Here is a 461373-nt window from a genome sequence, read left to right as displayed (position 1 = left end):
AAATTATTTTCTATACGTGGGTACGGTGGCGTTCCAGTTACAGTAATTCTACCCGGACCTGTAAAATAAATGTTATTCCCATTTGAAGCTCCTGTATTTGAAGCACCCCATGTACTTAAAAGGGCTCCGTCACCACCTAAAGTTAAAGTGCCCGTTTGATGCGTGTTAATTGCATTTAAATTCATCTTGACGCCCGCAACAACCTTTAAATTAGTAGTTATAATTGTATTGGCCGCAAAGGTTTTTGTTCCGGTACCGGCAAGCGTTAAATTACTATAAGTCACTCCGGCAACTATTTGATTAGCACCAACAAAGCTGATAGTGCTGGCTCCTACTGAAGTGAAAGTCCCATTGTTTACAAAATTACCGCCTATGTTAAGTAAGCTAGTAACGCTATTTGTTAAGGTTAAGGATGATAAAGCATTAATAGTTAAATCAGCACAAGAAGCTGTTATACCTGTAATTATCGGTTTATTTGTTACGTTGGGTATCACAACAACATCTATGCCTGTTGGCACTGCGCCTGTACTCCAGTTTGAGGGGGTGTTCCAATCGGTATTTGTTGCACCAGTCCAAGTGGTTTGACCTAAGCCGTACTGAAAAATCGTTAACAGTAGTAAAAGTAAAAATTTCTTCATTTGTATTGTATATTTTTATTTGTCTAATTTGAGTCAGTTTTTTTTTAATAAAAAAAGTAAATTTAACATATTTATTTAATAAATTCATTAAATCTAATTGGTTTTTATACTAATAACCCTATTATAGGTGAAAATCGACAAAATATTACTAATTGTATTGAGATATTTTTAATAAATAAATTGTGTGTTTTAATTTGTTAATCGACAAAGAAAGTATGTTTTTATAAATGCTATTGGAAATCTTTGAATATGTTGAAATTTAGTACAATAGAAAAAGGAGACATACTGCTTTGAATTATGCGACTATTGTAAAATTTAACAATCAAATTAATTACAAAAGTGTAGCTTAACTTATGCTGCAGATTTTATTTGCATATGCAGTTTTAATGGAATATCTTACATTATTGGATATGGAAGAAGAACACGTTGTCATGAAAGAATTTATTCTTGTAAATAAAATTGATTTAGGATTATTTGTACCCAGCTATGACGTAAATTAGGCTTCTAACCATTTAATCTGTGATAAGGAGAATGACTTGGAAAACAATTGTTTTCAAAATCCGTTCGGCATCGTTACTATCAGAAACAAGACTGAAAAAAAACTTTGATAACGATGTAAATTTTTAAGAATTTAAAATAAAGATCGTAAATAAGGAAACGGAATTTGAGTAAAATTATCGAAGCAATCAATCAGGATACCCTTTTTTAAAAGATTTGGCTCATAATTATTTCCAAACACCTTTCTTTCCGGATAAATGGAGGGATTTAATTATATAATAGAAACATCACTGGCAATCAATAGGTCTCCCTCCGTTCCTTCTCTTTGTTCGGCTTGGCAGCTCCAAGCGGTCGTCGGCAGAAAAAGCCTCCCCCCCCGATTACGCAAACACTATGCAGCACAATAAGAATAGCAGCTTGAAAACACGCCATTGTTTTCATTACGACGCTTTGTTGCTAATTTTTAAATGTTTTCTGATAGTTATGATAATGATACTGATTTAACATATTCAACATTGAATGATAAGTACATTATCATTCAATGTTGAATAGTATTTAGATTATAAATCGCTTTTATCTAACTTAAATAAAGAAAAATGGTTAAATCAACTTTTAGTTTAAATAAGTTATTTTATTATGATTTTTTTTACTGATTTATTTTTTCCATTTTGAATTTTTACAAAATAAATTCCCGCTGTTATAGTATTGACTTGAAATTCTTGATTAAACATACCTGAATTTTGAAATATTTTGTTGTAAATATTTCTTCCAATGACATCATTAACAATAACTTCAATTACATCATTTGTTTCTGGCTTAAATGATATTTTGAAACTGCCATTATTTGGGTTTGGAAATAAAGTGAAATTTTCAAATTCGAAATCATTTGTTGCTAAATTCGTTGCAATTGCAAACTTTGTAGTATTGACTGCATAAAATATATTACCAACAGATTGCACCATTAACCTACAATCCAACGAATTAATAGTGTTTGGAATAGTAATCACTTGCAAACCATCGTTGGGTGTATTTGCCAGAAGTGTGGTTGTAAACGTTAACCCTTTATCTGTTGATAATAATATATTTACCAACGAAGTATTTATATTATTGGCTGTTGTTCCTGCTACATCCCATGTAATGGTTTGCGATGAGTTTCCCGCCCACGTTATTCCGGTTGTGTTTTGTGATGTTATTACAAATGGCCCTGTGTTGGCATTTACTGTCAGTATCATATCATCGCGTCTCACATTTGAACCCCGAATAACGGCATTGTCTCTAACAGTTACGGCAAAATTTTGTACTCGAGACACACTCGAAAGACGTTCCATTCTAGTGTTTAATTCTCCTGCAATAACTTTTTCAAGTTTAGGCATGTATCGATTGGGAGAAGCTGTAGGTTGGTTAAATTTAAAATTTGGTCCAGAGGTAGCCGTTGCGCTAGTTTCAGGTTGTACACCAGTATCTAAACCTTCCCATGAATATGTGTAACCTTCTGCATTTGAATTAGTAACTGAGGCTTTCAAAACGTAAGGTGTATCTTTTGGAATAGTGTAATCTGGACCAGCGCTTACAACCGGTGGTGCATTGTTTATAGTTATTAATGTACCACTAGTTGTTTGAGCCAAAACATTTTGTATTTCATTTATACTTGCTGTGTGATAATATGGATCGGAAATAGGTTGCCATCCATCTGAATCAACTGCTAATCCGGCGCATAACCTATTATAAGATAAATAAGTATTGCCTGCGTAAGGTTCTATTTGTATGGTACTATCTAAATTCGGACAATCACTATTAGAATAAGTATGTTTCGCTCCTAAAAAATGCCCCATTTCGTGAGCGAAATTATTACTAAATTTGTCGTTATTTATGCCTTGTTGACCGTCATATTCGGTTACTCCCTTGGTTTTCCAGTCATCAACTGCAATTGCGCCGAGCCATGCAACCCCTGCACCACCTGTACCCATCACGTGTCCTATATCAAAATTAGCGTTGCCAATAATTGGAGTAATTTGGATCGATTCGGCTAATAAAGTAGACTTATTACCATTAGTAAAATTATCAGAGTCTACAAAAATAACGGCTTCTTGGTTGGCTACTAGTATCATTCGTACCGATAAGTCTCTTTCCCAATCACCATTTAATCGTGTAATCAAATGTGCCAATGATGCTACTACAACTCCTTTTTTCTGAGCTACTGTACCTGAACCCATTCCTGCTTGAGAAGCAATTGTATTCGAAAATTCGACAGTTGTAGCCACAGCTAATCTGTAAACTCGCAATTTTCCATCGGCGTTTATTTGGCTCGACTTTGGTAAATTTTTTATTTTATTGTAATCTAATTTATCCTTTTCGTAGGAAATACCACATACAAAGTCAGAGCTTTTTGCTGATGAATTTGAATTTCTATAATAAATTGAGTTACCTGGTGCTCTAAAATGTCTGTAAACAACGTAGTTAATAAGCGAATTGCTACGGTGCTTCTTTATTAAAAATGAGCCCACTTTACCAGAATTTGTCACGGCATCAAACCCAAGTGGTGTAATACTAAATCGAATGGCTTGGGTTTTATCGTTAATCCCTTTTCCTATGTACGATTTTATATTCGGATACTTGTTTGCCAAAGCTTGTTCCATTATAGCTACTTCAAAGATTTTGTAACTATCTTGACCGCCATCAGGATTTGGAAAGCTTACAATCACGTTAGAATCTGTGGCAGAATCCATTGGTGCCATTGATAGTTGATTACTTAAAACAGAAAGATCTAAAGTAAAAACCTTGTAGCCCGTTCGGGGCATATCTGAGAAAGGAAAAGCGGGCAGTTGATTAACTTGAGTTTGTGTCATGACCGTCCAAGGTGAGATTTGACCTAAAGCATTTAATATGGAAAACAATAGTAATGAAAACAGTAATAGTTTTTTCATAATCTATTTTTTAGTTTGGGGCTATTTAAAAGATTTATGGCCTCCTGACCATTTTAAAGTCCTGAACTTGCAGGATGTTTTTTAGTTGCAATTACGAACCGTTCATTAAACGTACGCACGTTAGTTCCTATATAGATAGCTTGTACTTGAGGAGTCCACAATGCAACATCTGCATTTGTTGCATTACAAGCATCATTTAAAATATCAATTTTATTTTGTGCCATTTCCCGCAAGAATCGCCTGTCTGGAGAGTTTGAATCAACTTCTGTAAAATAAACCGCAACTGGTATAATAATTTTTGTATTGGTACTTCTAGCCAATTCACTTTGTGAATTTTGAAGTTTTGCAAATTCAATTTCAAATCTATTTTGAAAATCAAAGTGTTTTTGTTTTGCTATTGGGTCATTCATCATTTTTTATATGTGCATATCGGTTCCGCAAGTTCTTTGTTGTGAAAATCCCAATTAAAATAGGAGTAAAACGATGATTAATTTTAATTTCATATTTTGATTATTAATTGGTTGATAATTCTGCTTTATTTTTTTGACTTTTTGTAAAAATCTCTTTTATTCTACAATAATTCTTTTCACCATTTTATTTTCACCGTTCTGTATATTTATAAAATATACTCCCGATGAAGCAGTCTTTATTTGTAATTCTTGATCAAACATACCGAAATTTTGAAATGTTTTATTATAAATTTTTCTTCCACTAATATCGTGAACTACTATTTCAATATCGTCGTTTATCTCACTTGTAAACGATATTTTGAAACTTCCGTTATTTGGATTTGGATACAATGCGAAATCTTTAAACTCAAAATCTTCACTACTTAAAACATTTGTATTAAATTGATCGGCAACTGTGTTGTAATAGGCTTTCATTCTAACGACCTGCCCTGCTGTAAACATCCATCTATTACCATCTAAAGTATAGTCCATAAAATTCATTGTTAGTGCTTTAGTTCCAGGCACACAACCAGGTATAGAACCAAGTACGGGACCCCAATCTCTGGTCATTAAACATTGTGGTGTGTCTTCAACATAGTCTGTGTTTGAAGGCAAACATACATCATCTCCCGGAGATTTTCCAAAAGTATGTTCTAAATTAAAGTAATGTCCCACTTCATGCAATAATGTTTGTCCTAAATGCCATCCATTGGTAGGTACATGTCCAGGACATCCGTCGCCACTGCCGAAACAAATATTCTTTATAACAACCACATTACCCTCATTTGGAGTTCCTCCTGTATAATATCCTGCATAATTAGTATCTCTAACAACAATATTCAAACAACCTCTCCAATTAATGTCTCTAATTCCGCCGTTAAGAAAACTAGTTCCAAATGTTATTGCTGACTGTCCGTTGGTCAGACCTGTTCCAGCAGGATGGTTTCTGGTCGCTAAAACAAACTTCATATTTGAATTACCCAAATTAGTTCCTGGATAAAAAGCTTGCACTTGCGGAGTCCACAAAGATAGAGCAGGGTTTGTTGCACTAAAAGCAGCATTTAAAATATCGAGCTGATTTTGCACTAATTGTATCAAACAAGCTTTATTGGGTGAATTTGCAGCAATTTCGGGAAAGTGAACCGCCACAGGGATAATAATTGTTGTGTTGGTACTTCTAGCCGATTCATTTTGTGGATCTTGAAGTTTTGCTAATTCTATATTAAATCTTTTTTGAAAATCTAAATGTTTTTGTTTTGCTATTGGATCCGACATGATTTTTTGCATTTGCGCATCGGTTCCGCAAGTTCTTTGTTGTGAAAACCCTAATTGAAATAGGAGTAAAGCGATGATTAATTTTAATTTCATAATTTGATTAAAAATTGGTTGACAATTCTGCTTTATTTTTTTGACTTTTGGTAAAAATATTTTTTATTCTACAAGAATTCTTTTCACCATTTTATTTTCACCGTTCTGTATATTTACAAAATATACTCCCGATGAAGCAGTCTTTATTTGTGATTCTTGATCAAACATACCAGAATTTTGAAATGTTTTATTATAAATATTTTTTCCACTGACGTCATAAATTGTGATTTTAATTTCGTCGTTAGTTTCTGGTTTAAACGATATTTTGAAACTTCCATTATTAGGGTTTGGATATAGTACAAAATTTTCAAATTCGAAATCATTTGTTGCTAAATTTGGTGCAATTGCAAACTTTATAGTATTTACTGCATAAAATAAATTACCAACAGATTGTACCATTAATCTGCAATCTAATGCATTGATGTTATTAGGAACTGAAATAATTTGTGTACCATCATTTGGAGTATTTGCCAGCAGTGTTGTTGTAAAAGTTAACCCTTTATCTGTTGAAAGTAGTATGTTGACTAATGAAGTATTAATGTTGTTTGCTGTAGTTCCTGCCACATTCCATGTAATGGTTTGCGATGAATTTCCTGCCCAAGTTATTCCAGCACTGTTTTGGGATATTACCTCAAAAGGTCCCGCATCGGCATTAACAGTAAGTTTCATATCATCTCGTCGAATATGTGAACCCTGAATCATTGAGTTATCACGTACAATAACAGTAAAATTTTGTATTCTTGAAACGCTCGAAAGACGTTCATTTTTACTACTTAAATTTCCAGTAAGTACTTTTGCAAGTTTTGGCATATAACGAATCGGTTCGTTTGTAGGTTTAAAAAATTTAAAATTTGGTCCAGTTGTAGCTGTCGCACTAGTTTCTGCTTGAATACCCGTATCAGTGTTTTCCCAAGAATAAGTATAACCATCTGAATTTGAATTAGAAACCGTAGCTTTTAGCATATATGGTGTATCTTTGGGAATTGTGTAATCAAGTCCGGCATTTACAACAGGTGGGGTACTATTTAAAAGTATATAAGTACCACTGGTAGCTTGTGATAGAAGATTTTGCATCTCTTTGATACTTTCTGAATGATAGAAGGGATCATTAACAGGTTGCCAAACATCAAACAATGATGCTACGTTTGTTGGTTGCAAACTACTGCATTTTCTGTTATATGACATAATCGTAACCCCAGCATACGGCTCTATTTGCGAACTACCACTAACATTTTGACAGTCAGAAGCAGAATAGGTATGGTTCGCTCCAAAAAAATGTCCCATTTCATGAGTAATACTATTCACAAATACGGCACCTGTTATTCCCTCTGTTCCATATTCAGCGACAACTCGTGTTTTTTGATTGTCCTGAAGAATACCCTGACTTGCTATACCACCACCACCAGTGCCAAGTACAAGTCCAATATCAAAATTAATATTTCCTATAATGGGTGTAATTTGGGTCGACTCATCTATCAGAGTGTACATATTTCCGTTGGTAAAATTATCAGTCTCAATAAAAATGAGTAATTCTTGGTTTGCTACTAATTTCATACGTACTGACAAATCTCTTTCCCAGTCACAATTTAAGCGTGTTACTAGCTGAACTAAACCCGCAATAATTGCGGATTTTTTTTGAGAAGTTGTACTAGCATTCATACCTAATTGGTCTATAATTTTTGACGAAAACTCAACTGTTGTTGCTATTGCCAACCGAAAAACTCTCAATTTATCCACCGTATTTATTTGATTTGACTTATGTTGTTGATGTGCTTTGTTGTTAATTATTTTTTTACTAATATTTTCAACACCACACACAAAGTCTGTTTTTATTGATGACGGAATTGAATTTCTATAGACAGGATTAATTGCTGATTGAGAATGTTTATATATAATATAAGTGCTAAACAAATTACTTCGGTATTTTTTTATAAAAAACGAATCTACTTTTCCTGAATAAGTTACGGCATCAAATCCGATTGTTGTTAAACTAAACCGTATAGTTTGAGTTTTATCTTTGATTGATTTACCTATATAAGATTTATTATTTGGAAAATTGTTCTGCAAAGCTTGTTCCATTACTGAAACCTCAAAAATTTTGTAATCATCTTGCCCTCCTTCAGGATTTGGGAATTTCAGAATTACATTTGAATTTGTTGCACTATCCATTGGTGCATCTGATAATTGTGTTGCCAACAAGGCTAAATCTAATGTAAAAACTTCGTAATCATAAGGCATAAAACCTGTACTAGGGGGGTATACTGGCAGCAGTGCAATTTGACTTTGTGTCATAACAGTCCAAGGGGAGGTTTGTCCGATAGAACTTCCGATAGAAAGCAGTATTGTAGTTAGTAATAATAATTTTTTCATTTTTTTTATTAATGTGGTTAAGATTGCGCCAAGTTACTTTTAAATTTTTTAATCATGAAAATAGAATAATTAAATAATTCGTAAAAACACTTAATTAAATATTTTATACTTAAAAATAATTATTGAATTAAATTAATTAAACAATTCAAAATCAATATATTGAATCATAATTTCAAGCTCTCAAAAAAAGTTAATATAGGTATTAAATGTTCGATTGTAGTCCCGCTCAGTCCACTTTAAAAACCCGAAAATCATTAATTTTCGGGTTTTTTTATGCCTAAATCTCAGTAAAAATTAAGCTTAACGAGGGGTTCGATCATTAATTTAAAAAACAATTAAATTATAATTAGAAAGTTTTATAGCAAAAACTGATTATGATCAAAGTGAGCGTCGAACACTTTTTTATTTTAGTATAAAGTTAAAATCTAGGAGAGACACCTCATACCAGATAAAAATATAACTATCATAAATTCTAAATTTTATTTTAATGGATGCTCAATGGATTTCGTAAAAAAGACAGTTCCCACGATAGCGGGATCAAAACTAAATTGAAATGGGTTCTTATAAAATAAAAAAAACAGTAGTGAACTTATGCTCACTACTGTTTAAAAATAATTATTGACGTACTCTTTTTTAGGAACCCGAATTTATTTCCATCCGCCACCTAAATCTCTGTAAACATGCACCACCGCGTTAAGTTGCGCTTTTTTGGTATCTATAAGTTCGAGTTTGGATTCCAAAGCATCACGTTGGGTCATCAAAACTTCAAAATAATCCACTCTGGCAGACTTAAATAAATCACCTGCTACCGTAATCGAGCGGCTCAAAGCCTCTACTTGTTGCGCTTTCAATTCGTAACTTTTTTCCAAATTATTAATTTTAGAAAGCTGACTGGAAACCTCGAGAAACGCGTTAAGAATTGTACGCTCATAGTTGTACAGCGCCTGAATTTGTCTGGCATTCGCAGATTTATACTCCGCTTTTATTGCATTTCGATTGATCAATGGTGCTGCAAAATCTCCCGCTAATGAATACAATAATGATTCTGGCAATGTAAACAAATACGATGGTTTAAAAGCATTTACGCCTACCCTTGCACTAATATCTAATGAAGGATAAAACTCAGCACGAGCTACTTTTACATCTAGTTTTGCTGCCTCCAATTCCATTTCTGCTTGTTTAATATCGGGTCTGTTCGCCAATAATTGAGCAGGAATCCCAGAATGAATTACCGTAGGCAACACGCTAATAAAATTCGTTTTATCTCTCTTTATTTCCTGCGGGTATTGCGCTAACAAGAAATTAATTTTATTCTCAGTTTCTTTTATATTTTGGAGAATCTCAAACTCCATACTTTTGGAAGCCATAACCTCTGCCTGAAATTTCTGAACAGCCAACTCAGTTGTCCTAGCAGCTTCTTTCTGAATTTTCACAATTTCCAAAGCGGTGCTTTGCAATGCAATATTCTGTTTTACAATATCTAATTGGCTATCCAAAGCCAGCAATTCATAATACGAATCAGCAACTTCAGCAATAAGATTAGTGATTACGAAATTCTTTCCTTCAACCGTTAATAAATATCGACTTACAGCTGCTTTTTTAGAATTGCGCAATTTTTTCCAAATATCTACTTCCCAATTGGCATAAGCGGCTATTTTCAAATCGCCCAATGGATCTGGCATTTCCAAGCCGGGTCGAATTTCAGTTGACGCATCTCCGGCGCCTTGGCTGGTATATCTTCCCACTTTTTCAATTCCTGCGCCTGCGCCAATACCTACTTTTGGCAAAAGAGCACCTTTTCGCACACGGATATCGTTTTTAGCAATTTCAATTTCCTGCAAAGTAATCTGTAATTCCTGATTGTTTTTTAAAGCAATTTCAATCAGGTTTACCAAATTAGGATCTTTAAAATAGGTTTGCCAAGGCGTCGCAGCTATGTTGGTAGTATCGGTGCTCTTGTCGAAAGATTCCGGAACTGCTTTGGTTTCAACCAACGGTGCTAAAGCAGGCGTACAACTTGCCACCGCCAGACAAATACCTAGCGGGACAATATATTTATAATTCTTTATTTTATACATGATTATCATCAAATTCTTCGGTTAATGGATTTTCTTTTTCATTTTTTACCAGTTTATATTTTTCAGCAATTTTGCCAAAAACATAATACAATCCGGGAATCACAAATACCCCGCATATAGTTCCTATCAGCATTCCTCCTGCTGCCGCTGTACCAATAGTTCTATTACCAATTTTACCCGGTCCAGAGGCAAATACTAATGGAATTAAACCTGCGATAAAAGCAAAAGAAGTCATCAAAATAGGACGGAATCTGGCTTTTGCTCCTTCCATTGCAGCTTCAAAAACTGATTTTCCAGCCGCATGCCTTTGAATGGCAAATTCGACAATCAGAACGGCATTTTTACCTAGCAAACCAATAAGCATTACCATTGCCACTTGGGCATAAATATTGTTTTCTAATCCTGCTATTTTCAATAAAAGGAAAGCTCCAAAAATTCCCGCTGGTAAAGAAAGTATTACGGATAATGGCAGTATAAAACTTTCGTATTGGGCTGCCAAAACCAAATACACAAATCCCAAACAAATCAGGAATACCCAAATGGCTTGATTTCCTTGTGCTACTTCATCGGCAGAAATTCCTGCCCAATCAATATCGTATCCTCTTGGTAATTTCTTAGCTGCTACTTCCTGAATCACTTTAATTGCTGTTCCGGAACTATAACCTGACGCAGCTCCACCACTAATTTCAGTAGAAGTGTACATATTATGTCGGGTGATTTCCGAAAGTCCATATACTTTTTCTAATTTCATAAAAGCTGAGAAAGGCACCATTTCATCCCGATTGTTCTTTACGTATAATTTCAAAATATCATCAGGTTGTGCACGATATTCCGGAGCAGCCTGAACGATTACTTTATAGTTGATTCCGTATTTAATGAAACTGATTTCGTAGTTACTTCCCACCAATGTGGACAAAGTATTCATTGCATTTTCGATGGAAACCCCTTTTTGCTGTGCTATATCATTATCAACTTTCATCATATATTGAGGAAAACTGGCGCTGAAGAAACTAAAAACATTCGTTAATTCTGGACGTTTGTTCAATTCCTCCACAAACTCTTTATTGACTTCTTCCAGTTTTTTGAAATCACTAGTGCCTGTTTTATCCAGCAAACGAAGTTCAAATCCTCCTGCTGCACCATACCCCGGAACTGCTGGTGGTTGGAAAAACTCTATGTTAGCTCCGGGAATATCTTTCGATTTTTCTTCGAGCTCTATCATTATCTCCTGTACAGATTCTTTTCGATCATCCCAATCTTTAAGATTAATCAAACAAGTTCCAGCATTTGCTCCAGTTCCTTCGGTCAAAATTTCGTAACCTGCTAATGACGAAACCGATTTTACACCATCAATTGTTTCAGCAATTTTCTGTAATTTCTCGGCAATATTATTGGTTCTTTCTAGTGAAGATCCCGGAGGTGTTTGAATAATGGCATAGAACATTCCCTGATCTTCATTTGGAATAAATCCAGAAGGAACAGTGCTACTAATCAGCCAAGTTCCAGCACAGAATCCCAGAAGTGCAATAAACGTAACTGTTCTTCTATTGACAATTTTACCCAATACATTTTGGTATTTGCCTTGAGCTAAATTGAACTTATCATTGAAACCATCAATAAATCGATTGATAGGCGTTTTCTTTTTTGGTTTTCCGTGATTGTTTTTTAACATCATTGCACAAAGTGCTGGTGTCAAAGTCAACGCTACAATTCCCGAAAGGATGATTGCAGTTGCCATCGTTATAGAAAATTGTCTGTAGAAAACTCCAACCGGACCCGACATAAATGCAACTGGAATAAATACCGCAGCCATCAGAAATGTAATCGCTATAATAGCTCCCGCAATTTCGTGCATTGCTTTTTTGGTCGCTTTTAGTGGCGAAAGATGTTCTTCTTCCATCTTAGCGTGAACGGCTTCGATCACCACAATGGCATCATCGACGACGACTCCAATAGCTAAAACCAAGGCGAATAGCGTAATTAAGTTCAATGAAATATCAAAGAAAGTCATAAAAGCAAAAGTTCCAATCAAAGAAACAGGCACCGCAATAGCTGGAATAACCGTAGAACGCCAATCTCCCAAGAAAAGAAACACCACTAATCCAACCAAGATAAAAGCTTCAACCAAAGTATGAACTACTTTTTCGATAGAAGCGTCCAGGAATTTAGAAACGTCATAAGAGATTTCATAATCCATTCCTTTTGGAAATTTCGTCTTAATTTTTTCTAATTTAGTTTTTAAATCTTTTATAACCTGATTGGCATTCGACCCAAAAGATTGTTTCAGTATGATAGCTGCAGAAGGTTTTCCGTTCAAATTCGAATAAATATCATACATCGAACTACCAAATTCCACTTTTGCAATATCTTTCAAACGCAACAATTCTCCGTTACTATTGGATCGTACTACAATATTTCCGTACTGTTCCTTGGTGGTAAAACGACCCGAATATTTCAATACATATTCAAAAGCTTGTGAACGTTTACCAGAACTTTCTCCAGTTTTTCCTGGCGAAGCTTCTAAACTTTGACTGGATAAAGCTTCCATTACTTCTTCGGCAGAAATTTTATACGCCAACATACGGTCGGGTTTTAGCCAGATACGCATTGCATATTCACGTGTTCCTAAAATATCTCCAGAACCTACCCCATTTACCCTTTTCAATTCGGACAAAACATTGATATCAGCATAGTTGTATAAAAACTTCATATCGGTATTTTTGTCCGTACTATAAAGATTGACATACATCAACATACTCGGTACTTCTCGGGTAATTTTCACTCCTTCACGAACCACTAATGGTGGTAATTTATTGGTAACAGAAGCGACACGATTCTGAACATTAATTGCAGCCTGATTCGGATCGGTTCCTAAATTAAAAACTACTTGAATACTGGCTTCACCGTCATTTCCAGCATCAGAAGTCATATATTTCATTCCAGGAACTCCATTTAACGCTCTTTCTAGAGGAATAATAACAGATTTAATCATCAATTCTCCATTAGATCCAGGATAATCAGCGGTAATATTTACCATTGGTGGCGAAATGGAAGGAAACTGGGTAATCGGTAAATTAAGTACCGACAATACCCCTAAAAAGACAATTACAAGCGATATCACTATGGACAACACTGGTCTTTGTATGAATTTATTAAACATTTTATATTTTTTTAATGATTAAAACAAATTGGAATTTCTAAATCCAAACACATAGTTTCATTTTACCGCTGATTCGCTGATTTTAAAAATTTTTATATAAAAATGATTTTAAAAGAATTCCATCAAATTATTTTTTTCAAAATCATAGTAGAAAATTTGCGAATCTGCGGTCATTTTACAACTTACCGTTTAAAAATTATTCCGCTTTTAATCGTAAATGAGTGATAACCTCTTTTGGCGATACATATTCGTATTTAATTTTGTCATCTTCTTTCACTTTCTGAACTCCTTCCAATAAAATTTTGTCATTAACAGTAATACCGCTGGCAATCACATATAAATCAGGGATTTCACCAGTAATGGTAATTTCTTTGGACTCGATTGCATTGTTTTTATTCACTACAAAAACATATTTTTTATCTTGAATTTCATAAGTTGCTTTCTGTGGAATTACAATTGCATTATTCAACGCAACAATCATTTGAACTTCTCCTGTTTCTCCGTGTTTTAATAATTTATCCGTATTGGGAAATCGTGCTCTAAAAGCAATATTTCCTGTTTCATTATTAAATTCACTTTCTATAACTTCAACATTCCCTTTGAATTTAAAGACTTCGTTATTTGCTAAAAGCAGGCTTACTTTGGTATTAGCTCTGTCTTTTATATGGGTTTGATAGTCCAAATATTCAGGTTCCGAAACATTAAAATAGGCAAACATTTGACTATTATCAGAAAGACTAGTTAGTAATTCACCTTCATCAATCAAGCTTCCTAATTTCAAGGGAATACGGTCGATAGTTCCGGCAAATGGCGCTCTGATTTCAGTGAAAGATAAATGAAGTTTAGCTAAAGCCACTTCGGCTCTTGCCTGCTCCAATTTGGCTTGAGCCAAAGACTGTTCGTTTCTGGAAACTATATTTTTGTCGGCAAGGGTTTTGGCATTTTGTAATTCAATCTCAGCGCCTTTGGCTTCTGCTTGTGCCTTTAGTAATTCTGCCTGATACATTCCCGGCATAATTCTAAATAGTAGCTGACCTGCGTTTACATATTGTCCTTCATCTACATAGATGTTTTGTAAATATCCTTTTTCCTGAGCTCGGATTTCAATGTTTCGAACGGAACGAATTTGTGAAACATATTGTTTGGTAAACGAAGTATCAATTTTTATAGGATTGGTAACAATAAATTTTGTCTCTTCTTCTTTTTCTTCTTTTTTTGTTGTACAACTTGTTAGACACAACAAGGCAATCAAGCCCGTGAACACGAGTATTTTATTCATGATGTAAAATGGAAATTAAGCGATTAAATACATGGAATTGGGAATTCCTTAGACATAAAAAGTCATCAGTTTACAAAAAATATTGGAGCTGCAATACCATACATGAAAACGTAAAGCTTTCACAAAGTAAGCAACCTCAAAAATTTAGTAGCTGATTTCAGTATTAATCAAATTCTTAATACCTGCTGAATAATATAAATAGGATTTGACTGACCACAAAATGGTGCGAAGATTTTAAAATTCTTATTATAATGGTTTATAACAGACTGACAAGAAAATGTCTGATACCAAATTTTTAAAACGCCAAATTTTTCGGTGAAATTTTTATTTAAATTTTTGTCTTTGAGAGAATCGCTGTTGGAAAATTCCTCTTCTATATCAAATCCATCAGCATTAAACATAATACTGCCTGAACTAGTGTTATCAATTTTTACTAGATCTGACTTTAAAAAACTAGAAGTTAGCGAGTTGTAAATAACATTGTCATGCGAAGCAGCATGTATATAATTTCCTCCGCTTTGCAGATAGAAAAATAAATATAGAAAAAATACAGTTACTCTCATTTGGAGGTCAAAAGTAATGAAAGTAATGAAAGAAAAAAACAATTTAAATTATGTTTAACATGTAAAAGAAAGCGAAAACGATTGCAACACCTTTATGAAAAAAAATTATGTGAAAAATGAATAGATTTCAACGCATTAGATACTTTTAAACATAGAATTTTTAGAGTTATATAAACAAATGGCGAAAAATATATAGCGATTTATAGGAAGCCCGAAAACAATTGTATTCGTAAATATTCTTTCAAAGCGTTCTGTAAATTCAAAAACTCTTCTTTAAAACAGGATAACTATTTTCATGTTTAAACTTAAATTATGTTTTAATTAGTATCTCGATTATTTCTTCAAATCCAAAACTTCCAATTACTTAATTGAGACATTTATATTTAAGTCCTAGAAATTTTGTTAAGCTACCGTCGACTCTCTAAAACAATGATCAGAGAGCACATAAAGGTTTTCCATTGCTATTTAGAAAGGGGATTTTATGTTTATGAACCGACGTTTTGCCTCTAAAACGTAAATCGTATTATGGTCCTGGCGGTCGGTAGTTTTAAAAGATACACCCAAACGGTAATCATATTCCTTTTTGTTCTGATACCCAAACGCATATTTTATTTCAATCATGTGCTCTTCAATTGTCATCCCATTCTCTCCACCAAAAAACCTATAATCATTTGTTTACAGATTTTTATATCCCAAAATTTCCGCAAAATTAAAGCTTAACAAGCATTTCTACTGCTATTGCTGCATTATAGATAATCTAATTTCTATTTCCAATAACACTAAATAGGGTAAAATCGATTGATTAAAATGATCCATATTGATTTCCGACGCCAAAAAATCTTTCACTGTTAAACTGACAACCTCGTAATTGGAAACAAACTAATTTCTGAAATAACAAAAAAACTTTTATTTTAGCGTACTTTTATAAGTACAATCTTAAAAATTAAGATTAGTGTCTCATAATGTCATACCTCACGAGGAATTAAATGGGGTAAAAAAGATTATATAATTATACTCAAACCATATTAATATTTAAAAAAATATTAGCTATGTGATAAATGTTACTGTAGCTAAAATTTAAACTGACAATATTTGCAGTATAAAATTTATAATTATGGAATATATAGGTTATTTTGCGTCAATCCTTATTGGCGTAGCATTAGGACTGATAGGTGGAGGTGGTTCCATTCTTACTGTGCCAGTCTTAGTTTATTTATTTGCAGTTGAACCAGTGCTTGCAACGGCATATTCGTTGTTTATTGTAGGTTTAACTAGTGCAGTGGGAAGTGTTGGCTATTTCAAAAAAGGGTTGGTAAATATCAAAACAGCAATTGTTTTTGGTATTCCATCCATCATCGCCGTATTTACCACACGAGCTTATATTGTTCCCGCAATACCTAAAGAAATATTTTCTACAGGAAGTTTCACACTGACGAAAGATCTTTTTTTAATGTTACTTTTTGCAGTAATAATGGTTATTGCATCTTATACAATGATTAAAAAAGACAAAAAAAATACCGTTGACGAAGCAGGCGAACAAAAATTTAATTATCCATTGATACTTATTGAAGGTTCAATTGTTGGAATAATCACCGGACTTGTAGGAGCCGGTGGTGGATTTTTGATAATTCCTGCTTTAGTTATTCTGAGCAAATTACCAATGAAAGAAGCTGTAGGAACATCACTTGTCATTATTGCCGCCAAATCATTAATAGGCTTTTTTGGAGAAGGTGGAGAAAGTATTATTGACTGGCAATTTCTATTCACCATTTCGGCATTTGCAATTATTGGAATTTTCATTGGGACTTCCTTATCTAAAAAGATTGATGGTACAAAACTAAAACCTGCTTTTGGTTGGTTTGTTTTGGTTATGGGAATTTATATCATAACCAAAGAACTTTTTCTGAAATAAAACCATTTGTGAGATAAGGAAGCAAATTGTTAAGAAAGAAAATTGATTGCTTTATTATTGTAAAAATAAAAAACAATCAAGTTAGTAACAAATACCAATTTTGAAATGAGAAAAATACTGGTCTTCAGGCATCCTAAAAAATAATTCTTAAAACAAATAATAAAATATTTGAATCAATTATTCCTGTCAAAAAACATAATTATCAAACTGTATCTACATTAGTTGGTAAACTTATATCTGGTGCTATTATGATTATTTATATCTAAAATGATAGTACTCCAAAGAATATGGTATGAATAAAAGCAGCTATAAATATTTTTTTTAAACCACAAGGTAGTCAAATTCGTTTCGGTTAATGAATTTACCCTTGATTGTTGATAGTAATTATTGAAGTTCAATTTTATTGAAATAAAATATTATAATTTTAGGCAACTCTGAAAAAAAATTATTAACATTAACTCAATTAAAGATGATAGCTAAATATTCTAAATGAGTGAAGATCGCACATCGGCTGCTACAAACCCAATTACATTAATGAAATGGTTTAAAGCTATCCACAAAATGATACATGAAGCTTTGCGATTATAATTTATAATATAATGTCTAAAACTGCATATTAAGTCCAAACCATTTAGAAATTGTTAGACTAATTATACCTTTTTAGATTCAAAGGGTAAAAACATGATTTTTTTCAAATGTTATTTCACTCATTAAAACTTTATAACATTATCATACTTGACTAATAATCTAAAAAAATACCCCCAAATAGCATTTAACTTTGTGGGGGTACTTTAGAAAATTTGATACTATCAATCTTAATTTTATTATTCCATTGTAACAATAATAAACTCACTACGTCTGTTCGCTTGGTGTTCATCTTCAGTACATTTCACTCCATCAACACATTTATTTACCAGTTGACTTTCACCGTATCCTTTTCCAGTTAATCTATCGGATGATATTCCATTTTTAATCAACCATTCAACAGTTGCTTTAGCTCTTCTATCCGATAACTTTTCATTGTATTTATTGGTTTGTCTGCTATCCGTGTGCGAACGTACATCTATTTTCATCTTCGGATTTGCTTCCATAACTGATAGTATTTTCTCTAGTTCAAATGCAGCATCTTTTCTAATAGCCGACTTGTCTAAATCAAAGTAGATGATTGGTATATTCAGCGTTTTGGCTAAATCAGTACCAACGCCTATTTCTTTAATACGTTTTTCTAATTGTAATGACAACTCTGTTTTACCAGTTCTATTTCGTATTATAACCTTTGCTTCTGTAGTTTCATACGTCATTTTGTCTGCTCTTACATAATATGTTTTACCACACAATGCTTCAAAATTATATCTCCCTGTTTCATCGCTTAAACTCTCTTTTACTAACTTAAATTCGTCATCGAACAAACTTACTTTTGCATCTGATAATTGCATTCCTGTTTCCTTATCCGTGATATTCCCCCACAACATTTGCTCGCAAGTCAGTTTTCGAAGTTCTGTAAATCTGTAAATATCATCATAGCCATTGCCGCCCTCTCTGTTCGATGTAAAAAAACCATTACGATTTTTACTATTGATTAAAAAAGCAAAATCATCTAGAGGCCCATTAATCGGTGAACCTACGTTTTGCACTTCTCCTAAAAGATTCGATTCCTCTATTTTTGAAACAAATATATCTAATCCTCCCAGTCCCGGGTGTCCATCACTTGCAAAGTACAATTCATTATCTTTGGCTATAAAAGGAAATGTTTCTCTACCTTCTGTATTAATTGATTTCCCTAAATTTTTTGGCGATCCATAACTACCATCTGAGTTTATCGTCACACTAAACAAATCGGATTGTCCCAATGTCCCTGGCATGTCAGAAGCAAAGTATAAGATTTTCTCATCCAAACTCAAGGCAGGATGCGCTACACTATATTCATTACTATTGAAAGGCAATTCTATTACATTTTGCCACTTTCCAGCCTCGAACGTAGCCTTATATAATTTTAGTAAAACTATTCTATTCGAACTTTTTTGCTTTTTTCCATCTAGATAATTGTTTCTGGTAAAATACATTGTTTTCTCGTCTCGTGTAAATACCGGAGTTGATTCATGGAATTTAGAGTTAATACTTTTATCAAAACGAATTACTTTTCCCATCTCTCCATCTGGATTTATTTCCGAAAAATACAAATTGGTAAATGATTTGTTATTCCATTTGAACACTTTCTTTGCAACTCCACCTGTATCTCTTGCTGATGCAAACACCAAATTATCTTTCAAAAAAGAACTTCCATAATCAGAATATTCGGAATTTATACCAGCATCTACTACTTCAAAACGACCTGAATTGGCTTTTATGTCCTCCAGATAATTTTTTTGTTCTGCATAAAGTTTTCCACGCTGATCATTTTTGGATCGCTTATTAAATTCTTCTAACATTGTATCGGCTTTGGTATAATTACCTACAGCTTTTAATGTTTGTGAATAGCGGTAATAATATTCTGACTCCTGATCTAGATTCATAGCGAAGAGTTCAGTGTACCATTTCTCTGCTTTGACAAGATCTGCTGTAAAATAATAAGCATTACCCAATTTTTGAAACATTTTCTCATCCTTATATCCTTTTGAGGCTACATATTCATAGGTATAAATGGCATCTACATACGAATAGTTTTCATATTTTTTATCAGCTGAAGGTACCTTAGCTTTCTGGCTATATCCTGACAATGTCAACAGTAGCAATACCGTACTGTAACTATAAAATATTTTTCTTATTTTCATAATGCTATACTGTATTTAGAAGAATCTTGGAGAAATTATTTTGGTGTAGTTATTGAACAATTCATATCGCAAAAAGATTTCATGAGAACCTGAATTGTAATTGGCTAGTCGCGTGGTTTCTAAGTCATAGCCATATCCTATAAACCATGAATCAGTCACTTGAAAACCTACCATAGCACTCACTGCAGCGCTCCATCGATATGCTACACCCCCAACAAACTTATCATTAAAAATGAAATTTGTTGACAAGTCTACCTGCAAAGGAGCTCCCTGAACATACTTAGTTAATAATGATGGTTTGAATTTTACATTGTAACTTAAATCAAAAACATGCCCCGCTATTAAATACAAATTAATATTTTCTTTGGCAACATGACTATTTGCACCTGTAGCAGCGTATCGATCAAAATGCTTAGTCTCCAGTAAATATGGAGCTGATAAACCAACATAAGATTTATCCGAATGCAAATAAAAACCAACCCCAATATTAGGAGAAAATTTATTATCAATATTAGTCTGAAATGCATAATCATTCTGATCATATTGACTCAATCTATTAAAATCTACATTCAACAAATTTGCTGATGCTTTTATCCCAAAAGATAGTTTATAATTATCTGATGTATTTATGCTATAAGAAAAATCAACTGCGAGATTATTCTCGTCAGATGGTCCAATTTTGTCATTTATTATTGACACACCTAATCCTATATTACTACTATTGATGGGAGTATTCATCGAAGCAGTATTGGTTATGGGTGCACCATCTAATCCTACCCATTGTGTTCGATGCAGTGCAAAAGCACTCAATGACCCTCTAGAACCTGCGTAACCCGGATTTATGTTAATTGTATTATACATGTATTGGGTAAACTGAGCATCTTGTTGCCCGTATCCCGATAGAAATACTAACAGAAAAACAAAACTTACTATCTTCATTCTCATCTCTATATTTTTTTTTTAATTCTTAAGGATTTTTACAGTTTATTTCTTTCCATTTATATATTTATATATAAATAACCGGCTTTTTCCTGTTGCTTATTATCTTGATCTTTATACTTGAAGATATAATAGTAAGTTCCTACAGGTAACGCCTCCTTTTTATTAACCGTTACTCTACCTTCTGATATACCAATAAACGCCTTATCTTCATTATTGTAACCGTTTCTTTCAAATACCAAAACACCCCAACGATTATATATTTCTACTGTATTCTCAGGATAACATTCTATTCCATCAATTCTTAATATGTCATTATTACCATCACCATTTGGTGATACAGCATTGAATATTTTTATAGAACAGGCTGGTTCAACAATTGGTTCATCCTCTAATATGGTAATTACAGTATTGGAGTTACTTTCTACTAAAACTAATTGAGGAGTCAATCCGGTAACAATAGCCTGATTAGTAACTTTTCCAAAATTAATATCCAATTGTGTTATTGTGTAAACTGCTGAATAAGCAGTAATATTAATTTCTGTTAAACCTAAGGATGCAATAGCACTTCCTGTAATTACCAAACCTGGTAAAGAATCACTGACAGTTACATTATTTAGAACAGTGTTTCCAGTGTTAGTGATTGTAAAAGTATAACTTATAGTCTCACCTACCTGAGCAAATCCATCCCCATTTTCATCCTTAAATACTCCCGCTTTTAATACGCTTAAATTCGGAGAATCATCATTATCCACTACCGTTCCTGTGGCACTTACTGCTCCATTGTAGATCGTGAAGGTTTCATCCAACTCGTCAATGATATCTTGAGTCGTTGGTACACTTACTGTTCCTGTGATGGCGCCTGCTTGTACAATCACTGTTACATCCGTTGTCGTGTAATCTAAATCACCTGCTGTTCCATTGGTGAATGTGAAGGTATACGTCGTAGCTACTGCACTTGGGTTGCTCAATGTAAAGTTGAATACCACTGGGCTTCCTTCTGTGGCACTTGCTGATGCGATTCCGGTTACTATCGGTGCATTGTCATTATCCATTATCGTTCCTGTGCCACTTACCGATCCATTGTTGATCGTGAAGGTTTCATCCAACTCGTCAATGGTATCTTGAGTCGTTGGTACACTTACTGTTCCTGTGGTTGCGCCTGCTGGTACAATCACTGTTACATCCGTTGTCGTGTAATCTGAAGTACCCGCTGTTCCATTGGTCAACGTGAAAGTATAGGTCGTAGCTACTGCGCTTGGGTTGCTCAATGCAAAGTCAAACACTACTGCTGCTCCTTCTGTCGCGCTTGCTGGTGTGATTCCAGTTACTGTTGGTGCATTGTCATTGTCCACTATCGTTCCTGTAGCACTTACTGCTCCATTGTTGATTGTGAACGTTTCATCTGCTTCATCAATAGCATCTTGAGTTGTTGGTACACTTACTGTTCCGGTGGTTGCCCCTGCTGGTACGATTACCGTTACATCCGTTGTGGTGTAATCTGAAGTACCCGCTGTTCCATTGGTCAACGTGAAGGTATAAGTCGTAGCTACTGCACTTGGGTTGCTCAATGCAAAGTCAAACACTACTGCTGCTCCTTCTGTCGCGCTTGCTGGTGTGATTCCGCTTACTGTTGGTGCATCGTCATTATCCACTATCGTTCCTGTAGCACTTACTGCTCCATTGTTGATGGTGAAAGTCTCATCTGCTTCGTCAATAGTATCTTGAGTCGTTGGTACACTTACTGTTCCGGTGGTTGCCCCTGCTGGTACGGTTACCGTTACATCCGTTGTCGTGTAATCTGAAGTACCCGCTGTTCCATTGGTCAACGTGAAGGTATACGTCGTAGCTACTGCACTTGGGTTGCTCAATGCAAAATCAAACACTACTGCTGCTCCTTCTGTCGCGCTTGCTGGTGTGATTCCGGTCACTGTTGGTGCATCGTCATTGTCCACTATCGTTCCTGTTGCACTTACTGCTCCATTGTTGATTGTGAAAGTCTCATCTGCTTCGTCAATAGTATCTTGAGTCGTTGGTACGCTTACTGTTCCGGTGGTTGCCCCTGCTGGTACGGTTACCGTTACATCTGTTGTCGTGTAATCTGAAGTACCCGCTGTTCCATTGGTCAACGTGAAAGTATAGGTCGTAGCTACTGCGCTTGGGTTGCTCAATGCAAAGTCAAACACTACTGCTGCTCCTTCTGTCGCGCTTGCTGGTGTGATTCCAGTAACTGTTGGTGCATTGTCATTGTCTGTAATAGTTCCCGTTGCCGTATCGGTTGTGGACCCTACTGTTCCTGTAGTACTTGTGATTCCTACCGTGAAGGTTTCTGTAGATTCTGCAATCGGGTCCTCTGTTGTTGCTACTGTTGCTGTAGCCGTGGTAGCGCCCGCTAAGAATGTTACTACTACTGGTGTAGTGGTGTAATCTCCGTTAGCTGTGCTTACATTGGTAAAGCCTAAAGTAACCGTGATGTCTGTCGCTGATGGGTTACTCAAGCTCACTGGGAAACTCAAGATGCCGCCTTCTGCTATAATCGCATCTCCAATAGTAACTGTTGGTGCATTGTCATTGTCTGTAATAGTTCCCGTTGCCGTATCGGTTGTGGACCCTACTGTTCCTGTAGTACTTGTGATTCCTACCGTGAAGGTTTCTGTAGATTCTGCAATCGGGTCCTCTGTTGTTGCTACTGTTGCTGTAGCCGTGGTAGCGCCCGCTAAGAATGTTACTACTACTGGTGTAGTGGTGTAATCTCCGTTAGCTGTGCTTACATTGGTAAAGCCTAAAGTAACCGTGATGTCTGTCGCTGATGGGTTACTCAAGCTCACTGGGAAACTCAAGATGCCGCCTTCTGCTATAATCGCATCTCCAATAGTAACTGTTGGTGCATTGTCATTGTCTGTAATAGTTCCCGTTGCCGTATCGGTTGTGGACCCTACTGTTCCTGTAGTACTTGTGATTCCTACCGTGAAGGTTTCTGTAGATTCTGCAATCGGGTCCTCTGTTGTTGCTACTGTTGCTGTAGCCGTGGTAGCGCCCGCTAAGAATGTTACTACTACTGGTGTAGTGGTGTAATCTCCGTTAGCTGTGCTTACATTGGTAAAGCCTAAAGTAACCGTGATGTCTGTCGCTGATGGGTTACTCAAGCTCACTGGGAAACTCAAGATGCCGCCTTCTGCTATAATCGCATCTCCAATAGTAACTGTTGGTGCATTGTCATTGTCTGTAATAGTTCCCGTTGCCGTATCGGTTGTGGACCCTACTGTTCCTGTAGTACTTGTGATTCCTACCGTGAAGGTTTCTGTAGATTCTGCAATCGGGTCCTCTGTTGTTGCTACTGTTGCTGTAGCCGTGGTAGCGCCCGCTAAGAATGTTACTACTACTGGTGTAGTGGTGTAATCTCCGTTAGCTGTGCTTACATTGGTAAAGCCTAAAGTAACCGTGATGTCTGTCGCTGATGGGTTACTCAAGCTCACTGGGAAACTCAAGATGCCGCCTTCTGCTATAATCGCATCTCCAATAGTAACTGTTGGTGCATTGTCATTGTCTGTAATAGTTCCCGTTGCCGTATCGGTTGTGGACCCTACTGTTCCTGTAGTACTTGTGATTCCTACCGTGAAGGTTTCTGTAGATTCTGCAATCGGGTCCTCTGTTGTTGCTACTGTTGCTGTAGCCGTGGTAGCGCCCGCTAAGAATGTTACTACTACTGGTGTAGTGGTGTAATCTCCGTTAGCTGTGCTTACATTGGTAAAGCCTAAAGTAACCGTGATGTCTGTCGCTGATGGGTTACTCAAGCTCACTGGGAAACTCAAGATGCCGCCTTCTGCTATAATCGCATCTCCAATAGTAACTGTTGGTGCATTGTCATTGTCTGTAATAGTTCCCGTTGCCGTATCGGTTGTGGACCCTACTGTTCCTGTAGTACTTGTGATTCCTACCGTGAAGGTTTCTGTAGATTCTGCAATCGGGTCCTCTGTTGTTGCTACTGTTGCTGTAGCCGTGGTAGCGCCCGCTAAGAATGTTACTACTACTGGTGTAGTGGTGTAATCTCCGTTAGCTGTGCTTACATTGGTAAAGCCTAAAGTAACCGTGATGTCTGTCGCTGATGGGTTACTCAAGCTCACTGGGAAACTCAAGATGCCGCCTTCTGCTATAATCGCATCTCCAATAGTAACTGTTGGTGCATTGTCATTGTCTGTAATAGTTCCCGTTGCCGTATCGGTTGTGGACCCTACTGTTCCTGTAGTACTTGTGATTCCTACCGTGAAGGTTTCTGTAGATTCTGCAATCGGGTCCTCTGTTGTTGCTACTGTTGCTGTAGCCGTGGTAGCGCCCGCTAAGAATGTTACTACTACTGGTGTAGTGGTGTAATCTCCGTTAGCTGTGCTTACATTGGTAAAGCCTAAAGTAACCGTGATGTCTGTCGCTGATGGGTTACTCAAGCTCACTGGGAAACTCAAGATGCCGCCTTCTGCTATAATCGCATCTCCAATAGTAACTGTTGGTGCATTGTCATTGTCTGTAATAGTTCCCGTTGCCGTATCGGTTGTGGACCCTACTGTTCCTGTAGTACTTGTGATTCCTACCGTGAAGGTTTCTGTAGATTCTGCAATCGGGTCCTCTGTTGTTGCTACTGTTGCTGTAGCCGTGGTAGCGCCCGCTAAGAATGTTACTACTACTGGTGTAGTGGTGTAATCTCCGTTAGCTGTGCTTACATTGGTAAAGCCTAAAGTAACCGTGATGTCTGTCGCTGATGGGTTACTCAAGCTCACTGGGAAACTCAAGATGCCGCCTTCTGCTATAATCGCATCTCCAATAGTAACTGTTGGTGCATTGTCATTGTCTGTAATAGTTCCCGTTGCCGTATCGGTTGTGGACCCTACTGTTCCTGTAGTACTTGTGATTCCTACCGTGAAGGTTTCTGTAGATTCTGCAATCGGGTCCTCTGTTGTTGCTACTGTTGCTGTAGCCGTGGTAGCGCCCGCTAAGAATGTTACTACTACTGGTGTAGTGGTGTAATCTCCGTTAGCTGTGCTTACATTGGTAAAGCCTAAAGTAACCGTGATGTCTGTCGCTGATGGGTTACTCAAGCTCACTGGGAAACTCAAGATGCCGCCTTCTGCTATAATCGCATCTCCAATAGTAACTGTTGGTGCATTGTCATTGTCTGTAATAGTTCCCGTTGCCGTATCGGTTGTGGACCCTACTGTTCCTGTAGTACTTGTGATTCCTACCGTGAAGGTTTCTGTAGATTCTGCAATCGGGTCCTCTGTTGTTGCTACTGTTGCTGTAGCCGTGGTAGCGCCCGCTAAGAATGTTACTACTACTGGTGTAGTGGTGTAATCTCCGTTAGCTGTGCTTACATTGGTAAAGCCTAAAGTAACCGTGATGTCTGTCGCTGATGGGTTACTCAAGCTCACTGGGAAACTCAAGATGCCGCCTTCTGCTATAATCGCATCTCCAATAGTAACTGTTGGTGCATTGTCATTGTCTGTAATAGTTCCCGTTGCCGTATCGGTTGTGGACCCTACTGTTCCTGTAGTACTTGTGATTCCTACCGTGAAGGTTTCTGTAGATTCTGCAATCGGGTCCTCTGTTGTTGCTACTGTTGCTGTAGCCGTGGTAGCGCCCGCTAAGAATGTTACTACTACTGGTGTAGTGGTGTAATCTCCGTTAGCTGTGCTTACATTGGTAAAGCCTAAAGTAACCGTGATGTCTGTCGCTGATGGGTTACTCAAGCTCACTGGGAAACTCAAGATGCCGCCTTCTGCTATAATCGCATCTCCAATAGTAACTGTTGGTGCATTGTCATTGTCTGTAATAGTTCCCGTTGCCGTATCGGTTGTGGACCCTACTGTTCCTGTAGTACTTGTGATTCCTACCGTGAAGGTTTCTGTAGATTCTGCAATCGGGTCCTCTGTTGTTGCTACTGTTGCTGTAGCCGTGGTAGCGCCCGCTAAGAATGTTACTACTACTGGTGTAGTGGTGTAATCTCCGTTAGCTGTGCTTACATTGGTAAAGCCTAAAGTAACCGTGATGTCTGTCGCTGATGGGTTACTCAAGCTCACTGGGAAACTCAAGATGCCGCCTTCTGCTATAATCGCATCTCCAATAGTAACTGTTGGTGCATTGTCATTGTCTGTAATAGTTCCCGTTGCCGTATCGGTTGTGGACCCTACTGTTCCTGTAGTACTTGTGATTCCTACCGTGAAGGTTTCTGTAGATTCTGCAATCGGGTCCTCTGTTGTTGCTACTGTTGCTGTAGCCGTGGTAGCGCCCGCTAAGAATGTTACTACTACTGGTGTAGTGGTGTAATCTCCGTTAGCTGTGCTTACATTGGTAAAGCCTAAAGTAACCGTGATGTCTGTCGCTGATGGGTTACTCAAGCTCACTGGGAAACTCAAGATGCCGCCTTCTGCTATAATCGCATCTCCAATAGTAACTGTTGGTGCATTGTCATTGTCTGTAATAGTTCCCGTTGCCGTATCGGTTGTGGACCCTACTGTTCCTGTAGTACTTGTGATTCCTACCGTGAAGGTTTCTGTAGATTCTGCAATCGGGTCCTCTGTTGTTGCTACTGTTGCTGTAGCCGTGGTAGCGCCCGCTAAGAATGTTACTACTACTGGTGTAGTGGTGTAATCTCCGTTAGCTGTGCTTACATTGGTAAAGCCTAAAGTAACCGTGATGTCTGTCGCTGATGGGTTACTCAAGCTCACTGGGAAACTCAAGATGCCGCCTTCTGCTATAATCGCATCTCCAATAGTAACTGTTGGTGCATTGTCATTGTCTGTAATAGTTCCCGTTGCCGTATCGGTTGTGGACCCTACTGTTCCTGTAGTACTTGTGATTCCTACCGTGAAGGTTTCTGTAGATTCTGCAATCGGGTCCTCTGTTGTTGCTACTGTTGCTGTAGCCGTGGTAGCGCCCGCTAAGAATGTTACTACTACTGGTGTAGTGGTGTAATCTCCGTTAGCTGTGCTTACATTGGTAAAGCCTAAAGTAACCGTGATGTCTGTCGCTGATGGGTTACTCAAGCTCACTGGGAAACTCAAGATGCCGCCTTCTGCTATAATCGCATCTCCAATAGTAACTGTTGGTGCATTGTCATTGTCTGTAATAGTTCCCGTTGCCGTATCGGTTGTGGACCCTACTGTTCCTGTAGTACTTGTGATTCCTACCGTGAAGGTTTCTGTAGATTCTGCAATCGGGTCCTCTGTTGTTGCTACTGTTGCTGTAGCCGTGGTAGCGCCCGCTAAGAATGTTACTACTACTGGTGTAGTGGTGTAATCTCCGTTAGCTGTGCTTACATTGGTAAAGCCTAAAGTAACCGTGATGTCTGTCGCTGATGGGTTACTCAAGCTCACTGGGAAACTCAAGATGCCGCCTTCTGCTATAATCGCATCTCCAATAGTAACTGTTGGTGCATTGTCATTGTCTGTAATAGTTCCCGTTGCCGTATCGGTTGTGGACCCTACTGTTCCTGTAGTACTTGTGATTCCTACCGTGAAGGTTTCTGTAGATTCTGCAATCGGGTCCTCTGTTGTTGCTACTGTTGCTGTAGCCGTGGTAGCGCCCGCTAAGAATGTTACTACTACTGGTGTAGTGGTGTAATCTCCGTTAGCTGTGCTTACATTGGTAAAGCCTAAAGTAACCGTGATGTCTGTCGCTGATGGGTTACTCAAGCTCACTGGGAAACTCAAGATGCCGCCTTCTGCTATAATCGCATCTCCAATAGTAACTGTTGGTGCATTGTCATTGTCTGTAATAGTTCCCGTTGCCGTATCGGTTGTGGACCCTACTGTTCCTGTAGTACTTGTGATTCCTACCGTGAAGGTTTCTGTAGATTCTGCAATCGGGTCCTCTGTTGTTGCTACTGTTGCTGTAGCCGTGGTAGCGCCCGCTAAGAATGTTACTACTACTGGTGTAGTGGTGTAATCTCCGTTAGCTGTGCTTACATTGGTAAAGCCTAAAGTAACCGTGATGTCTGTCGCTGATGGGTTACTCAAGCTCACTGGGAAACTCAAGATGCCGCCTTCTGCTATAATCGCATCTCCAATAGTAACTGTTGGTGCATTGTCATTGTCTGTAATAGTTACAGTAGCAGTTTGCGTCCCTAATTCTGAAGCACAACCACCTGTAACATTACTAATATCAACAATAACATTTTCAGAACCTTCATTGATATTATCATCTATTGGTGTAATAGCAACAGTACCTGAAGTTGAGCCTGCAGGAATAGTAATAGTAGTTGAACTAGCTGAATAATCAGATGCATTTGTCGCAGTTCCAGAATATGTTAAAGTAACAATCGTATTACTTATAGTTGCTGTAGATAATGTTGCAGTAAGGATTACATTACCCCCTGAATTTTCAACAATTGAAGTAGTCCCAGTTAAAGTTACTGTTGGAGAATATACATTTACTGTTACTGGTTTTATATCAAAACATCCTGCTGCTGTGGTTCCTTTTATGTAGTAGGTGCCTGCTGTAGCGGCTGTTGGTGTTCCATACGCTGTTGTTGCTGTTGAATTGGTCCAATATGTATATGTTAAACTAGCCGTGCTTCCTGAGGTAACCGCTGCTGAAGTAAGATCAACCGTTGATGGTGAACATACTGCTGTTGGATTAGTAATCGTTACCGTTGGTGTTGGGTTTATCGTTACTACTACTGGTTTTATATCAAAACATCCTTCTGCTGTGGTTCCTTTTATGTAGTAGGTGCCTGCTGTAGCGGCTGTTGGTGTTCCATACGCTGTTGTTGCTGTTGAATTGGTCCAATATGTATATGTTAAACTAGCCGTGCTTCCTGAGGTAACCGCTGCTGAAGTAAGATCAACCGTTGATGGTGAACATACTGCTGTTGGATTAGTAATCGTTACCGTTGGTGTTTGATTTCTTGTAATCGTAAGATCCGCAGTTGAAGCGGTACAATTTCCATTGCTGATGGTCCAACGGAATACATTGGCTCCATAACCTAAAGCCGTTACGCCTGATGTTGCTGAACTTGGCGTGGTGATTGTTCCTGAACCACTAACCAAAGTCCATAATCCTGTTCCAACTGTAGCCGCATTACCCGAAAGGCTTGCTGTGGCTGTTTCACATAGTATTTGATTCGCTCCTACTGTAGCAACTGTTGGTGTTTGATTTCTTGTAATCGTAAGATCCGCAGTTGAAGCGGTACAATTTCCATTGCTGATGGTCCAACGGAATACATTGGCTCCATAACCTAAAGCCGTTACGCCTGATGTTGCTGAACTTGGCGTGGTGATTGTTCCTGAACCACTAACCAAAGTCCATAATCCTGTTCCAACTGTAGCCGCATTACCCGAAAGGCTTGCTGTGGCTGTTTCACATAGTATTTGATTCGCTCCTACTGTAGCAACTGTTGGTGTTTGATTTCTTGTAATCGTAAGATCCGCAGTTGAAGCGGTACAATTTCCATTGCTGATGGTCCAACGGAATACATTGGCTCCATAACCTAAAGCCGTTACGCCTGATGTTGCTGAACTTGGCGTGGTGATTGTTCCTGAACCACTAACCAAAGTCCATAATCCTGTTCCAACTGTAGCCGCATTACCCGAAAGGCTTGCTGTGGCTGTTTCACATAGTATTTGATTCGCTCCTACTGTAGCAACTGTTGGTGTTTGATTTCTTGTAATCGTAAGATCCGCAGTTGAAGCGGTACAATTTCCATTGCTGATGGTCCAACGGAATACATTGGCTCCATAACCTAAAGCCGTTACGCCTGATGTTGCTGAACTTGGCGTGGTGATTGTTCCTGAACCACTAACCAAAGTCCATAATCCTGTTCCAACTGTAGCCGCATTACCCGAAAGGCTTGCTGTGGCTGTTTCACATAGTATTTGATTCGCTCCTACTGTAGCAACTGTTGGTGTTTGATTTCTTGTAATCGTAAGATCCGCAGTTGAAGCGGTACAATTTCCATTGCTGATGGTCCAACGGAATACATTGGCTCCATAACCTAAAGCCGTTACGCCTGATGTTGCTGAACTTGGCGTGGTGATTGTTCCTGAACCACTAACCAAAGTCCATAATCCTGTTCCAACTGTAGCCGCATTACCCGAAAGGCTTGCTGTGGCTGTTTCACATAGTATTTGATTCGCTCCTACTGTAGCAACTGTTGGTGTTTGATTTCTTGTAATCGTAAGATCCGCAGTTGAAGCGGTACAATTTCCATTGCTGATGGTCCAACGGAATACATTGGCTCCATAACCTAAAGCCGTTACGCCTGATGTTGCTGAACTTGGCGTGGTGATTGTTCCTGAACCACTAACCAAAGTCCATAATCCTGTTCCAACTGTAGCCGCATTACCCGAAAGGCTTGCTGTGGCTGTTTCACATAGTATTTGATTCGCTCCTACTGTAGCAACTGTTGGTGTTTGATTTCTTGTAATCGTAAGATCCGCAGTTGAAGCGGTACAATTTCCATTGCTGATGGTCCAACGGAATACATTGGCTCCATAACCTAAAGCCGTTACGCCTGATGTTGCTGAACTTGGCGTGGTGATTGTTCCTGAACCACTAACCAAAGTCCATAATCCTGTTCCAACTGAAGCCGCATTACCCGAAAGGCTTGCTGTGGCTGTTTCACATAGTATTTGATTCGCTCCTACTGTAGCAACTGTTGGTAATGAATTAATAGTTAAAACTACTTTGGTACGTGTCAAACTTGAACAAGTACCGTTTGAAGCTTGTGCATAATAGATTTTTGTACCAACACCAACTTGAGTTGGATTCGCTACTACATTACCAGCAGTTGCAGCATCATACCAAGTGATAGTACCACCAGTAGCTGTAGCAACCAAGGTTTGTGTTGTAGTTCCATCGGTGCAAATAGATTGATCATTTGCTATTGGAGCATTTGGATTTGCATTAAATGTAATAATCACATCATCAAAAGTTGATGTACAAGACGCGTTTGAAATTGTCCATCGTAATGTATAGGTAGTTCCTACTGTTCCCGTAAAATCTGTTTTTCGGTCTGTATCTAACACAAAAGATCCGCCAGTTCCAGTAACTATTGTCCATTTTCCAGTTGCTGACGCAGTAGGATTGTTACCATCAAGCTGAACTGTACCCACGCCACACGCCAAAGACCTATCAGCCCCTGCATTCACTGCTGGCGGAGTACTACTAATAGGTGTTGTAACAGCTGAAGCAGTATTATTAGTAGCATTACTATCCGGTTGTGAAGCTACTATTGTAGCTGTATTAGTATAAGATCCACTAGATTTTACTTTAGCAGTAACTTTCAACGTAACGATATCTGAGTTATTCAAATCCCCTATGCTCCAAATACCAGTTGCTGAGTTATAGGATCCGATAGAAGCATTCGAACTTACAAAATCATAACCTGCCGGTAGTAAGTCATTCACAGAAACTCCTGTAGCATTATTAGGTCCTAAATCTGTAACCTTGATTGTGAACTCTACGTTTGAACCTACGCAAGGTGATGAAGAATCAACTGTTTTTGTAATACCCAGATCTGTACATAAAGTAACCGTAACCGGCTTTGATTGTATTAAAGATCCACAAGACAAAGTAGATGCAACAGAATAAGATCCTGTTCTTGTAGCAGTATAAACATTCGAAGTTGCCCCAGAAATAAGTACTCCATTTAAATACCATTGGTAAGGAGCAAAACCTACTGGAGTTGTTAACGTAGCGGAATTATTTGTACATCCACCTCCTGAAATATAAGATACGGTAGGATCTTCTGGTTGTTGCGCAAAATTTGAGAAAAAACCAGCCATTGAAAAACCCCCATCTTGTTGGACTATGGCAACCGTTAATTTAGCAGTGCTGGATAATGAGATGACATTTGGACTACTAATTTGAGTACCAGTAAAATTTATCAAATACCAACCTGTTGTTCCTATTTGAAAACGAGTTGTACCAAGAGTTTCTAAATTCGTTTCAACACCAGTAACTTTAACATTTACAACTGCAGCGGCATCTTTTAAAAGTATGTACCCAAAGTATAGTAAAGGACTATTATTATAAGCAGTGAATCTTTGGGTTTCAATAAAGTTGGATCCTGCACAGGGAGAAACAGGCGCAATTACCGAAATATCCACCTCACAGGATTGAGCCGTCCCTGAATAAACTGCCACATTGTTCGTTGCTGAAATCCTTGATACTGAAAAATTAGTACTAGAAATCCCATTGACAAATGTGTAAAAATCACCAGCGTTACCTAATGTTACATTAGTTGTTCCTGCTGATATCCCTGTAGTTGAATACCTTTCTATTGTTAAAACCGTATTGGGTTTTGTAGCTACAACAGTAGTTTGTTCAGCAATGTTATTTCCAATCCCTCTTTGTATAAAATATTCTGACCCTAAAACAGATATGGGTGGTATTTGATCAAAAGTTCCGTCTCCACAACCACCTGGAGCATCTAGCCGGGCATTTGTATTCATTACTGATGGCTTAGAGGACTCAACTAAAGATCCTATTGCAGCATTAAACAAGTAACTTTGACCCTTAGCTAGTGTTGTCAGTACAGCCCCATTCAATTTTACCGAAGTATTATCACTGATAGCCATAATGCTATAAACTGGCACTTCTGCACCAGCAATCGCACCATCCCTATAGTATCCTACGCGAAACTCCACCCCAATACCTGCATCCCCAAAACTGGTTAGCGAAGCATTACCTTTGATATTTGCATCTGAACCTTCTGAACCCAAATTATCAGAAGCAACATTTCTCAAATTCACAGAAGTGGGGCCAGAACTTGTAATTATCAACCCCGCTGCATTAAGTACCGTATTCAAAGAATGAACTGCTAATGCACTCGGCAATCCTGTAAATCTATAAACAGCAGGGCTTCCTTTTATAGCCGTTAAATTTGCTACGATAGCGCCATTACTTTTAGCTAATTCAATATTTACTGTACTTGTCGAATTTGTAGCAATAACTATTTCATTAGCCTTACTAAAATATTGCCATGGCGCTGGAGCAACATAGTGTTTAGTAAAAAATTGCGCATTAGTACTCTGAACTGCAATTATTAAAAATAATACAAAAAAGAAATTCTTTACAGAGGTAAAATTTATCATGTATATTTGGGTATTAGGATAATAGTATTATTTATATTTTACTTACGAAAAAAAATATTATTTAGTTTTTTAATCTGTCTAATTTATTGGACAACTTAAAAGCACTAAATTCTTTTGTGGATAAATATTGATGGTTTGGCAATAAGTAAAAATAGTCACGGCTAATTCGTTAGAGAATTTATGAAAAGTTTGTATGGAGTACAAATAAAACAAAGTTATAGTATCAAAAAATTTGTTTAAAATAAAGGTAAAATAAGACACTGTAAAAGAGATAATAAAAGTAAAGTTCTCCATATATTGAATTTTATATTTTAAATCTGTTTTGTAAACTTAATTATCACTTACAATAATCAATCGTTAAGGATTACAAAAAAAAATCCAAAATCAATGTTTAATTACACAATACCCTGCAAATGTAGGTATTTATATAATTACTAGTGATAACTCCAAAAAAAAAAGACTAAATAAGAGCTTTATTCGACAAAATGTATTATTTATTCGTTATAAAACACCATTTTAAAGCCACAAATTGCTAATTGAAGTAAAAATATAGGACGATTTATTAACTTACAAGCTATTAATCCCCTATAAAAACAAAAAAACTGACTCTTTATCACTAAGTAGTCAGTTTTTTTTATAGTATTAACCTTGTAAATAATATGTTAATATGGCGTGCCTTCTATAGATTAAGCTTACTATTTTTTCGGCTAAAACCAAAATAAATCACCAATCCAATCAAAAGCCAAATTCCAAAATAAATCCAATTCCAAACACTTAATTCTGCCATCATATACAAACAACAAATCAAGCCTAATAATGGAATCAATGATAAGTTTGATTTAAAAGACCAAACCAATAATCCAACTAAAACGATAAGGAAAATCCACATTGGAATTTTATGTTTAAACAAACTAAAACCACTTTCATACTTCACAGCGTCTGCAATTGGCAAACCAGCTATAATACTGGAATATTTTGCATCATCTTGGTATTGACTTAATAAAAGCTCTAAGTCAGGAGTTTCATCTGTGCTGTTTCTCGCATCGATACGTACTAAATACTCGTATACTTTTTGAGTTTCTTCTTTGTTTAACGATGTGATAATATCCGATGAACTGTTGATCTGTGTTTCATTGGTAATAAAATCCATAGTCGCTTTTTCATTGTAACCAAAAGCAAATACTAATCCAATAATAATGAAAACGGGCAATATGTATTTTGAATTTACATAAGGAGTTTTGAATTTTCCACGAGGGATATCAGTTCTGTTTTGTAACACTAAAACTCCGGCACAAACCAATACAAAGGCGAATAAAGTTCCAATACTGCACAAATCCGTAACTAGTGTTAAATTCAAAAACAAAGCTGGCACTGCTACAACAAAACCCGTTACGATTGTAGCGTAAGAAGGTGTTTTATATTTTGGATGTACTTTTGAGAAACGTTTTGGCAACAAACCATCACGACTCATACTCATCCAGATACGCGGTTGTCCCATTTGGAAAACTAATAAAACACTAGCCATAGCTACAACTGCACTTACCGCAATAATTCCCGACATCCATTTCAGATCTAATTTTTCAAATACAAAAGCCAATGGATCACCTACATTCAATAGGTCATAAGAAACCATTCCAGTTAAAACTAAGGCAATTGCAATATATAAAATGGTACATATAATTATGGCCCACATCATTCCTCTTGGTAAATCGCGTTGTGGATCCTTACATTCTTCTGCTGTTGTTGAAATAGCATCAAAACCGATGTAAGCAAAAAACACTGCTGAAACTCCTTTTAAAACTCCTGTAACACCATTAGGCGCAAATGGATCCCAGTTAGCGGTATCTACATAGAAAACTCCAACAGCAATTACTAAAAGGACGATACATAATTTGACAACCACCATGATATTACTCGCATTTCGAGACTCCTTCATCCCGCGGTAAATTAATGCTGTGATTAAAACGATAATTAATAATGCAGGAAGATCTGCTACAAAATGAAACGAACCAATAACTGGTGAAGTTGTCCAAGCCGTATAAGCATCTTGCAAAGCAGGACTTAAGTTGGCATATTCTTTTCCTCCTTGCATCAGTGCCGTGGCATCATCAAATCCTCTGGAAGCAGACAAGAAATCCATCTGAACCCATTGCGGCAAATGAAGACCACCACTCTCCAGTAAACTTGTAAAATAATCACTCCACGATATGGCAACCGTTATATTACCAACCGAATATTCCATAATCAAGGCCCAACCAATAATCCACGCTATAATTTCGCCAAAAGCAACATAAGAATATGTATAAGCACTTCCGGAAACGGGAACCATCGAGGCAAATTCAGCATAAGCAAAAGCAGCAAAACTGCACGCAATAGCAGTAAATAAGAATAAAAAGATAACCGCAGGGCCTCCATCAGCACTTGCTTTTCCAATGGTACTAAAAATACCTGCTCCCACAATTGCGGCGATTCCAAAAGCAGTCAAATCTCGTGCAGTCAAGTGTTTTCCTAGGGCATTGTGTCCATCAGCATTATTTTTTTCAACTTGTTTTAATATATCTTGTACTGTTTTTTTTCTAAATAAACCTTTTAACGCCATATTGTAAATTTTATCATTAAAAATTAATATACTGTAAATTATATGTTTTTATGTTAGATATTATGTAAATAATCTTCAAAAATCAAAAGTATAAAACAAATTGAACTAATGTTGTTTCTCCAACTATTTTTTTTTATTATTTTTTAAAACCTTAAAAATGATTTATTTATTCATTTTAAAAGTCAAATAAATCAATTTCAGCACTATAAAAAATAAATTCAATAAAACTAAAAGACATTTTTCCGCTTCTGATAAATGTCTTCATTTTTTACTGACTATTTCAAACAGCTCCTTAAAATGGTCACCGGATGCAATGCTTTTCTACTCGTTCCATCAAAAATCTGGTGGCGACAACTGGTTCCCGCAGCAGCAATAGCCGTCGTCGGTTCAGTCGCTCTAATTTTTGGAAACAACGTATCTTCTCCCATTTGCATGCTGATTTCATAATGTTCTTTTTCATATCCAAAAGATCCTGCCATACCGCAACATCCCGAATTATAAATAGTAACCGAACTGTTTTTAGGCACATTCAACATCGCAAAAGTCGCTTCCATCGTACTCAATGACTTTTGATGGCAATGTCCGTGAATTTTAATCGTTTTCTCTTCTTCAGAAAATTGCTCTGCATTGATTTTACCTTTTGTAATTTCATTTTTGAAAAACTCTTCAATCGTAAATACATTTTTGGCTAATTTTTCGGCACCTTCTTTATCGTCAGCCAATCGAATGTATTCGTCTCTAAACGTCAATATTGCCGAAGGTTCTATTCCTATCAAAGGAAAATCAGCAGTACTATAATTCGAGAAAATTTCAACATTTATATTCGCAATTGCTTTTGCTTCTTCGAGAAACCCTTTCGAAATAAAAGCTCTTCCGCTTTCTTCATGATCCACCAGAATTACTTCATATCCTAATGCTGTCAATAATTCATATGCATCAATTCCAACCGATACATCATAATAATTAGTAAACTCATCACAAAACAAACATACTTTTCCGTTTACAAAAGAATCACTTGGCGCCTGATTCCAATTTTTCTCGTACCATTTTCTAAACGTCTTTGGGGCCAAAAGCGGCACTTCTCTTTTGGGAGCAATTCCCATGCTTTTTTTCACCAAAGGCAAATTCACCATAAAATTCGTAAACTTAGGAGTAATACTTCCCAATCCATTCAGTTTCGCATTAAAAGCAAATATTTTATTGCGCCATGAAAATCCATTTGCTTTTTGATATTGGTACAAAAACTCCGATTTCAAAGCCGCTACATCCACATTACTGGGACATTCACTGGCGCAAGCTTTGCAACTTACGCACAACTCAAATACTTTATACAATTCTTCATGGTCGAATTTGTTGTCTTTCTCTGAATGTGTAAGGTATTCCCGCAGCGCATTGGCTCTGGCGCGAGTGGTGTCTTTTTCATTTCGGGTAGCGCGGTAACTGGGACACAAAGTTCCGCCAGCCGAAGGTAATTTTCTGCAATCACCCGAGCCATTGCATTTTTCCGCGGCACGCAAAATTCCCATACTATCCGAAAAATCCTGAATTGTTTGTATTTCCGGTTCCACTCTGCCCGCTTCCACCCGAAGGTTTTCATCCATTTTGAAAGCGTTTACAATTTTCCCTACATTCAAAATGGTATTAGGATCAAAGGCATGTTTGATTCTTTTTAATAATTCATAATTCTTATCCCCAATCATAAAGGGCAAAAACTCGCCTCGTACAATTCCATCTCCGTGCTCCCCACTCAGCGAACCTCTATACTTTTTTACCAAAATAGCGACTTCGGTTGCGATGTTTCTAAATTGGTGTAATCCATCTGTTGTTTTTAAGTTTAAAACTGGTCGCAAATGCAATTCTCCGGCACCTGCATGCGCATAATAAATCGCGCTCTGACCATGGCGTTCCATCATGGCGGAGAATTCGGCAATATAATTGGGTAAATCACTCAACTCAACTGCGGTATCTTCAATAGAATCTGCCGCTTTATTATCACCAACAATACTTCCTAAAAGTCCGAGACCTGCTTTTCGCAACTCATTTATTTTATCAATATCTGCTCCGTAAATTTTGGGCAAAGCATACCCAAAATTGTTTCTTTCCAAATCGGCTATTAAATCATTAGCTTGTCTTTCGGCATCCTCCATACTATGATGCGAAGCTACTTCGAGCATGATAACTGCTTTTGGTTCGCCTTGAATAAAAAATCTATTTTTGGCTTGTTCCCGGTTGGTTTTGGTACAATTCAATATTGTATCATCCATCATTTCGCAGGTATACAAATGATGTTTCATCGCGGTTACAACGGCTTCTAAACTTTCCTGAATCGTATGAAAATGCGCTACCACCATCACATTATATGTTGGCGGTACATGATCTGCTTTTAACGTAATTTCAGTGGTAAAAGCTAGCGTTCCTTCGCTTCCGCAAAGGAGTTTCCCTAGATTTATTGTGTTTTCGGTTCCTCCAAAAAGTTCCGATTTCAATAATAAATCAATCGCGTATCCAGTATTTCTTCTGTGAATTTCAGGTTTCGGAAATTCCTTTATAATCTCCTTTTGGTTTTCTGTATTCGAAAGTTCCTCATAAATGGTCTTATAAATAGAGCTTTCAAGCGTGTTCCCTTTTGTTTTCTCAATGAATTCCGCTGAAGTTATTTCTTTAAATACTGCCAAAGTCCCATCACTCAAAATCGCTTTAATTTCCACTATTTTATCGCGGGTCACACCATACCTAATCGAGGTAGTTCCCGATGAATTATTGCCTACCATCCCTCCTATCATACAGCGATTTGAGGTGGAAGTATTGGGACCAAAAAATAATCCGTGTTCTTTTAAATACAAATTCAGTTCATCCCGAATTACTCCCGGCTGCACGGTAACCGTTTTTTTTGCAGAATCAAAAGCGACAATCTTGGTGAAATATTTCGAAACATCCACAATTATTCCATTACCTACCGTTTGACCTGCCAGTGAAGTTCCTGCAGTTCTGGGCGTAATTGAAATTTTATTTTTTGCTGCAAAGCGAATAATTTTGACAATATCTTCCTCTGATTTTGGAATCGCTACAGCAACTGGCATAATTCGATACGCGGAAGCATCTGTTGCATACAATGTTTTATGGAGATCATCATAAAAAAGTGTTCCTTCTAATGACTGAGATAATTCTTGTAATTGAGGCGTGATTGACATGTAGTGGAGTAAATTGCTGTTGTGCTTACAAATATAAAATATCGTACCAAATAAATAACTGATTTAAGTATTAAAACCCATTGATGGATTTAAAATATTCGACTTTTAATAGCAGCCAGTGGTTTTCAAAAAAAATTTATAAGCACATGTTACCACTTTCAATAAAGTAATCAAAGAGATAAAAAGGTACAAAAAAAAGAATAAATATGTTTTCAATAATTAATTTTAAAGTCATAAAATCGATTGAAATTCACAACGTAATCTAAAATAATTTTCAAAAAAAAATTAAGAAGTACTTGTGACTGCTCTATGATTTAATATGCCAATAAACACTAAACATTAAGCAAAATAAATCCTTGTAACGAATTCAAATTCAAATCGCTATGTGACATTTATCACATACTATAATTAATACTAAAATAATTATTTTCTTATGATAATTGTCACTTTAGATTAAATATGTGCCCCCTAATTTTGCCCTATCAATAATTAAAAAAACACATGATTATGAAAATCGAACAAATTTATACCGGATGTATTGCTCACGCAGCCTATTATTTAGAAAGTAACGGAGAAGCGGCCATTTTTGATCCGTTACGCGAAGTGCAACCTTACATTGATAGAGCATTTAAAGACAATGCCAAAATTAAGTACATTTTTCTGACTCATTTCCACGCTGATTTTGTTTCAGGACATTTGGATTTAGCCAATAAAACAAATGCAAAAATTGTCTATGGCCCAACAGCAAAACCGGCTTATGAAATTATTACTGCCGAAGACGGACAAATTTTTGAAATTGGAAATTACAAAGTGAAAGTGATTCATACACCGGGACACACCATGGAAAGTACTACTTTTCTGTTGATTGATGAAAATGGAAAAGAACACGGAATCATAACCGGCGACACCTTGTTTATTGGGGATGTAGGGCGCCCGGATTTAGCGCAACATGTTGTTGCTGATCTAACACAAGACAAATTAGCACGTCATTTATACCATTCGCTACGAACTAAAATAATGCCTTTATCGGATGATTTAATCGTTTATCCTAACCACGGTGCAGGTTCAGCTTGCGGAAAAATGATGAGCAAAGAAACTACGGATACTTTGGGCAACCAAAAGAAAACCAATTACGCCTTGAACCCGAAGATGACCGAAGACGAGTTTGTTACTGCTGTATTGACCGGATTAACGAATCCTCCAGCCTATTTCCCTGCCAATGTGTTGCTGAATATAAATGGTTATGACAGTTTGGATGCGATACTAAAAAAAGCAAAAACACCATTAAATCCAACCGAATTTGAAGTTGTAGCAAATGAAACCAGAGCTTTAGTATTAGATACACGTGACGCATCTGAATTTGCTAAAGGATTTATTCCGAACAGTATTAACATTGGTTTAGATGGAAGTTTTGCAATGTGGGTGGGAGAAATGATTGCAGATATCAAACAAGAAATCTTATTAGTCACAGAAATTGGTAAGGAAGAAGAAAGTATGGTGCGCCTTTCACGTATTGGGTACGATCATACTATTGGCTACTTAAACGGTGGAATTAATGCTTGGAAAAAGGCAGGTTTTGAATTGGATACCGTAAAGAGAATTACGGCTAAACAACTGGAAGACACTATTTATTTTGATGCAACACTTATTTTTGATGTCAGAAAGAAAAGCGAATTTTTATCGGAACATCTTATTGGAGCAATAAATGTTCCCTTAAACGAAATCAACAATCACTTGGCAGAATTCCCAAAAGAGAAAAAATTTATTTTGCACTGTGCCGGTGGATATCGCAGTATGATTGCTGCCTCAATTTTAAAACAACGCGGATGGGATAACTTTGTTGATGTTATTGGTGGATTTGCCGAAATCAAAAATACCAATCTTTTAACATCTGATTATGTTTGTCCAACGACATTACTGTAAATAATTCAAAGGTTTTTAAATCAAAAGAGATTGTCTGAAAATGGCAATCTCTTTTTTTGTTATGTGATATAAGTTACCATACCTAAAACATGCACGAGCTACTTTTGAAAAAATAATTGAAAGTAACATGAGAAATACAATCCTGACAATTGCAATTTTAAGTATGACAATAGGTTGTAAGAAAGAAGAAACTGCAACCCCGATTCCAGAAAAAGAAACACCAATAGAACAACTAATTTCCGGAAATCAACGTTTTATTGAAGAAAAATCTATTCATCCGCATCAAGACAAAAAAACAGTGCTAAAAAACCAAAATGAACAACATCCTTTTGCAGTAGTACTATCTTGTTCTGACAGTAGAGTTTCTCCTGAAGTATTATTTGACCAAGGATTAGGCGATCTTTTCGTCATTAGAAATGCAGGAAACTTAATTTCAGATATTGACATGGGAAGTATTGAGTATGCCGTAGAACATCTTGATGTGAAATTAATTGTTGTTTTAGGTCACACAGAATGTGGTGCCATCAAAGCCTACATCGAAGATAAAGATAATTTATATAAAAAACATTTGAATCACATTGATGATATTGTAGCCACTCTTGCCGAGGAAAAAGAAGAACAGGCCGAAGAAAAAAAATGCCGAAGGAAAAAAATTTATTGGGTTCTATAAATGCTAACATTGAACATTCAAGCAGGCTTATTCAGGAAAATTCTATTATAAAAGAGCACAAAACTAAAATTATTTCCATGCGCTATGACGTGCATACAGGCAAAATAATTCAGTTATAAACTGCTATGTAACATTAGTCACCAAATTTAAAGAATTCATGCATTAATTTTGTCCTATAAATTAGAAACTTAAAAATAAACGATATGTATTTTCAACACATTTACGACAAAAGTCTTGCTCAGGCAAGTTATTTTATTGGCTGTCAAAAAGCAGGAGTAGCCGCAGTTATCGATCCTAAAAGGGATGTAGATACCTATCTTGAAATTGCCAAGCAGAACAATATGAAAATTACTCATATTTTAGAAACACACATTCATGCTGATTTCCTTGCAGGTTCCAGAGAGCTCGCCGCTTTGACTGGAGCAGAAATGTATCTTTCAGCTGAAGGCGGACCCGATTGGAAATATGAATTCCCTCATGTTGACGTAAAAGATGGTGATGTTCTAAAAGTAGGAAACTTAAAAATAGAAGTAGTTCACACACCAGGACATACTCCGGAAAGCATTAGTTTTTTGTTAACAGATACGCCTGCCAGCGAAGAGCCTGTCATGTTGTTCACCGGTGATTTTGTATTTGTTGGAGATGTAGGAAGACCTGATTTGCTAGAAAAAGCCGCAGGAATCAAAGGAACGCAGGACATTGGTGCCAAACAAATGTATCAATCTATCACTAAATTTGATGCATTACCTGAATACATTCAAGTTTGGCCTGGTCATGGCGCAGGTTCTGCTTGTGGAAAAGCATTAGGAGCTGTACCAAGTACAACTGTTGGGTATGAAAAAATAAGAAACTGGGCTTTTCAACATAAAAATGATGAAGCTGGTTTTGTAAAATATTTATTGGAAGACCAACCGGAACCACCGAAGTATTTTGCAATGATGAAAAAACTGAATAAAGTAGATCGTCAGCTGCTTACTGCTGTTCCTAAATTGAAAAAATTAGGTTACACTGAATTATCCACGGCTTTAGCGAAAGGCACTAAATTGATAGATGCCAGAGATAAAACAGAATTTTCTAAAGGATTTATTCCGGGAAGTATCAATATTCAGGGGAACAATTCTTTTGCTACTTGGGCAGGATGGTTTCTTACGTATGAAGAACCTTTTATCTTGCTTGCCGATGAGTCACAATTGGATGATTTGACCAGAAAACTAATGAGAATAGGACTAGACAATATTCAAGGCTACGTTCCTTCTACAAAAATATGGGAAGAAAATGGCGGTTCTTTAGAAACTGTAAATCAAATTTCATTAGAAGAATTTAAAACGCTACAACAAGAAAAAGACGTTCAGGTGGTTGACCTGCGTGGCGCTGCTGAATACAATGCAGGTCACATAAAAGGAGCTGACAATGTATTTGTAGGAACTTTAGTAAATAATTTAAACAAAATAAGTAAAGATAAAAAAGTGCTAATCCATTGCCAGGGTGGCGATAGAGCAGCAATCGCTTATTCATTATTAGCGCGAAATGGTTATAAAAATGTTCTCAATTACTCTCCAGGAATGAATGAATGGGTGAGCCAAAACAATCCAATTGAATACTAAAAAAAGAATTATGTTCGCAATTTTTAAAAATCTGTTTTCAAAAAAAGACAACACACAAATGGAAAAATTAATAAAAGAAGGTGCGTTCCTTGTAGATGTTCGCACACCAGCAGAATTCGCGGAAGGTCATGTAAAAGGATCTACCAACATTCCTTTGGATCAAGTTGCGAGTCAATTAGCAAAATTTAAAGGAAAAGAGCAAATTATTGTTTTCTGCCGAAGTGGGAATCGCAGTGGTCAAGCCAAAATGATTTTAGAACAAAATGGTTTCAAAAATGTGACCAATGGTGGTACTTGGCAAGATGTCAACGAAGCAATAAGCAAATAAACAGCGGTTGTTTTAAAAAATAGTGTGTGCAGTTTAAAACAAGAAAAGTATTTGTTTTAAACTGCACACTTATTTAATAGGCAATCAGAATTAGAGGACGATAAAGACACTTTGATTTTCCTGTAATTCTTAAATACTGGAAAAACAGTTGATTTTTTAAATTGATTTAAATAAAGAAGTAAATTTGATAGTCATCTAAAAATTAGGAATAACAGACATTTTGAAAAAAATCAAAAAAATAATATACTATGGAAGAGAAAAAACCAGCAAACAAAGACTTAATTTTAAGAGAAAAATTAGCATTGCAACGAACAACATTGGCTAATCAATCTACTTTTCTTGCCTTTTTGAGAACCTCCATGTATTTTTTGATTGCAGGCTTGAGTTTGAGAAATCTACTAAAAATTGAAAATAGTTTACTGATTGAAATCGCACTTTTCGTCACTTCATTTATCATTTTTGTTTTTGGAACGGTGAATTATTTTAAACATAAAAAATCAATTGCAGAAAATAAAAAACACATTGGTGATTATCAGTTGGAATATTACAAATTGTAAGAACCTATTCTTTTAGGGCTAACTTCTATTCCAAACAGTCATTTTAATTCCTAAAAAAATCAATTGAAAACAAATACAACGAAACTTGGGCTGAAAGAAAATTGGAAACAGTTTACTATTTTGGTAATCGTCAATGCGTTTGTTGGTGGAATGATAGGAATGGAACGAACTATTATTCCAAAATTTGCTGAGATTGAATTTGGTATTGCTTCAAAAACGGCTATTCTCTCTTTTATCATTGCATTTGGAATCACGAAAGCCATTACCAATTATTTTACAGGCAAACTGGCGAATCGTTTTGGCAGAAAAAATTTGCTTTTATTTGGTTGGATTCTGGCCATACCGATTCCTTTTATTTTGATACTTGCTGAATCTTGGAATTGGGTGATTTTTGCCAATATTCTTTTGGGCATCAGCCAAGGGCTCACTTGGAGCAGCACGGTAGTGATGAAAATTGATTTGGTGGGAGAAAAAGATCGTGGTCTAGCAATGGGCCTCAATGAGTTTGCCGGTTATTTTGCCGTTGGATTAGTTGCTTTTCTGTCTGGCTATATCGCTCAAAAGTATGGTATTACGCCCTACCCTTTTTACTTGGGAATTGGAATTTCGATAATTGGTTTTCTGTTAACCTTATTTTTTGTGAAAGACACCCGAGTATTTGTGCACCAAGAAAATGCGACCAATACAACTGAAAATTAGACAATATTTTTCTCGAAACGACTTTCAAAAACAAAACATTAAGCGCCATAACGCAAGCAGGATTAGTCAATAACCTGAATGACGGAATGATTTGGGGACTTTTGCCTATTGTGTTGCTTTCTTTGCATTATGATTCTCAGAATATTGGAATTATAACCGCCATTTACCCAACAGTTTGGGGTTTTGGTCAATTGATAACCGGAAAAATGTCTGATGTTTATTCGAAAAAAAAGATGCTGCTTTGGGGAATGTTACTACAGGGAATAGCAATACTTTTTATTCCTTTTGCGACAGATTTCTATCAATTGGCTGCCATTTCAGCCTTTTTAGGTTTAGGAACTGCTTTAGTTTATCCCACTTTTTTATCAGCAATTGCACAAGCGACAAATCCCCATCAAAGAGCTGAAAGCATTGGTACATTCAGACTTTGGAGAGATTTAGGATATGCGATAGGCGCGATTATTTCAGGAATTACAGCTGATTTATTTGGTGTAAATTATGCCATTATTCTGATTGGTGTTATCACTATTGCATCATCCTTGATCATTGAAATCCGAATGCCGAAAGACACTTAATAAAACAATAAACAGCTAAATTTGAACAGAAAATAATTTTTTTTTAGAGAATAACAATTAAAAAAATGGAACCAAAAAAATCAAAAAAATCGACTATTCAAAATATTGTTTTTATCGTATTGATAGCACTTCTTTTGTTTAGTCCTTTGGGCACTTTTGTAAAAGTACATTTAAACCGATTAATTGCTTTTTCGCCTAAAACTATAGCCGTAACAGATCAAAAAATGCTTTCCAGTTATCAATGGCAATTAACAGATGCCACTGGAAAGACTGTGTCATTAAAAGCATACAAAGGAAAAATAATATTCATTAATTTCTGGGCCACGTGGTGTCCGCCTTGTATTGCCGAGATGCCGAGTATTCAAAAATTATATGCTGATTATCAAGATAAAATGGTCTTTTTATTTGTGACAACTGATTCTTTCGAAAAAGCAAACGCTTTTATGGTTAAAGAAAATTTGACACTTCCCGTTTATCAATCGGTTACAAATCCTCCTTTAGAAATGGAATCTTCAACCATTCCGGCAACCTATCTTATTGATCAATCCGGAAATGTAATTGTGGCCAAAATTGGAACTGCGGATTGGAACAGTGATTCGTTCCGAGAAAAGCTAGATGAGTTATTAAAAAAATAGTAGCGATGGAAAACGTAATTTCTGTGGCGGTCAAAATCAATAAAAAAGATAATAAACAGTCATAAAACTTTAATTACAAATTAATTTTTTACATAATTATTAAAAGTATTTGAAAAATCAGATACTTTTTTTTGGTTAAATTTTAATACAATCCTATTAATTTAAATCGTAAATTACTGATTTCTAATAATTTAAAATTATTTTAAATTGTTTCAATTATATTAATATTTTTTCCTTGTGTGACAAAAGTAACATAACTACTCATTTATAAATATAATCTTTGCATTGATAAAAAAATTAAATATGGAAATTTTAGAATTAATCAGAGAACCTTGGCCTTGGTATATTGCCGGCCCATTAGTTGGACTTACAGTTCCGGCTTTGTTAATCATTGGAAACAAATCATTTGGTATTAGTGCCTCTTTACGTCATACTTGCGCCATGTGCTTACCGGCAAACATTAAATTTTTTAAATACGATTGGAAAAAAGAAATCTGGAATATGTTTTTCGTTTTTGGTATTTTATTAGGTGGTGTAATCGCATACAGCTTTTTATCTAATCCAAATCCAATCATCATTGATGGAAATCTAAAAGCCGAATTGGCAGGTTACGGCATAACCGAAATTTATGGAATGTTGCCAGAACAATTGTTCTCGTGGGAAAGTTTATTTACACTTAAAGGCTTTTTTATGATGGTTATTGGTGGCTTTTTTATTGGTTTTGGTTCTCGTTATGCAGGAGGTTGTACTAGTGGTCATGCGATTTCCGGTTTGTCTAATTTACAAATGCCATCATTGATTGCAACATGTTGCTTCTTCATTGGCGGATTGATTATGGCAAACATTATTTTACCATTTATTCTTTCACTTTAAATTACGAATTATGAACATTAAAGATCAAAATACAGATTTCGAAACGCGTTCCTTAGACACAGTTTGTATCAACGAGAGCCAATTGGAACACAAATGGTACCACAATTTAAAATACTTAGTCATTGGTATTTTATTCGGTATTGTTTTCATCAAAGCAGAAATTATCAGTTGGTATCGCATTCAGGAAATGTTTCGCTTCCAATCTTTCCACATGTATGGCGTTATTGGAAGTGCCGTTGTGGTGGGAATAATTTCCGTTTTCCTGATTAAAAAATTCAATATTAAAACCATTTACGGTGAGAAAATTGAGTTCCACGACAAAACTTTTAACAAAGGTCAGATTTATGGTGGACTCATTTTTGGATTGGGCTGGGCAGTAACCGGAGCTTGTCCTGGACCGTTGTTTGCACAAATTGGAACGGGTGCTACCGTAATGATTGTAACCCTATTTTTTGCAATAGTAGGAACTTGGGTTTATGGATATTTTAGAGATAAACTGCCTCATTAATACATTTATGATTCCAGAAAAACAAAATATCGTCCAATTTAAATCGCTTGTAAAAAGACTGATTTATCTCTTTATGACTATTATTTTCTTAGTCATGGGGTTGTTCTTGGTTGTGTTTTTCAATTCATCCATCACCTCTTGGTTTCAAAATAGTGATTCAAACCTCGATTCTCTTTATATCGATGCTAAGAAAAAAGTGATGGTACAAAATGAAACAGCAAAATTCTGGAAGCCTGCTGATCTCAATTTGATTGCAGATGCCTCTTTAAAACAAGAAGTCGAATATGGCAAAGATTTAATTATGCATACGGCAAAATATTTGGGTCCAAATGGCAGTGTGAAACAAATCACGAATGGGATGAATTGCAACAATTGCCATCTGGATGCAGGTACAAAACCTTGGGGAAACAATTATGGTTCCGTCTATTCTATGTATCCAAAGATGAGAGCGCGAAGCGGACAGGTAGAAAATCTTTACAAAAGAGTCAACGATTGTATGGAAAGAAGCTTGAACGGCCTGCCACTCAAAAAAGACGACAGAGAAATGAAGGCCATGATAGCATATATCGAATACATTGGTAGTAATGTCCCAAAAGGCAAAGAAGCAAATGCCTCAGGAATCTATGATTTGGAATATTTAGATCGCGCTGCTGATCCTGCCAAAGGAAAAGCATTATATAATGCCAAATGTGCGAGTTGTCATCAAGTGAATGGTGAGGGGATTTTAGCAGCTGATAAAAAAGAATATACGTATCCGCCACTTTGGGGCAAGAGTTCATATAATAGCGGTGCAGGACTTTTTAGAATCAGTCGGTTTGCGGGTTACATCAAATACAATATGCCATTGGGTGCCACCTATGAAAATCCTCAATTATCAGATGAAGAATCGTGGGATATTGCGGCTTATGTGGAAAGTCTGGACAGACCATCGAAAGATTTAAGGCAAGATTGGCCCGATATTTCGAAAAAACCGGTGGATCATCCTTTTGGGCCTTTTTCAGATTCGTTTACGGAAATGCAACATAAATTCGGACCTTTCAAACCTATTAAAGAAGCAAAAAAGAAAAAAGAAAATTAACGACTTAAAACCAAATTATGAAAAACCTCACGCTTTCATTTATTCTTGTATTTAGCATGATTTCAATTGCTGCATTCGCTCAAAAAAAACCGAATAACCACAAAATTGTGTTCCAGTTTACCAATGCTGTTGACACTTTACAACAAAAAGCAATTGTAAACCAATTAAAAAACTTAACAACGCATTGGCCTAATGCAAAATACGAAGTAGTGATTCACAGCATGGGTTTACCATTTGTAATGTCTGCAAAATCAAAGCAAATTGACGCGATAAAAGAACTTCGAGCTAAAGGTGTTCGCTTTTTAGTGTGCGAAAATACAATGAAAAGTCAAAAAGTATCTAAAGACCAAATCATTTCGGAAGTAGAATATGTACCTGTGGGAATTGCCGAAATTGTAGAAAAGCAAGAACAAGGCTGGACGTACATCAAAGGCGGATTCTAAAATAGGAATATAACTATTTTTTGCATCTAGCGACACAATTTAACCGTAGTTTTTGCTGTAAAATTTGCTATAAATCTAAAAAACTAAAACCATGAGCAATAACCGAAGAGATTTCCTTAAATCAGTGACGACTTTAGGTCTGGGAGCGGCGATTATTTCGCCTATTTCCGCTATTGCAAATACAACTCAGACGGAAGAAATAAACTTAGATGCCGCAATCGACCAAAGCAAACCTCAAACAATTTCTATTCTTCAAACTACCGATGTACATTGCCAAATTCATCCTAACGACGAATTATTTTGGGAAAACGACAAAGTTGTTTATAGAAAAACGGGCGGTTATGCTTATATGGCAACAATGCTAAAAAAGCTAAAAAAGAAAAACCCAAATACCTATATTATTGATACTGGCGATATGTTTCAGGGCAGCGAGTTAAGCGTCGAAACTACCGGTGAAGCTTTTGTTCCCATTTTAAATGCGTTGAATTACGACTTGTATCTTCCGGGAAATTGGGAAGTAATTTACGGAAAAAGAAAAATGCAAACCTTAATGGGTTCGCTGGATGCGCCAAAAATCTGTACGAATATGTACCACGATTTAGGCGACGGAAAACGAGGCGAACTTATTTTTCAACCCTATACAATTTGGCATATTGCAGGAGCAAAAATTGGTTTTCTAGGCTACACCGATCCTTTGGTGCCCTTGCGACAAAGTCCAAATTACAGCAAAGGAATTTTATATACCAATCCCGAAGAAAATTTGGCTCATTATGTGGATGTGCTTAGAAATCAAGAACAATGCAGTTATGTGATCATAATTGCACATTTGGGTTTGTCACAACAAATAGCATTGGCAAACCGACCGGAATGTGAAGGTGTCAATTATATTTTAGGAGGCGACACGCACGAAAGAGTTCGAAAACCTATAATATGTAAATATTCAAAAGTAGTGGAACCGGGAGCTTTCGGTTCGTTTATTGGGAAATTAGATTTGACAATTTTAAACGGAAAAGTGATTGAAGACAACTATGAACTGCTGGAAGTTGATTCGCCAGAAATAAAACCGGATGCTGCAATTGAAAAATTATTAATAGAAAAAGAGTCTATTTATAAAGAAAAAATTAATCAGGTTATTGGTTACAGCACGATTCCTTTATACCGCTATTTTGTGGTAGAAAATCCAATTGACACGATGATTTTAAATGCTTTACACTGGAAATTTCCAGATATAGACATTAATCTTTCGAATGGATTTCGCTTTTGTCCACCAAAAACAACTCCGGATCAAACTGGAAATATTCCCATCACACACGGATTTATTTTTGATATGTTACCCGTTGACAGTACTGTGCGAACTGCAAAAGTAACCGGAAAGCAACTGAAAAACTGGCTAGAAAAAGAATTAAATAATGTTTTTGCCGAAGATGCTTCAAAACGTTTTGGTGGCTGGGTTGTAAAATTCAAGGGAATGGAAGTGCGCTTTAATGCTTTTGCAGAAATGGATAAAAGAGTACAAAGTATAACCGTGAAAAATATACCATTAGATCCCGAAAAAATGTATTCCATAATGGCCTGTGAACGCGACGGCGATCCTGTAGACATGCTTTGCAGAATGAAAGGCGTGATGGATGCCAAAAACACTAATGCAACTTTACATTCAGTGATGAAAGATTATTTAAAACAAAATTCTCCTGTTACGCCTACTCCTCAAAAAAATGCGATAATTCTGGATGCTCCAGAGACGCTGTTATCCCAAGTTACTGGAGTCGATTACACTTTTAGATAAATATAAAGCAGGAAAGTCAAAAATTAATAAAGTCGAATGCCTAAAACATTCGGCTTTTTTTGGGTCAATGTGATAAAAGTTACTTCCCATTTAGATGGTTAAGATTATTTTTGTTGCAAATCTAAACGTTCAAAAATGAAAAAATTTTTCGTTGTAATTTATTTACTTGCTTCCCTACTTTTTACCATAGATACCAAAGCACAACATCAGGAAATCTCAGAAAAACCGGATGTTTGGAAAGAAAAAAGCGATGAAAAAATTGATTCCACATCGATTTTACATGCTTTCAAAAACGGAAACTTCAGTGGTCATTTTCGTTATTTTTTTATGGCGACTAACAACGAAAGTGGTTTATCTAATTATTATGCTAATGCTGTTGGCGGAGGCGTAAAATTTGAAACGGCCAAATTTCATGACTTTCAATTTGGCGTGAGCGGTTATTACATTTTCAACATTGGTTCTTCTAATTTTACTCAAAAAGATCCCATTACTAATGCGTCCAATCGCTATGAAGTGGCACTTTTTGACATTCAAAACCCATCAAACAAAGACAATCTAAGTCGGTTAGAAGAGTTATATTTAAAATACAATTATCAAAATTCGACTATAACTCTCGGAAAACAACTGCTCAATACGTCCTTTATAAACCTGCAAGACGGCAGAATGCGTCCAACGGAAGTAAACGGAATTTGGGTAGATTTTAATGAAATCAAAAAAACTAAAATTAATTTGGGCTATCTCTACGGAATTTCACCACGAAGCACACTGAAATATTTTGAAGTCGGAGAATCCATAGGAATAAATCCAACTGGTGTGAATCCTGATGGAACAAAATCCGGTTATGCAGGAAATTTAGACAGTAATGGAATTTATATTGTTGGGATACAAAATGAATCCATAAAGAATCTAAAAACACTTTTATGGAATCAGTATGCAGAAAACATATTCAATTCGGCATTGTTTCAAATGGACTATAGATACGATTTAAATCCCAACTCAAAGTTACTTTTCGGTTTTCAGACAGTCTACCAATACGCCCTGAATTTTGGAGGGAATAAAGATCCCAGCAAAACCTATTTTGAAAAAAACGGTAATTCTCAAACTTTTGGAGGAAGATTAGGCTGGCAAAATAAAAAAATAGAATTGAGTTTAAATTACAACCGAATAACTGCCAAAGGAAGGTATTTAATGCCTCGCGAATGGGGACGAGACCCGTTTTACACCTTTATGCCTAGAGAACGGAATGAAGGGTTTGGAGATGTACATGCCGTCATGACCAAAATACAATATACGAATCCTAAAAAGACATTCAAATCGAATCTCGCAGTAGGATATTTTGATTTACCGGATGTAAAAAACGTTGCATTAAATAAATACGGTTTGCCTTCTTATGTGCAGACCAATGCTGATGTTCGCTACCAATTTCAAGGGATGTTAAAAGGTTTTGACGCACAATTATTGTATGTACACAAGTTCAATGTGGGAGAAAATTACGGGAATAAAAATTATATTTTCAATAAAACCAACATGAGCAATATTAATTTCATACTCAATTTCAATTTTTGAGACACTCCTTTTCTATTCCAAATGATAAAATTTCATTATCAAATAATTCAACAACAAATACAATAGCGTTCCTACCACTGCAAATGTGATAAAAAAGCTAATCAGATTCAGCACAATATTAGGAATAAACTTCAATCGAGGATGTGTGATTAAAGGTTCCCGATGTAGTCTCTCATGAATACTTTCCTTCGCTATTTTGATTTTCTTTTTGATAATCGAATTGTTTTTAAGGACAAATTAAGTCCTGAATTAAAATAAAATTATGCACTTGGTTAAGCACTCTAAAGTAGGTAATTAATTTAAGAATAGGATATTTAGAAGTAAAAAATAACAGCGACTTATTTATAATTCATCAATTTAGCATGAAAATTCAAAAATCCCTTCTTTCAGCAACCACAGGAATCTGATCCATCGCACGTTCAGCGATTGCTGTGATGGAAAGCGATGGATTAACTCCAGGATTTGCAGATATCATGGAACCGTCAATGATCAACATATTTTGATAACCAAAAACTTCATTATTTTTATCAATTACTCCCTCAGAACGGTCTTTCCCCATCACAGCACCACCCAATACATGAGCAGTTGACGGGATTCCTGCTACGGATTCCAAAACAAATGAAGTTGCTTTCCCATTGATTATTTTACTATACTTCTCTGTTAATGCAATAGACTCCGGAATATAAGCGGAAGGTTTTAATCCGGTACCTATTGTCGATGACATTCCTCCAAAAAAATTGTTTTTGAATTTTAAAGTACTGTCTATTGATTGCATGAATAATAAAACAGTAGTGCTTTTTGACCAACTGTTTACCCAATAAATTTTAAAGTAAGATAAAGGATATTTTACAATTTGCTGCATCATGTTTGCCATTCGTGCCAACGCGTTTTTACCATTAGACAAAGGCAAATGAAGCAATTTCCAGAAACCAGATCCTTCAGAATACCTCACGATTTCCAAATGACTGTTATCATCCGTGTGCAGCAGACTGCCGATAGCCACTCCTTTTGATAAATTTTTAGTTTTATCCAAAGAGGAAACACTGATTAGTGTTTCATTATTGGTTCGTATATCAGCACCCAATTTATCGGACAATAACGGAAGTGATTTCGTCTTTAGTTTGAGCAGTAATTTAATAGTTCCCAAAACTCCTCCCGAAAAAATTACTCCTTTTGAAGTAAATTCTTTTTTGGATCCAAAAAATTTTGTGCTGGATTTTACAGCAACTTTATAACCTATAGCCCCGTCTTTATTGTCAATTGGTAAAACATCATAAACCTCATTTTCGGCAAGGATTTCAGCTCCGTGATTTTGTGCCAAATACAAATAATTTTTATCAAGTGTATTTTTAGCATTATGTCTGCAACCCGTCATGCAACCTCCACAAAAATTACATCCAGCTCTTTCAGGACCTTTTCCCTCAAAATAGGGATCCTTTACGTTCACCCCTTCTTTTCCAAAGAAAACTGCAACATCAGGATGTTCAAATTGATCTTCTTTCCCTATTTCTTTTGCCAATTCCTTCAATGCAAGATCACCGTCAAACAATCTGGGATTTCTGGATGCACCAAGCATGGTGAGTGCTTTTTGATAAAATGGTTTCAACTCGGTTTCCCAATCTTCTAATTCGCTCCAACTTCCTGATTTAAAAAATGCCGATTTTGGTATAGGTAAAGTATTCCCATACACGAGCGAACCGCCGCCAACTCCCGTTCCCGATATAATTACAATATGCCTGAAAATACTCATTTTCATGATACCAAAGAAACGCAACGAAGGCATCCACAACCATTTTCTGAGATTCCAATTGGTTTTGGCAAAATCTTCCGATTTGTACCATTTGCCTTTTTCAATTACTAAAACTTTATATCCTTTTTCAGAAAGTCGTAAAGCACTGACTGAACCTCCAAATCCGCTTCCTATTATTATGTAATCAAAATCGTATTGCATCTTTTTTATGTTATATCCCAAAAATAAGTAATTATTTTGAATAATATGCATGCATAGTAAAAGGTGCGCAACGATTATTTTGACAATAAAAATCAACTTTTTGTTTCTCCAAAACAAAAAAAGAAGAGCATTTCAGATTTGAAATACTCTTCTTTTTTATAATCAAAATTAAACCCATTTAATTTACGCTACGAAGTAGGACTACATTTTGAGTTAGCCACTTATATTCCTTTAATATTACCTTTATTTTTCAAGAAAATGACTTCAATTATTTTGCTGGTCATCTCTTTCTCAATTTCTAATTGATTGGATAAAACTTCAATTACGTTTTTTTCTTCTTTTTCCAATGTTCCGTCCGCGAGTAAAACTTCCAATGCAAGAGCAAATACGGTTTCTTTATCTTCTCCTTTAATCCATTCGGAACAAGCCGAAATATATTTTAATTGTCCTAGTTCCGCTCGTACATTAAATGCTTTTCTGTAAAGAGGTGCAATATCAATTCCGATAAATTTCTGTTTTGAAGACAAAACTCTAGATAATGTTGCCGTTTCCGAGTCAGTAATTTGATTATCGGCAGAAATACAAGAGTATAAAATGCCAACCCAAGCTTCAAACTCAGAATTTACCGTATTTTGACTACTATTATTATTTTCAAATGGATTCATGTTTTTTATTTTTGGTTAAAGTTAGTGCTAACAATCATGATATTTGCTAGGTTTTAGTAATACATTATGATTTAACATTTATAAATTAATTGCAGATTTTAAAAATTGAGGTCCGGAAAAATAATTATAATTTCAGTAAATTTAAAAATATTTCAGAGATAACGCAGCACCTAGAGGTTTCGGTTGGCAATCCGTAAATTTAATACAACTATAACACTATAAAGCTATTAAAAAGAGGCGTTATTACTATAAATTCATTAAATTTAGCATATTCAAAGACAATTACCATTATAAATTTTATCTATTAAAAATCAAATCAGGTAAGGATTCTTTGTGGTAAATTCGCTTTAAGAAAATAAAAAATAATTATACTATGGAAAATAACACAAACCCAACATCCTACAATGTCAATGGAGAAAGCAAATGCCCATTTTCTGGTGCAGTTGCTCCAAAGCAAAGTGCGGGTGCCGGTCCAAGTAACCGCGACTGGTGGCCAAACCAGTTGAAATTAAACATTTTACGCCAACATTCTTCCCTATCCAATCCGATGGGAGAAAGTTTTGATTATGCTGAAGAATTTAAATCATTGGATTTAGACGCTTTGAAAAGAGATATATTCGAAATGATGACTACCTCTCAGGAATGGTGGCCGGCAGATTATGGTCATTATGGCCCGTTCTTTATTCGAATGGCTTGGCACAGTGCAGGAACGTATCGAATTGCTGATGGTCGTGGTGGAGCAGGTTTTGGAACGCAACGTTTTGCACCCTTGAACAGCTGGCCAGATAATGCAAATTTAGATAAGGCAAGGTTATTATTATGGCCAATTAAACAAAAATACGGTAAGAAAATCTCTTGGGCCGATTTAATGATTCTAACCGGTAACTGTGGCCTTGAGTCGGCTGGATTAGAAACATTTGGTTTCGCCGGTGGTCGCGCCGATGTTTGGGAACCAGCTGAAGATATTTATTGGGGTTCTGAACGCGAATGGTTAGCACTTAGTAACACTCCAAATAGCCGTTACTCAGGTGATCGTGAGCTTGAAAATCCTTTAGCAGCAGTGCAAATGGGACTTATATATGTAAATCCAGAAGGTCCAGACGGAAATCCTGATCCGCTATTGGCAGCCCGTGATATTCGGGAGACTTTTGCCCGTATGGCAATGAATGATGAAGAAACTGTTGCCCTTATTGCCGGAGGACACACATTGGGGAAAACACATGGTGCTGCTGACCCAAATAAATACGTTGGTTCAGAACCTGCAGGAGCAGGTATCGAAGAGCAAAGTAAAGGTTGGAAAAACAGTTATGGAAAAGGTAATGCCGAAGATACAATTACCAGTGGTCTTGAAGGTGCATGGACAACTACCCCAACAAAATGGAGCAATAACTATTTCGAAAACTTATTTGGTTTCGAATGGGAATTGACCAAAAGTCCAGCTGGTGCCCACCAATGGAAACCAGTAGGAGACGCAGGTGCTGGTACTGTTCCAGACGCACATGATCCTTCAAGAAGTCACCAACCTTTTATGTTGACTACTGATTTATCTTTAAGAGTAGATCCGGTATACGAGAAAATTTCAAGACACTTTTTTGAAAATCCAGCCGAATTTAATGATGCATTCGCAAGAGCTTGGTTCAAACTGACCCACAGAGATATGGGACCAAAAGCACGTTATTTGGGACCAGAAGTTCCTAGTGAAGAACTAATCTGGCAAGATCCAGTTCCAGCAGTAACCAATCCGTTAATTGATGAACATGATATTGCTACACTAAAAGTTTCCATTCTTGCTTCTGGATTGTCTGTATCCGAATTAGTTTCTACTGCTTGGGCATCGGCATCTACGTTCCGTGGATCTGATAAACGTGGTGGTGCAAATGGTGCTCGTATTCGTTTAGAACCGCAGAAAGACTGGAAAGTGAATAATCCTTCTCAATTAGAGAAAGTATTAGCAACGCTTGAGAACATCCAAAAAGAGTTCAATAGCGCAAACTTTGGCGGTAAGCAAGTTTCCATTGCGGATTTAATTGTTTTAGGTGGTAGCGCCGGGATTGAACAAGCTGCTAAAAATGCTAATTTTGAAGTAAATGTACCTTTTACTCCAGGAAGAACGGATGCGTCACAAGAACAAACAGATGTAGAATCATTTGCAGTTCTTGAACCTCAGGCTGATGGTTTCCGTAATTATGTGAAAACAAAATATACGGTATCAGCTGAAGAAATGTTGATTGACAAAGCGCAATTATTAAACTTATCAGCGCCGGAAATGACCGTTCTAGTAGGTGGACTTCGTGCTTTGAACATGAACTTTGATCAGTCTCAAAGTGGAATATTTACAAAACGTCCAAGTGCATTGACTAATGATTTCTTTGTGAATTTATTGGATTTAGGCACTACTTGGAAAGCCCTTTCAGAATCTGATGATGCTTTTGTGGGAACTGATCGTAAAACCGGTGCAATCAAATGGGTTGGTACTCGTGTAGATCTTATTTTTGGATCTAACTCAGAACTTAGAGCCATCGCTGAAGTATACGGTTGTGCAGATGCTCAAGAAAAATTTGTAAAAGACTTCATTGCAGCATGGACTAAGGTAATGAACCTAGACCGTTTCGATTTAGTTTAATTTTAGATTTATAATTTGTTTAAAAAGGTGGTCTGGTAACAGATCACCTTTTTTGTTTTTTGTAGGTTATATAAAATCACCTCACCAACCTCAACTCCATAAAAAAAGCCATCTCGAAAAAAAACGAGATGGCTTTACTTTTCTAATTAAAATAAATTTTACATTGTGTAATCTGTATTAACGAAATTAGATTCTTTGCTATTTAATAATTCTTGTAAAATAGCATTATTATAGTCATTGTCTTTCGAAGCTACAAAAGTTCTGATCGAGAACGAACGCAAGGCATCATGAATACTCAACGTTCCTACAGCTGAATCTTTACGTCCAGTAAACGGATATACATCTGGCCCTCTTTGGCAAGAACTGTTTAAGTTTACTCTGCAAACTAAATTCACTAAAGTATCAATAAGCGGCGCAATAGTTTTGATGTCTCTACCAAATAAACTCACTTGTTGCCCGTAATTTGACTCCGCCATGTCGTTCAATGGCTCTTGAATGTCTTTAAAAGTCAGAACTGGTATTACGGGACCAAATTGCTCTTCGTGATACACTCGCATTTCTTTATTTATTGGAAACAAAACTGCAGGAAAAATATAATTTGGAGTATGATTTCCTCCTTTTTCATTAATGATTGTTGCGCCTTTTTTGACCGCATCATCAATTAATTCCTGAATGTAAGCCGGTTTTTCTTTTTCTGGTAACGGAGTCAGCATTACTGATTGGTCCCATGGATTTCCAAAAACAAGCGAATCTACTTTGGCAGCAAAACGCCTGTTGAATTCATCTGCAATCGTTTCATGAACATATAAAATTTTCAATGCTGTACAGCGCTGCCCGTTGAATGAAAGCGTTCCTGCAATGCATTCTTGAATAGCCAAATCTAAATCGGCATCCGGTAAAATAATTGCTGGATTCTTAGCTTCTAAACCTAATATCAAACGCAATCTGTTTTTATTTGGATGCTGATCCTGCAAAGCAATCGCTGATTTACTGTTTCCTATCAAAGCCAAAATATCGACTTTTCCAGACTTCATTATTGGCGAAGCAACCTCACGCCCTCTACCGTAAACGATATTGATGGCTCCTTTTGGAAAACTGCTTCTAAAAGCTTCTAACAAAGGTGAAATTAATAATACACCGTGTTTAGCAGGTTTGAAAATAACGGTATTCCCCATAATCAATGCCGGAATCAACAGCGCAAAGGTTTCGTTCAATGGATAATTGTATGGTCCAAGACACAAAACAACTCCTAAAGGTCCGCGACGCACCATGGCATTAACGCCTTGACTTTTGGTAAAACGAGAACTATTTCGGTCTAATAATTTATAATCTTCAATGGTGTCATAAATATATTCTACGGTCCTATCAAATTCTTTTTCGGAATCGCCGAGTGATTTACCAATTTCCCACATCAAAAACTTAACGACTTCGCTGCGCGTCGCTTTCATTTGAGTGACAAAATTCGTCATACATTTGATACGATCAGAAACTTTCATCGTAGGCCATAATCCCTGACCGTTATTGTACGCAACACTAGCCGCATTGACAGCTTCCATCGCTTCGGTTTCGCCCATAAATGGAATTGAACCTAATATTGTTGGACCATATTCCTCCGTTGATGAAATCGTCGAAAAAACAGCGGTTGTCTGACCTTCCCATTTTTTCAATTCGCCGTCCACTAAATACGTATCTTGATTTAATAATGTTGTAATCTGAAATTCTTCTGGTATTATATTCATACTAAAGGATGTTAAATTTATAATTTTAATCCATAAAAAAAGTGGTTGCCTCTTTCTGTTTTATGGTTCTACGACTTCGCCTTCCCACTCTGTAATGCCGCCAATAAGATTATAAGCATTTTCAAAACCCAGCTGATTCATTATTTCACAGGCTTTTGCGCTTCGCATTCCGGAGCGACAATACACATAATAATTTTTACTTTTGTCCAAAGCTTCAATTTCATTTACAAAATCCTGCCCTCTGTGAATATCGATATTGATGGCATTAGCTATAAACCCTTCATTAAATTCGTCTTCGGTTCTCACGTCTAAAATCACTGCGTTTTCATCAGCTTCAAACTGTGAAACCCAATCTTCTTGTGTTAAATTCATAATAGTGTTTTTTGTAAAAATACAATGTTTTTACCGAACAATAAATGCATCAATTGTTAATTAGATAATAATCTTTAGAAATCGTTTTCGCAAAACATTAACTGTCAATAAACTATAAATTAGACTTTTATTTTACGAAAAACAGTCTATTAAATCCATAGACAATGCAACAATACTAATCCGTAAATCAAGTACTTGCTACGATTTATAGTCGCAAAATCACTCTGTTTTTTTGAGTTTTTACACTACTTTTACATTATAAAACTTAGAAAAAAACTAAAATGCCTGATCCGATAAAGAAAATATTTCCTTCCTTCTCTACTGAATTAGTAAAAGATGTTGATGCCAATGCTTCCATTCAATCTTTCAAAGCTGGCGATATCATCATGCGAACCGGACAGTACATCAAAAATACGGTACTGGTAATCAGTGGAAAAATAAAGGTATATCGTGAAGATGAAAACGGCGGTGAGTTTTTTATGTATTATTTGCAACCCGGACAAGCCTGCGCCATTTCTATGATTTGCGCTACCAAAAATGAAAAAAGCCAAATCATGGCCAAAGTTGTTGAAGATGTCGAGTTGATTATGGTGCCATTACCTTTGATGGATAAATGGATGATGCAACACCGCAGTTGGTATGAATTTGTTATCGATACATACAGAAGTCGTTTTGAAGAAGTGCTGGAAGTCATTGACAGTATCGCTTTTAGAGCCATGGACGAACGATTGGAATTTTATTTGAAACGCCATGCCGATGTTTGCGGTTGTAAAGAATTAAAACTTTCCCATCAGGAAATTGCCTCTGAACTGAATACCTCAAGAGAAGTAATTTCCCGTTTGTTAAAAAAAATGGAACAACGCGGCATCGTTGCTTTGCATCGCAATAACATTGAACTTTTAAAATAAATTCTATCTATTCATCGAGAAAATCCATTTTTATACATGCCGATTTTTTTGGGTGAATTATTCAAAAACTACTATTTTAAATCTGAATACCAATACTTTAAATTTTAATTTATAAAAAATTCACTTTGTAAAATAATCACTAAGCTTCATTTTTGATTATCTTTAGTATTGTTTTTTTAGGATTATTTTCAAAATAGAAAAAATCAATCAATCAACTTATTTTTTGGTTCCAAAATAAAAGCAATGTAACAATTGTCACTGTTTATCCTAAAAAACAGAAGTACATTTGTACTATAAATTTAAAAAACGCAATCATGCAAATAGAACAAATATATACCGGATGTTTAGCACAAGGTGCTTACTACATTACTTCAAATGGTGAAGCAGCCATTATTGACCCGTTACGCGAAACTCAACCGTATTTGGATCGATTGGAAAGAGACGGCGTAAAATTGAAATACATTTTCGAAACTCATTTCCACGCTGATTTCGTTTCCGGCCATGTCGATTTGAGTCGTCAAACTGGTGCTCCTATCGTTTATGGTCCAAATGCTACCTGTGAATTTGATTGCATTTCTGCAAAAGACGGACAGGAATTCAGCATTGGAAACATCAAAATAAAAGTATTGCACACTCCGGGACATACCATGGAAAGTTCCACTTTTTTATTGATTGACGAAAACGGAAAAGATCATGCTATTTTCTCTGGTGACACTTTGTTTATTGGTGATGTGGGAAGACCGGATTTAGCTCAAAAAGCGGCACACATGACGCAAGAACAATTGGCCGCTACCCTATTCCATTCTTTACGAACAAAAATTATGACGTTGGCAGATGATGTCATTGTTTATCCGGCTCACGGTGCAGGAAGTGCCTGCGGAAAAAACATGAGTAAGGAAACCGTTTCGACCATTGGTGACCAAAAAGCCACTAATTATGCGTTGCGCGCCAATATGACAGAAGCCGAATTTGTACAAGAAGTGACCGAAGGTTTATTGCCACCGCCAGCTTATTTTGGTATGAACGTGGCCATGAACAAAAAAGGATACGATAGTTTTGAGAATGTCTTGGATTTAGGAATGCGTGCTCTTTCTCCTTCAGAATTTGAAGTGGCTGCCGAAGAAACCGGAGCTTTACTATTAGACACTCGAAAAAACGGAGAATTTGCCAAAGGTTTTATTCCGCAATCTGTAAATATTGGGATCGATGGTGATTTTGCTCCTTGGGTAGGCGCATTAATTGCTGATGTGAAACAACCTATTCTGATTATTTGTGAAGTGGGTCAGGAAGAAGAAACTGTTACACGCTTGAGCCGTGTAGGTTTTGACAACTTGATTGGACATTTAGCAGGCGGTTTTGATGCTTGGGCAAAAGCCGGAAAAGAGATCGATACTGTAAATAGAATTTCAGCTGAACAATTTGCCAAGGAAGTGAAAATTGGCGAAAGCAAAATAATTGATATTCGTAAAGAAAGTGAATACTGCGCTGAGCATGTTGAGGAATCCTACAGCAAGCCATTAACGGCTATTAATGAATGGATAAAAGATATTAATCCCAAAGAACATTTTTACTTGCATTGCGCCGGCGGATACCGCAGTATGATTGCAGCTTCAATTCTGGAAGCGCGTGGTTTTAGAAATTTCACCGAAATTGAAGGCGGTTTTAATGCTATTGCAAAAACAGATGTTCTTAAAACGGATTTCGTTTGCCAAAGTAAAGTGTTAAAATAAATTAATTACTAAATAAAGTATACAATGAAAAAAAACATGGGTTCAACAGACAAAATTATCCGCATCGCTATAGCAATACTTATTGCGATATTGTATTTTACCAATACTATCAGCGGTACACTTGCACTTGTTTTAGGAGCATTTGCAGTTATTTTTATAATCACCAGTTTTATCAGTTTTTGCCCATTGTACTCCCCGTTTGGAATTTCAACCCGAAAAAAAATATAACATGTCCGAGTTAAAATGTTCTGATACTTCTTGTGATAAACCGCTTGACGCTGCTTATTGGGAGGCGCAATACAAAGCCAAAACCACCGGTTGGGATTTAGGCCAAGTATCACCGCCAATACAAGCGTATGTGGATACGGTTGCTGATAAAAACAGCCGTATTTTGATTCCTGGTTGTGGCAACAGTTATGAAGCAGAATATCTTCTGGAGCAAGGATTTACAAATATTACCGTTATCGATATTGCGCCGACACCAGTTGCCGTTTTAAAAGAAAAATTCAAAAATAATCCTAACATTCAGATTGTCTTGGGAGATTTCTTTGAACATCAAGGAAAATACGATTTGATTATTGAGCAGACTTTTTTCTGTGCTTTACCACCAACGATGCGTCAAAAATACGTTTGGAAAATGCACCAACTTTTGGCTGAAGAAGGAATTTTAGCAGGATTACTATTCAATAGAACGTTTGAATCCGGACCTCCTTTTGGCGGAAGCAAAGAAGAATATGAAAAGCTGTTTTCAGCTGTTTTTTATTTTATAAAAATGGATTTGTGTGACAATTCTATTGCACCAAGAGCGAATTCAGAATTATTTATCGAATTGAAAAAGAAAAGTTTAACATAAAACTAAGGAATGAGAATGAAAAGATCGGTTTTTAAAGTCCTCATAAATCCTCTTTTTTTGGTTCCTCTGTTTTAATAGTAATTTAAAACGTGGGATGTAGTCAATAAAATCAATTAATCTTAAATTGAAACACATAGAAACATAGAAAAAAGAGTCATATAGCCTAATTTATGGATTCACATAGCTAAGGTTTCTTTAAAAAAGTGAAACGCCTTCCTAAATATTAAAAATCTATGTTTCTATGTGGTTAAAATTAAACGAAATATATGGTTCTTTATGATAAAACAATCATGAAAAACTAAATTCCCTTTAAAAAACATGAAAACATTACTATTCACAAATTGGCATATTATGCGCTGGGTTCGCCTAGTGTTTGCCTTATTTTTATTTGCACAAGCCTATATTCTAAAAGAATGGATGTTCATAGGTTTTGGACTATTTTTCTTCATTCAGGTAATTTTTAATTTTGGTTGTGGCGCAAACGGTTGTAATATTCCTAACACTAAAAAACAATAACGATGAGTAATTTTGATACTATTATACAATCCGAAAAACCAGTTTTAATTGACTTTTTTGCCACGTGGTGCGGCCCATGTAAAATGCTTGGCCCCATTTTGAAAGAAGTAAAAGACAGCTTGGGAGATCGCGTTTCCATCATTAAAATTGATGTGGACAAAAACCAGCAAATCTCCAGTCAATATCAAGTTCGTGGCGTTCCTACAATGATTTTATTTCAAAACGGAAAACAGTTGTGGAGACAGTCCGGCGTGTTGACAAAGGAAGAAATCATTAAAACTATTTTAGAAAAAAGCAATCAATAATGATTGCTTTAAAAATATTTTTTTTGAGTTTACTTATACTGAAAATCTAGGAAAAATTGAAATATAACTCATTTCTATTTTTGAAGATTCATACATTTATTAAGTTGGAAAAATAAATCTCGACTGTTATTTTTCCTATCTTAGTAATCTATGGAAAACCCTCGTAAATATAGACTTTCTAAATCCGAATCTTTGTTTGTAAGAGGTCCATTGACTCGTTTTAAAAACCTTTTCTTCATTTTTAAAGTGCTCTATAACTTCATCAGAGCTTTTCAGAAAATGCATTTTATCGGACCTTGTGTTACCGTTTTTGGGTCGGCACGTTTTGGACCGCAAACAGCACATTATAAAAGCGCTGAACGCATTGGTTCTGAAATAGCAAAATTAGGATTTACAGTAATGACAGGCGGAGGCCCAGGATTGATGGAAGCCGCCAATAAAGGAGCTTACGAAGCCGGAGGTTATTCGGTAGGTTGTAATATTGTCCTTCCTGTGGAACAGAAACCAAATCCTTATCTTCATAAATGGATATACATTCCCTATTTCTTTGTGAGAAAAGTAATTCTGATCAAATATTCCTATGCTTTTGTGGTAATGCCGGGAGGAATTGGGACTTTAGATGAATTATTTGAAGCACTGACTTTAATTCAAAATAAAATAATCAGCGATTTCCCAATTGTTATTTTCGACTCCGTTTATCATCAGGAATTGTGTCATCACATTCAAAAAATGGCTGACAATGAAAGCATCAGCCCTGAAGACATGAAGCTTTTATTCGTGACTGATTCCGTAGAAGAAGTGATGGAACACCTCAAAAAACATGCTATCAAAAAATTTGGTTTAAAAAAACATAAATATAAATCCTTATGGTTACTTGGTTGAAATAAAGCTAATTTGCGTTTTTTTTTCATTGAAAATTTCTACTAAAAACAAGAGCGTTTATTGTTAATTAAGTCCAAGAAGTTCTTTGTTTTAATCAATTATTATCGCTTAATGTTTTATTTTTTAACCATTTATACAAAATCTCTTCTAAATTGCATCTGATAATTGGTTTTGAAACATAATCGTCCATACCGGACTCCAAACATTTTTCTTTTTCTCCTAACATAATTCCAGCCGTCAAAGCAATAATAGGAATATTGTTGTATTTTTTTAAATGTTTGATTTCGGCAGTTGTTTGATATCCATTTTTATGTGGCATCTGAATGTCCATCAAGATCAAATCGAGCTTCTCTTTTTTGTACATTTTAATTGCTTTTTTACCATCAGATGCTTCAAGAATAGTGCATCCCGGAAGTATCGATTTGAGTAATGTTTTTACCAAAAGCATATTGATTCGATTGTCCTCGACCACTAATATTTTTTTGTCTGAGAAATTATCGGGAACAATCGTTGTATCTTCAATTGTGACTGTTATTTCATTTACATCGGAGGAATTTTCCTGAAGTGAACTATCTAATTCAACCTCAAAATAAAACTCACTTCCCTGCCCAAATTTACTTTTCAGTTTTAGTTCACTATTCATCAAACCTAAAAGTTGATTTGAAATGGCCAATCCAAGTCCCGTACCGCCAAATTTGCGCATGATAGAACAATCTTCCTGAATAAAAGATTGGAATACTTTTTCTTGATTTTCCTGTTTTATTCCAATGCCGCTATCCTTAACAGAAAAATTTAAAAGACAGCGATTCTCCCCTCCGGCAATTATTTCACTGCTTATATCCAATCGTACAAATCCTGCAGTTGTGAATTTTAATGCGTTTCCAATTAAATTCACTAAAATTTGTTTCAAGCGTACGGAATCAGCAAAAACAAAATTAGGGACAGACTCCTTACTATTTAGAATCAAATCTATTCCCTTTAATTCCGCTTGGTATTTAAACATATCAACAACATGATGCGCCAGTTCAACAAGGTTGATTTCCTCAATATTTAATTCTAATTTTCCGGATTCAATTTTCGAAAAATCTAAAATATTATTGATGATTTCAATTAATATATTTGCTGATTCATGAACGGTATTCATGTATTCCTTCTGGTTTTCGTCCAGATTGGTTCTCATTAATAAATCAGTAAAACCAATAATTCCGTTCAAAGGCGTACGAATTTCGTGACTCATGTTGGTCAAAAAACTGGATTTTGCTTTGTTCGCTGCTTCGGCTTGTTCTTTGGCTTTTATAAGTTCGATTTCCAGTTTTTTTAATTCTGTTATTTCGATGAAACTAATCACTACCTCCTCAATTTCATCGCTGATATTAAAAACAGGAAAACCATTTACTAAGAACCATCTCAATTCTGTGCTATCTGTTTTAATAATTCCAACAATAAAATTATTAATTGGTCTTTTTGTGTGAATAATTTGATTGACTGGAAAATTTTCTGGTGCTAATGACTTATAATCCTCTTTTACAAATTTCCAAATTGGATGGGCAACATCCTCTTCTTTTATTTGTGCCTCACTCAAACCCATCAATTCGGAGGCTTTTGGATTCGAATAAATGATCGCAGTATCTTTATTGTGTACAATTATTCCAACATCCAGATTGCTTAATAAATCGCGATACCGCTCTTCACTTTCTCGTAAAGCAGATTCAGTTTCTTTCAGCTGGGTGATATCTAATATCGTAATTAGCGCATGCTCTTTATACTCTAAAACGATTCCTGTCAAATAAACATTTACTGGAGTATTTTCATCCAAAAACAATTCAACTTCGCAACATTCTTTTACAGTAGACTGAAAAACAGCCTCTAAGAATTGATTAAAAACCGGCTTCGTCGCATTCGAAATAAAGAAACCAAATTGACTATTTACCAATTTAGATCTTTCTTTGCGCAGCAATTGTGAACCGGCGAGATTCAGTTCGACAACTGTTCCTGAACTTGTCAATGTAAAGTAGCCAGTAGGCGCAAATTCATATAATTCAGCATATTTTTGCCTAACACTTTCAGCTTCCTCTTTGGCAAGCATCAATTCTTCTTTTTGCATTTCAAGCTCAATCTGATGAACTTCTAATTCATGAATAAGCTTCAGAGTATCGACTTCTGAAAGTTTAGAACTGTATTTAGATTCTTTACTGCGATGTAATTCTTCTGCTTTTTGTCTGATAATGACGCGGGCTTCGGTTTTATTTTCGATATTTTCCATAAGTACACCTTTTTTAAATACTACTAATTTAATTGTCTGAAATTGGAAATTATACAACCTCTTTTAACTTACATACTATTCTATACTGCTATTTCATGAATAAAAAACTGAATGTTTTTTTGATTTCCAATAAAATATACCGTGCTGATAAATTCGATATTGATTCGCTTATTATTGCTTGTTTCAATTTCCTTGAAAATGGAATGAAATGATTTTTTTTGGCTTAATTCTGTAAAAGTAGACTTGTTTGGTATTAATTTTTTTAGAAATTCAACATCCCAAACTTCTTTCCCAATAAAATTCTCTTTGGTTTCCCCTATCAAATCTGTAAAAAAAGGATTTATCGCATTGATCTTTCCTGTTTCACCTTCTACGAAAATAATTCCATCTTTCACTGATTCAAAAAGATGCTTGTAACGGGTTTCAGCATTGACTAAAGCCTCCTGAACAAATACACGATCCGAAATGTCACGGATAATACACTGAATGACTTTTTTATTGTTGACCAAATAAACATTACTGACAAACTCAACATTTATTTTTCTTCCTTTCGCGGTTTCGAGCGGCAAATTTTCGTAGCGAATAAATTCTTTTTTTTGTAATTCTGAAAATTTGTCTTTATTAGTCACAATGTCTTTGAGTGAACCTATTTCCCAAATTGATTTTTCAATTAACTGTTCGTGAGAATATCCTAACATTCCGACTAAAAAAGGATTTACATCTATTATTTTGCCGGTTTCATAATTCAGAATCAAAATTCCATCTTTGGCTGATTCAAAAAGACGGCGGTATTGATTTTCTAATTTTAGGGATTCCTCTGCTTTTTTGGCTGCGCTAATATCCGTAAATGTGATTACAAGCCCATCTATACGATCGTCCAATGTACGATACGGCATAATTCGAACGTAATAATACCTGCCATCAACTGTTGCAACTTCCTTTTGAATGGGTGTCAATGTTTTGATAACTTCCAATGCATTACTAACCATTTCAGGATATTTCAAATCGCAAACTAAATCCGTGAAAGGTCTCCCGGTATCTGTTGCACGCAACTTGAATATTTTGGTTACCGGATCAGTAAATCGGCGTATATTTAATTCTTTATCTAAAAAAAGAGTGGCTATTTCAGTACTGTTGAGCAGGTTTTTCATATCATTATTGGCCTGTTCAAAATCGACTAATTTGCTTTGTAATTCGGTATTCACCGTTTGTAATTCTTCATTTAAACTCTGTAATTCTTCCTTTGAAGTAGTCAATTCCTCATTGGTAGATTGTAATTCTTCGTTCGTAGACTGCAGTTCTTCATTCGTGGATTTGAGTTCCTCCTGAGACGTTTGCATTTCTTCTCTCACGCTATTCAAATCTTCATTGCTGCGTTTCAGCTCTGCTTCTAATTCTTGTTGTTTAAGAGTCGCACTTTGTTTTCTTGATTTAGAAGTTCCTGAAACGGATTCGGTACTAGTTGGAATGTCTGTAAAAACAACCATAATCATTCCTTTTAGTGCATCTGGACTTTCTATTTGTTGCACCGTCAGATTGATAAAATGGAATCCTCCGTTTTCAACTATTTTTATATTATCAATATATGCCGGTTCGAAACTTTGCAACGCTTTTCGGAACGCTCCTGGCAGTTCATTACGCAAACCTTCGCGTGCCATCGCATGAACGTTCCAGTTTGCTTTGCCTGCGACAGGTTCTAAATATTTTCCGGTTCTGCCGGTAATGTATATGATATCCCCTTTGCTATTAACAAGTACGCTTGCTGGGGCAAAACGTTGCAGCAAAATTTGATCCGTAAGTGTCTGAATGTTTTCAACGACCTTAGTTTCTTTCATAGTGTCAATGGTTACTCTTTTTGTTTGGGAATAAGAACTTGGAAAATTGGAGAACTCTGGAGAAACTGATTTTGAAATCCGTTTATAAAACTTCAGTTTAGAATCTACTACTTCAAATCCTTTGATGCTGCTTGCAACGGTCTCTGCAGTACCAAGCATCATAATTCCTCCCTGATTGAGGCTATAATTAAATAGCATTATTAATTTATTTTGTAACTCCGGCTCCATGTAAATCAACATATTCCGACAAGTCAATAAGTCTAATTTTGTAAAAGGAGGATCTTTAGTAACATTGTGAGGTGCAAAAACTATCATTTCACGAATGAATGTATTTACGCGGTATCCGTCATTTTCAAGGGTAAAAAATTTAGTAATCCGTTCTGGAGAAATATCTTTTATGATACTGGAATAAAAAAATCCTTTTCGGGCTTTTTCAATAGACAACAGGTCTAAATCAGTAGCGAAAATTTGTAATTTTATACTTTTAGGAGGTTTTATTTTTGATAATGCTTCTTCAAAAACTATTGCTAGGGAATACGCTTCTTCACCCGTTGAGCAAGCTGGAACCCAGGCGCGCAACGTTTTACCTTCTGGAATATCTTTTAGCATATTCGGAATAATTTCTTCTTTGAGTTTATCCCAAACAGCGGGATCCCTAAAAAAGCTTGTTACACCAATTAATAGTTCTTTGAAAAGCAATTCAATTTCACTTGGATTTTCCTGTAAAAAACGCACATAGGTTTGCATTTTATCAATGTGATGTATTCCTTTTCTTCGTTCAATGCGTCGCAATAAGGTACTTTTTTTATACATCGAAAAGTCATGCCCGGTTTGATCCCGCAACAAGATTATAATTTTGTCCAGACTGCTTTTGGTTTTGACAAGAAAATCCGATTCTGATTTAATTTCCGGAAAATAACGTAGCAAAGCCATCAGTTTAGCAGGTAATTCCTCGACAGGAGCAACAATATCGGCGATCACTGAATCTATAGCACTGCGAGGCATACTATCAAACTTTGCAGATACAGGATCTTGCACAACTACAATTCCATTTTTTTCTTTAATGGCTTTCAATCCTATACTTCCATCGGAACCCATTCCGGAAAGAACAATACCAATACTTTTTTCCAGCCGATCCAGTGCTAAAGATTTAAAGAAAATATCAATGGGCAATCGCAAGCCACGAGACTCTTTAGGAACAAATAAATGTAGTTTTCCGTTTAATATTGATAAGCTTTTATTGGGTGGAATTACATAAACGCAATTGGGTTTTACTTGTAGTGCATCAGTTGCCTGATAAACTTTCATTGTTGTCATTCTTTGCAATAACTCTGGCATTATTCCAGTATGGGTTGGATCCAAATGCTGAATTACTACGAATCCTATACCACTATTGACGGGCATGTTTTTAAAAAATAACTCAAGTGCTTCCAGCCCACCAGCAGACGCTCCAATACCAATAATTGGAAAATCAGCGGCATCTGCATCCGATACCTTCAACTTTGGTTTCAAATCTAACACTGTACCTTCACCAAGGTTGGCTTGATTATTTTTTATCATTACAAATTTTGAATTTTCAATAACTATTATAAGATGAGTAGGAATGCTCTATCAAATTACTTCTTTTATTTTGAGTATTAATAAATGGCTAATTTAGTACGTTTTTAGCGGTTTGTTCCTTTAAAAAAAACAAAAAAATATCTCTTGCATCACAGAAACTAAATTTAATTTAACAACTGTTTAATAATTCTAAAAAAAGGATTGAAATAAAATATTCATAAAAATAAGCAATTTTCATAAATAGTGTCTTTTTTGTAAGATTTGTATAATTAATTAACTGATAAGTAGTTAATACATGTTAAATTTAGTAAAAAAAATGTGTTTTCACAAGTAAATTATATATTAAAAAAAATGAACAAAATTTTAAATTTTTTACATAAAAAAAGTGCCTAAATCATTAGACACTTTTATTAATCATTAAAATCTATTATTTTTTTTGCAGCCACATAAACAGCATTTGTTCTAAATCTGATTGAATAATTGGCTTAGGTAAATAGCCATTCATACCTGCCTCCAGACACTTTTCTTTATCTCCAACCATAATTCCTGCAGTGATTGCAATTATGGGAATATGTTCCGCTCCTTTTAGCTGCCTGATTTCTTTGGTAGCTTGATAACCGTTTTTATTTGGCATCTGAATATCCATTAAAATAACATCCGGTTGCTCTTTTTTATACAATTCTACAGCTTCATTTCCATCTTTTGCTTCAATGATTATGCAATTTGAAATAATTTTTTTGACAAGTGTTCTAGCCAATAGCATATTGATTTTATTGTCTTCTACTATTAAAACCTTTTTATCTTCCAAAACAGTGACTGGAATTATTGCTGCGTTTTGAACTGCATCAGAAAGGAGTCGCTCTTTGTTCTTCTTATGATTTGTCTTTTTGAATTTAACAACAAAGTAGAAATCACTTCCATCGCCATGTTTACTAATTAATTGCAACTTACTGTCCATCAATGCTAAAAGCTGATTTGATATTGCCAAACCTAATCCGGTTCCGCCAAATTTACGATTCGTTGAATTGTCTTCCTGAACAAATGAATTGAATATTTTTTCGTTGTTAACTGTTTTTATTCCCACTCCAGTATCTTTTACAGAAAACATAATTATAGACCATTTCTTTTCGTTTGTCTCTATTTCGGTAATATCCAAACGAATTTCACCAAAATTGGTAAACTTAATTGCGTTGCTTAATAGATTCACCAATATTTGTTTCAATCGCACGGAATCTGCCAGAATATATTGTGGAATACTTTTGTTGATATCAAGAATTAAATCTATTTTTTTCAAATCAGCTTGATATTTAAACAAATTAATAACCTGATTTGTTAATTTGAAAAGGTTAATTTCTTCAATATTCAGTTCTAATTTTCCCGATTCAATTTTTGAAAAATCCAACACATCATTAACAATATCCATTAATGAAATTGCGGATTCATTAACGGTTTTCATATATGCGGACTGATTCTTTTTTAGATTTGATTTCATCAACAAATGCGTGAAACCAATTATTCCGTTCAAAGGAGTTCTAATTTCATGACTCATATTAGCTAGGAAATCAGTCTTTGCTTTATTTGCGGCTTCAGCTAATTCTTTCGCTTTTACCAGCTCCATTTCCATCACTTTCTGGTCCGAAATATCAATAAAACTGATTACGATTTCATAAATTTCCCCATTTGCATCCATATCGGGATATCCATTTATTAAAAGCCAAACAACATCATTGGTTATTGGTCGGCTTACGCCAAATCTAAAATTTTTGAGTGCTTTTTTGGTCGCGACAATTTGGTTTACAGGGTATCTTTCAAAAGACATCACCGTATTATCTTCATTTAAGAAATTCCATGTCGCATCAAAAGCTGTAATTCCGCGCATTTGATTGTCCGTTAATCCCAACAATTCAGCTGCTTTCATATTATTGACCACTACTGAAGTGTCCGGTGCATGAACTACAATACCAGCATCTAGATTGTTCAACAAACCGCGGTATCGTTCCTCGCTTTTTAGCAATGCCCAATCGGATTTTTTGGCTGCTGTGATATCTCTTGAAAGACAAATGTAGTGCATTTCATCATCCTGACTTTCTTGCATAGGTGCGATAGAAAGTTCAAACCAATGCAAACCACTTGGTAACTCCAAAGAATATTGTCGGCCTGTTGAGTATCCTTTTTCAGAAGCTTCCCGAATAGCGGAAATGCACAAATTTGAAACATCCGGTGGCAATACTTCCGAAAATGTTTTTCCTAGAAATGCTTTCGGAGGAAAAGCTAATAAATCATCTCGACGGGAATGGTAATTAAAAATTTTACCTTCAATATTCACTTCAAATAATAAATCTGGTAAAGCTCCAATTATGGCTTCCAGTTTTTTATTCATTTTCCTAAAATCATCCTCAGATTTTTTACGTTGGGTTACATCTCGAACGATGGCCACAATACGACCATCAACAATCATTTTGGCAGTAATCTCAACCGAAATTAATGTTCCATCACGATGCAACATATTACGCTCAATCAATGTTTTTTCCCCACCCAATAATTCCTCCAACATTATGGGTCTTGATTTAAGCTCTTCTTTTGAATACAAATCCTGTAGATTTTTTGTACACAATTCTTCCTTTGAATACCCTAACAGCAAACAAGCACTTTCATTTACTTCAAGTAATTCTCCGGAAACATTATTAATAAAAATAGCGTCTGAAGCTTGTTCTACCAAACTGCGATACTTTTCCTCACTATTAATCAATTGCTTCTTTATATTTTTCAACTCAGTTATCTCAGTCAAAGCACCATTTAATCGCTGTGCTTTACCTTTTTCATCTCTAGATATTACACCTCGCCCATATAATATCCCGTAACTGCCATCAGCCTTTTGAAAACGGAATTCATCTGACCATAAATTTGCAATTCCTTCATTAGAATCCTCTAAATTTATAATCACTCGTTCCCTGTCATCCGGATGCACCCTTGATCGCCAAATAACACTGTTGTTTTCTCCATTAGGTTCGATACTGCCAAAGCCTAAAAGATCTACAAAAGTTTGATTATTCCAACTTACCCCTGTTACTAAATCTACTTCAAAAACTGCATCATTGGTGGCCGCAGCAATCATTTCGAATCGTTCATTTGCTTCTTTGACTTTCTCTTCCGCTTTTTTACGTTCAGTAAGATCAATTCCCATTCCTACCAAGCACCTTTTTCCTTCATAATCAATTACATGAGAACTAATATAATATGGGATTTTATTTTTATTTTTAGTAAAGAATTCAACTTCAATACCAGGTGATTTTCTTTCAAATACTGTTTTTATTCTTGTTTTAACTTTTTGCTTCTCTTCTCCATCAAAAAATTCTACAGGATTCATTTGCCTGATTTCCTCATAATCATACCCAGTTACTTCTTCAAAATTTTTATTCCATTTTAAAAAACTTCCTGATTCATCATAGAGATAAAAAATTCCCGGAAGATTATTGATTATCGAATCCGAAAGATTTTTTTCTCGCAGGATTATCGCTTCTGCATTTTTTCGTTCCGTAATATCAGTGATGGTACCTACGTAACCTACAATTTCATTTTTTATATTTTTTTCAGGTAAAGCCTGTCCCATCACCCAGGAAACACAGCCATCCTGACGCACAAATCGGTATTCAGACGATGAATTTTGTTTGTGGTTTGTGGCAGTTTGCCACCCACTGAACAATGAATTTTTATCTTCCTCATGAACTGATTTTAACCAACCATTTCCTATAGCTTCCTGAAAAGACAAACCTGAAATTTGACACCAATGTGGATTGACAAACGTGGTATAGCCACTAGCATCAGTTCTAAAAATTCCTACAGGAGCAATATCAGTAAGCAAGTGATAACGCTGTTCACTTTCAATAACTGCTTCCTCAGCCTTTTTTCTCAAAGCCTCTTTTTCAAAAACTTCTAATGCAAAAGACACATCACCCGTTGCCTCCTCTAACAATGCAATTTCTTCCGCGTCAAAAAAGTTTTTTTCATTGGCATAAAAAGAAAAAACGCCTATTACCTTTCCTGATTTTTTTATTGGCACCGCCATCGATGAAAGATAACCTCGTGATAGAGCTTCTTTGCGCCAAGGTTGCATCATTGGATCATTTTCAATATCATTACAAATAACATATCGTGCTTCCCGCATTGCCGTTCCGGCCGGACCTCTTCCTTCAGGGATATCTTCTATGGAAATGGTTTTAATTATTGACAAATACCCATTATTCTCTCCAGCAATCATCTCCGGAATTAATTTTTTGGTTTTTTTATCGACAGTCCCAATCCAGACCATTCTAAATTTACCTAAATCCACCGCTATTTTACAGGCTTCTTCAAAAAGCGTTTTTTCATCAGTAGTGCGAACAATCATTTGATTAATTTGACTGATGAATAAATAAAGTCGGTTGGCTTTGATCAGTTTTTGATCAGCTCTGATACGTTGCGTAATATCAGTAACAATACCGTGACAAATCACAGTTCCTTCCGGTTCAACTACCGGTAACGAATTTACATCGTGCCATACTAATCCTTTTTTAGGATGAAAATAGCGATATTCGCATTTTAAAGGAACTAATTTTGATTTTGTTAAGGCAATACTTTGCACCACGAAATCCAAATCATCTGGATGGATCAGTTGAAATATTTTTTCCGCATTATTCTCAATTTCTTTAAAAGTGAAACCATAAATTTCCTCAATAGCCTTGCTGGTATAAGGGTACGAAAGGCTTCCATCCTTATTTTGACGCATCGAATAGATTAATCCTGGTGAAGCGTCTGCAATTTTAGCAAACTTATTTCTTTCACTCAACAAAGTTTCATTTGCTATTTTGGTCTCCGTTATATCTCTTAAATTCGAAATAATTCCTCCTATACTACTATCATCAATTTTATTATTTAAGATTCCTTGGAGCCAAATATAATTTCCGTTTTTATGCTTAGCCTGAAAAAGTAATTCAATAGGTTTACCAGGATTATCGATTGCTTTTTGGACCATCTGATTCACATAATCTAAATAATCCGGGTGAAAATATTCATTTTTTAGAATTTTCTCAAATTCATCATCTGTGTATCCTGTAACACGAGCCGAAGATGGGCTTCGGAAAATAGTATTTATATCTTTATCAAAAACCGTAATAATACCATCATTGTTCTTAACCAAAGCACGGAATCGTTTTTCGCTTTGTGCAATTTTATCCTGAGCAATTTTACTTTCTGTAATATCTCTTAAGTTGGCAATAATCAACCTCACACCATCTTCACCTAATAAGTTTGTTAGCACTCCTTTTATCCAGATGTAATGTCCCTCTTTATGTTTTACCTGAAACTGAACAGGATTTAGAACTCCCGGATTTTCGAATGTTTCTTTCATCTTCTGATTCACGTAATCAATATAATCCGGATGAAAATATTCTGAATCAGAAATCTCAGTAAATTCTTTTTTTGAATAACCAGTTATGCGTTCCGAGGAAGTACTTCTAAATAATGTTTTTAAATTTTCATCGAGAACGGTGATAATGCCCTCATTATTTTCGACCAATGCTCGGAAATATTTATCATTATTTTCAATCGTTTCTAATGCTTTTTTGCTTTCGGTAATATCTTTAACAAATCCCAAAAAACGATTCTCGGAGAGTTTCACCGCTTCAACAGACCACCATTTGATAGCTCCCTTTTTATGAATTGTTTTAAACTCTTTTTTGGCCGTTCCCTTTTCTAAAAGAATTTGGAATTCCTTATATAATTCTCCTTGTAATTCTTGAGAAGACAAATTCCCAAAGCTCATAGTCAGTAATTCCTTTTTTGAATACCCAGTCAATACTGTTGCGGCATGGTTTACATCTACATAATTCCCTTTTTCATCTAAGACAAAAACTCCGTCAGGTGCGTTTTCTATATACGTCTTAAATTTAGCATTGCCTTCTTCCTCAATTAATTTTAATTTATATTGTACTACAGCTGCTTCTTGCTCTTTGATGGAATCTTCAATAATTTTTTTTTGGGTAATATCTTGTGTATTTCCTCTTAATGCATAAACATTTCCAGAGGTATCAAGCAGCGGAATTACAATTGCATGCAACCACTTATTACTATTATCTGATAAAATGACGTTTTGTTGTACTTCAAATTTTTCTTTATCGGCGATGGATTGATTAATTTTATTCTGAAAAAATGTAGCATCTTCTTCTGAAAAAAGATTCAAAAACTCCTGATATAAATTCTGGTCCATTTTACTCTCGATTCCATAAATCGAATACAATTCCTCAGACCAAATCATTTTTTTATTTAATAAATTGAACTCCCAACTTCCCATTTTTGCAATTTGTTGTGCATGGTTTAATAGGTCTTCTTTCTTAATTAACTTTTCTTGCGTGCTTCTTATCTCAGAAATATCTCTTCCAATTGCATAAATATTTTCTACAGAAATAGCATTCGCTGTCCATTGAATCAGTACGAAATCACCATTCTTTTTTTTAAATCTGTTCTCAAAATTCGTGGAGGGATTTCCCATTGCAAGACTACCAATCTCGTGCAACGATCTTTCAAGATCATCCGGATGCAGAAGATGGAGAAAGGATTCCTGCAATAATTCTTCTTTTGAATATCCTAGAATTTTAACAAAAGCGGGGTTAATCTCCTTGAAAAAAGCATCTGTTCCCACAATACACACTAAATCATTAGACTCTTCAATAAAAAAATTAAAACTAGACAATGACGCTACTTTTTCTGTTAACCGGTTTACTTCTAATTCTTGCTCCTTTAATTTAAGAAGTAGAGCTTCGTAAGATAGATTGGCTTTATTCATACTGGTTATATTCAAATAATTTTTAAATATAATAAATAATAGTCACAAAATAAATAGGACACTATTTCATAACTATTAAAACCCTTAAAAACAATATTTTAAATATAATTGTATTGCATTCATATTTAAAATCCAAAAAAATAAATCAATCCTTTTTACCAATAAACGAGAAAAAACCAAACTTTCATTTCGGTTTTTACTCTATTATTCCACCTCTTCTTGGATTCAATACTTGTAAAGAGGATAATTATGGTCTACTTTTTTTATAATCAAAGAAAACAGGTAACATAATTTCATTCAATTATTGAAAGCTAAATATAATCAGCTAGCCACTTTTGAAAAAATAAACAACTGATTTACAATGAATAACAATTTTAAAAGATCTAATTCACCACAGCTTTTTAAAATTTTAACAAAAAATTAATTTACATTTGTATATACAACTATAAATTGTGTTACATTTGTACCAACAAATTACATATATACAAATATGAAAATTGAAGAAATTTTAAAATCGACTGTTCCAATGGATAATTCTAAAAAAATTATTCTAAACGTTTTATATACTCAAAATGTAATAACAGAAAATTTTAATGAAATATTAAAACCTTACGAAATTTCGGGAGAACAATACAACGTACTTCGAATATTAAGAGGACAAAAAGGAAATCCGGCAAATATGTGGACCATTCAAGAACGAATGTTAGCCAAAACCAGTAATACAACGCGATTAGTAGATAAATTGTTATTGAAAGAATTAGTCACTCGGAAAGTATGTCCTGAAAACAGACGAAAAATAGAAGTGTTAATTACACATAAAGGATTGGAAGTTTTAGCAGCATTAGATCCAAAAGTGATTGCTCACGAGCAATTTTTTTCAAAAAATCTAAATTCACAAGAAATAGACCAGTTAAATCAATTATTAGAGAAATATAGAAACCAATAAATAGTCAATACATTATGAGTACTTTTTTAGAAAATCAAAATTGGAGATACGCAACGAAAAAATTCGATGCAACAAAAAAAATAACTGCCGAAGATTTAAATACTTTAAAAGAAGCAATTCGATTGAGTTCTTCATCTTATGGATTGCAACCGTATAAGGTTATTATCGTTGAAAATCCAGAATTGAGAGCAAATATTCAACCGGCAGCTTGGGGACAATCACAAATTGTTGAAGCTTCACATTTAATCATTTTTGCTAATGAAACAAATCTTGATGATTTAGCTATAGATGATTATATCAAAAATATAAGTCAAACCAGAAATACTCCAATTGAAGCTTTAGCTGGTTATGGGGATTTTATGAAATCTAAAATTATTTCTCTTTCTGATGAAGAAAAAAATATTTGGACAGCAAAACAAACCTATTTAGCATTAGGAAACTTATTGAACGTAGCAGCAGAACTTAAGATTGATACTACTCCGATGGAAGGTTTTGTTCCTGCTCAAGTTAATGAAATATTAGGGCTTGACAAATTAGGGCTAAATGCTACTTTAATTGCAACTCTGGGTTACAGACATGATGAGGATGCAACTCAACATTACAAAAAAGTCAGAAAATCAAACGAAGACTTATTCATTACATTATAAATTACTAATTCAAAATCAAATATTAATTCAAATCAAATTTAAACAAATGAAAAATTTCAAATCAATCGCATTAGCATTAGTAGTAGTTTTATCTACATTATCCGTAACAGCACAGACTAAAAAAATCAACACTGCTGGAAGTACTATCAACTGGACAGGAAAAAAAGTAACTGGACAACATGAAGGAACTATCAACATTAAAGATGGTGCTTTAGTTTTCAAAGGAAAAAAATTAGTTGGTGGTACATTCAATGTAGACATGAATTCAATCGTAGTTACTGATTTGAAAGCAGGTCAAGGTAAAGAAAAACTAGAAGGTCACTTGAAAGCTGATGACTTTTTTGGAACGGATAAATTCGCTATGGCAACTTTAGTTTTCAAAAAAGTAGTTACGAAATCTCCAAATTTGTATGCTGTAACAGGAGATTTAACTATTAAAGGAATCACTAAACCAGTAACTTTTGATCTTGCAACAACAGCAAACACAGCTACAACGAATGTTGTTATTGACAGAACAAAATACGATATTAAATATGGTTCTGGAAGTTTCTTTGACAGCTTAGGAGACAAAGCTATCAATGATGATTTCACTTTAGCTGTAGCTTTGAAATTCTAATTTCATCTCAGAAATACTATTTTAAAACCGTAACAAACAATTGCTGCGACTTTAAATCAATTAATAATCAAGCCCTTGTGTAAAACAAGGGCTTTTTTTATTTAAAATTTAATGTAAAACAACAGAATGAGTTTGGTTTAGAAATAATTGAATTTTAGATTAAAATCTTGAATTTGTAGGGCTATCAAAAATTTACATAATACATCCTATTGTAACATATCGTTAATATTCTATGCTTATTCAGTTAACACAACCTGCTTAATTTTGAAAAATAAATAAATGATAAACCTCCCAAAATGAATAATATGTTTTTTGTTGACCAAAAAACGTAATGTAAATCTTTAGAAATAAATACCTTTCAAATATTTCATTAACAAAATTTAATTATGAAAAAAATAATACTTATTCCAATACTCTGTTTGATCAATAGCATGACACTAAATGCCCAACAAATAAAAGGTATTATCGGAGACACAAATTGGATGGGTAATTGGACTAATTTTAGACCTACAGCTGCAGAGTACCCTGAGACTACAAACATTTTGACTGGTACAATTAATAGTGACCTTACACTATATAAGAAAAACACGTACTTATTAACAGGTGTTGTATACATCACAAATAATGCTGTATTAACCATTGAACCAGGAACTGTAATTCGTGGCGATGTAGAAACATGTGGCACTCTGGTAATATCAAAAGGCTCTAAAATAATGGCAGAAGGCGAACAAACAGACCCTATTGTTTTCACTTCCAATAGAGAAATTTCTACCAGAAAACCTGGAGATTGGGGAGGTATTATTATAATGGGGGACGCTCCCATCAATAAAACTGGAGGAGTAGGATTTTTGGACTTTAATATAGACCCAATGGCAAACCATTATGGAGGACAAAATCAGGATAGCAATTCCGGGATATTAAAATATGTTCGTATCGAATTCTCCGGAAGGAAACTTAATGCTCTCAAAGAACTTAATGGCTTATCATTAGCAGGCGTAGGTAGAAAAACTAAATTTAATTTTATTCAAATCAGTTATTCCAATGATGATTCTTATGAGTGTTATGGCGGAGATGTAAATTTTGAGAATATTATTTCATTCAAAGCTACTGATGATGATTTTGATTTTACGCAAGGTGCACAATGCAATATTAGCAATAGTCTTGCCATTCGTTATCCGTTTTCATCCGATATTTCTGGTTCGAGATGCTTTGAAATCGACTCTTTTGATAAAATTGAAAATGCAGATGTAACCAAAAAAATGACCAAAATAACAGCTACAAATATTACTTTGGCAAATTTAGAAGAAAACAATCAAGGATTAGTTCGAGAAGCCATTTACATTAAAGACAACAGTTATTTTAGTTTAAATAACAGTGTTGTTTCAGGATTTAAAAATTGCATTCTGTTAGAAGGCAAAATAGCTAATATTTCAGCTAATTTGGCGAAAATTAATTTACAAACAGTACTTATTAATAACTGTGATGGAGGTATTCAAAGTGAAATCCCAACTAATGATTCGGAAATAAAAAATTGGTATAGCAATGAATCCTTTTCTATTGAATACTCTAAGACAAGTCATACAACATTATTCAAGGAGTCTAACCCTAAAAAAACTTTTGATTTTAGGCTAAAAGTCGACCCCATAGTCGTCAGTGACAATTAAAGTATAAAGTCTTTCAAATTTTGAATGACCGAATTACTCTATTTTATTAATCGTAACATTCAGGATTGCTTTTTTTAAGGTTAGTATGTTTTTTTGAGGTTATATTTTTTTTTTAAATTCAAACCTATAGATTTATTTAACAAAAATTCTTCGCTTTTAATGTTTTTTAACGCATTTTATGTTTGAATAATCGAATTTCATTTCTATATTTGTGGCAACAAAATAAAACATGAAAACAATTTTAAACAATACTTGGTGGTGGAACAATTTACGTCAGTCGTCGTGAACTAAGCTCCTATAGTATTATTAAAACTATAAAATATAAAAGGCTTGTCATCACGACAGGCCTTTTTTTTGTGCCAATTTTACCAGTAAAACACAACATTAAAAACATAGCAATTGAAATCATTTAACTTAAATACCAATTACAAGCAAATCCTTGCAGATACCATTACCCCGGTGAGTGTGTATTTCAAAATTCGGGATAAATTCCCAAATAGTTTGCTACTGGAAAGCAGCGATTATCATGGAAATGACAATAGTTTCTCCTATATTTGTTGTAATCCGATTGCTTCCATCAAAATAGAAAATGAAACTATTTACAAGACTTTCCCTGATGGGAGTTCTGAGAAAATTTCAATCGATGCCACTACCAATATTCCGGAAGTAATTCAAGAATTTTCGGGTCAGTTTAAATCCGAGAAGAACGATTTTAAATTCATCAATAATGGACTTTTTGGATATATTTCGTACGATGCGGTTCGGTATTTCGAAAAAGTAAACATTGCCAAAAAAGAAAACAGCAATACCATTCCTGATGTGTATTATGCCGTGTACCAAAACATCATTGCCATCAATCATTTTAAAAATGAAGCGTATATTTTCTGTCACAGTTTAGACGGAAGAAACAACATTTCGGAAATCGAACAATTATTACAATCCAGAAATATAGCTTCTTATAAATTTTCGAAAGAAGGCGAAGGTTTTTCAAATCTGACGGATGAAGAATTTAAGCATAATGTAGTTTTGGCCAAAAAGCATTGTTTTAGAGGTGATGTGTTCCAATTGGTTTTATCCCGCAGGTTTACCCAAGGCTTCAAAGGCGATGAATTCAATGTCTATAGAGCGTTAAGAAGCATTAATCCTTCACCATATTTATTCTTTTTTGATTATGGCGATTTCAAAATATTTGGTTCTTCACCCGAAGCACAGATTATAGTAAAAGACCGTAAAGCGGAAATTCATCCTATCGCTGGAACTTTCAAACGTACGGGAGATGACGAAAAAGATGCAATTCTTGCCAAAGAATTATCCATAGATAAAAAAGAAAACAGTGAGCATGTGATGTTAGTGGATTTGGCCAGAAATGATTTGAGCCGAAACGGTCATCATGTAAATGTAGAAAAATATAGAGAAGTACAATTTTTCTCTCACGTCATTCACTTGGTTTCAAAAGTAACGGGACATTTGCATGAAAATGCGACGACGATGCAAGTGGTTGCTGATACTTTTCCGGCAGGAACATTGAGCGGCGCACCTAAACACAGAGCAATGCAACTGATTGAGGATTATGAAAAAACAAATCGTAATTTTTACGGTGGTGCTATCGGTTTTATGGATTTTGAAGGTAATTTTAATCACGCAATAATGATTCGGACTTTCCTTAGTAAGAATCATCAATTGCATTCTCAGGCGGGAGCCGGAATTGTAGCCAGTTCCGATGAAGAAAGCGAAATGCAGGAAGTATACAACAAATTGAGAGCGCTGAATGCGGCGTTGGATTTAGCGGAGACAATATAAATCCCCTCCCCAACCCTCCCCGAAGGGAAGGGAGCCAATCTAAAAAAATTAGCAACTTATGAAGTTGTAAATAAAATAACAATTAAAAAACCTATTTACCCCAATAGGTTACTCCCCTCCTTCGGAGGGGCTGGGGGAGGAAAATGAAAAAAATACTAGTCATAGACAATTACGATAGTTTCACTTATAATTTGGTGCATTATCTCGAAGATTTAGATTGTGAAGTAACCGTTTATAGAAACGATGAATTTGAAATTGATGAAATTGCAGTTTTTGATAAAATACTACTTTCTCCTGGACCTGGAATACCGGACGAAGCAGGATTATTGAAAGCAGTGATTCGGAAATACGGGCCAACCAAAAGTATCTTTGGGGTATGCTTAGGTCAACAAGCTATTGGAGAAGTATACGGAGGAACGCTTTCTAACTTAGACAAAGTGTATCACGGTGTGGCTACCAATGTGAAAACCGTTGTTGATGATGAACTTTTATTTGAAGGATTAGGAAACGAATTTGAAGTGGGACGTTATCACTCTTGGGTGGTGGATGCTAATTTACCGGATGTTCTTGAAGCAACTTCATTTGACGAAAACGGACAAGTGATGTCTTTGCGCCACAAAACGTACGATGTGCGCGGTGTACAATTTCATCCCGAGAGTGTTTTAACTCCTAATGGTAAAAAAATATTAGAAAATTGGGTGAAAGGGTAATTCCTCCCCCCAACCTCCCTCCGAAGGAAGGGGAGCCAATACGGATATTTAGATTGAAGTTTTAGGTTTTTTATTAAATTTTAAACCTGAAACCTTAAACAAAAAAAATAAAAATGAAAAATATACTAAACAGGTTAATCAATCACGAAATACTTTCGAAAGAAGAGGCAAAAAACGTATTGGTTAATATATCAAACGGGAGTTACAACACGAGCCAAATTGCTTCTTTTCTAACCGTTTATATGATGCGCAGCATAAGCATAGATGAGCTTGCCGGTTTCCGTGAAGCATTATTAGAATTGTGCATTCGCGTGGATTTATCTGCGTATAATACTATCGATTTATGCGGAACCGGTGGTGATGGAAAAGATACTTTTAACATTTCAACATTGGCATCATTTGTGGCTGCGGGAGCAGGAATAAAAGTGGCGAAACACGGAAATTACGGGGTTTCATCAATTTCTGGATCGAGTAATGTAATGGAGAAACTAGGAATCAAGTTCAGTAATGAGGCTGATTTCTTAAAGAAATGTATCGATAAAGCAGGAATTTGTGTTTTACACGCGCCGTTATTTCACCCCGCTATGAAGAATGTGGGACCAATTAGAAAAGAATTAGCTGTAAAAACCTTCTTCAATATGTTAGGACCAATGGTAAATCCATCATTTCCACAAAATCAGTTGGTTGGTGTTTTCAACTTAGAACTGGCCAGAATGTATGCGTATTTGTATCAAAACACGAATACTAATTTCACTATCCTGCATTCGCTTGACGGGTATGACGAAGTTTCGTTGACAGGTCCTACAAAAACAATTACCAGTTCCATGGAAGGAATGCTAAATCCGGAAGATTTTGGTGTTCGTCTTTTGCTGCAAAGCGAAATCGAAGGCGGAACAACCATCGAAGAATCGGCTCAAATGTTTACCGATATCATTTCAGGAAAAGGAACCGAAGCCCAGAATAATGTGGTTTGTGCCAATACAGCCATGGCAATTGCAACCGTTACAAAATGTTCTCCTTTAGAAGGATTTCAAATAGCGAAAGAAAGTTTATTTTCCGGTAAAGGACTTGTAGCTTTGAAAAAATTGAAAGATTTAAGTATTTAAAGATTTAAAAATTATGACAAAATCGTTTGAAGAGTTTGATGTTTATAATAAAGGGATTGTATTAGCTAAATTAGTTTTTGAATTATTAAACAGTAAAACCTTTGAAAAAGAATTTGGTTTCAAAGATCAGATAAAAAGAGCTGTTATTTCAATTACAAATAATATAGCAGAAGGTTCCGAATATAATAATAACAAACAACTTATCAGATATTTAAAAATCTCAAAAGGAAGTTGTGCTGAGGTTCGAAGTATGCTAATTTTGTCTCGAGAACTAGGTTTTTGTTCTCACGCAGAAATTGATGCAAGCTATAAAATAAGTATTGAAATATCTCAAAACTTATCCAATTTTATTAAATATTTAAGCACTAAAATCAAAGACTAATTTTTATTCAGATTGGAATTTTTCAATCTTTAAATTTTTCAATCTTTAAATTAAAACAAATGAACATTTTAGATAAAATCATAGTTGACAAAAAAAGAGAAGTCATCCTCAAGAAATCCATTATTCCGGTTTCACAATTGGAAGCTTCAGTTTTCTTTGAAAAAAAGACTATTTCTTTAAGCAACAATTTAAGAAACAGCAACTCAGGAATCATTGCAGAACACAAACGCCGTTCCCCTTCCAAAGCAGAAATCAATTACAGCTTTACGGTTGAAGAAGTTACCAAAGGATATGAAAATGCTGGTGCTTGTGGTATTTCAGTATTGACAGATGGAAAATATTTTGGTGGCTCATTAGACGATTTACTTTTGGCAAGAGCCGCAGTAAATATTCCATTATTGAGAAAAGAATTCATTGTTGATGAATACCAAATTTTGGAAGCCAAAGCCCACGGAGCCGATTTAATTTTGCTTATCGCAGCGGTTTTGACAAGAGAGGAAATCAAATCCTTATCTGAATTTGCAAAAAGTTTAGGATTAGAAGTTTTACTGGAAGTTCACAATCTGGAAGAGTTGGAAAAATCAATTATGCCTACATTAGACATGATTGGGGTAAACAACCGAAACCTAAAAACATTTGAAGTGAGTTTGGATTTCAGCAAGCAATTGGCAGCGCAAATTCCAAATGATTTTGTAAAAGTTTCTGAAAGCGGGATTTCATCTATTGAAGCCATCAACGAACTAAAACCTTTTGGTTACAAAGGATTTTTAATTGGAGAAAACTTTATGAAAACGGATAATGCCGGTAAAGCAGCAGCAGAATTTATATCAAAACTATAAACATGAAACTCAAAATCTGTGGCATGAAATATCCCGATAATATTCTCAAAGTGGGCGCGCTCCTACCCGATTATATGGGATTTATTTTCTGGGAGAAATCGTCTCGATATTTTGACGGTGTTATTCCAGATTTACCAAAATCAATTAAAAAAGTGGGTGTTTTTGTAAATGAAACCGCCGAAGTAATTTTGGCGAAAGCCCAAAAATATGATTTGCAAACTGTTCAATTACACGGTCACGAATCCGTTGAATTTTGTTCTGATTTACAACTTACAATAGGAAATGAAATCGAGATTATAAAAGTATTCTCTGTCGATGATGATTTTGATTTTGAAGTATTAAAACCATTTGAAACCGTTTGTGACTATTTCCTTTTTGATACCAAAGGAAAATTACCCGGAGGAAACGGAACAACTTTCGACTGGAAAGTATTAGAAAAGTATCCTTCGAGCAAACCGTTTTTTCTGAGCGGTGGAATCGGAATTGAGGAAATGGATGCCGTGAAAGAAATAGCAAAAACAAATTTACCGCTGTATGCCATTGATGTAAACAGTAAATTTGAAATAGAACCGGGATTAAAAAACATAGAAAAATTAGATAGTTTCAAGAATAACTTGAAAACTTTAAACTTATAAACTTTAAACAAAATGAGTTACAACGTCAACGAAAAAGGCTATTACGGAGAATTTGGAGGCGCTTTCATTCCGGAAATGTTATATCCAAATGTAGAGGAACTACGCCAAAATTATTTAAAAATCACAGCAGAGCCTGAGTTTCAAGCTGAATTTGATGCTTTGCTAAAAGAATATGTAGGTCGTCCTACACCGCTTTATTTTGCCAAGCGATTATCAGAGCAATATAATACTAAAATCTACCTGAAGAGAGAAGATTTATGCCACACTGGTGCGCACAAAGTAAACAACACGATTGGGCAAATTTTGTTAGCCAAACGCTTGGGTAAAAAACGAATCATTGCTGAGACCGGAGCTGGTCAACATGGCGTTGCAACAGCTACAGTTTGTGCCTTAATGGGACTGGAATGCATCGTGTACATGGGTGAAGTCGACATCAAACGTCAGGCGCCAAATGTGGCTCGTATGAAAATGTTGGGTGCCGAAGTTCGTCCGGCAATGTCAGGTTCAAAAACCTTAAAAGACGCCACTAACGAAGCCATTCGCGACTGGATTAACAATCCCGTTGACACCTATTATATCATTGGATCTGTCGTGGGACCACATCCTTATCCAGATATGGTAGCGCGTTTTCAAAGTGTTATTTCTAAGGAAATCAAAGAACAATTACTGGAAAAAGAAGGTCGTGAAAACCCTGATTATGTGATTGCCTGCGTAGGTGGCGGAAGCAATGCTGCCGGGACCTATTATCATTTTCTGGACAATGAGGACGTAAATATTATTGCGGTTGAAGCAGCAGGTTTAGGAGTTGATTCCGGCGAAAGTGCCGCAACTTCTGCCTTGGGAAAAGTGGGTGTTATCCACGGAAGTAAAACTCTTTTGATGCAAACAACGGATGGTCAAATCACCGAACCGTATTCCATTTCAGCAGGACTGGATTATCCGGGAGTTGGTCCTATGCACGCCAATTTATTCACCACCGGAAGAGCGCAATTCATCTCCATTACGGATGAGCAAGCGATGCAATGGGGAATCAAATTATCTCAAATGGAAGGATTAATTCCCGCCATTGAAAGTGCGCATGCCTTTGCCGTTTTGGACGAAATGAAATTCAAACCAGAAGATGTGGTAGTCATCAATCTTTCTGGTCGCGGCGATAAAGATTTGAATACGTATATTGATTATTTTAAATTATAAAAAAGGCATAATTTGGGCGTTCCCAAAGGGTCGGGCTGTCCGCTATATCTTTTTCATGGCAGAAAAGCCATAAAAAAGGATGCCGCTTCCATCCCTAACGCAGACAAATAACTAGAAAACATTATTTATGGAACAGCTATTCTCATACGGTACATTGCAGTCAAAAGAAATTCAGATGCAGGTTTTTAATAAACTATTAAGTGGAACTGAGGACATGCTTTTAGGATACAAACTAAAAGATTTTCAAATAGAAGAAGAATTTGGAATGGAAGATTATTTTGTAGCCATTCCAAGTGAAAATCCTTCGGATGCAATAAATGGTATCGCTTTTACTGTAACCAACGAAGATCTCATAAAAGCAGATCAATTCGAATCTAATGCTTATAAAAGAATTCAAATAACATTGCAATCTGGACTTTCGGCCTGGATTTATATTGAAAGTTAATAATCCAGAAAAATAGTTCCGATTTAAACAACCTACTAGGTTTCTAAAACCAAATTTTGAATACAAAATTATTACCCACAAGGTTATGGAAACCTAGCAGGAATAAATAAAATTATATTAAAATGAACAGAATAAATCAAAAATTACAAGAGACTAAAAAGATACTTTCCATTTATTTTTCGGCGGGATATCCTAACCTCAACGATACCGTACAAATCATTCAGGATTTAGAAAAAAATGGTGTGGACATGATTGAAATCGGATTGCCGTTCAGTGATCCATTGGCCGATGGACCAACAATTCAAGCCAGTTCCACGCAAGCCTTACACAACGGAATGACGACACAAGTTTTGTTTGACCAACTAAAAGACATTCGTAAAACGGTTGCTATTCCTTTAGTGATTATGGGTTATTTTAACCCAATGTTGCAATACGGAATAGAGAATTTCTGCCAGAAATGTGCTGAAATTGGAATCGATGGATTAATCATTCCTGATCTTCCGGTTGATGTCTATGCCGATGAATACAAAGCCACTTTCGAGAAATATGGCTTGAAAAATATATTCTTGATTACGCCACAAACTTCTGTAGAACGCATCCACTTTATTGACAGCGTATCTGATGGATTTATCTATATGGTAAGTTCAGCGAGTGTTACAGGATCGCAAACTGGTTTTGGAAGCTCTCAGGAAGAGTATTTCAAACGCATTGCCGACATGAATCTAAAGAATCCTCAAGTAATTGGTTTTGGAATCAACAACAAGGAAACTTTTAATCAAGCCACACAATTTGCCAAAGGAGCAATTATAGGAAGTGCATTCATTCAGCATCTTACCGAAAACGGAACAGGAAATATTGAAGAGTTCGTAAAAGCGATTCGATAAAACAACTTCTTTTATATAAAATTAAACGGCATTTAAAGTTGATTTAAACGCCGTTTTTTTATGGTTTAAACCTTAGAAAATCACAATATTATTTGTAAGAAAATTTTATATATTTGTAAATAAATAAACAGTGGCGTTTATCAGACCTGTCGACCCAATCTCGCGGTGATAAGTCTGACTTTGTCAGACCTATATAATAGTTGTGCGCTATATTAATAAAAGAACTGATTTAAATTGAACATTCTACAAAAAATACGATACGAATTTGAAATTGACAAAAGAAATCTAAAGGAGCAGATTCTTATTGAAAAAAATAACATTTATTATATTAAGCCGACTGATTCTATAGAAAAAATGATATGTTTTTTAATATCAGCAGAAGATCACAGGTTTTATTATCATTTTGGATTCGATATAATTGCAATACTAAGGGCAATACGAAATAAATTAATTTGGAATAAAAGTGAAGGTGCTAGCACGATTGAGCAACAATTAGTTAGAGTATTAACGAACAACTATCAACGTAATTTGAAAAGAAAGATTAAAGAAATCATTCTAGCTTATTCTTTGAAAAAAATTTTGTCGAAAAGAGAAATTGCTTTGATCTATTTGAATATTGCTTATTATGGAACCAACTTACAAGGATTAAATAAGGTTTTAAGTAAGTTTGATTTGCATTCTGAAAACGAAATTAATGATCAAATTTGTGCAGAAGTAGTTGCTAGATTAAAATATCCAGAACCATCAAACTATAATATTAGAAAATTAGATTTGATTAGAAAAAGAACATCACATATTAAATTTCTTTATAACAAACATAATTCAAGTAAATATTTAAATTATTATGGCAAATATAATTGATTATATAAAATTATCAAGTGAAGCAAAATCTGTCACAACTTTATATACCAGTCCGGATCAGTTTTTGAAAAATTATCTTTTGCTTGATGATTTAGAACAAATGTCATATATAAATCACTTCATTGTAAATAATGTAAAATTTGCATTTAAAAATGAACCTCTGCTTTACGAAAATTTGACGCAGTATTTGGGAGATAAACTCAATATTAGTAAAGATAAAATCAAATTAATTGGCAGTGCAAAAACAGGATTCTCCATAAGTCCAAATCCAGATTATGGGAAAAAATTTAGTGAGAAAAGCGATTTAGATTTTGCTATAATTGACGAGGGAATTTTTTCACAATCCGTAATAGAATATAAACAGTGGAAAAAAAACTTTGATAACGGAATTTACCCACAGCAGCTTCAAAATAAATATTGGAAAGACAACTTTGAAAATTTAAAACATCAATGCAAAAGAGGTTTTATTGATACTTATAAAATTCCAAATTATACCGAGTTTAAAACAACTCAAGGTATAGATAATAGTCTTTCTCTAATTGTTGCAAATTTAGACACTTACCATAATATTAAAGTTAAAAATGCTTCAGCAAGAATCTATAAGGATTGGAATACATTTTTCAAACAATTACGTTTAAATACTGAAAGTGTTCTATCAAAAATCAACTAAATACAGCGCACAACCGCTATTTTGAGCTAGCTGGAATTTAGTGGAATTAACGTTGTGAGAATTTCTGTTCAAAAATCGTATTCAAAAGAACACCATGAATCAAAAAACCGTTGTACTCATTGTTGGAGCCGGAGCTGTCGAAAATGCATGGCTACCAATTTACAAATCATTTCAAAATGTTTTTGAATCTTCGATTGATGACGCCGATAGTGCAAATTTTCAATTTACTAGATTAGTATATCTTTTAAGATTTTACTCCGCAGCAAAATTTGCTGAAACTACAAAAGATGCTCTTGAAAATGCTAAGCGAAAAATTACCGAATTAAAACATGAAATTGTAAAACAATTAAATCTTGCTCAACAAAGTCAAGAATTAAAAGTTAGAAGTCATTTTGAAACACTTTTAATGAATTTTATCTTTAAAGAAGAAATTAAATTTGCAGTAATTTCTACAAACTGGGATACAGTTGTAAACGAAGCAATAAATAAATTCGCTAAAAAAATTGAACATGGAAAAACCATAAATACTTTCCACTTGCATGGTTCCATTGAAAAGCCGAATAGTTTATATCTTCCTTCAGAAATTACATGTGAAAACTATCGAAGTGTTGAAGAAGATAACGAACACGGAGTAAATCAAGCAATTCTACTTAGCATTTTAAAAAAAGCAAATCAAATTATTCTATATGGCATTTCGCTAGATCCGTTAGACGCAGAATTAAATCAAACAATATTTGCAAGTTTAAAAAATGAAGATTTACAAGAGATTGTTGTAATAAATCCAGAATGCAAAAAGGTTTCAAGCAGAGTAAAATTATTATTACAAGAAACGAACAGAAATATAAAAATTTCTTGTTATAATCCTTTAAAATATGATATCCATTAGAACTCCGCAAGACAGCGGTTTTGCGAAATTGCCTGATTTAGTACAAAATAGGACCAGTTTTTCATTAGCTCGTTTTCGTTCACCGAAAGTACCCGGCCCAGCTCCCCAAAGTATTCTTCTAAGAAGAAGAAATTTATCGTGAATGCTGCGCAAATGTCTCTTACTTTGCGCTAGCAATCGCAACAAATACTTTGGAAAACAAGATAATTGCTGCAGGCTGTTAATAATAAACACACTCCTCAAATTAAGTTTCCAAATAATAAATCATTCCATGATACAGATTGTCCAAAATTCAAAGTTTGTTTTGTACTTTTAAAGCACACTCATTAACTGAAAAAACTCAAATTAAAATAATGAATTATCACTTTAGAAAAGCTCAACTGTCTGAAATAGCTTCATTATAAGCCATTTTGCAATAAGTTATTAATTTAGAAAAGAAGACGATAGAATAAAGGGCAAAAAAGACGATAACGAAATATTTTTAATTAATTTTCACGAAATTAATCACAATAATTTTTGAATTTAATTTTACGAAAGCCAAAAGGAGACTTAAATTTTGAGTATGTATTGTATCAAATGAACTCTTTATTTTAGAAATGTATTTAATATTAAGAAAATAAGTAATGAAGATTGAAAATAAAATATTTATAAGAACATTTTTGTTTACTGGATTTGGTTACGCAGTATTGATGGCAGGATTTGATTATTTAGACGGGGAATCATTTATACAATTTAAACACTTATTTCACTTTTTATTTTTTGGAATGTGTATGGGTCTATTGGCTCGATATAACTACAAAAAACAATTTAAAAAGGAAATAAACGAAAACGAAAATACAAAAACGGATCCTAAATTATAAAAAGTAAACTCCACTGGTACGCAAAGTGTTCTTCTAAAAAAATAGGTAATGTAAATCCATTTGGTAAATATGAAAAACGTCAGTATCATACTATTTAGGATTATATGTAATGTACTGTTTTAAAAGCTATCGATTGTTCCTTCAAAGCGTTGTATATTAAACTTAAATCCGTATTTTTAATAATCTGCTTTATTTAATTCTATTAGACAAAAACCTATGACTCTATTTACTCAGATTATTTGGCTTTTTATATTGGCTATACCGGTTGCTTGTGTTTCATGGACAGTTACCCACGAGAAATTGTTTCGAGAGCCGAGGGAATACTGTCTTAATAGAAGCCTTCATGATGACACTTTGTTAAAAAGAAAGTTTTTTTACCTTTTTACCTGCGAATACTGTTTTAGTCATTACATAACAATCCTATTTCTTTTTTTAACTAATTATAAACTTTTGCTGACTGACTGGAGAGGATATATCATAGCAGGCTTTTCTTTAGTATGGATAGCCAACAGTTACATGAGTATATATGCGCTTATTCGACAAAGTATTAAAAAGGAAATAACTGAAATTAAAGTGTTGGAAAAAGAGAAAAAAATTTAATCCCGAATCGGTAGTGCGAGTTCTCGCCCGCTGAGCTCGAGATAGCAATCGCAGCAAAGAAAATATTCCTTATTCTCCGCAAGTTATTCTTCTAAAAGTAAATATATCCTATAATGAGGAATGTCCAAAATTCAAACTTTGTTTTGTACTTTTAAAGCACACTCATTAACTAAAAAACTTAAATTACAATAATGCATTATCACTTTAGAAAAGCGGAACTCTCTGAAATAGTTCCGATATGGGAAATTTTACAACAAGCTATACAACGCAGAAAAGAAGATGGCAGTACCCAATGGCAGGACGGTTATCCAAATCCGGAAGTAATACAAAAAGATATTGAAAAAGGCAAAGGATTTGTTTTGACAGACGGAGAAACTATCATCGGTTACAGTGCGGTACTCATCAATGACGAACCTGCTTACGCTACAATTGAAGGCAACTGGTTAACGAATGATGATTTTGTTGTCATGCACCGCGTAGCTATTTCTGAGAAACATTTGGGTAAAGGACTGGCTAAACTGATGCTAAAAAACATAGAAGATTTTGCATTAAGCAACAATATTTACAGTGTAAAAGCTGACACAAATTTTGATAATATTGCTATGATGAAAATTTTTGAAAACTTAGGTTATACCTATTGTGGCGAAGTTTATTTTAGAGGAAGCCCCAGGAAAGCATTCGAGAAAGTATTACACAAACAAGACTGATTGAAATTAAAAAACCGCAAATTCGCAAATAAAAACAGTTAGTAACTGTTTCAATAATTTGCGAATTTGCGGTGAGTTTTTTTTAAAAATCTTAAACTACAGCTTCTTCTTCAGGAGCAGTTTCAAATTCCATGTGGTCCTCGATTTCCATTGCTACTTCCGGCTTAGATGCTTTCAGCGCATTGAATCTTTCTAATTGTTCCAGTTCACCTTCTTCCCCACTGAAATAAGGAAAAACATCCATAATAGGAGATTCTGAAATTGCAGGAACGGTGTAGTCGCCCATCGTACCTTTCATCACGCTAATGGTGTTATCATAAGCCTCTTTTACATCATTGGCTTGCACTAATAAATACATATTAGTTTTGCGTTCTTTACCGCTTTCTTCATCATAGGCCAATAAAGATACTTTAGATCTGAACCAACGATCCGCATTGTCGAAGGGATGAATCTCAGCATAATTAGCGACTTTAATATTCGTGATTTTAAATTCTTCACTGATATACGCCGACATTTCTTCATTAATTCTGCTTTCAGCTTCCGTGTAAGATAACGCGTCTACCAAGTACGGTTCCGTTGTAATCTTCTGTCCGCCAGTTTCGTCTGTTTTTCTATATTTTACTTTGCATTCGTACCAAGTTGTGCTCATTTCTTTTTTTTTTTAAAGGATGTCAAAGATAGATTTAAAAGAAAAAAAACAACAGTATTACTAAAATAGATATTCACAATTTTAGATGGAAGTCGGTATTGATTTTTATTTCAATTAAAAGAATTAATTCCTCAAATAAAATAACAGCCTTTACAATAAGCAAAGGCTGTTTTTAAAAAATATTTCTTCAAAACTGAGTATTAGTCAATAAGTGTAACCAAATCCTCTTTGTTTTTTCTGACTTTTGCTAAGTTTGCTAACCAGTCATTTTCGGTATCTCTGTAGCCTAAAGGAAGAATTACACAACTTCTAAGACCTTTAGCTCTTAGGTTCAAAATTTCGTCTAATGCATCTGGCTCAAAACCTTCAATTGGTGTGCTGTCTACTCCTTCGAAAGCGGCAGCTGCGATAGCCATTGCAAAGGCAATGTAAGCTTGTCTTGCTGCGTGCTGAAAGTTAACTTCGGCATCTTTTTGAGGATACGTACTCAACAGCATCTGACGGTAATTTTCAAAACCTTCATTTTTAAAACCTCTGATATCATTGGTATGATCAAATACTTTATTGATACGATCCGCTGTGTACGTATCCCAAGCGGCAAATACTAATAAATGGGAACAGTCTGTAATCACGGATTGATTCCACCCTATTGCTCTGATTTTTTCTTTAATTTCTTGATTGGTTACCACCATTATTTCAAAAGGTTGCAAGCCACTTGATGTAGGTGCTAGAATTGCTGCTTCGAGAATAACATCAATTTTTTCTTGAGCTACTTTTTCTCCGTTCATCGCTTTGGCTGCATAACGCCATTTCAATTTATCTAATAATTCCATTGTACTATATTTATTAATTACTGTTTTTTTATATTAAAAATTTTTACACTTTTATACTATCCCATGCCACTTGAAAACTTTCTTGCAATGTTTTTTCATCCAAAGGACACAATCCCCTATTTTTCATGTTCATCAAAAAAGCCATAGGATATATCGAATAAGCATACATCAGATAAGGTGAAATATCCTTCAGAATACCCTCTTCTTTTCCTTTCATCCATAAATCAAAAAGCGGCGTCAGGAATTGTAATCCTTCTTGTCTTGTTATTTCATCAATCATGGGCGTATTATCACATTGCGATAAAAAAGAGGCTTCTTCTTGATGGGTCAATTTATAATGCGCCATATTGAACCAGATTTTTTTAAAACTAAGCTCCACTGATTCCTGAAGATTGTAATCTAAAAAGGCCGCCTCAGCAAAAGACGATTTTACTGTTAGATACAATTTACTGACTAAATCTTGTTTACTTTGAAAAAACAGATAAATCGTGGCGGGAGAAACAGCTGCAATTTTAGCAATTTTTGCCATTGAAGCTCCTTGAATCCCTCCATTATTTACTAAAGTCAAAGTAGCTTTCAAGAGAGCAATCCGTTTATCAATACTTTTTTGAAGTTGCGCCATGTTTGATATTATTCTTAAATTCCTAATAAATAACAACTCTATTAAAAAATGCTTAAAAAAACATTTGTACTAAAGTTATATTGAAATACAAAGATACTATAAAAAAGAATGAACATTCATAAATCACAATTAATTATGTTTTGTTTACCCTTAAAAGTATGTTAGAAAAAGGAAAGCATTTCGACAAATAGCATGTTCTTCCGTTATTTTTTTAAAATCGAGCCGAGGAAACCAATAAGAAGGACTATATTGAATAAATTATTTTCCTTACCAGTTTATAAAAAATTTATAACTTTGGTTGACAGCAAAAAAATAAACTTTTATGAAAGCCTTAATTTTTATTAAAATTATGTTAAAAAAAAATTAAACACTTGTTTAAATTAAACACTTGTTTAGTTTTGTTTAACAAAAATTCAATTCCATTGAAAAGTAATTTTAACGAGAAACAAATTCTAATCCTCGAAGTTGCAGAAACACTTTTTGCAGAGAAGGGATTTGACGGTACTTCCATTCGAAACATAGCAAAAGTCGCAAAAATTAATATTGCCATGGTTTCGTACTACTTTGGTTCCAAGGAACGATTACTGGAATCGCTTATTGTTTACAGAACTTCGGATCTTAAAAATCAATTGGATAATCTGCTAAATGAAGAACTGGAACCTATAGATAAAATCAACAAACTAATTGAACTGTACATCAACAGAATTAATAGTAACAGAGGAATCTATCGAATTTTACACTTTGAATTTACTTCTAAAAAGAGAGAACAAAATCTTCAGGCTTTTTCTGAATTAAAAAAAGGAAATCTAAAATCCCTTGAAGCTATTATCGAGGAAGGTCAGAAAAAAGGCATTTTCAGAAAAGATGTTATAATTCCGCTTATCACACCCACCATTCTAGGGACTTTCTTTCATTTTCACATGAATAAACCTTTCTTCGAGAATTTATTAAACCTGAAAACCGAAGATTTATACAACAATTATATCAAAACCAATTTGACAAAGCACATTCAACAAACTATAAAAGCACTTCTTATATATGAAAGTTAGTCAATTTATGCTCTTTGGGATTTTCTTTATTGGAATTTCAGCAGTAGAAGCACAAGAAAAAACAAGTTTAACATTGAACGAAGCCATTAATTTGGCTTGGACCAAAAGCAATGAAGTTACGCTGGCCAATACAAAAGTAAAGACCAAAAAATACGAATTGCAGGCTACAAAAAACAATCAATATCCAGATTTGAAACTTTCAGGTCAGTACCAAAGATTGGCAAATGCATCAATAGATTTTAAACTGGATCAAAACAATTCTGGTACTCCACAAGCGATTCCTATTGTCAATCAGTTAATGATTGGTCAGTTGAATGCCAGTGTTCCGGTATTTTCTGGTTTTAAAATTCAAAACAGCATCAAAGCAAATGAAAATTTGTATCAGGCTGAAATGGCTACATCATCCCAAACTAAAGAAGAAATTGCGTTGCGAGTGATTGATTATTATGCCAGTTTGTACAAAGCACAAAAAACAATTGAACTGTTGAAAGAAAATCAAAAAAGTGCCAAACAGCGCGTTAAAGATTTTATAGAGCTTGAAAAAAACGGAATTATTCCTAGAAATGATCTGTTGAAATCTAAATTACAAGCTTCGAAAATACAATTGTCACTGGATGAAACGAATAATAATTTAAAAATAATCAACTTTTATTTGGTTACACTTTTAAAATTAAATCCAGACACTAAACTGGAAATTCGGGAGGATGATTTTGCTGATTTCCAAATGACAAATATTCCAACCAATGAATTACCAGCTTTAGAAAATCGTAAGGATTTAGAAGCGATTCGGTTTCAGGGAAAAGCCAGCGAAGCAAATATCAAAATAGCAAAAGCTTCCTATTATCCAGCCATTGCGATTATTGGTGGATATACCGCTTTAGACCTGAGCAATGTAATTACCGTACAAAATGCGATGAATATTGGAGTTGGAATTTCGTATGATTTGAGTGCTATTCTAAAAAACGGAACTCTGGTTAGACTTGCTGAAAATAAGTATTTTGAAGTTCAGAATTCTGAAGCAATATTAACGGATTACATTAAAATCCAAGTCCATAAAGCGATTGAAGATTACGATTTAGCATTGAAACAAAACACGGTTTATGAAGAAGCACAGGAACAGGCTACTGAAAATTTCCGAATTGTAAAAGATAAATATGACAATGGACTTTCAGACACAAATGACCTGCTTGAAGCTGATGTCGAACAGTTAAATTCAAAAATCAATAAAGCTTTGGCGAAAGCTAATACAATCCAAAAATACTACGAGTTACTCTCCGTAACTGGTCAATTATCTCAATCCTTCAATCTTGCTCATAAATAATCAACTACCATGGAAAAGAAAAAAACAAATAAAAAATTTATTATTATCCTAGTAGCTTTGGTTGTTTTAGGAGGAACTTATGGAACTTTTAAATACATCCATTCACAATCCCACGAGGAAACTGATGATGCGCAAATTGAAAAAAACATGAATCCAATTATTCCGAGAGTTTCTGGATATGTAGATAAAGTGTACATCAAAGATAATGATTTTGTAAAAAAAGGCGATACGCTTTTTACTATTGACCGAAGAGACTACCAATTGAAAATTGAAGAAGCCAATGCAGCAATGATTGGCGCTGAAGGTAATTTTGAAGTGACTAAAGCTGATATTGGAAGTGCTTTAGCCAGCATTTCTGTTTCGGATGCAAATGTGTTGTCAGCGGGTGGAAATATTGAATCCGCAAAAATAAGATTGGGACGTATCACAAGTGATTACAATCGATATGAGAATTTGTACAAAAGCCATTCTATCACAAAACAGCAGTACGAACAAGCTCTGGCGGCTAAACTGGAAGCTGAAAGTCAAGTTCGTGTTTTGCAACAACAAGAAAGAGCCAGTGCATTTCAAAAATCAGTTATTGTGGCCAAATCTAAAGTTTCTGATAAACAAACCGAAGTGGCTGCTGCCAATATTAAAAGAGCCAAAGCATTGCTGGATGCCGCAAAATTGAATTTAACCTATACCGCGGTAACTGCTGCGATTGATGGTCAGGTATCCAAAATTGATATTCAGCCAGGACAATTGGTTCAGCCAGGACAATCTTTATTTTACATTATCAACAATAAGGAAGCTTGGGTAATTGCTAATTTCAAAGAAACGCAATTGAACAAAATGGTAATTGGACAAAAAGTAACTGTAAAAGTAGATGCATATCCTAATTATGATTTTCAAGGTTCTGTCACTTCATTTTCACCTGCAACAGGATCTCGATTCTCATTGCTACCGCCAGATAACGCGACAGGAAACTTTGTAAAAACGATTCAAAGATTACCGGTAAAAATAAGTTTGAACGCAACAAACGATCCTGAAAAAATAAAATTATTGCGCCCGGGAATGAATGTAGATGTAGATGTACATTTAAAATAAATCTATTTTTCTAGATTTTTAAAAAAAAAGCGACACTTTTAAGACAATTATAGTTTACACTTTAGCATAAATGGTACAAGCGGGAGAAGACGATTTAGTAGAATATGGCTACAGACGAGTTCTGATTACGATTACAGCAATACTTTGTACCCTGCTCGAAATCGTAGACACCACAATTGTCAATGTAGCACTGACAAACATGAGGGGAAGTCTAGGTGCTACGCTAAACGATGTTGCATGGGTAATTACAGCTTATGCTATTGCCAATGTGATTGTCATTCCTATGACCAGTTGGTTGTCACAACAATTTGGAAGACGTAATTATTTTGTTACTTCCATTATTATTTTTACGGTAGCTTCTTTTTTATGCGGAAATGCAGATAATATCTGGGAACTTGTAACTTTTAGATTTATTCAAGGATTGGGTGGTGGTGCTTTATTAGTGACAGCTCAAACCATTATAACCGAGAGTTATCCTATTGCAAAACGAGGTATGGCCCAAGCGATTTACGGAATGGGTGTCATTGTTGGACCTACTTTAGGTCCGCCCTTAGGAGGCTACCTTGTTGACAATTTTTCGTGGCCATATATTTTTTACATCAATATTCCACTTGGAATTATAGCCACTATTTTAGCCTTGACTTTTGTAAGGAGTCCTAAATATGGCGAAAAGTTGAAATCTAATCAAGTCGATTGGTTGGGGATTTTTCTATTAACGGCATTTATTGGTTCTTTGCAATATGTGTTAGAACACGGGCAACAAGACGATTGGTTCAATAATAAAACAATTATACTTTTAACCACTATTACCGTTTTTGGTTTAGTACTTTTTATTTGGAGAGAATTAACATATAAATACCCTATCGTCAACTTAGGTGTTTTAAAAGATGGAAATCTAAGAATTGGAACAGTTATGTGTTTTATTTTAGGATTTGGACTCTATGGCTCCACTTTAATCATCCCAATTTATACACAAACAATTTTAGGTTGGACTGCAACTGATGCGGGGCTGTTACTGATTCCAGGATCAATAACCACAGCTTTAATGATGCCAATTGTTGGAAATTTACTTCAAAAAGGTGTTCCCCAAAGTTATATGGTAGGTCTTGGTTTTTTAATTTTCTTTTTCTTTACCTATATGATGCACAACAGTATGACACCAAATACTGGTGTTGAACATTTGTATTGGGCGTTAATTTTAAGAGGAATTGGATTAGGACTCCTTTTTGTACCGATAACTACATTGTCCCTTTCTACATTAAAAGGAAAAGATATTGGCGAAGGCGCAGCTTTTACAGGTATGATGCGCCAATTAGGAGGTTCTTTTGGTATTGCAATCATTACAACATTTATCACCCGATTTAGCCAGGAACACAGAGTCAATTTAGTTTCACATTTAGGCACAACCAGATTAGAGGTTCAAGAGCGAGTTTTGATGCTTCAAAAAGGATTTATGTCGAAAGGATTTACTGCTAATGAATCGTTGAAAAAAGCGTATCAGGTCATTGACTATTCTGTCATGAAACAAAGTGCTGTTTTATCGTATATGGATATTTTTATGTATCTCGGAATTATGTTTCTGTGTTGTATTCCAATTATCTTTTTTATTAAAAAAGGGAAAAACAAAATCAACCCGGCTGATGCTATGCATTAGCAAAAAAGCGATTAATTCCGTCTATACCTACCTCGTAAAAACCAAACGATTGCCTTCTGATAAATTTGCATCAAATTGATAGCCATCATAATTAAATCCTTTTAAATCGTCTATCGTTTGAGCATCAGTATCAATAATATAACGAACCATCATTCCTCTGGCTTTTTTGGCAAAAAAACTAATTATTTTTAATTTCCCATTTTTATAATCTTTGAATTCCGGAGTAATTATAGGAACTTTCAAAGCTTTAACATCAATTGCCGAAAAATATTCAGTACTCGCTAAATTGACAAACAACTCTCCATCTTCAAGTTCTTTATTTAAAGCCTTTGTAATTATTGGCTTCCAAAATTCATACAGATTTTTGCTGTCGCCAATGGGTAATTTTGTTCCCATTTCCAATCGGTATGCTTGAATCAAATCTAATGGTTTTAACAATCCGTACAAACCGGAAAGGATTCTTAAACGATCTTGTAAATCCGCTATTTTTTTTTCAGAAATCGAACAAGCGTCTAATCCAATGTAAACATCTCCGTCAAAAGTATAAATAGCAGGACGCGAATTTGAAGTCGTAAAAGGGGTTTTCCAAGCTTGATTTCGCTTCCAGTTCAAATCAGCCAATTTATCGGAAATACTCATTAAATCAGATAAGTCCGCAGGTTTTTTTTCTTTTAAAACTTTATGAACTTGACGCGATTCTTTTAAAAATAAAGGCTCCGAATGCAACGCAGTGGGCAAATTTTTATCAAAATCTAAAGACTTGGCTGGCGATATTACAATTTTCATAGACAGTACTCTTTTGAGCGTTTTTTATTAATTTTCTCAAAAGTACTAATTGCAATCAAGAAATCACGAATCATTAAATTGATTTGTTTAATAGTTCAATAGATAATGAAAATTGTTTCCTAATTTAATTATTTTTGAAAAATAAAATACCAACGAAATAATTATGAATAAAATTGAGATTAGAAAAGCAACAGGATCTGATTTGGAAACAATCCAAAAGATAAGCATCCAAACTTTCACTGAAACTTTTGCCGGTGTAAATACGACAGAAAATATTGCCGATTACATAAAAAACAGCTTGAATACGGAGCAACTAACGGCTGAATTAAACAATGTAAATTCTCAGTTTTATATCGCGTACTCAAATGATGAAGTTGTTGGCTATTTAAAAATAAACTTTGGTGACGCGCAAACAGAATCTATAAATGAAAATGCTTTAGAAGTGCAACGAATTTATGTTTTACAAAATTTTCATGGAAAAAATATCGGACAACTTTTACTAGACGAAGTAAAAAAAATTGCGAAAAATACTGATGTTGATTCTGTGTGGCTTGGTGTCTGGGAAGAAAATCACAGAGCACTTCGATTTTATACAAAAAATGGATTTGTTGTTTTTGACAAACATGTTTTTATAATGGGTAATGACGAGCAAACTGATTTATTGATGCGATTTGAAATTCATGAATAAAAATTAAATTATAACTTGTTTAGGCACTTCTAAAACGGCAATTGCCTTATTTTTGTGCCAAACATTATCAAAATACTATGAAACAGGATGTAATTATTGTGGGAGCAGGACTGGCGGGATTAGCTGCTGCTGTTCATTTGCATCGTCAAGGGCGAAAAGTAATGCTGTTGGAAGCCAGTGAACGCGCGGGCGGGAGAATTAAAACCGATTCACATGAAGGTTTTCTTTTAGATAGAGGTTTCCAAGTGCTGTTGACGGCTTATCCAGAAACACAAGCATTACTGAATTACACGGATTTAAAACTAAAGAAAATGTTACCCGGAGCAACCGTTCTTTATGACGGAGGCAATTTTGAAATCGCAGATCCATTCCGAAGACCTTCGGCAGCATTTGCTACACTTTTTGCTCCCGTTGGTACTTTAAAAGATAAAATTAATACGCTCTGGTTAAAGAATAGATTACAAAAACTAACCATTGACGAAATTTTCGAACAACCAGAACAAACGACCAGCAAACAGTTGGCTGAGTATGGTTTTAGTACAAAAATGATTCAACGTTTTTATGCGCCTTTCCTCTCGGGAATCTTTTTGGAGAATGAATTGAAAACTTCGCGTCGAATGTTTGATTTTGTGATGAAAATGTTTTCAGATGGAGATGTGGCGGTTCCTGAACTAGGAATGGAAGAAATACCTAAACAGTTAGTTGCCATGCTTCCCGAAGGCAGTATTCAATGCAATACAAGAGTCACTGCTATTGAAGGCAAAACCGTAGTTACTGAAGATGGAACCGTTATGGAAGCCAACCAAATCCTTTTGGCTACGACCGCAAACAACCTTACCCAAAAATTCTTTCCGAAACAAAAAATGACCTCTCATCAGGTTACAAATATCTATTTTGAAGCCAATGAAGCGCCAACTGATAAAGCAGTTGTGATTTTAAATGCTTCAACTAAGAAAAAATGGGTGAATAATTTGACAGTGATTTCTAATGTTTCCAAAGCGTATGCGCCAAAAGGAAAAGCACTTATATCCGTTTCTTTCAATGGAATCCCAACGATTGATGACGCAACTTTGGCAGAAAACATGAAACAAGAATTAAAACAATGGTATGGCGAAAAAGTAAATTCATGGAAAATGCTGAAAGCCTATCGCATTGAATATGCTTTGCCAACTCAAGAAAGTGTGCGAAATACGATTGATGCTTCTGAAATAAAAATTTCAGATACACTATTTATTTGTGGAGACGATTTACTGAATGGATCTATCAATGCAGCTCTAAAAACAGGACGATTAGCTGCTGAAGCGATGAAAATATAGTTTGCTGTACATTATAAATCGATTATTGCCACAATTTCATAGATTTTAATTTATCAAAAAAATTATAATCGGTGAATCTGTGGCTATTTTTTTTGCCTTTCTATAAATTAAATCGCTAATCTATCACCACTTTATAGCTAGGATCTTCAAGAATATTTACGTCAATTACGGTGTCAGCATTTTTTAATAAGGTCCTGCAATCTGCACTTAAATATCGCAAATGAACCGTTTTATTGACTTTCGCATACCGCTCCGTAATTTTATTTACAGCATCAATCGCACTCATATCGGTAATTTTACTTTCTTTAAAATCAATAACGACTTCGTTTGGATCATTTGAAACATCAAATTTTTCTGAGAAAGCCGTAGTGGAAGCAAAAAATAAAGGTCCGTAGATTTCATAATGCTTCACCCCTTTTTCATCGATATATTTCTTAGCCCGGATCCTTTTGGCACTTTCCCATGCAAAAACTAATGCAGAAATAATTACTCCAATCAAAACGGCTAAAGCCAAATTATGCAATACAATAGTGATTAGCGCAACCAAAACTCCAACAAAAATATCGTGTTTAGGCATTTTATTGATAATTCTAAAACTTGCCCATTCAAAAGTTCCGATTGCCACCATAATCATGACACCAACTAAAGCCGCCATAGGCAATTGTTCAATTATTGGGGCACCAAATAAAATAATAATAAGTATAGTCAGCGCAGCAACAATTCCAGACAATCGCGCTCTGGAACCCGCCGAAAGATTAACTAATGTTTGTGCAATCATAGGGCAACCACCCATCCCGAAGAAAAAGCCATTCAAAATATTCGAACTCCCTTGCGCAATACATTCGCGATTTCCATTTCCTTTAGTTGCGGTGATTTCATCGACTAAATTTAAGGTCAACAATCCTTCTGTTAACCCAACGGAAGCCATGATTAAAGCATACGGAAATATAATTTGCAACGTTTCCAGATTTATCGGAATATTCGGAATGTGGAATGGCGGAAAACCACCACTTACTGAAGCAATATCGCGTACCGTTTTGGTTTCAATACCAAAGAAAAAAACCAAAGCAAATACCACAATGATTGCCATTAATGAAGCCGGAATTGCTTTTGTTACTTTAGGAAGTACCACTACAATTCCAATAGTCAGTGCTACTAATCCCACCATAATGAACAATGGAGTTCCCGATAGCCATGTACTTTGCCCGTTGACTACTGCTTTAAATTGATCCAACTGCGACATGAAAATAATAACCGCTAAACCATTTACAAAACCAAACATAACGGGTTGCGGCACCAATCGTATAAATTTTCCAAGTTTAAAAATACCTACTAAAATTTGTAAAACACCAGCCAAGGCAACGGCTGCAAGCACATATTCTAGTCCATTAGAATTCATTAATGCGATTAAAACAATCACAGTTGCTCCTGCTCCACCAGAAATCATTCCAGGTCTTCCACCGAAAACTGCCGTAATTAAACCGGCGATAAATGCAGCGTATAAACCCATCAGCGGAGGAAAACCCGCTACTATAGCAAAAGATAGGGATTCTGGAATCATGGTCATAGCAACCGTTAATCCCGCCAAGATTTCTATTCTGTAATTGACTTTTTGTGAGAAATCAAATAAATTAAATGCTTTTTTCATGAATAATTATAATAAGAAACTTCCGATACAATTTTATTGTTCAAAATTGCATCGAAAAATAATTTCGATAAACTTTTTTGGGGAAAATCCCTTGATTTAAAGACTCTAAATCAGGTCGGAGTACATTCTGAGATTACTAGGATGACGTTTTTCACTAGAGCTGCAAAAATAAAACTTTTAACTCGTTTCCCCAAACAGAAAGTGAAATTGCGTAAATTTGGCAAAAATTATCGTTTTTTTTCATAAAACAAGCATTTAAATGCGACATCAATCGATTCAAATTTAAAAATAGCTATGAATCAATATATTTAAAATAAAATACTTTCTTTGAAAATGATAAGCAAAACACTATCGACACAATAAAAAAAACCTATGAAATTACTACATACTTTATTCTTCGCTCTTCTTCTAAATATCAGTTACTCGCAATCGACGAACGACTATTTTGAAAAGATTAGAAATAATGAAGCTGATTTAACTGCTTTCTTTTCACAAATGCCAAAAGGCGGCGATTTACACCACCACTTTTCCGGTTCGATTTACGCGGAGCCATTATTACAACGTGCGATTGCTGATGATTTTTATCTCAATACCGAAACGATGGATGTTTTAAAAGAAAAACCATCAACCGGAAACTGGGAATTATTTTCGACCTTGAAAAACAACGGATCACTAGACGTTTACAAACAAAAAATAATGCAAAAATGGTCCGTAAAAGACTATAATTATGTGGATTATCCATCGGATAAATTGTTTTTTGAATCTTTTATGAAGTTTGAACCGGCCATAAAAGGGAATTTTGGACAGGGATTATTGGAACTAAAAAACAGAGCCATTTCAGAAAATGTCAGTTACATCGAAACGCAACTTTCTACGATTCCAACTATAATGAACACGGATGATTTAACGCAATTCAATTCCAGATTGCGAAAATTAGCTTTGGCAAAAGATGAAAAAGCAATTTTGAAAACATTGGATTCAGTGTACAATTCCTTACTGAAAAAAGATGCTGAATCCTACGCCACAACATTCAATACTAGTTTTGTAGCGAAAATGCACAACGATTTAAAAATTGATGATAAGCAATTTACGATGCGCTATCAAAATTTTGTTTTGCGTTTCATGGAACCTGTTGATTTATTCAAAAATCTGGTAATTGCATTCATTTCGGCAGATCAAAGTCCGCTAATGGCTGGAGTTAATATAGTTTCACCAGAAGATGGCGAAACTTCGATGAAAGATTACTGGTTACACATGCTAATGTTTAAATATTGTAATTCCCGTTATCCAAATGTAAAATATACGATGCATGCCGGCGAGCTGACGCTTGGTTTAGTGCAACCCGAAGATTTGACTTGGCACATTGGCGCAGCCGTTTATACTGCAGGAGCTCATCGTATTGGTCACGGAGTTGATATGGCGTACGAGAAAGATTCGTATGATTTATTGCGTTATATGGCCAAGAAAACTATTCCTATCGAAATTAACTTAGTGAGTAACGAGTTTATTTTGAAAGTGAAAGAAAACCGTCATCCGCTGACTTTGTATAAACAATTTGGTGTTCCCATCGTAATCAGTACTGACGACGCAGGGATATTGCGCACGAATATGACCGAACAATATGTTTTGTTAGCCAAAAGATACAAAGACGTTTCCTATACCGATATCAAGCAATATGTGTACAACAGTATCAATTACAGTTTTATAAAAGAGGCTTCCATTAAAAAGCAATTGCTAAAGGATTTAGATGCCAGATTCAAAACTTTCGAAGCTAATTTCCCTTTAAAATAAATGGTTCACTTCAATCTAGATTTATTTTTATAACACAAAAAATCCGCTACAAAAGCGGATTTTTTGGTGAAACAGAATTTACATTCTGATTATTTTGGATTTAAAATCAATTCAATTCTTTTGATGGCATCCTCATAATGGTACTTGGTTTCTGCATTTATAGCTCTAGTTTTAGCAACTGCCAAAGTCGTTCTTAAAGCATTTAATTCACCTCTTACCAATCCTCTTAAATCAGATTGAGCCACATTGTAAAAATCAGATGGACGACCGGATTTAATTTCTTCTTTCATCAAAAATGCCATTCTTTCGATATATGCTCTTTGCAAATTTCTTCTGTAAATCGTCACATTTGTTGGTAAATTAGCCTCTTTCCAAATTCCTTTGCGCATATCTGCTAATAAATCCAAGGCTTTGTAATTTGCCGTTCCCATTATCTCTGCATCCATTAATCGACCCAGGCGTTCAAAACTCAAGACACTATTCAAATGTCTGGCTTGTAAGTTTCGGAAACGTTCTGTGTATCCAGCATAATTTATATTTTTCAATGTATTCACATTCACCAACCACGTTGGAGAAGCAAAAGCATTGTCTTGCAACCATTGCATCGCTTCTTGTTGTTTTGCTTTTGGTACAATATCATAAATACTTCCTTTTTGATTTGGTTTTTTGGTCGCTTCATAAACGCCGCCAACATTAGTGACTACATGACCTACATACCTACTCCAAACACCCAACATTTCTTCGTACAACTCCTCTAAATCATCATAATTATTAGTGACATCACTAGTCCATTCCGGTAAATGAGCCGCTACATATTGCAAGTTTTTAAGTCCGTACGAACCCGCTTTCATCGAATTATTCCCAATATCTTCTGTTTGCGAAGTCGGGTCAAAACTACTGCTTTGGGATCCAAATTTATAGATTGGATTTCCCGCTTTTTCCATAATCCATTTGTCTAATGTGGGTACTTCAGCCTCTGGCGAAGTTATATTTGGAATGAATCTATATCCCCAATTGGTGGCATAATGGTCGTAAGGTCCCATCTGGCGAATGAAACGCACATTTTTATCTCCTGGTTGCGCGATATAATTAAAACGCGCATAATCCATCAAACTCGCTGCTATACCGTTCTTTTGAGTAAAAGCACCGTCTCTGTAATTTTCAGTGTCATACGCACAACTCGCACCCATATTATGAGGAAAACCAAGAGCATGTCCCACTTCATGCGCAATAACCATACGCATCATTTCTCCCATTTCTTCATCACTGGTATTTAATGTTCTTGCCGAAGGATTTGCTGCTCCGGTTTCTAACAAATACCGATTTCTATAAGAACGCAAATGGTTGTGGTACCAAATCACATCACTTTCAATAATTTCTCCCGTTCTAGGATCAGAAACACTTGGTCCAACCGCATTACGCGTTGTACTCGCCACGTAACGAATCACCGAATACCGGATGTCTTCCGGACTAAAATCAGGATCTTGTTCCTTAGTTGGAGCATCCTTGGCGATAATCGCATTTTTAAAACCTGCAGTTTCAAAAGGCTTTTGCCAATCTTCAATTCCTTGCTTGATGTACTTGCGTAATTTTTCAGGCGTGGCAGGATCTAAATAATAAACAATCGGTTTTATCGGTTCTACCAGTTCACCTTTTGCGTAAGCGACAGGATCTTTGGGTTCTAATTTCCAACGGCGGATGTAGGTTTTACTGTCGGATTTTAATTCGTTGCTTCCATAATCAATTTGATTCATCGTAAACCAACCCACTCGAGGATCCGCTAATCGGGGCTGCATGGGTTTTTCAGGCAATAAAATCATCGATTGATTCATCTGGATACTGATTGTTTCTGAATCTGCCTGAACCGGCGGTTTTGAAGCGTTATAGGTAAAATCCTGAATTACTTCAATATTCATGGGAAAACTTTTCATTGTATTGATAAAACTGCGGGATTCATCCAGTCCTTTTACTTTATACATTTCTCTCATATCAGCCGATAAACCGCTAATTGATTTCACGTCGGTAGCATAAAATTTAGTCACATCAATTACCGTATTTGACGAATCTTTGCTGAACGCTACAATATCAAAAGCAAATAAAATAGGTTCATAATTATTGGATTTCACCGAAATACTGATCGGCAAACTGTCATTAGCAACTGCACTGAATGATTTTAATTTAATCAGGATTTTGTCTTGAAAACGTTCCCAAACAATTAATTGCTCGTTGGTTTCGGAACCGGCATTTACATATCCGCCGCCTAAATTAGCTGGAAGTTTAGCCAATCGACTGACCAAAAGCATGTCTTTATTCAAGTATTTATTTGGGATTTCGAAGAAATATTTCTTATCCACTTTATGAACGATAAACAATCCATCGTCAGAAACGGCATCTTTAGTAATTACCTTGCTGTATTCCTTAATCGTCGCTTCCGGTTTCTTTTCCGGTGGCGGGACTACAGTGGCATTTTTATCTTTTTTTCTTTTGGATTGGGCAAATTGGGCGGTAGGTACAAGCATTGCCGCAGCAATTGCTGTTAAAATGAAAAATTTCTTCATTTAGTGGTTATTTAGTGGTTAATCAATACCAAAAATAATTTTTAGAGCCTACAAATTGAATAGTATTCATTGGTTTAACTTTTAATTAACAACCATTCAATCTAGTATTTTTCTTTTTATTATCGGTAATTTTGCACCATAAAATACAACCTGCCAGATTTGGTTTTAGTCTAAAACTATCAGCTTTACGTTAAACAAATCCTGAATCTCGAGCAAAATTTATTTACAAAACACGTATTGCTTTTACGAATCTACGAGTATAACCTGGCTTTTTTAGACTGGTAATCACCACTTGCATTTCACGACCTGAGGTAGAATGAATAAAATCACTTTCCACTCCTTTTGGATTTGTTACGATGCCCAAATGGCCGATAACATTTCTGGTCGGACTCAAAAACAACAAAATATCTCCTTTTTTCACGTCGGCAATCGGGATTTCTTTACCGAAATTCTCAAATTGCGACGAGCTGCGAGGAACCTTAATTTTAAAATTATTATAGACATAGTACACAAATCCGGAGCAATCGAAACCATTTTTGCTACAGCCCGCTGTAATGTAAGGTGTTCCTAGTAATCTCATTCCAAAATTGACAATCTTGGTTCCCAAGGAATCATCATTTTCAATCGGATCTACAAATATCTTAGTGACAGTATTTTCATTTCTTTGAGGAGACGATTTAACTGACCTAAATGCACCATAAGAATCGTTACCTACATCAAGTAGCGATAAACCTATGAATAATGTCAATTTCACGGTATTTATCCTTTTAAATTTCATAGTAAAAATCAAATTAGCATCCTTTAAATTTTTATAATTGGAATCCCTGCCTTGTGTATTTCATAATTGAAACAGAACTTTATGGAATCCCATAAAGTTCACTTTTACAAATCTCAATGAATTATATCAATTGTAGTGAAAGCGCGTAAAAAAGTCCAAGTGCTACAATACAAACAATAAACATACCAAGAAACATACAGTATAACAATCTTTGCGTGTCTTTTAGAACAAGCAATGCAAATTACTTTCCACAAAAAAGCCCCAATCCGGGGCTTTTCATATTTTTATTCTTCTTCTTCGTCCGTACCATGGGATTTTGAATATCCTCTCCATTTCTCGATGCAATCCTTTAAATCCTGCGGAAGTTCCGTATCAAAACGCATCATCTCGCCGGTTGTAGGATGTACAAAGCCTAACGTTTTGGCGTGCAAAGCCTGTCTTGGCAATGCTTTGAAACAGTTGTCTATAAACTGCTTGTATTTAGTAAACGTAGTTCCTTTCAAAATCAAATGACCGCCATAACGCTCGTCATTAAATAAAGGATGTCCTATGTGTTTTAAATGCGCACGAATCTGATGTGTTCTTCCGGTTTCCAGTTGGCACGAAATCAATGTCACGTATCCAAAACGTTCCAACACTTTGTAATGCGTTACAGCAGGTTTTCCTATTTCGGGATCAGCAAAAACCGCCATTTGCATGCGATCTTTCAAGTGTCTTGCTAAGTTTCCTTCAATCGTTCCTTTATCAGCCACGACATTTCCCCAAACCAAAGCGACATACTCTCTTTCAGAAGTTTTCGCTTCAAATTGCTTGGCAAGATGCGTCATCGCCGCTTCCGTTTTGGCAATCACCAATAAACCCGAAGTATCTTTATCAATTCGATGCACTAATCCGGGACGTTCGCTGCTGTTCATTGGCAAATTATCAAAATGATACGCCAACGCATGCACTAAAGTTCCCGTGTAATTCCCGTGACCGGGATGCACCACCATTCCTGGCAATTTATTTATCAATAACAAAGTATCATCTTCATACACAATATCAAGCGGAATATTCTCCGGAATAATATGGTTTTCGTAAGGAGGGTGCGTAAGCATAACGCGCACCACATCATTGGCTTTTACCTTGTAATTGGACTTTACCGTGGCGTCGTTTACAAAAATATTTCCTTCGGTAGCTGCAGTTTGTATTTTGTTGCGAGTCGCATTTTGAATAAGGCTCATCAAGTATTTATCAATTCGCAAGGACGTTTGGCCTTTAGGAACTTCAAACCTGAAATGTTCAAATAACTCGTCTTCTAAATCTATTGTATCTATATTATTGTTCATCAACTGGTATTTCTTCTTCTATTGGTGCTGCAAGCGTATCTGCAGCCTTTTCCTCTTCTTCGTAACTCATTTTTCCGTCTCCTAAAACCAAATCAATTTTGGATGATTTCAAGACTCTGTCCCCTGCTTTCAGGTTTCTTCCTTTGAAACGCATTTCCAATACCATATCTTTTCCAAGATTTGGAACATATGTAACCGATCCTTCTTCAAGTCCTAAAGCTTTCAAAGTCGGCACCGCTTCACGATATGTTTTATTTACTAAATCAGGAATTCGCACAGATGAAAATCCTGAAGTATTTATTTTTATGTATATTTTTCTACCTACTTTTACCTTTGTACCCGGTGTTGGATCTTGCTCTACCACACTGTATTGCGGAAAATCACTTCTATAATCTACGCTATCCAAAAGCACGTAATCTAAGTCCAACTCGTCCAGCTTTTCCTCCACTTGCTCTTCAGTCAATTTACTCAAATTGGGAACTTCAATTTCATGTCCATGATCTGTTGTAAAAGTCAACCAATGCATAAACAAATAGCCCAAAGCAGCAATAATGGCAATTGCAATTAATACTTGTACAAAAAAGACACGGCTGGTAAGATACTTACGTAAACTCATAAATTTATTTTTATATGCGGCAAAGATAAAGCTATTTCGTTCCAAAAAAAATGATAATTTTGTTTAATGCTTTTTGGAGCTATTTCCCGCTATCCGTTGCAATCTTTTTATCCGCCGAAAAGACTGATAAAAAGGATTTCCACTACTATCGGGGCTAAAATCTAGTGTTAAAAACACCTTATTATTTATTCGAACAACTAAGAACAAAACGATACAAAATGAAAAACATTGCCATCATCATGGGCGGATATTCCAGCGAATATAAAATCTCACTCATCAGCGGAAACGTCGTATATCAATTTCTGGACAAAACGAAATACAACGGATTTCGAATCCATATTTTCAAAGAAAAATGGGTCTATGTTGATGCTAACGACTCCGAATTCCCTATCGATAAAAATGATTTTTCAGTTACTGTTAATGGCAACAAAATTACTTTCGACTGTGTTTTCAACGCCATTCACGGAACTCCCGGCGAAGATGGATTAATGCAGGCCTATTTCGAATTATTGCATATTCCGCAAACATCCTGCGATTATTACCAAGCAGCCTTAACGTTCAACAAGCGTGATTTATTATCGGTTTTAAAACCATACGGAATAAAAACTGCCACTTCCTATTACTTAAACAAAGGCGATGTTATCAATACTGAAAAAATTGTCGCTAAAGTTGGTTTGCCTTGTTTTGTTAAACCTAATAAAGCGGGTTCTAGTTTTGGAATTTCCAAAGTAAAAACTGCTGCCGAATTACCAATCGCAATAGAAGTTGCTTACAAAGAAGACAACGAAATCATCATCGAAAGTTTCCTTGACGGTACCGAAGTTTCAGTTGGAGTAATCAATTACAAAGGAAAAGTAACCGTTTTACCAATCACTGAAATTGTTTCTGACAATGATTTCTTCGATTATGAAGCCAAATATTTGGGTAAATCACAAGAAATCACACCGGCAAGAATCTCAGATGAAATGACACAAAAAGTAAGCGAAATAGCCAAACGCGCTTACGAAGTCCTCAAAATGAAAGGTTTCTCCCGAAGCGAATTCATATTGGTAAACGGAGAACCACACATGTTGGAAATGAACACCATTCCAGGATTAACAACAGAAAGTTTGATTCCACAACAAGCCAAAGCCGCTGGGATTTCATTGGAGGATTTGTTTACTAATGCGATAGAATTGGCATTAAATAACTAACTTTAAATTATGTTAGAAATCTTTGAATGGAACCGATTATTATACAATGATTTACCAGAATCATTTCTTTTAGAAGTCATTTTCCGTTCCACAATAATGTTTGTCGTTTTACTGTTGACATTAAAAGTGGCTGGAAAACGTGGCGTGAAGCAATTATCTGTTTTTGAAACAGTAATAATTATTGCTCTGGGTTCAGCGGCCGGCGATCCCATGTTTTATGAACAAGTTGGAATCATTCCGCCCATAACCGTATTTCTGGTCATTATACTTCTGTACCGATTAGTAACTTGGCTCACCGGAAAAAGCAAGAAATTTGAAGAGTTTATAGAAGGAAAAACCGAATGTATCATCAGCGAAGGGAAATTTTCAATTGCTACATTTAAAAAAGAAAGTCTGGCTCAAGATGAATTTTTTTCAGAACTTCGATTGAAATCGGTGGAACATTTAGGACAAGTCAAAAATGCATTTATGGAAACTAGCGGTGAAATCAGTATTTTCTATTACGAAGACCATGAGGTCCAACCAGGATTGCCAATTTTACCTTTTTTATTTAAACTAAAAAGTAAAACGATACCAACGGAAGGCATTTATTCCTGTACCTTTTGCGGCAATACGGAAAGCCACAAACAAGGAAATGCGCTGTGCAGCGTTTGTACAAAATCTGAATGGGTCGAAGCAATAGATACACTTCGAAAAACCTAATTCAACCCAACCAAAATCCATTCGATTTAATTATATCTTACGCAATGAGAAAAGCAATATTCCCGGGTTCTTTTGACCCAATCACTTTAGGACATGAGGACATCATCAAGAGAAGTATTTCTTTATTCGATGAAATCGTAATCGCTATTGGAATCAATGCCGAAAAAAAATACATGTTTTCATTGGAAGACAGAAAACGTTTTATTGAAGAAACCTTCAAAAACGAACCAAAAGTTTCAGTAATAACCTATGAAGGTTTGACAATTGATTTGTGCCATAGAATAAAAGCAGACTTTATACTTCGTGGTTTGCGCAATCCAGCCGATTTCGAATTTGAAAAAGCAATCGCCCACACCAATCGCAGATTATCAAAAATAGAAACCGTGTTTTTATTGACCGCAGCAAAAACTTCATATATCAGCTCCAGCATCGTGAGAGATGTAATCCGTAACGGAGGACAATATGAAATGCTGGTTCCCGATGCAGTTCGAGTAAAATAGTAATCAGTATTCAATTGTCGGTACAGCTTCCAGTTAACTCCCTACTGAAACTATAATACAATAACTTGTGAAACGAAGCAATAAGCCGTAATTTCGCCAAAAATAAAAGCCATTAAACATGAGTATAGAAAGAGAATTAAGTAAACGCAGCGGATCAAAATGTGAACTTTGTGGTGCAACAGAAAACCTAAAAGTATACCAAGTTTTACCAACTAAAAAAGGCGGACTTGATGAGAGTATCATGGCTTGCAGTACGTGTATAAACCAAATTGAAAATCCAGATAACGTAGATTTAAATCATTGGAGATGTTTAAATGACAGCATGTGGAGCGAACATACTGCCGTACAGGTTGTCGCGTGGAGAATATTAAGTCGTTTGCGTGCAGCTGGATGGCCTCAAGAATTACTGGACCAAATGTACTTAGATGAAGATACTTTAGCTTGGGCACAAGCAACTGGTGAAGGCGAAGAAGACGAAACAAAAGTAATTCACCGTGACAGCAACGGAGTAATTCTTGAAATTGGAGATTCAGTCGTTTTAATCAAAGATTTAAAAGTAAAAGGTTCAAGCATGGTGGCCAAACAAGGAACTGCAGTGCGTAACATCAGACTAGACCACGAAAACGCCGAATATATTGAAGGAAAAGTTGACGGTCAAACTATTGTAATTATTACACAATACGTTAAGAAAATATAATTCTTTTTTTAGTGAAAAGTGAGTGGTGAATCGTGAATTGTGAATAACTCAGATGTACACTGACTTCCAAAAGAATCATTTTTAATATAAAAAATCGTTAGCAGTAAAACTTTACTACTAACGATTTTTTTTATAAACATTAGAAAAGGAATCAGTATTTTTATAACTTCTCACCACCTACTACTCTTCCTCTTTCTTAATCACTTTTCGAGCGACTTCAATTTTAAATTTCTTGCCTTTCATTTTCTCGTCTTTAATGGCGTGCAATAAATCTTTTACTTTGTTGAATTTGACGGCAGCAAAAGAGATAAAATCTTTCACTTCGATTAATCCCAAATCGCCTTTTTCTAATTTCCCTTTTTGAGAAAAGAAACCTACGATATCAATTTTGTTCAATTTATTTTTCTTTCCTCCACTGATGTAAATGGTTTGATATTCAGGTGGTTTTGGCAATGAGGTAGAGTTTTCAACTTTCAAAGCTTCTATTCCATAATCAATATAATCCATTTTTTTCTCACTTTCATGAGCAATAATATACGCCGTACCAGAAGCCAACATACGAGCAGTACGTCCGTTTCTATGGGTAAATTCGTCTTCTTTGGATGGCAAATGATAATGAATAACATGATTCATTTCAGGGATATCAAGTCCACGGGCAGCCAAATCAGTAGTGATTAGATAACTCACACTTCCGTTTCTAAACTGGATTAGCGCACGTTCTCTTTCGTCCTGATCCATTCCGCCATGATAATATGTGGCATAAATTCCTTTTTCGTTCAACGTATCACTGATACGTTCTGCAGCATCGCGATGATTACAAAAAACTATTGCCGACTGCGATTTCAACGAACAAATCAAATTAAACAAACTTCCTATTTTGTCTTTTTCTTTCGAAACTACCATTTTCATCGAAAGATTCGTTTCTGCTACGTTTTCTGGAATAAAATCCAAAATCGTTGGGTTCACCACTCTAGTATATCTTGGAATCTCAATATCGGAAGTAGCGGAAACCAAAACGCGTTTATTCAGTTTCGTTAATTTTCCAATGATAAATGACATTTGCTCATGGAAACCCAATTGTAAGGATTTATCAAATTCATCCAAAATCAGCGTTTGGATTTTATCCACACGGAAAGTTCCTCTGTCGATATGATCAGCAATTCTTCCCGGAGTTCCAATTAAAACTGCTGGAGGATTGCTTAAATTCTTGATTTCAGTATCAATGGAATGTCCGCCGTAACATACATTTACTTTATAATCGGTTCCCATTTTTTTCCAAACTTGCTCAATCTGCAATCCTAATTCACGTGATGGAACCAGAATTAAACATTGAACCGATTGAATTTCAGGCTGCAACATTTCTAAAACAGGCAACAAAAAAGCCAAAGTTTTTCCGGAACCTGTTGGCGAAAGCAATAAAACATTATTGTCATTCAGAATAGCATCTTGTGCTACTTCCTGCATTTCATTCAGGCTTTCAATGCCTAAATTCAAAAGTATATTGTTGGAATGGTGTTTCTTATTCATTTTTTCAATTTGGTGCAAAGGTAATTTTTAATTGTGAGTTATGAATTTTGAATTATCAAATTTCATTCTTTTTCAATCGGAAAATTCCTTTTATTACATTCATTTCTACAGTTATCTAAAAAAAGCTACATTTGAAATTCCATTTAAAAACCGAAATATGAGACTTTTCACATTCCTTTTTTTACTATTCTCCATCAGTACTTTTGCACAAAAAACGAATAAATACGATACTTTTTTCGAAAAAGGCAATGGAAACCAATCTGCTAGTTATCAAGAAACAATAGCTTATTACAAACTTTTGGCAGATGATTTTCCTACTATCGAAATGCAAAAAATGGGATTGACAGACAGTGGCGAACCCTTGCACATGGTTGTTTTTAACCCTGAAAAACAATTTGACTTTGGAAACATCCAAAAAAACAAAGCAATAATCCTACTCAATAATGGTATTCACGCAGGAGAACCGGATGGAATTGACGCTTCAATGCAATTGTTTAGAGATTTAGCTTTAGGCAAAATAAAAGCCCCTAAAAACACGGTTATTGTTTGTATTCCGGTATATAATATAGGCGGAGCTTTAAACAGAAATTCTACTTCAAGAGCCAATCAGGACGGACCAGAAATCTATGGCTTTCGTGGCAATGCGAGAAACTATGATCTGAATCGCGATTTCATCAAGTCCGATACCCGAAACACTAAAAGTTTTGTGGAAATTTTCCATAAAATAAATGCTGATGTTTTTATTGACAATCACGTTAGCAATGGTTCAGATTACCAATACAAACTCACGTACATTATGACGCAGCATAACAAATTGGGAACCGTTTTAGGTGATTTTTTAAATACTGAAATGATGCCCACTTTGGTCCAAGATTTACAAAAAAAGAATATCGAAAGTACACCTTATGTCAATGCTTTTCAGGACACACCGGACAAAGGTTTTGGTCAATTTTTTGAAAGCCCACGATTTGCAACGGGCTACACATCATTGTTCAATACTATCGGATTTGTCGTGGAAACGCACATGCTTAAAAAATATGCCGATCGCGTGAAAGTAACGTATGAATACATGCGTTCCGCAATCGATTTTACGGATGCCAATTACAAAAAAATCAAACAACTGCGATTGAAAAATGAAGAGCAGTATCAACCAAAGAAATCGTACACCATTAAATGGGAAATAGACAGTACCAAAACGGTTCCTTTTTCGTTTTTAGGCTATGAAGCCAGTTATAAGAAAAGTGACGTAACATCAGGAAATCGCTTGTTTTATGACCGTACAAAACCATTCAAAAAAGACATTTCATACAGCAAGGAATTCAAATCTGTAAAAGAGATAATGATTCCAGAAGCGTATATCATTCCAAGGGGATTTTGGCCAATAATTGATTTATTAAAAAGTAATACAATTACCTATTCCCAACTAAAAAACGACACCATAATTGAAGTAGAAAGCTACAGAATTGCAGATTTCAAAACCACAAATTCAGCTTATGAAGGCCATTATTTGCACCGAAACACTTCGGTAACTTCAAAAATGGAGAAAGTGGCTTTCGCCAAAGGAGATTACGTCATTCCTACACAACAAAAGGGAATCAAATATTTATTGGAAACATTAGAACCAGAAGCAATCGATTCTTTCTTCAATTGGAATTTTTTCGATACGATGTTACAACAAAAAGAAGGCTATTCTGATTATGTTTTTGAAGATTCAGCAACACAAATTTTGAAAGATAATCCAAAATTAAAAGCCGAATTTGATTTAAAAAAACAAAGCGATGTGAATTTCATCAATAATCCGGAAGCACAATTGGACTGGATTTATAAACATTCGGCTTACTATGAAAAGGCACATTTACAATATCCTGTCTATCGTGTATTGAAATAAAATTCCTCTTTTAAAGAAATGCCCCCAAATAGTTTACACTTTCTGGGGGCATTTAATTTATATAATCTTCTCTTCTTCGAACAATAATTTTATGTTTTCATAGGAGTTTTTAAGTGCTTCTTTGATTTGTTCTGGATTCATCCAAGCCACTTTGTCAATTCCTTCGTCTAATTGTCCCTGAGGCGTTCCTTCAAAATCAGATTGCATTTCGAACCAATGCGTGATTTTTAATTTGTACTTACCATTTCGTCTAAAAACATGATACGTTTTTTGAAGTTTATGTGAAATTGACAAGCCATTTACACCAGTCTCCTCCTCAACCTCACGCATAGCAGTATCCTCGATTTCCTCTCCTTTTTCGATTCCGCCCTTGGGTAAATCCCATTTTCCATTTCTAAAGATGAATAAAACCTCCCCTTTTTTATTATATACCAAGCCGCCTCCCGCTTTACAAACGGGGATTTTAGCTTTTAAAGTCTTCATAATCAAGCTTTCGTCAGGATGATACAGATAGGCCTTATTAATTTTATTTTGAAAGATTTTGACTATAAGTTGTTCTATGTCAATACTTTCTAATAGAAATAATTGAAAATCTGTCTCCTTAGAGATGTGATTTGTCAAAAAAAGTGGTTTGTCGTTAACAAAAACTTTATACATTTGTACTATGATTTTTAATAAAGATACAGCCGAAAAAACAGCCGAATTTCTTTTGCAAATAAATGCAATTAAATTGAATCCAAGAAATCCTTTTACATGGGCTTCTGGATGGAAATCGCCTATTTATTGTGACAACCGATTAATCCTCTCATTTCCAGCCGTAAGAAATTATGTCCGGGATGAATTTTCCAAGAATATTGAGAAACAATTTGGTAAACCAGATGTTATTGCCGGTGTTGCCACCGGAGCAATAGGAATTGGTATGCTGGTAGCGGAAAGTATGGGATTGCCATTTGTATATGTTCGCCCTGAACCAAAGAAACACGGGAGACAAAATCAAGTGGAAGGTTTTTTACAAAAAGGACAAAATGTAGTTGTTGTAGAAGATTTAATCAGCACAGGAAATAGCAGTTTACTTGCTGTAGAAGCCTTGCGAGAAGCTGGAGCCAATGTTAAAGGCATGGCCGCTATCTTTACGTATGGTTTTGATGTAGCTGAACAGAATTTTAAGAGCGCACATTTGGATTTATTTACGCTGAGTAATTATCAAAATTTATTGAATTTGGCTGTTGCCAAAAGATATATCACCGAGGACGAAGAACAGACTTTGCGAGAATGGAACGTAAGTCCGTCCACGTGGACAATTGAAGTTTAAACAATTAATAAAAAATAAAAACAATGAACTTAGAAAGTCCTAAAGTTACAGTTCAAAAATCAGCTCAAGAATTATTTGATTTATTGAGTGATGTGAAAAATTTTGAAAAATTAATGCCAGAAAACATCGCTAAATTTGAAGTTATTGGTGACGATGCTTTCATTTTTGGACTAAAAGGGATGCCGGAAATAAAGTTAAAAATGAAAGAAAAAGTAGCTCCCTCTAAAATAGTTTTGGGTGCAGCAAGCGACAAACTTCCATTTACATTGGTAGCAAATATAGATGCTGTTTCTGAAACTTCAAGTGATGTAAAACTTGATTTTGAAGGTGATTTCAATCCTATGATGGCCATGATGATAAAAGGTCCAATTGGAAAATTTATTGAAACTTTAGCGAGTAACATGAACAAATTGTAAAAACTATTTTAAATAGTAACAATTAGATAATATTGTGAAGTCTTTTGGTGAAAACCAAGAGACTTTTTTTATACATAAAAGGCAACAAATGTCATTTTATCGTCTTTTTGGGTTCGTTATGGAAAAAAATTATATTACTCATTTAATGTTAGTAAATTACTGATTATTAAATAGTTAATTATAATTTAAAATCTAGTTGGCCCCATAACCAGAGATAAAAATCAAATGATCCATGCCAATTACTGATCCCCAATTAAAGAGCAACGATTGCGGAATTAGCGCAATTAAAACAATTTTCAACATTTATCAAAGGAAAATTTCTCGAAAATATATCGAGCAAAATGTTCCATTGGAAGAAAAAGGATCGCGGATTTCGGATATTAAAAACTTTTTGAATTCAAATGGCTTTAAAGCGAAGTTCAAATTATTTGACATTAATTACATTGCAGGAAATGAAGCTAACCTACAAGAGTTATTCCCATTTATTCTTCCTATAGAAAATAAAAATGGTTTGCATTATGTGGTTGTTAACGAGTTGAAAAATAAGCAACTCAAAATATACGACCCTAGCAAGGGTAGTCAATATTTTTTGTCCTTGCAAGAAATAAAACGAAAAGCACATTTCAACAAAAATCATTGGGATCTAACAGATACCGAAGATAAAACAGTAACAATTTGCACCCAAGATTTAGCGGAATACCATATTAATTATAAAAATGCTTTACAAGAAAACGGTCACGCTTTACTGTTTAACAAACTTACCTATTTCAAATACCTAAAAGAAAATTTTGGCTTTAAAGACTCCGAAGCCGAAAGAAATTTTATAAAAGATTTATTGAAAAATCAGGAAATTTCTGCTATCCCCAATAGCTTCAAAATACTGGAATTTGAAAAGGGAAAAATAAAAAACAATTCACCACTTATCCTTGTTGTCAAAGAAGAAACACAGGAAATAGAACCACAACAGTCAATTCCAGAGGAAGACAGCCGCAGTTTATATTGGCAATTATTCAATCAATTGGGAGAATATAAAAAACTGTGGTACATCTATATTTTTGCTGCTTTATTTTCAGCAGCAACAGCACAAATTGCCGTTTTCACCAATCAGATTATGATTGACAATGTGTTGCCAACCTATAATTTGAACACGCTGGTTTTGTTTGCAATCGGGCTTGGGATCTATAAAATTTTTGACATTTTCACCACGGTTTATAAAAACTTTGTTGGAATTCATTTAGGCAATGCCTTGGATAAATATTTCTTATTCTCTTTCGATACTAAAATAAATCAATCGTCACTTTCCTACATTCATTCTTATAAAAAAGGGGATTTAATGGAGCGAGTCAGTGATTCATTGAAACTAAAAAGCTTTTTCATGAAGTTTTTTACTAACATCTTAGTGGATGTCAGCGTGTCAATTTACTCCTTATGTATTTTATTTTTTATAGATAAAACACTCACTTTAATCGTTTTGGGTGTAATGATTTTGTTTTTTCTATGGTTCAAATTCATAACTCCGTATTTGAAACAAAATGAAAGATTGCGTTACATGCGGAAAGCCGATTTTCTTTCTAAAATGATGGAAAAAGTAGATGGAATACAAGTTATCAAAAGTTTCAGAATAGAGCGATTTCATTCAACTAAAATCTTTGTAAGTATCAATGAATACTTAAAAATCCAACTTAGAAACGGCTATATTGATTTACTGAATAAAATTGTTGTGGCGCTGATAGTAATTGTTTCCACGATTTTTATCATTTTATTTCTGACCAAATCCGCGATTGAAACTCAAATCATTACTCTTGGGCAAATCGTGACTTTTATAGCGCTTTCTTCTAAGATATTTTCCTCATTGAAAGGCATTTTGGATGATAACTTGACGCTTCAGGAAAATGAAGTAATCCTAAAGAGATATTTGGATTTTGATGAACAAACAAAAAAAGTCTGTAAAAAAGGAATTCAGGATTTCAGCATTGAAAAAATTGAATTTCAGAATTTGAATTATGGCTATTTACCCGATGAGTTTGTGCTGAAAGACATTAATTTAAAAATTCGAAAAGGTGAAAAAATTAAGATTGAAGGACAAAACGGTTCTGGAAAATCAACTTTCAGCAAAGTTTTAACGACACTGTATCATCCCAATTCCGGTTCTATTTTGATTAACGAAAGAGAGAAGAAATTTTATAATGATGATAAAATGCGGGACAAAATACTATTGGTAACCAATGAAGACACGTTGTTCAACGATACAATTCAAAACAATATCATTCTGGGAAAAGAAATTTCTGTCGAGGCAATTTTGGACATGGCTAAACAAATCAATTTTTATGATTTTATAGCTTCAAAAGACGACGGATTGGATTTTATCATCAACGAAAACGGGAAAAATCTTTCTACCGGACAACGAAAAAAAATCCTTTTGCTTCGCGCTTTATTTTCTCAGGCTGAACTCATTATTTTAGACGAAGTGTTATCTGGAATGGATATAGAATCTAGGAATAAGATAGAAACAATGATTGATGAAGATGATACAAAAACCTACATCATCATCTCGCATGAACCAATAACCAATATCAATTTTTCTAAAAAATACAAAATAGCAAATGGAGAACTCTTTATATTACAACACGAAGTCAATCCGATTTATTAAAATTCTAAATCGGATTTTAGTGGCGTTTCTTCTCATTACTATCATTTTGATTTTTACTATAAAGATGAATGATACCGTAAGTTTTAAAGAAGGACAAATTTTTTCTGATACGCCACAACTAAAAATAAATGCTCCAAATGAAGCCAAAGTAATAAAGGTTTTGGTGAAAGAAGGTCAGGAAATAAAAAAAGGAGACACTATTTTCTTACTGGAAAATAAAAAAACCAAATCAGATTTTGAGATTTTAAATACTGGTGTCGCTGGAATGAAACACAAAATAAACATCATTTATAAATTGATTCACAATACGAGGAATCGCAAAAATTCTTTGAAACAACTCCTAAATATACAAACTAATATTTACAAAACAGATCGCAGAAAAGCAGAACAAGAAATTAGTTCCCTCAATAATAAAATCAATTTATCATCACAACAAAGTTCAATTTTAACGGATAAATTTCAAACGGATTCAGTGCTTTATGCCAAAGGCGCCATTTCGAAATATGAATTGACCGAAACAAAAAACAGGAATCTGGATAACAAAAAAGGACAAATTGATATTACATCGACTTATGAAGTGAAAAATTATGATTTTGAGAATTTATCTAATAATTACCAGAAAACCAATAATGATTTGCTTCGGAATATAATTGATGTGGAAAATCAAATCCATAATTACCAGCAAGATATTGTGGAACTTGAAACGCTCATTAAAGATGGGAAATCAAACCTAATTTACATTACGGACGAGTTGGGAAAATTACATGTTGTATCTCCAATTGATGGCACTATTTCGAATCTTTTCAATTCCAGACAAAATCTTGAAATTGTAAATAAAGGTGAAATACTGACCATTATTGCACCTAAAAAAGAAGCGTTTTATGCCAAAGTAATTTTAGATGAAAAGGACCTTGCATACATCAAAAAAGGTCAGGAAATAAACCTAAAACTGGATGCTTACAACTATTACCGTTTTGGTGCGGTCAAAGGAAAAATTACTTACGTTTCCCCATCCGATGTGGATAAAACCTTTTATTGTTTAGCCACAATCAAAAAATACAACTCCAATATTAATCTCAAAGCAGGATACAAGCTCAAAGGAGAAGTAATTATTGAAAAAATGAAACTCTACCAATATATAATGAAAAAATTATTCAATAAAATTGATAATAATTTGAATTAACAGTTATGAAAATTAGACTTTTCCCCATAGTGCTGATCTTGTTTTCCAATGCAATCTTTGGACAGGAACTGTTGTCTTTTAATTCTTGTCTCGCATTAGCCTTAGAAAACAATTTAGCTCTGAAAAATGCGCTTTTATCTAAAGAAATAAGCAACTACAAATACAAATCCAGCTATGGAAAACTATTGCCATCGGTAAACGGAGCAGTTGAAAAGAAACAATCTTGGGGCAGGGAAATTGATCCGGACACTAATTTATTTGTCAATAAAAAAATCGAAAATTATTCAGGGGATGTTGACGCTGAATATAATTTGTTCTCTGGTTTTTCCACAATCAATACTATAAAATCAGCGAAAAAGGATGTTCAAATCAATGAAGTAAATATTCAAAAAATTGAGAATGAAATCACGATTGATTTGGCACAAAAATTCATTACCATTTTATATTTACAAGAAATTATTTTGTCCAATCAAGAACAAATAAAGGCGAGCGATAAGCAATTGGAATTAGCAATTTTAAAGTTTGAATCGGGCGTTATAAGTGAAAGTGAGGTTTTCAAAATAAAATCTCAAAAAGCTACAGAAGAATTAAATCTGTTAACAAATCAGAATCATTTAACGGATAATTTTATCAGTTTAAAGCAATTGATGAACATCTCTTTGGGGAGCGAAATTATCTTAATAAAGCCCAATTTAGAATTCTATAAAAACCCTGAAATAAATGAAAATCAATATTTTTTGACTAATAATGCGGTAGCAATTCATCCATCCTATTTGATGCGTGTGCTAAATGAACAAAAGATGCGAACTGAAATTTCAATATCTAAATCAGCCTTATATCCTTCATTGAATATGCGTTTTTCAATAGGTTCAAATTACATTATCAAAGATCCTCAAGTTACATTTGATGAGCAATTTAACGCTAATTTATCCAAAGGACTTCGATTCAACTTAACTATTCCAATTTTCAATCAGCTTGAAAATTTTTCAAGAATTAAAACCAGTAAACTCAATTACAGCCAATCCAAAATAGAAACACAAATTGAACAGAATCGACTTTCGAAAGAAATTTTAAAAGCAATAACAGATACCAAAACATCCATTAAAAAAAATGAATCAGCAGCAATAGCATTTGAATTTTCAAAAAAAAGCTACGAAGCCGATATTTTAAAATTTGGATTAGGTAAAATAAATATCAACGAGTTAAACCTGACAAAGATGAATTTTAATAATTCTCAAGCCGAATTAATTCAATCCAAGTATGAATTGCTATTCAATAATGCGCTAATAAAATTTTATTTAGGCGAAAAATTTGTTTTATAAATGTTGGATTCTAGTACAACATCTGTATTTCCTTAATATCAAATTCTGAAATACTATCATCTTCCAAAAGAACCTGAAGTTTACCAATAGCCGAAACGCCTTGGATAATCCCCATAAAATTAGTCATGTGTTGATTTGAAAAAGGCATCGGTAAGCCCTTCTTATATAAATTATCAATGTATTTAGTCCATAAGATAGTCGGATGCTGTTTCCAGAACGAAGTATTTTTTTCAATTGCGCTGCCGATTGAAAAAAGAAGTGCTTCTTTATCGAATTCTTGGCCAATAATAACAGCTAGAGAAGATGCTTTTGGCAAATTTTCAAAATTAGTTTGATTCACATTGAGCCCTAAACCGACAATAGAAAGGATTGTTCCGTCACTTTTAATAGTATTTTCTATCAGAATGCCACCTATTTTTTTATTGTATGACATTATGTCGTTAGGCCATTTTATACTAAGATCTGGAATATTAATTGATTCTAAAACCTCAATTACAGCAAGCGAAACAACAATATTAAGATTGAATATCTGACAAATATCCGGTAGAAAATCCTTTACCAAAATACTCATTATTAAGTTTTTACTTGCCTCAGAGGCCCAAATGGCACCCATTTGCCCCTTACCTTTCGTTTGAGTCTCCGCAGTAACAACCGTAAAGTTTTCAAGCTCTTGTTTGTTCGATAGCCCTTTAAGGAACTCGTTTGTTGAATCTATGGCATCGAGTTTGATTACTTTCATATACGTTTATTTGTGAAACAGAATTTAATATTGTGTTAAGGTTCAAAAATAATCACAAAAAATGGTAACTTTACAAACTTATATAAAAATAATTCATGGCGAAAAAGACTATAAATAATGATGACCTATTGGCGAACATCATTAAGGGAATAGAAGAAGTAAAAGGAAATGACATTACCATCCTTGATTTAAGAGAAATAGACACGGCAGTGTGCGACTATTTTGTCATTTGTAACGGTAATTCAAATACACAAGTTAACGCCATAGTAAACTCGATCCAAAAAACAGTTTCTAAAGAATTGAAAGACAAGCCTTGGCATGTTGAAGGTACTGACAACGCAGAATGGGTTTTGATGGATTATGTTAACATAGTAGTTCATGTATTTCAAAAACACATCCGCGAATACTACAACATCGAAAGTTTATGGGGCGATGCTAAAATAACAACCATAGAAAACAAATACTAAAGACATATATCCGTAGTAATGGCTAAAGAAAATAATCCAAATCCGAATAAGTTTAAAGTAAGCCCTTGGCTAATTTATGCTGCAATATTATTAATTTTCTTATTTATAAGTTTTATAACCAATGGTTCAAGTTTAAACGAACCGGGACAATTGACTTCTTCTAAGTTTAACGATTATTTAGAGAAAGGCCAAATTGAAAAAGTAATTGTTTACAATAAAACGGAAGCAGAAGTTTTTCTAAACGCTGCAGCAATGAAAGATGCTGTTCACAAGAAAGTTTCTAAAGATGTTTTTGACCGACCAAATAAAGGGCCACATTATACCTTTGACATTGGTAACGATCAAATATTTCAAAATAAACTGGAAAAGGCAGTTGCAGAAGGTAAATTGAAAGATTTCAATTTCTTACCAAAAAACAATTGGTCGGATATTTTAATTAGTTTATTACCTATCATTATCATTATTGCCGTTTGGATCTTTATCATGAGAAAAATGTCAGGTGGTGGCGCAGGTGGTGGCGGTCAGATTTTCAATATTGGAAAATCAAAAGCAAAACTATTTGACGAAAAAACGGATATCAAAACTACTTTTAAAGACGTAGCTGGTTTAGAAGGTGCGAAAGAAGAAATTCAAGAAATTGTTGAATTCCTTAAAAACCCTGAAAAATACACCAATCTTGGTGGTAAAATTCCAAAAGGAGCTTTACTGGTTGGTCCTCCTGGAACAGGTAAAACATTATTAGCAAAAGCCGTAGCCGGCGAAGCTCAAGTACCATTTTTCTCTTTATCAGGTTCTGATTTTGTGGAAATGTTTGTAGGTGTTGGAGCGTCACGTGTGCGTGATTTGTTCAAACAAGCAAAAGAAAAATCTCCTGCTATCATCTTTATTGATGAAATAGATGCAGTTGGTAGAGCAAGAGGAAAAAGCAATATGTCAGGCGGAAATGACGAGCGTGAAAATACATTGAACCAATTACTGACAGAAATGGACGGTTTTGGAACAAATTCTAACGTAATCGTTTTGGCTGCGACAAACAGAGCTGATGTATTGGATAAAGCATTAATGCGAGCTGGTCGTTTTGACAGACAAATTTTTGTAGACTTGCCGGACATTCGCGAAAGAGCTGAAATCTTTAAAGTTCACCTAGCTCCTTTGAAAAAAATTGAAGGATTAGATACCGAATTTTTAGCCAAACAAACTCCTGGTTTTTCAGGTGCTGATATTGCAAATGTATGTAATGAAGCTGCTTTGATTGCTGCGAGAAATAACAAAACTGCTGTTGACAAACAAGATTTCCTTGACGCTGTTGACAGAATTGTTGGTGGTCTTGAAAAGAAAAACAAAATTGTTACGCCTGATGAAAAGAAAGCAATTGCAATCCATGAAGCAGGTCACGCAACGGTAAGTTGGATGTTAGAGCATGCTGCTCCGTTAATCAAAGTAACTATTGTTCCTAGAGGTCAAAGTTTAGGTGCTGCTTGGTATTTACCGGAAGAACGACTAATTGTTCGTCCAGACCAAATGCTTGATGAAATGTGTGCAACAATGGGTGGAAGAGCTGCTGAAAAAGTAACTTTCAACAGAATTTCAACTGGTGCATTAAGTGATTTAGAAAAAGTGACCAAACAAGCTCGTGCTATGGTAACGATTTATGGACTGAATGATAAAATAGGAAATGTCACTTATTATGATTCAACAGGACAAAGTGAATACAACTTTTCTAAACCATATTCTGAAGAAACAGCTAGAGTTATTGATGAAGAAATTTCATTATTAATTGAAAGTCAGTATCAAAGAGCCATTCAAATATTAGAAGAAAACAAAGACAAACTGAATCAATTGGCAAATATTTTAATCGAAAAAGAGGTAATCTTCAAAGATGATTTAGAAGCTATTTTTGGAAAAAGAACTTTTGATAAAAATTTAGAAGAAGTAGTATCTTAGAAAAAAACATCAATATTTAATTATTTTTAAAATCTTAATTCAAAAACTACTTTTGAATTAAGATTTTTTTATCTTTGGACGTTTTCAATTAACAAATTATAGCAGTTTACAGAAATATGAGTCTTTTTAGAAAAATTTTTGGTTCTAGTAATTCTACTTCTGAGGAAGATAAAGAAAGTGAATTTAGTAAATCCCATACTGAAAACGCTATCTCTATTGATGAACAATTTATCTTTAATTTTAAAAAAAATGGAGGCAAATTTTTGTATTGTGAAAATGCTGATGAAGTAAAAGAGCAGTTTGAAAATATATTAGAAGAAAACGACTGGTTTGAAAGTGAAGTTTTATGTTATGACCCAACACTTTTTAGCATGCTTGAGGATAATAAACTTACGTATGACAAACCTGTAAATCCTAAATTCCTTCTTGCTAGTTGTGAAAATTTAATTGCAGATGAAGGTTCTATTTTATTTTCATCCAAACAGATCAAACAGCATAAACCAAACGAATTACCCGCAAACATTATTGTTTTAGCTAAAACAAGCCAAATCCTTGGTGCTAAAAGTGATGGATTAAGCGCCATTAAAAAGAAGTACGAAAGAGATTATCCTACCAACATTACTACAATAAAATATTTCGAGAAAGCCAAAGAAGAAGACTTTACACAATACGGAAGTTCAGCTAAAAATCTTTATTTATTGCTTTTAGAAGATCTTTAAAATGAACGAAACTCTAAAACGAGGTATATCTGGAGCGGTTTATATTATTCTATTACTTGCTTCTATTCTATATTCAACAGAAAGCTTTTTTATCCTTTTTGGTATATTCCTTATCATTACAGTTTATGAATTTTGTAATTTAGTTTCAATACACAAAGTTTTTCCAATTATTTTAGGCATAGTTATATATGCTCTTGTAACTTTAGTGAGTCACTACAATACACTTACTACAAACACTTTAAATCAGATTTTAAACACTGATTATATAATTGATATAAATATACAACAGTTGGATATTGTTTTATTAGTGATAGCTTTAGTTGTTTCTATAAAATGTATTCTTTTTTTGTTTTATGACAACATTCAAAAAATAAGCACTTCTTCCAAATATTTGTATTTATTAGGCTATATAATTTTGCCTTTTGTGTTTATTACTAAAATTTCATTTGGTATCAATGACTATAATCCTAAAATCATAATTGGATTATTTATCTTGATCTGGACAAATGATACTTTTGCTTACATTGTTGGTAAATCTATAGGAAGAACAAAATTATTCGAAAAAATTTCGCCAAAAAAAACGATAGAAGGATTCTTAGGCGGAATACTTTTTGCCATTTTAGCGGGATATTTAATCTCAAAATATTACATCAAGGCCAATCCTGAATTTAGTGAGAGATCCATATTAATATGGACTTCTATAGCTGTTATTGTAGGAATTGCAGGGACTATTGGAGACTTAATCGAATCCAAATTCAAGCGTATTGCAGGAGTAAAAGACAGCGGAAGCATAATGCCTGGCCATGGAGGTATACTAGATCGTTTAGATAGTGTTATATTTGTAGCACCAATTATATTTTTATTTTATCAAATTTTAAACTATGTTTCATAAAGAAGGAACCCAATCTATTTTATTAGGCACCATTTTCACAGCTGTTGTCCTTTTATTGTCTGACAATTTCATAGACACCAATTGGCTTAAAATGGCCATTCAAATAGCAGCGTTATTGCTTTTGATCATCATCTTACAATTTTTCAGAAACCCTAAAAGAACTGTTGTACTTAATGACAATCAGATTCTGGCTCCTGTTGACGGTAAAGTTGTGGTTATAGAAGAAGTTTATGAAGGCGAATATTTCAAAGAAAAACGTTTGCAAATATCAATCTTCATGTCTCCAATCAATGTACACGTTACGCGATATGGTTTAAGTGGACTAGTAAAATTCAGCAAATACCATCCTGGAAAATTCTTAGTGGCTTGGCATCCAAAAGCAAGTGAGGAAAACGAAAGAACAACTATTGTTATCGAAAACAAAACCTTTGGTGAAGTGTTATACCGACAAATTGCCGGTGCACTAGCCCGACGAATTGTAAATTATGCAGTAGAAGGAACTCAAGTAGTTCAGGGAACTGATGCTGGTTTCATAAAATTTGGTTCTAGAGTTGATATTTTTTTACCTCTTGGAACACCTATAAATGTCGTATTAAACCAAAAAGCAATTGGAGGAAAGACAGTAATTGCGACCAAAGCATAATGATTGAAAAAGATTTAAATACCCGATTTCTGGAAGCTGTAGAAATAGCCTCCGAAATGACACAAGCATCTTTACCACAAGATGTTCAATTGCGACTGTATGCGTTTTACAAACAAGCTACCTTGGGAACTTTAGATCTAAAACAAAATTCTTCTTACCATTTAAGAGATGCTTTTAAAACCAATGCTTGGATGCAAATCAGTCATCTGAGTCCGGATGAATCTAAAGAACAGTATATCGAATTAATTCATTCTCTGTTAAAAAAATAATCTAATCATGAAAAATTTATTTTTTTTAGGTCCTATTGTAATTCTCTTAATGACATTACAATCCTGCAATGACAAAAAATTAATTGAAGTAGTTGAAGTCCCTTTACCAACTGATATTCAAGAAAAAATAGCCATTGGCTCTCCTGATGACGTGAAAGCTGATGAAGGATCATTTCAAATGGACAAGTTGCCTTATGCTTATGATGCATTATCGCCTAGCATATCAGCCACAACTTTAGAAATGCATTATTCCAAGCACTATCTAACATACACAAATAATTTGAATAGAGCCATAGTAGGAACTCCTTTAGAGAATTTGACAATAGAAGAAGTATTAGCCAAATTAGATCCTAACGATGCTGTAATTCGTAATAATGCCGGTGGATTTTACAATCATTCCTTATATTGGAAATGCATGGCACCAAAATCTGGTGCTGAACCAAGTAATGCATTAGCCGAAGCTATTACAAGAGATTTTGGATCTTTCGATAACTTTACGTCACTATTTAAAGATGAAGCAACAAAACAATTTGGTTCCGGTTGGGCTTGGCTTATAGTTGATAGAACTGGAAAACTTCAAATAACAAGTACCGCAAATCAAGACAATCCTTTGATGCGTAATGCACTTATTCCCGGAACACCAGTATTAGCATTAGATGTTTGGGAACATGCTTATTATCTAGATTACCAATACCGAAGGAAAAATTATATTGATGCATTTTTCAATGTAATTAATTGGAGAAAAGTGGAAGAAAATTACGATGCTGCTGCAAAAAAATAGCGTTCGTTTCTAATCATAAAAAATGCTGATATAAATTTATATCAGCATTTTTTTTGTCTTTTTGTTAGTATAAAAAACTCTTTTTACAATTGATAAATGAATGATTCTGAAGGTGCGATTGTAATTTGAGCTTTGCCTTCACCATTCAAAACCTGAAGTTGAACAGCACTTTTATGATACAACTGATCCGTTGTAGTATAATTTCCATCTTTCAATTTCCATTTTTGAATGATATCTGTAGGAATTTTTAATTCGAAATTACTGGTCGTAAGCCAAGAAAAATTAGTGACAATTATTAGTTTTTGGGTATCAGACCAGCGTGTGAAAGCATAAATTCCAGGATCGTAACCTTGAGTTGTTTGGCGATTAAGTGTTTGAATTTCTTGGTATTTACCCATTAAAGCCGAACTATTCAAAGAGAAATTCAATATTTTTTTATAAAAATCACGCAACTCCTTTTCATCCTTTGTCAACTGACCTCCATCAAATTTCCCGTCGTTCATCCAGCGTTGATGACTCGGAACTCCGATATAATCAAAAATTGAAGTCCTAGAATGAGTTCCAAAGCCTGCATTTTCATTGCCGGCCTCTCCTACTTCCTGACCAAAATAAACCATTGTAGGCGAAGTGCTGATGGTAGTCGAAACCACCATCAAAGGCTTTCCTTTTTGTGGCGTTCCTGCAAATTCTGGGCTTGCCAATCGCTGTTCGTCGTGATTGTCCAGAAAATGCAACATGTGATGCTCAATATCTGCCATTCCGTTTTGTATGTCTGATAAGCCATCAGGTAATGATTTACCTTGAATGATATCTTTCAATTTATCATAGGTTTCTACTTTATCATACAAATAATCCATTTTACCCAGATGAATATAATTTCTATATTCTTTAGGATTATACACTTCGGCTAATAAAAAAGCATCTGGATTATTTACTTTAATGGCTGAATTCATGTAGCTCCAAAATTCATACGGAACCATTTCGGCCATATCAAATCTAAAACCATCCACTCCTTTTGCAGTCCAATACAACGCAATGTCTTTGAATTTATTCCAAGAATCTGGAACATCTTTTCCTTTCCAAAAATCGAAATGTTCCTGATACGATTTAGTATTGAAACCAGCTGGAAGCTCCGGGAAATCTTTGGAGCCATCCGGACGAATACCATAATTTACTTTTATCGTTTCATACCAGTCATTACGGTCGGGTTTTGCCATACGGGAACCATTACCAGTCCATTTTGCAGGGCTTTCTTCAAATTTTCCATCAATCAATGGATTCTTTTCTCCATTTAAAGGTTTATCCGCATCGGGAATTTCAAAACGTGCATTTGGAATATAGTAGAAGTTATTGTCTCTTTTGTATTCAACAGTTGTATCATCATCCGCACCAAAATCTTTAACACCTACCGGATTGCTCTTTCCTTCATATTTGCGCGCAATGTGATTGGGAACAATATCGATAATCACTTTTAATCCCGTTTTGTGAGTTCGCGCAATTAAGGCTTCAAATTCCTGCAAACGATTTTCAGGATTGACTGCCAAATCTGGATTTACATTGTAATAATCTTTTACGGCATATGGAGAACCAGCACGTCCTTTGACCACTTCCGGATCATCATTGGAAATACCAATAGCGGAATAATCCCGTATCACGGCATGATGCGGAACTCCGGTGTACCATATATAAGTAACTCCCAAATCCTTGATTTCCTGCAATGCTGTTTCCGTAAAATCATTGAACTTCCCTACTCCATTTTCCTCAATGGTTCCCCAAGGTTTATTGGTGGTATTTTTATTTCCGAATAATCGGGTAAAAACCTGATAGACAACTTCTTTTTTATTCTTGACTAACTGTTTCTGTTCTACGTTCATTTTTAAATCTTTCGTTTTACAAGCCGTTGCAAAAAGCACCATGCTTATCCCTGCAACAATAGTTATTTTTTCCTTCATATAAAATTATTTATACTGATTTCAATTCTTTTAACAACAAAATGAATATCAATTTTTAAATTTAATATTTTTTAAATATAAAGAAGTCCATATCGTTTTAAATTAAATAATTCCGTTTTAAAAAAAGAAAACTACAACGAAGGAGTAACTGCATTTGTTAATAACTTTCAGAAGGAAAAGCCATAGCTTTAACTCCCCATGGACTAATTATAAATATATCCTAATATGGATTAGGATTGTTTCCTTTTTCATAAATTTGACAAAAATTTAATCCATTGAAGAAATCACTGTTTTTCCTTCGTTATTGTTTGCTACTGCTTGTCACTAATTTGGTTTTGGCGCAAGCCCCAAAAAAAATTATTGTAGAAAACTCTGATTTTGCCGATGTAAATCAAATAGAAGTTCCTGATGCATTGTTGCTTATTGGAAACGTACGTGTGAATCATGATGGCGTTGTAATGACCTGTAATAAAGCCTATTATTTCCAAAAGGAAAACTACATAAAGGCTTTTGGAAATGTACAAATGGTGCAAGGCGATACTTTATTTTTGAACAGCAAATATGCGGAATACAACGGAAATGTAAAAAAAGCTTATGCTTCCGGAGATGCCGTAATGAGCTCACCAGATGCAACTCTGACCACAGAAATAATTAATTTTGACCGAAACATTCAAGAAGTATTTTATGATACTCCAGGGACAATTACGAACAAAGACAATACCCTTAAAAGTAATTCAGGAAGATATTACGTTAAACAAAAAAAATTCCAGTTCCTGACTGCGGTTACCATCACAAATCCAACGTATTTAATTAAATCAAATCACTTGGATTATTTCAGTAATTCCGGGCATTCATATCTTTTTGGACCTTCAACAATTACCAGTAAAGCCAATTACATTTATACCGAAAAAGGCTTTTATGACACCAAAAAAAATCTGGCGCATTTCCTAAATAAATCCTACATCAGATATGATGATCGGGTCATTAAGGGCGACAGTTTGTATTATGATCGAAACCGAGAATTTGCATCGGCAACACGAAATGTAAAAATAACGGATTCCATCAATCGCGGAATCGTAAAGGGGCATTATGCCGAAGTGTATAAAAAACTGGATTCCATGTATGTGACCAAAAGAGCCGTTGCCGTGAATTTTGTCGAAAATGACTCAGTTTACATCCACGGAAAAAAATTAATGGTTACTGGAAAAGAAGGAAACCGAATTATAAGAGCGTTCAATAATGTTCGATTCTTCAAAACGGATATGAGTGGTAAATGTGATTCGATTCATTCGAGTTCTAAAACAGCTTTGACAAAAATGATTGGCAATCCGATACTTTGGAACGCAGAAAATCAAATTACTGGTGATGTTATGCATCTTATAGGAAATAATACAACAAAAAAACTAGATTCACTCAAAGTGCTCAATAATACATTCATCGTCTCCAAAGACACCATAGGAACTGGCTATAATCAAGTCAAGGGACAAGATCTCTATGGCAAGTTTGAGGAGGGAAAACTTCATGATGTTGATGTCGTAAAAAATGCCGAAGTAATTTATTACATGCGAAACGAAGCGCAAGAGCTCATAGGTATCAACAAAAACAAAAGCAGTAAAATCAACCTTATTATTGAAGATAATGAGGTCGAAACCATTACCTTTTTTCAACAAATAGATGGCGATATTTTTCCGGAAAAGGATTTACCAGAAAATGCCAGGAAACTGCGAGGACTAGTCTGGCGCGGCGATGAACGAATAAAATCGAAGGATGATATTTTTCCTCCCGAAGAAAATGAAGACAACGACAAAATAGCAAAAGCTACCAAGGTGTCTGAAGCCAAAGAGGACATTCCTATGAAAATCCGAAAAGAAACGCTGAATTATGATAAGAAGAAAGTGAAAAAATAGTATTAGTGTTCATCCCGAAGTTTCGGGAGCAGTTTTCATTCTCAAGCTACAGACAACAGCTTTCAGGATATCCGATTAAAAAATACTTTTAAAAAACTTCGTGAACTTTACGAAAAAAACTTCGTGAACTTTGCGGTTAAATTTCTAAAAAATTGAATACTGATTTCTTAAAATACCAAGCGCAAACCTCACCCTATCCATTGGGTATGGAAGTGTCACATGCTGTAGGTTCTTATATTTACGATACTAATTCTAAGAAATACTTGGATTTTGTAGCTGGAGTTTCGGCTTGCGCTTTGGGACACCAACACCCGAGAGTCAATCAAGCCATCAAAGATCAGTTAGACAAATACTCTCACGTCATGGTGTATGGCGAATATTCACAAAGTCCTGCGGTTCAATATTGCAAATTGTTAGCGTCACACCTGCCTGCTCCTTTAGACAAAACCTACCTGGTCAATTCAGGAACAGAAGCTATTGAGGGTGCATTAAAACTCGCAAGAAGAACCACCGGCAGAAGCCAATTGATTTCGTGTCACAATGCGTATCATGGCAATACTATGGGCTCTATGAGTGTTATGGGATTTGAAGAACGCAAACAAATTTTTCGTCCGTTGATTCCTGATGTTGATTTCATCACCTTCAACAACGAAGAAGATTTACAAAAAATAACCCCCAAAACGGCTGGAATTATTCTAGAAACCATTCAGGGTGGTGCTGGATTTATTCAGCCACACAATGATTTTCTTAAAAAAGTGCGCGAGCGTTGCACCGAAGTTGGCGCCATGATGATTCTGGACGAAATCCAACCTGGTTTTGGGAGAACCGGAAAACTTTTTGGATTTCAGAATTACGATGTAATTCCTGATATCGTGGTTATGGGAAAAGGAATGGGCGGCGGCATGCCAGTGGGCGCTTTTACGGCTTCCTGTGCTATGATGGATTTGTTGAGCGATAATCCAAAATTAGGACATATCACCACTTTTGGAGGTCACCCTGTCATTGCGTCAGCCTGCTTAGCGACTTTGCAGGAAATAACTGAGACCAATCTCATGGCCGATGCTATGGATAAAGAAAAGCTATTCCGATCACTTTTGGTACATCCTTTGATAGAAGAAATAAGAGGAAAAGGATTGATGCTAGCCGCAATGACCAAAAGTGTCGATATAACAAACGAAGTGATTCTAAAATGTCAAGACAAAGGACTCATTTTATTCTGGTTGCTGTTTGAAGGTTGCGCCATTAGAATAACACCTCCTCTAACCATTTCTGAAGAAGAAATACGAGAAGGTTGTAGTATCATACTTGAAGTAATGGATGAAATGCTGAGTGAAGAATGATGATTAACGATTTTTGATTGCAGAAGTTGAACGATTGAATATATTTTGAAATACCTATTCAAAACAATTAGAAAAATTGGGAGCTATTTACTTCGTCAGTTCGCTGCGCTCGTGTCCCGCTATACGTTGCAATCCACGCGAAAAGCGTGGGATTTCCACTTCAAACGAAGTTCACTGCACTCCAATTAAAATAAAAGTATAGTGAAGTAATCAGGGCTATGGCATCCGTTTAAACCAACGCTTTTTTTGTTAATTAAATTGTTCACAACAATTCTAACTTTCCCTCACAGTACACGCACGATTCCCTAAATTTATTTAGGCCAAATTAAAAACACACAGTATGCAATTAAGCAACGAAGAAGAAGACTATAACTTATCCCTGTCGAAATTTGAGTCTATGTTGAAAACCAACAAAGTACTCTTTTTTGACTCCGAAGAATTTGAAGAAATTATTCTTCATTATCTCGATATGGGTAAGGCCGCTTTGGCAAAAAAAGCACTAAAACTAGCTTTGGAACAACACCCAAAATCTACCGGACTAAAACTAGTTCAGGTGGAAATGCTGGTCTATGATGACAAACTCGAATTAGCCGAAAAGCTCTTGAATGAGTTGTATGCCATTGAACCAACAAATGAAGAAATTTACATTCAAAAAGCCAATATCTGCTCTAAAAGAGACCAACACGAAAAGGCAGTTGAATTACTAAAAATAGCTTTAAAATACACCGATGATTTTGCTGATGTCTATAATTTAATAGGCATGGAATACCTCTTTATGGACAATCTTGAAATGGCAAAAGAAAGCTTTATCAAATGTTTAGAAGAAGATCTGGAAGACCAATCCGCATTATACAACGTGGTATATTGTTTTGAGTTTTTGGACCAAAACCAAGAAGCAATCAGCTATTTAAAAAAATACATTGACAAAAACCCGTACAGTGAAATTGCCTGGCATCAACTGGGACGTTTGCATTATGGCGTTAAAGAATATGAAAATGCGATTCGCGCCTTTGATTATGCCACATTAATCGATGATGAATTCCTTGGTGCTTTCATGGAAAAAGCAAAAGCGTATGAGCGATTAAAAAAATATGAAGAAGCCATTGAAAGCTATAGCAGAACCATCGAATTAGATGACGCAACTTCCTATGCGCTACTTCGAATGGGAAAATGTTATGAAAGATTAGGCAACAAAGCGCTGGCATTAAAATATTTTAATCAAACTGTTCATGAAGATCCGCTTTTAGATAAAGGTTGGATTGCCATAACTGACTTTTACGTCCGTCAGAAAAATTACCAAAAAGCGCTATTTTTTGTCAACAAAGCATTAGCTATTGACAACCAAAACCGTTTGTACTGGAAACGTTTTGCGACTATCAACAAGCAAATGAATTTCTTTGAAGAAGCTGAATTTGGATATAGAAAAGCAGTCGAATTTGGTGATTACAGTTTAGATACTTGGTTATTTTGGGTAGATATTTTGCAATTTTTAGGTGAATTCGAAAGTGCTATTCAAACCTTGTTACAAGCCTCAGAATATTTTCCAGAAGAGAACGAAGTGGAATACCGTTTGGCAGGACTGTATTTTATGTTAACTGATAATACTAAAGCAAAATTCCATTTAAGCAATGCTTTGCGATTGAATTTTGACAATTACATCCTTTTAGAAGATTTATTCCCTGTAGTTTGGACAAAAAAAATGGTGCAGAATTATATTGCAAAACATAAAAAACAATAATGGTTGATACGGTTATAAAACGCTTTGGATTATTAGGACGCAACATTAGTTACTCTTTTTCGAAAGGATATTTCACTGACAAATTTAATAACGAAAACTTTGTAGGTTGCAGCTATGAAAATTTTGATATTCCAGAAATAACAGGCTTTCCAGAGGTAATTAAAAACACTGCGGATTTAAAAGGATTGAATGTTACTATTCCATACAAGGAAACGGTAATTCCATTTTTGGATAAATTATCAAAAAAAGCGGAAATAATTGGCGCTGTAAACACCATTAGAATTACCAAAAAAGGAAAATTAAAAGGCTACAATACAGATTACTATGGTTTCAAAAAATCATTAGAACTACTATTGCAACCACACCACAAAAAAGCTTTGATTTTAGGAACTGGAGGCGCTTCAAAAGGAGTCGCTTTTGCTCTGGACGAACTTAAAATCCCCTATACTTTTGTTTCAAGAGAAGCCAAAGAAAATGGAATTGATTATGACCGAATCAATGCAACCACATTTGACAATTACCAAATCATTATAAATGCTACTCCGGTAGGAACAAGTCCTAATGTCGATGCGTTTCCATTAATTCCATACGAATTTTTCACAGACAAGCATATTGCTTATGATTTGATTTATAATCCTGCAGAAACCCAATTCCTAAAAAAAGCGAAACAACAGGGCGCACAAATCAAAAATGGTCTGGATATGCTTATTTTTCAAGCAGAGAAAGCCTGGAAGATTTGGAATAAATAATCTAAAAACAGAATTAACTTCATAGACCTATTTGTATGCTTCAGAAAACATTCTTTATTGAATGTTTTTTCGTTTGTAACACCATTGTGATCTAAAGAAACATAAACTTGAAATCGCAAAACCCTAGCCCTGATGGAAGCGGCATCCTTTTTTGAGAGCCTTTTGGGCGAACAAAAAAGATACAGCGAACAGCAGGAAAATGCTCCAAAAAGAAATATTTTGTAACCTAAAATGACAATAAATAAGGGGTTTTATTTTGTATTTTCATACTGCTTTACTATCTTTCGTGTTGAATCTAATTAGAAACCTTACACATTGAAAAAATGTTAGAAGAAAAGAACGATAACCTGCTTGAGGCAGATGGAAATTTAGAGCACAAAGCTGTTGAATCTAATCAATCAGTACCTGAAAGTTTAGAAAGTGCGTCAATTGAGGAGCCTAGCGATTTTCCGGCAGAGGACAATGTTGTTATTCCAGCTGAAGATGAAGTTGTAAAAACAGAGCCAACTGCTGAGACAGAAAATCAATCGGCCACTGATGCAATAGCAGAATCAAACGCGGAAGAAAGTGAAGATGAAACGCTGAAAGAGCGCCATGATATACCGATGCAGGATTACGATACTTTGTCACTTGAATCACTGGTTGACGAGCTTAAAAGTTTGGTTTCTAATGAAAAAGTAATGTCGTTTAAGGATCATATTGAAGAAATTAAAAAAGCATTCTTAGCAAAATACAACCATCTTGTTGAGGAGAAAAAAGAGGAATTCCTTGCAGAAAATCAAGATCCAAATGAAGATTTTCAATACCATTCTCCATTAAAGACTCAATTTGACAAATATTACACTCAATTTAGAGATACTAAAAATACCCATTTCAAAAGTTTACAAACGAATCTAAAAACCAATTTAGAAAACCGTTTGGCAATTGTTGAGGAATTGAAGGAGTTGATTAATCCGCAGGCAAACATCAAAGACACTTTAAAGCATTTTAATGATTTAAGAGAACGATGGAAAAATGCAGGACCAATTCCGAAGGATAAATACAATCACGTTTGGAACAACTTCCATTTTCATGTGGAAAATTTCTACGACTATTTACATTTGGACCGAGAAGCGAGAGACTTGGATTTCAAACATAACTTAGAGCAAAAGCAAAAAATTGTGGCGCGTGTTGAAGAATTGGTGAAAGAAGCCGATATCAATAAAGCGTTTAGAGAATTACAGGATTTACACCGAATCTGGAAAGAAGATATTGGTCCCGTTTCCAGAGAACACCGCGATGAAATTTGGAATAAATTTAGCGATTTGACCAAACAAATGCACGATAAACGTGAGGTTTTATTCGAAAATCAAAGAGGAACAGAACTTGAGAATTTAGAAAATAAAAAAGAGATAATTGCTAAAATTGAAGTTTTAGCTACGGAGAAAGTCAATGCTCATGCGCAATGGCTAGCTCAAATAGAAAAAGTTGAAGCCTTAAGAACAGCTTTTTTCTCTGCAGGTAAAGTACCATCAGAAGTAAATGAGGAAACTTGGGCCAGTTTTAAAACTGCTGTCAGAAACTTTAATTCTTTCAAAAACTCTTTTTATAAAGACATTAAGAAAGATCAAAATGACAATTTAAATAAGAAAACAGCACTTGTTGCCAAAGCTAGAGAATTACAAGAAAGCACTGATTTTGCCGCTACAACACCTATCATGAAACAAATTCAGGATGAGTGGAAACAGATAGGTCATGTGCCAAGAAAATATTCCGATAAAATCTGGAAAGAGTTTAAGGATGCCTGTAACCATTATTTTGACAAGTTAAAAGAGCAGAAAAACGAAGAGAACAGTGAAGAAGTAGAAGCTTTTGATAATAAAAAAGCCTACTTAGAAACGTTGAGAGAATTTCAGTTGACTGGAGACCATAAAACGGATTTAGACGCAATTAAATTACATATTGAAACTTGGAAAAACTTTGGAAAAGTGCCTTTCCCAAGAAGACATATTGAAGGGAAATTCAATAAAATCCTGGATGCACTTTTTGAAAAATTGAGTTTGAGTAAAAAAGATACTGATATGATGCGTTTCGCTAATAGAATGGATCATTTATCTGAAAGTCATGATACTCGCAAACTTGATAATGAAAAGATTTTTATCATGCGTAAAATTGACGAAGTACAGAACGAAATTTTCCAATTGGAAAATAACATTCAGTTCTTCACCAATACGAGAAATGCTAAAAAAGAAAATTCAATTGTATTAGAAGTTCGCAAAAACATCGCTATTCATAAAGAAAGTCTTGATGTTTGGAAAGAAAAACTAAAACAATTGAGAAATTTGAAAATAGAGTAAATTTTGATATTATTTTAAAACTATAAGCCTCGGACAATATTAGTTCGAGGCTTATTTATAAAAATGATTTTCTGCATTCAAATTTTAACTTTCATTTATTAGAAATAAATATAGTAATCTAAAACGAAATTTTATTTTTACAAAATGAATTGGTTTCGAAAAACACTTGTTTTTATTGGACTTTTAATAGTTTTTTTATTTGCTTTTAGTGCAAGTGAAGTTCCTGTTCAAACCATTAAAATAGAAAAGTCAAATTCTTCATTGTCTGCGAACAGCATTCATTCTTCAGATTTTATACAACCTCAAGTAAGTAATACATTTACTTCCTATCATAAAACTCCTGATTATACGATTGCAAAATATCTGGAAAATTTTCTGAATGTAATTCCGGATTTTAAAAGTAGTATATTCTTTATTCGTTTTGCGAAACAAGACATCAATCGATGTGAGATGGTTTCGCTCCTGCTCTTTCCTTTCCATTTTTTTTGGTGATTTGAAACACTGATTTCGTAAATTGAAGATATAGTATCTTCCCTTTTGAATTGATTCCCTTTGGATTTCAGTTCAACATATCATGTTTTACAAATAACTAAAAAATAAAAAATGGATACTTCCGTAACTATAATTGGATTAATATTAACTTTAATAATTGCCATTCCTCTATTCTATTCCATGAGGTCATCTTCAATTAACAAAGCAAAAATCAAAGCAATAAAAAATAAATTCAGTCAAAACAATCGCTTTAATTTTGAAATAACCGAAACACAAAACAAAAAAGTCTTGGCTTTAGACGAAAAAAACAAAGGGTTTCTTTTAATGGATTTTAATGCTGAGGAAGAAGTTGTTTCTTTTGTAGATTTAAATACAATTCAGTCCTGCAAACTGATTCCAACAACGGAGAATAACACTACTACGATTCTAAAAATTGAATTTGAATTTCAATACAAAGATGGCAAAGAAACAGAGTTTATACCGTTTTACAAAATTGAGAATGATCAAATTGGTCAAGTTTGTTTATATGAAGATCATCAACTAGCCAAAAAATGTACTAAAATGATTCAGGATTGCATAGCGACATAAACAATTAATTTATTCTGTACAAGAGGCTTTTAAAGCCTCTTTTTTTTTGCAAAAGGTTTCTTCAATATGATAATTATCATTTTAATAGTTGAGTAGTCGTTCTACTTTTGAATAACAATAAATGATTTTGCCATGAAAAATTCCTTAATACAAAAATACAATGTTCCGGGGCCAAGATACACCAGTTATCCTACAGTTCCGTATTGGGATGAAACAGATTTTACGGATGAAATCTGGGCTAAAACATTAAAAAAATCCTTTCAAGCGAGTAATTCTTCAGAAGGTATTAGTTTGTATATCCATTTGCCTTTTTGCGAAAGCTTATGTACTTTTTGTGGCTGTAACAAACGTATTACAAAAAATCACGGCGTTGAAAATCCGTATATAGAAGCCGTTTTGAAAGAATGGACCTTATATTGTAAAATTCTTGGAGAAAAACCAACTATAAAAGAGATTCATTTGGGTGGTGGAACTCCCACATTTTTTTCTACCAAAAATTTAGAGGATTTGATAAATGGTATTTTTGTTCATGCCAAAAAAGCCAAAGATCATGAATTTAGTTTTGAAGGCCATCCGAATAACACAACTCACGAACATTTGCAAAAGCTGTACGATTTAGGTTTTAGAAGAGTTAGTTTTGGCGTTCAGGAATATTCCGAGAAAGTACAAAAAGCAATTCACCGTTTACAGCCTTTTCATAATGTGGCAAAAGTTACGTTTTGGGCCAGAGAAATTGGGTATACTTCCATAGGTCACGATATCATTTTTGGACTGCCCTTTCAGGAAATAGAGGATGTAATTGATACTATAGAGAAAACAAAATCATTACAACCCGACCGATTGGCATTTTATAGTTATGCTCACGTTCCTTGGATTAAAGGCAATGGACAGCGCGGTTTTAACGACGAAGACATTCCAAAAGATGATAAAAAGAGAATGCTTTATGAAACAGGTAAAAAATTACTATTTGAAAATGGCTATCATGAAATAGGAATGGATCATTTTGCGCTAGAGACTGACAGTTTATACGATGCCTTCCAAAATGGCACATTGCACCGTAATTTCATGGGGTACAGTTCATCCAAAACACAATTAATGATTGGATTGGGCGTTTCTTCCATTAGTGACAGTTGGTATAGTTTTGCCCAGAATGTAAAAAACTTGGAGGACTATTACCAAATTTTAGAATGGAACAAATTACCGGTTTTTAGAGGGCATTTATTGACCGATGAAGACCTCATCATCCGAAAACACATTCTGAATTTAATGTGCCAATTTGAAACTTCCTGGGAAACCAAAGAGGGTTATTTCAATGAAATTCCAGAGCTTATACTTCAGTTGAAAGAGATGGAAAACGACGGATTACTTATAATTAAAGACAATGGAATTGCCGTTACTGAAAAAGGAAAGCCTTATGTTCGGAATATTTGTATGGCATTCGATTTACGCTTGAAAAGAAAAGCGCCGGAAACCGAATTGTTTTCGATGACAATTTAATGTTTCTCAATCTTACAAAATAAAAAAGCACGCCTAGCAGCGTGCTTTTTCTATGCTAAACTATTAGAAAATTAGTGACAATTTGGATCGGCTTGAATAAATAAACTCATATTGGATGGCGAAATATAAGGAATTCCTAATCCCAATCCTCTCAAAATAAATAAGCAGCCAATACATACCGCTACATATGGAATCGCCTTCTGGATTCGGTTTCGAATAGGAATTGTAAGAAATGAATTGATATATACTACGCTGCTCATCATAGGAACGGTTCCTAATCCGAATAGAATCATATACAGAACACCCAAACTTTCACTTTGCATGGCAATAGCACCAAACAAAGCAACATAAACCATTCCGCAAGGCAAAAAGCCATTCAGTAAACCAATAGTAAAAAGGGATTTGTAACTCTTGTTTCTAAACTGACTTCCTAAAGCTGTTTTTATTTTTGAAATTAATTTAAAAACCGGTTTTGAAAAATTGTATTTCGCAAAAATTTTCTCCGGAGTCAAAACTACTAAGATCATGGCTACACCAATAAATATGGATAAATTCTGTTGTAAACCGGCCAAGAAAAAACCTTTTCCAAGCAGTCCAAAAACAAAGCCTATTGTCGCATACGCCGTTAATCTTCCTAAATGATAAGTAATGATTTGAGTTGCTTTTTTAGTCTGATTCGTTCTGTCCACAGGCAACATCATAGCAATAGGACCACACATACCGATGCAGTGAAAACTACTTATTAAACCGAAAATGAAGGCAGTATAAAGCATTTTTTTATTCTAATGTTAAAGTTAAAAGGGCTTAAAGCCAATTGATGTACTTTAAAACTTTTTACTGTAGGACTAATTAATATATATCGTTTCTTTAGTCAAATACGATTTTCCATCGTATTGCCATTCCATATTAATGTCCCATCGACCGCCTGCCAAACTTTTTTTAGGTATGAGCAAAGTAGTAGCATCAGATAGTGAAATTGGAATTTCAAAATCTAATTTTTTGTTAGACGGTCTGTAAAGGGACACTTTACCTTTGATATTTTTTGGATCAAAAACTTTTGGAAATACTATTTCAATTCCATTTGAAACATTGTTAATTGTTGGCTTTTGAGCCAAATCAGCTGCATTTTGTACACGAGCCATTTCATCTCCAAAATGTGCATCATGTTTATAATATTCTTCTACAACTAACTCATTATCGTATTTTGAATCGGATTGAACCGTAAAAACAAAATACAAAATGAAGGTTATAAACAAACCAAAAGCGATTACGATTCCTGTTCCCCAGCTTATTTTCATGATATTATATTTAATTTTTTGAACCTCAAATTGGATACAATTTAATCAAAACTACGTGGACTTAAAAAATTAGTGGTCGCCGTTTCAATTTTTTTGTTTCCATTATACACCTCAATCTTCAATTTTGTTTTATCACTATCCAATAAATTTTGATTGATTTCAACAAATAAGGTTCCACCATTCATCCCTTGTTTGGGTACTTTTAATTCTTGTTTTCCAACCACTTTTAAAGTTCCATTTATTCCAACAAGTTTAAAATGAATATCGTCAAAGTCATTATTTGTTTTATTAATAATTTTAAAAGTATATATGTTACTGATATTTTCGCCTTTGTGCTGAAACAATTGTCCTGGCAATCTTAAAATACTAGCCTCAACATCCGAACGCAAGAACAATAATCCAATCAAAATTCCTGTTAGAATGAATAATACAGCTGAATAGCCTTTCATTCTAGGCGTGAACTTAAACTTTACTTTTTTCTCAATTTCATCTTCAGAAGCGTATCTGATGAGTCCTTTGGGCAAACCAACGCTATCCATAATTGTATCGCATTCATCAATACAAGCTGTGCAATTAATGCATTCCATTTGTGTCCCGTTACGGATGTCAATTCCGGTTGGACAAACATTTACACATTGTTTACAATCGATGCAATCGCCTTTTCCAGTAGTCGCTCTGTCTTCTTGCTTGTTGAATTTAGCACGGCCTACTTCTTTTTCGCCACGAACAAAATCGTACGCAACATTTATAGATTTATCATCTAATAAAACGCCTTGCAATCTTCCGTAAGGACAAGCTATGATACAAACCTGTTCTCTAAACCAAGCAAAAATAAAATAGAAAACTCCTGTAAATATGAATAAAGAAACCAAAGTGCTAACATGGTTTTCAGGCCCTTCTTCAATCATTAAAAGCAACTTGTCACTACTGATAAGATACGCCAGAAACACATTGGCAATGAAAAAAGAAATGATTAGGAAAATAGTCCATTTTATGCCTTTCTTTCTGATCTTCTCTGCATTCCATTCTTGTTTTTCCAAACGAATTTGGGCACCACGATCGCCTTCAATCCAATATTCTATTCTGCGGAAAACCATTTCTAAAAAGATGGTCTGCGGACAAATCCATCCGCAAAATATCCGTCCAAAAATTACCGTAAAAAGGATGACGAAAACTACCCCGATAATCATGAAGAGCACAAAAAGATAAAAATCCTGCGGCCAAAAAGGAAATCCGAAAATATTAAATCGGCGTTCCAATATATTGAACATCATAAACTGATTCCCATTTATCTTTATAAAAGGATTCGCAACAAGTACAATCAGTAAAAAATAACTCACCCATTTCCTGTAATCATAGAACTTTCCGGAAGGCTTTTTGGGGAAAATAAATTTTCTGTTTCCTTCTTCATCAATCGTTCCAATAGTATCTCTAAACGCTTCGTCTGGTAATTTTGACATTTTTTTTTATTTAAAACACAAGTTCAAAATAATTATTAAGCTAAATAAAAACGTGTGTTTCTAATAGTTATTTAACTGCAACAGTAACATTTTCTTCTACCCAAACCTCACCTTCCGGAGCTTTAGGATCTGGTGGGTTACTTCCTTTTAAGGATAAGATATAACTGGCAACTTTCTGCATTTCTTTAGGTTTCAATGTGCCTTTCCAAGAAATCATTCCTTTTCCGTCACGTCCTCCATTTACAAGTGTATGAAATACATTTTTTATTCCTCCCCCTAAAATCCATTTATCATCCGTAAGATTTGGACCAATTTGTCCTCCGGCATCGGCTCTGTGACAGGCCGCACAATTGGTTGTGAAAATTTCTTTTCCAGCTGCTAAATCTGCAGGATCTGTCAGTAAGGTCACTGTTTTTTCATCCATCATGTCCGATGCAGTTTTCATGTATTCTGCAATATCAATTTTGGCTTGTGCCACTTCTTTCTTAAGCTCCATTTCCTGATTATCAGCACCTAACACTTCAAATCGCACCATATAAACAACTCCAAAGATGATACAAGCATAAAATAGATACACCCACCATGGCGGCAAATTGTTGTCTAACTCTTTGATACCGTCGTAATCATGGTCCAATAACAACTGATCTTCATTATCCAACGACTCTGTTTTAGTCAATTTCGCCATCAATTTCTTGTACCATTCACTATCCTTGAAACTTAAATTACTTGCTTCATTTAATTGGATTTTTTGTTCCTCGGTCAACAAGTGATACGTAATATTATCAACTGCGCTCACGGTAATTTCTATTGCTATCAAAAGGAAAAGAAACACGAATAAGAATACGGAAACCATTGGGAATTTTATAAAAGCAGGTCTGTCTCCTGAGTCAATAAAATATTCCATTGCCATAAATACAGCGAAGAAAATAACAGGTACCCTAACGTATGCTGGAATTAATTTTTTCATTTTCTAAATTTTAAAAAATTATACTATTTAGTTGTCTCTCAATGGAATTTGACTTAATTCACTAATCGTTTCTTTTTTATAGGAAAACACCCATAAACCAAGGCCTACGAAAAAGACGAAAAAAATCAATAAGGATAAGATGGGATAAATCGCCACACCTTCAATCGTTTCCATATTATGTTTTATTTGTTCGAACATGACTTTTATTTTTTAGCAATATCTTTTACTTTAATATCGGTTCCCAGTCTTTGCATGTAAGCAATTAAGGCAACGATTTCTCTTTCGTTCATTGGAACAAATTTCTCTCCTCTGGCTTCGGCTTTTTTCTTGCTTTCGTCATAGCTTTTCACAAAGTCAGGATCATTTTTCAAGCTTTCTTCAATTGCAACAGCTTGTTTTCTTAAATCATCTAAACCGCTTGCAATTTGAGCTTCAGTGTAAGGAACTCCAAGCGTCACCATAGCTTGCATTTTCTTTTGAGTCAAAGAAACATCCATCGGTTTATTATCAAAAAGCCATTTGTAACCTGGCATAATAGATCCTGCAGATATACTTTGTGGATTCCAGAAGTGGTTAAAATGCCAATTGTCATTGTATTTTGCTCCAACTCTTAATAAATCCGGGCCTGTACGTTTTGATCCCCAAAGGAATGGATGATCGTAAACGAATTCACCAGCTTTAGATTGTGGTCCATAACGTTCTACTTCACTACGGAAAGGACGAACTGACTGCGAGTGACACCCTACACAACCTTCACGGATGTATAAATCACGTCCTTCTAATTCTAGTGGAGAATACGGTTTGACACTGGCAATGGTCGGAATATTAGATTTAACCATAATTGTAGGAACAATTTGGATAACACCTCCAATTAAAATAGCAACAGTTGCCAAAATGGTTAATTGAATAGGTTTTCTTTCTAACCAAGGGTGAAATTTTTCTCCTTTTACTCTACCTGCACTAATTTTTACTAACTCAGGAGCTTCCGCTAATTCGTCTTCAATTTTAGAACCTAATCGAACCGTTTGAATAATGTTATACACCAAAGTAAACATTCCAATTAAATATAGGGTTCCACCAATAGCTCTCATCCAATACATTGGCATGATTTGAGTTACTGTTTCCAGAAAGTTACCATACGTTAAAGTTCCGTCCGGATTAAATTGTTTCCACATAGATGCTTGTAAAAAGCCCGCAACATACATTGGAATAGTATATAATATAATTCCCAAAGTACCAATCCAAAAGTGAAAATTAGCTAATTTAAGAGAGTACAAACTACTTTTAGTCATTCTAGGAACCAACCAATAAATCATACCAAAGGCCATAAATCCGTTCCAAGCCAATGCACCTACGTGAACGTGAGCAATAATCCAATCTGTATAATGCGCAATAGCATTTACGTTTTTCAAGGATAACATCGGGCCTTCAAAAGTTGCCATTCCGTATCCGGTTATTGCCACTACGAAGAATTTTAAAACAGGTTCCACACGTACTTTATCCCAAACCCCTCTCAAGGTTAACAATCCATTTATCATTCCACCCCAAGATGGAGCAATCAACATAATAGAGAAAGCAACTCCTAAATTTTGCGCCCAGTTAGGCAAAGCAGAATATAATAAATGATGCGGTCCTGCCCAGATGTAAATGAAAATCAAAGACCAAAAGTGAACAATTGACAATCTATAAGAATATACCGGACGATTTGCCGCTTTTGGAACAAAATAATACATCAATCCTAAAAAAGGTGTAGTCAAGAAAAACGCAACCGCATTATGACCGTACCACCACTGCACCAAAGCATCTTGCACCCCTGCGTAAACAGAATAACTTTTCATTCCGGAAACCGGTAATGCCAAACTATTGAAAATATGCAAAACCGCAACCGTAACGAATGTCGCCAAGTAAAACCAGATGGCAACATACAAATGGCGCTCTCTACGTTTTAAAATTGTTCCAATCATATTGATACCAAAAACAACCCAAATTAATGCAATTGCGATATCTATTGGCCACTCCAGTTCGGCATATTCTTTAGAGGTACTGTATCCAAGTGGCAACGAAATAGCTGCCGCTACGATTATTAATTGCCATCCCCAGAAATTAAGATTACTCAAAAAATCGCTGAACATTCTGGCTTTCAACAAGCGCTGCAAGGAATAATAAATACCCGCAAACATTGCGTTCCCTACAAAGGCAAAAATAACCGCATTGGTGTGTAAAGGTCTTAATCGACCGTAACTCAACCACGAAATCCCATCGGTAATATTTGGAAAAAGAAACATAAAGGCCAATGTAAGTCCTACTAACATTCCTACTACTCCAAAAACAATGGTCGCGTAAATGAAGTTTTTTACAATTTTGTTATCATAATAAAACTGCTGCATTTCCATAAATAAAAAAATTAAATGATTGAAAAATTTTAAAAATTACTATTGAATATCACAAAGTCTCCTGGCTTTCGATGTTTGACTTCTCAACTTTGGGCTGTATTAGCTCGTCGTCAAATAGCATTCTGACTGAGGGTGTATAATCATCGTCATATTGCCCAGTTTTTACTGCCCTTATAAAAGCAATAAAAAAACCAATGGCGACTATTATACTGATGGAGATTAATAAATAAATGACACTCATACCTTAATTTGTGTTAACAAAGTTACTTTTACGTTTCCAAGTAAAATATGACATTTATCATACTTATTACTTTTGTTAAATAAATGTGAAGAAAAAACTAAATCGTACTCCATTCTATTTGTTCCGAGCATAATAACTACTCATCACTGTTACAAAACTTACAATAGTTATTGTACTCAACGGCATGATAATAGCTGCAACCAAAGGCAATAAATTCCCGGTTATAGCAAATGATAATCCAACCACATTGTACAATAAGGAAAGTCCAAAACTCATTTTGATAGTCGTAATCGCATTCTTCGATAATTTCAAGAAATAATTCAATTTTTGAAATTCGCTGGCATCCAAAATAGCGTCACAAGCCGGTGAAAAAACATTCACATTTTCAGAAATTGAAATCCCAACATTGCTTTGCGCCAAAGCTCCGGCATCATTCAATCCATCGCCTACCATCATCACATTTTTACCTTGTTCCTGCAAATTTTTAATGAATTCTAATTTCTGTTCCGGTTTCTGATTGAAAATCAATTCCGTGCCTTTCGGCAAAAGTTGTTCAAGAATAGTGCGTTCGCCTTCGTTGTCTCCTGATAAAACTTTGATCTGATAGTTGCTTTTCAAATTTTCAAAAAGTTCTTCCAAACCTTCCCTGTATTGATTATTAAAAATGAATTTTCCGTAATAAACAGTATTGATCTTAATATGAACTGATGTTTGCTGAACGTTCTTTTCTTCGATTTTTTCTACAAAATCAGCAGAACCTATCTGGACTTGGTGACCAAAAATCTGTGCTTGAATTCCTTTTCCGGTGATTTCTTCAAAATGATCCACTTTTACCTTTTTGGCTTCATTTCCTGATTTACTTTGCAAAATTGGAATAGGCAAATAATCATATAGCATGCGGCTTAACGGATGATTGGAGGCGCGAAGTACATTCTTTACCAGCAATAAATTCTCATCGGAAAGAATGGTTCCTTCATAAGAAATATTGGACTTTTTATTGGTCGTAATCGTTCCTGTTTTATCAAAAACTATCGTATCCACTTTTGCTAATTGTTCAATAACCAATGCATTTTTGAGATAGAATTTCTGTTTTCCTAATATTCGCAATACATTCCCAAAAGTGAATGGTGCCGTCAATGCCAAAGCACAAGGACAAGCAACGATAAGCACTGCCGTAAACACATTGAAGGCAGTATTGGCATCTATAAAGATCCAATAGCCAAATCCTGCAAAAGCAATCAGTAATAAAATAGGTGTAAAATAACGGCTAATGCTATCGGTAATCGTTTTGTGTTTTTGCTCTACATTTTTTTGGAACACATCATTGCTCCATAATTGCGTCAGATAACTTTGGGAAACAGAATGTAAAACTTCCATTTCGATAACTTTTCCTATTTGTTTTCCTCCTGCAAAAACTTTGTCTCCAGATTGTTTCGTAATAGAAATTGCTTCTCCGGTAACAAAACTATAATCGATTTCTGCCTTTTCAGAAATTAGAATCCCATCAACGGGAATCAGTTCTTGGTTTCTGATGAGTAATCGATCGCCTTTTTCAACTTCGTAAATTGCCACACTTTCCTCTGATAAATCCGAATTGATTTTGGTAATCGCTATTGGAAAATAAGACTTAAAATCTCTTTCAAAACTCAAAAAACTATACGTTTTGATTTGGAACATTTTCCCCAAAAGCATAAAGAATATCAATCCTGTTAAGCTGTCAAAAAAACCGGAACCGTAATCCATAACAATATCAAACGTACTTCGCACAAACATCACCACAATTCCTAAAGCGATAGGAATATCGATATTAAGCATTTTAGATTTGATACTTTTGTACGCAGAAACATAATAACCACTAGCCGAGTAAAAGAAACTCGGTAATGCTAACGCAAAAATCAACCAACGGAAGAAGCCACGGTATTGGTCTAACCAAAATTCTTTTACTTCAAAATATTCTGGAAACGAAAGCAACATAATGTTCCCAAAACAGAAGAAAGCAACGCCAAGTTTATAAGTCAAACTTCTATCTACATCATTACTTCCCGTTTCATAGTTTTCTAAACTAATGTAGGGTTCATAACCAATGGAACTCAATAAATAAACGATCGTTTTGATAGAAACAACTTCTGGATTGAAGGTGATTCGGACTCTTTTTTCAGGGAAATTAACCTGTGAAGTGCTTATTCCTTTTTGAAGACGCTGTAGATTTTCCAGAATCCAAATACACGAGCTACAATGAATATGTGGAATACTAAGTGAAATAATTGCGGTTGAATTTTCTTGAAATTCCAATAATTTGGATACAATACTCTCATTGTCTAAAAAATCATATTTACCATTAATATCTTGCGGGGTTGCTCCAGGGGATTTTTCAAAATCATAATAACACGTCAAATCATTTAAACTGAAAATTTCGTAAACCGTTTTACAACCGTTACAACAGAAATTTTTAGCATCGAAAATAATTTCGTCTTCTTTAATAATGTCTAAACCACAATGGAAACAGTTTTGTGTGTCCATAACTTTGCTCATTTTACCTGGAACAAAGGTCATTTATCGAATGAGTTAAAAATATGATATTTGTCATATTAAAGAGTTAGTTTTGTAATACAAATAAATCACATATACTATGAGCAAATGCGAACAATGTATCGTCAGAGAATTTAGCTCTTTAAAAGCCTTAACTAAAGACGAATTGATCAAACTTTCTGACTGCAAAACATCCCATATTATTAAAAAGGGTGAAGTTATTTTTGAGGAAGGCGAGAATGTAAATGGAATTTATTGTATCAAAGATGGTGTGTGCAAACTGACCAAATTGAGTGCAAACGGCAAAGACCATATTGTGAAATTAGTCACTAAAGGAGAATTACTGGGGCAACGCTCAATGATTAGTGATGAACCGGTCAACTTGAGCGCCGTAGCTCTTGAAGATATGCAGGTTTGTTTTATTCCAAAATCAGAAGTGATGGGATATTTCGATAAGAACAACCAGTTTTCAATGAATGTGATGAAAAGTATTTGCGGTGATCTAAAAGAAGCCGATGATCACATGGTGAATTTGGCTCAAAAAACAGTCAAAGAAAGATTAGCTGAAACGCTCCTTTACCTAAATGATACTTTTGGAAAAAACGAGGATAACTCTTTAAAAGTACAACTTTCAAGAGACGAATTAGCCAGTATTATCGGTACTGCCACTGAAAGTTGCATCCGTTTGCTATCTGATTTTAAAAAATTAGGCCTGATTGAATTAACAGGGAAAAAAATTGTTTTGAAAGATATCAATGCGCTAAAAAAACTAGCAGAATAGCTATATTAATTTTACTCTTTCTTATTCATTACAAAATAATACACCGGAATACCCAGCGCTACAATACACAATCCTAATCCAGTATTGAACGTATCATAAATCAATAAAGTAAAGCAAATTGCCGATGTCACTATAATATAAATGGCTGGTACAACTGGATATCCAAAGGCTTTATAAGGCCTATCCGCATTGGGTTCTTTTTTTCTAAGAATGAAAACACCCAAAATAGTCAGGATATAAAATAACAACGATGCAAAAGTTGCGTACGTCAACAAATCACCGAATTTCCCCGAAACACAAAGCACACAAGCCCAAATACATTGCACCCATAGTGCTTTGGCTGGAACCTGATTTTTATTGAGTTCTGTAGCTTGTTTAAAAAACAAGCCGTCTTTTGCCATGGCAAAAAATAATCTTCCTCCCGAAAGAATCAAACCACTATTGCATCCAAAAGTGGAAACCATGATTAACGCAGCCATCACAAAAACACCGACATTTCCCATAATCATACTTGCAGCTGCCGCGCCTACTCTATCATTACTGGCAAACATGATTCCTTTACTGGCAATATCAGCAGCGTTTGGAGTTCCTTGCATTGGCAACAAAGCCAAATAAGCCAGATTTGCCAAAACATAAATAACAGTCACAATCAGGGTTCCAAGAAACAAACTTCGTGGAATATTCTTTTTCGGTTCTTTAATTTCACCTGCAATAAAAGTCACGTTGTTCCATGCATCACTAGAAAATAATGAGTTGATAATTGTTGCTCCTGCTGCACCTAAAATTGCCATTCCTGCTAATTTTGTAACCGTAATTGTTCCGTCAGGATTTACAACCGTTTTGCTAGCTTCCCACATATTTGCAAAATTATTAGACAAAACATCCGTTTGTAAACCAACATACAATCCTAAAACAATCAATGCAAAAAGTGCAATTAATTTAGCCGAAGTAAAAATCAATTGAACCGTTTTCCCGCTTTCAACTCCTTTGGTATTGATATAAGTTAGCAGAATTATACTAAAAATAGCCAATACTTTTTGGTAAGAAAAAACAAAACCAGTCCCAACCGTAAAAAGACTTTGATCTAAAACAGGAAAGAAGATGGCGGCATAATTAGCGAAAGTAACTGCAATAGCAGCAATAACACCCGTTTGAATTACCGTAAAAACGGTCCAGCCGTACAAGAAAGAAACTAATCTTCCGTAAGCGCGTTGTATATAAACGAATTGACCGCCTGCATTGGGCATCATTCCTGCCAATTCGCCATAACTTAACGCGGCAGCAACAGTGATTAATCCCGTTACCAACCAAATGACTAATAACCAGGCAGCAGAACCAATATCCCTTGCCATGGCAGATGTTACAATGAAAATCCCGGATCCTATCATGGAACCGGCAACTAAACTCGTGGCATCTATTAATCCTAAAGAACGTTTTAACTCGGTTTTATTTTCTGACATTGCTAAATTAATTATTTAAAACTGGATACTAATCCCGAAGTATCGGGACTGAAATCTGAGCACTGATTACTAAATACTGAACACTACAACTTCTTCGCTTCTTCCCAAAAAACATCCATTTCAGCAAGAGTCATATCCATTAAGGGTTTTCCTAATTCGCCCGCTTTGCTTTCTAAATATTGAAAGCGCTTGATGAATTTTTTATTAGTTCGTTCCAAAGCATCTTCAGGATTTACATTCAAAAATCGAGCATAGTTAATCATAGAAAATAAAACATCCCCAAATTCGGCTTCAATTTTATCTTGATCACCTGCTTCAACCTCAACTTGCAATTCTTCCAATTCCTCTTGAACCTTATCCCAAACCTGATGCGATTCTTCCCAATCAAAACCAACTCCTTTTACTTTATCCTGAATTCGGCTTGCTTTGACTAACGCGGGTAAACTTCTCGGAACACCTTCCAGAACAGATTTTTTACCTTCTTTCAGTTTTAGTTTTTCCCAATTTTGTTTCACTTCTTCCTCGTCTTTTACCACCACATCACTATAAATATGCGGATGACGGTGAATTAACTTTTCACAAATTTCATTGCAAACATCAGCCATGTCAAAATCATTCGTCTCGCTTCCTATTTTGGCATAAAAAACAATATGCAATAACAAATCTCCTAATTCCTTTTTGACTTCATTTAAATCGTTGTCTAAAATTGCATCCCCTAATTCATAAGTTTCTTCGATGGTAAGATGACGCAACGTTTGCATGGTTTGCTTTTTGTCCCAAGGGCATTTTTCTCGCAAATCATCCATAATATCTAATAATCTTTCGAAAGCTTGCAGTTGGTTTTGTCTTGAATCCATCAGAAATTGTTTTTGGTAAAAATAAAAAAATCCTGTTCAGAAAATAGCTGAACAGGATTAAATATTATTGTAGTGTAAAATTACTCTTTTTTAGCTTTTGCTTTTTTAGCAGGGGCTTTCACTTCAGCTTCTGGAGTTTCTTCTGCAACGGCAGCAACTTCTTCAGTAACAGCAGCAGCTTGAACTTCATCCGTAACTAATCCTTTTGCCTGAAGCATATTGTACCAGTTTAAAACTTTTTTGATATCAGAAGGATATACTCTTTCTTCATCATAATCTGGTAAAATTTCTTTGAAATAAGCCGTTAGTTTAGCATTGTCTTCTTTATGAGAAAGTGCTGGACCTTTACTTTCTTTATCAGCAATTTTTTGCATAATCTCAGCTAAAGGTTTTTCGCCTTCATACGTATAAATTGAAATTTCAGACAATAGACTCACATTACTTTTCAAGTTCACTGTGATTTTTTTTCCGTCTGCTAATGATTCTGCTACAAAGCCAGTTCTTGTTTGCACTTTCAATACATATAAACCTGGTTTCCCAGAAATGGCTAATATTTTTTCTAAATTCATGTTTTGTGTAATTATTATTAAGAATTTGACTTATTATTTTTTCATTTAAAACCAAAAATCGTACCAACCGAAGCCTTAGATTTACTTTATCTTCCTTTTTTGGCAAAAAATTTCATGCGGTAGTCTTGGAATGTTTTTCCTTCTAAGATGTTTTTCAGTTTCTTTTGAATCAATCGTTTCTTTAATGATGAAATTTTATCGGTAAATAAAATTCCTTCAATATGATCGTATTCATGTTGGATTACTCTGGCGATTAATCCGTCAAAAACTTCAGTTTTCATTACAAAATCCTCTTCGCAATATTCGATTGTGATAGTTGGATTTCTGTAAACATCCTCTCTAACATCAGGAATACTAAGGCATCCTTCATTAAAACTCCACTCTTCTCCTTCTTCTTTTATCATTTTTGCATTGATAAAAGTTTTTTTGAATCCTTTTAATTCTTTTTGTTCCGAATCTTCTAATTCTTCATCATCGCTAAAAGGAGTGGTGTCGATTACAAATAAACGAAGTGCTAATCCTACTTGTGGCGCAGCAAGACCCACACCATAGGCATTATACATGGTCTCGTACATATTGGCTATCGTTTCTTTCAAGTTTGGATGTTCTGGTGTAAGAACTTCTCCTGTTTTTCTTAAAACTGGATCGCCATATCCTATAATTGGTAAAATCATCGTGTAGTATTAAAATTTATCTTCTGAAATTAAAATAAGTTTCCTTTTCATTCAGTTTGCAAAAATAGTAAAAAAATAGACAATGAATAATCCTCCGTTAATTATTAGCTAAAATTTACAATTTAAAGCAAAAGAGATTCTAATATTGTTTGTATCATTCCTACAAATAGTACCTTTGTATCAATACAATTATATGATATACAAGATCCGAAAGTTTACCGACAGTACTTATTTTACTAATGCCATAAAAGTCACTATTGCAGCAGTCATTCCCGTGGTGATATTTTCGTTTTTGGGTAAATTTCAATTGGGTTTCGCCATGGCTCTTGGGGCTTTTTTCACCTATCCAAGTGATATTCCTAGCAGTCTGAAACATAAAATTAACGGTGTTCTGGTAACTGCTTTTCTGGTTGCGGGCATTAATTTGCTTGTTAATATTGTATTTCCATCTTCTTGGATTTTCTATCCGTTTTTGGCAGTTTTAATTTTCCTCATATCAATGCTTTCTGTTTATGGGCAACGCGCCACCATGGTTTCTTTCTCTGGCCTTATCGCGGTTTCATTAGCATTTGCAAGCATCAATACCGGTTGGGCAATGCTCCTTCATGCCGGATTAATTCTTGCCGGCGGTTTATTTTATTTACTGGTTTCTCTCATTTTTCATTATATCAGACCGAATCGTTATGTAGAGTTACAAATTGCGGAATGCATCAAGCTTACAGCTAAATATTTGAAACTTCGAGGCGATTTGTGGACCTTGAATGCTGATAGAAAATCAATCATTGAAAAGCAATTGCATCTTCAAGTTGAGCTGAATACCATCCATCAAAATATTAGAGAAGTATTGATCAGCAGTCATACCACCTCTGGTTCTTCCAATCAAAACCGTAAAATGCTATTGGTTTTTATTTCCTTAGTAGAAATTTTGGAACTCGCGTTATCCACAGCTTTTGACCATGATAAATTGCATCAAAAATTCGATGATCATCCAAAGGTTTTGCATACGTATCAAAATTTAGCTTACAATCTGGCGGCTAGCTTGAAGCAATTATCTAAAAGTGTCAAAAAAAGTACGAAATACATTTCTAAACATACTTTACTGGGCGATTTGAATGCCTTACAGCTTGCCATTGCAGATTATGAAAATGATTTAGGGAAAACTACTGCTTCCGAAGGCGTTTTTATGTTGACAACGATGTTGCAATACGCTGAAAAACAAGTCGAAAAAATAAAAATTGTTGAGCGTGCTTTTACAGTTACTTTTAATTCGCACGATTTTAAAGGAATCGATACTGATTTAGAAAAATTCCTCACTCCACAATATTATCCGTTGAGTACTTTGACCCAAAACCTGAGTTTCTCCTCTACTATTTTCAGGCATTCCTTGCGATTAACCATAACCTTAATGCTTGGTTTTATTATTGGAAAATTTCTACCGTTCCATAATGTTTATTGGATATTGCTGACCATAATTGTAATTATGAGACCGGGTTATGGCTTGACAAAAGAACGTTCTTTTCACCGAATAATTGGCACAGTGATTGGTGGATTAGTTGCTTTCGGGATTCTTTTCATCGTAAAAGACAACATCATAATCAGTGTTCTTTCTATTGTTTGTATGCTGTTGGGATTCTCTTTTACACAAATTAATTATAAGGTGAGCGCCATTTTTGTCACCATGTATGTTGTATTTATCTATGGAATAATTACACCTAATATTGGTGATTTAGTTCAATATCGAATCCTGGATACGGTTGTGGGTGCTGCTTTAGCCTTTTTGGCAAACCACTTTTTATGGCCTTCCTGGGAGTTTTTGAACATTCCCCTCTATTTAGAAAAAGCAATTAAGGCAAACCAAGATTATTTAAAAGAAATTTCTATTTTTTACAATAAAAAAGGGAATATTGCTACTTCCTATCGTCTCGCACGAAAAAATGCTTTTATCGAAATTGGTAATCTGATGGCTTCGTTTCAAAGAATGGTTCAAGAACCTAAATCAAAGCAAAAGCAAATGCCACAAGTATACAAACTGACTGTTTTAAATCATTCTTTACTGTCTTCTTTAGCTTCATTAGGGACTTATATTCAGTCCCACAAAACCACAACTGCATCTGAGGCGTTTAATGTAGTCGTTGATACTGCCATTAAAAACTTAGACAATGCCATTGCAATCCTGAAAGAAAACAATGTATCCCTCAAAGAAAACCTTCGGCAAGAAGATCTAGCAATGCGCTTTACAGAGCTAAAAAATATTAGGGAAAGGGAGCTAAAAGAAGGAATTCCTATAGATGAAGAGGCGTTTCAATTGAAAATGCAGGAAGCGCAATTGGTAATTGAACAATTAATCTGGTTGACTAATTTATCCGAAAATATTTTGAAAACTACAAAAACACTAAAAGATTCTTAGCGAAAAAGGCGCTGAAATTAGATCCAATCTAAAATTCAGCGCCTTTACTATTTTTATAAAATTCTAATTATTTAATTTTAAAACAGTAGCGGTATCTTTTCTAATTTCCTTTAATAAATCAGGATTCTCATTTAATTTCTGACCAAAAGAAGGAATCATCGTTTTTAATTTCCCTTGCCATTCCGGCGTTTCAAATTGATCTTTAAAACATCTTCCAATCAAGTCAACCATAATAGAAACAGCGGTTGAAGCGCCAGGCGAAGCACCCAGCAAAACAGATAAAGAACCATCGGCAGTGGTAATGACTTCGGTACCAAACTCCAGAATCCCGCCTTCTTTCTCATCTTTCTTAATCACTTGCACACGTTGCCCTGCTCGTTCAAGAACCCAATCTTTAGACCGTGCACCTGGGACATATTCTCTTAAAGCATTTATTCGGTCTTTAGGCGACTGACGTACTTGCTGAATTAAATATTTAGTAAGTGGTATATTCTTGATACCCGCGGCAACCATAGGAATGATATTATCCGTTTTTATAGATAAAGGCAAATCCGAATACGAACCATTTTTTAAAAACCGAGTTGAAAAACCTGCAAAAGGACCAAAAAGTAATGCTTTCTCTCCATTTATCATTCGGGAATCAATATGCGGAACAGATATTGGCGGAGCACCAACACTAGCTTTACCATATACTTTGGCTTGATGTTTTGCAATCACTTCCGGATTGGTACATTTTAGCCATTGCCCGCTCACCGGAAAACCTCCGTATCCCTTTCCTTCTGGAACATCTGCTTTTTCTAATAATGGCAAGGATCCACCACCAGCGCCTATAAAAACAAACTTAGTATATGCTTTTCTTTTTTGGCCTGTAGCCAAATCAGTAATTTTTATTCTCCAGGATTTATCTTCCCTTTGTTTTAATTTTTGAACTTCATGGTTGAAATGAATGGTAACGCCTTCTAATTTTGTCAAATAACCAAAAATACTTCGGGTTAATTCTCCAAAATTTACATCGGTTCCAATTGCCATTGAAGTAGCGGCAACTGTATCAGCTTCCTTTCTGCCTTCCATAACGAGAGGCATCCATTTTTTCAACTCAGAAAAATCCGTGCTGAAGACCATTTCTTCAAAAAGAGGGTTCGCCTGTAAAGCCTCAAATCTCTTTTTTAGGTACTCCACATTTTTTTCACCCCAAACAAAACTAAGGTGTGGAATGCTTTTTATAAAATTCTCTGGGGATGGAACTTTATTTTCTTGAACGAGATATGCCCAAAATTGTCTCGAAACCTCAAACGATTCCGCAATATCGATTGCTTTTTTAGGATTGATGCTTCCATCTTCACTTTCAGGAGTATAATTAAGCTCGCAAAAGGCAGAATGTCCCGTTCCTGCATTATTCCATGCATCAGAACTTTCGGCGGCTGCAATATCTAAGCGTTCGTAAATTTCAATTTTGATATCCGGCTGCAACTCTTTTAGGATTAGACCAAGAGTGGCGCTCATAATTCCAGCTCCTATAAGAACTACTTCACTATTTGTACGTATGGTTGTATCAGGCATAACTAGATTTTAAAATGCAAAGATAATTTATATAATTGCAAAAAAAAGCATAAATTTCACCTCAAAAGTTACATTTATCAAACCTTTTCATCCTAAACACTAGTTTTTTGTCTTGATTTTAAAATCTTTTTCGGGTCAAGTAGTCCTGAAGCATTATCGTAGCCGAAATTTCATCAATCAAAGCTTTATTTTGGCGTTGTTTCTTACTCATTCCGCTATCAATCATGGATTGAAAAGCCATTTTTGAAGTAAAGCGTTCGTCTACCCGAATGACTGTCATATCAGGAAAATGATTGGTAAAATGGGTTACAAAACCTTTTATTATGGAAGCACTTTCTGAAGGTTCACCATTCATTTGCTTGGGTTCACCTATAAGAACGGCTTCTACTTTCTCTTTGGAAAAATAGTCTTTCAAAAAAGCAATTGCGGTTGTAGATGGAATGGTTGTAAGTCCTGAAGCTATGATTTGCATTTCATCGGTAACAGCTATTCCAGTTCGTTTTTGACCGTAATCTATGGAGAGTATTCTTGGCATTTATATATTTTTTTCAAAGGTAACTATTTTAATTTTCCGATTCTCAGCAACAACAGAAAAGTCACTTTCTTATCATTTTTTTTTTCAAATTTATTGGTTTAACAATTCAAAACTAAAGAATATTATCATTTCAAATTAAGGAATCAAACAAGAAGTTAAATCTGTAACATTTTCAACCCATTTTGCTTTTTTGCTTTTGGTTAAAAATCCTATCTTTGTCAAAAATTATCAAAAAATGAATCCATTACAGCCCATTATAGAGCAAGCTTGGGAAAACCGTGCTTTGTTACAAGAAACTACAACTACTGATGCAATCAGAGCAGTTATTGAATTATTAGACACCGGGAAATTACGTGTTGCCGAACCAGTTGGTGAAGGTTGGCAAGTAAACGAATGGGTTAAGAAAGCGGTGGTTATGTACTTCCCTATTCAAAAAATGGAAACATGGGAATCTGGAATTTTTGAATACCATGACAAAATGTTATTGAAAAGAGGTTATGCCGAAAAAGGAATCCGTGTGGTTCCTAATGCTGTGGCCCGTTATGGTGCATACATTTCAAGCGGTGTTATTTTGATGCCAAGTTATGTAAATATTGGTGCTTATGTTGATGAAGGAACTATGGTAGACACTTGGGCAACCGTAGGAAGCTGTGCTCAAATTGGTAAAAACGTGCACTTAAGCGGTGGTGTTGGTATCGGTGGAGTTTTAGAACCTTTGCAAGCGGCTCCGGTAATCATTGAAGACGGTGCATTTATTGGTTCACGTTGTATCGTAGTTGAAGGCGTTCATGTTGGTAAAGAAGCCGTTCTTGGTGCTAATGTTTGTTTGACTGCCTCTACAAAAATTATTGATGTTACAGGCGAAACTCCAGTTGAAATGAAAGGTTTTGTTCCTGCTCGTTCCGTTGTGATTCCGGGAAGTTATACAAAATCATTTCCTGCAGGTGATTTCCAAGTTCCTTGTGCATTAATTATCGGACAAAGAAAAGCCTCTACTGACTTAAAAACATCTTTAAATGATGCTTTACGCGAATATAACGTAGCGGTATAATTCCGTTTTGTTTTAAAATTTATATACAAAAAACCTATTGGATATTTCAATAATCATAGTCAATTACCGAGGTTGGAAAGCCTTAGACGAGTGTTTAGAATCTATTGATTCCATTAGTTCTAGAACATTTTCATTTGAGGTTATCATAGTGGATAATTTTTCTAATGACGGACAATTTCCTGTTTTTAAACAAAAATATTCCAAGTTTACTTTTATAGAAAATACTGGTAATAATGGTTTCTCAAATGGTTGCAACTTTGGTGCAGCCATTGCGACGGGAAACCATTTCCTTTTTTTAAATCCAGATACAAAACTTACCCTTGAAGCTTTAGAAACGCTTTTGCAAACTGCTGTTTCACACCCTGAAATTGGAATTTTGTCCTGTCTTCAAATAAATGAAAACAGCGTTTTTTACAAGCAGAACAATTTATTCCCCGCTTTAGGACGCTTTTTTGGAATCTCAAGAGCAATTTTTAGAAAACTAAATAAAGCCAAACTAGAAAAACGTTTCAACACTACAACAGATTTATTTTATCCGGATTGGGTTACAGGTGCAGTTATTTTCATAAGTAGAAACTGGTTTGACAAAATTAAAGGTTGGAACGAAGATTACTGGCTGTATTTTGAAGATGTTGACCTTTGCAAAAAAGTTTCTGACCTTGGAGGAAAAGTTGCCGTAACGAGAAAAGCAACAATTTTCCATCAGCATGGCGGCGCATCCCGAATAAACGTCAAGACAAAAGCATTGACCAAAACCGAAGTGATTATTTCTAAACACGTTTATATCAGCAATCAATTCTCAACAGGAATTCAAATCTATTTACAAAGTTTATTAATTATAGGAGTACTTCTGGAGAAAACACTATTATCTATTATCAGCCTATTTTTGTTTTTTATTCCAAAATTAAAGGTGAATCGATTAATGCTTAAAAACGTATCCGTTTACTATTTTAATGCACTTCAAAAACAAACTTGGATTAGTCCTCGTGCCATGAATTACTTGAAAACAAAAGCTTAATTCCCTTAATTTTCTCCAAATGAAAATACTTGTAATTCAACAAAAAATGATTGGTGATGTGTTAGTAAGCTCCGTTTTATGCGATAATTTGCGTAAAGCCTATCCAAAAGTGCAAATTGATTATATGGTTTACGAATCGACAATTGCTGTTTTACAAGGAAATACAAGTTTTGATAATCTCATCCTTTTTCAGGAAAAACATCAAAAAAACAAATGGGAATATTTCAAGTTACTGAAATCCATTCGAGCAGAAAAATATGACATTGTCATTGACGCTTATTCTAAATTAGAAAGTTGGTTGGTCGTATTATTTTCTAGTGCCAAACAAAAAATATCGTATTGGAAAAAGGGCAGAGAATTTCTTTATACAGATACCGTGAAACGGAAAAAAACATCTAAAACAAATTTGGGTTTAATAATCGAACAACGATTAGCACTCTTAAATCCATTACATCTGCCTATAGAATTAGAAACTTTCCCACGTATTTATGTTACGAAAGAAGAAAATGATTTTGCTACTGCACTTTTTGAATCGCACGGAATAGACCAATCCAAAAAAACGATAATGGTGAGCATCATTGGAAGCAGTGCAGACAAAACTTATCCTCTGGAATACATGTCGCAATTAGTTGATTTTATCGCAGACAAAGGTGATGTAAATATTCTTTTTAATTATTTTCCAAAGCAGATTGAAGAAGCGAAAACTATCTACGATCAATGTAAAGAAAGCACAAAACAGAAGATTTACTTCTCCGTTTTAGGCAAAAGCATCCGAGAATTTATTGCTATTATGAACCATTGTGATATGATAATTGGTAATGATGGCGGCGCAATAAATATGGCAAAAGCTTTAGAGAAACCGTCTTTTATTATTTTTTCGCCTTGGATTGATAAAAAAGGCTGGGCCACATTTGAAGATGGAATCAATCATGTTTCGCTACATTTAAAAGAGTTTAAACCCGATTTATTTGAAAGCAAAACCGCTAAAATCGTAAAAAAAGAAACAGTTTCATTCTACAGACAATTCACCCCTGAATTAATTTATCCTTTGTTAAATACTTTTTTAGAAACTCATTTAAAATAAACTTTTAAAGTAAAAAGTTGAATTTAATCCGAATGCTATATTTTTGTAAATCAGTCAAAAATTAATGAAAGACAATTGCAACAAAAACATTTCAGTTTTAATAATCACATTAAACGAGGAAAATCATATGAAGTCACTTTTGGCTGATCTGGATTTTGCTGATGAAATTATTGTTGTCGATTCATTCAGTACGGATAAAACAAAAGCTATTTGCAAATCCTTTGACAAAGTCACCTTCGTTCAAAATACATTTGAAAATTATTCTTCTCAACGGAATTTTGCGATTTCTCAAGCAAAAAATGATTGGATTTTATTTCTGGATGCTGATGAAAGACTGACTCCTGAATTAAAAAATGAAATCATAACCACGATAAATACTAATGAAACGTATTCGGCTTTTCTTTTTTACAGAACTTTTATGTTCAAAGACAAAGTGCTGCATTTCAGTGGAAATCAAAATGATAAGATATTTAGACTTTTCAATAAAAATCATGCAGCTTACACTAAAGAAAGGCTCGTACATGAAAAATTAAAAGTCAATGGTAAAATAGGGGTGCTAAAAAACAAACTCATTCATTACTCCTATTCCAATTTTCAAGCATATAAATCAAAAACCATTTGCTACGGCAAATTTAAGGCTCAGGAGAAATTTATAAAGAAGCAAAAATCTTTCTTTTTATTACGATTTATGCATCCTGCTTATAATTTTTTATTCAATTATATTGTGCGATTAGGGTTTCTTGACGGAAAAAAAGGCTTGATTATTTGCTATTTAAACGCAAACTCCGTTTATACTCGATATCGAGAATTAGAACAACTTTGGAATACCGAAGAATCGCTATCGCCAAAACAATAATTTCTTTTTTCGAGCAATCTTTCTGTGAAATTTTGTCTGAAAATCATTGGTATAAAAACACATTTTGGCAAAAACTTCATCGTATTTTTTACCGTAAAGTTTAGCATATTCATCACTCATGATAGCCAGCATTTCTGTTTTTGGCGTAAGCCTGTTGAAATTTTTCATACGGGAATCAAAATCCATCATATCATGAAAATTCATTCGGTTTAAATCCACCAAGTAAAAACTGTAAGCGTTGTTAGCCTCTTTCTTGATTAATGTATTTCCAGGTGAATGATCTAAAAACTCAATTCCCTTTTGATGCAAATCAAATGTAAATTGGGTAAATTGTCGCAAGATATTCTCGTGATCAGGATAATCAGGTTGCAGCACTAATTCTCTAAAAGTCAGTTCCGCCTGTAGGTGTTCACTGATATAAAAACTTTTTTCCAGCCCTGACAATTTGAAATTTTCAGCATAAGCAATAGGATGTGGAGTTCCTATACCGTTTTCAAGCAATCTATTCGCATATTCATAAGAACGCCTTGCTTTAGATTTTCTGAAATATTTGTAAGCCACTTGATTGATAATATTAGGAATTTTAAACGATTTGATATTAATCATCTTGTCTTCTAATTCAAATAGTTTAATCTTATTTCTTTGACCGTCACCAAATAGTATTCCTATTGTATCAAAATTATTTACAAAGTTCCTAATTTGTTTCTCTAAAGATTTAAAAGAAGGGTTAAAGATATATTTCATAAAAAGCAGAATTGAAAGACAAAAGTAAGTATTGAATTCAAGACTTAAAATATTTAATGTAATTTTACCCGAATTTTTATCTCTATTTCTGATTAATCGTTATCATTAATTGAAAGAAAACAGGAGAGTTATACCAACTATTCCTCAAAAAAAGAGTGCTATTTTTTTAATAAATACGCGATACCAAATCGAAAAACCAACATTAAAATGAAAAAAAAATAATGACAGTTCTACACATATCCGCAGTAAAAAGTTGGGGTGGCGGCGAAAATCATATTGAAAACTTGTGTTTTGAATTGGCACAGTCGAATCCTGAAATCACCAATATCGTTTTGTGTGTGAAAGATGAACTTTTTCATCAACGCTTGTCTAAGACCAATATCATCACGGAAACTGCACCTTTGTCTATTAATATGGATCTTCGTTTTGTATTAAAAATAATTAAGCTGAATAGGAAATACAAACCTGATATTATTCACCTGCATGACCCATCCGCAATTGTTCTAGCAATTGTAGCTGATAAATTTGCCGGTTTACCATCTTTTGTATTCAGCAAAAAAACATCGTTTCCCATTAAAAATAAAAAGTTGACACTTTATAAATACAATTATTCTAAAATTAAGAAGTATTTATGTGTTTCGGAGGAAACAAAAAGAATCACAGAAGAATCAATAATTGATAAAGATAAATTAATTACAATTTATCACGGAACTAATATTGGAACTAAAAATTCTAAAACTCCATTTCTACTGAGAGAAAAATTTGCAGTCGATCCTTCTAAAAAAATAATCGGAATTATAGGCAATCACATCAGGGCCAAAAATTTTGAAACTCTGATTGAGACCGTGAATATAATTGTGAATGTACAAAAAAGGACTGATTTTATTTTCATTCAAATAGGAAGTCATACAGATCGTACTGAGGATTTATTGCAAAGTGTAAAAAGCTTCAATTTAGAAAAAAACCTATTATTTCTTGGCTACATGCCAAGTGCTTCTAATTTCATTCCACAATTCGATGCGTTGTTGCTAACCTCACAAAGTGAAGGAATTCCGCAAGTGATTTATGAAAGTTTCTATCATGAAGTCCCTGTTATCAGTACAAACGTTGGTGGAATACCTGAAATTATCCAAGATGGAATTAATGGACTTTTAGCTCCAAAGCAAAGTCCTGAAATACTAGCCGAAAAAATTGAATACTTATTTAATAATGAGAATATGATAGCTAATTTTGTCGCTATTTCTAAAGAAAATCTGTTGAAGTATTATACGACATCGATTATGGCACAAAAAACGCTACAAGAATATAAAACTATTTTAAATGGAAAATATTAACGACGAAATTCACAGAGCCTACGAAGTCATAAAAGAAGGCGGAATCATCCTTTATCCTACGGACACCGTTTGGGGAATAGGTTGTGATGCCACAAATCCTGAGGCTGTCGCCAAAATATACAAACTCAAAAAAAGAGCCGAAACTCAAAGCATGATTGTTTTGATGAATGGCGAAAAAATGATGTACAATGTTTTTAAAGACATTCCTGAAGTAGCCTGGCAAATCATTGATTTATCCGAAAAACCTACAACCATAATCTTGGACAAACCAAGAAATGTAGCTCCAAATTTAGTTTCAGGAGACAACTCATTGGGAATTCGTATTGTAAAAGAGCCTTTTTGTTTTAAGCTGATGGAAAAAATGAAAAAACCATTAGTTTCAACATCTGCAAATATCTCCGGACAGCCTACTCCTATTGCCTTTAAAGATATTAGTCCAGAAATTATAAAAGGTATAGACTATGTTGTAAATTTGCATCGCGAAAAAATAGCCGGAAAACCTTCGACAATCATAAAATTGACGAACGATTCTCAGGTGAAAGTGATTCGGAAATAGTTATTATTTACCGCTAATTCACTAATTCAATTTGAAAAATGGATGATTTAATTTATAAAGAAGAATGTTATAAAATTGTTGGACTTTTATATGAAGTCCACAAAAATCTTGGCAGAGGTTTCTCTGAAATTGTTTATAAAGATGCATTGGAATTTGAATTTAACGAAAATAATATTCATTACGAAAGAGAGAAGGAATATACCGTTAAATATAAAAATTCAATTTTAAAACATAAATTTTACGCAGATTTTATTATTCATGACAAAATAATTCTTGAGATAAAAACTGTTGAATGTTTTAACAATAGCCATTACAATCAATGTTTAAATTATTTGAAAATTTCTGGAAACAAACTTGCAATTTTAGTTAATTTCAACCTTAACTCTTTAGAATACAAACGTATCGTTGATACCAAAAAATAATTAGCGAATTTGCGGTAATAAAAAATGAATTACAAAACGGCCTTACATAATAAAATTTTCGAAGTCATTTCTCAAGCTTCACAAGAACTTAACGTTGACAGTTATGTGATTGGTGGTTTTGTTAGAGATTTACTTTTGAACAGAGACTTTAAAAAAGACATTGATATTGTTGCCGTTGGCAGCGGAATCGAATTGGCTTTAAAAGTTTCTCAATTACTTCCTAATAAACCAAAAGTTCAGGTTTTCAAAACCTACGGAACAGCGATGTTGCGCTTTGAAGATACCGAAATTGAGTTTGTAGGAGCCCGAAAAGAATCCTATCATTTTGAAAGTAGGAATCCTGTTGTGGAAAACGGAACATTAGAAGACGACCAAAACCGTCGTGATTTCACCATAAACGCCTTGGCTTTATCTTTAAATGTTGAAAATTTTGGAGAATTATCTGATCCTTTTAATGGTCTGGAAGATTTAAAAAACAAAATAATCAGAACACCCTTGGATCCAGATATTACTTTTTCTGATGATCCGTTGCGTATGTTGCGAGGCATTCGTTTTGCGAACCAATTGGGTTTTGATATTGAAGGAAATTCATTGGACTCCATCACAAAGAACGCAGAGCGAATCAAAATCATTTCCGGAGAACGCATTGTTGATGAATTAAATAAAATACTTTCGACAGATAAACCTTCAATCGGATTTTTACATTTGTTCAAAACAGGACTTTTAGATATTATTCTTCCCGAGTTGACAGCTTTGAATCAAGTTGAAGAAATAGAAGGTCACACCCACAAAAACAATTTCTACCATACACTGGAAGTTGTAGATAATATTTGTCCAAATACAGATGACGTTTGGCTGCGCTGGTCAGCATTGTTGCACGATATTGGAAAAGCGCCAACGAAACGTTTTAATAAAAAACAAGGTTGGACTTTTCACGGACATGAATTTCTTGGCGGAAAAATGGCAAAAAAAATATTTGAACGTTTGCACATGCCATTGAATCACAAAATGAAATTTGTCCAAAAAATGGTGATGATGAGTTCCCGTCCGATTGTATTATCACAAGATAAAGTAACGGATTCTGCGGTGCGCCGTTTGGTTTTTGACGCAGGCGAAGATGTTGAGAATTTAATGACGTTGTGCGAAGCCGATATTACGACCAAGAACCCTAATAAATTTAAGAAATACCATAATAATTTCGAAATCGTCCGCAAGAAAATTGTTGAAGTGGAAGAGCGCGATCAGGTTCGTAATTTCCAACCGCCAATTTCTGGAGAGGAAATCATGAAGATTTTTGACCTAAAACCTTCTAAAGAAATCGGAATGCTGAAGGAAGCCATAAAAGAAGCCATTTTAGAAGGAGAAATTCCCAATGAATATCAGGCGGCATATGATTTCATGTTAAAAAGAGCCACAAAAATCGGATTAAAGATTAACGCTTGTTGAATTAACATTTAATTGCATTTCAAATACCTTTGTAAAAATTAATTTTGAACAATGAAAAAAGAGAATAATTACGTTATCATTTGGTTGTTATCAGGATGCTTATTATTGTTTATGATGGTTATAGTGGGAGGAATTACCCGATTGACAAATTCTGGTTTATCAATGACCGATTGGCATTTAGTAACCGATACTTTCCCTCCTTTAACAGAAGAAAAATGGTCACACGCTTTTGAAGAATATAAAAAATTTCCAGAATATCAAAAAATCAATATCCACAATGATTTTACGCTAAGTGATTACAAATTCATCTATTTCTGGGAGTGGTTTCACCGTTTTATTGGTAGAATAATTGGTCTGGCATTTATAGTCCCATTTGTTTATTTCTTGTTCAAGAAACGTCTTTCGACCGCAACCATCAAAAAATGTGTTGTTTTGCTTTTTATGGGCGGTTTTCAAGGATTTTTGGGCTGGTTCATGGTTCGTAGTGGTTTAATTGACAATCCCGATGTAAGTCATTTCAGATTGGCCTTGCACCTCACATTTGCTTTCATTACGTTTGCCTATACGCTTTGGGTTGCTTTGGATTTAATTTACCCAAACAGATCCAAAGTAATAATTCCTTTGCGTAATCTTGCACGCGTTGCATTAGTATTTCTGGTTATCCAAATCATTTATGGTGGTTTTGTTGCAGGTTTAAATGCAGGTCTAATTCACAATCACTGGCCTTTGATGAGCGACGGACAATTCATTCACGACAGTGTTTTCATAGAAAAAAGTACCTTGTTTTTAAATCTAATCGAAGGAAAAAGTGGCGTTCAATTTGTTCATCGTACTATGGCTTATGTTGTAGTCGGGCTTATTTTGGCGTTGTATTTTACAAGCCGTAAACACTTGCTTACCGTGCTACAGAAAAGAGGAATCAAGACTTTGGTGATTATTGTATTTTTACAATTTACACTAGGTGTGTTTACTTTGCTATACGGTGTTCCGCTTTGGTTGGGATTGATACACCAAGTAATGGCTTTCATTTTACTGACAGCAATGACATTTTCTTTACACAGATTATCAAAATAAGATCATAATTCAAAACCAATATTGCCTGACTATATTGTCACATTTCTTTGCTTATTAACGTAAATGTCTAAACTTGCCGCTCAAGATAAATTTTTAGATTTATCAGATTATGGAAGAACTTTTGGAAAATTTCTCGCCAATCAATTAAAAAATACCCGTTTTACACCCATACATGTCACGCTACTTTTTGGTGTTTCCGGTCTGATAGCCATTTATTATATTCTTGAAGGATCGTACTTTTTAGCTGGTTTTTTCATCTTGCTGAAATCTGGAATCGACGCTGCCGATGGCGAACTGGCTCGTATAAAAAACACGCCTTCCTACACCGGAAGATACTTGGACAGCGTATTCGATATCATCCTGAATTTTCTATTTTTAATGACCATTTGTTATGTCTCAAAAACATCATTTTGGCTTACTGTTTTGGCCTTTATTGGTATTCAATTACAAGGTACTTTATACAATTATTACTATGTGATTTTAAGAAATAAGTCCGTTGGCGGAGATACCACAAGTAAAATTTTTGAGTACAAATCACCAAGAGCTTTACCTGGAGAAACGCAAAAATCCGTCGACATTTTGTTTCGCATTTACACCGTCGTTTATGGCACGTTTGATAAGATAATTCACCTTCTGGATAAAGATGCTTACAAAGTAAAAACCTTTCCAAACTGGTTTATGACTTTGGTTTCTATTTACGGTTTAGGCTTTCAATTACTAATTATTGCAATCATGTTACCATCAGGTCTAATCGATTATATCATCCCTTTTTTCATTCTCTTCACAGTATTGATTTTTGTACTAATTGGCATTCGAAAGACGTTTTTTAAGGTGTAAATTAATCATAGAGAATATCTATATCGAAAACACAGATTTCACATTACCATTGCGTTAGAATTATATACTTGTAGTTATAATTTAACATCTATTTCAATTTAATAAATTTCCTCAAAACGCATTAAACAACACTTTTTATAGGAATTATACAAGAGATTCACAGAATTATATAACAATCAAACAGCTTAAAATTATCAAATTTGTAAAGAACAAATAGTAATTTAAAACTTAGATATTATGCCAAATTCAAAAGAGATTGAAGGAAACTGGAATGAGTTGAAAGGAAAACTTAAACAGAAATTTGCCGATTTGACGGATGATGATTTGCTATACGAAGAAGGAAAAGAAGATGAAATGTGGGGTAAATTACAACAAAAATTAGGCAAGACAGAAAAAGAAATTAAATCATTATTTGATTAATTTCTAAATCTTAAAGGTATTTAAACTGTTTCAATTGTTAGAGTCAAAAATTTCCTTTTAGGATTTTTTGAGTCACATTTGAAACAGTTTTTTTTTGTTTTAAAACTACCCAATCCACGTCTTAAAATCGGATACTTTTTCTCTGCTTACAATCACATCTTCTTCTTTAAAAGAGGGCAAAATAACTTTCAAACGAGAGTTGCTGTAAACGACAATTTCTTTGATTGCTTTCAATGGAATTATAAATTTTCTACTAATACGGAAGAAATCTCCGGGATCTAATTCCTGCTCTAAAAGTTCCAACGTACATTCGATTAAATAATTCCTATTGTCAAAAGTATGGATGTAGGTTCCTTTATTTTCGCTAAAAAAACATTCGATTTCATCTATTGAAATCACTTTCAAATGTTGGCCTATTTTTACCGTAAATCGTTTTTTATAGTTTTTCTCAAACGGATTGGTCAACATCTTTTTGATTTGCTCAAAATCAATTCCAAGACTTTGTGTTTGTAATTCTTGTTTTGGCATAAGCGACTTGAATTTTGCGACGGCAATTTCGAGATCATCTTCGTCAATGGGTTTCAAAAGATAATCGATGCTATTCAATTTGAAAGCACGAAGCGCATATTCATCATAAGCAGTCGTGAAAATTACAGCGCTCTTAATCTCAACTTTTTCAAAAATTTCAAAGGACAAACCATCCGACAATTGAATGTCCAGAAAAATCAAATCCGGATGTTCATTTTTAGAAAACCAATCAAGTGCTTCTTCGACGGAATGCAACATCACTCCTACTTGAATGTTTAGTTTTTCCAGTTTTCTTTGGAGTAATCTGGCAGCTGGTTTTTCGTCTTCTATAATTATTGTTTTCATTTTTTAAGTTAGAGGTTAGAAAATAGAGAATGGAAGTTAAAGGTTTTACTGAATACTAAAAAAACTGATTTCGAAGCTTCGGGATGAACATTAATCCTTATTCCCATTTTTCACTTTTTTCTTTCTCCATCAACTCCTTGATTTTTTTCTCTTCCCAGTTTCTTCCAAAAATCCAATTAGGCAAGAAAACAGAAAATCCGTGCGCAACAATTCCTATTCCCCAAAAGAATGCCGTAAAGAAATTCTCAATTTTGAAATAGCTTTCTCCCGGATCCAAATCTCTAATATTGATAAACACAATCAATATATTTACAGCTACATACACTATTAAATGCGTATAAAAACCTTTCAATCGCTTTACTTCCTGTTGAGCGGCAGCGTAATTATCTTCCGGCTGAAATTCTCCAAACCCAGAATTATAATTTCTTTTCATTTCGATGTTATTATGTGACATTTATTTTTTTAAAAAGTACTTCAATTGTAATAGAAAAATTGTGATTTTATGTCCAAGTATCTTTTCTCCTATTTTCTTTTTCCATAAACTCCTTAATTTTTTGTTCTTCCCAATCTTTACCAAAAAAAGGCATATAGTTAAAGACTTTCATACCATGAAAAATCACTCCAATTCCCCATCCTAACATTGGCCAAAAAAACCATAAATGCTCCGGAGATGTTACTAAATTTATGATTAGCAAAGCAATATTAAAGACAATATAGGCTGTCAAGTTCCCGTAGAAGCCTTTAATTTCTTCCACTTGTTTTTTCGCTTGAAAATAGCGATCTTCATTTTGATAAGTATTTTCCATGACTTTTTATTTAAATTTTTCTTAGGTTAAAATGTTTTAATTCCTATTTCCAAGTTTGTTTCTGCTGATCTTTACGCAAAATTTCTTGAATTTTTCTCTCTTCCCAATTGGAACTGTAACCAAAAACTTTGAAAGCATGCATCGTTAATCCAAATCCCCATCCGGCTGCAGAAAACCAAAACCATTGAAAATGTGGTGAAAAAGTTAAATTGATATAAATCAAAAACGGAATAACACAACAGTAAGAAATCAAGTTTGCGTAAAAACCTTTCAGCTCATCCACTCTTTTTTTGGCCCTGTAATATGCGGTATTTTCATTGGTGTTTAAAGTTGTTTCCATAACAGTTATTTGTTTTGTTAGAATAGGTATTTTAACCGTAAATGTTTGTTCATTTTGAGCAATCAGGACTTTTCTATTCGTGATGATTCCATATCTGTTGATTATGTTTTGCAAACCAACACCTTGACGCTCCTGCAAAACTTCTTTCTTTTGATAATCGTTTTGAACGGCAAGATAATCGCCTTCCACGTAAATCCGGATGTGCAATGGTCTTTGCTCACTAACCACATTATGCTTCACCGTATTTTCCAATAAAAGCTGTAAAGAAAGCGGCACGACTTTGGCTTCAGCCGAAATTGCAGTTGTGGGCATTTCATAAAATAAGCTGTTTTCAAAACGCATTTTTAATAAATTCATATACGTTTTGCCGAAAGCCAGTTCTTCATCTACCGAAACCAGTTCTTTATCTTTTTGTTCTAAAACATATCGGTAAATCTTAGATAACGAAGTCGTAAATCGTTGTGCATTTTCTGGATTTTCTTCAATTAATGAACTCAGAACATTTAAACTATTAAAAAGGAAATGAGGATCAATTTGATTTTTTAAACTCTCGAATTTCGCGTTAGCTGTTCCTGCAATAATTTTCTGTTCTTTTACTTTGTTCTCATTATAAGCTTTGTAAAATGAAATAGTGTAAATGGATAATGTGACAAAAAAAGTGATGATTATTGACCCTAAATAACTTGAAGGTTTTTCGTTGGCCAAGAAATAATCAAAAGAATTTTTATTATACACCACTACTTCAAATACGTGCATTAAAAAAATCACTAATAATGAAACTAAAAACGAACCTATAAATCCCAGTGTTAGCCTTTTTACCGAAAATTTATCTTCAAAATAAGAATCTAATTTCCAAAAAAGAAACATGTTTGCAGCGTATAAAGAAAAAGTATACATCATTGTGAATAAAAAATTTACTAACAATCTTTTACCAAAATAAATTTCACTTCCCATTATCATATTGACTAATTGAATCACAGCAAAAATAATAAGTGTCAATTTTATCGCTCTTTGAAGTTCTTTGTATATTCTGCTCATTTTATTTTGATATTTATTCTGATGCAATTCAGAAAAAGTTTCTGTCTTTTTTCTTCCAATTCTCCTATTTACAATTTTTCTGTGCTGCTAAAGCTCTATCTAATCCCCACTTTGGAGAAAAAGGTGTTTCCGGTTTAAAAGTAGCAAAAAGTCCAATAGCTTTTTCAATTTGGGCACACATCGGTTTAGTATCAGTTCCCCAAAATTGCGCACCACCAATTTCAAATTCGGCTTTACCAAAAACAACTCTTGGATTTTCTGGAGCAATTGCCTGTGCTTTTCCGTATAATTCCATCACCGTTCCGGATAATTTTTGTCCGTTTGTCATTGGGTCAAAAGCAATCCAAGCGGTATGAATCATCGCTTGCATCACCAATAATTCTGCATTATTTGGATTTTTATCCATTTCTATATCCAATGATTTTTGTGCTTTTGAAAGTAATAAATTCATTTGATCTTTATCCTTTGTTCTAAAAGCAGTTGTCGTATTTACTAATGCCACATAATAATTTGGCAACCAACTTGTTTTTTCGGCAGCTGCAATTCTTTCGAATAAATCCGAAGCTTCGGTGTTCTTTCCTTCGCCCCATAACTGGAACGCTTTTCCCATTCCTTGCTCAAATTGCCCTTGAGCAGATACTAAACTACAGATAAAAAATACGATTGTGGTGATAACTTTTGTCATGATTTCTTGGTTTTAAATGGTTATTTTTTTGATGATTGAAACGTTGTGTTATTTATACTTCAAAAGTATCTCGGTTTCTATTGGTTTAAAATTTAAAAATACTGAACTGTCAATTTTGATGGATGAATTGTGATTGGACTTGAATTTCAAATATTTTCATTGCTATTGAAATTGAAATTGTCATTTACAAATTCCTCAACTGATTGTCTTTTTTATCATTACTAATCGTCCAAAAGAATCCTACAAAGAAAAAACGATCGGCTGTAGGAATAATTTCTTTTCTGTTGTAAAAGCCTGTATTGTCTGGATTGTTAGCATATTCGTATCCAAAGACATTCTGAGAACCTAAAACATTAGAAACTGAGAAGTATAAAATCTTTTGTTGACTCAATAAATACGCCCAATTAAAACTCAAACTGTTGTACGATTTAGTTTTTCCATTCATGAATTTTGTTTCATTTGGATTGTTGTAAGGACGCCCAGAACTGTATGAATTCGTGAAGCCTATCTGTGATTTCCAATCATTTATCCAGTATTTAGTAACGATTGATAAGCTGTGATCTGCAACAAAACTTGGCGTCACTTGAGAACTGAAATTTTTATAATCTCTCTCCGTGTCGATGTACGAATAGGAAACCCAATATTCTAAGTTTTTGATTGATTTTCCGTCTCTCCAAAACAAATCCAACCCTTTCGCGTAACCCAAACCGGAATTATCAAAAACCGAATTATAACGTGCTGTTTCAGTATCGAATTTCACTAAATTGCGATAGTCTTTATAATAGGTTTCAGCACGAAATGTTTTACCATTTTTATTGTACTGAAAATTCAAAATGTAATGTGATGCCTTTTCGCTTTCAAATTGATTATTACTGGAATACTTGATATATTCGGCATTTGGAGTTTGGGTAAAATCGCCATACGCAAATGAAAACTGACTGTTTTTAGCCATTTTATACGCAAATGAAATTCGGGGAGAAATAGCAGTTTCGTTCAGCAAATCATTATTTGAAGCTCGTATTCCTACTTTTGCAGCCCATTTTTTAGAGAAGAAAATATCAGCTTCGGTATAAATAGCTGCTATGTTCGAATCATACCCATTGGTGAAAACCGAACCTGAATTTTCGTTGAAATCTTCATTGAATTGGGTCACAAAATAATCCGCTCCAAAGGATATTTTCACTCTTTCTGAAAAGCTTTTTCTTAATTTTAATTTCAAATGAGCTGCATTTTCATCATTCGCCACTTTATCTGAATCTAAATTTATTTTGTTGTTGCTGTAACCATAACTCAATCCAGAAGTAATTTGCCAATTGTTCCCAAAAACGCCTTTGTAGGAAGAATTTAAATAGAAATTATTGTTATTTAAATCAACTCTGATTTTCTCCTGTGAATTGATACTTTCCTGATTAATATCAAATTTTGAAGAGTCAAAAGCAGCGTACACTTTCAAAATCCCATTATTGAAGTTATAGCGATACACCGTTTCTCCAGACAACGATTGAAAAGGACTATTCCAATCCACGTTTTGAGGAATTGCTGCTTGATACGGTGCTAAATTCAAGTAATTCGCATTCACGCTCAACGAACTTTTTTTCCATTTTTGAGTATTTCCAATTCCTAAACCAACGGTCATTAATGATATTTCGGTTTTATTTTGGTCTGGCTCATCTTGGGTGTTCAATAACAACACACTAGATAATGCTTCGCCATATTCCGCGGAATAACCACCTGTAGAAAAAGACATTCCACTGAACAAAAAAGGAGAAAATCGGCCTCTTGTAGGTACGTTATTTGTACCCGCTCCATACGGTTGCGCTACCCGAATCCCATCTACAAAGGTTTGCGTTTCATTGGCCTCGCCACCACGAACAAATAATCTTCCGTCCTCGCCTACCGTTTGTGTTCCCGGCAACGTTTGCAAAGCCGCAATAATATTCCCCGCAGAACCAGCTGTAGTTACAATATCTAATGGTTTCAAAACAGAAACTCTGGCTTTGTCACCGGCTTCTAATGTTCCGGCCGTAATAACGACTGCATCAAGCGATGTCACACTTTCTCGTAATTTGATGGTTTTATTTTGGAAATTAGCCACATCAATCATTATTTTAGAAGTTTCATAAATTAGGAAACTCACCACCAAAGTTTGATTCCCTTTTACAGTAGTCGTAAAACTAAAATCACCTATGTCAGTAGTCGATGCGCCATCATAAGTGCCTTCAATAAAAACATTAGCGCCAGAAACCGGTTTTCCTTTCTCATCCACCACTTTCCCTGAAATTGTATTTTGTGAAAAAATAGTCAGGCTGAATAATAAAATAGCAAAAGTGAAAATCGATTTAAGGCTTCTTTTCGAATGATTTGGTAGTTGAATAAATGTTGGTTTCATGTTGTTTAATTTTGATAAAGCAAATATCTACCGCAAAAATGACAACCAGAAAAAGTTAATACTGAACTGTTGAAATTATAGGATGAGTTGTTTAATCAATACATTTTGATTTTGAAATCATGCATTTTTTATTTTATTATGAAAACCTTAAATTTGTGTATATTCAAATTCTGAAAAAATGAAAAAATCAATCTTATTTCTTCTATTATTCTCTTTTAATTCAGTTATATTTTCTCAAGAAACGGAATCAGCATTTGATGAAAAACTGGCAAAATCGCTGAATGCAGATGATTACGGAATGAAGCAATATGTTTTTTGTTTATTAAAAACAGGAAGCAATACAACCGCAACTAAAGAAGAAACCAAAAAATTATTTGAGGGACACATGGCTAACATTAATCGATTAGCAAAAGAAGGAAAACTGGTTGTGGCAGGTCCTTTCATGAAAAATGATAAAAATTATCGAGGTATTTATATTTTTAACGCCAGCAGTATTGAAGAAGCTAAATCATTTGTGGCGACAGATCCTGCGGTACAATCGAAACTTCTGGAAACAGAATTAACGCTTTGGTACGGAAGTGCCGCTTTACAAGAAACACTGAAAATTCATGATAAAATTGCTAAAACTAAAATCTGAAAGCACAAATAAATAATTGCATTGCATAAATTAAAAAAACTATGATAACCGAAAAAGAAAAAATGATTGCCGGAGAATATTATTTGGCAGGCGATCCTGTTTTAGTAAAAGACAGACGAAAATCTAAAAATTTACTCCATCGATTAAATGTTACCGAGTATCGAGTAACCAAAAAAGCACGTGAAATTCTAAAAGAACTGATTCCTAATGCAGGAGTAAATCTTTATATTGAACCGCCATTTTTTTGCGATTACGGCTACAATATCAGTTGTGGCGAAAATGTTTATTTCAATGTAAACTGTGTCGTTTTGGATTGTGCCAAAGTAACTATAGGTTCCAATGTCTTTTTTGCTCCGGGCGTTCAATTGTACACCGCCACACATCCGCTGGATGCTGAACTGAGAAAAACACTGGAAAATGCTTTGCCTATAACCATTGGCGATGATTGCTGGATTGGCGGAAATTCCGTTATTTGTCCAGGAATCACTGTAGGAAATGGTTGTGTAATTGGTGCTGGCTCTGTGGTTACAAAAGACATTCCTGACAATTCTTTGGCCGTTGGAAATCCTGCAAAAGTGATTCGGAAACTGAATGAATAATGAATATTGGAATTACAATTTCTCAAAAATAAATTTTCCTATCTTTGTTATAACAACTTAAACAAATCATAATGAAACATCTTAAAACATTTCTAGTCTTGGCACTTATCGTTGTCGCAAACTCTGTTTCGGCACAATCCACTTTTGATAAATGGCCTGCCATAAAAGAATTTCACGAAGTAATGTCACAAACTTTCCATCCTGCAGAAGAAGGAAATTTGGCTCCAATAAAAGCACGTTCGGAAGAAATGATGAACAAAGCAGCGATGTTATTAAAATCAGATATTCCAACAGAATTTAGAACTGACGCCATATTAGCTTCAGCAGAACGATTACAAATTAAAAGCAAAGCGCTTCACAAATTAGTAAAGTCTAATGGAACTGATGCCGCAATTGTAAAATCAATTACTGACTTACACGACACTTTCCATGAAATTGTGGGACTTTGTTCCGAAGCAAAAAAATAAAAACCCAAAGCCTAATCATCAGATTAGGCTTTCTTCATTATAATACAAATGCTACAACTTAATAAAATTCACCACATTGCCATTATTTGTTCCGATTATCAAAAATCAAAAACGTTCTACACGAGCGTTCTAGGATTAACAATAATTCAGGAAATTTACCGTCAAGAAAGACAATCGTACAAACTTGATTTAGCACTTAACGGAGAATATGTGATTGAATTATTCTCATTTCCAAACCCGCCAAAACGTCCTTCCATGCCTGAAGCGGCTGGAATGCGCCATTTAGCTTTTGAAGTGAATGACATTCAAAAAACAAGAGATTATTTAGTGCTTCAAAATATAACTGCAGAAGCAATTCGTGTAGATGAATTTACTCAAAAAAGCTTCTTCTTTGTCGCAGATCCAGATAACTTACCGGTTGAATTTTATGAAAAATAAAATCTCTTCCAAAACGATAAAATGAATATAATTATCACTCTCTTTTTTTCATAATGAATACTAAATATAAAATAAAAAGGAGTTACCGCAAAACCAAGTACATACTATACAAAGAAACTTTGGTTGATTTCAAAGAACATTTCTGGGCTTTTCTCGGCTCTTTTATAGGCATAGGATTAATCGCTTATTTACAATCTCACACATTACCACAATCTGATGTGGTTTATTTAATAGGTTCCTTTGGAGCATCGAGCGTATTGGTTTATGGTGTCATCCAAAGTCCATTGGCACAGCCTAGAAATCTTATTGGAGGGCACTTAATTTCTGCAATCATAGGCGTTACAGTATATAAATTCGTCCCGGATATCGTTTGGTTAACCGCTCCACTTGCTGTTTCCCTCTCCATTGTTTTTATGCAAATGACTAAAACATTACATCCGCCAGGCGGTGCAACCGCACTGATAGCGGTAACTGGCTCAAACGAAATTAAAAATCTAGGATACTGGTATGTATTTTCTCCTGTTTTAACCGGTGTTCTTATTTTGCTAGCCGTAGCTTTAGTTTTTAATAACATGACATCAAACAGACAATATCCAACTCATAAAAAATACCATCAGTTCCGAAAAAGAGTCGCAAGTGTTTTTAAAATTAAACCAAACGACTAAAAACTTTAATTTCGGAGCTAAATATTTAGTTCTAAAACAAGATTTACTTTTTTCCTTTTCTTCGAAAACATTTCGATATTGATGTATTCCTTGTTTACGCATACGCAAAAATATTATCAACAAATCGAAAATCTGAAATCTAAATCTAAAATTATATTTTACCTTTGACCTTTCATAAAAACAAAGATTATGGTTTATAAATTTAGAGTGATTCTAGACGCGGAAGAAGATGTTTTTAGAGACATTGCAATACTTGAAGACGATACCTTAGAAGATTTGCACAATGCAATTTTCAATTCATTCGGTTTTGACGGAATGGAAGTGGCCTCTTTTTATACTTGTGATGAAACTTGGAACCAAGAAGATGAGATTTCACTTTTTGATACCGGTGATGTTCCAGGCGAACAAAAAATCATGAGCGATTACCAATTATCCGATATTTTAGACAAACAAAACACCAAAATTTTATATGTCTATGATTTCATAAATATGTGGACATTCCTTGTAGAGCTTGCTGCTGTAGAAGATCAAGTTGTTGGGAATTTATATCCTGAAACTATTTTTTCTCATGGAGAAATGCCGGATGAAGCAATGGAAAAAAACTTTGAATCTGACAATGCCGATGACTACAACGCCGAATTTGAAGATGGCTTAGACGAAGATGATCTGGACATGTTTGAGGGCGATGACAGTTTTGAAGATTATGGGTTTGAGGAGAATTGGAATTAGTCCTCTCCCCAACCCTCTCCAAAGGAGAGGGAGACTAACCACATAAAAATAAAATGAATTTCCGTATCGATACCCAAGGACATTTTTTTTAATGGCTTTCTTTGTTAGGCATTACTCCAGACAATTATAAAAAAATTTAATAAATACAAAATCACGCCTCATCTCCCCTTCCTTCGGAGGGGGCTGGGGGGAGGAAACCATAAAAAAATATGATTAACTTATATAACACGCACATCGAAAACTTATCCATTCATAGAGTGGGTAATAAAAGTAGAAACGAAGCCATTTTTTTATCGGAGCAACCGTTTAATCTGAATGATGAGATTGTGCCTTTGATGAAAGAATTTTTCTTTAAACCTTTTAGAGAGAAAGAAGAAAACTATTTTCAGTTTGCCCATGAAATTGATTTGGACTATAATGATATGTTCAAATTTGCAACGGAAGTTTTTGATAATCCAAGTACGATTCATGACGTTTCTAAAAAAATCACCTCACACTTATTTGAGCAGTCCAACCATCCGCACATCAAGAATGGTGAAGTTTACGTAACATATTTAACGAACGTGAGCATTGACAATAATGTGGTGGATGCTATAGGGATTTTCAAGAGTGAAATACAAGCGGATTTTTTGCAGTTTGAAGAAAAAGCAACGCACTTAGAAATGATTTTACAACAAGGTGTCAGTTTGAATAAGCTGGACAAAGGATGTATTATCTTTAATTATAAAAAAGAAGAAGGATACAAAATCCTAACTGTTGACAGCAACCGCTATGATGCCAGATATTGGTTGGAACATTTCTTATCTGTAGATGCTTTTGAGGATGAAAACTTTATCACTAAAAAGTATTTAAAGTTCTGTCAGAACTTTGCTAAAGATGTTGTTTTCCCTGCCGAAGACAAAAAAGAAGAAGTGATGTTTATGAACCGTTCGGTAAACTATTTTGCCAAAAACGATGAATTTGAAGAAACTGAATTTTTAAATGAAGTATTGGATAATCCAGACCTTATTCCAGAGTTTAAAAACTACAAAATGGACAAAGGAGAAAAGTACAGCATTGAAGATGTAACCACTTTTCCTATTGCGAATGCAGCAGTTTCTGACGCTAGAAAATCAATCAAAAACGTTATTAACTTAGATACACACATCCAAATTAAAATGGATTTCATCAACCCTGAAAGTGCTGAAAAATATGTGGAAAAAGGATGGGATGAAGAGAAACAAATGTATTATTACTTAGTTTATTTCAATAAAGAAGAGAAAAGTTAGTGTGCAGTAATTAGTGTTCAATGATCAGTCACTGTTTAAAGAGCGATAATTAAAAATATATCAATCTCCAATTGCGAAAGTAGTTGGAGATTTTTTTTATAAATAAACGCAAAAATCAACCATTGAAATTTGGTTTATTTGTAAATTTACGACACCAAAAGCCAACAGAAAATGACGCCTAATTTTTTCAAAGAAAGTCCGTTCAAAACGTTGATTTCGTTTCATAAGCTCATAGAATCCTTGGAGGAAATTGCGATTACCAATGTAGATTATCGGGCGAATTATGCCAAAGCATTACTTAAAGAAATTGAGCCTTTTCCTGAATTTATAACAGGGATAGAAAATTTGGATTTGATTCACGAAAACGAAACTTTAATCCAATATTTACTGGCTGATTTATTCCCAACGGCTTTAACAAACAATGAAATTAAGGCAGTTACGATTCCATTTCAGAATTTTACTTTTAATTACACAGAACGCTTCAAAAAAATTGTAAATGAAGCAGGTGTATTATTTGACATGGCGATTCGGGACTTTGATGAACATCAATTTTACGTGATGAGCTGCACGCTGATTTTGAATGAATTTTATGGTCAGAAAATTGATTTCAACAAACCTTTATTTTACGATATTCCAAACAAAAAAGGAATTATGAATCAGTACCGTATTTTGTACAATGCTGATTTTTTAGAAATAATTACCACTGATAAAGCACCAAAATTATCGCAAGACGACATCGATATGTTAATGGATAATTATGACGACCTTGCTTTATGGAAAGAGAAATTTCCGGTTGAGAGCTGGATTCTAAAAGGTTTTGGAATTGCAATTCTCTTTGATGCAACCACCGAAAGTTCTATTTCCAAGTTAAAAAGTAATTTACTGAAACCGGAAAGAGAACAAATAGCGCTACAGGAAAATTTCGAATCTATTTTTCGTTCCATTTTTAAAATAGCCGATTTAAGAGTTGGCGTAATTGTATACAATGCAGAGGAGGATAAATTTGTAAAACCAACGTTGAATGACACTAGTCTGACTAGTTTTATCCTGTCTACCGAAGAAGAAGTACCCTGCAAAAATGCATTGTTGGGTTGTTCATTTGAAAATTTATTGGAAAACAACAAAGCCATATCGGTTTCTAATGTTGAAAAATTTGCTCACGAACCCGGAAACCAAATATTTGGTAGTCATTTATTAAACCAGAACATTCACAGTTGTATTTTTGCGCCCATTATAAAAAACGGAATGCTTTTAGGAGTAGTTGAGCTTGTTTCGGCCAGTCCAAGAGAGCTAAACAGCATTAATGCCAGCAAATTAGACTTGATTTTACCTTATTTGATTGACACGGTGGAACGATACAACACGGATATGCAAAACCAAATTGAGGCAATAATTCAAAGAGAATATACGGCAATTCACCCCAGTGTATATTGGAAATTTCGTAAAGAGGCACAGAAATATTTTCAAACGCAGACCAGAGATTACATTTTTAAAGAAATTGTTTTCAAAGAAGTTTATCCTTTGTACGGACAAATTGACATTAAAGGTTCTTCAAATCACCGAAACGAAACCGTAAAGGAGGATTTAAAAAACCAGTTGAATGCGCTTATTCAAATCTTTGATAATCAAAAAACAAAGACGAATTTAGTTTTATTAGAACAACGAAAATTCGAACTGCAATCGCTACTAAAACAACTAGATTCGCCTTTGAAAGCAGATACGGAGCAACAAATTCAGCTTTATATTGAAAATGAAATCCATCCCATTTTAAGAAATACTAAGACGGATCCTGCCGGAGAAACTTTAGAAAAAAATTATTTTGAGAGTCTGGATGAAAAATCAGGAATGTTTTACCATTCCAGAAAGAAATTCGACAATGCCATGTCGATTATCAATAAAAAATTAGCGTCTATTCTTGATAAAAAACAAGCCGAAGCTCAGAATATTTATCCTCATTATTACGAGCGTTTCAAAACGGATGGCGTAGAACACAATCTTTACATTGGATCTTCCATTGCGCCATCAAAAGCTTTTGACACCATGTACCTTCATAATTTAAGGTTGTGGCAGTTGCAAACCTTATGTGAAATGGAATTAGAACACCACCAATTGAAATATTCCTTACCGTATGAACTCGATGTAACTTCATTGATTTTAGTTTTTAGTTCGCCCATTTCAATCCGATTCAGAATGGACGAAAAACGTTTTGATGTGGATGGGACGTACAATGCCCGCTATGAAGTGGTAAAAAAACGCATTGACAAAGCCAATATCAAAGGAACCAAAGAACGGATTACCGAGAAAGAAAAAATCACAATTGTTTATTCGCACAATAACGAAGAAACCGAATATTTGAATTACATCAAGTTTTTACAATTCAAAAATGTTTTGGAACCTACCGTTGAACAATTTGAAGTGGAGGAATTACAAGGAGTTTCAGGACTTAGAGCCATTCGTGTAAAAGTCAGCAATAAAAATTCCGATGAAACTCAAAAAAGCTTTTCATACCAAGATTTGTTGGATGAATTAAATTAAGCTTACACCATTTTGAAAGCAATTACAAAAGCAATTACGGATAAAACAATTCCTATCATAAAAAAATTATAAGCAATTCGTAACAAACGGTATTTTTTTTCGAGAACCACTCCTAAAAAATACAAATCTTTGATCATTGAATTATACAGGTATTCCTTGTCTTTCATCATCTCATTCATAGCCCATTGGTATTCTGCCAAATCCATTTTATAAAAATTTCCAAAAAAAAGTAAATTCACTTTTTTGTCTTCGATATCTTGACGCGTAAAAATCCCCTTAGTCACTTTTGGTCGTGTTGAAAGTATTGCAAAAACAATAGTAATCACACTGGACATCAGCATGATAAAAGTAGGAATCATAAGGTGCGCATTCCTTGGGCTGTCTAATTTTGGGATCAAAGTAGAAAGCGCAATAGAAATTATAATAGCATTTACAGAAAGTAAAATGTTAGCTTTACTATCAGCAATACCGCTTAAACTGGTATGATTGTTCAACGTTACCCGAAACAAAGTATCAATAGCACGATCAGGCTTTTCCTCCTTTTCGCGTTTTTTTAATTCCTTGTCTAATTCTTTATTGGTATTCAATTCCATTTTGTTTCTTTTTTTCTGCAATCTTTTTATATTTTTCGCCTTTAATGCTTGCCAATTTTCCAGAGCAAAATTAGTATAATATTGATGTTTATTCGATAAAAAATCTATGTTTTCAGCGACCCAATCGGCATCAGAATATGTTTTTTGGTTTAAATTCTCCCATTCAATTCGCAACGCATTACAGCTTGTTGCATATTCCTCAGTGGAAAGATGGTAGTAATCCGCATCTTTAATTATTTTTTCAGAAGCCGTTTTTGGCAAATATCCATACGTTGTAGAACGAATTAAATCAGCCACTTTCGCTTTATAATCAGCTGATTGTTTATATTCCGTTAAGAAGTTTGTCGCTATTGCAGCGCTACTTTCTTCATGATTGCAGCAACCGTTGATGTATCCTGTATCATGAAACCATGCAGCAACGAGCAAAATTTCTTTATCAGATGACACTATATTTTGAGAATCAGAGAGCTTATTAACAGCGGAAACTACATCAGTTGTATGCTTTAGATTATGATACGTATATAAGGAAGAAAGTTTATCTTTGAACAATTTTTCAACAAAGTCTTTGGCCTGTTCTACTAGATTCATGGACATATTTTTATACTACTAAATTATGAAATTATTTTCTGATAATTGTTTTATTACTTTTAATAAAGCAGGTTTTATATTATTCTTATCGGGATTAATGATACAATCATGTGCAACGCATCACGCACAATTTGGACAAAACATCAAAAAGCCAGTTACTCTGAACGCAATAGACAGTTCAAAAATTGCGCATACATTTTATTTAATTGGCGATGCCGGAAATACCAATGAAACAACCGCAAAACAAACACTGGCAGATCTGGAAAATAGATTAAAAAAAGCAACAGAAAACACGACTCTTTTATTTCTTGGAGACAATATTTATCCAAAAGGATTGCCTAATACTGAACTTACGAACGAACGCATTATTGCCGAAAGTAAACTGACAAATCAACTAAAATTATCTAAAAATTTCAAAGGCCAAACTATTTTCATTCCCGGAAATCATGATTGGTACAGCGGCATAAAAGGATTAGAACGTCAGGCTAAATTTGTAACCGAATACCTCAACGATAAAAAGTCATTCCTTCCCAGAAAAAGCTGTGGTATTGATGATTTAGAAATAAATAAAAATCTGGTTTTAATTACTATTGACAGCCAATGGTTTCTGGAAGATTGGGATAATAGTCCCACTATAAACGATGATTGCACAATAAAAACCCGGGAAGCTTTTTTTGTCGAGTTTGAAAATCTTCTGATTAAAAACCAAGAAAAGACGGTGGTTTTAGCTTTGCATCATCCATTAATGAGTAATGGATCTCATGGAGGACAATTTTCAGTAGAGAAACAACTTTTTCCATTGGAACAAAAAATTCCTCTTCCGGTTTTAGGTTCTGTTGCTAATTTTTTACGAAAAACCTCCGGCGTAAGTCCGCAAGATATTCAAAACAAACAATACACCCTTTTTATTAAAAGAGTAAAAACACTATTGCAAAATCAAGATAATGTTATTGTAGTTTCAGGTCATGACCACAATTTGCAATACATTGAAAAAGACAATATCAAACAAATTATCAGTGGCGCGGGTTCCAAATCAGAAGCTGCAAGAGCAATTTTCCCCAATGATTTTTCGTATGGTCGAAATGGATACGCAACGTTAGCCGTTTTTGAAAATGGAGCTGCAAAAGTTTCTTTTTTTGGTAAGGAAGATAACAAAGAAAAACTTATTTACGAACAATTGGTCTTGGATGAAAAAGATGATTATAACACCCAAATTTTTCCCGCTACATTTCCAAAAACGACTACTTCAAGCATTTACACGAACAAACAAACTAAGAAATCAGGATTTTACAGATTCTTCTTTGGGAACCATTACCGAAAATATTACAGCCTGCCAATAGCAGCAGCGATAACTACTATTGACACCCTTTTTGGCGGACTGCAACCCAAACGTTCCGGTGGTGGACACCAGTCAAATTCATTACAACTCACAGATAAAAACGGCAAAGAATATGTGATGCGTGCAATGAAAAAAAGCACCACACGTTTCCTGCAAGCAGTGGCATTCAAAAACCAATTTATTCAAGACGAATTTGAGAACACGTATGCTGACGATTTGTTATCTGATTTTTATACAACCGCGCATCCTTACACTCCTTTTGCTGTAGGGAATTTAGCTGCAAAAATTGGTGTGGCGCATACTAACCCGAAACTGTATTATATTCCAAAACACAAAGCGTTGAAAAATTTCAATGCTAATTTTGGTGACGAATTGTACCTTGTTGAAGAACGACCAACGGACAGCCAGATAAACGTAAAAAGTTTTGGCGATCCTCTAGCCATTATCAGTACAGAAGATGTAATGAAGAACCTTCACAAAGACGAAAAATATTCTGTTGATGAAAGTGCCTACATCAGAGCAAGATTGTTTGACATGCTCATAGGAGATTGGGATAGACATGAAGATCAATGGCGCTGGGGCGAATATCAGGAAGGAAAGAAAATTATTTACAAGCCAATTCCGCGTGACCGAGATCAAGCATTTACAAAGTATGATGGTGCTTTGCTGTTTGTTTTAATGAAAAACGTGGCATTGCGTCACATGAAACCTTTTAAGGAGAAAATGTCAAATGTCAAATTGATGAACCGTGAACCATACCCGTTAGATCTTGCCTTTATAAAAAGTGCCGATGAAAATGAATGGATTAAACAAGCTAAATACATTCAGGAAAACCTTTCAGATGCGGATATTGATGGTGCTTTTACAAATTTACCAAATGAAGTTCAAGACGAGACAATCAAAGACATAAAGCGTAAACTCAAACTGAGAAGAAATGAATTGCATCAATCTGCTTCAACATATTATTCAGTATTACAGCACACCATCTTAATTGTTGGGACAGATAAAAAAGATAAATTCATAATTCAGAACAAAGAAAAAAACAAACTTGAAATACAAGTGTATCGTTTAAAAAATGGGACAGACGAATTGCAATACACTAAAAATTTCACCGCTAAAAAAACAAAGAAAATATGGATTTATGGGTTAGATGATGATGATATTTTTGAAGTAAATGGAACATCAAATTCGGGAATAAAAATTCGATTAATTGGAGGACAAAACGAAGATTCTTATACCGTAGAAAACGGACAAAAAATAAAAATTCATGATTTTAAATCAAAAGACAATACGTATAATCTCGATTCTAAAAGTACAATTTTGTTATCTGATGACTATGAAACGAGTTTGTACGATTATAAAAAACCAAAATATAATTTCTTTTCAGCACTTCCAAATATTGGTTTTAATCCTGATGACGGTATCAAATTAGGAATTGTCAGTGGTTACCTTGTCAACGATTTTAAACAAAATCCATACACTCAGAAACACAGCTTGAAAGCCAATTATTTCTTTGCCACAAAAGGGTATGAACTGATTTACAATGCTAATTTTCCAAAATTATTTGGCAAATGGAATTTAGATTTTGAAAGTCGATTTACCAGTCCAAATTTCACTATCAATTATTTTGGTTACGGAAATGAGACGGTGAATGAGGATGATACTTTTGGAATGGATTTCAATCGCGTTCGAATCAAAATGTTGAAAGTGATGCCTTCCATAAAAAGAGTAGGCAAATACGGCAGTGCCATCCAGTTTCAAACCAGTTTTGAAAGAATCACTGTAGAAGAAACCATGAACCGATTTGTTGACATTTCGGGAGATATAAGTCCCGCTGTTTTTGATGACCAACAATTTGCCGGAGCAACCTTAAAATACAGTTATGAAAATTATGATGTTCCCTCCTTTCCAACCATGGGAATGGGATTTTCTATTGCTGGGACATGGAAAATGAATTTGGACGACACCAAACGAAATTTCCCTGCCATAGAAAGTAAACTTAATTTTAACCATAAAATTGATGCTAACGGAAAATTAGTTTTGGCCACCATCCTGAGGGGAAAAATGGTATTGAATGATAATTTTGATTTTTTCCAAGGTGCGAATTTAGGTGGTGACTACGATTTGAGAGGATTTAGAAACGAACGTTTTTTAGGAAACCAATCTTTTTATCAAAGTAGCGATATACGCTGGAATTTAGGCAAAATAAAAAGAAGTATTATCCCAATGTCTTTCGGAGTTTTAGGAGGTTTTGATTACGGGAGAGTTTGGTTAAAAGGCGAAAATTCAGAGAAATGGCACCAATCTTTTGGCGGTGGATTGTGGCTTAACGGTCTGAATGCATTGACGGCACGTCTAACTTATTTTAAAAGTGCAGGTGAAGAAGCGCGAATAGCTTTTGGTTTAGGATTTGGATTTTAACATTTTTATGGAAACATCATAAACGTTTCCTCCCAGACTTTTAGTTCTCTCATCGGCAATGAACAAGCGATCATTGTCGGTGAAACAAGCCGCTTCTTTTTGGGAAAAATGATGTAATTCTAATATTGTTTTTGTGCCCTTTAGAAAATTATCCCCTTGAAAATTTTCAAATAAAAAGAGTTTATCATGAGTTAGAACTGCAACTTTAGTCTCGTCAGGGCTAATCGTTGCACTTGTAATAGCGCAAGAATTATACGCGTCACATGTTTTGAATTTCCCCACTAAAACCGCTTGCTGAAAACCGGGTGTATTTGGAATTTTATACAAAAAGGCGGTTCCATCAAATCCTTTACTTCGGTTTTTAGTAAAGAGATAGAAATTATTTTTAAATTCAAAAAAACCTTCTACATCATAAAACATTTCGGATTTTTTAGGGGGAAAATCTTTTTGTTCGGGATAAGCAAAAGAGACTTTGTAAACCGGATTTGTACCTTTAGAAGTTAAAGCGTTTTTATCGATTTTATAAATGCTTAAATCCTGTCTTTCATTATCATTATTACCAAAATCACCAATATATAAATTCCCTTGCTGATCTTTTGTAATATCCTCCCAATCGATATTCTCTGTATTTTCGATGGTAATTGTTCTCTCAATTTTACCATAAGAATCTAATCCATAAATGGCATTTGGATTCCCACGGTCTTCCAAAGTCCAAAGTAAATCCGTTTCAGGACTGTATATTATTCCTGAAACTTCTTTTAATTTATTTGGCAACGCATAGAGAGTTGTCAAGGATTTCGATTCTTGCTGACAAGCAAACAGAATAAAAACAACGACAAAAGAGCAATATTTTTTCATGGTATGAAAACGATAATTAATAGTAAATTTTGATGCTGAAATGATTACTAAATACAATAACGAATTAAATTCTATTCTTGAACACCTTATTTCCTTTGAAATTTCGAGTGATAAATTCGAATGCTGCAGCCATGATATTTCCCATCGATTTTGCCTTTTTAAAATTCAAATCATTGGTATAACGATACAACTCCATTTGCAATTGTTTCAAATGAGATTCAGGCGCAAGTTCATCCTCACCCATAATTTCTAACAACCTGTTTATTCTATTTTCGGCAGAAAGTATTCTTTTGGCCAGCACAGATCTTTCTTCATCTTTATATTGTTCGATAGAACTGTTTTGAAGTTTGTCTTTGACCAATTTTACCATTGGGTAATTTTCTTTAAAAAACTGCGGGCGATAGACTTTGAAATTCCCCTCGTAACACTGCTGGTCAAAATCGATGGCACGTATTTTATAAACGACGTGATCAAAATCATGCGTGGGAACAATCACATAATTATAAGAACGCATATCTCCTAATAATCGAATCATGCAGCGTTCATTGAACTTTACAAATTCTTTGGCTATTTGTGATTTCTCGGTCTCCGTACAATCTGCCAGTAAGGTTTTGATAAACACATCACCGGGAATTCCCATAATATGCTCTTCTATCAAAGTGTCTTTATAGACTAAAAAATTTATTTTATCAGGCGAAAGAATATGTTCCAGTTCTAAGCCATACACTCGGGATGCATCGGCTTTCTTGATGTAAAAATGAGTGTAATTGTCATTAAGAATATTTCTTACTTTTATTCGGAATGGTTTCGAATTTCCAAAAGTGCAATAATCAATAGAATCCACATTCAAGAATTTGATAATCCCCAAATTTCCATCCGAGTGCAATAGCGAATAGATTTTTTTTAGATTCAAATCAATTTCTTCTCTTTCAAATTCATTGTAATACACTCTAATCCATAAAGTATCCTGTTCGTTTTTATCGTAAACCGTTACAGATCCTGAAAAGCGTAATAAATCATCGTAAAAAATAGAAACTTTAGATATTCGATCAAAACGCTCTAAATACTCCAAAAGGGAATTATTTATAGGATAAGATGGTTTTTTAAAAAGCATTATTGGCTCACTCATTGGAAAAAATTTGATACAAAATTACAATAAATAAACCTGCTGAATGGGAATAGTTTCTAATTATATACGCGTTTTGAATTGAATGATTTTGAAGAGAAAACAGGTCAAAAATTTAAAAAAAGAAGGTACATTACTCATAGAAATTAGTTTATAATCCGAAAAAACTTACATGAAGAGTATCCTTTCAAATTTTCATCATTTAAAAGCTAGAAATAACATTAAATCTTATAGAAAAATATGCTGAACAATTTATTTCAAAATTGTAAAAAAAATACGAACATATTTTTTTGTTAAATCTATAGTAAGTTATTTATAAATTATAGTTCCAACTTGGTAAAAAAGCCTTTTTATGTTAAAAAAAAAAAAACACCGAGGATATTAGCTTTATATTTGGAAACCCCCAATGCCTTAAAATATTTAAAACCTACTAATGACAGAAAAACTTGAACTCTATTTCAAGGCTGCGCAATAAGCTAAGATTGGTATTTGGAAAATGAATTTAGAAACCAATTACATTTTCTGGGATATGGTTACAAAACGTATTCTGGAAGTTTCCGATGATTTTGAGCCTGTTTACGGTAGTGGAATAAGTTTTACACTGCTGGTACAAATAGAGAGCGAATTACAATGCTTATTGATAAAGCAATAAACGAAGGCATTTCATTTGAAGAAAAATTTGAAATAACGACGGCAAAAAACAATATTAAATATGTAGAATGCATTTGTCAAGTAGAATTTGTTGATGGAAAACCTTGCAATTTATTGGGTACTTTTCAAGATATCACAAATGAGCAAAATTTAATTAATGAGCTTCAATTTAATGTAGAAAAATTTTCGTCTATATTTTCAAGTGCTAATGACGCTATTTTCATCATTGACACTTCTAATGGGGTTATTACCGATTGCAATCCGAGATCCGAAGAACTCACCGGATATCAAATTTCTGAATTAAAAGGCTTACACAATTCCAGACTTTTTCCAGAGGAACACAGAAAAGAGGTTCGATATTTTCTTAAATATAATTTAGACAGGAATCAATATACTGTAAATGAAACGTATATCGAAACTAAATTTGGAAAATCAATTCCTGTCGAAATAGCATCCGGAAAGAAATTTCAGATGGGTGACATCACGTATTTAGTATGCTATATCAGAGATACCAGTGAAAGAAAAAATGTTGAAAATAAATTGAATATGCTTTCTCTCGCTGCCTCCGAAACTACAGATACAATTGTAATTGCTGATCCAAAAGGAGTTGCTGTGTGGGCAAACAAAGCTTATCTGGATCTGACGGGTTTAGAAATAGAAGAAGTCATCGGACAAAGACCAGGTTATTTATCCAAAGGTCCTGAAACGGATGAACAAGCTACTTTATTGATGAAAAAAGCAATCAAAAATAAAGAAAGTATAAAAATCACGATACTCAATTATACTAAAAAGAAAGAAAAATACTGGTTTGAGTTGAATATCACAACAGTGTTTGACAGTGAGAATAACTTCATCAATTTCATAGGTGTAGGCCGAAATGTTACTTCAAGAATTGAAAAAGAGTTAGAACTAAAAAAACTCCTAGAAGTAACAAGCAGTCAAAATAATAAATTATACAATTTCACACACATTGTTTCGCATAATATCCGTTCACATACCAGCAACCTTTCTATGGTTGTTGATGTGATTGAAAATACAGATGATGTTCACGAGAAACTTTCGTATTTTGACCTGTTCAAAGAAGGAACCGAAAAACTAGCGGAAAGTATTGAATATTTAAACGAAATTATAACCATTCAACAAAAAACAAATATTGAAAAGAAAGGAATTCGTTTAAAGCAAGAAATCGAAAAAACAAAAAAGTCATTACGTTTAGCGATAAAAGAAAGCAAAATACAAATCACTGACACCATTCCTGATGATTTGATTGTAACTGCAATTCCCGCTTACTTAGACAGTATTTTACTAAATTTGTTTACGAATGCCATAAAATACAAATCACCAAGACGAAATGCTACCTTAACAATAGGATTTGAAATTATTGAAAATTATATCGTAATAAATTTTAGAGACAATGGTCTAGGATTAAATTTAGAAAAAAACGGTCATAAACTTTTTGGAATGTATAAAACGTTCCATGGTAATGAAGACGCAAAAGGGATTGGTTTATTTATAACCAAAAACCAACTGGAAGCAATGGATGGCAAAATTGAAGTAGAAAGTGAAGAAGGTCAGGGTTCAAATTTTAAAATTTATCTAAATGAAAAATAAATTGACATATATCATTGATGATGATAAATTAACCGTAAAACTAATGAGTATTCTTATTTCTAAAAATGATTTTTGTGAGGAAATACAATCCTTTTATAACGCACAACATGCGATTGATAAATTAAAACAAAATGCGCTTGAAGACGGGTTTTTACCCGATGCTATTCTGCTGGATCTGAATATGCCATTCATGGACGGATGGCAGTTTTTAGATGAATTTATTTTATTATCCCTAAAAAAAGAAATCTCTATTTTCATCATGACTTCTTCTATAGATCCTGCAGATATTGAGATGGCAAAAAAATATAGCGTCGTTAAACAATATATTATGAAACCCATAACAGCCGAAAAATTAAATGCGCTTTGCATCTTAATTGGAGAAATAAACTAATTCCGATTAAATAGTAACAAATTCCTTTCTTGTTCGTCCTATATAAAAATGTAAAAGATGAACCCATTGGAAACGATACTTTCTATCAAAAATCTCAGCAAACGTTATGGCGCACTTCAAGCACTAAAAAACGTTTCTTTCGATATTCATAAAGGCAATGTGTATGGAATTTTAGGGCCCAATGGGAGCGGAAAGTCAACAACTTTAGGTATTGCTCTAAATGTGGTCAATAAAACTTCTGGAGAATACAGCTGGTTTGGCGGTACAATGGAAACCCATGAAGCCCTAAAAAAAGTAGGGGCAATCATAGAAAGACCTAACTTTTATCCCTACATGACCGCTAAGGAAAACTTGGAACTGGTTTGCAAAATCAAAGGAATAAACTATGCTAAAGTCAACGAAAAATTGGAATTAGTAGGTTTAACAGATCGTCAAAACAGCAAATTCAGTACTTTTTCTTTAGGAATGAAACAACGTTTAGCCATAGCCTCTGCCCTACTTAATGATCCTGAAATTTTAATTCTCGACGAACCCACAAATGGTTTAGATCCTCAGGGAATTCATCAAATAAGAGATATTATAAAACAAATTGCAGCCAAAGGAACTACAATCTTACTGGCTTCTCATTTATTGGACGAAGTAGAAAAAGTGTGTACCCATGTTTTGGTTTTAAGAAAAGGCGAGATTTTATACACCGGATTAGTAGATGGAATGTCTGCAAACGAAGGTTTCTTTGAAATACATGCTGATGACATTGACAATTTAATAGTAGTGGTACAAACACATCCTGCCGTAAAAAAGGTTGTGAATGAAGAAGGAAAGGTTTTAGTTTATTTAAAAGATGATTTAGACGCAAAAGAATTAAATCGATTTCTTTTTGAAAAAAATATTGTATTAAATCACTTGGTTAAGCGAAAAAATAGCTTGGAAGAACAATTTTTAGAATTGACAAAAAATCGATAGCAATGGTTTTACTAATCGCACCCTTTTTATAACATAAATCACAATTTCATAATGAAACGACTTCTCTCAATAGAACTTCAAAAAATCTGGAAAAACAAAGCAAGCCGAGTTTTGACTTTGACTTATTTTATACTTTTAACTTTTATAGCTCTTATCGCCTCAATAAAATTTGACTTAGGTATTTTCAAATTTCATCTGGCAGAAATGGGAATATTCAATTTCCCTTTTATTTGGCATTTCAATACTTATATTGCGGCCGTTTTAAAATTGTTTTTAGCAATTGTAATCGTTTCCATGATGGCAAACGAATACAGTTATGGAACGCTGAAACAAAATTTAATTGATGGAATGAGCAAGAAGGAATTTATTCAATCTAAGTTTTTAACCGTCATTTTATTTGCAACAGTATCTACCGTTTTTATTTTTATAATGTCGCTTCTTTTAGGATTAAGCTTTTCTTCCTACACGGAAATTAGCATTGTATTCTCGGATTTAGAATACCTGCTGGCATACTTCATCAAATTGGTTGGATTTTTCTCTTTCTGTTTATTTTTAGGAATATTGGTCAAACGTTCAGCATTTGCATTGGGATTTCTGTTGGTTTGGAATATTATCGAAGGGATTATCAAGGGAGTTTTGACTTTCAAAATTTTCCCTGAAAGTAAAACAGCAGCCTCAATTATGCAGTTTTTCCCTTTAGAATCAATGTCAAATTTAATTGTCGAGCCCTTTTCCCGATTATCCGTGGTAAAAAACTTGGGAACACAAATTGGCTTAGATAATATTAAAAAATATGATGTAGAATTATCATCCATTATTATTGTTTTGTGCTGGACCGTGATTTTCATTTTCCTTTCCTACCGGTTATTAAAGAACAGAGATTTGTAGTATCTTTATGTTTCTATGACTGGTGTAAAAACAATATTATTTTATTTTTTCATTTGTTGCATTTCTATTAATGCAAAGGCGCAATCTATTTTAGTAAATGACACGTATACGGCTAGCCAACTTGTAGAAAATATTTTAGTAAATAGTTCCTGTGCTACCATCATAAACCCAACAGCAACTGGGGATAATTATTCTGGAAGTCAAAAAAGTTATGCTTATTTTAATGCTGCTGCCAGTACTTTTCCGTTCAAAGAAGGAGTAGTTTTAAGCACATGGACCAGTCAAAATTCTGTAGGTCCATTTGTAACAAACAGAGGTGGCGGCGACTCGCGTTGGGCTGGTGATTCTGATTTAGAACAAGCGTTAAATTTAAATCAAACATTTAATGCGACAGTTCTTGAATTTGATTTTGTGCCGTTGACTAATTTTATCAGCTTCAATTATATCTTTGCATCCAATGAATATCAATTGTATTTCCCTTGTCTGTATTCAGATGGATTTGCTTTTTTAATTAAAGAAAAAGGTAGTAATGAAGCCTATAAAAATATAGCAGTAATACCCAACACTGCGATTCCGGTCTCCTCAACAAATGTGCATCCCCAAATTTCTTCATACAATACTGCCAGCGGACTCATAGCAGGATGTCCTCCAGCCAATGAAAACTATTTTGGCGGATATAATGGTAGTACCAGCCCAATAAATTACAGCGCCCAAACCGTGGTTTTGAATGCTCAAAGTACTGTTATTGCAGGCAGGACATATCAAATCAAATTAGTCATTGCAGATGATGAAAATGAAGATTATGACTCAGCTGTATTTCTTGAAGCAGGTAGTTTTTTGCCAAAAATCGACTTAGGACCAGATCGACTACTGACAACGAATACTGCCATTTGCTTTGGCGCAAGCTTTACAATCGATCCTAAATTGCCATCAAATTACACGTACCGATGGTACAAAAATAATGTGCTTTTACCAGAAAACACACCAACTTATAACGTTACCAGCCCCGGAATTTATAAAGTAGAAGTGTTGCTTTCCTCCAGTTGTATCGCTACTGAAGAAATAAAAATCGAATATATTCCAGAAATCGATTTAAAGGACACTACCCTTTCACAATGTGACGATGATACGGATGGAATTACCATTTTTGATTTGACTAAAGTAGATGCCATTGTAAAAAATAATATTCCAAATCTAAGTGCGGTGGTTTATTACAATTCTTTGGCTGATGCCAAAGCAAAATTGAATCCAATTACTAATGCCACTTCTTTCACAAATACTGGCACAAATCAATCCGTATTTGCAAGAGTGACCAATACATTGGGATGCGAAAGTTTTGCAACAGTACAACTAATTGTTTCTACTATTGTAATAGCTCCACAAAATCCTATTGCAACTTGTGATGCCGATGGCTCCGAAGATGGATTGGCTCAATTTGACTTGAATTCCCAAGTCACGCCTCAAGTTTTAGCAGGATTACCACTAGGATTAGTAGTTAAATATTATTTGAATACCAATGATGCTGTTGTCGAACAAAATGAGTTACCGACTCTTTTTAAAAATACGATTCCAAATCAACAAACGATTTTTGCTAAAATTTTAAACGGTCCTGATTGCTATTCAATTACAGTCATTACTCTTGAAGTAAACTCTTTTGACCCGCCTAATTTTCAAGATGAATCTTTAATACTATGTGAAGGTACCACAATCAACTTAACTGTTAATACTGGTTTCTCGAGCTATTTATGGAGTACACAAGCTACAACAAACAGCATAACAATTGATTCTCCTGGAACATATTTTGTTACCGTAACGAATAAAAATGGCTGTCAAAAAACAAAAAAATTCATTGTTTCTCTTTCCGGAATTGCAACAATTACCGGAGTAAAAGTAAATGATTTTGCCAGAAATGAAAATTCAATTACAATTGAATATACCGGAATTGGTGCCTATGAATTTTCAATTGACGGTGATTTTTTTCAGGATAATTCAACTTTTGAAGGCGTTGCTCCCGGCGAATATTTACTCTTCGCCAGAGATAAAAATGGTTGTGGTTTATCGCTTCCTTTTACAACTTATATTTTAGATTATCCACGTTATTTTACACCAAATAATGATGGATATAATGATCTTTGGAAAATTAAAAATTTAGAGACACTCCCAAAATCAACATTGTACATATTTGACCGTTACGGAAAGCTGCTGAAACAATTAACGGTTTCATCGAATGGTTGGAACGGAACTTTCAATGGTTCGGCGTTACCTGCTGATGATTATTGGTTTCATTTAAATTTGGAAAATGGCAGAACAATAAAAGGTCATTTTTCATTAAAAAGATAATGTAAAATTTGCTATTTTTAGCAAATGAAAAAAACTCTACTATTCCTTTTTATTCTTTTTTCTATAAGTTGTTTCTCGCAGTTTAGCAAAACACATTATATCCCGCCATTGACCTGTTCTAACAATTTAGCAGGTGATCAGTATTTATATATTTCTACACCCAGCACCAACAATGTAAATTTCAAAATTATAGCAAGTGGAGGCAACACCATAACAGGTGTAGTGACAAATACTAATCCCTATATTTACTTTATAGGACAAGGACAAAATACGCAACTATTCACTCCAAAAACAAATATTGGCATTGTAACAAATAAAGGATTTATAGTAGAAGCTGAAGACTTAATTTATGTAAGTATTCGTGTTAATGCTGGATTTTCAGCTCAAAATAACTCATACAATCATGCGGGAGGATTGGTATCAAAAGGGAACAGTGCTTTAGGGAAAGAATTTAGATTGGGAGCAATGTTAAATCCTCTGTACGATCCGAGTCTGTTGAATTTTGCTTCAATACTATCAACAGAAAACAATACTAAAGTCACTATTTCAAACATTCCAATTGGATCTGTACTATCTGACGGAACCATTGTCAATGGACCTCTAATTGTCACATTAGGTAAAAATGAAAGTTATGTTTTAGCATTGGAAAATTACAACACAACTGTTTCTAATAGCTCTAAAATGATTGGCGCTTTAGTAGAATCTGATAAACCCGTGGTTGTCAATTCAGGTTCTTTTGGAGGAAGCAACAGTTCGTTTCTTAACGCGCAAGGAAATATACCCGGTAGAGATGTAGGTTTTGACCAAATTGTTCCGACAGAAAAAACGGGAAAAGAATATATTTTTGTCAAAGGATTAGGAAGTGATGATTTAGAACAGGTTTTATTGATTGCAAATGTTGATAATACTAAAATTTTCATCAACGGATCAACAACTCCTCTTGCTCCTATTAATAGCGGACAATATACTGTAATCGATGGAAGCCAATTTATTGATGGAAACTTATATGTTTCTACCACCGAAAACGTATCTGCTTACCAAAGTATTGGAGGTGATTTTTCTCCTGCTAACCAAAATTTATTTTTTGTACCGCCATTAAATTGTGCAACACCAAATATTGTAGACAACATACCAGCCATTCAATCAATAGGAAGTACCTTTTATAATGGAGGATTAAACATTGTAACTGAGACAGGTGCTACGGTAACAATAAATAATAATCCTATCAATACAACTGCTGTTCCTGTTATAGGAAATACCAATTATGTAAGATATTCCCTTTTTAATTTGACTGGAAATATTGCTGTAAAATCCACGAGACAAGTGTACGTATCTTACTTTGGAACAAATGGAGCTGCAACTTATGGTGGCTATTATTCCGGATTTGATACTAAACCAGAAATTGTTACTGATAAAATTACTGTATCTAATTTAGCTTGCATCCCAAATATTGTACTCAAAATAAGCACGTTATCCTCTTACGATACGTTTCAGTGGTATTTTAATGACCAAATAATTGTTGGTGCAAATTCAAATTCATACACGCCCATAACACCTGGATACTACCAAGTGAAAGGAAGTATTGTGGGTTGTCCAACTACAGTTCCTATTTTCTCAGACAAAATTCCGGTAAGCGACTGCCCATTAGATTCAGATAAGGACGGAACAAATAATAACATTGATATCGACTTAGACAATGATGGAATAATTAATAATCGAGAAGCTAATATTTCGCTATTCAATCAGTCAAATCCCACTGTAAGCTCAGATTACAATGGAGCTACATCAGTAAGCGGAACGATTACTGGTAAACCATTCTACGGATTCGTATCGGAAGTACCGGCTGGAATTACAAATTTCGCAACTTACACATTAAATTTTACCAAAACAGAAAGTATTAGCATTAATTATATAGCACAGGATAATCCAAACCAAATTACTGATATTTCTGAATATTTAAATGCAGAAGGCGATTTTATAATAAAAGTGCCGACAGATAAAACCATTACTTTGACAGATCCGCAAAATCAATTACTAGTGGATACTAACTATGATGGAATTTACGAAAGTGGTGTAACTGAATTTTCTTCCTTTGAAATCCGATTCCGATTAAAAAGCACTACGCCACTACTACCTGGTTTAGGAAGTTTTCAATTTTCATCTTATCTTACTAATTCAATATCATTCAGTCATATTAATCTTTCTGAAACCACCGCAAACAAAGCTATATTCATGATTAGCCATACAGAAACATTTGATTCGGATTCTGATGGATTTCCCGATTTATTAGATATTGATAGTGACAATGATGGTATTCCAGATACCATTGAGGCGCAAGGAAAAGGATTTAAAGTTTTTTCAGGAATAGACGGAAACAAAAATGGTTTAGACAATGCTTTCGAACCGGGAATAATTCCTATTGATACCGATGGTGATTTAATTGCAGATCATCTTGATTTAGACAGTGACAATGATGGTATTTACGATTTAGTTGAATCAGGTCATAATGCTGTCGATTCCAATCAAGATGGAATGATTGACGGCGGTTCTATTCTTTTTGGAGCGAACGGACTTTTAGACGTCCTTGAAACAGCTGCGGATAATGGCAAAATCAATTATACTATTTCTGATACCGATTCAGATGAAACGTCTAATTATATCGATTTGGATAGCGATAATGATGTTTGTTTTGATGTTACAGAAGCCGGTTTTACAGATGATGATACTAATGGAATATTAGGCAGCAACCCGACAACCGTGAATCAAAAAGGCAAAGTTACCAGCGGCATAGGCTACTCGACCCCAAATAACAATTATATAATTGCCGCACCAATAGTAATCACCTCTCAACCGGTTACAAATCCTACCTGTGAGTTAGAAAACACAACAATTACTGTTGCTGACAATGGCGGGAATACCTATCAATGGCAGTTATCAACTGATGGAACAATCTGGAATGACATCTTGAATACTGTAAACTATCAAAATACCACTACTAATACATTAGGATTGATAAATATTACTAATGCAATGAACGGTTACAAATACAGAGTAAAATTAGAAAAAACAGGAAATTCATGTGGCTTGATTTCTAATGAAACTACTTTGACAATTTATACTTTACCAGTCGTAAATAGGGTCACCATTGTACAATGTGACGATGATACAGATGGATTTTCAGCTTTTAATCTAACTGTAAAAAATGATGCGATTTCTACTAATTCAGCGTCAGAAACATTTACGTATTACACTTCACTTGCTGCTGCTGAAAATGAAGATTCCACGGATTTAATTTCCAATCCTTTAGCATTTAGAAATTCCATTGCCGGAAGTATGACCGTTTGGACGCGGGTTACAAATTCAAATGGCTGCTATAACATCGCTGCAATTGATTTGACTGTATCTACTACACAAATTCCAGCTTCATTCAGCAGAACTTTCAGTAATTGCGATGATTTAGGTTTGAGTAATGATGATACAGATGGTATTGCTACTTTTGATTTTAGTAGCGTGACTTCAGAAATCATAGCCATTCTTCCACCCTCCGCAACACCTTATTCCATTCGATATTACAAAAATGAACAAGATGCTTTATCTGAAAATGATGCAATAAAAAATACTTCAAACTATAGAAATGAAGGCTATCCAAATCAGCAAAAAATATGGGTTCGCGTCGAAAGTACGGCTGACAATGCCTGTTATGGTTTGAGTCCAAGAGTTACATTAACAGTAAATCCAAAACCAAATATTAATACGAATGAAGATTTAGAGGAAAATGAATTAGTTTGCTCTAATCTTCCCACTTTTTTTGTAACATTAGACGCAGGTCTTAAAGACGGTTCACCAACTTCTGATTATACTTATATCTGGACCAAAGAGAATGCTGTTTTAGAGACTGAAATTGGACCAACAATGGAGGTAAATCAAGAAGGTAATTATACTGTAGAAGTAATTTCGCTTGACGGCTGTAGCAGAATTAGAACCATAAAAGTAACAGCTTCCGATATTGCAAAAATTACGAATATTGCGATCACCGATTTATCGGATGTAAACTCCTTAACTATAAATGTTAGTGGACAAGGACAATGCGAATACAGTCTTGATGCTCCTTCCGGACCTTTTCAAGATTCTAATTTCTTTGACAATATAACCGCTGGAATTCATCAAATATACATTAATGACAAAAATGGTTGTGGAACGGTGAGCCAAACTATAGCCGTCATTGGAATCCCTAAATTTTTTACTCCAAATGGAGACGGCCAAAATGATTATTGGAATGTAAAAGGAGTAAACGCAAATTTTAATGCTAATTCTACCATCTTTATTTATGACCGTTACGGCAAGTTGCTAAAACAAATTACAGCCTTCAGTCAAGGTTGGGACGGGACTTTTACAGGACAGCCTTTACCGTCTGATGATTATTGGTTCGCTATAAAATTAGAGGACGGAAGAGAGGCTAAAGGCCATTTTAGTTTGAAAAGATAAACAACCAAAATATTAAACTTCAAATATTATTATTTCTTTTATACATTGATATTCACTACATTTGATTCTTTAAATAAGATATGAAAACCCTTATTCTTTTAGTATTTTCTTTATTTTTTTTTACAATTCCTGCATTTTCACAAAAAGAAGCAGCTATATGGTATTTTGGGAATTATGCGGGGCTTGATTTCAATTCGGGAAGCCCGGTTGCTTTAACTAATGGTCAGCTAAATACTGCTGAAGGTTGCACCACAATTTCTGATAAAAATGGCACTTTACTTTTTTATACGGATGGTTCAATTGTATATGACAAATCACACCAAGTAATGCCAAACGGTTACGGCTTATTAGGCCATAACTCAAGTACGCAGTCTGCTATAATAGTTCCACATCCAAGTAATAAAAATTTATATTATATATTTACAGTAGACCAGCCTAATCCAAAAAACGTTGACGATAACCCCTTAAATAATGAGGATCCACCAAACAATGGATTAAATTATTCTTTAGTTGATTTGAGGTTGAATAACGGACTAGGTGATATCTCTATCAAAGAAAAGAACATTCATCTAATCACTTATAATCCTGGGGATATTGAAGATGTGAAATTTAAATGTTCCGAAAAAATTACCGCAGTTCAACATGATGATGGAATTTCATTTTGGGTGGTAACCCATTTTAAAAACACTTTTTATTCTTTTAAAATTAGCACATCAGGTGTTAACAAAAAACCGATTCAAACAACTTCTTCTTTGAACGTTCCAACTGGCGGTTATATTTCTAATGCAATAGGATATTTAAAAACATCTCCAAATGGAAAAAAAATTGCAATGGCCAATTCTTCTTTGAAAGCCACAGATGAATTAGGTCCAAAAAACAATGTCATTAGAAATACAGGTAATGTATGGTTATTTGATTTTGATGCAAGTACTGGAAAAGTAAGTAATGGATTTTCTGTTCTCAATGGGGTTAATCCTTATGGTGTAGAATTTTCGGCGAAATCAAAAAAATTATATATAACTACAAATATATTTAATAATGATGATGTTTCCTTTGGAAGTTTGCTAATTCAATTTGATCTTAAAAGCGCTAATATTATAGGTTCAAAAACCACCATCAACTCTTCCACAAACGTTGCAGGTGCTTTGCAACTAGCACTTGACGAAAAAATATATCGTTCTGGATATCCTACTGGAAATGATAGTAGCGATAAGCTATCTGTTATAAACAACCCTGAATTAGATGGCTCAAATTGTAATTATTTACAAAATGAAATTGACTTAGGAGGAAAAAAAGCAAAATTAGGTTTACCCCCATTTATCACTTCTCTATTTTTATATGCTTTTAGTTATGAATTTAATTGTTTAGGTGATGCAACTCATTTTTACAATAACTCACTTGAAAAAATTGACAGTGTGCTTTGGGATTTTGGAGATGGATTTACTTCTAATGCTATTGATGCCTATCATACATACGCACATACCGGTGATTATAAAGTAACTTTAATAAAAACTGTAAATGGTGAAGAAAGAGACCCTCATGAAAAAATAATAACTATTTATGACGTTCCGAAAATACTTTCTACACCATATAAATTAATACAATGTGACACACAAGATAGTGTTCCTACAGATGGTTTAGCTATGTTTAATTTGTCTTTGGCTAATGAGCCAATTAGTTTAGGCGATGAGGATTTTGAAGTTCATTATTACCATAGCATTGCTGATGCTGAAAATGATATAACGAATATCCAATCTATTCCCGTAAATTACAGAAGCAGTATTCCAGATGAGCTTATATACGCAAAAGTTTCGCAACCAAATTCAAGTTGCTACAGCGTAGGAACTATAATTTTACATGCTAATAAAAACATCCTATTATTACCCGAAACTTTTTATGGATGTGACCTTGGTGATGGAAAAGCATCATTTGATTTAGAACAAAAAAAGGATTTAATAACAACGGAGTTGAATTTACCTTCTGATATACGACTGTCTTTTTATTTAAGTGAAGAGGAGGCTTTTATGGGCATAAATGAACTTATAGATCCGTTTGTTTCAGTTTCTAAAACAGTATTCCTTAAAGCGGAAAATGCTGAAGGCTGTTATGGAACAGGAAATTTTGAAATTATAGTCGAACCAACTCCTACAATTAATATTTTAGAAAATATAATTTTATGTGAAGGACTTGAAAATCCTTCCATATTATTAAATTCAGGGATTTTATCTCCTGACAAAACAAGTGATTTTACATATTTATGGTCAACAGGTGAAAAAACTCCAACAATATCAATAAACAAGGAAGGTGAATACGAAGTAACTGTAATGAACAATTCTGGCTGTACAGCTAAGCGAAAATGCATAGTTACCATGTCTTATTTGCCTAAAATAAACAATATAATTGTACACGATTTAGAACAAACAAATCATGTCATAGTAAATGTAAATAATCCAAACGACTATAGATATCTGATTCATTTTCAAAATGGAGCAGAAACTTCTTTTCAAAGTTCTACCATTTTTGAAAATCTACCCGGAGGCTTTCATGAATTAATAGCGGAGAGTATTGATGGGTGTGGTCAAACAACAAAAAGTTTTGTAATATTAAATGCTCCCAAATACTTTACTCCTAATGGTGACTCTTACAATGATTATTGGAATCTAAAAGGAATAAATAGCAATATCTATGAAAAAGCTATTATCTATATTTTTGACCGATATGGAAAATTATTGAAACAATTGTCTCCTTCAGGCCTAGGATGGGATGGGACGTATATTGGAAAATTAATGCCCGTAGACGATTATTGGTTCACCATAAAATTAGATGATGGAAGAGAGGCTAAAGGCCATTTTAGTTTGAAAAGATAGTTAAGCTTTAGGGCATGCCACCATAAAAGGAAAGGGCTACTCATTGCAACAATGAGTAGCCCTTTCCTTTTATGATGTCGGGCTATCCACGCTACTTCGGTAGCTAGTTCCTATCCCTCATGCAAATCTATAATAATAAAGAAATCTAATTTTAACAATTACAATTATCCTGTCAAAAAAAAAGCCATTCGAATCAACGAATGGCTTACAATTTTATAAAAAATAGAATTAGATTTTAAATCTTTTTCTATCAGTTTCTGTCAAATAAATTTTTCTCAAACGAATAGATTTTGGAGTTACTTCAACATATTCATCTTTTTGAATGTACTCTAAAGCTTCTTCTAATGAGAAAATAACTGGAGGAATAATTCTAGCTTTATCATCATTTCCAGAAGAACGAACGTTAGACTGTTTTTTCTCTTTGGTAACATTAACACACATATCATCGCTACGAGAATTTTCTCCAATTACCTGACCTTCGTAAATTTCATCATTAGGATTAACGAAAAACCTACCACGATCTTGCAATTTATCGATAGAATAAGGAATAGCTTTTCCTTTTTCCATAGAAATCAATGAACCTTTGTTACGTCCAGCGATTTCTCCTTTGTACGGTTCGTATCCTATAAAACGGTGTGCCATAATAGCCTCACCAGCTGTTGCAGTAAGCAATTGATTACGCAATCCAATAATTCCACGTGATGGGATATTAAATTTTACAATCATACGCTCCCCTTTAGTTTCCATACTTAGCATTTCACCTTTACGCAAGGTAACGAACTCAACCGCTCTACCTGAAAGTGATTCTGGTAAATCGATTGTCAATTCTTCAATTGGCTCACATTTTTTACCATCAATTTCTTTGATGATAACTTGTGGTTGACCGATTTGCAATTCATAACCTTCTCTTCTCATTGTTTCAATAAGAACAGATAAGTGAAGTACACCACGACCAAAAACCATAAACTTATCAGCTGAATCAGTTTCACCTAATTTCATTGCTAAGTTTTTTTCTAACTCTTTTGTCAAACGGTCTCTAATATGACGAGAAGTTACAAATTTACCCTCTTTACCAAAGAAAGGAGAGTCATTAATTGTAAACAACATACTCATAGTAGGCTCGTCAATATCGATTGTTTTCAATGCTTCTGGGTTTTCAAAATCAGCGATAGTATCTCCAATTTCAAATCCTTCAACACCAATAATTGCACAAATATCTCCTGCAATAACTTGTTGTACTTTTTTACGACCAAGTCCTTCAAAAGTATGAAGTTCTTTAATTCTAGATTTCATTACCGTACCGTCTCTTTTTACTAATGAGATTGGCATACCTTCATTCAAAATACCTCTTTCAAGACGACCGATAGCGATACGACCTGTAAATGCTGAGAAATCTAATGATGTAATCAACATTTGTGGTGTTCCTTCAGAAACTTTAGGAGCTGGTACATTTTCAATAACCATATCCAACAATGCTTCCACATTATCCGTTACGTTTTCCCAATGATCAGACATCCAGTTATTTTTAGCAGAACCGTAAACCGTTGGAAAATCCAATTGCCACTCTTCAGCACCTAATTCAAACATTAGGTCAAAAACTTTTTCATGCACTTCTTCAGGAGTACAGTTTTCTTTATCAACTTTATTGATTACAACGCAAGGTTTAAGACCTAAGTCAATAGCTTTTTGAAGAACAAAACGAGTTTGAGGCATAGGTCCTTCAAAAGCATCTACTAGTAGACAAACTCCATCAGCCATGTTCAATACACGCTCTACTTCACCACCAAAATCAGCGTGACCAGGAGTATCAATAATGTTGATTTTTGTTCCTTTGTATACTACAGAAACATTCTTTGAAGTAATAGTAATACCTCTTTCACGCTCTAAGTCGTTGTTATCAAGGATTAAGTCACCGGTATTTTCGTTATCACGAAATAACTGACAGTGATACATAATTTTATCAACCAAAGTTGTTTTACCGTGATCGACGTGGGCAATAATTGCAATGTTTCTAATAGATTCCATCTGTGATTTTTAATGGGTGCAAAAGTACACTTTTTTTTCGGTATAAAAATATATTTATTCAATACTTTACATATTCTTAATAGTTTATATCTTTTAGCAAATTAAAAATAATTAAAATTTTACAGCAACCAAAAAAATTAACCCGCATCAAAACACAGAAAAAAAAGAGTGTGATATTCAAATTCTTACATTTAAATAACTGTGGTTATTTCTAAAAAAGAAAAACCTCTTATACTTTTAACATCTCAATTTGCAATTAAAAAAATTAATTAAATTAACTCATAACCAATGTGTTAGACAAATATTAAAATAAACCCAAAAAATAAGTTTAAAATCTTATTTAATAATATCGCATTAATTATTTATATTTGATTAATGAAAAATCAATCCAATCAAATCGCCTTAATTTACATTATCCTTTTAATGTTCATTTCGATTATTTATTATAAATCTCTTCAAGATTACACTTATAATAGCAGTTATCAATCTTTATATTTTATTAAAGACATCTTGTTTGTTCTTTTTTCAGGAATGCTTCTGAAATTTATTTTAGCTCACAACAACTCAAAGAGCTATGCCATTTATCAAAAATTAAAAGATACGAATCAAAAAATCAAAGAATCAAATGACAAATATGATATTGTAGCAAAAGCCACAAGTGATACTATTTGGGATTGGAAAATTCAGGAAGACAACTTTAGTTGGAACCAGGGAATTAATAATATTTTTGGCTATGCAGAAAACCAAATTGGAGACACTTCTAATTGGTGGTTTGATAAAATCCATCCAGAAGACAGCATAAAAATGTCAATTAAATTATATTCTTTTCTCGAACAAAAAACTGAAAAATGGCAGGATGAATATCGTTTTAAATGCGCTGACAATACCTATAAATATATATTGGATAAAGGTTTTCTTTTGAAGGATGAAAATGGAAAGCCAACAAGAATGATTGGCGCCATCCAAGATATAACCAAACAAAAAGAAGAAGAACAACGCCTTAAATTATTAGAAACCGTAATTACACAGTCAAAAGACTCTATAATCATCACAGAAGCATTTTCTACTGACAGAACCATTCCCAAAATCATTTACTCGAATCCTGCATTTTCTGTTATGTCCGGATATCTTTTCAATGAAATTATCGGCAAATCTCCTACTATTTTTATAGGCCCAAATTCTGATATGGAGGAATATCAGAAACTTCTTAAAGCTATAAATAATAAAGAAGAATGCCAGATAGAAACGATAAGCTACACTAAGAAAAACGAGCAATATCTCGTCCGATTCTCAATGATCCCTGTTTACAACTCTGAAAACGAACTTTCGCATTGGATTTCAATTCAAAGAGACATATCAAAAGAAAAGAAACAAGAAAAAGAAAAAGAAAAATTAATTATAGAATTAATTCAGAAAAATAAAGATTTAAAGCAGTTTTCCTATATAACATCACACAACCTTAGAGCTCCATTATCTAATTTGACAGGTTTACTTAATTTAATAGAAGATATTCCGATTGAAAATTTAGAATTAAAAGAAATACTAAATGGTTTCAATAAATCAACTCACCTATTAAATGAAACCATAAATGATTTAGTCAAAGTTATCGTAATAAAAGAAAACTCTTCTTTACAAAAAGAAGCTATTCAACTGGAACATATTTTTGATAAAATTATCAATCAACTTAGTTTTCAAATTGAATTCTCGAAACCTATAATAAACATCAATTTAAAAAAAGTTTCTATTTTAAATACAAATAAAGCTTATCTGGAGAGTATAATCCTAAATTTGATATCTAATTCTTTAAAATTCAAATCAGAAAATCGAAAACTTGAAATAAACATTACAGCAAGTAAAACTGGAAATACAGTAATCATAATCTTTTCAGATAATGGTATAGGAATCGATTTAAAAAGAAATCGCGATAAAGTTTTTGGCCTCTACCAACGTTTTCATAATTACCCGGATAGCAAAGGATTGGGCTTGTATCTAGTAAAATCGCAGGTAGAAACTATGGGAGGAACTATCGATATAGAAAGCGAAGTTAACAAAGGGACAACATTTACATTAACTTTTAGAAACTAATAAGATGCTTAATCAAATTTTATTCATCGACGACGACCCCATAACACTTATGTTATGTAAAAAAGTTATTACTAAGTCAAACTTTTGCAATGAAATTATCACTTCTCAAAATGGAGAAGAAGCACTTCTTTATTTCAACACTATCAAAACTTTAAACATAAAGAATCACCCTCAGTTAATTTTTTTAGATTTAAACATGCCTGTAATGGGAGGTTGGGAATTCTTAGATCATTTTAACAGTACTAAATATTCCGATTTCAATTCAATAAAGGTTGTTATTCTATCTTCAACAATAGACCCTGAGGACTTAGAAAAGGCAAAAAATTACCCTATGGTAATTGAATTTATATCAAAACCTATTACAAAAACAATGCTTGAATACTTAAAAAATAAATTAGAATTAAAATAAAAAAAATTAGACACAAAAAAAGCTCTCATAAATGAGAGCTTTTTTTGTGTCTAAAAAATTGTTTTTAATTACAATTTAGAAACAAGTTTCGTTAATTTAGATTTTAAATTAGAAGCTTTATTATCATGAATGATATTTTTCTTAGCTAATTTATCAATCATAGAAATTACACTTGATAATTTAGATGTAGCATCAGTTTTATCAGTTGCTATTCTTAATGCTTTAATGGCATTACGAGTAGTTTTGTGTTGGTATCTGTTTAATACTCTTCTCTTTTCGTTACTTCTAATTCTCTTTAGAGCTGATTTATGATTTGCCATTTTATTGCTTTTTTATCTTTTACTATTTTTTTGTAGTCCGTAAGGGAATCGAACCCCTGTTACCAAGACGAAATCTTGGCGTCCTAACCCCTAGACGAACGGACCATTATCCCCTAAGTTTTTATCAATCTAAAATATTGAAATTGTAGCCCGTAGCGGAATCGAACCGCTCTTACATGGATGAAAACCATGCGTCCTAACCGATAGACGAACGGGCCATTATTCCTTCTAAGTTCAGGAAAACTTTAACATGCAATAAAAATAGTAGCCCGTAGCGGAATCGAACCGCTCTTACATGGATGAAAACCATGCGTCCTAACCGATAGACGAACGGGCCCTGCTTCTCTAATGCGGATGCAAAAATACAACTATTTTTGAAACGTACAATAGTACATGCAAAAAAAATTATTTTTTTTTAATACGCCTTTGCAAATAGCACTCTACCAATAGAGCTTTCCCCAGTAAAAACACAGCTTCCCGCCTCTTCTACTCTATCCAAAGGAATACATCTTATGGTAGCTTTAGTCAACTCTTTGATCTTCTCTTCAGTGGCTGCTGTTCCATCCCAATGCGCTGATACAAAACCTCCTTTAGAATCAATAACCTCTTTAAACTCTTCAAAACTGTTTACTTCGGTAATATGCGTATTTCTATAATTTAATGCTTTTTCGAATAATTCTTTTTGAATTTTCTCTAGCAAATCGCTAATATAAGTTTCGATTCCATCTTTAGAAACAACTTCTTTAGTCAAGGTATCTCTTCTTGCCACCTCAAAAGTTCCATTTTCTAAATCTTTAGGACCAACAGCAATTCGTACCGGCACTCCTTTTAATTCCCATTCTGCAAATTTAAAACCTGGTTTTTGAGTAGTTCTGTTATCAAATTTCACAGAGACATTCATTTTTCGCAAAGCAGCAGTCAAAATATTTACCTCAGTACTTATAGCTTCTAATTGCTCATCTGATTTATAAATAGGCACAATCACGACTTGAATAGGTGCTAAACTAGGAGGCAGCACTAATCCCTGGTCATCTGAATGCGTCATTACAAGCGCTCCCATCAAACGAGTTGAAACTCCCCAAGAAGTCCCCCAAACATATTCTTGCTTTCCTTCGGCATTTGCAAATTTTACATCAAAAGCCTTAGCGAAATTCTGTCCTAAGAAATGCGAAGTTCCCGCTTGCAATGCTTTTCCGTCTTGCATCAAAGCTTCGATACAATAGGTTTCTTCTGCTCCGGCAAAACGTTCTGTTTCTGTTTTTATTCCTTTTATCACTGGAATCGCCATAAAATTCTGAGCAAAATCAGCGTATACATTCATCATTTTTTCTGATTCCTCCACAGCCTCCGCTTTGGTAGCGTGTGCAGTATGTCCTTCTTGCCATAAAAATTCTGCGGTACGCAAAAATAATCTGGTTCTCATTTCCCAACGTACCACATTAGCCCATTGATTAATCAACAAAGGTAAATCTCTGTATGATTGCACCCACCCTTTGTATGTAGACCAAATAATAGCTTCACTAGTAGGACGAACAATTAATTCTTCTTCTAATTTTGCATTAGGATCAACCATAAGTTTCCCAGGTCTATCAGGATCATTTTTCAAACGGTAATGAGTGACAACAGCACATTCTTTCGCAAATCCTTCAGCATTTTTCTCCTCTGCCTCAAACATACTTTTGGGAACAAATAAAGGAAAATAGGCATTTTGATGCCCTGTCTCTTTAAACATTCGATCCAATTCAGCTTGCATTTTTTCCCATATTGCATATCCGTACGGTTTGATAACCATACAACCTCTAACTGCTGAATTTTCGGCTAAATCGGCTTTGACAACCAACTCATTATACCATTTTGAATAATCTTCTGCTCTTGTAGTTAAGTTCTTACTCATATTGAATAGTTTGGCACAAATTTTGCATTAATATTTTTAAATAAATAGTTCAGCAAAACTAACTATTTTTGTAATGTGCAACAATAAAAACTCCATATATATGAAAACTAGTACTCTTTCCTTCAAAAACAGCGCGATATACTATATTGCCGGATTTTTGAGCGTCCTATTTACATCTTGTGGCTCATACCAAAACAGCTCTTACTATGATTCTGATGGAATTTATGGTAACACCCCAAATAGAGCCGTTCAAACTGAGACTCAAAATGCCCCAAAAAATCAATATACAGACTATTTTGGGTCTTTACAAAACAGTAATCAACCAGTCGAAATTTTTACAGATGTTGATAATTATAATGATTATAATTTAGAAAACGATACGCTACAAGAGAACAATTCAAACTATCCTGGCTGGGGAAGTAATCCTCAAAGCGTAAGCATCAATGTTTACGATACGGGTTGGGGAATGAATAATTGGTATGGAAACAACTGGGGATGGAATGGCGGTTTCGGATGGGGAATGAACAACTGGTATGGAAACAATTGGGGTTGGAACGGTGGTTTTGGTTGGGGAAACAACATTGGTTTCGGATGGAATAACTGGGGATGGAATAATTATTACGGAAACAACTGGGGATGGAATAATTGGGGTCATTCTAATTATTACAACAATAGAGTATACAACAATAATGCAGGCAGAAGAGGATCGTATAACGCAAATACTGTGAATTCTAATCGCAATGCCTCCACTTACAACCGTAACATTAACTCATCCGTCAACAGGAGAGCTGTGAATTCCGATTATAGAAACAATAACAACACTAATTCTGGAAGAGGAACTTCTAATCGCATGAACCAGACCAGTCCTACTTTTTCAAGAAATCAAGGACAATCACAAAATAACTCTAACTACAATCCAAGCAGAAGAGACAACACCAATGGAGTTCGCAATCAAAACAACACTCCAACAAGGTCTTACACCCCTTCTACCAGAAACGATAATAGCTCAAGATCATATAGCCCAAGTTCAAACAGCAGCTCAAGATCAAGTAGCTCTGGTGGCGGCGGAAGATCAACCGGCGGTGGCGGAAGAGGCGGCAGAGGATAATTTAATTTCCTTTCTTATTTTTAGTACTAAATTAAAACTTTCGAAATACATGAAAAAATATATATTTTTATTAGCATTAGGCTTGACAGCAAGTGTTGCGCGATCACAAGAAATCGCTGATGCAGTGCGCTATTCGCAAGATAATTTGAACGGAACTGCACGCTTTAGAGCAATGAGTGGAGCTTTTGGTGCACTTGGAGGTGATTTGTCCTCTATAAATGTAAATCCTGCCGGTTCTGCTATTTTTCTAAATAATCAAATGGCGATTACATTAAGCAATAACAGCACTAAAAATAACTCTGATTACTTTGGTAATTTAACCTCTGAAAAAACAAATTCATTTGATTTAAATCAAGCAGGAGCTATTTTTGTATTCAATAACAGAAATACCAATAGCAACTGGAAAAAAGTTTCAATGGCTATTAACTACGAAAATACTAACAATTTTGATAATGGATTACTTTCCGCAGGAACTAATCCAAACAATTCTGTAGCCAATTATTTTTTAAGTTATGCCAATAACGGAAATAATGGAGCGCCCGTTCCGCAACAGTTTGTAAATAGAGAACCTGGAGAATCCATAACTGATTTATACTCGTTTTTAGGAAGTAATTTACCTAATAACCAATTTCCTGGACTAAGCGGTTTTGATGCACAGCAAGCATTTTTAGGATACCAAGCCTTTGTCATAGATGCAGTTGATGAAAACAATAACAATTCTGCCTATACCTCAAACACTCCTTCAGGAGGAAATTATTATCAGGAAAATTCAGTTTACAGCACTGGCTATAACGGAAAACTTTCTTTTAATGCAGCCACCTCTTACAAAGATAAATTATACATTGGATTAAACTTAAATTCGCATTTTACTGATTATCAAAAATCGTCCAATTTTTACGAAGACAATAATGCGCCATTAACTAATAATTATACCGTTTCACGATTGCAATTCAATAATGACTTAAACACATACGGAACTGGATTCTCGTTCCAAGTAGGAGCCATTGCAAAATTGACGAATGAAGTTCGTTTGGGATTAGCCTATGAATCTTCAACTTGGTATAAATTGACAGATGAATTATCACAAAGTCTTGTTGCTGTAAGTGCTAATACTGATGGAGAATTACCCTCAGATGTTGTGGACCCACAGGTAGTTAATATTTACGAAGCGTATAAATTGCAAACGCCAAGCAAGTTAACCGGAAGTTTCGCTTACGTTTTTGGGAAATCTGGTTTAATCAGTGTTGATTACGCTATTAAGGATTACAGCAATACGAAATTCAAACCTGAAAACGATTCTTATTTTAATGATTTAAATAGTGACATCAATTCAATATTAGACACTACGGGAGAATTAAGAATAGGTGCTGAATACAAAATAGAGGTTTTGAGCTTAAGAGCAGGATATCGTTATGAGCAAAGTCCTTATAAAAACGGAGTGACAATAGGTGATTTAACTGGATATTCAGCTGGTTTAGGATATAGTTTTGGTTCAACCAAAGTAGATTTAGCGTATTCTTATGCTAAAAGAAATTCTCAACAAGGATTTTTCAATCAAGGATTTACGGACGGAGCAAGTATAGATGCCATTAACAATACAGTGTCTTTATCCCTTTTATTTGAATTGTAATTTTACCAAAAAATAAAATTTAGAATCCGTTTCGTGATTATGAAACGGATTTTTTTTAGCCCTGATAACAGTGAAAATCCTCCCGATTTTTTTCGGGAGATTACTTCACCGAGCAGTCATTTTTGTGGGAGTTCAGTGAACTTTGTTTGTAGCGTATAGCAGGAGCAGCTCCAAAAGAACATCGGCAGGAAGCCCAAACAATACCGAAAAGTATCGGGAAAGTTTGAATAAAAAATTGTAATTTTGCAAAATTCCCAAAATATCGGGATTATACTGTTATGAGAACTAAGTCTTTAAAGAAAAATAAAATTAACGTAATCACTCTCGGGTGTTCGAAAAATGTGTATGATAGTGAAGTGCTTATGGGCCAGCTTCGCGCCAGTGGCAAAGACGTACAACATGAAGCTCCAGAAGCCGAAGAAGGCAATATTATTGTTATAAATACCTGCGGATTCATTGACAATGCTAAAGCAGAATCAGTGAATATGATATTGGAATATGCTGACAAGAAAGAAAGAGGACTGGTCGACAAAGTGTTTGTTACCGGATGTCTTTCAGAACGTTACCGTCCGGATTTAGAAAAGGAAATTCCTAATGTAGACCAGTTTTTTGGAACTACTGAGTTACCACAATTATTAAAAGCATTAGGTGCAGATTATAAACATGAATTATTGGGAGAACGTTTGACTACTACCCCAAAAAATTATGCATATTTAAAAATTTCTGAAGGTTGTGACAGACCGTGCAGCTTTTGTGCAATTCCATTGATGCGCGGAAAAAACGTTTCGCAAACCATTGAAAAATTGGTGAAAGAATCGGAAGGTTTAGCCAAAAATGGGGTGAAAGAATTAATTTTAATTGCTCAGGATTTGACCTATTATGGTTTAGATATTTACAAGAAAAGAGCTCTCGGAGAATTACTGGAAGCGTTGGTAAAAGTAGAAGGAATCGAATGGATTCGTTTACATTATGCCTTTCCTACCGGTTTCCCAATGGAAGTATTAGAAATAATGAAACGCGAGCCTAAAATTTGTAATTATATTGATATTCCGTTGCAACACATTTCAGATTCTATTTTGAAATCAATGCGTCGTGGAACCACTCAAGAAAAAACAACAAAATTATTAAAAGACTTCCGTGCGGCAGTTCCAGGAATGGCTATTCGTACTACGTTGATTGTAGGATATCCTGGAGAAACTCAAGAGGATTTCAACATATTAAAAGACTTTGTTCAGGAAATGAAGTTTGACAGAATGGGTTGTTTTGCTTATTCACATGAAGAAAATACGCATGCTTACTTACTTGAAGATGACGTTCCAGACACTGTAAAACAAGAGCGCGCTAATGAAATCATGGAATTACAATCCCAAATTTCTTGGGATTTGAACCAAGAAAAAGTTGGACAAACATTTAGATGCATCATCGACAGAAAAGAAGGTGGCCATTTTGTAGGAAGAACTGAATTTGACAGTCCTGATGTTGACAATGAAGTCCTTATTGACGCGACCAAACATTACGTAAAAACGGGTGAGTTTGTAATGATAAAAATCATTGAAGCAACAGAATTCGACTTGTACGGAGAACCAGCATAATTTTCGGGAACGATTTTTTTATTCATTTTAAAACGCTATTTATGAGACTAATTCAATCTTTACTAATTTTCGCATTTGTACTATTGTCGACGAATATTATTTCCGCACAATACGGGAATGGTGGATATGGAAATGGTTACGGAAATAATTACGGGAGTAATCGCCGAATGAATAGCGGAATGGATCAGTCCAGAGCTCAGGACAAACCAAAAGAAATTCCCGTTGAAGTTACCGTTAGAAAAATTATAGAAAAAATAAAACCGGAACTCACCCTAGATGCACTTCAGGAAATTGCGATCTCGAATATTCTGATGGAGAGCATAAAAACACAAGGCATGCTCATAAAAGCGGAAGTTAGCCAAGAAGATAAAATAAAAAACATTCAAGCGCTATCAGAAGTTACAGACAGAAAAATAATGGAATTGCTTAATAAGGACCAGAAGGAAAAATATACTGCAATGAATGAAGAAGCAAAAAATCCAAAAAAATCGAAAGTTAAAAAGAAAGCTAAACTATAATTTTTTTGTTAAACACAAAAATTAATTCCCAACATGAGAAAAATTTTTTACTATTTAATTTTTGCTGTTGTCATCACTTCATGCGCCACGAATCCTCACAAAAAAAGTGAGAAAATCTACGACTCTAAACTAAAAACGCTTAAAGAAACTATTTCTAAAAAGGAATCACAACCACTACCGATTATCCCTCGAGTAATAATAAATGTTGACACTTTATACACCAAACAATTGCACACGTATAAAGACACAATTTTCAAAATGGGTTCAACACCACTAGAAAATGGAATTAATACGGAATGGATTGGAACTGTAAATTTTAATTTGAGAAAACCCAATTTCATCATTATCCACCATACCGCACAAGATTCATTACAACAAACTATAAAAACGTTTACAAAGATAGAGGCTCAAGTTAGTTCTCATTATGTCATTTCGGACGATGGTAAAGTGGTTCAAATGTTGAATGATTATCTTAGAGCTTGGCACGCAGGAAATGGTTCTTGGGGAAAAAATACTGATATTAATTCCACATCAATAGGAATCGAACTGGATAACAACGGAACTGAGGTATTTTCTGAAGCGCAAATCAATAGTTTGTTGGCGCTTTTGACTAAACTGAAAAAGGATTATAATATACCAGCACAAAATATCATTGGTCACGCGGATATTGCTCCAACCAGAAAAAAAGACCCTAGCGCATTATTTCCATGGAAAATTCTTGCGGAGAAAGGATTTGGAATTTGGCCTGATGAATATTTAGAAACAGCTCCTGCTGATTTTAATGTAGAACAAGGATTGCGAATCATAGGATATGATACAAAAAATTTACCAGCGGCAATTATGGCTTTCAAACTCCATTTTATTCAAACTGAAGTCAACGATCTTTTAGATGAAAAAACAATAAACACTATTTATTCTATTTATAAAAAACAATAATTAGTAGTACAATCAAACTATAAAAACGGTTTTTTGAATCATTCAAAAAACCGTTTTCTTTTGCAATAATGTCACATCAAACGCTAGTCAATACCCTAGTGCAAATGGTTTCCGCAGCGAAAACTTAATAAAAAAACTGCCAAAATACTTAAGGGTATCTTGGCAGCAAAAAAAAAAAATATTATTGAGGAATTAAAAAGAATAGGTTGTTGCCAATAAAGCATAAGCGGTAACACCTTTTGGCGCTGCATCACTATTCGAAAAGATATCTTGAGATGCTGTGTCTACACGAAATTCAGGAATAATAGTTAGGTTTCCTACTTTATAATTTAATGATAAAGTATTCCCTACCACACTTGTTCCTGCTAGTACACCAAGACCCGCTGTAGCTTCTTTAGCATCCAAATATTCTAATCTGTAAGCCAAACTCAATGATTCTTTCAATGCTAAATTTGCGTATCCAACTAAAGAGAACCATTCTCCATCTAAGGCACTATCAAAATCATTGTTAGTCATTGCGTACGTTCCATTAAATCCTAATGAAAAGGCATCACTCAGTTTTTTTGTTCCAACGAAGTCAAACTGCGTTTTATTTTCATCAGAAGATGGGTCGCTGCTACCTGAAGTGACATTAAAATAAGCACTTCCTGTATCTCCTAAAAAGGCAATTTGTCCAATGAAAGTTTTCTGAGAAGAACCAGCCTCTATAGCAGTTTTGAAATCAGTTGGGTTTGAAACTCCAGCCATAAAACTGACCTTTCCCGCTGTATACTGTGCTTTTACACCCGTATTAAAAAATGGTCCGTAAGTAAACGCATAGGACATACTGTAGTTTTTATTATCAACTGCGTCCAACAATTCATATCCAATGTGTGTTCCAAAACTTCCTGCAGTTACTTTGAATTTGTCTGAGAACTCATAGGTAAAATTCAATTGCTTAATCATAAAAGTAGTCGAATCGTCATTATACGTAAATTGAGCGGCTCTGCTACCAAAACCCAAATCAACAAAAACAGAAGCTTTCCCCATTTTATGAGAAGCTTCAATGGAAGCCATTCCCAATTCAAATGAGTTATGAGAATTTGTAAAACTGGTTAAGCTATTATCTATTCCGGAAAAATCATATTTGTAATAAGCATCTGCTGATCCCGCAAAAGTAGTAGCAGGTGCCGGTGTTGTTTCTTGTGCAAATGTTAAAGTTGTAGTTAGCAATAATGCTATGGCTGCTAATTGGTTTTTCATCTTTAGTTGGTTTTAGTTAGTAATCTAGTTGGTAATTTTTTGGCTTTGGTTAATACTATTTTGAAATTCAGGAACTCGGTATTTTAAGAAAAAAAATGTTTTTTAACACCTTTTTAGACCTGAAATTTCCTTTTATCTGAGGCGAATTTATTAACTTTTATTTCACTAAAATTACTATTTACAACTTTTTTACCTTGATTTGAGAAGAATTATCAATAACGAAAAATGAACAAAAAAAAATGGATATTCCATATTTATAAAGAACTATTTTAAAAATTCAATAATCACAATTTTAGACAAACACCCTAATTTTTTATAAATAATTATTAAGTTTAATTAAAATACACATGTAAATATCAAATATTTAAATAAAATAAAACAACATACCCCTTAAAAAATAGGGGTGTATTTTTTTTATTAATCAAAAACACGAAAACGATATTTATATAAAAACATTAGATTAAGATTTCATAAATTGATTCAATTTTACTAAAATTTAAACTCATTAAACCAATAATTAAACTGTGATTCCATCAGGTTAGATCCCGCTTATTTCTCTGTTTTTTTATGAAAATTTTAATAGCATAAAAAATCCTTTTTCATTAAATTTAGGAGATGATTCGATTACTAATTAAGTTTTCCGTTTTGCTATTATTTGTCGCTTTTTCCTCCCTTTGGTTAAGCGATAAATTATCCATGCTTTCAAATGAAAATAATCAGGATTTATACGAACAAACCGAAAAAAATGCAGAAGAGAATACTTTGGAGAGTAAAACTAAAACACTCTTTATTGCTTCACTTGAAAGTATAAATTGTTTTGAATACGATTCTTTTGAGAGTAGAAAAATCAATTCTCTTGATTCGTTTCAAATTAAAGAGTTTGTTTTACAGAATCTGACTCCACCTCCAGAACAAGCTTAAACCCATTTTTTTTATTAAAACATTATTAATCTATGTTCCAATCCAAAAATAGAGGCATAGAAACTCCTAATTATACACACATGAAAAATTTATTTATAGCGTTCACATTTTTATTTACTACTTCTTTACTTGCTCAAACACATCAAATAGTCAAACATAATGGCGAAACGATGGATGTAAACTTTATTAAAAAAGAAAACAATATAGTGTACTACACTTTACCGCAAAGTGCTGAAGAAAAAACAATCAGTCAATATGCCGTGTCACAGCTGAATGAAAAATCAAAAAGTGCTTCTGCAATCCTATCAGAAAAAATTCGACTGAATGGAAAATCTGATTATAAAAAGGTTGTTGTGCTAGAAAAACATCAAACTGAAGGATTGACAGAATCTGGAATAATCACGAGCTTTTACGGTGGATTAAAAGGAGAATCACCTTTATCATTTTCAGATAGCGGTGAAAAACGATTGAAGGAGAATGCTGCACTAAAAGAATCTCCATTTATCGTAATTATTTCCAATAATCCGAAAGATTTAAAAGCTATATTATATACCTATTAGTAAAACAAAAGCAATTATACCTGCTGGCAACTTATATTAATTGGTAGACATTCAATGAAAAATCGAGAACAGATTTGTTACAATTACAAATCCTGTTCTCGATTCTTTATTTATACGATATCCTAAATACTTGTATTCTAGACCAAATCTGTATTGAAATAGTCTTGTTCCTGTTACCGATAATCGTTTATTCAATAACTAAGGATTTCATATTCATAAATTCTTTGATTCCTATTGCACCCAGTTCTCTTCCATAACCTGATTTTTTTATTCCTCCAAAAGGAACTCTGGAATCTGAACGTACCAAAGAATTTACGAATACATTTCCCGCTTCAATTTTACGCGACAGTTGATAGGCATTTTCACGGTCTTCGGTCCAGATTGCCGCGGCCAAACCATACCTGTGATTATTAGCAATAGCGACTGCGTCATTTGCATCTTTCGCTCTAATAATAGTAGCTAATGGTCCAAAAGTTTCTTCCTGAAACGCAACATTATTTGAATCCACAAAATCAATTAATGTGGGTTGGAAATTACAATTCTCCCGCTCTCCGCCTACAAGTAGTTTCGCTCCTTGTTGCAGTGATTTTGCCAATTGAGCTTCCAATTTTTCTGCTAAGTCCAATCGTGCTAATGGTCCCATTTGAATTCCTTGCTGTAAGGGGTTTCCTTGTTGCAGCAATTGTACTTTTTGCGTAAAAAGCGAAGCGAATTCATCCGCAACTTTTTCAGTAACGATAAAACGTTTGGCACAAATACAAGCCTGACCTGCGTTCAACATCCTTGATTGTGTGGCAACAGTTACGGCTTTTTCAAGATCAGCATCATTCAAAACTATAAAAGCATCTGAACCTCCTAATTCCATAACAGATTTCTTGATGTGCTTTCCTGCCAATGCAGCTACAGATGAACCCGCCATTTCACTTCCTGTCAAAGTGATACCACAAACACTATCTGATGCGATGACACTTTCTACTTGAGGAATATCAATAGTTATCTCTTGGAAAACACCTTCGGGAAAACCAGCTTCTAAAAAAGCACTTTCTATTGCTTTGGCACAGCCTATAACATTTGGCGCATGCTTTAAAAGCGTCACATTGCCCGCCATAATTGCCGGAGCGGCATATCGTAACACTTGCCAGAAAGGATAATTCCAAGGCATAATGGCAAAAACAGCTCCCATCGGATCATAAACCGACATGCTTTTGAAAGAAGTATCGTAATATTCGTCTTTCAACATTTCTGCTGCATGCTCCGCATAAAAATCACAATTTACTGCTGATTTTTCGACCTCTGCGATGCTTTCGGAGATGATCTTACCCATTTCATTTGTAATCAGCAATCCAAATTTCTCCTTGTCTACACGGAGAATATTAGCCAGTTTACGCATCTTGTCAGCTCTTTCTTGAAAAGAAGTATTTTTCCAAATCTTGAAAGTACTTTCGGATAATTGCAATTTTTGATTCAATTGCGCATTCGTTAATACTTCATGCTCCGCAATCACTTCTTGTGAAAATGGATTTATCGATTTAAATATCATGGTATTTATATTTTAAATTCTTTGCGACTTAGGTATTAGAAATCCAGTAATCAATGAGGTAACAGTTATCTTGTTTGATTTAAAAAAAGAAACTAAAAAGATAATCAAAAGTACGTAAATCAGGAATCTTAAGTAGCTATTGTTTTAAATTTGATGAATTGATTTCCATAAAGATAATGTCCAACAATTCGAATATTTTTTCTTTATCCAATGGTTTTGTGATGTAGTCCATAAAACCAAATTGCATGATTCGCTCTCTGTCTTCAAAGGATGAATAAGCCGTTTGGGCAATAACGGGAAGTTCTGGTTTAAATACTTTTATCTGCGCAAATGCTTCAAAACCGTTTAAGACCGGCATTTTTATATCCATAAAAACTAAACTAATATCCGGATTTTCAGCACATATAGTAACAGCTTCCTGACCATTAAATGCTCGTAAAACAGTGTGATTTTTTGATTCAATAATTTTCTTTAGCAATAAGAAATTGATATTATCATCTTCTGCTATCAAAATAATTTTATTCTCATAATTCCCAGAAAAAGATATTTTTTTTCTTGGCGTACTTTCTACTACAGTTTGATCATACTTTAAGGGTATAGTAAATGTAAAAACAGATCCAATCCCCATAGTCGATTTTACACTTATTTCTCCGCCCAACATTTCAACATATGCCTTAGTGATGGACAGACCAAGTCCTAATCCTTTCATTTCGGTACTCGCGTTATCTTCAATTCTTCTGAATCTGTCAAAGATTACTTTTGAGTAATCCTGGCTAATTCCTAAACCAGAATCTTGAATCGTAAAGACTACAACTTCTTTTTCTTTATTTATTTCATATCCAAAAGACACGAAACCTTTTTCGGTAAATTTTACTGCGTTTGTTACTAAATTTACAATAATCTGTTTCAGTTTTGTTTCATCAGTTAAGATGTTTTTTGGGTTTTTATCTGCACTTTCTACTACAAAAAACTCAATTTCTTTTTCTTTTGGAATCGTTATTTTAATAGACTTATGCAAATCGGCCATACATTTTTCTAATTCTAAGCCTTTGTAATTTGGCGTGATTTGCTTAGCATCAATTCTGGACATTTCAATTAAATCCTCAATTATTGAAACCAAACTACTTCCGCTATTTCTGATGATTTTCAAATATTCGGCTTTCTCATTTTCTGTCAGATTAGCATCCGTCAATAAATCACTAAAACCCATAATGGCATTCATAGGAGTTCTGATTTCATGCGATAAATTAGCTAAGAATGATGATTTTAACGTATCACTTTCCTCTGCTTTTTGCTTGGCGATTTCTAATTGCTGCCTTTGGTTATTATTTTCTTCAAAAAGATTTCCAATATAACCAAACTCCCCTTTGGATTTTCTTAAACTATTTATCGACTCAACATTTCCAGTTTCCAAGATATTCTTGATTAACTTTAAAGGATTGTAAACCCATTTTTTAGTGTAATAAATAAAAATAAGCATGTTTATTATCGAGGCCACAACAACTATAAAAAGAATTTCTTTTGTTTTGTTGTAATTTAAATTAAAGGGTCTTTTAAAAAGGAATTTACTTACCACTTTATTTTTCCAATCTTTTAAATCCAAAAGTACAACAACAAAATCAACCTCGGGATTCACCACATAATCGGCAGCAATCAATTTAACTTTAGAGCTGCTTATATTACCTAATGAAGACGAAAAAGTTTCATCTAAAAGTCTGGCCATAAAGAAATAGCCTGATGGTTTTGTTTTACGTTTTTTTGGATCTCCCGAAGGATGAATTGTTGCGGCAAAAACCTCAACGATACCTTCAGGAATTTTCAAATAAAATTTTTTAAGTTTAGATTTATAAAGCACGGCCATCATCTCTTTTGGAATAAAATCAAAACTTTTAATCCTGCTTGATGTGGTCTTATTTATTAAATTCCGGTCCAAATCATAAATTCCTATATAATCCATTTCATAGGATTCAAATTCACTTGCTATAAAATGATTGTACCAGTTTTCATCCTTAGATTTTGTGAAATTGACTAGTGCATCCCAAAACGTAACATCGATAATTGTTGCCGTTGGCGTTTTAGAGTTAAGTCTGAACAACGATCTTATTTCTCTATCATATTGCTCATAGGTAGTTTTATAAAAGCGCTCTTCTTCCTTAAGGGTATAAATATAGAGTGACGTGTATAGTAAAAAAAAGAAAACTGTCGTTGAAGCAATCAACAACAATAATTTAAAATAAGTATTTAGGCTACACAATCTGTTCATAAAAATTAGTACAAGTCAAAAATAGATTCTAAAAACCTTACACATAATTTTGTAGGATATGTCACTTTTTTTTGCAGGCGCAAGATAAACTTTTTTATCATAAAAAAAGCCAACCGTTCAAACAAATGTAGTTTATCACCAACACGATTAATTATTCAGATATAATATTCCATAACGTAATTTGGCTATACTTTACTTCAAGATTTACCTAGTAGCGGGCATTGAAGTTTTTATCGCATTATTTGTTTTTTAAACTTTGTTTCCTTTCAACCTCAATTCCAATTGATAATTATTCCAAAATCTAGAAAAAGCATTTCTCTTACCAACACTAAACTGAAGATTTAAAAGCACATGTAAACAAAATCATTAAATCGTTTCCTGCTTTTGGAAGTTCGTTTTAGCATCTCCGATTTAATTTAAAATTAGTAATTATTCGAAATTAAATTTATAAATTTAATCTTCCAAAAAAACATATTATCCTTTAAATCAAATTGTTATATGTTTCATTATTAGTGTTAATTCTATTTAATTTAAAAACAAAAATCATGAAAATACTTATTCTTTATGGTACTACAGAAGGGCAAACCCGAAAAATTGCCCACTTCATCGAAGTTATTTTACAGGATTCCGGAAACCAAGTAACAATTGCTGACACCACCGCCGAAACACCGTCAACAAATGGATACGATGCAGTTTTAATTGGTTCTTCCATACACATGCACAAATACCAATCATCCGTAAAGCATTATATTAAAAAACATGTTGCTCATTTAAATCAAATGCCAAGTGCTTTTTTCTCAGTATCGCTTGCTGCGGCATCTGGTCTTGAGGATGAACAACGAGAAGTTCAAAAAATAACAACTCATTTTCTGGAACAAACCGGCTGGAAGCCTTTGATGACTACCCAAGTTGCAGGCGCCTTGAAATACACTGAATATGATTATTTCAAACGCCTCGTCATGAAAATGATTTCTAAAAAAGAAGGCGGCGCAACGGATACCTCACAGGATTATGAATATACTGATTGGGATGAAGTGACAAAATTTGCAAATGAATTTTCAAATAAAATATTTAACAAGTCTTAATTTATATATTTTAGCTTTTAAATTCAGTTTTATTTCCTCTAAACAAATCACATTATGAAAAAAAATAATTATCCTCTTTTTTTAATATTAATAATTACTTATTCAGCCTGTTTCTCCCAAAAAAAAGTTTTAAAAGAAACGGAATATAAATACGTTCCAGATAATCTTGAATTATACAACACCATAGTTGTAATGGACAGTACTTTTTTTCAAGCATATAACACTTGTAATTTAGATAAACAAGCTGCCATATATTCTGACAATATCGAATTTTACCATGATAAAGGAGGCTTAATGACAGTTAAGCAAGACTTAATTGATGGGACTAAAAATAATATCTGTGGTAAAGTGACCCGGGAAGTAGTCAAAGGAAGCATTGAGGTTTATCCCATAAAAGATTTTGGAGCCATTGAAATGGGACTTCATAAATTTCATAACAATACGGACAAAGAAGGAATGTTTTCTCATTCCAGTAAATTTATCATTTTTTGGAAAAACAATAATAATATCTGGACTATCACAAAAGTGGTTAGTTTGCATTAATAGGCATTGCAATACACAAAAAAACCACCTTCATCAGGTGGTTTTTCAATTCTTATAAAATGCTACAAAGGAATATTTCCGTGTTTTCTATTAGGAGTAATGCTTTCTTTATTTTCGAGCATACTAAACGCTTTTATCAATTTGCGTCGGGTGTCTTGCGGTAAGATTACCTCATCTACAAAACCACGTTGTGCTGCAGTGTACGGATTCGCAAACAAATCAGCATATTCTGCTTCTTTTTCCAAGAGTTTTGCTTCATGATCTTCGGCTTCGCTAATTTCTTTTTTAAAGATAATTTCTGAGGCACCTTTGGCTCCCATCACTGCAATTTCGGCAGTTGGCCAAGCAAAATTCATGTCGGCACCAATGTGTTTCGAATTCATTACATCATACGCGCCACCATAAGCTTTACGCGTAATTACAGTTACTCTCGGAACTGTTGCTTCGCTTAAAGCATATAACAGTTTAGCTCCGTGAACGATAATCCCATTCCACTCTTGATCGGTTCCCGGCAAAAATCCCGGTACATCCACCAAAACTAATAACGGAATATTAAAACAATCGCAAAAACGGGTAAATCTTGCCGCTTTTTTCGAACTGTTCACATCCAGACAGCCAGCTAAAATCATCGGTTGGTTGGCTATAATTCCGATGCTTTTTCCTCCTAATAGAGCAAAACCTACAAGGATATTTTCGGCATAATTTTTATGAATTTCATAAAAGGAATCCTCGTCAATAATTCCACCAATCACCTCATGCATATCATACGGTTTGTTGGGATTATCAGGAATAATAGTCGCTAATTTGGCCCGAACTTCGTCATTCAGTTCATAAGGTAAATTATGTGCTTTTTCTTTGTTACTCTGTGGCAAATAGCTCAACAAGCGTTTCAAATCTTCCAGACACTCCACATCATTGGTAGAAGTAATATGCGCCACACCCGATTTAGTGGAATGCGAACTTGCACCACCCAATTCCTCCGAAGTCACGGTTTCATTAGTTACTGTTTTCACCACATTTGGACCAGTAACGAACATATAACTGGTATCTTCAACCATCATGGTAAAATCAGTCATGGCTGGAGAATACACGGCTCCACCGGCGCAGGGTCCCATAATAGCAGAGATTTGCGGAATCACACCGCTGGCTTGTACGTTTCTGTAAAAAATATCGGCATAACCACCCAAAGAACGAACACCTTCCTGAATACGTGCTCCACCAGAATCATTCAGTCCAATCATGGGCGCTCCCATTTTGACCGCCATATCCATCACTTTACAGATTTTCTCAGCATGAGTTTCGGATAACGAACCACCAAAAACGGTAAAATCCTGAGCAAAAATATAAACCAATCGCCCATTTATGGTTCCGTATCCGGTAATGACTCCATCGCCGTAATACAGTTCTTTTTCCATTCCAAAATCAGATGTTCGGTGCGTCACCAACATCCCAATTTCTTCAAAAGAACCTTCGTCCATCAAATAATTGACACGTTCTCTTGCCGTCAGTTTTTTATTCGAATGTTGTTTTGCTATTCTGTTTTTACCTCCACCTAAATGAGCTTCGGCAATTTTATGATTTAATGTATCTATTTTGTCTTTCATACTATTCTTTTTTTAACCGCTAATCCGCTAATTTTTTTTTAAAATCATTGTTTAATTTAGTAAGCGTACGATTTTTTGATCTTCAAAATATTGTTTCAAAGCGACCTTCGCAGCGATTTCGGCTTCTTGCGCTATTTGATTTTTTAACATTGCGGCACTGTAGTAATTCTTTACAAAATGCGTGTCAAATTTTCCGGAACGAAACGCCTCATGTTCAAAAACAAATTTCCCAAAAGGCAATGTTGTCTGCACGCCTTCCACATGATAATCTTCAATGGCCTTAATCATAATTTGAATCGCTTCCTCGCGAGTTTCTCCATATGTGATTAATTTGGCCAACATTGGATCATAATAAATAGGAATATCCATACCTTGCTCAAAACCGTTATCCACACGAATTCCTTCGCCAACAGGCAATTGATAGACATCCAAATGACCCACACTAGGCAAGAAATCATTCATAGGATCTTCGGCATACACACGCAATTCCATCGCGTGTCCTTTTATTTTCAAGTCTTCTTGTTTGATTGCCAATTCTTCACCTCTGGCCACTCTGATTTGGAGTTCGACCAAATCGGTACCGGTAATCCATTCCGTAACTGGATGTTCCACCTGCAAACGCGTATTCATCTCTAGAAAATAGAAATTGTTATTTTCATCCAATAAAAATTCAACAGTTCCAGCTCCTAAATAATCACAGGATTTAGCAACCAAAACGGCCGCTTCACCCATTTTTTTACGCAATTCCGGTGTTAAAACGGAAGAAGGAGCTTCTTCTATCACTTTTTGGTGACGACGCTGGATACTGCATTCTCTTTCGAATAAATACAGTACATTACCGTGACTGTCTGCCATAATTTGAATTTCGATATGTCTTGGTGAACCCACATATTTTTCGATAAAAACGGAACCGTCTCCAAAAGCAGCAATCGCTTCACTAATAGCGCGATCCATTTGAGATTCGAAATCAGCTTCGCTTTCTACCACACGCATTCCTTTTCCTCCACCACCTGCTGAAGCTTTAATCAGTATTGGAAAACCAACTTCCTTGGCAATGACTTTTGCTTTTTCAACATCCGTAATGGCTTTGTCAAAACCGGGAACCATTGGAATATTGTATTGCTTAACAGCTTCTTTGGCCGCTAATTTACTTCCCATGATTTTTATCGCTTTTGACTTTGGACCAATAAAAATGATGTTGTTTTTTTCGGCTTCTTCAGCAAAATCTGCATTTTCACTCAGGAAACCATAACCGGGATGAATAGCATCCACGTTTAAAGATTTAGCAACCTCTATGATTTTACTTCCTAACAAATACGATTGACTCGAAGGTGCTTCTCCAATCCAAACGGCTTCATCAGCAAATTTTACGTGCGGTGCATTTCTGTCGGCAGTTGAATAAACTGCTACGGTTTTTATGCCCATTTTTTGTGCGGTTTTCATCACCCTGATAGCGATTTCCCCTCTATTGGCAACTAATATTTTTTTCATATTTTAAATAGATAAAAGAAGTGAGACCGCTTCGCTGATAGAATCAAGATAAATTATATCTAACTATTTTCTTGGTTCTTTCTTCTTACTTCTTACTTTTTCTCGTTACTCGAATTCAATTAACAACTGTCCTTTATCAACGGCATCTCCCATCGCAACCGAAATCGATTTGATAATACCATCGCGCGGAGAAAGGAAACTATTTTCCATTTTCATCGCTCCCAGAATAATTAAATTATCGTTTTCTTTTACCTCCTGCCCCACCACAACACTGATTTCCAGAATCAATCCGGGCATAGGTGCTTTGATAAAATTGACTTGTTTGGCAAGTCCTGTTTCGAATCCCATTTCTTTGATTAAAATATCCAAAGGATTTGAAATAGCAACGGTATACGTGTTGTTGTTTACCTTGACGGTGTAGTTTTTTTGAAGAAAATCAGAAGCGATGATTTCCGCTTGAAAAGGAGTGTTTTCGTGTAAAACATGGAATTTATTCGTTTCCACACGCACTGCATCCAGTTGTGAAACACTTTCCTTTTCCAAATCAAAATGAAAAGTGTCGTTTACATTAACTTTATAACCAATACTCATTTGTTTCTATTTTAGAATCGTAAAAATAAGTAAAAGAAAACGTTTTCGTAAACCTAAAATTAAATTTTATGCTAAATAGATATAGTTATATGAAATAAATTTACAAGACTAATAATCCAAACTCTCTAAGGGTTTTAATTGGCTTTGAATACCAAAACAATTCAAAATCTTCCAATTGTATTTCGAAATCAGCTTTAATTTCTTGGTAATTATAAATTTTAGCATTCGAAACAGAAATTTTTTGTAGCATTTCTACCAACCATTCTCCTTCATTTTTATTAGTTTGAATATTGAAACTTTCTTTTTTATCATGAAAAGTCAAACTCATCATCTCCCAGGAATTTCCTTTTTTGGATTTCGTGAAATGTTCCACAAATGGTTTTCCGCCTAACCAAACGATTTTGGCTGTAGGCTTGATGTTGAAATCCTCGTCTTCTTGTAAAGCGTCAAAAATAAAATCAGGTGAAATTTTAGTCTTTGGAATTTTAAACTCGAACCAATCCTGCAGTTCATAATCAAAACATATTCCGTGCATGAAATTGAACAAGGATTTCTTGAGTCCAAAACTGAATTTATCATGATCGATTCCTGTTGAGTCGGTATAATTAATATCGTTATTAGCAAAAGTTCCAATTGCTTCGGTTTCTTTTATCACACCAAATCTCTCTGGATACAAGCCTACTGGACTGTGCGCAGTCATCGCAAACTGATGCCAAAATCCAGATTGTAACACACCAACTTCAAACAATTGACGCACCATTTCGAGACTGTCCACCGTTTCCTGAATGGTTTGTGTAGGATAACCGTACATCAAATACGCATGAACCATTACGCCTGCTTCGGAAAAATTTCGAGTAACTTTTGCAACTTGTTCCACTGTTACGCCTTTGTCAATCAGTTTCAATAAGCGATCCGAAGCCACTTCCAGTCCACCAGAAACGGCGATACAACCGGAAGCTTTTAGAAGCAAACATAAATCTTTGGTAAAACTTTTTTCAAATCGAATGTTAGTCCACCATGTAACCGCTAATTTCCTGCGAAGGATTTCGAGAGCTAGAGCGCGCATCAAAGCCGGAGGTGCCGCTTCATCTACAAAATGAAATCCGTTCTCGCCTGTTTGGGCAATCATTTCCTCCATTCGGTCGCACAATAAATTGGCTGCAACGGGTTCGTAAATTTTGATATAATCCAAAGAAATATCACAAAAAGTACATTTTCCCCAATAGCAACCGTGCGCCATGGTGAGTTTATTCCAACGTCCGTCACTCCACATTCGGTGCATTGGATTTACAATTTCGATAACCGAAATGTATTTATCCAAAAGCAAATCCGAATAATCGGGAGTTCCCACTTGCGATTGTTTGTAATCGTGTTTTACGGAATTGTTTTTGTAAACTACTTCCGTGCCTTCCAGCAGAAAAGTTCGTTTATAGGAATTATAATCTTTATTTTCAATATTGGAAATTAATTCTTCAATTGGCATTTCGCCATCATCCAACGTAATAAAATCGAAAAACTCAAAAACGCGAGCATCCGAAAGCGAACGCAATTCGGTATTTGGAAAACCACCTCCCATTGAAATCTTAATATTTGGATGATGCTTTTTCACCCATTGTGCGGAACGAAAAGCCGAATATAAATTCCCTGGAAACGGAACAGAAATCAAGAATAATGTAGGTTGAATGGTTTCGATTCGTTCTTTTAAAATAGAAAGAAGAATGGTATCAATATACGTTGGCTCTTGTTGTAAGGCTTCGTACAATTCGTCAAAAGAATTAGCACTTCGTCCCAAACGTTCCGCATAGCGGCTAAAACCAAAATTAGAATCGACACATTCCACAATAAAATCAGAAATATCTTCGAGATACAAAGTCGCTAAATGCTTCGCTTTATCCTGTGTTCCCATAGTTCCAAAAGCCCAATCCAATTCTTCCAATTGTGCAAACCGAGACGCTTCCGGCAGGAAATCTTCCTGACAAATTTGAAGCGCTAATGTTGGATTTCTCCCTTGAAGGAAAGCAATAACAAGATTTATCGTTTTAAGGTATTCATCTTGCAAAGCGCAAATACGCTTCGAGTTGTCCGAGATTTCTCCAACGCTAAACTTTAAACTTGCAACTTTAAACAAATTTTCAAGTCCTTCTTTCGAAAACAATTTCAAAATCACTTCGATTCCCAAATCTGCTTGAACAGACTCAATGTTTTTGGTATTCAGAAACCCTTTGATATATGCAGTTGCCGGATACGGTGTATTCAGTTGGGTGAAAGGCGGCGTGATTAGAAAAAGTTTGGTTTTCAAGAGGAATTGTTTTGTGCAAAAATAAGGGATAATTCTGTTCTTTTAGGAAAAGATTTTTGAGATGCCATTTCTATTTTTAATGTTTGAACTTTGGAGGGATTATGTAGATATTTAATTAGATTTGTCAGGCTATAAATCTTACTTATGAAGCGAATTTTACTTTTTTTATTTTTCATATTTTCTTCCGCGATTTACTCTCAATACACTTTAATTCCTGATCAAAATTTCGAATGGTTTTTGATTCGTCAAGGTTATGACAGTGGTCCTTTTGATGGGAAAGTATTAACTTCAAATATAAATACAGTTACTAAATTGGACTTTTACACTGGAGGGCAAAATTTTATTGTTAGCCTTAAAGGAATAGAAGATTTCACGGAATTAACGGAATTATCTATTACTGATGGCAGCTTGTTTACGAGTTTAGATGTTTCAAAAAATTTAGCTTTAACAAAATTAATTTGTTCCTCCAATAGATTATCAAGTTTAGATATTTCCAAAAATATTGCTTTAATAGAATTAAACTGTAGCTTCAACAGCATAACTAGTTTAGATATTACAAAAAATACGAAACTAAAATACTTATCGGCTTCGCATAACCAATTAAATAGTTTAAACCTAACAAACTGCCCCTTATTAGAAACCATACAATTATACAAGAATTCATTAACAGAAATTAATGTCACTAATGCAATTAATTTAAATTTTCTCAGCTGTGGTGAGAATCAATTGACAAATTTAGACGTTACAAAAAACACTATGCTTTCTATTTTTTCCTGCGGGACAAATAAACTTTCAACCTTGGATATTTCGAATAACATACAACTAAAGTCATTTTCGTGCGAATACAATGATTTGATGAATTTAGATTTCACCACTAATACTAAACTAGAGTATTTTAGATGTATAAACAACAAATTACTTAATTTAGATTTCTCTCACAACCCTTTACTGTACGAAATACATTGCTCAAATAATCAATTAACTAACATCAATATTTTTCAAAACACCAACTTATATACATTAATTTGCAACTTTAATAATTTAACTAATTTAGATACTTCAAAAAATACTGCTTTAAACTTTTTAAATTGTGAATACAACCAAATAACAAGTTTAGATGTTTCAAAAAATAATAACTTAGGACTTCTTAGATGTAATAACAACCAACTAACAGAATTAGATTTGAGAAGTTCAGTTAGTTGGACTTGGTGGAATGATTATAATAGCTGGGTAAACAATCCCAACTTAAAGTGTATAAATGTGCCTGATGCATCCTTTTTTAATTATTTTTGGACTGGACGAAAAGATGCAACAGCAAACTACATTGATGATATTCCGCCAAAATTTGAGTCTGCGAATCAAACAATTTGTTCTAAGCAAAATCCAACAATAAACGATATTACAGTCGATGGATACGGAATTAAATGGTTCATTTCTGAAAGCAACTTAATTGAACTTCCATTAAACACAGTTTTAGTTGAAGGTAAAACTTATTATGCTATGAATACAGCAGGAAATTGCGAAGGTCCACGATCTTCTGTCACAATAAGTCTAAAAATAACTACTAGACCCATAGCAGTATCTCCGCAAAATTTATGCAATATAGCAAACCCAACTTTAGCCAATTTAGAAATTTCAGGGAATAATATAACTTGGTACAACTCTCTTCTTGGAGGAAATCCTATCCCTATTACAACTTCTTTAATGACAGGTTTTTTATACTATGCATCGCAAAGTTCAAATGGTTGCGAAAGTGAAAGAGTACCTGTATTTGTCAATCTTTTAAATATTGTAAAACCTTCAAATTTTCCCCCACAAACCTTCTGTATCCAACAAAACGCGACTTTAAGCGAGATTTCAATTACGGGTCAAAATATAAAATGGTATGATGCTTTAACAAATGGAACTCTTTTATCAAACACAACTCCACTTGAAAACGGAATCACTTATTACGCCTCACAAACTATTAATGGCTGCGAAAGCGAAAGAATTCCGATAGTAATCAATATCCAAAATACTAATGCTCCAATAGGAAATACAAATCAAACATTGTGTTCCAGTCAAAATCCAATTTTAGATACTGTTGTAGTTTCAGGAAATGCGATAAAATGGTATAATAGTCTTGGAGTTCTTTTGTCCAGTTCAACTCCTTTACAAGACGGCGTGACTTATTATGCTTCGCAAACAGAAAACAACTGCGAAAGTCTTAATAAACTAGCGGTTACTATTTCGCTAATAAACACTTTACCCGCAAATAATTATGCTGAATTATTTTGTGATGATTTGAATGACAGTTCCGAGAAAGTGAATTTATCGGATTATAATTCTAAGCTGATTTCAAATACTTCAGGATATAGTTTTTCTTATTATTCGACTTTTTTAGGTGCAGAAAATCAATTGACAGGTACTCAAATCAATAATTTTTCAAATTATACCTTAGCTTTGGGCGACAACAAAATCTACGTTCGTATCAAATCAAATACACCATGCTACGCTATAGTTGAATTAAAACTAACCCTTTTATCAAAACCAAAAATAACAATTCCAGATGTTGTTCCCATTTGTGAAAACAATACAATCACGATTAATGCCGGTTCAGGTTTCGATTCTTATTTATGGTCAAACGGGGCAACAACATCTTCGATACTTGTTACAAATCCAGGAAATTATTCCGTTACAGCTACTAATAACAACAGTACTATATCTTGCTCGAGTACAAAGAATTTTGAAGTACGAAAATCAAATATTGCCATCATTACTTCGATAGATACGCAGGATTGGACCGATAATCAAAACACAATAAGCATTTTTGTAACCGGTGCAGGCGATTTTGAATATTCAATTGATGGTACTCATTTTCAGGACAGCAATCAATTTTATGCATTAAATAGTGGTGCTTATACAATACATGTCAGAGACAAAAATGGTTGCGGCACCGCCATAGATGAAGTCTTTTTATTAATGTACCCAAAATTCTTCACACCAAACGGTGACGGTTTCAACGACACTTGGAATATTAAATTTTCAGATTTGGAAACCAACTTGACTATAAAAATATTTGACCGTTATGGAAAATTAATCAAAGAATTAATCCAAAATAACGATTGGAACGGAACCATGAATGGATATGCTCTTCCATCAGATGATTATTGGTTTATCGCAACAAAAGCAGATGGAAATGAATACAAAGGACATTTTAGTTTAAAACGATAACAAATTATCAAAATTTATGTTCTTTTTTGCTGACCATCAACAATGAAAATAAAGAAATACAAGCCGCTATGGTCAAATAAAACCCAACATAAGTCAAACTATACTGAGTTGCTAACCATATCGCAATCATAGGAGCAAAAGCGGCTCCAATAATTCCTGCCAAGTTAAATGCCAAAGAAGTTCCTGAATAACGAACCGTTGTAGGAAACAATTCAGATAAAAAAGTTCCTAAAGGACCGTATGTGAATCCCATCAAAGCCATTCCAACACATAAAAATAAAGTCACAAGAACTGAACTGCCGGAATTCAAGAAAAAAGAAAATGCAAAACCAAAAATAGCAATCGCGATTGTGGCGTAAATAAGCATTTTTCTTCTGCCAATACGATCCGCAATTAAAGCCGAAACAGGAATGAAAAGTGCAAAAAACAATACCGAAAACAATTGCATCAATAGAAAATCTCTTTTGGAATAACCCAAATCAGAAGTTGCCCAGCTAAGTGTAAAAACTGTCATAAGATAAAAAACCAAGAAAGTAGTAATCGCCGCAAATGTGCCAAAAATCAGTTGATTTTTATAAAATATCAGTAAAGTAAAAAATGGGATATTAACTTCTTCTTTCTCTTTTTTAGCGTTCTCGAAAGCAGGAGTTTCGGTGATTTTTAATCGGATATAAAAACCTACGACAACCAATAATGAACTCGCTATAAACGGAATCCTCCATCCATAATCAAGAAAATCTTCGGGAGTCATTGTATCGGTCAAAATCAAGAAAGTACCACCCGAAAGCAGCAAACCTATTGGTGCTCCAAGTTGCGGAAACATTCCGTACCAAGCTCGCTTATTAGGTGGAGCATTTTCGATAGCCAGTAATACCGCTCCTCCCCATTCGCCACCTAAACCAACACCTTGACCAAAGCGACACAACATCAATAATAAAGGAGCTGCAATACCAATGCTGGCATAACTTGGTAAAAAACCAATACAAACTGTTGAAATCCCCATCGTTAATAACGCAATTACTAAGGTGGTTTTACGGCCAATTTTGTCTCCATAATGACCAAAGACCGCAGAACCTAAAGGTCTGGAAAGAAAAGCTATTGAAAATGTCGCAAGGGACAGTAAAACTGAATTAGTACTATCTGTTGAAGGAAAAAACAATTGAGGAAAAACTAAAACTGCAGCATTAGCATAAATATAAAAATCAAAAAATTCTATCGTGGTTCCAATTAAACTGCCAAAAAGAACATGTTTTAATGAGTTTTCATTCGATTGTTTTAAATTATCTTTCATATAATTGTTAATTTTTTTTGATAAAAATGATACTATTTTTCGAAAGTAACAAATATTATAGTTCCAATTATTATTGGTAAATTAGCAACATATAAAACTTCATTATGCCAACCGACTGTATCAGCTATCAGAATTCAGGATATTTCTCTTCTTTGATGAATGATTATTTAGAAAAAAAAACAAATTTACAATCCTTATACAACCGATTTCCAACACTTGAGAACTTTGAAGCACAAATCCAAGAAAAGCAGGTAAACTTCAATGAGAACGATACTCATAAAAGGCAAATATTAGTTTCCACATTAGAAAAACAATATTCAAAAGTTGAAACATCGGTTTTGACTAAACAAAATATTGAAGCTTTAAATAATCCAAATACGTTCACTGTTACAACAGGACATCAGTTAAATTTGTTCAGCGGACCTTTATATTTTTTGTATAAAATCATTTCGACTATTAATTTGACAACCGAATTAAAAGCGAAATATCCAACCTATAATTTTGTACCCATTTACTGGATGGCAACCGAAGACCATGATTTTGAAGAAATCAATTATTTCAACTTTAAAGGTAAAAAATTCCGTTGGAACAAAGAAAGCACAGGTCCTGTTGGTCGCTTGTCTACTGAAGGTTTAGCTGAATTTCTTGAAGTATATACTTTGGAATTAGGCTCCAGTACAAATGCAGCTACGCTAAAAAAACTGTTTGAAGATTCCTATCTCAATCACGATAATTTAGCCAATGCTACTAGATTTCTGGCTAATGCGCTTTTTAGCGCATATGGTTTGGTTATTTTGGATGCGGATAATGCTGACTTAAAACGCAACTTTATCCCTTTTGTAAAAGAAGAATTGCTGCAAAAATCCTCCCATAAATTAGTTTTGGAAACTGCTGAAAAGTTAAAAGAGTATACAGTTCAAGTGAATCCTCGTGAAATCAATTTGTTTTATATCGAAGATGATGTACGAGAACGCATCATCTTTGAAAATGATAGATATAAAGTAAACCACACTAAAATTGAGTTTTCGGAAAGTGAAATTTTATCCCTTTTAGAAAATCATCCGGAAAAATTCAGTCCTAATGTGATTATGCGTCCATTATATCAGGAAGTGATTTTACCTAATCTTTGCTACATTGGCGGAGGCGGAGAAATTGCCTATTGGTTGGAGCTAAAATCTTTTTTTGCTGCTGCAAAAGTAACTTTTCCAATCCTATTGCTTAGGAATTCTGTACTATTGGCAACCGAAAAACAAGCTAAAAAAGCAGATAAATTACAATTGAATTGGTCAGATTTATTTTCAAAACAGGCAAATTTAGTAACGACTAAAACCAAAGAATTATCAGATTTCCCAGTCGATTTAACGCATCTAAAAATCCAATTGCAAAAACAATTTCAGGAGCTTTATGATGTAGCGAACAAAACTGATGAATCTTTCCTTGGAGCTGTAAAAGCGCAAGAAACCAAACAAATAAAAGGAATAGAAAATCTGGAAAAACGTTTGCTGAAAGCACAAAAAAGAAAATTAAGTGATATTTTGCAACGCATCACTGAGTTGCAAAACGAGTTATTCCCGAACCAAAGTTTACAGGAACGACAAACTAATTTTTCGGAATTTTATTTGGAATTTGGTGAAAATCTAATCTCAACATTAGTCAAACAGCTCAAACCATTGGACAATAAATTTGATATTATTGTACTTTAATCAGATAACCGTTATTTGAATGCCGAATTTGTAAAAATATTCAATAAAAAAATACTATTTTTGCACAAAATTTAAAAAATAAAAGATGGCTACTAATAGAACATTTACAATGATTAAGCCTGATGCTGTTGCTAATGGACACATCGGAAACATACTTGCAATGATTACAAACGCAGGTTTCAAAATCGTTTCTTTGAAATTAACACAATTAACTATTGCTGATGCACAAGCTTTTTACGAAGTTCACGCTGCAAGACCTTTCTACGGTGAATTAGTTGAGTTCATGTCAAGAGGACCAATTGTTGCTGCTATTTTAGAAAAAGACAATGCAGTTGAAGATTTCAGAACTTTAATTGGTGCTACAAACCCAGCTGATGCTGCTGAAGGAACTATCCGTAAAGCATACGCAACTTCTATTGGAGAAAATGCAGTTCACGGTTCTGATAGCGATGAAAATGCAGCCATCGAAGGTGCTTTCCATTTTGCTGGAAGAGAGCAGTTCTAATTATAGTTTCTTAGATAGTCAGATTTTTAGACTACTTAGATTCTTTAAAAGTAAAACCCGCTTCAATGAAGCGGGTTTTACTTTTAATCTAATTTTTAGCTCTTTTAAAATATCATTTTTTTCAAAAAAACTTAATATCTAACAATCGAAAATATCTAATCTATTCTAAAAATCTAACTATCTAAGAAGTCTAACGCAAAACTACATCTTTCACTACATCACGTCTTAATTCCTCATTAATCATCGCCACGATTTTAGACTTTCCGTGACTTAATTCTTCCCGCAAAACAGACGAAGTTAACTCAACATACAGTGTACTTCCTTTCAACACTACATTATTCGTATAACTGTTCACGCCGTTCCCCATAAGATTTTTCCAAGCGTCTTTCACATCAATTTGATCCATTCCGGGCTGCAGTTTATTCACTTGGATAATTTGTTTCAAAACATCCCCTATCGTACTCTGATTATTTAGTCGTTTTGCCATCGCCCAGTAAATTTATTGGTGTTGCTTTCTTGTAATGATATTCTGTTTTTTCCTTGTTCAACAGTACTAATTCTTCCGCTGATACAGCAATCAACTCCTCACTCCACTTCATATAAGGCGTAGAATAATCTAAAAATACTTTATCATCCGCAAATCGAACCGTTACGTTTTCATACGTATCATTCACAACAAATGTACCGTCTAATTGTGGCATCACTTTCTTCCGAATCCCTTTATTATTCTTTATTTCAAAATAATCATATACTTCATTCATCCCGTATTCCTTATCCTTAATGGAATCAAAAACAACCTTTTCTACTTCCCAATACCCGTTTATTTTCGAAATGTCTTCTGGGGTTATCTTTTGCTGACAAGCCAGAAAAAGAAATGCTATAAAAAGAATGCTAAATGTTTTTTTCATAATACTAATTATTTTTAGGAGCTGTTTCCTGCTTTTCGCTTCAATCTTTTTATCCGCAAAAAAAGCGGCTAAAAAGGATTTTCACTGCAATCAGGGCTAGAAAACTCGGGATAAATCACTTCTATTCTAACTACAAAGTTACTCTTATTAAATTCAAAGAAAACAAAAATAGCGGAAACACATTAAACTATTTTCTATATTTTTGGTCTTAAATGAATTAGAACTAAATCAGTAACCAGATGTCAAAAATAATATATAGTTTCCTCATCGTATTACTTTGTAGCAGCTGCAGTTCCGAGACTGCTGAACCAACTCCTACTCCCACACCTGAATCACTCTATTTTCCACCATTAACAGGCACAACTTGGGAAACAAAATCTATTGCAAGCTTAGGCTGGAAGCAATCCGCCGTGCAACCGCTATTAGATTATTTACAACTAAAAAATTCTAAATCTTTCATCATTCTTGTTAATGGCAGAATAGTAATGGAAAATTATTTCAACGGCCATGACGCTACTGCTTTTTGGTATTGGGCAAGCGCTGGCAAAACGCTGACCTCTACAGTAACAGGAATTGCACAACAAGAAAACCTAATCAACATCAACAATAAAGTTTCGCAATACATAGGAACCGGCTGGACAAGTTTGCCTTTAGCCAAAGAAAACTTGATTACAAACAAACATTTACTCAATATGACTTCCGGATTAGATGATAGCACGGATGATGTTGATCCAGCAAGTCTAAAATACAAAGCCGATGCAGGAACACGTTGGGCGTACCATAATGTATATGTAAAATTGCAAGATGTGATTGCTCAAGCCAGCAGTCAAACCTGGAATTCCTATTTCAACACCAAATTAAAAGATAAAATAGGAATGGATGGTGCTTGGTTTCAATTAGGCAATAATTCCGTTTATGGAAGCAATACTCGCTCCATGGCGCGTTTCGGGTTGTTAATCTACAACAAAGGAAAATGGGAAAGCAATACAATAGTAAATGAAAACTATTTCAATGAAGCAACAAACACTTCACAAAATATAAATCTAGGATACGGTTATTTATGGTGGCTGAATGGAAAAGCAAGTTATCACTTGCCACAAAGCCAATTGCAGTTCAACGGCAGTTTAATACCAACAGCTCCAGCCGATATGTATATGGCCTTAGGCAAAAACGATCAAAAAATTTATGTTATTCCAAGCAAGAAAATGGTCGTTATCCGAATGGGAGATGCCGCAAATCCAGACAATCCAACGTTTGCCTTATCCGATTTTGATGAAGTTTTGTGGCAAAAAATTAGTGCCCTCTATCAATAATCTATTTAGTTTTAATACGTTTCAAGAACCCTAAAACAAAGAAAACCAAGCCAATCAGTATCAAAAAATAATAAACGGTCCTATTTGAATCCCGGACAACATTGGCTAATACAAAAGAAATAATGCTCATTAAATAAAAATAAATTGGAGCTATATTTTTTAAAGAAGAAAAATTCATCAACTAAATATTACTTAAAAAAACTATCTACGAACTCGTATTTATTAAAAACCTGAAGATCTTCAATTCCTTCGCCTACACCAATATATTTTACAGGAATTTGAAATTGATCAGAGATTCCAATTACCACACCACCTTTTGCAGTTCCGTCAAGTTTAGTAACAGCCAAACAAGTAACTTCGGTAGCCGCTGTAAATTGTTTTGCTTGTTCAAAAGCATTCTGACCGGTTGATCCGTCCAAAACCAATAACACATCATGTGGTGCATCACCAACGACTTTTTGCATCACTCGTTTTACTTTGGTCAATTCATTCATCAAATTAATTTTATTATGTAAACGACCTGCGGTGTCAATAATAACAATATCTGCATTTTGAGCCACTGCTGATTGCAAGGTATCAAAAGCTACCGAAGCCGGATCACTTCCCATATCCTGACGAACAATAGGAACGCCTACTCTATCCGCCCAAATTTGCAACTGATCGATGGCTGCTGCTCGAAAAGTATCGGCTGCACCAAGAACCACATTATAACCTTGTTTTTTAAATTGATACGCTAACTTACCAATGGTAGTTGTTTTCCCAACACCGTTTACCCCAACCACCATTAAAACATAAGGCTTCGTCTGAATTGGAATTACAAATTCACTGGCTTCACCTGTATTTGTCTCTGATAATAAAGCAGCAATTTCTTCTCTGAGAATTTGATTGAGTTCTTCTATTCCAAGATATTTATCTGAAGCCACACGGCTTTCTATTCGTTTAATAATCTTTAAGGTTGTATTAACACCAACATCGGAGGCCACTAAGATTTCCTCTAAATTATCCAAGACTTCATCATCCACTTTTGACTTTCCGGCAACCGCTTTGGTTAACTTCGAAAAGAAATTTATTTTTGATTTTTCAAGACCTTTGTCTAATGTTTCTTTTTTTTCTGATGAAAATATTCTTTTAAAAAAACTCATTGTATAAATAGTATTAAGAATGAAGTATTTAAGCCCAAAGAACCAATACGTTTTCTAACGGTAAATATAGAAAATAAAAAAGCTACTTCCGAATGAAAGTAGCTTTTCTATGTAATATGAATGTTGATTATTTCTTTTTCAAGAATTCATCAACTGATTCCGGAGTCATAATAGATTCTACGAATGTATATGCACCTGTTTTTGGAGATTTCACCATTTTAATGGCTTTTGACAATCTCTTGGAAGCTGTTTGTAACGATGCTACGGTTTTCTTTGCCATGGTTCAAATGTTATTTAAATTTAAATAAAATTTTCAAATGTTAATCATTTGAGATTTTTATTAAAACCTTTAATTATTATTTAATTTCTTTGTGAACAGTTACACGTTTCAAGATTGGATTAAATTTTTTAATCTCTAATCTATCTGGTGTATTTTTTTTGTTCTTTGTTGTAATGTATCTTGAAGTTCCTGCAACACCAGTAGTCTTGTGCTCAGTACATTCTAAAATTACCTGGATTCTATTACCTTTCTTTGCCATCTTGCTATTTTTTTATTTTGGAATGGATTATTTAATAAATCCTTCTGACTGCGCTTTTTTCAAAACTGCAGCGATTCCATTTTTATTAATTGTTTTTATCGTAGATGCAGCTACTCTTAGAGTAATCCATCTATCTTCTTCTGGAAGATAAAAACGCTTTTTAACTAAGTTTACAGAAAATTTTCTCTTAGTTTTGTTCATAGCGTGAGAAACGTTATTTCCTACCATCGCTCTTTTACCTGTAAGGTCACAAACTCTTGACATTATACTTATCTTTTATCGTTATTCAAAATCAGGGTGCAAAGAAAAGAAAAATAAACCTATTAACCAACATTATTATCGTACATTTTTTAAAATTTCTTTCTGCAACAGTTCTAAACTTTTAATTACAGCTCTATCTATCACTTTTTCACGGGGTTGCCCAAAATTAAATTCTTCAACAATAATTCTATCTGGCGTAGCCAAAGCAATAAAAACCGTTCCAATTTCCACATTTGAGTCTCCTTTTGATGGTCCTGCATTTCCTGTAGTTGCAATTGCGTAATCTGTTTTCATCATCTTTTTTACATTCAAAGCCATCTCTGAAACCACCTCTTTACTCACCGCAGAATACTCGTTTATAAGATTTTTAGAAACCCCCAAAACATCAATTTTAGCAGCGGTTGCGTATGAAACAACACTTCCTTTAAAATATCCAGAAGCTCCTGATACGGATGTTAATATTGACGCAATTTTCCCTCCAGTACAACTCTCTGCAGTCGAAATGGTTTTGTTTTGTTTTAAAAGCATTTTACCCACTACCACTTCGATGGTTTCATCATCATCAAAACCAACGATAATATCATGAATTATGGCATCTAGAGAATTTACATTTTCTTCGAGAGCAGCTTCTAATTTTTCTTTATCGATACCACGGGCAGAAAGGCGCAAACGAACTCTTCCCGGTGCAGGCAAATAAGCCAACTTAATAAATGCAGGAAGATTGTTTTCCCAGTCTTCAATTCGTTCCGCCACCAGACTTTCGCCCTGTCCATACGTCAGAATTGTTTTGTGAATTATATACGGTCGTTTGTATTCCCGAACCACTTTTGGAATGATTTCATTTTCTACCAAATATTTCATTTCATAAGGAACTCCCGGAAGCGAAATAAAAACGGTATTTTCCTTTTTCATCCACATTCCTGGCGCAGTACCCACCTGATTGTGAAGCACCGTACATTTTGATGGAACCAATGCCTGATCTTTATTAATTTGTGATGCCGTTCTATTCATCACGCGCTCTATAAGCTCAATCACATGCTTCTCAACCACTTCATCAATCACTAACTCATCTTCAAAATAATCGCAGAAAGTCTTCTTGGTTACATCATCTTTTGTTGGCCCTAAACCACCAGTGATAATCACTAAATCTACTTTGTTTTGAAGTGCTGCAAACGTATCTAAAATGTGCTTTTTGTCATCACTTATCGAAATCATTTCGTTGATTTCCACACCAATTTTATCTAATGATTTGGCAATAAAACCAGAATTCGTATCGACAATTTGGCCTATTAAAATTTCGTCACCAATGGTAACTATGGTTGCTTTCATTTATTCTATGATGTTTTTTTTGAGATAGCAATCTAAAAAGAAAATGCATAAAATAGCATATTCCGTTTTTTTTGCGTGAGGGCTAAAAGTAAAAATACTCCCCTTTTTTCTGGAGATTACTTCAGCTACTAATTAAATTCATAAGAGTGTGAACTTCGTTTGTACGGATAGCCTGACCACGCTGTGACGATAGTAAAAGCGTGGTCACACCTTGGTATTACAAATCGAAATCTTTTTTTATTTCCTTGATAGCGTCATTAACTTGGTTTTTTACGCTCTTAAAAGTTTCTTTGATATCTTTCTTCTTGCCTTCTGCTTTAGTCCATGCTTCGATTTGAAGAATCTCCTCAAATGCCACATTTAAACCCATTAAATCAAGCGTAGGTTTTATCTTGTGCGCATACGCATAAGCGTGCTTGTGATCTTTCTTTTTTATTCCTTCTTTAATTTGTAGTAAATCATCTGGAACTTCGGTAACAAATAAAGTCAGAATTTCATTTACAAATTCCGGATCGTTGTCTGAAAGTGCGTACACTTTTGAAAGGTTGTAATTTATAGCCATTATTTTTTTATATTCTTAATAATTGTAGTCTTCCTAAAATTCGTTCTAAAATATCATTTAACTAAACATTTTGGACTCATTATTTCGTTTTTTACTAAAACAATAGTACCAATTAAGCCATAAAAAATTAACAAAAAAACTTTTTATTAGACTTTTACGAACCTATATCCAATGGTTGTATTATTTTTAAATAGCTATAAGACATCTCCCATAACTATTATATATTTTATTATTCATGTCTAAAACCGCTATAATTTATAGTTTTTGTCGCTATCGTAGACATAATCCCAATAATCTAATTCCTGTTTTAAGCAAATATTTTACGTTTAAACAGGAATTTCAATCGAAAACTTTAGCACAACAAGAATCTACCTTCGACTATAGGTGCTTTCTTTTGATTAAAATTAATTAAAAAATAATCTAAAAAAATTGAAGCACAACGTTCTGATGTAAGATTATGCCTATTATAACACCTTAGAAACAAATAATTAAAACTAATTTAATATTATTAATAGACCTGTTTTACTCTTTTAGATTTATCTGTTATATAAGAAACTAACCACGCAACTTTTCCTTCTCTTGCAAAGTATAATTTTTTATCATTAATATTTGGTAATGCCTCTAAACAAGCTTGAAGGATATTACTACCTGATATTAAATGTTTTTGTGAATACGTTTTTAGAACTGCCTCAACTTCCGTATCAGTTTTTGCCATCTCCTCAAATATTTTGAAGTTGTTTTTTAATAGTGCGTCGTAGTAAATTACGTTCTCTAATTTAAACTCGTTGAAATTCTTTTTCGCAGCCCCATTAACAAGAGTATAAAAAGCCCAAACAGCTCCTCCAGACATAAAGACCTTTTCTTTCTCCAAAACTAAAGGACTAGTCGCATACATTAGGTCTATTTGTTTTCTTAGCACCGGTAAAAAACCAAATGATTTTTCATTATATTCACCCAATGTTAAATCCTTTGTTTTTTTCAATACCGTTTCAGTTAAAGTAACGGTACCATAATTAAGACTTACCGGAAAAAACACAAAAACATTCCCGTTTCTAACATCAACATAACCTCCTTTTGTATTTCCTCCTCCTATGTCTAATACCATAGAATTTATATAATCAACAGGCGGTACACATCCTTTAAGTAACATTTTCGCTTCTGTTTGCGCATCTATAAAATCTAAATCTTTGTTAGTGGAAGTTTTTATCTTATCAATTAATTCATTAGTATTTTTAGCCATAGCCACACCAGATGATCCAACTATAAAAATATTCTCATCCAAAACATTAAACTCTTTTTTTATTTTCATGTAATTTGACAAAACAACTGCGGCAGCGTTATCTATATCTTCTTTCGCTAAATTACCATCGATAGCAATCCCCTTTGCAATCCCAATATTTTCAGTCCAAAATCCCTTAATAACATAGCTGCCTTTTTTGATATTATCTACATCTAAAACTGACATTTTTATTCCTTTACTTCCTATTTCAATTCCAGCAAATAATTGAGCATTGCAGGATAAACTAAACATGACAAAAGTCAACAACATAATTCCTTTTAAAAGAGTGTTTTTCATAATTTTATTTTTGTTTTAACTCATGTATTCCCACATGATTATGAAATATTTCGACAAAAGTAATTTATTTTTTGCAATAATTATTTTTTGAAAAAAAATAAATTAATAAATTTTTAACAAAATTAAAACAATATTTATACCTGATTAACTATATGTCAAACACTAAATTAAAATATTTTTACTAGAGCTTAGAAATTGACTCTATTCTCACAAAAAAGAATTTAAATATTTATTTGATCCCTATTTCTTAGTTGTATTTTTTACTAACTGTTCTATTCAATAAGTTTGATTTTTGATACAAATCATACTTATAGTACTAATCCTAAGAAGATAATATTAATCCTTTTAAGCTTCCCCTAGATATTTCTAACACAAACAAATTCACCATTTGAATTACAAAATTTGACCCATACAAGCAATTGTATATCTATTTTAGAAAGCATCTGCTGCCTATTTTACTTGTATTCTAAATAGTTGATGCTCTTCTAAAAACCCTTCTAAAACGTCATCTGGTTTTACCGCAGCGACTCCTTCTGGAGTTCCGGTAAAAATAATATCGCCAATTTTTAACGTAAAAAACTGAGAAACATACGAAATAAGCTCATCAATTTTCCAAAGCATAAAACTAGAATTACTCATTTGTACCGTCTTATTATTGTTGGTCAATTTAAAACTAATATTTTCTAGTGAACTAAATTGATTTTTTGGCAAAAATTCACCTATCACTGCCGATCCGTCAAATGCTTTTGCTTTTTCCCATGGCAACCCTTTTGCTTTTAATTTATCCTGTACATCACGAGCGGTAAAATCGATTCCGACACTAATTTCATCATAATATTTATGTGCAAATTTAGGCTCAATGTATTTACCCACTTTGCTTATCTTGACAATAATCTCGATTTCGTGGTGCACATCTTCCGAGAATTCCGGGATTACAAACGGGTGTTGTTTCAACAATACAGCCGAATCCGGTTTCATGAAAACCACGGGTTCCGTAGGCCTTTCATTATGCAATTCCTCTATGTGGTTGGTATAATTTCTACCGATGCAGATTATTTTCATTTCTTATTAATTAAAAAATTTAATGATTGAAAGATTCAAAAATTAGCTTAATTTATTATTTAGTTTTCGAAGTTTAATCGCCGTTAAAACTTTCTTGGTATACAATGGAAAATCAGCGTTTTGAATCCAACTGAAATAACCGGGCTCTGTTTCCAGAATTTTATCCACTTTTACTCCTTTGTGTTTTCCAAAAGTAAAAATTTCTTCATTGTCTTTGTCAAAAGCAATCATTCCTGCAAAATCAGCAATTTTTTTTCGGGTTGTAAATTCTGACAATGATTTCATGTCGTTTTCCAGTTCCGGATAACGGTCCAGTTGCGCTTTCAAAATTTCATAAGTCGCCATCGTATCAGCTTCTGCAGAATGTGCATTTTCAAGCGTTTTTCCGCAATAAAACTTATGTGCCGCACCTAATGTTCGTTCTTCCATTTTATGAAAAACAGTTTGCACATCTACTGAAACTCTGTTTTTCATGTCAAAATCTACTCCGGCACGTAGCATTTCTTCGGCCAATAACGGAATATCAAAACGATCTGAATTAAATCCAGCCAAATCACTGTCTTTAATCATATTGTAAACTTGCGCCGCCAATTCATTGAAAGTAGGTTCATTTGCTACTTTTTCATCGGTGATACCATGAACAGCAGTGGTTTGAGCGGGAATTGGAATCGTAGGATTCACTAACCAGGTTTTGCTTTCTTTATTTCCGTTTGGAAAAACTTTGAATATTGAGATTTCTACAATTCTATCTTTCCCGATGTCAATTCCTGTCGTTTCAAGATCGAAAAAGCAAATTGGTTTATTGAGTTTAAGTTCCATTTTTATATTTTGTGTGGATACAAATATAGAAATTTGGGTTTAATTTCGTTTAAAGTTCAACGTTTAAAGTTCCATAAAACCTCAAAAAAAGAAAACCCGATTGATTTTTAAAAATCAATCGGGTTTATATTGTAATTATGAACTTTTAAACATCTCTGTTTACATCAAAAGCTTCTAAATATTCAGCAACTCTTTTCACAAAACTACCTCCTAAAGCTCCATCTACCACTCTATGGTCATAACTGTGCGACAAGAACATTTTCTGACGAATCCCGATAAAATCTCCTTCCGGAGTTTCAATTACGGCCGGCATTTTACGGATTGCTCCAAGAGCAAGAATCCCCACTTGCGGCTGATTCAAAATCGGCGTTCCAAAAACACTTCCAAAGGTCCCAACATTTGTAACTGTATAGGTTCCACCTTGTGTGTCGTCCGGTTTTAGTTTCCCCGCTTTCGCGCGACCACCTAAATCGTTTACCGCTTTGGCCATTCCTACTAAATTCAATTGATCCGCGTTTTTAATAACGGGAACAATCAAATTTCCGTTTGGTAACGAAGCCGCCATTCCAAGGTTGATATTTTTCTTTTTGATGATATAATCACCATCAACAGAAATATTCATTCCAGGATAATCTTTCAGTGCTTTCGCAACTGCTTCCATGAAAATTGGCGTGTACGTCAATTTCTCACCTTCTCTTTTTTCGAAAGTATTTTTATTTTTCTCTCTCCATTTCACAATATTTGTCACATCGACTTCAATAAATGATTGTACGTGTGCCGAAGTTTGTACCGAAGCAACCATGTAACCCGCAATTAGCTTGCGCATTCTGTCCATTTCAATAATTTCATCACCTCCACTTACAGACACTGGAGCTGCTTTTTGTGCTACTGGAACTGCTACTGGTTTTTGAACTGCTGCCACCGGAGCCGCAACTACAGGTTGGCTTGCTCTATTTTTTACGTAGTCTAAAATATCATTTTTAGTTACTCTTCCTTCTTTTCCTGTTCCTGAAATTGATGCTAATTCAGCAACAGAAACCCCTTCTTCTTTGGCAATATTTTTAACCAATGGTGATAAGAATTTTTCAGAATCAGAGAAATCTACCGGAGCTGCAACACTTTCTTTGGCGGCATCCACTGTTTTTGTCACTTCAGCAACTACCTCAGGAACAACTGCTTCTTTCACAATTGACACCAGTTCTCCACCTTCGGTTTCAATAATTGCAATCGTTTGACCAACCTGAACCAAATCGTCTTTACCGAACAATTGTTCCACTAAAATCCCCGAAACTTCACTTGGCACTTCACTGTCTACTTTATCAGTAGCAATTTCAAGTACAGCTTCGTCCGCTTCAATTTTGTCTCCAACTTCTTTTAACCAGTTTGTAATGGTTGCTTCAGCAACGCTTTCTCCCATTTTTGGAAGTTTTAATTCAAATCTTGCCATATTGTTAACCTAAAAGGTGATATTGATTTTCAGTTTGCGAAATTACTAAATATTTCAAATATAAATTACATTAAATGTAATTTTTTACTCTATTTCTATAATCTCACCTCTCTCGTTACTATTGTTACTTCCTATTAAAAAATTAGCGGTTTTAGGTAGAATTTTAAAGGTAATCCCTTTATTCCTTGACGATTCGAGAATTGCGATACATTCTTTAAAAGAAATGAATTCGTTATCTAAAATAATTTCCACTGCTTTTTTGTTTTTAACAGAAGACGAAATTACCATTTTTTCTGTTTTTAAATCGTGAAACTGGACTTTATTTTGCAAAACCAGATGCAGTTTTTCTACTAATTTTTCGTTAGCCGAATACAGCAGATATGCTTTTGGAACTGTTTTTATGATAGATTTTCCTTGAAACATTTTTACCAAAGAAAAAAATACAATTCCTGCTTTCATAAAAATCGAGAATAAAACGGATCCCGAACCATCGGGACTAAAATGCTTTTTGTAAAAGAAATTCATCGCTTCCTGAAAACGTTTCATATACATTTCATCCTTAATGGTACTTTCCCCTTTATAATGTATTACAGTCGTTTCATGAAAATAATAATTGGATTTCCCTTCTTTCAAAACTCGATACGACAAATCGACATCATCGGAATACATGAAACAATCTTCGTCAAATCCGCCAACTCCAAGGTATAAATCTCTTCTCATGAACATAAAAGCGCCCACGAGAATGTCTACTTTTCCAGTTTCATTTTCACTTAAATGCTGCGCATAATATTTCCCGAATATTCTAAATTTAGGGACTAAATTATACAAACCCGTAACCTTTGTAAATGCGACCCAAGGCGTTGGAATACCACGTTTGCTTTCTGGTAGAAAATTCCCGGCTCCATCAATGAGTCTACAACCCAAGATCCCTAAATCCAATTGTTGTTGGGCAAAATCCAATACTTCCGTAAAAGTATCTTCAGCGACAACAGTATCGGGATTCAGAATACAAATGTATTCGCCTTGAGCTTGAGCAACGCCTATATTATTACCTTTTGGAAAACCAAGATTTTCATTGTTTTGAATGAGTTTTACGTTTGGAAAACGTTGTTTCATCATTTCACAACTGTCGTCTTGCGAATTATTATCAATTACAATAATTTCTCCGTCAATGGTTTCTAAAGCATTTTGAACACTTAAAACACATTGCTCCAGAAAGAAACGGACATTATAATTGAGAATGATGACGGATAGTTGCATTCTTCAAAGATATATTTTAAGATGTGAAGACACAAAAACATATTTCCTTTTAGCGCCGATAAAGCCTATATCCTTTGAGAGGAACGAACAAAGATAAAGGCGTAAGCGGGAACGATACCTGTAAATAATCACAATCCCGACACTTCCAGACGCTCCAGATTCAGATTTTAATCGATAGAATCCATTACTTTTGAAAAACATTAACGCTTATATATATTTATTGCATTGAAAAAGATACTCTTATTAGTTCTCTTGTTTACCATTTGTACTTCGCATGCTCAAATTTCGGGTTGCACGGATCCGCTTTCTAAAAACTACAATTCTCTTGCAGCTATTAATGACGGAAGCTGCGCCTATGTTTCGGTAAAAATAAAACCAAAATATTCCGTTAAGCTGAATGCACTTTTGAAAGAAACGTCCAGCTTACTACAAAGCGATTCGCTGTTATGGACGAGTAATGATAACACGGAAACGGTTCTTTATGGCATGAATGCAAAAGGTGTCATTCAAAATAAAATACAGCTAAAAAATGTCACCAATACCGACTGGGAGGAAATTTCGCAAGACAGCGACTATTTTTATATTGGCGATTTTGGAAACAATCTCACCGGAAACCGGAAAGATTTGCAGATTTTAAGAATTGAAAAAAAATCGCTTAACACAGAGAAACAAAAAATTGATACCCTTTCGTTTTCCTATTCCAATCAAAAGGATTTCAAGACCAACAAAGCGAATGCTACTAATTTTGATTGTGAGGCATTTATTGTTTCGGGAGAAAATATTTACTTGTTTACCAAACAATGGAAAGAGAGAAAAACCAGTATATACCAGATTCCGAAGCTTCCCGGCAAACATATTGCTCAACTCAAAGAATCCTATGATGTGGATGGATTAGTAATCTCAGCAACGTTTCTACCCGAAAAAAAGCTACTCGTTTTGGCTGGCTACAGCAGATTTTTATCCCCTTTTGTGTATCTGTTTTACGATTACAATGGTTCGGATTTCTTTTCTGGGAATAAGAGAAAAATCAACATTTCCTTGCCTTTACATCAGGTAGAAGGCATCACTACCCAGGATGGACTTCACTATTATTTAACCAATGAAAATTTCTCCAGAAGACCACTTATTAATATCCCGCAACAGTTGCATCACTTTGATTTAAGTGCTTTTCTGGGCAATTATCTGAAACAATAATTGTTAATGAAACCTTAGATTCAACTAAACTATTGGCAAATCGGTATTTAATAGCTTACTTTTGCAAAAAATTTAGCCTTGTGAATTACCTTTCTGTAGAAAATATCTCGAAATCTTTTGGTGAACGTACGTTGTTTAAAGACATTTCGTTCGGAATTAATAAAGATCAAAAAATTGCCTTCATTGCCAAAAACGGTTCTGGAAAAACGACTATTATGAGTATCATCAATGGTTTGGAAGAATCAGATACTGGTCAAGTAGTCTTAAGAAAAGGCATAAAAATGGCGTTTCTTTCGCAAAACAATAATTTGCAGGAGGAATTAACGATTGAGGAAAGTATTTTCGCCTCGGATAATGAGACTTTGAAAGTGATTGAAGCCTACGAAAAAGCATTAGAAAATCCGGAAGATGAAGAAGCCTACCAAAAAGCTTTTGACGGAATGGATCAGCACAATGCTTGGGATTTTGAAACGCAGTACAAGCAAATTTTGTTCAAACTGAAGTTGGAAGATTTCAAACTGAAAGTAAAAAATCTTTCCGGTGGACAGAAAAAAAGATTGTCACTTGCTATCATTTTGATCAATCGTCCTGATTTATTGATTTTAGATGAACCTACGAATCACTTGGATTTAGAGATGATCGAATGGCTGGAAAGCTATTTTACCAAAGAAAATATTACGTTGTTTATGGTGACGCACGACCGTTTCTTTCTAGAGCGTGTTTGTAATGAAATCATCGAATTAGACAATGGAAAATTATACCAATACAAAGGAAATTACTCGTATTATTTAGAGAAAAAAGAAGAACGCATCGCATCTGAAAATTCCAGTGTGGATAAAGCGCAGAATCTCTTTGTAAAAGAATTGGAATGGATGCGTCGTCAGCCAAAAGCGAGAACGACCAAATCGAAATCGCGTCAAGATGATTTTTATGACATCAAGGAAAAAGCACAAAGTCGCCGTCGCGAAAATAAAGTAGAGCTTGAAATTAATATGGAACGCATGGGAAGCAAAATTATCGAGCTTCACAAAATCTCCAAGAAATTCAAGGATCATGTGATCATGGATAATTTCAGTTTTGATTTTCAACGTGGTGAACGCATTGGAATAATTGGAAAAAATGGAACAGGAAAATCGACTTTCCTGAATCTATTGACCGGAACTTTGCCACTTGATGGTGGAAAAGTAGTGATTGGTGAAACAATAAAAGTGGGTTATTACACCCAAAGCGGAATCAACCCAAAACCTGGTCAGCGCGTAATTGATGTAATTAAGGAATACGGAGAATTTATTCCGTTGATGAAAGGAAAATTGATTTCGGCTTCGCAATTGTTAGAGCGTTTCTTGTTTGATGCTAAAAAACAATATGATTTTGTGGACCGATTGAGTGGTGGAGAATTGAAACGTTTGTACTTGTGTACAGTTTTAATTCAGAATCCGAACTTCCTGATTCTGGATGAGCCGACGAATGATTTGGATATTGTAACACTGAATGTCCTAGAAAGCTTTCTTTTGGATTATCCTGGTTGTTTAGTAGTAGTTTCGCACGATAGGTATTTCATGGATAAAATTGTGGATCACTTATTCATTTTTAGAGGTGATGGTGTGGTCGAAGATTTCCCTGGAAACTATTCTGATTTTAGAGCTTACGAAGACAGTACTGATGTGGCTCAAAAAGAGGAAAACAAAGCCGAAAAGAAAGACTGGAAACAAAACAATCCAACTGGAAACCTGACGTTCAACGAACAAAAAGAATTCCAGAAAACAGAGAAAGAAATCAAGGATTTAGAGATTCAGAAAGTAGCTATAGAACAATTATTCTCAGATGGAAAAATTGGGGAAGCTGACATTGAAAAGAAAGCGAACGAATTGCGAAACATCATCAATAAAATTGAAGAGAAAGAGGAACGCTGGTTTGAGCTTTCTGCGAAGATAGAAGGATAAAATTAGTATTCAGTGTTCAGTCGCAGTTTGCAGTATTGAACATCAATACTCTTTAGGATTAAACCCACAACAAAATTTTTATTTTGTTGTGGGTTTGTTTTTATAAACTTTTTACCTCTACCAAGGAATCGGATTGTAATCTTTTAAAAACTTTCCACACCAATGTTTTCCTGTATTGATTCCGTCAAACAACGGATCCATCACTCGTGCCGCACCATCTACAATGTCTAATGGCGGTTGAAAATCTTCTTCCTCCTGTTTTCTTTTTGCTAATTCTGCGGGATCTTCGTCGGTTACCCAACCGGTATCGACCGCATTCATAAAAATCCCATCTTTTGCCAACGTTCCAGAGGAAGTATGCGTCAGCATATTCAAGGCAGCTTTGGCCATATTGGTGTGCGGATGGCGGTCTTCCTTGAAAAAGCGGTGAAACTTCCCTTCCATTGCTGAAACATTGATTATGTGTTTTTTTCCGGTGTTGTCTTTCTTCATCACTTCCGAAAGGCGGTTACACAATACAAAAGGTGCTACGGAATTCACCAACTGTACTTCAATCATCTCCGTGGTTTCAATTTGTCCCAATCGCAAGCGCCAGCTGTTAGTTTTTCGTAAATCCACTTGTTGCAAATCGGCATCAAGTTCCCCTTCCGGGAAAACTTCATTCGCCACCAAAGCATTATCAAACGAATACGGAATCTGCGATAATTTGGCGGAAGCCCTCAACCCAATTCCAGGTTCTGGTCCGTGCCAAGTCACCGGCATATTTTGATTCGAGGAAGCGCCCGCTGTCAATACTTTTAATTCATCCAAACAATTGGTATGATCCAGCAATAATTCTTGCGCTTGTTTTGGCAAAGAAGCGATGGAACGCTCTTCATTTTCCATCAAATGCGTGTAAAACCCCGCAGGACGTCTCACGGTTTGCGCCGCATTATTAATTAAAATATCCAAACGCTCGTACTTTTGCTCTATGAAATTGCAAAAAATCTCTACACTTGGAATATGTCGTAAATCCAATCCGTGAATTTTCAAACGATGTCCCCAATCCATAAAATCATCTTCTTTAGAAAAACGCAAAGCGGAATCCACCGGAAAACGAGTCGTAGCAATAACGGTTGCTCCACCACGCAATAGCATCAATGTAATGTGATAGCCAATTTTTAAGCGAGAACCTGTAATAACAGCAACTTGTCCCTTTACATCTGCGGTTTGAAAACGTTTGGCATAATTAAAATCTCCACAATCCGTACACATCGTATCGTAAAAGTGGTGCATTTTAGTAAACTCCGTTTTACACACGTAACAATTTCTAGGAGTTTCCAGTTCCAATTGTTCTTTGTTCACAAGATCATTGTACGCCAATAATTTTGGCGCCATAAAAATACTCGCCTCACGCGCATAACGAATTCCTGTTTCCTTTCGGGCAGTTCGGTCGCGTTTTTCCATTTTGCGTTTAGCAGCCTCTTTTCCGTCTTTTTTTCTTCGGGAAAGTTCGTCACGGTCGGGTCTGGAAAACATTCCTGCTGCTTTGATTAAAGCCGTTCGTTGTTCTTTTGGGATATCAAATATTTGGTCGGTATCGGTATTCAATTGTGCCAAAATAGCGATGCATCGGTCAATTTCTTCCGAGCTTATCGCAGTTTTATGTTCTATTTGTTCAATCATCATCGTAAAAAAGAGATATTATTCTTGTGCAAATTCCAAGAGCGCAAATATAGCTTTTTTAAAGTCGGAAAGTTTCAAGGTAATACAGCCGAAAATCCAAGCGTGAAGATGATCCTATTGCATTTTGACTTTCGGCTATTATCTTACTATCTTCGCATCCACTTTGCACCTATCTTTATGTTATTCCAAATAAAATCATACTTACAATTCCTTTGGCACTCCAAAAACGAGCACGCAGTCCATTCCCCGTTTGTGTTTAGTTTACTGACGAAATGTTTATACGACAAAAAATCAAAACCGGAATATGCTGTTTTAAGAAAGTACCGAAACTCGCTTTTAGCAAACAATAATACAATTGAAGTCACTGATTTTGGTGCGGGTTCTAAAGTGTTTAAATCGAATACCAGAAGTATCACTAAGATTGCAAAAATGGCAGGAATTTCCCCAAAACGTGCCGAATTATTATTCAGAATCACTCATTATTTTCATCCAGACAGTATTTTAGAAATTGGAACTTCGTTAGGATTAGCAACTTCAGCACTTTCTTTAGGGTCCAAAAGCATCGGGAGTAAAGCTAAAATCACAACGCTGGAGGGTTGTCCCAACACAATGGCAATAGCAAAAAGTCAACTACAATTGTTCCATTTTGATAATGTACATCCAATCGTAACCGAATTCAGTAGTTTTCTGGATGACACCCAACTTCAAACTTTAAACTTCCAACTTATTTACTTTGACGGCAATCACTCCAAGAAAGCAACGCTAGACTATTTCGAATTATTACTGCCTACGATTACGAACGAAACCGTTTGGATATTTGATGATATTCATTGGTCACAAGAAATGGAAGAAGCATGGCATATAATAAAAAAACATCCTAAAGTGACCGTAACTATTGATACGTTTCAATGGGGATTCGTATTTTTCAGAAGAGAGCAACCTAAAGAGCATTTTATAATTAGAATATAACACAAAAAAAATGACAGCCATTCCTGACTGTCATTTTTAATATAGAATAACCAATTCTTTATTCTTTAGCTCTTTTCATTTCTCCTGATTTAGCTCCCATTCTGTTCAATGTATACATTGGTGCGAATTTTGTTTTTAAACCAGCAATTTTTCTGTTGTCTTCAGATGATAAACCTTCTTTTTCAACAGTATTTTTTCTACTGTCTAATGCTTCATACATCAATTTGATTTCATCCCAGTCTTCACGAGAATATTTATCTTTGTTATCTTCAACGGTATGAACAAATTGTTGGTATACATTATGAATATTAGCTGCATTTACCCAACTAAAGTTCATATCCTCACCCATTTTTCCTTCACCAAATAAAGCATTTCTCATTTGTTGTTTTGTGTTTGGTGCAGTTGCAGCTACTTCTGCAGCAGCATTTTCAGCTTCAATCTTGGCTTTCAAAGCTTCGTATTTAGCTCTACTTGCATCAAGACGCGCTTGTGCTTCTGTATTGTCTTTCAGGTCCGCAATAGCTGCTTCAGCTTCACCACTTCTTAGTTGGTAAGATGCTTCTATTCCTTCCCAGTTTTCTCTAGCGTCTTCAGCTGTTACATTACCTAATGAATCTACGTACATTACGTAAGTATCCACTTTTTTCTCTGCTTGTGCTGCTTTTTCATCTTTACAAGATGTAAACCCAATAGCGATTACCGCTAATCCTAATGCTAATTTTGTATTTTTCATAATTTTGATTTGATTAATTATTACTAAACAAATGTAAATAACATTACACAATAATCAATATTTAACCAATAATTATATAACTTATTTAAATAATTGTGAAATAAAAAATATAAAAGTGTGAATTATACAAATTGAGATTAAAATTGTGTAAAAAAACAAATGCGTCTTTTATATATAAATAAATACAAATTTCGCGCTTACAAGAAGATCATTCTTAAAGCGTCAAAATTTCAATGTAGATAAAGTGTAACAAATTTAAAAAACGACTACTTATTAATAATTCAAAAGTTTTTGTACTTTTAAAATCTAATTTAATAGCTGCCTGCGCACAGTCAAAGGTCAAAAATCATATATTCTAATGGCAAACCCGCTAATCAAAATAACCAATATCAAACGAGATTTTGTACTTGGAAATGAAATCGTTTATGTTCTTAAAGGCATTGATTTAGAAATAAATAAAGGCGAATATGTAGCATTAATGGGACCTTCAGGATCTGGAAAATCAACTTTAATGAATTTATTAGGCTGCCTGGATACACCAACTTCCGGAAGTTACATTCTGAACGGAAAAGACGTCAGCCAGATGAAAGATGATGAATTAGCCGAAATTCGAAACAAAGAGATCGGATTCGTTTTCCAGACTTTCAACCTTTTACCCCGAACAACTGCGCTAGACAACGTGGCTTTACCGATGATTTATGCCGGTTTCTCAAAATCCGAAAGAAACAAACGCGCCACCGAAGTGCTGGAACAAGTAAATCTTGCCGATAGAATGGATCACCAGCCTAACCAACTTTCAGGAGGTCAACGCCAGCGTGTGGCTATTGCCCGCGCTTTGGTCAACAAACCGTCGATCATCCTTGCCGATGAACCAACCGGAAACTTGGATAGCAAAACTTCGCTTGAAATCATGAAGCTTTTTGGAGACATCCACGCCAATGGAAACACTGTGATTCTGGTAACGCACGAGGAAGAAATTGCCGAATACGCGCACAGAGTCATCCGTCTGCGTGACGGACTGATTGAAAGCGACACTACAAAATAATTTTTTTTTCAGGAGCTTATTCCGGCTATCCGTTACAATCTTTTCTTACAAGCTTCCCGCCTACAAAAGGCTGAAAGCTTGTAAAAAAAGGATTTCCACTGTTATCCGGGCTAGGAAATCCAAATTACCATTGCGCTTATAATTCCAAAAAACACCTTTCCAAAAAATGAAAATCGCCATATTAACCTGCGAAAAACTTCCCGACCTAAATCCCGAAGATCAAAAAATAATTCCGGCATTGGCCCAACATAATATAGAAGCCACCGCGGCTATCTGGAGTGACAAAAGCATCAATTGGACTGATTTTGATTATTTAGTCTTTCGCAATACTTGGGACTATTTCGAGAAAGAAACCGAGTTTAAAATTTGGCTCGACCAAATAGAAAAACTGGGAATTAAAACGCTGAATCCTATTGAAATCATCAAGCAAAACATCCATAAGTTCTACTTGCGTGACATGGAGCAGCAAGGAATCACCATTTTGCCAACCGTTTTCATTGACAAAACAAACACTCTCAATCTGGCAGAACTGATTCCCGCACATTGGAAAAAAGCGGTTATAAAACCAGCATTTTCGGCAGGTTCCTATCTTACCGAAGTTTTTGAAAAATCCGAAATCCCATCAATAAACGAAAAATATAAAAACATCGCGGCTGAGAAAGAGTTGCTTTTACAGGAATTCATGCCCGAAATTCAAACATTGGGAGAAACCTCTTTTATCTTTTTCAATAAAAAATTCTCGCACGCGGTCAATAAAAAACCCGTTGACGGAGATTTCAGAGTACAATCACTTTTTGGAGGGAAATATACTTTGGTTCATCCCAGCACTGAAATGATTCATAAAGCCCAAAAAGTAATCGATACTTTTCAGGAAGAGCTTTTATACGCCCGTGTAGATGGAATTCTGATTGACAACGAACTTTATCTAATGGAAATTGAATGCATTGAACCCGATCTATATTTCAATTTGAGTGAAAACGCAATGGAACGGTTTGTTACAGAAATAGTGGAATTAATAGCTTAATTTTATATACTTAAAACAGCATTGATTAACTTTTATGTTTGAATTCATGAGCAGTTAAACGAGTTTAATATCGTACTATTGAATGTATGCACTACCATTAAACATATAAGTCGTGTAAGCATTAAACCTTAAGTGACCTTATTAATATTTAAGTTACATAAGCTCAACTAAAATTAAACTTATATGACTTATATGGTAAAAAAATGCGACATTGTTTTATTCTTATTGCTTAGTTACATTTGCAGCTTGAATTCAATAATTATATTTTAGATTTATGATTTTATTCACAACAATAAATCTGCAATCTAAAATCGTTAATCAACAATCTAAAATCAAAATGAAAGTATATACAAAAACTGGAGACAAAGGAACAACGGCACTTTTTGGCGGAACCAGAGTCCCAAAAGACCATGCCCGCATAGAAAGTTACGGAACCGTCGACGAATTAAATTCTCATATTGGTTTGATTCGCGATCAGGAAATGAATGCACATTACAAAGAAATTCTTATCGAAATACAGGATCGTTTGTTTACTGTTGGCGCTATTTTAGCAACACCGCCGGAAAAAGAAGTGATGAAAAACGGAGAACTTCGTTTAAAAAATCTAGGAATTATAGAATCAGACATTGAATTATTGGAAAATGAAATTGATGCTATGGAAGAAGCATTACCGCCAATGACTCATTTTGTACTTCCGGGCGGACATACTACCGTGTCATATTGTCATATTGCACGCTGTGTTTGTCGCAGAGCAGAGCGCTTAGCAGTACATTTAAACCATAATGAACCCGTTGCTGAAATCGCAATCAAGTACTTAAACCGACTTTCTGACTACCTTTTTGTGTTGGCACGAAAGTTGTCTCATGACTTGAAAGCTGCCGAAGTTCAATGGATTCCAAGGAAATAGTTGGTAGTTTTCAGCTGCGGTTTTTAGTACGAAAACTTTAAACTTTAAACCTGAAACTTTAAACTAAAAAAAACGTTCTTAACTTTAATTAAAAATAAATCATTTTTTACTTGTATTTTTCAGTAAAAAATTTATTTTTGCACAAAACTAAATCGACAACAGATGTATTGGACATTAGAATTAGCATCCTATTTAAGTGATGCCCCGTGGCCTGCTAACAAAGACGAACTTATTGACTACGCTATTAGAGCAGGAGCTCCATTAGAAGTAGTAGAAAACCTTCAATCTATAGAGGATGAAGGCGAGATATATGAATCAATGGAAGAAATATGGCCAGATTATCCTACGGACGAAGATTATCTTTGGAATGAGGATGAATATTAAAAGGTAAACCAATAAAAAAGTCTCAAAAGAGGCTTTTTTTTGGTTTAAATTTACAGAATTACACAATTAGAAATAAAAAAATATCATGAGTTTCATAAACAGTATTATTAAAGTCTTTGTTGGCGATAAGTCACAAAAAGATGTCAAAGCTTTACAACCTTATCTCAACAAAATAAAAACTTTCGAGGAACCACTCAAGGCATTATCACATGATGAACTTAGAGGGAGAACGAACTTTTTTAAAGACACAATAAAACAAGCTCGTTCAGAAAAAGATGCTAAAATCGCAGCACTGAAACAAGAGGTGGAAAGCATTGTAGATATTGACCAAAGAGAAGATATTTACGTAGCCATTGACGCTCTTGAAAAAGAGGCCTACGATATCTCCGAAAAAACATTAATGGAAATTCTTCCGGAAGCTTTTGCAGTGGTAAAAGAAACAGCAAGACGTTTCAAAGACAACACGCAAATAGTAGTAACGGCAACTCCAAAAGACCGTGAATTATCCGCAACAAAAAGCTACATTACTTTAGATGGTGATACTGCCATCTGGGCGAATTCATGGAGTGCTGCAGGGAAACAAATTACTTGGGACATGATTCACTATGACGTACAATTAATTGGCGGAATGGTTTTGCATGAAGGAAAAGTAGCTGAAATGCAAACAGGTGAAGGAAAAACTTTAGTGGCAACTTTACCGCTTTACTTAAATGCATTGACTGGAAACGGTGTGCATTTGGTAACTGTAAATGATTATTTGGCAAAAAGGGATAGTACCTGGAAAGCACCTTTATTCGAATTTCACGGGATGACTGTGGAATGTATTGACAATTACCAACCAAGTTCAGAAGGAAGAAAAAAAGCATACGACGCCGATATCACTTACGGAACCAATAATGAATTTGGTTTTGACTATTTAAGAGATAATATGGCGCATTCACCTGCCGATTTAGTACAAAGGAAACACAATTATGCTATTGTTGATGAGGTCGATTCTGTATTAATTGATGACGCCAGAACACCATTGATTATTTCAGGTCCGGTTCCACAAGGAGATCGTCATGAATTCATGGAAATGAAACCAAAAATTGAAAACTTAGTAAGTTTACAACGTCAATTGGCAAACGGTTTCTTATCTGAAGCTAAAAAGTTAATTAAAGAAGGAAAAACTAAAGAAGGTGGTTTCCAATTATTAAGAGCTTACAGAGCGTTACCAAAAAACAAAGCATTAATTAAATTTTTGAGTGAAGAAGGAATCAAACAATTGCTTCAGAAAACCGAAAATCAATACATGCAGGATAACAAAAGAGAAATGCACAAGATTGATGAGGCATTGTATTTTGTTATTGAAGAAAAAAACAATCAAGTTGAATTGTCAGATAATGGAATTCAATATCTTTCCGGAGATACTGATGCTGACTTTTTTGTACTTCCAGACATTGGAACTGAAATCGCCGCTATCGAAAAGAAAAAATTAGATAAAGACACTGAAGCTGAAGAAAAAGAAAAATTATTTCAGGATTTCGGTGTAAAAAGCGAGCGTATTCACACCTTGACGCAACTTTTGAAAGCTTACGCTTTATTCGAAAAAGATGTTGAATATGTGATCATGGACAACAAAATCATGATTGTTGATGAGCAAACGGGTCGTATCATGGACGGTCGTCGTTATTCTGACGGATTGCACCAAGCGATTGAAGCCAAAGAAAATGTAAAAATCGAAGCTGCAACTCAAACCTTTGCCACCGTTACGTTACAGAATTACTTCAGAATGTACAACAAACTGGGGGGAATGACAGGAACGGCCTCTACAGAAGCAGGCGAGTTATGGCAAATATATAAATTAGACGTTGTAGAAATTCCTACGAACAGAGGAATGGCCAGATTAGACAAAGAGGATTTTATTTATAAAACGACTCGTGAAAAATTCAATGCTGTTATCGAAGACGTAACTGAGTTATCTAAAGCAGGAAGACCAGTTCTTATTGGTACAACTTCTGTAGAGATTTCAGAATTATTAAGCCGAATGTTAAAAATGCGCGGTGTTGCACACAATGTCTTGAATGCAAAAATGCACAAACAAGAAGCACAAATTGTTGAAGAAGCAGGAAAACCTGGAGTAGTAACTATTGCAACCAACATGGCTGGTCGTGGTACCGATATTAAATTATCTGCCGAAGTAAAAGCTGCTGGTGGATTAGCAATTGTAGGTACAGAACGTCATGATTCGCGTCGTGTAGACCGTCAGTTACGTGGTCGTGCAGGACGTCAAGGTGATCCTGGAAGTTCTCAGTTTTATGTTTCTCTTGAAGACAATTTAATGCGTTTGTTTGGTTCTGAAAGAGTGGCAAAAGTGATGGACAGAATGGGATTGCAGGAAGGCGAAGTGATTCAGCATTCTATGATGACTAAATCTATCGAACGTGCTCAGAAAAAAGTAGAAGAAAACAACTTTGGAGTTCGTAAGCGTTTATTGGAATATGATGATGTTATGAATGCGCAACGTGAAGTAGTGTACAAACGTCGTCGTCATGCTTTGTTTGGAGAGCGATTGAAATTGGATATTGCCAACATGCTTTATGACACCTGCGAACTTATCATTGGAGAAAACAAAGCGACTAACAATTTCAAAAACTTTGAGTTTGAATTAATTCGTTATTTCTCTATCACATCGCCGGTTACCGAAAGTGAGTTCATGAAGTTGAGCGAAATGGAGTTAACAGGAAAAGTGTACAAAGCAACTTTAGACTATTATACAGAGAAAACGGAAAGAAGCGCCAGAGAAGCTTTCCCAATCATAAAAAGTGTTTACGAAGATAAAAACAATCAATTTGAGCGCATCGTTGTTCCGTTTACAGATGGAATAAAATCGTTGAATGTGGTTACTGATTTGAAAACTGCTTACGAATCGCAAGGTGCACAATTAGTGGCTGATTTCGAGAAAAACATCACTTTAGCAATTGTAGATGAAGCTTGGAAAAAACACTTGCGTAAAATGGACGAATTGAAACAATCCGTTCAACTTGCCGTTCACGAACAAAAAGATCCATTACTTATTTACAAACTGGAAGCCTTCAACTTGTTTAGAGCCATGATTGACAATGTAAATAAAGAAGTGATTTCATTCTTGTTCAAAGGGGATTTACCGGCTCAGGAAAACCAACAAATTCAAGAAGCAAAAGAAGTTGCTCCGGTAGAAGATTATACGACTTCAAAAGATGAAATCGTAAGTAGCGAAGCTGCAAACCGTGAGGCTGGAGAAACGCAACAACGTCAAGTTACCGAAACTATCGTGAGAGATATGCCAAAAATTAATCGCAACGATACTGTTACGATTCAAAACGTGGCCAACGGACAAACACAAGAAATGAAATACAAAAAAGCCGAAAGCTTAATCGCTTCAGGACAATGGGTTATCGTGAACTAATAACCGTTTCAATTCCTTATTATTACATTCCCCAATTACGAAAGTAGTTGGGGAATTTTTTTTATCCTGAATTTTTATCCTGAATTCATTTCAGGATCTCATTTTCAGGATCTTTTTATTTTATACAATCATTTTCAGGATTTATTCTGAATTTATTTCAGAAGCTATTCCCTCCCTACGCTGCAAGCTATTTGCTTTCAAACCCTTTTTCTAGCCGCTGGCAGGAGCTTCTTTTAGTCGCTCTGCCACCACAGAAAAAAGTGATTTTCAACCGGCATAGGCTTTTCGCTGCTGTCGGGGCTAGGGATTTTGCGGTAAATAACTCCATTTACGGTTTCCCGTAATAATCCTGTGCGCCAAGAATATATCTTTGAAAACAAATTAAGCACTGTTTCATTTTATAAGTATTTTCAGTGATTTATTTATATATTTTAAAACCAATAACGTCTGATGTTTATTAGATTTATAAACTAGTTAGCGGTTATTCTTCAGAACTTATCGTATTAAATAACACTATGGAAAAAATAATCTACATCAGTTCAAAAGAAATTGGAGGTTTGACTTCAATTTCAAGGTTAGGGAATTCAGAAGTATTTTTAAAAGAATTAGAATCGGTTGATTTTCATTTTATTTTATTCTCAACATTATATCAAAGCGGAACAAATTACTTCCAATTAGATTTAAATGCTTTGCCACCAGAAATTTTAAACAACCCTTTTTGGAAAAATAAATTTATAGATATTGACAGAAGTACATTCAAAACATCATTAGTTAAATCCGCAGAGATTTTAAAAACTAATTTTGACTTTAAATTGGATGAAACTTATAGAGCTCCGCAAGCATTTTATTTTCAAGATTACTTCACAAGTTTATTTTATTCAACTGAAACTGGAATTCCATTCGTAAATCCCGATTTTGCTGATTCTAAAAGTTTTGACTTTCTGGAATCAAGAATGAGTAAGGAGTTATTTGTTGCAATTAAGAACTTAAACTCACTCATACAAACTAATGATATTTCGACTATAACTCCACAATATTCTATGCTCAAAAAAGATGTAAGAAGATTTGAAGATATAGTGGAATCTACATTGTACCGCAATTATCAAAGTTCGTTAATGCTTCTAGATGAAGAACCCAACAAATTGAAAGCAGTAAAAAAGGAAATTCAAGTTAATGCTTTAAAACTGCATCAAAAATACACTGGTAACCTTGACATAAAAAATATGGGGTTTAACTTTTTAAAAGCAAATAAAAAAGTAGCTGATTTATTTTTAAATAAACCATCATCAGTATTTGGAGACTTTGTTATTGAAACAATCGAAAAATTAGTGACGGGTAAACGGAAAGTAACTTTTTATAAAGTCGAAGAAGCGAATTTTATGTTACTTTGGGCAAATAGAATTGGAGAATTGACTCAGAAAGGTGGCGCAAATAAACTTTCGGAATTCTTGAAGAAATACGAAGAAGACAAGAATAACCGGTAACAGCCGTTTCCCCAGCTCCGCAAAGTATCCATGAAAATACATGAACTTTTCGTAAATGCTGCCTCCGCTACGCAAAGTATACCTGAAATCAAACAGTTTTTTCGTGAATGCTGCGCAAATGTCTCTGACGTTGCGCAATTTTTATAAATAGAAATCATATTAAAAACGTCATAAAGTGGCTAACTTTCCAAGGTGTTTTTAATAAAAAGAACCCCGGCATTCATTACAAATGGATCCTATATCTTGTTTGAGTTATTTATGAAAAATAAGAAAAAGCAACTTTTTTTTGTAAGCAAAATCTATTATATTTACATGCAGAGTTAGACCACTATTAACATTACCAAAAAAAACCATTATGAAAGAATACAAAGTAGAAAGTTTAATTTATTACTCTAAATTGACTTTAGATTCAAAGCACATTGCTAATGACTCAAAAAAAGAAATTCAGGAAAAACTAGATGAATATGCCGCTAAAGGATATAAGTTCACTACATCAACATCAACAAATTTCGGTTCTGCCATTTATATTCATTTGTATTTTGAAAAAGATATTTAATCAAAGTCAGAGAAAAATAATCCCCGCTTCGCAAAACACTTTTGAGAACATATAATTTTTTCCTAAATGCTGCGCAAATGTCTCTGACTTTGCGCAATTTTTATAAATGGAGATTATAGCAATAAGAACCAAGTGAAAAGAAAATACTAAATCCCCTCACAAGACAAGATAATCTCCATAAACGTTCAAAATACTGCAAACTACTTTAAACAACAAAGGAGGTAGAACAGCAAATAGCGTCACCTCCTTTATTAAAAGTACTAAATAAAAACACTTTTAAGTAATTTATAAGAATTCAGTTTTCAAGTCTATTATAATTTTACCAATTGTTTTGCAATCAACAAAAGATCCTTTTCATTTATTTCCGGTGAATTTGCCAGAGTAAATAACTGTTGTCCAGGCCTACTCACAAATGCCGTTTGCCAGCCAGCCCAATTAGCCCCAGCAACATCCCAACCATGAGCTGCGATAAGCATACAGTCCTTAGATTCAAATCCCATTTTTCTCGCAGCCCAATTATAAGCATCATAATGTGGTTTGAATTTACCCACGTCTTCAATACTTAATCGATCATCAAACAAATCATATATTCCAGCATTTTTTAATTGGGATTCAACTGCTTTGTTGGATGAATTGGTAAACGAAACTAACGTATACTCCTCTTTTTTCAATAGTATCAATGCTTCTTTTACTTCAGGATGCGCTGGTAAAGATAAGATTGGTTTAATTGCTTCGCCAGCTTGTTCATCGGTTATGACAACACCATTATTAAGACCAACCATCTTAAGCGCTGCACCTCCTATTTTGCCAAAATCATGATATTGATTTCCTACTGTGGTTACTAATGAATACTGCAACATTGTTGTAAACCAAAGCGATACTAAATCAGGTCTACCTCCTAAAGCATTTCCTATACTTTTTTTCATCGCATTCAGGTCTAATAATGTTTCATTAACATCAAAGAATAATACTTTCGGACGCTGGTATTTTTGCTCATCCGTTACCCCAATTGAATTCCCTTTTGCACTAAAAATAAGACTCGGAGCCACAATTCCTACTCCACCCACAGCTATCGCCTTATTAATAAAATTCCGTCTGCTTTTTTTAAATTCTTTCATTCTTATTTATTTAAATTATATGTTAAAAACATACCTGATAGTATGTTTTTGATTAAAAAAATTATCTTAAAAGATCTATATAGCGCTCTACTGCTAAAAGATAATCCTCTAAAACAACATCATTATTGTACAATTTTCGAATGCCTCTAACGCCTTCAAATGCACTGATTAAAAAAACTGCGACAGAAGAAGTATTTACCTCACTAGCAATCAAGTTATTTGCCTTTGCTTTTTCTAATAGCTGAATTAGTGCTAATTTCCATTCTTCAATAATTTTTTTTAATGCCAATTGATACGCTACTTCACTATCCGAAATTTCATTGATGAGATTATTCATTGGACAACCAGATTGTTTCTCTTCAATTGAAAAATTTTTAATTCGCTCGCAAAAAACAGTTTTCAAAATCGAAAATGGATCTCCTACTTCTAGCAAAGGAAGAATCATATTGTCATAAACTCTACTCTTAATCCTATCACTGATAACCGCAAGACCTAACTCTTTTTTATCTTTAAAATGATGGTAAAAAGCGCCTTTCGTAAGTTTTGTTTCCTTCATCACCTTATCAACACTAATAGCGTGAAAGCCATTTTTATAAAACAATACAAATGCTTTATCGATAATTAATTGTCTGGTCAACTCCGATTTAATTTCTTGTTTCATATTACGAATTTACTAAAACATTCCTACTGGTATGTTATTATCTAAAATAAATAACATTACTATAACATTATAAAAAACTATTTCACGTTTTCAGCAAAATACCGTTCTTCAATTCGCTTGATGTCTTTTATGGAATTTTTGGCCCAAGCCAAACGTTTTTCTAAAATTTCATTTTCAGATAATTGCCAATCAATGTTTGAATTCCGCAAGCGATTCGTCAGGTTTTGAATAATGATTGCCGCGGAAACGGAGATATTTAAACTTTCGGTGAAACCTACCATCGGGATTTTAAGAAAGCCATCGGCGCGTTTCAAAATTTCTTCGGATAATCCGTCTCTTTCTGTTCCAAAAAACAAAGCACTGGGTTTTGAGATATCAAAATCTTCCATCAAACAATCATTCTCATGCGGTGTGGTAGCAATGATTTGGTAGCCTTTACTTTTTAACGTATCCAGACAATTCGTAATGCTGTCAAAGGTATTGATGTCGACCCATTTTTGGGCGCCCATCGCAATTTCCTTGTCGATACTTTTTCCGTAGCGTTGCTCGATTACGTTCAATTCCTGAATTCCAAAAATCTCGCAGCTGCGCATTACTGCACTCGTATTGTGCATTTGAAAAATATCTTCGACAGCAATGGTAAAATGTTTGGTTCTGTTTTCCAATACTTTCAGAAATTTTTCTTTTCGGTTATCAGTCAGTATATTTTCAAGAAAGGCGAGATACTCTAAATCAATCATTGGGGATTATTTTTTTGCAAAAATAGTAAAAAAGACTAGCTTTATAAGCTAAGAGCATATTCTATAAAAATAAACATATAAGTCATATAAGTAATTGAATCAATGTATTGCCTTATTCTAAAGTATCAAAACCTCAGTAATGATTAAAGTTGCTCTAAAAACTTATAGGACATTATTTCAAGCGCATTGCTTAAGTTCATATAAACCTATTTTATTTACTTATTTGAACTTATATGACTTATATGTTTATTTTTTTTACAATGCTTTAAAATAAATTTTATGTTCTAAGAAACTTAAACCCTTAAAAAAAATCCATTAAATGAAAAAGAAACTTGTCGTCTTGACTGGAGCAGGAATCAGTGCCGAAAGTGGCATCAAAACTTTTCGCGACAGTGACGGACTTTGGGAAGGTCATAACGTCAATGATGTCGCCACTCCGGAAGGTTGGCATAAAAACCCGGCTTTAGTGCTTGATTTTTATAATCAGAGACGAAAACAACTCAAAGAAGTACAACCTAATTTAGGTCATCAAATTCTGGCTGAATTAGAGAATGAATTTGAGGTGTATATCATTACTCAAAACGTAGATGACTTACACGAACGCGCTGGTAGCACTAATGTGTTGCATTTGCATGGCGAATTATTGAAAGTCAGAAGTACCAAAAATCCAAATTACATTCTGGATTGGCAAGACGATTTGAATTTTGGTGATTTCGATGACAATCAAAACCAATTGCGCCCGCATATTGTTTGGTTTGGCGAGGAAGTTCCTGCGCTTGATGAAGCAATAACACTTGTGCAAAGTGCGGATTATTTTGCGGTGATTGGTACATCTTTGCAAGTCTATCCTGCGGCAGGATTAATCGATTTTACAAGCCGGGAAACACCTATTTTTTATATTGATCCAAAGCCGATAAAAATCCCAAATCTTAGAAATCCTTTGGAAGTCATTCCAGAAGTGGCTTCAAAAGGAGTTGCTTTTTTGAAAGAAAAATTACTCAATGATTTGCAATAACAGAGACAATGACTATGGTAAAAAATCAATTGTGATTGCAATAAAAATTTAAACTTATACCCCATAACTTATAACTTATAACTATTTTTGTGCCTTTCGAACAAACAACTATACAATGACTACTTTAAACGAATTGAATGCTATATCGCCAATCGACGGAAGATATAGAAACAAGACTATTTCGCTGGCTCCATTTTTCTCTGAAGAAGCCTTAATCAAATACCGAGTATTGATTGAAATTGAATATTTCATTGCTTTGTGCGAAGTGCCTTTGCCTCAACTGACAACCGTAAACCCAGATGTATTTGAAAGTTTACGTAATATCTATAAAAACTTCTCTACTGAAGATGCTCTTTGGATCAAAGAAACAGAGAAAGTAACCAACCACGATGTAAAAGCGGTGGAATACTTCATAAAAGATGCTTTTGAAAAACTAGGCTTATCCCAATATAAAGAATTCATTCACTTTGGATTGACATCCCAAGATATTAATAATACGGCAATTCCGCTTTCGACAAAAGAAGCTTTCGAGAAAGTATACATGCCTTCTTTGATTACTTTGACTTCAAAATTGAAAGATTTAAGTATCGAATGGAAAGACATTCCAATGCTTGCGCGTACGCATGGACAACCTGCTTCTCCAACGCGTTTGGGTAAAGAAATAGGTGTTTTTGTAGAGCGTTTAGAAGAGCAAATGCGTTTGTTGTTTAATGTTCCTTTTGCAGCTAAATTTGGTGGAGCAACCGGAAATTATAACGCACATCACGTGGCGTATCCACAAATTGACTGGAGAAAATTTGGAGGAAAATTTGTAGAGGAAAACCTTGGTTTACATCACTCCTTCCCTACTACACAAATTGAACATTACGATCATTTCGCTGCATTTTTTGATGCATTAAAAAGAATAAATACCATCATTATTGATTTAGACCGAGATATTTGGACGTACGTTTCAATGGAATATTTCAAACAAAAAATCAAAGCGGGAGAAATAGGATCTTCGGCAATGCCACACAAAGTAAACCCTATTGATTTTGAAAACTCAGAAGGAAATTTAGGAATTGCCAATGCGATTTTTGAACATCTTTCGGCTAAATTACCTTTGTCAAGATTACAACGTGATTTAACAGATAGTACGGTTTTGAGAAACATTGGTGTACCAATGGGACATACGTTAATTGCTTTTGAAGCTACTTTGAAAGGATTGAACAAATTGTTATTGAACGAACCAAAATTTCACGAAGATTTAGAAAAAAACTGGGCCGTTGTTGCTGAAGCAATTCAAACCATTTTACGTCGTGAAGGATATCCTAATCCGTATGAAGCGTTGAAAGGATTGACCAGAACCAATGAAGCGATTGATAAAAACGCAATTCATGGTTTTATTGCAACCCTAGATGTTTCGGATGCAATCAAAGCGGAATTGATGCAAATCACTCCAAGCAATTTCTTAGGAATATAGTTTAACAAAATTATTCGATTTTATAAAATCCCGTTGAAAAGGAACACTAAATTCTTTACAACGGGATTTTTGTTGCTAAAAAAATCATAAAAAGCTGTTTTAAGCATTAATTATACTTTCAAAATTAAAGTTTTTTTATATCTTACCAACATACACAAAACCTTAAAAAACAAATATACGCCTATGGATGCCGCAGAAACAGTAGCAAACGCCTCACACCATTTACAACCTTTAATCAGTGATTTAGGATTAATCCTAATGACCGCCGCGGTGGCCGTTTTGTTATTTAAAAAAATCAAACAACCTTTAGTTCTCGGTTATTTAATAGCTGGATTTTTGGCTGGAAACCATTTTGATTTTTTCCCTTCCATAAAAGATATTAAAAGCGTAGAAGTTTGGGCAGAAATTGGAGTAATCTTTTTGTTATTTAGTTTAGGACTGGAATTCAGTTTTAAAAAACTGATGAAAGTGGGCGGAACAGCATCAATTACAGCCATAACACAAATCCTTGCAATGGTTTCCATCGGTTATTTAGTAGGCCAATGGATTGGCTGGAAACCTATGGACAGCATATTTTTAGGAGTAATCCTTTCCATTTCCTCTACTACAATTATCCTAAAAACCTTTGATGAACTCGGAGTAAAAACCCAAAAATTTGCTGGAATCGTTATTGGTTCGCTTATTGTCCAGGATTTAGTTGCCATTTTAATGATGGTTTTACTATCAACAATTGCTGTGAGCCAACAGTTTTCAGGAAGTGAATTGTTATTATCTGTTCTAAAATTGATCTTTTTCTTGACGATATGGTTTGTAGGCGGTATCTTTTTCATCCCAACATTACTTAAAAAAGCAAAGAATCTTTTGACGGACGAAATGCTGCTAATCATTTCACTTGCTTTGTGTTTGATGATGGTTATTTTAGCAGCCAATGTCGGTTTTTCTCCTGCTTTAGGCGCATTCATCATGGGTTCTATCATTGCCGAAACGACTCAGGCAGAACACATTGAACATTTAGTTAAACCCGTAAAAGATCTTTTTGGAGCTGTTTTTTTCGTCTCGGTTGGTATGTTGATTAACCCTGACACCTTATACGAATATGCTTTACCTGTCGCTATTTTGACTTTTGTGGTGATTTTGGGACAATCCATCAGTTCTACGATTGGTGCTTTACTTTCAGGACAGCCACTGAAACAATCGGTGCAAACCGGAATGAGTTTATCGCAAATTGGGGAATTCTCTTTTATCATTGCCACGCTAGGAATGACGTTGAATGTAACCAGTGATTTTCTATATCCTATTGTAGTGGCAGTATCAGCAGTAACAACGTTTACGACTCCTTTTATGGTGAAATTCTCCACTCCGTTTTCTGAATATCTCGAGAAAAAATTACCTCGAAAATGGATTAAAAAAATTGAACGCTACAGTGCCAATGCGCAATCTATAAAATTGGTTAGCAACTGGCAGATAGTCGTTCGCGCTTTTCTGACACAAGTAATAATTCATTCTGTCATTATAGTGGCTGTAATTTTACTTTCGTCTAAATTCATTTTACCTTTAGTAAAAGACTCACAATTTGGAAATATATTCGCTGCATTAATTACATTAGTGATAATATCTCCTTTTTTATGGGCCCTTTCTTTGCGAAGGGTGGCTGTAAAAGAAGTGGCCATTTTAAGAGAGGAACGTAAATATCGCGGCCCCATTCTGATGATGATTTTATTGCGAATGGTGTTAACTCTTTTCTATATTGGATTTTTATTGAATATCTTTTTCTCTCCAATAATTGCATTTATAGCTTTGATAGCAGCGGTTGTTATCTATTTTGTTTTTCCAAAAAAACTAAACGCGCAATACCATAAAATAGAAGACCACTTTCTAAAAAATCTTAATGCCCGAGAAATAAAAAAAGCCATTAGAAGCCGAAGCGATTTAACACCGTGGGACGGTCACATGACCACTTTTGATATTGCGCCAACTTCCAATATTGCTGGAAAAACTTTAGAAGAGTTGCGTATTCGAGAACAATTGGGGATTAATATCGCCTTTATCAAACGCGGGGAAATCATGATTAATATTCCAAATAAAAGCGAACGTTTATTTCCCGGTGATGAAATTTGTGTCATTGGAACAGACAACCAAGTCAAGGAATTTAAATCATATTTGCATCAAAATGAAATAGAAATCCCGGAAAAAGTTGTTGATACTGATATCATCTTAAAACAATTAGAACTTAAGGAAGAAGAATTTATTGGTAAAAATATCCGCGACTCATTATTACGAGAAAAAACAAATGGATTGATTGTGGGAATTGAAAGAAGTGGAAAACGAATCTTGAATCCAGAGTCCAATATGATTTTAGAAAAAAATGATATTCTTTGGGTGGTGGGAAGCAAAAAATTACTAACCACGTTTTTCAAAAATTAGACATTCGGAAAATGCTTTAAAAATTATAATTCCAAACCAATTTTGGGGAAATAATTGCGTACCAAATATCTTTATATTTAAATCCTGTCAGAATAAAAGTTACGATTTTGTTTTGAGAGGATTTTTTGTTTTTTAACGATAAAAATAAAAAATAGCTTCTGAAAAAATTATAGCAATACAATTAACCAATATTTTATATCTTTCACTATATTTTTAAATCACATATAATACTAAAAATCAGATAGATAATATACGTTAATTAATAAAACAAACAGCAAAAATATTTTTCATGTCAAAAAACAAAATCTTAATCCTATTTTCCCATCCGCTTTTTGAGAAATCACAAGCGAATAAAGCCTTAGTGGAAAATATTCCCATTTCAGAAAACATAACTTTTCATGATTTATATGAGGAATACCCGGATTTTGATATTGATGTAAAAAGGGAACAAACATTGTTGAGTCAGCATAATATTATTATCTGGCACCATCCCATGTACTGGTACAGCTGTCCGCCGTTGATGAAACAATGGATTGACATGGTACTGGAACACAACTGGGCATATGGAAAAAAAGGTACTGCATTACAGGATAAAATTATTTTTCAGGTAATTACAACTGGTGGTGACAAAGAAAATTATTGCGAAACAGGCAGTGACAGATACACTGTTCTAGAATTATTAGAACCGTTTAACCAAACGGCAAAAGTGTGTAATATGACGTATTTACCGCCTTTTGTGGTACATGGTACACACAACATGACTAAGGAGGATTATGAAAAAAACGGATTGGTTTACGGTTATTTTCTGGACTATTTAGAAAATAATGATTTAGATACGGATGAAATTTTGCAATACCATTATTTGAACGAGTGGTTTGCTACAATACTAACATAAGATGGATACCAATTTTTTATTACAGGCAATCATTTACTTGTCAGCAGCCGTAATTTGCGTTCCAATTGCTAAAAAATTAGGATTGAGTTCAATTTTAGGCTACTTATTGGCGGGAATCGTAATTGGCCCCTATGTCCTTGGTTTTATTGGACAGGAAGGCCAGGATATTATGCATTTTGCTGAATTTGGTGTGGTAATGATGCTGTTTTTGATAGGCTTAGAACTGGAACCCAACAAGTTTTGGAAAATGCGAAAATTTATTATTGGAATGGGCTCTGGTCAAGTCGCGGGCACCACGCTAATTCTTTTTCTGGGATCTCTTTTATTTATGGATTGGAAATGGGAAACCGCATTAGCAATAGCATTGGCATTAGCTTTATCTTCTACAGCTATTGTATTACAAACTTTAAAGGAAAAAGGATTGTCAAATACGTCTGTGGGACGTTCCTCTTTTGCTGTTTTACTTTTTCAGGATATAGCTGTTATCCCAATTTTAGCTTTTCTGCCGCTTTTGTCAACAGTAAATATAGAAACAACAAATGATGCACCACAATCCTTAATCACTGGCTTTTCCAGTTGGCTGCAAACATTAGTTGTTATAGGAAGTATTTCTACCATATATTTTGCGGGACGTTTTCTATTTGTTCCATTATTGCACATTATTGCAAGAACACGCTTGCAGGAACTGTTTACCGCTTCAGCGTTATTATTAGTAGTTGGCGTTTCCTATTCCATGCAATTGGTTGGTTTAAGTCCTGCTTTGGGCGCTTTTATGGCAGGAGTCGTATTGGCTAACTCTGAATTTCGCCATGAATTAGAAGGCGATATCGCACCATTCAAAGGATTACTTTTAGGCTTATTTTTCCTTGGCGTAGGCGCATCGATAAATTTCCAATTGATTATTGAAAATCCAATTTTCATTTTTGCTTTTGGAGCCATCCTTACCCTTGTAAAATTCGCTGTTTTGTTTATAATAAGTAGATTTCATAAAAAAAATACCGATCAAAATTTATTGTTTGCTTTTGGCTTAAGCCAAGCTGGAGAATTTGGCTTCGTAATTATGAGTTTTTGTATGCAGTTGAATATTGTCCCTAACATATTAGCCAATCAAATAATGGCAGTAATCGCAATGAGTATGGTTGCAACTCCTTTTTTGCTTTTAATAAATGAGCGGTTAATTTATCCAAATTCAAGAACTAAAGAAAAAGGAACCGAAATCAAAAAAGATAACGATTTTATAGACGAGGATAATCCCGTAATTATTGCTGGTTTTGGTCATTTTGGAAGTACAGTTGGACGTTTGTTACGAGCCAATAAAGTAAAAACAACCATTCTGGATTATGATTCTGATCGAATTGATTTATTGCGGAAAATGGGTTTCAAAGTGTATTATGGTGATGCAACTCGATTAGAGCTATTGAAAGCTGCAGGTTGCGAGAATGCTAAAATTTTTATTGCTGCAATAGATAATCCTACTGTGAATTTACAAGTGATTGAAACCTTGAAAAAGCACTTTCCAAACTTAAAAATTCTAACTCGTGCCCGAAATAGAAACGATGCGTATGAATTAATCGATCATAAAGTCGAACATATTTACCGGGAAACTTTATATAGTGCGGTTAATATGGGTGTTGATGCATTAGTAGAATTAGGTCATCGAAAATATACTGCTACCAGACAAGGCCAACAATTTATAAAATACGATGAAATTACCACCCGAAAATTAGCCGAAAAACGACATGATAAAATGGCTTATATGATTACCATCAAAGAAGAAATTGAACTGCAGGAACAACTGCTGAAGAGCGATATTTATTCCCAAGTGGCAGCAACAAATCACAGTTGGGACAGCGGGCATTTGAAGAAAAACCTTTCGGAATCCTCAGACTAAAAACTTTTACAAAAGTAAAAAGGCATAATTAAAACCGATAACGGAATTAATTATGCCTTTTTTATTGTTTTAAAAAACTAAAAATTATCTTGAATAATTTGGAGCTTCTTTTGTAATCGTAACATTATGAGGGTGACTTTCATTGATTCCGCTGGCTGTTATGCGAACAAAACGCCCGGTTTCCTGTAAAGTTGGAACATCTTTTGAACCACAATATCCCATTCCGGCACGAAGACCACCAATGAATTGTTGCATACTTTCGTTCAATTCTCCTTTGTAAGGAACACGACCTACAATTCCTTCTGGAACCAGTTTTTTCACATCATCTTCAACATCTTGGAAATAACGGTCTTTTGAACCTTCCTGCATCGCTTCAACAGAACCCATTCCACGATACGATTTGAATTTTCTTCCTTCGAAAATGATAGTTTCACCAGGAGATTCCATTGTTCCTGCTAATAATGAACCTAGCATCACACAGTCAGCACCTGCAGCAATTGCTTTCGGGATATCACCTGTGTAGCGAATTCCACCATCAGCAATTACTGGAACTCCAGTTCCTTTGATAGCTGCAGCCACTTCAAGAACAGCAGAAAATTGAGGGAAACCAACACCAGCAACAATACGAGTCGTACAAATAGAACCTGGACCAATTCCTACTTTTACACCATCTGCTCCATTTTCAACTAAAAACTTAGCTGCTTCCGGAGTTGCAATATTACCTACAATTACATCTATTTGGGGAAATTTACTTTTTACTTCTTTCAACACATTGACAACACCTTGCGTATGTCCATGAGCGGTATCAATAATAATGGCATCAACACCAGCGTTTACTAAAGCTTCGGCTCTTTGAACCGCGTCACCTGTCACACCTATCGCTGCAGCAACGCGCAAACGACCATAAACATCTTTATTGGCAATTGGTTTTTGGGTTAATTTAGTGATGTCTCTAAAAGTAATCAAACCCACTAATTTGTAAGCTGCGTTTACAACAGGTAATTTTTCGATTTTATGACCTTGCAAAACTACTTCTGCTTGCTCCAAAGAAGTACCTTCAGCAACAGTAACCAAGTTTTCACTGGTCATTACCTCAACAATAGGTCTTGAACTATTTTTTTCGAAACGTAAATCTCTGTTGGTAACGATTCCTTTTAGTATTTGATTTTCATCTACAATTGGAATACCTCCAATACCAAATTCTTTCATGGCGTTTTTGGCATCAGCAACCGTAGAAGTTAATGGCAAAGTAACCGGATCGATAATCATTCCAGACTCTGCACGTTTTACTTTTCTAACTTTCGCAGCTTGTTGCTCGATAGTCATATTTTTATGCAAAACGCCTATTCCTCCTTCTTGAGCCATAGCAATTGCCATAGCACTTTCGGTTACGGTATCCATAGCAGCGGATACAATAGGAACATTTAGCGTTATATTTCTTGAAAATTTGGATTGAATACTCACTTCGCGAGGAAGCACATTTGAGTAGTTGGGAACTAATAGAACATCATCGTAAGTTAATCCTTCACCGATAATCTTAGAGTTGTGTGCGATCATTGCAATTGTAGTTGGAGTTTAATTGCGTGCAAATATAGATAATTTTAAGCAAAAAATTGCTATCATCTTCCAATAAATAATTAAATTGCAGTTCAAAGTCAATTCTTTGGTTCTAAATTGCCACTTACTTTCCAACCCAGAAAATCCGTTTAATTTATTTGCTATGACAGAAACTCAACAAGAATTAAAAGGACTTTCAAATGAGGCGGTTTTACTTTCGAGAACGAAAAATGGTTTAAACTCCATAGTGAATCAGAAAAAAAATCAGTTCTTAAAATCCCTGTTCGAAATGGTAAAAGAACCAATGTTTCTCCTGTTACTCACCGCAACCAGTATTTATTTTATTACCGGTGATTACGGAAACGGAATTTTCATGAGTGCAGCAATTGTGTTGGTTTCCACCATTTCATTGTATCAAGAATCCAAAAGCAGAACAGCAATTGAAGCGTTAAAAAAATTATCCCAACCCAAAAGTAAAGTCATACGCAATGGAGAAATAACCGAAATTCCAAGTGAGGAAATTGTTGTTGGCGACCTCATCCAAACAGAAGAAGGAACTTTTATTCCAGCCGATGGCCTTATTCTTCAATCCAATGATTTTGCAGTTAATGAATCTATTCTTACTGGGGAATCGATGGCTGTTTTTAAAAATGAAACTGCCGAAAATAATACCGTATTTCTTGGAACCATTGTAACTGGTGGTTTAGCAATTTGCGAAGTAACAGCTATTGGCAACAAAACCCAATTGGGTAAAATCGGCAAAAGTCTGGAGGCAATCGTTGAAGAAAAAACCCCGTTGCAAATCCAAATGGGGAATTTTGTCAAAAAAATGTCTCTTGTTGGCTTGGTGATTTTTGTTTTTGTCTGGGTTATCAATTATTACAATTCAAACAATGTCTTAGACAGTCTGTTGAAAGCGCTTACTTTGGCTATGAGCATTATTCCTGAGGAAATTCCGGTAGCATTCACCACATTCATGGCCTTGGGTTCTTGGCGATTAATGAAAATGGGAATCATCGTAAAACAGACAAAAACGGTTGAAACCTTAGGGAGTGCAAACGTAATTTGTACGGATAAAACAGGAACAATCACCGAGAACAAGATGAGTTTGGCGCAATGGTACACATTATCTGATGATATTATCAAAGTAAGCAACAGTGATGAAACTAATAATAATAATAATGAGCATGATATAGAATTACTGAGTCTCGCCATGTGGGCCAGCGAACCCATTCCGTTTGACGCGATGGAAATTGCATTACACGAAGCGTATTCGAAATTAAAAATAGCAGATGAACGCCCTAATTTTAAATTAGTTCATGAATATCCATTAGATGGAAAACCACCGATGATGACTCATGTTTTCGAAAATAAAAATGGAACGAGATATATTGCTGCCAAAGGGGCTCCCGAAGCATTGATTGCCACTTCAAGTGTAACTGAAAACGAAAAAAAACAAATTCTCTCTGCAATGACAAAAATGGCTTTGCAAGGATATCGCGTATTGGGTGTTGGTTTAGCTGAATTTTCAGGTACTGATTATCCTAAAAAGCAACAGGAATTCACCTTTACTTTTAAAGGATTAGTGGCGTTTTACGATCCTCCAAAAGCAAATATAAAAGCAGTATTCGAAACTTTTTATAAAGCCGGAATTCAAGTCAAAATAGTTACGGGCGATAATGCAGAAACAACCGCTACAATTGCCAAACAAATTGGCTTTAGAAATGCGGATAAAACGCTAAATGGGGACGAATTAATGGCCATGGACGATGCTACACTTCGAGAAAAAGTAATGGAAACGTCCATTTTTACAAGAATGTTTCCCGAGGCCAAACTCAAAATTATAAAAGCATTAAAAGACAACAATCAAATTGTAGCTATGACGGGTGACGGGGTCAATGACGGACCTGCTTTAAAATCAGCGCACATAGGAATTGCCATGGGAAAAAAGGGAACCGAAATTGCCAAGGAAGCCGCCAACCTGATTCTTATTGACGATGATTTTTCTAAAATGATAGACGCCATTGCCATGGGCAGAAAAATATATAATAATCTAAAAAAAGCCATACAATACATTATTTCCATCCACATTCCAATCATCATGATTGTCTTTATTCCATTGGCATTGGGCTGGATTTACCCCAATATTTTTTCCCCGGTTCATGTCATCTTTCTGGAGATAATCATGGGACCAACCTGCTCTATAATTTATGAAAATGAACCTATGGAACGTAATTTAATGCTGTTACAACCCAGACCTTTTACCAATACTTTTTTCAAACTTAAAGAAGTTACCATCAGTATAATTCAAGGACTTGTCATTACAGCGGGACTTTTGTTTGTTTACCAATATTGTGTAGCTACAAATTGTTCGGAAAGCGCAACGAGAACAGTAGTTTTTCTAACATTAATTTCATCTAACATTTTTCTGACGCTGACGAATCGTTCTTTCTATTACTCGATATTTACAACATTAAAATACAAAAATAATCTGGTTTTGATGATCATCAGCGTAACCATTCTAATTACAGCTTCGTTATTATTTGTACCATTATTTGCTGCTTTTTTCCAGTTCGAAAGGGTTTCGGGATTCCAAATAGGATTAAGTATTTTAGTGGGTCTTGTTTCGGTGCTTTGGATCGAAATTTACAAAGGATTTAAACGAAGAAAAGTTCAATTTTAAACAGCAATTTATTTTTTAGTATTCTTAAAAATAACATTCAGTCCCAGTTGAAAAGAAAGACTATTTGCCTTGGTAACATCGCTGTATTCTAAAAGATTATCGGCAAGAACATAGAAATTTACAGGTCCAAAATGACTGGATAATCCCAATCCTATATTCTTGTACGAATACGAATCCAATGTGTACGTGGCTTTCATTTGCAATGCCTTGAATATTTTTCTTCGGTAATACGTGGTAAATGCTACTAATGGCGTTCTTGGCGTAGACATCACAAATAACTGGGCGCCAACCGCACTTTTATAAGTCGTTTCCGGATCATAATTAAGACAATTACAATCTTCTGGTCTTTCTTCATCAAAGGAATACTGAACCGAAGTATTGAATTTTGCCGGACGCCAAGTTGTGTAATCCGCGTACAAGGTATCCAAAGGAATGGCTTCTTTAAATTCTTGATATCCGCCTCCTGCGGAATTTCCGGAACTGAAATTTGGAATCACACCTTCGTATTTGTAAGTTCCTTTAAAGGTTAAACTCTCCACTTCTTTGCTGTGTTTAATGAAACCCACGTCAATAATACTGGCGGTAACTTGTATGTTTTTCTTTGGATAATAGGTAAAACCGGCATCAAATCCCAAACCTAAATTACCCCCGAGAAGAGCTCTTTTAGTAATATCTTTGGCTACATTTGGCTCATAATCTTGATCATCATATTGAGCAATACCAGAGGTGTTAAGCTGCAATTGCGAATAAATCATCTGTTCATAAACTCCTGTATCTGAAGAAATCGTGTAGATGTAACCGGAGTTGTTCGTAGAATTAGCATTGTAAATACTCGAATAAATTTTTCCACGTACTCCTAAAATAAACTTTTCGGTGATGTTTTTATGAAATCCAAGATGAAATACGGATAGCATTTCTGCTTTGGCACTCAAATCGCCCAAATTAAACACTTTACCCAAATAGTTTCTATTTCCGTCTAAAGCTAAAATGGCAATGTCTTTAGGAACATAACTCAGCATATCGAATTCCTGATACATTCCAAACGAAATATAGGAATCATTTTGTTCTCCAGCTATTTTGAAACCGCCGTTAAAAATTTCTATTTGTTCGTTGATTGCTACTTTATCTTTTCGGGTGGTAGAAAATACTGCATTGCGCAATTTCACATTAAAATCTACTCCATTATCTGCAAATAAATCATAGGCCGAAAACCCGCTTGAGCCTACGTTTGCAGAAATCCCAGACAATAAAGGAACTCCAGCATACCAATTGTACTTGAAATCGGCACCCGGATTAGTCATCAAAGACTGAGGAACTGAAGTGAAATTATATAAAATTTGTTTGTTTTGTGAAAAGCAATTTATTGCCAGAAATAGAACAAAAATCAAGATTATTTTTCTCATTCTACTACTAAATAAGCGGTTACACCTGAACGCAATTTTAATCTACCTGAACTATTCTCATTCAATGTAGCACCCGGCAACATCGTCAATGTAAAAACAATTTTTGTAGTTCTTTTTAATAAGTCAAGTTGGGCATTTTCGAATATTTCAGTCTTGGTAACTTTATTTTCTGCGCCTGTGTATGCAGGAACAGAAAAATTAGTAGCATGAACCCGTTGATTATTATTGTCTAAAAATACTAAATCTACTGAATAAGCTCTATTTATGGTGTTTTCCATTTCAAAGAAAAACTCTACTTTTTTCAAATTATCTCTAAAAAAATCATCATTGAACACATCAACGGTTGGTGTATCAAAAATCACGCTTTGCTCTACTCCATTTGTAACAAATTCATTTGCCGGAACATCAAAATATACTAAATTAGCTACGAAAATAGGCTCCAATTTTAAATCATTCGCCTGATCATAATCTAAATCACTTGCACATGAAAAAGAAAATAATAGAAGAATTAATAGGCCTACAACTCTATTTAAAGCAGGTCGTTTCATAATTTTATAAGTTAAAGGTAATTTAGTGAATATTATTACTCAACGCATCAATACTACACTTAGTATCAACATTGTAAAGAGTTCAACTATATTTTCGTTTATTTTTTTTCTAATGAAATTCCCCAAACAACTTAGATGCTTCATTGTAAGCGCTTTCAAAACTCATTGGACTCATATTTGTAAATTCCTTTTGTGCTGTAAAATAAGACAATAATTTCTCCGTAGGCATATTACCTGTTAAATTATCAGTCGCCATTGGACAGCCACCAAAACCTTGAATAGCACCATCGTATCGACGGCATCCTGCTTTGTACGCAGCATCAATTTTCTCAAACCATTTGTCAGGTGTGGTATGAAGGTGCGCCCCAAATTCTATTTCGGGATATTTTGGAATTAAATTCGAAAATAAATACGAGATTACATCAGGAGTCGAACTTCCCACCGTATCCGAAAGTGACAGGATTTTCACTCCCATAATGGCCAATCTTTCCGTCCATTCTCCAACTATTTCAACGCTCCAGGGATCACCATATGGATTACCAAAACCCATTGATAAATAAGCCACCACTTCTTTGTTGCTTTTAGCTGCAATTTCCAGAATTTCCTGTAAGGTAATTAATGATTCGGCTATAGTTTTGTGCGTATTCCGCATTTGGAAATTCTCAGAAATCGAAAAAGGGAAACCTAAATAATGTATCTCAGGATGAACTGCTGCTAAAGTTGCCCCTTGCGTATTGGCAATAATCGCTAAAAGTTTACTACGGGTTTGAGACAAATCAAGTCGTGCCAAAACTTCAGCTGTATCCTGCATTTGCGGAATTGCTTTTGGAGAGACAAAACTTCCAAAATCAATACTGTCAAAACCTACCCGCAATAACGATTGAATATAAGCCACTTTCTTTTCCGTAGGAATAAAGGGTTTGATGCCTTGCATGGCATCTCGTGGACATTCTATAATTTTTATTGGCTCCATAGGAAGCCAAAGATACTAAAACTTGTAAAGTTGCAAAATTTCTAACTTGCTAAATTTTCACAAACAAAAACTGATCGAATTATATCGATTGTAACAGCTTAATTATTTCTATTAACCCACATTTTACACAAAAATTTAGAAACTTCTGTCCAAAAGCTGAAGTAACAGTTCAATTACAACTTGACAAACATTTAAAGAGCTATTTAATCTCAAGATATAGTAAGCTTACAGTGCACTATGTTCAACGATTAACATAAAAGAGATAATCCGCTATTTTTATTGATTCTGTTTTTTTTCTTAAAAAAAATTAAATTATCAACAATAAAACAACATTGAGACATTTTTTTTAAACATAATACATTATAATTAACATTTTATTTAGATATTTGACCTAACTAATCTTAAATAATCCAAAAATGAAAATTAAATTCAAACATTTTTTGAGTTTACTAATTGTACTCTCCGTACAATTGACATTTGCTCAAGAAAGTACTATGTCAGGTAAAGTTACCGACATGGGCGGCCTTCCCGTTCCAGGTGCTAATATTGTAGTAAAAGGAACTACTATCAGCACACAAACAGGTTTTGATGGTGATTTCACCATTAAAGCAAAAAAAGGACAAATTTTAATCGTCAGTTTTATAGGAATGAAAACGGTAGAAATTCCTGCATCTTCTGCAATGCTGATAAAGTTAAGTGACGCCTCTAATCAATTAGAAACTGTGGTTGTCGTAGGATATGGAACCCAAAGCAAAAAGAAACTAACGGATAATATTGCTCGTGTAACAGCAAAAGACATCCAACAAATTCCTGTATCAAATGTGCAAAATGCTTTAGTTGGTAAATTAGCGGGTGTTCAAATCACGCAAACCAATGGTAAAGTTGATGGAGGAATAAACATTCGTGTACGTGGTGCTGCCAGTATAAGTGCGGGAACACAACCGTTATATGTTTTGGATGGAATTCCTTTGGTAACTACAAATGAATCCAGTAACGGCGCACCAACCAACCCGCTGCTAACCTTAAGCCCAAACGAAATTGAATCTATTGATGTCCTAAAAGATGCATCATCTGCGGCGATTTATGGAGCCAGAGGTGCTAATGGAGTGGTATTGATTACTACTAAACGAGGAAAAGAGGGTAAAGGAACTTTCTCTATCAACCTTTCTCAAGGAGTTAGTCAAGCTACTAATAAAAGAAAATGGTTGAATGCAGACCAATATATAGAATTGTTTACAGAAGCTTCTATCAATGGACTCGGCGATGCAGCTGAAGCCGAAGATACTTTCGATTTCTTGGCTCAAGGTACAGATTGGAGAAACAGAGAAGTAGACACCGATTGGCAGGATACTGCATTTCAAGACGGATTCAATACCGATGCTGATTTTTCAGTTTCTGGAGGAGATGCTAATACTCGCTATTTCTTTTCTGGAGCTTACAACAATACTACAGGAATCATCAATAGTAATGCGTTAGAGAGAGTAACTGCGCGTACAAATGTATCGCATAAGGTTTCAGACCGATTCACTGCTGGTATGAATTTGAGCTTTTCCAGATCACAAATTGATCGAGTTCAGGATGACAACTCTTTTACAACTCCTCTACAGGCTGTAGCCCAATCACCATTATCTCCCGATCGATTAGAAGATGGTACAGCAAATCCAAACACGCTGTATGCTAATTATTTATTAGCGATTGATAATTCGTTTTGGAAAACAATAATGAGAAGAGTTACCGGAAAAGTGTATGGAGAATTTAAAATTATTCCTTCCTTAAAGGCTAATTCTGATTTTTCTTATGATCTTTTATCACAAACAGAGGATGCTTGGTATGGGAAAAACTCTCCTTTTATGGCTACTGATGGAGAAGCTTACGCCACTTCTGTAAATAACGAGACATACATTTACAGTAATTATTTGACCTTTGACAAAACGTTTGGTGAGAAACATGACATTAATGCCGTTGCGGGTATGGAGTTCAATAAATTCAATCGCAGATTTCAAAGTGTAACCAGTATTTATTTTCCAAATGACTCGTTCCAAACCGTAGATGGTGGAGCAGAAGTATCCGCAGGATCTGGAAACGAAACAGATTATACCTTTGTTTCTCAATTTGGCCGAATCACCTATTCATTCGCTGATAAATATATTTTCAAGGCGAGTATTCGTCGTGATGGCTCTTCTCGTTTTGGTAAAAATGAACGATTTGGAACTTTTCCAGCCTTCTCAGCTGGTTGGATTATTTCAGAAGAAAGCTTCTTAAAAGACAATGCTACTTTGACTTTTTTAAAATTAAAAGGAAGTTGGGGTAAATTAGGAAATGCCGAATTAGGAAATTTTGCTTCTCGCCAATTGTACGGTTCAAATCCTTATAACTTAAAATCAGGACTTTCGTTCACGCAAGCCGGAAATGATAATCTTACTTGGGAAAAATCTACGCAAATCGATTTTGGTGTTGAATTTGGTTTATTAAACCGAATCAGCGTTGAAGCAGATTATTACAAAAAAAACACCGATGGATTGTTGTTTAGCGTACCATTAGCTTTAAGTTCTGGTGCAACTTCCATTAATCAAAATATTGGTGAAGTTCAAAGTAGTGGTGTCGAATTTACTTTAAATACAAAAAATATTGATTCTGATAAACTAAAATGGAATACCAGCTTAAATATTACCACAAATCAATCTGAAGTAATATCGATGCCTAACAATAATAAAGACATCATTGGTACATTTACTATTAACAGAGTTGGAGAAAATATATCTTCCTTTTTCTTGGCAGAATATGCCGGAGTTGACCCTGCTAACGGTGACGCTTTATATGTAAAAAACACTCTTCTTGCTGATGGATCTTTGGACAAATCAACTACAAATGATTATGCCGAGGCGTCAAGAGTTGTATCAGGAAATCCATTCCCAACCTTGATGGCTGGTATGACTAACACTATTAATTATAAAGGGATTGATTTTTCTTTTACTTTTCAAGGAGAATGGGGCGCCAGTATTTATAACTCAGCTGGTAAATACCAATCTGTAGCTGCTGATTATTTTGACAACCAAACTGTTGATCAATTAAATCGTTGGCAAAATCCTGGAGATATAACTAATGTTCCACAAGCAAGATTATATGGTAGCAACGGAACTGGGGAATCTACACGATTTTTAGATAAATCTGATTTTGTACGTTTAAGAAACCTAACCATAGGATATTCACTTTCCGGGAATGCTATTAAAGAACTTGGAATGAGCAGCGTTCGTCTTTACGCAACGGGTGTCAACTTGCTTACATTCACAAACTATTCTGGTTATGACCCAGAAGCAAGAAGAGATGATACGGGTATTGGAGAAGAATTTTATTCTGCACCACCTGCGAGAACAATTGCTTTAGGAGTAAATATTAATTTTTAAAAATTAAAAAAATGAAATCAAATAAATTAATCTTATTTATTCTTTTCGCTACTTTTTTTGCAAGTTGTGATAATGAATTAGAAATTGATCCAAAACAGAACGAGGATGCAACAGTAACATTAAGTACTGAAACTGGTATCACTAACATATTAACAGGTGCGTATGCTATTGCGGCTGATGGCGATGTTTACGGAGGTCGCATATTGACTTCTGCAGATTTACTGGCTCAAACCGGCATAACAGCAACCACTGATTTTAGATGGAGAGGAACTTTTGGTGAATGCCGACAACTGTATTCTAAAAGTATTCTTGTTAACAATGCTTTTGTTCAGCAAATCTATGCCCGAAATTATCAAATAATTAATGCGGCAAATATTGTTATCGAAAATATAGACAAAGTCCAAGATCCTGAAAAACAAGCGACAATGGTTGCCGAAGCTAATTTTTTAAGATCAATGGCGTACTTTGATTTGGTTCGTTTCTTTGCAAAACCGTACGAAGCAGGTCAAGCCAATACACAATTAGGTGTGGTTATACAACCAAATGCCATTTATGATTTTACTATTGATTTAGCAAAAGAAAGAAGCACTGTTGACGAAGTGTATGCGGTAATAATTGCAGGTTTGAATCTAGCTTATAATGACCTTCCGGAAGACAATAGTTTTTATGCAGACAAATACGCCGCCAAAGCTTTATTAGCAAGAGTTTATCTTCAACAAGGTAATTATCCTGCTGCCAGAGATGCGGCTCATGATGTAATTGAAAATAGCGGCCGCACATTATCCACAAAATATGCAAACGCTTTCAACCATGATGTGAACCAAAGTGAAGATATTTTTGCAATCCAGATCACAAAACAAACTGGAGAAAATGAAATGACCAATTTATATGCTTCTGAAAATAACGGTGGTCGTGGTGGCGATATCGAAATCAGATCTACTTATTTAGCTAAATTTACAGATCCTGCTGATGAAAGACGCAACTTTAATTACATCAACCCGGACAATGGCAGAAGATTGACTTCTAAATATACCAATCAATTTGGCGATGTTCCGTTAATTCGTTTGGCTGAAATGTATCTCATCAGAGCGGAAGCTAATTTTAGAGCCACAACTTTTGTAGGAAACACGCCGGTAGCAGATATCAATTTATTGAGAACACGCGCAAATGCAACAAATTTCCTGACTATAACCTTAGCTACTATTTTAAGAGAACGCCAGTTGGAATTAGCAATGGAAGGTTTTGCTATCCATGATTTAAAAAGAACAAAAGCTTCAATTGATGTTTTTGCTGATGGAACAGAATTGATTCCATATAATGACAACTCTTTGGTATTCCCTATTCCTTTAAGAGAAATGGATACCAACAGTAAAATCAGTCAAAATCCTGGATACGGAGGATAATCCAATTCCATTTTATTAGATAAAAAAAGCCCGAAATCAATTAAGATTTCGGGCTTTTTTATACATTCTAAAAAATTATTCAGTAGGAATAATAAGCTCCGCGGTAATCGCTTCTAAAACTTGAAAAGCAGTTTCTGCCATTTTATTTCCTTTGGTATCCAATAAAGGATTAATCTCAACAAACTCGATACAAACTACCTTTTTGGTTTGGATAATTTGATTGATGATTGCAATAATTTCATACTGATCAAAACCCTTTGGAACCGGAGTTCCCGTTCCATAAGAAATCATATCACAATCCATGGAATCCACATCAAAAGAAACATACAAAACTTCACAATGCGACAATTTTGACAATGCTTCAGTAACACATTTCTGCAAACCTCGGTAACGCACTTCGTCCACCTTATAATTTTTGATCTGCAATTTTTCAATTTGCTTATCTTCCTCTTCTTCGGTATCCCGAACACCAAAATAAATCAGATTTTCGGCTAAAACTTTCGGTCCTTTATAGCCAATATTTTTCATGTCTTCCCAATGCTGTTGCGTTTCAGCTGGGACTTCGTTATTCTGACAACTCAAATTATCATCACCAAGGGCAGCCGATAACGGCATTCCGTGAATGTTTCCTGAAGGCGAAGTGTAAGGCGAATGCAAATCAGCATGCGCATCAATCCAAAATACACCAATATTTTGCTCTGGATACGCGGCTTTGATCCCACTTAAAGTTCCTAATGCCGAAGAATGATCTCCTGACAATACTATTGGAAAATAATTCCCTTCTATATTTTTTTTGACTGCATTACAAACTCGGGTGCATTGCTCCACAACGTGCTCAATCCTTTTGGCCGAGGAACTGCGATTTTTATCATAAATCGATTCGTTATGCGTTTTTACATCTTCGAACTCAAATTGATTAAAATAATCGCTGTTTTTATTAATTGCAGCAATTTCTATGGCATCAATTCCTAAGTCTGATCCTCTTGTTCCGGCTCCTATATCAGATCGATTCTTTATTAATTTTATTATTTTTCCCATTATCTGAAATCATTTAATGCTCTTTCGATAATAGCCAAACATTCGTGTATTTGAGCTTCCGTAATTACCAATGGCGGTGCAAATCGAATTTTGTTGCCATGTGTTGGCTTTGCCAATAATCCATAATCTCTGAACTTCATACAAATATCCCAAGCCAAATCAGATTCTTCATCACTATTGACAACTATAGCATTCAATAATCCTTTTCCTCTCACCAATGTAATTAATGGATTTCTGGAAGCAATCTCATTCAGTCCCGTTCTTAAAACCTCTCCTAAGTAAGCTGCATTTTGTGCCAAATTTTCATCTTTTACTACTTCAAGTGCAGCAATAGCAACGGCAGCGGCAATTGGATTTCCTCCAAAAGTAGAACCGTGTTGTCCCGGTTTGATAACATTCATAATGTGATCATTCGCTAAAACTGCCGAAACAGGATACACGCCACCAGAAATTGCTTTTCCAAGAATTAAGATATCTGGTTTTACTTCTGGTTTGTTTTCACATCCTTTTTTACAATCGCAATTTCCACAAGTGGCCAATAATCTTCCCGTGCGCGCAATTCCTGTTTGCACTTCATCCGCAATAAATAAAACATTATGTGCTTCACAAAGTGCTTTCGTTTTTGCTAAATATCCTTCGGAAGGAACATAAACTCCTGCTTCACCTTGAATAGGTTCCACTAAAAATCCAGCAATATTTTTGGTTGATTTTAAAACGCTTTCCAATGCTTCGACATCATCGTATGGAATTTTAATAAATCCAGCTGTGAATGGTCCGAAGCTTTTACGGGCAGTTTCATCGTTCGAAAATGAAATGATTGTTGTAGTTCTTCCGTGAAAATTATTTTCACAAACAATAATTTGCGCTTGATTTTCAGGAATTCCTTTAACCTCATAAGCCCATTTTCTGCATAACTTCAAAGCCGTTTCTACTGCTTCTGCACCAGTATTCATGGGCAACACTTTATCAAAATCAAAATACTTGGTCACATATTCCTCAAAAGGTCCTAATTGATCATTGTGAAAAGCACGCGAAGTCAGCGTCAATGTTTGTGCTTGTTTAATCATGGCACCCACAATTTTTGGATGACAATGCCCTTGATTTACGGCAGAATATGCCGATAAAAAATCATAATATTTTTTTCCGTCCACATCCCAGACATAAACGCCCTCACCTCTTTCTAAAACTACAGGTAAAGGATGGTAATTGTGTGCACCATATTGATTCTCTTTTGCTATCAACGCTTCAGATTTTGAAGAAAGGTTTTGTTCTGTATGTGTCATGATATTTCGGATTTATTATTTTAAAGCACAAAATTACTATTTTTTTTTAATTTACCAATAAAAATAAATATTTTGACTTTTAAAAAGAGTTTATTTAAAATATTTATTTAATTTAGATGAAAAATAAGTCATTTTTAAATAAACGTTTCGATTTGCAGATGCATTTCGAAATAAATAAAAATAAGTACTTTTATACAAACATAAAAGCATCATTTATAATTAAACCAACATGGATATAGTAGACGAATTCGATATTAATATTATTAAAGAATTAGAGAAAGATGGAAGAATGGCATATTCAGCCATTGCAGCAAACTTAAAAATATCAAATACAATGGTGCATCAGCGCATCAACAGATTAATAGAACAAGGAATCCTTACTGGAATAAAACCTGTGATCAATGAAAAAAAGGTAGGATATGATTGGGGATCTTTTACAGGAATTACGCTAAATAAAGATCAGGATTCAGATAGGATTATTGAAGAACTGAAAAAAATACCTGAAATAACAGAGTGTTATTACATTACCGGATCGTTTACCCTTTACATAAAAATTATTGCCAAAGACCACGAACACATGCGAAAAGTACTTTATGAAAAAATTGATACTATTCCCGGTATTGCCAAAACAGATTCTATAATTGAATTGGGTTGTGCTTTCAAAAGAAATGTTTCTCTTTAATCTTTATTTAAATATTGAACAAACTTGTAAAAAATAACCCATGATAAAGACGAACCATTCCCCACTCTATTTCAAATTATTTATTGGCCTACTTGCATTTCTATTTTGCGGCAGTTTACAAGCGCAAAAAACGAAAGGAAAATTATTCATCATTGGTGGCGGACATCGATCTGATGCATTGATGACGCAATTAGTAACACTGGCGGATTTGGGAAAAAAAGATTATGTGGTTGTGTTACCAATGTCAACCGAAGAACCGGATAGTGCTTACATTTATTTCAAAAAGCAATTCGAAACACTGACTCCAAATCCAATTGTTATGTTGAATTTCGACAAAACAACCGCTTTTAATAAAGTGCTGAACGATTCCTTGCAAAACGCAAAACTAATTTTCATTAGCGGAGGCGATCAATCCCGGTTTATGAATGTCGTGAAAAACACTCCTACATTTACAGCAATTCACCGCGCTTACAAAAACGGAAGCACAATTGCTGGCACCAGCGCCGGAGCGGCAGTAATGTGTGAGCACATGATTACGGGAAATCAGAAATTAGAATCCAAATACACGGAGACTTTCAACAATATCAGATACGATAATCTGGAGACAACTATCGGTTTGGGACTTGTAAAAAACGTGATTATCGACCAGCATTTTCTCAAAAGAAGCCGCTACAACCGTTTACTCTCTGCTTTGATTGAATTTCCAACTCACATAGGAATTGGCATCGACGAAAGTACTGCGCTGATTGTTCGCAATAAAGAAATAGAAATTGTTGGCGAAAGCGAAGTTATTGTGGTCAAAAAACCTAAAGGAATAACCAGATCTAAAAAAGAGAATTTAGTAAGTATCAAAAGCTTAGAAATGGCTGTGTATCACGAAGGTCAAAAATTTAAAATTCAATAAAAATGAAATATTTTAAGAATCATTTTCCGCTAATAATGGTAGTTTTTTGTTTTAGTTTCTCGATGTTTTCGCAAAAAATATCAAATCAAGAAATAGAAAGACTAAAAAAAATATCGCAACAAGTCACCATCATCAGGGACAATTGGGGAATTGCACACGTATATGGAAAAACCGATGCGGATGCCGTTTTTGGAATGTTATATGCGCAATGTGAAGACGATTTCAAACGAGTAGAAATGAATTACATTGAAAAACTCGGCCGACTCTCGGAAATCAAAGGACAGTCCGTTTTGTATAATGATTTAGAAATTAAACTTTTGATGGACACTGAAGAAGCTAAAGCCGATTATAAAAAAGCGGCGCCTTGGTTGAAAAAATTATTAAACAGTTATGCGGACGGAATCAACTTTTACCTGCACAATCACCCCGAGGTAAAACCCGCTTTATTGACTCATTTTGAACCGTGGTTCCCTTTGCTTTGGACCGATGGAAGCATTGGAGCCATAAGCACCGCTGATCTTTCAACTGGAGAGTTAAAGGCTTTTTACTCCGGAAATACCGATAAAGTGTCCTACATAGAACGCGAAAAAGATGTGCAAACCGGCTCTAACGGATTTGCAATTGCTCCTTCAAAAACGGCATCGGGAAACTCCATTTTATACATTAATCCACATACTTCTTTTTATTATAGGCCAGAAATACAAATGAGCAGCGAGGAAGGATTGAACGCTTATGGAGCAGTGACTTGGGGACAATTTTTCATTTACCAAGGATTTAATGAGAATTGCGGCTGGATGCATACATCCTCAAATGTGGATGTAGCGGATATGTATGCTGAGAAAATCGTGACCAAAAACAACCAATTATTTTACGAATACGATAATAAGTTGGTTCCGATTATCGAAAAAAAAATAACTCTCAAATATTTGGAAAACGGGAAATTGATTCCTAAAACATTCAACACCTATCATACCAATCACGGTCCGATTATGGCCAAAAGAGACGGGAAATGGATTAGCTTAAAATCTAATAATCGTTCGATGAAAAGTTTGGAGCAAAGTTGGATACGAACAAAATCAAAAAGCTTCGCAGATTATAAATTAACAATGGATTTGAAGGCAAACACCTCAAATAATACCGTTTATGCTGATAAAGAAGGAAACATTGCCTACTGGCACGGGAATTTTGTTCCTATTCGGGATAAGAAACTGAATTGGTCAAAAGTGATTGACGGCACAACACCAGCAACACAATGGAAAGGATTACACGACGTTTCAGAAACGGTACATTCTTATAATCCAATAAACGGTTGGTTGCAAAACTGCAATTCTACACCTTACACCGTGGCGGGTGACAATAGTCCAAAAGAAGAAAATTACGTGCCCTACATGGCACCGGACGGTGAAAGTTTCAGAGGACTAAATGCCGTTCGGTTATTGAGCAAAGGTGATAAATATACCTTAGACAAAGTAATTGCTGATGGCTACGACACGAAACTGACAGCTTTCGAATTTTTAATTCCAGCATTAATTTCTAGTTTTGAGAAAAATATCAGCGTTGAAGATCCGCTTTACGCAGAACTTTTAGAGCCAATAACGCTACTAAAAAATTGGGATTATTATGCCAAAGAAAATTCCGTAGCTACAACTCTCGCTGTGGAATGGGCTTATAAATTAGATCCAATTATTCAAAAAGTATATATTGAGGAAGGAGAACTGGACCAAGTGGAAAACACGATGAATTTTGCAAAGAATGCTTTTCCGGATCAACTGATTCCACAATTGCAAATGATCATCACCGAATTGAAAATTAAATTTGGAACCTGGCAAATTCCTTGGGGAGAAATCAATCGTTTCCAAAGAGCTTCCGGTGATATTAATCTGATTTATAACGATGCTCTTGAAAGTTTGCCCATAAGTTACGGACCAGCGCTTTGGGGAAGTCTACCCGCTTATAAAAGCAATTACCAAAAAGATACTAAAAAACGCTATGGATTTAACGGAAATAGTTTTGTGTGCGCGGTCGAATTTGGACCAAAAATAAAAGCCAAATCATTACTTGCAGGCGGAAATAGCGGTGATCCAAAATCGAAACATTTTTACGATCAGGCTGAAATGTATCGAAAAGGGCAATTCAAAGACGTTTTGTTCTACAAAGATGACGTTCAAAAAAATGCCGAAAAAACGTATCATCCCGGAGAATAATCATTATAAGAATTAAAAATACTGTCATAAGATAAAAAAATATAAGTCTTACTTTTAGGGCAAATTAATTGAGATATTTGTAAAATAAAAAAAATAAATATGAAAAATATTTTCTTTGCATTATTAGGATTTCTGTTGTTTTCCAATGGCGCTTTTGCACAATTGAAAGCAGTAAAATACACAGACGGAAATCAAAAATTAAACGGGCTATCAATTGCTCCAAAAAAGGGAAGCAAAACTAAACCGGGAATCTTGATTCTTCCTGCTTGGAAAGGTATTGATACTCATTCCAAACAATCAGCAGAAAAACTATCAAAAATGGGTTATTATGCATTTGTAGCTGATATTTATGGTGAAGGGAATTACCCAACAAATACGCAAGAAGCCGGAAAACAAGCTGGTTTTTACAAAACCAATATTGCTGATTATCAAAGACGCATTCAATTAGCTTGGGATCAATTAGTGAAAGCCGGCGCAAATCCTGACAATATTGTAGTAATTGGATATTGTTTTGGAGGAACAGGAGTACTTGAAGCTGCAAGAGCAGGAATGAAAATCCAAGGAGCAGTCTCTTTTCACGGTGGTTTAGGACGTGACGCCTCGAGAGTAAATAATCCAATCACTGCAAAAATTTTAGTTTTACACGGCGCTGATGACACGTATGTACCAGCAACTGAAGTAGCTGCTTTCCAACAAGAAATGAGAGATACAAAAGCAGATTGGGAAATGATTTATTATGCTGATTCTGTTCATGCTTTTACAGATCCAGAAGCTGGAAACGATAATTCAAAAGGTGCTGCTTACAACGAGAAAGCTGCAAAACGTTCTTGGGAGCGTATGAATGCTTTCTTAAAAGAAGTTTTGAAATAATCTAAAAATATAATTTTTTCAAAAACAGTATAAGTTCCATTTTTTTGTTAGTTTTATAAATTAAAATTCAACAAAAATTCAAGAATTTATACTGTTTTTTTTATGTCAAAAAGTAAAATCAGAAACGACAAAACCTGCCTCAATTGCAGGTATGTGGTAGAAAATAGATTTTGTCCTAATTGCGGACAAGAAAACACCGATACTCGAAAAACGTTTCACCACCTCTTTATCCATTTTTTTGAGGATTTAACACATTATGAAAACGCTTTTTGGCGCACCATAAAAAATCTTTTGTTCAAACCAGCAGCCCTTACAAAAGAATATCTGTCTGGAAAACGATTGTCTTATTTGGCTCCGGTCAGATTGTACATTTTTATAAGCTTTATTACTTTTCTATTGATTGCCATTTTTCCTAATGCCAACAATTCTTCCGATAAAACTCTTGATAAGAAATCTATTATTACCACTAAAAGCAAAGCATTTCAGAATACCATAACCAAAAATGATTCGGCTAAAAAGAACCAAACGGATTCAAATGAAGTTCAAGATGGAGTTCAAGATTTTGAATACAATTCAACAGAACAATTGGACTCTATCCATGTATTACAAGATTTTGGATACGACTCCTTAGAACAACTAGACTCCATCCAAAAACATGCACCAGAGTCTCAAAAATTATCCGATTTTAGTTATTGGATGAATAAAAAATTCCAAATAGTTAAAGAAAATAACACTCAAAGCGAAATTATTGAAAAATTCATAAGCTCATTTACCCATAATTTACCCAAAGTTCTATTTGTATTCATGCCTATTTTTGCTCTTTTCCTCTGGCTTTTCCACAATAAGAAACGCTGGTACTACTTTGATCATGGTATTTTTACCTTACATTACTTTTCCTTTTTGTTATTGCTATTATTGTTATTGTTTCTAATTAACAAAGGACTGACACCATTTTCAGAATCTAGTCTCGTTTCTTTCATACAAATAGTAATTAATTTTATTGGGATTGGATGGATGATTTATTATTTCTATCCGGCACATCATCGTTTTTATGGTGAAACACGCATAATATCTTTTATAAAAAGTAGCCTGTTATTTTTTATAAACTTTATCCTCATCATAATTATTTTATCAATTTTTGCTATTTATACCTTTATTAATTTACATTAAAAAAATGAAAAAAATCCCTTTATTAGGTTTAATGGTTCTTTTGACCGTAAGCTGCACTACTCAAAAAACGAGTGTTACTCTTGCCGACCCAACGAAATACATGAATACAATTACTGCTGATGAACTAAAAACGCACCTTTATATTGTTGCTTCAGACGAAATGGAAGGCCGTGAAACTGGTTCAGAAGGCCAAAAAAAAGCAGGTGTTTACCTTATCGATCAATACAAGAAAAACGACATCAGCTTCCCAACTGGTGCTTCAGACTTTTACCAAAAAATTCCGGCAGCTTTCCTGAATGCAAAGCGAAATGAAAACTTACAGGATTCCGAAAACGTTTGGGCGTACATTGAAGGATCTGAAAAACCAAATGAAGTCTTGGTGATTTCTGCCCATTACGATCACGTAGGGACAAAAAACGGTGAAATTTATAACGGTGCCGATGATGATGGTTCCGGAACTGTAGCATTATTAGAAATTGCTCAGGCATTCCAAATCGCTAAAAAAGCAGGCCATGGCCCAAAACGTTCTATCTTGTTTCTACATGTAACTGGCGAGGAACACGGATTGCATGGTTCCAGATATTACTCTGAAAATCCTTTGTTCCCGTTAGCGAACACTATTACTGATATTAATATAGATATGATAGGCCGTCGTGATGAAGCTCATGCAGCAAGTAATAATTACGTATATGTGATTGGCGCAAACCGGTTATCAACTGATTTAGATAACATTTGTACCATTGCAAACGCTAAATACACCCAATTAGAGCTGGATTATAAATACAACGACCCAAAAGATCCAAACCATTTCTATGAGCGTTCGGATCACTACAACTTTGCTAAACACGGCATTCCGTCCGTTTTTCTTTTCAACGGAGTGCATGCTGATTACCACAAACCAACAGACAGTCCGGACAAAATTGAGTACGATGCGTTAACCAAAAGAGCACAATTTGCATTTGTAACCGCGTGGGAACTGGCAAACCGCACCGAAAGACCTATTGTCGATAAAAAATAGATTTCCTCTTTGGGCACATCCACGCTTTCACTAGCGTTGCAGCGTGGTCGGGCTATACGTTGCAATCTTTATTGTCTCATTAAAAAAACGAGACAATAAAGGATTTCCACTCGTATCCCTTGTGCAAACCACATAAAAAAAGAGCTTTGAATCACTTCAAAGCTCTTTTTTTATTCTTCAATTATTAAACGCTTTCGTCAAATTGTATTTTATCCACACTATCAATTTTATACAAAGGCCTTTCAAGTGGTAAGGTAAAGTAAAAAGAGGTGCCTTTTCCTTCTTCACTTTCAACCCATATTTCTCCATCATTTCTTTCTAAAAATCCTTTCACCAATAACAACCCAATTCCGGCACCTTTGTTATCTTTCCTAGCTTTAGAAAGTGTGCTCATTTGCGGGGTAAAAAGTGTTTCTTGAACATCCTTAGACATTCCAATTCCACAATCCTTAATCTGGATTATGAGCATTTCCGATTCAATATTTGCTAAAACCGAAATTTCACCTTCGGGCAAAGAATGCTTTATAGCATTAGAAAGTATATTTTGAAAAACCGATAATAACATTTTTCCATCAGCAAAAACAGTGGTATCGGGTTTAATTTCATTGTGGAACGTTATCGCATTCAAAGAAGCCATTTCATGCAAGGACTCAAAAACTTTTTCCACATAATCATGCAGCACAATTTTTGTGGGAGAAAACACCTCAGATGCATATTTGATTCTGGCCCATTCCACTAAATTATCAAGCATGTTCAACTCATCGACAGCTGTTTTCTGTAGTAAATCAAGCATTTCTTTTATCTTACTGGATTCTAATCTGTCCAGATTTTTTTTCAAATATTCCGCCGTTCCGATAATTCCCGATAAAGGACTTCTTAAATCGTGAGAAACTATTGCAAGAACATTTTCTTTGTGTGTATTAAGATCTTCCAGTTCTTTAACATATTTTTTTATAGCATCCTCTGATTTTTTTCTTTCCGTCAGATCTCTTAATATTTTAACGTATCCTAACATCTGCCCTTCACTACCAATAAGAGGAAAGACCAAACCATAAGCGTAAAACCCACTCCTGTCTTTACAAATATGCCATCTATTGTCCGTAGCTCTCCCCCCTTTTAATGCAGCTTGAATTTCTGATTGCGGAATACCATTTTGTATATCTTCTTCGGTAAAAATAACATCGAAGTGCTGTCCTATAATTTCGTCAGTTTCATATCCAAATATTTTTGTCGAACCTGAACTCCAACTGTTAATTATGAATTCATTGTCAAGAGTGAAAATCGAATAATCTTGTAAACTATCTATTATTTGGCTATAAAACTCAGCGGTTGGAATGTAATTACTTTTAAGAATTTTAGAATTGATTTTCTCGTTTTTCATTAAATTGTATAAATAATATTTAAAATTTTGAAAGCTTATTTTCGATTGATTTAACCCTGCAATGTGTCCAAAGATACATAAAAGAAAATACGATTTCTGTAAAACAAAGAATATAACCCCTAACAGGAGAATGTATGTTCTAAAAGCTATTACCTTAATTTATTTGATTGTAAAATCCTATATAACTTCTATCATTGCACTATAATACTATTCCCTATTTACAATATTCAAGCCAATAAAAATAGAACCACAATCTGACGAGACTTTATTCCACAAAAAAAGCCTCGAATTTCTTCGAAGCTTTTGCTTTCTGGGTGGGAGACGGGGCTCGAACCCGCGACCCTCGGTACCACAAACCGATGCTCTAACCAACTGAGCTACAACCACCATTTGCTTAGCGGTGGCAAATATACGACATAAGTTTACTTCTGCAAATATTTTTTTCAAAAAATTACTTGAATTTTACATCAAATCTGCTAAGCTATTGACTGCCAAATATCTTTCTACAGTAAAACCTTCCGCATGATCGACCCCAGTGAGTCTTCCTAAATCTCTAGAACGGTAATTCAGGCTCTCCAAGAAGTTTTTACTCGTTATTGGCGATTCCGGTTCGTTTGAATTTGCATCATAAAACTGCGAACCGTACGCCAAAATAGATTCGATTTTTTTATCGGTGAAACCCGTAATATCGACAACAAAATCCGGTTCTATATTTTTCCATTGTATGTAATGGTACACTAATTTGGGTCTCCAAGCCGTTTGTTTCTCTCCTTCTAATGAAGTTTCAATCTTCATTAATCCAGACAAAAAACAAGCATCCGAAACCAGTTTGCTTCCCTTTGCATGATCAATATGACGGTCATCAATCGCATTACACAAAACAATCTCCGGTTGGTACTTGCGAATCATTTTTATGATTTCTAATTGATGTTTTTCGTCATTGACAAAAAAACCATCTCGCATTTCTAAATTCTCACGTGCTGAAACACCTAGAATTTTTGCAGCAGCATTCGCTTCCTGATCCCTGATTTCCGCTGAACCGCGAGTTCCTAATTCACCACGGGTCAAATCTATAATTCCTACCGTTTTTCCTAAAGAAATTTCTTTTAAAATGGTTCCTGCACAACCCAATTCCACATCATCAGGATGCGCACCAAAAGCAAGTATATCTAATTTCATCTAAAATTCGTTTAATGTTTTTTTTGTTTAATGTTTAAAGTTGCGAATACTACTTCAAATCCAATATTTTCTTCATAGTCATGGATTTATTGACACTTTCCCTCCATTCTTTTTTAGGAATACTGTCCTTTGTAATACCACAACCCATATATAAATGCGCTTGATTATCTTTGATTTGCATACATCGCAAATTCACATATAAATCTGATTTTATTTCTCCTTTATTAAATCCTTCTTTGTTTAATTCGCCTAAAAAACCAGTATAATATTCCCGGTCATAGCCTTCATGTTCCAAAATAAAATTTTTAGCAACCTCTTTTGGTAATCCACACACAGCGGGTGTTGGATGCAAAACAGAAACAACTTCTTTCAAACTTGAATTGTCATTAATAACCCCTTCAATATCGGTTTTAATATGTGCTAAAGTTCCCGCTTGCGCAGTATAAGGGCTAGAAACGGACACTTCTGAAGTCAATTTCTTTAGATTATCCAAAATAAAATCGGTAACAAATTGCTGCTCTTCCATTTCTTTTTCCTCCCAGACAACTTGTTTATCACCTTGAAGCTTTTGAGTTCCAGCTAATGACATTGTGTAAAAAGTATTCGTATCGGCCTTTAATAATCGTTCTGGTGTGGCGCCCATCCATAAACCTATTTTTGGATGAAACCAGCAATAGCAAAAAGCAGTTGGATAATTTTGAATTAATTTTTCGAAAATTGAAACTAAATCAAAATTTGACAAACCAACGATTTCTTTCCGGGACAAAACCACTTTTTTAAAAGTCCCTTTTGCAATAGCATCAATTCCTTTTTGGACTAGGTTTTCAAAATGTTCTTTCGCATGAATATCTTCAGAATCTTCGAAATCCGAATCATCATTTTCCTGAGAAGAAGTTATCAAGGCTTCCCATTTTACCGATTGATTTCTAGGAATCAGAATCATCTGGTTGCCTTCAAAAGGAGCGAAAACAAATCCCGTCTCTTCAAAATTCTCAGCAAAATACAAGTGATCATTATTCTGAAAAAAACCTGTTAATTTGATGTTGTTTGGTTTTCGGTATAATACAAAAGGTAGATTTTGAGCTTTTTGTTGCTTTACTTTTATAAAAAAATCGATCATATATAATGTATTAAATATAAATTCCTCTAAACATAAAGGCATTATGATTTGCTAAACCGTGTCGAAACCATTAAAGTTAATTTCTAAGAAACTGTTTCTTTGGCTTTTGCTACAATTAAATCCAATTATTTATTTTCGCTTTTTCTTTTTGGTAAAACCATATTCGTAAGCTTGCAAAGTGAAATTAGACTATTGTTTTCATCAGTAATCCTTATTTCCCAAAGATGAATACTTCGGCCCTTGTGAACAATCTTAGCGGTTGCCGTTACAATTCCGTCTCGTTTTGCTTTCAAATGATTAGCTGAGATTTCAATTCCTCGCACCTCGCTTAGTTCAGAATTTACGTATAGCATAGAAGCGGCACTGCCCACACTTTCTGCTAAAGCCACCGACGCTCCGCCATGCAATAATCCCATGGGTTGATGCACGGAAGGATTCACAGGCATTGTTGCAACCAGAAAATCTTCTCCTGCATCTGTATATTCAATATTCAACGTTTGCATTAAGGTGTTTTTAGAAACGTGATTGCAATATTGAAGTATTTTTTCTTTGTCGAATGTCATGTTTTTGTCTTTAAAAATGTAAAAATAATTAAAAGATAACTCACATAACAGTAATTACAATTGTTATTCTGATTTCGAAAATAGATTTTTCCTATTTTTACAAAAAATATAACCAAATGCGTCCCAAAATAGTACTGTTTTTTATTGGAATCATAATGACTATCTGTTCCTGCCGTTCTGATTTTGAGACTGTAGCAAGTACTGGTGATTTAGAATTTTCCAAGGACACGATTTATCTTGACACTGTTTTCTCCAACATTGGTTCCAGCACGTACCGACTTAAAGTATACAATAAAAGCAAAAATGACATTACGATTCCAAGCATTAAATTAGGGAAAGGTTTGAGTTCTAAATACCGAATATCCGTTGACGGAATGCAGGGAACAGACGGGAAAATTTTCAACAATGTCGATCTTTTAGCCAAGGACAGTTTGTATATTTTCATAGAAACCACTGCCAATATTGCTGATGCTAATCCAACCGATTTTTTGTACACCGATCAAATTCAGTTTGACAGTGGCGACAATCTTCAAAATGTGGAACTGGTAACCCTTATACAAGACGCTGTTTTCCTGTATCCAAAACGTTTTGCTGACGGAACCACTGAAACACTTCCAATAGGAAACGAAAAAATTGATGGCTTTTATCTGGATGAAAATGATCCTGTAAATGGAAATGAATTGCAGTTTACCAATGAAAAACCGTATGTAATTTATGGCTACGCAGCTGTTCCTTCGAATAAAACGGCCACTTTTGAGGCTGGAACTAGAGTTCATTTCCATGCGAATTCTGGACTTATTGTAGCCAAAAATGCCTCTATAAATATTAATGGAACTCGCTCAACAACAGATAAATTAGAAAACGAAGTCATTTTTGAAGGCGACCGTTTAGAACCTGATTTTTCAGATGTACCGGGACAATGGGGCGCCATTTGGCTGACTGATGGTAGCACAAATAACACCTTGAATCACCTCACTATTAAAAACGCAACGATTGGATTGTTAATTCAAAACAATGATGGCACGACCGTTTCTGTCAAAAATACCCAAATCTACAATAGCAGCAACTACGGAATTTTGGCGCAGACTGCAAAAATAAATGGAGAAAATGTAGTCATTAATAATGCTGGATTAGCCAGTTTAGCCTGTACCTATGGTGGAAATTATAGTTTTACTCATTCCACTTTCAATAATAATTGGAACAGCTCGCAACAAGTGGCCGTTTTAGTAAGTAATTATATTTTGGGCGCAATTCCGGAAGTGAAAGATTTAACCGCAGCCACGTTTAACAATTGCATTATCTATGGTTCTTATTCAAACGAAATGACTTTGACCAAAAAAACAGGAGCCACTTTTGAATACCAATTCAACAATTGCCTGATTAAATTTGATACCGTATCCAACCAATTCGCAACGAATCCTGATTATCAATTTAATACGGATACAGCACATTACAACGCGATACTTTTGAACAAGGATCCAAAATTCTTCAATATATCACAGAACAAATTTAATATCGATGAAACTTCTGGCGCTTTCGCAAAAGGGAATTCGGCGTATCTAATTCCACTTGATATTATAGGAAACACGAGAACTTTACCGCCAGATTTAGGTGCGTTCCAAAACAAAGCTTTTCCAAAATAAACCGCTCTGAATTAAGCCATATTATACACTTAAAAGGTTAATTCCAATAATAAAATTGGCTTACAACATCCTATATATAAACCAGTTGGATGTAATTCAATTTGTTTAATTTTTAAACCACATAGAAACATAGATTTTAAAATTTTGGGAGGCGTTTCACTTTTTTAGATAAAGCCATAGCTATGTAAACACAAGACCCGAGCGATAGCGAACAGGCGAAGCAATTGGGCTATCCGGCTCTTTTTTCTATGTTTCTATGTGGTTCCTTTTTTTTATGAGATTAATTGAAATTTTTATTAATTACACACAACGGGTGATGTTAATAATAATGTTAAGAAAATCTTAATTATATTCACAATTTCTTAACATAAACGATATTAAAAGTTATAAATTTGCATCAGCTCAGTGTTTTTAAAATTTAAAAATCAAGTTTTAAAATCTGAAATTAACCCCAATAACCAAAACAAATTTAAATTATGAAGAAAATCTACTCTGCCTTATTATTGTTATTCGTCACAGTCGGTATCGCCCAAATACCGAATACTTATTATACCACCGCCACAGGAACTGGCTACACATTAAAAACACAACTTTATAACATTATTAAAGGCCACACTGATAAAGGATATGCGGGATTGTACACAACTTACCAAACATCTGACCGTGATTACTACTATGAAAATGATGCTACAATATTAGACATGTATTCCGAAAAACCTACAGGAACAGATCCTTACACCTATTCTGCAGGAACAACACAAAGGTGCGGAACCTATAGCGTAGAAGGCGATTGCTACAACAGAGAACACATTATTCCACAATCAACTTTCAATTCTGCCGCACCAATGGTTTCGGATGCGCATTTCATAACTCCAACCGACGGAAAAGTAAATGGTCAGCGTTCTAATTATCCACATGGACCTGTGACTACAGCAACTTGGACCTCCTTAAACGGAAGTAAACTTGGATCAAGTACAACTTCTGGTTATTCCGGTCCTATTTTCGAACCTATCAATGAATTCAAAGGTGATATTGCACGTATGTATTTTTATTTTGCAACACGTTACGAGAATACCGTAGCCGGTTATTCTTATGCAATGTTTAATGGCACAAGTAATCAAGTTTTCACTACAGCTTTTTTAAACTTATTGATAACATGGCACAATCAAGACCCTGTGAGTTCTAGAGAAATTGCTCGTAACAATGCCATATACGCCATCCAAAACAATAGAAATCCTTATATTGATCACCCTGAATACGTTCAGGCAATATGGAATCCAACTGCTGATGCACAAGCTCCTACAGCTCCCGCAAATTTAGTGTCATCCGCAAAAACAACTACTACAATTTCGCTTAGTTGGACAGCTTCAACTGACAATACTGCCGTAACTGGCTATAATGTATACATGGATAATGTATTAAAAACAACAGTAACTGGACTTACCACTACTATTACGGGATTAACAGCCGCAACAGCTTACACTTTTAACGTGAAAGCTAAAGATGCCGCAGGGAATATTTCAGCACCTAGTAACATCCTAAGCGTAACTACTACAGCAAATGGTGCAACTACAACGGATTTACTATTTTCTGAATATATTGAAGGTTCTTCGAATAATAAAGCGTTAGAAATTTCAAATGCAACTGGTGCAGCAATCAACTTATCGATTTATAGCATCAAAAAACAAACTAATGGAGCCGGTGCTTGGAGTACAGGATTACCGCTGACGGGAACTTTAAATAATGGTAGTAAATTCACTATCGTAAATAGCCTAATGGCATCCAGTTGTTACCCAATAAGTTCTGCAAACATTTCTACATCAGCAACTGAGATGGCTTTTAACGGAAATGATGCTGTGGGGTTATTCAAAAATGGCGTTTTAATTGACATCATTGGAACTTTTAATGGCGGAACGGCAAACTTCGCAGCTGATGAAACAATCCGAAGAAAAGCTACTGTTACTTCTCCTACAACTACTTTCAATAAAACGGCCCAGTGGGATTCATACACATCAGATACGTGTAACAATTTAGGAAGCCGTATGGTTGCAAAAGCATCGAAAACAGAATCTGTATTAGATATCAATACAATTGTTATTTATCCAAATCCATCCCAAGGAACTTTCTCTGTCAATAATTCGAATAAAATGTATTCTATCGAAATTTATTCTATCATTGGTCAGAAAATTTACAGCGAAGAAAACAGCACCAAATCAGAAATTACGCTGCCAAACATTGCTAAAGGAACATACTTGGTTCGCGTTAGCATCGATTCGGATTCGGTCATAAAGAAATTAATAATCAACTAATTCTAAAAGCGGCAAATTTGCCGCTTTTTTTTTAGCCAAAATTTAATCTTAATTGTCTAAATTTGCACCGCAATACAACAAACTACATAACAATGATCCATTTCTTTGAAAACCAAAGCAAAACTGTTTTTGCCGTACACACGCAAAACGAAATTTCGGCTCAAGACATTTCAAAATTAAACTGGCTTTTTGCCGATTCAAATAAAATAGAAAAATCCGTACTGACGGATTTTTTTGTTGGTCCTCGCGCCACTATGATAACGCCTTGGAGCACTAATGCTGTGGAAATCACCCAAAACATGGGAATATCTGGCATCATTAGAATTGAAGAATTTCATAAAGCTACTGCTGATTTTTCGGATTTTGATCCGATGCTGTCGCAAAAATACACCGAGCTAAATCAAGATATTTTTACTATCAACGTACTACCAGAAGCCATTTTGGACATCGATGATATTGCTACTTACAACAAACAAGAAGGATTGTCTTTAAGTCCTGATGAAGTGGAATATTTAGATAATCTAGCGATTAAATTAGGACGAAAACTAACTGATTCTGAGATTTTTGGTTTCTCACAAGCCAATTCAGAACACTGTCGTCACAAGATTTTCAACGGAAAATTTATCATTGACGGAGAAGAAAAAGAATCTTCTTTGTTCAAATTAATCAAAAAAACATCTCAAGAAAACCCGAACGACATCGTTTCGGCTTATAAAGACAACGTTGCTTTTGTAAAAGGACCACGGGTACAACAATTTGCGCCAAAAAGTGCTGACAAACCTGATTTTTATGAAGTAAAAGAATTTGATTCTGTTATTTCTTTAAAAGCAGAAACACATAATTTCCCAACAACTGTAGAGCCTTTCAATGGTGCTGCAACGGGTTCTGGTGGAGAAATTCGGGACCGTTTAGCAGGTGGACAAGGTTCTTTACCAATGGCTGGAACGGCAGTTTACATGACTTCATACTCTCGTTTAGCCGAAAACAGACCTTGGGAAAACGGCATGACCGAAAGAAAATGGTTGTATCAAACCCCAATGGATATTTTGATTAAAGCATCAAACGGAGCTTCTGATTTTGGGAATAAATTTGGGCAACCGTTAATTACAGGTTCTATCCTGACTTTCGAACACGAAGAAGACGCGCGCAAACTAGGTTTCGACAAAGTGATTATGCAAGCGGGTGGAATTGGGTACGGAAAATTAGACCAAGCGATTAAGAAAAAACCACAAACAGGTGATAAAATTGTAATCCTTGGTGGTGAAAATTATAGAATTGGAATGGGTGGAGCTGCAGTTTCTTCAGCAGACACAGGCGCTTTCAGTTCAGGAATTGAATTAAATGCGATTCAACGTTCGAACCCAGAAATGCAAAAACGTGCTGCCAACGCCATTCGTGGTTTGGTAGAAAGTGACATCAATCCAATTGTCTCCATTCACGATCACGGAGCTGGAGGACATTTGAACTGTCTTTCAGAATTAGTGGAAGATACTGGTGGATTAATTGATTTAGACAAATTGCCTGTGGGAGACCCTACCCTTTCGGCAAAAGAAATAATTGGTAACGAATCTCAAGAAAGAATGGGATTGGTTATCGCCAAAGAAAACATCGATTTATTGCAAAAAATTGCTGACCGTGAGCGTTCTCCAATGTATCAAGTAGGAGACGTAACCGGAGATCACCGTTTTACTTTCGAATCAAAATCAACTGGTGCTAAACCTATGGATTTTGCCTTGGAAGACTTTTTTGGAAGTTCTCCAAAAGTGGTCATGACTGACAAAACAATTGAGAGAAACTATACTGATGTAACATATGACGAGAAGAATATTTCAACCTACCTAGAGCAAGTACTTCAACTGGAAGCGGTTGCTTGTAAAGACTGGTTGACCAATAAAGTAGACCGTTGTGTGGGTGGTAAAGTTGCCAAACAACAATGTGCCGGCCCATTGCAATTGCCATTGAATAATTGTGGTGTAATGGCTTTGGATTACCAAGGAATACAAGGAATTGCCACTGCGATTGGACACTCTCCTATTGCTTCATTAATTGATCCGGTGGCAGGAACAAGAACTGCTATTGCTGAATCTTTATCAAACATTGTTTGGGCTCCAATAAAAGACGGATTAAAAGGAATTTCACTTTCGGCAAATTGGATGTGGGCGTGTAAAAACGAAGGCGAAGACGCTCGTTTATATGCTGCAGTTGAAGCGTGTTCGGATTTTGCAATCGAATTGGGAATCAACATTCCAACCGGAAAAGATTCACTTTCCATGAAACAAAAATATCCAAATGAAGAAGTAATTGCACCGGGAACGGTAATTATTTCAGCAGGTGGAAATTGTACCGATATTAGAAAAGTAGTAGAACCCGTTTTACAAAGAGACGGTGGTTCTATTTATTACATCAATTTATCCCAAGATGATTTCAAATTAGGCGGTTCTTCGTTTGCACAAACATTGAATACTATTGGAAAAGAAGTGCCAACAATTAAAGACGCTGCATTTTTCAAAAGAGCCTTTAATACCATTCAAGAATTAATTTTAGATAACAATATCCTTGCAGGACATGATATTGGAAGTGGTGGTTTGATCACGACTTTATTAGAAATGTGTTTTGCAGATGTGAATTTGGGAGCAAAAATAGATTTCTCTCCCGAAGCATCGGGATTCGATGAGAAAGATTTGATAAAAATCCTCTTCTCTGAAAACATTGGAATTGTTATTCAAGCGAAATCAGATACCGAAGTGGAATCTAAATTAAACGCAAATAATGTTTCTTTCTATAAAATAGGAACTGCTACGAATGAAGCAACTTTAGACCTTGGACTTTCGACTTTTGATATAAAAGAATACAGAGACATTTGGTTCAAGACCTCGTTTTTATTAGACCAAAAACAATCGAAGAACGGAACGGCTCAAGCGCGTTTTGACAATTATAAAAACCAAGCTTTAAATTATACTTTTCCTGCACATTTTACAGGAAAATTACCTGTCATTTCGAGCGCAGTCGAGAGACCTAAAGCAGCTATTATCCGTGAAAAAGGAAGTAACTCGGAGCGTGAAATGGCAAATGCGATGTACTTAGCCGGTTTTGATGTTAAAGACGTTCACATGACCGATTTGATTTCAGGTCGCGAAACTTTAGAAGACATTCAGTTTATTGGTGCTGTTGGTGGATTCTCTAATTCAGATGTTTTAGGTTCTGCCAAAGGTTGGGCTGGAGCATTTTTATACAATGAAAAAGCAAAAACCGCTTTAGACAATTTCTTCAAAAGAGACGATACTTTGTCAGTTGGAATTTGTAATGGTTGTCAATTATTCATGGAATTGGAAGTCATTAATCCGGAGCATGAAGTTCACGGAAAAATGCTGCACAACGAAAGTAATAAACACGAAAGTATTTTTACATCGGTTACCCTACAGGAAAATAATTCGGTGATGCTTTCTTCATTAGCAGGAAGTACGCTTGGAGTTTGGGTTTCGCATGGAGAAGGAAAATTTAATTTACCAATGGGTGAAGAAAATTATAATATTGTTGGAAAATATGGCTTCGATAACTATCCTGCAAATCCAAACGGTTCAGATTACAATACAGCCATGCTATGTGATACAACAGGAAGACATTTAGTAATGATGCCGCACATTGAGCGTTCTACATTTCAATGGAACTGGGCACATTATCCAAAAGATAGAAACGATGAAGTTTCGCCTTGGCATGAAGCTTTTGTCAATGCCCGAAAATGGATGGATAAAAAATAATTTATTATATAAATTTAAAAAAGCGTTCTTGAAAAAGAGCGCTTTTTTTATGACAAAAAATTGAAAAATTTTAAAAACAAAAGGGAAAAAATTAATAGACACAAAATCTATAATGCAACCTAACCTTTAGCCTCAACCAAATGGCGTTCAAAATAACTATCGGTTCTTGCAAAATATATCTACCAATAATAAATTTTTGTGTTTTATTTAAAATCTTCTATTTACTTTATTGCGAACAAATATTTTAAGGAATCCAACTCATTTTTGAACTTGTCTCAATAATCTAAAATATTTGTAAGCAATATAGTTTTCTCTAGTAAAATTATTTACTTCAAGTGAAGCAATTACAATAATCCTAAATTTATTTTTTTAGAATAGAGCCTGTAAAACCCTGTTGATTAAACAGACCGTCTAATGATTAAATTTCTAAAAAGGAACGTCGCTGTCATCATCAGGATCATTCAAATTACTTCCAAAAGCATCATTAGCAGACGGTAAATTTTTAGTAATAAAAGGATTATCATCTTGATTCATGCTGGATGGTAAATCATCATACCCACCGCTGTAATCTTCCAAATTATCAAATTTTCCTAAATGTCCAATAAATTTCAAACGAACGTTTTCAATACTACCGTTACGGTGTTTTGCAATCATTATTTCTGCTTGACCAGCTGTTGGTGATGCTTCATCATCATCCCATTCGTCAATTTTGTAATATTCGGGACGGTATAAAAAAGATACAATATCGGCATCTTGCTCAATCGCTCCCGATTCACGTAAATCAGATAACAAAGGTCTTTTGCTGGATCCACGGGTTTCCACCGCACGCGACAATTGCGAAAGTGCAATTACAGGAACGTTCAATTCCTTGGCTAAAGCTTTTAAGTTTCGAGAAATCGTAGAAATCTCCTGCTCTCTATTTCCTCCACCTTTTCCGTTTCCTCCGGCCGTCATCAATTGCAAATAATCGACAATTATGATTCGGATTCCATGTTGCGAAACCAAACGTCTGGCTTTGGCCCGTAAATCAAAAATCGATAACGAAGGCGTATCATCAATAAATAATGGTGCTTTTTCTAAATTCTTCACTTTAGTACTCAACTGTTCCCATTCGTGTTTTTCTAATTTTCCGGTACGCAATTTCTCCGATGACAAACCTGTTTCCGAAGAAATCAAACGGGTGATCAACTGAACAGATGCCATCTCCAGAGAAAATAAGGCAACTGGCATTCCGAAATCAATTGCCATATTTCGAGCCATCGATAATACGAATGCGGTCTTACCCATTGCAGGTCTTGCCGCTATAATAATTAAATCACTCGGCTGCCAACCAGAAGTAATCTTGTCTAACTTGTCAAAACCAGTGGCAACACCACTCAATCCTTCTTGACCGGCGATTTCCTCAATTCGTTTTTTGGCTTGCAATACTAAACTCTGTGCCGTCTCCGAGCTTCGTTTGATATTTCCTTGTGTGACCTCGTATAATTTAGATTCGGCTCTGTCTAATAAATCAAAAACATCTGTTGTTTCGTCGTAAGAATCTTCGATAATTTCTGTCGAAATCCGAATCAAACTACGTTGAATAAATTTTTGAAGAATAATTCTGGAGTGAAATTCAATGTGTGCCGAAGACGATATCTTTTGCGTAAGCTGAATTAAATAAAAATCACCCCCTGCCAACTCTAACTTTGCATTTTTTTTCAGTTGAGCAGAAACGGTTAATAAGTCAATCGGCTGCGTTTCTGTAAACAGTTGCACGATAGCCTCAAAAATATGTTTGTGTGCTTCTTTGTAAAAAGCATCGGGCTGTAAAATATCAATTACATCATCAACCCCTTTTTTATCAATCATCATGGCACCCAATACAGCTTCCTCTAAGTCGAGAACCTGCGGTTGCAATTTTCCTTTTTCAAGGCTTATAATAGTAGTTTTATCAACCTTCACAGGATTAATATTTCTGAAGTTTTCCATAGAACGAAAGTAGCAAAAATTAAAAAAAAATCGACATTGAGTTGTTACAAATAAATGTTCATAACTAACTATTTTTTGTTTATAACCCAAAAAAAATCCGTCTCATTCTAGGTTTTAGCACGAGACGGATTAAATATCAAATTGTAAGATTTTACTCTTTATATTCACCCATTTTGCTGTATTTCTCCATCCTCTGGGCAATTAATTGTTCTGTTGATAAGTCTTTCAACTCATTAAAACCCTTCATAATATATTGCTCTACGGTTTTGAAAGCAGTTTCTCTGTCGTAGTGTGCTCCACCTAACGGTTCTGGAATAATATCATCTACTAATTTTTGCTTTTTCATGTCAGCCGATGTCAATTTCAAGGCTTCAGCAGCCTGTTCTTTGTATTCCCAGCTTTTCCATAAAATAGAAGAACATGATTCTGGCGAAATAACGGAATACCAAGTATTTTCCATCATATATACTTTGTCCCCCACTCCTATTCCTAATGCGCCACCAGAAGCTCCTTCACCAACAATAACGGTGATAATAGGCACTTTTAAGCGAATCATTTCAAATATGTTTCTGGCAATAGCTTCTCCTTGTCCGCGTTCCTCTGCTTCTAATCCTGGATAAGCGCCCGGAGTATCAATCAAAGTCAAAACTGGAATGCCAAATTTCTCTGCCATTTTCATCAATCGCAACGCTTTTCTATATCCTTCCGGATTGGCCATTCCAAAATTACGGAACTGACGCGTCTTAGTATTGAATCCTTTTTGTTGACCCACAATCATAAACGATTGTCCGTCAATTTTTCCTAAACCACCAATCATGGCTTTGTCATCTTTAAAACCTCTGTCTCCAAAAAGTTCCAGAAAAGTATCACCGCACAAAGCGCGAACGTGATCCATTGTATACGGACGACTTGGATGTCTGGAAAGCTGAACACGTTGCCAAGCAGTCAGATTCTTATAAATATTCCTTTTAGTCTCTTCTAGTTTCTTGTTGATTTGTTTGCAAGTATTCGTTACATCAACATCTGATTCCTGACCAATAACGAGACATTTGTCTAACTGTTCTTCTAGTTCTTTTATTGGAAGCTCAAAATCTAAATATTCCATAGGATTTTTGCGTTTTTGTTTTTATTTCGAACCGCAAATATAAAATTTTAAATCGTTCGAAAAGGTAAATATTCTATTTATATGTAAAAGTTTGCTTCAATAAAGCAGGAAGTTCTTATTCTGTTTTACCCTTTTGATAGTGTTTAATTGCACCATTTAGGATTACTGTGATTACTATTATCAGTGCGCCAATGTAAAATTCAAAACTCATTTTCTCTTTTCCGCCAAGGATGAAATACGCCAAAATAATTCCGTAAACCGGCTCTAAATTAGTAGTCAGCATAACCGTGTACGGCGTTAGTTTTTGCATTACTTTCACCGATGCCGTAAAAGCATACGCGGTACAAACCGAGGCTAAAATCAGGATTAAAATCCAATTATTAGCGGTCAATACAAAAAAGTCCAATGTGAATTTCCCTTGAAATAAAAAGTAAATGGTGATGAAGGCAACGCCCGCCAAAAATTCATAAAACGAGATAACCGAAGGATCGTGATCCGCAATCAGCTTTCCGTTCATCAGCGTAAACAAAACACCTAATATAATGGATGCCAAAGCGTACAACATTCCGTCAAGGTAATTGATTTCAACTTTCATAATCAATGCCAATCCTGCGATTATGATGAGTCCAAAAAAGACTTCGTACCACAAAACCTTTCGACCATAAAAAAGCGGCTCTAAAATAGATGCGAAAAAAGCACCCAATGAAAAAACCGACAGTGTTATCGACACATTAGAAACATGAATCGCTTTGAAAAAAAAGATCCAATGTAATGCAATCAATAACCCGACGAAAATCAATTTGAGGAACGATTTTAAGGGAATTCGAAACGATTTTTTCTTAAAAACCAAAAACAGCGCTAAAAAAACAGCTGCAAAAAACATGCGATACCAAACCAAAGCATCTGCTGTTATGGTAATTAAAGCGCCTAAAATGGCGGTAAAACCCCAGATAAAAACAATCAAATGGAGGTTTAAATAACTTTTTAAATTATCGTTTTGCATTTCGTAATAAATAAATGGCTAAAATTCCAAAAGCAATATTAGGCAACCAAACGGCTAACATGGGCGGAATACTCGATTTTTCGGCTAATACGCCAAAGATTTTATCAAAAAACACAAAGGCAAAAGCCAGTGCAATTCCAATGGCTAGATTCGTTCCCATTCCACCTCTTCGCTTCATCGAAGAAACGGCTACGGCAATAATAGTCAAAATAAATGCCGATACCGGAACGCTGTATTTTTTATACAAAACCACTAAATACACGTTGATATTAGAGGAACCTCTTTCTCTTTCTTTTTCGATAAAAGCATTCAATTTTCCTAAGCTCAACGTTTCCGCAATATAAACTACAGGTGTCAAATCCTCTAAATCAAAAGTAAAAATAGCATTTTTTTCCGGCAGCTTTTCAATTTTATCATTCAGTTCACCTACCGTTCTTTTCGTGTAATCATACATCGTGTAGGTACTATCCTTTGGATTCCATTTGATTCTGCTGGCCGTTATTTTATGAACTAATTTCTCGTTTTTAAATTTCTCCAAGGAGAAATTAAAAGCAATTTTAGATTCCGTATTGAAACTGTTTACATAAATGAATTCATTGTCATTGATCTGGCGGTACACATCCGTATTATCACCACGCATCGCTTCTTTTCCGCCTCCTTTCAAGTACGTATACCTGAAATTATTAAAACCTTCACTGGCCGCCGGAACGACAAAGAAACCCATTAACAATACAAAAACTGAAACGATGGAAGCGCCAATAATGTAGGGTCTTAAAAATCGTGTAAATGAAATTCCCGAACTTAAAATGGCAATAATCTCCGTATCATTCGCCAGTTTTGACGTGAACCAAATTACCGATAAAAACAAAAATATCGGGAAAAGAGAATTGGCAAAATAAACTGTAAAGTTGTAGTAATAAAGTGCAATCTCTAAAAACGGAACTTTGTTTTCCAGCATTTTATTGATCTTCTCGGATACGTCCACAACAATTCCTATGGGGATAAACAACAACAGCATCACCGCAAATGTGGCTAAATATCTTTTTAGGATGTATTTGTCTATTATTGTAAGCATGTTTTTGTTTAAGGTTTAAAGTCTAAGGTTTAAAGTCAGCGCTGGAACGTTAAACTTTAAACCTTAAACATTTTTTTTACAAACGTTGGCTCATATTTTTCACCATCATCTCTTTCCAAGGTCTGAAATCGCCCGCTAAGATATGTTTTCTGGCTTCACGAACCAACCACATATAAAAACCAAGATTGTGTATCGTGGCAATTTGTTTTCCCAAGTATTCATTGGCAGCAAAAAGGTGGCGCAAATACGCTTTCGTGTATTCTGTATCCACATAAGTGATTGCCATTTCGTCAATTGGAGAGAAATCAGCTTCCCACTTTTTATTTTTGATATTGATCGTACCATTTGCAGTAAACAACATTCCGTTTCTGGCGTTACGCGTAGGCATCACACAGTCAAACATGTCGATTCCAAGGGCAATATTTTCCAAAATATTGATCGGAGTTCCCACACCCATTAGGTAACGCGGTTTGTCTTCCGGTAAAATTTCGCAAACCACTTCGGTCATCGCGTACATTTCCTCTGCAGGTTCCCCTACTGAAAGTCCACCAATGGCATTTCCTACTTGATTTGAATTCGCAATATATTCCGCTGATTGCTGACGCAAATCTTTATAGCAACTTCCCTGAACAATTGGAAAAAAAGCTTGATCGTAACCGTATTTTACAGGCTGCGTGTCTAAATGATTGATACAACGGTCTAACCAGCGATGCGTCATTTTCATCGAGCGTTTTGCGTAGTTGTAATCACATGGATACGGCGTACACTCATCAAAAGCCATAATAATATCGGCACCAATGGTACGTTGAATTTCCATCACATTCTCTGGTGTAAAAAAGTGGTACGAACCGTCAATATGCGATTTGAACTTCACTCCTTCTTCCTTGATTTTTCGGTTCGCCGAAAGTGAATACACTTGATAACCTCCGGAATCCGTCAAAATATTACGGTCCCAGTTCATAAATTTGTGCAAACCACCCGCTTTCTCCAGGATTTCGGTTTGTGGACGCAAGTATAAATGGTAGGTATTTCCCAAGATAATATCCGGGTTAATGTCTTCTTTCAGTTCCCGTTGATGCACTCCTTTTACCGAAGCTACGGTACCCACAGGCATAAAAATTGGAGTTTCAATCACCCCGTGATCAGTAGTAATACTTCCCGCTCTGGCTTTCGACTGCGGATCTTTTTTTAATAAATCAAACTTCATAGTAACGTATTTCACCCGATTGTTCGGCTGGCAAAGATAGGTTAATTTGAAATCTACATCAAAAAAATGTTTTTCATACCATAAAGTATAAAAGTGTCCCAAAAGCTATCGGGATAACAACCAAATTACGCCTGCTTTTTAAGAGAAAAATGAGACAATTATAGCGTTCAAAAATACACGTATCGTTTAGTAAATGGTTTTGGGCGTGCCCTAAAAAGGTCGGGCTATCCGTTATAATCTTTTACTCCGCTGCGCTTCATAAAAGGATTTCCACTACTATCCCTCACGCAAAACAGGTGTAATAAGAACTAAAATCTTCCCATCACTATTCAATAAAAACATGCAGCTAATAAAAGGTTCTTACGATGATTTGTAAGAATTTTTTAATATATTTGAAAATCAATAAAATCTGACCGCTGTCAAACCTATCTCTCTAAATTTGGGGTGATAGGTTTTATTTTATCAGACATATATACAAGTTAGCAGATATTTTACAAAAAAATCGACACTATGATAGACCCAGAAGCATCTAAAGAAATCTTAAACGAAGCGAAAGCATTGACTACCGAAGTTTATAAAGACATTGCAAAACCTGCATTGCAAGAAGTTGGGAGCGTAACTGGACGAACGGTAAAAGCACTATTATTTCCAATAAGAGGATTGTTATGGGGTTGGGAACAAATTGAAATGATTGTTGAGGAGGGTGTGAAAAAAAAGTTTGAAAAAATACCTGAAGAAAGACGAAAATCCCCAGAACCCGAAATAGCTGTACCACTATTGCAAGCCTTGACTTATACAGCTCAAAATGAGACTTTAAGAGAAATGTATATTAATCTTCTGGCTAATTCTATGGATAGAGATAAAGAAAAAGTTGTTCATCCTTCATTCGTAGAAATAATAAAACAAATGAATACTTTAGATGCTAAAGTATTCGAAAAATTATCTCAAAACCTTTATTATCAACAAATCATTAACCCCACAATCGGGATAAAAAATGAGGCCAAGTTTATTGGAAGTGCTTTGCCTGATTGGTATTTGGGTTGGACGATTGAAGGGTATAGTGAATTTGATGTTTCAGCAAGTTTGGTAAGAATTAGTAAGTTTGGACTAATTGAACTTATGCTGGACAGAACTGCTGGAAAAGAAGGCTATGTTGAACTTAAAAACACACAGTATTTGATTGATAGATTAAATATATTTAAAATTACAAATCCAAATTTGGAATTAGAAATTAAAGGAACCGACAGCGTTGTCTATGTAAATGAATATGGAAAACAATTTAAATCAGCTTGTCAATAAAAAAACATCTGCTAACCGCCATTTTGAGCTAGCTGGAATTTAGTACAATTACCGGTTCGCATCAAGTTTTCGTTAAGCCGAAAACTGAGCGGTTACGAACTTCCAGCCATCTCAAAGTGGCGAAACGAACCTTGGAGGCAATTTTAACACTCCGCGGCTGTAACAAACTATTTTTTTTAAAGACTTGTTAAAGAAAAGAAATATGGAAACGAACCGAAGACTTTGGCTGAAAAAAATTGGAATTGGAATAGCTGGTATTGGACTTACAAACTTCAATTCATTTGCTTCTCCTCTTGTGTCAGAAAATTTAATTAATAGTTTTGAAAATGATGCTAACTTAATTTTTTTACGTTCAAATGAAAACCCCTACGGTCCATCTCCATTAGCAAGGAAAATATTTTTAGACAATGCCAATATTAGTAACCGATACAATTGGGATGTTGCGACACAACTGATTTCTGACCTTGCAATACGAAATAGTGTTAAAGACGAAAATATATTGTTGGGAGCTGGTTCAACTGAAATTTTAGATTTGGTTGCGAAATTTGTATCACTAGACAAAGGACACGAACCGAAGGTGACTGGCAACGCAAATTATGTAATTGCAGACCCAAGCTATGATTATTGGACAGTTACATTAGATAATTTAGGTTTAACGAAAATTAAAGTACCGCTTACAACCGACAAGAAAATTAATTTGCAAGCTATGTTGGCAGCTGTAAACCAAGATACAAAACTTGTTTATATCTGTAATCCAAACAACCCGACAGGAACAACTTGCGAAAGAGAAGCATTGATAGAATTTGTAACCACGATTTCACAAAATACAATTGTATTGATTGATGAGGCGTATTTGGACTTTACTAAACAGCAATCCCTTAGCAATATCGTAAATGACCACAAAAATATTATTATCGCCAAAACATTTTCCAAAATGTATGGTTTGGCTGGAGCACGGATTGGTTATGCAATTGCGAACAAAACAATAATTGATAATTTGGCAAATTTGCAATCCAATACAAATAATAGCGTTAGTGTATTATCAAAACTTGCTGCTATAGCTTCGTTGAAAGATGACAAATTTGTTTCAAATTGCTACTTGCTAAATGAAAATGTAAGACAATATACTATCAGTGAACTCAAAAAATTAAATTGCGAGTGCATTTCTTCTACTACAAATTTCATCTATTTTTCACTTGCAAAATACAACAAGGACTATTTCAAACAATTAGAAAACAATAATATTGAAGGCGGAAGAATATATGAAGAGCAAGGTAAATGGACAAGGATTACAGTGGGTAAAATGGACGAAATGAAAAAATTTATTAAAGCAATACAATAAAAAACTGACCCCGATTTCGCTTATATACCAAAATTGTTAGCGCAGTTTTGCAAACTGTGTCTACAACAGTGAGCAAATAACAAAAACAACAAAAAACCGCGACAAAGTATAAAGCTACAACAACCTTAGATGCTTATTTATTAAGATAACTAAAGTGGGCTATCTACCTGTTTGTAATACTATTTGCGACTTATTTTATTTCATAAACAAACAATCCGTTTTTTATTAAAGAATTTTAATTGTAGTTTAAATCATATATATTTACTGACTGATTAGCTAAATAGAGTTCGTTTAGAGGTTTTTAGACGAACTGACTTTTAGCTGCTATTATAGAACCGACCACAAAACAAAATAAATTTCACAGAAAAAATATGAATTGTAAAACTTGCAATAAAGAATTAACCTCGAAGTATTGTCCAGACTGTGGACAACCAGCCGAACTGAAAAGAATTGACGGACATTACATAATACACGAAATTGAGCACGTTTTACATTTTGAACGTGGAATCTTATATACAATCAGAGAACTCATACTAAATCCAGGACAAAACATTAGAAATTATTTTACGCATAATAGAACTCGACTTGTGAAGCCAATTATTTTTATAATTGTAACCTCTTTGATTTATACACTTTTAAATCACTTTTTCCACATTGAAGACGGATATGTAAAATATCACGAAGCTAAAAAGTCTACTACAGGCTCAATCGTAAAATGGATGCAAGACCATTATGGCTATGCAAACATTATGATGGGGGTCTTCATTGCTTTATGGATAAAACTATTTTTCAAAAAGTACAATTATAACTTTTATGAAATTTTGATAATGCTTTGCTTTGTTATGGGGATGGGAATGTTGATTTTTTCCGTTTTTGTACTCATAGAAGGTCTGACACATTTTCACGTTATGACAATTGCGGGTATAATAGGCATTGCATATTGTACTTGGGCAATCGGACATTTTTTTGACAAGAAAAAAGCAGGTAGCTATGTAAAAGCACTCGCAGCTTATATTTTGGGAATGATTACGTTTTGGGTTTTGCCAGTTATTTTTGGAACATTGATAGATATATTAAGCAAACATTAGAAACTATGAATAATAAAAAAGGAATACCATTTCCCCTATTAATTATCGCAATCGTATTGGGTTGGACAATTGTTAAACAATTTGATTTTGAAAACTTGAAATTTGAAAAACCTGCAATGGCAGTAATTTACATTTTGACCTTTGTAATGACCGTTTACATGATTTTTAAGAATAATAATCAAGATGTAGAAAAATAGCATCTGCCAACAGCTAGAGTTTCGTTGCGTGCCAAGCATGAGCAATGAAACTCCGGTTGAAAAGCTTGTCCATTTTTTTGCGAGAACCAGTCACTGGCAGGAACTATGGAGTTATCGTAAAGTTTTGAAAGTCAATTTAAAACGAATCCGCCAGCATGGGAATTTTTTTATACACAAGCACCGTCCTACAAAAAAGTAATGACCCATTGGATTATGACGGCAAAACAGGAAAAAACCAGAATAGTAAGGCTTGAAATAACGAAACAAATTAGTGAGCAACAAAAACGAATGCTATAAAAAGTAAAATCCTAGATAATTTCACCACCAAAATGTTTCAATTCAGCCGCAACTATTTTATACTTACAATTTTACTTTTCCTGACAGAAATCACCATTGCTATGTACGTTCATGATGAATTTATAAGACCTTATTTCGGAGATTTTTTAGTGGTTATTTTACTCTATTGTTTTGTGAAATCCTTTGTAAAAGTTTCGGTTTTGGTAGCTGCAAGTCTTGTGTTGGTTTTTTCATTCGCTATCGAAATCGCGCAGTATTTCAATATGGTGGAAAAACTAGGATTTCAACATTCTAAGATTGCAAGAATTGTGCTCGGGAATTCATTTGCCTGGATGGATTTGCTTGCCTACGCTCTTGGAATTCTGACCATAATTAGCATTGAAACATTCCATTTAAAAGGAAAGAATAAAATCCATAACCGCATGTAACTTTCACTAAAATACGGTATTTCATAAAGCAAATTCTTGTGAAAAAATCTTATGTTTGTCTGAACACAATTCTAAAAAATTTAAAAATATGATCCGAAAGTTATTTTCCTCAAGTTCATGGTCCGCTAATGCAACAGATTGGGCTTCGCTTATTTTACGACTAACATTTGGTTTATTGATGTTGAGTCATGGTATTCCAAAGCTGATGAAGTTTATGGATGGCAACATGGAATTTGGTGATCCAATAGGTATCGGTGTTCCGGCATCATTAGCTTTGACCGTCTTTGCCGAAGTATTGTGCTCCGCATTACTAGTACTTGGATTGTGGACCAGAATGGCGTTGATTCCGCTTATTATAACCATGGCTGTTGCCGTATTTATTGTTCACATCAGTGATGATTTGGGAACTATGGAACCTGCATTACTATATTTACTATCCTATTGCGCGCTATTTTTATTGGGAAGTGGTAAATATTCTATAGATGCGATTTTGAAAAAATAAGCTTACTTAATTCTTCTTGCTCAAAACCGTTGGAGATAATTAATTTTTTAAACACATAGAAAAATAGAATTTAAAATTATGGAAGGCGTTTCACTTTTTTAGAGAAAACCAAAGCAATGTGAACCCAAGACCCGAGCGATAGCGAACAGGCGAAGCAATTGGGCTAGCTCAATCTTATTTTCTATGTGTTTCAATTTTTTTATTAAATTATAAAGGATAATTAAGTTTTACTTATTATGCAGCTTCATAAAAGCAATAATTTCATCAAAGCGATTGCTCCAAGGCGAGAAATACTGAAGCACCATTGGGACGTGCTTTTTATTCAACCGTATTGGTGTCACATCGGGTTGGAAAGGTTGCAAAGCAGTCACAAAACGACTGTTGGCAATTTTTATGGAATTATATGTTTTGTCTCCAACATAAATTAAAAAAGGGGGTGTGTTTTTATTTAAAAAATAAATGGGCGAAGCATCTTTCCATTGCTCTGGATTTGCGGTCCAAGTTGCTAAATAATCATCTTTTTCAGTTGGTGGATTTCCCTCTAAATAATTTTTCATATCCAATCCTGCCGCATCATTCAGAATAATTCCGGCAATAGTTCCAGAATCAATTCCATATTTCGGATTCATGACGGCCAAAGCACCAAGATGGCCGCCTGCCGAATGACCCGTGATATAAATCGAATTCGGATTACCATTGTACTGGCTGATATTCTTTTTTGTCCATTGAATTACAGACACAATTTGCCGTGCCATATCATCATAAGAAGCCTCAGGGCTCAACGTATAATTCGGGATAACTGTAATCACGCCTTTGCTGGCAAAATTTCTACCCAACAAATCATACGTCCCTTTCCGACCGCTGTTCCAATTGCCTCCGTGAACAAAAATTAAAACTGGAACCGGTGTTACAGTTGATTTTCGGGGAACAAAAACATTCAATTGTGGCGGTTTTGCGGTATTTTTTTCGGTAGAATTAAGATACGAAATATCAGTATTTTTTTTTGAACCGCAGTTGACCAAAAGAAAAGCATTCAGTAAGACGATAATGAAGAAGGAGAAACGCATATTCATTTTTTTACGAATATAAGATTTAAAAAAAATACGAAAGTTAATTTAGCTTTAAAAAGTGGTTTTCTTAAGTAAAACGTTTTTCATATCCTTTAATACACCTATATTTACTATGAAACTTTCGTTTATTAGTGCTGCTAAAGTTTTTCTTAATCAAATATTCAGCATATCTCCTTCAACCTTTATTTTCAAAAAAATTAAACACAAATGAACACTACAAATACACAAAATCTCCAAAAAATGACTTTAGCTCAAAACATAAGCCGTTATATTTTAGGACTATTTCTTACCACTGCTGGAATTAGCCATCTCACTTGGAGTCGAACAGAATTTTTAGCGCAAGTACCACCATGGATTCCTGTAAACGCTGATTTAGTAGTTCTGCTGTCTGGAGTAGTTGAAATTGTTTTGGGTTTATCCCTAATTCTGTTATTTAAGTATCGCATCCAGGTTGGATGGATTGTCGCTGCTTTTTTTGTCCTTGTCTTTCCGGGAAATATTGCACAACTGGTCGAACATAGAAATGCTTTCGGACTCAATACAGAACTAGCCAGATGGCTCAGACTTCCACTTCAACCACTTCTTATTATAGTAGCCTTATGGTCAACTGGCGCTTGGCATTCATGGAGGAAAAATAAAAATTGAACAAGATAGGCTGCCCTTCCGGACAGCCTATCTACATTTATCTAAGATAGATTAGTTGAATTGTGAAGCCACATATTCAATTAAACTTTCATCGCTCATTTTATTAGAAGTACTTTCTTTCGTCTGTACATTTTTGTATTGTGGAGTTTCGCTCAAATATTTAATAAATTGTTCTTGAGCAACACCAGGTCCAGTGATGTGTAATTCATCCACATTTTGCATGTGCGCAGTAATGTTTTTGAATAACTTGTGAAGTGAATCTCTTTCAGCATTATTTGCCGCGTTTTCACTTGAATTTCCTCCTTGACCTTCTTCTTTTTCGTGTCCTAAAACTACGAAATCTCCAGAATCTACATTTTCTCTACCTACGATTGTTGCGTGATGTGAATCCATCCACACTCCGAATTGTTTTTTACTTTTGTCTGACATTATACTCTATTTATTTTTATTAATATTTGTATTATTAAATTGTCAAAAAGCATGCAGTGACAGTTCAAATACTTATTCTATTAAAATTAGCGTATTTTTTTAACAAAAAGGGAATTAGTTCTGAATTTACTTTTTAATTAACACTATTCATTTGTTATAATTTAAAAATAGATCGATTCTTGGCTTTAATAAAAAAGCTGCTGTATTCCTAGTTCATTATAGGTAAGTCATGGAATAATCTGACGCTAATCATTAGTCATTTTGAGTTTTTCTGTATTAACCTGCTTCGCGTCTTTATGTTGAATTACTTTGCCAAGAATCTATTGTTTGTACCTTTACTTTCGAAAAATATAAAAACTAAATCCTAATAAGATGTACGAATTACTTCAAAAGTATATCAGTAACCGAACACAAATCAATGATGAACAAATGGATTTCATCTGTTCCTTTTTTAAACCAATGCAAACCAAGCGCAATGAAATTTTAGTGCGTTATGAGGAAATATGCCAACAGTATTATTTTGTAAACAAAGGCTGTATCAGAATTTTCACCATTAATAAAGAAGGAATTGAAACATCACGATTTTTTGCTTTTGAAGGCGGTTTTGGAACAGCCTTACCTAGTTTTATTGATCAACAGCCCGCTTACGAATACGTGCAAACGATAGAAAAATCAGAATTATTGGTAATTTCCAGAACGGACTTTTATTATCTTGTAACAACAATACCAGAATTTGGACTGATTTACAGAGCGATTCTGGAGTTAGGTTTTATAACGGCTCAAAAACGCATTTACGGTTTTCAGGGATTTGATGCCTTAGAAAAAGTAAAATGGATTATTGAAAACCAACCTCATTTTTTATTGCGTGTTTCAAATAAAATGGCCGCATCCTATTTAGGAATTTCTCCCTCAACCTTAAGCCGAATAAAATCCAAACTCTAAAAACGTTGACATAGGACAAGCTTTTTCATGCGACTCATTTTTAATTTTGTAAAAAAATTAATCATGAAAATCAACTCTTGTTTATTAGTACTACTCATTCCATTACTTTCATTGGTACAAATCAGCACTAAAAAAAGTACCGATTTCACCAATTTAAATGCCAAAAAGGAAGGAAATTATACGACACAATCCGTTCAACTAACGCTCAAAACTGCATTTCAAATAACAGAACAAGCCCGCGAAGCCGCAAAAAGCTTGAAAAAAAATGTCACCATCGCAGTATTAGATGCTTCGGGTCAAATTATAATCCTTACTCGTGGCGACGAAGTGGGAACGCACAATACGGAAGCGGCCAGAAGAAAAGCGTACACCGCATTATCAACAAAAACCCCTACGCTTTTATTATCAAGAAATGCCAGATTAAATCCAGATACTCAAAATTTAGCCACACTGCCTGAACTTCTATTATTAGGCGGTGGTTATCCGCTTTGGCACAACGGAAAAGTCATAGGTGGCATTGGTGTTGCCGGAGGAGGAAGTCCTGAAAACGATGATTTAATCGCTAAATCAGGTGCAATTGCAACCGCACAAATCACAACTCATTAATTTAAAACACAAACAAAAATGAAAAATTTACTATTTAGTTTACTTTTTACGGCTGTAGCAACAACAAGCTATTCGCAGAATAATACCTACCAATTGTCCAGCCATATTTTAGACGTTTCCAGCGGAACGGCTGCAATTGGTGTCCCGGTTGTATTAGAAAAATACGATGAAACCACTAAAATATGGTCATATGTGGATGAAAAAACAACGGATAAAAATGGTAGAATTATCGATTTTCTGAATTATAAAGAAACAAAAAAAGGAATTTATAAACTTAGATTCTTGGTAGCAGACTATTTTAAAAGCAAAAAGACAGACAGTTTTTATCCGTTTATTGAGGTTGTTTTCCAAATTAAAGATGCCAATCATTATCACGTTCCCATTACGCTTTCCAGTTATGGATATGCAACGTATCGTGGCAATTAGTTTCGCTTGATTATTTTTGTAAGTTCCAAAAAAAGTAAAACGATTCCCGAAATGCTTTCCGAATTTTGTTGTTAAATAAATACGATTCATAACTTACGTAGTCGTAATTTTGTAGTACTAGATTTTGCACCAAAGGGGAATAATCGTTAAAAAATAATAAAATGGAAGTAGCAAAAATAATTAAAGAGAAACTGGGAACCATTGTCGATGTGCGTTCCTACGATGAATTTATGGGTGGTCATGTTGCGGGATCCATCAATATTCCGTTGAATGAAATTCCGCATAGAATGCAGGAAATACAGGAACTTAAAGTACCATTAGTACTTTGTTGTGCCTCTGGAAATAGAAGTGGACAGGCACAAGTTTTTCTGACCGCGCACGGAATCGAATGCTATAATGGCGGTTCGTGGCTCGATGTGAATTACCTTCAATCCCAAATCGTGTAACATGATAAACATACTCAAAAAAATATTTGGGCTTGGCGCCAAAGTGGATTATCAGGAATTAATTCAGAACGGAGCTATTGTCGTTGATGTGCGCAGCAAAGCGGAATATTTAGCAGGCCATATTAAGGATTCCATTAATATTCCTGTGGATACACTGCGTAATAATCTGTTCAAAGTGAAAGATAAAAACCAACCTATTATTACGTGTTGCGCCTCTGGAATGCGCAGTGCTTCGGCAAAAAGTATTTTGAAAGCTAATGGCTATACTGCAGTATACAATGGTGGCGGATGGAGCAGTCTTAAAAATAAAATAGGACGCTGAAAGATTTTTTGACAACGGTAAATAATACAATTAGTATTTACAATTAGTTAATTAACAGTTGATTAGATTATAATTTGTTTAATTTTATTCCACTTAAAAAAATTAAGTGAATGAGTTAGATAGAAAAATAGTATCTATTATTTCTAAACAATTTAATCTTAAAAACTACTATTATGAGAACTGCAATTAGTAAAAACGAAGGTGTTAAAGGTGCTATGCAAACAAAAAGCAATGTCGCACATGGATTAAGAGATTTATTTGAAAATGGATTGAAAGACATCTATTGGTCTGAAAAAGTTTTGACTAAAACCTTACCAAATATGGTAAAAAATGCTTCAACACCAGAATTAGTAAACTCATTAAAAAGCCAATTAAATGAATCGAAAGAACAAGTTTCTCGCTTAGAGAAAATTTTTCAAGAGAATGGTATGAAACCAACTGCAAAAAAATGTGATGCTATGGAAGGTATTCTAAAAGAAGCCGATGGTCTAATTAAAGAAACTGATATAGGTGCAGTACGAGATGCAGGAATTATTGCTGCGGAACAAAAAGTGAAACATTACGAAATAGCAACGTATGGTACTTTGCACGCTTTTGCTAAAACATTAGGAGAAAACAAAGCTGCCAATTTGCTGGCAATGACACTAGATGAAAAGAAAAAAACAGATGCAACATTAAGTGGAATTGCAATGTCAACCATCAACAATCAAGCTCACAAAGCAGCTGCGATTACAAACATAAAAGCATAATTTTGATTCTAAAAACAGCTAATAACTGTTTTTTCTATTACCTAAAAAGCCCGCAAATGCGGGCTTTTCTGTGAATTAAAATCTGACTTGAATAAAATGTAATCTGTTTTTATAGCTAATAAAAATTTAAATTATTCAGCCATTGCTGGATAATCAGTGTATCCTTTTACGGTATCGGTGTAAAAAGTAGTTTGATCTGGCGTGTTCAATGGCGCATCAGTTTCATAACGAGCCACTAAATCTGGATTCGCAATAAATGGAACTCCATAAGCAACAAGATCAGCGTACCCTTCTTCAATAACTTTGATACCTGTTTCTTTGTTAAAACTTTTATTGATGATTAAAGTTCCTTTGTAAAATGGTCTGAAATGTTTGGCCACTTCAGTAACCGCAAAAGGTACCTCAGTTACATCAGTAAAAGGCTCTGTTAAATGGATGTAAGCCAAACCGTAATTATTCAGTTTATTGATAATGTACTCATAAGTTGGAATTGTTTCTTCATCCAACATCATTCCCTGCGCATTGTGCAACGAAGGATTCAATCGAACACCAACTTTAGCATAATCAATAACTCCCTCTAAAGCATCTAGAATATCAAATAAGATTCGGGATTTGTTTTCAATTGAACCACCGTATTCATCAGAACGATGATTAGAATACCCATTAAAAAACTGTTGCAACAAATATCCGTTGGCTGCGTGCAATTCGATTCCATCAAAACCAGCTGAGATCGCATTTTTAGCTCCGTTTTTGAAATCTAAAACGGTTTGTTTGATGTCTTCAATGGTCATTTCTTTTGGAATAACTGTATCTACAAAACCATCATTAGTGTACGCTTTTGCAAAAGGATTCAAGGCTGAAGGTGCGTGTGGCAATTCACCATTATGTAAATCCGGATGCGACAATCGACCTGTGTGCCACAATTGTGCGAATATAGTTCCTCCTTTTTCATGTACTGCTTTTGTAACGAGTTTCCATCCTTCGGTTTGTGCTGCACTGTAAATTCCGGGTACATTGATAAAACCAACTGCTTTTGTACTCACAAAAGTCCCCTCAGAGACAATTAAACCTGCTGTAGCTCTTTGCCCATAATATTCCGCAGTGAGTGCTGTAGGAACATTTCCTTCATTATTAGAACGGCTTCGTGTCATTGGCGCCATCACCATTCGGTTTTTTAATATCTTGTTTCCTAATGTATAGGGTTGAAATAAAATTGATTTACTCATTTGATTTTTTTTAATTAGTATTAGTTTATATGGTACTGGCTTGCAAACCAATACTTGTAAATAGTGTCAAAATAGTCTTTACGGCTTCCTTATCGTTTCCATTCAAAAAAAGGGAATTGTTAAAATCAACCGCTGATTCGAAACTCTGAATAACTTTAGAAAAAGGAAATAAATGTTGTAATTTGTCAAGAGTACTTTCGAAATTAATCGTGTTCTTTTTGTTTTCCAAAAAAAGTACAATCTTGCCGGTAGCCACATTTCTGATTTTTTCGATCAGATTACCATCAGTTGCAGCAGCATTTGAAAGTATAATAACATCCGCTTCCCAACTAGCATTAGTTGGACAAATCATCATCTCCGCATTTGCTTTTGGATATTCTGAAAGTATTTGGGAATAAACAGTATTCAATACAACAGCATCATGATCAAACAGCAAAACGGGATTGGTTTTGGCAATTTGCTTCGCTAGAAAAATACTGTTGGTTTCTGAAACACCAAGAACTGCAAATGTTCTTCTATTTGACATGGACTTTTATTTACTTGGCAAATTTAGGCCGGTATCGGTATAATTTCCATTGATGTAAAACAAGAAATTCTATTGATCTATGTCAACTAAAATTAACTTCTATTGTTAATTTGTTTGCGAACCCGACTCAATGTTTCCGGTTTCAGTCCAAGGTAAGAAGCGATCATGTGTTGGGGTACACGCTGAACAATTCCGGGATAAGCCAGTCCCAAATTGGTGTATTTCTCTTCGGCGGTTTCAGTTAAAGCCGAATTTATTCTGGCTTGGTTTGCGATGTAGGCATTTTGCAAAAGCAAGCGTTGGTATCTTTCGAACATGGGGATTTTATCCATCAATGCTTCTCTTGCTTCAGTGGTCAGCAGTAGCAATTCAGAATCCTCAAGCGCTTCAATGGTATAAATAGAGTTACTAGTGGTTAGAAAACTAGACAAATCTGTAATCCACCAGCCTTCAATCGCAAATTGTACAATGTGTTCATTCCCTTTTTCATCCATGGAAAAAGAGCGAAGAATTCCTTTTTCAATAAATGCATTGTAGATACAAATGTCTCCTTCCTGCAACAAGGTTTGTTTTTTACGTAACTTCTTTGGGATAAAAAACGTTTTACATAACTCCATTTCTTCTGGGGTTAGTGTCACTTTCTCCTGAATGCTTTTGAATAATTGTTGAAACATTTTTGCAAGATACTAAATAGTGGTAAAAGTGAGAAATAGTGTTGGTGCCAAAAAATAGAATCCTTAATAACTATTGATAAATCTAAAAATGGAAGCTTCTATTAATCAAATTATCTGATTATATTTGCGCAGTCTAATTTTAACACACAAATGAAACCGAACACACAACAATTAAACGATTTAACAATCCAAGTCAGAAGAGATATTCTTCGAATGGTACACGCAGTCAACTCAGGTCACCCAGGTGGTTCTTTAGGTTGTGCTGAATTTCTGGTAGTTTTATACCAAAATATCATGGAACGCAAAGAAGGTTTTGATATGGACGGAATTGGAGAAGATCTTTTCTTCCTTTCAAACGGGCATATTTCACCTGTATTTTACAGCGTTTTAGCAAGAAGCGGTTATTTTCCGGTATCAGAGCTGGCAACTTTCCGTTTGATCAATTCAAGATTACAAGGACACCCAACTACACATGACGGTTTACCGGGAGTGCGTATTGCGTCTGGTTCTCTTGGACAAGGATTATCTGTAGGGATTGGTGCTGCACAAGCTAAAAAATTGAATGGTGACAACCATATTATTTATACGCTTCACGGTGATGGTGAATTGCAAGAAGGTCAAAACTGGGAAGCCATCATGTATGCTTCTGCAAAAAAAGTGGACAATCTTATTGCTACAATCGATTTAAATGGAAAACAAATTGATGGTTCTACCGATGAAGTTTTAGCCATGGGAAGTATCCGCGCTAAATTTGAAGCTTTTGATTGGGATGTTTTAGAAATTGAAAAAGGTAACGATATCGAAGCTATCATTGCTGGTATGAATGATGCTAAATCAAGAACCGGTAAAGGAAAACCAGTTTGCGTATTGTTGCATACTGAAATGGGTAACGGTGTAGATTTTATGATGTACAGTCATGCTTGGCACGGTAAAGCGCCTAATGATACGCAACTTGAAATTGCTTTAGGTCAAAATTATACTGAAGGAGAAAGCGACTACTAAATAATTATGAGTTATAAATTATGAATTAAGGGGTTTTCCTAATCATTCAATTTTTAAATCATTCAATTAAAGAAAATGAAAAAATATACAAATACAGGAAGTAAAGATACTCGTTCAGGTTTTGGAGCGGGAATGACTGAATTAGGTCAAAAAAATGAAAATGTTGTGGCACTTTGTGCGGATTTAATAGGTTCCTTAAAATTTGACGATTTCAAGAAAAATCATCCAGAACGTTTTTTCCAAATTGGAATTGCGGAAGCGAACATGATCGGAATTGCAGCAGGTTTAACTGTTGGAGGAAAAATTCCTTTCACAGGAACTTTCGCTAACTTTTCTACAGGAAGAGTGTACGATCAAATTCGCCAATCGGTTGCTTATTCAGAGAAAAATGTGAAAATTTGTGCTTCACACGCTGGATTAACTTTAGGTGAAGACGGTGCAACACACCAGATCCTTGAAGACATAGGTTTGATGAAAATGTTACCTGGAATGACTGTAATCAATACTTGTGATTACAATCAAACAAAAGCGGCTACATTAGCAATTGCAGAGCATCACGGTCCTGTTTATTTGCGTTTTGGTCGTCCGGTTGTACCTAACTTTATGCCAGCTGACGAGCCTTTCGAAATAGGAAAAGCAATTGTTTTAACTGAAGGTTCTGATGTAACTATTGTTGCTACCGGACATTTAGTTTGGGAAGCTTTAATAGCAGCTGAAGCATTAGAAGCACAAGGGATTTCTGCCGAAGTAATCAATATTCATACTATCAAACCATTGGATGAAGAAGCGATTTTGAAATCATTGGAAAAAACAAAATGTATCGTTACAGCTGAAGAACACAATATTCTTGGAGGTCTTGGTGAAAGCGTTTCTAGAGTTTTAGCTTTGAACAGTCCGTTACCACAAGAATTTGTGGCAGTGAATGACAGCTTTGGAGAATCTGGAACACCAGAACAATTAATGGATAAATACAAATTGAACAACCAAGCAATTGTTGAAGCAGTTGAAAGAGTAATGAAAAGAAAATAATCTATTCATTAAATAGCAAAAAAAATCCAGTTCATTTGTGAACTGGATTTTTTTTGAATTGTATTTTTTAGTTACATTTTACTAAATGCCTTTTGACTCTGTCAGGATTAGTAGTATTACCGTCACAGCTCGGGATAGACTCAAAAGGGATTAAAACACCATTAGTACCTGTGATTTCTGTTCTGGTACTTACGCCGTCTCCATCATCATCCGTATCTAAAAAGTTCGGGATTCCATCGCCATCCGTATCATCCAAATTTATTGTGGGAGTTGTTGGGTAGTTTGTCTTGTTTCTGTAATCATAAACGTAGCCATCTCCGTCAAGATCTTCTTGAAAATTCATGATTCCATCACCATCTGAGTCAAGCCTGTTGATCTCAAATAATTTAAAACTAAATATTAATGGTGCATATGCCGGAATACTATTACTTCCTGAGCTATAATATCCTAATCCAGAGGGGATAAAAATCACTCCTGCTCCAAAATCATTATATGAAACAGTACCATCAACATTTGACTCATAAGTTCCAGTCTTAAACAAGGGGAAAATTTGACTCCAAGCTCTAAGAGGGACATCAAGATTTGTAAATAAAGAAAAAAACTGTTGTGGGTTTTTTGATTCTTCGAAAAAAGTAGCCGTTAACGTTTCCACTTCAGCAACTTTTTGTCGGGACAAGTAATCCCCTTTGTATCCAGTTAATACCGCGTCAACATTGGAAGGTGATTTTCCGGTTCCTTCTCTTAAAACCAGGTAATATAATTTATAGGTAATATCGTGAAATTTCACATCTCTACTCAAAAGTTTTGGAAAAGTAGCACTATTCAAATAAGAATAAATGGACGGTTCTGTTCCGCCTGCAGCAATCTTGGTAAACGTAACATCCTGATCGTCTTGAAAACCAGCGTGGTTGACAACCGTAATATGATATGCTTTTAAATACTCTTCAATATCTGTTAAATCAGTTGCATATTGCACTGCATAATCTCTTGGCGGGGTAATTTCCGCAGCATCATCCTTTGAGCATGAAAATAAAGAGACAGTTGTAATTAATAGAATAAAATAATACTTAAATTTGTTCATTATAGCTAATTTTTTAAGTGCGCAAGATACAATTTTGATTGATTTTTGTAAACTATTTAACTCCGATTTTAGAAAATTTATGAGAATAGATAAATATTTATGGTGCATGCGGTATTATAAAACGCGAAACATGGTTACCGAAGCCTGTAAAAAGAATCATGTCACGGTAAACGGCTTGGTTGCCAAACCATCAAAGGAAGTTTTTCCTACTGATAAAATCACTTTTAGAAAAGACCAAATCACCCAAATCATTACGGTTTTAGACATTCCTGAAAATCGTGTCGGGGCAAAATTGGTGGATATCTATAGACGAAATGATACTCCGGCTGAAGCGTATCAGCATTTGGAACTTTTAAAATTATCCAAAGAACATTATCGAAAAAATGGAACCGGGAGACCAACCAAAAAAGACAGAAGAGACATTGACGAATTTCTCCCCTCCCCGACCCTCCCCGAAGGAGAGGGAGACGAGCCTTCGTAAATTAAGTGAAATATCTAATAGCCTTTGCAAAACCCAGTTTCCGCCCGGAAGGTATGATGGGAAGACAAGTGTTGACAAATAAAAATTAAGTAAAACATCGAATAACCTTTGCCAGACCTGGCTCCCTCCCCTTCGGGGAGGGCTGGGGAGGGGAAAAAACCTTTAAACAATGAGCAAAAATATCATTTTAACAAATCAGGAAATAGAACATAAAATAAAAAGAATTGCCTACCAAATCTATGAAACCTTTGTAGATGAGGAAGAAATTGTAATCGCGGGCATTGCTGCTAACGGTTTTACATTTGCAAAAAAAATAGCATTGGCTCTGGAAACAATATCGCCTATTAAAGTTTCACTCTGCGAAGTGCAAATCAACAAACAAAATCCACAACTTCCCATTCACACTTCCCTATCAAAAGAACAGTATACCAATAAAGGTTTGATTCTTGTTGATGACGTATTAAATTCAGGCACTACATTAATCTATGCGGTAAGACACTTCATAGACGTTCCTTTGAAAAAATTCAAAACGGCCGTACTTGTAGATAGAAACCACAAAAAGTACCCCGTAAAAGCCGATTTCAAAGGAATTTCTCTTTCTACGTCATTATTGGAGCACGTGCAAGTTATTTTTGATGAAAATAATGATAGTTATGCATACTTAAGCTAAAAGAGCTATAATATCCAGAATGGTCTGATCAATGGTTTTATCATCGACCACAACTTTATGTTGTGCTTGGTTGTAATAAAAACTTCTTTCGAAGAGATGCATTGCAATAAACTCTTTCATCTCCGCATCACTTTTGTTGGCGATGAGGGGTCTTTTGCTTTTATTGGCAGACAATCTGCTAAATAAAGTCTCAATTGACGCTTTAAGATATATGGAAACAACATTATCTGCTTTTAGCAGCTCATGATTATTGGCATAACAAGGCGTTCCTCCGCCCAAACCTATAATTAATTGCTCCGGCGAATTCAATAATTCGATAAAAACTTCGTGCTCTACCTTTCTAAAATAAATTTCTCCATGCTTTTCAAAAATGGCATTTATGGACAAATTCACCTTTTCTTCTATCTTTTTATCCAAATCTACAAAAGGGATACTGATATTTTTTGACAACTTATTTGCAATAGTGGACTTCCCGCATCCCATATAGCCTAATAATATAATTTTTCTCATGAAATAAAACCTTATAAATTAAGGCGTTAAGATTTATTGTTTAAAAAAGACAAATTTATAATAAAATTGCTTGGAAAACTCCAAAATAAGTCCTTATATTTGCACCCGCATTCAAGGGAAGAATATGACTCGATAGCTCAGTTGGTAGAGCACATCACTTTTAATGATGGGGTCCTGGGTTCGAGCCCCAGTCGGGTCACAATTTTAGTGATCAACACATAATTTTCTTGAAAGCATTGACTCGATAGCTCAGTTGGTAGAGCACATCACTTTTAATGATGGGGTCCTGGGTTCGAGCCCCAGTCGGGTCACAAAAGGTCGAGTAATTTATTACTTGGCCTTTTTTATTTTAAGGCCACGTGGAGAAACGGTAGACTTGCCAGCTTGAGGGGCTGGTGCTCGCAAGGGCGTGTGGGTTCAAATCCCACCGTGGTCACTTTTAAAACAAAAATAAAACCCTAATCCTTTGTAAATTAAGGTTTTAGGGTTTTGTATTTTTAAAATCTGTATTATTTCTGTATTTTAATATTTTTTACTGCCTTTTAAAGTAAGTTTTTAGCATTAATTTCTTTTTTTTAATTCCTTAAGAATTTCGCTTTGAATATTAATAACTTCGTCGATTCTAAGCATCCAAGCTCCAAGCCAGCGCATTAAAAAAACTACCCCTATTATAATCGCTATTACAAATATTGCTCCTAATCCTTCCATAATTTTATTTTTTAGATTTATAAAAATCAAATATAAAATATTAAAAATCAACAACATTGAGGTTTTCCGTAATGGTACTATTTTAAACTTTTCAACATAAAATAACCTCTCATTTCTGAAAGGTTATTTTATCTGAAGAGACATTTAACTAACTTTTACCGCAACATGTGCAACTGTTGTCATTTGTTGGGCCCAAAGATGCCCTAAGCTTTATGGTAACATTTGACTTAGCTTCGATCTGACCTAAATAAGATTTACTGTTAAAATCATTTATTTCTCTTTCTAAAATTATTCTTTCCATATCAGTTAAGTTGGAAAATCCTTTTAGTACCTGTAGTACGTTTTTGTTATCAGTCATATATTTATTAAGTTAAAAGTTTCCACATACACCACAATCAGAAGATCTCATGCTCACCGGTTTAATATTACACCCGGCACAATCTCTTTTATATTTTCTTAAAGCATATCTCATGCCCCTCCTTTTCTCAAAGTCTTTTAATGGGTAACGATTGTCTTGCTTGTCACGGTTATCTCTTAAAACATTTATTTTTTCAAGTTGAGTTTTAAGGCCAATAACTGTTTTGTCTGGATATTTACCTATTTCTTCATAGTCATTAGCTAATTTATAATTATCAAGAGAAGTTTCTAAGTAATAAGCAAAAGAGCTATTCCAGTTATTGACTACAGCCCAAACTGATATAGCTAACTGTAAAATTGATAAAGGACCGGCAACCCATAACATGTAAAAAAGAAGCGGAGAATTGACACCGTAAGTAGTAACGATGGCTCCAATCAGCAATGGAATAATTATTCCTAAAAATGTAATTAGGTTTAATTTTTTGCTTAAGGAACCACCACGCAATGTATAAATGTAGCCATATCCAAATGAATGAAGAGCTTTGTTCCATGCATCTTGTCTTAACTTATTATATTCTTCTTTATCTATCACTTTAATGTTTTCATAAATAAAGAACTATTAATCTGTTTAACCAATACCCACTTTTAGTGATATTTATAAAAAATAGCCTCATATTTCTATGAAGCTATTTTGTTAAATTTGATAAGACTATTTTAAGCAGTCAATTGATAAGATGAATTGTACTTTTTGATAGCCTTTATCCATTTTCGATAAATAAGCGCAGCCAGTTCATCTACCCTGACTTCTTCCTCATTTTTATACACTAAGTCGCAATAAATACCTCCCAATATATTATCCAGCCTGTCGTCTTTAATTTTCATAATGGAAATTGCATTATTCATCCCGCTGTAATTAAATTCTAAATCAAAATCCTGATCTTGATTTTTAGGATCAAAAATATTTAGAATGTCGAACATCTTGCAGCTTAATCTGGAGAATATTATAGCATCGCTAAGTATAGATACTATTATTTTTGATTTGTTTTTTACGGTTTCCATAGTTTTAATTGTTGTTTGATATTTTAATTTACTATTATTAAGTATTACTATAATTATTTCGATTCAAATATAAGTAATAATATAATACTTATGTATCTTTACTATAATTATTTATAAAAAAATTAAGTATTACTATAATTCACTACCTTAGCATGAATTTAAATAATGAAGCCATGAACATTTTAAGATTAAAAGAATTATTGAATGAAAAAGGCATAACCGGTAAAGAATTGGCCGAAAAAGTTGAAGTAACTCCAGCCAGTATCTCAAATATTGTGCAAGGAAATAGTTTTCCAAAACCTGATTTATTAATTAAAATTGCAGCTGTTTTAAATATTGATGTTAGAGATTTGTTTCAATCAACTAAGCCAAACGAAACTGAAACTATTTTTGTGTTTCGTGAAGGATCCTATATCCCTATTGGGGAGTTGAAGAAACAATAAAGTCAAAATGATTTTTTAAGCTGACCTTACCAATTGTAAGGTCAGCTTTTTTTTATGCTCTTATCAAAAAGGGTTCATATTCCTATGAAGCTCTTCTTAAATCTAATATTTGAAATCTAAAAAGAACATATTTTATCACATAAGGAATAATTTATATTCCCTTATTTTGTCGATACTTTTCAATTATTTGATATTTTTAATGTTTTGATCTGGACTGTTTCATTTGTTGAAAAATACCTCATCATAAGAAGATTGAATAAATCCAAACTCATGATCACTTTGCTGCTAAATACTCTATACCTCCCTAAATATTCTTTTACTAACAAGTATTCCAGGTCCTTAAAAACAGCAATGATTTCGTTTGTCATTTCATTATAGAATATTTTATCAAACACATGATTTTCGTACTTATCAATCAATAATGTTTCTAACTCCAATAGTTCTGCATCTGTGATCATACTTCTGAGCTGTTAAGTTTTGCTTTTAACTGTTCCATTCTAAATATTCTTTGCGCCTCTGTCATTGGCTCCTTTTGCTCTAAAGTAACTTCTTGCTTTTTTGGAAGAATGTAAGGCAATAGTTTTGCCAGGGCATTCACACGTTCCAATGGCTCCAAACCTGATAACAAAGTTCCAAGTTTATCTAATTCCTTACCAACTATCTTTTGCAAAAGCTCCCTAGCTGCAAATTCCAGTGATATTGACCACCCAATTCCAATTTAAAGTGAGCACCTGATTCCAATTCAAAATGACCACCTAATTCCGGAGCAAAATGACCACCCCATTTTTCATTAAAAACTACTCTTTTTCATCTGTTAATTAGTATTCAAATATACTTAAATATTAGCCTTTGTTTATCCCTCTTTTTTTTCTCATGGATTCTCCATGTAATTCGAGTCGATGAGATTGATGAATCAGTCTATCCAAAATGGCATCAGCTATGGTTTTTTCTCCAATGATGTCATACCAGCCTTGCACTGGGATTTGTGAGGTTACAATAATAGAACCGTTATTATGCCTGTCTTCAATGATCTCTAAAAGGGTAATTCGGTTACTGCTATCCAAAGCTTGGAGTCCAAAATCGTCTAATATAATAACATCTTGCCGTTCTATTTTGGCCAATTCTCTCAGGTAAGAACCATCTGCTTTGGCCATTTTTAATTTAGCAAACAGCTTCGAAGTATTAAAATAACTTACTTTAAAACCTTGGATACAGGCTTGATAACCCAATGCTGTGCCTAAATAACTTTTGCCTACACCAGTGCTTCCCGTTATTAAAATGTTTTCATTTTTTTCGACAAATTCACATTCTGCCAGACGCAGTATGGTATTTCGATCCAGATTACGGGTTTGGTCAAAATTGATACTTTCAATATTTGATTTGTAATGGAATCGGGCGTTGGTGATACTGCGGGCAATACGCCGATTGTGCCTTTCATCCCATTCGGCATCAATAAGCATCGATACAAACTGATCGAGCGTGTAATGGTCTGTTTTTCCGCTTTCAATGGCTGTTTTAAAAGCATTGTGCATGCCGTAAAGCTTCATTTGTTTCATTTTTGTTACTGTGGATTCATTCATGATTACTGTGTTTTAATTTAATTATAATACTGTTTTCCTCTTATGTTAGCGTGAATTGGAAGTTCCTGCTCAGGTTCTTGTTCAAATTCGATATGATCTAAGTTGTTTTCTAAAATATTTTGAATGGTCTTAAAATTGTAAATTTTAAAATCAAGTGCCCGCTTACAGGCATTTATTAATCGCTCTTTCCCTACCTTTTTCTCGAAGTTTAATATTCCCAAACAACTTTTATAAGCCTGTTCAGGATGGTTTCTACTTTCAATTATTTGCATAATATATTCTGCTACTGACTCGTCAATACTACTGGCCCAATCAATGAAGCGGGCAGCACTCCACTGAGCTACAAATTGATGCGTGCTAGCCATATGTTCCGGGATTGTGGTATAGATATAAGGTTTGTAATTCCTTGGATGGATGGCTATTCGATTGTATTTGTGATAGATCTCTACCGTTGATTTGGTATACAATAGTTTCGCTTTTTTCTTGACATATTGATACGGAACGCTATAGTAATTTTTGTCCTGACTTAATTGAACATGCCCATTTTGCATTACTGTTGCAAAGGATTGGTATTTGATTTCAAAACGTTCTTGTGGTAATGGACTTAGTTTTTGTTGCTCATCTTCTAAAAATAATTCTATCCGAGAGTACGGACGTCCTGTGAGTTTTCGACTGTTATGAGCATCCAATAAATCCCATATTTGCTGGTTTAATTCTTCCAGAGAAAAGAATTTAGTTTCTTTTAGATTTACATAAATCCTTCGATACAAGATCTTAACAGCTCCTTCAACCAATGATTTGTCTCGGGGTTTATAAGCCCTAGCAGGCAAGATTGTAGTTTGGTAATGTTCGGCTAAATCAGCTAAGGTTTCATTAATTGTGGGTTCAAAACGACTGCTTTTTATTACTGCAGATTTTAAATTATCGGGAACAATTGCCGCAGGAGTACCTTCAAAAAAACGCATAGCATTTTCTACCGAAGTAACAAAATCTTCTTTTTGTTGGCTCATGGAAGCTTCGGCATAGGTGTATTGACTGGCTCCTAATATGGCTACAAAAAATTGTACTTCTTTAATTTCTCCCGTGTCTTTATCAATGATGGAGAGTGTTTTTCCAGCATAATCCACATACATTTTATCACCCGCTTTGTGATTCATGTGCATCACTGGATTGACTCGTTTGCTCCATGTTTTATAATGATGTCCAAATTGCGAGCTTCGGTAACCATTAGGATTTAGGGCAATATATTGCTCCCACATGTGCTGTATGGTAACGCCAACTTTTTTTAGTTCGCGTTCCATTTTAGGAAAAAAATCATAAAGAATCTGCAGTTTGGGACTGATTGATTCCACGGTAGTGTGTGAAAACAAAAGTTCTAACTCAGCATCTGTTTTTTCGTTAATTACTTCAAAACTTAATCCTAGCACTTCAAATAAAGAAATATACTTCTTTACTGTATTTCTAGAAAGAGATAAGTACTTACTTATGAATAACTTACTTTTCCCGTTACAGTAGAATTTAATTGCTTTTCTAATTTTACTCATGTCTGTTATTTTGTTTGCCATAATCCGTATTTTTTTAACGAATGTATGGTGCTAACAACATGAAAAAGTTAGTAGTTTTTAATGTCCAATTTTAGCCCAAAATCAGGTGGTCAATTTGGACTGGAAAATGGTGGTCAGTTTGCTCCGAAACTGGTGGTCAATTTGAACTGGAATAGGGTGGTCAATTTGACTGGTTTTTCCACCCTAGCCTCAGCAGTCGTTTTATTTGGAGTGCCCTTGACTCTTCCGCTTCCGGGCGTTTTAGCTCTTTTATTTTCCATCCTGTTAATATTTGAAATTTATACTTTGCTCGTACTTTTACGTACTTTAGAAAAAAGGGAACTTTTACGCTCCCTTTCATTTACTAGTTACTACCTGAATTTTAAATTGTTTTCTATGTAGTTGGTAGCGAATTTTATACTATAAGGATTAATGCTATATCCGTCTTCTGTTAAATTCAAAAAAACTTTTTCTATTCCTTTCACCCCTTTGCCTTGATTGTAGCTAAATCTAAACTGAAATTCCTCTAAGTTTTGGTTTACTTTATCGTATGCGTCAATAAAGTTTTTTAGGTTCTCGAAAAACTCCTTTTCTTTTTCGTTCTCTAAATATATTCTACATTCACTTTCGAGAATTTGCTCTTTATCTTCTGAGGTTATGATAAATCCGTTGTCGATAAAAGAAATTTGTTTTAAATTCAGTCTCTTTACCCTGGAGAAAGTAGCAGGCTTGACTTTTTTTAATTCTGAAACATAGATTATAAATTGATCTAAAAGTGTTTCAGATCCGGATTTAATATTGACTTTGATAATTGACTTTGATATCCCCATGGCTTTTATATCAGATTCAATACTAGATCTAAATCTTTCGGATATTCCTGCAGTTCCTGAATAAACTATTTCCTTATAAACTTGATTGCTAAAAGGTCCGATTTCTAGTGATTCATAAATTGTTTTTAGGTTCGCTAGTAAAGGTTTGAAGCATGTCAAATCTGAGCATATCTCATTTAATAATGAGTTGTCTTGAGCAATTAAAATTCTTTCTTTTTTCATGTTTTTTTATTTTAAATGTTTAGGCTATCTACAAATTCATTAACAACGTCTTGGTCTGGATGTTCTTGCTGTTCCTGATCTTCTGCTTTTCTCAAATCGTTTATAGTTTGTTTTTTTTGCTCAATCTCACTTTCAAGATTGGCGATTTGCTGCTTTCTGTTCATGATTCTATTTTTGTTTATTGATTACTTTTTTTATAATTCTGCATTTTGTTAACTGTCAATTTAGGAGGTAATTAAGGGGTTTTTAAAAAGTCAATCCTTGTAGTAATCTTGTAGTCATTAAATAAATTCTAACCGTAATCTCACCTTTTTTAAAATTTCAATCCTTATGGTTATTACATGCTAAATTGATCCAATAAATTAATTTGTTCCGGATTTATTGATTCCAGTTTTTATTTTTTGCTTTCCACATCTCATGTGGCATATCAATTTTAGGAACATTAACGGTTATGTTTGTTTTGTTCTTCTCGATCGCTTTCCTAGTTAGTCTCATTTCGTCAACAAGCTCTTTGTTGTTGTTGTTGTCAAACTGTATTGATTGGAACTCACTTAATTTACTTTGGTCTTGATTGAAGCCCGATAGAATTGAAGCCCGGATATAACGGTTGTAATCTTCAACGGACTTGTGTACGATATCACCTTGACCTAAGTTTGCAAGTGTAGGTGTATTTGGCGTCAATCTTGGATTAGAACCATCCGCTGAAGTAATTACCTCACTTACAAAACCATCCCCTACCCAAGCCGTTTCTGCTGGACCGCCCAAACGACCCATTTTATATTTAGGTAACGGAGAAGCTAAAACAGCCGCTAATTGAGCTGCTCCAACAATACCGTAAGCCGTAGCTATTGAAGCAGCGGAAATACCAAAGTCAAATTTAGGTACTTGAGCTAAAGCAGATATAATAGCCATTGACGTTGAAATACCAACATTAAGAGCTGACATTGCTTTGTTAAAAACGGCCTGTTTATGTTGCTCCTTACGTTTCTTTTTTTCTAACGCTTCATTTTTTTTATCGCGTTCGTCAGCGTATAAATCTTTCTGGCGCTCATCATTTCCGGACAACTCAATTTGCTTATCATAATATTCATTGTTTTTAGATATTTCATCATCAATTTTTTGAATTTTTGCGTCAAATAATGAATTTGAAATATCTGATAAAGCACCCGCCAATTGCGCTGATATATCAAGTATTTGTAATGCTTTTTCACTTTCTGATTGAATAGTTACTTGGTTGGTCTCTTTGTTTTTACTTAACTCATTTTCTTTAATTGCAACTTTTGCATTACTTAAATTCTCTTCAATTTTTTGTCTTTTGTCTGCTGATATCTGCTCATTGACAGGCAGCAAATCATTGGTAGCCAATTGCCCTTCTAAATTAGCAATTTGCAACTTCAATGTTTTGATTGCAAAAGCTTTCTTAATATCGAAAATCCTTTTTTCGTGGTCTTCTATGGCTTTTTCACGGTCAGCTTGTGCCATTGCTTCCAAGTCTCCTAAAGCTGCGAACCGGTCAAATTCGACAGCCAACTCTTCATTCATTGCAATATTTATTTTAGAAACCTTGTCTTCTAAATCCTTCTGGTATTTAGCTTCATCAAATTGATTTATTTTCAATATTTCCTCTGATGTTTTTTTGTTGATGTCTTGTATTTTGAATGCTGCATCGTTATTAATCAATACTTTTTGATTTGCATTCATTCGGTCTTTTTCCAAAACAAATTTATCTGCATCTAAAGAGTGCTGTTGTGTTAATTCAGTAAGCGTAATTTGTTTTTTACTGCTAAGTTCCAATGCAGCAATACGAACATCATCACTTAATTTATCATTTGATACAATCTCATCATTTATTTTTATATCCCTTTCTAATTGCTGCTTTTTTACTTCATATAAAGAATCCGAAAGCCTTTTTGCTCTGTCTAAAGCTTCTTTTGCTGCTTTATCGGCATCCGCATTGTCATTTGTTAAGGCAGGTGGAGGAGGGGGAGTTGTCTTACCTGGTTTCCCTGACGCTATTAACGAATTAACACCTGTATTTTTACCAAATAGATCTGTTGTTTTGTTGTTGAGTGCTGCTATCTTTTTTCTATTATCCATTATTTTAGCAAAAGAATCGTTTTTTATGGCTCCGGTAAGGAATACGGTGTTTTGCGATAGTTTTTTATTGTCAGCAATTAAAGCGTTTACTTTTTTGGTATTTTCAGTTATTTCATCTGAGTTTTGCTTTTTAATTTTATTTAATCGTTCTTCATTATATCCGTTTTCTTTTGAATATAAAGCAATAGCGGACTCTATGCCCGTTTGCTTTATTTTTCCTAATTCGTCGTTTCTTTTCTTTTCCTCATCTGTAAACATTACGGTCATACCGTGAACACTTTCTTTAGCGAAATCTAAAACGCCTTTAAAAAAACCACCTAATCCGTTACCTTTTTCGTTAAGTGATAAAATAAAACTGCTCCATGCACTTTCTAATTTATCCATTGAACCGGTCAAAGTGTCGGTCCTAATCGATGCCTGTTCTGCTGCAGTTCCGTTTTCATTCATTTTAGATGTCAACTCTTTCAATCTATCAGTATGACCCAAAACGTTTAAAGCTGCCGTTGCATTTTCTAAACCAAACACTTTTACAATAGAAGCATTATCTTTTAATAACGGTTTCAACAATTCCAACTTTTGTTGAATAGGAATAGATTTATCTTTTAATGTTTCCAATGAAATTCCCAGTTTCGCAAACTCCTCTTGTGCTTTTTTAGGCAAAGCATCCGGAGCACTTATTTTTAACAATACATTACGTAATGCAGTTCCAGCATCAGCGCCTTTCAATCCGTTTTCTGCAAGTAATTCTACTAATGCCGTGCTTTCTTGGATGCTTACATTTGATGTTCTCGCTACGGCTCCAAATTTTAATAGCGCTTCGGTCACTTGTGGAATTTCAGCAGATCCATATTTCGCACCATTTGCTAACGCATCTACAAATACGGCAGCTTGTGAAGCGTCAGCTCCAAATTGATTCATAGCATCAGTCAAAGCAATTGCAGCGTCCGGCATTTCCATTCCTGATGCTTGTGCCAATGTCAAAACCGCTTCAGTAACTTGGTTCAAAGCTTCTACATTTTCAAGTAATTCAGGTTTTGCGGATGCAATTAATTTGTAAGCTTCCACTACTGCAACCGCACCGCCTTTGGTACCTTTTCCTAAATCAATAGCTTGGTTTTTTAAATAATCCAAATCCTTTCCAGCAGCTCCTGTAATCGCACTTAAATCTGCAATGCCCTGATCAAACTGTTTGATCGTGTCAAAAGCTTTTTTTAATACAGATGCAACTAAAGCTCCTCCTCCTAATAATCCAAAAGCTCCAACGAGGTTTTTAATTCCACTTGTAAAACTTGCAATTTTTGGATAGTTTCCCACTGATTTATGAAAGTCACCCACTGCCTGGTCCGCTTTACGAACCCGAATATCTAAAGAGGCAAATTCTTTTTCGGCGCTTTTAATTGCTTCAGTGTTCTGATTTTCGGCACTTAATAAATCGAGTAAATTTCTTTTGGCAATGGTGCGTTGCAAATTCAGTTTCGTGTACGCAGTAGTCATTTTGCTATTAAGAGCGGCCTGTTCTTTTGCTATTCGATTATTCTGTTCGTTGGTCAGTCTTTCTTCAACTGAGAGCTTTATTCCGGCTTTTGAAGCAGCCTGTTTTTTACTGGCAACATCAATGGCTAATTTTTCTGTTCTCAATGCTTCTTGCTTTACCTTTTCTAAATTAGTTTCGGCAACGTGTTGTTCTTTTAGAGATAAAATAGTTTGATCAGTAATTAATTTTAGATCATTTTTCTGCTTTATAAAATCCGTTTGATTCTGGGACTTTCTTAGCTTTTCATTTGCTAAATGCATTGTCAAAATACCGGCTACAAATTCCTTGTTCTTTGCAATTGCCACTTCCATTCCTTTTGCATAATCAGGCCCCCAATTTAGAGCGTCGTCTGTGATTATGTCATTCCTGGTTATTTGTCCATCACTCATGATATATTTTTTTGATTTAATTATTATCTGTTGCTGTTGAATTTTTTTTGACTTAAAAATGTGCTATGACTTTCTGTTTTTTCTTCTTCAAAACCTTTTTCCAAGTCGAAAACATTAGGTTTTTGTCTTTTTTCAGCGTCAGCAGCAAGGGTCTTTTCTGCTCCAGCAATTGTAAATCGTGCTGGTTTTTTTATGGCTCCTATATTATCTGGTCTATTACTTGTAAAACTGGGTTTTTTAATGCCAAAAAGCGCATTAACAGCATCTATAGCTGATTGTTTATGCTCAGTATCTGTTCTTTGTGAATTTACATTTCGTATGTCATTTTTGTTAACATAATTATCCTCCAAGATTTTTAAAAAGTTGACTGGTTTAAAAATCCAATCAAAACTAGCTGTCCAGTTTTCTTTATTGCCGCCTTGTAAAAAATAAGAGTCACGGGTTTTTCAATTACTTGCATAATCGCTTTTTTCCCATATTGTTTTTCAAGAGTCAAAATCCTTTTTTTTCTGGCTTCAGTTGAATTTCTGACCTCTGGTAATAAACCTCGATTAGCATTAAAAAAAGAAATAAGACCATCAAAATCAATCTTTGGAGTATTAGGTTGATTTTTTAAATCATCAACTCCGTTAGGAGTATCTTCTTCTTTTTCATTATTTTCATTATTTATAATTTCTTTTTCTTTCTTGTTTGTATGCCCTTCGTGTTGCCCTTGTGTAGTTCCTTGTGTAGTCTTTAGCGTAGCTTTTAATGTTTCCTCAGTACCTTGATAATCTTTGTAATTAGTAATGGTTATAAGGGTTGTAGAATGTTTCCCTTTTCCAATAGTTTTTTTGATTATCATTTCGCTTTTTTCAAGCAATTCAAAGAAGTTAATTACAGCTTTAGTTCCAACTCCGAACAAGACAGCCCACGTTCTTAAACTCTTTCCGGATTGGCCTCTTTCTATCATGTAAAGAGTGTTTCCTATGAGTATTTCTTTGCTAGTATGATTAACTTCCATAAGCATTCTAATCCACCATTGAAACTTAATAGGATCGCTCCATATCCAGTGTTCTGTAGTTCTCCTATGCAGTTTTATCCAACCACTCATAAATTTTTAACTATTGGGTTAAATTGATTTTTTAAATGAAGGGAATTGGGTTTCTTTGGGAATAACTCAGGATTAGTCGTAAGGAACCATGCTTTGAAATTAGTTAGAAAACAAAGTTTCTTTTCTACTTCACAGAGCAAGCCTTTCTTTTCAAGATCGCGCTTGTAGCGGCATATCGATTTTTGCGGAATATTAGTAGCTTCGGCCAACATTGAAGCCGTTACGGTATGACTTTGTAAATACTCAAATATGGTTTTAAGATGAGTATCTCGTTTTGTAGATTTGCCCTGTTCTAAACTTTTAAAATCAAGGTTTTGTGTGCCTCCCTCACTCAAAACCTTATTTTTTTAATGGTGTGATAGTTTCTAAAATCTCATTTCGCTTGTAGTAATTCTTATGCGAAAATTTATAGACTTTAATTTTCCCAGCCTTAACCCATCGCCATAAAGTCACGGAATTGGTTTTCAAAAAGGCACAAGCTTCGTCTTCATCTAGTAAGACTTCGCCATCAATTATTTTTTGTTTAGGTGGGTGTTTAATGTCTAGCAATAAGGATTCAATATTGCTTAAACGTGCATCGATAACTTCAAATGGGTTGCTCATAGTCTTTGTCTTTAAGTTTTAACAAAGATTGCAACCTTGGGAAGTAGGTAAGCGCTTATAAGTACTTACCTTTTTTTAACTATTTAATATTTAAGCAAATGCAATTTTAATGTTTTAATCTCATCAATTGCTTTTTGTCTGTTTTCTTCCAACAAAAACGGAATAATACTTTCAAATAATTTGATTTTATTCTCTAAAACTAATTTGGTTGTGTCTGGATCTGCTGTTCTTGTTTTCGATTTTACCCACTTCGTAACTTTGTTGTACAAATCGTCACCGTGTTCATTTCGAGTTACCATAGTGTTACCATTGTACACCATTATTAGAGCTAGTTGATTGGCTGTAAGGTTTCTTGAGTCTATATCTTTAGGCGCTGGAACTTTTATGTTTGATTCCTTTTCAAGCTCTTGTTTTCGTTGTACTAGAAATTCATTGATTAAACAAAGACTTGTTATTCTATTTGAAATAAACTTTATAAAATTTTTGGCGGTGGCGTGTATACAAAGTTCTGTCTCGTCTACTTCGTCTGTCTCATCACCCTGAAAATACAATTTTTCCAAATAGACGAAATGAGTTTCGCTAACCCTGTTTCTTACATAATAAAAAGTTTCGTGATCGAGTCTTTCTAAACTTATAATAATACTTTTTTGTATAATAATTTCTTTATTACAAAAGTATAATTGACTTTCAATAAATCTAAGTTCCGTGTTTTCTTCATACTCTTTTAAAAAAGTATTCATGGAAGTATGATAACTACCCTTGTATGTTTTTAATAATGGTTGATAATCTCCATTGAGTTTTTCAAAACTAAAAAGGTCATTGTATTTTTCAAAATTATAGAAGTCCATTTGCTTGTATTGATTGAATTAATAAACTATTATGCTTTTTTATTTCTTCTTCAGATGATCTGGTTTTTTTGCCCGTGCTCCAGTCTCGATTAATCTTTTGTATTTATCAATCCTTTGCTGTTTTGTTTCTCTAGGTTTAGGCTTGGACTTGGCAGCAACACGTTTTTGTGTGTCGTTCCCAAGCTCTTCACCAAGGCTTTTGAATAATTCATTAGCCTTTTCTAAATGTTCCCGCAAACATTTGTATTTTTCATTTATTTCTAACAAATGATTGTATTCTTCGAGTGGAATTGTTGCTGTTTTCATTATTATTAGCTTTAGTCCTTGACAAATTCAGTTTACAAACTTTTCAAGCTCCCGGATTCCAATGGAGCGGTTTCACTTATTCCAGTTTTAAAAATATTTATGGGTTTCTTTTGCTAAATCTTTATTGCTTTTTCCTAAATAATTCAAAAGCATTGCTTCTGTTGTGTGTCCTGTGATATTCTTTAGCAGCGTGGTTGGAATTTTGGTATAGAAATTTGTTGCAAAACTTCTTCGGCCAATATGACTGCTAGCCAAATCGCACTTTCTGAACATTTTAGTTTCTTTTCTAAATATTCCGCTTTCTGGAGCTGTTTCGGTTAATTTACTCCCGTAAACTTCTTGTGTAAGTTCTGCAATCTCGCAAACTAATTTAATGTAATCATTATACTTCTGGCTCGATATTGCTTTTGGAAAATTTCCGTTTCTTTTACTTAGTATTTCAATTACTTTCGGGTGTAGTGGCACAGTCATTATTTTATCTGTTTTTACCTGAGTAAATTCAATAAAATTTTGACCGTCTTCAATGCGTATCATATCGGCAGTAAACCGCATAAAATCAGAAATTCTTTGAGCAGTGAAACAAGAGATTAAAAGCCAGTCCCGGGCATTTTCCAAATAGTCAGCTAATTTGCTTTTTTCAATATTTTCAATCTTTTGAAGTTCGTCAATGGTCAAATAAATATTAGTTGCTTTTTCACGCTTAAAACTTAATTTATCGAGTTCCAAACTCGTTTCAATTCCTTTGCTTCTGGCGTCTAAACAAATTGTTTTTATTTCTGCAAAATCTCTTTGAGTAGTTAATCGACTGTATTTTTCATTATCACAATAATTTTGAAATTCATTTTTGAATTGCTTATTGATATCCTTTATAAGTATTTGTTTTTTTCTATATTTTTCCAGTCTTTCTAGTTTTCGTCTTACAACTATTATTTTTCTTATCAATACATCAGTAGGACGGTTTTCCTTGTGTTTAATGTAATAGTCAAAATAATCAATTAGGTTAACCGGAATTATTTCTAGCAGCTTTTCAATTGGTGGACTGTAATAATGATCAATTTGAGTTTGGAGCCAGTTTTTTGTGATCGCTTCAGGTGTTGTTGTATTGAAACACTCTAAAATAAAATTATCAAGAGCATTACACAAATTATTTACTCGTGTCTGCTCATTACTTATGTCAATATTACCCTTGCTTTTTACTTTTCTTTGCTTTGTCCAAAAGTTTTCGGTAACTTCAATTTGAGTTTTGGCCGTCCAAATGTAGTTTGTAATATTTTCAAATGTTTTATGCGTGTGTTGAAGTCTAACTTCAAGCTTCGCTTTACTTCTAACTGAACGATATAGAAAATGTACTGTTGCCATAATACAAAAATACATAAATCTGTATTATAAAATGTAATTAAACGAAAATAAAAGTAATTATTTGTAATTACTAAAATTATAATTTATCGTCTTAAGTATTAAATTTATTGATATGTTTGCAATAAATACTGAATTCATAGACAATAGTAAGATTACACAAAAGTATTCCCACCGTGGTCACAAAACAAAATGCTTCTGAAATCGTCAAGTAAACTTGATTTTTCAGAAGCATTTTTATTTAACAAAAAAATTACTTTATAGAAATAAGAAGAATCTATCCGCTTAGTTTTGAAAAAAAAATCCTAGAGTATTTAAAAAAAACATAACCATCAAAATTCCCACAGATAAGCTTCCTATAAACAAGAAGAAAGTGCCAATGTATAAATGTAATGTATTGTATTTTTTTACAATAGTTTCATGATCACGTTTTGCTTGTACTGTTTTTTTCATTTTCTGATTTGATTATTCTGATAAGAAATATCATATAAATTTAACGCAAAACTACAGGAAATAAAAAGCTCTGACAATACCCACTTTTAGTGATTTATTTATAAAAAGCGAATTATTTTTAAGCTGGATTCAAGTTACAATTGCACTTTTTGGTTAAACATATTATTTCATGCACAAAATAAGAAGAACGCATGCACCGATTTTACAAAAGCAATTCAGTTGGGAAGTCAAAGTGCAGTAAAAACAAAAAAATGTTTTGCAATTAATTTCAAAAAAACTTTTGAACGTAACAAACAAAAAGCGTCTTGAACTTAATCAAGACGCTTCACTTTATTAGACTAACTAATTTACTTACTCATTAATTGCTGCAGCGGTTTCAGTTGTTCCAAATCAATATTAGATTGCTGCAATACACTCATCATTGTCATCACACTGGTTGGGTTCATATCTTTTCCTAAAATGCGGACTACCGCAAAACCATTTTCTTTTTTATTAGCAAAAAAAACAAATTCCTCGATGTGTTCATCGCTACCAACAAAACTTACTGAGGCACCTTCCTTGCCTGAGCCAAATTTCATCAGTTGTTGGTATTTTTTGTCCTTCAAAATCAAATCAACTTTAGCGCGTTCCGTTCCAAACTCCGCTTTGTTTTTATCATTTAATTTGAAAGCTAAAACATTCATCTTGTTAAAAGACTTTAAAGCATCATTTTGAGCCACTGATAATTTTGTTTTATCCACATTCAAAATACTGGGAGAAACATCGAGCGCAATAAAATTTTTGTTCTCTGTATTTTCTACAAAATACTTTTGCAAAGTCGGCTCCGAATTGCAGCTGATCAGGAACAAACTAAACAGCAGTAAAATTCCATATCCTGTTCTCATCTTACTTTTTACCTTTAGTTGCTTTCTTCAAGTCATCACCGCCGGGAATTCTCATCTTATCGGTAAGAATCGAAATTTCATTCAAATCGAAATTACCGGTCAACGACATCAAAACAGTATCATCATTTTTTGCACCTTCAATAAACATTAACAACTCTCTGATTTGAGAATCTGTTGCACCAGATTTTACCAAAATTTTAATGTTTCTGCCATTTTCATTCACGCGCATCAACTCTTCTAGCCCGGCTGTTTTTATATACTTCTCAGCAGTAGCCTTCATTTCGCCTTCTACCCGTGTACTTTTTGTAGTGAATACTTTTAAATTATCGAGCTTTTTTATCAAGGCTAAGTATTGTTGGGTTTCTTTATCTGAAGCATCCACTTTTACTTTACTCATTAAGTCAAACATTTTTTTATTGACTATAATTGACGTAACGTCATCTTGTCCGTCAAATTTATCAAATGCCGCTTGCGCAAAAATTGGACTCGCAATAAAAACTAACATTACGGTGATTAAAAACTTTTTAGCTGTACTTAAACGGCTGTTCTTTTGAATCTGATTTGCTGGTGTGCAAAAACTCGGATTGGGATTGATTGATTTCATTTTTTTTAATTTGTTTAGCATTATTTTAATTGATTGTAGCGTTTACGCCGTGATTATCATTATTTAAAAGCAGTTAAATACCTCTAGATTTATTTTTAGTTTTTCGGAATACTTTATTTTTTGCGATTTGATATTCTTCAATATACTTTACACTTTCTATGCCAACATTTACATTTTTTGACAATAGTGAAAGTGCTTTCTGAGTTTCTTTAAAAGCTACTTCAGGATCATCATACGTTCCTAAATCTTTACTGTTAGTCACAGGTTCCGAATTATAAAAAACATACGTTACAATTCCCATCAAAACTAAAACCGAAGCTGCAATGGAGACCCAAGCAAAATTTCGTTTTTGATTCCTATTTTCATCCTTTTGAATTTCTAACAACGGAATTTCTTGTTCAAACTGTTGTTCTTTTGCAACAGCAAAATGGTTAAATAATGCGGTATACTTTTCTAAATGTGGAGCAACCAGCTGCATCGAAAAATACTCCTGTAATTCTTTCTCTTCCGCAATTGAAGTTTCACCCTCAAAGTATTTTTCAAGTAACGCTTCTACTTTATATAATTCCATAATTATGTGTTTTTGACATGTATTCTCGTATCGTTTTTCGGGCTCTGGAAAGCGTCACTCTTATGGCACTTTCATTCATATCAAGCATTTTAGCGATTTCTTCGAACTCATATTGTTCAATATCACGAAGCTGAATGATGATTCGTTGTTGCTCCGGCAATTGACTTATACTTCTTTCAACCCAATTCAAACTATCATAATCTTCCAGTTTTTTATCTAATGCGGGTGCTGAATCCGTATAATTGGTATGAACAATTTTTAGATTTCCGGATCTTTTGGATTTCAATTGGTCTAAACAATAATTCTTTGTCATCGTCATCGCAAAAGCTTCAATACTGCTGTAACCTGCCAAAGTTCCATTTTTGCTCCATAATTTCACCAAAACTTCTTGAGTGGCATCTTCGGCTTCCTCAGTACTAACCAGCAATCGCTTGGCCAACCTGAAGACTTTGTCTTTGAATGGAGTTACCATCAGCACAAACTCATTTTGGTTCATAAAAAAATTGGTTTTTAACTGGTTATATAAGTAAGACGATTCAAAATTATTTTTGCAACATAAAAACATAAAATAAAACTAAAGTTAGTATTTTTACGTTTCTATAGTATCAAACCAAATTTATGAGAACCTACATCAAACTTACGCTTTTATTATTTATTACTGCTTTTACTGTACAAAGCTGCCAGGATAACGATGATATTGCACCGCCGGCAAGTCTAGAAATCCAAGATTTTATCTGGAAAGGAATGAATCAATATTATTTGTGGCAAGCGGATGTCCCTAACTTATCTGACGACCGTTTTACAGATCAAACAGCTTTAAACTCTTTTTTAAGAGGTTATCCAGTTCCTGAGGAATTATTTGATGCATTAAGAGTGAGTTCCTCAATAGACAGATTCAGTTGGATTGTAGATGATTATTTAGAACTAGAAGGAAGCCTTCAAGGTACTACTAAAAATAATGGTGTCGATTTTGGTTTAAGTTACAAACCTGGAAGTACAACCGAAATATTTGGTTACGTTAGATATATTATTGAAAATTCCGATGCTGCTACAAAAAACATCAAACGTGGTGATTTTTTCACTGCTGTCAATGGAACGCAACTGACCGTTAGTAATTATCAATCCTTACTTTTTGGTTCAAACGAAAATTACACGCTAAATCTTGCAGATTTTAACGGAAATGCAATTGTTGGGAACGGAAAATCAGTTTCTCTTACAAAAACAGTATTAACTGAAAATCCAATTTTAGTCAATAAAGTAATTACTTCAGGTGCCCACAAAATTGGATATCTTATGTATAATGGCTTTTACGCTAATTTTGACACACAATTAAATGATGCTTTTGGTCAATTAAAAACACAAGGAATTACTGAATTAGTTTTAGATTTAAGATACAATGGTGGTGGTTCTGTGCAAACTGCAACACGATTAGCAAGTATGATTACCGGACAATTTACAGGGAAAGTCTTTGCTAAACAACAATGGAATAAAAAAATTAATGATTATTTCGAAGCTGAAAATCCGGATGCTTTGTACAACTATTTTACAGATAAGATAGGAAGCACAGCAATCAACAGTTTGAACCTGACTAAAGTTTATATTCTTACTAGTGCAAGCTCAGCATCAGCAAGTGAATTAGTAATCAATGGATTAGAACCACATATCAACGTAATCCAAATTGGAGATGTAACGGTGGGAAAAAATGTTGGATCAGTTACTCTTTATGATTCCCCTACTTTTGGTTCAGAAAACAGAAATCCTAAGCACAAATATGCCATGCAGCCAATTGTATTGAAAATTGTCAATTCCGTTGGTTTTGGAGATTATTTCAACGGATTGCAACCTGATTTTCTACAAAAAGAGACCATAAGTACCTATGGGATTCTTGGCGACGCTGCAGAACCTCTATTAAGCACAGCAATTGCAAAAATTACTGGAACTGGTAGAATGACTAAACAAAGCTTAGGAAAAGAATTTGAATTTTTTACTGATGCAAAAGCAGCAAAAGGAATCCAAAATCAAATGTACATAGAGAAAGCACCGGAAGGACTTTTGAAAGCATTGGAATAATAACAATAACTCTTACAAACAAAAAAAGGCTTTCATAACTGAAAGCCTTTTTTTATTAATGGAAATTCCGAATTACAATTTGATATTCATACCCAATTTAAAATTCCTTCCTAAAGTATTATACCCAACGTTTTCAACAAAATCAGCGTTCAAAATATTGCTAACCGCTCCAAAAACGGACAATCTATTTTTCACTAATTCATAACGAACGGACGAATTTACTAACTGATATGAGTCTAAAACAATATTCTGTGTAGCAAAAGTAGCTCCGTCAAAAAAAGCATCATTTCTACTGTCTACATATTGATAATCTACATTAAAAAACAATCGGTCATTGATTTGAAAATCCAAAGCTGAATTTACTTTATGTTTTGGAATCAAGCGATCCAGCGCTTTATCTACTTGTGTAAACGTATAATTTGAATTCCATTTGATTTTTTCGCTCAAAGCAAAAGATAACTCGGTTTCTACTCCTTTTGCTTTATTCATTCCGTCTATATTTATGTAGTTCGAATCGAAAGTTACAGGATTGAAATAAAATCCAATGAAATTAGTTTGCTCACGGTAAAAAGCAACAGCATTCAATTTGATTTTTTTATCTAAAAAATGCGTCTCAAAACCTGCTTCCACAGTTCTATTTTTCTCCGGTGTCAAATCCGCATTTCCATATTCAGAATACAATTGGTACAAACTTGGCGTTACAAAAGCGGTGCTGTAAGAAGCCAAAATCTTCAACGGAACCAATTTAAAATCATAAGAAGGATTCACATTATAAACCAATTGATTTCCATATTGACTGTGAATATTCAATCGCGCACCAGCATTAAGATTCAATCCAAAATCCGTGGAAAGAACTCCAGTAATGTAAGGATCAATCATATTGAATTTAGTCGCTTCCTTCAAATTTCCACCAAAAGGAGTGATACTGTTCATATCATGAAACTGATATTGTGCTCCGGCAACAAGAAAAAACGAATCTGAAAATTCGTATTTATTAAAACCATCAACGTTGACACTTCGGGATTCATACTCTGAAAACCCTGGTTTATTGGAATAAAAATCGAAATCGTTGTACGTTCGAACAATTTTGTTAAAGCTGGAATTCAAAACAAATTCCCCTTTAGAATATTTGTATTTTGGCAAAAAGCCAAAACGAAATTGTTCTGATTCAGTTGAATTCAAATTGGTATCATTTGCACCGGTATTATCAAACGATGCATCATAATCGGAACTTATTTTATCATAATTACCAAAGAAATCTAATGTCAATTTATCCGTTGCTTTATACCCTAACTTCGCCAGATAATTGATTCTGGAAAAACGATCTTCTTCATAATTATCCGTAGGATTCACAGGAGCAATCTGTGACATTCCGCTTATTTCAGTACTGTTCAACGACGCAAAATAATTTACTTTATTCGCATTTCCGTTAACCGAAAAACCTTGATTATAATTCTGAGCGCTAGTTTTGTCAGTATTTGCGGTATTATTGGTTCCCACATTTACATATGCATTACCTTCAATAGCTTTCTTGCCTGATTTTTTCAAAGTAATATTAATTACTCCTGTTCCGGCACCTGAACCATACAACGTACTCGATGCACCTTTCATAATTTCAACGCTTTCTACCTGCTCCACCGGAAGCAAACGCAAATCATACTCAAAACTAATTCCTGAAGCATCATTCATCGGAATTCCATCAATAAGAATCAACACTTGATTGTTTTTTCCACCTCGAATGTAGTACCCTAAATTTTTTCCGGCAGCGCTTTGGTTCCCGTTAATTTCTACACCTGCAACAGAACTTAAGACATTTGCAAGGCTTTGTCCGGCTTTGTTTTTCAAATCCTCAGCAGTAATTTTAGTGATTACTTTTCCTGATTTTTCTTTTGCCAAAGCAAATTTGGAGTCGGAAACTACCACTTCTTTCAATTCATCTTGAGAGGAAATAGTTTCATTTTGTTGCGCAAAAGCACAGCTTGTCATTAGTACGCATAACGCACTAATACGAACGATTTTTTTGTTCATTTTAATTAAACATTTAGTAACAGCAATTTTCTGTTACATGACTAAAAATGGGGAGAAAAGCATAGAATTACCCATACCCAAACCTTTTTTCCCGAAAGTTTGATACTCGATGTAATAGGCAGGTCTCCTGGCTTGCGTCTTGTTGTTTACCTTCCCATTCGCGTTGACGAACAGTGGTTTTGTAGATAACAACAAGCTTGATAGCTTACAGTTGCGGGTACAGCGTGAGATTTTTGAATTTGGATTTATGAAAATTGATAACAGATTTTAAATCTGAAATCAAAAATCGTTAATCAACAATTTTCAATCACTCTCTTCCCTTTTAATGCTGGTTTGAAAAAACAAAACAACAACCTCATTACGGGTGCAAATATAGCTTTATGATTGGAATAAAAAATAAAATTTGATTTTTAAAACGGATTAAATATACCTTTGCAGTTCTCGAAAAACATGTTATGAAATCTTTTTTATTACCATTTACGCTCTTTTTATTTGTAATTTCCATTGGTGGATGTAAACAAAATGACAAAACTCGTACTGCCAGAATTACAGCCTCTACTAATGAAATTCAATATGCCGAAGGATTAGAAATTTACAAATACCAAGGGTATTCTGTCGTAAAAGTTACCCGACCTTGGCCTGAAGCCAAAGAAAGTTTCACTTATGTTTTACAAGAAAAAAACAGCATTATTCCCGACAGTTTGAAGCAGTTTTCCATCATTCCCGTGCCAATACAATCCATTGTTGTTACCTCAACCACGCATATTCCGGCTCTTGAAATGTTAGGTGTAGAAAACACTTTAGTTGGTTTCCCAAACACTGATTACATTTCCTCTGAAAAAACCAGAAAACGCATTGATTCCGGAAATATTAGAGAAGTAGGAACGAACGAAACTCTAAATACCGAGGTTCTAATTGATATGGCTCCAAATGTCATTGTCAGTTTTGGTTTAAATGATAGTAATCCAACTCTTGATAATCTTCAAAAAAGTGGTTTGAAAGTACTTTTGAATGGCGATTGGGCTGAACAATCCCCACTTGGAAAAGCGGAATGGATTAAGTTTTTTGGGGCCTTGTATGGATTAGATTCCAAAGCAAATACCATCTTCTCCGAAATCGAAAAAGAATATACAAACACTTTGGCTTTAGCCAAAAAAGCAACATCAAAACCTACTGTTCTAAGCGGTGCAATGTTTCAAGATCAATGGTACGTGCCGCAAGGAGAGAGTTGGGCTTCGCTGTTTCTAAAAGATGCACAATCTAATTATTTGTGGGCTGACACAAAGGGAACCGGCAGTTTGCCATTGCCTTTTGAAAAAATTCTAGAGAAAGCGCAAAATGCTGAATATTGGATTGCTCCTGGAGATTTTTCTTCGTTGAAACAAATGAGTGACAGCAATCCGCATTATAGTGAATTTGCCTCTTTTAAAAATAAAAAAGTATATTCGTACGGTATCAATAAAGGAGCTAAAGGTGGGATTTTATATTTTGAATGGTCTCCTACCCGACCTGATTGGGTTTTGAAAGATTTAATTACAATTTTTCATCCTGAATTGTTGCCCAATCATAAACTTTTTTTCTTTCAGAAATTAGAATAAATTGACTAAAACTAACCGAAATACAGTGCTTTTCATCATCCTAACCTTTGGGATGCTATTTTTGTTTGTCATAAATATCAGTTTAGGTTCTGTTGCCATTCCTGTGAAAGAAGTGTTTAGGAGTCTAACTGGGGGAATCGCAAGTAAAGAAACTTGGGAATACATCCTTATCAACTATCGCTTACCGAAAGCTATTGCTGCTATTCTTGTTGGAATGGGGTTATCCATAAGCGGCTTATTAATGCAAACACTGTTTAGAAATCCGCTGGCAGGACCTTATGTATTAGGTTTGAGTTCTGGAGCCAGTTTAGGTGTTGCAACTGTTATTTTAGGCGCAGCGCTGTTACCGCCTTTTTTAGCAACACTTTTACTTTCTTCTTACGGAATTATTTTGGCCTCCAGTTTAGGAAGCTTCACCGTTTTGCTGGCTGTTTTAGCCGTTTCCCATCGATTACGGGACACTATGGCCATCTTAATTGTAGGCCTTATGTTTGGGAGTTTAACCAGTGCCATTGTTGGTACGCTGACGTATTTCAGCACCGCCGAACAATTACAGAAATTCACATTCTGGTCACTTGGAAATCTTGGTAATTTATCATGGACCTCCATTTCTCTTTTAACCATCTGCGTAGTCATTGGATTATTACTGAGTTTATTTAGCATCAAGCCGTTGAACTCATTACTTCTGGGTGAAAATTATGCCAAAAGTTTGGGGTTAAATTATAAAAAATCACGACTGATTATCATTTTTGCCACCAGTATTTTGGCCGGAAGCATCACTGCTTTTGCAGGTCCAATTGCTTTTATTGGATTAGCAGTTCCTCATATTGCAAAGCTAGTTTTTCAGACGAGCAATCACACAATTTTATTTTGGAGTACTATACTTTTTGGGGCGATTATCATGCTCATTTGCGACAGTATTTCGCAACTTCCCGGCAGTGATTTGACGTTACCAATCAATGCCGTAACTTCTATTTTTGGAGCTCCGATTGTAATTTGGTTATTAATTAGGAAACGCAAAATGATGGGATAATGGAAAATAAAATCATCTTACAGGGTTCACAAATCAGCATTGGTTATTCTCATAAAAAAGAAAAAACCATTGTTGCTTCTAACATTGATATTTGTTTAGAAAATGGAAAACTTATTGCTTTAATCGGTGCCAACGGTATTGGTAAATCGACACTTTTGCGAACCATAACAGGCATTCAAAAACCAATTTCAGGAACTGTTTTACTCAATGGTCAAAACATTCAAGAAATAGACGCTTTGACATTGGCACAAAATCTAAGTGTAGTTCTCACCGAAAAATTGCCTCCAAGCAACTTGACAGTTTTTGAACTCATTGCTTTGGGAAGACAACCGTACACAAACTGGATTGGAAAATTAACTTCTGAAGACATCGCAAAAGTAAATGAAGCAATAGAATTGACTCAAATTAGTCATCTAGCTGCTAAAAGACACTACGAAATCAGCGACGGACAATTACAAATAGTCTTAATTGCACGAGCTTTGGCGCAAGACACACCGTTAATTATTTTGGATGAACCCACAACTCACTTGGATTTGCTGCATAAAGTGGTATTGTTTAAATTACTGAAAAAACTCACTCAGGAAACTCAAAAATGCATTTTATTCTCCACTCACGATATCGACATGGCGATACAATTGAGTGATGAAATGATCATTATGACTCCCGAAAATATAGTTCAGGATCAACCGTGTAATTTGATTCTAAAAGGAACTTTTAATACGCTTTTTAAAGACGAGCATATTATTTTTGACGCGTCCAAAGGGAAATTTGTAATTTCTTAAAGTTTCAATCCTATTTGTCGTTTTGCTTCGCCAATGACAAACGCTACCGAATTAGCGATATTGAAACTTCTTATCAACGGTGACATTGGAATGGTAAGATGATTGGGAAATTCATTTAAAACGACTTCGCTCAAACCCTTACTTTCTTTTCCAAAAACCAACCAATCTCCATCTTGAAAATCAGTCTCCAGATATGATTTTTTGGCATGGGAACTCATTAGAAAAACACGAGATAAATCAGGAATTTGGGATTTCCACTCCGATACATTTTGATATTCGGTCACATCGAGATGCACCCAATAATCCAAACCGGAACGTTTCAGGTTTTTATCATTGATGACAAATCCAAAAGGATGAATTAAGTGCAGACGGCTTTCGCTACCTACGCACAATCGGCCAATATTTCCGGTATTATTTGGTATTTCAGGTTCTACTAAAACGATGTTTAACATTTTGTACTTTATTAAAAGATTGAAAAATTAAAAGATTAAAAAATTCGTACTACCTTTTAAATTTCTATTTGAAAATTTTCTACTTCAATTACTTCTCCAGCCTGCAGATCATTAAGATGCACATTTCCTATTCGAACACGAACCAAGCGCAACGTAGGAAAACCAACAGCAGCGGTCATTTTTCGGACTTGACGAAACTTCCCTTCATTCACCGTAATCGAAGCCCAAGAGGTTGGACCGTGACGTTCATCCCGAATTTTTTTACCTCTAGCACCAAAAGCAGGAATTTCATCTACTAAAGAAGCTTTACAGGTTTTTGTAATATACTTGGTTCCGTTAAAACCTATTTCAACTCCTTTTTGCAACTGCTCAATCGCCTCCTGATGAATCATGCCATCGACTTGTACATAATATTCTTTATCGACTTTTTTACTTCTAATGATTTCGCTCATCATTCCATCTGTGGTCAACAACAACAATCCTTCGGAATCTTCGTCAAGGCGGCCTATCGCCATCGTTCCTTTGGGAAAATCATGCAATTCACCAAGTAATTTCTTTTTTCGTTTCAGCTCATAAATAAACTGACTTAAATACCCGTAAGGCTTATGGATGATGAAGTGCGAATGGGACATTGTATTTGTTTTAAAGATGGCAAAGATAGTTTTGTTTTCGCTGGATTTAAAACTGTCAAACCAAACATTTATAAGTAGAAACAAAAACCTATGTTAAAAATTCGATTATTCAACATTAATGGCGTAATATTATAGGAGTTATTAGTAATAATTTTAAAATTACAGAATATGGAAAACAATGATTTAGGTTCAAAAAAGACGAATAACAAGCAAAATATAAACGAAGGATTTAGCGGTGAGAACTTGGCCAAAAATAATAATCCGGAGTCAACCAATTTGAAATCAGAAGTTGAAACTGACAACCACGGAAATCAAAAAATTGTTCAAAGGGCAAGAAATATAGATGGAACTTTAGAACAAAATGATGCCGCTACTTCTGAGAATTTAAAGTCAGACGTGGAGCAAGTTCCTGAAGAACAGGCAAAAAAGATGGTAGAAAACAAAGATCATAACTCGGATATTACCCCAAATCGATATCCAAACGAACACCCTGATAATAAGGAAGACCGAGGGAACATAAAACTGGATGAATAAAAATTCCATCTATTTAAAAGGCCAATATGAAAACTAATTCATATTGGCCTTTTTTTTATTTACAAATCACTAAAACACACAAATTAAAAGAACAATTAATACCTAAAACCTCCAAATTCATAAATACTAAAACTTCCATTACTATTTTGCTTTCTAAAAGGAAACCAAAAAACTTTTGTTTATTTTTACAACCTTACAAAAACAAATTCTATGTCAAATATGCTTCCGTTTTTATTGATTTTTATCGTTGCACTCGCCATTGGTATTTTTATTGGAAAACTCATTTTCTCTGCTAGATTCCAATCCGAAAAAATTAGTTTAGAAGAAAAACTTATTGCATTTTCCTCCCAGTTCAATCAGCTGAAAGAGCAGATTATTTCTGATAAAACAACTTTCGAAAAGCAATTAGAAAACGTCAACATTGAAAAAGAAAATATTAGAAGCGAAAAAGACAGCTTAGCAATCCAACTTTCAAAAAAGGAAGTTGATTTTGAGAATCTTTGGGAACGCAACAAAGAGCAAAAAGAAGAAGTTGAGAAACTACAGGAAAAATTCACTAAAGAATTTGAGAATCTCGCCAACAAAATATTAGACGAAAAATCCAATAAATTTACAGAACAGAACAAGGAGAATATGAAAAACATCCTGACTCCATTGCAGGATAAAATTCATTTGTTCGAAAAGAAAGTTGAAGATACTCACAAAGAAAGCATTGATTATCATGCGGCTTTGCGCCAACAAATTCTGGGTTTACGAGAAATGAATATCCAGATGAGTAAAGAAACTATCAACCTGACCAAGGCTCTGAAAGGTGACAGCAAGATGCAAGGAAATTGGGGCGAACTAGTTTTGGAACGCGTTCTTGAAAAATCAGGATTAGAGAAAGGTCGTGAATACGAAGTACAACAAGCGTTCACAACCGAAGATGGAAATCGCGTTTTTCCAGACGTTGTTATCAATCTACCTGACGGTAAAAAGATGATTGTCGATTCTAAAGTCTCTCTGACAGCTTACGAGAAATACATCAATGAGGAAGATGATATTTTAAAAATAAACTATTTAAAAGAACACGTCAATTCCATCAAACGCCATGTTGAGCAATTAGGAAGTAAAAATTATCATGATTTGTACCAAATAGAAAGTCCTGATTTTGTACTGTTATTTATCCCTATAGAACCCGCTTTTGCAATGGCGCTTAATGAAGATACAAGTTTGTACAACAAAGCATTCGAAAAAAACATTGTCATTGTTACACCTGCGACTTTATTAGCTACTTTGCGAACGATTGACAGCATGTGGACCAACCAAAAACAACAAGAAAACGCACTCGAAATTGCGCGTCAAGCCGGCGCTTTGTATGATAAATTTGAAGGTTTTGTGGCAGATTTAATCAAAATCGGTAAAAAAATTGACGAAAGCAAAACAGAATACAGCGGCGCAATGAATAAACTCGTGGAAGGAAAAGGAAACCTGATTGTAAGTGTCGAAAAATTGAAAAAAATGGGAGCTAAAGCCAAGAAAGCACTCCCAGAAAGCATATTAAATCGAGCAGAAAAAGATGAAAATCAACTTTTAAATTAAACAGAAAATGAGAAAATTTTTAATGGTTATCAGTGCCATAGTCGTCTTATCTATTGTAGCTTATTTTACTTTTTTATACAACGCCACATACAGCGAAGGAGTTCGTTCGGGCGAACTAATAAAGGTGAGTAATAAAGGAGTAGCTTTCAAAACATGGGAAGGCGAAATAAGCCAAGGCATTTCAGGAGCACAAATCTTTTCTTTTTCGGTACTAGATAGCGAAGAAAAAGTAATTGCTGACCTGCAAGAATTCGAAGGGCAATACGTGCAGGTAAATTATGTGGAACGTTACCGTACCTTTCCTTGGTGGGGCGATACTCGTTATTTTATTACCGATGTCAAAAAAGTAAATTCTCCATTTAAAATAAAGTAGATGAATCGCACTTTTAAAACCGTAGCTTCCTCAGACATTAGTATTTCCGAGTTAATGTTGCCTTCCAATACGAATTTCAGCGGTAAAATACATGGTGGATATATCTTATCTTTACTGGATCAAATCGCGTTTGCTTGTGCCTCAAAATTTTCCGGAAACTATTGTGTAACTGCCTCCGTAGACACCGTAAATTTCTTAAAACCTATCGAAGTCGGGGAATTGGTAACAATGAAAGCTAGTGTAAACTTCGTAGGAAACAGTTCAATGATTGTGGGTATCCGAGTGGAAGCCGAGAATATTCAGACTGGAAAAATCAAACATTGCAACTCTTCTTATTTCACAATGGTCGCCAAAGATAGTGAAGGCAAAAGCACTCCAGTGCCCGGTTTAATTCTTTCTAACATGAATGATGTGCGCCGCTATTTTAACTGTATCAAGCAAGTTTCACTGAAAAAAGAACAAAACATTCATGAAGAAGTATTTGATTACACTTCGGAAGAATCATTAGAAAGTTTAAAAAAGTATAATGTAAAGTTAGAACTATAAACGCAACGAAATTTATGATTAGAGGAAAGCAGTACTACACTTTTTTTATAAGTATAATTTCATTGTAATTTCTGATTTAAAAAATCCTTTACAATTAACTAAACCCCAAAATTTTTCATTAGGTAGTTACTTCGGTTTCCACTATTTTTTTGTAACTTTAAGTAATTTAATTCATAAATCATTATGAAAAAAATTACTCAAATAGTGCTAATTTTGATTGCAATTACTGCTACGGCCCAAGAAAAAATGGTGTCATACATGGGGATTACAAATTTTGAGGCTTCCATTCCCTTATTTGAAGAAGTAAAAGCAATAAATGAAAAAACAACCTGTATTTTAATACTAAAAACGGGCGATATCGCTTGTTGGATCAACATCAAAGATTTTAAATTTAAAAGAGATTTGATGCAAGAGCATTTCAATAAAAACTACATGGAAAGCAACCGTTTTCCAAGAGCAGTTTTTAAAGGAAAAATTGATAAATTTGATTTAAAAAAACTTACCACTACCAATAATCAATATCAAATTACCGGAAAAATGACGATTCGTGGACGAACTAAAAAAATTGTAATCAACGGAACTCTGAAAAAAGTGGATAAAGGGATAGAACTTTATTCCACCTTTCCTTTAAACACAGATGATTTTAATATAGAAATTCCTTTTATTGTCCGTAGTAAAATATCAAAAAACGTAAACACTCAAATTATTTGTGTCTTAGAATAGTTCTATTTTGTTAAACAATTTCTTATTGCTTCTTCCAAATTGTTAAATTTAAATTTAAAACCGGTTTGTTCCATTTTATCTGAGGAAACTCTTCTTCCGGTCAGTACGATTTTAGCCATTTCGCCCATTACTAATTTTAAGACAAAAGCAGGCACATTAGGCAACCAAATAGAATAGCCAAAAACACGAGCCAATGTTTTTGAAAAAACGGTGTTGGTAGTATTATCACAAATAGCTGCATTATAAGGTCCTTCCATACTTGTATCTGAAATAGCTTGCAAATAAATAGCGCACAAGTCATCCACATGAACCCAAGGCATATATTGCTTCCCGGAGCCTAATGCTGAACCCAATCTATATTTGAACAAAGGAATCAGCTTCTTCAAAAAACCGTCATTTTTACCTAATACCAATCCAGTACGAATTTTCACTGTTCGGATATTCAAATTCTCAATGAAGTCAATAGAATCTTCCCATTTTTGACACGTATATCCCAAGAAATCATTTGCCGGTTTCATATTTTCCGTACAAATTTCCTCCCCATTCACAGCGCCATAAATCCCCACCGCCGAAGCAGAAATAAAAGCATCTAGTTTTTTATAATGCTTCTTTAAAACGGAATATAATAATTGAGTGGATTTTTCCCGACTATCAATTATGGCTGCTTTTCTCTTCGCAGTCCATCTTTTCTCTGCTATATTTTCACCTGCCAAATGAATAATATAATCTGCTTTCAAAATTGCTTCATCATCAATCGTCTGCTTTTCAACATCCCATTTATAATAGAAAACATCTCCTTTATTCTGTTTTTCACTCCTACTTAAGATGGAAACAGAGTATCCTTTGGCTAACAATAAAGTAGTCAAATTTCTTCCGATAAATCCCGAACCGCCGCTTATTAAAACATTCTTTTTCATAATAGTGTAAAGCTAATCATTTATAACGATATAAAATTATATTAAATTTTGTTTAACTTTATTAATATATAGTTAAACATTCACTACCTTTATACTCTAATTTGAAACACATCAAAAATGGCTACTAAAAAAACCCCAATAACAAAAGACAAAATAGTTTCTATGTACATGAATTATGTACTAGATCATAGTGAAAAACCAAAATCAGTATATCATTTTACAAAAATCAATGATTTTACGGAAACGGAATTTTATGCATTTTTTGGAACTATAGAAAGTATTGAAAAGGAAATTTTCAAAATGTTTGTAGAGAAAACTATCGATTTGCTGAACAAAAACAAGGAATACGAGATGTATGACATGAAAAGCAAAATGTTAAGTTTTTACTTTACTTTCTTCGAAATATTAACTGCTAACAGAAGTTACGTTGTACTTGTATTGCAAGAGCACAATAATCAGTTAAAAAAATTGATGCAGCTTTCCGGACTAAGAAACAGTTTCAAAAATTTCCTTACTGAAATCATTTCGGATGAATTTAGAACACAACAAGAAAAACTTCAAAATTTTCAAGAGAAAACATTTCAGGAAACGTCTTGGATTCAACTTTTATTGACACTCAAATTCTGGTTAGATGATTCATCACCTTCTTTTGAGAAAACAGATATTTATATTGAAAAATCAGTAAAAGTGACTTTTGAATTAATGAATATTGCTCCTATAGACAGCTTAATCGATTTTGGAAAATTTATTTTCAAAGAAAAAATATACAATAAGTAATGAAAACGATAGACTACATCCCTACTTCAAAAATTGAAAGGGCTACAAAATTGGTACAAACCGGTGCAAAAGTTGGCGTGAACTACTTGAAATATTACGGTGAAAAAATGGTCAATTCTGATTTGACCCGTGATAAATTAAATGAAGACAATGCTGAAGATATTTATGACGGATTGAAAAGTTTGAAAGGAAGTGCGTTGAAAGTTGCTCAAATGTTAAGCATGGACAAAAGCTTTTTGCCACAAGCTTACGTTGAAAAATTCTCGTTGTCTCAGTTCTCAGTACCGCCACTTTCGGCTCCATTGGTACTGAAAACGTTCAAGACAAATTTTGGAAAAACACCATACGAAATTTTTGATGAGTTCAATGCTGAATCAAGGAATGCTGCAAGCATTGGACAAGTGCATATTGCGGTAAAAGACGGCAAAAAACTAGCTGTAAAAATTCAATACCCTGGAGTTGCCAACAGTATTTCATCAGATTTAGCGATGGTTAAACCAATTGCGGTGAGAATGTTTAACCTTCAAGGAAAAGACTCTGATAAGTATTTTAAGGAAGTTGAAGACAAATTAGTTGAAGAAACTAATTATTTACTAGAATTAAAACAAAGCCAAGAAGTAGTTGCTGCCTGTAAAAAAATTCAAAATTTAGTATTTCCAAATTACTATCCTGAATTCTCATCAGAAAAAATCATCACGATGGATTGGATGACAGGAAAGCATCTTTCAGAATTTACTAAGCTAAATACCAACCAGGAAGTGGCCGCTAAAATTGGGCAAGCTTTATGGGATTTCTACATGTACCAAATTCATGTTTTGAAAAAAGTACACGCTGATCCACATCCTGGAAATTTCTTGGTGAATGAAGAAAATCAATTAGTGGCACTGGATTTTGGTTGTATGAAACAAATTCCAAATGATTTTTATACTCCTTATTTTGAATTGATTGATAAAAAGGTCATCAACGATACAAAATTGTTTAATGCAAAATTGTTTGAGTTAGAAATTTTACGTGTTGATGATTCGAAAGAAGAGGTAGCCTATTTCACCGAATTATTTCATGATTTATTGTCTTTGTTTACAAAACCATTTCAGGCAGAAACATTCGATTTTTCTGATGAGACTTTTTTTGAAAGTATCGCAGCATTAGGCGAACGCTTTTCAAAAGATACCAATCTTAGAAAAATGAATGGTAATCGAGGTTCAAAGCATTTCATTTATATGAACAGAACATTCTTTGGACTATACAATTTAATGTTTGATTTAAAAGCGAAAATTGTTGTGAATGAATATCAAAAATACAAGTAGTGAAGAAGGAAAATCTGCCTTCAAAAATGTGTTTGGTTTGCAACCGACCTTTTAGCTGGCGGAAAAAATGGGAAAAAGTATGGGACGAAGTCAAATATTGTAGCGAAAAATGCAAAAGAAACAAAAAGGGTTAGTTTGGTTTAGAAACGATTTGAGAGTGCATGATAATGAATCTTTGACAAATGCTATTGATGAAAATGAAACCGTAATCGCGGTGTATTTTTTTGATCCAAGGCATTTTGAGGATACTAATTTTGGATTTAAAAAAACAGAAAAGTTTCGGGCAAAGTTTTTGATTGAATCGGTAACGGCCTTGAAACAAAATTTGGAAAAATTGAATATTCCGCTTTTGGTTTATCACCAAAAACCTGAAGGTGCGATTCCCGAAATAATTACTGAAAATGAAATTGATTCGATTTACTTCCAAGAAGAATGGACGAGTGAGGAAATAAAAGTTTTAGAGAATGTAAAATCGAAAGTTTCAGATTCAGTAGCGTTCAAAAGCACGTACAATCAGTTCTTATTTCATCCTGAAGACATTCCGTTTGACATTACATCGATTCCAAATGTTTTTACACAATTCAGAAATCAGTGCGAAAAATCAACGAAAATCCGTCCTGAATTTACAGTTCAACCGATGGAGGAAGACAATTTAATTACAAATGAAACTGTGATTCCCAGCATGGAAACATTAGGTTTTACTGATTTTAAAATGGATTCTAGAACGGCGTTTCCTTTTCGTGGTGGTGAAGATGAGGCAATAAAACGATTGCAAAATTATTTTTGGGAAACCAAAAAACTAAGTGTTTATAAATTGACTCGAAACGGATTAATCGGCACTGATTTTAGTTCGAAATTCTCACCTTGGTTGGCAAACGGTTCCATTTCGGCAAAGACTATTTATTGGGAAATTATAAAATACGAACAACAAATCGGGAAAAATGAATCCACCTATTGGTTGATTTTTGAACTGATTTGGAGGGATTATTTTAAATATATATCGTTGAAAAACGGGAATTCCATTTTTAAAATCGGAGGGATTTTAGACAAAAAATACGTTTGGAAAACCAACCAATCAGCCATAAATCATTGGATAAACGGTACTACAGACGAACCATTTGTAAATGCCAATATGATTGAATTACAACAAACAGGATGTATGAGCAATCGCGGCAGACAAAACGTAGCGTCATTTTTCGCAAAAGAATTACTAATAGATTGGCGCATTGGAGCTGCCTATTTTGAAGCGATGCTAATTGATTACGATGTACACAGCAATTATGGGAATTGGATGTACGTTTCAGGAGTTGGTAACGATCCTAGAGACCGAAAATTCAATATTAAATTACAAGCGTCCAATTACGATGGACAATCAAAATTTCAGAAATTATGGTTGCAACAACAATTATTTTAAAAAGATAAATGAATACAAATAAAAAACAAATTAATGTAGTTTGGTTCAAAAGGGATCTTCGTTTACAGGATAATGAGGCGATTTTTAATGCAACAAAAACTGGCATACCCACATTGTTGCTTTATGTATTCGAAAAATCTTTAGAAAATGATTCACATTATAGTCCAAGACACTGGAATTTCATCAAGCAATCACTTGTAGATATCAACAAACAACTGGAACAATCGAACACACATGTGTTAGCGGTATCTTCAGAGGTCCTTCAAGTTTTCAATATTCTTGAAGAAACGTACAAAATTGAAACCGTATACTCACATCAGGAAACTGGCTTAAAAATCACTTACGAAAGAGATAAAACTTTCAAACGCTTTTGCAAAAACAATCAAATTAATTGGATTGAAAATACCAACAACGGAATTTTCAGAGCCTTACGTAGCAGAACGAATTGGGTTTCAAAATGGGAAGACTACATGAATCAACCCCAATTTATTTTTGATGATAAACCAGAAAATTTTCTAAATACGGAAGCTATATTGGAACTCGAAAAAGCTTTAGAAAAAACCAATTTAGAAACTGTTCCGGATGCTATTTTCCAAAAAGGTGGGAGCAACATGGCCCAGAAATATTTGCAAACATTTTTTGATGAACGATACCACAATTATAACTCACATATTTCGAAACCTTTATTAGCTCGAAAAAGCTGTAGCAGGTTATCACCCTATATTGCTTGGGGAAATTTATCTTCGAGACAAGTATTGCAAAAAGCGGCTACGTTCCTATTGACCTGCAATAACAAAAAGCAAATTGATTCCTTTATATCTCGACTGACTTGGCAAGCACATTTTATCCAGAAATTTGAAATGGAAGAAGTCATGGAGTTTGAAAGTGTTAATAAGGGATTCCATTCGTTGAAAAAGAAAGTCAATGAAAATTATATTGAAGCTTGGAAAACGGGACAAACCGGATTTCCATTGATTGATGCATGCATGCGCTGTTTGAATGAAACTGGCTATTTGAATTTTAGAATGCGTGCCATGTTAGTTTCATTTTTCACCCATAATCTATGGCAACCTTGGCAAGAAGCGACGCAGCATTTATCACAAATGTTTCTTGATTTTGAACCCGGAATACATTTTCCGCAGTTGCAAATGCAGGCTGGAGAAACCGGAATCAATATGTTACGTATATATAATCCAATAAAGAATAGTTATGAACATGATCCTGACGGAGAATTCATAAAAAAATGGGTTCCGGAACTGCGCGATTTGCCACGAGCTTTTGTACATGAACCCTATAAAATGACCTATTTAGACCAAAAATTTAACGATTTTGAAGTTGGAGTTAATTATCCAAAACCAATTGTAAACATGGAAAGAACGAGAAAATTCGCGAGTGATTTTTTATGGAAAATGAAGAAAAATCCCTTGGTAAAAGAAGAAAGTTCGCGGATATTAAAACTTCATACTATGGCAGATATTGGCGATAGCGAATAATTTTCAACAACAATTTCAAAAAAAAATCAATAGCAATTTCAAAAAAATAGAATCTCGTGACTGAAAAAAAAGAACTTACTGATTTAGACAAAGACCGAATCATAGAAATGGCTTGGGAAGACCGTACCACGTTTGATGCGATTTTAATGCAATTTGGATTAAAAGAGCAAGAAGTGATCGACCTGATGCGTACCGAAATGAAACCTTCGAGTTTTAGAATGTGGCGCGAAAGAGTGCAAGGCCGAAAAACAAAACATGAAAAATTAAGGGATTTTCGAGAAGGCCGTTTTAAATGTACGATGCAAAGACAAATTAACAACAACAAGATATCCAAACGATAATTTTTCGATAATACGAAACAAACCCAAAATAAATTTTAAATAACTGATTGAATAATATATATGAAAAACATAGTAATCATTGGTGGTAGTAAAGGAATTGGTAGTGCCATTTTGTTGCAACAATTAGAGACAAACTTGGTTTACAACATCAGCAGAAATGCACCTGAAATCACGCATCCCAACCTGAAACATTACTCATTAGATGTTCTAAAAGATACACTTCCAGAAATAGAAGCTGTAGATACCTTGATTTATTGCCCAGGTTCTATTAATTTGAAACCGATTGGAAGTTTGAGCATCGATGATTTCAGAAATGATTTTGAAATTAACGTCATTGGCGCTGTAAAAGCCATTCAAAAATATTTACCTGTTTTAAAAAAGGGAACTAATCCATCGATTGTTTTGTTTAGTACGGTGGCTGCAAAATTAGGAATGCCTTTTCATGCGAGTATTGCTACTGCAAAAGCGGGAATTGAAGGATTAGTAAAATCTTTGGGAGCAGAACTAGCTTCAGTAGTACGGATTAATGCCATTGCTCCTACAATTACCGAAACAACACTTGCAGCAGGTATTTTGAGAAATGACAGAATGAAAGAAAATATGGTGGAACGCCACCCGATGAAAGGATATTTGAAACCGGAAGAAGTTGCGAATATGGCCAACTTCCTAATTTCGGAAAACGCCAAGTCAATTTCAGGTCAAGTTTTTGAAATGGATTACGGAATCGTGACTTTTAAAATCTAAAAAATAATTAGCCAAACTTAAAATAGAAATACAGCATACCATGATAAAAGAAATGAAAAGTTACGAAAAAATCGAACAATACGATACTGAAATAACAGAAGCATTAGCAGATAATTATAAAGTAATCATTGAAAATTTAGGCGAAGATGTAACTCGCGAAGGGTTAGAAAAAACTCCTGAACGTGTGGCAAAAGCGATGCAATATTTAACCCACGGTTACGGACTCGATCCATTAGAAATCTTAAAATCGGCAATGTTTACTGAAGATCACCAGCAAATGATTGTGGTAAAAGACATCGAAGTATATTCTATGTGTGAACACCACATGTTACCGTTTTTTGGAAAAGCACATGTCGCTTATATTCCAAATGGTAAAATTGTAGGTTTAAGTAAAATTCCAAGAGTAGTTGATGCGTTTGCCCGAAGAATGCAAGTTCAGGAACGATTGACAGATCAAATCAAAAATTGTATTCAGGACGCTTTAAATCCACTTGGAGTGGCGGTTGTGATTGAAGCGCAACACATGTGCATGCAAATGCGTGGGATCCAAAAACAAAATTCAGTTACAACGACTTCTTCTTTTACAGGAGCTTTCGAGAAAGACAAAACCAGAAAAGAATTTATTAGCTTAGTTTCCAATAAATTAAGTTAATTTTAATTGCTGAAATACAACTTACTGAATAAAAAATAGTACACAAATTACACGGATTTTCTCATTAGTTTAAAATTGGAGTTTATTCGTGTAATTCGTGGCAAAAAATACAAACCATGAAAATTCTCTTAACAGGCGCAACAGGTTATATCGGGAAGCGACTTTTGCCATTATTGGTAGAACAAGGGCACGATATAATCTGTTGTGTAAGAGACAAAAACAGGTTTTATTGTCCAGTTGAATTTCAAAAAAATGTTACGGTAATTGAAGTTGATTTTCTGAATCAGGAAACATTGACCGCTATTCCTGAAGATATTGATGCAGCTTACTATCTAATACATTCCATGTCAGGATCAGCCTCTAATTTTGATGAATTAGAAAGTGAATCTGCACTAAATTTTGTGAAACGTTTGAATGAAACCAAAGCCAAACAAGTCATTTATTTGAGCGGAATTGTAAATGACAAATCATTATCAAAACATTTATCTTCCAGAAAAAAGGTGGAAGAAATTTTAAATACAGGAACTTTTGCCGCGACTACTTTGAGAGCGGGAATTATTGTAGGTTCTGGAAGTGCATCGTTTGAAATCATTCGGGATTTAGTGAATAAACTACCCATAATGATTACACCAAAATGGCTAAATACCAAATGCCAGCCGATTGCAATTCCGGATGTTCTAGATTTTTTATCCAAATCATTACTGAATCCACTTACCTACAATCAGAGTTTTGACATTGGCGGACCCGATATTTTAACGTACAAAGAAATGCTTTTGGGTTTTGCAGAAGCAAAAAAATTAAAGAGATGGATTTTCACTGTCCCAATAATGACACCAAAATTATCTTCTTATTGGCTCTATTTTGTAACCTCAACATCGTATAGACTCGCGTCAGCTCTGGTCAGCAGCATGAAAGTCGAAGTAGTTTGCAGTGATAACCGAATCAATGAATTACTGCATGTTACGCCGATGTCCTACAAACAAGCACTTTCTCGCGCATTAATAAAAGTAGACGAAGATAAAGTAGCTTCGAGTTGGAAAGATTCCTTGGTCAGCGGACGTTTTAGCAGCAACATGTCGGAATATTTGAAAGTTCCAAAAAAGGATTGCTACATTGACCGACGTAAAATGGAAATCATAGATCGTGATTTCACCATAAATAGGATTTGGTCCATCGGCGGTGACACAGGTTGGTATTATGGTGATTGGTTGTGGAATTTACGAGGTTTTATTGATAAATTATACGGTGGCGTAGGTTCTCGAAGAGGAAGAACAAACCGACACGATATCCATTCTGGAGATGCTTTAGACTTTTGGCGTGTTTTGTATGCCAATAAAGAAGAAGGAAAATTAATTTTATTTGCCGAAATGAAACTCCCAGGAGAAGCTTGGCTCGAATTTAAAATAATAGGAAATACGTTGTATCAAGCGGCAACTTTCAGACCCAGAGGAATTTGGGGAAAATTATATTGGTATTCCGTTTTGCCCTTTCATGGATTTATCTTTAAAGGAATGCTGCAGAAATTGATTAAATAATTTTCTTTTTAACCTGTAAGTCATTTAAGTTTTTAGATAATGCTCAAAAACTTAAATGCCTTATATGTTAAATCTTTTTATTTCAAGATTCCGGCTTTGTAAGTCGCAATCGCTCGATCTCTCGCCATCGCGTGTTCTACCATAGGTTTTCCGTAACCTAAATCGAATTCTTTAATCCATTTTCGGATGTAGATTCCTTTCTCATCGAATTTTTTCTGTTGAATCTCTGGATTGAAAACACGGAAATAAGGTGCGGCATCACAACCGGTTCCTGCTGCCCATTGCCAGTTACCAACATTGGCAGACATATCGTAATCCAGTAGTTTTTCGGCAAAATAGGCTTCACCCCATTGCCACTGAATCATTAAATGTTTAATTAGAAAACTGGCGACCACCATGCGAACTCTGTTGTGCATGTAACCCGTTTCATTAAGTTGACGCATTCCTGCATCGACCATTGGATAACCAGTTGTTCCCGAACACCAACGTTTGAAATCTTCTTCATTATTGCGCCACTCAATTCCATCATAAGCCGATTTAAAGTTTTGAGTAACGACTTTTGGAAAACTGAATAAGATTTGCATAAAGAATTCTCTCCAAATCAATTCACTCAAAAAGACATCATTTTTATGAAAAGCCCAATTAACTAATTTCCGTACGCTTACAGTTCCAAAACGCAAATGTGGCGACAGATAAGAAGTTTTATCCAAGGCTGGAAAATCCCTAATATCTTGATAATTTGAAATGAATTTTAAATTGTGTGGCTTAACTTTTATGGGACTTTCTTCGAAGCCTATTTGTTCCAAAGTAGGAAAAGCAAAACTGTTTTTATGGAAATTCGAAAAATGGGATTCCGTATCGTATTCCTGAACCGGCGCCATTGATTTGTATTTTTCCAGCCATTTATTTTTAAAAGGTGTGTACACCGTATATTGCAATCCATCTGCTTTTGTAATTTCTTTCTCTTCGAAAATTACTTGATCTTTAAAAGAATAAGTAATGGTTTTTTTTGTTTCCAAAAGTTCACAAATCGCCGTGTCTCGTTGTATTGCGTACGGTTCGTAATCTTTGTTGAAAAAAACTTCTTTGACGTCATATTCTTGTAAAAGTGATTGCCAAACATCAAAAGTTTTTCCTTTTTTGACCAAAAGTGAACTTCCAATTTCCTGTAATTGCGTGTTTATTTTTGAAAGTGAATCATGGATGAAACCTACTCGGGCATCATTTTTTGGTAAACTATCCAAAATGGAATCATCAAAAATAAACAATGGAACTACCGAATATTTAGACTGTAAGGCTTGAAATAAACCTATGTTATCTTCCAGACGCAAATCCCGTCTGAACCAAAAAACAGAAATTTCTTGCTTGCTCATTACTTTGCATTAAACATTTCGTCCACCTTTTTTACACGGTATTCAAAAATGGATTTCAATTTATTTTTAACGACCAATGTATTCATGATTCGACCCAGAAAACCAAGCGGTAATCCGTAATGCACGACATCCGTCATTTTAGTTCCGTTTGGGGTTGCTTCAAAAAAATGTTTGTGGTGCCAAAAACTGTATGGACCAAAACGTTGTTCATCTATGAAATAACTATTTTCTTTTACTTGTGTTATTACAGTCATCCATGACAAAGTGATTCCAAAAAGTGGCGTTACTTTATACTGAATAATTTGTCCCGGATACATGGATTTTTGATCAAAATCTGTGATTTGAAAACCCATTCCTTCCGGTGTGATTTTCTGCAGATTTTTTGGATTTGAAAAAAAAGACCAACATTCTTCGACAGTTGCATTTACGTGCTGAACGGTTTCTTGTTTGTATATTTTCATGGTTGTGTTTTAAGAATAAATAACGACATGGAACATTAAGTTCGCGTGAGGGATAAAAGTGGAGCTCTTTTTATAATTGGCCTAGTTTTTTTAGAACGAGACCAATTATAAAAAAGCGGGAACGGATAGCCCGACCCCGCTGTAACGATAGTGAAAGTTGGGTCACGCCCAAATTAAACTTTATATTTTGTAGTATTTGAAAGGTACAAAAAGCATTCCGAAACATTCTCCGTGCTCTTTACCCAAATGTTTGTGATGTACTTTGTGCGCTTTTCGCAAACCGATTAAATACTTGTTGTTCGTGTTTTTGAACCACTTGAAACGTTGATGGATGAGGACGTCATGAATCATGAAATAACACATCCCGTAAAACATAATTCCAAGTCCGATGAAGAATTTATAGTTCAAACCACCTTCGACACCATAATAAAAAAGTAAAATGCTTGGAACAGCAAAAATCACAAAAAAGATATCATTTCGTTCGAAAACATTTGCATATTTTGGCTGGTGATGATCGGCGTGAAAGTACCACATTGATCCGTGCATTACATACTTATGCGTAAGCCAAGTGACGCATTCCATTATTAAAAAAGTACCTAGAAAAATCAAAAAAAATATCATTTTATTCTGTATTTAAGTATAACAATTTATTAAAAAAAGCTGTAATTTAAACTAATTTCAATTTATAAGACACAAAAGACTTTGCCAATAAACCAGCTTTGGTATAGTTAGAAACTCGGATTCTTGCGTTTCCTATTTCGTGACAAGGCGTGTTTTCTAATTTTTTTAATAGTTTTTTGTAGTACACAAAAGCTGTGTATACACCGAACTTAGCTTCGATAGGAAGTTTCACAATGCCTTCGTAAGCGACTCTGAAATCTTCTTCAATTTCATTGATGATTGCGGTTTTTGCATTTTCATCGAACGAATTTAAATCGACTCCAGGAAAATAATTGCGATTCAAAACCAAATTATCGTCCTTTAAATCCCGAAGAAAATTCACTTTCTGGAACGCAGAACCCAATCGCATTGCTTCGTCTTTTAGTTGCTCGTATCGTTTATTGTCACCGGCTACAAAAACCTTAAGACACATTAAACCTACAACATCCGCAGAACCGTAAATGTAATCATCGTACTCTGCTTTGCTGTGATAATCTGATTTTATCAAATCTAATTTCATACTTTTTAAGAAAGCCTGAATAAGATCATCAGATATGTTGTTTTGCTTTACTGTTTGTTGAAAAGAATTCAATATGGGATTTAAACTTATTCCTCTATCAAAGGCTTTGTAGTATTCATCCTCAAACTCTGTGATCAAACTTTCTTTGTCAAAACCATGGAAACTATCCACGATTTCATCTGCAAAACGGACGAAACCATAGATACTATATATGGCATCCCTAATACTTGGCGAAAGCATGTATACCGCCAAAGAGAAAGAGGTGCTATAGTTTTTTGTAACTAACTTGCTACATTTAAAAGATACATCATCAAATAATTGCTTCATACTATTGTTCTGAAAATTGCTTATTAATTAAATCCGACACTAATTTTCCAGAAATTAATGCTGGCGGAACTCCTGGTCCCGGAACGGTCAATTGACCGGTGAAATATAAATTCTTAACTTTTTTACTTTTTAATTTTGGTCTCAAAAATGCCGTTTGCAATAATGTATTTGCCATTCCGTAAGCATTCCCTTTGTATGAGTTGTACTCCGACACAAAATCATTTTTACAGAATGATTGCTTAAATATAATATTATTTTTGACGCTTTGCTGTGTTAAAGTTTCAAAACGATCTATTATTTTATCAAAATATTCTTCTCTTAATTCCTCTGTATCATTGATTCCTGGTGCTAAAGGTACAAGAAAAAAGCCAGATTCCATTCCTTCCGGAGCGGCGGTTTTATCCGTTACCGAAGGGAAATTCGCATAGAACAATGGCTCTTTTGGCCACTGGGGTTCATCGTAAATATCCTTGGCATGTTGGTAAAAATCAACATCAAAAAACAATGCATGATGCGAAATATTTTCTATTTTTTTGTTGAAACCAACATAAAATAATAATGACGAAGGTGCGAAAACCCTACTGTCCCAATATTTCTCAGAGTACGCTCTGTGTTCCTGATCCAATAACGTCTCGGTGTGATGATAATCAGCACCACTCAAAATCAAATCTGAATCAATAATTTCGCCGTTTACCTGAATAGCTATTGCCGTTTTATTTTCAACAATAATTTTTTCGATATTAGCATTGGTTTGAAACTTTACTCCTAGTTCTATAGCTAAACTTTCCATGCCTCGCACCACATCAAACATTCCTGTTTTGGGATGCCAAGTTCCCAAGCCAAAGTCGGCGTAATTCATAAAACTGTAAAACGAAGGCGTGTCTGATGGCTTTGCGCCAAGAAACAATACTGGAAATTCCAATATTTGGATTAGCCTTTCATTTTTAAATTTTTTGCGAACATCTCTACTGATGTTGCTAAAAAATTGTCCCACTTTCATGGCTGTTTCCACAGTTATCAATTCGAGTGGAGAAACTCCTGGACGGTATACTAACTCTTTGATGGCAATATCATAATTACTCTTGGCCTCAGCCATAAAGTCACTTAGCAGTTTACCGCTTCCTTTTTCAATAGCTTCAAAAGCAACTGTAATGTCCGCTAAATTGTCCGCTATCGTTATGAAATCATCTATCCCATAATACACTCGATAAGCAGGAGACAATTTGATGAGTTCATAATAATCCGTAGTCTTCTTTCCAAAGTCAGCAAAGAAACGTTCGAAAACATCTGGCATCCAGTACCAGCTCGGCCCCATATCAAAGGTAAATCCTTCTCGCTTTAGTTGTCGTGCGCGTCCGCCTATGGCGTCATTTTTTTCGTAGATTGTAACGTCATGTCCACTTTGAGCTAAATAAGCAGATGCAGCTAACGCAGAGAACCCAGAACCTATAATTGTAATTTTTTTTATTTTCTTCATTTGTTTAGCAAATATATGAATTGTTTAAACAAAAACAATTAAATCCAGTCGACTAATTCATTGATCGAACTAAATATTGTTATTCGTTCTGGAAGTTCTTCTTTTTTAATAAACTCAACCATTCTACCGAGGTACCATAATTCAGTAGTATCATCCAATAACTCTTCAGACATTTTTTGGATATAACTGTCCAATATATCTCTTTCGGGCTGAACTGTTAAGTACGACACAAAAACAATGGAATCAAAATGCTTTTTCAAATCTTTTAGATTTTCAATTGGCATACTTTCCCCTAAATAAATGGTTTTGTATCCATGCAATAAAATTTCATAATTGAGATACATTAAGCCCAATTCGTGAATTTCATTCATTGGCAGAGACAAAACAAAAACTTTATCCAGTTTGGTTTGTTTTAAAATTTGAAGCTTTTCAGTATTTATTAATAGTTTTTGTTTAATTAAGTAGCTGATAAAATGTTCGTGAGCAGGTGTTATAGTATCAGATTGCCACAATAATCCCAATTCATTCATCAAGGGAATGAAAACTTGATGAAAGACTTCTTTGAATGATTTTTCCGCGATTAACCAATTGTATGTATTAAAGAAAAGCTCTTGGTCAAAGTTCATCATCGCCATTTTGAACTCACTAATAGCGTGACTTTTGGCTGTTTTGCTCGAAATTATTTCTCGCACTAAAGACGGTATTTTTTCTTGCGGATATGTTGCTATTTTTGAGATTTTATATCCGTAATCGTGTAACAATGTGATATTTAACAGCTTTTGCAAACTAGCTAAATCGTACAAACGAATGTTAGTATCCGTACGCATAGGTTGGAGAATATCATATCTTTTCTCCCAAATTCGTATCGTATGCGCTTTGATCCCTGAGAGGTTTTCAAGATCTTTTATACTAAACACACTTTTTATATTGTTCATCGTTTATCAAAATTTAATAAACAAATGTAAAATAAATTTTATTATAAACGTTTATAATCAGCCTTAAACTTTTTTTAATTATACAATTACTTCTTATTCAGTTACACACAAAATCAGTTCAAACGACTCTTACACAAATGTTAAATACTGATTTCATGTCCCGTGTATATTTAGTAATTACTCTGTAAAAAACTAACTGACAATATTTTAAGACCAATAAATTGAAACATAATTTAGTCTTTAAATCATTATATTATTAATTAACGTTTGTTTTATGTTTAAATGATAGTCATCCACAATTAGAGATTATGTTGTAATAAAATTATTCTAAAACAATAATTTATAGAAGTAATGACAATCAAAAGTTATACTAGTTACTCACAAAAAAACAGATAAATAACAGTTTGCACTATTATTTATCTGTTCCCCTATTTGTAAAACAAAATGTTTAAATTATTTTTTGATTATTTTTCTGCTGGTAAACCCCTCTTCATTATAAATCATTATAAAATAAATACCACTGGAATACGCACTCAAATCCATTGTTATATTTTCGGAATCTGTTTTAATTTCATGCTGTAAAACACCCAAAATATTGAACATTTTAACTCCAGTCATCGGTTTACTTGCTTGGATTTGAAGTGTACTTGAAACTGGATTTGGATAAATAGAAAGTGTGGAAGAAGCTAAAAAAGAACGGTTTGCTAAAGTATCATTATTAGTAGCTACCCAACTTGACGCTAAATTATTATCTAAAGCAGTGCTTATCAAATCCAGATACGTACCACCGCCATCAGGTGTTGTGGGCCAAGGCGCCGCATCAAAATATTCTACTGAGTCTATTATATTTCCATCGGCATCAGCCAAAACAATTTTCTGAGATTTATTAGATAAGTTTCGGACAAACTGACCAAAAGGAACTATTCCGTATTTACTTTGAAAAGCTGTATTATTACTGGTCAAAAAGATCGTTTCATTTCCTCCAATAGTTGAATTGAACGGAAACTGATACGTCAATCCTAATTGTCTAAAATATACGCCGGAAAGATTTACGGATCGATCACTAATGTTTTGCAAGGCTATAAACTCTAAATCATTACTGACCGGAAAACTGGTGGACGTTTTAGGATTGTAATTGATTTTAGTTATAACCAAAGGTGGTAACGAAACAGTAGCACAGTTTGTAAAAGATCCTATATTATTTGTAATCCAAGTGGTTCTGTCAACAATAAAAGTTCTAATTCGGTTTACATCAACATCATGATCGTCTAGTGTCCCCCATCTTTGTTGCTCTCGCGGAATTGCTTCACTAATATAACTTAAGGCGTTATCCATATAAGTAATCAATACATCTTTGTTCAATGGCTTGCCAGGCGCTTTTACTTCATTCCATCGCTTAGCGAGATTGCAATTAAATGATCCATTATCAAATAAATAGCTCCAAAATGGCGGCCCAATTCTGTTCCCGTTATTAAATTGCCATTTATCTACGTGACTGCTGTTTGTAAATGTACTTCCAAAACTTTGGTTAAAATCCCAAACTGGACCTGCTCGCAATTTTCCACCACGGTCTTTATGGAAAAAAGTGCTGGATTGATACACATCTGCGTTTGAACACAATTCATTTACTAACATAAAATCGACAAAAGAAGGCACATCAATAATCGTTCTATATCCGTCTTCTAAATCATCATCGTAGGCATGATCTTGCATTCTGTTGAACTCAGCTTCAATATATTGAGTTTGTTCAGGTGTCGCATTTTCAGGTTTAGGTAAATCATGTACAAATTTAGTTTCGTCCATCCAGAACGCTACAGGATCGCCGCCTGTGGTTTTATCCGCTTTGGTTATATAGCCGCCAGTGATATTTGGTAACGCATTATCAGTCGCTTCAATCTTTAAAACGTTAACCCTATTTTCATTGGATTTTATTTTTTCCTGAAAAACATATAATCCTTTATAATCCCCGTTAATCACAACCTCACAGTATTCCGTTTTAGAGGCATAATTCCCTAATTCTCTCGACATGTAATAGGCTAAATAGTCTCTAACTAAGGAAGGATCAAAACCTAATCCATTCAAAATCCAGTCATTTTCACTTGGCATCCCAAAAATACTTACGTTATTATTAGAAGTATTATCTGCTTTTAAAGTGGTTAAGCTATACTGTTTTTTAGGCAGCGTTTGCGTGGAAGAACCTCTAATTTCGATACCAATTCTGCCGGTGTAGTTTAAAAACCCAGCCGTGTTCTGATCCGTTAGGTAATTTCTGGTTCCGTCAGGTCTCTTGATGATCTTCATGGTTGCTAAAATTTTTGGATCATCAACAATCTCGAGAGGCAAACCTGTGTTCGGGTCATTATCGGTGGTGATAATAACAATAGGGAGATTACTATCCGTAAAAGTTTGCGCTGTAACGGAATAAGAAGTAATCATAACAATTAACAAAATAAATTTTGAAATTGTAGTAAGCTGGGTGATGTACAATTTTTTCATGATTTGATTTCTTGTTAAATTAAAGCATAAATTTAATAAAAAAAAAGAACATAAAATACTGATAATCAATTATTTATAAGATAATTAATTACTATTGTATCATCAAAATTTTTGATTTAGATATATGACCTAGAGCGACTTACATTTTCCACTTTTTCAATGAAAAAGAATTGAAATGCGAATTTCCTTTTTTGGGGTTCAGGAAAATAAATAGTACGGAACGAGTAAAAAAATAATGCATATTCTGCGAAAATATTAAAAAAAGAATAGTCCATGTATATCAAACTAATAGTGACTTTCTAATTTTACAATTAAAATTTTCAAATTGTAAAACAGTATAAATTTAGTCTATATTATTGAAAATCAGTATATTTACATAAATTATTTTTTAATGTTTTATAAAAACAACCGTTATGTACAAGCAGTTATTAAAAGATAGAATGGAAGCGGGATTTTTACTGTCCGAGAAATTAAAAAAATACCAAAATACAAATAGCGTAATTCTTGCCGTTCCCCGAGGCGGAGTTCCTGTGGGATTTGTAATTTCGAAAACTTTACACCTGCCTTTAGATATTGTACTCTCTAAAAAGATTGGACATCCTAATAACAAGGAATTTGCAATAGGCGCTGTTTCCATGGATTCCATGATTCTTGACGAGCATCCTGAAGTCCCAAAAAAGTACACAGACCATGAAATTAACAAACTCCGGCAACTCCTCAAAGAGAAATACGAACTTTACAGGGGCAACCGAAAACCAATTGATATTGAGAATAAAAATGTGATTCTGGTAGATGACGGCATTGCGACAGGAAATACCTTGCTTGCCAGTATTGCCATGCTCCGAAAAAAAAATCCTGCAAAAATAATTGTTGCCGTTCCTGTACTTCCCTCTGATACCGTGCCGCTATTTGAGAAAAATGCCGATGAATTTATTTATTTGATTGCGTCCTCTTATTTCCGGGGAGTGGGAAGTTTATATGAAGAATTCGATCAGGTGGATGACGAGGAAGTAATTAAGATGCTGAGTATTATCAATACAACTGAATAATCAATTATAAAGCTTTAAAATACCTAAAATTAGAAATCATGGAAAAATTAGATTTAGATATTCCGTTAGCGTCAGTTACGTTGAAAGGAGATTTGATTGTACCCGAAAATGCTACTGGAATAGTTATTTTTTCGCACGGAAGCGGCAGCAGCAGATTCAGTTCCCGAAATAAAATGGTAGCAGAACTCATTCAGCAACACCATATAGGCACGTTCCTTTTTGACTTGCTTACGGAGGAAGAAGATGAAACAAATGAAAATCGATTCAATATTGATTTGCTCAGTGACCGATTGATAGCAACAACACAATGGTTGATGGATCAGGAAAGTACCAAAGCACTGCCAATAGGATATTTTGGTGCAAGTACTGGAGCTGCATCAGCATTGCGGGCTGCTGCGCATTTTAAGGAAAAAATAAAAGCAGTGGTTTCCCGTGGCGGTCGCCCTGATTTAGCAATATCCGATTTGCCACACGTAACCGCTCCTACGCTGCTGATTGTGGGCAGTCTAGACACTCCAGTCATCAGCATGAATAAAATGGCTTATGACACATTAGAAGCTCCAAAAGAAATGAAAATCGTCCAAGCCGCAACCCATCTCTTTGAAGAACCCGGAAAATTGCAGGAAGTCGCGGATTTAGCCATCGATTGGTATAAAAAGTATCTGACGAAATAGCAAAGTAACATTCGCTAACTAAATTAGGTCTTAGATTTCAGGTCTGATTTAGTCCCTTTGAATTAAAAAAGTTAATTGATTAATCACATTAAAACTAGAATCATGGCAACAGTAAACACCTACATCACCTTTAATGGTTTTTGCGAAGAAGCTTTTCTTTTTTACAAATCCGTTTTTGGTGGGGAATTCTCTTATTTTGGAAGATTTAAAGACATGCCAATATCCGAAGGCCAAACCTGTCCTCCGGGAGAAGCCGAGAAAATCATGCACGTTTCGCTTCCTATAAGTAAAGAAACGGCGATTATGGGAAGCGACAGTTTCGAATCCTTTGGAAATGAAACTATTTACGGAAATAACTTTTCGCTTTCCCTCAATACCGAAAGCAAGGAAGAAGCAGACAAGTTCTTCAAGGCACTTTCTGTCGGTGGAAAAATTATCATGCCGATGGAAAACACTTTTTGGAATGCCTACTTTGGAACCTTGGTTGATAAATTTGGCGTCAATTGGATGGTGAATTTTGATTTGGTGGAAGAAAAATAGAATAGCACCAACAAATAAATATTTTATTAAATAGTGCAACACGAATTCCACAAATTTCAAAAAAATTAATTGATGAAAATACGTGAAATTCGTGTCTGTATTTTTTAAAATTATTTCTAGGACCTATAACGGTATTTTTATTTGAAGATAGATAGTAACTTGGATTATTTTATATCAAAAACACTTTTACATTTTTAAATATTTATCAAAACATAAATATTAATTTTAAAATTTTAAACAATAATTAATATTACAAATCAACATTTTTAAACACATTCAATTTATCCAAATTCAAGATTGTCTTTGAATTATCAGTACTTCGCGTATACATGGGTTCAAATTTTGCTCCGTAAACTACCTCATCAAAAGTATAAGAGGTCCTAGCGGCAACCGTGTTACTAAACATATCATCAAAGGTCTTAATAAAAACGAGAATCTCCCCATTTGTATTTTTAAAATCCGTGTTTGTAAATTTATAAAGTGGACTATTTTCTGTAATAGGATGAACTAGGGTCCAACTCAAAGTCAAGGCATTTATTCGATCCAATTCCAGTTCTAAAGCGTAGAATTTATTAGTCATTCTTCCATTTTCCTCGATGCTCATTCCTAGTGTCATTTTAGCTTCAGCATCTGTAAAATTCGTATTTTTAAAAGGCGTAATCCTAATCATTAAGGCTGTATTTTCAGCATAAGGGGCGATTATAGCATTATGAGAAAACTTTAAAAAAGCTGTCGGTTTACTAAATCGACCAAAAAATAAACCTGTGGCAATTGCAAAACTCAGTAAACCTATTAATGCTTCCCCTGCAGAAAGCGCACTCGTAAGAAAACCTGAGGGACTTATATGACCATAACCAACCGTTGTGAAGGTTTGGGCACTGAAAAAATAAGCCTGTCCGAATTTGACCCATTCACTGTCTGCATTTGAAATTCCATTGAGATGTTCAATTCCAATACCATAATAAATTGAGGCAAATATAAAATTGATTGTTACATAGAAAGTGAGAATGACCAAGATAAATCTCCATCCTGGCATATCAATCATAGTGTGATACCAGCTAATCCGCTGCAAAACATGCATTCCACGTTTCTCTACATTAGCTTTTCCATCCTTATTTACGAAACGACCGCCATAACTGCTGGCGTTAGTTCCAAAACCGGTATTCTTGTCGGCTTTCGCTTTAGCATTAATAGTATTCAAGAGAAGAATTTTTTATTAATTATTTAACGGTAAAACTAGTTAAAATCAACTCAAAAAAAAAAGATGTTTTTTCTAATAATTTAAATTTTAAAATTACAATACCTATCAAAAATGCCTTTTAGAAATACTCTTTTCGAGCTTTTAACGATAAATTTGGAGTGAATTGGCTAGTAAATTTCAATTTGGTGGAAGAAAATTAATTTCAATTGCATTTTGCTATAGTGACAAAACGTACAATAAAAAATGAAATTCCCCTCCTGCAAAACAATCGCTTTTTTTCTTAAATTAGTTGAATCAAATAAATGCTATGAAAAAACTAACCAAAGAAGATATCAGTCAGGAAGTATTTGACTTGTACGATGACTATGCACACAATAAACTTGATAGAAGACAATTTGTCGAGAAATTATCCTTGTTTGCGGTAGGAACGCTGACACTTCCTTCGCTCCTAAGTTTTATGACACCCAATTACGTGGATTCTATATTAATAAAACCAGAAGATCCAAGGCTGAAATCAGCATTCATCACCTATGATTCTCCCAAAGGCGGAGGAAAAATCAAAGGGCTTTTATCCCAACCCACGGGAACCAAAAAGAAACTACCGGGAATCATCGTTGTACATGAAAACCGCGGACTGAATCCGTATATTGAAGATGTGGGACGAAGAGCCGCTGTGGAAGGATTTATTACTTTGGCACCGGACGCATTATCACCACTGGGCGGTTATCCCGGAAATGATGATGCCGGACGAGAATTACAAAAAAAACGTACCCGCGAAGAAATGCTCGAAGACTTCATTGCAGCCTACGAATACCTAAAATCCCACAAAGATTGCAATGGTCACATTGGTGTAGTAGGATTTTGTTTTGGCGGTTGGATTGCCAATATGATGGCGGTAAAAATCCCAGATTTGTGTGCCGCAGTTCCGTATTATGGCGGACAACCCACTGCAGCCGAAGCCGAGAAAATAAAAACACCTATCCTAGCGCAATATGCCAGTTTAGACACCCGCGTAAATGAAGGCTGGCCAGCTTTTGAAGCCATCCTTAAGAAGAACAAAGTAGAGCATATTGCTTATTTCTATGAAGGCGTGAATCATGGTTTTCATAACAATACGACGCCGAGATACGATGAAAAAGCCGCCACTTTATCTTGGACACGAACCATTGATTTTTTTAAGGAAAAATTGAAGAACTAATTTCATTTTTTAAAAGTCCCTTGATTGGGGCTTTTTTTATTTTTTAAGAAAATACTGCCAAAATTAAATATAACCCAAGATTTTATTATATTTGAAAATAAATAAATTCTGACGTTTATCAGACAAAGCCACCCAATATTAGGGAGATAAGTCTGATTTTGTCAGACCTATATACTAGTTACCAGCTATTTTACAGAATCGCATATGAAAGAAAATTGGCTTTTTATTAAAACTGCAGATCATTATGGAAACTCTGAGATTATTCAGATTGATGGAGATATCATTGATTATTTTGTCGTTGAAAAAATTGACGAAATCTGTCTAATAAAAAACGGAAACAGAAATGAAAAGCTAAGCGAAACAGAGCATAAATTTATAAATCAAAATCGAATTAGATTTTTCAGAAATGGAAAAATTTACAAAGTTTTAAGCGATGAAAAGTCTATAACTGAAGATTGTATATTCGAAAATGATTACGAAAAACTAAACGCAACAGAAACTGAATTAACAGAAAGTGAAATTCAGAATTTAAAGTTTGTGTTTAATTGGAATGGAGAAAAAAAGAATCTTAGGTTCAATGAAGTTTTGGACTCGCCAGTTATACAAGAAATAAACAAACGTTTGAATAAAGAAGGAAGTAGAATTGTACTTGAAAAACTAAATGAAACGCTATTTGTTTCACTTTATATAGACAATTCTCTTGATAAACTAATTCCGATAAAATATGTTGACAGACAAAAGATGATTTTATATGGTTTCCCAAAAGAACCTTATGAAATTAATTGTCCAATAATAGAATAAAAAAAACAGCTGGTAAAACACGCTACAAACGATTTGGGCAATTGGCTTAATTTAAAAATGGTCTTGTATTTGGAAGATTTGGCAAATCCGAAGAATAACGCTAATTTAGTCCCAAACCGCTTGTAGCGCGGGAACGTCAGGCTGTGAAAAAACCTCTTTTTTGCGTTAAAATCTTCAATTTTTCCTTTTCTACAATCCAAAAGAAAGCCTTTTAAGAAAGGTCTTTTTTAGGCTGCTAATTTTAAACTGGAAAAAAAGAACTCTAAATTCAGCTTTAAATAACTCGTTTTTAGCAAAAACAAGACTTTTACCTTGTAGGGTGAGTTCCATTTTTTGAGTTTAGTAATCAAATCGGGAACGCCTAGGATATTGACACTGCGTTTGATGTTATACACCAGCATAATCAAGCTATGTTCTCCGTTTACTTTTTCTAATCCCTTTAAGTTGGTATGGTTATAGCCCCATTGTCGTTTGATGGTGCCAAAAATATGTTCATTGATTTCCTGTCGTTTACGGTAGAGCTGTGGGTTCTCATGGTAGCGCTTGTTGTTTTCTTCTACGGCATCGGCATATTGGCTTCGGTCGATTTCTCTGCCTGCTGCTCTACTTGTACATAAATGTTTTACGGGACATTCTTTGCATTTTGGGGTTCGGTATTTTTTAAAATTATAGCTGTCTTTATCTGTAGTTTTCTTATGCCAACTGCCTGTAGTTTTTAGTGTTTCGCCTTGTGGGCAAGTATAAGTGTCGTGATCGTATTGAAATTGGGCTACCAAATAAGCCTTGGTCGTACCGTTTTCGTTACTTTTTCCTTGTTCAGGCTGTGCTACAATGGTAGTTATGTTGGCTTGTTTGCAGATTTCTATTTGTTTGCCATTATGGTAACCTTTATCGACCAATGCGGTATAGGTTTCTATACCTAGATTCTCTTTGGCTTCTATGGCAATAGCTGACAAAGCACTGCGATCATTCTTATTGATGGTGTGCGTGGCTACCACCAGATTGTGTTTGGCATCGACTGCAGCCTGAATATTGAACGAAATCTCAATCACTTGTCCCTGAACCAGCAAGGCTCTGGAATCACTGTCAGTTGTGCTTATTTGAGGCTCGCCACTTGCTTTTAGTTTTTCTTCCAGTAGATCATAACGCAATTTGTTCCCTTTCAATCGGTCTAACTTTTGTTGGATATTTTGGATTATAGCTGGATTATCTTTGCCGTCATTTTCTTCCAAGGTATCCAAGTATTCTTGGGTCTTAGCTTCAATATAAGCTAAGTGTTTGTCGATTTTCTTTTGGTTGAAATTGGCTTTCTTACTATTGTGCGCTCGGCTTTTGGTGCCATCAATAGCTATGGTTTCACCGCCTATTAAGTCAGCATCTTTCAAGAACGAAACAAATAGTTTGAATAATTTTTTCAAAGCAATAGGATTGTCTTTTCTAAAATCTGAGATGCTGTGGTAATTGGGACGAATATCCTCTAAAAGCCATTGCATTTCGATGTTTCTCAAACATTCCTTTTCTAGATCACGGCAACTTCTGATTCCGTTGAGATAACCGTATAAATACATCTTTAGAAATACTTTACTATTGAAACTTGGGCGACCTTCGGTCTTGAGCGTTTTTACAGCAAAATCGAGTTTAGAGAGGTCAATATATTCGACAAAGGCATCTATAAATCGCACCTGATTATCGGGACTTATAGTGTCTTCTAAACTTGAAAAACGCATTTGTTGACGGGAAATTCCGGTGATGTGTTGCATTCTTAAATATACGAAAAACCTTCTTTTTATACTAGTATTTTGTTATATTTGATCATAAATACAACGGAGGTTTTTTCACAGACTGACGTTAAAAACCAAAATTAAATAAAATTATGCCATTAAAAAAAGCACTTATGGCTATTCGCCATTTTTAATATCTAAACAAAAAAAGCCTACGCTGGGCAAATATCTCTTTCTTTGAATCACAATGGCGCTCATTTGTATCTAATGCCAATTTTAACTTATAGCACAATTGTAGTAACACGGTCAATTCAACACTATGCGAAAAATAACAATTTCTATTTTAATTATTTTGACAATTATAGTTATTGTTTTTCTTTTTTTAAGACATGAGGAACTTAGTAGTTACGAGGAAAAAGGAAATAAGATGGTAAGACAAATCTATAAATTTGAAAAAATTAATCATACATTACCAAATTCTATATCAGATTTTCAAGTTGATACAGAAATGGGTGAAGGTCCGTACTATGAAAAATTAAATGACTCAATATTTATTGTATACTACAATATAGGTTTTGATGATAAAATCACATTTACTTCTAACAAAAAAACATGGGAATAAAAAGATAAAATAAATTATACCTAAAATTTTAAATTATCACCTTTCGTAACTATAAAAAATAGTTAAACAAAAGATTTAAACACACAAGATAGCGCTAATATAACTCAATCGTTGGCGCAGTTTTGCAAACTGCGCTCGCAACAATAAGCCACTAATACAAAACATAATCCCACAAAAAAAGCCCCAATCGGGGCTTTTTACATATAACAAATTCAAGTTTTATTTACTCAAATACATTTTCCTTCTGGAGTACAATTCATAGAATTGATCGTCTTTCAAGTCATCAATAAACAAGATGCTTTCTCCTGTTGATTTCATTTCTGGTCCTAATGCTTTGTTCACATTATGGAACTTGCTGAAAGAGAAAACGGGTTGCTTGATGGCATATCCTTTCAACTGCGGGTTGAAAGTGAAGTCGGTTACTTTATTGTGACCTAACATTACTTTAGTCGCATAATTTACATAAGGTTCTCCGTATGCTTTTGCAATAAATGGAACCGTACGAGATGCTCTAGGATTCGCTTCAATAATGTAAACGATATCATCTTTTATCGCAAACTGAATATTGATTAAACCAACAGTTCTTAAAGCCAACGCAATATTTTTGGTATGGTCTTTTATTTGTTGCATCACAAATTCGCCTAAGTTAAACGGTGGCAAAGTTGCGTTACTGTCTCCAGAGTGTACTCCGCAAGGTTCGATGTGCTCCATAATTCCTATGATGTACACATTTTCGCCATCGCAAATTGCATCGGCTTCGGCTTCGATCGCACCATCTAAATAATGGTCTAAAAGCAATTTATTTCCTGGAATCGTTTTCAATAAATTCACAACATGCTCTTCTAGTTCTTGCTTGTTGATTACAATTTTCATTCCCTGACCACCCAACACATAAGATGGACGAATCAATAATGGAAAATCCAAAACATCCGCTAATGCCGAAGCTTCATCCGCCGTTTCTGCAATTCCAAATTGTGGGAAAGGAATTTTCAAGTCGGTTAACAATTCAGAGAAACGTCCTCTGTCTTCGGCTAAATCCAAAGCGTCAAAGCTCGTTCCTATAATTTTAATACCGTATTTAGATAATTTCTCCGCTAATTTCAGCGCCGTTTGTCCACCCAATTGCACGATTACACCTTCTGGTTTCTCGTGTTGGATAATATCGTAAATATGTTCCCAGAAAACTGGTTCGAAATACAATTTATCCGCTGTATCAAAATCAGTCGAAACCGTTTCTGGATTACAGTTGATCATGATGGTTTCATACCCACATTCTTTGGCGGCAAGCACCCCGTGAACACAAGAATAATCAAATTCGATTCCTTGTCCAATTCTATTTGGGCCTGAACCAAGAACGATTATTTTCTTTTTATCCGAAACAACACTTTCGTTATCAACGTAACGGGTTCCGTCCGCTTTTTCTATTTCGGCTTCAAAAGTCGAGTAGTAATAAGGCGTTTTTGCTTTGAACTCCGCAGCACAAGTATCCACTAATTTGAATACACGATTGATATTCATTTCTGTACGCAACGTATGTACTTGACTTTCCAGACAACCCATCATGTGCGCGATTTGTCTATCGGCAAAACCTTTTTGTTTCGCTTCTAATAACAATTCTCTTGGCAAAGATTCTACTTTATAGTTAGAAATTTCTTTTTCTAACGTATACAGTTCCTCGTATTGTTTCAAGAACCACATATCGATTTTAGTGATTTCATGAATGCGGCTCAACGGAATTCCCATCGCGATAGCATCATAAATCACAAAAACACGATCCCAACTCGCAAAAGTCAGTTTCTCGATAATTTGTTCGTAGTTCGTGTATCCTTTTCCGTCAGCTCCTAAACCATTTCTTTTGATTTCCAATGATTGAGTTGCTTTGTGCAAAGCTTCTTGGAACGAACGTCCAATTCCCATTACTTCACCAACGGATTTCATTTGAAGTCCCAAAGTTCTGTCAGCACCTTCAAATTTATCAAAGTTCCAACGTGGAATTTTCACAATCACATAATCCAAAGTTGGTTCGAACAAAGCCGAAGTTGATTTGGTAATTTGATTTTGCAATTCATCTAAGTTGTAGCCCAAAGCCAGTTTGGAAGCAATTTTTGCAATAGGATACCCCGTTGCTTTTGATGCCAAAGCAGATGAACGAGATACACGAGGATTGATTTCAATCGCTACAATGTCTTCTTTATCGTCCGGCGAAACGGCAAACTGCACGTTACAACCTCCGGCAAAGTTTCCGATGCTTCTCATCATCAAAATCGCATAATCACGCATTTTTTGAAAAGTCGTGTCAGACAAAGTCATTGCTGGCGCAACTGTGATGGAATCTCCGGTGTGAATTCCCATTGGATCCATATTTTCGATAGAACAGATAATAACCACATTGTCGTTTTTATCTCTCAAAAGTTCCAATTCATATTCTTTCCAACCCATTAAAGCCTTATCAATTAAAACTTCGTGAATTGGTGATGCTTCTAAACCTCTGGTTAAAAGTTCATCAAAATCTTCTTTTTTATAAACAATTGCTGCTCCGGTTCCACCTAAAGTAAATGAAGGACGGATTACTAATGGGAAACCAAATTCCTGAGCAATTTCTTTTCCTCTAAGATAAGAAGTACATATTTCAGCAGGAGCAGATGGAACTCCAATTTTTTTCAAAAGTTGTTTGAACTGCTCTCTGTCTTCGGTAATATTAATCGCGTTTACATCAACCCCGATTAATTTCACTCCAAAATCTGCCCAAATCCCTTTTTCATCGGCTTCCAGACACAAGTTCAAAGCGGTTTGTCCTCCCATTGTCGGCAAAACAGCATCAATTTGAGGATGTGCTTTTAGGATTTCAATGATAGATTTAGTCGTCAGTGGTTTTAAATAAATATGATCGGCCATTGAAGGATCGGTCATAATTGTTGCTGGATTCGAGTTTATCAGGATAACTTCGATTCCTTCTTCACGAATAGAACGGGCAGATTGTGATCCTGCATAATCAAATTCGCACGCTTGACCAATAACAATAGGACCTGAACCTATTATTAAAACTGATTTTATAGATGTATCTTTTGGCATTGTATAGTAGTATTGTGTTGTGTAGTTGATATTATCAAAAGATTAAAGTTACTGAACTCAAACCTTTTACCTGTAAATCTTTAACTTTTTTTAACGAATAGGTATAAAAAAAGGCGATACTAAAAAAAGTAACGCCTTATTTATGTTTATACAAACATTATTTTTTGTGTCTTGGTTCGCAAGAAACAGTCAATTTATGTCTTCCTTTAGCTCTTCTTCTAGCAAGAACTTTTCTTCCATTCGCAGAAGCCATTCTGTCCATAAATCCGTGCTTATTTCTTCTTTTTCTTTTCGATGGTTGAAACGTTCTTTTGCTCATTGCTTTGTATCTTTAAAATCTTATTTATATGTCTTCCTATTTTCGAATAACTGTTATTCTAAAACCGAGTGCAAATATACAAAGACTTTTTTTTCTCACAAGTAGTTTTGTAAAAATATTTTCAATTCATTTTACTATATTTGTGATCTTAAAATAAACCCACTATGTTTCACAGAAATATTAAACTTATTATCGCCGGACTTATTATCGCTACTGGCATTTGGCAATTTACAGAAAGTAATATCGGTAACGGAATCTTCCTTCTAATATTGAGCGCAATTCCTATTTTCCTTTACTTCAAAAATGAATTCATCTTGTTGGCCTTCTTAAAACTTAGAAAACAAGATTTTGAAGGAGCTAAAAAATGGTTGGCTTACATCAAAAATCCAGAGACGGCTTTGGTACAGAAACAACAAGGATACTTTAATTACCTTCACGGAATCATGCTTTCGCAAACCAATATCAATCAAGCAGAGAAATATTTCAAGAAAGCGATTGAACTTGGATTATCAATGGATATGGATTTGGCTGTAGCCAAATTAAACTTAGCTGGAGTTGCCATGACACGTCGTCGTAAACTTGAAGCCACTTCCCTATTGAACGAAGCTAAAAAATTAGACAAACAGAATATGTTGAAAGATCAGATTGTGATGATGAAAGAACAAATGAAGAAAATATAGTTTCCTCCAAGAATAGCTCCAACAACTTAAAAAACCATTTGTATCCTCAAATGGTTTTTTTTATTCCTAAAATGCTAATTAACGGATATTTAAGTGGTTTACCTATTATATTATTTAGAAGCATTTTTTTTTCTTAAATTTAGTTTTCAAAAAAAAAAAAAAAATGGCGAGAAAAATACTCTTACTATCCTTTTTACTTTCTTTTTTAAGTAACTACTCCCAAGATAGTATTGCCTATTTTTCTGATGCCTTACGATTAAATATCAATTCTTATAATGCTGCAAGTAACCGCGCTTTTGAAAACAAAGATTTTAATGAAGGCAAACGATTATTTGACTCACTCGTACAATACAAGCTTATAGGCACTCGATTTGATGATTTTACGGTTAAGGGGTACAATTCTAAAGACGTAATCTTAAACAACATCAACAAGCCTATTTTATTAGTAACTTATACTTCATGGTGCATCTTAAATAAAGGAGATGCTCCAGCATTAAATGAATTGGCAAAAAAATATCCTGAGAACTTACAAATTATCATTCTTTTTTGGGATAAAAAACAGAATCTAAAAAAAATAGCCACTCAGTTTAGCAACGCAATCAAAATATGCTATGCTAACGAGTCCTACGCTAATGATTTCCGAATCATCGCAACATTAAAACACACGTTAGGAATTCCTACTGTATTTTTTATTGATGAAGACAAAAAGGTAGTTAACATCAACCGTATTAAAAACCATTACAAACCAAAAATTTCATTTGACACAGCTTTGACCATTAGTTATGATCTTTTTGACCAAATGATCAATCCTTATTTAAATAAAATAACTTCCAATTCCGCCATAGTCAACAACAACGATTAATAGCCCTTCAATGGAATTTCGATTTGGTATTTTTTACCAGTATCATTCAGCAATTTAGTTTCCCTCAGCCAAGGATTATGGATCTTCAAAATTTTATAATTAATTCCCTGCCCTTTTGCAAAATCAGCTAAATCCGTAATCGAGCTGTCAATTTCAATTTTCTTGGTTGGTAAGATTCCATATAACTCTTCTGGAGCAATCGTAAATCCATATTTTACGGGATTTTCCATAATCTCTTTTAAAGCTAAAATTCTGAAAACATAGCGAGACGTTTCTTCAGTAAGTAATAAATCATAGTAATTAGATACTTTCTGAATTCCAATTTGCTTATTCACACCTGTCATTCCTCCGTTGTAGGATGCTGCCGCTAAAGTCCAGCTTCCAAATTTTCCTTTGGCACTCAAAAAATAACTGCAGGCTGCTTCCGTAGATTTTTCAAGATCATAGCGCTGATCCACATTTTCAGTCACTTCCATTCCTCGTTCCTTAGCTGTTTCCGGCATAAATTGCCATATTCCTCTTGCTCCTGCTGGCGAAACTACATTCACCAATCCGCTTTCTATAACAGCCAGATATTTAAAATCATCCGGAATACCATTCTTTTTTAAAATAGGTTCAATCACCGGAAAAGCACGATTCGCTCTTTTTATAGCCAAAATGGTGGAGGCGTGCAAATTCACATTTACCAATAATTCCCTATCAAACCGTTCCTTGACATCAGCTATTTTCAACGGAGTTTCTTCGCCAGCAAAATCAAGTTTTACAGGAAAACTATAGCTAATTTCTGCTTTTATATCTTTCCCTTTTGCGTCATTTGTTGTTGCAAAAATGAATATTCCACTTGCAAAAATTACGGTTACGAGTAATATTATTTTATTAATAGGTTTCATCTTTTCCTTTTTTATCGCTTTTGTTTCGTTACAAAAGCGTCTTTGATTGTTTTTTTACCCCCAATATAATAGAAGGCAAATTTTCATTCAACCACTTGTATTTATTCAAAATCATAATATGCGTTCCGCCTTTTACGGTAATACAATTCTTGATATATTTTATTGGAAAAACATCATCAGCATCACCATGAATATGAATTACATTTTCATCACTAACCGTTCTATCCCATAAAATCACTTGTTCCACAGCCCAGTTCAAATACCGAATATCCCGAACAGAAAGAAATTTTTCATATAACTTAAGGCGCTGATTTACTTTTTCTCCAAAAGAAAATTTAGCCAGACTTTCGATATTTGCAAATAAACTCATCGGAATCAGTTTATAAGCTTTAGTGGTTTTAGCGATTTTCAATCTTCGTGGAAATTCAGAATTGCATCTCACACTCGAAATAATAATGACTTTGCGCGCCTCTACATATTTCGCCATTTCCTGAACTAAAATCCCTCCAAAAGAAACACCAATCAAAACCGGATTCTTATGGATTACTTTTGCACTAATTCTCTTGGCATAATCCGTCAAAGATTCGTGATCTAGCGGAATCTCCCATTCTAATAAATGGATTTCGAACGTGTCTTCAGGAAGTACAATTCGCTCAAAAATGGCAGCACTTGACGCCAAACCTGGCATTAGATAAACTGGAATTTTACTCATAATTGTTTTAACGATTTTATAACAAAATTCGGAATTTTTATGGCGAATTTTGTATAAAATTAATTTTTTTATTGGAATTCGTCCAACTAACCATCTTATATTATCAATAATTTATGACTACACAACTATTTCAATCAAATACAAGAGGCAAGGCCGATTTTGGATGGCTTAATGCCAATTTCTCTTTTTCTTTCGGGAATTATTTCAATCCGGAGCGTTTGCAATTTGGAATGTTACGCGTTTTAAATGACGATACCATTGCAGGTGGATCAGGCTTTGGCACTCATGGACATGCCAATATGGAAATCATTACGATTCCGCTCGAAGGCGGTTTAAAACACCAGGACAGTATGGGAAATGAAGGCGTAATTGGTTTTGGTGAAGTCCAAGTAATGAGTGCCGGATCCGGAGTAGAACATTCTGAAATGAATGCGAGTCAGAAAGAAGAGGCAAAAACACTACAACTATGGGTTTTTCCTGACACAGAAAACGTCACACCAAGATACGACCAGAAATCGTTTGATATTGAAAATCAAATCAATACCTTTGTAAATATTGTTTCGCCAAACGATCAAAATGATGGCAATGCACTTTGGGTTTACCAGAAAACCTTTTTCCATTTAGGAATATTCGACAGCAATACCAGCGCTACTTACAAAGTACGAATTCCTAAAAATGGTGTTTATTTATTTTTGATTGAAGGCGAAATAGAAGTTAACAACCAAGTTTTGAAGGCAAGAGATGCCATGGGAATTACAAATTTTGATGCATTTGACATCAAGATCAATACCAAATCAAAAATACTTTTGGTAGAGGTACCAATGAATCAGAGTTAATTATTATGGATGCAGCAAGCACTATGGAAATCAAAGACAACACTTTTTCTAGACAATTTGAAACTATAGTAGATCAGGGATTAGTTTCTGTTGAATATTCTTTTCAGGAGAAGAAAATATTTTTAACAAAAATAAATGTTCCTGAATCTTTTGAAGATGAAGAATTTATTTCAAATTTCTTGAAAAATATTATGGAGATTGCTATTGAAAGAAAATTCAAAGTGGTTCCTATTCTTCCAAAAATAGTGGTGTTTTTCAAAAAAAATCCTATTTACAAAGAGTTACTTCCTCCGGGAATTAGACTGTAACAAAAAAAAAAAATCGGCTGTATTTTAGGATACAGCCGATTTTGATTTGTAAAAAGTTTAAGAATATTATTTCTCTATTTCTCTCATGCTATCCATTTTCTTGTTGGCTAAGAAACCGGTAATATCTTCAAAATGTTCCACCACTCTTTTATTTCCAAATTCAAAAACTTTAGTCGCTAATCCGTCTAAGAAATCTCTATCGTGTGAAACCAAGATTAAAGTTCCATCAAAATCGCGCAACGCATCTTTGATAATATCTTTGGTTTTCATATCCAAGTGATTCGAAGGTTCATCCAGAATCAATAAATTCACGGGTTCCAACAATAATTTAATCATTGCCAAACGGGTTTTTTCTCCACCCGAAAGCACTTTCACTTTTTTGGTCACATCATCACCCTGAAACATGAAAGCACCAAGAATATCTTTGATTTTAGTTCTTACATCACCCACGGCAATATCATCTATTGTTTCAAAAATAGTGGCATTTTCATCTAATAAAGAAGCTTGATTTTGGGCAAAATAACCAATTTGTGCGTTATGACCAATTTCTAAACTACCACCATTGATTTCAATTTCTTTCATAATGGCTTTGATCATCGTCGATTTTCCTTCCCCATTTTTACCAACGAAAGCTACTTTTTCTCCTCTTTCAATCACCATATTTGCATTCGAAAAAACAACATGATCTCCGTATGATTTTGATAAATCCTTTACAATTACCGGATATTGCCCAGAACGTGCTGCGGGTGGAAATTTTAATTTCAATGCCGAAGTATCTACTTCATCCACCTGAACAATAACCAATTTCTCTAACATTTTAACACGAGATTGAACAGCATCCGTCTTAGAAAATGTTCCTTTAAAACGGTCGATAAAAGTCCTGTTGTCAGCAATCATGCGTTGCTGCTCATCGTATGCTTTTTGTTGGTGCACACGTCTGTCTTTTCTCAGTTCCAAATAATGAGAATATTTGGCTTTATAATCATAAATACGTCCCATTGTAACTTCGATAGTACGGTTCGTAATATTATCGACAAAAGCCCTATCGTGAGAAATTACCACAACCGCTTTGGCCGAGTTAATCAGGAAATCTTCTAACCACTGAATACTTTCAATATCCATGTGGTTGGTAGGCTCATCCAGCAAAATTAAGTCTGGTTTTTGCAAAAGGATTTTGGCAAGTTCGATTCGCATTCTCCATCCACCAGAAAATTCAGTAGTTTGACGGCTAAAATCTTCGCGGACAAATCCCAAACCAATTAGAATTTTCTCTACTTCGGCTTCGTAATTTACTTCTTCAATCGCATAGAATTTTTCGCTTAAATCCGAAACTCTTTCGATTAATTTCATGTACGCATCACTTTCATAATCAGTACGAATCGTCAATTGCTCATTGATTTCATCAATTTCCGCTTTCATCGCAAAAACTTCCCCAAAAGCTTTCGAAGTTTCCTCCATTACGGTTGAACCATCTGTAGTTAATAAATGCTGAGGCAAATAAGCCACAACAGCATCTTTTGGTGCCGAAATATTCCCTGTTGAAGGTTTGCTTTGACCTGCAATAATTTTAAGAAGCGTTGATTTTCCTGCTCCATTTTTACCCATAAGGGCAATTTTATCATTTTCATTTATGGCAAAAGAAACATCGCTAAAAAGTGTTGTCCCACCAAATTGCATGGAAATATCGTTAACTGTAATCATTGTAATGTTGATTTGTAGATTTGGTTATTCATTTATTCTAAAAGTTGAAAACCAAGTTGTTTTTAAAAAGTGCAAAGATAGATTAATTAAGTAATTTGTTTACTATAAAATAAAAGCTTCCAGAAAGAGAATAAAAATTCAATTTCTGAAAGCTTTGAAAAAGAAATAAACGAACTATACTTCTCTATTTTTATTGATTTCGTCCCAAATTGGCGCATTCATAACACCAATATTCTTTGGATGAAAAACTGGATTTTGACCCTCTTTTTTTTGTTTTTCATAATCTTTTAATGCTGCAAAAGCTGGTTTCTGCAGTAGCAGAATTGCAATAATATTACACCAAGCCATAATCCCTACACCAATATCACCAATATTCCATATTAACTTTGCTTCATTGACACAGCCATACATAACAACCATTATCATAACAATTTTTAATACTCGGTTAAAAATGGGAGAATTCATTTTTCTGGTCAAGTACGAAATATTAGTTTCAGCAATATAGTAATAAGCCAAAATAGTCGTAAAAGCAAAGAAGAATAAAACAATTGCCACAAATAAAGAGCCAAAACCAGGAAAAACACTATTCATAGCACTTTGTGTAAATCCTGTTCCAGCAGTAACGTTCTGTGCTCCTTCGTATAAAAATTCAGTTGCGCCATTTGCACCTAAAACTGGGTTTTCGACATTATATTTACCTGTAATCAATAACATAAAACCTGTTGCACTACAAACCAATAGCGTATCAATATAGACTGAAAAAGACTGAACTAAACCTTGTTTAACCGGATGCGAAACATTTGCTGCAGCAGCAATATGTGGTGCAGTTCCCTGTCCCGCTTCATTAGAATAAAGTCCTCTTTTTACACCCCATTGAATAGCTAATCCAATAACTGCCCCAAAGCCTGCTTCCTGACTAAAAGCACTGTTAAAAATTAAAGAAATAATGCCTGGCAACGCTCCAATATTCATACCTATTATAACTAATACAATCAAAAGATAGCCAATAGCCATGATTGGAACTACCACTTCAGTCACTTTTGCGATTCGTTTTACTCCGCCAAAAATAATCGCTCCAAAGACAGCTGCAACTATAACAGCGGTAATTCTGGAGTCAAGATTAAAAGCATTGTTCAAACCGTCAGCCACCGAATTCGACTGAATTCCGGGTAATAAAATACCTGCTGAAATAACGGAAACTATGGCAAACAAGATGGCAAACCACTTTACGCCCAAACCTTTTTCGATATAAAAAGCGGGACCTCCTCGAAACTGTCCCAAATGTTTTTCTTTATAAATCTGCGCAAGAGTAGCCTCTACAAAAGCAGTACTTGCTCCCAGAAAAGCAACAACCCACATCCAAAATAAAGCACCAGGACCTCCAAAAGTGATAGCTGTAGCCACTCCCGCAATATTTCCAGTACCAACCCTACCTGCCAGAGACATTGATAACGCTTGAAAAGAGGAAACTCCTGACTCTGAACTTTTACCATCAAACAATAAACGAAACATTTCCTTGATATGACGCAATTGAAGAAAACGAGTTCGTATTGAAAAATAAAGCCCTGTTCCTAAACACAAAATTATTAGAGGCACACTCCAAACTATTTCATTTACCATCACGACAATCTCTTCCATATTTTTAATTTAAATTAATAATCCCAACATTTAATTTTTATAAAACTATACCATTAAGCCAAAGAAAACTAACTAACGGCCATCTAAAACCTTACCAAATACTTAAATACCTTAAAAACAAAAGATTAAAAAAAACACTATTTTTACTCAAAAGAAGAATTTTCCCTATCCTTTTTCTTATTCCGAAAAAGAATTCTACTTCTATTAAATTGAAAAAAAAATGCTCTATTCGATTGAATGGAGCATTTTCCTGTCTTTAAGAAATATAATATCAATAGCAAAAGTTATTAATCTTTTCTCCACTTTTTTGTTTCCTCGAAAACATGTTCCAAAATTGCAGCTTCTCTTTCATCGAATTCCACATTTCGACGGCTCATTACAAGTCTTGCCGTTTCAAATGCTTTTTTGGTAATATAAGTAGTAAAACCAGAAGCGCCGCCCCAAGAAAAACTTGGCACAAAATTGCGAGGAAAACCGCTGCCAAAAATATTAGCACTCACTCCTACTACTGTCCCTGTATTGAACATAGTATTAATACCGCACTTACTGTGATCACCCATCATCAAACCGCAAAACTGAAGACCCGTTTTAGCAAAACCTTCCGTTTCATAACTCCACAATTTCACTTCTTCGTAATTGTTTTTCAAATTCGAATTGTTACTGTCGGCGCCAATATTACACCATTCGCCAAGAACTGAATTTCCTAAAAATCCGTCGTGACCTTTATTAGAATAACCAAACAATACCGAATTATTGACTTCGCCCCCAATTCTGGAAAAAGGACCTACTGTTGTCGCTCCATATATTTTAGACGCCATTTTTACTTGTGCATTTTCGCACAAGGCAAAAGGGCCTCTGATAACAGATCCTTCCATAATTTCAGAATCCTTACCTATATATATAGGACCTGTAGAAGCATTTAAAGTCACAAACTCTAACGTTGCTCCTTCTTCAATAAATATATTTTCAGGTGCAATTACATTCACACTTTTTGGAATAGGTTGAGATCTTCGGTCTTCGGTTAAGATTTCGAAATCTTCCCGAATGGCAGCATCATTTTTAGAGAAAATATCCCAAGTGTTTTGAACTGTTAAACAATCATCCGTATATTCAATAATTTCATAGGAATCAAAATCTACTGCTTCTTGTTCTTCGGTAGTATAAAAAGCGATGACTTCATCGCCTCTAAAAATTGCCTGATTGGGTTCCAAATTACTAACCATTTCGACTAAAATAGCGTTAGGCAGAAAAGAAGCATTAATCATTACGTTCTCTTCTAATTCTACCATTGGATATTTTTCTGACAAATACTCCTCTGTCAAAGTAGTTGTAGTAGAACCCAAATGCATTTCCCATTTTTGACGAATGGTCATAATCCCAATAAGAATATCCGCAATAGGACGTGTAAAAGTAAAAGGCAATAAGGCATTTCTGGATGGTCCGTCAAAAAGTATGTAATTCATAAAATTGTTTATTTGTTGATTCAGTTAGTTATTGAATAAAAATTAGTTCAAAAAACTTCCCTTTTTATAATATTGACTTCAAAGTTACAAAGTTTTCAAATAAATAAAATAAAAAAGCCTCCCAAAAAGGAAGGCTTTACTATATTTGAAAACAAGTTAAAATTATTTAACGTGTTTAGCGTATTTAGTTTTGAATTTATCAATACGACCTGCAGTATCGATAAGTTTAGATTTACCTGTGTAAAAAGGGTGAGAAGTTCTAGAGATCTCCATTTTTACAACTGGGTATTCAACACCATCAACTGTTAATGTTTCTCTTGTATCTGCAGTAGATTTAGTGATAAAAACTTCGTCATTTGACATGTCTTTAAATGCAACTAATCTGTAATTTTCTGGGTGAATTCCTTTTTTCATCTTGTTAATCTTTTTTATTTGTTAATTATAATTTGTCTTGAAGCTTTTCTTCTAACAGAAAAGGTATAAACTCCTTATAACTTTTTGTTTTACAATATTATTTTGAGTTTGCAAATTTACAATTTTTTTCCAATAAACAAATCTTTGCATCACTTTTTTTATATAATCGTAAAAAGCGATTTTTAGCTCCGAATATATTGGGAATTGTTATATTTGTGGATTAATTCTAAAACAACAACAATGATAAATGAAATTATTAAAAAGAATGGAATAACCTTTGGAGTAACAATTGGAATTGTTTCTGCATTAATTACTTCAACAATTTACGCTATTGATTTAAATTTGTTTACTTCTTGGTGGATTGGAGTCCTAAGTATTTTGGTTTACCTTACATTGGGAATTGTTTTACTTTCGAAAACAAAAAAAGAGCTGAACAATGTTTTCTCTTTCAAGGATGCTTTTACGACTTACTTCATCGCTACACTAATAGGTATTTTAATTTCAACTCTTTTTAATGTTCTTTTATTCAATTTTATTGATCCTTCTGCTAAAGAGACTTTAAGTGAATTAATGATTAAATACACTGTCAATATGATGCAAAAATTTGGTACACCAGCATCAGCAATTAATGAAGCTATCACAAAATTAAAAGAAAACAATCCTTACTCTACATTGGAACTATTAAAAGGATCCGTTTTTAGTATTGTTTTTAGTTCAATTTTCGGATTAATTTTGGCAGCATTCTTTAAAAGTAAATCTACACAAGAATAAAAATTAATGAATTTATCAATACTCATACCGCTTCTTAATGAAGAGGAATCGCTTAATGAACTATACAATTGGATCATCAAAGTGATGCATTCTCATAATTATTCATACGAAATCATTTTTCTGGATGATGGAAGTACGGATAATTCATGGACTATCATCGAAGGATTTGCGAATGAAAACCCTCATGTAAAAGGGGTTCGTTTCATGAAAAATTTTGGAAAATCACAAGCACTGCATGCTGGTTTTGCCAAAGCGCAAGGTGATGTTATTATCACTATGGATGCTGACTTGCAAGACAGCCCAGAGGAAATTCCAGGTTTATACGACATGATTACCAACGGAAAATATGATTTAGTTTCCGGATGGAAAAAGAAACGCTACGACTCCGTGGTGGCAAAAAACTTGCCTTCTAAATTATTCAATTGGGCGGCTAGAAAAACATCGGGAGTGGAATTGAACGATTTCAATTGCGGATTGAAAGCCTACAAAAATATTGTGGTGAAAAACATTGAGGTATCAGGTGAAATGCACCGGTACATTCCGGTTTTGGCCAAAAATGCCGGTTTTGGAAAAATTGGCGAAAAAGTGGTACAACATCAAGCCAGAAAATATGGTGAAACTAAATTTGGGATGGAACGCTTTATTAATGGTTTTCTGGATTTAATAACTATTTGGTTTTTATCAAGATTTGGAAAAAGACCCATGCATTTATTTGGCGCCATGGGATCATTAATGTTTATTATCGGTTTTACGCTTGCCGGATATATTGGTATTTCAAAATTGTACCACATGTATAATGACATGCGTTATAGTCTGGTAACCAATAATCCTTGGTTTTATATTGCGCTTACCACAATGGTTTTGGGAACACAATTATTTTTGGCCGGATTTCTTGGCGAAATAATTTTGAGAACAAAAAACAATGAAGAGCGTTATAAAGTATCCAGTGAGGTTAATTTTTTATAAATTTATGTAAACGAAAAAGTTCTCGTTTACACAATACCTAGCCCTGATAAAAGCGGCATCCCACGCTTTTTTTGCGTGGATATAGCGTATAGCAGGATATAGCTCCTAAAAAAAACAATTGGATTTAAATTTCATTTACGAATTTAGAAACTAAAAAAATATATAATGGAAATCAAACAAAATATTTTGGACGCAGTAAATGAATGGCTTACGCCAACATTTGACACCGCAACACAAGAAGCGATAAAGGAAATGATGACTACATCTCCGAAAGAACTGGAAGAAAGTTTTTATAAAAATCTTGAATTTGGAACCGGTGGAATGCGCGGTGTTATGGGCGTGGGAAACAATCGCATCAATAAATATACGCTAGGAAAAAGCACACAAGGCCTTTCGGATTACTTGCATACTGCATTTCCTAACCAACCTTTGAAAGCCGTTATTGCTTACGATTGTCGTCATAATAGCGATACTTTGGCTAAATTAGTTGCGGATGTTTTCACGGCTAACGGAATTGAAGTGTATTTATTTTCGGAATTGCGACCTACTCCAGAATTGTCATTTGCAGTAAAACATTTGGGTTGTCAATGCGGAATCGTTCTTACGGCATCACATAATCCACCAGAATATAACGGGTATAAAGTATACTGGCAAGATGGTGGACAAATTGTACCGCCGGAAGATAAAGGAATTATCACTGTTATTGAGAATTTAAATTACAATCAAATCAAGTTCACTGCTAATGAAGATTTGATACATTATATAGATACGGAAGTTGATGAAGCTTTTATCAAATCAACTATCGAGAATGCGAGTTTTGGAACTTCGGCTGAAGCCAAAGAAAATCTGAACATTGTTTTCACTTCCTTACACGGAACTTCTATTACTTTAGTTCCTGATACTTTCGCGCAAGCGGGATACACGAACGTACATATCGTGGAAGAACAAAGAGTGCCAAATGGTGATTTCCCAACTGTAAAATCTCCAAACCCAGAAGAGCCGGAAGCATTGACAATGGCGTTGGCATTAGCAGATAAAACCCATGCTGATATTGTAGTGGGAACAGACCCAGATTGCGATAGATTAGGTGTTGCTGTTCGAAATAACGAAGGACAAATGACGTTGCTGAACGGAAATCAAACGATGATTTTGATGACCGCATTTCTATTGGAACAATGGAAAAAAGCGGATAAAATCAATGGTAAACAATTTGTGGGTTCTACAATCGTTTCTACTCCTATGATGATGGAATTAGCAACAAACTACGGCGTGGAATGCAAAGTGGGATTGACTGGTTTCAAATGGATTGCCAAGATGATAAAGGATTTTCCTGAGCTGGAATTCATTGGTGGCGGTGAAGAAAGTTTTGGTTATATGGTAGGCGATGCCGTACGCGATAAAGATGCTGTTGCAGCTACTTTATTGATTTGCGAATTGGCGGCTCAAGCCAAAGCCAAAGGAAGCACGGTCTACAAAGAATTACTAAAACTTTATGTTGATAATGGTTTTTACAAAGAACACTTAGTTTCATTGACTAAAAAAGGAATGGATGGTTTGCAGGAAATCAATCAGATGATGATTGACATGAGAGAAAATCCATTGAAGGAAATCAACGGACAACGTGTAATTATGCTGGAAGATTACCAATCGTCAATAGCGAAAAATTTACTTACTGATGAGGAATCTAAAATGGATATTCCAAAATCGAATGTATTGATTTATTACACCGAAGACGGCTCTAAAATTTGCGCCAGACCAAGTGGAACGGAACCAAAAATAAAATTCTATATCAGTGTGAATACGGAATTGGAATCAGTAGAAGATTTCAATGAAGTAGAAAGTATTTTGGACCATAAAATAAAAAACATTATTACTTCAATGCAATTGAATTAATTAAAAACAAAATTGATTTTTCAGACAGACCCGATAAGTAGAGAACTTATCGGGTCTTGATGATAAAAAAAACAACTTAAATGGACTCAAATTTCAAAAAAATTATTCCTTTCACAAAACCATATCGTTCTCATATGGTTTGGAATGTGATATTCAATATTTTTTACGCACTATTTAGTACTTTGTCTTTTATTGCATTAATCCCTATGATGGATGTCCTTTTTGGCACAAGTGAAAAAATCAACAAGAAACCTGCTTTAGAATCTATTTTTGATATTATCAAATTCTCTAAAGAATACTTATACTATAACATCACACAACTAACAGACGAGCATGGTCCTGAATTTGCATTGTTGCTAGTTATAGGTATAGTAAGCATCACTTTCCTGTTAAAAAATCTGTTTAATTACCTTGCATCCAATCATTTGATGCATCTTAAAAATGGCGTATTAAAGGATTTAAGAAATTCAATGTATAACAAAATCATCAACTTACCTGTTTCCTACTATTCTGAAAAAAGAAAAGGAGATATTATGGCTCGAATGTTGGGTGATGTAAATGAAGTTCAAAATTCTTTTTTTTCTATCCTAGAATTGATAGTAAAGGAACCAATGACAATTATATTCACCCTAATTGGAATGATTGCAATCAGTTTCAAATTGACCTTGTTTGTCTTTATTTTCATCCCTCTATCAGGACTATTGATATCAAAAATTGGTAAGTCATTGCGCAGCAAATCCGAAAGAGTACAATATGAAAATGGTTATCTAATTTCAATTGTGGAAGAATCGTTATCTGGACTAAAAGTTGTTAAGAGTTACAATGCGGAATCAAATTTTAAAGAAAAATTTAATGATTCAGTTACCAGAGTTTTAAAATTATCTAATAGTATCGGAAAAAAGAACAACTTAGCTACGCCATTAAGTGAGTTCTTAGGAATTATTACAATTTGTGTATTGCTTTGGTTTGGTGGAAAAATGGTACTTGTAGACACACTTCCTGATGGAAAAGCACTACTTGATGGAGCTAAGTTCCTAGCTTACATGGGTCTTGCCTATAATATTCTAACTCCGGCAAAATCCATTTCTAAAGCTTCTTATTCTGTAAAAAATGGATTGGCAGCAGCCCAACGTGTTTTTGAAGTTCTAGAAGTAAAAAATGAAATTACAGACAGCGAAAATGCGGTTAAAAAATCAACTTTTGAAGACAGTATAACTATTAAGAATATTAATTTTAGATACGAAGAAGAGAATGTTTTAAAAGACTTTTCACTTCAAGTTAAAAAAGGACAAACTGTTGCTCTTGTAGGACAATCCGGTAGTGGGAAAAGTACCATTGCTAATTTATTGACTCGTTTTTATGATGTGAATGAAGGAACAATTGCTATCGATGGAATTGATATCAAAGATATGAACCTACATTCCCTTCGTGATTTAATGGGATTAGTTACCCAAGACAGTATTTTGTTTAACGATACGATTAAAGCTAATATCTCTCTTGGGAAATTAGACGCAACGGATGATGAAATTATCGAAGCGTTGAAAATTGCCAATGCCTATGAATTTGTAAAAGACTTACCGTTAGGAATTCATACTAATATTGGCGACAGCGGAAACAAACTTTCCGGTGGACAGAAACAACGTTTATCTATTGCCCGTGCCGTTTTGAAAAATCCTCCAATTATGATCCTGGATGAAGCTACATCAGCATTGGATACTGAAAGTGAAAAATTCGTTCAAGTAGCACTGGAAAACATGATGCAAAACCGAACTTCAATTGTAATTGCACACCGTCTTTCTACCATTCAAAAAGCAGATTTGATTGTGGTAATGCAAAAAGGAAAAATAGTGGAGCAAGGAAAACACGAGGAACTGATTGCAATGAATGGCACATATAACAAATTAGTCACCATGCAGTCTTTCGAGTAAGTTGCCTTAAAATACACTTCAGGCACTTAAATTTACAGTTCAGTAAAAAAATAAAAAAAGGTTACGTAACATCTAATACATTTACGTAACCTTTTTAATTTAATACTGAAATTTATGCTTTTCAAAATTATCTTAACACTTCACATTCTTTCCGGTTTTACCGGATTGCTATTAGGAACGTTGCTTTTAATTCGGAAAAAAGGAGATGTCATTCATAAAAAACTTGGTAAAGTATTTACTTTAGCCATGGTTTCAACTGGTTTGTGCGCTTTCTACCTTTCGTATGTGCATCCTAACTTATTCCTTTTTATAGTAGGCGTATTCACAATTTACTTGTCTATTTCAGGCTATCGAATGATTCATTTAAAAAAGGCTCATCTGGGTCAAAAACCTAAAATAGGCGATACAATCCTGACTATTCTCATGCTTATTTCCAGTATGATTTTCTTTTATATTGGAATTAAATATGTGTTAGCAAAACAATTATTTGGAATCGTCTATTTCTTATTTGGGTTAACTAGTCTGCGATTATGCGCTGTCGAATACAAAGCCTACACCGGAAAAATTACCGACAAATTATATGGATTAAAAAATCATATCGGTAGAATGACCGGAGCCTATATTGCCGCTTTTACGGCATTCCTTGTGATTAATAATACCTTTTTACCTCCAGTTTTAGCATGGAGTTTACCGGGAATTGTTGGCGGCATCTTCATCGGTCGAACATTACGAAAATTGAGAACTCAAAAATCAAATCAATAAACATGAAAGAAAACACTCTACTAGTACTATTGCTTTTACTTTCATCTTTAAGTAAAGCCCAATCTGTCAAAATTGACACAATCCCTTTTACAACTAAATCTTCATTATTAGTTTTTAAGGGGCTAATAAATGGCATCGAAACTGACTTTGCATTTGACACAGGCGCATCGCTTGGTGTGGTCACATCAGCAAAAGCTAATAGCGCTAATATCAAAATTACTGGAAAAAAGAATATTACTGACAGTAACGAAGATGTAAACTCCATGAAAGAAGGAACAATTGAAACAGTAACAATTGGTTCTTTTAAAATTAAAAATGTAAAAAGCATAGTGTATGACATGCCTTTTTTATCTTGTAATAATTATTATTTATTAGGTGCAAATGCTATCAACAAGCTGAACTGGAAAATTGATTTTGAGAAAAATCTTTTATATGTCTCAAAATCAAATTTTGAATATTCTAGCGAAATGCTTGAGATGCCCATTACTTACAAAAATAACCGCCATTTCACTACTTTTACCATCAATGAAACCGAATTCAAAAATTGCTTAATAGACTTAGGATATAACGATTTTTTTGAAGTTTCTGAAAAAGAACCGATTTTTAAAAAACTAAAACAAGAAAATCAAGATGCAATAATTTCTGGTTCCCGATTGACAATGAGTCTTTCCAATATAAAAATCAACAGATACGAAGCTTTAAGTTTTGATAATTTGATTATCGGTAACAAAAGATTTGATGATTTAAAAATAGAAATTAGAGCAAATATTGAAAATAAAATAGGGCTCAAATTCTTCTCGCAGTTATCCTCTATTTTGATCCTGAACAATGACAATTCAAAATATTATTTGAAACTTTCAAACCAACCTATTTCTTTACAAATGAGTTTTGATGCCGATTGTTATTTGAAAAACGGCAAATTAATAATCATGGGTAAAAACAACAATTCCGAAAGTTCAGCAAAAGATTTAGAAGCAGAAGAAGAAGTGAAATCAATAAATGGTTTAGAGGCAACTGATTTTAAAGATGAGTGTAATTTTATATTGTGGAGAATTGAAAATCTTAAAAAAGACAATTATGAAATAGAAAAGTTGAATGGGCAAAAAATCATAATAAAAAAACAAGTGCTTAAATCCTAATTATAAAATAAAATGGTCAACTTTACATATCGTATCTAACGTTAGAGCAACATTTTTTTAAAAATACTTTAAATGTACATCAACAATCCAAACATAAAACTACCTGAAGACCCAAATACTGTTGTTTGGAAATATCTTGATTTATCTAAGTTTTTGGATTTATTGATGTCTGAAAAATTATTCATGTCGCGATCCGATAAATTTGAAGATCAATATGAAGGTACTTTTAGCGAACCCACTTTTGAGGAAATAAAAAAACTGTCAATAGACAATCCTGACTTTTTAAACTATTATAAAACACATCGGGAAAAAGTAGCAATTAGCAGCTGGCACATCAATGAATACGAATCATTTGCCATGTGGCAGATTTTCACGCAAAACAGTGAAGGGTTGGCAATTCAATCCACAATTGGGCGTTTGCAAGAATCCTTGAATCCGGAAACTAATTTCAATCAATACATTGGGGAAGTAAATTACATCGATTACAAAAAAGAGCACATTCCGTTTGACGATATGTTTTTTCCTTTTTTATTCAAACGAAAAAGTTTTCAATATGAAGGCGAAGTACGCATCATCACAGACATTGGCGAAAGCGAAATCAAAATCAATGAAGGCTTGAAAATCAATGTAGACATCAATCAGTTAATCGAAAAAATATATATTCATCCTAAATCCGAAAACTGGTATAAAAATCTGGTCATTCAGTTAGTAAAACAACTTGGTTTTAATTTCACCATTGAAAAATCAGACTTGGAAAGTGATATTTTAATTTAAAATCAATGCTGCTAAACTGGCTCGTAACCAATTATTTTCCATTCCTTTTTTGACAGATCGATATAGTAATAATTCACAACATCTTTCTTATCAAACTCTCCATTTTTATTAGTATCCTCAACCGTTCTGTAGTACAAACGATTATTGGTTCCTATCAATTTCCAGTCGATTAATTCCTGAAAATCAGAGGATATTTTAGTGAATTTCTCGCCGCTGATTTCGCTTAAATACAAGGCTTTAATATCACTTGTATCTAATTTACCGTCTTTATTCGTATCCATATCCACCATCGTGTACACCATAATCTGGTTATTGGTTTTATCAGCAACCGACTTCAAATACGTAGCTGTCATAATCAAAACAGGTTTGTCTGTCAATTTTCTGATAGAGTCAGAATCAACTTTTTGAAATTTCAAATTCTGCAAAAAACCAGTAATTTCAAATTCGCCATAATTAGATATGGTAAAACTCAAATCATTCACGCTGGAAGAACCATATCTCGATTTTATACCTTTCTCACGAATACTTAAATCCGCAACAGGATGAATCAAGTAATCCGTTCCTTCCATTTGAAGTGGCAAATCGGCAATTTGTATTTGGGTAGAATCAGTTTTGGCCAGTTCTTTTGCTCTACTTGTTCCATCGTAAGTAACTTTTGGTTTTTCAACCTCCTCTTTACAACTGGTCAAAAGTAAAATTGCGATTCCTAATATTGTGATATGTAGTTTTTTCATGTTTTTGCATTATTAAAATTCAAATGTAATCATTTTTAAAAATGGTAACGTCATTCGATACTTGATTTAACGAATTAAAATTGGGGTAAATTTTAATAATTTAACGGTTATAACCTCGCAGTCAATTTCAAATTAAAAACTCTGGTTGTCATATAATTCGGAATTGCATATTGATTTTTAGAATATACATCCCGAACCCAAGTATTTGTAATGGCATTTTGATTGTCAAAAAGATTAAAAATCTCCAACCCTATTGCTAACTCTTTAAAATCTTTAAACCAACCCATATTCTTTTTTACGGTTGTGTTGTCTATAAAAACTTTAGAAAAACCCACATCAACACGGCGGTAATCATTCAATCTGTTTTGATATAAATAAGGATCAACATACGATGGAGAACCGCCGGGCAATCCGGTATTGTACACCAAATTCAAGTACAATTTAATACTTGGAATATTAGGCATGTAATCTTGGAATAAAAGTCCAAATTTCAATCTCTGGTCTGTAGGTCTGGCAATATAACCTTTATCATTGCTGTTTTCTTCTGTTTTCAAATAGCCAAAACTAAACCACGATTCTGTGCCGGGAACAAATTCCCCGTTCAAGCGAACATCCAGTCCTTGCGCATACGCGGTCGCATTATTGTTGGCTGCATATCGAATGCGAACGTTGTCAATCGTGTACGTATTTACATCCGTCAGCGATTTATAATACAACTCTGAAACCAACTTGAAAGGACGATTCCACATCTTGAAACTATAATCATTCCCAAAAACAACATGCACTGATTGCTGCGCTTTGGTATTAGGTTGTACTATTCCATCACTATCTCGTAATTCCCTATAAAATGGCGGTTGATGGTACAATCCTCCCGAAAGTCTAAAAACCATATCTTTCTCCCAATCTGGTTTTATGGCAAATTGTGCTCTGGGACTGAAAGTAATTTGGGATTTGCCAGCTATATCAAAACCTGTAACTTCCCAATTGTGTAAACGTATTCCGGCATTATACCAAACTTCACTCGAACCAATATTCGATTTTAAACTCCATTGACCATAACCCGAAAATCTATTGATGGAGTTAAAATTTGTCGCTCTAATATTTTGATACGGAACAAGCGGTCCGGTGTAAGGTGAATACGGCTGATCATTTTTTGGCAAATCAATAATGGGTTGATTCAATGAAAAACCAGCCGAATCAATTACCTCCCACTCTATTATTCTGTCACGAATGGATTCTCGTGTATATTTTACTCCCCATTCAAATTGGTTTTCTTTCCAATCGTGAAATCCTTTTATCTCTGTATTTACAATCAGGGCATCCAAATCGTTTCTGGCATGACTCAACTGAGAACCAATTCCTCTTGTAAAAGCAACTTCTCCAAAAGTTTCTGACCCAATACTGGAATCCACTTCGCCTAAATGGTATTGTGCGAAAATATCAAAATATTCTTGTTCTAAAGTATGAAAAACAGAACCGATAAATTTCAAAGTGAAGTTATCCGAAACATTGAACGTTGTTTTTAAAGCTCCAAAATACGTATCGTATTTATCCTTTTCCTGACCTTCATAAAAAACAGTAAGTGCCATAGGATTATCTATGGTTCCAAAATTAGTCTGCCTCGTTAATGGCTGATATTGGTATTTATTTTGAGAAATATTCCCCAGAAAACTCCATTGCCATTTAGCCGAAGCTTGATAATTTATATTAGTTTGAATATCCGCAAAAGACGGTGTAAAATTCGTTTGAGTTTCTTGACTTTTTACTAAAAGGCTGTTATTTCTGTATCGAACTCCCGTTACTGCAGACCATTTTTTATTCTTGGAAACTGCATCGACAGAAAGGCTTCCGCCAAGGAAACTTGCTTCAAGGCTTGCGCCAAATTTAACCGGTTTTCTGTATGTAATATCTAAAACAGAAGATAATTTATCCCCAAACTTCGCTTGAAAACCTCCCGCCGAAAAATCAACATTTTGCACTAGATCCGTATTGGTAAAACTTAACCCTTCTTGTTGTCCCGAGCGAATCAATAACGGACGATAGACTTCAATTTCATTTACATAAACCAAATTCTCGTCATAATTTCCTCCACGCACTGCGTACTGTGTACTCAACTCATTATTAGAATTTACGCCCGGCAAGGATTTCAAAATGTTTTCGATTCCGGCATTGGCTCCGGGAATTTTCCGAATCATCTCAGGTTCAATTGCTGTAATACCCTGAATCTGTTTTCGGTTGTTAGAGGTCACAATAACTTCTCCCATTTGTTCTTCCTGATCGCTCATTACTGGATTGAACTCCTTTTGTTCATTGGTATCCAAAGAAAAAATCACAGTTATTTTTTTTAAAGAGACATGCGTAAAAACAAGTGTCACTTGTTTGTTTGCAGGAATTTTTAAATTGTAAAAACCATTTTCGTTGGTCCGCGTACCGCCACTCGAATAAGAAACATTGACGTTTTCTACCGGTTGATTGTTTTTGTCTAAAATAACACCTTTTATTCTAGCCGTTTGAGCGGATAAAGTTAGGCTCAAAAAAACAAATAAGAATACAGGTAATAATTGATTCGCACTCAAAGTGTGTGATTTTTAATTTTTTTGACTTCTAAAAAAACGAGTTTCAAAGGTAGTTGAATTTCCTACATTATCCGTAACAACAATTTTTAAATCATTGGCTCCATCAACAGCAATTCCATCACTGAAATAATGAGTCAATTTTCTAGTCTTGTTATCGTATTCAAATAAAACCCATTTCCCGTTTAAGTAGCCATTGTATGATTTAATCCCTGATAATTCATCATAAATAGAGAACTGAATGGTTTTTTGTTCACTAATCCATTTTCCTTCAACAGGAGCGGCTATGCTTATTTTTGGAGCAACCGCATCTGAAACCAAAGCATACTTACCTAAAATTTTAACCTTAGTATTAAAAACATTATCTTTTCTGTAGGTTGGATTGTAATTTATTTTTTTTCCTTCAATTCTGCCAATAAACATTTTTTCTTTTTGCAGTTCGGTGGATTTTGTATCTTCAATGGAAACGGTAAAATTAGTGTGCGCAGGAACCGTGTCGTCATGCAAAAACAAGGTGTCATTTTTTACATCAAAATTCAAATCAAAATCTTCGTAAAAAGTTCCCGCAGGAAAGAAAACCGACATGTTTCCTAAAGCAAAATTGCTGTCTTTGTTCGCTCGTACGAAATAATTGGATTGCACAGACTCCTTGCTAATTATGGCAGGTAAGATATCGTACTTGATAGGAATTGATATTGTTTTTTTATTTCCAAAAAAATCCGAAACTTCAATGCGATAGAGCGAGGCTAAATTGGGTGTTACTTGCAAAACCCCTTTGTTTTCATCGGCTTGAATAAAACTTAAATTATAGGGCGTTTTCATGAATAATTTCTGAACGCGTTGTTGCATTTTCTTATATCTTGAATAATCAATCAATGCATTAATGTACCGCATGTCATCAAAGGAATACGTGTTGAATTCATAACCGAAATTTGGTTTCCCATTATAAAAAGACTGCACTTTATACACCCCGTTATTATTAAACGAAACATCATCAGTATCGTAAGCGGAGATACCAAAACCAATTGAACCATTTGCGACAACTTTGTCTGACAAATAGGTACCGTCTTTTTGTAAAGAAACATTTAGTAATAAAGGACGTTTAGAATGATTAACCGTAGTTTTCGAATCCAAAGGATACACATAAACCCCAGAAACAATTGGTTTCTTTGTATCTTTTAAAAATTTATTAAATCCAAAAAGCATCGGATTGATTATGAATTCTGTTTTAGAATCCCGAAATTCAAAATGCAAATGCGGTCCTTCTGAGGATCCTGTATTGCCTGAAAAAGCAATAATTTCTCCCTTTTTCACTACCATTTCATCGGGCTTAAAAAACATTTCAATTTCAAATGATTGCTCCTTATAATGCGTTTTCTTGATGTAATTTTCTATTTCGCCGTTGGTCATTTTTAAATGTCCGTAAACCGAAGTATATCCATTAGGATGGTTGATGTAAATTGTTTTTCCGTTACCAAAAGTAGATATCTTTATTCTTGACACATAACCATCGGCTACAGCATAAACCTTTAATCCTTCTTTTTGTTGCGTTCTCAAATCGAAACCTGCATGAAAATGATTGGGTCTCAACTCGCCAAAATTCCCGGATAATTGCATCGGAATGTCTAATGGAGATCTAAAATAATCTTTTGGATAATCAACTTGAGCAAAAACAGAGGTGCAAAAAAATAATATATACAGCGAGAATTTCATGATTTACATTTTTGCTAAGATAAAAAAAGTATTCAAAACAGCACTAAAAAAAACCGATCGTAACCATTTGTACAACTGATATTTAATTAATTTAATGCAAAAAAAATAATAAAATATTGCAAAATTAAAAAGGAATACTAACTTTGTATGATTATGTAATGAATAGGATATATAATGAGTGCAATTGCAGAAATTATTGATACTCTTGAAAATAAAGTCGAAAAACTTTTTATTAAAATGAAAGGTTTAGAGAAAAACAATCAAGATTTGAAAAACGAATTAACAAAAACTGCATCCACAATACAAAGTCAATCACAAGAGATTGAAGCGCTAAAAACGCAGTATGAAACACTCAAAGTAGCAAATACATTACTAGGCAGTGACGATAATAAAAGAGATACGAAGCTTAAAATAAATTCATTAATTCGCGAAATTGATTACTGTATAGCACAACTATCAGATTAATAAAAGATATGGACGAAAAGCTTAAAATTAAAATATCAATAGCAGACAGAGTTTACCCATTAACGGTTGATTTTGCTCAGGAAGAAGGCCTTAGAAGCGCTTCTAAAAAAATTGATAAAATGATTAAGCAATTTGAAGAAAATTACGCTGTTCGTGACAAACAAGATGTTTTGGCAATGTGTGCCTTACAATTTGCCTCACAAACAGAACAAAAACAAATTGATAACACTATTGATGGCGAAGCAACCATTGAAAGAATTAAAAAAATCAATGCGATTTTAGATCAATATCTCGACAAATAAACGTTCTTTACAAAAACTAAGATACTGCCTACATTAGTTCTTATTTGGTAAACTCAACACTAACATTTTAGAATGAGCAAATCATCGTTACTATAGCAAGCCAATTCAGTTTGGAAGCTTGAACAACGAGTTAGCTCAAAACTTGTCTTTTCGAGTTTATTCAATCCCACTAATGTAGGCTTTTTTATATATAAATTTTAACAAACATGGACAACATATTAACGATTATTATCACAGGAATTATAGGTATTGTAGCGGGTTTTGGTATCGCAAAATTGATAGAAAAAAGCAACATCTCCAACCTGATTAAAAATTCTAAGAAAGAAGCAGCATCAATATTGAAAGATGCAAATCTGGAAGCTGAAAACATAAAGAAAGATAAAATTCTTCAAGCAAAAGAGAAATTTATAGAATTAAAATCAGAGCATGAACAAGTTATTTTAACACGTGATAAAAAAGTGGCCGAAATTGAAAAAAGAGTTCGTGATAAAGAATCTCAAATTTCAAATGAATTGTCAAAAGCGAAAAAAGTAAATGATGATTTTGAATCAAAAACTATAGAATATACTACAAAAATTGAGAATTTAGACAAGAAACAAGCTGAAGTTGAAAAACTTCATAAAAGTCAATTGCAGCAATTAGAGGTTATATCAGGTTTATCTGCCGAGGAAGCTAAAAATCAATTGGTAGAAGGATTGAAAGCAGAAGCTAAAAGCAAAGCAATGTCTCATATTCAAGACACTATTGAAGAAGCTAAATTAACCGCACAACAAGAAGCTAAAAAAATCATCATCAATACCATCCAAAGAGTTGGTACAGAAGAAGCCGTTGAAAACTGTGTATCGGTATTCAACATTGAATCTGACGACGTAAAAGGTAGAATCATTGGTCGTGAAGGAAGAAATATACGCGCACTGGAAGCAGCTACCGGAGTAGAAATCATTGTTGATGACACACCAGAAGCTATTATCCTTTCTTGTTTTGACCCTGTACGTAGAGAAATTGCACGTTTGGCATTACACAAATTAGTAACGGACGGAAGAATTCACCCAGCTCGTATTGAGGAAGTTGTTGCAAAAACTGCGAAACAAATTGACGATGAAATTATAGAAGTTGGTAAACGTACCGTTATCGATTTAGGAATTCATGGATTGCATCCAGAATTGATTAAAGTGGTTGGACGTATGAAATACCGCTCTTCTTATGGACAAAATTTATTGCAACACTCCCGTGAAGTTTCTAAACTTTGTGGAATCATGGCCGCTGAACTTGGTTTAAACGTAAAACTGGCGAAAAGAGCTGGTTTGTTACACGATATTGGTAAAGTTCCAGATGCCGAAAGTGATTTACCTCACGCATTATTAGGAATGCAATGGGCTGAAAAATACGGTGAAAAAGAAGAGGTTTGTAACGCTATTGGAGCTCACCACGATGAGATTGAAATGAAATCATTATTATCTCCAATTATTCAGGTTTGTGATGCTATTTCAGGTGCAAGACCAGGAGCGAGAAGACAAGTATTGGATTCTTACATTCAACGTTTAAAAGATCTTGAAGAAGTAGCTTACGGATTCAGCGGTGTGAAAAATGCTTATGCCATTCAAGCCGGTAGAGAACTTCGTGTAATTGTGGAAAGCGAAAAAGTTTCTGACGAAAATGCAGCGAACTTATCTTTTGATATTTCACAAAAAATTCAAACAGAAATGACGTATCCAGGACAAGTTAAAGTTACTGTAATTCGTGAAACAAGAGCTGTGAATATTGCTAAATAATTTATTGTATCTGACATATAAAAAAACTTCTCATCAATGAGAAGTTTTTTTTTGGAATATTATAAACGAAGAATCTACTTAAAAAAACTTTGCTTATTTATTAAATAACGTAATTAAGCATTCAAACTATCGTTAAAAACAATCTTAAAAGTTGTTCCTACTCCTACTTCACTTTCGACTGAAACAGTTCCTTTCATCGATTCTATTTGATTCTTTGTAATGTACAACCCTAAACCTCTAGCCCCTTCGTGCTTGTGAAATGTTTTATACATACCAAAAAGAGAATCTCCATATTTTTTTAAATCGATGCCTAAACCATTATCCGAAATTGACAAGGTTTTTTTACCATTTTCCAATGAGAAAGAATATTTTATCTCAACAGGTTTATTAGAATTAGAATATTTTATAGCATTTGTTGTAAAATTCAATAAAACACTTTCTAGGTAAGCTGGATTAAAATCGACAAATATGTCTTCAGGAATATCTTTTATAATAGTAACTTGATTATAATTTTTTAAATTCTTGATCAAGTCCAAAGTCTTCTTCAAATATAAATTCAAGTTCAATGATTTTATAGGAATGTTGGAATTACTTTGTATTAGCACCAATTGGGTCAAATTAGCTATTGTTTCATTTAAATCATTAGAGACAGTGCGTAAATGAGATAACATTTCTGTACTACTCTCTAAATCCTCCTCGGAATCTATAATATCTAAAATTGATTTAATATTGCCGGCTTGCGTATTTAGATTATGGGAAACAATATGTGAAAAATTCAGTAGTCGACTATTTTGTTGACTAAACAATTCCATTGTTTTTACTAATTCTAACTCTTTTTCTTTTTGTGCAGAAATATCAGTATGCGTGCCTATAGCTCGCAATGGTTTACCATCTTCATCACGCTGAATTACTTTTCCTCTGTCTAAAATCCATTTATAATTTCCGCTTGAGGTTAAAACACGATGGTAATTTTCGTAAAAAGGTATTTTATTTTCAAAATGATCCTGAATTTCAGAGTAATATTTTTCCAAATCATCAGGATGTACAATTTCATCCCAACGTTCCGGCTTATCAAAAATATCTAAAGATTCCTGCTCGAGGATTTTCATCGATTGTGAGGAATAAAAAACTTTATTGGTTGTTAAATCCCAGTCCCAAACTCCAGCCGTAGAAGCTTCAAGAGCAAATTTAAAACGCTCTTCAGAAATTTTAAGCTTAATTTCCTGATCTTTCAAGTCAGTTACATCTGAGATTCTTCCGTAAAAAGCAATATTCCCATCAGGATATAATTCTGGTTTTGATGAGACTTTAAGCCAACGCAGTCCCTTTTCAGGTAATAAAACCCGAAACTCGAAATCCCATCTTGCAATATTTCTTTTTGCATTTACCAATGACTGAAAAAACGTCAATCGATCAGCTTCAAATATCCTGTCATACACAAGGAATTTGTCACTGTCTACAAAATGATTTGAAGACAACTCAAAAAAATCGTTTACCGATTTACTCACTAAAGGAAATAAATAGGTATTGTCAGGAGCAATCACAAATTCAAAAATTAAATCTGGAATCTCATTAAATAATTTACTATAAAAATCATTTACCTCTTGGCAATTTCCGTTTTGGGGAAAATCAAAAACCATATTACTTTTTATAAGATTTTAATAGAACACAATTTAGATTATATTTTTTATTTAAAAGACAAATTAACTGTAAAAATCGCTCCTATTTAATGACATTATAAGCCGAATTTAAAGAAATTTAATTTACAGGTTATCCCGTAAACTCTTTCTTACCTTAACAAGGTACGAATTGAAATTACTAACAAAATGTTATTTTCTGGGATGAAAAGTATTTACAACTTGCGCGAGGAACTTTCTGTCAAGATGCACATATATTTCTGTTGTTGTTATCGATTCATGTCCAAGCATCAATTGAATAGAGCGCAAATCAGCCCCATTTTCTAGAAGATGTGTCGCAAAAGAATGACGCAAAGTATGCGGACTGATGATTTTATAAAGATTTATTTCAAGCGCTAAGTTTTTTATAATTGTAAAAATCATCGCTCTGGTCAATTGCTTCCCTCTTCTGTTTAAAAACAAAGTATCCTCAAATCCTTTTTGAATAGTAAGGTGCGTTCTAATAGTATCTCGGTAAATTTGAATAAATTTTTGCGTCAAATCACTTATAGGTACAAAACGTTGTTTATTGCCTTTTCCGGTAATCTTAATAAAACCTTCCTCAAAGAATAAATCGGAAATTTTTAATGTTACTAATTCAGATACCCGCAAGCCACATCCATAAAGCGTTTCGAGCATCGCACGATTGCGCTCTCCTTCATTCGTGGTCAAATCAATAGCTGCGATAAGATTATCAATTTCTTCGACAGATAAAGTATCAGGAAGTTTCCTGCCCGTTTTGGGTGTTTCAATCAGTTCCAAAGGATTGTCCGTACGATAATCTTCAAAAATTAAATAACTGAAAAAACTTTTCAAACCTGAAATTATTCTGGCTTGCGAACGAGGATTTACTTCTTTGGAAACACCATAAATAAACTGTTGCACCGTTTCCTCACTAATTTTAATTGGAGAAACTTCGATTTCACTTATGACTAAAAAAAGGCGTAAACGTTCGATATCAAAAGAATAGTTTTCTATTGTATTCTTTGACAAACCGCGTTCAATTTTGAGATACGATTGATAACTCTTTATATAACTGTCCCAATTCATGGCTACAAAGTAACTCTTTTTTAAGCATAAAAAAACCACTACTAATAGTGGTTTTGATATAGTAAAAGGAAATAATTATTTTCCCCATTTGCCCCCACCTACATAAAATCCTAAATGGATTCCCACGTATGAATTAGCTACAGTACCTTGATTATTTCCATTGATATCTTGCAAATTCGATTCAGGCACTAAATTATATTCTAATCCCATTCTGAATTTTCCCCACTCAAAACCACCACGAACTAATCCTCCCATTTTACCGGTTGCATCTACATTTACATCATTACTATTATTTGTATCATCCAATTCTACATTTGCAATACTATAATAACCCGCACCAGCACCGATATAAGGAACAAAAGATTTCCCAGCACCGTTGAAATAATAATCATAAGTAGCAATATACGAACCATTAGCCGCAACTTTTGCACTAGTAGTAGCACCAGAATCATTTATGTCACGAACAATAGCTGCAATTCCTATTCGTAAACCAACATTCATGTTGTCTTTAATATTATATTTTGGTTCTAATGAGAACAAAGCTCCGCCGCCGCCATTAGTAGGAACAACTCCTAAATCTAAACCTACCCTAAACCCACCTTCTTTTTGAGCATAACTCGAAACACAAAAAAAAGCAATACATGCCGACAAGATAATTTTTTTCATTTTTTATTAATTGATTGTTTATAGAAAGCATAAAATTATATTAAATTTAAAGTAATATACTTCTTACCATTTTAAGTTATTAACATATTTATTAAAAATTAAAACTTCAATTTTTCACACTAAATGGTGAATTTATCTAAGCTTATGATTCATTTTTCTAACCTTTAAAAAATAACTATCAAAAAAACTTCCTAAAAAACGTAAGAAATTTAAAATTAGAATTAAAACACAAAATACTGTTTTACAAATATTTGAAACTTAAAATTTTTTATTTGAAATTCAAAAATGTATCTAAAAGAAGAAAAATCGTAATTTAGCGGTGTTTTGGATTAGTTCTTGGTATTAGAAATAAAAAAACTAACAATAATTGTTCTATAAAACAGTTTTAAGTAAGAGACAGTATTCAATAAATAGTAATAAATTTAAAAAAAAAATTATGAAAAAAATAATTTTAGTAGCGGTAGTACTTCTTGCAGGATCCGTGGACATGCAAGCACAATTAGTCAAGTTTGGGTTTAAAGGTGGTTTAAATTACGCCAATCAGACCGGAAGTAACATTACGGTAAATAGTGACAACTACAACACTGATGCTATTACCAGCTATCACGCGGGTTTAGTGGCTGAGCTTAAATTAACAGATGGTTTTTCTATACAACCTGAATTATTATATTCGACTCAAGGAGCGACTTATAAAAATGCTGTTGATGAGTTCAAAAACGAATTGGGTTATTTATCCATTCCTGTTTTAGCAAAAATACATTTTAACAAGACTGTTAGTTTAGATCTTGGACCTCAAGCTTCTTTCTTATTAAGCGAAAGAAACGAATTTGACGTAAAAAATGCAGAAACTTTTGAGTTTGGAGTAGCTGGAGGTTTGACTTTAAATGTAACAAAAAACATTTTTCTTCAAGGACGCTATGTTTTAGGATTAACTGAAGCTTCAAAGGAGGCAGAGGTTAAGAACTCTGTACTTCAGATTTCAGCCGGATTTACTTTCTAAAAATAATAAAAAATTAAAATTATTAAAACCGTTCTATAAATTGGAACGGTTTTTTTATTTTTACCAAAACAGGAATTATGAAAATCAGTATCATCAACGGACCTAATCTGAACCTTCTAGGCAAACGTGAACCAGAAATTTATGGAAGTCAAACTTTTGAAGAATATTTCACCACTTTACAAATTAAATACCCTACTATTGAATTCTCTTATTTTCAGAGCAATATTGAAGGTGAATTAATTGATAAAATTCAGGAATTTGGTTTTTCATTTGATGGTGTTATTTTGAATGCAGGAGCTTACACACATACTTCCATAGGAATTGGTGATGCTGTCAAAGCCGTTACTACTCCAGTTGTTGAAGTCCATATTTCGAATACTTTTTCGCGTGAAAGCTTTAGACATCAATCCTATATTTCAGGAAATGCCAAAGGAGTTATTCTCGGTTTTGGTTTAAAAAGTTACGAACTAGCAATACAGTCCTTTTTATAGTTTTAAATTATAATTACCTACCAAAGAAATCTTTAACAAATAATTAATAGGCTCTTTTTAAACTTCTTCTATTTTTGTGAAAGAAAAAACTTTCATGAAAAAACACTACTTACTTTTGCTTTTCTTAGTTTCATTTGTCAGCAATGCACAAATAAAAGGAACTGTTTCGGACGAAAAAGGAAATCCCTTGCCTTTTGTTACTATTTTTCAGGAAGACACCTATAATGGAACCACTTCAAACGAACAAGGAAATTACGAGTTCAACTTAAATAAAAAAGGAAAACAATCCGTTGTTTTTCAGTTTTTAGGTTTTAAAACTCAAAAAGTTGCCATACAAACCGATAAATTGCCTTATTTGTTGAATATCATAATGATTGAAGAAAGTTTTTCGTTGAACGAAGTAATTATCAACAAAAAAAACAATCCGGCTTTAGCGATTATAAAAAGTGCAATCGCCAGCAGAAAACGAAACACCGAAAAAACAAATCGATTCAACGCTGACTTTTATTCCAGAGGTATTTTTAAACTAAAAAATGCCCCGAAAAAAATATTAGGACAAAAAATTGGTGATTTGAATGGCGCTTTGGATTCAACCGGAACCGGGATTATTTCATTGTCTGAGACCTTTTCGAAAATAGCATTTGAAAAACCCAACAACTTAAAAGAGGTCGTTACCGCATCAAAAGTAAGTGGCAGCAACAATGGCTACAGCTACAATACTGCCAGATCTTCGTTCTATGATTTCTATGATAACACTATCGATTTTGGTGTCCAAATGATTTCTCCAATAGCGAACAACGCTTTAAACTACTACAATTACAAGTTAGAGAGCACGTTTAATGACGAGAATGCCAATATGATTAACAAAATAAAAATGACTGCAAAGCGTGATAGCGAACCGGTTTTTGAAGGATACATTTATATCGTGGAAGATTCCTGGGCAATTTACGCCGTTGATCTGGATATAAAAGGCTACCGAATGAAAGAAGAATTTCTTGATGTGATGACCTTAAAACAAAATTTCGGCTACAACAATAGCAATAAAATTTGGGCCAAAAATACCCAAAGCCTCGAAATCACAGCAGGCGCTTTTGGCATAAAATTTACCGGAAAATATAATTATGTATACAGTAATTATGAATTCATAGATGCTTTTGCTCCAAAAACATTTACAAATGAAATCACGCGCATCGAAATAAATGCCAATAAAAAAGACAGTTTATTTTGGAATACCAACAGACCCATTCCGTTAACAATGGAAGAAAGCACGGACTATATTAGAAAAGACAGTATTTACAAAGTCCGAAATTCTGAAAAATACTTAGACTCAGTTGATGCAAAAGAAAATAAATTCAAACTATTAAAGCTGCTGACGGGCTACACGTATAAGAATAGTACTGAAAAACATAGCTTTAGTTACGAGGGATTATTAAATCTTGGTTCTCTAAGTTTCAATACGGTTCAAGGATATAATTTTGATTCGGGGTTTCGATACACCAACTTGAAAAATCAGGAAAGTAAAGGAATATATACTTCCATAAGTACAAAACTCAATTACGGTTTTGCTGAAGATCGTTTGCGTGTCACCGGACAATTTATCCATCGATTTAACAATCAGAATTATGCCACTTTATATATGACAGGAGGCAGTTCCGTAAAGCAATTTAACCCGAATGAACCAATCAGCAAAGTTATAAATACGATAAGTTCCTTGGCCTTCAAGAATAATTTCATGAAGTTGTATAACTTGGAATCAGCGGCAATTGGCTACAGCCAAGATATTGCAAATGGAGTGAATCTAAATGGAAAGATAGAATACCAGCAACGCAAACCGTTATTCAATAACACTGACTTTTCTTTGTTTAGCAAAGACGATTTATACACGTCGAATAATCCGTTGGCACCGAATGATTTTACCAGTCCGGCATTTGAAAAACACCATTTAACTAAAGTGAATTTACAGGCAAAAATCAATTTTGGAAACAAATATTCCTCTCGTCCCGATGGGAAATTTAACATCCGAAATGAAAAATATCCAACTCTATATTTAATCTATGAAAAAGCAGTTGCTGCTAACGAAAAGAAGTATGAGTTCGACCACTTCAACACACGATTAACGTATGATTTGACATTAGGAAATAAAGGAGTTTTAGGGATGAATCTAAAAGCAGGAAAATTTCTGAATGCGGATAATATTGCTTTTATAGATTACAAGCATTTTAATGGCAATCAAACCCACATAGGACAAACAGCGCGTTATTTAAATGTTTTTAATTTGCTTCCATATTATTCTAACAGTACGAATGACAGCTATTTTGAAGCACATACTGAATACAACGACAAAGGTTATATCATGAATAAAATACCATTGTTGAACAAACTAAAATCAACTTTAATATTGGGAGCTCATGCACTGTCTACGCCCAATAACAAACCTTATACTGAAGTCACAGTTGGGTTGGACAATTTAGGTTTTGGCAAATTTAAAATGCTTCGTGTCGATTATGTACGTTCCTACCAAAATGGTTTTCAAGGTGACGGAGTAGTTTTTGGGCTTAAATTTTTGAATATATTAGAATAAAAAAAGAATCTATTTGTTAGTTGCAGTACAGTCGGAAAATATTACGGCATCTCGACTGCGCTAGATGTAGCAAAATTGTAACGAATTAAAAAAGGCACCAGAAAATAATTTCGGTGCCTTTTTTAATTTTATTGAATAAGAATCTAATCATTGGGTTCCACATGAATCAACACATGTCCTAACTCCGGAATTTCTTCCCGCAAAGTGTCTTTTAGTTTATGAGCGAGATCGTGCCCTTCTTTCACGGTAATATTGGAATCAACCGTTGCATGTAAATCCACGTGATATTGCATACCGGCTTTTCGAATGAAACATTTCTCGGTATCTATAATTCCATCCACCTGAATAGAGATCATTCGGATTTGTTCTATCAAATCATCGTATAAATGCTCGTCCATTATTTCGCCCAAAGCGGGTCTAAAAATAAGGTAACTGTTATAAAGTATGAATCCCGAAGCAAAAAGTGCTGCCCAATCATCAGCAGATTCGTATCCATTCCCTAAAATCAAAGCAATCGAAATCCCAAGAAATGCTGCCACAGAAGTTATTGCATCGCTGCGATGGTGCCAGGCATCAGCTCTTAGAGAGGAACTATTGGTTTCAATGCTTCTTTTCATCACGATTCGAAAAGAATATTCTTTCCAAATGATGATTGCAGCCAGAACGATTAATGTCCATGGTTTTGGCAATTGATGTGGCGTTCCAATATTGATGATACTTTCATAGGCAATAATCGTAGCCGAAGTAATCAAAAAACCTACCACTAAAAAAGTAATTAAAGGTTCTGCCCGACCATGACCGTAAGGATGGTTTTTATCCGCTGGCCTATTTGAATATTTGATTCCAAATAATACTAGAAAAGAAGAAAAAATATCAGTAGTCGATTCAATTGCGTCTGCAATTAGTGCATACGAATTTCCAAAAAAACCGGCTAAACCTTTAATAATTGCCAGACAAGTATTTCCTACAATACTAAAATAAGTCGCCTTGATTGCTGTTTGTTCGCTTGACATGTATTTTATTTATAGGTTGAAGTAAAACTAAAATCGTTTAAGTAAACCGAATTGAATTTTAGATTCAAATTCTTTCTGGTTTACTTAAACGATATTTTTTATAATTTATGTTATTTACGCGCGTACAATATTTGCTCCAATAGCTCTCAATCGTTCGTCAATGCGTTCGTATCCTCTGTCGATTTGTTCAATGTTTTGAATTGTACTCGTTCCTTTTGCAGAAAGCGCAGCAATCAATAAGGAAATTCCGGCACGAATATCTGGTGATGACATTGTGGTTGCTTTGAGTTGTGATTTGAAATCATGTCCCATTACAACGGCGCGGTGCGGATCACATAACATGATTTTTGCTCCCATGTCAATTAACTTGTCAACAAAAAATAATCTGCTTTCAAACATTTTTTGGTGAATCAAAACATCGCCTTTTGCTTGAGTGGCAACCACTAAAACAATACTTAATAAATCCGGAGTAAATCCAGGCCAAGGCGCATCAGCAATTGTCAAAATAGAACCGTCAATATCCGTTTTTACTTCATACCCATCTACGTGAGCAGGAATGTAAATATCATCTCCTCTGCGTTCCAATGTGATTCCAAGTTTTCTAAATGTGTTGGGGATTAATCCAAGGTTGTCCCAGCTCACATCCTTTATTGTTATTTCTGATTTTGTCATTGCAGCAAGACCAATCCAACTTCCAATTTCAATCATATCAGGGAGAATTCTATGCTCGCAACCACCTAAACTTTCAACTCCTTCGATGGTCAATAAATTAGACCCAACTCCTGTTATTTTAGCTCCCATGGAGTTCAACATCTTACACAATTGTTGCAAGTAAGGCTCACAAGCAGCGTTATAAACTGTTGTTTTCCCTTTGGACAAAACAGCAGCCATCACAATATTAGCAGTTCCAGTAACGGATGCTTCGTCTAATAACATATCGGCACCTTTCAATCCTTTTGGTGCTTCTACGCCATAGAAATGATCTTCTCTGTTGTAACGGAATTTAGCGCCCAGATTGATGAATCCTTCAAAGTGAGTATCCAATCTTCTGCGTCCAATTTTATCACCACCTGGTTTTGGAATATATCCTTTTCCAAATCGTGCCAAAAGTGGTCCAACAATCATAATAGAACCTCTTAGAGAACCGCCTTCTTTCTTGAATGCTTCGGTTTCCAGATACTGTATATTCACCTCATCGGCTTGAAAAGTATACGATCCTGATCCTGTTTTTTGGATTTTTACACCTAAATTTCCTAAAAGCGTAATTAGTTTATTGATATCTATAATATCGGGAATATTATTAATAATCACTTTTTCAGGCGTTAAAAGAACGGCACATAAAATTTGTAACGCTTCATTTTTAGCTCCTTGTGGCGTGATTTCTCCTTTTAGACTAATGCCTCCTTCTATTTTGAAAATTCCCATTTTTTACAGTTATGAGTTATAAATTATTAGATATAAGTTAAAAATTGACGAGCTAAAAGTTATTAAAATTCATAACTGAGAACTCCTAGTTGATAACTGATTTACAAAGGTTTTCTATTTTGGTTTTTGTGAACTGGATTTGGTTTTCCCGTTTTTATATTCTTATTGCTGAGAATTTTTGGTTGACCAACCGGCAAGATTTTATTTGAAACCCGTTTGTTGGTTCGCAATAAATCTGTGGTATTCAATAATTCCTCTGTACTTTGAATCAAATTCAATTTTCCATCGGACAATTCATATAAATGTTCGAAAATCACATCATCTTTCACCGTGTCTTTATTCCAACTCAAGTATGATTTTTTCATGTGATTGGCAATGACTTTCACTAGAGCACTTTTCATTTCGCCATCTTCCCATTTATTGGCCACATCAATCATATATTTGATGTTGTTGCCGTAAAATCTGTATTTTGGAAAATTTTGTGGGTATTTTAAAACATCCGGTTTCAGTTGTAACACTTCACGCGATGGAATTGGATACGGTGAATCAGCCACTAATTTAAAATCAGACATTATGAAAAGCTGATCCCACAATTTGTGTTGAAAATCAGGAACATCACGCAAATGTGGATTCAAACTTCCCATCACCTGAATAATGTATTTTGCCGCTTTGTTGCGTTCTACATCATCTTCAATTTTAGTGGCCTGATCAATCAATTTCTGCAAATGACGGCCGTATTCCGGAATAATCAAATGTGATCTCTCAGCATTATATTCCAAATGATGCACGACATCGTTCGAGTTTTCTTTAATATATTTTGAATTCATATTCGAATGTATCTGTTTTGATTCCAATGCTTTTTTTCGAAAATTAGAATCATTCGAACGCAGCAAATCAAAAATTTTATGTTGTAATTAAAGGGAAATAATACCTTCTATTGTAGAAACTTCCAGGTATTTATCTACTATTTCTTGTGAATCTTTTACAGTAACATCAACAGATATACTGGTAAATTTTCCTGTCTTGGATTTTGTAGTTTTGATAACTGCTCCCATACAGTCAAATGCCAACTGCACTCGTTCTATATTATCACTTTCTGTTGGTACAATAAATTTAAATAAGTATTCAGCTGGCCATGTATTGCTCATATCCAACTCCACTTTTAATCTATCATAAAATTCTTCAGTCTTCTTATCCATTTTCTATTTAAAAATAAAGGCAAATATACGGTTTAGAACGTAAATTATGAATTTTGAATTATGATTTTTTGTCTAATCGCATTTTAACCGCAATGATTTTTTCAAATCCCGATAAGTTTAAGTAAATTTGCCCCTTATTTTTTAAAAGTGCAAAAAGAAATCATAGTTATCATTGGCGGTCCAGGAACAGGTAAAACCACTATTATCGACGGATTGGTCGCTAAAGGACATTGTTGTTATCCCGAAATTTCACGGGAGGTGACTTTGGAAGCAAAAAAACAAGGAATCGAGCAATTGTTCCTTGAAAAACCTTTGTTATTCAGCGAATTACTTCTTGAAGGAAGAAAGAAACAATTTCAAAATGCTTCAAAAGAGCCGCATGAAGTTGTATTTATCGACAGAGGAATTCCGGATGTTTTGGCCTACATGCATTACATTGGCGATAGTTATCCTGCTACTTTTGATGCCGCTTGCCGTGAACATACCTATTCAAAAATATTCATTCTTCCGCCTTGGGAAGAAATTTACATCAGCGATCACGAACGTTACGAAAACTTCGAACAAGCTAAACTCATCTACAATCATCTTACGGAAACCTATCAAAGTTACGGTTACGAACTTATAGAAGTTCCAAAAGACACGATGGATAACAGAATTCTTTTTATCTTAGATGAAATTTCTAAATAGTCTGCAGGTTTAGGGTTTAAGCTTTAGACTGTTTTTCAATGAAATGAAATCTATACTTTATGCAAGAAGCAGTTGCTATTCTTCAAAAATATTGGAAGCACGACAAATTCAGGTCGCTGCAAAAGGAAATCATCGATTCCGTTTTAAGCGGACATGACACTTTTGCATTGATGCCAACCGGCGGCGGAAAATCAGTTTGTTTCCAAATCCCGGCTATGATGAATGACGGAATTTGCCTCGTCGTCTCGCCATTGGTAGCACTGATGAAAGATCAAGTCGCCAATTTGCAAAAGCGAAACATCAAAGCCATAGCATTGACAGGCGGAATTCGATCCGAGGAAATGATCGATTTACTAGACAATTGCCAATTCGGAAATTACAAATTCCTTTATTTATCACCAGAACGTCTTCAATCCGATTGGATTTTGGAACGAATAAAAAATCTCCCAATCAATTTAATCACCATAGATGAAGCGCATTGCGTCTCACAATGGGGACATGATTTCCGACCAGCTTATTTAAAAATTTCGGAATTAAAAAAGCATTTTCCAACAGTACCATTTTTGGCCTTGACTGCCACTGCGACGCCAAGAGTCAAAGAAGATATTATCAATGAGTTGGGATTACACAAACCACAAGTTTTCGAAAAATCATTTGCCAGAGAAAATATTGCTTATATGATTTTTGAGGTCGAGGATAAACTTTTTAGAATAGAACAAATTCTAAAGAAAAACCCACAACCTTCCATAATATATGTACGAAACAGAAAATCATGCCTTGATATTTCCTCACAGTTAAATTCATTAGGATTCAAAGCTACGTACTATCACGGCGGACTTTCGTCCAAAGAAAAAGACAAAAACATGCAATCCTGGATGAACGAAGAGGTACAGGTTATTGTGGCTACCAATGCTTTTGGAATGGGAATTGACAAAGCCAATGTAAAAACGGTCATCCACATTCAGCTGCCAGAAAACATGGAAAATTATTATCAGGAAGCAGGACGTGCAGGAAGAAATGGAGAAAGAGCCTTTGCTGTTTTATTGACCAGTCCTTCTGATATCATTCAGGCTCAAAGCCAATTTATCAATATTCTTCCAGATAAAAAGTTTTTGAATCTCATGTATGTCAAGCTCTGCAACTATTTTCAAATCGCTTACGGAGAAGGAATCAATGAACAGTTTAACTTCAATTTGCATCATTTTTGTTTAAAATATGAATTCCCAACACTAAAAACGTACAACGCCATGCAATTCCTCGACCGACAAGGAATCATTAGTCTGTCCCAAGAATTTTCAGAAAAAATTACGCTGCAATTTCTAATTCCTTCCAAAGAAGTGATTCGGTATATGAGTTTAAATCCAAACGACGAGGAAATTATTTTAGCCATTTTGCGAACCTACCCGGGAATTTACGAAATGCAAACTGCATTCAACCTGCAACTGATTGCCAAAAAATCAAATCATAAGGAAACTGAAATCCAGGCTGTTTTACATAAATTAAAAGAAAAAGAAATCATAGATTACCATTCGAAAAATAATGATGCCACATTAATTTTCAATGAAGTTCGGGAAGATGACAGAACCATCAATCGGGTTTCGAAACATTTAGAGAATCAAAATCAATTAAAAAAAGAGCAGCTTCAATCCGTAATCCACTACATCAGTGAGAAAAAAGTGTGCAAAAACAAGTTGATTCTACATTATTTTGGAGAAAAAACAACCATAGATTGCGGCATTTGTTCGTTTTGCATTACCAAGAAAATAAAGAAGAAAGATGTATCGCTCCTTTCTACAGCAATAATTGCTTTATTACAAGCCGAAGATCTAAATTCAAGAGACATTCAAAATAAAACTAAAAATAGTCCGGACGAAGTTATTGGAGTACTTCAGGATTTATTAGAAAACAACACAATTTTGGTTAAACCAAATAACAAATATACTTTACGATCATAATGGAAAAATTACGAATTATTTTTATGGGTACGCCCGAATTTGCAGTGGGAATATTAGACACAATAATCAAAAACAACTATGAGGTTGTAGGTGTCATCACTGCTGCGGACAAACCAGCAGGCCGAGGACAAAAATTAAAGTATTCTGCAGTAAAGGAATACGCGCTGGCTCATAATCTTACTCTATTACAGCCTTTAAACCTAAAAGACGAAACTTTTTTAGCTGAATTAAAAGCGCTGAATGCTAATTTACAAATTGTAGTTGCGTTTAGAATGTTACCAAAAGTAGTTTGGGAAATGCCATCTTTGGGAACTTTTAATCTTCATGCTTCACTCCTGCCGAATTATCGCGGTGCCGCACCAATAAATTGGGCAATCATCAATGGAGAAACTAAAACGGGTGTCACCACTTTTTTTATCGATGATAAAATCGATACTGGGGCGATGCTTTTAAGTTCGGAAATCCCTATTGATGAAACCGAAAATGCAGGACATTTACATGACCGACTAATGGAATTAGGAAGCAAGACCGTTATTGACACTTTGGAAATGATCGAAACAGAAAATGTATCTACAGAAATCCAAAAAGACACCAACGATATCAAAACAGCCTACAAACTCAACAAAGAGAATTGCAAAATTGACTGGACAAAATCAGCTCAAGAGATAAACAATCTGATTCGAGGTTTGAGTCCTTATCCAGCGGCTTGGTGTTTCTTTGAAGACAAGAATGAAGAATGGAATGTCAAAATATACGAAGCCAAAATAATTTCTGAGGAGCACAATCATCCGATTGGATGTTTAATTTGTACCAAAAAAGAAATGAAAATTGCAGTAAAAAATGGTTTCATCCAAATACTTAATTTGCAGTTTCCGGGCAAAAAGAAAATGAGTGCACCAGAATTATTGAATGGGATTGCATTTTCAGCGGAGGCGAAAGTCCATTAACACCAACAATAACGGGTGTTTCTTAACTTTAATCAGAAATAACCATTGATTTATCAACAAAAAAAATAAGTTATCAACAAAACGGCGTAAATTAACATGAAACGCTTGCAAGGAACGTATTTCCTACTAAATTTGTGTATTAACAATTTTTAATAACCAACAATTAATAACTATTTATTATGAACAAATCAGAATTAATCGATGCTATCGCTGCTGATGCAGGAATCACAAAAGCTGCTGCAAAATTAGCTTTAGAGTCATTTTTAGGAAATGTAGGAGGTACTTTGAAAAAAGGTGGAAGAGTATCTTTAGTAGGTTTCGGATCATGGTCTGTTTCTGCTAGAGCTGCAAGAGACGGTAGAAATCCTCAAACAGGAAAAACTATCCAAATTGCTGCTAAAAATGTAGTAAAATTTAAAGCAGGTGCAGAATTAGAAGGTGCGGTAAACTAATTTAGTTAACCTATATAATCAAAACCTTCCTTCTGGAAGGTTTTTTTATGCGTTTCAACGATTTTATTTGGCACTCTTATAATAAAAAACTTAAATTTAATAAAAAATCCAATCCGATGATTACAGATAAATTAAAAAAAGGATATTTGCTTATAGCAGAGCCTACGATAATTGGGGATTTATCATTCAATAGATCGGTAATTTTATTAGCTGACTATAACGAAGAAGGATCCGTTGGTTTTATAATTAATAAACCTTTGAAATATACCATCCACGACTTGATACCGGATGTAGATGCTCGATTTAAGATCTATAATGGTGGTCCTGTGGAACAAGACAACCTTTATTTTATCCATAATATTCCAGAGCTGATTCCCAATAGCATTGAGATATCGAATGGAATTTATTGGGGTGGTGATTTTGAATCTACCAAAGAACTCATCAATAAAGGAGAAATAAGCAAAGATAACATCCGATTCTTTTTAGGATACACTGGTTGGCACGAAAATCAACTGGAAAGTGAAATGAAAAGCCATTCTTGGATTATTACCGCCAATAGCTATGAAAACAAAATAATTGGTAAATCAGCAACTCATTTCTGGAAAGAGCAAATCATGGAATTGGGCGGAGAATACCTAATCTGGTCAAATGCTCCGGAAAACCCCTACTTGAACTAAGTACTACTTATCATTTCGTTAAGTTTATCCAATAGTTGATCGGATATGTTCGCGGTAAAAGTTTTTTTACGATACTGGGTTATCGGTTGAATTCCTTTGATAACATTGGTCACAAATAACTCATCTGCTTTTTGAAGGTCAAACGGAGAAATTACGTCTTCTACGACCTCTAAATTTTCTATTTTTTTAGCTAAACTTAAAATTTGCTTTCTCATAACACCGTTCAAGCACCCTTCAGAAACTGGCGGAGTAATCAATTTATTACCCACTAGCATGAAGATATTACCTTGTAACGCTTCAACCACATTCTTGCTATCATTTAGCAATAAGCAATTATCTAAGCCGTTTTCACTCGCAAAAATACTTCCTGTTATATTTATGATCTTATTAGTCGTTTTAATAGACGACAGCAATTGTTTTGTGATATAGAAGTCTTTGTATAAATCTACTTCATACTCTTTCTTTTCGAATGAATACATGGTGTTTTCGAGTGCTACAGCATGAATTAAAAAAGAGACCGTATTACTTTGTGGCAAATAATAACCGCCATCGTTTCTGTAAACTGTAATTCGGGCCCTTGAGGATTTATCTAATACGGATTTATTAACCAAAGAAAGGATTTGTTCCTCGAGGTATTCCATTGTGAAATTCATGGGAATTTCCATTCGGACTACACGCATAGAAGACATTAACCTAAAATAATGGTCTTCCAGGAAAAGAATTTTATTGTTTATTATTTTCACTGTTTCAAAAACTCCGTCTCCATAAAGAAAAGCACGATTTTGAGTCAATATATTGGCATCCCGAGACACTAAAGTTCCATTAAAATTAATCATAAAAAAAGCCCTAAATTTTATTCAGGGCAAATATAAGTCATAAAATATGATTTTACTATACAGATCCAATTAGATGTTTCAAGTCAGAGATTTGGTTTTCCCATAATAACGTGGCCTCATCGACTTCATCTTTATCAGCAAAGTCTACTACCATTAAAGAGACATCTTTAGTGAGTTCATCGACTAAAATGTGCAATTCAAAAAAGTACTCGGTATCTTTACTGTTTTCGTCAACCCACTTAAATTTCACTTTCTCACCTGTTTTCTTAGAGGCAAGCCTTGCTTTTTCTTCGGAGTCATTCCAAATAAAAGTAAAAAACTCACCACGAGAATTGACATTATCGGCAAACCACTCCGATAAACCTGATGGTGTCGATATGTATTGATACAACAATTGAGGCGAAGAATTGATGGGGAATTCGATTTCGTAACGTACTTTTTGATCCATGAGCTACATTTAATTTTTCGGAAATATATAGAATATAACTACATAAAAAAAGTGTTTTTAAAAATATTTTTTTTTCTTCAAAATATACTTGCAAGCTGTATTATTATTTTTATATTTGCACCCGCATTCAGGGAGGATTATTCACCCTCAATCATGGCGAGATAGCTCAGTTGGTTAGAGCGCAGGATTCATAACCCTGAGGTCCCGAGTTCAAATCTCGGTCTCGCTACCAAAGCAAAAACCCTAACATCAATATGTTAGGGTTTTTTATTGGAATTATATTTCGTAAATACAGACTTTAAAACACTGAAATAAGGAAAGAGAGTAAGGAATTTCATCATTTGACTTGTATGTTTTATCTAATATTAAACACAAACGGTATAAATGAAATGTGGTTTTTCATGTATACCGTTTCTATTTTAGCCAAATATTTTGATTTCTGAAACTTCTTTATTTCCAGCTAGGAATCTGACAGAGTATTAGAATATTCGATTTGTGGGCTGTTCGACTGTAAATCTTCAACATTTTTGAAAATAAATCTGTTACAAAAATTTTAAACTGCTGTCAATTTAAAATAAAAAGTACTTCCCAGACCCAATTCACTTTCTACTCCAATAGTTCCGTTTTGTGCTTCTATAAATTCTTTGCTTATAGCTAAACCCAATCCCGTTCCTGACTTATGACTTCCTGGTACCTGAAAATATTTATCAAAAACTTTAGTTTTATAACGACTATCAATTCCCTTTCCAATATCAATTACTCGAAAAACAACCTGATTGTTTTCATTTTTAAGTTTTACAATTATGGTACTGTTTTCTGTTGAATACGTAATTGCATTGGTTAAAAAATTAATCAAAACCCAAGCAGTTTTCTCGCTATCCGCTTTTATATCCGGTAAATTTTGTTCCGTTTCAATAACTAGTTCTATTTGCTTTTGCTCTGCTTGCACTTTTACGGCTTCGGTAGCATAGTTAATAATTTCATAGGGATTACTCTTCTCAATATTCAGCTTTATATTTCCCGTTTCTAACTGCGACAATTCCAATAGTTCCCCAGTAATTTTTAATAACCGCTGACTGTCGTCTTTTATACTTTCTATTAATTGCTTTTGATCTTCATTAATGTTGCCTGTTTCTGCTTTTTCAAGTAATTGTAAACTTAATTTGATGGATGAAATTGGGGTTTTCAATTCGTGTGAAACAGTAGCAATAAAATTGGTTTTAGCAAAATCCAGTTCTTTGAAAACAGTAATATTTCTCAAAATAATAACATCGCCAATTACAATAGTTTGATCTTCTCCTGTTGGTTTTATCGTAATATTTACAGTTTCTTTTTCGAAATAACTTTCTTTCCCATCGGCAAAAATTTTCATAGGGAGCGATTTCTGTTTTTCGTTAGACAAATCATTTATTATTAGCGATTTCATCAAATCATTTGTCAGAGCAAGAGTTGTTGCCAATTTTCCAATTACTTCTTCCGTTTTTAATCCAATGATTTTCAAGGCTTCATTATTTGCAAATAAAACCAATCCTTGATTGTCTAACCCAATGATTGGATCATGCATATTATTGATTAAGGTTTCTAGTCTTTTCTTTTCAAATGACAGTTTATAGAGATTACTATTGTTATATTCCTGCAGTTTTTCGGCCATGGTGTTGAATGATTTCGCTAAATCTCCAAATTCATTGTGGTTCATAAAATGCACTCGTTGTGAATAGTTTTTATTGGCTATTTCTTTGATACTGTCCGTGAGTTCTTTTATTGGATTGGCAATATTGTTGGGCAAATTCACCAGAAGATTAAAAGCAATCAAAAAGCAAAGTGTTCCTGTTACTGCAATCCAAAAATTAGCGGTCTCTGCTGTGTGTTTTGCAATATCACTTTTTTCTTTTATTGCATTCATATTCAATTTCATAATCTTGAAAATGTCTTGACGGATTTGGCTTTTTAAGGTTTCATCGGTTCTATTTTTCTTCAAAAAATCGAAATTTTTCTGCAAATTATAGGTCGCTTTATCTTCGCCAGCTTCCGTAATATTGGCAATTTGTTTGGTAATATTGCTTTCAAAAATAATAATTGCCTTCTCTTCATTCCCATTAATTTCATCTAACGAAAGAAGCATGTTTCGCGAATATTCTAGCGTGTTGTAATTAGCTTTTAAAATATTGTCTGTATCTTTTTTTATCGAAAAAATATAAAATGCCGCTACTAATGAAAGGATGATTATCATTAGAAAAAGCAAGCCAACGCCTAGGTTTAATTTGGTTTTAATTTTCATTTTAAGATAGAATTATAAGATCAATATTAGATGACGTTAGGTTGTTCAACAATTTATTAAAAACAGTTGTCGATAAAATTACTTTAAATAAACTCAAATGCGGTTTCCCGATGCAAACGGTGGTGATTTGTTTTTGCGCGACCACCTCTAAAATAGCATTTGTTATATGAGTATTCTGAACTTTAATTACTTCGGCACCAAGTTGTGTAGCCAATTTAAAATTATTAATAAGGTGCCGTTGCTTGTCTAATGCAATTTTGTCGCTGCTTTCTTTTGGAGTTTCCACATACAAAACATACCATTTACAGTTGTAATAACTGGCTAATCGGGCCGTTTTTCTTATGATTGTCTTGGCGATTTTATCGTTACTGCTAATGCAAGCCAATAATTTTTCATGTTTTACTGCAATGTTTTTGGGCACTTCACTTTCCACTTTCCGATTGACTTGACTCGCTACTTCCTTTAAGGCCAGTTCCCGCAATTGTAAAATTTGATCGGATTTAAAAAAATTATTCAGCGCTGTAAGGATTTTATCTGCGGTATAGATTTTTCCATCTTTCAAACGGGTTATCAACTCATCTGAAGTCAAATCAATATTGACAACCTCATCCGCTAATTTCAAAACAGTATCCGGAATACGTTCCCGAACGTCAATATTTGTGATGTTTTTAATGTCTGCATTTAGACTTTCTAAGTGCTGAATATTTACTGCCGAAATCACATTTATTCCCGCTTCCAGAATCTCCAGAACATCCTGCCAGCGTTTTTCGTTTTTGCTTCCTTCTATGTTCGTATGCGCTAATTCATCAACAATAACTACTTCAGGACGCAAATTGATAATGGCTTGCAAATCCATTTCTTCAAGCAGTTTCCCTTTATAAAAAAGAGTTCGCCTTGGAATCACCGGTAAACCCTCTAATAGTTCGTGTGTTTCTTTCCGATTGTGCGTTTCTATATACCCAATCTTTACATCGATACCATTTTTCAACAACGTATGTGCTTCCTGTAACATACGAAAAGTTTTGCCTACACCGGCACTCATACCGATGTAGACTTTAAACTTTCCTTTACGTGATTTCTGAATTAAATCAAGAAAGTGCTTGACATTATTTTCTTTTTCGTTGTCCAATTTAGTTTTAGGATTTTATATTTTAGAAAAAATTAAAATGAAATAGCTAATGACGTAGTTAAAAATACATTTTGATTGCTTGGCAAATTGTCTTTCAAAAAGATCTCGTCTTTACTATTTAAAGTTCTTGCCTCTATTCTGAACATGACATTATCAGTCGTTAAATAATCGAAATTAGCTGAAAAACCGTAGGTTTTAAATCCATTTGGAGTTCCTGTTGCAATAATAACTCCTTTTTCATCACCATAATATTCACCTCTTGCTGCCAATTGGATTTTACTTGTCGGTTTGTATTGCGCTATTAAAATCGGTGAAAACCAAACATCATAATCACTGCTTCCGTTGAGTGTTTGTTGCGCTCCAATATCAAAACCAGCTGTTAAACTTGTTTTTTCGGATACTTTAAATTGTCCATAAAAATTATTGAAATAACGCCATTTTTTGTCATTATCCGGTTGTTCATTCCCTACATAGGTACTCCAGTTTAATGCGGTTTTGGCAGTAGGTTTATAGGTTACTTGTGTACCAAAAGCCGGTGTCTGGTTGCCATCAATTCGCTGAATGCGTTGCCAACCGTTTAAATACATGGCAGCCAAATACCATTTTTCGCTTTTTGACGTATATCCAATTTTTACTCCTGCTTCGTAATACGGAGAATTATCCGCCAAAATACTTCTAGTCAAAGTGGCGCAATCTTTACCAATAGCACTTTCAAAACCAATATGTGATGGCATAATTCCCGCATCAATCCACAGATTATGTTTCGACGAAATTTTCACACCTACATTAGCTTCATATACATTTTTTAGTAAATCCTGTTCTGCTGCCAGATTGTATTGGGCGTACGTTCCGGCCATTAAGGCAAAATTCCCGCGAACATTGTCTTTAGCATAATTTACCTTTGCCAATCCTAAATTCAAATTGACTTCATTATGCTTGTTATGACTGTAAATAAATCCAGGCCTTACATGATTGTCTGGTTCTCCAAAATCATAACTGTAATACGTTTCTACATAACCCGAAAACGAAAAAGGACTTTGTGTTTTTTCAGTTTCTTGTGCACTAACTGTTGTTATCCCAAAAGCTATTAAAGCGATACTTATTATATTTTTCATTTTTTTGTCATTACGAGGAACGAAGCAATCTCACCCTCATTATTTATTTTTTGAAGCTATTTCCAGCTATCCGTTGCAATCTTTTTTCCCGCCAAAAAGGCGGAATAAAAAGGATTTTCACTTCTATCTGGGCTAGGGCAACTGCTTTTCTAAAGGACTTTTTTTTAATATAAAATTATTTCAATTCATCCAAAGCGATATTCAATTCTAGAACATTCACTGTTGCAGTTCCCATAATAGCTGGTAAATTAATTTTACTATCTACCAAAGCTTTTACTTTTCCCTCTGATAAGTTTCTTTCTTTCGCCACCCTTTTTACCTGAATCAAAGCTCCTTGCGGTGAAATATTAGGATCTAAACCACTTCCAGAAGCCGTCACCATATCCGAAGGAATCTCTGATTTTTTAAGATAAGGATGTACGATTAAAAAGGTATCGATTTTTTTTTGCACCAAAGCTAAATAATCAGGATTACTTGCTCCTTTATTGCTTCCTCCACTTCCTGCAGCGTTATAATCTACAGCGGAAGGTCTTCCCCAAAAGTAGTTGGATTTGTCGAATTTTTGTCCAATTTTTTGATACCCCACCACTTTTCCGTTTACGGTAATTGTTTCTCCTTTTCCTTTATTGGGAGCCAATTGTGCTATTCCAAAAATTGCCATTGGGTAAATAACCGCTAACAATACCACCATAAATAAGGTGAATTTTAATATTGAAAATATATTTTTCATTTTTTTATTTTTTTTTATTCATCCCGACCTTCTCTACACAATCGACAGCAAACTGGTGAAGCAAAGGAGAGGGAGAAATTATGGAAGTTTTTACTCTTAATTTCGTTTATTAATTCTTAAAATTCATTTTTCATCATCCTTTTATGGAATTTCGGCTCCCTCTCCTTTGGAGAGGGCTGGGGTGAGGATTACATAAATAATGCTACAACCAAATCAATTATTTTAATCCCAATAAATGGGATGATCAAGCCACCAAGTCCATAAATCAATAGGTTTCTTTTCAAAATGGCACTCGCACCAATTGGCTTATAATCAACTCCTTTTAATGCAAGCGGAATCAATATCGGAATGATAATCGCATTGAAAATCACAGCTGATAAAATCGCACTTTCTGGACTGTGTAATCCCATAATATTTAATCCTTCAAGAGCAGGAATTGCCGTGATGAAAAGCGCAGGAACAATGGCAAAATATTTAGCCACATCATTCGCAATAGAGAACGTAGTAAGCGTTCCTCTGGTCATCAATAATTGTTTTCCTATCTCTATGATTTCAATTAACTTGGTAGGATCATTGTCTAGATCGACCATGTTTCCGGCTTCTTTTGCTGCTTGAGTTCCGCTGTTCATGGCCACACCAACATTAGCTTGCGCCAAACCGGGTGCATCATTAGTTCCGTCACCCATCATCGCTACTAGCTTGCCTTGTTCTTGTTCATTTTTGATGTAATTCATCTTATCCTCAGGTTTGGCTTCGGCAATAAAATCATCAACACCAGCAGCTTCAGCAATGAATCTGGCTGTCAACGGGTTATCTCCTGTAACCATTACCGTTTTCACTCCCATTTTTCTCAAACGGTCAAAACGTTCTTTCATTCCCGTTTTAATAATGTCCTGCAATTCAATTACACCTTGGACTTGAGCATTTTTTACTACCACCAATGGCGTTCCTCCTTTTGATGAGATAGCAATCACTGCTTCTGCAATATCCTCCGGGAAAATTGTTCCCGCTTGCAGTGCAATATTTTTTGCAGCATCCTGAGCTCCTTTTCTAATATCGGTTCCGTCTTTTAAAATAACACCGCTGGTTCTCGTTTCGGCGGTAAACTTGATTAAAGTAGCTCCTTCAATAGATAGTTTATTTGCAACTTCAATTCCTGCCAGTTCCACAATACTTTTGCCTTCGGGCGTGTCATCAGCCAGTGAACTCAAAACTGCTGACTTTATAAAATCATCTTCCGAAATCCCCTTTGCAGGATAAAAACGTGTTGCTTTTCTGTTTCCAATAGTGATTGTTCCTGTTTTATCCAAAAGTAATACATCAATATCTCCCGCAGTTTCGACCGCTTTTCCTGATTTAGTAATTACATTAGCTCGCAAAGCCCTGTCCATTCCTGCAATTCCAATCGCTGATAACAAACCACCAATCGTTGTTGGAATCAAACAAACAAAAAGAGAAATGAAGGCAGCAATTGTTATCGGTGCATTCGCATAATCAGCAAACGGTTTCAAGGTTACACAAACAATCACAAAGATTAATGTAAAGGCAGCCAACAAAATAGTTAATGCAATTTCATTAGGCGTTTTTTGACGACTTGCCCCTTCTACCAAAGCAATCATTTTGTCCAGAAAACTCTCCCCTGGTTCATTAGTCACAATCACTTTGATTTTGTCTGATAATACTTTTGTTCCTCCAGTTACCGATGATTTATCACCACCCGCTTCTCGAATTACAGGAGCGCTTTCTCCGGTAATAGCACTTTCGTCAATCGTGGCCAATCCTTCGATAATTTCACCATCAGTGGCAATTAAATCTCCTGATTCACAAACAAAAACATCGCCTTTCTTCAATTCAGAAGAACTGATATTCTTAATTTCACCATTGGCTAAAACTTGTCTTGCCGGTGTTTCTTCCCGTGTTTTTCTTAAACTATCCGCTTGTGCTTTTCCTCTTGCTTCGGCAATAGCCTCGGCAAAATTGGCAAACAAAAGCGTTGCTAACAAAATTAAAAAAACTATGAAATTATAAGTAAAACTGCCTTGGTCTTGTGCGCCGAATAAAATGGTAATACACACAGCAAACATAATGGCAGTTCCAATTTCAACGGTGAACATTACCGGATTCTTGAACATTATTTTCGGGTTTAGCTTTACAAAAGACTGCACTAACGCCTCTTTTACCTGCTTACTTTCGAATAATGAATTGGATTTATTGTTATTCATTTTTATTATTATTTTAATGTAAAATATTCTGCCAATGGTCCTAAAGCCAATGCTGGGAAGAAAGATAAGGCTGCAATAATGGCGATTACGGCAAAAACCATAACTCCAAAAATGGTCGTATCTGTTTTTAAAGTTCCAGCACTTTCTGGAATGTATTTTTTATTAGCCAATAATCCTGCGATAGCTAAAGGCCCAATGATAGGAAGGAAACGACTCAATAACAACACGATTCCTGTAGTAATGTTCCAAAAAGGATTATTGTCGCCCAAACCTTCAAATCCAGAACCGTTGTTGGCAGCACTCGAAGTATATTCGTATAACATTTCCGAAAATCCATGATGTCCAGGATTGTTCAACCAGCCAGTGGCATTACCGCTAAACCAGTAGCCCATTGCAGTATCATTTGCAGCAAAATAAGATGCTAATGCTGTTCCTGACAATATCAATAAAGGGTGTAGAATGGCAATGAAAGCAGCAATTTTGACTTCTCGGGCTTCAATTTTCTTCCCTAAAAACTCAGGTGTTCGTCCCACCATTAATCCCGAAATAAAGACTGCAAGAATGATAAAAATATAAAAGTTCAAAAATCCTACTCCGCAACCACCATAAAAGGCGTTAACCATCATAGCCAACAATTGCATGGATCCAGAAACCGGCATCGAACTGTCATGCATACTATTGACCGAGCCTGTAGAAATTACGGTCGTGGCAATACTCCAAAATCCTGAAATAGCGGGTCCAAAACGAACTTCCTTGCCTTCCATAGCGCCTGTAGACTGCATAATTCCCATTTTTTCGATAGCTGGGTTTCCGTTGAGTTCACTGATAACAGTTGGAATTACTAAAAGTAAAAATCCAATAGTCATAACTCCAAAAACGACATAGGACAACCTTCTTTTCTTTAGATAAAAACCCAAAGCAAAAATCATCGCGAACGGAATGATTAATTGTGCCCATAATTCAACCGCATTCGTGAAATAAGTTGGATTCTCTAAAGGATGCGCCGAATTAGCTCCAAAAAAACCACCACCATTGGTTCCAATATGTTTGATTCCGATAAAAGCAGCAGCAGGACCGCGGGAAACTCCTACTGAATCACCTTGTAAAGTGGTGATTGTATCTTTTCCTTCAAAAGTCATTGGAGTTCCGTTAAATAACAAAGCGATGGATACAAGAGCAGAAAGAGGCAGTAAAATTCGAGTACAGCTTTTGATAAAATAGTTATAAAAGTTGCCCAATTTATCTGTGGTTCTCTCTTTCATTGCAGTAAAAACCATCGCTGCGGCTGCCATCCCGACACCAGCAGATACAAATTGCAGGAACATCAATACCATTTGTGACAAATAAGAAACTCCAGTTTCACCGGAGTAATGCTGTAAATTGCAATTCACTACAAACGAAATAGCGGTATTGAATGCCAAATCGGGAGTCATGTTTGGATTATTGTCTGGATTTAAAGGCATTGAACCTTGAAATAACAACACAAAAAAGCAAAGAAAGAACCAAACCATATTCACGCTTAACAGCGCTTTTAAATGCTGTTTCCAGTTCATTGATTCCGTGGCATTGATTCCGCTGATTTTGAAAATAAATTTTTCAATTGGATTGAAAATCGGGTCAAGCAATGTTGTATCGCCGGAATAAATTTTGGCAATATACCTTCCTAAAGGAATAGCCAAAACTATCGAAACAATAAAAATATTGATGACACCAAATAATTCTGTGTTCATAAAAAATTAGTTTATTGAGTTAAAATTTTTCCGGTTTGATTAATACATAAACCAAATAGCCAAAAACAGCAATTGCAATTATAAATAGTGCTATCATAGTTTAGATTTTTTCAAAAAATTCGACAGATTTAAAACAAATCGCAAACAACAAAACAGCTAGTGTGAGTAAAAGGATTGTGATTATCATAATTGTAGATTATTGGATTATTGGACTTTTAGACAATTTATTTGCCTCATTATACTCCTGAAGCATTAATTTGTTTTATGTATTCTGCTTTCAACGATTTTGGGAAAAGATTCGAAATATTGCAATGACGCAATTCCATGAAAGAGGAAACTGAAAAAACATATACATTCGAAATGGCAATCTTAGTTTCGTTGCTTCCTGTTGTCAATAATCGTTCAGCAAGTGCCAAACATTTTTTTGCTCTGGAAATATTTCCCGTAATAATGGCAGTCTTGGTGATTTCGGCAAAGCGTTCTGCTTGTTTGTAAATCGTGGTGACTTGATTTTTCATAAGTATTTAATATTTGTTTTTTAAAGGAATATGGTATCGCCATTCTTCGGTTTTATTTCTAATTTGAATCATGGCGATTTCATAAGTATGATTTTTATGTTCTTCATCGCTTATGCCAAAATACATTCCAAAAAGTAACCATAAACATCAAAGCATTGTCAATTACGGATTTGTGGTTTTCATGCCAAAAAAAAGCATAAAAAAAGCCTATCAAAATGATAGGCTTTTCTCAAAATAATATGATTTTAATGAATGTTGTATTCGTCTAATTTACGGTAAAGTGTTGCAATACTAATCTCCAGCAAGCGTGCGGTCTCTGCTTTATTTCCTTTGGTGTAATTCAAAACTTTTTGAATGTGGAGTTTTTCAATACTTTGCATCGAAAAAGCAGACATTATTTTAGTGCTTTTCTCTATTGGATGTTGCATTTCATAGGGTAAGAGATCAGTAGTAAGCGTTTCTCCGTTTACCAAAATTACGGCTCGTTCAATGATATTTTTTAATTCCCTAATATTTCCGGGCCAGTTATAGGTTTCAAGTTTATGAAGAAATTCAGCATCAATAGTCAATGTCTTTTTATTAGTTTTAGCCGAAAATTGAGACACAAAACTATGAGCCAATGGCGGAATATCTTTTATTCTTTCTCTTAAGGGCGGAATTTTAATTTCGAAAATATTCAATCTAAAATACAAATCCAAACGAAAACGGTGTTCTTCACTTTCGGTTTTTAAATTGCGATTCGTTGCGGCAATTAACCTAAAATTTGATTTTCTGGGTGTCGTATCTCCTATTTGTATGTATTCATTGGTTTCTAAAACCCGTAATAATTTAGCCTGCAATTCTATAGGCATTTCACCAATTTCGTCCAAAAATAAGGTTCCTCCATTGGCTTCTTCAATAAATCCTTTTTTATCTTTTAAGGCACCTGTAAAAGCCCCTTGTTTGTGTCCGAATAACTCACTTTCCAGGATTTCCTTGCTGAAAGTACTACAATTCAATGCAACAAAGGATTTCCCTACTCGGTTGCTGTTTTCATGAATGGCTTGTGCAAAAACTTCTTTTCCGGTGCCGGTTTCGCCAGTTAAAAGTACAGTAGAATCTGTTTTGGATACTCTTTTGGCCAAATCAATTACCTGTTCCAATCCTTTTGATTTTCCGATAATAGAATCAAATGAATATTTATCGGAAATTCGTTTTTCGAGTTGTTGGACTTTCTTTTGCAACTGCACTTTTTCTAATGCCTTATATAACAACGGAATAATTTTGTCATTATCATCCCCTTTGACTATGTAATCAAAAGCCCCGTTTTTCATGGCTTGAACACCATCGGAAATTTTGCCATAAGCAGTTAATAAAATGACTTCTGTCAAAGGAAAAGCACTTTTTATTTTTTGTACAAAATCAACGCCGTTGCCATCTGGAAGTTTGACATCGCAAAGAACTACATCAATTTCCTTAATTTCCATTTTTTTGAAACCCGATTTTAAATCCGATGCTTCAAAAACTTCAAATCCTTCTGATTTTATTATTCTAGCGAGAAGTCCGCGAAGTTTTTCTTCGTCGTCAATGATAAGGATGTTTTTCAAAACTGACTTTATATAAATTTAATAGACAAAATTACATCTTTGTCTCTTTAGAGAGGTTATATCTACTACTAAATTTTCAGTAGTTTCCCCTTAAATTTTAATCTCAACAGCAAAAATTTATACAATTGTAAAATTTTCATATCGTATAAGGGAAAATAAATAAGGTGCTTTGATGAAAATATCAAATTTATAAAACCAAGGCACGAGTTCAAATTACAGTTTCGCTTCAAAAATTTATGTTCAAAAAATATCGTATGAATATTCTGGGAGTGAGAAAAGGGCGCGAGAAATCCTTTTAGTTGAAAGAGCTGATGAAATCATAAGTAAACTTTTTTTCATAGAGTTATGGCTAGTTTGTCCTCAGTAGCATTGGAATTTTCAAACTAAATCCTTTTTCATTTTCTTTAAAAAGGCATCAATAGCTGTGAAGTTCTTTCAATCAAAATTATGAGACTGTGAATTTTGCAACTAATAAAAGTAATTGTGTACGGAATAGATTTTACTAATTTCTAAATTTGTTCTGTGTTGACTGAAAATGTACCTATCGGTTTTAGAAATGGGAATAAAATAGCAATACTTATATCACTGATGTACTAACAGTACTACTTTATACTACTAAATTTGTACAGAAGCTTTGTACAAAGAAGTACATTTCAAATTATTGTAAAAACGGAAAATCCATTCCTAAATATTTTAAATACTATCAACCTTCTAATATGAAAAAAAAAATAATACTATTGGTATTTTTAGTACTGCCTTTTTTATGTAACGCACAAGAATACATCGATCTGTTTTCCATTAATTATGGGAAATCACAAAAAACAACTTTTGAAGATTCATCGATTAATACCGACATAACTACATTTCAAACGAATCTTATTTTACCAATTGTTTTAAATGAAAAATATATTGCTGTTACCGGTGTAAATTTCAGCAGCTATAACTTACAATTATTACCTAATTCTGAAAACAATCATTTATACTCTACAAATTTAAGAGCGGGTTTGAGTGTAAAACATTCCGAACATTGGAGTGGAATATATCTTTTTCTGCCAAAAGTCGCATCTGATTATATCAATCTAAGCAGTGAAGATATTTTCCTGGGCGGATTAGCTTTATTGAAATATAAAAGAAATGAGAGTTTTGGTTATGGTTTAGGACTTTACGGCAGTAGTGAAGCTTACGGTATGTCCGTTGTTCCCATTGTTACTTTCTATTATCATAGTCCAAATAAACGTTTTGAAATAAATGCCTTTATGCCAAATGATGCAGATATCAATTATAATTTAACTGATAAAACAAGAGTAGGCGTAGATTTTCTGGGTCATGGAAACAGTTACAAACTAACCACTGATAACGTTCGTGCTAACTATGTCGAAAATAATTCGATAGATTTTTCTACTTATGTACAACGAAGTGTTTTGGATAAAAAAATTCTTTTACGTCTAAAAATGGGTTATTCTTTAAACCAGTTTAGAGTGTATCCAATAGATCAAAAACTTGATTTACAAATTCTAGCGTTAAAATTTGGGGATAACCGAACTCCTATTTTAGATAACAAATCAAACACGCTCCTTTTGAAACTGGAAGCTATTTATCGTTTTGATTTGAGCAACGTTAAAAAATAAATTTAATCTCTGAGACTTCGGTTTACAAAATATGGGTTTGTTTTATTAGGTATGTTTTTTATATGTACCGTTATTTTAGACCGGAGCAAACATTATACTGGAAATATGATATTCACTTTAAATCCTTTCTGGAGCGCATTATCAAAAGTAAGAGTTCCGTCTATAGCCTTTACACGCGTTTCTACATTTAGGAGTCCATTTTTTAAATTTATTTTTTCCTGTGAAACCCCGATGCCGTTATCCGTGTATTCTATCTGAATTTTTTTATCGATATTTTTAAAAGTAATTACCACCAAACTACATTGACTATGCTTTTTCATATTGACTAACAATTCCTGAAGAGTGCGATATATTGTAATTTTTTTATTGGTTTCCAAAGCTGTATTTTGCAATACATCCAGACCATTCACCAATATATTAACAGCATCGTTACTGTAATTTGACATCATTACTTTCAGATTGGGAACAAAATTAGGTCCAATATCAATAGAACTATTTTCTCTGGAAATATTTCGAGTTCTGGAATAAATGCTATCCAAATCATTGAGCAGGGTTTCTTTATTGTTTTCTGTAGATAAATCTTGCGTTTCCGCAAACGTCATTGTTTGGTATAGATCATTTGCCAATTCATCATGCAGTTTTTTGGAAATGCGTGTTTCAGTGTTGTACGATATTCTGATTTTTTCTCTTTTGCTTTTAGTTCTCAAAAAATTAATGATAAAAACAGAAAGGAAAACCACCAGCAATACTACAAAATACAAGAGCAGTGTACTATTTTTTTGTCGTTCTAATTGTAATGTGGTTTGTGCTTTTTGGGCAGATAACTTTAAATTATCCGCTCTATTTTGTTCACTGTCATATTTGATTTTAGCAAATTGATTTTTAGCGTTATTTCGGACTTTAACAATGCTGTCATTTAACTGTATATACGCTAACGCATACTTGTTATTCCCCCGATCAAAATTATTTTTAACCAAAAAAGATAATGATTCGAGTCTCTCATCAACACTTCCAATAGCCATTGTAGTTTGATACGCTTCCAGTACATATTCATTCGCCTTTTTAGAATCTTTATTTAAAAAATATTCCGAAAGATGCAAATAGCTCCCAAGAATTCCATAAGTGTCTTTGTTTTTTTTTCGCACCTCCATCGCTTTATTCATTAACCGCAATCCTTCTTGATCGCGACTAACTTTAAAATAGGAATAACCAAGATTGTCTAAAACTCTCGCTTTGGTTACATTTACTGTATCTAAAACTTTAGACTTCATTACTGCTTCCAATATTTTAATGGATGTATTGAATTCCTTTTTCTCAATATTAACGGATGCTATGTTATTTTCAATGGAAATTTTAGGCAAAGTATCCTTGGTAATACTTTTAGCTTTTTCATAATAGTATAAGGCATCATCATAATTATAAAGTTCTTTTGAAGAAATCCCTAATTGATTATATGCGGCTGATTGATAGAGTAGATTGCCTTGTGTGTACGGTAGGGCTTCAACCAGATTTTTTTCACTACCGGAATAATCACCATAAATTTGCTGAATAATAGCCATTTGAAGTAAATTATAAGCAATTTTCAAACTATCATTTTCTACCTCATATAATAACTTGGAACGGTTATAAAAATAAAAAGCACTATCAAACTTTTGATTTGCATAATTTGCCATACCTAAGTCCAATAATCTTCTCGCCTGTAAACTATTTTGTGAAAGCGTGTCTTCAGTAGCCAATGCGGCTTTAGTTTTTGAAGTTTCTGTGCAAGAACAAAAAATTAAAAGTAGAAAAAAAACAAAAATTGGGGAACGCAACATAATGGGAACTTTTTCCGAAATTAGTACTTTATAAGTACTTTTCCGAAATTAAATTATAGACTGCGAATTTAGTGGCTGCATTATCAAACTAAAACCCTCCGCACTGCAGTCTTATTTTTTATTTTTAAAACAAATACAACAGTAACTCGTTAATAACTATTTATTGTTAAATGCTAACAACGAATTTTATTCTGAAGTAATTTTACAAATTGAAATTATAAAGTCGTTTCATTAGTAACTTCTGGAAAACCTACTCCGTTTTTAGAATAACTACTATTTGTTTTTATTCGCTAAAAGCGTTAATAATTAGGGTTTTGTATTTCAAAAAATAGCCGTTCGTATTAAATCATCTCAATACACTTAATTTAATGGAATCTGATACTTTTATTTTCTGCCTCGAAGCAGTTTCCGATGCAGACACTACTACGATAACTGAAGTGGTCAAAAACTTAGAGCAACTAGCCTTTGAACGAGGCATTACCAGTATTTATAAAACCTGTGACACTATCGAAGGTTTAGAAGAAAGTTTAAATGCGCTACTCTACGACGACCATAACTTTAAAAATTATGAAATAATCTACTTAGTCATGCAAGGCGAAGGAAACTCAATATGCCTTAATGAATATTACTATAGTTTAGAAGAAGTAGCGGAACTCTTTGAAGGAAAAATGAAAGGGAAAATAGTGCATTTTGCAAATGCAAAGGTTTTAGACTTGAATGCCGAAGAAGCACAATATTTTTTAGATATTACGGGAGCACGCGCGATTTCCGGTTACGGAACAACTTTCAATACAGTAACCAGCAGTGCATTAGATAAAGCTTTTTTTGGCTTATTTGAAGAAGAAGATGACATCATCGAAATCGTAGAAGAATTACATCAAAAACAGTATGCCCTGTGCAAGTTACTTGATTTTAGATTGTATTATTAAAGGAAAAACCACCGCCACTTTTCGTTAAAATTAATAGCATTTGATAGAAATCCAAGACAATAGCATATATTGTACTGCTCCTAAATGCTATCAAAATGAAAGATCTAAAAAAATATAGTAATAAAACAAAAGCCGCTTTTGTTTTACTCGTTATTATGTTTATCATCCTGCTCAGCAATTTTAATACCCTGCAAAATTCAAAAAAAACAAATGAAGATATCAACACCATTTATAAAGATCGATTAGTTGTAGCTCGGTATATCTTTCAGTATGCTAATACACTTTATTTCATCAAAATAAATGCAGCAGAAAAGAACATAACTGATTTTCAAAAAAGGGAAGAAATTTTAGCAGTTATAAAAAAGATTCAAAACATAGACAAATTATACCTTGAAACTGTTTTGACTCCAAAAGAGAAAACATATTTCATGACCTTTGTCTCTTTTTGTTCTGCTATAAATTCAGCAACGCAAAACCAAAATTGGAATCAAGTACGTTACAACAGCAATCAAGCTTTACAAACGCTGGAACAATTATCCAAAATACAAAGTACAGAAGGCCGGTCAAAATTGACACACTCCACTGCTCTACATAACGATAACAATAGTATGGGCCAACTTCAGATTGCTTTACTCGTTATTTTGGGTGGCATTACATTGTACTTATTACTGTCCAAGAAAAATAAAATAAACATCAAAATCCCTGAATCACATAGTCTGAATTAATTACTCCCTAAGATTTAAAGTCAGTTTCAAAAAAATTGTCAGCTTCGAAATGGATTTTTTTCCAAATTAAAAAACTCGCTCTAGTCGAAACGGGTTTAGAAAACTTGAATTTTTTTTTATTTAGTCTAAAGGAATGTAATTTGAAAAACCGTTCAATTCCTTTGTTATGATCCATTATAATTTAATAATTACTAAACTATTTAGTTGTAATTATAATTACGCCACTGGAAGCTTGAGCACCATAAATTGATGCCGCACCATCTTTTAAAACGCTCACATTTTTGACATTGTTAGGAAAAAGATAATCAATACTCGATACAATGACACCATCTACAACAAATAATGGCTCTGAAATATTTTTAATCGAAGTCACTCCACGTATTGTTATTCTGTTGTCTCTTGAAACTGTAACTCCCGCTAAACGACCTCGTATTAGATCGTATATAGTTACAAAACTTCTAGTGCTTTTATCATTTTGAACATCCATCGTTTGAGCTGTTTTCACACGATATTCCTGATCCTCTTCAGAATATCCAATGGTAATTTTACCTCCTTTTTTTGTTCTGTTTTTTATTTCTGTTTCAGATTCTAAAAAAATGAAACTCATAATGTTTTCATTACTAAATTTAGAAGAGAGCAAACCATATTTATCCGAATAAATGTTAATCACTGCCACTTTTTCAGGGAGCAACACTTCAAATTCTCCGTTTTTATTTGTGGTTACATTCGTATAAATAGAATCCAAGAATACTTTAGCATTTGGAACAGGTTTATTGCTGTAATTCATAACTTTCCCTGTTAACTTATTTTGCGCACTACTAAAAGCTACAAATAGTAACATAATAAACATTAACGACTTAGAAATCTTCATAACGGTTTTTTAAAAAATTTATTAAATATACGGAAAAATTACTCTTAAAGTATTTTCTGTGGAAAACAGCAGTCGTATAATTTACTTTAATCACGATTTTTAGAACGAATAAACAATTAAACCGCTATAACCTCTAAAATTTAAGTAAGTATTAATTATATTTTTTAAAATATATTTGAATTATTATTTACATTTGGATTAATATCCAAAGAAAAAAAACAATTAAACAATATAAAATGAAAAAAATAGTAACATTTGTAGCAATAGCATTCCTTACCATAAGCGTTAATGCACAGGAAGTAAAAGCTGTCGCTAAAGAAAAAGCAAAAAAAGAATCTTGTTGTGCAAAAAAAGACGCTAAGTCAAAAGGAATGACTGCAGCTGAAGTTGAAAAATGCAAAACAAAATGTAAAGCTGAAGGAAAAAAATGTGATGCCTCTATGGCTAAAACAAGTGGTAAAAAATGCTAATCTAAAAAGATTCTTATTTATACTCAACAGAAAACGCCTCTAAAATTTAGAGGCGTTTTCTGTTTATTTAAATGTGTCAGTTGACTAATCTTTATTTGATTCGTACACTCCATTCAAAATCCATTTCGGAGACTTGTATTCCCTTTTCATCTGTTCCTATGGATTTCATCCAAAAGGTTTGCCCTTCTCCGGTGGCAATAGTTTCTTGAATCGCTTTTTCAATTATATGGCCGTCATTGCAGGTAAAAGTGATTCTTCCTGTCGCTTTCTTGGTAAAATTTCCTTTATTATTGGCTACCAACATCGAGATTTTCCTGCCACTTTTTGCAATTTGAAACATCACCAAAGCTCCCGTAGAAAGCTCAGCTGCCATGGCTTGTACTGCAAAATACATGGAGTTAAATGGATTTTGGTTGATCCAACGGTGTTTCACAGAAACTATACATTGGTTCTCATCTATTGTTTTTACGCGTACCCCACATATAAATGCAGATGGTAATTTGAACAATAAAAATTTATTAAGTTTTGATGCTGTAAGTTTCATTTTCACTAGGTTTTTTGCTAAAATACAAAAAAATAGTATGCATACATATAAAATTAATTTGTTAATATTATGTTAATATTTGGTACTATGCGAAACAAGATACTGTCTTTTAGACATATATTTGTATAAGAAATTACTAGGTAGCCTATTTAGTAACTATTCTGAAAAGTTTTAATCATCATCAAAATCAAAAAAAATGGAAACAACTACTGAAAAAAATATTGCAACATTTACACATTTGAGTTCCTTAACTCAATACTTCATTCCTTTTGGAAATTATATTTTCCCAATAGTGCTTTGGAGTACTAAAAAAGAGGAATCTGAATTTGTGGATCACCACGGAAAACAAGTACTGAATTTTCAATTGAGTTTACTTTTGTACTCTTTACTGCTGATTATGATTGCAATTCCTTCGTTTCTTATTTCAGTGTTTAAGGACACTTCATTTGAGACATTAGTACATCATCATGACATTACGCTTTCAAATTTTAACTTTGAAAATAATATTGGAGCACTAACAGTTGGATTAATTTGTGTTTTGATTTTTGGACTTTTGAAAGTAGCTGAATTCTTTTTGATTATTTACGCTTCAATCAAAACATCAAATGGAGAAAAATACAAATATCCAATAACGATTCCGTTCCTTAAATAAGGAAGCAATCAGATTAAAAGAGAATAGACGTAATAGGTAAAGCGAACGAACTAGCCCTGATTGCAATGGAAATCCTTTTATATTTTTTCTTTAAAAATATAAAATATTGTAATGGAAAGCAGGAATAAGCTCCAAAAAACAAAAAGAGTATCAGGCAATACGAGATTGCTTCGTTCCTCGCAATGACAAATCATCAATCAAAAAATGAACTGTTTAATCAACACAAAATCAAAAAAAAGAAATTATGAACATTGAAAACACAAAAGCCCAGATGCGTAAAGGTGTTCTCGAGTTTTGCATCCTATCTGTTTTAAAAGAAAAAGATGCCTACACATCGGAAATACTGGACACTTTGAAAAACGCAAAATTATTAGTCGTAGAGGGAACCATTTATCCGCTGTTAACGCGACTTAAAAACGACGGATTACTCAACTACCGTTGGGAAGAATCCACGTCAGGACCACCAAGAAAATATTACGGTCTGACCGAAATTGGACAAACTTTTTTAAACGAATTGAATGGTACCTGGACTGAATTATCCGATGCCGTAAACCTAATAACCAACCAAAAACAATAGTCATGAACAAAACTGTAAATATAAACCTAGGCGGAATGTTCTTTCACATAGATGAAGATGCATACCAAAAAATGACACGCTATTTTGACGCGATAAAACGTTCTTTATCCAATTCATCAGGACATGATGAGATCATCAAAGATATTGAAATGCGTGTTTCGGAATTATTAAACGAAAAACAAAAATCAGACAAATATGTTATTAGTTTGAAAGATGTAGATGAAGTGATTGCCGTGATGGGACAACCGGAAGATTACATCATTGAAGATGAATTGAAAGGAGCAAATACCTACAACAGCAGCACAACCAGAAGAACAAAAAAATTATACCGTGACCGAGAAAAAGGTATGATTGGTGGTGTTTCGGCTGGATTAGGACATTACTTTGGGATTGATGCCGTGTGGATCAGAATTGTACTTATCCTATTGGTTTTTGCTGGATTTGGAACTGGAATCGTAGCCTATATCATTCTTTGGATTGTGACTCCGGAAGCAATTACAACAACTGAAAAACTGGAAATGACTGGGGAACCGGTTACGATTTCAAACATTGAAAAAAAAGTAAGAGAAGAGTTTGAAAATGTTTCTGACAAGATAAAAAATGCCGATTATGATAAATACGGTAACCAAATAAAAACAGGTGCCGGTAAAATAGGAAATTCTTTTGGTGATTTTATCATGACTATTTTCAAGATTTTCGCTAAATTCTTAGGAGTAATTTTAATCATTTCCGGAATAACAGTCCTATTTTTTCTATTAATTGGTATTTTCACCTTAGGTTCCGGAGCATTCATTGATTTCCCTTGGCAAGGTTTTATTGAAGCAGGCAATTTTACGGATTATCCTGTGTGGGCTTTTGGACTTTTGATGTTCTTTGCTGTTGGAATTCCTTTCTTTTTCCTGACCTTACTGGGTTTCAAATTACTAGCGCCAAACATGAAATCGATTGGGAACATTGCAAAATACACGTTGCTTGCACTTTGGTTAATTGCAGTTTCATTAGCGATATCAATTGGAATAAAACAAGCCAGCGCATTTGCAGTTGATGGACGAGTAGTGAAGAAAGAAACAATCAATTTGAATCCTAATGATACGCTTTTCATCAAATTCAAACACAATGATTATTTTGCTAAAAATGTGGAAGACCGGAATGATTTCATGGTAACGCAAGATTCTACTGGAACTGATATCATCTATTCAAATGAAGTTAGTTTTAAAATCGAAAAAACAGATGAAAAACTACCTTACCTTCAAATTGAAAAAGAAGCGAGCGGAAAATCATTATCAGAAGCAAAAAACAGAGCCGAACAAATTAAATACAGTTACAAAATAATTGGCAACCAATTGATTTTAGACAACTATTTACTAACGGAATTAAAAAACAAATACAGAGACCAAGAGATTGAAATAACGTTATTTGTACCAGAAGGACTATTGTTAAAAGTTGATTCTAGTGTTCAAAATTACGACAGATCAGACGACGAATATTTTAATTTACATTACAGTTCAGACAATTACATTTACAAAGTAGAAAATTCTCAAATAAAATGTTTAAATTGTCCCGCAGATGAAAACGAGTATAATGATGTGGATACTGATACTGAAAATGACAGCATCGAAACGTCAGTTACCATTAATGAAGACGGAGTTTCCGTAACGAATGACACTTTGATTAATTCAAAAAAGAATCTTAAAGAATTAAAAATAAATAAAGACGGTATCATCATTAAAACCAACTAATCATGTTAAAAGTCATCACATTAATTACCAAATTCATTCTGGTTGCCTTAACAGCTTTGTTATTCGCTTCGTGCAACCACTCCATTAATTTGAATTCAATAGAAGGAAGCGGAAATGTCACCACCGAGAAAAGAAATGTTGAAGATGATTTCAAAAGCATAGAAGTCAACAATTCCATTGACCTTGTCATAGAACAATCAGACAAAATGGAAATAGTGGTTGAAGCTGATGATAATTTGCAAAAATACATTACTACTAAAGTAGAAAATGGGACACTTGTTATTTCATTTGATAAAAATTCTTTTTCCAATGCTGGTTCTAAAAAAGTAACGGTAAAAATGCCTATTATTGATGAATTAGAAGCTACGAGCAGTGCCACAATAACGAGCAAGAATACACTGAAAGGCGAAAATATCCGTTTGAATACTTCGAGTGGAGCAAGTATTGATTTAAGCATCGAATCAGATAACATTACTTGCGATACCAGTAGCGGAAGTACGATCACGATAAATGGAAAAGCGCTTGAGATGAAAACCACCGCATCAAGTGGCAGCGAAATTAATGCTGATAAATTATTAGCCAATGAGGTAACTGCCGATGTATCCAGTGGAGCTTCCATAAGTGTACATCCCATTGTAAAATTAGTTGCACAAGCATCTAGCGGAGGAAATATCTCTTACGCTGTACAACCAAAATCGATTCAAAAAGAAACCAGTTCTGGAGGCAGTATAAGCCGACAATAGTAAATACTTCAAGTAAATATAATAGAAATCATCCATCACGAGTGGATGATTTTTTTTTATATTTGTGTAGACTCAAACCAACTTAACATGAAAAAATACACACTTATACTCCTGCTCCTTTTATCAACCACATTGACATTGGCACAGAAAAAGGAAAAAATCAAAGGTTCAAAAACGGTCACGATTGAGCAACGGGAAGTAGGAAATTTTGAATCACTCACAGTTGAAGACAATCTCGAAGTATATTTAGAAAGAGGTGAAAAAACGGAACTAAAAATCGAGGCCGATGACAACCTCCATGATATTATTTCTTTGGATTTAAGTGATAATACCTTGCGCGTTTATACTACAAAGCAAGCCACAAATTATAAAAAAATCATAGTCAGAGTTACATATACCAAAGATTTGAATCTCATCACCTCAAAAGATGAATCGACCGTTAATGCAATACAAGAACTTTTACTGAACACCATTACACTAAAAGCTCATGATGCTTCCAACTTATTTTTGAATGTCAACACCAAAGATTTCTTACTTCAGGCAGACGATAAATCAAAAACAGAACTCAATTTAAAATCCGAAAATGCGACCATAGAATTAAGCAAAAATTCATCTTTGAAAGCCTTAGTTAACGCTACTGATTTGAAAGTAGATATGTACCAAAAAGCAGATGCCACAGTAGAAGGAAGTGCTATAAATTCGATGATACGATTGGACAATAACGCCTCATTTACCGGAAACAAGTTTACCACAAAAAATGCGGATATCACTACTGAAAGTTATTCTAGCTGCAGTTTATTTACGGAAACATCCGTGATTATTGATGCTGCTAATAAATCCGAAATCCAATTGGTGGGTTCCCCAAAAATTGAAATACGAAAATTTGCTGATGAAGCAAAATTGATTAAGAAATTGAAATAATCTTTCTCCATCCTTTTCCAAAGGAGAAGGAGAAAAACTAGATTGATGTTATATATTCTAACAAGAAAAAGTCCCACTTGCTGTGGCAAATGGGACTTTTTAAATTTTAACTTCTCTAACTAAGATTATTCTTTAGAAGCTAAATATCTTTC

The 461373-nt window shown here is 34.5% G+C and carries 395 protein-coding genes, 8 tRNA genes, 1 other RNA gene, 1 pseudogene and 1 riboswitch (2 of these 406 running past the window's edge); of the genes and pseudogenes, 224 read left to right on the top strand and 181 right to left on the bottom strand.

The genetic code is table 11. From position 1 onward, the window contains the following. Positions 1-638: the beginning of a gliding motility-associated C-terminal domain-containing protein gene (locus G7A72_RS14800; protein WP_165153033.1), read on the bottom strand. 8563 nt of this gene lie to the left of the window's left edge; only the first 638 of its 9201 coding nucleotides appear in the window; it begins with the start codon at positions 636-638; the stop codon falls past the left edge of the window. Between the two features lie 353 nt (positions 639-991). Here G7A72_RS14800 and G7A72_RS14795 point away from each other — a divergent pair, with 353 nt between their 5' ends. Then, positions 992-1138, top strand: a complete 147-nt coding sequence (locus G7A72_RS14795; RefSeq protein WP_165153031.1) for a hypothetical protein — start codon at positions 992-994, stop codon at positions 1136-1138. Positions 1139-1762: 624 nt separating this feature from the next. On the opposite strand, the gene G7A72_RS14790 is transcribed toward G7A72_RS14795, so the two are convergent. The 8 genes from G7A72_RS14790 to G7A72_RS14755 form a co-directional block, all read right to left on the bottom strand. Then, positions 1763-4060 carry a zinc-dependent metalloprotease gene (locus G7A72_RS14790; protein ID WP_165153029.1) on the bottom strand — a complete coding sequence of 766 codons (2298 nt, stop codon included), beginning with the start codon at positions 4058-4060 and terminating at the stop codon, positions 1763-1765. A gap of 53 nt (positions 4061-4113) precedes the next feature. After that, complete coding sequence (locus G7A72_RS14785; RefSeq protein WP_165153027.1) at positions 4114-4473, bottom strand: hypothetical protein; 360 nt, start codon at positions 4471-4473, stop codon at positions 4114-4116. Between the two features lie 153 nt (positions 4474-4626). After that, entirely contained in the window at positions 4627-5877 is a 1251-nt protein-coding gene (locus tag G7A72_RS14780; RefSeq protein WP_165153025.1) for a zinc-dependent metalloprotease, read from the bottom strand. A 63-nt stretch (positions 5878-5940) separates the two neighbouring features. Then, positions 5941-8247 (bottom strand): zinc-dependent metalloprotease, encoded by a 2307-nt coding sequence (locus tag G7A72_RS14775; protein ID WP_165153023.1) that lies wholly within the window; start codon positions 8245-8247, stop codon positions 5941-5943. Positions 8248-8894: 647 nt separating this feature from the next. Next, positions 8895-10325: a TolC family protein gene (locus tag G7A72_RS14770; RefSeq protein ID WP_165153021.1), complete on the bottom strand. Its 1431-nt coding sequence runs from the start codon at positions 10323-10325 to the stop codon at positions 8895-8897. After that, positions 10318-13485, bottom strand: a complete 3168-nt coding sequence (locus G7A72_RS14765) for an efflux RND transporter permease subunit (protein ID WP_113666684.1) — start codon at positions 13483-13485, stop codon at positions 10318-10320. Before G7A72_RS14765 ends, G7A72_RS14770 begins: the two co-directional genes overlap by 8 nt. 196 nt (positions 13486-13681) lie before the next feature. After that, the gene (locus G7A72_RS14760; RefSeq protein ID WP_113666685.1) at positions 13682-14764 is read right to left on the bottom strand and encodes an efflux RND transporter periplasmic adaptor subunit; all 1083 of its coding nucleotides are present in this window, start codon (positions 14762-14764) and stop codon (positions 13682-13684) included. Between the two features lie 167 nt (positions 14765-14931). After that, a complete protein-coding gene (locus tag G7A72_RS14755) occupies positions 14932-15327 on the bottom strand; it encodes a hypothetical protein (protein ID WP_165153019.1) in 396 nt (131 codons plus the stop codon). Positions 15328-16441: 1114 nt separating this feature from the next. Between G7A72_RS14755 and G7A72_RS14750 the strand changes: the two genes are divergently transcribed. Beyond that, positions 16442-17239 (top strand): sulfite exporter TauE/SafE family protein, encoded by a 798-nt coding sequence (locus G7A72_RS14750; protein WP_165153017.1) that lies wholly within the window; start codon positions 16442-16444, stop codon positions 17237-17239. Positions 17240-18063: 824 nt separating this feature from the next. Here the strand turns inward: G7A72_RS14750 and G7A72_RS14745 are convergent. From G7A72_RS14745 to G7A72_RS14725, 5 genes are all read right to left on the bottom strand, one after another. Then, positions 18064-20010: an OmpA family protein gene (locus G7A72_RS14745; RefSeq protein WP_165153015.1), complete on the bottom strand. Its 1947-nt coding sequence runs from the start codon at positions 20008-20010 to the stop codon at positions 18064-18066. A gap of 15 nt (positions 20011-20025) precedes the next feature. Beyond that, a complete protein-coding gene (locus G7A72_RS14740) occupies positions 20026-20955 on the bottom strand; it encodes a type IX secretion system membrane protein PorP/SprF (RefSeq protein WP_165153013.1) in 930 nt (309 codons plus the stop codon). Between the two features lie 53 nt (positions 20956-21008). Continuing rightward, complete coding sequence (locus tag G7A72_RS14735; RefSeq protein ID WP_165153011.1) at positions 21009-34034, bottom strand: Calx-beta domain-containing protein; 13026 nt, start codon at positions 34032-34034, stop codon at positions 21009-21011. Positions 34035-34713: 679 nt separating this feature from the next. After that, positions 34714-36633 (bottom strand): amino acid permease, encoded by a 1920-nt coding sequence (locus tag G7A72_RS14730; RefSeq protein ID WP_165153009.1) that lies wholly within the window; start codon positions 36631-36633, stop codon positions 34714-34716. Between the two features lie 275 nt (positions 36634-36908). Next, the gene (locus G7A72_RS14725) at positions 36909-39824 is read right to left on the bottom strand and encodes an FAD-binding and (Fe-S)-binding domain-containing protein (RefSeq protein ID WP_165153007.1); all 2916 of its coding nucleotides are present in this window, start codon (positions 39822-39824) and stop codon (positions 36909-36911) included. Positions 39825-40331: 507 nt separating this feature from the next. On the opposite strand from G7A72_RS14725, the gene G7A72_RS14720 reads away from it, so the two are divergent. The 14 genes from G7A72_RS14720 to G7A72_RS14660 all read left to right on the top strand — a co-directional run bounded on the left by G7A72_RS14720 (position 40332) and on the right by G7A72_RS14660 (position 53069). Further along, entirely contained in the window at positions 40332-41747 is a 1416-nt protein-coding gene (locus G7A72_RS14720; protein ID WP_165153005.1) for a rhodanese-like domain-containing protein, read from the top strand. A 127-nt stretch (positions 41748-41874) separates the two neighbouring features. Then, positions 41875-42417 (top strand): carbonic anhydrase, encoded by a 543-nt coding sequence (locus G7A72_RS14715; RefSeq protein ID WP_305793607.1) that lies wholly within the window; start codon positions 41875-41877, stop codon positions 42415-42417. A 203-nt stretch (positions 42418-42620) separates the two neighbouring features. Continuing rightward, a complete protein-coding gene (locus G7A72_RS14710; RefSeq protein WP_165153003.1) occupies positions 42621-44021 on the top strand; it encodes a rhodanese-like domain-containing protein in 1401 nt (466 codons plus the stop codon). 10 nt (positions 44022-44031) lie between these two features. Continuing rightward, the gene (locus G7A72_RS14705; RefSeq protein WP_165153002.1) at positions 44032-44349 is read left to right on the top strand and encodes a rhodanese-like domain-containing protein; all 318 of its coding nucleotides are present in this window, start codon (positions 44032-44034) and stop codon (positions 44347-44349) included. Positions 44350-44597: 248 nt separating this feature from the next. Continuing rightward, complete coding sequence (locus tag G7A72_RS14700) at positions 44598-44906, top strand: DUF202 domain-containing protein (RefSeq protein WP_091205548.1); 309 nt, start codon at positions 44598-44600, stop codon at positions 44904-44906. Between the two features lie 63 nt (positions 44907-44969). Next, positions 44970-45605 carry an MFS transporter gene (locus tag G7A72_RS16620; RefSeq protein WP_241258522.1) on the top strand — a complete coding sequence of 212 codons (636 nt, stop codon included), beginning with the start codon at positions 44970-44972 and terminating at the stop codon, positions 45603-45605. An 86-nt stretch (positions 45606-45691) separates the two neighbouring features. Then, positions 45692-46180, top strand: a complete 489-nt coding sequence (locus G7A72_RS16615) for an MFS transporter (protein WP_241258521.1) — start codon at positions 45692-45694, stop codon at positions 46178-46180. Between the two features lie 65 nt (positions 46181-46245). Then, the gene (locus G7A72_RS14690) at positions 46246-46815 is read left to right on the top strand and encodes a TlpA disulfide reductase family protein (RefSeq protein ID WP_165153001.1); all 570 of its coding nucleotides are present in this window, start codon (positions 46246-46248) and stop codon (positions 46813-46815) included. Between the two features lie 303 nt (positions 46816-47118). Continuing rightward, positions 47119-47688 carry a YeeE/YedE family protein gene (locus G7A72_RS14685; RefSeq protein WP_371807550.1) on the top strand — a complete coding sequence of 190 codons (570 nt, stop codon included), beginning with the start codon at positions 47119-47121 and terminating at the stop codon, positions 47686-47688. A gap of 10 nt (positions 47689-47698) precedes the next feature. Further along, a complete protein-coding gene (locus tag G7A72_RS14680) occupies positions 47699-48196 on the top strand; it encodes a DUF6691 family protein (protein WP_072944174.1) in 498 nt (165 codons plus the stop codon). Positions 48197-48269: 73 nt separating this feature from the next. Continuing rightward, a complete protein-coding gene (locus G7A72_RS14675; protein WP_165153000.1) occupies positions 48270-49274 on the top strand; it encodes a c-type cytochrome in 1005 nt (334 codons plus the stop codon). A gap of 17 nt (positions 49275-49291) precedes the next feature. Beyond that, positions 49292-49717: a DsrE family protein gene (locus G7A72_RS14670; protein ID WP_165152999.1), complete on the top strand. Its 426-nt coding sequence runs from the start codon at positions 49292-49294 to the stop codon at positions 49715-49717. A 91-nt stretch (positions 49718-49808) separates the two neighbouring features. After that, positions 49809-51503 (top strand): bifunctional UDP-sugar hydrolase/5'-nucleotidase, encoded by a 1695-nt coding sequence (locus G7A72_RS14665; RefSeq protein ID WP_165152998.1) that lies wholly within the window; start codon positions 49809-49811, stop codon positions 51501-51503. Positions 51504-51638: 135 nt separating this feature from the next. Continuing rightward, complete coding sequence (locus tag G7A72_RS14660; protein ID WP_165152997.1) at positions 51639-53069, top strand: OprD family outer membrane porin; 1431 nt, start codon at positions 51639-51641, stop codon at positions 53067-53069. Between the two features lie 370 nt (positions 53070-53439). On the opposite strand, the gene G7A72_RS14655 is transcribed toward G7A72_RS14660, so the two are convergent. Both G7A72_RS14655 and G7A72_RS14650 read right to left on the bottom strand, forming a co-directional pair. Next, positions 53440-55020 (bottom strand): GMC oxidoreductase, encoded by a 1581-nt coding sequence (locus tag G7A72_RS14655; protein WP_165152996.1) that lies wholly within the window; start codon positions 55018-55020, stop codon positions 53440-53442. 221 nt (positions 55021-55241) lie between these two features. Continuing rightward, complete coding sequence (locus tag G7A72_RS14650; protein ID WP_165152995.1) at positions 55242-55685, bottom strand: tellurite resistance TerB family protein; 444 nt, start codon at positions 55683-55685, stop codon at positions 55242-55244. Between the two features lie 373 nt (positions 55686-56058). Here G7A72_RS14650 and katG point away from each other — a divergent pair, with 373 nt between their 5' ends. After that, positions 56059-58308 carry a catalase/peroxidase HPI gene (katG, locus tag G7A72_RS14645; protein ID WP_165152994.1) on the top strand — a complete coding sequence of 750 codons (2250 nt, stop codon included), beginning with the start codon at positions 56059-56061 and terminating at the stop codon, positions 58306-58308. Positions 58309-58466: 158 nt separating this feature from the next. On the opposite strand, the gene G7A72_RS14640 is transcribed toward katG, so the two are convergent. Both G7A72_RS14640 and G7A72_RS14635 read right to left on the bottom strand, forming a co-directional pair. Next, a complete protein-coding gene (locus G7A72_RS14640; RefSeq protein WP_165152993.1) occupies positions 58467-60047 on the bottom strand; it encodes an NADP-dependent glyceraldehyde-3-phosphate dehydrogenase in 1581 nt (526 codons plus the stop codon). Between the two features lie 60 nt (positions 60048-60107). Next, positions 60108-60419, bottom strand: coding sequence for a rhodanese-like domain-containing protein (locus G7A72_RS14635; protein ID WP_113666092.1), 312 nt, complete (start codon positions 60417-60419; stop codon positions 60108-60110). A gap of 281 nt (positions 60420-60700) precedes the next feature. On the opposite strand from G7A72_RS14635, the gene G7A72_RS14630 reads away from it, so the two are divergent. From G7A72_RS14630 to G7A72_RS14600, 7 genes are all read left to right on the top strand, one after another. Next, complete coding sequence (locus G7A72_RS14630; RefSeq protein WP_165152992.1) at positions 60701-61327, top strand: Crp/Fnr family transcriptional regulator; 627 nt, start codon at positions 60701-60703, stop codon at positions 61325-61327. A 314-nt stretch (positions 61328-61641) separates the two neighbouring features. After that, the gene (locus G7A72_RS14625; protein ID WP_165152991.1) at positions 61642-63057 is read left to right on the top strand and encodes a rhodanese-like domain-containing protein; all 1416 of its coding nucleotides are present in this window, start codon (positions 61642-61644) and stop codon (positions 63055-63057) included. A 24-nt stretch (positions 63058-63081) separates the two neighbouring features. After that, a complete protein-coding gene (locus G7A72_RS14620) occupies positions 63082-63285 on the top strand; it encodes a DUF2892 domain-containing protein (RefSeq protein WP_113666094.1) in 204 nt (67 codons plus the stop codon). 1 nt (position 63286) lies between these two features. Beyond that, on the top strand, positions 63287-63910 hold the full coding sequence (locus G7A72_RS14615) for a methyltransferase domain-containing protein (protein WP_165152990.1): 624 nt from the start codon (positions 63287-63289) through the stop codon (positions 63908-63910). Positions 63911-64228: 318 nt separating this feature from the next. Then, complete coding sequence (locus tag G7A72_RS14610; RefSeq protein WP_165152989.1) at positions 64229-64426, top strand: hypothetical protein; 198 nt, start codon at positions 64229-64231, stop codon at positions 64424-64426. A 2-nt stretch (positions 64427-64428) separates the two neighbouring features. Then, on the top strand, positions 64429-64731 hold the full coding sequence (gene trxA / locus G7A72_RS14605; RefSeq protein WP_113635503.1) for a thioredoxin: 303 nt from the start codon (positions 64429-64431) through the stop codon (positions 64729-64731). Positions 64732-64881: 150 nt separating this feature from the next. Further along, the gene (locus G7A72_RS14600) at positions 64882-65613 is read left to right on the top strand and encodes a TIGR00730 family Rossman fold protein (RefSeq protein ID WP_113666096.1); all 732 of its coding nucleotides are present in this window, start codon (positions 64882-64884) and stop codon (positions 65611-65613) included. 94 nt (positions 65614-65707) lie between these two features. On the opposite strand, the gene G7A72_RS14595 is transcribed toward G7A72_RS14600, so the two are convergent. From G7A72_RS14595 to G7A72_RS14585, 3 genes are all read right to left on the bottom strand, one after another. Next, positions 65708-67876 (bottom strand): PAS domain-containing hybrid sensor histidine kinase/response regulator, encoded by a 2169-nt coding sequence (locus tag G7A72_RS14595; RefSeq protein ID WP_165152988.1) that lies wholly within the window; start codon positions 67874-67876, stop codon positions 65708-65710. A gap of 80 nt (positions 67877-67956) precedes the next feature. Further along, positions 67957-71271 carry a chemotaxis protein CheB gene (locus G7A72_RS14590; protein WP_165152987.1) on the bottom strand — a complete coding sequence of 1105 codons (3315 nt, stop codon included), beginning with the start codon at positions 71269-71271 and terminating at the stop codon, positions 67957-67959. Between the two features lie 427 nt (positions 71272-71698). Next, positions 71699-78091 (bottom strand): PAS domain S-box protein, encoded by a 6393-nt coding sequence (locus G7A72_RS14585; RefSeq protein WP_165152986.1) that lies wholly within the window; start codon positions 78089-78091, stop codon positions 71699-71701. A 490-nt stretch (positions 78092-78581) separates the two neighbouring features. On the opposite strand from G7A72_RS14585, the gene G7A72_RS14580 reads away from it, so the two are divergent. From G7A72_RS14580 to G7A72_RS14500, 17 genes are all read left to right on the top strand, one after another. After that, the gene (locus G7A72_RS14580; RefSeq protein ID WP_165152985.1) at positions 78582-79037 is read left to right on the top strand and encodes a MarR family winged helix-turn-helix transcriptional regulator; all 456 of its coding nucleotides are present in this window, start codon (positions 78582-78584) and stop codon (positions 79035-79037) included. Positions 79038-79051: 14 nt separating this feature from the next. Beyond that, a complete protein-coding gene (locus G7A72_RS14575) occupies positions 79052-79684 on the top strand; it encodes an NAD(P)H-dependent oxidoreductase (RefSeq protein ID WP_113666101.1) in 633 nt (210 codons plus the stop codon). A 46-nt stretch (positions 79685-79730) separates the two neighbouring features. Next, a complete protein-coding gene (locus tag G7A72_RS14570; protein ID WP_165152984.1) occupies positions 79731-80300 on the top strand; it encodes a YceI family protein in 570 nt (189 codons plus the stop codon). 386 nt (positions 80301-80686) lie between these two features. Continuing rightward, the gene (locus tag G7A72_RS14565; protein WP_165152983.1) at positions 80687-81964 is read left to right on the top strand and encodes a hypothetical protein; all 1278 of its coding nucleotides are present in this window, start codon (positions 80687-80689) and stop codon (positions 81962-81964) included. Between the two features lie 399 nt (positions 81965-82363). Continuing rightward, positions 82364-83764 carry an anthranilate synthase component I family protein gene (locus G7A72_RS14560; RefSeq protein WP_165152982.1) on the top strand — a complete coding sequence of 467 codons (1401 nt, stop codon included), beginning with the start codon at positions 82364-82366 and terminating at the stop codon, positions 83762-83764. 143 nt (positions 83765-83907) lie between these two features. Next, positions 83908-84474, top strand: a complete 567-nt coding sequence (locus G7A72_RS14555; RefSeq protein WP_165152981.1) for an aminodeoxychorismate/anthranilate synthase component II — start codon at positions 83908-83910, stop codon at positions 84472-84474. Positions 84475-84587: 113 nt separating this feature from the next. Beyond that, complete coding sequence (gene trpD / locus G7A72_RS14550; RefSeq protein ID WP_165152980.1) at positions 84588-85580, top strand: anthranilate phosphoribosyltransferase; 993 nt, start codon at positions 84588-84590, stop codon at positions 85578-85580. A gap of 13 nt (positions 85581-85593) precedes the next feature. After that, positions 85594-85962, top strand: coding sequence for a four helix bundle protein (locus G7A72_RS14545; RefSeq protein ID WP_165152979.1), 369 nt, complete (start codon positions 85594-85596; stop codon positions 85960-85962). A gap of 59 nt (positions 85963-86021) precedes the next feature. Further along, positions 86022-86801 carry an indole-3-glycerol phosphate synthase TrpC gene (trpC, locus tag G7A72_RS14540; protein ID WP_165152978.1) on the top strand — a complete coding sequence of 260 codons (780 nt, stop codon included), beginning with the start codon at positions 86022-86024 and terminating at the stop codon, positions 86799-86801. A 2-nt stretch (positions 86802-86803) separates the two neighbouring features. Continuing rightward, on the top strand, positions 86804-87436 hold the full coding sequence (locus G7A72_RS14535; protein WP_165152977.1) for a phosphoribosylanthranilate isomerase: 633 nt from the start codon (positions 86804-86806) through the stop codon (positions 87434-87436). Between the two features lie 12 nt (positions 87437-87448). Then, entirely contained in the window at positions 87449-88630 is a 1182-nt protein-coding gene (gene trpB, locus G7A72_RS14530) for a tryptophan synthase subunit beta (protein ID WP_113666108.1), read from the top strand. Between the two features lie 127 nt (positions 88631-88757). Next, complete coding sequence (locus G7A72_RS14525; RefSeq protein WP_113666109.1) at positions 88758-89075, top strand: gamma-glutamylcyclotransferase family protein; 318 nt, start codon at positions 88758-88760, stop codon at positions 89073-89075. 122 nt (positions 89076-89197) lie between these two features. Then, entirely contained in the window at positions 89198-89959 is a 762-nt protein-coding gene (gene trpA / locus G7A72_RS14520) for a tryptophan synthase subunit alpha (protein WP_165152976.1), read from the top strand. A gap of 234 nt (positions 89960-90193) precedes the next feature. Further along, on the top strand, positions 90194-90820 hold the full coding sequence (locus G7A72_RS14515; RefSeq protein ID WP_165152975.1) for a biosynthetic peptidoglycan transglycosylase: 627 nt from the start codon (positions 90194-90196) through the stop codon (positions 90818-90820). Beyond that, positions 90804-91490, top strand: coding sequence for a hypothetical protein (locus G7A72_RS14510; RefSeq protein ID WP_165152974.1), 687 nt, complete (start codon positions 90804-90806; stop codon positions 91488-91490). Before G7A72_RS14515 ends, G7A72_RS14510 begins: the two co-directional genes overlap by 17 nt. Positions 91491-91584: 94 nt before the next feature. Beyond that, entirely contained in the window at positions 91585-92376 is a 792-nt protein-coding gene (locus G7A72_RS14505; protein WP_165152973.1) for a hypothetical protein, read from the top strand. Between the two features lie 1651 nt (positions 92377-94027). Further along, the gene (locus G7A72_RS14500) at positions 94028-94543 is read left to right on the top strand and encodes a GNAT family N-acetyltransferase (RefSeq protein ID WP_165152972.1); all 516 of its coding nucleotides are present in this window, start codon (positions 94028-94030) and stop codon (positions 94541-94543) included. A 91-nt stretch (positions 94544-94634) separates the two neighbouring features. On the opposite strand, the gene G7A72_RS14495 is transcribed toward G7A72_RS14500, so the two are convergent. The 3 genes from G7A72_RS14495 to G7A72_RS14485 form a co-directional block, all read right to left on the bottom strand. Then, a complete protein-coding gene (locus G7A72_RS14495; RefSeq protein WP_165152971.1) occupies positions 94635-95192 on the bottom strand; it encodes a DUF4494 domain-containing protein in 558 nt (185 codons plus the stop codon). Positions 95193-95392: 200 nt separating this feature from the next. Further along, positions 95393-96025 (bottom strand): nitroreductase family protein, encoded by a 633-nt coding sequence (locus tag G7A72_RS14490; RefSeq protein WP_165152970.1) that lies wholly within the window; start codon positions 96023-96025, stop codon positions 95393-95395. 43 nt (positions 96026-96068) lie between these two features. Then, the gene (locus tag G7A72_RS14485) at positions 96069-96647 is read right to left on the bottom strand and encodes a TetR/AcrR family transcriptional regulator (RefSeq protein ID WP_165152969.1); all 579 of its coding nucleotides are present in this window, start codon (positions 96645-96647) and stop codon (positions 96069-96071) included. Between the two features lie 422 nt (positions 96648-97069). On the opposite strand from G7A72_RS14485, the gene G7A72_RS14480 reads away from it, so the two are divergent. The 4 genes from G7A72_RS14480 (at position 97070) to G7A72_RS14465 (ending at position 101760) form a co-directional block, all read left to right on the top strand. Continuing rightward, the gene (locus G7A72_RS14480) at positions 97070-97696 is read left to right on the top strand and encodes a TetR/AcrR family transcriptional regulator (protein ID WP_371807549.1); all 627 of its coding nucleotides are present in this window, start codon (positions 97070-97072) and stop codon (positions 97694-97696) included. Then, positions 97686-99017 carry a TolC family protein gene (locus G7A72_RS14475; protein WP_165152968.1) on the top strand — a complete coding sequence of 444 codons (1332 nt, stop codon included), beginning with the start codon at positions 97686-97688 and terminating at the stop codon, positions 99015-99017. Before G7A72_RS14480 ends, G7A72_RS14475 begins: the two co-directional genes overlap by 11 nt. Before the next feature lie 9 nt (positions 99018-99026). Then, positions 99027-100106, top strand: a complete 1080-nt coding sequence (locus G7A72_RS14470; protein WP_113666120.1) for an HlyD family secretion protein — start codon at positions 99027-99029, stop codon at positions 100104-100106. Positions 100107-100176: 70 nt separating this feature from the next. Further along, entirely contained in the window at positions 100177-101760 is a 1584-nt protein-coding gene (locus tag G7A72_RS14465; RefSeq protein WP_113666121.1) for an MDR family MFS transporter, read from the top strand. Positions 101761-101787: 27 nt separating this feature from the next. Here G7A72_RS14465 and yaaA read toward each other — a convergent pair whose 3' ends face one another. Further along, positions 101788-102546, bottom strand: a complete 759-nt coding sequence (gene yaaA / locus G7A72_RS14460) for a peroxide stress protein YaaA (protein WP_165152967.1) — start codon at positions 102544-102546, stop codon at positions 101788-101790. Positions 102547-102709: 163 nt separating this feature from the next. Between yaaA and G7A72_RS14455 the strand changes: the two genes are divergently transcribed. Next, positions 102710-103234 carry a GNAT family N-acetyltransferase gene (locus G7A72_RS14455; protein ID WP_165152966.1) on the top strand — a complete coding sequence of 175 codons (525 nt, stop codon included), beginning with the start codon at positions 102710-102712 and terminating at the stop codon, positions 103232-103234. A 41-nt stretch (positions 103235-103275) separates the two neighbouring features. After that, positions 103276-104550 carry an NAD(P)/FAD-dependent oxidoreductase gene (locus G7A72_RS14450; RefSeq protein WP_256371153.1) on the top strand — a complete coding sequence of 425 codons (1275 nt, stop codon included), beginning with the start codon at positions 103276-103278 and terminating at the stop codon, positions 104548-104550. Positions 104551-104665: 115 nt separating this feature from the next. On the opposite strand, the gene G7A72_RS14445 is transcribed toward G7A72_RS14450, so the two are convergent. Next, positions 104666-106198, bottom strand: a complete 1533-nt coding sequence (locus tag G7A72_RS14445) for a SulP family inorganic anion transporter (protein ID WP_165152964.1) — start codon at positions 106196-106198, stop codon at positions 104666-104668. A 372-nt stretch (positions 106199-106570) separates the two neighbouring features. Between G7A72_RS14445 and G7A72_RS14440 the strand changes: the two genes are divergently transcribed. Further along, positions 106571-107989, top strand: coding sequence for an adenosine deaminase (locus G7A72_RS14440; protein ID WP_165152963.1), 1419 nt, complete (start codon positions 106571-106573; stop codon positions 107987-107989). Between the two features lie 89 nt (positions 107990-108078). On the opposite strand, the gene G7A72_RS14435 is transcribed toward G7A72_RS14440, so the two are convergent. The 4 genes from G7A72_RS14435 to G7A72_RS14420 all read right to left on the bottom strand — a co-directional run bounded on the left by G7A72_RS14435 (position 108079) and on the right by G7A72_RS14420 (position 113269). Beyond that, positions 108079-110547 (bottom strand): zinc-dependent metalloprotease, encoded by a 2469-nt coding sequence (locus G7A72_RS14435; RefSeq protein ID WP_165152962.1) that lies wholly within the window; start codon positions 110545-110547, stop codon positions 108079-108081. A 223-nt stretch (positions 110548-110770) separates the two neighbouring features. Beyond that, positions 110771-111301 carry a C40 family peptidase gene (locus G7A72_RS14430; protein ID WP_165152961.1) on the bottom strand — a complete coding sequence of 177 codons (531 nt, stop codon included), beginning with the start codon at positions 111299-111301 and terminating at the stop codon, positions 110771-110773. Between the two features lie 308 nt (positions 111302-111609). Next, complete coding sequence (locus tag G7A72_RS14425; protein ID WP_165152960.1) at positions 111610-112653, bottom strand: RluA family pseudouridine synthase; 1044 nt, start codon at positions 112651-112653, stop codon at positions 111610-111612. Further along, on the bottom strand, positions 112643-113269 hold the full coding sequence (locus tag G7A72_RS14420) for a PASTA domain-containing protein (RefSeq protein ID WP_165152959.1): 627 nt from the start codon (positions 113267-113269) through the stop codon (positions 112643-112645). Before G7A72_RS14420 ends, G7A72_RS14425 begins: the two co-directional genes overlap by 11 nt. A 218-nt stretch (positions 113270-113487) precedes the next feature. Here G7A72_RS14420 and G7A72_RS14415 point away from each other — a divergent pair, with 218 nt between their 5' ends. The 4 genes from G7A72_RS14415 to G7A72_RS14400 all read left to right on the top strand — a co-directional run bounded on the left by G7A72_RS14415 (position 113488) and on the right by G7A72_RS14400 (position 116361). Continuing rightward, positions 113488-114462 (top strand): D-alanine--D-alanine ligase, encoded by a 975-nt coding sequence (locus G7A72_RS14415; protein WP_165152958.1) that lies wholly within the window; start codon positions 113488-113490, stop codon positions 114460-114462. A gap of 9 nt (positions 114463-114471) precedes the next feature. After that, entirely contained in the window at positions 114472-115164 is a 693-nt protein-coding gene (locus G7A72_RS14410; RefSeq protein WP_165152957.1) for a DUF421 domain-containing protein, read from the top strand. A gap of 44 nt (positions 115165-115208) precedes the next feature. After that, a complete protein-coding gene (coaD, locus tag G7A72_RS14405) occupies positions 115209-115664 on the top strand; it encodes a pantetheine-phosphate adenylyltransferase (protein WP_091169019.1) in 456 nt (151 codons plus the stop codon). Positions 115665-115782: 118 nt separating this feature from the next. Then, the gene (locus G7A72_RS14400; RefSeq protein ID WP_165152956.1) at positions 115783-116361 is read left to right on the top strand and encodes an alkylphosphonate utilization protein; all 579 of its coding nucleotides are present in this window, start codon (positions 115783-115785) and stop codon (positions 116359-116361) included. A 180-nt stretch (positions 116362-116541) separates the two neighbouring features. Here G7A72_RS14400 and G7A72_RS14395 read toward each other — a convergent pair whose 3' ends face one another. Continuing rightward, positions 116542-117888 (bottom strand): DEAD/DEAH box helicase, encoded by a 1347-nt coding sequence (locus G7A72_RS14395; RefSeq protein WP_165152955.1) that lies wholly within the window; start codon positions 117886-117888, stop codon positions 116542-116544. A gap of 157 nt (positions 117889-118045) precedes the next feature. Between G7A72_RS14395 and G7A72_RS14390 the strand changes: the two genes are divergently transcribed. Beyond that, positions 118046-119776 (top strand): M14 family metallopeptidase, encoded by a 1731-nt coding sequence (locus G7A72_RS14390; protein ID WP_165152954.1) that lies wholly within the window; start codon positions 118046-118048, stop codon positions 119774-119776. A gap of 57 nt (positions 119777-119833) precedes the next feature. On the opposite strand, the gene G7A72_RS14385 is transcribed toward G7A72_RS14390, so the two are convergent. After that, positions 119834-120433: an NUDIX hydrolase gene (locus G7A72_RS14385; RefSeq protein ID WP_165152953.1), complete on the bottom strand. Its 600-nt coding sequence runs from the start codon at positions 120431-120433 to the stop codon at positions 119834-119836. 7 nt (positions 120434-120440) lie between these two features. Between G7A72_RS14385 and pyrE the strand changes: the two genes are divergently transcribed. The 5 genes from pyrE to G7A72_RS14360 all read left to right on the top strand — a co-directional run bounded on the left by pyrE (position 120441) and on the right by G7A72_RS14360 (position 126659). Continuing rightward, positions 120441-121088 carry an orotate phosphoribosyltransferase gene (gene pyrE, locus G7A72_RS14380; RefSeq protein ID WP_113634257.1) on the top strand — a complete coding sequence of 216 codons (648 nt, stop codon included), beginning with the start codon at positions 120441-120443 and terminating at the stop codon, positions 121086-121088. Positions 121089-121111: 23 nt separating this feature from the next. Beyond that, positions 121112-121504 (top strand): SRPBCC family protein, encoded by a 393-nt coding sequence (locus tag G7A72_RS14375; protein ID WP_113634258.1) that lies wholly within the window; start codon positions 121112-121114, stop codon positions 121502-121504. A 232-nt stretch (positions 121505-121736) separates the two neighbouring features. Next, complete coding sequence (locus G7A72_RS14370; RefSeq protein WP_165152952.1) at positions 121737-124154, top strand: ATP-binding cassette domain-containing protein; 2418 nt, start codon at positions 121737-121739, stop codon at positions 124152-124154. A gap of 64 nt (positions 124155-124218) precedes the next feature. Further along, on the top strand, positions 124219-125337 hold the full coding sequence (locus tag G7A72_RS14365) for an HlyD family efflux transporter periplasmic adaptor subunit (RefSeq protein WP_165152951.1): 1119 nt from the start codon (positions 124219-124221) through the stop codon (positions 125335-125337). A 5-nt stretch (positions 125338-125342) separates the two neighbouring features. Beyond that, positions 125343-126659, top strand: a complete 1317-nt coding sequence (locus tag G7A72_RS14360) for a TolC family protein (protein ID WP_165152950.1) — start codon at positions 125343-125345, stop codon at positions 126657-126659. 10 nt (positions 126660-126669) lie between these two features. On the opposite strand, the gene G7A72_RS14355 is transcribed toward G7A72_RS14360, so the two are convergent. Next, positions 126670-127398 carry a biotin--[acetyl-CoA-carboxylase] ligase gene (locus tag G7A72_RS14355; protein WP_113666139.1) on the bottom strand — a complete coding sequence of 243 codons (729 nt, stop codon included), beginning with the start codon at positions 127396-127398 and terminating at the stop codon, positions 126670-126672. Positions 127399-127493: 95 nt separating this feature from the next. Here G7A72_RS14355 and rsfS point away from each other — a divergent pair, with 95 nt between their 5' ends. The 7 genes from rsfS (at position 127494) to G7A72_RS14320 (ending at position 133113) form a co-directional block, all read left to right on the top strand. Continuing rightward, positions 127494-127865, top strand: coding sequence for a ribosome silencing factor (gene rsfS, locus G7A72_RS14350; RefSeq protein WP_113634263.1), 372 nt, complete (start codon positions 127494-127496; stop codon positions 127863-127865). An 18-nt stretch (positions 127866-127883) separates the two neighbouring features. Then, on the top strand, positions 127884-129809 hold the full coding sequence (ftsH, locus tag G7A72_RS14345; protein ID WP_113666140.1) for an ATP-dependent zinc metalloprotease FtsH: 1926 nt from the start codon (positions 127884-127886) through the stop codon (positions 129807-129809). 116 nt (positions 129810-129925) lie between these two features. After that, positions 129926-130528, top strand: coding sequence for a lactate utilization protein B/C (locus G7A72_RS14340; RefSeq protein ID WP_113666141.1), 603 nt, complete (start codon positions 129926-129928; stop codon positions 130526-130528). Between the two features lies 1 nt (position 130529). Continuing rightward, positions 130530-131420: a phosphatidate cytidylyltransferase gene (locus G7A72_RS14335; RefSeq protein ID WP_165152949.1), complete on the top strand. Its 891-nt coding sequence runs from the start codon at positions 130530-130532 to the stop codon at positions 131418-131420. Next, complete coding sequence (locus G7A72_RS14330; RefSeq protein ID WP_113666143.1) at positions 131410-132063, top strand: phosphatidylserine decarboxylase family protein; 654 nt, start codon at positions 131410-131412, stop codon at positions 132061-132063. The genes G7A72_RS14335 and G7A72_RS14330 overlap by 11 nt, the downstream gene beginning before the upstream one ends. Continuing rightward, the gene (locus tag G7A72_RS14325; protein WP_113666144.1) at positions 132063-132332 is read left to right on the top strand and encodes an acyl-CoA-binding protein; all 270 of its coding nucleotides are present in this window, start codon (positions 132063-132065) and stop codon (positions 132330-132332) included. The genes G7A72_RS14330 and G7A72_RS14325 overlap by 1 nt, the downstream gene beginning before the upstream one ends. A 7-nt stretch (positions 132333-132339) precedes the next feature. Further along, complete coding sequence (locus tag G7A72_RS14320) at positions 132340-133113, top strand: superoxide dismutase (RefSeq protein WP_165152948.1); 774 nt, start codon at positions 132340-132342, stop codon at positions 133111-133113. A gap of 83 nt (positions 133114-133196) precedes the next feature. Here the strand turns inward: G7A72_RS14320 and G7A72_RS14315 are convergent, their stop codons facing one another. After that, positions 133197-135065: an alpha-amylase family protein gene (locus tag G7A72_RS14315; RefSeq protein WP_165152947.1), complete on the bottom strand. Its 1869-nt coding sequence runs from the start codon at positions 135063-135065 to the stop codon at positions 133197-133199. A gap of 275 nt (positions 135066-135340) precedes the next feature. On the opposite strand from G7A72_RS14315, the gene G7A72_RS14310 reads away from it, so the two are divergent. The 8 genes from G7A72_RS14310 (at position 135341) to hemN (ending at position 145712) form a co-directional block, all read left to right on the top strand. Continuing rightward, a complete protein-coding gene (locus G7A72_RS14310) occupies positions 135341-136972 on the top strand; it encodes an OstA-like protein (RefSeq protein WP_165152946.1) in 1632 nt (543 codons plus the stop codon). Between the two features lie 152 nt (positions 136973-137124). Next, positions 137125-138312, top strand: coding sequence for an aspartate aminotransferase family protein (locus G7A72_RS14305; protein ID WP_165152945.1), 1188 nt, complete (start codon positions 137125-137127; stop codon positions 138310-138312). 340 nt (positions 138313-138652) lie between these two features. Further along, positions 138653-140050: a tetratricopeptide repeat protein gene (locus G7A72_RS14300; protein ID WP_165152944.1), complete on the top strand. Its 1398-nt coding sequence runs from the start codon at positions 138653-138655 to the stop codon at positions 140048-140050. After that, on the top strand, positions 140050-140799 hold the full coding sequence (locus G7A72_RS14295; protein ID WP_165152943.1) for a shikimate dehydrogenase: 750 nt from the start codon (positions 140050-140052) through the stop codon (positions 140797-140799). The genes G7A72_RS14300 and G7A72_RS14295 overlap by 1 nt, the downstream gene beginning before the upstream one ends. Before the next feature lie 323 nt (positions 140800-141122). Beyond that, positions 141123-143135, top strand: a complete 2013-nt coding sequence (locus G7A72_RS14290; protein WP_165152942.1) for a DUF349 domain-containing protein — start codon at positions 141123-141125, stop codon at positions 143133-143135. Between the two features lie 144 nt (positions 143136-143279). Continuing rightward, positions 143280-143627: a hypothetical protein gene (locus G7A72_RS14285; protein WP_165152941.1), complete on the top strand. Its 348-nt coding sequence runs from the start codon at positions 143280-143282 to the stop codon at positions 143625-143627. A 111-nt stretch (positions 143628-143738) separates the two neighbouring features. Continuing rightward, positions 143739-144215 carry a hypothetical protein gene (locus G7A72_RS14280; RefSeq protein WP_165152940.1) on the top strand — a complete coding sequence of 159 codons (477 nt, stop codon included), beginning with the start codon at positions 143739-143741 and terminating at the stop codon, positions 144213-144215. Positions 144216-144347: 132 nt separating this feature from the next. Continuing rightward, the gene (hemN, locus tag G7A72_RS14275; RefSeq protein WP_165152939.1) at positions 144348-145712 is read left to right on the top strand and encodes an oxygen-independent coproporphyrinogen III oxidase; all 1365 of its coding nucleotides are present in this window, start codon (positions 144348-144350) and stop codon (positions 145710-145712) included. 71 nt (positions 145713-145783) lie between these two features. On the opposite strand, the gene G7A72_RS14270 is transcribed toward hemN, so the two are convergent. The 8 genes from G7A72_RS14270 to G7A72_RS14235 form a co-directional block, all read right to left on the bottom strand. Then, the gene (locus G7A72_RS14270; RefSeq protein ID WP_165152938.1) at positions 145784-146485 is read right to left on the bottom strand and encodes a sulfite exporter TauE/SafE family protein; all 702 of its coding nucleotides are present in this window, start codon (positions 146483-146485) and stop codon (positions 145784-145786) included. Between the two features lie 72 nt (positions 146486-146557). Next, a complete protein-coding gene (locus G7A72_RS14265; protein ID WP_165152937.1) occupies positions 146558-147010 on the bottom strand; it encodes a FixH family protein in 453 nt (150 codons plus the stop codon). A gap of 41 nt (positions 147011-147051) precedes the next feature. Then, entirely contained in the window at positions 147052-148470 is a 1419-nt protein-coding gene (ccoG, locus tag G7A72_RS14260) for a cytochrome c oxidase accessory protein CcoG (protein WP_165152936.1), read from the bottom strand. Positions 148471-148537: 67 nt separating this feature from the next. Continuing rightward, positions 148538-149437, bottom strand: a complete 900-nt coding sequence (locus G7A72_RS14255) for a cbb3-type cytochrome c oxidase N-terminal domain-containing protein (protein WP_165152935.1) — start codon at positions 149435-149437, stop codon at positions 148538-148540. Positions 149438-149464: 27 nt separating this feature from the next. Beyond that, positions 149465-149635, bottom strand: coding sequence for a CcoQ/FixQ family Cbb3-type cytochrome c oxidase assembly chaperone (locus tag G7A72_RS14250; protein ID WP_113634284.1), 171 nt, complete (start codon positions 149633-149635; stop codon positions 149465-149467). 5 nt (positions 149636-149640) lie between these two features. Then, positions 149641-151830, bottom strand: a complete 2190-nt coding sequence (ccoN, locus tag G7A72_RS14245; RefSeq protein ID WP_113666159.1) for a cytochrome-c oxidase, cbb3-type subunit I — start codon at positions 151828-151830, stop codon at positions 149641-149643. Between the two features lie 49 nt (positions 151831-151879). Next, entirely contained in the window at positions 151880-152071 is a 192-nt protein-coding gene (gene ccoS, locus G7A72_RS14240) for a cbb3-type cytochrome oxidase assembly protein CcoS (protein WP_113634286.1), read from the bottom strand. A gap of 114 nt (positions 152072-152185) precedes the next feature. Further along, complete coding sequence (locus G7A72_RS14235) at positions 152186-154591, bottom strand: heavy metal translocating P-type ATPase metal-binding domain-containing protein (protein WP_165152934.1); 2406 nt, start codon at positions 154589-154591, stop codon at positions 152186-152188. A gap of 109 nt (positions 154592-154700) precedes the next feature. Between G7A72_RS14235 and G7A72_RS14230 the strand changes: the two genes are divergently transcribed. Beyond that, positions 154701-155381 carry a Crp/Fnr family transcriptional regulator gene (locus G7A72_RS14230; protein ID WP_165152933.1) on the top strand — a complete coding sequence of 227 codons (681 nt, stop codon included), beginning with the start codon at positions 154701-154703 and terminating at the stop codon, positions 155379-155381. 11 nt (positions 155382-155392) lie between these two features. On the opposite strand, the gene G7A72_RS14225 is transcribed toward G7A72_RS14230, so the two are convergent. The 4 genes from G7A72_RS14225 to def form a co-directional block, all read right to left on the bottom strand. Then, positions 155393-156841, bottom strand: coding sequence for an APC family permease (locus G7A72_RS14225; protein WP_165152932.1), 1449 nt, complete (start codon positions 156839-156841; stop codon positions 155393-155395). 83 nt (positions 156842-156924) lie between these two features. After that, positions 156925-157698, bottom strand: coding sequence for a nucleoside triphosphate pyrophosphohydrolase (gene mazG, locus G7A72_RS14220; protein ID WP_165152931.1), 774 nt, complete (start codon positions 157696-157698; stop codon positions 156925-156927). An 80-nt stretch (positions 157699-157778) separates the two neighbouring features. Beyond that, positions 157779-158267, bottom strand: a complete 489-nt coding sequence (locus tag G7A72_RS14215; RefSeq protein WP_165152930.1) for a DUF5606 domain-containing protein — start codon at positions 158265-158267, stop codon at positions 157779-157781. A gap of 86 nt (positions 158268-158353) precedes the next feature. Continuing rightward, positions 158354-158941: a peptide deformylase gene (def, locus tag G7A72_RS14210; protein ID WP_165152929.1), complete on the bottom strand. Its 588-nt coding sequence runs from the start codon at positions 158939-158941 to the stop codon at positions 158354-158356. A 193-nt stretch (positions 158942-159134) separates the two neighbouring features. Here def and G7A72_RS14205 point away from each other — a divergent pair, with 193 nt between their 5' ends. Then, a complete protein-coding gene (locus G7A72_RS14205; RefSeq protein WP_165152928.1) occupies positions 159135-161348 on the top strand; it encodes an FUSC family membrane protein in 2214 nt (737 codons plus the stop codon). A 63-nt stretch (positions 161349-161411) separates the two neighbouring features. Here G7A72_RS14205 and G7A72_RS14200 read toward each other — a convergent pair whose 3' ends face one another. Next, positions 161412-162908: a malate:quinone oxidoreductase gene (locus tag G7A72_RS14200; RefSeq protein ID WP_165152927.1), complete on the bottom strand. Its 1497-nt coding sequence runs from the start codon at positions 162906-162908 to the stop codon at positions 161412-161414. Between the two features lie 118 nt (positions 162909-163026). Further along, entirely contained in the window at positions 163027-163443 is a 417-nt protein-coding gene (gene ruvX, locus G7A72_RS14195; protein ID WP_113666167.1) for a Holliday junction resolvase RuvX, read from the bottom strand. Between the two features lie 235 nt (positions 163444-163678). On the opposite strand from ruvX, the gene G7A72_RS14190 reads away from it, so the two are divergent. From G7A72_RS14190 to G7A72_RS14175, 4 genes are all read left to right on the top strand, one after another. Next, positions 163679-164494: a 2,3,4,5-tetrahydropyridine-2,6-dicarboxylate N-succinyltransferase gene (locus tag G7A72_RS14190; RefSeq protein ID WP_165152926.1), complete on the top strand. Its 816-nt coding sequence runs from the start codon at positions 163679-163681 to the stop codon at positions 164492-164494. A 37-nt stretch (positions 164495-164531) separates the two neighbouring features. Then, positions 164532-165512, top strand: a complete 981-nt coding sequence (locus G7A72_RS14185; protein ID WP_165152925.1) for a glycosyltransferase family 2 protein — start codon at positions 164532-164534, stop codon at positions 165510-165512. A gap of 19 nt (positions 165513-165531) precedes the next feature. After that, positions 165532-166596 (top strand): glycosyltransferase family 9 protein, encoded by a 1065-nt coding sequence (locus G7A72_RS14180; protein ID WP_241258520.1) that lies wholly within the window; start codon positions 165532-165534, stop codon positions 166594-166596. Between the two features lie 64 nt (positions 166597-166660). Next, complete coding sequence (locus G7A72_RS14175; protein WP_165152924.1) at positions 166661-167452, top strand: glycosyltransferase family 2 protein; 792 nt, start codon at positions 166661-166663, stop codon at positions 167450-167452. Here G7A72_RS14175 and G7A72_RS14170 read toward each other — a convergent pair. Beyond that, the gene (locus tag G7A72_RS14170) at positions 167435-168196 is read right to left on the bottom strand and encodes a lipopolysaccharide kinase InaA family protein (protein WP_165152923.1); all 762 of its coding nucleotides are present in this window, start codon (positions 168194-168196) and stop codon (positions 167435-167437) included. The genes G7A72_RS14175 and G7A72_RS14170 overlap by 18 nt on opposite strands. Before the next feature lie 221 nt (positions 168197-168417). Here G7A72_RS14170 and G7A72_RS14165 point away from each other — a divergent pair, with 221 nt between their 5' ends. From G7A72_RS14165 to G7A72_RS14135, 7 genes are all read left to right on the top strand, one after another. Next, on the top strand, positions 168418-169530 hold the full coding sequence (locus tag G7A72_RS14165) for a glycosyltransferase family 4 protein (protein ID WP_165152922.1): 1113 nt from the start codon (positions 168418-168420) through the stop codon (positions 169528-169530). Continuing rightward, positions 169517-170086: an L-threonylcarbamoyladenylate synthase gene (locus G7A72_RS14160; protein WP_165152921.1), complete on the top strand. Its 570-nt coding sequence runs from the start codon at positions 169517-169519 to the stop codon at positions 170084-170086. Before G7A72_RS14165 ends, G7A72_RS14160 begins: the two co-directional genes overlap by 14 nt. A 38-nt stretch (positions 170087-170124) precedes the next feature. Beyond that, positions 170125-170508 carry a GxxExxY protein gene (locus G7A72_RS14155; RefSeq protein WP_165152920.1) on the top strand — a complete coding sequence of 128 codons (384 nt, stop codon included), beginning with the start codon at positions 170125-170127 and terminating at the stop codon, positions 170506-170508. Between the two features lie 24 nt (positions 170509-170532). Beyond that, positions 170533-171954, top strand: coding sequence for a CCA tRNA nucleotidyltransferase (locus G7A72_RS14150; protein ID WP_165152919.1), 1422 nt, complete (start codon positions 170533-170535; stop codon positions 171952-171954). 51 nt (positions 171955-172005) lie between these two features. Then, positions 172006-173028, top strand: coding sequence for a COX15/CtaA family protein (locus tag G7A72_RS14145; protein ID WP_165152918.1), 1023 nt, complete (start codon positions 172006-172008; stop codon positions 173026-173028). Between the two features lie 63 nt (positions 173029-173091). Beyond that, a complete protein-coding gene (locus G7A72_RS14140; RefSeq protein ID WP_165152917.1) occupies positions 173092-173865 on the top strand; it encodes a CDP-alcohol phosphatidyltransferase family protein in 774 nt (257 codons plus the stop codon). 237 nt (positions 173866-174102) lie between these two features. Further along, positions 174103-174285, top strand: coding sequence for a CsbD family protein (locus G7A72_RS14135; protein ID WP_091258074.1), 183 nt, complete (start codon positions 174103-174105; stop codon positions 174283-174285). Positions 174286-174390: 105 nt separating this feature from the next. On the opposite strand, the gene G7A72_RS14130 is transcribed toward G7A72_RS14135, so the two are convergent. From G7A72_RS14130 to G7A72_RS14105, 6 genes are all read right to left on the bottom strand, one after another. Continuing rightward, complete coding sequence (locus tag G7A72_RS14130; protein ID WP_165152916.1) at positions 174391-175158, bottom strand: LytTR family DNA-binding domain-containing protein; 768 nt, start codon at positions 175156-175158, stop codon at positions 174391-174393. Between the two features lie 97 nt (positions 175159-175255). Next, positions 175256-175612, bottom strand: a complete 357-nt coding sequence (locus G7A72_RS14125; RefSeq protein WP_241258519.1) for a 2TM domain-containing protein — start codon at positions 175610-175612, stop codon at positions 175256-175258. A gap of 46 nt (positions 175613-175658) precedes the next feature. After that, positions 175659-175964, bottom strand: a complete 306-nt coding sequence (locus tag G7A72_RS14120; protein ID WP_165152915.1) for a 2TM domain-containing protein — start codon at positions 175962-175964, stop codon at positions 175659-175661. 43 nt (positions 175965-176007) lie between these two features. Further along, the gene (locus G7A72_RS14115) at positions 176008-177342 is read right to left on the bottom strand and encodes a histidine kinase (protein ID WP_165152914.1); all 1335 of its coding nucleotides are present in this window, start codon (positions 177340-177342) and stop codon (positions 176008-176010) included. Between the two features lie 64 nt (positions 177343-177406). After that, the gene (locus G7A72_RS14110; RefSeq protein ID WP_113666180.1) at positions 177407-178027 is read right to left on the bottom strand and encodes a hypothetical protein; all 621 of its coding nucleotides are present in this window, start codon (positions 178025-178027) and stop codon (positions 177407-177409) included. A 184-nt stretch (positions 178028-178211) separates the two neighbouring features. Next, entirely contained in the window at positions 178212-180416 is a 2205-nt protein-coding gene (locus tag G7A72_RS14105) for a TonB-dependent receptor (RefSeq protein ID WP_165152913.1), read from the bottom strand. A gap of 178 nt (positions 180417-180594) precedes the next feature. Between G7A72_RS14105 and G7A72_RS14100 the strand changes: the two genes are divergently transcribed. The 8 genes from G7A72_RS14100 to G7A72_RS14065 all read left to right on the top strand — a co-directional run bounded on the left by G7A72_RS14100 (position 180595) and on the right by G7A72_RS14065 (position 187754). Then, on the top strand, positions 180595-181053 hold the full coding sequence (locus tag G7A72_RS14100) for a YciI family protein (RefSeq protein ID WP_165152912.1): 459 nt from the start codon (positions 180595-180597) through the stop codon (positions 181051-181053). 41 nt (positions 181054-181094) lie between these two features. Then, positions 181095-181652: a sugar O-acetyltransferase gene (locus G7A72_RS14095; protein WP_165152911.1), complete on the top strand. Its 558-nt coding sequence runs from the start codon at positions 181095-181097 to the stop codon at positions 181650-181652. Positions 181653-181723: 71 nt separating this feature from the next. Next, positions 181724-182119 carry a hypothetical protein gene (locus tag G7A72_RS14090; RefSeq protein ID WP_165152910.1) on the top strand — a complete coding sequence of 132 codons (396 nt, stop codon included), beginning with the start codon at positions 181724-181726 and terminating at the stop codon, positions 182117-182119. A gap of 48 nt (positions 182120-182167) precedes the next feature. Continuing rightward, entirely contained in the window at positions 182168-182557 is a 390-nt protein-coding gene (locus tag G7A72_RS14085; RefSeq protein WP_165152909.1) for a VOC family protein, read from the top strand. Positions 182558-182610: 53 nt separating this feature from the next. Further along, entirely contained in the window at positions 182611-183222 is a 612-nt protein-coding gene (locus G7A72_RS14080) for an HPP family protein (protein ID WP_165152908.1), read from the top strand. Between the two features lie 189 nt (positions 183223-183411). Then, positions 183412-183951 (top strand): hypothetical protein, encoded by a 540-nt coding sequence (locus tag G7A72_RS14075; protein ID WP_113666187.1) that lies wholly within the window; start codon positions 183412-183414, stop codon positions 183949-183951. A gap of 209 nt (positions 183952-184160) precedes the next feature. Continuing rightward, positions 184161-185219, top strand: a complete 1059-nt coding sequence (locus tag G7A72_RS14070) for a nucleoid-associated protein (protein WP_165152907.1) — start codon at positions 184161-184163, stop codon at positions 185217-185219. Between the two features lie 171 nt (positions 185220-185390). Next, the gene (locus G7A72_RS14065) at positions 185391-187754 is read left to right on the top strand and encodes a GAF domain-containing protein (RefSeq protein WP_165152906.1); all 2364 of its coding nucleotides are present in this window, start codon (positions 185391-185393) and stop codon (positions 187752-187754) included. 2 nt (positions 187755-187756) lie between these two features. On the opposite strand, the gene G7A72_RS14060 is transcribed toward G7A72_RS14065, so the two are convergent. After that, positions 187757-188935 carry a Pycsar system effector family protein gene (locus G7A72_RS14060; protein WP_165152905.1) on the bottom strand — a complete coding sequence of 393 codons (1179 nt, stop codon included), beginning with the start codon at positions 188933-188935 and terminating at the stop codon, positions 187757-187759. Positions 188936-188960: 25 nt separating this feature from the next. On the opposite strand from G7A72_RS14060, the gene G7A72_RS14055 reads away from it, so the two are divergent. After that, a complete protein-coding gene (locus G7A72_RS14055) occupies positions 188961-192695 on the top strand; it encodes a metallophosphoesterase (RefSeq protein ID WP_165152904.1) in 3735 nt (1244 codons plus the stop codon). Here the strand turns inward: G7A72_RS14055 and G7A72_RS14050 are convergent. Both G7A72_RS14050 and G7A72_RS14045 read right to left on the bottom strand, forming a co-directional pair. Beyond that, complete coding sequence (locus G7A72_RS14050) at positions 192678-193553, bottom strand: SdiA-regulated domain-containing protein (protein ID WP_165152903.1); 876 nt, start codon at positions 193551-193553, stop codon at positions 192678-192680. The genes G7A72_RS14055 and G7A72_RS14050 overlap by 18 nt on opposite strands. Positions 193554-193617: 64 nt before the next feature. Continuing rightward, positions 193618-194682, bottom strand: coding sequence for a hypothetical protein (locus tag G7A72_RS14045; protein WP_165152902.1), 1065 nt, complete (start codon positions 194680-194682; stop codon positions 193618-193620). Positions 194683-195175: 493 nt separating this feature from the next. Between G7A72_RS14045 and G7A72_RS14040 the strand changes: the two genes are divergently transcribed. From G7A72_RS14040 to G7A72_RS14005, 8 genes are all read left to right on the top strand, one after another. Beyond that, positions 195176-195331, top strand: a complete 156-nt coding sequence (locus G7A72_RS14040; protein ID WP_165152901.1) for a hypothetical protein — start codon at positions 195176-195178, stop codon at positions 195329-195331. Then, entirely contained in the window at positions 195310-196941 is a 1632-nt protein-coding gene (locus G7A72_RS14035; RefSeq protein ID WP_165152900.1) for a PAS domain-containing sensor histidine kinase, read from the top strand. The genes G7A72_RS14040 and G7A72_RS14035 overlap by 22 nt, the downstream gene beginning before the upstream one ends. After that, on the top strand, positions 196931-197332 hold the full coding sequence (locus tag G7A72_RS14030; protein WP_165152899.1) for a response regulator: 402 nt from the start codon (positions 196931-196933) through the stop codon (positions 197330-197332). Before G7A72_RS14035 ends, G7A72_RS14030 begins: the two co-directional genes overlap by 11 nt. A 66-nt stretch (positions 197333-197398) precedes the next feature. Further along, positions 197399-198295 (top strand): ABC transporter ATP-binding protein, encoded by an 897-nt coding sequence (locus tag G7A72_RS14025; RefSeq protein ID WP_165153770.1) that lies wholly within the window; start codon positions 197399-197401, stop codon positions 198293-198295. A gap of 51 nt (positions 198296-198346) precedes the next feature. Further along, entirely contained in the window at positions 198347-199183 is an 837-nt protein-coding gene (locus G7A72_RS14020) for an ABC transporter permease (RefSeq protein ID WP_165152898.1), read from the top strand. Between the two features lie 15 nt (positions 199184-199198). Continuing rightward, positions 199199-201523, top strand: a complete 2325-nt coding sequence (locus G7A72_RS14015) for a T9SS type B sorting domain-containing protein (RefSeq protein WP_165152897.1) — start codon at positions 199199-199201, stop codon at positions 201521-201523. A 24-nt stretch (positions 201524-201547) separates the two neighbouring features. Then, complete coding sequence (locus G7A72_RS14010; protein WP_165152896.1) at positions 201548-206008, top strand: T9SS type B sorting domain-containing protein; 4461 nt, start codon at positions 201548-201550, stop codon at positions 206006-206008. Between the two features lie 80 nt (positions 206009-206088). Then, positions 206089-208875 (top strand): T9SS type B sorting domain-containing protein, encoded by a 2787-nt coding sequence (locus G7A72_RS14005; RefSeq protein WP_165152895.1) that lies wholly within the window; start codon positions 206089-206091, stop codon positions 208873-208875. Positions 208876-209103: 228 nt separating this feature from the next. On the opposite strand, the gene typA is transcribed toward G7A72_RS14005, so the two are convergent. Continuing rightward, the gene (gene typA / locus G7A72_RS14000; RefSeq protein WP_113666198.1) at positions 209104-210900 is read right to left on the bottom strand and encodes a translational GTPase TypA; all 1797 of its coding nucleotides are present in this window, start codon (positions 210898-210900) and stop codon (positions 209104-209106) included. A 375-nt stretch (positions 210901-211275) separates the two neighbouring features. On the opposite strand from typA, the gene G7A72_RS13995 reads away from it, so the two are divergent. Both G7A72_RS13995 and G7A72_RS13990 read left to right on the top strand, forming a co-directional pair. After that, positions 211276-212985 carry a PAS domain-containing protein gene (locus tag G7A72_RS13995; protein WP_165152894.1) on the top strand — a complete coding sequence of 570 codons (1710 nt, stop codon included), beginning with the start codon at positions 211276-211278 and terminating at the stop codon, positions 212983-212985. Between the two features lie 4 nt (positions 212986-212989). Continuing rightward, positions 212990-213394 (top strand): response regulator, encoded by a 405-nt coding sequence (locus G7A72_RS13990; RefSeq protein ID WP_113666200.1) that lies wholly within the window; start codon positions 212990-212992, stop codon positions 213392-213394. 68 nt (positions 213395-213462) lie between these two features. Here G7A72_RS13990 and rpsT read toward each other — a convergent pair whose 3' ends face one another. From rpsT to proS, 5 genes are all read right to left on the bottom strand, one after another. Beyond that, the gene (gene rpsT, locus G7A72_RS13985; RefSeq protein WP_113666201.1) at positions 213463-213714 is read right to left on the bottom strand and encodes a 30S ribosomal protein S20; all 252 of its coding nucleotides are present in this window, start codon (positions 213712-213714) and stop codon (positions 213463-213465) included. Positions 213715-213747: 33 nt separating this feature from the next. Next, positions 213748-213819, bottom strand: a tRNA-Glu gene (locus G7A72_RS13980). A gap of 41 nt (positions 213820-213860) precedes the next feature. Beyond that, positions 213861-213932 (bottom strand) — tRNA-Glu (locus G7A72_RS13975). Between the two features lie 47 nt (positions 213933-213979). Further along, a tRNA-Glu gene (locus G7A72_RS13970) sits at positions 213980-214051 on the bottom strand. Positions 214052-214129: 78 nt separating this feature from the next. After that, entirely contained in the window at positions 214130-215608 is a 1479-nt protein-coding gene (proS, locus tag G7A72_RS13965; protein WP_113666202.1) for a proline--tRNA ligase, read from the bottom strand. A 100-nt stretch (positions 215609-215708) separates the two neighbouring features. Here proS and G7A72_RS13960 point away from each other — a divergent pair, with 100 nt between their 5' ends. The 5 genes from G7A72_RS13960 (at position 215709) to G7A72_RS13940 (ending at position 221392) form a co-directional block, all read left to right on the top strand. Then, positions 215709-216716 (top strand): hypothetical protein, encoded by a 1008-nt coding sequence (locus tag G7A72_RS13960; RefSeq protein ID WP_165152893.1) that lies wholly within the window; start codon positions 215709-215711, stop codon positions 216714-216716. Between the two features lie 49 nt (positions 216717-216765). Beyond that, on the top strand, positions 216766-218346 hold the full coding sequence (locus G7A72_RS13955) for an OmpP1/FadL family transporter (protein ID WP_165152892.1): 1581 nt from the start codon (positions 216766-216768) through the stop codon (positions 218344-218346). A 278-nt stretch (positions 218347-218624) separates the two neighbouring features. Continuing rightward, entirely contained in the window at positions 218625-219938 is a 1314-nt protein-coding gene (rimO, locus tag G7A72_RS13950; protein WP_113666205.1) for a 30S ribosomal protein S12 methylthiotransferase RimO, read from the top strand. Positions 219939-219979: 41 nt separating this feature from the next. After that, positions 219980-220456, top strand: coding sequence for a hypothetical protein (locus G7A72_RS13945; protein WP_165152891.1), 477 nt, complete (start codon positions 219980-219982; stop codon positions 220454-220456). 33 nt (positions 220457-220489) lie between these two features. Beyond that, the gene (locus G7A72_RS13940) at positions 220490-221392 is read left to right on the top strand and encodes an N-acetylmuramoyl-L-alanine amidase (protein ID WP_165152890.1); all 903 of its coding nucleotides are present in this window, start codon (positions 220490-220492) and stop codon (positions 221390-221392) included. A gap of 192 nt (positions 221393-221584) precedes the next feature. Here the strand turns inward: G7A72_RS13940 and G7A72_RS13935 are convergent, their stop codons facing one another. Beyond that, entirely contained in the window at positions 221585-222634 is a 1050-nt protein-coding gene (locus tag G7A72_RS13935) for an outer membrane beta-barrel protein (RefSeq protein ID WP_165152889.1), read from the bottom strand. 615 nt (positions 222635-223249) lie between these two features. Between G7A72_RS13935 and G7A72_RS13930 the strand changes: the two genes are divergently transcribed. After that, positions 223250-223555, top strand: coding sequence for a hypothetical protein (locus G7A72_RS13930; RefSeq protein WP_165152888.1), 306 nt, complete (start codon positions 223250-223252; stop codon positions 223553-223555). Between the two features lie 80 nt (positions 223556-223635). Then, on the top strand, positions 223636-224115 hold the full coding sequence (locus tag G7A72_RS13925; RefSeq protein ID WP_165152887.1) for a hypothetical protein: 480 nt from the start codon (positions 223636-223638) through the stop codon (positions 224113-224115). A gap of 187 nt (positions 224116-224302) precedes the next feature. On the opposite strand, the gene G7A72_RS13920 is transcribed toward G7A72_RS13925, so the two are convergent. Both G7A72_RS13920 and G7A72_RS13915 read right to left on the bottom strand, forming a co-directional pair. Continuing rightward, entirely contained in the window at positions 224303-225655 is a 1353-nt protein-coding gene (locus tag G7A72_RS13920) for an NAD-dependent succinate-semialdehyde dehydrogenase (RefSeq protein WP_165152886.1), read from the bottom strand. A 136-nt stretch (positions 225656-225791) separates the two neighbouring features. Continuing rightward, a complete protein-coding gene (locus G7A72_RS13915) occupies positions 225792-227918 on the bottom strand; it encodes an ATP-binding protein (RefSeq protein WP_165152885.1) in 2127 nt (708 codons plus the stop codon). Positions 227919-228463: 545 nt separating this feature from the next. On the opposite strand from G7A72_RS13915, the gene hemG reads away from it, so the two are divergent. Further along, a complete protein-coding gene (hemG, locus tag G7A72_RS13910) occupies positions 228464-229003 on the top strand; it encodes a menaquinone-dependent protoporphyrinogen IX dehydrogenase (protein ID WP_165152884.1) in 540 nt (179 codons plus the stop codon). Positions 229004-229057: 54 nt separating this feature from the next. Next, entirely contained in the window at positions 229058-229546 is a 489-nt protein-coding gene (locus tag G7A72_RS13905) for a nuclear transport factor 2 family protein (protein WP_241258518.1), read from the top strand. 62 nt (positions 229547-229608) lie between these two features. Here G7A72_RS13905 and G7A72_RS13900 read toward each other — a convergent pair whose 3' ends face one another. The 4 genes from G7A72_RS13900 to G7A72_RS13885 form a co-directional block, all read right to left on the bottom strand. Beyond that, on the bottom strand, positions 229609-231150 hold the full coding sequence (locus G7A72_RS13900) for an acyl-CoA carboxylase subunit beta (RefSeq protein ID WP_165152883.1): 1542 nt from the start codon (positions 231148-231150) through the stop codon (positions 229609-229611). 51 nt (positions 231151-231201) lie between these two features. Continuing rightward, the gene (accC, locus tag G7A72_RS13895; protein ID WP_165152882.1) at positions 231202-232641 is read right to left on the bottom strand and encodes an acetyl-CoA carboxylase biotin carboxylase subunit; all 1440 of its coding nucleotides are present in this window, start codon (positions 232639-232641) and stop codon (positions 231202-231204) included. Positions 232642-232746: 105 nt separating this feature from the next. After that, positions 232747-233232, bottom strand: coding sequence for an acetyl-CoA carboxylase biotin carboxyl carrier protein subunit (locus tag G7A72_RS13890; protein ID WP_113666217.1), 486 nt, complete (start codon positions 233230-233232; stop codon positions 232747-232749). A 100-nt stretch (positions 233233-233332) separates the two neighbouring features. Further along, positions 233333-235531, bottom strand: a complete 2199-nt coding sequence (locus G7A72_RS13885) for a radical SAM protein (protein ID WP_165152881.1) — start codon at positions 235529-235531, stop codon at positions 233333-233335. A 144-nt stretch (positions 235532-235675) separates the two neighbouring features. Between G7A72_RS13885 and G7A72_RS13880 the strand changes: the two genes are divergently transcribed. Next, positions 235676-238744, top strand: coding sequence for a T9SS type B sorting domain-containing protein (locus tag G7A72_RS13880; RefSeq protein WP_165152880.1), 3069 nt, complete (start codon positions 235676-235678; stop codon positions 238742-238744). Positions 238745-238751: 7 nt separating this feature from the next. On the opposite strand, the gene G7A72_RS13875 is transcribed toward G7A72_RS13880, so the two are convergent. Continuing rightward, on the bottom strand, positions 238752-240035 hold the full coding sequence (locus tag G7A72_RS13875) for an MFS transporter (protein ID WP_165152879.1): 1284 nt from the start codon (positions 240033-240035) through the stop codon (positions 238752-238754). Positions 240036-240139: 104 nt separating this feature from the next. Between G7A72_RS13875 and bshC the strand changes: the two genes are divergently transcribed. Both bshC and G7A72_RS13865 read left to right on the top strand, forming a co-directional pair. Beyond that, positions 240140-241738 carry a bacillithiol biosynthesis cysteine-adding enzyme BshC gene (bshC, locus tag G7A72_RS13870; RefSeq protein WP_165152878.1) on the top strand — a complete coding sequence of 533 codons (1599 nt, stop codon included), beginning with the start codon at positions 240140-240142 and terminating at the stop codon, positions 241736-241738. An 85-nt stretch (positions 241739-241823) separates the two neighbouring features. Further along, positions 241824-242243 (top strand): nucleoside-diphosphate kinase, encoded by a 420-nt coding sequence (locus G7A72_RS13865; protein ID WP_121924310.1) that lies wholly within the window; start codon positions 241824-241826, stop codon positions 242241-242243. Positions 242244-242433: 190 nt separating this feature from the next. Here G7A72_RS13865 and G7A72_RS13860 read toward each other — a convergent pair whose 3' ends face one another. Then, positions 242434-242730 (bottom strand): DUF721 domain-containing protein, encoded by a 297-nt coding sequence (locus G7A72_RS13860; protein ID WP_073355171.1) that lies wholly within the window; start codon positions 242728-242730, stop codon positions 242434-242436. Beyond that, positions 242711-243151 (bottom strand): hypothetical protein, encoded by a 441-nt coding sequence (locus tag G7A72_RS13855; protein WP_165152877.1) that lies wholly within the window; start codon positions 243149-243151, stop codon positions 242711-242713. The genes G7A72_RS13860 and G7A72_RS13855 overlap by 20 nt, the downstream gene beginning before the upstream one ends. Before the next feature lie 239 nt (positions 243152-243390). On the opposite strand from G7A72_RS13855, the gene G7A72_RS13850 reads away from it, so the two are divergent. Beyond that, complete coding sequence (locus tag G7A72_RS13850; RefSeq protein WP_165152876.1) at positions 243391-244464, top strand: serine hydrolase; 1074 nt, start codon at positions 243391-243393, stop codon at positions 244462-244464. Between the two features lie 188 nt (positions 244465-244652). Here the strand turns inward: G7A72_RS13850 and ftsY are convergent, their stop codons facing one another. The 11 genes from ftsY to G7A72_RS13795 form a co-directional block, all read right to left on the bottom strand. Then, positions 244653-245606: a signal recognition particle-docking protein FtsY gene (ftsY, locus tag G7A72_RS13845; protein ID WP_165152875.1), complete on the bottom strand. Its 954-nt coding sequence runs from the start codon at positions 245604-245606 to the stop codon at positions 244653-244655. A 127-nt stretch (positions 245607-245733) separates the two neighbouring features. After that, complete coding sequence (locus G7A72_RS13840) at positions 245734-245886, bottom strand: DUF4295 domain-containing protein (protein WP_072987107.1); 153 nt, start codon at positions 245884-245886, stop codon at positions 245734-245736. Positions 245887-245962: 76 nt separating this feature from the next. Further along, positions 245963-246145: a 50S ribosomal protein L33 gene (gene rpmG / locus G7A72_RS13835; RefSeq protein WP_007805817.1), complete on the bottom strand. Its 183-nt coding sequence runs from the start codon at positions 246143-246145 to the stop codon at positions 245963-245965. A gap of 27 nt (positions 246146-246172) precedes the next feature. After that, positions 246173-246409: a 50S ribosomal protein L28 gene (rpmB, locus tag G7A72_RS13830; RefSeq protein ID WP_024980263.1), complete on the bottom strand. Its 237-nt coding sequence runs from the start codon at positions 246407-246409 to the stop codon at positions 246173-246175. A 72-nt stretch (positions 246410-246481) separates the two neighbouring features. Continuing rightward, the gene (locus tag G7A72_RS13825; RefSeq protein WP_165152874.1) at positions 246482-247735 is read right to left on the bottom strand and encodes a CinA family nicotinamide mononucleotide deamidase-related protein; all 1254 of its coding nucleotides are present in this window, start codon (positions 247733-247735) and stop codon (positions 246482-246484) included. Positions 247736-247952: 217 nt separating this feature from the next. After that, on the bottom strand, positions 247953-248297 hold the full coding sequence (locus G7A72_RS13820) for an Hpt domain-containing protein (protein ID WP_113666227.1): 345 nt from the start codon (positions 248295-248297) through the stop codon (positions 247953-247955). A 508-nt stretch (positions 248298-248805) separates the two neighbouring features. Beyond that, entirely contained in the window at positions 248806-249873 is a 1068-nt protein-coding gene (locus G7A72_RS13815; protein ID WP_165152873.1) for a Ppx/GppA phosphatase family protein, read from the bottom strand. Positions 249874-250323: 450 nt separating this feature from the next. Then, positions 250324-250935: a fumarylacetoacetate hydrolase family protein gene (locus G7A72_RS13810; RefSeq protein ID WP_165152872.1), complete on the bottom strand. Its 612-nt coding sequence runs from the start codon at positions 250933-250935 to the stop codon at positions 250324-250326. 42 nt (positions 250936-250977) lie between these two features. Continuing rightward, positions 250978-251754 carry a 3'-5' exonuclease gene (locus G7A72_RS13805; protein WP_113666230.1) on the bottom strand — a complete coding sequence of 259 codons (777 nt, stop codon included), beginning with the start codon at positions 251752-251754 and terminating at the stop codon, positions 250978-250980. Positions 251755-251899: 145 nt separating this feature from the next. Then, positions 251900-253201, bottom strand: coding sequence for a dihydrolipoamide acetyltransferase family protein (locus G7A72_RS13800; protein WP_165152871.1), 1302 nt, complete (start codon positions 253199-253201; stop codon positions 251900-251902). 84 nt (positions 253202-253285) lie between these two features. Further along, the gene (locus tag G7A72_RS13795; protein ID WP_165152870.1) at positions 253286-254461 is read right to left on the bottom strand and encodes a glycosyltransferase family 2 protein; all 1176 of its coding nucleotides are present in this window, start codon (positions 254459-254461) and stop codon (positions 253286-253288) included. Positions 254462-254686: 225 nt separating this feature from the next. Between G7A72_RS13795 and G7A72_RS13790 the strand changes: the two genes are divergently transcribed. Continuing rightward, positions 254687-255655 (top strand): T9SS C-terminal target domain-containing protein, encoded by a 969-nt coding sequence (locus tag G7A72_RS13790; protein ID WP_165152869.1) that lies wholly within the window; start codon positions 254687-254689, stop codon positions 255653-255655. An 80-nt stretch (positions 255656-255735) separates the two neighbouring features. Beyond that, complete coding sequence (locus G7A72_RS13785) at positions 255736-257598, top strand: ABC-F family ATP-binding cassette domain-containing protein (protein WP_113666233.1); 1863 nt, start codon at positions 255736-255738, stop codon at positions 257596-257598. Positions 257599-257715: 117 nt separating this feature from the next. Here the strand turns inward: G7A72_RS13785 and G7A72_RS13780 are convergent, their stop codons facing one another. After that, positions 257716-259266: an SDR family NAD(P)-dependent oxidoreductase gene (locus tag G7A72_RS13780; protein ID WP_165152868.1), complete on the bottom strand. Its 1551-nt coding sequence runs from the start codon at positions 259264-259266 to the stop codon at positions 257716-257718. A gap of 174 nt (positions 259267-259440) precedes the next feature. On the opposite strand from G7A72_RS13780, the gene G7A72_RS13775 reads away from it, so the two are divergent. After that, positions 259441-260232, top strand: coding sequence for an O-methyltransferase (locus tag G7A72_RS13775; RefSeq protein ID WP_165152867.1), 792 nt, complete (start codon positions 259441-259443; stop codon positions 260230-260232). A 58-nt stretch (positions 260233-260290) separates the two neighbouring features. On the opposite strand, the gene G7A72_RS13770 is transcribed toward G7A72_RS13775, so the two are convergent. Beyond that, positions 260291-260965, bottom strand: coding sequence for a DUF6565 domain-containing protein (locus tag G7A72_RS13770; protein ID WP_113666236.1), 675 nt, complete (start codon positions 260963-260965; stop codon positions 260291-260293). A gap of 358 nt (positions 260966-261323) precedes the next feature. Between G7A72_RS13770 and G7A72_RS13765 the strand changes: the two genes are divergently transcribed. The 7 genes from G7A72_RS13765 (at position 261324) to G7A72_RS13735 (ending at position 269792) form a co-directional block, all read left to right on the top strand. Beyond that, positions 261324-262010: an ABC transporter ATP-binding protein gene (locus G7A72_RS13765; RefSeq protein ID WP_113666237.1), complete on the top strand. Its 687-nt coding sequence runs from the start codon at positions 261324-261326 to the stop codon at positions 262008-262010. Between the two features lie 166 nt (positions 262011-262176). After that, positions 262177-263034 (top strand): RimK family alpha-L-glutamate ligase, encoded by an 858-nt coding sequence (locus G7A72_RS13760; RefSeq protein WP_165152866.1) that lies wholly within the window; start codon positions 262177-262179, stop codon positions 263032-263034. Between the two features lie 337 nt (positions 263035-263371). Further along, positions 263372-263941 (top strand): cob(I)yrinic acid a,c-diamide adenosyltransferase, encoded by a 570-nt coding sequence (locus G7A72_RS13755; RefSeq protein WP_113666490.1) that lies wholly within the window; start codon positions 263372-263374, stop codon positions 263939-263941. A 162-nt stretch (positions 263942-264103) separates the two neighbouring features. Next, entirely contained in the window at positions 264104-264325 is a 222-nt protein-coding gene (locus G7A72_RS13750; RefSeq protein WP_007138072.1) for a DUF2795 domain-containing protein, read from the top strand. A gap of 85 nt (positions 264326-264410) precedes the next feature. Then, the gene (gene secA / locus G7A72_RS13745) at positions 264411-267752 is read left to right on the top strand and encodes a preprotein translocase subunit SecA (RefSeq protein ID WP_165152865.1); all 3342 of its coding nucleotides are present in this window, start codon (positions 264411-264413) and stop codon (positions 267750-267752) included. A 515-nt stretch (positions 267753-268267) separates the two neighbouring features. Beyond that, on the top strand, positions 268268-269236 hold the full coding sequence (locus G7A72_RS13740) for a hypothetical protein (protein WP_165152864.1): 969 nt from the start codon (positions 268268-268270) through the stop codon (positions 269234-269236). Positions 269237-269591: 355 nt separating this feature from the next. Further along, the gene (locus G7A72_RS13735) at positions 269592-269792 is read left to right on the top strand and encodes a DUF4177 domain-containing protein (RefSeq protein WP_165152863.1); all 201 of its coding nucleotides are present in this window, start codon (positions 269592-269594) and stop codon (positions 269790-269792) included. Positions 269793-270103: 311 nt separating this feature from the next. Here the strand turns inward: G7A72_RS13735 and G7A72_RS13730 are convergent, their stop codons facing one another. The 3 genes from G7A72_RS13730 to G7A72_RS13720 all read right to left on the bottom strand — a co-directional run bounded on the left by G7A72_RS13730 (position 270104) and on the right by G7A72_RS13720 (position 272311). Next, positions 270104-270910 (bottom strand): haloacid dehalogenase type II, encoded by an 807-nt coding sequence (locus G7A72_RS13730; protein ID WP_165152862.1) that lies wholly within the window; start codon positions 270908-270910, stop codon positions 270104-270106. A gap of 61 nt (positions 270911-270971) precedes the next feature. Then, positions 270972-271571 (bottom strand): TetR/AcrR family transcriptional regulator, encoded by a 600-nt coding sequence (locus G7A72_RS13725; protein ID WP_165152861.1) that lies wholly within the window; start codon positions 271569-271571, stop codon positions 270972-270974. Positions 271572-271648: 77 nt separating this feature from the next. Then, positions 271649-272311 carry an RNA methyltransferase gene (locus G7A72_RS13720; protein WP_165152860.1) on the bottom strand — a complete coding sequence of 221 codons (663 nt, stop codon included), beginning with the start codon at positions 272309-272311 and terminating at the stop codon, positions 271649-271651. A gap of 319 nt (positions 272312-272630) precedes the next feature. Between G7A72_RS13720 and G7A72_RS13715 the strand changes: the two genes are divergently transcribed. The 5 genes from G7A72_RS13715 (at position 272631) to G7A72_RS13695 (ending at position 279998) form a co-directional block, all read left to right on the top strand. Further along, a complete protein-coding gene (locus G7A72_RS13715; RefSeq protein ID WP_165152859.1) occupies positions 272631-273326 on the top strand; it encodes an NAD-dependent deacylase in 696 nt (231 codons plus the stop codon). A 115-nt stretch (positions 273327-273441) separates the two neighbouring features. Beyond that, positions 273442-274788: an adenylosuccinate lyase gene (gene purB, locus G7A72_RS13710; RefSeq protein WP_165152858.1), complete on the top strand. Its 1347-nt coding sequence runs from the start codon at positions 273442-273444 to the stop codon at positions 274786-274788. 183 nt (positions 274789-274971) lie between these two features. Beyond that, positions 274972-277212, top strand: a complete 2241-nt coding sequence (locus tag G7A72_RS13705) for a cation:proton antiporter (protein ID WP_113666248.1) — start codon at positions 274972-274974, stop codon at positions 277210-277212. A 289-nt stretch (positions 277213-277501) separates the two neighbouring features. Beyond that, positions 277502-278107 (top strand): NAD(P)H-dependent oxidoreductase, encoded by a 606-nt coding sequence (locus G7A72_RS13700; protein WP_165152857.1) that lies wholly within the window; start codon positions 277502-277504, stop codon positions 278105-278107. A 1-nt stretch (position 278108) separates the two neighbouring features. Continuing rightward, a complete protein-coding gene (locus G7A72_RS13695) occupies positions 278109-279998 on the top strand; it encodes a monovalent cation:proton antiporter-2 (CPA2) family protein (protein WP_165152856.1) in 1890 nt (629 codons plus the stop codon). A gap of 84 nt (positions 279999-280082) precedes the next feature. Here the strand turns inward: G7A72_RS13695 and guaB are convergent, their stop codons facing one another. Continuing rightward, on the bottom strand, positions 280083-281555 hold the full coding sequence (gene guaB, locus G7A72_RS13690) for an IMP dehydrogenase (RefSeq protein ID WP_091166690.1): 1473 nt from the start codon (positions 281553-281555) through the stop codon (positions 280083-280085). Positions 281556-281718: 163 nt separating this feature from the next. On the opposite strand from guaB, the gene G7A72_RS13685 reads away from it, so the two are divergent. Then, positions 281719-284238, top strand: a complete 2520-nt coding sequence (locus G7A72_RS13685) for a cation-translocating P-type ATPase (protein WP_165152855.1) — start codon at positions 281719-281721, stop codon at positions 284236-284238. 8 nt (positions 284239-284246) lie between these two features. On the opposite strand, the gene G7A72_RS13680 is transcribed toward G7A72_RS13685, so the two are convergent. The 3 genes from G7A72_RS13680 to G7A72_RS13670 all read right to left on the bottom strand — a co-directional run bounded on the left by G7A72_RS13680 (position 284247) and on the right by G7A72_RS13670 (position 287162). Beyond that, positions 284247-285641, bottom strand: a complete 1395-nt coding sequence (locus G7A72_RS13680; protein ID WP_165152854.1) for a DUF5723 family protein — start codon at positions 285639-285641, stop codon at positions 284247-284249. Further along, a complete protein-coding gene (locus tag G7A72_RS13675; RefSeq protein WP_165152853.1) occupies positions 285638-286189 on the bottom strand; it encodes a hypothetical protein in 552 nt (183 codons plus the stop codon). Before G7A72_RS13675 ends, G7A72_RS13680 begins: the two co-directional genes overlap by 4 nt. A 109-nt stretch (positions 286190-286298) precedes the next feature. Beyond that, a complete protein-coding gene (locus G7A72_RS13670) occupies positions 286299-287162 on the bottom strand; it encodes a hydroxymethylglutaryl-CoA lyase (protein ID WP_165152852.1) in 864 nt (287 codons plus the stop codon). A 416-nt stretch (positions 287163-287578) separates the two neighbouring features. Here G7A72_RS13670 and G7A72_RS13665 point away from each other — a divergent pair, with 416 nt between their 5' ends. Together G7A72_RS13665 and G7A72_RS13660 are read left to right on the top strand one after the other, a co-directional pair. Next, on the top strand, positions 287579-290566 hold the full coding sequence (locus G7A72_RS13665; RefSeq protein WP_165152851.1) for a TonB-dependent receptor: 2988 nt from the start codon (positions 287579-287581) through the stop codon (positions 290564-290566). Between the two features lie 11 nt (positions 290567-290577). Further along, positions 290578-291969 carry a RagB/SusD family nutrient uptake outer membrane protein gene (locus tag G7A72_RS13660; RefSeq protein WP_165152850.1) on the top strand — a complete coding sequence of 464 codons (1392 nt, stop codon included), beginning with the start codon at positions 290578-290580 and terminating at the stop codon, positions 291967-291969. Positions 291970-292044: 75 nt separating this feature from the next. On the opposite strand, the gene G7A72_RS13655 is transcribed toward G7A72_RS13660, so the two are convergent. Next, positions 292045-293007 (bottom strand): arginase, encoded by a 963-nt coding sequence (locus G7A72_RS13655; protein ID WP_113666257.1) that lies wholly within the window; start codon positions 293005-293007, stop codon positions 292045-292047. Next, positions 293007-294290: an ornithine--oxo-acid transaminase gene (gene rocD, locus G7A72_RS13650; RefSeq protein WP_113666258.1), complete on the bottom strand. Its 1284-nt coding sequence runs from the start codon at positions 294288-294290 to the stop codon at positions 293007-293009. The genes G7A72_RS13655 and rocD overlap by 1 nt, the downstream gene beginning before the upstream one ends. Positions 294291-294519: 229 nt before the next feature. On the opposite strand from rocD, the gene G7A72_RS13645 reads away from it, so the two are divergent. The 6 genes from G7A72_RS13645 (at position 294520) to G7A72_RS13620 (ending at position 301138) form a co-directional block, all read left to right on the top strand. Further along, a complete protein-coding gene (locus G7A72_RS13645; protein WP_113666259.1) occupies positions 294520-294972 on the top strand; it encodes an Lrp/AsnC family transcriptional regulator in 453 nt (150 codons plus the stop codon). 40 nt (positions 294973-295012) lie between these two features. Then, positions 295013-295876, top strand: coding sequence for a cyanophycinase (locus G7A72_RS13640; protein WP_165152849.1), 864 nt, complete (start codon positions 295013-295015; stop codon positions 295874-295876). Positions 295877-295878: 2 nt separating this feature from the next. Continuing rightward, positions 295879-298080 (top strand): penicillin acylase family protein, encoded by a 2202-nt coding sequence (locus tag G7A72_RS13635; protein WP_241258517.1) that lies wholly within the window; start codon positions 295879-295881, stop codon positions 298078-298080. Between the two features lie 99 nt (positions 298081-298179). Continuing rightward, positions 298180-298950 carry a dienelactone hydrolase family protein gene (locus G7A72_RS13630; protein ID WP_165152848.1) on the top strand — a complete coding sequence of 257 codons (771 nt, stop codon included), beginning with the start codon at positions 298180-298182 and terminating at the stop codon, positions 298948-298950. Between the two features lie 102 nt (positions 298951-299052). Then, positions 299053-300120: a DUF3667 domain-containing protein gene (locus tag G7A72_RS13625; RefSeq protein WP_165152847.1), complete on the top strand. Its 1068-nt coding sequence runs from the start codon at positions 299053-299055 to the stop codon at positions 300118-300120. Between the two features lie 4 nt (positions 300121-300124). Next, on the top strand, positions 300125-301138 hold the full coding sequence (locus G7A72_RS13620) for a M28 family metallopeptidase (RefSeq protein ID WP_165152846.1): 1014 nt from the start codon (positions 300125-300127) through the stop codon (positions 301136-301138). Between the two features lie 184 nt (positions 301139-301322). On the opposite strand, the gene G7A72_RS13615 is transcribed toward G7A72_RS13620, so the two are convergent. The 5 genes from G7A72_RS13615 to G7A72_RS13595 form a co-directional block, all read right to left on the bottom strand. Then, the gene (locus G7A72_RS13615; RefSeq protein WP_165152845.1) at positions 301323-302519 is read right to left on the bottom strand and encodes a PAS domain-containing sensor histidine kinase; all 1197 of its coding nucleotides are present in this window, start codon (positions 302517-302519) and stop codon (positions 301323-301325) included. Positions 302520-302831: 312 nt separating this feature from the next. Continuing rightward, positions 302832-302907, bottom strand: a tRNA-His gene (locus tag G7A72_RS13610). Positions 302908-302981: 74 nt separating this feature from the next. Continuing rightward, the gene (bshB1, locus tag G7A72_RS13605) at positions 302982-303698 is read right to left on the bottom strand and encodes a bacillithiol biosynthesis deacetylase BshB1 (RefSeq protein ID WP_165152844.1); all 717 of its coding nucleotides are present in this window, start codon (positions 303696-303698) and stop codon (positions 302982-302984) included. A gap of 49 nt (positions 303699-303747) precedes the next feature. Beyond that, the gene (locus G7A72_RS13600; RefSeq protein WP_165152843.1) at positions 303748-304818 is read right to left on the bottom strand and encodes an isochorismate synthase; all 1071 of its coding nucleotides are present in this window, start codon (positions 304816-304818) and stop codon (positions 303748-303750) included. Positions 304819-304943: 125 nt separating this feature from the next. Then, complete coding sequence (locus tag G7A72_RS13595) at positions 304944-305381, bottom strand: PaaI family thioesterase (protein ID WP_165152842.1); 438 nt, start codon at positions 305379-305381, stop codon at positions 304944-304946. A 116-nt stretch (positions 305382-305497) separates the two neighbouring features. Between G7A72_RS13595 and G7A72_RS13590 the strand changes: the two genes are divergently transcribed. The 3 genes from G7A72_RS13590 (at position 305498) to purL (ending at position 313091) form a co-directional block, all read left to right on the top strand. Continuing rightward, positions 305498-307024: a hypothetical protein gene (locus G7A72_RS13590; RefSeq protein WP_165152841.1), complete on the top strand. Its 1527-nt coding sequence runs from the start codon at positions 305498-305500 to the stop codon at positions 307022-307024. 476 nt (positions 307025-307500) lie between these two features. Beyond that, entirely contained in the window at positions 307501-309333 is a 1833-nt protein-coding gene (locus G7A72_RS13585; protein WP_165152840.1) for an endonuclease, read from the top strand. 92 nt (positions 309334-309425) lie between these two features. After that, positions 309426-313091 (top strand): phosphoribosylformylglycinamidine synthase, encoded by a 3666-nt coding sequence (purL, locus tag G7A72_RS13580; protein ID WP_165152839.1) that lies wholly within the window; start codon positions 309426-309428, stop codon positions 313089-313091. Positions 313092-313517: 426 nt separating this feature from the next. Here the strand turns inward: purL and dnaB are convergent, their stop codons facing one another. From dnaB to tgt, 5 genes are all read right to left on the bottom strand, one after another. Then, complete coding sequence (gene dnaB / locus G7A72_RS13575) at positions 313518-315062, bottom strand: replicative DNA helicase (RefSeq protein ID WP_073350996.1); 1545 nt, start codon at positions 315060-315062, stop codon at positions 313518-313520. Between the two features lie 151 nt (positions 315063-315213). Next, a complete protein-coding gene (locus G7A72_RS13570) occupies positions 315214-316167 on the bottom strand; it encodes an acetyl-CoA carboxylase carboxyltransferase subunit alpha (protein WP_113666271.1) in 954 nt (317 codons plus the stop codon). 115 nt (positions 316168-316282) lie between these two features. After that, a complete protein-coding gene (locus G7A72_RS13565) occupies positions 316283-317170 on the bottom strand; it encodes a DMT family transporter (RefSeq protein ID WP_165152838.1) in 888 nt (295 codons plus the stop codon). Beyond that, complete coding sequence (locus G7A72_RS13560; RefSeq protein ID WP_165152837.1) at positions 317157-318245, bottom strand: LptF/LptG family permease; 1089 nt, start codon at positions 318243-318245, stop codon at positions 317157-317159. Before G7A72_RS13560 ends, G7A72_RS13565 begins: the two co-directional genes overlap by 14 nt. A gap of 76 nt (positions 318246-318321) precedes the next feature. Then, positions 318322-319452: a tRNA guanosine(34) transglycosylase Tgt gene (tgt, locus tag G7A72_RS13555; RefSeq protein ID WP_091171344.1), complete on the bottom strand. Its 1131-nt coding sequence runs from the start codon at positions 319450-319452 to the stop codon at positions 318322-318324. A gap of 510 nt (positions 319453-319962) precedes the next feature. Here tgt and G7A72_RS13550 point away from each other — a divergent pair. From G7A72_RS13550 to G7A72_RS13520, 7 genes and pseudogenes are all read left to right on the top strand, one after another. Continuing rightward, on the top strand, positions 319963-320751 hold the full coding sequence (locus G7A72_RS13550) for a DUF4393 domain-containing protein (protein WP_165152836.1): 789 nt from the start codon (positions 319963-319965) through the stop codon (positions 320749-320751). Between the two features lie 202 nt (positions 320752-320953). After that, positions 320954-322093, top strand: a complete 1140-nt coding sequence (locus tag G7A72_RS13545) for a histidinol-phosphate transaminase (protein ID WP_165152835.1) — start codon at positions 320954-320956, stop codon at positions 322091-322093. Positions 322094-322464: 371 nt separating this feature from the next. Continuing rightward, positions 322465-323181 carry a DUF3667 domain-containing protein gene (locus tag G7A72_RS13540; RefSeq protein ID WP_165152834.1) on the top strand — a complete coding sequence of 239 codons (717 nt, stop codon included), beginning with the start codon at positions 322465-322467 and terminating at the stop codon, positions 323179-323181. A gap of 5 nt (positions 323182-323186) precedes the next feature. Beyond that, positions 323187-323378: a hypothetical protein gene (locus G7A72_RS13535; RefSeq protein ID WP_113666278.1), complete on the top strand. Its 192-nt coding sequence runs from the start codon at positions 323187-323189 to the stop codon at positions 323376-323378. A 135-nt stretch (positions 323379-323513) separates the two neighbouring features. Continuing rightward, positions 323514-323675 (top strand): annotated as a pseudogene (locus G7A72_RS13530) (YdeI/OmpD-associated family protein); the annotation flags it as partial. Positions 323676-323707: 32 nt separating this feature from the next. Further along, positions 323708-324103 (top strand): DUF2809 domain-containing protein, encoded by a 396-nt coding sequence (locus G7A72_RS13525; RefSeq protein WP_165152833.1) that lies wholly within the window; start codon positions 323708-323710, stop codon positions 324101-324103. 88 nt (positions 324104-324191) lie between these two features. Then, positions 324192-324605, top strand: coding sequence for a DoxX family protein (locus G7A72_RS13520; RefSeq protein WP_165152832.1), 414 nt, complete (start codon positions 324192-324194; stop codon positions 324603-324605). A gap of 227 nt (positions 324606-324832) precedes the next feature. Here the strand turns inward: G7A72_RS13520 and G7A72_RS13515 are convergent, their stop codons facing one another. Further along, positions 324833-325672 (bottom strand): alpha/beta hydrolase, encoded by an 840-nt coding sequence (locus G7A72_RS13515; RefSeq protein ID WP_165152831.1) that lies wholly within the window; start codon positions 325670-325672, stop codon positions 324833-324835. A gap of 210 nt (positions 325673-325882) precedes the next feature. On the opposite strand from G7A72_RS13515, the gene G7A72_RS13510 reads away from it, so the two are divergent. Beyond that, positions 325883-326320: a hypothetical protein gene (locus G7A72_RS13510; RefSeq protein WP_113666281.1), complete on the top strand. Its 438-nt coding sequence runs from the start codon at positions 325883-325885 to the stop codon at positions 326318-326320. A gap of 51 nt (positions 326321-326371) precedes the next feature. Here G7A72_RS13510 and G7A72_RS13505 read toward each other — a convergent pair whose 3' ends face one another. Beyond that, positions 326372-326749 (bottom strand): hypothetical protein, encoded by a 378-nt coding sequence (locus G7A72_RS13505; protein ID WP_113666282.1) that lies wholly within the window; start codon positions 326747-326749, stop codon positions 326372-326374. 372 nt (positions 326750-327121) lie between these two features. Between G7A72_RS13505 and G7A72_RS13500 the strand changes: the two genes are divergently transcribed. The 6 genes from G7A72_RS13500 to G7A72_RS13475 all read left to right on the top strand — a co-directional run bounded on the left by G7A72_RS13500 (position 327122) and on the right by G7A72_RS13475 (position 330240). Beyond that, a complete protein-coding gene (locus G7A72_RS13500) occupies positions 327122-327691 on the top strand; it encodes a Crp/Fnr family transcriptional regulator (protein WP_113666283.1) in 570 nt (189 codons plus the stop codon). 63 nt (positions 327692-327754) lie between these two features. Further along, the gene (locus G7A72_RS13495; protein WP_165152830.1) at positions 327755-328297 is read left to right on the top strand and encodes a heme-binding protein; all 543 of its coding nucleotides are present in this window, start codon (positions 327755-327757) and stop codon (positions 328295-328297) included. An 18-nt stretch (positions 328298-328315) separates the two neighbouring features. Next, positions 328316-328723 (top strand): hydroxyisourate hydrolase, encoded by a 408-nt coding sequence (gene uraH, locus G7A72_RS13490; RefSeq protein WP_113666285.1) that lies wholly within the window; start codon positions 328316-328318, stop codon positions 328721-328723. Positions 328724-328884: 161 nt separating this feature from the next. Further along, the gene (locus tag G7A72_RS13485) at positions 328885-329169 is read left to right on the top strand and encodes a rhodanese-like domain-containing protein (RefSeq protein WP_113666286.1); all 285 of its coding nucleotides are present in this window, start codon (positions 328885-328887) and stop codon (positions 329167-329169) included. A gap of 1 nt (position 329170) precedes the next feature. Further along, the gene (locus tag G7A72_RS13480) at positions 329171-329491 is read left to right on the top strand and encodes a rhodanese-like domain-containing protein (RefSeq protein ID WP_113666287.1); all 321 of its coding nucleotides are present in this window, start codon (positions 329171-329173) and stop codon (positions 329489-329491) included. A 173-nt stretch (positions 329492-329664) separates the two neighbouring features. Then, the gene (locus G7A72_RS13475; protein ID WP_113666288.1) at positions 329665-330240 is read left to right on the top strand and encodes a ferritin-like domain-containing protein; all 576 of its coding nucleotides are present in this window, start codon (positions 329665-329667) and stop codon (positions 330238-330240) included. A 131-nt stretch (positions 330241-330371) separates the two neighbouring features. Here G7A72_RS13475 and G7A72_RS13470 read toward each other — a convergent pair whose 3' ends face one another. The 3 genes from G7A72_RS13470 to G7A72_RS13460 all read right to left on the bottom strand — a co-directional run bounded on the left by G7A72_RS13470 (position 330372) and on the right by G7A72_RS13460 (position 332666). Next, complete coding sequence (locus tag G7A72_RS13470; protein ID WP_165152829.1) at positions 330372-331466, bottom strand: alkene reductase; 1095 nt, start codon at positions 331464-331466, stop codon at positions 330372-330374. A 25-nt stretch (positions 331467-331491) separates the two neighbouring features. Further along, a complete protein-coding gene (locus tag G7A72_RS13465; protein WP_165152828.1) occupies positions 331492-331992 on the bottom strand; it encodes a hypothetical protein in 501 nt (166 codons plus the stop codon). 92 nt (positions 331993-332084) lie between these two features. Continuing rightward, entirely contained in the window at positions 332085-332666 is a 582-nt protein-coding gene (locus G7A72_RS13460; RefSeq protein ID WP_165152827.1) for a Crp/Fnr family transcriptional regulator, read from the bottom strand. 150 nt (positions 332667-332816) lie between these two features. Here G7A72_RS13460 and G7A72_RS13455 point away from each other — a divergent pair, with 150 nt between their 5' ends. Next, a complete protein-coding gene (locus tag G7A72_RS13455; protein ID WP_113633438.1) occupies positions 332817-333668 on the top strand; it encodes a transketolase in 852 nt (283 codons plus the stop codon). A 75-nt stretch (positions 333669-333743) separates the two neighbouring features. Beyond that, entirely contained in the window at positions 333744-334697 is a 954-nt protein-coding gene (locus tag G7A72_RS13450; RefSeq protein ID WP_165152826.1) for a transketolase family protein, read from the top strand. A gap of 67 nt (positions 334698-334764) precedes the next feature. On the opposite strand, the gene G7A72_RS13445 is transcribed toward G7A72_RS13450, so the two are convergent. Then, entirely contained in the window at positions 334765-335778 is a 1014-nt protein-coding gene (locus G7A72_RS13445; RefSeq protein WP_165152825.1) for an FKBP-type peptidyl-prolyl cis-trans isomerase, read from the bottom strand. Between the two features lie 79 nt (positions 335779-335857). Between G7A72_RS13445 and G7A72_RS13440 the strand changes: the two genes are divergently transcribed. Next, a complete protein-coding gene (locus G7A72_RS13440) occupies positions 335858-336259 on the top strand; it encodes an RNA-binding S4 domain-containing protein (RefSeq protein ID WP_165152824.1) in 402 nt (133 codons plus the stop codon). Between the two features lie 169 nt (positions 336260-336428). Continuing rightward, complete coding sequence (locus G7A72_RS13435) at positions 336429-336929, top strand: phosphoribosyltransferase family protein (protein ID WP_113666295.1); 501 nt, start codon at positions 336429-336431, stop codon at positions 336927-336929. On the opposite strand, the gene G7A72_RS13430 is transcribed toward G7A72_RS13435, so the two are convergent. Continuing rightward, positions 336921-337439: a shikimate kinase gene (locus G7A72_RS13430; protein WP_165152823.1), complete on the bottom strand. Its 519-nt coding sequence runs from the start codon at positions 337437-337439 to the stop codon at positions 336921-336923. The two genes, G7A72_RS13435 and G7A72_RS13430, sit on opposite strands and share 9 nt — an antisense overlap. Before the next feature lie 126 nt (positions 337440-337565). Between G7A72_RS13430 and G7A72_RS13425 the strand changes: the two genes are divergently transcribed. From G7A72_RS13425 to G7A72_RS13415, 3 genes are all read left to right on the top strand, one after another. Further along, positions 337566-337638 (top strand) — tRNA-Lys (locus G7A72_RS13425). 39 nt (positions 337639-337677) lie between these two features. After that, positions 337678-337750, top strand: a tRNA-Lys gene (locus G7A72_RS13420). Between the two features lie 42 nt (positions 337751-337792). Continuing rightward, positions 337793-337875, top strand: a tRNA-Leu gene (locus tag G7A72_RS13415). Positions 337876-338000: 125 nt separating this feature from the next. On the opposite strand, the gene G7A72_RS13410 is transcribed toward G7A72_RS13415, so the two are convergent. From G7A72_RS13410 to G7A72_RS13400, 3 genes are all read right to left on the bottom strand, one after another. Next, the gene (locus G7A72_RS13410) at positions 338001-338147 is read right to left on the bottom strand and encodes a hypothetical protein (RefSeq protein WP_165152822.1); all 147 of its coding nucleotides are present in this window, start codon (positions 338145-338147) and stop codon (positions 338001-338003) included. Positions 338148-338517: 370 nt separating this feature from the next. Next, on the bottom strand, positions 338518-339096 hold the full coding sequence (locus G7A72_RS13405; protein ID WP_165152821.1) for a mobilome CxxCx(11)CxxC protein: 579 nt from the start codon (positions 339094-339096) through the stop codon (positions 338518-338520). Between the two features lie 122 nt (positions 339097-339218). Continuing rightward, the gene (locus tag G7A72_RS13400) at positions 339219-339482 is read right to left on the bottom strand and encodes a hypothetical protein (protein WP_165152820.1); all 264 of its coding nucleotides are present in this window, start codon (positions 339480-339482) and stop codon (positions 339219-339221) included. A gap of 254 nt (positions 339483-339736) precedes the next feature. Here G7A72_RS13400 and G7A72_RS13395 point away from each other — a divergent pair, with 254 nt between their 5' ends. Continuing rightward, complete coding sequence (locus tag G7A72_RS13395) at positions 339737-340006, top strand: helix-turn-helix domain-containing protein (RefSeq protein ID WP_165152819.1); 270 nt, start codon at positions 339737-339739, stop codon at positions 340004-340006. Positions 340007-340185: 179 nt separating this feature from the next. Here the strand turns inward: G7A72_RS13395 and G7A72_RS13390 are convergent, their stop codons facing one another. The 19 genes from G7A72_RS13390 to G7A72_RS13300 form a co-directional block, all read right to left on the bottom strand. Beyond that, positions 340186-340464, bottom strand: coding sequence for a hypothetical protein (locus G7A72_RS13390; RefSeq protein WP_165152818.1), 279 nt, complete (start codon positions 340462-340464; stop codon positions 340186-340188). Beyond that, positions 340461-340676 carry a hypothetical protein gene (locus tag G7A72_RS13385; RefSeq protein ID WP_165152817.1) on the bottom strand — a complete coding sequence of 72 codons (216 nt, stop codon included), beginning with the start codon at positions 340674-340676 and terminating at the stop codon, positions 340461-340463. Before G7A72_RS13385 ends, G7A72_RS13390 begins: the two co-directional genes overlap by 4 nt. A 172-nt stretch (positions 340677-340848) precedes the next feature. Further along, positions 340849-341586 carry an IS21-like element helper ATPase IstB gene (gene istB / locus G7A72_RS13380; RefSeq protein ID WP_113667236.1) on the bottom strand — a complete coding sequence of 246 codons (738 nt, stop codon included), beginning with the start codon at positions 341584-341586 and terminating at the stop codon, positions 340849-340851. 17 nt (positions 341587-341603) lie between these two features. Further along, positions 341604-343151 (bottom strand): IS21 family transposase, encoded by a 1548-nt coding sequence (istA, locus tag G7A72_RS13375; RefSeq protein ID WP_165151421.1) that lies wholly within the window; start codon positions 343149-343151, stop codon positions 341604-341606. Between the two features lie 350 nt (positions 343152-343501). Next, positions 343502-344182 (bottom strand): hypothetical protein, encoded by a 681-nt coding sequence (locus tag G7A72_RS13370; protein ID WP_165152816.1) that lies wholly within the window; start codon positions 344180-344182, stop codon positions 343502-343504. A gap of 11 nt (positions 344183-344193) precedes the next feature. After that, positions 344194-344346 carry a hypothetical protein gene (locus G7A72_RS13365; RefSeq protein WP_165152815.1) on the bottom strand — a complete coding sequence of 51 codons (153 nt, stop codon included), beginning with the start codon at positions 344344-344346 and terminating at the stop codon, positions 344194-344196. A gap of 214 nt (positions 344347-344560) precedes the next feature. Then, positions 344561-348202: a phage tail tape measure protein gene (locus tag G7A72_RS13360; protein ID WP_165152814.1), complete on the bottom strand. Its 3642-nt coding sequence runs from the start codon at positions 348200-348202 to the stop codon at positions 344561-344563. Positions 348203-348225: 23 nt separating this feature from the next. Then, positions 348226-348552 (bottom strand): hypothetical protein, encoded by a 327-nt coding sequence (locus G7A72_RS13355; protein ID WP_165152813.1) that lies wholly within the window; start codon positions 348550-348552, stop codon positions 348226-348228. A 5-nt stretch (positions 348553-348557) separates the two neighbouring features. After that, positions 348558-349295, bottom strand: a complete 738-nt coding sequence (locus tag G7A72_RS13350; protein WP_165152812.1) for a hypothetical protein — start codon at positions 349293-349295, stop codon at positions 348558-348560. Continuing rightward, positions 349292-349630 (bottom strand): hypothetical protein, encoded by a 339-nt coding sequence (locus tag G7A72_RS13345; protein WP_206531508.1) that lies wholly within the window; start codon positions 349628-349630, stop codon positions 349292-349294. The genes G7A72_RS13350 and G7A72_RS13345 overlap by 4 nt, the downstream gene beginning before the upstream one ends. 4 nt (positions 349631-349634) lie before the next feature. Continuing rightward, positions 349635-349898 (bottom strand): helix-turn-helix domain-containing protein, encoded by a 264-nt coding sequence (locus G7A72_RS13340; protein ID WP_165152811.1) that lies wholly within the window; start codon positions 349896-349898, stop codon positions 349635-349637. A gap of 83 nt (positions 349899-349981) precedes the next feature. Then, entirely contained in the window at positions 349982-350746 is a 765-nt protein-coding gene (locus G7A72_RS13335; protein WP_165152810.1) for a hypothetical protein, read from the bottom strand. A gap of 39 nt (positions 350747-350785) precedes the next feature. Continuing rightward, positions 350786-351052, bottom strand: coding sequence for a hypothetical protein (locus G7A72_RS13330; protein WP_165152809.1), 267 nt, complete (start codon positions 351050-351052; stop codon positions 350786-350788). An 87-nt stretch (positions 351053-351139) separates the two neighbouring features. Further along, positions 351140-352411: a site-specific integrase gene (locus G7A72_RS13325; RefSeq protein WP_165152808.1), complete on the bottom strand. Its 1272-nt coding sequence runs from the start codon at positions 352409-352411 to the stop codon at positions 351140-351142. A 282-nt stretch (positions 352412-352693) separates the two neighbouring features. Next, positions 352694-352861 carry a hypothetical protein gene (locus G7A72_RS13320; RefSeq protein WP_165152807.1) on the bottom strand — a complete coding sequence of 56 codons (168 nt, stop codon included), beginning with the start codon at positions 352859-352861 and terminating at the stop codon, positions 352694-352696. Between the two features lie 347 nt (positions 352862-353208). After that, positions 353209-353745 (bottom strand): DUF4252 domain-containing protein, encoded by a 537-nt coding sequence (locus G7A72_RS13315; RefSeq protein ID WP_165152806.1) that lies wholly within the window; start codon positions 353743-353745, stop codon positions 353209-353211. Between the two features lies 1 nt (position 353746). After that, a complete protein-coding gene (locus G7A72_RS13310; RefSeq protein WP_241258615.1) occupies positions 353747-354250 on the bottom strand; it encodes a DUF4252 domain-containing protein in 504 nt (167 codons plus the stop codon). A gap of 172 nt (positions 354251-354422) precedes the next feature. Beyond that, on the bottom strand, positions 354423-354920 hold the full coding sequence (locus G7A72_RS13305) for a hypothetical protein (RefSeq protein WP_165152804.1): 498 nt from the start codon (positions 354918-354920) through the stop codon (positions 354423-354425). Further along, the gene (locus tag G7A72_RS13300) at positions 354907-355416 is read right to left on the bottom strand and encodes an RNA polymerase sigma factor (RefSeq protein ID WP_165152803.1); all 510 of its coding nucleotides are present in this window, start codon (positions 355414-355416) and stop codon (positions 354907-354909) included. The genes G7A72_RS13305 and G7A72_RS13300 overlap by 14 nt, the downstream gene beginning before the upstream one ends. A gap of 122 nt (positions 355417-355538) precedes the next feature. On the opposite strand from G7A72_RS13300, the gene G7A72_RS13295 reads away from it, so the two are divergent. After that, on the top strand, positions 355539-356990 hold the full coding sequence (locus tag G7A72_RS13295) for a S41 family peptidase (RefSeq protein ID WP_165152802.1): 1452 nt from the start codon (positions 355539-355541) through the stop codon (positions 356988-356990). 72 nt (positions 356991-357062) lie between these two features. On the opposite strand, the gene G7A72_RS13290 is transcribed toward G7A72_RS13295, so the two are convergent. Next, the gene (locus tag G7A72_RS13290; RefSeq protein WP_241258516.1) at positions 357063-359018 is read right to left on the bottom strand and encodes a TonB-dependent siderophore receptor; all 1956 of its coding nucleotides are present in this window, start codon (positions 359016-359018) and stop codon (positions 357063-357065) included. Positions 359019-359117: 99 nt separating this feature from the next. Then, positions 359118-359384: riboswitch (cobalamin riboswitch) on the bottom strand. Positions 359385-359473: 89 nt separating this feature from the next. Here G7A72_RS13290 and G7A72_RS13285 point away from each other — a divergent pair. Genes G7A72_RS13285 through G7A72_RS13275 form a run of 3 tightly spaced genes read left to right on the top strand, consistent with a single transcriptional unit; the run spans position 359474 to position 362431 of the window. Then, a complete protein-coding gene (locus tag G7A72_RS13285) occupies positions 359474-360616 on the top strand; it encodes an ABC transporter substrate-binding protein (protein ID WP_113666302.1) in 1143 nt (380 codons plus the stop codon). 1 nt (position 360617) lies between these two features. Beyond that, entirely contained in the window at positions 360618-361649 is a 1032-nt protein-coding gene (locus G7A72_RS13280; protein ID WP_241258515.1) for an iron ABC transporter permease, read from the top strand. Next, positions 361649-362431, top strand: a complete 783-nt coding sequence (locus G7A72_RS13275; RefSeq protein ID WP_165152801.1) for an ABC transporter ATP-binding protein — start codon at positions 361649-361651, stop codon at positions 362429-362431. Before G7A72_RS13280 ends, G7A72_RS13275 begins: the two co-directional genes overlap by 1 nt. Here the strand turns inward: G7A72_RS13275 and G7A72_RS13270 are convergent. Next, entirely contained in the window at positions 362428-362883 is a 456-nt protein-coding gene (locus G7A72_RS13270) for a tRNA (cytidine(34)-2'-O)-methyltransferase (RefSeq protein WP_165152800.1), read from the bottom strand. The two genes, G7A72_RS13275 and G7A72_RS13270, sit on opposite strands and share 4 nt — an antisense overlap. A gap of 56 nt (positions 362884-362939) precedes the next feature. Beyond that, on the bottom strand, positions 362940-363515 hold the full coding sequence (locus G7A72_RS13265) for a pseudouridine synthase (RefSeq protein WP_165152799.1): 576 nt from the start codon (positions 363513-363515) through the stop codon (positions 362940-362942). A 168-nt stretch (positions 363516-363683) separates the two neighbouring features. Here G7A72_RS13265 and G7A72_RS13260 point away from each other — a divergent pair, with 168 nt between their 5' ends. The 5 genes from G7A72_RS13260 to G7A72_RS13240 all read left to right on the top strand — a co-directional run bounded on the left by G7A72_RS13260 (position 363684) and on the right by G7A72_RS13240 (position 367272). Beyond that, the gene (locus G7A72_RS13260; protein WP_165152798.1) at positions 363684-364049 is read left to right on the top strand and encodes a hypothetical protein; all 366 of its coding nucleotides are present in this window, start codon (positions 363684-363686) and stop codon (positions 364047-364049) included. Between the two features lie 210 nt (positions 364050-364259). After that, positions 364260-365630, top strand: a complete 1371-nt coding sequence (gene rmuC / locus G7A72_RS13255; RefSeq protein ID WP_165152797.1) for a DNA recombination protein RmuC — start codon at positions 364260-364262, stop codon at positions 365628-365630. Positions 365631-365637: 7 nt separating this feature from the next. Continuing rightward, a complete protein-coding gene (locus G7A72_RS13250; protein WP_165152796.1) occupies positions 365638-366003 on the top strand; it encodes a 6-phosphogluconate dehydrogenase in 366 nt (121 codons plus the stop codon). Continuing rightward, positions 366004-366549 carry an acyl-CoA thioesterase gene (locus tag G7A72_RS13245; protein ID WP_165152795.1) on the top strand — a complete coding sequence of 182 codons (546 nt, stop codon included), beginning with the start codon at positions 366004-366006 and terminating at the stop codon, positions 366547-366549. Between the two features lie 183 nt (positions 366550-366732). After that, positions 366733-367272, top strand: coding sequence for a YceI family protein (locus G7A72_RS13240; protein WP_165152794.1), 540 nt, complete (start codon positions 366733-366735; stop codon positions 367270-367272). 2 nt (positions 367273-367274) lie between these two features. Here G7A72_RS13240 and G7A72_RS13235 read toward each other — a convergent pair whose 3' ends face one another. Further along, the gene (locus G7A72_RS13235; RefSeq protein WP_165152793.1) at positions 367275-368189 is read right to left on the bottom strand and encodes a TIGR01777 family oxidoreductase; all 915 of its coding nucleotides are present in this window, start codon (positions 368187-368189) and stop codon (positions 367275-367277) included. A gap of 117 nt (positions 368190-368306) precedes the next feature. Between G7A72_RS13235 and G7A72_RS13230 the strand changes: the two genes are divergently transcribed. The 9 genes from G7A72_RS13230 to G7A72_RS13190 all read left to right on the top strand — a co-directional run bounded on the left by G7A72_RS13230 (position 368307) and on the right by G7A72_RS13190 (position 376452). Beyond that, entirely contained in the window at positions 368307-368966 is a 660-nt protein-coding gene (locus G7A72_RS13230; RefSeq protein ID WP_113633479.1) for a TetR family transcriptional regulator C-terminal domain-containing protein, read from the top strand. After that, the gene (locus G7A72_RS13225; protein ID WP_113666313.1) at positions 368966-370273 is read left to right on the top strand and encodes an AarF/ABC1/UbiB kinase family protein; all 1308 of its coding nucleotides are present in this window, start codon (positions 368966-368968) and stop codon (positions 370271-370273) included. Before G7A72_RS13230 ends, G7A72_RS13225 begins: the two co-directional genes overlap by 1 nt. Next, the gene (locus tag G7A72_RS13220; protein ID WP_082014130.1) at positions 370273-370407 is read left to right on the top strand and encodes a DUF2256 domain-containing protein; all 135 of its coding nucleotides are present in this window, start codon (positions 370273-370275) and stop codon (positions 370405-370407) included. The genes G7A72_RS13225 and G7A72_RS13220 overlap by 1 nt, the downstream gene beginning before the upstream one ends. Then, the gene (locus G7A72_RS13215; protein ID WP_165152792.1) at positions 370383-371687 is read left to right on the top strand and encodes a DASH family cryptochrome; all 1305 of its coding nucleotides are present in this window, start codon (positions 370383-370385) and stop codon (positions 371685-371687) included. Before G7A72_RS13220 ends, G7A72_RS13215 begins: the two co-directional genes overlap by 25 nt. Positions 371688-371695: 8 nt before the next feature. Next, the gene (locus G7A72_RS13210) at positions 371696-373180 is read left to right on the top strand and encodes a cryptochrome/deoxyribodipyrimidine photo-lyase family protein (protein WP_165152791.1); all 1485 of its coding nucleotides are present in this window, start codon (positions 371696-371698) and stop codon (positions 373178-373180) included. 56 nt (positions 373181-373236) lie between these two features. Beyond that, a complete protein-coding gene (locus G7A72_RS13205) occupies positions 373237-373521 on the top strand; it encodes a TIGR03643 family protein (RefSeq protein WP_091171480.1) in 285 nt (94 codons plus the stop codon). A 60-nt stretch (positions 373522-373581) separates the two neighbouring features. Continuing rightward, entirely contained in the window at positions 373582-374265 is a 684-nt protein-coding gene (locus tag G7A72_RS13200) for an SDR family NAD(P)-dependent oxidoreductase (RefSeq protein ID WP_113666317.1), read from the top strand. Positions 374266-374305: 40 nt separating this feature from the next. Continuing rightward, positions 374306-374917 (top strand): GTP cyclohydrolase I FolE, encoded by a 612-nt coding sequence (gene folE / locus G7A72_RS13195; RefSeq protein WP_241258514.1) that lies wholly within the window; start codon positions 374306-374308, stop codon positions 374915-374917. A gap of 116 nt (positions 374918-375033) precedes the next feature. After that, the gene (locus tag G7A72_RS13190) at positions 375034-376452 is read left to right on the top strand and encodes an SDR family oxidoreductase (protein WP_165152790.1); all 1419 of its coding nucleotides are present in this window, start codon (positions 375034-375036) and stop codon (positions 376450-376452) included. 77 nt (positions 376453-376529) lie between these two features. On the opposite strand, the gene G7A72_RS13185 is transcribed toward G7A72_RS13190, so the two are convergent. The 7 genes from G7A72_RS13185 to G7A72_RS13155 all read right to left on the bottom strand — a co-directional run bounded on the left by G7A72_RS13185 (position 376530) and on the right by G7A72_RS13155 (position 384701). After that, complete coding sequence (locus tag G7A72_RS13185) at positions 376530-377825, bottom strand: deoxyribodipyrimidine photo-lyase (RefSeq protein ID WP_165152789.1); 1296 nt, start codon at positions 377823-377825, stop codon at positions 376530-376532. Next, entirely contained in the window at positions 377825-378286 is a 462-nt protein-coding gene (locus tag G7A72_RS13180; RefSeq protein ID WP_165152788.1) for an SRPBCC family protein, read from the bottom strand. The genes G7A72_RS13185 and G7A72_RS13180 overlap by 1 nt, the downstream gene beginning before the upstream one ends. Before the next feature lie 180 nt (positions 378287-378466). Then, positions 378467-378907 (bottom strand): sterol desaturase family protein, encoded by a 441-nt coding sequence (locus tag G7A72_RS13175; protein ID WP_113666321.1) that lies wholly within the window; start codon positions 378905-378907, stop codon positions 378467-378469. A 46-nt stretch (positions 378908-378953) separates the two neighbouring features. After that, a complete protein-coding gene (locus G7A72_RS13170) occupies positions 378954-379793 on the bottom strand; it encodes a phytoene/squalene synthase family protein (protein WP_113633488.1) in 840 nt (279 codons plus the stop codon). Between the two features lies 1 nt (position 379794). Next, on the bottom strand, positions 379795-381270 hold the full coding sequence (locus G7A72_RS13165) for an NAD(P)/FAD-dependent oxidoreductase (protein ID WP_165152787.1): 1476 nt from the start codon (positions 381268-381270) through the stop codon (positions 379795-379797). Between the two features lie 38 nt (positions 381271-381308). Next, positions 381309-382205: a MerR family transcriptional regulator gene (locus tag G7A72_RS13160; RefSeq protein ID WP_113666323.1), complete on the bottom strand. Its 897-nt coding sequence runs from the start codon at positions 382203-382205 to the stop codon at positions 381309-381311. Between the two features lie 453 nt (positions 382206-382658). Then, a complete protein-coding gene (locus tag G7A72_RS13155; protein WP_165152786.1) occupies positions 382659-384701 on the bottom strand; it encodes a CotH kinase family protein in 2043 nt (680 codons plus the stop codon). A 413-nt stretch (positions 384702-385114) separates the two neighbouring features. Between G7A72_RS13155 and G7A72_RS13150 the strand changes: the two genes are divergently transcribed. The 3 genes from G7A72_RS13150 to G7A72_RS13140 all read left to right on the top strand — a co-directional run bounded on the left by G7A72_RS13150 (position 385115) and on the right by G7A72_RS13140 (position 386964). Further along, on the top strand, positions 385115-385750 hold the full coding sequence (locus G7A72_RS13150; protein ID WP_165152785.1) for a phosphoribosyltransferase: 636 nt from the start codon (positions 385115-385117) through the stop codon (positions 385748-385750). Between the two features lie 38 nt (positions 385751-385788). After that, complete coding sequence (locus tag G7A72_RS13145) at positions 385789-386424, top strand: dienelactone hydrolase family protein (RefSeq protein WP_165152784.1); 636 nt, start codon at positions 385789-385791, stop codon at positions 386422-386424. A 102-nt stretch (positions 386425-386526) separates the two neighbouring features. After that, entirely contained in the window at positions 386527-386964 is a 438-nt protein-coding gene (locus tag G7A72_RS13140; RefSeq protein ID WP_165152783.1) for a VOC family protein, read from the top strand. 250 nt (positions 386965-387214) lie between these two features. On the opposite strand, the gene G7A72_RS13135 is transcribed toward G7A72_RS13140, so the two are convergent. Beyond that, a complete protein-coding gene (locus G7A72_RS13135) occupies positions 387215-388174 on the bottom strand; it encodes an ion channel (RefSeq protein ID WP_113666328.1) in 960 nt (319 codons plus the stop codon). A gap of 298 nt (positions 388175-388472) precedes the next feature. Here G7A72_RS13135 and G7A72_RS13130 point away from each other — a divergent pair, with 298 nt between their 5' ends. Beyond that, entirely contained in the window at positions 388473-389363 is an 891-nt protein-coding gene (locus G7A72_RS13130) for a dienelactone hydrolase family protein (protein ID WP_165152782.1), read from the top strand. Between the two features lie 204 nt (positions 389364-389567). Beyond that, a complete protein-coding gene (locus G7A72_RS13125; RefSeq protein ID WP_113638009.1) occupies positions 389568-390164 on the top strand; it encodes a hypothetical protein in 597 nt (198 codons plus the stop codon). A 227-nt stretch (positions 390165-390391) separates the two neighbouring features. Here G7A72_RS13125 and G7A72_RS13120 read toward each other — a convergent pair whose 3' ends face one another. Beyond that, entirely contained in the window at positions 390392-391924 is a 1533-nt protein-coding gene (locus G7A72_RS13120) for an IS1182 family transposase (protein WP_241258513.1), read from the bottom strand. Positions 391925-392204: 280 nt separating this feature from the next. On the opposite strand from G7A72_RS13120, the gene G7A72_RS13115 reads away from it, so the two are divergent. Further along, positions 392205-392507 carry a hypothetical protein gene (locus G7A72_RS13115; protein ID WP_165152781.1) on the top strand — a complete coding sequence of 101 codons (303 nt, stop codon included), beginning with the start codon at positions 392205-392207 and terminating at the stop codon, positions 392505-392507. A gap of 219 nt (positions 392508-392726) precedes the next feature. On the opposite strand, the gene carB is transcribed toward G7A72_RS13115, so the two are convergent. Both carB and rpmH read right to left on the bottom strand, forming a co-directional pair. Then, complete coding sequence (gene carB / locus G7A72_RS13110; RefSeq protein ID WP_165152780.1) at positions 392727-395579, bottom strand: carbamoyl-phosphate synthase large subunit; 2853 nt, start codon at positions 395577-395579, stop codon at positions 392727-392729. A 157-nt stretch (positions 395580-395736) separates the two neighbouring features. After that, a complete protein-coding gene (gene rpmH, locus G7A72_RS13105) occupies positions 395737-395898 on the bottom strand; it encodes a 50S ribosomal protein L34 (protein ID WP_007136275.1) in 162 nt (53 codons plus the stop codon). Between the two features lie 164 nt (positions 395899-396062). On the opposite strand from rpmH, the gene G7A72_RS13100 reads away from it, so the two are divergent. Together G7A72_RS13100 and G7A72_RS13095 are read left to right on the top strand one after the other, a co-directional pair. Then, the gene (locus G7A72_RS13100) at positions 396063-396578 is read left to right on the top strand and encodes a DUF2892 domain-containing protein (protein WP_113666333.1); all 516 of its coding nucleotides are present in this window, start codon (positions 396063-396065) and stop codon (positions 396576-396578) included. Between the two features lie 163 nt (positions 396579-396741). Then, positions 396742-397440 (top strand): thioredoxin family protein, encoded by a 699-nt coding sequence (locus G7A72_RS13095; RefSeq protein WP_165152779.1) that lies wholly within the window; start codon positions 396742-396744, stop codon positions 397438-397440. Here the strand turns inward: G7A72_RS13095 and G7A72_RS13090 are convergent. Both G7A72_RS13090 and G7A72_RS13085 read right to left on the bottom strand, forming a co-directional pair. Beyond that, positions 397437-398330 carry a lytic transglycosylase domain-containing protein gene (locus G7A72_RS13090; protein WP_165152778.1) on the bottom strand — a complete coding sequence of 298 codons (894 nt, stop codon included), beginning with the start codon at positions 398328-398330 and terminating at the stop codon, positions 397437-397439. The genes G7A72_RS13095 and G7A72_RS13090 overlap by 4 nt on opposite strands. Positions 398331-398358: 28 nt before the next feature. After that, positions 398359-399042: an alpha/beta hydrolase gene (locus tag G7A72_RS13085; RefSeq protein ID WP_113666336.1), complete on the bottom strand. Its 684-nt coding sequence runs from the start codon at positions 399040-399042 to the stop codon at positions 398359-398361. A 113-nt stretch (positions 399043-399155) separates the two neighbouring features. Here G7A72_RS13085 and G7A72_RS13080 point away from each other — a divergent pair, with 113 nt between their 5' ends. Further along, a complete protein-coding gene (locus G7A72_RS13080) occupies positions 399156-399878 on the top strand; it encodes a pirin family protein (RefSeq protein ID WP_165152777.1) in 723 nt (240 codons plus the stop codon). Positions 399879-399901: 23 nt separating this feature from the next. After that, on the top strand, positions 399902-400186 hold the full coding sequence (locus G7A72_RS13075) for a GNAT family N-acetyltransferase (RefSeq protein ID WP_113666498.1): 285 nt from the start codon (positions 399902-399904) through the stop codon (positions 400184-400186). 66 nt (positions 400187-400252) lie between these two features. On the opposite strand, the gene G7A72_RS13070 is transcribed toward G7A72_RS13075, so the two are convergent. The 4 genes from G7A72_RS13070 to G7A72_RS13055 all read right to left on the bottom strand — a co-directional run bounded on the left by G7A72_RS13070 (position 400253) and on the right by G7A72_RS13055 (position 405402). After that, on the bottom strand, positions 400253-401887 hold the full coding sequence (locus G7A72_RS13070; protein ID WP_165152776.1) for an ABC-F family ATP-binding cassette domain-containing protein: 1635 nt from the start codon (positions 401885-401887) through the stop codon (positions 400253-400255). A gap of 174 nt (positions 401888-402061) precedes the next feature. Beyond that, a complete protein-coding gene (locus tag G7A72_RS13065; protein ID WP_165152775.1) occupies positions 402062-403525 on the bottom strand; it encodes a sodium:alanine symporter family protein in 1464 nt (487 codons plus the stop codon). 287 nt (positions 403526-403812) lie between these two features. Beyond that, on the bottom strand, positions 403813-404988 hold the full coding sequence (locus G7A72_RS13060; protein ID WP_113666340.1) for a GlmU family protein: 1176 nt from the start codon (positions 404986-404988) through the stop codon (positions 403813-403815). A 162-nt stretch (positions 404989-405150) separates the two neighbouring features. Beyond that, positions 405151-405402 carry a type B 50S ribosomal protein L31 gene (locus G7A72_RS13055; protein WP_039109118.1) on the bottom strand — a complete coding sequence of 84 codons (252 nt, stop codon included), beginning with the start codon at positions 405400-405402 and terminating at the stop codon, positions 405151-405153. A gap of 240 nt (positions 405403-405642) precedes the next feature. Between G7A72_RS13055 and G7A72_RS13050 the strand changes: the two genes are divergently transcribed. The 7 genes from G7A72_RS13050 (at position 405643) to G7A72_RS13020 (ending at position 413635) form a co-directional block, all read left to right on the top strand. Continuing rightward, positions 405643-406173, top strand: coding sequence for a DUF4199 domain-containing protein (locus G7A72_RS13050; RefSeq protein ID WP_165152774.1), 531 nt, complete (start codon positions 405643-405645; stop codon positions 406171-406173). 6 nt (positions 406174-406179) lie between these two features. After that, complete coding sequence (locus G7A72_RS13045; RefSeq protein WP_113666341.1) at positions 406180-407139, top strand: glycosyltransferase family 2 protein; 960 nt, start codon at positions 406180-406182, stop codon at positions 407137-407139. A gap of 165 nt (positions 407140-407304) precedes the next feature. Next, positions 407305-409032, top strand: coding sequence for a phospho-sugar mutase (locus G7A72_RS13040; RefSeq protein WP_165152773.1), 1728 nt, complete (start codon positions 407305-407307; stop codon positions 409030-409032). 80 nt (positions 409033-409112) lie between these two features. Beyond that, the gene (locus G7A72_RS13035) at positions 409113-410960 is read left to right on the top strand and encodes an ABC transporter ATP-binding protein (RefSeq protein ID WP_165152772.1); all 1848 of its coding nucleotides are present in this window, start codon (positions 409113-409115) and stop codon (positions 410958-410960) included. 114 nt (positions 410961-411074) lie between these two features. Then, the gene (locus tag G7A72_RS13030; RefSeq protein WP_113666344.1) at positions 411075-411722 is read left to right on the top strand and encodes a hypothetical protein; all 648 of its coding nucleotides are present in this window, start codon (positions 411075-411077) and stop codon (positions 411720-411722) included. A gap of 2 nt (positions 411723-411724) precedes the next feature. Beyond that, complete coding sequence (locus G7A72_RS13025) at positions 411725-412861, top strand: retropepsin-like aspartic protease (protein ID WP_165152771.1); 1137 nt, start codon at positions 411725-411727, stop codon at positions 412859-412861. Between the two features lie 72 nt (positions 412862-412933). Then, entirely contained in the window at positions 412934-413635 is a 702-nt protein-coding gene (locus tag G7A72_RS13020) for a DUF2971 domain-containing protein (protein ID WP_113666346.1), read from the top strand. An 11-nt stretch (positions 413636-413646) separates the two neighbouring features. On the opposite strand, the gene G7A72_RS13015 is transcribed toward G7A72_RS13020, so the two are convergent. The 3 genes from G7A72_RS13015 to G7A72_RS13005 form a co-directional block, all read right to left on the bottom strand. Then, positions 413647-414369 carry a hypothetical protein gene (locus tag G7A72_RS13015; RefSeq protein WP_165152770.1) on the bottom strand — a complete coding sequence of 241 codons (723 nt, stop codon included), beginning with the start codon at positions 414367-414369 and terminating at the stop codon, positions 413647-413649. Between the two features lie 107 nt (positions 414370-414476). Beyond that, positions 414477-416945 (bottom strand): TonB-dependent receptor, encoded by a 2469-nt coding sequence (locus G7A72_RS13010; protein WP_165152769.1) that lies wholly within the window; start codon positions 416943-416945, stop codon positions 414477-414479. A 12-nt stretch (positions 416946-416957) separates the two neighbouring features. After that, entirely contained in the window at positions 416958-418655 is a 1698-nt protein-coding gene (locus G7A72_RS13005) for a M23 family metallopeptidase (RefSeq protein ID WP_165152768.1), read from the bottom strand. Between the two features lie 174 nt (positions 418656-418829). Here G7A72_RS13005 and G7A72_RS13000 point away from each other — a divergent pair, with 174 nt between their 5' ends. The 4 genes from G7A72_RS13000 to rny all read left to right on the top strand — a co-directional run bounded on the left by G7A72_RS13000 (position 418830) and on the right by rny (position 421194). Beyond that, a complete protein-coding gene (locus G7A72_RS13000; RefSeq protein WP_113666350.1) occupies positions 418830-419120 on the top strand; it encodes a hypothetical protein in 291 nt (96 codons plus the stop codon). A gap of 8 nt (positions 419121-419128) precedes the next feature. Beyond that, on the top strand, positions 419129-419422 hold the full coding sequence (locus tag G7A72_RS12995; RefSeq protein WP_113666351.1) for a cell division protein ZapA: 294 nt from the start codon (positions 419129-419131) through the stop codon (positions 419420-419422). A gap of 51 nt (positions 419423-419473) precedes the next feature. Next, positions 419474-419580, top strand: a non-coding RNA gene (gene ssrS, locus G7A72_RS12990) — 6S RNA. A gap of 48 nt (positions 419581-419628) precedes the next feature. Then, on the top strand, positions 419629-421194 hold the full coding sequence (rny, locus tag G7A72_RS12985) for a ribonuclease Y (RefSeq protein WP_113666352.1): 1566 nt from the start codon (positions 419629-419631) through the stop codon (positions 421192-421194). A 113-nt stretch (positions 421195-421307) separates the two neighbouring features. Here the strand turns inward: rny and G7A72_RS12980 are convergent, their stop codons facing one another. From G7A72_RS12980 to G7A72_RS12970, 3 genes are all read right to left on the bottom strand, one after another. Beyond that, a complete protein-coding gene (locus G7A72_RS12980; protein WP_165152767.1) occupies positions 421308-422834 on the bottom strand; it encodes a PAS domain-containing protein in 1527 nt (508 codons plus the stop codon). A 189-nt stretch (positions 422835-423023) separates the two neighbouring features. After that, complete coding sequence (locus tag G7A72_RS12975) at positions 423024-423920, bottom strand: site-specific tyrosine recombinase (protein ID WP_165152766.1); 897 nt, start codon at positions 423918-423920, stop codon at positions 423024-423026. A 75-nt stretch (positions 423921-423995) separates the two neighbouring features. Further along, complete coding sequence (locus G7A72_RS12970) at positions 423996-424586, bottom strand: porin family protein (protein ID WP_165152765.1); 591 nt, start codon at positions 424584-424586, stop codon at positions 423996-423998. A 436-nt stretch (positions 424587-425022) separates the two neighbouring features. Here G7A72_RS12970 and G7A72_RS12965 point away from each other — a divergent pair, with 436 nt between their 5' ends. The 3 genes from G7A72_RS12965 (at position 425023) to G7A72_RS12955 (ending at position 428658) form a co-directional block, all read left to right on the top strand. Then, positions 425023-425586, top strand: a complete 564-nt coding sequence (locus G7A72_RS12965; protein WP_165152764.1) for a porin family protein — start codon at positions 425023-425025, stop codon at positions 425584-425586. Positions 425587-425663: 77 nt separating this feature from the next. Beyond that, a complete protein-coding gene (aroQ, locus tag G7A72_RS12960) occupies positions 425664-426077 on the top strand; it encodes a type II 3-dehydroquinate dehydratase (RefSeq protein ID WP_165152763.1) in 414 nt (137 codons plus the stop codon). A 94-nt stretch (positions 426078-426171) separates the two neighbouring features. Then, entirely contained in the window at positions 426172-428658 is a 2487-nt protein-coding gene (locus G7A72_RS12955) for a DUF5686 and carboxypeptidase regulatory-like domain-containing protein (protein WP_165152762.1), read from the top strand. A 143-nt stretch (positions 428659-428801) separates the two neighbouring features. Here the strand turns inward: G7A72_RS12955 and G7A72_RS12950 are convergent, their stop codons facing one another. The 4 genes from G7A72_RS12950 to G7A72_RS12935 form a co-directional block, all read right to left on the bottom strand. Then, positions 428802-429671, bottom strand: coding sequence for a cation diffusion facilitator family transporter (locus G7A72_RS12950; protein WP_165152761.1), 870 nt, complete (start codon positions 429669-429671; stop codon positions 428802-428804). Between the two features lie 114 nt (positions 429672-429785). Next, on the bottom strand, positions 429786-431096 hold the full coding sequence (murA, locus tag G7A72_RS12945) for a UDP-N-acetylglucosamine 1-carboxyvinyltransferase (RefSeq protein ID WP_113666360.1): 1311 nt from the start codon (positions 431094-431096) through the stop codon (positions 429786-429788). 101 nt (positions 431097-431197) lie between these two features. Then, positions 431198-431923, bottom strand: coding sequence for a DUF4290 domain-containing protein (locus G7A72_RS12940; protein WP_091171614.1), 726 nt, complete (start codon positions 431921-431923; stop codon positions 431198-431200). An 87-nt stretch (positions 431924-432010) separates the two neighbouring features. After that, on the bottom strand, positions 432011-432295 hold the full coding sequence (locus G7A72_RS12935) for a DUF493 family protein (protein WP_165152760.1): 285 nt from the start codon (positions 432293-432295) through the stop codon (positions 432011-432013). 147 nt (positions 432296-432442) lie between these two features. Between G7A72_RS12935 and G7A72_RS12930 the strand changes: the two genes are divergently transcribed. The 5 genes from G7A72_RS12930 to G7A72_RS12910 all read left to right on the top strand — a co-directional run bounded on the left by G7A72_RS12930 (position 432443) and on the right by G7A72_RS12910 (position 437013). Beyond that, positions 432443-432982, top strand: coding sequence for an AAA family ATPase (locus G7A72_RS12930; protein ID WP_091171620.1), 540 nt, complete (start codon positions 432443-432445; stop codon positions 432980-432982). Between the two features lie 59 nt (positions 432983-433041). After that, positions 433042-434937, top strand: a complete 1896-nt coding sequence (locus tag G7A72_RS12925) for an ATP-dependent DNA helicase RecQ (RefSeq protein ID WP_165152759.1) — start codon at positions 433042-433044, stop codon at positions 434935-434937. Beyond that, positions 434937-435884 carry a methionyl-tRNA formyltransferase gene (gene fmt / locus G7A72_RS12920; RefSeq protein ID WP_165152758.1) on the top strand — a complete coding sequence of 316 codons (948 nt, stop codon included), beginning with the start codon at positions 434937-434939 and terminating at the stop codon, positions 435882-435884. The genes G7A72_RS12925 and fmt overlap by 1 nt, the downstream gene beginning before the upstream one ends. 179 nt (positions 435885-436063) lie before the next feature. Continuing rightward, entirely contained in the window at positions 436064-436336 is a 273-nt protein-coding gene (locus G7A72_RS12915) for an HU family DNA-binding protein (RefSeq protein ID WP_073017033.1), read from the top strand. A 116-nt stretch (positions 436337-436452) separates the two neighbouring features. Beyond that, the gene (locus G7A72_RS12910; protein ID WP_113666499.1) at positions 436453-437013 is read left to right on the top strand and encodes a YqgE/AlgH family protein; all 561 of its coding nucleotides are present in this window, start codon (positions 436453-436455) and stop codon (positions 437011-437013) included. Here G7A72_RS12910 and G7A72_RS12905 read toward each other — a convergent pair. Together G7A72_RS12905 and G7A72_RS12900 are read right to left on the bottom strand one after the other, a co-directional pair. Beyond that, complete coding sequence (locus tag G7A72_RS12905; RefSeq protein WP_165152757.1) at positions 437010-437849, bottom strand: aminotransferase class IV; 840 nt, start codon at positions 437847-437849, stop codon at positions 437010-437012. The genes G7A72_RS12910 and G7A72_RS12905 overlap by 4 nt on opposite strands. A 55-nt stretch (positions 437850-437904) precedes the next feature. Then, positions 437905-438297, bottom strand: coding sequence for an START-like domain-containing protein (locus tag G7A72_RS12900; RefSeq protein ID WP_066077711.1), 393 nt, complete (start codon positions 438295-438297; stop codon positions 437905-437907). Between the two features lie 155 nt (positions 438298-438452). Here G7A72_RS12900 and G7A72_RS12895 point away from each other — a divergent pair. After that, a tRNA-Met gene (locus tag G7A72_RS12895) sits at positions 438453-438529 on the top strand. Between the two features lie 321 nt (positions 438530-438850). Here G7A72_RS12895 and G7A72_RS12890 read toward each other — a convergent pair. The 9 genes from G7A72_RS12890 to G7A72_RS12850 all read right to left on the bottom strand — a co-directional run bounded on the left by G7A72_RS12890 (position 438851) and on the right by G7A72_RS12850 (position 449605). Beyond that, the gene (locus G7A72_RS12890) at positions 438851-440575 is read right to left on the bottom strand and encodes an ATP-binding protein (RefSeq protein ID WP_165152756.1); all 1725 of its coding nucleotides are present in this window, start codon (positions 440573-440575) and stop codon (positions 438851-438853) included. A gap of 1 nt (position 440576) precedes the next feature. After that, the gene (locus tag G7A72_RS12885) at positions 440577-441704 is read right to left on the bottom strand and encodes a sensor protein KdpD (RefSeq protein WP_165152755.1); all 1128 of its coding nucleotides are present in this window, start codon (positions 441702-441704) and stop codon (positions 440577-440579) included. A 32-nt stretch (positions 441705-441736) separates the two neighbouring features. After that, the gene (locus G7A72_RS12880) at positions 441737-442819 is read right to left on the bottom strand and encodes a porin (RefSeq protein WP_165152754.1); all 1083 of its coding nucleotides are present in this window, start codon (positions 442817-442819) and stop codon (positions 441737-441739) included. Positions 442820-442994: 175 nt separating this feature from the next. Beyond that, positions 442995-443549 (bottom strand): K(+)-transporting ATPase subunit C, encoded by a 555-nt coding sequence (locus G7A72_RS12875; RefSeq protein WP_165152753.1) that lies wholly within the window; start codon positions 443547-443549, stop codon positions 442995-442997. Between the two features lie 188 nt (positions 443550-443737). Then, positions 443738-445771: a potassium-transporting ATPase subunit KdpB gene (gene kdpB / locus G7A72_RS12870; protein ID WP_165152752.1), complete on the bottom strand. Its 2034-nt coding sequence runs from the start codon at positions 445769-445771 to the stop codon at positions 443738-443740. 8 nt (positions 445772-445779) lie between these two features. Continuing rightward, complete coding sequence (gene kdpA, locus G7A72_RS12865) at positions 445780-447501, bottom strand: potassium-transporting ATPase subunit KdpA (protein ID WP_165152751.1); 1722 nt, start codon at positions 447499-447501, stop codon at positions 445780-445782. Between the two features lie 19 nt (positions 447502-447520). Then, positions 447521-447598, bottom strand: a complete 78-nt coding sequence (gene kdpF, locus G7A72_RS12860; RefSeq protein WP_165153762.1) for a K(+)-transporting ATPase subunit F — start codon at positions 447596-447598, stop codon at positions 447521-447523. 139 nt (positions 447599-447737) lie between these two features. Further along, positions 447738-448019, bottom strand: coding sequence for a hypothetical protein (locus G7A72_RS12855; protein ID WP_165152750.1), 282 nt, complete (start codon positions 448017-448019; stop codon positions 447738-447740). A 245-nt stretch (positions 448020-448264) separates the two neighbouring features. After that, the gene (locus G7A72_RS12850) at positions 448265-449605 is read right to left on the bottom strand and encodes a sigma-54 dependent transcriptional regulator (protein ID WP_165152749.1); all 1341 of its coding nucleotides are present in this window, start codon (positions 449603-449605) and stop codon (positions 448265-448267) included. Between the two features lie 716 nt (positions 449606-450321). Between G7A72_RS12850 and G7A72_RS12845 the strand changes: the two genes are divergently transcribed. Next, entirely contained in the window at positions 450322-451233 is a 912-nt protein-coding gene (locus G7A72_RS12845; protein WP_165152748.1) for a DUF6268 family outer membrane beta-barrel protein, read from the top strand. A gap of 92 nt (positions 451234-451325) precedes the next feature. On the opposite strand, the gene G7A72_RS12840 is transcribed toward G7A72_RS12845, so the two are convergent. Continuing rightward, positions 451326-452969 (bottom strand): tetratricopeptide repeat-containing sensor histidine kinase, encoded by a 1644-nt coding sequence (locus G7A72_RS12840; RefSeq protein ID WP_165152747.1) that lies wholly within the window; start codon positions 452967-452969, stop codon positions 451326-451328. Between the two features lie 449 nt (positions 452970-453418). On the opposite strand from G7A72_RS12840, the gene G7A72_RS12835 reads away from it, so the two are divergent. Next, positions 453419-453979: a DUF6642 family protein gene (locus G7A72_RS12835; protein WP_165152746.1), complete on the top strand. Its 561-nt coding sequence runs from the start codon at positions 453419-453421 to the stop codon at positions 453977-453979. A gap of 95 nt (positions 453980-454074) precedes the next feature. Next, positions 454075-454704 (top strand): hypothetical protein, encoded by a 630-nt coding sequence (locus tag G7A72_RS12830; RefSeq protein WP_165152745.1) that lies wholly within the window; start codon positions 454075-454077, stop codon positions 454702-454704. Between the two features lie 196 nt (positions 454705-454900). On the opposite strand, the gene G7A72_RS12825 is transcribed toward G7A72_RS12830, so the two are convergent. Then, positions 454901-455575, bottom strand: a complete 675-nt coding sequence (locus tag G7A72_RS12825) for a TonB-dependent receptor plug domain-containing protein (RefSeq protein WP_165152744.1) — start codon at positions 455573-455575, stop codon at positions 454901-454903. Positions 455576-455811: 236 nt separating this feature from the next. Here G7A72_RS12825 and G7A72_RS12820 point away from each other — a divergent pair, with 236 nt between their 5' ends. Continuing rightward, entirely contained in the window at positions 455812-456045 is a 234-nt protein-coding gene (locus G7A72_RS12820; protein WP_113666388.1) for a hypothetical protein, read from the top strand. A gap of 91 nt (positions 456046-456136) precedes the next feature. Here G7A72_RS12820 and G7A72_RS12815 read toward each other — a convergent pair whose 3' ends face one another. After that, positions 456137-456589, bottom strand: coding sequence for a DUF4442 domain-containing protein (locus tag G7A72_RS12815; RefSeq protein ID WP_165152743.1), 453 nt, complete (start codon positions 456587-456589; stop codon positions 456137-456139). 196 nt (positions 456590-456785) lie between these two features. Between G7A72_RS12815 and G7A72_RS12810 the strand changes: the two genes are divergently transcribed. The 5 genes from G7A72_RS12810 to G7A72_RS12790 all read left to right on the top strand — a co-directional run bounded on the left by G7A72_RS12810 (position 456786) and on the right by G7A72_RS12790 (position 461221). Continuing rightward, positions 456786-457241 carry a DUF4870 domain-containing protein gene (locus G7A72_RS12810; RefSeq protein WP_165152742.1) on the top strand — a complete coding sequence of 152 codons (456 nt, stop codon included), beginning with the start codon at positions 456786-456788 and terminating at the stop codon, positions 457239-457241. A gap of 244 nt (positions 457242-457485) precedes the next feature. Continuing rightward, positions 457486-457818 carry a PadR family transcriptional regulator gene (locus G7A72_RS12805; protein WP_091205948.1) on the top strand — a complete coding sequence of 111 codons (333 nt, stop codon included), beginning with the start codon at positions 457486-457488 and terminating at the stop codon, positions 457816-457818. 2 nt (positions 457819-457820) lie between these two features. After that, complete coding sequence (locus G7A72_RS12800) at positions 457821-459557, top strand: PspC domain-containing protein (RefSeq protein ID WP_113666391.1); 1737 nt, start codon at positions 457821-457823, stop codon at positions 459555-459557. A gap of 2 nt (positions 459558-459559) precedes the next feature. Next, the gene (locus G7A72_RS12795; protein ID WP_165152741.1) at positions 459560-460300 is read left to right on the top strand and encodes a head GIN domain-containing protein; all 741 of its coding nucleotides are present in this window, start codon (positions 459560-459562) and stop codon (positions 460298-460300) included. A gap of 87 nt (positions 460301-460387) precedes the next feature. Beyond that, positions 460388-461221 carry a GIN domain-containing protein gene (locus G7A72_RS12790; protein ID WP_165152740.1) on the top strand — a complete coding sequence of 278 codons (834 nt, stop codon included), beginning with the start codon at positions 460388-460390 and terminating at the stop codon, positions 461219-461221. 125 nt (positions 461222-461346) lie between these two features. Here G7A72_RS12790 and trxB read toward each other — a convergent pair whose 3' ends face one another. Further along, positions 461347-461373: the final stretch of a thioredoxin-disulfide reductase gene (gene trxB, locus G7A72_RS12785; RefSeq protein ID WP_113666394.1), read on the bottom strand. 921 nt of this gene lie beyond the right edge of the window; 27 of the gene's 948 nt are visible here — the last part of the coding sequence; the start codon falls outside the window, past its right edge; its stop codon occupies positions 461347-461349.

It is taken from the genome of Flavobacterium sp. Sr18 (assembly GCF_011064265.1).
Taxonomy (GTDB): domain Bacteria; phylum Bacteroidota; class Bacteroidia; order Flavobacteriales; family Flavobacteriaceae; genus Flavobacterium; species Flavobacterium petrolei.
This window is presented reverse-complemented; position numbering and strand designations above follow the sequence as displayed.

What these genes read in the sequence shown, in the direction of transcription:
- G7A72_RS14795 (WP_165153031.1), top strand. Translation starts at nt 992, where the DNA reads ATGCTGCAGATTTTATTTGCATATGCAGTTTTAATGGAATATCTTACA.
- G7A72_RS14790 (WP_165153029.1), bottom strand. Translation starts at nt 4,060, where the DNA reads ATGAAAAAACTATTACTGTTTTCATTACTATTGTTTTCCATATTAAAT.
- G7A72_RS14785 (WP_165153027.1), bottom strand. Translation starts at nt 4,473, where the DNA reads ATGATGAATGACCCAATAGCAAAACAAAAACACTTTGATTTTCAAAAT.
- G7A72_RS14780 (WP_165153025.1), bottom strand. Translation starts at nt 5,877, where the DNA reads ATGAAATTAAAATTAATCATCGCTTTACTCCTATTTCAATTAGGGTTT.
- G7A72_RS14775 (WP_165153023.1), bottom strand. Translation starts at nt 8,247, where the DNA reads ATGAAAAAATTATTATTACTAACTACAATACTGCTTTCTATCGGAAGT.
- G7A72_RS14770 (WP_165153021.1), bottom strand. Translation starts at nt 10,325, where the DNA reads ATGTATAAAATAAAGAATTATAAATATATTGTCCCGCTAGGTATTTGT.
- G7A72_RS14765 (WP_113666684.1), bottom strand. Translation starts at nt 13,485, where the DNA reads ATGTTTAATAAATTCATACAAAGACCAGTGTTGTCCATAGTGATATCG.
- G7A72_RS14760 (WP_113666685.1), bottom strand. Translation starts at nt 14,764, where the DNA reads ATGAATAAAATACTCGTGTTCACGGGCTTGATTGCCTTGTTGTGTCTA.
- G7A72_RS14755 (WP_165153019.1), bottom strand. Translation starts at nt 15,327, where the DNA reads ATGAGAGTAACTGTATTTTTTCTATATTTATTTTTCTATCTGCAAAGC.
- G7A72_RS14750 (WP_165153017.1), top strand. Translation starts at nt 16,442, where the DNA reads ATGGAATATATAGGTTATTTTGCGTCAATCCTTATTGGCGTAGCATTA.
- G7A72_RS14745 (WP_165153015.1), bottom strand. Translation starts at nt 20,010, where the DNA reads ATGAAAATAAGAAAAATATTTTATAGTTACAGTACGGTATTGCTACTG.
- G7A72_RS14740 (WP_165153013.1), bottom strand. Translation starts at nt 20,955, where the DNA reads ATGAGAATGAAGATAGTAAGTTTTGTTTTTCTGTTAGTATTTCTATCG.
- G7A72_RS14735 (WP_165153011.1), bottom strand. Translation starts at nt 34,034, where the DNA reads ATGATAAATTTTACCTCTGTAAAGAATTTCTTTTTTGTATTATTTTTA.
- G7A72_RS14730 (WP_165153009.1), bottom strand. Translation starts at nt 36,633, where the DNA reads ATGGCGTTAAAAGGTTTATTTAGAAAAAAAACAGTACAAGATATATTA.
- G7A72_RS14725 (WP_165153007.1), bottom strand. Translation starts at nt 39,824, where the DNA reads ATGTCAATCACGCCTCAATTACAAGAATTATCTCAGTCATTAGAAGGA.
- G7A72_RS14720 (WP_165153005.1), top strand. Translation starts at nt 40,332, where the DNA reads ATGAAAATCGAACAAATTTATACCGGATGTATTGCTCACGCAGCCTAT.
- G7A72_RS14715 (WP_305793607.1), top strand. Translation starts at nt 41,875, where the DNA reads ATGAGAAATACAATCCTGACAATTGCAATTTTAAGTATGACAATAGGT.
- G7A72_RS14710 (WP_165153003.1), top strand. Translation starts at nt 42,621, where the DNA reads ATGTATTTTCAACACATTTACGACAAAAGTCTTGCTCAGGCAAGTTAT.
- G7A72_RS14705 (WP_165153002.1), top strand. Translation starts at nt 44,032, where the DNA reads ATGTTCGCAATTTTTAAAAATCTGTTTTCAAAAAAAGACAACACACAA.
- G7A72_RS14700 (WP_091205548.1), top strand. Translation starts at nt 44,598, where the DNA reads ATGGAAGAGAAAAAACCAGCAAACAAAGACTTAATTTTAAGAGAAAAA.
- G7A72_RS16615 (WP_241258521.1), top strand. Translation starts at nt 45,692, where the DNA reads ATGATTTGGGGACTTTTGCCTATTGTGTTGCTTTCTTTGCATTATGAT.
- G7A72_RS14690 (WP_165153001.1), top strand. Translation starts at nt 46,246, where the DNA reads ATGGAACCAAAAAAATCAAAAAAATCGACTATTCAAAATATTGTTTTT.
- G7A72_RS14685 (WP_371807550.1), top strand. Translation starts at nt 47,119, where the DNA reads ATGGAAATTTTAGAATTAATCAGAGAACCTTGGCCTTGGTATATTGCC.
- G7A72_RS14680 (WP_072944174.1), top strand. Translation starts at nt 47,699, where the DNA reads ATGAACATTAAAGATCAAAATACAGATTTCGAAACGCGTTCCTTAGAC.
- G7A72_RS14675 (WP_165153000.1), top strand. Translation starts at nt 48,270, where the DNA reads ATGACTATTATTTTCTTAGTCATGGGGTTGTTCTTGGTTGTGTTTTTC.
- G7A72_RS14670 (WP_165152999.1), top strand. Translation starts at nt 49,292, where the DNA reads ATGAAAAACCTCACGCTTTCATTTATTCTTGTATTTAGCATGATTTCA.
- G7A72_RS14665 (WP_165152998.1), top strand. Translation starts at nt 49,809, where the DNA reads ATGAGCAATAACCGAAGAGATTTCCTTAAATCAGTGACGACTTTAGGT.
- G7A72_RS14660 (WP_165152997.1), top strand. Translation starts at nt 51,639, where the DNA reads ATGAAAAAATTTTTCGTTGTAATTTATTTACTTGCTTCCCTACTTTTT.
- G7A72_RS14655 (WP_165152996.1), bottom strand. Translation starts at nt 55,020, where the DNA reads ATGCAATACGATTTTGATTACATAATAATAGGAAGCGGATTTGGAGGT.
- G7A72_RS14650 (WP_165152995.1), bottom strand. Translation starts at nt 55,685, where the DNA reads ATGAATCCATTTGAAAATAATAATAGTAGTCAAAATACGGTAAATTCT.
- katG (WP_165152994.1), top strand. Translation starts at nt 56,059, where the DNA reads ATGGAAAATAACACAAACCCAACATCCTACAATGTCAATGGAGAAAGC.
- G7A72_RS14640 (WP_165152993.1), bottom strand. Translation starts at nt 60,047, where the DNA reads ATGAATATAATACCAGAAGAATTTCAGATTACAACATTATTAAATCAA.
- G7A72_RS14635 (WP_113666092.1), bottom strand. Translation starts at nt 60,419, where the DNA reads ATGAATTTAACACAAGAAGATTGGGTTTCACAGTTTGAAGCTGATGAA.
- G7A72_RS14630 (WP_165152992.1), top strand. Translation starts at nt 60,701, where the DNA reads ATGCCTGATCCGATAAAGAAAATATTTCCTTCCTTCTCTACTGAATTA.
- G7A72_RS14625 (WP_165152991.1), top strand. Translation starts at nt 61,642, where the DNA reads ATGCAAATAGAACAAATATATACCGGATGTTTAGCACAAGGTGCTTAC.
- G7A72_RS14620 (WP_113666094.1), top strand. Translation starts at nt 63,082, where the DNA reads ATGAAAAAAAACATGGGTTCAACAGACAAAATTATCCGCATCGCTATA.
- G7A72_RS14615 (WP_165152990.1), top strand. Translation starts at nt 63,287, where the DNA reads ATGTCCGAGTTAAAATGTTCTGATACTTCTTGTGATAAACCGCTTGAC.
- G7A72_RS14610 (WP_165152989.1), top strand. Translation starts at nt 64,229, where the DNA reads ATGAAAACATTACTATTCACAAATTGGCATATTATGCGCTGGGTTCGC.
- trxA (WP_113635503.1), top strand. Translation starts at nt 64,429, where the DNA reads ATGAGTAATTTTGATACTATTATACAATCCGAAAAACCAGTTTTAATT.
- G7A72_RS14600 (WP_113666096.1), top strand. Translation starts at nt 64,882, where the DNA reads ATGGAAAACCCTCGTAAATATAGACTTTCTAAATCCGAATCTTTGTTT.
- G7A72_RS14595 (WP_165152988.1), bottom strand. Translation starts at nt 67,876, where the DNA reads ATGGAAAATATCGAAAATAAAACCGAAGCCCGCGTCATTATCAGACAA.
- G7A72_RS14590 (WP_165152987.1), bottom strand. Translation starts at nt 71,271, where the DNA reads ATGATAAAAAATAATCAAGCCAACCTTGGTGAAGGTACAGTGTTAGAT.
- G7A72_RS14585 (WP_165152986.1), bottom strand. Translation starts at nt 78,091, where the DNA reads ATGAATAAAGCCAATCTATCTTACGAAGCTCTACTTCTTAAATTAAAG.
- G7A72_RS14580 (WP_165152985.1), top strand. Translation starts at nt 78,582, where the DNA reads ATGAAAATTGAAGAAATTTTAAAATCGACTGTTCCAATGGATAATTCT.
- G7A72_RS14575 (WP_113666101.1), top strand. Translation starts at nt 79,052, where the DNA reads ATGAGTACTTTTTTAGAAAATCAAAATTGGAGATACGCAACGAAAAAA.
- G7A72_RS14570 (WP_165152984.1), top strand. Translation starts at nt 79,731, where the DNA reads ATGAAAAATTTCAAATCAATCGCATTAGCATTAGTAGTAGTTTTATCT.
- G7A72_RS14565 (WP_165152983.1), top strand. Translation starts at nt 80,687, where the DNA reads ATGAAAAAAATAATACTTATTCCAATACTCTGTTTGATCAATAGCATG.
- G7A72_RS14555 (WP_165152981.1), top strand. Translation starts at nt 83,908, where the DNA reads ATGAAAAAAATACTAGTCATAGACAATTACGATAGTTTCACTTATAAT.
- trpD (WP_165152980.1), top strand. Translation starts at nt 84,588, where the DNA reads ATGAAAAATATACTAAACAGGTTAATCAATCACGAAATACTTTCGAAA.
- G7A72_RS14545 (WP_165152979.1), top strand. Translation starts at nt 85,594, where the DNA reads ATGACAAAATCGTTTGAAGAGTTTGATGTTTATAATAAAGGGATTGTA.
- trpC (WP_165152978.1), top strand. Translation starts at nt 86,022, where the DNA reads ATGAACATTTTAGATAAAATCATAGTTGACAAAAAAAGAGAAGTCATC.
- G7A72_RS14535 (WP_165152977.1), top strand. Translation starts at nt 86,804, where the DNA reads ATGAAACTCAAAATCTGTGGCATGAAATATCCCGATAATATTCTCAAA.
- trpB (WP_113666108.1), top strand. Translation starts at nt 87,449, where the DNA reads ATGAGTTACAACGTCAACGAAAAAGGCTATTACGGAGAATTTGGAGGC.
- G7A72_RS14525 (WP_113666109.1), top strand. Translation starts at nt 88,758, where the DNA reads ATGGAACAGCTATTCTCATACGGTACATTGCAGTCAAAAGAAATTCAG.
- trpA (WP_165152976.1), top strand. Translation starts at nt 89,198, where the DNA reads ATGAACAGAATAAATCAAAAATTACAAGAGACTAAAAAGATACTTTCC.
- G7A72_RS14510 (WP_165152974.1), top strand. Translation starts at nt 90,804, where the DNA reads ATGGCAAATATAATTGATTATATAAAATTATCAAGTGAAGCAAAATCT.
- G7A72_RS14505 (WP_165152973.1), top strand. Translation starts at nt 91,585, where the DNA reads ATGAATCAAAAAACCGTTGTACTCATTGTTGGAGCCGGAGCTGTCGAA.
- G7A72_RS14500 (WP_165152972.1), top strand. Translation starts at nt 94,028, where the DNA reads ATGCATTATCACTTTAGAAAAGCGGAACTCTCTGAAATAGTTCCGATA.
- G7A72_RS14495 (WP_165152971.1), bottom strand. Translation starts at nt 95,192, where the DNA reads ATGAGCACAACTTGGTACGAATGCAAAGTAAAATATAGAAAAACAGAC.
- G7A72_RS14490 (WP_165152970.1), bottom strand. Translation starts at nt 96,025, where the DNA reads ATGGAATTATTAGATAAATTGAAATGGCGTTATGCAGCCAAAGCGATG.
- G7A72_RS14485 (WP_165152969.1), bottom strand. Translation starts at nt 96,647, where the DNA reads ATGGCGCAACTTCAAAAAAGTATTGATAAACGGATTGCTCTCTTGAAA.
- G7A72_RS14475 (WP_165152968.1), top strand. Translation starts at nt 97,686, where the DNA reads ATGAAAGTTAGTCAATTTATGCTCTTTGGGATTTTCTTTATTGGAATT.
- G7A72_RS14470 (WP_113666120.1), top strand. Translation starts at nt 99,027, where the DNA reads ATGGAAAAGAAAAAAACAAATAAAAAATTTATTATTATCCTAGTAGCT.
- G7A72_RS14465 (WP_113666121.1), top strand. Translation starts at nt 100,177, where the DNA reads ATGGTACAAGCGGGAGAAGACGATTTAGTAGAATATGGCTACAGACGA.
- yaaA (WP_165152967.1), bottom strand. Translation starts at nt 102,546, where the DNA reads ATGAAAATTGTAATATCGCCAGCCAAGTCTTTAGATTTTGATAAAAAT.
- G7A72_RS14455 (WP_165152966.1), top strand. Translation starts at nt 102,710, where the DNA reads ATGAATAAAATTGAGATTAGAAAAGCAACAGGATCTGATTTGGAAACA.
- G7A72_RS14445 (WP_165152964.1), bottom strand. Translation starts at nt 106,198, where the DNA reads ATGAAAAAAGCATTTAATTTATTTGATTTCTCACAAAAAGTCAATTAC.
- G7A72_RS14440 (WP_165152963.1), top strand. Translation starts at nt 106,571, where the DNA reads ATGAAATTACTACATACTTTATTCTTCGCTCTTCTTCTAAATATCAGT.
- G7A72_RS14435 (WP_165152962.1), bottom strand. Translation starts at nt 110,547, where the DNA reads ATGAAGAAATTTTTCATTTTAACAGCAATTGCTGCGGCAATGCTTGTA.
- G7A72_RS14425 (WP_165152960.1), bottom strand. Translation starts at nt 112,653, where the DNA reads ATGAACAATAATATAGATACAATAGATTTAGAAGACGAGTTATTTGAA.
- G7A72_RS14420 (WP_165152959.1), bottom strand. Translation starts at nt 113,269, where the DNA reads ATGAGTTTACGTAAGTATCTTACCAGCCGTGTCTTTTTTGTACAAGTA.
- G7A72_RS14415 (WP_165152958.1), top strand. Translation starts at nt 113,488, where the DNA reads ATGAAAAACATTGCCATCATCATGGGCGGATATTCCAGCGAATATAAA.
- G7A72_RS14410 (WP_165152957.1), top strand. Translation starts at nt 114,472, where the DNA reads ATGTTAGAAATCTTTGAATGGAACCGATTATTATACAATGATTTACCA.
- coaD (WP_091169019.1), top strand. Translation starts at nt 115,209, where the DNA reads ATGAGAAAAGCAATATTCCCGGGTTCTTTTGACCCAATCACTTTAGGA.
- G7A72_RS14400 (WP_165152956.1), top strand. Translation starts at nt 115,783, where the DNA reads ATGAGTATAGAAAGAGAATTAAGTAAACGCAGCGGATCAAAATGTGAA.
- G7A72_RS14395 (WP_165152955.1), bottom strand. Translation starts at nt 117,888, where the DNA reads ATGAATAAGAAACACCATTCCAACAATATACTTTTGAATTTAGGCATT.
- G7A72_RS14390 (WP_165152954.1), top strand. Translation starts at nt 118,046, where the DNA reads ATGAGACTTTTCACATTCCTTTTTTTACTATTCTCCATCAGTACTTTT.
- G7A72_RS14385 (WP_165152953.1), bottom strand. Translation starts at nt 120,433, where the DNA reads ATGTATAAAGTTTTTGTTAACGACAAACCACTTTTTTTGACAAATCAC.
- pyrE (WP_113634257.1), top strand. Translation starts at nt 120,441, where the DNA reads ATGATTTTTAATAAAGATACAGCCGAAAAAACAGCCGAATTTCTTTTG.
- G7A72_RS14375 (WP_113634258.1), top strand. Translation starts at nt 121,112, where the DNA reads ATGAACTTAGAAAGTCCTAAAGTTACAGTTCAAAAATCAGCTCAAGAA.
- G7A72_RS14370 (WP_165152952.1), top strand. Translation starts at nt 121,737, where the DNA reads ATGCCAATTACTGATCCCCAATTAAAGAGCAACGATTGCGGAATTAGC.
- G7A72_RS14365 (WP_165152951.1), top strand. Translation starts at nt 124,219, where the DNA reads ATGAATGATACCGTAAGTTTTAAAGAAGGACAAATTTTTTCTGATACG.
- G7A72_RS14360 (WP_165152950.1), top strand. Translation starts at nt 125,343, where the DNA reads ATGAAAATTAGACTTTTCCCCATAGTGCTGATCTTGTTTTCCAATGCA.
- G7A72_RS14355 (WP_113666139.1), bottom strand. Translation starts at nt 127,398, where the DNA reads ATGAAAGTAATCAAACTCGATGCCATAGATTCAACAAACGAGTTCCTT.
- rsfS (WP_113634263.1), top strand. Translation starts at nt 127,494, where the DNA reads ATGGCGAAAAAGACTATAAATAATGATGACCTATTGGCGAACATCATT.
- ftsH (WP_113666140.1), top strand. Translation starts at nt 127,884, where the DNA reads ATGGCTAAAGAAAATAATCCAAATCCGAATAAGTTTAAAGTAAGCCCT.
- G7A72_RS14340 (WP_113666141.1), top strand. Translation starts at nt 129,926, where the DNA reads ATGAGTCTTTTTAGAAAAATTTTTGGTTCTAGTAATTCTACTTCTGAG.
- G7A72_RS14335 (WP_165152949.1), top strand. Translation starts at nt 130,530, where the DNA reads ATGAACGAAACTCTAAAACGAGGTATATCTGGAGCGGTTTATATTATT.
- G7A72_RS14330 (WP_113666143.1), top strand. Translation starts at nt 131,410, where the DNA reads ATGTTTCATAAAGAAGGAACCCAATCTATTTTATTAGGCACCATTTTC.
- G7A72_RS14325 (WP_113666144.1), top strand. Translation starts at nt 132,063, where the DNA reads ATGATTGAAAAAGATTTAAATACCCGATTTCTGGAAGCTGTAGAAATA.
- G7A72_RS14320 (WP_165152948.1), top strand. Translation starts at nt 132,340, where the DNA reads ATGAAAAATTTATTTTTTTTAGGTCCTATTGTAATTCTCTTAATGACA.
- G7A72_RS14315 (WP_165152947.1), bottom strand. Translation starts at nt 135,065, where the DNA reads ATGAAGGAAAAAATAACTATTGTTGCAGGGATAAGCATGGTGCTTTTT.
- G7A72_RS14300 (WP_165152944.1), top strand. Translation starts at nt 138,653, where the DNA reads ATGCAATTAAGCAACGAAGAAGAAGACTATAACTTATCCCTGTCGAAA.
- G7A72_RS14295 (WP_165152943.1), top strand. Translation starts at nt 140,050, where the DNA reads ATGGTTGATACGGTTATAAAACGCTTTGGATTATTAGGACGCAACATT.
- G7A72_RS14290 (WP_165152942.1), top strand. Translation starts at nt 141,123, where the DNA reads ATGTTAGAAGAAAAGAACGATAACCTGCTTGAGGCAGATGGAAATTTA.
- G7A72_RS14285 (WP_165152941.1), top strand. Translation starts at nt 143,280, where the DNA reads ATGAATTGGTTTCGAAAAACACTTGTTTTTATTGGACTTTTAATAGTT.
- G7A72_RS14280 (WP_165152940.1), top strand. Translation starts at nt 143,739, where the DNA reads ATGGATACTTCCGTAACTATAATTGGATTAATATTAACTTTAATAATT.
- hemN (WP_165152939.1), top strand. Translation starts at nt 144,348, where the DNA reads ATGAAAAATTCCTTAATACAAAAATACAATGTTCCGGGGCCAAGATAC.
- G7A72_RS14270 (WP_165152938.1), bottom strand. Translation starts at nt 146,485, where the DNA reads ATGCTTTATACTGCCTTCATTTTCGGTTTAATAAGTAGTTTTCACTGC.
- G7A72_RS14265 (WP_165152937.1), bottom strand. Translation starts at nt 147,010, where the DNA reads ATGAAAATAAGCTGGGGAACAGGAATCGTAATCGCTTTTGGTTTGTTT.
- ccoG (WP_165152936.1), bottom strand. Translation starts at nt 148,470, where the DNA reads ATGTCAAAATTACCAGACGAAGCGTTTAGAGATACTATTGGAACGATT.
- G7A72_RS14255 (WP_165152935.1), bottom strand. Translation starts at nt 149,437, where the DNA reads ATGAAAAAATTAATTCCAGCATACGTTAGGGTACCTGTTATTTTCTTC.
- G7A72_RS14250 (WP_113634284.1), bottom strand. Translation starts at nt 149,635, where the DNA reads ATGTTCGAACAAATAAAACATAATATGGAAACGATTGAAGGTGTGGCG.
- ccoN (WP_113666159.1), bottom strand. Translation starts at nt 151,830, where the DNA reads ATGGAAATGCAGCAGTTTTATTATGATAACAAAATTGTAAAAAACTTC.
- ccoS (WP_113634286.1), bottom strand. Translation starts at nt 152,071, where the DNA reads ATGAGTGTCATTTATTTATTAATCTCCATCAGTATAATAGTCGCCATT.
- G7A72_RS14235 (WP_165152934.1), bottom strand. Translation starts at nt 154,591, where the DNA reads ATGGACACACAAAACTGTTTCCATTGTGGTTTAGACATTATTAAAGAA.
- G7A72_RS14230 (WP_165152933.1), top strand. Translation starts at nt 154,701, where the DNA reads ATGAGCAAATGCGAACAATGTATCGTCAGAGAATTTAGCTCTTTAAAA.
- G7A72_RS14225 (WP_165152932.1), bottom strand. Translation starts at nt 156,841, where the DNA reads ATGTCAGAAAATAAAACCGAGTTAAAACGTTCTTTAGGATTAATAGAT.
- mazG (WP_165152931.1), bottom strand. Translation starts at nt 157,698, where the DNA reads ATGGATTCAAGACAAAACCAACTGCAAGCTTTCGAAAGATTATTAGAT.
- G7A72_RS14215 (WP_165152930.1), bottom strand. Translation starts at nt 158,267, where the DNA reads ATGAATTTAGAAAAAATATTAGCCATTTCTGGGAAACCAGGTTTATAT.
- def (WP_165152929.1), bottom strand. Translation starts at nt 158,941, where the DNA reads ATGATTTTACCAATTATAGGATATGGCGATCCAGTTTTAAGAAAAACA.
- G7A72_RS14205 (WP_165152928.1), top strand. Translation starts at nt 159,135, where the DNA reads ATGATATACAAGATCCGAAAGTTTACCGACAGTACTTATTTTACTAAT.
- G7A72_RS14200 (WP_165152927.1), bottom strand. Translation starts at nt 162,908, where the DNA reads ATGCCTGATACAACCATACGTACAAATAGTGAAGTAGTTCTTATAGGA.
- ruvX (WP_113666167.1), bottom strand. Translation starts at nt 163,443, where the DNA reads ATGCCAAGAATACTCTCCATAGATTACGGTCAAAAACGAACTGGAATA.
- G7A72_RS14190 (WP_165152926.1), top strand. Translation starts at nt 163,679, where the DNA reads ATGAATCCATTACAGCCCATTATAGAGCAAGCTTGGGAAAACCGTGCT.
- G7A72_RS14180 (WP_241258520.1), top strand. Translation starts at nt 165,532, where the DNA reads ATGAAAATACTTGTAATTCAACAAAAAATGATTGGTGATGTGTTAGTA.
- G7A72_RS14175 (WP_165152924.1), top strand. Translation starts at nt 166,661, where the DNA reads ATGAAAGACAATTGCAACAAAAACATTTCAGTTTTAATAATCACATTA.
- G7A72_RS14170 (WP_165152923.1), bottom strand. Translation starts at nt 168,196, where the DNA reads ATGAAATATATCTTTAACCCTTCTTTTAAATCTTTAGAGAAACAAATT.
- G7A72_RS14165 (WP_165152922.1), top strand. Translation starts at nt 168,418, where the DNA reads ATGACAGTTCTACACATATCCGCAGTAAAAAGTTGGGGTGGCGGCGAA.
- G7A72_RS14160 (WP_165152921.1), top strand. Translation starts at nt 169,517, where the DNA reads ATGGAAAATATTAACGACGAAATTCACAGAGCCTACGAAGTCATAAAA.
- G7A72_RS14155 (WP_165152920.1), top strand. Translation starts at nt 170,125, where the DNA reads ATGGATGATTTAATTTATAAAGAAGAATGTTATAAAATTGTTGGACTT.
- G7A72_RS14150 (WP_165152919.1), top strand. Translation starts at nt 170,533, where the DNA reads ATGAATTACAAAACGGCCTTACATAATAAAATTTTCGAAGTCATTTCT.
- G7A72_RS14145 (WP_165152918.1), top strand. Translation starts at nt 172,006, where the DNA reads ATGAAAAAAGAGAATAATTACGTTATCATTTGGTTGTTATCAGGATGC.
- G7A72_RS14140 (WP_165152917.1), top strand. Translation starts at nt 173,092, where the DNA reads ATGTCTAAACTTGCCGCTCAAGATAAATTTTTAGATTTATCAGATTAT.
- G7A72_RS14135 (WP_091258074.1), top strand. Translation starts at nt 174,103, where the DNA reads ATGCCAAATTCAAAAGAGATTGAAGGAAACTGGAATGAGTTGAAAGGA.
- G7A72_RS14130 (WP_165152916.1), bottom strand. Translation starts at nt 175,158, where the DNA reads ATGAAAACAATAATTATAGAAGACGAAAAACCAGCTGCCAGATTACTC.
- G7A72_RS14125 (WP_241258519.1), bottom strand. Translation starts at nt 175,612, where the DNA reads ATGTCACATAATAACATCGAAATGAAAAGAAATTATAATTCTGGGTTT.
- G7A72_RS14120 (WP_165152915.1), bottom strand. Translation starts at nt 175,964, where the DNA reads ATGGAAAATACTTATCAAAATGAAGATCGCTATTTTCAAGCGAAAAAA.
- G7A72_RS14115 (WP_165152914.1), bottom strand. Translation starts at nt 177,342, where the DNA reads ATGAGCAGAATATACAAAGAACTTCAAAGAGCGATAAAATTGACACTT.
- G7A72_RS14110 (WP_113666180.1), bottom strand. Translation starts at nt 178,027, where the DNA reads ATGACAAAAGTTATCACCACAATCGTATTTTTTATCTGTAGTTTAGTA.
- G7A72_RS14105 (WP_165152913.1), bottom strand. Translation starts at nt 180,416, where the DNA reads ATGAAACCAACATTTATTCAACTACCAAATCATTCGAAAAGAAGCCTT.
- G7A72_RS14100 (WP_165152912.1), top strand. Translation starts at nt 180,595, where the DNA reads ATGAAAAAATCAATCTTATTTCTTCTATTATTCTCTTTTAATTCAGTT.
- G7A72_RS14095 (WP_165152911.1), top strand. Translation starts at nt 181,095, where the DNA reads ATGATAACCGAAAAAGAAAAAATGATTGCCGGAGAATATTATTTGGCA.
- G7A72_RS14090 (WP_165152910.1), top strand. Translation starts at nt 181,724, where the DNA reads ATGAAACATCTTAAAACATTTCTAGTCTTGGCACTTATCGTTGTCGCA.
- G7A72_RS14085 (WP_165152909.1), top strand. Translation starts at nt 182,168, where the DNA reads ATGCTACAACTTAATAAAATTCACCACATTGCCATTATTTGTTCCGAT.
- G7A72_RS14080 (WP_165152908.1), top strand. Translation starts at nt 182,611, where the DNA reads ATGAATACTAAATATAAAATAAAAAGGAGTTACCGCAAAACCAAGTAC.
- G7A72_RS14075 (WP_113666187.1), top strand. Translation starts at nt 183,412, where the DNA reads ATGGTTTATAAATTTAGAGTGATTCTAGACGCGGAAGAAGATGTTTTT.
- G7A72_RS14070 (WP_165152907.1), top strand. Translation starts at nt 184,161, where the DNA reads ATGATTAACTTATATAACACGCACATCGAAAACTTATCCATTCATAGA.
- G7A72_RS14065 (WP_165152906.1), top strand. Translation starts at nt 185,391, where the DNA reads ATGACGCCTAATTTTTTCAAAGAAAGTCCGTTCAAAACGTTGATTTCG.
- G7A72_RS14060 (WP_165152905.1), bottom strand. Translation starts at nt 188,935, where the DNA reads ATGAATCTAGTAGAACAGGCCAAAGACTTTGTTGAAAAATTGTTCAAA.
- G7A72_RS14055 (WP_165152904.1), top strand. Translation starts at nt 188,961, where the DNA reads ATGAAATTATTTTCTGATAATTGTTTTATTACTTTTAATAAAGCAGGT.
- G7A72_RS14050 (WP_165152903.1), bottom strand. Translation starts at nt 193,553, where the DNA reads ATGAAAAAATATTGCTCTTTTGTCGTTGTTTTTATTCTGTTTGCTTGT.
- G7A72_RS14045 (WP_165152902.1), bottom strand. Translation starts at nt 194,682, where the DNA reads ATGAGTGAGCCAATAATGCTTTTTAAAAAACCATCTTATCCTATAAAT.
- G7A72_RS14040 (WP_165152901.1), top strand. Translation starts at nt 195,176, where the DNA reads ATGAATTTAGAAACCAATTACATTTTCTGGGATATGGTTACAAAACGT.
- G7A72_RS14035 (WP_165152900.1), top strand. Translation starts at nt 195,310, where the DNA reads ATGCTTATTGATAAAGCAATAAACGAAGGCATTTCATTTGAAGAAAAA.
- G7A72_RS14030 (WP_165152899.1), top strand. Translation starts at nt 196,931, where the DNA reads ATGAAAAATAAATTGACATATATCATTGATGATGATAAATTAACCGTA.
- G7A72_RS14020 (WP_165152898.1), top strand. Translation starts at nt 198,347, where the DNA reads ATGAAACGACTTCTCTCAATAGAACTTCAAAAAATCTGGAAAAACAAA.
- G7A72_RS14015 (WP_165152897.1), top strand. Translation starts at nt 199,199, where the DNA reads ATGACTGGTGTAAAAACAATATTATTTTATTTTTTCATTTGTTGCATT.
- G7A72_RS14010 (WP_165152896.1), top strand. Translation starts at nt 201,548, where the DNA reads ATGAAAAAAACTCTACTATTCCTTTTTATTCTTTTTTCTATAAGTTGT.
- G7A72_RS14005 (WP_165152895.1), top strand. Translation starts at nt 206,089, where the DNA reads ATGAAAACCCTTATTCTTTTAGTATTTTCTTTATTTTTTTTTACAATT.
- typA (WP_113666198.1), bottom strand. Translation starts at nt 210,900, where the DNA reads ATGGAATCTATTAGAAACATTGCAATTATTGCCCACGTCGATCACGGT.
- G7A72_RS13995 (WP_165152894.1), top strand. Translation starts at nt 211,276, where the DNA reads ATGAAAAATCAATCCAATCAAATCGCCTTAATTTACATTATCCTTTTA.
- G7A72_RS13990 (WP_113666200.1), top strand. Translation starts at nt 212,990, where the DNA reads ATGCTTAATCAAATTTTATTCATCGACGACGACCCCATAACACTTATG.
- rpsT (WP_113666201.1), bottom strand. Translation starts at nt 213,714, where the DNA reads ATGGCAAATCATAAATCAGCTCTAAAGAGAATTAGAAGTAACGAAAAG.
- proS (WP_113666202.1), bottom strand. Translation starts at nt 215,608, where the DNA reads ATGAGTAAGAACTTAACTACAAGAGCAGAAGATTATTCAAAATGGTAT.
- G7A72_RS13960 (WP_165152893.1), top strand. Translation starts at nt 215,709, where the DNA reads ATGAAAACTAGTACTCTTTCCTTCAAAAACAGCGCGATATACTATATT.
- G7A72_RS13955 (WP_165152892.1), top strand. Translation starts at nt 216,766, where the DNA reads ATGAAAAAATATATATTTTTATTAGCATTAGGCTTGACAGCAAGTGTT.
- rimO (WP_113666205.1), top strand. Translation starts at nt 218,625, where the DNA reads ATGAGAACTAAGTCTTTAAAGAAAAATAAAATTAACGTAATCACTCTC.
- G7A72_RS13945 (WP_165152891.1), top strand. Translation starts at nt 219,980, where the DNA reads ATGAGACTAATTCAATCTTTACTAATTTTCGCATTTGTACTATTGTCG.
- G7A72_RS13940 (WP_165152890.1), top strand. Translation starts at nt 220,490, where the DNA reads ATGAGAAAAATTTTTTACTATTTAATTTTTGCTGTTGTCATCACTTCA.
- G7A72_RS13935 (WP_165152889.1), bottom strand. Translation starts at nt 222,634, where the DNA reads ATGAAAAACCAATTAGCAGCCATAGCATTATTGCTAACTACAACTTTA.
- G7A72_RS13930 (WP_165152888.1), top strand. Translation starts at nt 223,250, where the DNA reads ATGATTCGATTACTAATTAAGTTTTCCGTTTTGCTATTATTTGTCGCT.
- G7A72_RS13925 (WP_165152887.1), top strand. Translation starts at nt 223,636, where the DNA reads ATGAAAAATTTATTTATAGCGTTCACATTTTTATTTACTACTTCTTTA.
- G7A72_RS13920 (WP_165152886.1), bottom strand. Translation starts at nt 225,655, where the DNA reads ATGATATTTAAATCGATAAATCCATTTTCACAAGAAGTGATTGCGGAG.
- G7A72_RS13915 (WP_165152885.1), bottom strand. Translation starts at nt 227,918, where the DNA reads ATGAACAGATTGTGTAGCCTAAATACTTATTTTAAATTATTGTTGTTG.
- hemG (WP_165152884.1), top strand. Translation starts at nt 228,464, where the DNA reads ATGAAAATACTTATTCTTTATGGTACTACAGAAGGGCAAACCCGAAAA.
- G7A72_RS13905 (WP_241258518.1), top strand. Translation starts at nt 229,058, where the DNA reads ATGAAAAAAAATAATTATCCTCTTTTTTTAATATTAATAATTACTTAT.
- G7A72_RS13900 (WP_165152883.1), bottom strand. Translation starts at nt 231,150, where the DNA reads ATGAAAGACAAAATAGATACATTAAATCATAAAATTGCCGAAGCTCAT.
- accC (WP_165152882.1), bottom strand. Translation starts at nt 232,641, where the DNA reads ATGAAAAAAATATTAGTTGCCAATAGAGGGGAAATCGCTATCAGGGTG.
- G7A72_RS13890 (WP_113666217.1), bottom strand. Translation starts at nt 233,232, where the DNA reads ATGAGTATTGGTTATAAAGTTAATGTAAACGACACTTTTCATTTTGAT.
- G7A72_RS13880 (WP_165152880.1), top strand. Translation starts at nt 235,676, where the DNA reads ATGAAGCGAATTTTACTTTTTTTATTTTTCATATTTTCTTCCGCGATT.
- G7A72_RS13875 (WP_165152879.1), bottom strand. Translation starts at nt 240,035, where the DNA reads ATGAAAGATAATTTAAAACAATCGAATGAAAACTCATTAAAACATGTT.
- bshC (WP_165152878.1), top strand. Translation starts at nt 240,140, where the DNA reads ATGCCAACCGACTGTATCAGCTATCAGAATTCAGGATATTTCTCTTCT.
- G7A72_RS13865 (WP_121924310.1), top strand. Translation starts at nt 241,824, where the DNA reads ATGGCTACTAATAGAACATTTACAATGATTAAGCCTGATGCTGTTGCT.
- G7A72_RS13860 (WP_073355171.1), bottom strand. Translation starts at nt 242,730, where the DNA reads ATGGCAAAACGACTAAATAATCAGAGTACGATAGGGGATGTTTTGAAA.
- G7A72_RS13855 (WP_165152877.1), bottom strand. Translation starts at nt 243,151, where the DNA reads ATGAAAAAAACATTTAGCATTCTTTTTATAGCATTTCTTTTTCTGGCT.
- G7A72_RS13850 (WP_165152876.1), top strand. Translation starts at nt 243,391, where the DNA reads ATGTCAAAAATAATATATAGTTTCCTCATCGTATTACTTTGTAGCAGC.
- ftsY (WP_165152875.1), bottom strand. Translation starts at nt 245,606, where the DNA reads ATGAGTTTTTTTAAAAGAATATTTTCATCAGAAAAAAAAGAAACATTA.
- G7A72_RS13840 (WP_072987107.1), bottom strand. Translation starts at nt 245,886, where the DNA reads ATGGCAAAGAAAACCGTAGCATCGTTACAAACAGCTTCCAAGAGATTG.
- rpmG (WP_007805817.1), bottom strand. Translation starts at nt 246,145, where the DNA reads ATGGCAAAGAAAGGTAATAGAATCCAGGTAATTTTAGAATGTACTGAG.
- rpmB (WP_024980263.1), bottom strand. Translation starts at nt 246,409, where the DNA reads ATGTCAAGAGTTTGTGACCTTACAGGTAAAAGAGCGATGGTAGGAAAT.
- G7A72_RS13825 (WP_165152874.1), bottom strand. Translation starts at nt 247,735, where the DNA reads ATGAAAGCAACCATAGTTACCATTGGTGACGAAATTTTAATAGGCCAA.
- G7A72_RS13820 (WP_113666227.1), bottom strand. Translation starts at nt 248,297, where the DNA reads ATGGCTATAAATTACAACCTTTCAAAAGTGTACGCACTTTCAGACAAC.
- G7A72_RS13815 (WP_165152873.1), bottom strand. Translation starts at nt 249,873, where the DNA reads ATGAAAAACACTCTTTTAAAAGGAATTATGTTGTTGACTTTTGTCATG.
- G7A72_RS13810 (WP_165152872.1), bottom strand. Translation starts at nt 250,935, where the DNA reads ATGAAAATAATCTGCATCGGTAGAAATTATACCAACCACATAGAGGAA.
- G7A72_RS13805 (WP_113666230.1), bottom strand. Translation starts at nt 251,754, where the DNA reads ATGGAACTTAAACTCAATAAACCAATTTGCTTTTTCGATCTTGAAACG.
- G7A72_RS13800 (WP_165152871.1), bottom strand. Translation starts at nt 253,201, where the DNA reads ATGGCAAGATTTGAATTAAAACTTCCAAAAATGGGAGAAAGCGTTGCT.
- G7A72_RS13795 (WP_165152870.1), bottom strand. Translation starts at nt 254,461, where the DNA reads ATGCAACTATCCGTCATCATTCTCAATTATAATGTCCGTTTCTTTCTG.
- G7A72_RS13780 (WP_165152868.1), bottom strand. Translation starts at nt 259,266, where the DNA reads ATGATGATTGAACAAATAGAACATAAAACTGCGATAAGCTCGGAAGAA.
- G7A72_RS13775 (WP_165152867.1), top strand. Translation starts at nt 259,441, where the DNA reads ATGTTATTCCAAATAAAATCATACTTACAATTCCTTTGGCACTCCAAA.
- G7A72_RS13770 (WP_113666236.1), bottom strand. Translation starts at nt 260,965, where the DNA reads ATGAAAAATACAAAATTAGCATTAGGATTAGCGGTAATCGCTATTGGG.
- G7A72_RS13765 (WP_113666237.1), top strand. Translation starts at nt 261,324, where the DNA reads ATGGCAAACCCGCTAATCAAAATAACCAATATCAAACGAGATTTTGTA.
- G7A72_RS13760 (WP_165152866.1), top strand. Translation starts at nt 262,177, where the DNA reads ATGAAAATCGCCATATTAACCTGCGAAAAACTTCCCGACCTAAATCCC.
- G7A72_RS13755 (WP_113666490.1), top strand. Translation starts at nt 263,372, where the DNA reads ATGAAAGTATATACAAAAACTGGAGACAAAGGAACAACGGCACTTTTT.
- G7A72_RS13750 (WP_007138072.1), top strand. Translation starts at nt 264,104, where the DNA reads ATGTATTGGACATTAGAATTAGCATCCTATTTAAGTGATGCCCCGTGG.
- secA (WP_165152865.1), top strand. Translation starts at nt 264,411, where the DNA reads ATGAGTTTCATAAACAGTATTATTAAAGTCTTTGTTGGCGATAAGTCA.
- G7A72_RS13740 (WP_165152864.1), top strand. Translation starts at nt 268,268, where the DNA reads ATGGAAAAAATAATCTACATCAGTTCAAAAGAAATTGGAGGTTTGACT.
- G7A72_RS13735 (WP_165152863.1), top strand. Translation starts at nt 269,592, where the DNA reads ATGAAAGAATACAAAGTAGAAAGTTTAATTTATTACTCTAAATTGACT.
- G7A72_RS13730 (WP_165152862.1), bottom strand. Translation starts at nt 270,910, where the DNA reads ATGAAAGAATTTAAAAAAAGCAGACGGAATTTTATTAATAAGGCGATA.
- G7A72_RS13725 (WP_165152861.1), bottom strand. Translation starts at nt 271,571, where the DNA reads ATGAAACAAGAAATTAAATCGGAGTTGACCAGACAATTAATTATCGAT.
- G7A72_RS13720 (WP_165152860.1), bottom strand. Translation starts at nt 272,311, where the DNA reads ATGATTGATTTAGAGTATCTCGCCTTTCTTGAAAATATACTGACTGAT.
- G7A72_RS13715 (WP_165152859.1), top strand. Translation starts at nt 272,631, where the DNA reads ATGAAAAAGAAACTTGTCGTCTTGACTGGAGCAGGAATCAGTGCCGAA.
- purB (WP_165152858.1), top strand. Translation starts at nt 273,442, where the DNA reads ATGACTACTTTAAACGAATTGAATGCTATATCGCCAATCGACGGAAGA.
- G7A72_RS13705 (WP_113666248.1), top strand. Translation starts at nt 274,972, where the DNA reads ATGGATGCCGCAGAAACAGTAGCAAACGCCTCACACCATTTACAACCT.
- G7A72_RS13700 (WP_165152857.1), top strand. Translation starts at nt 277,502, where the DNA reads ATGTCAAAAAACAAAATCTTAATCCTATTTTCCCATCCGCTTTTTGAG.
- G7A72_RS13695 (WP_165152856.1), top strand. Translation starts at nt 278,109, where the DNA reads ATGGATACCAATTTTTTATTACAGGCAATCATTTACTTGTCAGCAGCC.
- guaB (WP_091166690.1), bottom strand. Translation starts at nt 281,555, where the DNA reads ATGATCGCACACAACTCTAAGATTATCGGTGAAGGATTAACTTACGAT.
- G7A72_RS13685 (WP_165152855.1), top strand. Translation starts at nt 281,719, where the DNA reads ATGACAGAAACTCAACAAGAATTAAAAGGACTTTCAAATGAGGCGGTT.
- G7A72_RS13680 (WP_165152854.1), bottom strand. Translation starts at nt 285,641, where the DNA reads ATGAGAAAAATAATCTTGATTTTTGTTCTATTTCTGGCAATAAATTGC.
- G7A72_RS13675 (WP_165152853.1), bottom strand. Translation starts at nt 286,189, where the DNA reads ATGAAACGACCTGCTTTAAATAGAGTTGTAGGCCTATTAATTCTTCTA.
- G7A72_RS13670 (WP_165152852.1), bottom strand. Translation starts at nt 287,162, where the DNA reads ATGGAGCCAATAAAAATTATAGAATGTCCACGAGATGCCATGCAAGGC.
- G7A72_RS13665 (WP_165152851.1), top strand. Translation starts at nt 287,579, where the DNA reads ATGAAAATTAAATTCAAACATTTTTTGAGTTTACTAATTGTACTCTCC.
- G7A72_RS13660 (WP_165152850.1), top strand. Translation starts at nt 290,578, where the DNA reads ATGAAATCAAATAAATTAATCTTATTTATTCTTTTCGCTACTTTTTTT.
- G7A72_RS13655 (WP_113666257.1), bottom strand. Translation starts at nt 293,007, where the DNA reads ATGGGAAAAATAATAAAATTAATAAAGAATCGATCTGATATAGGAGCC.
- rocD (WP_113666258.1), bottom strand. Translation starts at nt 294,290, where the DNA reads ATGACACATACAGAACAAAACCTTTCTTCAAAATCTGAAGCGTTGATA.
- G7A72_RS13645 (WP_113666259.1), top strand. Translation starts at nt 294,520, where the DNA reads ATGGATATAGTAGACGAATTCGATATTAATATTATTAAAGAATTAGAG.
- G7A72_RS13640 (WP_165152849.1), top strand. Translation starts at nt 295,013, where the DNA reads ATGATAAAGACGAACCATTCCCCACTCTATTTCAAATTATTTATTGGC.
- G7A72_RS13635 (WP_241258517.1), top strand. Translation starts at nt 295,879, where the DNA reads ATGAAATATTTTAAGAATCATTTTCCGCTAATAATGGTAGTTTTTTGT.
- G7A72_RS13630 (WP_165152848.1), top strand. Translation starts at nt 298,180, where the DNA reads ATGAAAAATATTTTCTTTGCATTATTAGGATTTCTGTTGTTTTCCAAT.
- G7A72_RS13625 (WP_165152847.1), top strand. Translation starts at nt 299,053, where the DNA reads ATGTCAAAAAGTAAAATCAGAAACGACAAAACCTGCCTCAATTGCAGG.
- G7A72_RS13620 (WP_165152846.1), top strand. Translation starts at nt 300,125, where the DNA reads ATGAAAAAAATCCCTTTATTAGGTTTAATGGTTCTTTTGACCGTAAGC.
- G7A72_RS13615 (WP_165152845.1), bottom strand. Translation starts at nt 302,519, where the DNA reads ATGAAAAACGAGAAAATCAATTCTAAAATTCTTAAAAGTAATTACATT.
- bshB1 (WP_165152844.1), bottom strand. Translation starts at nt 303,698, where the DNA reads ATGAAATTAGATATACTTGCTTTTGGTGCGCATCCTGATGATGTGGAA.
- G7A72_RS13600 (WP_165152843.1), bottom strand. Translation starts at nt 304,818, where the DNA reads ATGATCGATTTTTTTATAAAAGTAAAGCAACAAAAAGCTCAAAATCTA.
- G7A72_RS13595 (WP_165152842.1), bottom strand. Translation starts at nt 305,381, where the DNA reads ATGACATTCGACAAAGAAAAAATACTTCAATATTGCAATCACGTTTCT.
- G7A72_RS13590 (WP_165152841.1), top strand. Translation starts at nt 305,498, where the DNA reads ATGCGTCCCAAAATAGTACTGTTTTTTATTGGAATCATAATGACTATC.
- G7A72_RS13585 (WP_165152840.1), top strand. Translation starts at nt 307,501, where the DNA reads ATGAAGAAAATCTACTCTGCCTTATTATTGTTATTCGTCACAGTCGGT.
- purL (WP_165152839.1), top strand. Translation starts at nt 309,426, where the DNA reads ATGATCCATTTCTTTGAAAACCAAAGCAAAACTGTTTTTGCCGTACAC.
- dnaB (WP_073350996.1), bottom strand. Translation starts at nt 315,062, where the DNA reads ATGGAAAACTTCAGAAATATTAATCCTGTGAAGGTTGATAAAACTACT.
- G7A72_RS13570 (WP_113666271.1), bottom strand. Translation starts at nt 316,167, where the DNA reads ATGGAATATTTAGATTTTGAGCTTCCAATAAAAGAACTAGAAGAACAG.
- G7A72_RS13565 (WP_165152838.1), bottom strand. Translation starts at nt 317,170, where the DNA reads ATGCAAAACGATAATTTAAAAAGTTATTTAAACCTCCATTTGATTGTT.
- G7A72_RS13560 (WP_165152837.1), bottom strand. Translation starts at nt 318,245, where the DNA reads ATGCTTACAATAATAGACAAATACATCCTAAAAAGATATTTAGCCACA.
- tgt (WP_091171344.1), bottom strand. Translation starts at nt 319,452, where the DNA reads ATGAAGTTTGATTTATTAAAAAAAGATCCGCAGTCGAAAGCCAGAGCG.
- G7A72_RS13550 (WP_165152836.1), top strand. Translation starts at nt 319,963, where the DNA reads ATGATAGACCCAGAAGCATCTAAAGAAATCTTAAACGAAGCGAAAGCA.
- G7A72_RS13545 (WP_165152835.1), top strand. Translation starts at nt 320,954, where the DNA reads ATGGAAACGAACCGAAGACTTTGGCTGAAAAAAATTGGAATTGGAATA.
- G7A72_RS13540 (WP_165152834.1), top strand. Translation starts at nt 322,465, where the DNA reads ATGAATTGTAAAACTTGCAATAAAGAATTAACCTCGAAGTATTGTCCA.
- G7A72_RS13535 (WP_113666278.1), top strand. Translation starts at nt 323,187, where the DNA reads ATGAATAATAAAAAAGGAATACCATTTCCCCTATTAATTATCGCAATC.
- G7A72_RS13525 (WP_165152833.1), top strand. Translation starts at nt 323,708, where the DNA reads ATGTTTCAATTCAGCCGCAACTATTTTATACTTACAATTTTACTTTTC.
- G7A72_RS13520 (WP_165152832.1), top strand. Translation starts at nt 324,192, where the DNA reads ATGATCCGAAAGTTATTTTCCTCAAGTTCATGGTCCGCTAATGCAACA.
- G7A72_RS13515 (WP_165152831.1), bottom strand. Translation starts at nt 325,672, where the DNA reads ATGCGTTTCTCCTTCTTCATTATCGTCTTACTGAATGCTTTTCTTTTG.
- G7A72_RS13510 (WP_113666281.1), top strand. Translation starts at nt 325,883, where the DNA reads ATGAACACTACAAATACACAAAATCTCCAAAAAATGACTTTAGCTCAA.
- G7A72_RS13505 (WP_113666282.1), bottom strand. Translation starts at nt 326,749, where the DNA reads ATGTCAGACAAAAGTAAAAAACAATTCGGAGTGTGGATGGATTCACAT.
- G7A72_RS13500 (WP_113666283.1), top strand. Translation starts at nt 327,122, where the DNA reads ATGTACGAATTACTTCAAAAGTATATCAGTAACCGAACACAAATCAAT.
- G7A72_RS13495 (WP_165152830.1), top strand. Translation starts at nt 327,755, where the DNA reads ATGAAAATCAACTCTTGTTTATTAGTACTACTCATTCCATTACTTTCA.
- uraH (WP_113666285.1), top strand. Translation starts at nt 328,316, where the DNA reads ATGAAAAATTTACTATTTAGTTTACTTTTTACGGCTGTAGCAACAACA.
- G7A72_RS13485 (WP_113666286.1), top strand. Translation starts at nt 328,885, where the DNA reads ATGGAAGTAGCAAAAATAATTAAAGAGAAACTGGGAACCATTGTCGAT.
- G7A72_RS13480 (WP_113666287.1), top strand. Translation starts at nt 329,171, where the DNA reads ATGATAAACATACTCAAAAAAATATTTGGGCTTGGCGCCAAAGTGGAT.
- G7A72_RS13475 (WP_113666288.1), top strand. Translation starts at nt 329,665, where the DNA reads ATGAGAACTGCAATTAGTAAAAACGAAGGTGTTAAAGGTGCTATGCAA.
- G7A72_RS13470 (WP_165152829.1), bottom strand. Translation starts at nt 331,466, where the DNA reads ATGAGTAAATCAATTTTATTTCAACCCTATACATTAGGAAACAAGATA.
- G7A72_RS13465 (WP_165152828.1), bottom strand. Translation starts at nt 331,992, where the DNA reads ATGTCAAATAGAAGAACATTTGCAGTTCTTGGTGTTTCAGAAACCAAC.
- G7A72_RS13460 (WP_165152827.1), bottom strand. Translation starts at nt 332,666, where the DNA reads ATGTTTCAACAATTATTCAAAAGCATTCAGGAGAAAGTGACACTAACC.
- G7A72_RS13455 (WP_113633438.1), top strand. Translation starts at nt 332,817, where the DNA reads ATGAAACCGAACACACAACAATTAAACGATTTAACAATCCAAGTCAGA.
- G7A72_RS13450 (WP_165152826.1), top strand. Translation starts at nt 333,744, where the DNA reads ATGAAAAAATATACAAATACAGGAAGTAAAGATACTCGTTCAGGTTTT.
- G7A72_RS13445 (WP_165152825.1), bottom strand. Translation starts at nt 335,778, where the DNA reads ATGAACAAATTTAAGTATTATTTTATTCTATTAATTACAACTGTCTCT.
- G7A72_RS13440 (WP_165152824.1), top strand. Translation starts at nt 335,858, where the DNA reads ATGAGAATAGATAAATATTTATGGTGCATGCGGTATTATAAAACGCGA.
- G7A72_RS13435 (WP_113666295.1), top strand. Translation starts at nt 336,429, where the DNA reads ATGAGCAAAAATATCATTTTAACAAATCAGGAAATAGAACATAAAATA.
- G7A72_RS13430 (WP_165152823.1), bottom strand. Translation starts at nt 337,439, where the DNA reads ATGAGAAAAATTATATTATTAGGCTATATGGGATGCGGGAAGTCCACT.
- G7A72_RS13410 (WP_165152822.1), bottom strand. Translation starts at nt 338,147, where the DNA reads ATGGAAGGATTAGGAGCAATATTTGTAATAGCGATTATAATAGGGGTA.
- G7A72_RS13400 (WP_165152820.1), bottom strand. Translation starts at nt 339,482, where the DNA reads ATGTTCGACATTCTAAATATTTTTGATCCTAAAAATCAAGATCAGGAT.
- G7A72_RS13395 (WP_165152819.1), top strand. Translation starts at nt 339,737, where the DNA reads ATGAACATTTTAAGATTAAAAGAATTATTGAATGAAAAAGGCATAACC.
- G7A72_RS13390 (WP_165152818.1), bottom strand. Translation starts at nt 340,464, where the DNA reads ATGATCACAGATGCAGAACTATTGGAGTTAGAAACATTATTGATTGAT.
- istB (WP_113667236.1), bottom strand. Translation starts at nt 341,586, where the DNA reads ATGAATGAATCCACAGTAACAAAAATGAAACAAATGAAGCTTTACGGC.
- istA (WP_165151421.1), bottom strand. Translation starts at nt 343,151, where the DNA reads ATGGCAAACAAAATAACAGACATGAGTAAAATTAGAAAAGCAATTAAA.
- G7A72_RS13370 (WP_165152816.1), bottom strand. Translation starts at nt 344,182, where the DNA reads ATGAAAAAAGAAAGAATTTTAATTGCTCAAGACAACTCATTATTAAAT.
- G7A72_RS13365 (WP_165152815.1), bottom strand. Translation starts at nt 344,346, where the DNA reads ATGAACAGAAAGCAGCAAATCGCCAATCTTGAAAGTGAGATTGAGCAA.
- G7A72_RS13360 (WP_165152814.1), bottom strand. Translation starts at nt 348,202, where the DNA reads ATGAGTGATGGACAAATAACCAGGAATGACATAATCACAGACGACGCT.
- G7A72_RS13350 (WP_165152812.1), bottom strand. Translation starts at nt 349,295, where the DNA reads ATGAGTGGTTGGATAAAACTGCATAGGAGAACTACAGAACACTGGATA.
- G7A72_RS13340 (WP_165152811.1), bottom strand. Translation starts at nt 349,898, where the DNA reads ATGAGCAACCCATTTGAAGTTATCGATGCACGTTTAAGCAATATTGAA.
- G7A72_RS13335 (WP_165152810.1), bottom strand. Translation starts at nt 350,746, where the DNA reads ATGGACTTCTATAATTTTGAAAAATACAATGACCTTTTTAGTTTTGAA.
- G7A72_RS13330 (WP_165152809.1), bottom strand. Translation starts at nt 351,052, where the DNA reads ATGAAAACAGCAACAATTCCACTCGAAGAATACAATCATTTGTTAGAA.
- G7A72_RS13325 (WP_165152808.1), bottom strand. Translation starts at nt 352,411, where the DNA reads ATGGCAACAGTACATTTTCTATATCGTTCAGTTAGAAGTAAAGCGAAG.
- G7A72_RS13320 (WP_165152807.1), bottom strand. Translation starts at nt 352,861, where the DNA reads ATGAAAAAAACAGTACAAGCAAAACGTGATCATGAAACTATTGTAAAA.
- G7A72_RS13315 (WP_165152806.1), bottom strand. Translation starts at nt 353,745, where the DNA reads ATGAGAACAGGATATGGAATTTTACTGCTGTTTAGTTTGTTCCTGATC.
- G7A72_RS13310 (WP_241258615.1), bottom strand. Translation starts at nt 354,250, where the DNA reads ATGTTAGTTTTTATTGCGAGTCCAATTTTTGCGCAAGCGGCATTTGAT.
- G7A72_RS13305 (WP_165152804.1), bottom strand. Translation starts at nt 354,920, where the DNA reads ATGGAATTATATAAAGTAGAAGCGTTACTTGAAAAATACTTTGAGGGT.
- G7A72_RS13300 (WP_165152803.1), bottom strand. Translation starts at nt 355,416, where the DNA reads ATGAACCAAAATGAGTTTGTGCTGATGGTAACTCCATTCAAAGACAAA.
- G7A72_RS13295 (WP_165152802.1), top strand. Translation starts at nt 355,539, where the DNA reads ATGAGAACCTACATCAAACTTACGCTTTTATTATTTATTACTGCTTTT.
- G7A72_RS13290 (WP_241258516.1), bottom strand. Translation starts at nt 359,018, where the DNA reads ATGAACAAAAAAATCGTTCGTATTAGTGCGTTATGCGTACTAATGACA.
- G7A72_RS13285 (WP_113666302.1), top strand. Translation starts at nt 359,474, where the DNA reads ATGAAATCTTTTTTATTACCATTTACGCTCTTTTTATTTGTAATTTCC.
- G7A72_RS13275 (WP_165152801.1), top strand. Translation starts at nt 361,649, where the DNA reads ATGGAAAATAAAATCATCTTACAGGGTTCACAAATCAGCATTGGTTAT.
- G7A72_RS13270 (WP_165152800.1), bottom strand. Translation starts at nt 362,883, where the DNA reads ATGTTAAACATCGTTTTAGTAGAACCTGAAATACCAAATAATACCGGA.
- G7A72_RS13265 (WP_165152799.1), bottom strand. Translation starts at nt 363,515, where the DNA reads ATGTCCCATTCGCACTTCATCATCCATAAGCCTTACGGGTATTTAAGT.
- G7A72_RS13260 (WP_165152798.1), top strand. Translation starts at nt 363,684, where the DNA reads ATGGAAAACAATGATTTAGGTTCAAAAAAGACGAATAACAAGCAAAAT.
- rmuC (WP_165152797.1), top strand. Translation starts at nt 364,260, where the DNA reads ATGTCAAATATGCTTCCGTTTTTATTGATTTTTATCGTTGCACTCGCC.
- G7A72_RS13250 (WP_165152796.1), top strand. Translation starts at nt 365,638, where the DNA reads ATGAGAAAATTTTTAATGGTTATCAGTGCCATAGTCGTCTTATCTATT.
- G7A72_RS13245 (WP_165152795.1), top strand. Translation starts at nt 366,004, where the DNA reads ATGAATCGCACTTTTAAAACCGTAGCTTCCTCAGACATTAGTATTTCC.
- G7A72_RS13240 (WP_165152794.1), top strand. Translation starts at nt 366,733, where the DNA reads ATGAAAAAAATTACTCAAATAGTGCTAATTTTGATTGCAATTACTGCT.
- G7A72_RS13235 (WP_165152793.1), bottom strand. Translation starts at nt 368,189, where the DNA reads ATGAAAAAGAATGTTTTAATAAGCGGCGGTTCGGGATTTATCGGAAGA.
- G7A72_RS13230 (WP_113633479.1), top strand. Translation starts at nt 368,307, where the DNA reads ATGGCTACTAAAAAAACCCCAATAACAAAAGACAAAATAGTTTCTATG.
- G7A72_RS13225 (WP_113666313.1), top strand. Translation starts at nt 368,966, where the DNA reads ATGAAAACGATAGACTACATCCCTACTTCAAAAATTGAAAGGGCTACA.
- G7A72_RS13215 (WP_165152792.1), top strand. Translation starts at nt 370,383, where the DNA reads ATGCAAAAGAAACAAAAAGGGTTAGTTTGGTTTAGAAACGATTTGAGA.
- G7A72_RS13210 (WP_165152791.1), top strand. Translation starts at nt 371,696, where the DNA reads ATGAATACAAATAAAAAACAAATTAATGTAGTTTGGTTCAAAAGGGAT.
- G7A72_RS13200 (WP_113666317.1), top strand. Translation starts at nt 373,582, where the DNA reads ATGAAAAACATAGTAATCATTGGTGGTAGTAAAGGAATTGGTAGTGCC.
- folE (WP_241258514.1), top strand. Translation starts at nt 374,306, where the DNA reads ATGATAAAAGAAATGAAAAGTTACGAAAAAATCGAACAATACGATACT.
- G7A72_RS13190 (WP_165152790.1), top strand. Translation starts at nt 375,034, where the DNA reads ATGAAAATTCTCTTAACAGGCGCAACAGGTTATATCGGGAAGCGACTT.
- G7A72_RS13185 (WP_165152789.1), bottom strand. Translation starts at nt 377,825, where the DNA reads ATGAGCAAGCAAGAAATTTCTGTTTTTTGGTTCAGACGGGATTTGCGT.
- G7A72_RS13180 (WP_165152788.1), bottom strand. Translation starts at nt 378,286, where the DNA reads ATGAAAATATACAAACAAGAAACCGTTCAGCACGTAAATGCAACTGTC.
- G7A72_RS13175 (WP_113666321.1), bottom strand. Translation starts at nt 378,907, where the DNA reads ATGATATTTTTTTTGATTTTTCTAGGTACTTTTTTAATAATGGAATGC.
- G7A72_RS13170 (WP_113633488.1), bottom strand. Translation starts at nt 379,793, where the DNA reads ATGAAGCAATTATTTGATGATGTATCTTTTAAATGTAGCAAGTTAGTT.
- G7A72_RS13165 (WP_165152787.1), bottom strand. Translation starts at nt 381,270, where the DNA reads ATGAAGAAAATAAAAAAAATTACAATTATAGGTTCTGGGTTCTCTGCG.
- G7A72_RS13160 (WP_113666323.1), bottom strand. Translation starts at nt 382,205, where the DNA reads ATGAACAATATAAAAAGTGTGTTTAGTATAAAAGATCTTGAAAACCTC.
- G7A72_RS13155 (WP_165152786.1), bottom strand. Translation starts at nt 384,701, where the DNA reads ATGAAAAAATTGTACATCACCCAGCTTACTACAATTTCAAAATTTATT.
- G7A72_RS13150 (WP_165152785.1), top strand. Translation starts at nt 385,115, where the DNA reads ATGTACAAGCAGTTATTAAAAGATAGAATGGAAGCGGGATTTTTACTG.
- G7A72_RS13145 (WP_165152784.1), top strand. Translation starts at nt 385,789, where the DNA reads ATGGAAAAATTAGATTTAGATATTCCGTTAGCGTCAGTTACGTTGAAA.
- G7A72_RS13140 (WP_165152783.1), top strand. Translation starts at nt 386,527, where the DNA reads ATGGCAACAGTAAACACCTACATCACCTTTAATGGTTTTTGCGAAGAA.
- G7A72_RS13130 (WP_165152782.1), top strand. Translation starts at nt 388,473, where the DNA reads ATGAAAAAACTAACCAAAGAAGATATCAGTCAGGAAGTATTTGACTTG.
- G7A72_RS13125 (WP_113638009.1), top strand. Translation starts at nt 389,568, where the DNA reads ATGAAAGAAAATTGGCTTTTTATTAAAACTGCAGATCATTATGGAAAC.
- G7A72_RS13120 (WP_241258513.1), bottom strand. Translation starts at nt 391,924, where the DNA reads ATGCAACACATCACCGGAATTTCCCGTCAACAAATGCGTTTTTCAAGT.
- G7A72_RS13115 (WP_165152781.1), top strand. Translation starts at nt 392,205, where the DNA reads ATGCGAAAAATAACAATTTCTATTTTAATTATTTTGACAATTATAGTT.
- carB (WP_165152780.1), bottom strand. Translation starts at nt 395,579, where the DNA reads ATGCCAAAAGATACATCTATAAAATCAGTTTTAATAATAGGTTCAGGT.
- rpmH (WP_007136275.1), bottom strand. Translation starts at nt 395,898, where the DNA reads ATGAGCAAAAGAACGTTTCAACCATCGAAAAGAAAAAGAAGAAATAAG.
- G7A72_RS13100 (WP_113666333.1), top strand. Translation starts at nt 396,063, where the DNA reads ATGTTTCACAGAAATATTAAACTTATTATCGCCGGACTTATTATCGCT.
- G7A72_RS13095 (WP_165152779.1), top strand. Translation starts at nt 396,742, where the DNA reads ATGGCGAGAAAAATACTCTTACTATCCTTTTTACTTTCTTTTTTAAGT.
- G7A72_RS13090 (WP_165152778.1), bottom strand. Translation starts at nt 398,330, where the DNA reads ATGAAACCTATTAATAAAATAATATTACTCGTAACCGTAATTTTTGCA.
- G7A72_RS13085 (WP_113666336.1), bottom strand. Translation starts at nt 399,042, where the DNA reads ATGAGTAAAATTCCAGTTTATCTAATGCCAGGTTTGGCGTCAAGTGCT.
- G7A72_RS13080 (WP_165152777.1), top strand. Translation starts at nt 399,156, where the DNA reads ATGACTACACAACTATTTCAATCAAATACAAGAGGCAAGGCCGATTTT.
- G7A72_RS13075 (WP_113666498.1), top strand. Translation starts at nt 399,902, where the DNA reads ATGGAAATCAAAGACAACACTTTTTCTAGACAATTTGAAACTATAGTA.
- G7A72_RS13070 (WP_165152776.1), bottom strand. Translation starts at nt 401,887, where the DNA reads ATGATTACAGTTAACGATATTTCCATGCAATTTGGTGGGACAACACTT.
- G7A72_RS13065 (WP_165152775.1), bottom strand. Translation starts at nt 403,525, where the DNA reads ATGGAAGAGATTGTCGTGATGGTAAATGAAATAGTTTGGAGTGTGCCT.
- G7A72_RS13060 (WP_113666340.1), bottom strand. Translation starts at nt 404,988, where the DNA reads ATGAATTACATACTTTTTGACGGACCATCCAGAAATGCCTTATTGCCT.
- G7A72_RS13055 (WP_039109118.1), bottom strand. Translation starts at nt 405,402, where the DNA reads ATGAAAAAAGGAATTCACCCAGAAAATTACAGATTAGTTGCATTTAAA.
- G7A72_RS13050 (WP_165152774.1), top strand. Translation starts at nt 405,643, where the DNA reads ATGATAAATGAAATTATTAAAAAGAATGGAATAACCTTTGGAGTAACA.
- G7A72_RS13045 (WP_113666341.1), top strand. Translation starts at nt 406,180, where the DNA reads ATGAATTTATCAATACTCATACCGCTTCTTAATGAAGAGGAATCGCTT.
- G7A72_RS13040 (WP_165152773.1), top strand. Translation starts at nt 407,305, where the DNA reads ATGGAAATCAAACAAAATATTTTGGACGCAGTAAATGAATGGCTTACG.
- G7A72_RS13035 (WP_165152772.1), top strand. Translation starts at nt 409,113, where the DNA reads ATGGACTCAAATTTCAAAAAAATTATTCCTTTCACAAAACCATATCGT.
- G7A72_RS13030 (WP_113666344.1), top strand. Translation starts at nt 411,075, where the DNA reads ATGCTTTTCAAAATTATCTTAACACTTCACATTCTTTCCGGTTTTACC.
- G7A72_RS13025 (WP_165152771.1), top strand. Translation starts at nt 411,725, where the DNA reads ATGAAAGAAAACACTCTACTAGTACTATTGCTTTTACTTTCATCTTTA.
- G7A72_RS13020 (WP_113666346.1), top strand. Translation starts at nt 412,934, where the DNA reads ATGTACATCAACAATCCAAACATAAAACTACCTGAAGACCCAAATACT.
- G7A72_RS13015 (WP_165152770.1), bottom strand. Translation starts at nt 414,369, where the DNA reads ATGAAAAAACTACATATCACAATATTAGGAATCGCAATTTTACTTTTG.
- G7A72_RS13005 (WP_165152768.1), bottom strand. Translation starts at nt 418,655, where the DNA reads ATGAAATTCTCGCTGTATATATTATTTTTTTGCACCTCTGTTTTTGCT.
- G7A72_RS13000 (WP_113666350.1), top strand. Translation starts at nt 418,830, where the DNA reads ATGAGTGCAATTGCAGAAATTATTGATACTCTTGAAAATAAAGTCGAA.
- G7A72_RS12995 (WP_113666351.1), top strand. Translation starts at nt 419,129, where the DNA reads ATGGACGAAAAGCTTAAAATTAAAATATCAATAGCAGACAGAGTTTAC.
- rny (WP_113666352.1), top strand. Translation starts at nt 419,629, where the DNA reads ATGGACAACATATTAACGATTATTATCACAGGAATTATAGGTATTGTA.
- G7A72_RS12980 (WP_165152767.1), bottom strand. Translation starts at nt 422,834, where the DNA reads ATGGTTTTTGATTTTCCCCAAAACGGAAATTGCCAAGAGGTAAATGAT.
- G7A72_RS12975 (WP_165152766.1), bottom strand. Translation starts at nt 423,920, where the DNA reads ATGAATTGGGACAGTTATATAAAGAGTTATCAATCGTATCTCAAAATT.
- G7A72_RS12970 (WP_165152765.1), bottom strand. Translation starts at nt 424,586, where the DNA reads ATGAAAAAAATTATCTTGTCGGCATGTATTGCTTTTTTTTGTGTTTCG.
- G7A72_RS12965 (WP_165152764.1), top strand. Translation starts at nt 425,023, where the DNA reads ATGAAAAAAATAATTTTAGTAGCGGTAGTACTTCTTGCAGGATCCGTG.
- aroQ (WP_165152763.1), top strand. Translation starts at nt 425,664, where the DNA reads ATGAAAATCAGTATCATCAACGGACCTAATCTGAACCTTCTAGGCAAA.
- G7A72_RS12955 (WP_165152762.1), top strand. Translation starts at nt 426,172, where the DNA reads ATGAAAAAACACTACTTACTTTTGCTTTTCTTAGTTTCATTTGTCAGC.
- G7A72_RS12950 (WP_165152761.1), bottom strand. Translation starts at nt 429,671, where the DNA reads ATGTCAAGCGAACAAACAGCAATCAAGGCGACTTATTTTAGTATTGTA.
- murA (WP_113666360.1), bottom strand. Translation starts at nt 431,096, where the DNA reads ATGGGAATTTTCAAAATAGAAGGAGGCATTAGTCTAAAAGGAGAAATC.
- G7A72_RS12940 (WP_091171614.1), bottom strand. Translation starts at nt 431,923, where the DNA reads ATGAATTCAAAATATATTAAAGAAAACTCGAACGATGTCGTGCATCAT.
- G7A72_RS12935 (WP_165152760.1), bottom strand. Translation starts at nt 432,295, where the DNA reads ATGGATAAGAAGACTGAAGAATTTTATGATAGATTAAAAGTGGAGTTG.
- G7A72_RS12925 (WP_165152759.1), top strand. Translation starts at nt 433,042, where the DNA reads ATGCAAGAAGCAGTTGCTATTCTTCAAAAATATTGGAAGCACGACAAA.
- fmt (WP_165152758.1), top strand. Translation starts at nt 434,937, where the DNA reads ATGGAAAAATTACGAATTATTTTTATGGGTACGCCCGAATTTGCAGTG.
- G7A72_RS12915 (WP_073017033.1), top strand. Translation starts at nt 436,064, where the DNA reads ATGAACAAATCAGAATTAATCGATGCTATCGCTGCTGATGCAGGAATC.
- G7A72_RS12910 (WP_113666499.1), top strand. Translation starts at nt 436,453, where the DNA reads ATGATTACAGATAAATTAAAAAAAGGATATTTGCTTATAGCAGAGCCT.
- G7A72_RS12905 (WP_165152757.1), bottom strand. Translation starts at nt 437,849, where the DNA reads ATGATTAATTTTAATGGAACTTTAGTGTCTCGGGATGCCAATATATTG.
- G7A72_RS12900 (WP_066077711.1), bottom strand. Translation starts at nt 438,297, where the DNA reads ATGGATCAAAAAGTACGTTACGAAATCGAATTCCCCATCAATTCTTCG.
- G7A72_RS12890 (WP_165152756.1), bottom strand. Translation starts at nt 440,575, where the DNA reads ATGAAAATTAAAACCAAATTAAACCTAGGCGTTGGCTTGCTTTTTCTA.
- G7A72_RS12880 (WP_165152754.1), bottom strand. Translation starts at nt 442,819, where the DNA reads ATGAAAAATATAATAAGTATCGCTTTAATAGCTTTTGGGATAACAACA.
- G7A72_RS12875 (WP_165152753.1), bottom strand. Translation starts at nt 443,549, where the DNA reads ATGAAAAATATATTTTCAATATTAAAATTCACCTTATTTATGGTGGTA.
- kdpB (WP_165152752.1), bottom strand. Translation starts at nt 445,771, where the DNA reads ATGAATAACAATAAATCCAATTCATTATTCGAAAGTAAGCAGGTAAAA.
- kdpA (WP_165152751.1), bottom strand. Translation starts at nt 447,501, where the DNA reads ATGAACACAGAATTATTTGGTGTCATCAATATTTTTATTGTTTCGATA.
- kdpF (WP_165153762.1), bottom strand. Translation starts at nt 447,598, where the DNA reads ATGATAGCACTATTTATAATTGCAATTGCTGTTTTTGGCTATTTGGTT.
- G7A72_RS12855 (WP_165152750.1), bottom strand. Translation starts at nt 448,019, where the DNA reads ATGAAAAATCAAGTCACCACGATTTACAAACAAGCAGAACGCTTTGCC.
- G7A72_RS12845 (WP_165152748.1), top strand. Translation starts at nt 450,322, where the DNA reads ATGAAAAAAAAAATAATACTATTGGTATTTTTAGTACTGCCTTTTTTA.
- G7A72_RS12835 (WP_165152746.1), top strand. Translation starts at nt 453,419, where the DNA reads ATGGAATCTGATACTTTTATTTTCTGCCTCGAAGCAGTTTCCGATGCA.
- G7A72_RS12830 (WP_165152745.1), top strand. Translation starts at nt 454,075, where the DNA reads ATGAAAGATCTAAAAAAATATAGTAATAAAACAAAAGCCGCTTTTGTT.
- G7A72_RS12825 (WP_165152744.1), bottom strand. Translation starts at nt 455,575, where the DNA reads ATGAAGATTTCTAAGTCGTTAATGTTTATTATGTTACTATTTGTAGCT.
- G7A72_RS12820 (WP_113666388.1), top strand. Translation starts at nt 455,812, where the DNA reads ATGAAAAAAATAGTAACATTTGTAGCAATAGCATTCCTTACCATAAGC.
- G7A72_RS12815 (WP_165152743.1), bottom strand. Translation starts at nt 456,589, where the DNA reads ATGAAACTTACAGCATCAAAACTTAATAAATTTTTATTGTTCAAATTA.
- G7A72_RS12810 (WP_165152742.1), top strand. Translation starts at nt 456,786, where the DNA reads ATGGAAACAACTACTGAAAAAAATATTGCAACATTTACACATTTGAGT.
- G7A72_RS12805 (WP_091205948.1), top strand. Translation starts at nt 457,486, where the DNA reads ATGAACATTGAAAACACAAAAGCCCAGATGCGTAAAGGTGTTCTCGAG.
- G7A72_RS12800 (WP_113666391.1), top strand. Translation starts at nt 457,821, where the DNA reads ATGAACAAAACTGTAAATATAAACCTAGGCGGAATGTTCTTTCACATA.
- G7A72_RS12795 (WP_165152741.1), top strand. Translation starts at nt 459,560, where the DNA reads ATGTTAAAAGTCATCACATTAATTACCAAATTCATTCTGGTTGCCTTA.
- G7A72_RS12790 (WP_165152740.1), top strand. Translation starts at nt 460,388, where the DNA reads ATGAAAAAATACACACTTATACTCCTGCTCCTTTTATCAACCACATTG.